This window comes from Zavarzinella sp., assembly GCA_041399155.1.
Taxonomy (GTDB): Bacteria; Planctomycetota; Planctomycetia; order Gemmatales; family Gemmataceae; genus JAWKTI01.
The window spans coordinates 749,729-1,211,101 of the sequence record JAWKTI010000001.1 but is presented as its reverse complement, the minus strand read 5'-3'; the positions used below and the strand labels follow the sequence as shown (position 1 = coordinate 1,211,101).

384 protein-coding genes, 1 tRNA gene and 4 pseudogenes (2 of these 389 only partly in view) are annotated in these 461,373 nt (G+C 49.7%); 182 read left to right on the top strand and 207 right to left on the bottom strand.

Annotated elements, in window-relative coordinates:
• Window positions 1–482, bottom strand: partial view of a DUF1559 domain-containing protein gene (locus tag R3B84_05105; protein MEZ6139933.1) — the start only. It extends 589 nt beyond the left edge of the window; 482 of the gene's 1,071 nt are visible here — the first part of the coding sequence; its start codon is at window positions 480–482; the stop codon falls past the left edge of the window.
• 170 nt (window positions 483–652) lie between these two features.
• Between R3B84_05105 and R3B84_05100 the strand changes: the two genes are divergently transcribed.
• Entirely contained in the window at window positions 653–1,510 is an 858-nt protein-coding gene (locus R3B84_05100) for a DUF1559 domain-containing protein (protein MEZ6139932.1), read from the top strand.
• Between the two features lie 39 nt (window positions 1,511–1,549).
• On the opposite strand, the gene R3B84_05095 is transcribed toward R3B84_05100, so the two are convergent.
• Window positions 1,550–3,007 (bottom strand): sulfatase, encoded by a 1,458-nt coding sequence (locus R3B84_05095; GenBank protein ID MEZ6139931.1) that lies wholly within the window; start codon window positions 3,005–3,007, stop codon window positions 1,550–1,552.
• 109 nt (window positions 3,008–3,116) lie between these two features.
• On the opposite strand from R3B84_05095, the gene larB reads away from it, so the two are divergent.
• Entirely contained in the window at window positions 3,117–3,881 is a 765-nt protein-coding gene (gene larB / locus R3B84_05090) for a nickel pincer cofactor biosynthesis protein LarB (protein ID MEZ6139930.1), read from the top strand.
• Window positions 3,882–3,908: 27 nt separating this feature from the next.
• Here larB and R3B84_05085 read toward each other — a convergent pair whose 3' ends face one another.
• The 5 genes from R3B84_05085 to secG form a co-directional block, all read right to left on the bottom strand.
• A complete protein-coding gene (locus R3B84_05085) occupies window positions 3,909–5,381 on the bottom strand; it encodes a hypothetical protein (GenBank protein MEZ6139929.1) in 1,473 nt (490 codons plus the stop codon).
• 21 nt (window positions 5,382–5,402) lie between these two features.
• Complete coding sequence (locus R3B84_05080; GenBank protein MEZ6139928.1) at window positions 5,403–5,669, bottom strand: DNA-directed RNA polymerase subunit omega; 267 nt, start codon at window positions 5,667–5,669, stop codon at window positions 5,403–5,405.
• Window positions 5,670–6,257 carry a guanylate kinase gene (gene gmk, locus R3B84_05075; protein ID MEZ6139927.1) on the bottom strand — a complete coding sequence of 196 codons (588 nt, stop codon included), beginning with the start codon at window positions 6,255–6,257 and terminating at the stop codon, window positions 5,670–5,672.
• A 78-nt stretch (window positions 6,258–6,335) separates the two neighbouring features.
• The gene (locus R3B84_05070) at window positions 6,336–7,151 is read right to left on the bottom strand and encodes a DUF1732 domain-containing protein (protein ID MEZ6139926.1); all 816 of its coding nucleotides are present in this window, start codon (window positions 7,149–7,151) and stop codon (window positions 6,336–6,338) included.
• A gap of 53 nt (window positions 7,152–7,204) precedes the next feature.
• Window positions 7,205–7,504: a preprotein translocase subunit SecG gene (gene secG, locus R3B84_05065; GenBank protein MEZ6139925.1), complete on the bottom strand. Its 300-nt coding sequence runs from the start codon at window positions 7,502–7,504 to the stop codon at window positions 7,205–7,207.
• Between the two features lie 227 nt (window positions 7,505–7,731).
• Between secG and R3B84_05060 the strand changes: the two genes are divergently transcribed.
• From R3B84_05060 to R3B84_05050, 3 genes are all read left to right on the top strand, one after another.
• Window positions 7,732–8,571 (top strand): sugar phosphate isomerase/epimerase family protein, encoded by an 840-nt coding sequence (locus R3B84_05060; protein ID MEZ6139924.1) that lies wholly within the window; start codon window positions 7,732–7,734, stop codon window positions 8,569–8,571.
• Window positions 8,568–9,563 carry a hypothetical protein gene (locus R3B84_05055; protein MEZ6139923.1) on the top strand — a complete coding sequence of 332 codons (996 nt, stop codon included), beginning with the start codon at window positions 8,568–8,570 and terminating at the stop codon, window positions 9,561–9,563. The genes R3B84_05060 and R3B84_05055 overlap by 4 nt, the downstream gene beginning before the upstream one ends.
• 87 nt (window positions 9,564–9,650) lie before the next feature.
• Window positions 9,651–10,127, top strand: coding sequence for an NADAR family protein (locus tag R3B84_05050; protein ID MEZ6139922.1), 477 nt, complete (start codon window positions 9,651–9,653; stop codon window positions 10,125–10,127).
• Between the two features lie 269 nt (window positions 10,128–10,396).
• Here the strand turns inward: R3B84_05050 and R3B84_05045 are convergent, their stop codons facing one another.
• Complete coding sequence (locus tag R3B84_05045; GenBank protein ID MEZ6139921.1) at window positions 10,397–11,119, bottom strand: HEAT repeat domain-containing protein; 723 nt, start codon at window positions 11,117–11,119, stop codon at window positions 10,397–10,399.
• 150 nt (window positions 11,120–11,269) lie between these two features.
• On the opposite strand from R3B84_05045, the gene R3B84_05040 reads away from it, so the two are divergent.
• From R3B84_05040 to R3B84_05015, 6 genes are all read left to right on the top strand, one after another.
• The gene (locus R3B84_05040) at window positions 11,270–12,199 is read left to right on the top strand and encodes a DMT family transporter (GenBank protein MEZ6139920.1); all 930 of its coding nucleotides are present in this window, start codon (window positions 11,270–11,272) and stop codon (window positions 12,197–12,199) included.
• Window positions 12,200–12,259: 60 nt separating this feature from the next.
• Window positions 12,260–15,013, top strand: a complete 2,754-nt coding sequence (locus R3B84_05035; GenBank protein MEZ6139919.1) for a PD-(D/E)XK nuclease family protein — start codon at window positions 12,260–12,262, stop codon at window positions 15,011–15,013.
• A 36-nt stretch (window positions 15,014–15,049) separates the two neighbouring features.
• A complete protein-coding gene (locus R3B84_05030) occupies window positions 15,050–16,000 on the top strand; it encodes an aldo/keto reductase (GenBank protein ID MEZ6139918.1) in 951 nt (316 codons plus the stop codon).
• Between the two features lie 72 nt (window positions 16,001–16,072).
• Window positions 16,073–17,611 carry a GAF domain-containing protein gene (locus tag R3B84_05025; GenBank protein ID MEZ6139917.1) on the top strand — a complete coding sequence of 513 codons (1,539 nt, stop codon included), beginning with the start codon at window positions 16,073–16,075 and terminating at the stop codon, window positions 17,609–17,611.
• Window positions 17,611–18,795: a metallophosphoesterase gene (locus R3B84_05020; GenBank protein ID MEZ6139916.1), complete on the top strand. Its 1,185-nt coding sequence runs from the start codon at window positions 17,611–17,613 to the stop codon at window positions 18,793–18,795. Before R3B84_05025 ends, R3B84_05020 begins: the two co-directional genes overlap by 1 nt.
• On the top strand, window positions 18,792–20,522 hold the full coding sequence (locus R3B84_05015) for a hypothetical protein (GenBank protein MEZ6139915.1): 1,731 nt from the start codon (window positions 18,792–18,794) through the stop codon (window positions 20,520–20,522). The genes R3B84_05020 and R3B84_05015 overlap by 4 nt, the downstream gene beginning before the upstream one ends.
• Before the next feature lie 33 nt (window positions 20,523–20,555).
• On the opposite strand, the pseudogene R3B84_05010 reads toward R3B84_05015, so the two are convergent.
• Window positions 20,556–21,139 (bottom strand): annotated as a pseudogene (locus tag R3B84_05010) (aminodeoxychorismate/anthranilate synthase component II).
• 390 nt (window positions 21,140–21,529) lie between these two features.
• Between R3B84_05010 and R3B84_05005 the strand changes: the two are divergent.
• Both R3B84_05005 and R3B84_05000 read left to right on the top strand, forming a co-directional pair.
• Entirely contained in the window at window positions 21,530–22,654 is a 1,125-nt protein-coding gene (locus tag R3B84_05005; protein MEZ6139914.1) for a DEAD/DEAH box helicase family protein, read from the top strand.
• 23 nt (window positions 22,655–22,677) lie between these two features.
• Window positions 22,678–23,823, top strand: coding sequence for a hypothetical protein (locus R3B84_05000; GenBank protein ID MEZ6139913.1), 1,146 nt, complete (start codon window positions 22,678–22,680; stop codon window positions 23,821–23,823).
• 3 nt (window positions 23,824–23,826) lie between these two features.
• On the opposite strand, the gene R3B84_04995 is transcribed toward R3B84_05000, so the two are convergent.
• The 4 genes from R3B84_04995 to ubiE all read right to left on the bottom strand — a co-directional run bounded on the left by R3B84_04995 (window position 23,827) and on the right by ubiE (window position 30,537).
• Window positions 23,827–25,326 (bottom strand): DUF1501 domain-containing protein, encoded by a 1,500-nt coding sequence (locus tag R3B84_04995; protein ID MEZ6139912.1) that lies wholly within the window; start codon window positions 25,324–25,326, stop codon window positions 23,827–23,829.
• Window positions 25,327–25,356: 30 nt separating this feature from the next.
• The gene (locus R3B84_04990; protein MEZ6139911.1) at window positions 25,357–28,518 is read right to left on the bottom strand and encodes a DUF1553 domain-containing protein; all 3,162 of its coding nucleotides are present in this window, start codon (window positions 28,516–28,518) and stop codon (window positions 25,357–25,359) included.
• A 226-nt stretch (window positions 28,519–28,744) separates the two neighbouring features.
• A complete protein-coding gene (locus tag R3B84_04985; GenBank protein ID MEZ6139910.1) occupies window positions 28,745–29,758 on the bottom strand; it encodes a uroporphyrinogen decarboxylase family protein in 1,014 nt (337 codons plus the stop codon).
• Window positions 29,759–29,808: 50 nt separating this feature from the next.
• Window positions 29,809–30,537 carry a bifunctional demethylmenaquinone methyltransferase/2-methoxy-6-polyprenyl-1,4-benzoquinol methylase UbiE gene (gene ubiE / locus R3B84_04980; protein MEZ6139909.1) on the bottom strand — a complete coding sequence of 243 codons (729 nt, stop codon included), beginning with the start codon at window positions 30,535–30,537 and terminating at the stop codon, window positions 29,809–29,811.
• Between the two features lie 84 nt (window positions 30,538–30,621).
• Here ubiE and R3B84_04975 point away from each other — a divergent pair, with 84 nt between their 5' ends.
• Window positions 30,622–31,710, top strand: a complete 1,089-nt coding sequence (locus R3B84_04975) for a Xaa-Pro peptidase family protein (protein ID MEZ6139908.1) — start codon at window positions 30,622–30,624, stop codon at window positions 31,708–31,710.
• Between the two features lie 89 nt (window positions 31,711–31,799).
• Here R3B84_04975 and rpsT read toward each other — a convergent pair whose 3' ends face one another.
• The 4 genes from rpsT to R3B84_04955 all read right to left on the bottom strand — a co-directional run bounded on the left by rpsT (window position 31,800) and on the right by R3B84_04955 (window position 35,531).
• On the bottom strand, window positions 31,800–32,066 hold the full coding sequence (rpsT, locus tag R3B84_04970; protein MEZ6139907.1) for a 30S ribosomal protein S20: 267 nt from the start codon (window positions 32,064–32,066) through the stop codon (window positions 31,800–31,802).
• Window positions 32,067–32,114: 48 nt separating this feature from the next.
• A complete protein-coding gene (gene tsf / locus R3B84_04965; GenBank protein ID MEZ6139906.1) occupies window positions 32,115–32,957 on the bottom strand; it encodes a translation elongation factor Ts in 843 nt (280 codons plus the stop codon).
• 104 nt (window positions 32,958–33,061) lie between these two features.
• Entirely contained in the window at window positions 33,062–33,949 is an 888-nt protein-coding gene (rpsB, locus tag R3B84_04960; GenBank protein MEZ6139905.1) for a 30S ribosomal protein S2, read from the bottom strand.
• Between the two features lie 154 nt (window positions 33,950–34,103).
• On the bottom strand, window positions 34,104–35,531 hold the full coding sequence (locus tag R3B84_04955; GenBank protein ID MEZ6139904.1) for a c-type cytochrome domain-containing protein: 1,428 nt from the start codon (window positions 35,529–35,531) through the stop codon (window positions 34,104–34,106).
• A gap of 276 nt (window positions 35,532–35,807) precedes the next feature.
• Here R3B84_04955 and R3B84_04950 point away from each other — a divergent pair, with 276 nt between their 5' ends.
• The 4 genes from R3B84_04950 (at window position 35,808) to R3B84_04935 (ending at window position 39,721) form a co-directional block, all read left to right on the top strand.
• Window positions 35,808–36,482, top strand: coding sequence for a hypothetical protein (locus tag R3B84_04950; protein ID MEZ6139903.1), 675 nt, complete (start codon window positions 35,808–35,810; stop codon window positions 36,480–36,482).
• 149 nt (window positions 36,483–36,631) lie between these two features.
• Window positions 36,632–38,026 carry a threonine synthase gene (gene thrC, locus R3B84_04945; GenBank protein MEZ6139902.1) on the top strand — a complete coding sequence of 465 codons (1,395 nt, stop codon included), beginning with the start codon at window positions 36,632–36,634 and terminating at the stop codon, window positions 38,024–38,026.
• Between the two features lie 111 nt (window positions 38,027–38,137).
• Window positions 38,138–38,932, top strand: coding sequence for a 4-hydroxy-tetrahydrodipicolinate reductase (dapB, locus tag R3B84_04940; protein ID MEZ6139901.1), 795 nt, complete (start codon window positions 38,138–38,140; stop codon window positions 38,930–38,932).
• 12 nt (window positions 38,933–38,944) lie between these two features.
• Window positions 38,945–39,721 (top strand): RNA methyltransferase, encoded by a 777-nt coding sequence (locus R3B84_04935; protein MEZ6139900.1) that lies wholly within the window; start codon window positions 38,945–38,947, stop codon window positions 39,719–39,721.
• Here R3B84_04935 and R3B84_04930 read toward each other — a convergent pair.
• Window positions 39,718–40,305, bottom strand: a complete 588-nt coding sequence (locus tag R3B84_04930; protein MEZ6139899.1) for a phospholipid scramblase-related protein — start codon at window positions 40,303–40,305, stop codon at window positions 39,718–39,720. The two genes, R3B84_04935 and R3B84_04930, sit on opposite strands and share 4 nt — an antisense overlap.
• A 135-nt stretch (window positions 40,306–40,440) precedes the next feature.
• On the opposite strand from R3B84_04930, the gene R3B84_04925 reads away from it, so the two are divergent.
• Window positions 40,441–41,376: an ABC transporter ATP-binding protein gene (locus tag R3B84_04925; protein MEZ6139898.1), complete on the top strand. Its 936-nt coding sequence runs from the start codon at window positions 40,441–40,443 to the stop codon at window positions 41,374–41,376.
• Between the two features lie 25 nt (window positions 41,377–41,401).
• Here the strand turns inward: R3B84_04925 and R3B84_04920 are convergent, their stop codons facing one another.
• From R3B84_04920 to dtd, 3 genes are all read right to left on the bottom strand, one after another.
• Window positions 41,402–41,887 carry a transcriptional repressor gene (locus R3B84_04920; protein MEZ6139897.1) on the bottom strand — a complete coding sequence of 162 codons (486 nt, stop codon included), beginning with the start codon at window positions 41,885–41,887 and terminating at the stop codon, window positions 41,402–41,404.
• 97 nt (window positions 41,888–41,984) lie between these two features.
• Window positions 41,985–42,209 carry a hypothetical protein gene (locus R3B84_04915; protein MEZ6139896.1) on the bottom strand — a complete coding sequence of 75 codons (225 nt, stop codon included), beginning with the start codon at window positions 42,207–42,209 and terminating at the stop codon, window positions 41,985–41,987.
• 445 nt (window positions 42,210–42,654) lie between these two features.
• Complete coding sequence (gene dtd, locus R3B84_04910; protein ID MEZ6139895.1) at window positions 42,655–43,095, bottom strand: D-aminoacyl-tRNA deacylase; 441 nt, start codon at window positions 43,093–43,095, stop codon at window positions 42,655–42,657.
• 69 nt (window positions 43,096–43,164) lie between these two features.
• On the opposite strand from dtd, the gene R3B84_04905 reads away from it, so the two are divergent.
• The gene (locus R3B84_04905; GenBank protein ID MEZ6139894.1) at window positions 43,165–43,425 is read left to right on the top strand and encodes a hypothetical protein; all 261 of its coding nucleotides are present in this window, start codon (window positions 43,165–43,167) and stop codon (window positions 43,423–43,425) included.
• Between the two features lie 14 nt (window positions 43,426–43,439).
• Here the strand turns inward: R3B84_04905 and R3B84_04900 are convergent, their stop codons facing one another.
• Together R3B84_04900 and R3B84_04895 are read right to left on the bottom strand one after the other, a co-directional pair.
• Window positions 43,440–43,832: an FHA domain-containing protein gene (locus tag R3B84_04900; protein MEZ6139893.1), complete on the bottom strand. Its 393-nt coding sequence runs from the start codon at window positions 43,830–43,832 to the stop codon at window positions 43,440–43,442.
• Window positions 43,833–43,937: 105 nt separating this feature from the next.
• Window positions 43,938–44,843 carry a prenyltransferase/squalene oxidase repeat-containing protein gene (locus R3B84_04895; GenBank protein ID MEZ6139892.1) on the bottom strand — a complete coding sequence of 302 codons (906 nt, stop codon included), beginning with the start codon at window positions 44,841–44,843 and terminating at the stop codon, window positions 43,938–43,940.
• A 122-nt stretch (window positions 44,844–44,965) separates the two neighbouring features.
• On the opposite strand from R3B84_04895, the gene R3B84_04890 reads away from it, so the two are divergent.
• On the top strand, window positions 44,966–45,346 hold the full coding sequence (locus R3B84_04890; GenBank protein ID MEZ6139891.1) for a hypothetical protein: 381 nt from the start codon (window positions 44,966–44,968) through the stop codon (window positions 45,344–45,346).
• Here the strand turns inward: R3B84_04890 and R3B84_04885 are convergent, their stop codons facing one another.
• Window positions 45,347–45,709, bottom strand: coding sequence for a hypothetical protein (locus tag R3B84_04885; protein MEZ6139890.1), 363 nt, complete (start codon window positions 45,707–45,709; stop codon window positions 45,347–45,349).
• Between the two features lie 84 nt (window positions 45,710–45,793).
• Between R3B84_04885 and R3B84_04880 the strand changes: the two genes are divergently transcribed.
• Complete coding sequence (locus R3B84_04880) at window positions 45,794–46,675, top strand: hypothetical protein (GenBank protein MEZ6139889.1); 882 nt, start codon at window positions 45,794–45,796, stop codon at window positions 46,673–46,675.
• On the opposite strand, the gene rtcA is transcribed toward R3B84_04880, so the two are convergent.
• Genes rtcA through R3B84_04860 form a run of 4 tightly spaced genes read right to left on the bottom strand, consistent with a single transcriptional unit; the run spans window position 46,676 to window position 50,870 of the window.
• Window positions 46,676–47,731, bottom strand: coding sequence for an RNA 3'-terminal phosphate cyclase (rtcA, locus tag R3B84_04875; protein MEZ6139888.1), 1,056 nt, complete (start codon window positions 47,729–47,731; stop codon window positions 46,676–46,678).
• Window positions 47,732–47,761: 30 nt separating this feature from the next.
• The gene (locus R3B84_04870) at window positions 47,762–49,552 is read right to left on the bottom strand and encodes a hypothetical protein (protein MEZ6139887.1); all 1,791 of its coding nucleotides are present in this window, start codon (window positions 49,550–49,552) and stop codon (window positions 47,762–47,764) included.
• Between the two features lie 27 nt (window positions 49,553–49,579).
• Window positions 49,580–49,975, bottom strand: a complete 396-nt coding sequence (locus R3B84_04865) for a hypothetical protein (protein MEZ6139886.1) — start codon at window positions 49,973–49,975, stop codon at window positions 49,580–49,582.
• 10 nt (window positions 49,976–49,985) lie between these two features.
• Window positions 49,986–50,870: a polysaccharide biosynthesis/export family protein gene (locus R3B84_04860; GenBank protein MEZ6139885.1), complete on the bottom strand. Its 885-nt coding sequence runs from the start codon at window positions 50,868–50,870 to the stop codon at window positions 49,986–49,988.
• Between the two features lie 17 nt (window positions 50,871–50,887).
• Here R3B84_04860 and R3B84_04855 point away from each other — a divergent pair, with 17 nt between their 5' ends.
• Window positions 50,888–51,931 (top strand): DUF2716 domain-containing protein, encoded by a 1,044-nt coding sequence (locus R3B84_04855; GenBank protein MEZ6139884.1) that lies wholly within the window; start codon window positions 50,888–50,890, stop codon window positions 51,929–51,931.
• 380 nt (window positions 51,932–52,311) lie between these two features.
• Window positions 52,312–56,481, top strand: a complete 4,170-nt coding sequence (locus R3B84_04850; protein ID MEZ6139883.1) for a tetratricopeptide repeat protein — start codon at window positions 52,312–52,314, stop codon at window positions 56,479–56,481.
• A gap of 15 nt (window positions 56,482–56,496) precedes the next feature.
• Here R3B84_04850 and R3B84_04845 read toward each other — a convergent pair whose 3' ends face one another.
• The 4 genes from R3B84_04845 to R3B84_04830 all read right to left on the bottom strand — a co-directional run bounded on the left by R3B84_04845 (window position 56,497) and on the right by R3B84_04830 (window position 60,080).
• On the bottom strand, window positions 56,497–57,474 hold the full coding sequence (locus R3B84_04845) for a calcium/sodium antiporter (protein ID MEZ6139882.1): 978 nt from the start codon (window positions 57,472–57,474) through the stop codon (window positions 56,497–56,499).
• Between the two features lie 46 nt (window positions 57,475–57,520).
• Window positions 57,521–58,450 (bottom strand): formylmethanofuran--tetrahydromethanopterin N-formyltransferase, encoded by a 930-nt coding sequence (fhcD, locus tag R3B84_04840; protein MEZ6139881.1) that lies wholly within the window; start codon window positions 58,448–58,450, stop codon window positions 57,521–57,523.
• A gap of 66 nt (window positions 58,451–58,516) precedes the next feature.
• Window positions 58,517–59,116: a hypothetical protein gene (locus R3B84_04835; protein MEZ6139880.1), complete on the bottom strand. Its 600-nt coding sequence runs from the start codon at window positions 59,114–59,116 to the stop codon at window positions 58,517–58,519.
• 226 nt (window positions 59,117–59,342) lie between these two features.
• Window positions 59,343–60,080 carry a YebC/PmpR family DNA-binding transcriptional regulator gene (locus R3B84_04830; GenBank protein ID MEZ6139879.1) on the bottom strand — a complete coding sequence of 246 codons (738 nt, stop codon included), beginning with the start codon at window positions 60,078–60,080 and terminating at the stop codon, window positions 59,343–59,345.
• A gap of 257 nt (window positions 60,081–60,337) precedes the next feature.
• On the opposite strand from R3B84_04830, the gene R3B84_04825 reads away from it, so the two are divergent.
• The 4 genes from R3B84_04825 to R3B84_04810 all read left to right on the top strand — a co-directional run bounded on the left by R3B84_04825 (window position 60,338) and on the right by R3B84_04810 (window position 63,692).
• Window positions 60,338–61,408, top strand: a complete 1,071-nt coding sequence (locus tag R3B84_04825) for a M42 family metallopeptidase (GenBank protein ID MEZ6139878.1) — start codon at window positions 60,338–60,340, stop codon at window positions 61,406–61,408.
• 82 nt (window positions 61,409–61,490) lie between these two features.
• Window positions 61,491–61,967, top strand: coding sequence for a transcription elongation factor GreA (gene greA / locus R3B84_04820; protein MEZ6139877.1), 477 nt, complete (start codon window positions 61,491–61,493; stop codon window positions 61,965–61,967).
• 31 nt (window positions 61,968–61,998) lie between these two features.
• Window positions 61,999–62,847 (top strand): PDZ domain-containing protein, encoded by an 849-nt coding sequence (locus R3B84_04815; GenBank protein ID MEZ6139876.1) that lies wholly within the window; start codon window positions 61,999–62,001, stop codon window positions 62,845–62,847.
• A gap of 2 nt (window positions 62,848–62,849) precedes the next feature.
• Window positions 62,850–63,692 carry a PDZ domain-containing protein gene (locus R3B84_04810; protein MEZ6139875.1) on the top strand — a complete coding sequence of 281 codons (843 nt, stop codon included), beginning with the start codon at window positions 62,850–62,852 and terminating at the stop codon, window positions 63,690–63,692.
• 35 nt (window positions 63,693–63,727) lie between these two features.
• Here R3B84_04810 and R3B84_04805 read toward each other — a convergent pair whose 3' ends face one another.
• Window positions 63,728–65,098: a TolC family protein gene (locus R3B84_04805; GenBank protein MEZ6139874.1), complete on the bottom strand. Its 1,371-nt coding sequence runs from the start codon at window positions 65,096–65,098 to the stop codon at window positions 63,728–63,730.
• A gap of 266 nt (window positions 65,099–65,364) precedes the next feature.
• Here R3B84_04805 and R3B84_04800 point away from each other — a divergent pair, with 266 nt between their 5' ends.
• From R3B84_04800 to R3B84_04790, 3 genes are read left to right on the top strand one after another with little or no spacing between them, the layout of a single operon-like run.
• Window positions 65,365–66,504 carry an FAD-dependent oxidoreductase gene (locus R3B84_04800; protein ID MEZ6139873.1) on the top strand — a complete coding sequence of 380 codons (1,140 nt, stop codon included), beginning with the start codon at window positions 65,365–65,367 and terminating at the stop codon, window positions 66,502–66,504.
• 42 nt (window positions 66,505–66,546) lie between these two features.
• Entirely contained in the window at window positions 66,547–68,331 is a 1,785-nt protein-coding gene (locus R3B84_04795) for a GTPase (protein ID MEZ6139872.1), read from the top strand.
• A complete protein-coding gene (locus R3B84_04790; GenBank protein MEZ6139871.1) occupies window positions 68,328–70,169 on the top strand; it encodes a GTPase domain-containing protein in 1,842 nt (613 codons plus the stop codon). Before R3B84_04795 ends, R3B84_04790 begins: the two co-directional genes overlap by 4 nt.
• Window positions 70,170–70,176: 7 nt before the next feature.
• Here R3B84_04790 and R3B84_04785 read toward each other — a convergent pair whose 3' ends face one another.
• The 3 genes from R3B84_04785 to R3B84_04775 are packed head-to-tail and all read right to left on the bottom strand — an operon-like array spanning window position 70,177 to window position 73,191.
• Entirely contained in the window at window positions 70,177–71,160 is a 984-nt protein-coding gene (locus R3B84_04785; protein ID MEZ6139870.1) for a type I phosphomannose isomerase catalytic subunit, read from the bottom strand.
• 7 nt (window positions 71,161–71,167) lie between these two features.
• The gene (locus R3B84_04780) at window positions 71,168–72,913 is read right to left on the bottom strand and encodes a cation acetate symporter (protein ID MEZ6139869.1); all 1,746 of its coding nucleotides are present in this window, start codon (window positions 72,911–72,913) and stop codon (window positions 71,168–71,170) included.
• Window positions 72,910–73,191, bottom strand: coding sequence for a DUF485 domain-containing protein (locus R3B84_04775; GenBank protein ID MEZ6139868.1), 282 nt, complete (start codon window positions 73,189–73,191; stop codon window positions 72,910–72,912). The genes R3B84_04780 and R3B84_04775 overlap by 4 nt, the downstream gene beginning before the upstream one ends.
• A gap of 239 nt (window positions 73,192–73,430) precedes the next feature.
• Here R3B84_04775 and rpiB point away from each other — a divergent pair, with 239 nt between their 5' ends.
• From rpiB to R3B84_04760, 3 genes are all read left to right on the top strand, one after another.
• Window positions 73,431–73,877 carry a ribose 5-phosphate isomerase B gene (gene rpiB / locus R3B84_04770; protein MEZ6139867.1) on the top strand — a complete coding sequence of 149 codons (447 nt, stop codon included), beginning with the start codon at window positions 73,431–73,433 and terminating at the stop codon, window positions 73,875–73,877.
• Window positions 73,878–73,957: 80 nt separating this feature from the next.
• A complete protein-coding gene (gene cls / locus R3B84_04765; GenBank protein MEZ6139866.1) occupies window positions 73,958–75,373 on the top strand; it encodes a cardiolipin synthase in 1,416 nt (471 codons plus the stop codon).
• A 39-nt stretch (window positions 75,374–75,412) separates the two neighbouring features.
• Window positions 75,413–76,837, top strand: coding sequence for a sulfatase (locus tag R3B84_04760; protein MEZ6139865.1), 1,425 nt, complete (start codon window positions 75,413–75,415; stop codon window positions 76,835–76,837).
• A 29-nt stretch (window positions 76,838–76,866) separates the two neighbouring features.
• On the opposite strand, the gene R3B84_04755 is transcribed toward R3B84_04760, so the two are convergent.
• From R3B84_04755 to R3B84_04710, 10 genes are all read right to left on the bottom strand, one after another.
• Complete coding sequence (locus tag R3B84_04755; protein ID MEZ6139864.1) at window positions 76,867–79,707, bottom strand: Rne/Rng family ribonuclease; 2,841 nt, start codon at window positions 79,705–79,707, stop codon at window positions 76,867–76,869.
• A 43-nt stretch (window positions 79,708–79,750) separates the two neighbouring features.
• Complete coding sequence (locus R3B84_04750; protein ID MEZ6139863.1) at window positions 79,751–80,521, bottom strand: TIGR03936 family radical SAM-associated protein; 771 nt, start codon at window positions 80,519–80,521, stop codon at window positions 79,751–79,753.
• A 145-nt stretch (window positions 80,522–80,666) separates the two neighbouring features.
• A complete protein-coding gene (gene ptsP / locus R3B84_04745; GenBank protein MEZ6139862.1) occupies window positions 80,667–82,430 on the bottom strand; it encodes a phosphoenolpyruvate--protein phosphotransferase in 1,764 nt (587 codons plus the stop codon).
• Window positions 82,431–82,440: 10 nt separating this feature from the next.
• Entirely contained in the window at window positions 82,441–82,788 is a 348-nt protein-coding gene (locus R3B84_04740; GenBank protein ID MEZ6139861.1) for an HPr family phosphocarrier protein, read from the bottom strand.
• An 84-nt stretch (window positions 82,789–82,872) separates the two neighbouring features.
• Entirely contained in the window at window positions 82,873–83,337 is a 465-nt protein-coding gene (locus R3B84_04735; protein ID MEZ6139860.1) for a PTS sugar transporter subunit IIA, read from the bottom strand.
• Between the two features lie 24 nt (window positions 83,338–83,361).
• Window positions 83,362–83,661, bottom strand: a complete 300-nt coding sequence (locus R3B84_04730) for an HPF/RaiA family ribosome-associated protein (protein MEZ6139859.1) — start codon at window positions 83,659–83,661, stop codon at window positions 83,362–83,364.
• Window positions 83,662–83,958: 297 nt separating this feature from the next.
• Window positions 83,959–85,353, bottom strand: a complete 1,395-nt coding sequence (locus R3B84_04725) for a DUF1552 domain-containing protein (GenBank protein ID MEZ6139858.1) — start codon at window positions 85,351–85,353, stop codon at window positions 83,959–83,961.
• 5 nt (window positions 85,354–85,358) lie between these two features.
• Complete coding sequence (locus tag R3B84_04720; GenBank protein MEZ6139857.1) at window positions 85,359–88,619, bottom strand: DUF1588 domain-containing protein; 3,261 nt, start codon at window positions 88,617–88,619, stop codon at window positions 85,359–85,361.
• Window positions 88,620–88,797: 178 nt separating this feature from the next.
• On the bottom strand, window positions 88,798–89,127 hold the full coding sequence (locus R3B84_04715; protein MEZ6139856.1) for an ATP-dependent Clp protease adaptor ClpS: 330 nt from the start codon (window positions 89,125–89,127) through the stop codon (window positions 88,798–88,800).
• A 25-nt stretch (window positions 89,128–89,152) separates the two neighbouring features.
• Window positions 89,153–90,901, bottom strand: coding sequence for a SpoIIE family protein phosphatase (locus tag R3B84_04710; protein MEZ6139855.1), 1,749 nt, complete (start codon window positions 90,899–90,901; stop codon window positions 89,153–89,155).
• Window positions 90,902–91,062: 161 nt separating this feature from the next.
• On the opposite strand from R3B84_04710, the gene R3B84_04705 reads away from it, so the two are divergent.
• From R3B84_04705 to R3B84_04670, 8 genes are all read left to right on the top strand, one after another.
• On the top strand, window positions 91,063–94,245 hold the full coding sequence (locus R3B84_04705; protein MEZ6139854.1) for a hypothetical protein: 3,183 nt from the start codon (window positions 91,063–91,065) through the stop codon (window positions 94,243–94,245).
• A gap of 84 nt (window positions 94,246–94,329) precedes the next feature.
• On the top strand, window positions 94,330–95,184 hold the full coding sequence (locus tag R3B84_04700) for a Kdo hydroxylase family protein (protein MEZ6139853.1): 855 nt from the start codon (window positions 94,330–94,332) through the stop codon (window positions 95,182–95,184).
• Between the two features lie 74 nt (window positions 95,185–95,258).
• Window positions 95,259–95,999: a UMP kinase gene (pyrH, locus tag R3B84_04695; protein MEZ6139852.1), complete on the top strand. Its 741-nt coding sequence runs from the start codon at window positions 95,259–95,261 to the stop codon at window positions 95,997–95,999.
• Between the two features lie 27 nt (window positions 96,000–96,026).
• Window positions 96,027–96,587 (top strand): ribosome recycling factor, encoded by a 561-nt coding sequence (frr, locus tag R3B84_04690; protein MEZ6139851.1) that lies wholly within the window; start codon window positions 96,027–96,029, stop codon window positions 96,585–96,587.
• A 77-nt stretch (window positions 96,588–96,664) separates the two neighbouring features.
• Window positions 96,665–99,670: a calcium-translocating P-type ATPase, PMCA-type gene (locus R3B84_04685; protein MEZ6139850.1), complete on the top strand. Its 3,006-nt coding sequence runs from the start codon at window positions 96,665–96,667 to the stop codon at window positions 99,668–99,670.
• 10 nt (window positions 99,671–99,680) lie between these two features.
• Entirely contained in the window at window positions 99,681–100,877 is a 1,197-nt protein-coding gene (locus tag R3B84_04680; protein ID MEZ6139849.1) for an iron-containing alcohol dehydrogenase, read from the top strand.
• Between the two features lie 100 nt (window positions 100,878–100,977).
• Window positions 100,978–102,354: an alkaline phosphatase D family protein gene (locus R3B84_04675; protein ID MEZ6139848.1), complete on the top strand. Its 1,377-nt coding sequence runs from the start codon at window positions 100,978–100,980 to the stop codon at window positions 102,352–102,354.
• A gap of 85 nt (window positions 102,355–102,439) precedes the next feature.
• The gene (locus R3B84_04670; GenBank protein MEZ6139847.1) at window positions 102,440–105,832 is read left to right on the top strand and encodes a hypothetical protein; all 3,393 of its coding nucleotides are present in this window, start codon (window positions 102,440–102,442) and stop codon (window positions 105,830–105,832) included.
• 17 nt (window positions 105,833–105,849) lie between these two features.
• Here R3B84_04670 and R3B84_04665 read toward each other — a convergent pair whose 3' ends face one another.
• A complete protein-coding gene (locus tag R3B84_04665; GenBank protein MEZ6139846.1) occupies window positions 105,850–108,126 on the bottom strand; it encodes a SulP family inorganic anion transporter in 2,277 nt (758 codons plus the stop codon).
• A gap of 582 nt (window positions 108,127–108,708) precedes the next feature.
• Between R3B84_04665 and R3B84_04660 the strand changes: the two genes are divergently transcribed.
• Window positions 108,709–108,936 carry a LapA family protein gene (locus R3B84_04660; GenBank protein MEZ6139845.1) on the top strand — a complete coding sequence of 76 codons (228 nt, stop codon included), beginning with the start codon at window positions 108,709–108,711 and terminating at the stop codon, window positions 108,934–108,936.
• 11 nt (window positions 108,937–108,947) lie between these two features.
• Here the strand turns inward: R3B84_04660 and R3B84_04655 are convergent, their stop codons facing one another.
• The 3 genes from R3B84_04655 to R3B84_04645 form a co-directional block, all read right to left on the bottom strand.
• Entirely contained in the window at window positions 108,948–109,742 is a 795-nt protein-coding gene (locus R3B84_04655) for a sulfite exporter TauE/SafE family protein (GenBank protein MEZ6139844.1), read from the bottom strand.
• Window positions 109,733–110,764: a zinc-binding alcohol dehydrogenase gene (locus R3B84_04650; GenBank protein ID MEZ6139843.1), complete on the bottom strand. Its 1,032-nt coding sequence runs from the start codon at window positions 110,762–110,764 to the stop codon at window positions 109,733–109,735. Before R3B84_04650 ends, R3B84_04655 begins: the two co-directional genes overlap by 10 nt.
• 72 nt (window positions 110,765–110,836) lie before the next feature.
• Window positions 110,837–111,742 (bottom strand): nucleotidyltransferase domain-containing protein, encoded by a 906-nt coding sequence (locus R3B84_04645; protein ID MEZ6139842.1) that lies wholly within the window; start codon window positions 111,740–111,742, stop codon window positions 110,837–110,839.
• Window positions 111,743–111,852: 110 nt separating this feature from the next.
• Here R3B84_04645 and R3B84_04640 point away from each other — a divergent pair, with 110 nt between their 5' ends.
• Window positions 111,853–113,322: a Gfo/Idh/MocA family oxidoreductase gene (locus tag R3B84_04640; GenBank protein MEZ6139841.1), complete on the top strand. Its 1,470-nt coding sequence runs from the start codon at window positions 111,853–111,855 to the stop codon at window positions 113,320–113,322.
• A gap of 24 nt (window positions 113,323–113,346) precedes the next feature.
• On the opposite strand, the gene R3B84_04635 is transcribed toward R3B84_04640, so the two are convergent.
• Window positions 113,347–114,630, bottom strand: a complete 1,284-nt coding sequence (locus R3B84_04635) for a TIGR02996 domain-containing protein (GenBank protein MEZ6139840.1) — start codon at window positions 114,628–114,630, stop codon at window positions 113,347–113,349.
• Window positions 114,627–115,292, bottom strand: a complete 666-nt coding sequence (locus tag R3B84_04630; GenBank protein ID MEZ6139839.1) for a molybdenum cofactor guanylyltransferase — start codon at window positions 115,290–115,292, stop codon at window positions 114,627–114,629. Before R3B84_04630 ends, R3B84_04635 begins: the two co-directional genes overlap by 4 nt.
• A 31-nt stretch (window positions 115,293–115,323) precedes the next feature.
• On the opposite strand from R3B84_04630, the gene R3B84_04625 reads away from it, so the two are divergent.
• Both R3B84_04625 and R3B84_04620 read left to right on the top strand, forming a co-directional pair.
• Window positions 115,324–115,878, top strand: coding sequence for a DJ-1/PfpI family protein (locus R3B84_04625; protein MEZ6139838.1), 555 nt, complete (start codon window positions 115,324–115,326; stop codon window positions 115,876–115,878).
• Between the two features lie 44 nt (window positions 115,879–115,922).
• A complete protein-coding gene (locus tag R3B84_04620; GenBank protein MEZ6139837.1) occupies window positions 115,923–117,098 on the top strand; it encodes a TIM barrel protein in 1,176 nt (391 codons plus the stop codon).
• A gap of 19 nt (window positions 117,099–117,117) precedes the next feature.
• Here R3B84_04620 and R3B84_04615 read toward each other — a convergent pair whose 3' ends face one another.
• Window positions 117,118–117,849, bottom strand: a complete 732-nt coding sequence (locus R3B84_04615) for a hypothetical protein (GenBank protein MEZ6139836.1) — start codon at window positions 117,847–117,849, stop codon at window positions 117,118–117,120.
• Between the two features lie 199 nt (window positions 117,850–118,048).
• On the opposite strand from R3B84_04615, the gene R3B84_04610 reads away from it, so the two are divergent.
• The gene (locus R3B84_04610) at window positions 118,049–119,101 is read left to right on the top strand and encodes a 3-isopropylmalate dehydrogenase (protein ID MEZ6139835.1); all 1,053 of its coding nucleotides are present in this window, start codon (window positions 118,049–118,051) and stop codon (window positions 119,099–119,101) included.
• Window positions 119,102–119,137: 36 nt separating this feature from the next.
• Here R3B84_04610 and R3B84_04605 read toward each other — a convergent pair whose 3' ends face one another.
• The 3 genes from R3B84_04605 to R3B84_04595 form a co-directional block, all read right to left on the bottom strand.
• A complete protein-coding gene (locus tag R3B84_04605) occupies window positions 119,138–119,839 on the bottom strand; it encodes a ComEA family DNA-binding protein (GenBank protein ID MEZ6139834.1) in 702 nt (233 codons plus the stop codon).
• Between the two features lie 59 nt (window positions 119,840–119,898).
• Window positions 119,899–120,222: a hypothetical protein gene (locus tag R3B84_04600; protein MEZ6139833.1), complete on the bottom strand. Its 324-nt coding sequence runs from the start codon at window positions 120,220–120,222 to the stop codon at window positions 119,899–119,901.
• A gap of 138 nt (window positions 120,223–120,360) precedes the next feature.
• Window positions 120,361–121,923, bottom strand: coding sequence for an altronate dehydratase family protein (locus R3B84_04595; GenBank protein ID MEZ6139832.1), 1,563 nt, complete (start codon window positions 121,921–121,923; stop codon window positions 120,361–120,363).
• Window positions 121,924–122,050: 127 nt separating this feature from the next.
• Between R3B84_04595 and R3B84_04590 the strand changes: the two genes are divergently transcribed.
• Together R3B84_04590 and R3B84_04585 are read left to right on the top strand one after the other, a co-directional pair.
• Window positions 122,051–123,136 (top strand): class I SAM-dependent methyltransferase, encoded by a 1,086-nt coding sequence (locus R3B84_04590; GenBank protein ID MEZ6139831.1) that lies wholly within the window; start codon window positions 122,051–122,053, stop codon window positions 123,134–123,136.
• A gap of 124 nt (window positions 123,137–123,260) precedes the next feature.
• Window positions 123,261–124,637, top strand: coding sequence for a DUF1570 domain-containing protein (locus tag R3B84_04585; GenBank protein ID MEZ6139830.1), 1,377 nt, complete (start codon window positions 123,261–123,263; stop codon window positions 124,635–124,637).
• 232 nt (window positions 124,638–124,869) lie between these two features.
• On the opposite strand, the gene R3B84_04580 is transcribed toward R3B84_04585, so the two are convergent.
• Together R3B84_04580 and R3B84_04575 are read right to left on the bottom strand one after the other, a co-directional pair.
• The gene (locus R3B84_04580) at window positions 124,870–126,150 is read right to left on the bottom strand and encodes an MATE family efflux transporter (GenBank protein ID MEZ6139829.1); all 1,281 of its coding nucleotides are present in this window, start codon (window positions 126,148–126,150) and stop codon (window positions 124,870–124,872) included.
• Between the two features lie 17 nt (window positions 126,151–126,167).
• Window positions 126,168–126,887 carry a DUF1080 domain-containing protein gene (locus tag R3B84_04575; protein MEZ6139828.1) on the bottom strand — a complete coding sequence of 240 codons (720 nt, stop codon included), beginning with the start codon at window positions 126,885–126,887 and terminating at the stop codon, window positions 126,168–126,170.
• Between the two features lie 208 nt (window positions 126,888–127,095).
• Here R3B84_04575 and R3B84_04570 point away from each other — a divergent pair, with 208 nt between their 5' ends.
• Genes R3B84_04570 through R3B84_04560 form a run of 3 tightly spaced genes read left to right on the top strand, consistent with a single transcriptional unit; the run spans window position 127,096 to window position 129,554 of the window.
• On the top strand, window positions 127,096–128,100 hold the full coding sequence (locus R3B84_04570; protein ID MEZ6139827.1) for an ABC transporter ATP-binding protein: 1,005 nt from the start codon (window positions 127,096–127,098) through the stop codon (window positions 128,098–128,100).
• Window positions 128,101–128,127: 27 nt separating this feature from the next.
• Window positions 128,128–128,898, top strand: coding sequence for an ABC transporter permease (locus R3B84_04565; GenBank protein MEZ6139826.1), 771 nt, complete (start codon window positions 128,128–128,130; stop codon window positions 128,896–128,898).
• Window positions 128,895–129,554, top strand: a complete 660-nt coding sequence (locus R3B84_04560) for a phosphatase PAP2 family protein (protein ID MEZ6139825.1) — start codon at window positions 128,895–128,897, stop codon at window positions 129,552–129,554. The genes R3B84_04565 and R3B84_04560 overlap by 4 nt, the downstream gene beginning before the upstream one ends.
• On the opposite strand, the gene R3B84_04555 is transcribed toward R3B84_04560, so the two are convergent.
• From R3B84_04555 to R3B84_04525, 7 genes are read right to left on the bottom strand one after another with little or no spacing between them, the layout of a single operon-like run.
• The gene (locus tag R3B84_04555) at window positions 129,544–130,344 is read right to left on the bottom strand and encodes an ABC transporter permease (protein MEZ6139824.1); all 801 of its coding nucleotides are present in this window, start codon (window positions 130,342–130,344) and stop codon (window positions 129,544–129,546) included. The genes R3B84_04560 and R3B84_04555 overlap by 11 nt on opposite strands.
• Entirely contained in the window at window positions 130,341–131,183 is an 843-nt protein-coding gene (locus R3B84_04550) for an ABC transporter permease subunit (GenBank protein ID MEZ6139823.1), read from the bottom strand. Before R3B84_04550 ends, R3B84_04555 begins: the two co-directional genes overlap by 4 nt.
• Window positions 131,184–131,193: 10 nt before the next feature.
• Window positions 131,194–132,222: an ABC transporter ATP-binding protein gene (locus R3B84_04545; protein MEZ6139822.1), complete on the bottom strand. Its 1,029-nt coding sequence runs from the start codon at window positions 132,220–132,222 to the stop codon at window positions 131,194–131,196.
• Window positions 132,188–133,288, bottom strand: a complete 1,101-nt coding sequence (locus tag R3B84_04540) for an extracellular solute-binding protein (GenBank protein ID MEZ6139821.1) — start codon at window positions 133,286–133,288, stop codon at window positions 132,188–132,190. The genes R3B84_04545 and R3B84_04540 overlap by 35 nt, the downstream gene beginning before the upstream one ends.
• The gene (locus R3B84_04535; GenBank protein MEZ6139820.1) at window positions 133,288–133,908 is read right to left on the bottom strand and encodes a CDP-alcohol phosphatidyltransferase family protein; all 621 of its coding nucleotides are present in this window, start codon (window positions 133,906–133,908) and stop codon (window positions 133,288–133,290) included. Before R3B84_04535 ends, R3B84_04540 begins: the two co-directional genes overlap by 1 nt.
• 32 nt (window positions 133,909–133,940) lie before the next feature.
• Window positions 133,941–134,324 carry a hypothetical protein gene (locus R3B84_04530; GenBank protein MEZ6139819.1) on the bottom strand — a complete coding sequence of 128 codons (384 nt, stop codon included), beginning with the start codon at window positions 134,322–134,324 and terminating at the stop codon, window positions 133,941–133,943.
• A gap of 22 nt (window positions 134,325–134,346) precedes the next feature.
• On the bottom strand, window positions 134,347–135,348 hold the full coding sequence (locus R3B84_04525; GenBank protein ID MEZ6139818.1) for a DUF1559 domain-containing protein: 1,002 nt from the start codon (window positions 135,346–135,348) through the stop codon (window positions 134,347–134,349).
• A 279-nt stretch (window positions 135,349–135,627) separates the two neighbouring features.
• Between R3B84_04525 and R3B84_04520 the strand changes: the two genes are divergently transcribed.
• A complete protein-coding gene (locus tag R3B84_04520; GenBank protein ID MEZ6139817.1) occupies window positions 135,628–136,938 on the top strand; it encodes an FGGY-family carbohydrate kinase in 1,311 nt (436 codons plus the stop codon).
• Between the two features lie 381 nt (window positions 136,939–137,319).
• On the opposite strand, the gene R3B84_04515 is transcribed toward R3B84_04520, so the two are convergent.
• From R3B84_04515 to R3B84_04500, 4 genes are all read right to left on the bottom strand, one after another.
• Window positions 137,320–138,723, bottom strand: a complete 1,404-nt coding sequence (locus R3B84_04515) for a trypsin-like peptidase domain-containing protein (GenBank protein MEZ6139816.1) — start codon at window positions 138,721–138,723, stop codon at window positions 137,320–137,322.
• A gap of 367 nt (window positions 138,724–139,090) precedes the next feature.
• On the bottom strand, window positions 139,091–140,491 hold the full coding sequence (locus R3B84_04510; GenBank protein MEZ6139815.1) for a sigma-54 dependent transcriptional regulator: 1,401 nt from the start codon (window positions 140,489–140,491) through the stop codon (window positions 139,091–139,093).
• A gap of 23 nt (window positions 140,492–140,514) precedes the next feature.
• The gene (locus tag R3B84_04505) at window positions 140,515–141,441 is read right to left on the bottom strand and encodes a TIM barrel protein (protein ID MEZ6139814.1); all 927 of its coding nucleotides are present in this window, start codon (window positions 141,439–141,441) and stop codon (window positions 140,515–140,517) included.
• A 36-nt stretch (window positions 141,442–141,477) separates the two neighbouring features.
• Window positions 141,478–142,938 (bottom strand): DUF1501 domain-containing protein, encoded by a 1,461-nt coding sequence (locus R3B84_04500; protein ID MEZ6139813.1) that lies wholly within the window; start codon window positions 142,936–142,938, stop codon window positions 141,478–141,480.
• 135 nt (window positions 142,939–143,073) lie between these two features.
• Here R3B84_04500 and R3B84_04495 point away from each other — a divergent pair, with 135 nt between their 5' ends.
• Both R3B84_04495 and R3B84_04490 read left to right on the top strand, forming a co-directional pair.
• Window positions 143,074–143,766 carry a suppressor of fused domain protein gene (locus R3B84_04495; GenBank protein MEZ6139812.1) on the top strand — a complete coding sequence of 231 codons (693 nt, stop codon included), beginning with the start codon at window positions 143,074–143,076 and terminating at the stop codon, window positions 143,764–143,766.
• Window positions 143,763–144,965 carry a hypothetical protein gene (locus tag R3B84_04490; protein MEZ6139811.1) on the top strand — a complete coding sequence of 401 codons (1,203 nt, stop codon included), beginning with the start codon at window positions 143,763–143,765 and terminating at the stop codon, window positions 144,963–144,965. The genes R3B84_04495 and R3B84_04490 overlap by 4 nt, the downstream gene beginning before the upstream one ends.
• 27 nt (window positions 144,966–144,992) lie before the next feature.
• On the opposite strand, the gene R3B84_04485 is transcribed toward R3B84_04490, so the two are convergent.
• The 6 genes from R3B84_04485 to R3B84_04460 form a co-directional block, all read right to left on the bottom strand.
• Complete coding sequence (locus tag R3B84_04485; protein MEZ6139810.1) at window positions 144,993–146,210, bottom strand: threonine synthase; 1,218 nt, start codon at window positions 146,208–146,210, stop codon at window positions 144,993–144,995.
• A gap of 180 nt (window positions 146,211–146,390) precedes the next feature.
• Window positions 146,391–147,824: a DUF1501 domain-containing protein gene (locus R3B84_04480; GenBank protein ID MEZ6139809.1), complete on the bottom strand. Its 1,434-nt coding sequence runs from the start codon at window positions 147,822–147,824 to the stop codon at window positions 146,391–146,393.
• 5 nt (window positions 147,825–147,829) lie between these two features.
• Window positions 147,830–149,107 carry a DUF1553 domain-containing protein gene (locus R3B84_04475; protein ID MEZ6139808.1) on the bottom strand — a complete coding sequence of 426 codons (1,278 nt, stop codon included), beginning with the start codon at window positions 149,105–149,107 and terminating at the stop codon, window positions 147,830–147,832.
• Complete coding sequence (locus R3B84_04470; protein ID MEZ6139807.1) at window positions 149,035–150,834, bottom strand: DUF1549 domain-containing protein; 1,800 nt, start codon at window positions 150,832–150,834, stop codon at window positions 149,035–149,037. Before R3B84_04470 ends, R3B84_04475 begins: the two co-directional genes overlap by 73 nt.
• 166 nt (window positions 150,835–151,000) lie before the next feature.
• Window positions 151,001–154,147: a multidrug efflux RND transporter permease subunit gene (locus tag R3B84_04465; protein ID MEZ6139806.1), complete on the bottom strand. Its 3,147-nt coding sequence runs from the start codon at window positions 154,145–154,147 to the stop codon at window positions 151,001–151,003.
• A 49-nt stretch (window positions 154,148–154,196) separates the two neighbouring features.
• A complete protein-coding gene (locus R3B84_04460) occupies window positions 154,197–155,432 on the bottom strand; it encodes an efflux RND transporter periplasmic adaptor subunit (GenBank protein ID MEZ6139805.1) in 1,236 nt (411 codons plus the stop codon).
• 187 nt (window positions 155,433–155,619) lie between these two features.
• On the opposite strand from R3B84_04460, the gene R3B84_04455 reads away from it, so the two are divergent.
• On the top strand, window positions 155,620–155,943 hold the full coding sequence (locus R3B84_04455; GenBank protein MEZ6139804.1) for a hypothetical protein: 324 nt from the start codon (window positions 155,620–155,622) through the stop codon (window positions 155,941–155,943).
• A gap of 268 nt (window positions 155,944–156,211) precedes the next feature.
• The gene (locus R3B84_04450; GenBank protein MEZ6139803.1) at window positions 156,212–156,997 is read left to right on the top strand and encodes a sigma-70 family RNA polymerase sigma factor; all 786 of its coding nucleotides are present in this window, start codon (window positions 156,212–156,214) and stop codon (window positions 156,995–156,997) included.
• Window positions 156,998–157,013: 16 nt separating this feature from the next.
• On the opposite strand, the gene R3B84_04445 is transcribed toward R3B84_04450, so the two are convergent.
• The gene (locus tag R3B84_04445) at window positions 157,014–158,327 is read right to left on the bottom strand and encodes a hypothetical protein (protein ID MEZ6139802.1); all 1,314 of its coding nucleotides are present in this window, start codon (window positions 158,325–158,327) and stop codon (window positions 157,014–157,016) included.
• Between the two features lie 186 nt (window positions 158,328–158,513).
• On the opposite strand from R3B84_04445, the gene R3B84_04440 reads away from it, so the two are divergent.
• Window positions 158,514–163,772 carry a hypothetical protein gene (locus R3B84_04440; protein ID MEZ6139801.1) on the top strand — a complete coding sequence of 1,753 codons (5,259 nt, stop codon included), beginning with the start codon at window positions 158,514–158,516 and terminating at the stop codon, window positions 163,770–163,772.
• Here the strand turns inward: R3B84_04440 and R3B84_04435 are convergent, their stop codons facing one another.
• Together R3B84_04435 and pyrE are read right to left on the bottom strand one after the other, a co-directional pair.
• Window positions 163,773–164,543 carry a hypothetical protein gene (locus R3B84_04435; protein MEZ6139800.1) on the bottom strand — a complete coding sequence of 257 codons (771 nt, stop codon included), beginning with the start codon at window positions 164,541–164,543 and terminating at the stop codon, window positions 163,773–163,775.
• Window positions 164,544–164,629: 86 nt separating this feature from the next.
• A complete protein-coding gene (gene pyrE, locus R3B84_04430) occupies window positions 164,630–165,178 on the bottom strand; it encodes an orotate phosphoribosyltransferase (GenBank protein ID MEZ6139799.1) in 549 nt (182 codons plus the stop codon).
• Window positions 165,179–165,256: 78 nt separating this feature from the next.
• Between pyrE and R3B84_04425 the strand changes: the two genes are divergently transcribed.
• The 4 genes from R3B84_04425 (at window position 165,257) to R3B84_04410 (ending at window position 170,153) form a co-directional block, all read left to right on the top strand.
• Entirely contained in the window at window positions 165,257–165,622 is a 366-nt protein-coding gene (locus R3B84_04425; GenBank protein ID MEZ6139798.1) for a 4a-hydroxytetrahydrobiopterin dehydratase, read from the top strand.
• Between the two features lie 23 nt (window positions 165,623–165,645).
• Window positions 165,646–166,863, top strand: coding sequence for a DUF6807 family protein (locus tag R3B84_04420; GenBank protein ID MEZ6139797.1), 1,218 nt, complete (start codon window positions 165,646–165,648; stop codon window positions 166,861–166,863).
• A gap of 166 nt (window positions 166,864–167,029) precedes the next feature.
• Window positions 167,030–167,809: a tryptophan synthase subunit alpha gene (gene trpA, locus R3B84_04415; protein MEZ6139796.1), complete on the top strand. Its 780-nt coding sequence runs from the start codon at window positions 167,030–167,032 to the stop codon at window positions 167,807–167,809.
• Window positions 167,810–167,951: 142 nt separating this feature from the next.
• The gene (locus tag R3B84_04410) at window positions 167,952–170,153 is read left to right on the top strand and encodes a DUF4139 domain-containing protein (protein MEZ6139795.1); all 2,202 of its coding nucleotides are present in this window, start codon (window positions 167,952–167,954) and stop codon (window positions 170,151–170,153) included.
• 7 nt (window positions 170,154–170,160) lie between these two features.
• On the opposite strand, the gene R3B84_04405 is transcribed toward R3B84_04410, so the two are convergent.
• Window positions 170,161–171,123 (bottom strand): hypothetical protein, encoded by a 963-nt coding sequence (locus R3B84_04405; GenBank protein MEZ6139794.1) that lies wholly within the window; start codon window positions 171,121–171,123, stop codon window positions 170,161–170,163.
• 187 nt (window positions 171,124–171,310) lie between these two features.
• Between R3B84_04405 and R3B84_04400 the strand changes: the two genes are divergently transcribed.
• Window positions 171,311–172,564 (top strand): PQQ-binding-like beta-propeller repeat protein, encoded by a 1,254-nt coding sequence (locus R3B84_04400; protein MEZ6139793.1) that lies wholly within the window; start codon window positions 171,311–171,313, stop codon window positions 172,562–172,564.
• Here R3B84_04400 and R3B84_04395 read toward each other — a convergent pair whose 3' ends face one another.
• The 5 genes from R3B84_04395 to R3B84_04375 all read right to left on the bottom strand — a co-directional run bounded on the left by R3B84_04395 (window position 172,565) and on the right by R3B84_04375 (window position 178,991).
• Window positions 172,565–173,146 carry a hypothetical protein gene (locus R3B84_04395; protein ID MEZ6139792.1) on the bottom strand — a complete coding sequence of 194 codons (582 nt, stop codon included), beginning with the start codon at window positions 173,144–173,146 and terminating at the stop codon, window positions 172,565–172,567.
• A gap of 96 nt (window positions 173,147–173,242) precedes the next feature.
• Window positions 173,243–175,843: a hypothetical protein gene (locus tag R3B84_04390; GenBank protein ID MEZ6139791.1), complete on the bottom strand. Its 2,601-nt coding sequence runs from the start codon at window positions 175,841–175,843 to the stop codon at window positions 173,243–173,245.
• A gap of 58 nt (window positions 175,844–175,901) precedes the next feature.
• Window positions 175,902–177,278 (bottom strand): nucleotide sugar dehydrogenase, encoded by a 1,377-nt coding sequence (locus R3B84_04385; protein MEZ6139790.1) that lies wholly within the window; start codon window positions 177,276–177,278, stop codon window positions 175,902–175,904.
• Between the two features lie 93 nt (window positions 177,279–177,371).
• A complete protein-coding gene (locus R3B84_04380; GenBank protein ID MEZ6139789.1) occupies window positions 177,372–177,968 on the bottom strand; it encodes an NUDIX hydrolase in 597 nt (198 codons plus the stop codon).
• A gap of 18 nt (window positions 177,969–177,986) precedes the next feature.
• A complete protein-coding gene (locus R3B84_04375) occupies window positions 177,987–178,991 on the bottom strand; it encodes an NAD-dependent epimerase/dehydratase family protein (GenBank protein MEZ6139788.1) in 1,005 nt (334 codons plus the stop codon).
• A gap of 267 nt (window positions 178,992–179,258) precedes the next feature.
• Between R3B84_04375 and ispE the strand changes: the two genes are divergently transcribed.
• From ispE to R3B84_04355, 4 genes are all read left to right on the top strand, one after another.
• Complete coding sequence (gene ispE / locus R3B84_04370; protein ID MEZ6139787.1) at window positions 179,259–180,182, top strand: 4-(cytidine 5'-diphospho)-2-C-methyl-D-erythritol kinase; 924 nt, start codon at window positions 179,259–179,261, stop codon at window positions 180,180–180,182.
• 34 nt (window positions 180,183–180,216) lie between these two features.
• Window positions 180,217–180,786 carry a SpoVG family protein gene (locus tag R3B84_04365; GenBank protein ID MEZ6139786.1) on the top strand — a complete coding sequence of 190 codons (570 nt, stop codon included), beginning with the start codon at window positions 180,217–180,219 and terminating at the stop codon, window positions 180,784–180,786.
• A gap of 136 nt (window positions 180,787–180,922) precedes the next feature.
• Window positions 180,923–184,198, top strand: a complete 3,276-nt coding sequence (locus tag R3B84_04360) for a hypothetical protein (GenBank protein MEZ6139785.1) — start codon at window positions 180,923–180,925, stop codon at window positions 184,196–184,198.
• 73 nt (window positions 184,199–184,271) lie between these two features.
• Window positions 184,272–184,355, top strand: a tRNA-Leu gene (locus tag R3B84_04355).
• A 5-nt stretch (window positions 184,356–184,360) separates the two neighbouring features.
• On the opposite strand, the gene R3B84_04350 is transcribed toward R3B84_04355, so the two are convergent.
• Window positions 184,361–185,893 (bottom strand): sigma 54-interacting transcriptional regulator, encoded by a 1,533-nt coding sequence (locus tag R3B84_04350; GenBank protein ID MEZ6139784.1) that lies wholly within the window; start codon window positions 185,891–185,893, stop codon window positions 184,361–184,363.
• Between the two features lie 286 nt (window positions 185,894–186,179).
• Between R3B84_04350 and R3B84_04345 the strand changes: the two genes are divergently transcribed.
• Window positions 186,180–190,070 carry a hypothetical protein gene (locus tag R3B84_04345; protein MEZ6139783.1) on the top strand — a complete coding sequence of 1,297 codons (3,891 nt, stop codon included), beginning with the start codon at window positions 186,180–186,182 and terminating at the stop codon, window positions 190,068–190,070.
• Window positions 190,071–190,141: 71 nt separating this feature from the next.
• On the opposite strand, the gene R3B84_04340 is transcribed toward R3B84_04345, so the two are convergent.
• Both R3B84_04340 and R3B84_04335 read right to left on the bottom strand, forming a co-directional pair.
• Window positions 190,142–191,266: a membrane dipeptidase gene (locus R3B84_04340; GenBank protein MEZ6139782.1), complete on the bottom strand. Its 1,125-nt coding sequence runs from the start codon at window positions 191,264–191,266 to the stop codon at window positions 190,142–190,144.
• 97 nt (window positions 191,267–191,363) lie between these two features.
• Window positions 191,364–193,283 carry an ABC-F family ATP-binding cassette domain-containing protein gene (locus R3B84_04335; GenBank protein ID MEZ6139781.1) on the bottom strand — a complete coding sequence of 640 codons (1,920 nt, stop codon included), beginning with the start codon at window positions 193,281–193,283 and terminating at the stop codon, window positions 191,364–191,366.
• 266 nt (window positions 193,284–193,549) lie between these two features.
• Here R3B84_04335 and R3B84_04330 point away from each other — a divergent pair, with 266 nt between their 5' ends.
• The 5 genes from R3B84_04330 to R3B84_04310 all read left to right on the top strand — a co-directional run bounded on the left by R3B84_04330 (window position 193,550) and on the right by R3B84_04310 (window position 200,991).
• Window positions 193,550–194,977 carry an MBL fold metallo-hydrolase gene (locus tag R3B84_04330; GenBank protein ID MEZ6139780.1) on the top strand — a complete coding sequence of 476 codons (1,428 nt, stop codon included), beginning with the start codon at window positions 193,550–193,552 and terminating at the stop codon, window positions 194,975–194,977.
• A gap of 114 nt (window positions 194,978–195,091) precedes the next feature.
• Window positions 195,092–196,060, top strand: coding sequence for a M28 family peptidase (locus tag R3B84_04325; GenBank protein ID MEZ6139779.1), 969 nt, complete (start codon window positions 195,092–195,094; stop codon window positions 196,058–196,060).
• A gap of 62 nt (window positions 196,061–196,122) precedes the next feature.
• Entirely contained in the window at window positions 196,123–196,629 is a 507-nt protein-coding gene (locus R3B84_04320; protein MEZ6139778.1) for a hypothetical protein, read from the top strand.
• Window positions 196,630–196,808: 179 nt separating this feature from the next.
• The gene (locus R3B84_04315) at window positions 196,809–198,983 is read left to right on the top strand and encodes an NfeD family protein (GenBank protein ID MEZ6139777.1); all 2,175 of its coding nucleotides are present in this window, start codon (window positions 196,809–196,811) and stop codon (window positions 198,981–198,983) included.
• A gap of 82 nt (window positions 198,984–199,065) precedes the next feature.
• Window positions 199,066–200,991: an NAD-binding protein gene (locus R3B84_04310; GenBank protein ID MEZ6139776.1), complete on the top strand. Its 1,926-nt coding sequence runs from the start codon at window positions 199,066–199,068 to the stop codon at window positions 200,989–200,991.
• An 85-nt stretch (window positions 200,992–201,076) separates the two neighbouring features.
• Here the strand turns inward: R3B84_04310 and R3B84_04305 are convergent, their stop codons facing one another.
• On the bottom strand, window positions 201,077–202,327 hold the full coding sequence (locus R3B84_04305; protein MEZ6139775.1) for a formylmethanofuran dehydrogenase subunit B: 1,251 nt from the start codon (window positions 202,325–202,327) through the stop codon (window positions 201,077–201,079).
• Window positions 202,328–202,465: 138 nt separating this feature from the next.
• On the opposite strand from R3B84_04305, the gene R3B84_04300 reads away from it, so the two are divergent.
• Genes R3B84_04300 through R3B84_04280 form a run of 5 tightly spaced genes read left to right on the top strand, consistent with a single transcriptional unit; the run spans window position 202,466 to window position 207,184 of the window.
• Window positions 202,466–203,638, top strand: coding sequence for an enolase C-terminal domain-like protein (locus R3B84_04300; protein ID MEZ6139774.1), 1,173 nt, complete (start codon window positions 202,466–202,468; stop codon window positions 203,636–203,638).
• 15 nt (window positions 203,639–203,653) lie between these two features.
• Window positions 203,654–204,481, top strand: coding sequence for an alpha/beta fold hydrolase (locus tag R3B84_04295; GenBank protein ID MEZ6139773.1), 828 nt, complete (start codon window positions 203,654–203,656; stop codon window positions 204,479–204,481).
• Window positions 204,482–204,507: 26 nt separating this feature from the next.
• Complete coding sequence (locus R3B84_04290; protein MEZ6139772.1) at window positions 204,508–205,344, top strand: NAD(P)-dependent oxidoreductase; 837 nt, start codon at window positions 204,508–204,510, stop codon at window positions 205,342–205,344.
• A complete protein-coding gene (locus R3B84_04285; protein MEZ6139771.1) occupies window positions 205,341–206,384 on the top strand; it encodes a class I SAM-dependent methyltransferase in 1,044 nt (347 codons plus the stop codon). Before R3B84_04290 ends, R3B84_04285 begins: the two co-directional genes overlap by 4 nt.
• Window positions 206,384–207,184 (top strand): cephalosporin hydroxylase family protein, encoded by an 801-nt coding sequence (locus R3B84_04280; protein ID MEZ6139770.1) that lies wholly within the window; start codon window positions 206,384–206,386, stop codon window positions 207,182–207,184. Before R3B84_04285 ends, R3B84_04280 begins: the two co-directional genes overlap by 1 nt.
• 11 nt (window positions 207,185–207,195) lie before the next feature.
• Here R3B84_04280 and R3B84_04275 read toward each other — a convergent pair whose 3' ends face one another.
• A complete protein-coding gene (locus R3B84_04275; GenBank protein ID MEZ6139769.1) occupies window positions 207,196–209,850 on the bottom strand; it encodes an ABC transporter substrate-binding protein in 2,655 nt (884 codons plus the stop codon).
• 185 nt (window positions 209,851–210,035) lie between these two features.
• Between R3B84_04275 and R3B84_04270 the strand changes: the two genes are divergently transcribed.
• The 4 genes from R3B84_04270 to gcvPA all read left to right on the top strand — a co-directional run bounded on the left by R3B84_04270 (window position 210,036) and on the right by gcvPA (window position 213,506).
• Complete coding sequence (locus tag R3B84_04270; protein ID MEZ6139768.1) at window positions 210,036–210,347, top strand: hypothetical protein; 312 nt, start codon at window positions 210,036–210,038, stop codon at window positions 210,345–210,347.
• Window positions 210,348–210,628: 281 nt separating this feature from the next.
• Window positions 210,629–211,714, top strand: a complete 1,086-nt coding sequence (gcvT, locus tag R3B84_04265) for a glycine cleavage system aminomethyltransferase GcvT (GenBank protein MEZ6139767.1) — start codon at window positions 210,629–210,631, stop codon at window positions 211,712–211,714.
• A 13-nt stretch (window positions 211,715–211,727) separates the two neighbouring features.
• Window positions 211,728–212,108, top strand: a complete 381-nt coding sequence (gcvH, locus tag R3B84_04260; protein ID MEZ6139766.1) for a glycine cleavage system protein GcvH — start codon at window positions 211,728–211,730, stop codon at window positions 212,106–212,108.
• 51 nt (window positions 212,109–212,159) lie between these two features.
• Window positions 212,160–213,506, top strand: coding sequence for an aminomethyl-transferring glycine dehydrogenase subunit GcvPA (gcvPA, locus tag R3B84_04255; protein MEZ6139765.1), 1,347 nt, complete (start codon window positions 212,160–212,162; stop codon window positions 213,504–213,506).
• Here gcvPA and surE read toward each other — a convergent pair.
• Window positions 213,503–214,189 carry a 5'/3'-nucleotidase SurE gene (gene surE, locus R3B84_04250; protein MEZ6139764.1) on the bottom strand — a complete coding sequence of 229 codons (687 nt, stop codon included), beginning with the start codon at window positions 214,187–214,189 and terminating at the stop codon, window positions 213,503–213,505. The two genes, gcvPA and surE, sit on opposite strands and share 4 nt — an antisense overlap.
• 258 nt (window positions 214,190–214,447) lie before the next feature.
• Here surE and R3B84_04245 point away from each other — a divergent pair, with 258 nt between their 5' ends.
• Window positions 214,448–216,979, top strand: coding sequence for a DUF1592 domain-containing protein (locus R3B84_04245; protein MEZ6139763.1), 2,532 nt, complete (start codon window positions 214,448–214,450; stop codon window positions 216,977–216,979).
• Window positions 216,980–217,008: 29 nt separating this feature from the next.
• Here the strand turns inward: R3B84_04245 and R3B84_04240 are convergent, their stop codons facing one another.
• Window positions 217,009–217,701, bottom strand: a complete 693-nt coding sequence (locus tag R3B84_04240) for a hypothetical protein (protein ID MEZ6139762.1) — start codon at window positions 217,699–217,701, stop codon at window positions 217,009–217,011.
• 41 nt (window positions 217,702–217,742) lie between these two features.
• Window positions 217,743–218,153, bottom strand: coding sequence for a DUF2752 domain-containing protein (locus tag R3B84_04235; protein MEZ6139761.1), 411 nt, complete (start codon window positions 218,151–218,153; stop codon window positions 217,743–217,745).
• Window positions 218,154–218,273: 120 nt separating this feature from the next.
• Here R3B84_04235 and tilS point away from each other — a divergent pair, with 120 nt between their 5' ends.
• The gene (tilS, locus tag R3B84_04230; protein MEZ6139760.1) at window positions 218,274–219,263 is read left to right on the top strand and encodes a tRNA lysidine(34) synthetase TilS; all 990 of its coding nucleotides are present in this window, start codon (window positions 218,274–218,276) and stop codon (window positions 219,261–219,263) included.
• A 9-nt stretch (window positions 219,264–219,272) separates the two neighbouring features.
• Here tilS and R3B84_04225 read toward each other — a convergent pair whose 3' ends face one another.
• A complete protein-coding gene (locus tag R3B84_04225) occupies window positions 219,273–219,629 on the bottom strand; it encodes a hypothetical protein (GenBank protein ID MEZ6139759.1) in 357 nt (118 codons plus the stop codon).
• Between the two features lie 79 nt (window positions 219,630–219,708).
• Here R3B84_04225 and R3B84_04220 point away from each other — a divergent pair, with 79 nt between their 5' ends.
• Window positions 219,709–220,989, top strand: coding sequence for an MFS transporter (locus tag R3B84_04220; GenBank protein ID MEZ6139758.1), 1,281 nt, complete (start codon window positions 219,709–219,711; stop codon window positions 220,987–220,989).
• Window positions 220,990–221,109: 120 nt separating this feature from the next.
• Complete coding sequence (locus R3B84_04215; protein MEZ6139757.1) at window positions 221,110–222,489, top strand: hypothetical protein; 1,380 nt, start codon at window positions 221,110–221,112, stop codon at window positions 222,487–222,489.
• 3 nt (window positions 222,490–222,492) lie between these two features.
• On the opposite strand, the gene R3B84_04210 is transcribed toward R3B84_04215, so the two are convergent.
• From R3B84_04210 to hdhA, 3 genes are read right to left on the bottom strand one after another with little or no spacing between them, the layout of a single operon-like run.
• The gene (locus tag R3B84_04210; GenBank protein MEZ6139756.1) at window positions 222,493–223,104 is read right to left on the bottom strand and encodes a MarC family protein; all 612 of its coding nucleotides are present in this window, start codon (window positions 223,102–223,104) and stop codon (window positions 222,493–222,495) included.
• A 14-nt stretch (window positions 223,105–223,118) separates the two neighbouring features.
• Window positions 223,119–223,916, bottom strand: a complete 798-nt coding sequence (locus R3B84_04205) for an SDR family oxidoreductase (protein ID MEZ6139755.1) — start codon at window positions 223,914–223,916, stop codon at window positions 223,119–223,121.
• 44 nt (window positions 223,917–223,960) lie between these two features.
• Window positions 223,961–224,728, bottom strand: a complete 768-nt coding sequence (gene hdhA / locus R3B84_04200) for a 7-alpha-hydroxysteroid dehydrogenase (GenBank protein ID MEZ6139754.1) — start codon at window positions 224,726–224,728, stop codon at window positions 223,961–223,963.
• 311 nt (window positions 224,729–225,039) lie between these two features.
• Here hdhA and R3B84_04195 point away from each other — a divergent pair, with 311 nt between their 5' ends.
• Both R3B84_04195 and R3B84_04190 read left to right on the top strand, forming a co-directional pair.
• Entirely contained in the window at window positions 225,040–225,618 is a 579-nt protein-coding gene (locus R3B84_04195) for a sigma-70 family RNA polymerase sigma factor (GenBank protein MEZ6139753.1), read from the top strand.
• The gene (locus R3B84_04190; GenBank protein ID MEZ6139752.1) at window positions 225,615–225,851 is read left to right on the top strand and encodes a zf-HC2 domain-containing protein; all 237 of its coding nucleotides are present in this window, start codon (window positions 225,615–225,617) and stop codon (window positions 225,849–225,851) included. The genes R3B84_04195 and R3B84_04190 overlap by 4 nt, the downstream gene beginning before the upstream one ends.
• 14 nt (window positions 225,852–225,865) lie before the next feature.
• Here the strand turns inward: R3B84_04190 and R3B84_04185 are convergent, their stop codons facing one another.
• The 3 genes from R3B84_04185 to R3B84_04175 all read right to left on the bottom strand — a co-directional run bounded on the left by R3B84_04185 (window position 225,866) and on the right by R3B84_04175 (window position 229,688).
• Window positions 225,866–226,603 carry a CPBP family glutamic-type intramembrane protease gene (locus R3B84_04185; GenBank protein MEZ6139751.1) on the bottom strand — a complete coding sequence of 246 codons (738 nt, stop codon included), beginning with the start codon at window positions 226,601–226,603 and terminating at the stop codon, window positions 225,866–225,868.
• 115 nt (window positions 226,604–226,718) lie between these two features.
• Window positions 226,719–229,100 (bottom strand): caspase family protein, encoded by a 2,382-nt coding sequence (locus R3B84_04180; protein MEZ6139750.1) that lies wholly within the window; start codon window positions 229,098–229,100, stop codon window positions 226,719–226,721.
• 228 nt (window positions 229,101–229,328) lie between these two features.
• Entirely contained in the window at window positions 229,329–229,688 is a 360-nt protein-coding gene (locus R3B84_04175) for a BON domain-containing protein (protein MEZ6139749.1), read from the bottom strand.
• Window positions 229,689–229,990: 302 nt separating this feature from the next.
• On the opposite strand from R3B84_04175, the gene R3B84_04170 reads away from it, so the two are divergent.
• The 6 genes from R3B84_04170 to R3B84_04145 all read left to right on the top strand — a co-directional run bounded on the left by R3B84_04170 (window position 229,991) and on the right by R3B84_04145 (window position 236,636).
• Window positions 229,991–231,082: an SUMF1/EgtB/PvdO family nonheme iron enzyme gene (locus tag R3B84_04170; protein MEZ6139748.1), complete on the top strand. Its 1,092-nt coding sequence runs from the start codon at window positions 229,991–229,993 to the stop codon at window positions 231,080–231,082.
• A complete protein-coding gene (locus tag R3B84_04165) occupies window positions 231,079–232,500 on the top strand; it encodes a sulfatase (protein MEZ6139747.1) in 1,422 nt (473 codons plus the stop codon). Before R3B84_04170 ends, R3B84_04165 begins: the two co-directional genes overlap by 4 nt.
• A 120-nt stretch (window positions 232,501–232,620) precedes the next feature.
• Window positions 232,621–232,929 carry a Rieske 2Fe-2S domain-containing protein gene (locus tag R3B84_04160; GenBank protein ID MEZ6139746.1) on the top strand — a complete coding sequence of 103 codons (309 nt, stop codon included), beginning with the start codon at window positions 232,621–232,623 and terminating at the stop codon, window positions 232,927–232,929.
• A 118-nt stretch (window positions 232,930–233,047) separates the two neighbouring features.
• A complete protein-coding gene (locus tag R3B84_04155) occupies window positions 233,048–234,439 on the top strand; it encodes a DUF1501 domain-containing protein (GenBank protein MEZ6139745.1) in 1,392 nt (463 codons plus the stop codon).
• A 29-nt stretch (window positions 234,440–234,468) separates the two neighbouring features.
• Window positions 234,469–235,866 (top strand): DUF1501 domain-containing protein, encoded by a 1,398-nt coding sequence (locus R3B84_04150; protein ID MEZ6139744.1) that lies wholly within the window; start codon window positions 234,469–234,471, stop codon window positions 235,864–235,866.
• Between the two features lie 98 nt (window positions 235,867–235,964).
• Window positions 235,965–236,636, top strand: coding sequence for a hypothetical protein (locus R3B84_04145; GenBank protein MEZ6139743.1), 672 nt, complete (start codon window positions 235,965–235,967; stop codon window positions 236,634–236,636).
• A gap of 12 nt (window positions 236,637–236,648) precedes the next feature.
• On the opposite strand, the gene R3B84_04140 is transcribed toward R3B84_04145, so the two are convergent.
• The 9 genes from R3B84_04140 to tsaD form a co-directional block, all read right to left on the bottom strand.
• Window positions 236,649–238,085 (bottom strand): DUF1501 domain-containing protein, encoded by a 1,437-nt coding sequence (locus tag R3B84_04140; GenBank protein ID MEZ6139742.1) that lies wholly within the window; start codon window positions 238,083–238,085, stop codon window positions 236,649–236,651.
• Between the two features lie 65 nt (window positions 238,086–238,150).
• On the bottom strand, window positions 238,151–238,942 hold the full coding sequence (locus R3B84_04135) for a type III pantothenate kinase (GenBank protein MEZ6139741.1): 792 nt from the start codon (window positions 238,940–238,942) through the stop codon (window positions 238,151–238,153).
• Window positions 238,943–238,944: 2 nt separating this feature from the next.
• Entirely contained in the window at window positions 238,945–239,991 is a 1,047-nt protein-coding gene (gene obgE / locus R3B84_04130) for a GTPase ObgE (protein ID MEZ6139740.1), read from the bottom strand.
• Between the two features lie 9 nt (window positions 239,992–240,000).
• Window positions 240,001–241,227 carry a tyrosine--tRNA ligase gene (tyrS, locus tag R3B84_04125; GenBank protein ID MEZ6139739.1) on the bottom strand — a complete coding sequence of 409 codons (1,227 nt, stop codon included), beginning with the start codon at window positions 241,225–241,227 and terminating at the stop codon, window positions 240,001–240,003.
• A 10-nt stretch (window positions 241,228–241,237) separates the two neighbouring features.
• Window positions 241,238–241,669 (bottom strand): YraN family protein, encoded by a 432-nt coding sequence (locus R3B84_04120; protein ID MEZ6139738.1) that lies wholly within the window; start codon window positions 241,667–241,669, stop codon window positions 241,238–241,240.
• A gap of 18 nt (window positions 241,670–241,687) precedes the next feature.
• Window positions 241,688–242,095 carry a 50S ribosomal protein L19 gene (rplS, locus tag R3B84_04115; protein MEZ6139737.1) on the bottom strand — a complete coding sequence of 136 codons (408 nt, stop codon included), beginning with the start codon at window positions 242,093–242,095 and terminating at the stop codon, window positions 241,688–241,690.
• Window positions 242,096–242,116: 21 nt separating this feature from the next.
• Window positions 242,117–242,785, bottom strand: a complete 669-nt coding sequence (gene trmD / locus R3B84_04110) for a tRNA (guanosine(37)-N1)-methyltransferase TrmD (GenBank protein MEZ6139736.1) — start codon at window positions 242,783–242,785, stop codon at window positions 242,117–242,119.
• 19 nt (window positions 242,786–242,804) lie between these two features.
• Window positions 242,805–243,086, bottom strand: a complete 282-nt coding sequence (rpsP, locus tag R3B84_04105) for a 30S ribosomal protein S16 (GenBank protein MEZ6139735.1) — start codon at window positions 243,084–243,086, stop codon at window positions 242,805–242,807.
• 203 nt (window positions 243,087–243,289) lie between these two features.
• Window positions 243,290–244,303, bottom strand: coding sequence for a tRNA (adenosine(37)-N6)-threonylcarbamoyltransferase complex transferase subunit TsaD (tsaD, locus tag R3B84_04100; protein MEZ6139734.1), 1,014 nt, complete (start codon window positions 244,301–244,303; stop codon window positions 243,290–243,292).
• A 188-nt stretch (window positions 244,304–244,491) separates the two neighbouring features.
• Between tsaD and R3B84_04095 the strand changes: the two genes are divergently transcribed.
• From R3B84_04095 to R3B84_04075, 5 genes are all read left to right on the top strand, one after another.
• Entirely contained in the window at window positions 244,492–245,280 is a 789-nt protein-coding gene (locus R3B84_04095; protein MEZ6139733.1) for a DedA family protein, read from the top strand.
• A gap of 67 nt (window positions 245,281–245,347) precedes the next feature.
• Window positions 245,348–246,403 (top strand): RNA ligase (ATP), encoded by a 1,056-nt coding sequence (locus R3B84_04090; GenBank protein ID MEZ6139732.1) that lies wholly within the window; start codon window positions 245,348–245,350, stop codon window positions 246,401–246,403.
• A gap of 182 nt (window positions 246,404–246,585) precedes the next feature.
• Window positions 246,586–247,527 carry an ABC transporter ATP-binding protein gene (locus R3B84_04085; GenBank protein ID MEZ6139731.1) on the top strand — a complete coding sequence of 314 codons (942 nt, stop codon included), beginning with the start codon at window positions 246,586–246,588 and terminating at the stop codon, window positions 247,525–247,527.
• Window positions 247,528–247,538: 11 nt separating this feature from the next.
• Window positions 247,539–248,534, top strand: coding sequence for an ABC transporter permease subunit (locus R3B84_04080; GenBank protein ID MEZ6139730.1), 996 nt, complete (start codon window positions 247,539–247,541; stop codon window positions 248,532–248,534).
• A gap of 22 nt (window positions 248,535–248,556) precedes the next feature.
• Window positions 248,557–249,006 (top strand): hypothetical protein, encoded by a 450-nt coding sequence (locus R3B84_04075; protein ID MEZ6139729.1) that lies wholly within the window; start codon window positions 248,557–248,559, stop codon window positions 249,004–249,006.
• On the opposite strand, the gene R3B84_04070 is transcribed toward R3B84_04075, so the two are convergent.
• Window positions 248,987–249,403 (bottom strand): M67 family metallopeptidase, encoded by a 417-nt coding sequence (locus tag R3B84_04070; protein MEZ6139728.1) that lies wholly within the window; start codon window positions 249,401–249,403, stop codon window positions 248,987–248,989. The genes R3B84_04075 and R3B84_04070 overlap by 20 nt on opposite strands.
• Window positions 249,404–249,520: 117 nt before the next feature.
• On the opposite strand from R3B84_04070, the gene argG reads away from it, so the two are divergent.
• The 3 genes from argG to R3B84_04055 all read left to right on the top strand — a co-directional run bounded on the left by argG (window position 249,521) and on the right by R3B84_04055 (window position 251,851).
• Window positions 249,521–250,780 (top strand): argininosuccinate synthase, encoded by a 1,260-nt coding sequence (argG, locus tag R3B84_04065; protein ID MEZ6139727.1) that lies wholly within the window; start codon window positions 249,521–249,523, stop codon window positions 250,778–250,780.
• A gap of 13 nt (window positions 250,781–250,793) precedes the next feature.
• Window positions 250,794–251,174, top strand: coding sequence for a hypothetical protein (locus R3B84_04060; protein ID MEZ6139726.1), 381 nt, complete (start codon window positions 250,794–250,796; stop codon window positions 251,172–251,174).
• Window positions 251,175–251,365: 191 nt separating this feature from the next.
• Window positions 251,366–251,851, top strand: a complete 486-nt coding sequence (locus tag R3B84_04055) for a GNAT family N-acetyltransferase (GenBank protein MEZ6139725.1) — start codon at window positions 251,366–251,368, stop codon at window positions 251,849–251,851.
• Window positions 251,852–251,857: 6 nt separating this feature from the next.
• On the opposite strand, the gene R3B84_04050 is transcribed toward R3B84_04055, so the two are convergent.
• Complete coding sequence (locus R3B84_04050) at window positions 251,858–252,115, bottom strand: hypothetical protein (protein MEZ6139724.1); 258 nt, start codon at window positions 252,113–252,115, stop codon at window positions 251,858–251,860.
• 191 nt (window positions 252,116–252,306) lie between these two features.
• Between R3B84_04050 and R3B84_04045 the strand changes: the two genes are divergently transcribed.
• Genes R3B84_04045 through R3B84_04035 form a run of 3 tightly spaced genes read left to right on the top strand, consistent with a single transcriptional unit; the run spans window position 252,307 to window position 254,352 of the window.
• Window positions 252,307–253,269, top strand: a complete 963-nt coding sequence (locus R3B84_04045) for a bifunctional riboflavin kinase/FAD synthetase (GenBank protein MEZ6139723.1) — start codon at window positions 252,307–252,309, stop codon at window positions 253,267–253,269.
• Window positions 253,266–253,505 (top strand): NifU family protein, encoded by a 240-nt coding sequence (locus R3B84_04040; protein MEZ6139722.1) that lies wholly within the window; start codon window positions 253,266–253,268, stop codon window positions 253,503–253,505. Before R3B84_04045 ends, R3B84_04040 begins: the two co-directional genes overlap by 4 nt.
• Window position 253,506: 1 nt before the next feature.
• Complete coding sequence (locus R3B84_04035; GenBank protein ID MEZ6139721.1) at window positions 253,507–254,352, top strand: sugar phosphate isomerase/epimerase family protein; 846 nt, start codon at window positions 253,507–253,509, stop codon at window positions 254,350–254,352.
• Window positions 254,353–254,363: 11 nt separating this feature from the next.
• On the opposite strand, the gene R3B84_04030 is transcribed toward R3B84_04035, so the two are convergent.
• The 3 genes from R3B84_04030 to R3B84_04020 form a co-directional block, all read right to left on the bottom strand.
• A complete protein-coding gene (locus tag R3B84_04030; GenBank protein ID MEZ6139720.1) occupies window positions 254,364–255,950 on the bottom strand; it encodes a peptide chain release factor 3 in 1,587 nt (528 codons plus the stop codon).
• Window positions 255,951–256,271: 321 nt separating this feature from the next.
• Window positions 256,272–256,481 (bottom strand): ferredoxin family protein, encoded by a 210-nt coding sequence (locus R3B84_04025; protein ID MEZ6139719.1) that lies wholly within the window; start codon window positions 256,479–256,481, stop codon window positions 256,272–256,274.
• Between the two features lie 266 nt (window positions 256,482–256,747).
• Window positions 256,748–257,869, bottom strand: a complete 1,122-nt coding sequence (locus tag R3B84_04020; protein ID MEZ6139718.1) for a THUMP domain-containing protein — start codon at window positions 257,867–257,869, stop codon at window positions 256,748–256,750.
• 262 nt (window positions 257,870–258,131) lie between these two features.
• Here R3B84_04020 and R3B84_04015 point away from each other — a divergent pair, with 262 nt between their 5' ends.
• The gene (locus R3B84_04015) at window positions 258,132–260,330 is read left to right on the top strand and encodes an ATP-dependent RecD-like DNA helicase (protein ID MEZ6139717.1); all 2,199 of its coding nucleotides are present in this window, start codon (window positions 258,132–258,134) and stop codon (window positions 260,328–260,330) included.
• Between the two features lie 31 nt (window positions 260,331–260,361).
• Entirely contained in the window at window positions 260,362–260,823 is a 462-nt protein-coding gene (locus tag R3B84_04010; GenBank protein ID MEZ6139716.1) for a hypothetical protein, read from the top strand.
• Between the two features lie 86 nt (window positions 260,824–260,909).
• Here R3B84_04010 and R3B84_04005 read toward each other — a convergent pair whose 3' ends face one another.
• The 8 genes from R3B84_04005 to R3B84_03970 all read right to left on the bottom strand — a co-directional run bounded on the left by R3B84_04005 (window position 260,910) and on the right by R3B84_03970 (window position 274,427).
• Complete coding sequence (locus tag R3B84_04005) at window positions 260,910–267,551, bottom strand: cadherin domain-containing protein (GenBank protein ID MEZ6139715.1); 6,642 nt, start codon at window positions 267,549–267,551, stop codon at window positions 260,910–260,912.
• A 39-nt stretch (window positions 267,552–267,590) separates the two neighbouring features.
• The gene (locus tag R3B84_04000; GenBank protein ID MEZ6139714.1) at window positions 267,591–268,643 is read right to left on the bottom strand and encodes a TIGR03032 family protein; all 1,053 of its coding nucleotides are present in this window, start codon (window positions 268,641–268,643) and stop codon (window positions 267,591–267,593) included.
• Window positions 268,644–269,010: 367 nt separating this feature from the next.
• Entirely contained in the window at window positions 269,011–269,520 is a 510-nt protein-coding gene (locus R3B84_03995; protein MEZ6139713.1) for a hypothetical protein, read from the bottom strand.
• 168 nt (window positions 269,521–269,688) lie between these two features.
• Window positions 269,689–270,777 carry a beta-ketoacyl-ACP synthase III gene (locus tag R3B84_03990; protein MEZ6139712.1) on the bottom strand — a complete coding sequence of 363 codons (1,089 nt, stop codon included), beginning with the start codon at window positions 270,775–270,777 and terminating at the stop codon, window positions 269,689–269,691.
• A gap of 22 nt (window positions 270,778–270,799) precedes the next feature.
• Complete coding sequence (locus R3B84_03985; protein MEZ6139711.1) at window positions 270,800–272,152, bottom strand: hypothetical protein; 1,353 nt, start codon at window positions 272,150–272,152, stop codon at window positions 270,800–270,802.
• A gap of 127 nt (window positions 272,153–272,279) precedes the next feature.
• Window positions 272,280–272,588, bottom strand: coding sequence for a 50S ribosomal protein L21 (rplU, locus tag R3B84_03980; protein ID MEZ6139710.1), 309 nt, complete (start codon window positions 272,586–272,588; stop codon window positions 272,280–272,282).
• 252 nt (window positions 272,589–272,840) lie between these two features.
• The gene (gene folK / locus R3B84_03975) at window positions 272,841–274,103 is read right to left on the bottom strand and encodes a 2-amino-4-hydroxy-6-hydroxymethyldihydropteridine diphosphokinase (protein ID MEZ6139709.1); all 1,263 of its coding nucleotides are present in this window, start codon (window positions 274,101–274,103) and stop codon (window positions 272,841–272,843) included.
• A gap of 102 nt (window positions 274,104–274,205) precedes the next feature.
• Complete coding sequence (locus tag R3B84_03970; protein ID MEZ6139708.1) at window positions 274,206–274,427, bottom strand: small basic protein; 222 nt, start codon at window positions 274,425–274,427, stop codon at window positions 274,206–274,208.
• Between the two features lie 110 nt (window positions 274,428–274,537).
• Between R3B84_03970 and larA the strand changes: the two genes are divergently transcribed.
• On the top strand, window positions 274,538–275,824 hold the full coding sequence (gene larA, locus R3B84_03965) for a nickel-dependent lactate racemase (protein MEZ6139707.1): 1,287 nt from the start codon (window positions 274,538–274,540) through the stop codon (window positions 275,822–275,824).
• A 246-nt stretch (window positions 275,825–276,070) separates the two neighbouring features.
• Here larA and R3B84_03960 read toward each other — a convergent pair whose 3' ends face one another.
• Window positions 276,071–276,901 carry a hypothetical protein gene (locus tag R3B84_03960; protein MEZ6139706.1) on the bottom strand — a complete coding sequence of 277 codons (831 nt, stop codon included), beginning with the start codon at window positions 276,899–276,901 and terminating at the stop codon, window positions 276,071–276,073.
• Between the two features lie 249 nt (window positions 276,902–277,150).
• Here R3B84_03960 and R3B84_03955 point away from each other — a divergent pair, with 249 nt between their 5' ends.
• Entirely contained in the window at window positions 277,151–278,290 is a 1,140-nt protein-coding gene (locus R3B84_03955) for an RNA ligase family protein (GenBank protein MEZ6139705.1), read from the top strand.
• 151 nt (window positions 278,291–278,441) lie between these two features.
• Here R3B84_03955 and R3B84_03950 read toward each other — a convergent pair whose 3' ends face one another.
• Entirely contained in the window at window positions 278,442–280,736 is a 2,295-nt protein-coding gene (locus R3B84_03950; protein ID MEZ6139704.1) for a protein kinase, read from the bottom strand.
• Between the two features lie 560 nt (window positions 280,737–281,296).
• Between R3B84_03950 and R3B84_03945 the strand changes: the two genes are divergently transcribed.
• From R3B84_03945 to R3B84_03890, 12 genes are all read left to right on the top strand, one after another.
• The gene (locus R3B84_03945) at window positions 281,297–281,488 is read left to right on the top strand and encodes a Flp family type IVb pilin (protein MEZ6139703.1); all 192 of its coding nucleotides are present in this window, start codon (window positions 281,297–281,299) and stop codon (window positions 281,486–281,488) included.
• 85 nt (window positions 281,489–281,573) lie between these two features.
• Window positions 281,574–282,401: an A24 family peptidase gene (locus tag R3B84_03940; protein ID MEZ6139702.1), complete on the top strand. Its 828-nt coding sequence runs from the start codon at window positions 281,574–281,576 to the stop codon at window positions 282,399–282,401.
• A 314-nt stretch (window positions 282,402–282,715) separates the two neighbouring features.
• Window positions 282,716–283,996 carry a Flp pilus assembly protein CpaB gene (cpaB, locus tag R3B84_03935; protein ID MEZ6139701.1) on the top strand — a complete coding sequence of 427 codons (1,281 nt, stop codon included), beginning with the start codon at window positions 282,716–282,718 and terminating at the stop codon, window positions 283,994–283,996.
• A 79-nt stretch (window positions 283,997–284,075) separates the two neighbouring features.
• Window positions 284,076–285,854 (top strand): hypothetical protein, encoded by a 1,779-nt coding sequence (locus R3B84_03930; GenBank protein MEZ6139700.1) that lies wholly within the window; start codon window positions 284,076–284,078, stop codon window positions 285,852–285,854.
• 77 nt (window positions 285,855–285,931) lie between these two features.
• Window positions 285,932–287,143 carry an AAA family ATPase gene (locus R3B84_03925; GenBank protein MEZ6139699.1) on the top strand — a complete coding sequence of 404 codons (1,212 nt, stop codon included), beginning with the start codon at window positions 285,932–285,934 and terminating at the stop codon, window positions 287,141–287,143.
• 51 nt (window positions 287,144–287,194) lie between these two features.
• A complete protein-coding gene (locus R3B84_03920) occupies window positions 287,195–288,574 on the top strand; it encodes a CpaF family protein (protein ID MEZ6139698.1) in 1,380 nt (459 codons plus the stop codon).
• A 48-nt stretch (window positions 288,575–288,622) separates the two neighbouring features.
• Window positions 288,623–289,591, top strand: a complete 969-nt coding sequence (locus R3B84_03915) for a type II secretion system F family protein (GenBank protein MEZ6139697.1) — start codon at window positions 288,623–288,625, stop codon at window positions 289,589–289,591.
• Between the two features lie 51 nt (window positions 289,592–289,642).
• Window positions 289,643–290,578: a type II secretion system F family protein gene (locus tag R3B84_03910; protein ID MEZ6139696.1), complete on the top strand. Its 936-nt coding sequence runs from the start codon at window positions 289,643–289,645 to the stop codon at window positions 290,576–290,578.
• A 77-nt stretch (window positions 290,579–290,655) separates the two neighbouring features.
• On the top strand, window positions 290,656–291,309 hold the full coding sequence (locus R3B84_03905) for a hypothetical protein (protein ID MEZ6139695.1): 654 nt from the start codon (window positions 290,656–290,658) through the stop codon (window positions 291,307–291,309).
• 38 nt (window positions 291,310–291,347) lie between these two features.
• On the top strand, window positions 291,348–291,557 hold the full coding sequence (locus R3B84_03900; protein ID MEZ6139694.1) for a hypothetical protein: 210 nt from the start codon (window positions 291,348–291,350) through the stop codon (window positions 291,555–291,557).
• A 78-nt stretch (window positions 291,558–291,635) separates the two neighbouring features.
• Window positions 291,636–292,973 (top strand): ATPase, encoded by a 1,338-nt coding sequence (locus R3B84_03895; protein ID MEZ6139693.1) that lies wholly within the window; start codon window positions 291,636–291,638, stop codon window positions 292,971–292,973.
• A gap of 225 nt (window positions 292,974–293,198) precedes the next feature.
• Entirely contained in the window at window positions 293,199–293,957 is a 759-nt protein-coding gene (locus tag R3B84_03890; protein MEZ6139692.1) for a tetratricopeptide repeat protein, read from the top strand.
• A 289-nt stretch (window positions 293,958–294,246) separates the two neighbouring features.
• Here the strand turns inward: R3B84_03890 and R3B84_03885 are convergent, their stop codons facing one another.
• Window positions 294,247–294,441 (bottom strand): Flp family type IVb pilin, encoded by a 195-nt coding sequence (locus R3B84_03885; protein ID MEZ6139691.1) that lies wholly within the window; start codon window positions 294,439–294,441, stop codon window positions 294,247–294,249.
• A gap of 51 nt (window positions 294,442–294,492) precedes the next feature.
• Window positions 294,493–294,687, bottom strand: a complete 195-nt coding sequence (locus R3B84_03880; GenBank protein ID MEZ6139690.1) for a Flp family type IVb pilin — start codon at window positions 294,685–294,687, stop codon at window positions 294,493–294,495.
• Between the two features lie 237 nt (window positions 294,688–294,924).
• Here R3B84_03880 and ilvD point away from each other — a divergent pair, with 237 nt between their 5' ends.
• Window positions 294,925–296,604, top strand: a complete 1,680-nt coding sequence (gene ilvD / locus R3B84_03875) for a dihydroxy-acid dehydratase (protein ID MEZ6139689.1) — start codon at window positions 294,925–294,927, stop codon at window positions 296,602–296,604.
• 154 nt (window positions 296,605–296,758) lie between these two features.
• On the opposite strand, the gene R3B84_03870 is transcribed toward ilvD, so the two are convergent.
• The 8 genes from R3B84_03870 to R3B84_03835 all read right to left on the bottom strand — a co-directional run bounded on the left by R3B84_03870 (window position 296,759) and on the right by R3B84_03835 (window position 308,313).
• Window positions 296,759–297,490 carry a response regulator gene (locus R3B84_03870; protein MEZ6139688.1) on the bottom strand — a complete coding sequence of 244 codons (732 nt, stop codon included), beginning with the start codon at window positions 297,488–297,490 and terminating at the stop codon, window positions 296,759–296,761.
• Between the two features lie 15 nt (window positions 297,491–297,505).
• A complete protein-coding gene (gene phoU, locus R3B84_03865; protein MEZ6139687.1) occupies window positions 297,506–298,174 on the bottom strand; it encodes a phosphate signaling complex protein PhoU in 669 nt (222 codons plus the stop codon).
• Between the two features lie 20 nt (window positions 298,175–298,194).
• Complete coding sequence (gene pstB, locus R3B84_03860; protein MEZ6139686.1) at window positions 298,195–299,025, bottom strand: phosphate ABC transporter ATP-binding protein PstB; 831 nt, start codon at window positions 299,023–299,025, stop codon at window positions 298,195–298,197.
• Between the two features lie 69 nt (window positions 299,026–299,094).
• Complete coding sequence (locus tag R3B84_03855; protein MEZ6139685.1) at window positions 299,095–300,483, bottom strand: ATP-binding protein; 1,389 nt, start codon at window positions 300,481–300,483, stop codon at window positions 299,095–299,097.
• Window positions 300,484–300,495: 12 nt separating this feature from the next.
• Entirely contained in the window at window positions 300,496–302,430 is a 1,935-nt protein-coding gene (gene pstC / locus R3B84_03850; protein ID MEZ6139684.1) for a phosphate ABC transporter permease subunit PstC, read from the bottom strand.
• Window positions 302,431–302,470: 40 nt separating this feature from the next.
• Window positions 302,471–303,574: a phosphate ABC transporter substrate-binding protein PstS gene (gene pstS, locus R3B84_03845; protein ID MEZ6139683.1), complete on the bottom strand. Its 1,104-nt coding sequence runs from the start codon at window positions 303,572–303,574 to the stop codon at window positions 302,471–302,473.
• 141 nt (window positions 303,575–303,715) lie between these two features.
• A complete protein-coding gene (locus tag R3B84_03840; GenBank protein ID MEZ6139682.1) occupies window positions 303,716–305,059 on the bottom strand; it encodes an efflux RND transporter periplasmic adaptor subunit in 1,344 nt (447 codons plus the stop codon).
• A gap of 2 nt (window positions 305,060–305,061) precedes the next feature.
• Window positions 305,062–308,313 (bottom strand): efflux RND transporter permease subunit, encoded by a 3,252-nt coding sequence (locus tag R3B84_03835; protein MEZ6139681.1) that lies wholly within the window; start codon window positions 308,311–308,313, stop codon window positions 305,062–305,064.
• A gap of 71 nt (window positions 308,314–308,384) precedes the next feature.
• Here R3B84_03835 and R3B84_03830 point away from each other — a divergent pair, with 71 nt between their 5' ends.
• The gene (locus R3B84_03830; GenBank protein MEZ6139680.1) at window positions 308,385–308,732 is read left to right on the top strand and encodes a P-II family nitrogen regulator; all 348 of its coding nucleotides are present in this window, start codon (window positions 308,385–308,387) and stop codon (window positions 308,730–308,732) included.
• 687 nt (window positions 308,733–309,419) lie between these two features.
• Window positions 309,420–310,307 carry a WD40 repeat domain-containing protein gene (locus R3B84_03825; GenBank protein MEZ6139679.1) on the top strand — a complete coding sequence of 296 codons (888 nt, stop codon included), beginning with the start codon at window positions 309,420–309,422 and terminating at the stop codon, window positions 310,305–310,307.
• A 1,085-nt stretch (window positions 310,308–311,392) separates the two neighbouring features.
• Here R3B84_03825 and R3B84_03820 read toward each other — a convergent pair.
• The 3 genes from R3B84_03820 to R3B84_03810 form a co-directional block, all read right to left on the bottom strand.
• Complete coding sequence (locus tag R3B84_03820) at window positions 311,393–312,163, bottom strand: DUF1080 domain-containing protein (GenBank protein MEZ6139678.1); 771 nt, start codon at window positions 312,161–312,163, stop codon at window positions 311,393–311,395.
• A gap of 102 nt (window positions 312,164–312,265) precedes the next feature.
• Window positions 312,266–313,135 carry a glycosyltransferase gene (locus R3B84_03815; protein ID MEZ6139677.1) on the bottom strand — a complete coding sequence of 290 codons (870 nt, stop codon included), beginning with the start codon at window positions 313,133–313,135 and terminating at the stop codon, window positions 312,266–312,268.
• Entirely contained in the window at window positions 313,132–314,544 is a 1,413-nt protein-coding gene (locus tag R3B84_03810) for a phenylacetate--CoA ligase family protein (protein ID MEZ6139676.1), read from the bottom strand. Before R3B84_03810 ends, R3B84_03815 begins: the two co-directional genes overlap by 4 nt.
• Window positions 314,545–314,670: 126 nt before the next feature.
• Between R3B84_03810 and R3B84_03805 the strand changes: the two genes are divergently transcribed.
• The 3 genes from R3B84_03805 (at window position 314,671) to R3B84_03795 (ending at window position 316,514) form a co-directional block, all read left to right on the top strand.
• Window positions 314,671–315,108, top strand: coding sequence for a TIGR03067 domain-containing protein (locus R3B84_03805; protein MEZ6139675.1), 438 nt, complete (start codon window positions 314,671–314,673; stop codon window positions 315,106–315,108).
• Window positions 315,109–315,230: 122 nt separating this feature from the next.
• Window positions 315,231–316,184 (top strand): DUF4339 domain-containing protein, encoded by a 954-nt coding sequence (locus R3B84_03800; protein MEZ6139674.1) that lies wholly within the window; start codon window positions 315,231–315,233, stop codon window positions 316,182–316,184.
• Between the two features lie 12 nt (window positions 316,185–316,196).
• Window positions 316,197–316,514 carry a tetratricopeptide repeat protein gene (locus R3B84_03795; GenBank protein ID MEZ6139673.1) on the top strand — a complete coding sequence of 106 codons (318 nt, stop codon included), beginning with the start codon at window positions 316,197–316,199 and terminating at the stop codon, window positions 316,512–316,514.
• 141 nt (window positions 316,515–316,655) lie between these two features.
• On the opposite strand, the gene R3B84_03790 is transcribed toward R3B84_03795, so the two are convergent.
• From R3B84_03790 to R3B84_03775, 4 genes are all read right to left on the bottom strand, one after another.
• Window positions 316,656–317,174 (bottom strand): hypothetical protein, encoded by a 519-nt coding sequence (locus tag R3B84_03790; protein ID MEZ6139672.1) that lies wholly within the window; start codon window positions 317,172–317,174, stop codon window positions 316,656–316,658.
• A 23-nt stretch (window positions 317,175–317,197) separates the two neighbouring features.
• Entirely contained in the window at window positions 317,198–317,743 is a 546-nt protein-coding gene (locus R3B84_03785; protein MEZ6139671.1) for a DUF4256 domain-containing protein, read from the bottom strand.
• 117 nt (window positions 317,744–317,860) lie between these two features.
• Window positions 317,861–319,234 carry a mechanosensitive ion channel family protein gene (locus R3B84_03780; GenBank protein MEZ6139670.1) on the bottom strand — a complete coding sequence of 458 codons (1,374 nt, stop codon included), beginning with the start codon at window positions 319,232–319,234 and terminating at the stop codon, window positions 317,861–317,863.
• Window positions 319,235–319,326: 92 nt separating this feature from the next.
• The gene (locus tag R3B84_03775) at window positions 319,327–319,986 is read right to left on the bottom strand and encodes a hypothetical protein (protein ID MEZ6139669.1); all 660 of its coding nucleotides are present in this window, start codon (window positions 319,984–319,986) and stop codon (window positions 319,327–319,329) included.
• A 195-nt stretch (window positions 319,987–320,181) separates the two neighbouring features.
• On the opposite strand from R3B84_03775, the gene R3B84_03770 reads away from it, so the two are divergent.
• Window positions 320,182–321,180 carry a hypothetical protein gene (locus tag R3B84_03770; GenBank protein MEZ6139668.1) on the top strand — a complete coding sequence of 333 codons (999 nt, stop codon included), beginning with the start codon at window positions 320,182–320,184 and terminating at the stop codon, window positions 321,178–321,180.
• A 70-nt stretch (window positions 321,181–321,250) separates the two neighbouring features.
• On the opposite strand, the gene R3B84_03765 is transcribed toward R3B84_03770, so the two are convergent.
• Both R3B84_03765 and R3B84_03760 read right to left on the bottom strand, forming a co-directional pair.
• Complete coding sequence (locus R3B84_03765; GenBank protein ID MEZ6139667.1) at window positions 321,251–323,236, bottom strand: S8 family serine peptidase; 1,986 nt, start codon at window positions 323,234–323,236, stop codon at window positions 321,251–321,253.
• A complete protein-coding gene (locus R3B84_03760) occupies window positions 323,128–323,568 on the bottom strand; it encodes a hypothetical protein (GenBank protein ID MEZ6139666.1) in 441 nt (146 codons plus the stop codon). Before R3B84_03760 ends, R3B84_03765 begins: the two co-directional genes overlap by 109 nt.
• A gap of 472 nt (window positions 323,569–324,040) precedes the next feature.
• On the opposite strand from R3B84_03760, the gene R3B84_03755 reads away from it, so the two are divergent.
• The 3 genes from R3B84_03755 (at window position 324,041) to R3B84_03745 (ending at window position 327,039) form a co-directional block, all read left to right on the top strand.
• Window positions 324,041–324,475, top strand: coding sequence for a hypothetical protein (locus R3B84_03755; protein MEZ6139665.1), 435 nt, complete (start codon window positions 324,041–324,043; stop codon window positions 324,473–324,475).
• A gap of 319 nt (window positions 324,476–324,794) precedes the next feature.
• Window positions 324,795–325,682: a hypothetical protein gene (locus tag R3B84_03750; GenBank protein MEZ6139664.1), complete on the top strand. Its 888-nt coding sequence runs from the start codon at window positions 324,795–324,797 to the stop codon at window positions 325,680–325,682.
• A 613-nt stretch (window positions 325,683–326,295) separates the two neighbouring features.
• Window positions 326,296–327,039 (top strand): hypothetical protein, encoded by a 744-nt coding sequence (locus R3B84_03745; GenBank protein ID MEZ6139663.1) that lies wholly within the window; start codon window positions 326,296–326,298, stop codon window positions 327,037–327,039.
• Here the strand turns inward: R3B84_03745 and R3B84_03740 are convergent.
• The 12 genes and pseudogenes from R3B84_03740 to R3B84_03685 form a co-directional block, all read right to left on the bottom strand.
• A complete protein-coding gene (locus tag R3B84_03740) occupies window positions 327,026–328,231 on the bottom strand; it encodes a Trx7/PDZ domain-containing (seleno)protein (protein ID MEZ6139662.1) in 1,206 nt (401 codons plus the stop codon). The genes R3B84_03745 and R3B84_03740 overlap by 14 nt on opposite strands.
• A gap of 116 nt (window positions 328,232–328,347) precedes the next feature.
• Window positions 328,348–328,923, bottom strand: coding sequence for a DUF4262 domain-containing protein (locus R3B84_03735; GenBank protein MEZ6139661.1), 576 nt, complete (start codon window positions 328,921–328,923; stop codon window positions 328,348–328,350).
• Window positions 328,924–329,022: 99 nt separating this feature from the next.
• Window positions 329,023–330,522: an arylsulfatase gene (locus R3B84_03730; GenBank protein MEZ6139660.1), complete on the bottom strand. Its 1,500-nt coding sequence runs from the start codon at window positions 330,520–330,522 to the stop codon at window positions 329,023–329,025.
• A gap of 467 nt (window positions 330,523–330,989) precedes the next feature.
• Window positions 330,990–331,421: pseudogene (gene rplQ, locus R3B84_03725) on the bottom strand (50S ribosomal protein L17).
• 96 nt (window positions 331,422–331,517) lie between these two features.
• A complete protein-coding gene (locus R3B84_03720; protein MEZ6139659.1) occupies window positions 331,518–332,522 on the bottom strand; it encodes a DNA-directed RNA polymerase subunit alpha in 1,005 nt (334 codons plus the stop codon).
• 105 nt (window positions 332,523–332,627) lie between these two features.
• Window positions 332,628–333,272 carry a 30S ribosomal protein S4 gene (gene rpsD, locus R3B84_03715; protein ID MEZ6139658.1) on the bottom strand — a complete coding sequence of 215 codons (645 nt, stop codon included), beginning with the start codon at window positions 333,270–333,272 and terminating at the stop codon, window positions 332,628–332,630.
• A 35-nt stretch (window positions 333,273–333,307) separates the two neighbouring features.
• Window positions 333,308–333,688: a 30S ribosomal protein S11 gene (gene rpsK, locus R3B84_03710; protein ID MEZ6139657.1), complete on the bottom strand. Its 381-nt coding sequence runs from the start codon at window positions 333,686–333,688 to the stop codon at window positions 333,308–333,310.
• A gap of 60 nt (window positions 333,689–333,748) precedes the next feature.
• On the bottom strand, window positions 333,749–334,132 hold the full coding sequence (rpsM, locus tag R3B84_03705) for a 30S ribosomal protein S13 (protein ID MEZ6139656.1): 384 nt from the start codon (window positions 334,130–334,132) through the stop codon (window positions 333,749–333,751).
• 11 nt (window positions 334,133–334,143) lie between these two features.
• Window positions 334,144–334,257 (bottom strand): 50S ribosomal protein L36, encoded by a 114-nt coding sequence (gene rpmJ, locus R3B84_03700; GenBank protein ID MEZ6139655.1) that lies wholly within the window; start codon window positions 334,255–334,257, stop codon window positions 334,144–334,146.
• A 137-nt stretch (window positions 334,258–334,394) separates the two neighbouring features.
• Window positions 334,395–336,239: an Hsp70 family protein gene (locus R3B84_03695; protein MEZ6139654.1), complete on the bottom strand. Its 1,845-nt coding sequence runs from the start codon at window positions 336,237–336,239 to the stop codon at window positions 334,395–334,397.
• A gap of 146 nt (window positions 336,240–336,385) precedes the next feature.
• Entirely contained in the window at window positions 336,386–337,270 is an 885-nt protein-coding gene (locus tag R3B84_03690) for a hypothetical protein (GenBank protein ID MEZ6139653.1), read from the bottom strand.
• A 139-nt stretch (window positions 337,271–337,409) separates the two neighbouring features.
• Window positions 337,410–338,867: a serine/threonine-protein kinase gene (locus R3B84_03685; protein MEZ6139652.1), complete on the bottom strand. Its 1,458-nt coding sequence runs from the start codon at window positions 338,865–338,867 to the stop codon at window positions 337,410–337,412.
• A 255-nt stretch (window positions 338,868–339,122) separates the two neighbouring features.
• Here R3B84_03685 and R3B84_03680 point away from each other — a divergent pair, with 255 nt between their 5' ends.
• The 7 genes from R3B84_03680 (at window position 339,123) to R3B84_03650 (ending at window position 352,192) form a co-directional block, all read left to right on the top strand.
• Window positions 339,123–340,628 carry a tetratricopeptide repeat protein gene (locus tag R3B84_03680; protein MEZ6139651.1) on the top strand — a complete coding sequence of 502 codons (1,506 nt, stop codon included), beginning with the start codon at window positions 339,123–339,125 and terminating at the stop codon, window positions 340,626–340,628.
• On the top strand, window positions 340,594–341,280 hold the full coding sequence (locus R3B84_03675) for a hypothetical protein (GenBank protein MEZ6139650.1): 687 nt from the start codon (window positions 340,594–340,596) through the stop codon (window positions 341,278–341,280). The genes R3B84_03680 and R3B84_03675 overlap by 35 nt, the downstream gene beginning before the upstream one ends.
• Window positions 341,281–341,568: 288 nt before the next feature.
• Entirely contained in the window at window positions 341,569–342,279 is a 711-nt protein-coding gene (locus tag R3B84_03670; protein MEZ6139649.1) for a hypothetical protein, read from the top strand.
• A gap of 837 nt (window positions 342,280–343,116) precedes the next feature.
• Window positions 343,117–343,455: a hypothetical protein gene (locus R3B84_03665; GenBank protein ID MEZ6139648.1), complete on the top strand. Its 339-nt coding sequence runs from the start codon at window positions 343,117–343,119 to the stop codon at window positions 343,453–343,455.
• A gap of 969 nt (window positions 343,456–344,424) precedes the next feature.
• Window positions 344,425–348,282, top strand: a complete 3,858-nt coding sequence (locus tag R3B84_03660) for a tetratricopeptide repeat protein (GenBank protein ID MEZ6139647.1) — start codon at window positions 344,425–344,427, stop codon at window positions 348,280–348,282.
• 2 nt (window positions 348,283–348,284) lie between these two features.
• Complete coding sequence (locus tag R3B84_03655; protein MEZ6139646.1) at window positions 348,285–350,765, top strand: VCBS repeat-containing protein; 2,481 nt, start codon at window positions 348,285–348,287, stop codon at window positions 350,763–350,765.
• Window positions 350,766–350,770: 5 nt separating this feature from the next.
• A complete protein-coding gene (locus tag R3B84_03650; protein ID MEZ6139645.1) occupies window positions 350,771–352,192 on the top strand; it encodes a PQQ-binding-like beta-propeller repeat protein in 1,422 nt (473 codons plus the stop codon).
• A gap of 22 nt (window positions 352,193–352,214) precedes the next feature.
• Here R3B84_03650 and R3B84_03645 read toward each other — a convergent pair whose 3' ends face one another.
• Complete coding sequence (locus R3B84_03645) at window positions 352,215–353,480, bottom strand: NAD(P)/FAD-dependent oxidoreductase (GenBank protein MEZ6139644.1); 1,266 nt, start codon at window positions 353,478–353,480, stop codon at window positions 352,215–352,217.
• A gap of 283 nt (window positions 353,481–353,763) precedes the next feature.
• Between R3B84_03645 and ggt the strand changes: the two genes are divergently transcribed.
• From ggt to R3B84_03625, 4 genes are read left to right on the top strand one after another with little or no spacing between them, the layout of a single operon-like run.
• Window positions 353,764–355,425 (top strand): gamma-glutamyltransferase, encoded by a 1,662-nt coding sequence (gene ggt / locus R3B84_03640; protein MEZ6139643.1) that lies wholly within the window; start codon window positions 353,764–353,766, stop codon window positions 355,423–355,425.
• Between the two features lie 24 nt (window positions 355,426–355,449).
• Window positions 355,450–357,051, top strand: coding sequence for a CRTAC1 family protein (locus tag R3B84_03635; protein MEZ6139642.1), 1,602 nt, complete (start codon window positions 355,450–355,452; stop codon window positions 357,049–357,051).
• 10 nt (window positions 357,052–357,061) lie between these two features.
• Window positions 357,062–358,402 carry a hypothetical protein gene (locus tag R3B84_03630; protein MEZ6139641.1) on the top strand — a complete coding sequence of 447 codons (1,341 nt, stop codon included), beginning with the start codon at window positions 357,062–357,064 and terminating at the stop codon, window positions 358,400–358,402.
• Between the two features lie 48 nt (window positions 358,403–358,450).
• Window positions 358,451–360,100 carry a bifunctional GNAT family N-acetyltransferase/carbon-nitrogen hydrolase family protein gene (locus R3B84_03625; protein MEZ6139640.1) on the top strand — a complete coding sequence of 550 codons (1,650 nt, stop codon included), beginning with the start codon at window positions 358,451–358,453 and terminating at the stop codon, window positions 360,098–360,100.
• Between the two features lie 4 nt (window positions 360,101–360,104).
• Here the strand turns inward: R3B84_03625 and R3B84_03620 are convergent, their stop codons facing one another.
• The 3 genes from R3B84_03620 to R3B84_03610 form a co-directional block, all read right to left on the bottom strand.
• Complete coding sequence (locus R3B84_03620; protein MEZ6139639.1) at window positions 360,105–360,866, bottom strand: hypothetical protein; 762 nt, start codon at window positions 360,864–360,866, stop codon at window positions 360,105–360,107.
• A 399-nt stretch (window positions 360,867–361,265) separates the two neighbouring features.
• Window positions 361,266–361,820 carry a hypothetical protein gene (locus R3B84_03615; GenBank protein MEZ6139638.1) on the bottom strand — a complete coding sequence of 185 codons (555 nt, stop codon included), beginning with the start codon at window positions 361,818–361,820 and terminating at the stop codon, window positions 361,266–361,268.
• Between the two features lie 130 nt (window positions 361,821–361,950).
• Window positions 361,951–362,073 carry a DUF2256 domain-containing protein gene (locus R3B84_03610; protein ID MEZ6139637.1) on the bottom strand — a complete coding sequence of 41 codons (123 nt, stop codon included), beginning with the start codon at window positions 362,071–362,073 and terminating at the stop codon, window positions 361,951–361,953.
• A gap of 313 nt (window positions 362,074–362,386) precedes the next feature.
• On the opposite strand from R3B84_03610, the gene R3B84_03605 reads away from it, so the two are divergent.
• A complete protein-coding gene (locus R3B84_03605; protein ID MEZ6139636.1) occupies window positions 362,387–362,596 on the top strand; it encodes a hypothetical protein in 210 nt (69 codons plus the stop codon).
• A gap of 417 nt (window positions 362,597–363,013) precedes the next feature.
• On the opposite strand, the gene R3B84_03600 is transcribed toward R3B84_03605, so the two are convergent.
• The 3 genes from R3B84_03600 to R3B84_03590 form a co-directional block, all read right to left on the bottom strand.
• On the bottom strand, window positions 363,014–364,078 hold the full coding sequence (locus R3B84_03600; protein MEZ6139635.1) for a FemAB family PEP-CTERM system-associated protein: 1,065 nt from the start codon (window positions 364,076–364,078) through the stop codon (window positions 363,014–363,016).
• Window positions 364,079–364,200: 122 nt separating this feature from the next.
• Window positions 364,201–365,136, bottom strand: coding sequence for a GDP-mannose 4,6-dehydratase (locus R3B84_03595; GenBank protein MEZ6139634.1), 936 nt, complete (start codon window positions 365,134–365,136; stop codon window positions 364,201–364,203).
• The gene (locus R3B84_03590) at window positions 365,133–366,284 is read right to left on the bottom strand and encodes a glycosyltransferase (protein MEZ6139633.1); all 1,152 of its coding nucleotides are present in this window, start codon (window positions 366,282–366,284) and stop codon (window positions 365,133–365,135) included. The genes R3B84_03595 and R3B84_03590 overlap by 4 nt, the downstream gene beginning before the upstream one ends.
• A 208-nt stretch (window positions 366,285–366,492) precedes the next feature.
• Between R3B84_03590 and R3B84_03585 the strand changes: the two genes are divergently transcribed.
• From R3B84_03585 to R3B84_03570, 4 genes are all read left to right on the top strand, one after another.
• Complete coding sequence (locus tag R3B84_03585) at window positions 366,493–367,605, top strand: glycosyltransferase family 9 protein (GenBank protein MEZ6139632.1); 1,113 nt, start codon at window positions 366,493–366,495, stop codon at window positions 367,603–367,605.
• Window positions 367,605–368,132: a Maf family protein gene (locus tag R3B84_03580; GenBank protein ID MEZ6139631.1), complete on the top strand. Its 528-nt coding sequence runs from the start codon at window positions 367,605–367,607 to the stop codon at window positions 368,130–368,132. Before R3B84_03585 ends, R3B84_03580 begins: the two co-directional genes overlap by 1 nt.
• A 114-nt stretch (window positions 368,133–368,246) precedes the next feature.
• Window positions 368,247–369,152 carry a carbohydrate kinase gene (locus R3B84_03575; protein MEZ6139630.1) on the top strand — a complete coding sequence of 302 codons (906 nt, stop codon included), beginning with the start codon at window positions 368,247–368,249 and terminating at the stop codon, window positions 369,150–369,152.
• A 4-nt stretch (window positions 369,153–369,156) separates the two neighbouring features.
• On the top strand, window positions 369,157–370,488 hold the full coding sequence (locus R3B84_03570; protein ID MEZ6139629.1) for a sulfatase-like hydrolase/transferase: 1,332 nt from the start codon (window positions 369,157–369,159) through the stop codon (window positions 370,486–370,488).
• A 152-nt stretch (window positions 370,489–370,640) separates the two neighbouring features.
• Here the strand turns inward: R3B84_03570 and R3B84_03565 are convergent, their stop codons facing one another.
• The 9 genes from R3B84_03565 to R3B84_03525 form a co-directional block, all read right to left on the bottom strand.
• A complete protein-coding gene (locus tag R3B84_03565) occupies window positions 370,641–372,353 on the bottom strand; it encodes an NADPH-dependent assimilatory sulfite reductase hemoprotein subunit (protein ID MEZ6139628.1) in 1,713 nt (570 codons plus the stop codon).
• A gap of 154 nt (window positions 372,354–372,507) precedes the next feature.
• Window positions 372,508–373,062, bottom strand: a complete 555-nt coding sequence (locus R3B84_03560; GenBank protein ID MEZ6139627.1) for a hypothetical protein — start codon at window positions 373,060–373,062, stop codon at window positions 372,508–372,510.
• Window positions 373,063–373,133: 71 nt separating this feature from the next.
• Window positions 373,134–373,601 (bottom strand): hypothetical protein, encoded by a 468-nt coding sequence (locus R3B84_03555; GenBank protein MEZ6139626.1) that lies wholly within the window; start codon window positions 373,599–373,601, stop codon window positions 373,134–373,136.
• A 4-nt stretch (window positions 373,602–373,605) separates the two neighbouring features.
• Window positions 373,606–374,229 carry a hypothetical protein gene (locus R3B84_03550; protein ID MEZ6139625.1) on the bottom strand — a complete coding sequence of 208 codons (624 nt, stop codon included), beginning with the start codon at window positions 374,227–374,229 and terminating at the stop codon, window positions 373,606–373,608.
• Window positions 374,226–374,813 (bottom strand): RNA polymerase sigma factor, encoded by a 588-nt coding sequence (locus R3B84_03545; protein MEZ6139624.1) that lies wholly within the window; start codon window positions 374,811–374,813, stop codon window positions 374,226–374,228. The genes R3B84_03550 and R3B84_03545 overlap by 4 nt, the downstream gene beginning before the upstream one ends.
• Window positions 374,814–375,001: 188 nt before the next feature.
• Entirely contained in the window at window positions 375,002–375,625 is a 624-nt protein-coding gene (locus tag R3B84_03540; GenBank protein MEZ6139623.1) for a hypothetical protein, read from the bottom strand.
• Window positions 375,626–375,721: 96 nt separating this feature from the next.
• Complete coding sequence (locus R3B84_03535) at window positions 375,722–375,892, bottom strand: hypothetical protein (protein MEZ6139622.1); 171 nt, start codon at window positions 375,890–375,892, stop codon at window positions 375,722–375,724.
• Window positions 375,893–375,934: 42 nt separating this feature from the next.
• Window positions 375,935–377,470 (bottom strand): protein kinase, encoded by a 1,536-nt coding sequence (locus R3B84_03530; GenBank protein MEZ6139621.1) that lies wholly within the window; start codon window positions 377,468–377,470, stop codon window positions 375,935–375,937.
• Between the two features lie 265 nt (window positions 377,471–377,735).
• Window positions 377,736–378,740: a hypothetical protein gene (locus R3B84_03525; protein MEZ6139620.1), complete on the bottom strand. Its 1,005-nt coding sequence runs from the start codon at window positions 378,738–378,740 to the stop codon at window positions 377,736–377,738.
• A 339-nt stretch (window positions 378,741–379,079) separates the two neighbouring features.
• Between R3B84_03525 and R3B84_03520 the strand changes: the two genes are divergently transcribed.
• The gene (locus R3B84_03520; protein ID MEZ6139619.1) at window positions 379,080–379,898 is read left to right on the top strand and encodes a hypothetical protein; all 819 of its coding nucleotides are present in this window, start codon (window positions 379,080–379,082) and stop codon (window positions 379,896–379,898) included.
• A gap of 30 nt (window positions 379,899–379,928) precedes the next feature.
• On the opposite strand, the gene R3B84_03515 is transcribed toward R3B84_03520, so the two are convergent.
• Window positions 379,929–381,107: a glycosyltransferase gene (locus R3B84_03515; protein ID MEZ6139618.1), complete on the bottom strand. Its 1,179-nt coding sequence runs from the start codon at window positions 381,105–381,107 to the stop codon at window positions 379,929–379,931.
• A 121-nt stretch (window positions 381,108–381,228) separates the two neighbouring features.
• Between R3B84_03515 and R3B84_03510 the strand changes: the two genes are divergently transcribed.
• Together R3B84_03510 and R3B84_03505 are read left to right on the top strand one after the other, a co-directional pair.
• Window positions 381,229–381,690, top strand: coding sequence for a DUF6428 family protein (locus R3B84_03510; protein MEZ6139617.1), 462 nt, complete (start codon window positions 381,229–381,231; stop codon window positions 381,688–381,690).
• A gap of 243 nt (window positions 381,691–381,933) precedes the next feature.
• Window positions 381,934–382,557 carry a methyltransferase domain-containing protein gene (locus tag R3B84_03505; GenBank protein MEZ6139616.1) on the top strand — a complete coding sequence of 208 codons (624 nt, stop codon included), beginning with the start codon at window positions 381,934–381,936 and terminating at the stop codon, window positions 382,555–382,557.
• 55 nt (window positions 382,558–382,612) lie between these two features.
• Here the strand turns inward: R3B84_03505 and R3B84_03500 are convergent, their stop codons facing one another.
• Window positions 382,613–383,104 (bottom strand): CbiX/SirB N-terminal domain-containing protein, encoded by a 492-nt coding sequence (locus R3B84_03500; GenBank protein ID MEZ6139615.1) that lies wholly within the window; start codon window positions 383,102–383,104, stop codon window positions 382,613–382,615.
• A 172-nt stretch (window positions 383,105–383,276) separates the two neighbouring features.
• Here R3B84_03500 and R3B84_03495 point away from each other — a divergent pair, with 172 nt between their 5' ends.
• From R3B84_03495 to R3B84_03485, 3 genes are all read left to right on the top strand, one after another.
• Window positions 383,277–384,557, top strand: coding sequence for a DUF1501 domain-containing protein (locus R3B84_03495; GenBank protein ID MEZ6139614.1), 1,281 nt, complete (start codon window positions 383,277–383,279; stop codon window positions 384,555–384,557).
• A 109-nt stretch (window positions 384,558–384,666) separates the two neighbouring features.
• Entirely contained in the window at window positions 384,667–386,415 is a 1,749-nt protein-coding gene (locus R3B84_03490) for a glycosyltransferase family 39 protein (protein ID MEZ6139613.1), read from the top strand.
• A 329-nt stretch (window positions 386,416–386,744) separates the two neighbouring features.
• Window positions 386,745–387,110, top strand: coding sequence for a hypothetical protein (locus R3B84_03485; GenBank protein MEZ6139612.1), 366 nt, complete (start codon window positions 386,745–386,747; stop codon window positions 387,108–387,110).
• 22 nt (window positions 387,111–387,132) lie between these two features.
• Here R3B84_03485 and R3B84_03480 read toward each other — a convergent pair whose 3' ends face one another.
• The 8 genes from R3B84_03480 to R3B84_03445 all read right to left on the bottom strand — a co-directional run bounded on the left by R3B84_03480 (window position 387,133) and on the right by R3B84_03445 (window position 396,467).
• Window positions 387,133–388,506, bottom strand: coding sequence for an O-antigen ligase family protein (locus R3B84_03480; GenBank protein MEZ6139611.1), 1,374 nt, complete (start codon window positions 388,504–388,506; stop codon window positions 387,133–387,135).
• Window positions 388,507–388,536: 30 nt separating this feature from the next.
• The gene (locus tag R3B84_03475; protein MEZ6139610.1) at window positions 388,537–389,796 is read right to left on the bottom strand and encodes an ABC transporter ATP-binding protein; all 1,260 of its coding nucleotides are present in this window, start codon (window positions 389,794–389,796) and stop codon (window positions 388,537–388,539) included.
• A gap of 18 nt (window positions 389,797–389,814) precedes the next feature.
• Window positions 389,815–390,345: an ABC transporter permease gene (locus R3B84_03470; GenBank protein ID MEZ6139609.1), complete on the bottom strand. Its 531-nt coding sequence runs from the start codon at window positions 390,343–390,345 to the stop codon at window positions 389,815–389,817.
• Window positions 390,309–390,734, bottom strand: coding sequence for an ABC transporter permease (locus R3B84_03465; GenBank protein ID MEZ6139608.1), 426 nt, complete (start codon window positions 390,732–390,734; stop codon window positions 390,309–390,311). Before R3B84_03465 ends, R3B84_03470 begins: the two co-directional genes overlap by 37 nt.
• A gap of 61 nt (window positions 390,735–390,795) precedes the next feature.
• Entirely contained in the window at window positions 390,796–392,172 is a 1,377-nt protein-coding gene (locus tag R3B84_03460) for a VanZ family protein (GenBank protein ID MEZ6139607.1), read from the bottom strand.
• The gene (locus tag R3B84_03455; GenBank protein ID MEZ6139606.1) at window positions 392,169–393,380 is read right to left on the bottom strand and encodes a TIGR03087 family PEP-CTERM/XrtA system glycosyltransferase; all 1,212 of its coding nucleotides are present in this window, start codon (window positions 393,378–393,380) and stop codon (window positions 392,169–392,171) included. The genes R3B84_03460 and R3B84_03455 overlap by 4 nt, the downstream gene beginning before the upstream one ends.
• A gap of 34 nt (window positions 393,381–393,414) precedes the next feature.
• The gene (locus tag R3B84_03450) at window positions 393,415–394,203 is read right to left on the bottom strand and encodes a sugar transferase (protein MEZ6139605.1); all 789 of its coding nucleotides are present in this window, start codon (window positions 394,201–394,203) and stop codon (window positions 393,415–393,417) included.
• Window positions 394,204–394,304: 101 nt separating this feature from the next.
• Window positions 394,305–396,467 (bottom strand): polysaccharide biosynthesis tyrosine autokinase, encoded by a 2,163-nt coding sequence (locus R3B84_03445; protein MEZ6139604.1) that lies wholly within the window; start codon window positions 396,465–396,467, stop codon window positions 394,305–394,307.
• 496 nt (window positions 396,468–396,963) lie between these two features.
• On the opposite strand from R3B84_03445, the gene chrA reads away from it, so the two are divergent.
• Window positions 396,964–398,190, top strand: a complete 1,227-nt coding sequence (gene chrA, locus R3B84_03440; GenBank protein MEZ6139603.1) for a chromate efflux transporter — start codon at window positions 396,964–396,966, stop codon at window positions 398,188–398,190.
• 104 nt (window positions 398,191–398,294) lie between these two features.
• Here the strand turns inward: chrA and R3B84_03435 are convergent, their stop codons facing one another.
• The 10 genes and pseudogenes from R3B84_03435 to R3B84_03390 form a co-directional block, all read right to left on the bottom strand.
• The gene (locus tag R3B84_03435; GenBank protein ID MEZ6139602.1) at window positions 398,295–398,498 is read right to left on the bottom strand and encodes a hypothetical protein; all 204 of its coding nucleotides are present in this window, start codon (window positions 398,496–398,498) and stop codon (window positions 398,295–398,297) included.
• Between the two features lie 345 nt (window positions 398,499–398,843).
• Window positions 398,844–399,362, bottom strand: coding sequence for a hypothetical protein (locus tag R3B84_03430; protein MEZ6139601.1), 519 nt, complete (start codon window positions 399,360–399,362; stop codon window positions 398,844–398,846).
• Window positions 399,363–399,650: 288 nt separating this feature from the next.
• Complete coding sequence (locus R3B84_03425) at window positions 399,651–400,037, bottom strand: transposase (GenBank protein MEZ6139600.1); 387 nt, start codon at window positions 400,035–400,037, stop codon at window positions 399,651–399,653.
• 127 nt (window positions 400,038–400,164) lie between these two features.
• Entirely contained in the window at window positions 400,165–400,719 is a 555-nt protein-coding gene (locus R3B84_03420) for a transposase (protein MEZ6139599.1), read from the bottom strand.
• The gene (locus tag R3B84_03415) at window positions 400,716–401,609 is read right to left on the bottom strand and encodes a transposase (GenBank protein MEZ6139598.1); all 894 of its coding nucleotides are present in this window, start codon (window positions 401,607–401,609) and stop codon (window positions 400,716–400,718) included. Before R3B84_03415 ends, R3B84_03420 begins: the two co-directional genes overlap by 4 nt.
• A gap of 7 nt (window positions 401,610–401,616) precedes the next feature.
• Window positions 401,617–402,657 (bottom strand): annotated as a pseudogene (locus R3B84_03410) (IS66 family transposase).
• Window positions 402,658–402,900: 243 nt separating this feature from the next.
• The gene (gene tnpB, locus R3B84_03405; GenBank protein MEZ6139597.1) at window positions 402,901–403,251 is read right to left on the bottom strand and encodes an IS66 family insertion sequence element accessory protein TnpB; all 351 of its coding nucleotides are present in this window, start codon (window positions 403,249–403,251) and stop codon (window positions 402,901–402,903) included.
• Complete coding sequence (locus R3B84_03400; GenBank protein MEZ6139596.1) at window positions 403,245–403,745, bottom strand: hypothetical protein; 501 nt, start codon at window positions 403,743–403,745, stop codon at window positions 403,245–403,247. Before R3B84_03400 ends, tnpB begins: the two co-directional genes overlap by 7 nt.
• 114 nt (window positions 403,746–403,859) lie before the next feature.
• Window positions 403,860–404,684, bottom strand: a complete 825-nt coding sequence (locus tag R3B84_03395) for a hypothetical protein (GenBank protein ID MEZ6139595.1) — start codon at window positions 404,682–404,684, stop codon at window positions 403,860–403,862.
• 178 nt (window positions 404,685–404,862) lie between these two features.
• The gene (locus tag R3B84_03390; protein MEZ6139594.1) at window positions 404,863–405,237 is read right to left on the bottom strand and encodes a hypothetical protein; all 375 of its coding nucleotides are present in this window, start codon (window positions 405,235–405,237) and stop codon (window positions 404,863–404,865) included.
• 402 nt (window positions 405,238–405,639) lie between these two features.
• Here R3B84_03390 and R3B84_03385 point away from each other — a divergent pair, with 402 nt between their 5' ends.
• A complete protein-coding gene (locus R3B84_03385; protein ID MEZ6139593.1) occupies window positions 405,640–405,996 on the top strand; it encodes a hypothetical protein in 357 nt (118 codons plus the stop codon).
• Between the two features lie 160 nt (window positions 405,997–406,156).
• Here R3B84_03385 and R3B84_03380 read toward each other — a convergent pair whose 3' ends face one another.
• A complete protein-coding gene (locus tag R3B84_03380; protein ID MEZ6139592.1) occupies window positions 406,157–408,127 on the bottom strand; it encodes a HEAT repeat domain-containing protein in 1,971 nt (656 codons plus the stop codon).
• 552 nt (window positions 408,128–408,679) lie between these two features.
• On the opposite strand from R3B84_03380, the gene R3B84_03375 reads away from it, so the two are divergent.
• Window positions 408,680–409,126: an SRPBCC family protein gene (locus tag R3B84_03375; protein ID MEZ6139591.1), complete on the top strand. Its 447-nt coding sequence runs from the start codon at window positions 408,680–408,682 to the stop codon at window positions 409,124–409,126.
• Between the two features lie 13 nt (window positions 409,127–409,139).
• Here the strand turns inward: R3B84_03375 and R3B84_03370 are convergent, their stop codons facing one another.
• Window positions 409,140–409,475, bottom strand: a complete 336-nt coding sequence (locus tag R3B84_03370; GenBank protein ID MEZ6139590.1) for a hypothetical protein — start codon at window positions 409,473–409,475, stop codon at window positions 409,140–409,142.
• A gap of 514 nt (window positions 409,476–409,989) precedes the next feature.
• Window positions 409,990–410,337, bottom strand: coding sequence for a hypothetical protein (locus tag R3B84_03365; protein MEZ6139589.1), 348 nt, complete (start codon window positions 410,335–410,337; stop codon window positions 409,990–409,992).
• 242 nt (window positions 410,338–410,579) lie between these two features.
• Here R3B84_03365 and R3B84_03360 point away from each other — a divergent pair, with 242 nt between their 5' ends.
• Window positions 410,580–411,161: a peroxiredoxin gene (locus R3B84_03360; protein MEZ6139588.1), complete on the top strand. Its 582-nt coding sequence runs from the start codon at window positions 410,580–410,582 to the stop codon at window positions 411,159–411,161.
• Here R3B84_03360 and R3B84_03355 read toward each other — a convergent pair.
• Window positions 411,158–412,447, bottom strand: coding sequence for an HRDC domain-containing protein (locus R3B84_03355; protein ID MEZ6139587.1), 1,290 nt, complete (start codon window positions 412,445–412,447; stop codon window positions 411,158–411,160). The genes R3B84_03360 and R3B84_03355 overlap by 4 nt on opposite strands.
• Window positions 412,448–412,607: 160 nt before the next feature.
• On the opposite strand from R3B84_03355, the gene R3B84_03350 reads away from it, so the two are divergent.
• From R3B84_03350 to R3B84_03280, 15 genes are all read left to right on the top strand, one after another.
• Window positions 412,608–413,756: a hypothetical protein gene (locus R3B84_03350; GenBank protein ID MEZ6139586.1), complete on the top strand. Its 1,149-nt coding sequence runs from the start codon at window positions 412,608–412,610 to the stop codon at window positions 413,754–413,756.
• 125 nt (window positions 413,757–413,881) lie between these two features.
• Entirely contained in the window at window positions 413,882–414,832 is a 951-nt protein-coding gene (locus tag R3B84_03345; GenBank protein ID MEZ6139585.1) for a DUF1559 domain-containing protein, read from the top strand.
• A 66-nt stretch (window positions 414,833–414,898) separates the two neighbouring features.
• Complete coding sequence (locus R3B84_03340; protein ID MEZ6139584.1) at window positions 414,899–415,300, top strand: carboxypeptidase-like regulatory domain-containing protein; 402 nt, start codon at window positions 414,899–414,901, stop codon at window positions 415,298–415,300.
• A 355-nt stretch (window positions 415,301–415,655) separates the two neighbouring features.
• The gene (locus tag R3B84_03335) at window positions 415,656–416,036 is read left to right on the top strand and encodes a DUF2237 domain-containing protein (GenBank protein ID MEZ6139583.1); all 381 of its coding nucleotides are present in this window, start codon (window positions 415,656–415,658) and stop codon (window positions 416,034–416,036) included.
• Between the two features lie 106 nt (window positions 416,037–416,142).
• Entirely contained in the window at window positions 416,143–417,384 is a 1,242-nt protein-coding gene (locus R3B84_03330) for an NAD(P)/FAD-dependent oxidoreductase (GenBank protein ID MEZ6139582.1), read from the top strand.
• A gap of 364 nt (window positions 417,385–417,748) precedes the next feature.
• Entirely contained in the window at window positions 417,749–418,093 is a 345-nt protein-coding gene (locus tag R3B84_03325) for a hypothetical protein (protein ID MEZ6139581.1), read from the top strand.
• A gap of 736 nt (window positions 418,094–418,829) precedes the next feature.
• Entirely contained in the window at window positions 418,830–419,495 is a 666-nt protein-coding gene (locus tag R3B84_03320; protein ID MEZ6139580.1) for a sigma-70 family RNA polymerase sigma factor, read from the top strand.
• Window positions 419,482–421,113 carry a hypothetical protein gene (locus R3B84_03315; GenBank protein MEZ6139579.1) on the top strand — a complete coding sequence of 544 codons (1,632 nt, stop codon included), beginning with the start codon at window positions 419,482–419,484 and terminating at the stop codon, window positions 421,111–421,113. The genes R3B84_03320 and R3B84_03315 overlap by 14 nt, the downstream gene beginning before the upstream one ends.
• 50 nt (window positions 421,114–421,163) lie before the next feature.
• Window positions 421,164–422,381, top strand: coding sequence for an AMP-binding protein (locus R3B84_03310; protein MEZ6139578.1), 1,218 nt, complete (start codon window positions 421,164–421,166; stop codon window positions 422,379–422,381).
• Between the two features lie 135 nt (window positions 422,382–422,516).
• The gene (locus tag R3B84_03305; GenBank protein ID MEZ6139577.1) at window positions 422,517–424,868 is read left to right on the top strand and encodes a PQQ-binding-like beta-propeller repeat protein; all 2,352 of its coding nucleotides are present in this window, start codon (window positions 422,517–422,519) and stop codon (window positions 424,866–424,868) included.
• Window positions 424,869–424,900: 32 nt separating this feature from the next.
• Window positions 424,901–426,673, top strand: a complete 1,773-nt coding sequence (locus tag R3B84_03300) for a PQQ-binding-like beta-propeller repeat protein (protein ID MEZ6139576.1) — start codon at window positions 424,901–424,903, stop codon at window positions 426,671–426,673.
• Between the two features lie 309 nt (window positions 426,674–426,982).
• Window positions 426,983–428,155 carry an N-acetylglucosamine-6-phosphate deacetylase gene (nagA, locus tag R3B84_03295; GenBank protein MEZ6139575.1) on the top strand — a complete coding sequence of 391 codons (1,173 nt, stop codon included), beginning with the start codon at window positions 426,983–426,985 and terminating at the stop codon, window positions 428,153–428,155.
• A gap of 4 nt (window positions 428,156–428,159) precedes the next feature.
• On the top strand, window positions 428,160–428,768 hold the full coding sequence (gene tnpA / locus R3B84_03290) for an IS200/IS605 family transposase (protein MEZ6139574.1): 609 nt from the start codon (window positions 428,160–428,162) through the stop codon (window positions 428,766–428,768).
• 153 nt (window positions 428,769–428,921) lie between these two features.
• Window positions 428,922–429,374: a hypothetical protein gene (locus R3B84_03285; GenBank protein MEZ6139573.1), complete on the top strand. Its 453-nt coding sequence runs from the start codon at window positions 428,922–428,924 to the stop codon at window positions 429,372–429,374.
• A gap of 26 nt (window positions 429,375–429,400) precedes the next feature.
• Window positions 429,401–430,324 (top strand): transposase, encoded by a 924-nt coding sequence (locus tag R3B84_03280; protein MEZ6139572.1) that lies wholly within the window; start codon window positions 429,401–429,403, stop codon window positions 430,322–430,324.
• A gap of 942 nt (window positions 430,325–431,266) precedes the next feature.
• Here R3B84_03280 and R3B84_03275 read toward each other — a convergent pair.
• The 3 genes from R3B84_03275 to gatA all read right to left on the bottom strand — a co-directional run bounded on the left by R3B84_03275 (window position 431,267) and on the right by gatA (window position 435,840).
• Window positions 431,267–433,726 carry an SUMF1/EgtB/PvdO family nonheme iron enzyme gene (locus R3B84_03275; protein MEZ6139571.1) on the bottom strand — a complete coding sequence of 820 codons (2,460 nt, stop codon included), beginning with the start codon at window positions 433,724–433,726 and terminating at the stop codon, window positions 431,267–431,269.
• A 133-nt stretch (window positions 433,727–433,859) separates the two neighbouring features.
• On the bottom strand, window positions 433,860–434,351 hold the full coding sequence (locus R3B84_03270) for a metallophosphoesterase family protein (protein MEZ6139570.1): 492 nt from the start codon (window positions 434,349–434,351) through the stop codon (window positions 433,860–433,862).
• A gap of 10 nt (window positions 434,352–434,361) precedes the next feature.
• The gene (gene gatA / locus R3B84_03265; GenBank protein ID MEZ6139569.1) at window positions 434,362–435,840 is read right to left on the bottom strand and encodes an Asp-tRNA(Asn)/Glu-tRNA(Gln) amidotransferase subunit GatA; all 1,479 of its coding nucleotides are present in this window, start codon (window positions 435,838–435,840) and stop codon (window positions 434,362–434,364) included.
• Between the two features lie 277 nt (window positions 435,841–436,117).
• Between gatA and R3B84_03260 the strand changes: the two genes are divergently transcribed.
• The gene (locus tag R3B84_03260; protein ID MEZ6139568.1) at window positions 436,118–441,286 is read left to right on the top strand and encodes a cadherin domain-containing protein; all 5,169 of its coding nucleotides are present in this window, start codon (window positions 436,118–436,120) and stop codon (window positions 441,284–441,286) included.
• 77 nt (window positions 441,287–441,363) lie between these two features.
• Here the strand turns inward: R3B84_03260 and cysS are convergent, their stop codons facing one another.
• Window positions 441,364–442,917 (bottom strand): cysteine--tRNA ligase, encoded by a 1,554-nt coding sequence (cysS, locus tag R3B84_03255; GenBank protein ID MEZ6139567.1) that lies wholly within the window; start codon window positions 442,915–442,917, stop codon window positions 441,364–441,366.
• Window positions 442,918–443,098: 181 nt separating this feature from the next.
• Here cysS and R3B84_03250 point away from each other — a divergent pair, with 181 nt between their 5' ends.
• Together R3B84_03250 and R3B84_03245 are read left to right on the top strand one after the other, a co-directional pair.
• Window positions 443,099–444,220: a serine hydrolase domain-containing protein gene (locus R3B84_03250; protein ID MEZ6139566.1), complete on the top strand. Its 1,122-nt coding sequence runs from the start codon at window positions 443,099–443,101 to the stop codon at window positions 444,218–444,220.
• Window positions 444,220–444,930, top strand: a complete 711-nt coding sequence (locus R3B84_03245) for a putative metallopeptidase (GenBank protein ID MEZ6139565.1) — start codon at window positions 444,220–444,222, stop codon at window positions 444,928–444,930. The genes R3B84_03250 and R3B84_03245 overlap by 1 nt, the downstream gene beginning before the upstream one ends.
• On the opposite strand, the gene R3B84_03240 is transcribed toward R3B84_03245, so the two are convergent.
• The 3 genes from R3B84_03240 to R3B84_03230 all read right to left on the bottom strand — a co-directional run bounded on the left by R3B84_03240 (window position 444,854) and on the right by R3B84_03230 (window position 447,109).
• Window positions 444,854–445,678, bottom strand: a complete 825-nt coding sequence (locus tag R3B84_03240; GenBank protein ID MEZ6139564.1) for an ABC transporter ATP-binding protein — start codon at window positions 445,676–445,678, stop codon at window positions 444,854–444,856. The two genes, R3B84_03245 and R3B84_03240, sit on opposite strands and share 77 nt — an antisense overlap.
• An 11-nt stretch (window positions 445,679–445,689) precedes the next feature.
• Window positions 445,690–446,484: an ABC transporter permease gene (locus R3B84_03235; GenBank protein MEZ6139563.1), complete on the bottom strand. Its 795-nt coding sequence runs from the start codon at window positions 446,482–446,484 to the stop codon at window positions 445,690–445,692.
• Window positions 446,485–446,554: 70 nt separating this feature from the next.
• Entirely contained in the window at window positions 446,555–447,109 is a 555-nt protein-coding gene (locus R3B84_03230; GenBank protein ID MEZ6139562.1) for a PEP-CTERM sorting domain-containing protein, read from the bottom strand.
• 284 nt (window positions 447,110–447,393) lie between these two features.
• On the opposite strand from R3B84_03230, the gene R3B84_03225 reads away from it, so the two are divergent.
• The 4 genes from R3B84_03225 to R3B84_03210 all read left to right on the top strand — a co-directional run bounded on the left by R3B84_03225 (window position 447,394) and on the right by R3B84_03210 (window position 450,799).
• Window positions 447,394–448,230, top strand: a complete 837-nt coding sequence (locus tag R3B84_03225; protein ID MEZ6139561.1) for a peptidylprolyl isomerase — start codon at window positions 447,394–447,396, stop codon at window positions 448,228–448,230.
• 272 nt (window positions 448,231–448,502) lie between these two features.
• Window positions 448,503–449,048: an SseB family protein gene (locus R3B84_03220; protein ID MEZ6139560.1), complete on the top strand. Its 546-nt coding sequence runs from the start codon at window positions 448,503–448,505 to the stop codon at window positions 449,046–449,048.
• 3 nt (window positions 449,049–449,051) lie between these two features.
• The gene (locus R3B84_03215) at window positions 449,052–450,455 is read left to right on the top strand and encodes an IS4 family transposase (GenBank protein ID MEZ6139559.1); all 1,404 of its coding nucleotides are present in this window, start codon (window positions 449,052–449,054) and stop codon (window positions 450,453–450,455) included.
• A 161-nt stretch (window positions 450,456–450,616) separates the two neighbouring features.
• On the top strand, window positions 450,617–450,799 hold the full coding sequence (locus tag R3B84_03210) for a hypothetical protein (protein MEZ6139558.1): 183 nt from the start codon (window positions 450,617–450,619) through the stop codon (window positions 450,797–450,799).
• A gap of 540 nt (window positions 450,800–451,339) precedes the next feature.
• On the opposite strand, the gene R3B84_03205 is transcribed toward R3B84_03210, so the two are convergent.
• Window positions 451,340–452,899 (bottom strand): glutamate--tRNA ligase family protein, encoded by a 1,560-nt coding sequence (locus R3B84_03205; GenBank protein ID MEZ6139557.1) that lies wholly within the window; start codon window positions 452,897–452,899, stop codon window positions 451,340–451,342.
• 21 nt (window positions 452,900–452,920) lie between these two features.
• Window positions 452,921–453,166 (bottom strand): hypothetical protein, encoded by a 246-nt coding sequence (locus R3B84_03200; protein ID MEZ6139556.1) that lies wholly within the window; start codon window positions 453,164–453,166, stop codon window positions 452,921–452,923.
• A 251-nt stretch (window positions 453,167–453,417) separates the two neighbouring features.
• Here R3B84_03200 and R3B84_03195 point away from each other — a divergent pair, with 251 nt between their 5' ends.
• Entirely contained in the window at window positions 453,418–454,695 is a 1,278-nt protein-coding gene (locus R3B84_03195; protein ID MEZ6139555.1) for a PQQ-binding-like beta-propeller repeat protein, read from the top strand.
• Window positions 454,696–455,074: 379 nt separating this feature from the next.
• On the opposite strand, the gene R3B84_03190 is transcribed toward R3B84_03195, so the two are convergent.
• The 4 genes and pseudogenes from R3B84_03190 to R3B84_03175 form a co-directional block, all read right to left on the bottom strand.
• Window positions 455,075–455,953 (bottom strand): ATP-grasp domain-containing protein, encoded by an 879-nt coding sequence (locus R3B84_03190; protein MEZ6139554.1) that lies wholly within the window; start codon window positions 455,951–455,953, stop codon window positions 455,075–455,077.
• 17 nt (window positions 455,954–455,970) lie between these two features.
• The gene (locus R3B84_03185) at window positions 455,971–457,563 is read right to left on the bottom strand and encodes a gamma-glutamyltransferase (protein ID MEZ6139553.1); all 1,593 of its coding nucleotides are present in this window, start codon (window positions 457,561–457,563) and stop codon (window positions 455,971–455,973) included.
• Between the two features lie 611 nt (window positions 457,564–458,174).
• On the bottom strand, window positions 458,175–458,468 hold the full coding sequence (locus R3B84_03180) for a hypothetical protein (protein MEZ6139552.1): 294 nt from the start codon (window positions 458,466–458,468) through the stop codon (window positions 458,175–458,177).
• 46 nt (window positions 458,469–458,514) lie between these two features.
• A pseudogene (locus R3B84_03175) lies at window positions 458,515–458,706 on the bottom strand (tyrosine-type recombinase/integrase).
• 602 nt (window positions 458,707–459,308) lie between these two features.
• Here R3B84_03175 and R3B84_03170 point away from each other — a divergent pair.
• Both R3B84_03170 and R3B84_03165 read left to right on the top strand, forming a co-directional pair.
• Window positions 459,309–461,117: an AbgT family transporter gene (locus R3B84_03170; protein ID MEZ6139551.1), complete on the top strand. Its 1,809-nt coding sequence runs from the start codon at window positions 459,309–459,311 to the stop codon at window positions 461,115–461,117.
• Window positions 461,118–461,200: 83 nt separating this feature from the next.
• A protein-coding gene (locus tag R3B84_03165) for a nucleoside 2-deoxyribosyltransferase domain-containing protein (protein MEZ6139550.1) crosses the window boundary here: on the top strand, window positions 461,201–461,373 show its start. It continues 355 nt past the right edge of the window; only the first 173 of its 528 coding nucleotides appear in the window; the start codon lies at window positions 461,201–461,203; the stop codon falls past the right edge of the window.

Here is a 461,373-nt window from a genome sequence, read left to right as displayed (position 1 = left end):
GATGTGGAATCACCAGTTGGGTCCGATGGACAGAGGAACGTCTTAATAGAACTGCTGTAGGTGGGGTGTTCGCCACGCCACGGTGCGATGCCTCCTTGAGGAATCGTTACAGGTGTGCCACCCACGGTAATGTTGGTGACCGAATAGAGTAGCCGGTGGACGTTGTCCTGTTCGATGTAAGGCAGCAATCCAACAAGACCAGAAATTCGGCCACAGTTTCCAGTGACATAATTGGGACCAGCACAGGATCCATTTCCCTCGTTATTGCTTTCCCGGGGCGGGATGTAACCCACGGTATCGTGGTGGGAATGGATTGCAACACCCAATTGTTTCAGGTTATTACTACATTTCGACCGATTGGCAGCTTCACGGACTTTTTGCACTGCTGGAAGCAGTAGCCCGATCAGGATGGCGATAATTGCAATTACCACCAATAATTCAATCAGGGTGAATGCACCCCGACGGAGAGAGAGGAGTTTCATCATCATAACCTTTGAATAATAACTACAAGGCAGGTATTTGTGAAGATACGTTCATAAACGTATCTGACAAAATGTTAATGAGAATTTCTTCCAATGTCAACAACTTTTCCTTGAACTTGGTGAAAAACATCCCACTGATAAAATGGATTTAATCACCTCACCTGTGGGATATGATGGCAAAAGTGATTCTGGTTATCGTGGTGCTCGTTCTCCTGTTTCTGTTGGGTGGGCTGATTTTTCCGTACCTGTTTCATTCTCAACAGAACAGCCAACGGGAAAACTGCAAAAATCACTACCGTATACTGGGCACCATCGGTTTACAAAGTCCGTCGATTCCTAACGGCCCAATGCCTGCAACGGTTGTGGATTACCTACCAGCGGGAACGTTTGATCGCACGCAGGTACCCGTAGCAGATCGGTGCAGTTGGTATGTCTGGACCTTGAATGTCGTCGATCAGGGACCGAGTAATCCTGAATTAAAGATTGGTCACCGTTCTCCAAAAGGATTGGCGGAAATCCTGCCGATGTTTGCAGCCGATGCAGCATGGAATGAAGGAGACAATTCCCGAATATCGCACTATTTTCTGAAAATTGCCCGCTGTCCGGCGGTATACTCTCCAGTGGGTGAAAACACCCCCCAACTGGCTAACTATGTTGCCAATGGTGGGATTGGCAACGGAACGCCTGCTGAACCACTTGTAAAGCAATCTGCAAATGCGGGGGCCTTTCGGTATGACGGCAACACACCATTTTCACTGATTGTGGATGGGTTGAGCAACACCATCGCTTTATTGGAAACTAATTCTGAAATCCCTCCCTGGCTGAAAGGTGGATCCGCAACATTGAGAACATTAGAAAAAAATGAAAATGAACCGCTTGGTGAAGGAAAATCATTCGGCGGTTGTCATGAAGGTGGCATCATGGTCTGTTTCGCAGATGGCTCAGCCCGTTTCATAGGTGGCACCATCGATCCGCAGGTATTTCGAACTCACCTGACTATCAGTGATGAAATGACACCAGTTGAGTGATATTGTAATATTGCGATAAAGTAAAACGGTTAGGAGCTTCTAAGGTTCTGGTACTTTACCCACGGTACGGACATTTTTGCCAGTTCTTTTAGTCAATCGATCTCCCAGATCGGTGCGGGCATTTTCCACAATTTTCATCAGTTCATCGACCACTTCTGGCCGATTTTTGAACTGGTTCTTCGTTTCTCCCGGATCGTCTAGCAAATGATACAACGCAAAAGGTTGCTGACGAACTGCGTAGCCGTGTCTGCTGGCGATCCCACGAAGCCCCGATTCTTTAATCGTCAGCGGTTTCATATTCTCGAAATTCGAAGGTTTCCCACCTTTTCCGGGTGCGGCAGCAACGGTCAGGTATTCGTGGGGCAAGTGCAGCTTCCAGGGACCAGACCGCACAGCGTGTAACTCCTCGCCAGCGTAGTACCAGAATTCAGTGCGGGAAGACTTGCCTTTGCCTGCATTCTTCAAGAATTCGAGTTGATTAACCCCATCGATCTTCGAATCAGCTAGTTTTGCATTCAGCATTGCAGCAAAAGTGGGCAACAAATCGAATGAGGTCAGTAGTTCATCTGTTGTTGCACCGGGTGGGATTGTGCCTGGCCAGCGCATGATGCACGGAGTTCGCACACCACCTTCAAAGGTAGTCAATTTTCCTTCCCGCAACGCACCTGAGGAGCCTGCGTGTTCACCGTAGGACAAAAATGGTCCATTATCTGATGTGAAAATCACGAGTGTATCGCGTTCTAAGTTCATTTCTTTTAATGACTTACAGATTTCACCGACTGACCAATCCAGCTCCTCAATCACATCGCCATACAGACCAAATTGTGATTTCCCACGGAACCGGTCCGAGGCAAAGATTGGCACGTGCGGCATAATGTGGGGCATGTAAAGAAAAAATGGCTTCTCGCGGTTGGTTTTAATGAAATTCACCGCACGTTCTGTCAGTCTTCTGGTGAACAACGCCTGATCAGGATCTTTTTCCACGATTTTCTTGCCGTCAAATAAGGGCAAAGCAGGCATACCAGGCACCGTGGGGTGCAGTGGGCCATTATCGTTGGAATAAGGAATGCCCAGATAATCATCAAATCCATTTGCGGCGGGGTGAAATTGTTCCTGCAAGCCAAGATGCCATTTGCCGTAAATCCCGGTGGCATAACCATTTGCTTTGAATAGCTCTCCCATCGTCAGTTCAGTGGGATTAATCCCTACTAAACTAGTGTGGTTTAGTGCTCCTGCTAGCCCCACCCGATTGGCGTAACACCCTGTCATCAGGGCTGCACGCGATGCTGTACAAACAGGCTGGGCCACATAAAAATGGCGAAATGTACTGCCGTCTTTGGCAAGTTGGTCAATGTTCGGCGTGCGGATTTTGCTGTTTCCGTAGCAACCTAAGTCGCCGTAACCAAGGTCATCGGCAAATATCAACACCACATTGGGCTGTTTTGCTTCAGCAATGAGTGCCAGCGAAAAAAACAGGACTAAACTGAAGGTACGCACGGTACACCTCGCATAGTAGGAGAAGTATTGTGCGTATTTTAATGAGTAAATAAGTGGAATCCTATCAAATTCTTTGAACTGGACGGCCACCAAACTGTCACAAGTATTTATGAATCAAGAACTTATCGAACTATTACAGCAAGTAAAATCTGGTCAGGTACCTGTGGATCTGGCGGCCACACGACTGATGGGAGGGATGGTCAGCGATCTGGGCTTTGCCCAGGTTGATCTTGATCGACAACGCCGTTGTGGCTTTCCCGAAGTAATTTATTGTGAAGGTAAAGACCCCACCTGGATTGTGCAGGTAGTGGAACGATTGCATGCCGCCCAGCAGTCCTGTCTGGGGACGCGGTTATCGTCAGAACAGGCCACCCATGTTCTGGATCGGTTTCCCACCGCAAACTACGATTCTTTGGGACGCACCTTCTGGCTGCCAGTGGGTCCCGAAGCCGATCCAGTCGGAAGGGTATTGGTGCTGACTGCTGGCACTGTCGATCTGCCAGTTGCGCACGAAACAATACAGACAATCAAAGCAATGGGGGTGGGGGTAGAGTTGATTGCTGATGTTGGGGTAGCAGGGTTGCACCGCTTGCTGAGGCACCTGGATCACCTACGTACTGCGGATGTCGTGATTGTGGTGGCGGGCATGGATGGAGCCTTGCCAAGCGTTGTTGGTGGGTTGGTCGATGTGCCTGTGATTGCTGTCCCCACCAGTGTTGGGTACGGGACCGCCTTTCATGGGGTGGCTGCATTGTTAACCATGTTGAATGCCTGTTCAGCAGGTGTCGTCACGGTCAATATCGATGCTGGATTCAAAGCGGGCTATACTGCGGCGTTAATTGCAAAACGCATTTACATTGGGAAAGAAGGCTGAGTTTGTGTTGAATGGAAGGTGCCAGAATCAGCTGCCTTGTGGCCCACCAGGGGGACCTTGAGCAGGAGGGACAATCCGTTCCAGATCCGTTTCCAGCCCAATCACTTTCCAGAATGGCTCGGGTATTTTGGGCCGTTTTTCCAGATCGACAGAGTTCAGCCCCTCTTGACGCAATCCGGACAAAATATTGTTGACTTCGGGTTGTTCGACTGCAACGATGATTTTTCCAAGAGCGTAATCGGTGCCACGAAGCATAATCTTTACCGGAAATACGACTCTCACTTGATCGTTTTTGAACTCGTACTGCCATTTGTCAAATGTCTTGTCCGGCCCAGCAGTAAAACCTGCCACGTTGGCAACAATTTTGGGAGACTTCCATAATTCCCGCAGTTGATCCAGTTTCGTTGATGAAAGTGGGTCATTCGAGCCCGGCTTCTTGAAAAATCCAATATTCAGTAGATCGTCAAATGGGCTGAACTTTGCAGGATCAAGGTTTCCAGCACGATCTATTGGCAGATCATCAATGGTAAGTTCTAACGGAACTGTCATTGCTTGTGCACCAAGTACAGCATAATTAATCGCTAACTGTTCATTCTTTTGATATCGGTGGACTGTAGGACAAGTCATCAGGTGGCTGCGATAATAGGAGGCACGTTGAGTTTCCATCCAGCGATTCGCGAACTGTGCACCCTGATCTTTGAGTCGCTCGACAAAGAAACCATAATTGGAGACTTTATCCTGATTCAAGTTCGCAGCAAATGTTCCATAACTGGTGGAACCAACGAGCCAGGGCATACGCTGATTTTTAGAATTTCTTGTAATTGTGGTAACAATGGTACTAGTAAATATCCCCTCAGCACACTCAATCTGATAAGTGTGATAAAGGGTCTGGGTGCCTGGATCTGATGGTGCGGTTGAAGTGGCCCGGTGGATGAATTTTACATTATCTACATTTCGTAATACCAACTGTACCAGATCATTGTTAATCATTTCAGCGTAACTAGCACCACTTGTACTAGTGCTGAGGCTTTCGATATCATCGGGATTCAAATCAGCCCGTTTCAGCGGTTCCACACAATAGATGTAAGCATAGCCGGGCTTGCCTTCTTTCAGTTCCGCAAACCATTTGTCAACCATCTGACGTGCATCCTGTTCCATGAACAGTTGGTTTGCGTAAACGAAGGCAGCATAACCAGCCCCGCCAACAAAACAGATCCACCAGGCTGCGCTGCTGATCTGCACTCCAATTCTGGTCCCGCCCGAATTATCGATTTGCCGACGCGCCAGAATAGCGCAAACTACCCCGGCAGCTGGAAGGAGGAGCAGAAGATAGGATTGATCGGAACCTTGTTTGAACGCACCCATGATGAGATAAACCACCATCACGAGGGAAAATAAACCAGCACATACCATGGCGGCAATCGCAAAACCTGCCACTGCCTGATAAGTCGTTTGACCGGGAGCGGTCTGTGAAGAAGGGATCGGCCTCAGCTCATTCATGATCTCACCCTTGCATATTCGTTAGAGTGTCTCTTCAACGCTTTCTTCGGCCTGAGGCAATTGATTGTCCTCGGCTTGCATATCGGCTTCCGGGTCGAGATAGATTTTGTCATGCAGAATTTCTGCGAGCGCGACGAACATGTTGTCTTTGCTGTCTGGCCCAACATCAACAAGGGGCTTCCCTCCACCCTTCTTGAACTGTACAATTCGTTTTTGCACTAATGTGCAAAGTTTGAACCGACCGTTCACGCGGTTGATGATGTCTTCTTCTTTCAATGCTTCGAACATTTACAAAACCTCTTGCTGGGGCGGTTGCTGAAAAAATTTATCCAGAAGTCGCTCTAATTCCGCGACCGTTGTTTCAAAATCGTTGTTGTGGATACGATAGTGATATTCATGGGCTGCTGCCATCTCATTCATTGCGGTTTTCAAACGACGCTGGATGGCTTCTTCAGAATCTGATTTCCTGTTTCGAAGCCGTTCGATGAGATTTTTCTCATCTGCGATTACAAAAATCGAATGAACATCGTCAATTTTCGAGCGTACTTGACGGTAGCCCTGGATGTCGATGTCGAGAATTACTCCAATTCCCCGACGGCGATAATCATCTACTTCCGATAGTGGGGTGCCATAGAAGTCTCTTTCATGCACCGTGGCATATTCAAGAAAATGCCCCCGCTTGATGGCCGCTTCAAACTCTGGCCGAGACCAGAACTGGTAGTCGATGCCGTCTTTTTCTCCCGTTCGTGGTGCGCGTGTTGTTGCCGAAACTGCCAGACGCAGGGGATAGCGTTGATCACGTAGCAGTCGCTGGATCAAGGTTGATTTCCCCACACCACTTGGACCAGAAATGACAATTAACGGAGCCAACTGCACCCATTATCCTCAAATTTATTCGGGTTTATTCAACGTTCTGTACGATTTCCCGCACTTTTTCAATGCTTGATTTTAATTCTACCACCAGGTTTGAAACAAACAAATCGCCACTTTTGGAGCCGATCGTGTTCGTTTCCGATTCATTTCCTGGACCAGAAAGTCGAGTGCTTTCCCTTCAGCAGTTCCAGCACCCGTAACTTTGGCCGATAACTGCTGCAGATGACTTTTCAACCGTGTCATTTCTTCATGAATATCGGTACGTTCCCCAAAGAGTGCAAGTTCGCGGATGAGATGCTCGGTTTCTACAGAATGACCCGCATTTTCTAATAATTTCCGCACTTTCTGGTGTAGTCGTTCCTGGTACTCCTGCCGCATGGTGGGGAGGTATATTTCCAATTGTTCCACTTTGCCAAGACAGATTGTTGCAAGTTGTTGTATTTCCAGCTGCATCGCCAGACCTTCTGTCTGACGCATCTCCTGCATTTTCATCAAGGCTTCATCGAGCACCCGGCGCACCAAACCAAGCTCCTGTTCGGAGGGCTTCGAAAGAGAATTCGCCGTAACCCCAAGCATGTTCAGCAGTTGCGGCAAACAGACCGGGGACTGATCTGCCCAGCCACGCTGGTGGCAATAATCCTGAATCTGCCGCACGTAATGGTCCAGTAAATCGGTATCCAGCACGCTCGTAAATTGCTTTCGTTCCACGAAAATAGAAATGGTGACCGTACCACGTTTGATCATGGTTCTTACCTGACGCTCAAACTCCGGTTCGAGCATTGGGTAAGGTTCGGTCCCACGCACAGAAATTTTCAGGTACCGATTATTAATCGTACGCACTTCGACGGTGGCTACCAAATCATCTCCGCTGTGGGCAGCGGAACCGTATCCGGTCATGCTGATAATCAACGGAAACCTTTATCAGATAAGGAGTTAGGCAATCAGCAGGATTACTTCGTGGAAATGTAACCAGGTGCTTCTTTCTTGGCAGTGCGAATGTCTTCTTTTACTACACGAATGTGTACAGCAATAAGCAGCATCCAAACTCCTGCCATATACAGTGTAATTTTTGTAAAAGCGTCACCGGCTTTCGATCCAAACGGGCTCGATCCACCAGCACCACCGAAGGCACCAATCAGACCGCCCCCTTTCCCACGCTGTATCAGCACGGTCAGCAGAAGCAATAAACCCATTAGAATGATCAAGGCATTCAATAAGTGTGACCAGAACATCACGGCAAACAGATCCACTGCCATCTCCTTCGGACCAATGGTACACCAAATACTAACAGTCTGTTTAGTAAAAAATGTTCTTGCGAACAGCCTGTGCCATAAAGTAAGACAATAAGTCGGTCAGTTATCGCAAAGTTCTTGCCCGAAGCGGGGTAAATGATCGCAAATCACAATGTGATTATGTGGCAATATTGCCGCATTACGAATTAGCAATATTGTGTTTTTATAATTTAAGGAGAAACTTCATGTCTAACATTCCCCCACTTTCGATAGGTGTTTGTAGCTGGTCGCTGCAAGTGACATCGATTCCCGAATTGAAGGGTTTTGTGGATCAACTTGGAATTAATCTGGTGCAGATTGCCTGCGGCGATCCCCACCACGCAGCGTGGGATGAAGGTGATGCGATGCCACAGGCAGCACTGGCTGCTGGCTTTCAATTAGGTGGTGCGATGCTGGGCTTCCCCGGTGAAGATTACACCACTCCTGCCACGATTCAACAGACGGGTGGTTTTGGCGATCCTGCCACAAGGCCAGAACGTTTAGAACGGCTGAAGTGGGCACTGCAACGCACGAAAGACCTGAATCTGACGGATCTGATGTTGCACGCAGGCTTCCTGCCGGAAGTGGACGATCCTAGCAGGAAGGCATTTCTGGATACCCTGGGGACTGTCAGCCAGCTTGCGGCAGAGCATGGAATTACCATCGCTTTTGAAACCGGACAGGAAACTGCAGCACTGTTGCGTCGTACGCTGGATGATCTGCAGTGTAACAACCTGAAAGTCAATTTCGATCCCGCGAACATGCTGCTGTATGATAAAGACGACCCGATTAAGGCACTGGAAGTGCTTGCTGGGGATATTCGTACTGTGCATATGAAGGACGCGAATCGCCCAACAAAGCCTGGAACGTGGGGCACGGAAGTGCCGTTAGGGGAAGGTCAAACGAACACCCGACTGTTTCTGGAGTCGTTGAAGAAAATCGGTTATCAGGGCCCACTGTTTATCGAGAGGGAAGTTGGGAATCAGGAAGAAAGATTTCGGGATATTGCCCATGGTGTGCGATTCATTCAAGAGGTGCTGGCATGAAAATGATCATCAGCGGGGCAATTTTACTCATCAATTTTTCATTTTTGCTGGCCGCACCCAAGCCACCCACAAGAATGGCTATCATTACAGGCCGCAAGGATTTTTTTCCTGTTCGGGTGCATCAGCAATTACCGGGTAAAATAGTGGGCGTTCTGGTCCCTGATGCTGGTCCGATGCTGGCTCTGGAAGGAAGAAGCGGACCTGCCGATCAGTTGTGCCTGGGATTGAACGGTGGGTCTTATCGCTGGCTATACGTTTCCGTGCCGGGCACGCCCCAGATTGGCACGCTGAAAATGGACCTGCCCGATGGAAAAAAACAGGAATTTCCCAACTTAAGCATGTGCAGTAAAACCACCATCAAGCATTTTGAGATTCCTGCGCATGCCACCCTGGTTGAGGTGGAAGTGAACGGTGGAGCCGGGGCACCTGCAGGCGATGCTTTTGTAGTGACCAGTTTCAAACGACTGGATGGCACGAAAGAATTTCCGATCGATATTGCCAAATCACTGATCAATGCGGATGAGCGCATCAAGCAATTTCAGTCTGAATATGAGAAAACAATTAATGAGAAGATGCTGGACGCACGGAAAAAAGCATTAGGTGATGGCGTTCCAACGGGACCAGAAGAAACTCAGAACACCACCTACATCACCTGGTGGGAAAAAGTGCAATTATTGGAAGTGCGAAGGAAGATTCGCATTACGAACGGCCGTTATCAGTACGGCAATGGGATCAAAATTGACCTGCCGCCAGCGTTGCCACCACCCCCACAACCGCAGGGTGGGAAAGCACCCCCACCACGATTGCCGAATGGATTGCGTTATGGCAGCCAGTACGGAGTCGAAATTGGCTTTGCAGTGGTATACGACAAACAGGGCAACTACATTAAGACCAATCTGCTTCCAGCACAAGGATTTACGGCAGAATTGCCCCCACCGCCGATCAGCAGACCAAGACCCTTTCCCTTGCCGGTGCCACCGAAGCGACGGTAATTAAATTGTGCGAAATTTCGCGACTGGTTGAACCAGACTGAAAGAAGGAATGTCTGTTCTTTGATAATAACTTAGGCAATTCCAATCATGAATGATTCAAACGTCATCAATTTTTACAGTACCATCGACGCCTTCGGTGCGTTTTCTAATTTTGCCAGTTACCCTATTTTGATGAAAAACCAACAATGGCCCACCACGGAACACTATTTTCAGGCACAGAAGTTTGATGACCGAGCTTATCAGGAAAAAATCCGAGCAACCAAGTCGCCAATGATTGCAGCACGTTTGGGACGTTCCAGAAAGCAGAAATTGCGGAGAGATTGGGAATCGGTCAAAATTGGCATCATGCGGGAAGCTGTTTACGCAAAATTCACCCAGCACCCTGAATTAACCAAACTATTGCTCTCTACTGGGGATGCTACTTTGGTTGAACACACCACCAATGATAGCTTTTGGGGTGACGGTGGGGATGGAAGCGGCAAGAATATGCTGGGAAAGATTCTGATGAAAGTTCGAGAACAATTGAAAGAAGAATCGGCGAATGCGGGCAAAACGGCTGATTAAGATCACTCTAAAAGCAAACTTGTTATCCACACTATAAGTACTGCAGTTCCAATTGTGATGAGAGCAAAGCCCCAGCTGTATATCCATGGTTGTGGGTAAAGGTAGACACCGCACTTTTCACAAGGTGCGGCTTCGCCAACATCCTTCGGTTCTAGCCAGCCTTTCCATTCGCAGACGGCACATCGATAATATTTTCTTGGTATCCACACTTACAAAATCCTTAAAGAGACACGAATAAATATATCGCAGACGCACTTTTTTTTGAGACTTCAGTTACCAACGCGTTTAGCTGCTTCTGGATCGATCTTCAGTAATGCCCCAACTACCGTCAGTCGAAATTCTTCCAGTTTGGCTGCTTCAAGCAAAACTGGCACTGCCTCTTTGGCATCCGGACCAATTTCACCCAAAGCTTTCATTGCAGGACTACAGGCCGTGTTTTGATAATCTTTTGCTATCGAAATAAGTGCTGGCACAGCAGCTTTTGCAACTGGTCCAGCTTTTCCAGTAGCTTCCACAGCCGTCAGTAACACTCTGCTATCTTTGTCTTTCAAAGCGATCATCAGTGCTGGGAGTATTTCATGTACCTTTTTTGCCATATCACTTAAAGCCTCGACAGCAGATAACCTAACATCAGCATCTGAATCTTTTAGTGAATTTTGCAGGAAATGAGCTGCAATTTTCCCGTTCTCAGTTACTACCCAGTGCGAATAGGCAGCACGCACTCGAACCAGGCCATCTGTATCCTTGAACGATTTGACAAGATAGGGTGCTGCCGCTTTGGCTGTGGGGCCAATCCTGCCAATATCTCTGGCTGCAATTTGTCGGATTGCGGCATCTTTGTGAGAAAGTTGCTTCACCAGTGCACTTAAAGGAGTGCCACCATAACTTGGTTCTTTTTTACCCTGTGCAGAAATAGTCAAGGCTACAAGGAAAACCGAGAACCATGCAAATGTGCATTTTTTCATTTGATAACCATCAATATGTGATGACATACTTTGTCAAATATACTCGAAATCGGTTTTGTGAACCAGATTTCCAATAATTGAATCACTTCCCAATTCGCCGAAAATCGAAAAATAGTTAAGACAAACGATTACCACAAACCAAGACTCTCCTTGTGGGTTTTTTGAAGGAAACATTTTGTGTTGGAACAGTCGAAGCGGCCTTACATTTACATGTTGGTGGGATGTTGTAGTTTTGCCTGTATGACCCAGTGTGGGCATGCTGCTGGCCAGTACTATGACTGGCAATTGGTGGCAATATTTAGCAGTTGGCTGGTGTTTTTATTTGTGGGAATTTACGCTTTCAGCCGGCGGATTTCGTTTATCTGGTTGGGAAATAAACAACTCTGGATGCGGAGTATCACAGGCAGTTTCAGCATGGTGACTGTTTTTTATTCGCTGTCGGTGCTGCCTGCATCCACTGTTACAACGCTGGCCCACACATTTCCCATCTGGGTGGCCTTATTGTCGTGGCCAATGCTGGGCAAACTACCTGGTGGGCGAGTCTGGGTGTGCGTGATGTTTGGAGTTGTGGGGGTGTATCTGATTGAACAGCCCACAGGCGGATCGAACCTGTTTGCCGTTGTGGTGGCCTTATTAGGTGCAATATCCACTTCGCTGGCAATGATTGGTCTGCACCGCTTAAAACAACTGAATCCATTTGCGATTGTAGTGCATTTTTCGGGTGTAGCAGGGATCATCTGTCTTTCAACGTGGTTTCTGTTTCCTCGGATGAGTACGCCGCCGCCGTTTTTTCATTCCGTTCACATGCTGCAACTGCTTGGCGTGGGGGTGTTTGCGGCAATTGGACAGTCCCTGTTGACCAAAGCATTTGCTGGTGGTGATCCCGCACGTGTTTCTGTGATCGGGTTATCTCAAATTCTGTTTTCGCTGATAATGGATGTTGCGATTATGGGACACCAAATTACATCCTATGCGATTGTCGGCACATCGCTGATTATTGTGCCCACAGCCTGGTTGATGCTGGAACGGAAGAAACCAGTAATTTCCCCAGTGGCGCCCCCGAAACCAGCACCAAAACCAACAGAAAATCTGGGGGTGGCAAATTAATTTGCCATAATTTCAGCTCTACCGTGTTACAATCGGCCCGTATGCACCAGGAGACCCGCGGTGACAGGAAGTGCCAATAAGTGTCGCTATATTCATACTTCGCCCAGTGACCACGCTGCAATCCAGTACGTGGTAGAGTGGATCAGATTTCCGCTGACCATTGTGGTGGCCGATCACGTCGCTAAAAATCGAATATTTCAACAGATTGCAGAAAATGTGCCGCATTTTCGACTACCAACCGTTATCACTGCCTGGGAACTTGCCCCAGAGCATTGTGAGCAGTTTCTCATATTTTGGTATATAGGCAAATTGCCCGCTGGTCCGTGGCCAGTTGCCAAATTTGAGAAATTATTAATTATTGACTCACTCGCGGTTAGAGAACGGGACGAGCATGATCAACAAATTCTTCAGGAATTACAATCGACTGACATTGAAGGAAATCTAGCCCCACCTGCACGTTTCCGTGCGTTGGCTGACGCTTTTTTAAATCCCCCACCACAAAGCATACCCATACCCGAAGGGCTGCATTTTTTGGAAGCACAGGCAATCCATGGCGAATTGCGTATGATCTGCCGAAAAATTCACGAAATCCACCGTCAAGGTGAGCAGTTATCTGAAATCGCTTTGGCTGTGCCACATTTAAGCCAGCACGATGATATTGTGCACCAGATGTTTGTGGAATATGCAATTCCTTTTCAACACCACCAGCCAATCTCCACGCAAAGTTCTGTATTTGTTCGATTCCTGCGAAAGGTGCTGCAAGTAGCTGAACGTGGTTGGCGCGTTCGCGATATCGCCAGTTTGTTACAAAACCGTTACATTTTTACGCACCAGACAGAAAAGAAAGAGGTGGCACAAAAACTGCTGAAAGTGCTGGAACTGTTGAATATTCGCAGACTCACACCAGCATTTCTGAACCTGCTTGGAGAAGTCCAGCCTTTAGACAAGGATTTACAGGAAGATCATGTGCTGAAGGATTTGGACAAACTTCGTGCAATGGGTGTCGTTCTGAAGATACAGGAATTTGCCAGGGAATTATTGCACAGCCTGAATTTTTCAGACCTACGTTGTAATGTGGCCTCATTTCGGCAATTGATAGAGCAGGCATTGGAGCTTTTTGAGCTATCGGAAACCGCATTTTCAAACGAAACCGATCAACTGGCTTACCGTACATTGATGACTCGGTTGCATTCGTTGGCAGAATTCCCACATGACCAAGAAGGTTGGGATCTTTCGCAATGGCTGAACTGGATTAATCAAACATTCGAAAAATCGTTTGATTGCCTGATCTCTCCCACCAAATCCGTGCAGGTAATCGATTTAAAGCACGCATCTGGAATACGCTGTAAGTACATGTTTTTACTGCACTTAAACGAAGGTATGGTGGGGCAGAACGACACTTCAGATCGCCTACGTTTGAATTTTGCGACTCTTATTACCATCCCATCGGAAGCACTTTACCTGTGCCGCAGCATTGCAAACTTGAAGGGGCAGGAAGTCAACCCTGCCAGTGTTTATGAAGAAGTGGTTGATTTATTTCCTTCGGAACAGTTTTCGCAACTAGTCGAACGCCAGAAAATGCTGATTGAGAACTTTGGATATGAAATATCCTATGCCCATTCGGAATGGCGGATCAGCATTGCCAGAGCATTCCAGCAAGGTCCTGATTCGGCGATCCGTACCACAACAGGTGGGGAGTTTTATCGTCTGCTCCAACGCTGGCTTCATGTGCGACAGGCACGCTTTTATGAGAAAAGATTCACAAACTATGATGGCATCATGCAGCACCCCGGTGCGTTGCAACAAGCAGCGACGTCTTTTCCAGTTGATCGGAAAATGAGTCCCACTTCATTAGAAGTTTATCAGGAATGTGGTTTCCGGTTTCTCTTGCAAGACTTTATTAAGTTAAAGCAATTTCAGGAACCACGTAGCGAAATTGAGAACACTCGCCGTGGGATGGTGATGCACCGTGCGTTGGCTAATTTTCATGAAAAATTCCCTCAGCCACCAGAAACAGAAGCTCAGTTGAAAGAGTTTCAAACGGCATTTGAAGAACAAATTCAGTTGGCAGTTGATGATTTTGTCAAACGGGCGCCCACGAAAGCGCTGTCCAAATTATGGCAACTGGAAGGGCAAAGACTGGTCCGCACGTCGCAGGAATATATTTTGCTGTGGCAGCAGTACGCCGCACCATGGCGGGAGGCGGGCTATCAGTCTACCGTTAAGTTTCTGGAACAAGAGTTCGGCAAGGCACAACCAGTGACTGTTGAAGTTGATGGGATCCAGGTACAAATTACTGGCAGGATCGATCGGATCGATTTATTAGAGAAAGATGAAGAACGCCACATCTGGGTGTTCGATTACAAAATTGGTGCTGGCACGGAATACACTTTGTCGGCGGTAGAATCACTGCAAAAGATGCAATTACCGATTTATGCGATTGGTGCATCTGATACATTGTCTGCGGAGTCGCCAGTACAGGTGGTTGGAATGTCATACTGGATGGTGGCGGCAAAAGGACTGAGGACGATCTATCCTGCAAAAGCGAAAAATGTCGATACTTCTTTGTCCTGGCGGTCTGACCCACGATCGTGGCAGGAAGTCCGGCGAAACGTAACGGAAAGGATTGCGGAAATTGCCATTGGGATTCGCACAGGTTATTTTCCGCTGGCACCCAAATCACATGATTGCACCCGTTACTGCCCATACCGAGAGGTTTGCCGAATCGGCCCCAGCCGACGGTTGATTCCCTTGCGACTCCAACAATCCTCCCCCACCATTAGTGATGAGGAGTTGGATGATGGAGCCGAGTAGAATAAGTTGTAACTTTGTTATCAAAACAGGTGCAGTGTGAAATATCGTCAATTTGGTAATACAGAACAACAGGTTTCCATTCTCAGCCTGGGCGGTGCGGCATTGGGGGCTCAATACGGGCCTGTGGATCAGCTCGCTGCCAAAGAAATGCTGCACGAAGCGATTGATCTGGGGATCAACCTGATCGATACCAGTCCGTATTACGGATTGGGCAAGTCGGAAGAGTTTCTGGGGCAGCACCTGACACCAGAATTACGCAAGAAAGTACTGTTATGTACGAAAGCTGGGCGTTATGATCGTGATGTTTTCGATTTTTCTACTAAAAGTATGAGAAATTCATTAGAAAAATCACTCAAGCGGTTAAATACGGATTACGTCGATGTACTTCTGGCCCACTATATCGAGTTTGCGGAAGATTTTGACGCTGTTTTCAACGAAACTTACAATGGATTACTGCAGTTAAAGCGAGAAGGGAAATGCCGCTGGATTGGCATGTCGTGTTTCCCACTGGGACTGCTGGAAGAAGCAATCAGCCGCTGTAAACTGGACGTCGTCATCAGTTATTGCCACTATACGCTGCAAAATGACCTGTTAACGAGCAGTTTTTTACCAAAAGCCAACCAATCGGGGGTAGGTGTAATGAATGGCAGCCCACTTTCGATGGGGTTGCTCACCCGGAAAGGCCCACCTGCCTGGCATCCGGCAAATGATGAAATTCAACGCGTCTGCCGCAGTACAGCAAGCTGGCTGGCTGAGCAAGGGATAGACATCGCCCAGGTGGGAATGCAATTTGCCCTCGCAAATCCAGCAATTCCAACTACCTTAATGGGTGTGGCAGACCCAATGGAATTACGCTCCAACACTCAGGCACTTGAGCGACCATTGGAGCATGATCTATTTGTCCAGATAGCAGAAAAATTGCGGCCCGCGCATAATCTCACCTGGCCCAGCGGTCGTTGGCCAGTTGGTAACAGTTCTCCCACCTGACAATCAGATTTACCGCATTTTTCGAGTTCATCCTCATTTGTTGAAATCGCCTGAAAAGCGTATAATCCTGTTATGGAACCGCCGAAACCATTGAATCAGGACACCAACCTGCCTTTACCTTCGTTAGATCTCACAACTGCGGTGGAGATTCTGACGACGTTGAATGAAGGTGTGGCCTTGCTCGGCCCAGATTTTATCGTTCGGTGGGCGAACCCCACATTCGTTCGGTGGTGTGGGCTGGACCCGATTGGTATCGGTTTGTTCGATGCATTGAATATTTTGCCGGAAGAACGGCCCTCAGATTCAATTTTACAATTGACTCAAACCGGAAACTCTGCTTTTTTTGATGTGCGGCAGGAAGACCGCTATTTTCATATTGTTCTGAATCCCAATGTTGAAAATGATCATCTGAGGTCGATCGTGTTGCGTGGGATGGATACCACTCAGCGAACAAACAGCCAGCGTAAAATTGAATCTCTGGATGATGCCGCCCAGCAATTGGATTCATTTGAACCCACTTTTCTGAAAGATCTAACGAATGAAATTCGGCTGAATCTGATTCGGGAGAATCTGAAAAGCTATGTTCAAAATATCCCAGAGTATGACGTCATTGAAATTCGCCGTTATCAGCCCGAAACGGGCGAATTGATCCCACTGCTTGCCGAAGGCATGTCCGATGAGGCTCAACAGCGACGTTTGTTTGCACGCAAAGAAGGCAACGGAGTAACTGGTTATGTGGCTGCAACAGGCCTGCCGTACATCTGCGTTGACACAGCGAACGATGGTATCTATCTGGCAGGTGCTGTAGAAGCCCGGTCTTCGCTGACTGTTCCCATCAAGTACCACGATGAGGTGATTGGCACCGTTAATGTAGAAAGCCCCCAGGTCAATGCTTTTGGGAAAGATGAACAACGTTTTACTGAAGTATTTGCCAAGCAACTGGGTCAGGTGTTGCACACGTTGAATCTTTTGGATGCCCAGGAAGGTTGTGCTGCCTTCAACACCATCAAGGATGTACGTGAAGAGCTGGTTTTGCCCGCAAATGAGATCCTGTCCACTGTCAGCAGATTGCTGGATACACCAGGCATGAGTGATGAAGCTGTCCAGCAATCGTTACTTCACGTGCTGGATCGCCAGCGCACAATTCGCACTGTCATGCGTACCGTCGGTGAATCCGTTGCGTTGAATAACGGCACTCCCTACGACTTTCGCATCAAAGATCTGCACATCCTGGTGGTTGATCCAGATGAACAGCTTCGCAGAACTGCCCACACAATGCTGGAGCGGAAAGGCTGCACGGTAGAATCCTGTTCCAACGTGTCTGATGCGTTATCAATGATGAATTATTACCGCTATGAAGTGGTGATGATGGCGTTGACTCAGGCCAATCCAGGTGGGACGGCACTGTTTCAGGGTATTTTGCAACGCTTACCCAATGCCAGAATCGTGCTGATGCAGGGCTATCGCTACGATCCCGAACACACAATGACCAATATCCGGGCAACAGGTTATTCGGACAAGCCGATCAACAAACCGTTGCTGGAACACCAGGTGATGGATCGTTTGTTATTGGCAGCAACCGCACTGGCACATCCAACCAAGGCGACTTGATGTTGTCAACAGGTCTGTTTCTGGTGGGATGCATTGGCCACTTTTGCCTGGTCATGCGGTTTGTCAATTACATCTACTCCTTCCCTTACCACCGGAAGTTGTTGAAGTTATTCCGCATGGCAATGGGATTTTGGATTCTTGCGCTTCCGATCATCGGCTGGTGGCAGGGAGTTGTGCCACAATTGCTGCCGGATAATGAGAAATCGTTCATTTTTCAGGTAAATTTCCTTTCATTTCTGTTACTTTATTGGTGGGTCTGCATTGGCATTGGTGGGGTTGTATTTCCCTGGATAACGATCTTCAGATTATTGCAACGATTGCCTGAAAATGTGGAACTACTTCAAAATACAGTAGTGGATATTGAAGTTCTCACCCCACGTGACGTGCTGGCAGGGAATGGAAAGCATTCTTGGTTGGCAAAATTGCGATTTAATAATATTTTCCAAGTAGAATATACCGATCTGGCAATCAATTGCCCAAACCTACCACCCGCGTGGGAGGGATTATCGATTCTCCATATCAGCGATCTTCATTTTTATGGCACCCCGGGTGAAGTATTTTACGAAAAGGTATTTGCAGAGTGCCAGCACCGTGGGGTGCCTGATTTGCTGATAATCAGCGGCGATATCATCGACGATGATCAATACCTGCCATGGATTCCGAAACTGCTTGGTCAGCTACAGTGGAAAATTGCTGCTTTTGCAATTCCAGGTAATCATGATTGGTGGAATGATCACCATGCAGTGGGACAAGAATTATCCCGCCTTGGAATTCAATATCTGGAAACACTCCCCACCAAAATTGAAATTGCGGGATCACGACTGGAAGTTATTGGACATTCCGGGCCTTGGTTTGCAGCACCTGACATGGGAGAAAAAAAATCGGCAGATTTTCGCCTTCTGATCAGCCACACACCCGATCATTTGAACTGGGCAGTGCGTCACCATGTTGATTTAATGCTGTCTGGTCACAACCATGGTGGGCAAATTCGCCTTCCAATCATTGGTTCGATTTTTGTGCCCAGCAAATATAGTCGCAAATTCGATATGGGAACTTTTCGTCGAGAAAACACGGCACTCCATGTCAACCGTGGCTTAGCTGGTAAAGAACCACTGCGATTTCGCTGTCTCCCACAGGTCAGTCGCATCGTGCTGCGGGGCCAGCAAAAGGTGAATGAATTATGAGAATGTATATTCGCACGTTAGTCGCATCAATCCTTTTTACACTGCCGATCAATAGCCAGGAACTGCCAAAAAATCCGGATTCTGCCCTGGTTCGCATTCCAGCCGATACGACAATTCTGATCCATGTTCATGGATTAGAACTAGTGAAAGAAAAATTAAAACAGGTGCTGGTCCCCACCAAAGTGATGACTGAGAAAGAGGTTGACGATCTGTTTGGTGAAATGTTGGATGGCAGAAAAATTCAATCGTTGCGGAAAGATGGTCGAATTGTGCTGGCGATCAATTCGCTGTTTCAACCGTTGGAAAAAATGGAGTTTACGCTTTTTTTACCCTGTGCATCGATTGACAAACTCAAGCGAGAACTGTTGACTAGCGAAGAACTTAAACTTTCAGGGAAAGACAATGATCTGGATAAAATCCAGTTTGAGATTTTTTCACTGTTTGCAGTGGAAATACCTGATTATGTGGTACTGAGTACGCACGCAGAGACGGCAAAATCCTGTCGTGATCGTCCCGTGGTCCAACTTCCTGAGATTGTTGCGGGCAATATTTATTCGCAGATCATCGAGAATGATATCTCTGTATGCTTTGCTACGAAACAAATTAATCAGCTTTACCAGGCGGAAATCAAGCCAATCCGGGATGCTGTGGCCACGTTATTAGCTGGTGGACTGAAGGATCTACAGATCCGTGGGGTATCTTCCGGTCAACTGGAACTTTCCCGCACGTTGTTTGGTGAGGCAATCCGATTGTCCAACACCTGCTCAGCGTTGGTGGCCAGCATTAAATTCGAAAAAGATGCCTTGCAACTCAGCATCACTGGGAATCTGCCAGCGAATTCGCCCGCACCAAAAACAATTGCTCATGGCCCGCGTGAAGTTCTTCAATTGTTGGAAAGCCAGCCAAAACTGTTTGAATTGAACAGTGTAACATCCTATCGCACAATCGGTTATGAATCTGCCAGTGCCTCGTTAGGTGCGTTACAGATGCGAAGTTCAAATGACCAAACGAATGAGGTGTTTCGAAAGCTTTTTTCCAAATTGAATCAAGCGCAGATAGCACCAGCGGTAAATGCGGGCAATTTACTTAACCCCCACTCAATCAAGGTGTATCAGTTCTCTGATGCAAATGATGCGTTGGGTATTTTGGAGCATTTGTTCTCTGCAACGGACAGCAATACCTGGATTTCCGGGTATCGCTTGAAGGGGCCAGCAACCAAAGCTGAGAAAAAAGTGCCGCTTGCAGAGAAAGACTTTACCCACTGGACGTTGCCATTGAATCTGGATGCCATGGTCACTGCTGAGGAAGCAACAGATCCCACGTCTAGGAAACAGGAGTTGTTGCAAGCGCTTGCCGGCAAAGAGTTTATGGAGTTGTACTACAGAGTGGAAGGCAAAAAACTGGTCCTGGTGGTGGCTCCGGATGTTGCTACCGCTGCAAAATGGGTGCAGCAATTGGATCTTGGGAAAGCTACTCTTGCCAACGATCCAATGTTTCAGCTGATTGCTGGTAAACTGCCATCGGATTCTCAGATTCTGGCGACATTCGAATCTGCCGCAGTGCAAAAGTGGGTCAGTAATGCGAAATTGCCCACTCCACAGGGGTATCTTGGACTTGCGGTGCGGGAAACGCCCGGACAATTTCAGATCATCTGCCGCTTTCACCCGACGTTGCTACCATACGTGCAACAATTGATGAAGTTGCCAGAAACACCACTCAAAAAGTGAAAACTTTCTGAGAAAATGGTAGAATAGATTCGATTACTTCCAGTCGCTTAACGCCAGAAAATTTGCCAGTATCTGTGGCCCTTCAATTGTTAAAAAACTTTCCGGGTGAAACTGAACACCATGCAGCGGCCAGTGCTTGTGCCGCACCCCATAATTTCACCTTCTTTCGTCCAGGCAGAGATTTCAAAATCGGGATTCTGAAAAGTCTCCTTTCGGATCACCAGACTGTGGTAGCGGGTTGCTTGAAAAGGGTTCGAAAGCCCCTGAAATACCCCAAGTCCATCATGATAAATGGGGGATACTTTACCGTGCATGATGCGGGAATTGCGGATCACTTCCCCACCAAAACTGTGCCCGATACACTGGTGCCCCAGACAAACGCCAAAAATTGGTGTGCTTTCAGCAAAACGAAGCAGCACTTCATTGGAAATACCTGCCTCGTTGGGCGTACATGGTCCAGGGGAAATAATGATGTGCGTGGGCCGCATTTTTTCAATTTCAGCAATCGTAATGTGATCGTTCCGCACCACATGCATGGGGAGATTAGGGTCAATTTCGCCAAAACGTTGTACAAGGTTATACGTAAAAGAGTCGTAATTATCGATCAGCAGGATCATGCTTCAGTGGTATCCAGACCTTTCTTTTTGAATATTGTAAGAAACTTCACCGCTTGGGAATACTTACCAGCCACTGATTTACTTTGAACACCAACTGTTACCTGGGAATCACACAATTTGAACAATTTGGTGGAAAAAAGCTGAAAATAGCGGATCGTTGATCAACCAACAAATGAAAATATCCTCATTTTATCAAATTTATGTACATTATTACACTTTTCTTGAAACTTTTTTATGAAAACCGGTGTCTTTAAAGGAGTTACTTGTGTTCACTACCATGGTAATCGTGTCTGAGTGAAGCAACAAGATTTTTAATTTTTTTTGCTACCAACATTGTGGCTGCGTTGTCTGTGGCACATACTGACACGCGTTCGCAGGGGGAAAGAAATAATGGACTATCTGGAAGCCTTTTTTCAACAAATGTCGGTGGAACCACGCCGATACCAGCAACGAATCATTCGCCAGGCGGTGGAACACTATCAGAAAGGATTGCGTTCTATTCTGATCGAAAGCCCCACGGGTAGTGGGAAAACGGTGATGGGTTTGCTGGTTGCTGCCAGTATGCAACAGCAACTTGGCATTAAAGTCGGCTGGGTGGCGATGCGTCGAAATCTGCTGGCTCAGGCAGCAGCAACTGTGCGAGAACATCAGATCCCATTGGAAGCACATTGGATATCGATGTTTGAAAAGGATCCACCTTGCAATCTCGATTTGCTGATTGTGGATGAAGCCCAGCACGATGCTGCGAACAGTATGGCCCATTTGCATAGTCGCATTCAACCAAAATATATCCTTGGCTTATCTGCAACACCCTACCGTGCAGACAAAGTAAAGCTCTGTTTCGATACCGTTATCCGTGATGCTGGCATTCAGCAGTTGATGCAGGATGGCTATCTCAGCACTTACCACCACTACACCATTCCGGAATATACGCCGAAATCGCTGGCCCAGTTGTATTCATCCGACCCAGCACGGTGGGGAAAATCGGTCGCCTTCTTTCATCAGATTGAACAATGTTATTCTGCCCAGCGGTTGTTGCAGCAGGCGGGGATTAACTGCGATGTCGTTACTGGCTCCAGCAACCGTGAAGAACAACTGGATGCCTTTGAAGCAGGCAAAACCGATGTACTGTTGAATTGCATGGTATTGGCAGAAGGATTTGATTGCCCCACCCTGCAGACAGTATTCTGTCGACCGTCCGGAAAGGGAACCACCATTCAGATGGCGGGGCGTGTTTTTCGCAAACACCCCCAGGTGCCGTTAAAGCAAGTGGTGCAATGCAAAAAGACACGTTGGCCGATTGTTCGCACTGCATCGGCAGAATTGCAATATATCTGGCACGAAGAGGGTTGGCGCACACTCGATGTGAACCCCCACATTCAACAAGTGGGGTTGCAGATGATGCATGCTTTGGCACAAACAGAAATTACACTACCTGAATATCTGAACAAAAAGAGATCGACACGACCACAATTCTGGTCGGAATCCGCTGATATGCAACAGGAATCGCTGTAAACACAATTAAAGGAGATGGTGAAATGAAAAATGTGAATTTTGAGTACGGTACTGCACAATTAAAAGACATTCGTGTCACGCCACGAGTAGAAGATGGCAGAAATACTGGGAAAATCGATGTCACTCTGCACGATGAACCAGTAAAAGACAGTAAACGATTCTGGAACAGTCTGCAGATCCGTTTTGGCTTTACCCACAACATCTTCCGTTATTTCAATTATGACGAAGTGTTTCAACGGATCAGTGAACGATCCGGGAACGATACGATCAGTTATTGCCTGGAAAGACAGGAGAAAAAACAACTACCCACCCTGCTGGCGGTGCGTAACCCCAAGTCGCCCGCTATTCAGCACGATGATATGCAACACCTGCTGCAGAAATATCCTCATGATGAGGTGACTTATTCGAATGGTGTGATCCGCAGCACGCACACACCCAGGTATGGAGCACCATTTGCAATTGCGGGCGATGATTTTCGTTCAAAGTTTGTGATTGATACGCCCATTGATGGTTATGGGCGGCCAAGCATTTATCTTTCGTTGCTGCGAATGATCTGTTCCAACGGTGCGATTGCCTACACACCTGCTTTTCGCAGTGAAATCAATGTTGGTAAGAAAAGCGATGGTGCCACGTTTGCCATTGCCCGAGCTTTAGAAGGGTTCAACAATCAAGAAGGGTTTGCGGCACTTCGACAACGATTTGAGTCTGCCACCAAATCCTGGGCATCCGTCAACGAAGTACAGCGGGCATATAAAGTGTTACGAGGTTTGTTTACTGGAAAACGTTTTCGCAACAACGAACCAGAATCTGCGTCAGAGCCAAACCAGATTCGTGATCTGGACAACTATCAGTTGATCCAATCCTTCAACCGAATGAGTGGTAATCTGGTTCATCGGTATGGATTGGCCAATATGGATTCGCTGAGTGCGAAACGACAGCGAACATTGCCTGCGGGCTGTAAAGTGTATGAATTACTGAACTTCATGAGTGAATTGGCAACCCACCACGCAGATGAAGTGGGGGCAAGGACAATCCAGGGAGAAATTGGCACGATGATCAGCAGTGAATATGACCTGGAAGGTACTGCCAACATGTTTCAGGATTGGCAGGATTTCTTTATCGGCAACCGAAAAACGATTGACACTGTTCAGGAACAGACCAATCGCTGATTATTAAACCAGTAGTTCTTTGATCACTTTTGCTGGTTCGACACCAGTGAGCTTTTGGTCCAGTCCCTGGTATTTAAAGGAAAAGCGGTTGTGGTCGATTCCCAACATCCGCAATACGGTAGCATGGAAGTCGCGGATATGGACCGGATCTTTGACAATGTTGTAAGAGAAATCGTCCGTCTCACCATAGATGGTGCCAGGTTTTGCCCCGCCACCTGCCATCCACATTGTGAAGCACCGTGGGTGGTGATCGCGACCATAGTTCTTCTTGGATAACCCACCCTGGCTGTAGACGGTGCGGCCGAATTCCCCACCCCAGATGATCAGGGTGGAATCAAACAAACCCTGATTCTTCAGATCCTGAATCAGCCCACTGAGTGGCATATCCACATCGCGGCATTGTGATGGAAGGCGGCCAGCAACATTGCCGTGGGTATCCCAGTTATTGAGATAGACCTGGACAAAACGCACCCCTTTTTGGACCAGGCGACGGGTTAACAACAGTGTATTCGCAAATGTACCGGGCTTCTTGACTTCGGTACCATACAGATCCATGGTTTTCTGGTTCTCTTTGGTCAAGTCGGTCAGTTCAGGCACACTTGCCTGCATGCGGAAGGCCATTTCGTATTGCTGAATCCGGGTTTGTGTCTCCGGATCACCCAGCTTCTGGTAGGTAAGCTCATTCAGCGCCTTCAACCCATCGAGTGTTTTCCGACGCAGATCATCCGAGACACCTGGGGGATTGTTCAAGTACAGAATCGGATCACCAGAACTTCGGAACGAAACACCTGCGTGCTGGCCAGGCAGATAACCACTGGACCATAATCTGGCGGAAATGGCCTGAATCTGCTCTGTGTTACTCGGCTGGGCAACCAGCACCACAAAGGTGGGCAGATTGGAATTCATCGAACCCAGTCCGTAACTGGCCCACGATCCCAGGCACGGGCGACCTGTGACCTGATTTCCCGTTTGCATATAGGTGATTGCTGGTTCGTGGTTGATTGCTTCCGTGTGCATCGTGCGGATGAAACAAATATCATCAACTCGCTTGGCCAGTTCGGGAAGCAATTCACTGACCCACATTCCGGATTTGCCATGCTGGGCAAACTTGAACATGGACGGTGCAATAGGAAACCGTGCCTGACCGGAAGTCATGGTGGTTAACCGTTGACCATTACGCACAGATTCTGGTAAATCTTTGTCGTAAAAATCATTCATCTTGGGTTTGTAATCAAACAAATCCATTTGCGAAGGGCCCCCCACCATGTGAAGGTAGATCACATTCTTCGCGGTGGCTGGGAAGTGCGTCATCGGCAGTGCCGCATTTTCACCTGTTGGAGAGGGCAATAATTTGTTCAATGGAAAAGCATTCGCACCCAGGGTTGCTAACGCAGCTGTTCCCAGACTGAGCCCCATCGAAGCAAAAAATTGCCGACGAGTTTCCAGTGATGCCCATTCCTGAAAGGTTCGTTCGCCTTTCACATTGTTCAATTCAATACGCATTGTTGGCTCCAGTATTTTCAGGAAGGCAGGTTATTTGTTTAACACTTCATCAAGGTTCATCAACTGATTAATCAACAAGGTCCAACTTGCCAATTCGTTGACATTCACATTCGCTGGCAATGGGAACTCGCCCACACTTAACAGTTTCTTAGCTTCTTCAGGCTGTTTTGCGTAAGCAGCCTTCAGGTTCGTCAGACTGTTCCGCACAATTGGTAATTCCTGGGTGGTGAAAGGTCTGCCCAGAAGGCGGTACGCGATGTCAGACAGACGTTGCTCATCACCATTTATCTGTGCCAGTACTTTGGTTGCCATGGCCCGTGCGGCTTCCACGAGTTGTGGGTCATTCAATGTCACCAGTGCCTGCAACGGGGTATTAGTGCGTTCACGGCTTACCGCACAGGTTTCGCGGTTTGGTGCATTCATAATATCCATACTTGCTGGTGGTGCAGCACGCTTCCAGAAAGTATACATGCTGCGACGATAGAGATTCGGGCCGTTATCCTGCTTGTAGTTGCGGGTGTTGCTGCCTGGCATCGCCACTGCTTCCCACACACCTGTGGGTTGATACGGTCGCACACTTGGACCACCAATAGTTTTCACCAGCAGATCACTACTGCTTAACGCGTAATCGCGGATCATTTCGGCATCCATGCGAAACCGCGGTCCACGAGAAAGATATCGGTTGTCGGGGTCCTTCTCCAGCTTTTCTGGTGTCGCCTGAGCCGACTGGCGATAGGTATTGCTCATGAAAATCAGTTTGTAGAATTCTTTGATGTTCCAGCCTTTGTCGCGGAATTCTAAAGCCAGCCAATCCAGCAGTTCCGGATTGGTAGGTAAGGTGCCGGTAATGCCAAAGTCACCAGGAGTTGAAACAATCCCACGACCAAATAATTCCTGCCAGAACCGATTTACAGTGACGCGTGCCGTCAGAGGGTGGTTTGGTTCGAAGAGCCAATTTGCAAACCCCAGGCGGTTCGTGGGTAGCTCTTTCTTCATCGGTGGCAGAACTTTCGGCACATTTGCTGAAACTTTCTGACGACGTTCGTTGTACTCCCCTCGGTGCAGAATGAATGCTTCAGGTGGGGTGGTTTTTTCGTTCATCACAAAGGCTTTCGTGCCACGTGCAAGAATGGGGGCTTTCTCCGCTAAAACGGTGGCGACTTCCTGCGATGCTTTTGCGTAATCAGGCACATATTTCTGCATCCACCAAGTCAGGAATTCTCGTTGCAAATTGCCGGTCAGACGATTTGCAGGCAGACTGGCAAGATATGCGGTTCGGGTTAATTGATTCAATTCCGCCACATCACGCAGTCCGATAGCTTTCGAGTAAACTCGCAAATCCTGTAACCGGATGTCGATCGCTTCGGAATCAGCACTTCTCCCACCAATTCGTAACGGAACATCTGTATTAATTGTCTCGGTCAGATTATCATTCAGGATCTTCACTTTGTCATTGAACTCACCATTGACAAAGATCCGTATGCCACTTGCTTTGCCAGATCCATCGTAACTGAAACCAACATGATACCACTTGTTCTGATCAAGTTCCTCGTCAAGTATCACTTTGATTGCGTTTCCGGGCCAGTTGTTAATCAGATGGACGTTCAGTTTGCCTCCGCTCATTAAAATGTCCCAGCCACGGAAACCTGGGCCAGCTTCCATACGAGAAACCAGTGCACCCGACATTCGTCGTTTCGGCATCAGCATCCACATACTGACGCTGAACGGCTGATCGCGGTCAAATTGACCTGCATCGTCAATTTCCAGACGTAGACCCGCGGAATAGTTCAACGAATGATCCGCTACCTGACCGGGTGCCCAGCGAAGTGGTCCTCCCGCAGTAATCTGACGAAGTTGCCCGTTGGATACCACAGTGATGCGATCAGCTGCATTATCTGCCAATAAAGCATGAAACTGCAAATCCTTACTTGGAATCATACCATAAACGCCGCCCGCTTTTTTCTGCTTCAGCCATTCTTCCATCGGCTTTTGATTGTTTTGAAAAAGTCCTTCAAGGCGAGCTTTCGCGGTTTCTTCCTGTTTCAGAAGTGCCTGCCATTTTGCTCGGTCTTCCCGCAAAGGCACTTCAATCACTGGTGGGGTGTTTGGAATATTGCCATCCCGAGCTCCCTGGGTGGTATTGTTGAAAAATGCCGCCAGAGAGTAAAAGTCGCTCTGAGAAATCGGATCAAACTTATGATCGTGGCATACCGCACAACCAGCGGTCAGACCCAGCCACACGGTAGAAGTGGTTTCTGTGCGATCGCGTGTATACAGAACCAAATACTCTTCATCAATCAGGCCACCTTCGTTGGTGGTAATATTGCATCGGTTGAAGCCTGAAGCGATTTTCTGTTCCAGCGTTGCATTGGGAAGTAAATCCCCTGCCAATTGCTCGATACTGAACTGGTTGAATGGCATATTCTGGTTGAATGCGTCAATTACCCAGTCGCGGTAGGCCCACACTTCGCGGAAATTATCAAAATGGATACCGTGGGTATCGGCATAGCGGGCAGCATCCAGCCAGTAACGTCCACGATGTTCTCCCCACGCGGGTGATCTCAGGAAGCGATCAATCAGCTTTTCGTACCAATCTGGTGATTGATCCTGAAGTACTGCTTCAACTTCTTCTCGAGATGGTGGCAAACCTCGAATATCCAGAGACAAGCGCCGAACAATTGTCGAACGATCAGCTTCGGGTGCGGGCTTCATCCCACGCTTTTCGAGTTGGGAAAGGACAAAATAGTCGATTGGATTGCGAATCCAGGTAGGATCATTCACTTTGGGGAGTGCGGGCCGCACGGGTGGGATGAACGACCAATGCAGTTGGTACTCCGCACCTTCCAGGATCCATCGTTTGATGATTTCTTTCTGTTCCAGCTTCAGCACTTTGTGGGAAGAAGGAGGGGGCATCATTTCTGTACGATCAGTGCTGATCATCCGGAGATAGAGTTCGCTTTCCATTGGCTTGCCAGGCACAATCGCGGCAGTGCCAGAATCCCCACCTTTGGTGGCAAATTCTGCCAGATCCAGACGCAGGCCTGCCTTCCGTGCGGCACTATCCGGTCCGTGGCACGCAAAACAACTATCCGCCAGAATCGGCCGGATGTGCTGGTTATATTCCAGTTTGTCTGCAGCATGTAAACAGGAAACCAGCAGGAGACCAGCTACAAAAACAGAGAGGAACTTCATGCTTCATCCTTTCAAGGTGTCGAAAAACTATGCAAAACGGGCGGCGGGATTATCTGCAAATAACAATATGGGCAATATAAGTTCATTTTACCGAATAAACGGCGAAAACACAACTAAGAAACCTCTCACCAATCAACAGAAATGCAGTGAAAAGGTGGGGATTACAACGAAAATGACGGCAGATAAATAACAAATTTACTATATAAATAGTTAAAAATAAAGCAGATTATTCGCCTTTTGCTGCACGCACATAGGCTGCAAAGTTCTCGACGGGTGTGCTTTTGTCGACCCCATGGTTCAAATTCAGAATATGGTGGTGCCCCGCACCTTCTGTCAGGCAGTTGAATACTGCTTCTTTAACTTCTTCTACAGTTCCAGTTTGCAATAAATCGGAATCAACATTCCCCTGGTATACCATTTCTGGATATTGTTCTTTCGCCTGCTTCAACGAGTGACACCTTCCAAGGCTGATTGCATCTGGTTTGGTTGCCACCATTTTATCCAGATACGGGCCTTCTTTGACAAATAATATTCGTGGGACCTGATTCGCACCAGCAAGAATCGTTTGATGGTACGGCTGGGCCCAAAGATCGTATTCGGTTTCGGTTAAGCCACCAGCCCATGAATCGAACAACTGATAGGCTGCCGCACCGTGCGAACTCATCATGTTGAGGAAATCGATCGTGGCACCCTGCAATTTTTCCAGCAATGCCTGCCATACCACGGAATTTTCCGCAGCAAAGCGACGTGTTGCGTCCATTTCTTTCCCCGTACCAATGCAATAGGTGGCCACAGTAAATGGGGCACCGGCAAAGGCCAGGATCGGCAGCTCATTTTTTAATGATTTTTTCACAATATCCAGCAAATCCAGAATGTGGCGGTACTGATCCTCATCTGGGCTGGCGAACAACTTCTCCACATCGGCCAGTGTGCGAATCGGCTCGTGCGGCATCGGTCCCACGTGGGGCTTCAACTCAAATGGCAGTCCCATGGCGTAAGGAATGGTGGTGATGTCGTAAAACAGAATGATTGCATCAACACCAAACCGCTTCGGGCACAGGCTTGCTTCTGCGGCCAGATCAGCCCGAGCTGAAAACTCAAAAAAGCTTAATCCTTTACGAACTTTTTGAAACTCTGGATCCCACCTGCCTGCTTGTCGCATCGCCCACACGGGAGCACGTTCCACGTGCTCCCCACGAATGGCCCGAAGTATCAAATGTTCTGGTTGTTTTTCCGACATGGATGGCCCTTTAGCAGTCAATCATTCACCCGCAGGCAGAATTGAATGTTTTACTGAAAAGTGGCAGTTTCGGGCTTTGTACCGATGTATAAAGTGGCAATTCCCAGGGTAAAAGGCCGGAAATTCACTTGATCAAAGCCTGTTTCACGCATAATGGTGGCCAGTTCCTCACCATCGGGAAACTCCATCGTGCTTGCAGGCAGGTACACATAAGCACGGTCTTTGCTTCGCGAAACAAGTTGCCCCAACGTGGGGAGGACAAATTTAAAGTAGGCCCGATAGGCTCGTCCCATCAACCAGTGCTTTGGTTTGGAAAATTCCAGCACGGCAAGCTTCCCACCTGGTTTCAAAACACGCAACATTTCAGACAGTCCCTGCCGAAAATTGGTGACATTGCGTAAACCAAAAGAAATGCTGACGAGATCGAAGGAATTATCTTCAAACGGCAGGTGCTGGGCATCGCACTGCACAAAAGGGATTGGATACCCCAGCTTTTTGGCCTTTTTGACTGCCAGCCCGAGCATTTCTGCCGAAAAATCCCCACCAATAACTGGAAATTGGCCCTGCGTGCGTTGGTGATAGGCGAATGCCAGATCGCCCGTACCTGTGCACAGATCCAACATTCGTCCATGTGTCAAAGGCACCAGTTTTGTTACCCGTTTTCGCCACAATTTGTCGACGTGGGCACTCAACAGGTGATTCAGAAAGTCATACGTCGGTGCGATTTCATCAAACATTCTCTGAATACGCACTTCGCGGCGATCTAACAGTTCTGACATCGATTCAGTTCTCAATTTCGTTAATCATAAGATAGTAACCGCAGTGAAATGACAAAAATCAACCAGGAATTTGGAATCGAACCAATGTTAACCAAAGAAGGATGCGAAGCGAGACGAGCACGTTTGTGGAATCTGTTGGGGAAATCCTGGATATTGCCTGAAATTGTGCTGTCTGATCCCATCCATTTGCGATACTTTGCTAACTTTCACGTCGAACCGTTCCACCTGGGGGCAGATTTTGGCGGGGTGCTGATTCTGCGATCAAATGGTGAGAACATTCTCATATCTGATACCCGCCTCCCTGCCCCAACGAAACAATGCCATGTGGATCAGCACATTTCATTAAGCTGGTACGATGGTCAATCTCCTGGAAAAGGCCCACGTCGGACATTTTTAACGAAAGAAGTTCAAAAATATGCCCCGCGTATTGATGATGGTCTGCTCGCTCCCAACGCGGGGCTGTTATACGACACCATCACACAGATGAGACGACAAAAAGACTCCGATGAAATCACCTTGCTGAAAAAGTGCATGAAATTGGGTGAAATTGGCCACGCGTGGGCGTTGCAGCACGTCCAGGCGGGCATGACTGAATTAGATGTTTACCTGGGTATCTTTCAGGCAGTTGCCCAGCACGAAGGCAGTGCCCAGGTGCTGTACGGAGATTTTGCCGTTTCGCCCGGCAGTGCCCGTCGAGGTGGGCCACCTACCAGACAAGTACTTCAGAACGGCGATATGCTGATCCTCGATTTTTCAGTGGTGCACTTCGGCTATCGGTGCGACTTTACCAATACAATCGTTGTGGGAGGTCATCCCACTGCCGATCAGATGCGGTTGTACGATGCGTGCACCGCAGCGATGCAGGCGGGTGAGGCCGAACTTCGCGCAAATGCAGAATGCCAAAGAGTTTACGACGCAGTTGCAGGGAAATTGCAGGAATACGGACTTCAAGATTACTTCCCACATCATGCAGGACATGGCCTGGGGATTCAGCACCCGGAGACACCGTATTTTGTGAAAGCCAGTTCAGAAACATTACTTGCAGGTGACGTCGTAACGCTGGAACCAGGTGTCTACGTTGACGGTATCGGCGGCATCCGCATTGAACACAACTATCTGATCACAGACGCGGGCTTCGAGCGGTTAAGCAACCACGAAATTAAATTGGTCTAATCGACATATTATCAAATTAGAATATCGCAAACTTATAAACATGAGTATAGTATAATATTGCCATGTTTGATAAATTTGATACCAACCAATTACTTGGCTGCTAAGGCATTGACCTGACGGGCTAATTGCGATTTTTTGCGTGCAACTGTGTTCTTGTGCAGAACGCCCTTTGCTGCTGCTTTGTCAAGTTTTTGCTCGGCAGCGCGCAATTCTTTAATCAGTTCTTCTCCACCAGCTTTGGTGGCTTTGCTGAAGTTCTTTAATTGAACTTTCAGGCCTTTCTTTACATTCTTGTTACGTACACGACGCTTTTCGTTCTGACGCAACGACTTTTTAGCACTTTTTGTGTGTGGCATATTCGGTAATTAATCCTAAGTGTTTATCAAATAATAATTTACAACGATTTATACGGTTACTTCACCCACTTTGAAGCGTGCAAAACCACTGGCCTGCACACCTAAAGACTGGATCAGTTGGCCCACAGTTTTGTCGGGGCTGATGACAAACTGTTGATCGAGAAGGACGTTTTCGGCCAGCCAACTCTTCATCTGCCCTTCGGCAATTTTTTCGGCAATATTCGCAGGTTTGCCAGTGGCTTCTGCTTTGGCAACAGCCAACGCCTTTTCTTTCGCAAGCAATTCTGCAGGCACCCCATCCGCATTTAGTGCAATCGGGGTGGGTTGTACAGCCGTAATGTGCATGCAGATGCTACGCAGTGTTGCTGCATCCGCTGGCCCACTCACTTGTAACAATGCCCCCACGCTGCCATCGTGGTGAATATATTCTGCAAAACTGCCACCAGTAAAACGTGCGAACCGCTGCACCTTCATATTTTCGCGGATCAAACCAATGACTTCGTTAATTCGATCCGTCACGGTCAAACCGGCATCAGTTTTCAAACCAATCAGTTCTTCAACGGTTGCGGGATTCTGATCAGCAACAACCTTGGCAATATCATTACACAACGCCTGAAACTGATCGCTTTTTACCACAGGGGCACTTTCGCAACGCATTTCCAGGATCGTGGCAATTTCTTTGGCTGCATCAATGTAAACAGCAATACGGCCTTCTGCCGTTTCATTCATCGCCCGCTTACCGCTTACTTTGCTGTTGCGCATGCGGATGATTTCAATTGCCTTTTCGATGTCGCCATCAGCTTCCTGTAATGCCGATTTGCATTCCATCATCGGCATGTCCGTTCGCTTCCGTAAATCATTCACCAACGCCGCGGTAATAGGAGTACTCATTCTGTCCTCAGCAAATATCAAATTATCTGTTGCAATGGGAAACCGCAGTTCCCCACCTTACAAACGAATGACACATTTTATCGTATCAGGTTCAAACAAACATACTAGGATGCTTGCCCACCGCTTGGTGCGGTTAAATTGTCTGTTTCACTGGCTTCAATCGGATTCGAAAGATTCTGACGCTGTCTTGAACGCCCCTGATCTTCCGGAGATAAAGCTGCTTTGCCAGCAATCGCTGCATCCGCCAAACGTCCCACCACCAGTTCAATGGCGCGGATGCTGTCATCGTTGCCTGGGATTGGCAGGTCAATGGTGTCCGGATCACTGTCGGTATCAATCAGACCGATGGTGGCAATTCCCATGCGGGCAGCTTCTTTCACAGCGATATGTTCTTTCTTGGGGTCAACCACAATAATGGCATCGGGCAGTTTCCGTAACTCCCGAATCCCCTGCAAGTTACGACGAATTTTCATCAACTCACGAGAAAGATTCGAAATCATTTTCTTGGAGTAAGTATGAATATTGGCCGTGGGTGGGGCTCGATGGATGTCGAGGCGACCCGATTCACCCATAATTTTGGTCATGTACTCATCCATGTTCGTCCGGCTGGGGTTTTCCCCATCGGGCAGCCACATGGCTTCGAGTTCTTCCAAACGTCGTAGTCGATTGCGGATGGTGCGGAAGTTGGTCAGAATACCACCTAACCAGCGTTCTGAAACGAACGGCATGCCAGCCCGGCGTGCCTGTTCTTCCACAATATCTTTTGCCTGTCGCTTGGTACCCACGAAAACAACGGAGCCACCACGGCTGCACACCTGGCTGACAAACCGATCTGCACGCAGGATACCACGCATGGTTTCCCGCAGATCGATGATGTGGATCATGTTTCTTTTGCCGTAGATATACGGCCGCATTTTCGGATTCCAGCGACTTGCTTTGTGCCCATAATGGACACCTGCATCCAACAATTCTTTGACGGTAACTACTGACACGTTGGGAAGTCCCCCTTGTACAAATACGCGAAAACCGCCCAATCTGGCGGCAACAGTGAAAAGATGTTTATAGAAACGATCACGTATGTTGGAAGTGCTGTTTCATGAAATTTTGAAAAATCCCACACTGCAAAAAATGAGATTTTGCTCATTTCTATTTTGGGTCCGCTTTCTTCACATACCCAGGTGCGGCAATGAAACTAAGTGTCTCCTTCCCATCTGCCACCTGCCAGATTTTGACTTCCCCATCGTAACCACCAGCGGCTACCAGCTCACCCTTGGTGCTGATCGCCACTGCAAAAACGTGGTCTTTCAAACCCGTGAAAGTCTTGGTATTGGTGCCCTTCTCCAGATCCCAAAGTTTTACTGTTTTATCAGCAGATGCCGTGGCACCCAATGGCAGTTTGGGGTGCTGCTTGAAGTGCAGAATTTCATCACCATGGCTTCCCAGGCCTTTGGAACCTTTCCCTTGACCGGAAAGCAACCACGACCTGACCTGTTTATCCGCACCCACGCTGTAACCGGTTTTGCCATCAGCCTTCACACCCACGCCATAGACGATGTTCTGGTGGTCGGGCATGGTCATAATGCTTTCGTTGGTCTTCAGATCCCAGATTTTTGCCGTTTTGTCCCGACTGCAACTTAGCAGGCGGGTGCCATCGGGGGTAAATCGCACGCCCATCACCCAATCGGCGTGGTTTTCAAACTCTCGTACAATTTTCCCAGAAGCAAGATCCCAAACTCGAATGATCCGGTCACACCCACCTGCGGCTAATTGCTTGCCATCGGGGCTGAGATCCAGCGCCAGCACAGAATCTTCTACTTCCAGAAGAGTTTTTTCACGCACTTTGGGATTCGCGACCCCATCCAGCACCACAACACCATTGGCGGTGGGGCCCGCAGCAGAAATGTTGTATATACAAATATCGCCTTCCTGACCTGGTCGGGCACCTGCCACAATAATGCGATTGTCATCCAGTGGAATAATCGCGTAGGCACGTTCCGCACGGGTGCGAAGCCGTTTGGCCAATTTTCCTGTTGCAACATCCCAAAAAGTGAGTTCGTGGTGTCCACTGACGATCAGTTGCTTATCATCCGTGGTAAACACCAGTGCGTTAATTACCGCAGGGAACTGATACTTTTCTGGCGGTGTCGGTGGCTGCCACCGGATTCGTAACTCCTTGACCAGATTGGCTTTCGGTTCAATTCCGCCATCCAGTTTGGCCCCTTGTTCAATCCAGGTTTTGATGATCGCCGCTTTGGCAGCAGGCACACCAGACAAATTGTCTTTCCGTGGTGGCATCCGTCGCTTTTCATCAGTGACAATCAGGTGAAACAGATCACTTTCTTTGAGCTTACCGGGTACAATACCTTCCCCACCAGCACCACCTTCTAATAGTTGCTCAAATGTTGTCATGTCATACTTGCCAGACCGTTTTTTACTGTCATGGCAGGCAAAGCAATATTCTTTGAAAATCGGCGCAACCTCTTTGATAAAGCTGACTTGCTGCGAAAAGAGTTGCCCACCGTGCGAAAGCAAGGCCAGCACGGCAATGAAAGAAAATTTGAATGTGTAGTGCACGAAAAATGGCTCCAGTGGCAGGGTATGTTCTGTATTTTGAACCGGTATTTTACACTACTCGCTACCACACACGCAACGATAAATTGCAGAACTGCGGTGCCGAAAGTACGATCGCCCGGACACATTTGAGAGAAAATACATTAGTGAAAATCGAAATCGGGTTGTTGCAACATCAACAGTTTACGGAGTACAATTTCTTCAATGGAATCCCCAAAGATGCTTGTGCTACTCAGTTCAAGTGGTTTATCAAGGGAAAAGCGACCGAGAAGTCACTTGATGAGATGCCAATTAGATACTTGTTTCTGTTGTGGAGAACTGGTTTTTGGTCTCAAAGGCCAAGATGATTGTTTTGATACGGTTTACCTTCAACCAGGCGACGAAGCCATAACAAATGGTGCATATGGTAGTTGCCATGTAAAATGCCTTCTACAAACCCGTTGGGGACCGCACTGGGCATATGTATGGCTTCGGAGATATCAAGCCAGCCCACAACTGGTTCACCTCTATCATGATGGAACATGCGTGGCGTTTGCTCACCATGAGATGAAAGATGTTTCTATTATCCGGTTAGATGGGGCGATGTGGTGGATTCGACGCCGCCAGTTCAAAACATTACGCCGAGTAGATTCTGGCTGGCAATTGCCCATTTCAGAGCAATTCAATTTTGCAGTGAGGGGCAAAGAAGACCTGATCCATCAAATTCAGGATCAGCTGGTTCAGAATGGGGTTTACCCGTTACTAAAGTTGTTGCAACAACTTGAAATCGACGACAAGCTTTACAATACAACTGCGGTTGAAAAAGGTCGGTTGAAGTTTCGGGAAGAACTTAAGCAATACTGGGGAGAATCCAGTATATCCGCATGGATTAATTATGCAGTAGCATTACCAGACCAAGTTTACAATGCATGGGAATCATGTGCAACACAATTGGGATATTTGCCGAAAAAATGATCTCCTTCGATTGATTTTGGTATGGATTTCCATGCTGCCCCATTTTTGTCAAAAGGGCGGTCTGTCATCGTTGTTACCTTTCCGATTAGCCACAAACTGTTACCCAAGCCATCTAGGCTAACACGTGGTTGTGGGATATTCTCAAAGGTATGAGTGAAATTGCCTTTCAGCGGTGTATCAATCCCGATTGCGGGCACACAGAAGATCTGTTGAGTACCCGTTTTCGCTGTTCGCGCTGCCAAAGTTTGCTGGATGTGGCCTACAATTGGGATAAAGTTGCCGTTCCACGCACATTAAAGGATTTTGAGGCAAAGTGGGCACAGCGTTATCTGCCACTCGATTTTTCTGGTGTTTGGCGGTTTCGCAGCCTGTTTCCATTCGTCCCAGATGAAAAAATTCTCACAATTGGAGAGGGGCAAACCCTCTGCCAACGTGCAGATGCGGTGGGCAAATTTACCGATATGAACTCAGGCAGGCTTTTCCTGCAATACGAAGGGATGAATCCGTCTGGCAGTTTCAAAGATAACGGCATGACGGCAGCCTTTGCCCACGCTCAATTGGTGGGAGCACATCGGGCAGCCTGTGCCAGCACTGGCAATACCAGTGCTTCACTCTCTATTTATTGTGCCGCCACCAATTTGATGCAGGCGATTATCTTTATCGGCAGTGGGAAGATTTCTTACGGCAAACTCGCACAGGCGTTAGACCATGGTGCTCTGACACTGCAAATTGCTGGCGATTTTGATGATGCCTTGGCCCAGGTGCAGGATGTCAGTGCCCAGTTGGGCATTTATCTGGTGAACAGCATCAATCCGTTCCGTCTGGAAGGCCAGAAATCGATCATGTTTCGGGTATTGGAAGCATTCCGTTGGGAAATACCCGACTGGATTGTGGTACCCGGTGGTAATCTGGGTAATACGGCAGCTTTTGGTAAAGCATTCATCGAACTGCGTGAACTGGGTCTGATTGATCATTCCCCACGGTTGGCGGTCATTAATGCCGCAGGTGCCAACACATTCTATCAATTAACCGAACGTCATCATTTGCGGTGGGATGCAGGGCGTTATGATCGCTTCACTTTGGATCGATACTGGCAACAAATGAACGAAAATAATGCCCGTGCGGATACTATTGCCAGTGCGATAGAAATTAACCGTCCGGTGAACCTGCCCAAAGCACTGCGGTCTTTGGAACGGTGCGGTGGGGTGGTGCGTGAAGTGACCGATCAGGAAATGATGGATGCTAAAGCACAGGTTGCCAAAGGTGGTCTGGGTTGTGAACCAGCCAGCGCTGCCAGTGTGGCTGGGGTAAAAAAACTACGTGCCGAAGGGATCATTGGCCGGGACGAGCGGGTTGTTTGCATTCTGACCGCCCACCAGTTGAAAGACCCCACTGCAACGGTGGCTTACCATTCCACCGATCCAAAAGTATTTGAAGAGACACTCGGGAAGCGAGGTGTGCGGCGGGCGAATTTTGCCAACCGTGCTGTTCAGGTTCCCAATCAACTCGATGAAATTGTCAAAGCGATTGAATTATATGCCTGACAACACATTCCGAGTTCGATGCACCGAACCTGGCATTGGCGTATTTCTCCCTGTTTCATGATCATTTTGTCTACTCCTTCCTGCGGAAATAAAAGTTTGTAGATTGAGAATATGAAGACAAAATTAGCGATTAATGGTGCCTGTGGGCGAATGGGGCAACGTCTGGTGGCCTTGTCCCATGAGGATTCTGTGTTTGAACTGGTGGCAGCGATTGACGCACGCCAAAGCCCCGGTTTTGGTAAGGATGCTGGCGAAGTTGCAGGGATCGGCCCAGTGGGAGTGCTGATCGGTGAAAAACTGGATCTGAATACCAAGCCAGATGTGGTGATTGATTTTTCAACCCCCGATGGGTCTTTGGCAATTACTCGAGAGTGCGTTGCCAGAAAAATTCCCATTGTGATCGCTACCACTGGGTTTTCTGATGCCCAGCGGGATGAAATTGCCACAGCTGCCCATGAAACCGCCGTGTTGATTTCGCCCAACTTCAGCCTGGTGGTCAATCTGTTGTTCAAATTGGTGACAGTTGCTGGTAAGTCCTTAGCTGGTAAAGGTTTTGACGTAGAAATCGTCGAGCGGCATCACCGTTTCAAGCACGATTCTCCTAGTGGCACCGCGATGCATTTTGCCCACCTGATTGCACAGGAGATGGGGCTGTCGCACTATGTGCATGGCCGGGAAGGATTGGTGGGCCAGCGTCGCGACGATGAAATCGGCATTCATGCGGTGCGTGCTGGTGATAACGTGGGTGAACACACCATTATTTACTCTGCACTTGGCGAAACGATGGAACTGGTGCATAAGGGGACCAGCCGCGACAGTTACGCACGTGGGGCGTTACTGGCAGCCAAGTTTCTCGCAAATCGGCCCGCTGGTCGTTACAGCATGAACGATGTTCTTGGCCTGTAAGCGACTATATTCATGCTTTCCAACACAAGAATTGTGCTGTTCGAGCCCCACTACCCTGGCAATGTTGGCTCAGTAGCTCGTGTGATGCACAATTTCGGCCTGAAACAACTCTTTCTGGTCAATCCCCTGGCAGACCACCTTTCTCCGGAAGCAAGGCGACTTGCCACCCACGGGGAACATCTGCTCGATCAGGCAGTGCGTTGTCAGACTTTGCAGGAAGCCCTCACCGATTGTGGCTATGTGCTGTGCACCTCGGCCAGTATCGACGGTTTTCAGCGTAGCCACCATTACGGCAGGCCAGATGAACTGCTGGCAAAGTTTGTTCCCACCCTCGCTGTGGGGAATTCCGCATTGGTCTTCGGCCCGGAACCCAGTGGGCTGAGCAATCACGAAATTGCCCAGTGCCATGGAATTATCCGAATAATTACTGCACCAGAGTTTACATCGCTGAATCTGGCCCAGGCGGTAACGATTTGCTGTTATGAGTTGCACCGGCAAGGGATGCATGCCATCGGATCTGCGATGGTTCCCACGCAGAAAATTGCACCTTACGAACAGCAGGAAAGGATGTTTCAGGAATTGCGGTCCAGTCTGGAATTGATTCACTTTCTATACGGTACTAAGGCCGATCCCCTGATGGCAGCAATCCGCCATTTGATCGGGCGTGCCCACCCATCGCCCAATGAAGTGCGAATTCTGCATGGATTAGCTCGCCAGTTACGATACATCATGGAAAATGGGGGACAACTGCCGACAACCAACGATAATGATGAAGATTCTGCAACTTAACGGGATTTGTAAACCGTGTCAATTGCCAGCCCAGCTGCCAGAAGCAACAGACTTTTTGCTTCAGACACACCTTCGCCATCATCATGAATCTTAATCAGGTAATTATCGGCTGATGTAAACAATTCTTTGCCAATACCTGCCCATTTCTTAGTAACGATGCCGATTTCCGTGTCGTTGGCATCAATAAAGCGAAAATTCCAACCTACCCAGTCCCCTTTGACCTGGGCAATCAGATTATCGTGGGAATCATAAACGTAAAAGCCTGCCTTAAAGGCAAAGAGTTTGTTCTTTAAGTAGCCAAGCTTTTCGCCTGTGGGCCCTTTGATCGTAATGACACTGCGAAAAAAAGTAACTCCACGTTCCAGAATTAACAGTGTGCGGTTGGTTTCTGCCTCGATAATCGTGTACTGAATTGGCAAAAATTGCTGGTTGATCAGAAACTGGCACCAGAGCACCCACTGGGAACTGGTTTCTTTGGCAGAAGCCAGCACCTCGTTGCTTTCCGGGTCGAGAATGTCGTAAACACCTTTCAGCTTGAACATTCCCACATGTTCGCGAATAAAATAAGAAGATCGGTTGAGCATGGTATCCCGCGAGTAGATGGTGAATCTTTCCGTACAGTAACTGTGGGCAGTTTATGAAATTCATCCACAGTGGAATCATGAATTCGCCCCAGGTTGGGCTTCACAAGCTCGTTATATAATTGATTGGCTATAAAATTGAACGATCAACCTATCATTGAATTGCAGAATATCTGTCGCACCTTCGGCAGTGCAACCGTGCTGACTGACATTACTTTGCAGTTACAGGCGGGTAGAATTGGACTACTGGGGCAAAATGGTGCTGGCAAATCCACATTAATGAAGATTTTATTAGGATTACTGAGCCCCACCAGTGGCCATGGGATGGTGCTTGGTCATCCGATTGTTCCTAACCGCTCTGATGAAGGAGACTTAGAACTCCGACGAGTGGTCGGTTACATGCCTGAAGTCGATGCTCTTGTCCCCGGTCTCAGGGGGATTGAATACGTCACATTAGCGGCACAGATGTACGGTTTGCGTCGAAAAGAAGCACTACGACGTGCCCACGAGGTGCTTTACCATCTTCAGTTAGATGAAGCCCGCTATCGCTTGATTGCAGAATATTCGCTTGGGATGAAGCAACGCCTGAAACTGGCTCAGGCGCTGGTCCACGATCCTGCACTGCTGTTGTTGGATGAGCCCACCAGTGGACTGGATCCGGAAGGCAGGCGGGCAATGCTTGACCTGCTTTTGGAATTAGGCACAAAACATGGCAAAACGATTATTTTGTCTACCCACTTACTTGGGGATGTTTCTGCCGTTTGTGAGCAAGTTCTCATTCTTGCCCATGGTCATGTGCGTGGGCAAGGGAGCGTCGCATCACTGTTAACCCACCAGCACCGCCGATTTCAGCTACGCATTGCTGGAGAAGCAGAGCGATTTTTAGCTGAATTGAGAAAGATTGGCGTAGCAATAGATTCTGCAAGAACTTACGGCGAATATATTCTTCAGCTTCCTGACAGTATTGCAGAGAACGATCTGTTTCGATTTGCCGCACAGTGCGGGGTGACGATTCGCAAGCTGACACCCGATGAAGAAACGATGAATGATCTGTTTTTAAGATCGGTGGGATGAAAATCAGTCAAAAATGAAATTTTGATTAAATCATATCCAGGCGGCGTTTTGACCGGGCCTGGGAGCAGGAATAACACTTCCCACGAACCAGAATCGTGTGGCCCTCCACCTGGAACTGGTGCTGGCGGGCAATGTTCTGCAGCATGGTTTCGATTGCTGGTAATTGGAATTCGATAATTGTACCACAATGTTCGCAGACCAAATGTTCGTGCTGGGGATAGCCGTAATCGTGCTCGTATACAGTGCGGGCACCAATTTCCATGGTCCGCAGCATTCCCGCATCTACAAGTTTGCTTAGCGTGCGATAAACAGTTGCTCGGCTGATGTTCAGCTTCGATTTATCGATATCGCGAATTAACTGATCCGCATCGAAATGGCTATGGGTAGCAAAAATATGCTCTACTAATTCCCGTTGCTGTTCAGTGAATCGCTGTGGGGTAGACCGGCTATTGAGATATTCCCGAAATTTTTCTACTGGAGAGTGGGTAACAGGTAGCGTCGGCAAACTCACTGAAAAACTCCATTCGCAATTGAGATGTAAACGTATTATATCTGAATTGCAGTGGAAAGTCTCTTTTTTGCAGTAAGTTCACTGGCAAATATGAGAATTAATCGTCCACTGATTCACGAAAGATGAAACGGGCAATTGCGGCGTCAAATTTTTCATCGGTATCGTAAGTGCCTGCAGCGATTTCAGCACGCACCCTAGCAACGAGATCAACTCGAATCTTTTCTTCCATTAATGTTGGCATCGTCTTATCCTCTTCCAAATCTTTGAAAAAACTCATTTCAGACCGATCGTGGAGTAATCGGAGTAATTGTTGGTCGATCATGCTGCGTTTTCCAGATGTTTGAGATCGCTGTTGGGGCCGCACTGGGCTTGGTGAGTGATCTCTGAACGAATTATACAGGCCGATCAAGCCCTCAAATCGATTTTTTGCGTTCAAGCCAACCTCCCAATATCACCCAATTCACCCACACTTCCACAATAGGCGCCAGCCGAAACTGTACACGACGTTCTTGAAGAGAATGCAAGTCTGTAAATGTTCTCAAACTCAATGTGGGGTGCGAAAAAACGCAACCGAATGAAAATGAGAACTTGCCGCTTAACATCGACTGGTCTATCCACTGGTTTCAACAAAACTAGTACCTGAAGGGTGGGCAATTGGAAATTATTAACCAGTCGTGCCGATGATGCACACCAGACACGTGATGCCTGCTTGGCTACTTGTGCCTGTCGTAGCTAAACCAGCGGTTACTTGGCTGAATTTGGTGCATTCAAGGGGTATCCAGCACCAGGGTTACCGGGCCATCATTAACGAGTGCCACCTGCATATCAGCACCAAATTGGCCAGTCTGTAATGGAATACCCTGGAGCAGAAATTGTTCTTTCGCGAGTTCATAAAGTGGGATCGCCTGTTCTGGTCGTGCCGCACTGATAAAACTTGGGCGGCGACCTTTTACACAATCGCCATAAAGCGTAAACTGGCTGACAAGAAGGACGCTGCCACCCACATCTTGCAAAGAAAGATTCATCTTGCCGTCGGGATCATCAAAAATCCGCAAATTTGCGATTTTTTCTACCATCCAGATCGCCTGGGCATCGGTGTCGGAAGTATGAATTCCCAGCAGCACTACCAGGCCGTGGTCGATTTTGCCAATCGTTTCATTTGCAACAGTCACTGCTGCCTGGCATACTCGCTGAATTACTGCCCGCATCGCCTTTTCGCTGATTTTGGTGCTATCTGTAAGGTACAATAGGGTTTTGTACAACGGAGAAACAGGGCGATGTCTCAGGATTACACCCCCTACCAGCAGAAGATTATCAACGGTTACTACCGCAATAAGGGTGCCATCAATGTGCAGAAGCTGGGCGAGATTGTCACGGAACTATTCCTGGCTGAAGGCAAAAAAGTTGACCAGTTGTGGGACCGTGCAGAAAAAACAATGACTAATCTGGAAATACCGGCATCCAGAATCGCCAATATCATGGCGAAACGTGATATCAAACTACTTGCGAATCTGGTAACTGAACTGAACAAAACCTGAAAATGAGAATAATCTCATTCTTCATCAAGTGGGATTGGCTCATCTGCTTCTTCCAGGTCGGAATCGGTAAACTTGGGCATTTCTGGCACCCCACTGCGGGAACTGATCAGGGCACTCATGAGAATGCCATCAATCTGTACCTGATAGCGAAAACTACCGATATAAAGCTCGTCGCCAGATACCAATTTCCCTTCAGTAACAGCTTTTCCATTGATCCGCACGCCATTGGTGCTTCCCAGGTCGCGAACGATCAAATGATCTTTTAATTGTGCAATAATGCAATGTCGACGTGAAATTTTTCTCGAATTGAGTTGCACATCGCATTCAGAGTGTCTGCCCAGCATCAAAATCGGCTTATTTACAATGATCGTGGGACCATCGGCCAGCGCGAGTAGTTGTGCAGGCATATGCAAACCTTGCTACGTGGTTAGTACGTGGGAGTAAGGCTTATCTTATACCATCTCTTCGCACGAATTGCCAAAAATTGAACAATTGATGAGAAAATCGACCGACTAACCTATTTTCACATTTTCCAGGCCATAGAGCAGCCCAAGCAAGCCTAAACCGTAAAAAGTGTATTCGATGTCTGCAGTTTGATCCCACAACCCACCTCGAAAACCGCCATCAGGCACAGCACATTGATGAGCATATTTTAATATTTCATCCTTTGGCAGCTCGTTTCCCCCACCCAATTGGGAAATTGTCCATGCTGCGGTAAAGGTCGACAGCAAGTCTGCAGTGGGAATTCTGTCATTGGCACGAAATCCCCCTTCTGCACAAAACATTTTCTCCAAAAACGGCACGGTTGATGTCGCATTTTCTGGAGAAGTTTTCCCAAGCACATCCAGAATGCCGATCGCTGCCGCAGTGGGGTTGGTTCCCGCACGTCGCATCTGGGGAATTTCGACGTAACCACCGGATCTTTCCCGCTGTTGCACGAAATTCTCTAATTGACTGACATCGGTCAGTGGTTCTCCAAGAAGTTCCAGGGATAGCACCACTAAAAAGGTCATATAAGTGCTTCCAGATGCGGCACCTGGCACCCGCATGTAGCCACCATCCTTGTTTCGGTGGACTTCCAGTAATTTTGCAGTGCGTAGTGTCCAATCAGTTGGGGAATCTGCAAAAATATCTTCATCAGCGGCTATCCGCACCAGAAATGCACTGACAAGTAACGAAAATAAATCGATCAGCGACACTGGTTGATGAAGACAATTTTTGAGGTACCCTGCCGTTTTCTGTGCCATCTCAGGCGAAAGAGAGTCCATGATTGCCAGACTTCTCAATGCGAATCCGGTGTAATAAAGGTCTGAACCACCTTCACGACCCGGAAACCCACCATCAGGGCACATCTGACTTGTAATCCACTTTGAATGATGGTTTAATAAGTCAGGCGGCAGGTGCTGTAAACCGTTCATTAAATCGAACGTAAGTTTTTCAAGATAAGTTACATGCAAAGCACTGCCCCAACGGTAGAATATCAGCGGATTTCTACGATTTGTTTTACGAATATCAGTCATCCATGTTGGAGGTAGCTGGTGTGGCGACTTCTTTTTCCCCAAAGCAACCATCTTTAACCGTTTGCATCACTGCATCACTTTGCACGATCATTGTGTTGACAATTGGTTTAATCTGCCTGAATCAGTCGAACTCTGAAGTCCCTGAACTGCCCAGCGCGGTGCAATCAAAGCAGTTTCGAGTGCTCCCTCCGCCCAGAGAACAGCAGGATTCACATTATCGAAAACCACTCCCGCTGGGTTCTTTACATTCTCTGGTAATGACTCATGAAAATGGCAGAAAAGTGGTAAAAATTGTGGTGGTAGAAAACGGCGATGAGTTTATCGTCGATGCCCACACCGGCAAACTGATTGAAACCCGCCCCACCACCAACATTCCAATTCAAATGAAATGCATGCTGTAATTAAAGTTTTTCTCCTGGGTTAACTTCCAGAAGCAAATCGCGATATTCCGGAATAGCTTTACCCGATTGGGGTATTTTTTGCAGAGCCAACCAGGCGTGTGTGATGCGGGCGGTCTCTTTAGCAACAAATTCTGCATCAAAATTGTCTTTTGCAAACGGCCCCGTCATTGTACACGGTGCAAATGCCGTGTGAACGATATACTGTGCCACCGCAGGGTTGCAGCGGATGTGGCGTTCCTGGTGCAGGTGAAGGTTTTCCAGTTCGATTTCACCCAGCAGGTACCGTAGGTATAAATCGGAATCCAATATGCTGGCCACATCGGAACCACAGACATCGCAGATATAGCCCTCATCGCATTTCATCAATTTTATCTCAAACGGTTACTGATCAGCGTCTTCCAATGATAGCCAGTAAAATAACACCAGTTGCAATGGGAATCTTCTGGAATGTTTTTGTTAAATACTTCTGGCATGGATGTGACCAGCGTTTGCTTTTCACCCGACGCCACTTCGTTATATCTGGGGATGAAAAGTGGGGAAGTACAGCGTTGGTGCATGGGGGAAAAAACAGGCTATTCCCTGTTTACAAACCCCGTTACCGCGCTGGCGTGCCACCCAGAGGGCAAATATCTGGTGGCAGGTGCGATGAATTCGAGCTTCCACACCTGGACATTTCATGAACCCAATAGCCATTGGCGCATCTGGACCCGCCCAAATGCCAATCCCAGCTCAAACCCCTGGCTTGGCTTTGTGACTCTGAGTACTGCCCTGGTGGGGTTAATGCACCACAGTGAGGGTCATGTGAACCAGAATGCATTCGAATTTGTGCCACTGGGGAATACCACTTCGAAATATGAATTAAATTTCACTAATTTTATTGTCAGTGGTAGCACCAACTGGCGAAATCAATCTGTGTTATGGTCCGATGGATCGAACAAAATCCATTTCCGTAATTTACAACATCAGGAAACAAAGAATCATCAGTTCCAGAGCCAGGTTCGTGCCGTCGACATTCACCCACATGAACCCCGGGTGGCCAGTACGATGGGGTGGGAAATTGCAATCAATTCTCTCAGCAATTTCAGTTTACCCACCATCGATTGCCGCCACTCGGGTGCGGTAAGCTGTCTGAAATACCACCCAGGTGGGGAATTTTTAATGAGTGGCTCGTGGGATGGCACTATTCGACTTTGGGATGATCTCCAATTCAGAGAGCTTCGCAAATACCACTTCCGTATTGGAAAAATCAGAATGCTGGCCATCTCCAACGATGGTTCCCAGGCCTGTGCCGTCGGACAGGAAAATATCTGTCTGTTCGATCTGGAATAATCATCCTACAGATGGGGCATTGACTGGTTCAATTGTCACCTTACCGATCCCACCCAGTTCACCTTCGATCAGGATTGTTGCCACTTTGAACTGCTGAATCGTCCAGGCTTGCGTCAACAGGTGCTGGGTGATCTCTGAAACAGTGAATTTGCTGGGGCCAGTCGCAAAACAAAGCGGCAACATGATCTGGTCAGCACTGTGCGGATCGATCTGCTGGTGGCTCTGGCGGAAGTGTAGCAGCTCTTTCACCGCGTCAGCACCCACTTGTTCTGCCGATTTGCGGAGTTCGCCCAGTCCCACAAATGCTATCGGCGGGGATGTTTCAGTAACAATGGCCAAATAAGCCCCAGGCCCGCCCGAAATTTTCGTCAATTCTTCGTGAATATGAAGTTCCTCCCCACGAAGCAGTTGCCTGGCCTTGCGGAGCATTCGCTCCTGAATGTGGGATTCCAGACCAGCCACAACGCTGTCAATGGTGATCGCTTCAATTTTTGGCACCTGGTGGGAATTTCGTGGATGGATTTCCGCTACAGGATCGATCTGTACGGCAATTTTCCCACCCCCACGTGGGTAAAAGCCTGTTTGTAACAAATTTGTAACAATCTTTAGACCCATACTTTGGAGGTGACCTTGCCAGGTTTTTTCCAGAAATGGGAAAGTGGGAGCTGCTCGAACGTGTGTACCACCTTCAATTGTGATGGTGCTGGGCCCATCGGCTTTCAGGCAAAGTGGCAAGTAAATGGTGTGCAGCACCAATGCCACAGAACCTGCAGTGCCAATCCGAAAGTGAAAATCGCCACTTTGAACCACCCCAGGGGTAAAAACAATTTCCTGAGAGCCGAGTTCCGCACCCACCACATGGGCACAGCCAATCCGCTGTGCGGCTTTGACGCACTGCAAGTGCTGTGCCTGCAAGCCGGGCTTCGGTTTGCGATTCGCACGAATGTTGAAGAGGCGAATGGGTTGATTGTTCATCAACGACAGGCAAAGGGAGGTACGTAAAATCTGCCCACCACCCTCACCCGTGGAACCATCGATTTCCAGTAGATTATCCATGATTGAAAGAGGAAAATGTGGTTGAGGGGTTCACTTCTGTGGTACAACTTCTTTTGCTTGCAGATCGAAATCAATCTGCCAGCCATGAAAAGCGGGACTTCGTGTCAATCGTCCACGGACTGCCAAAGCACTTTCAACCGAATCCACTTTCAGGGTTAATTTCAAATGTTTGGCAGCAAGAATGTTTGCCTCAACAAAAATCGCATCGTTTCCGCAGCACAATGAGATTTCGCGCGACAAATAACTAGTGTCTAATGCAGGTGTCTCGGCGGGCTTTTCGACCAGTTTAGGTAGCTCCTTCACAACCTCTGTCGCTGCCACAGGTTGTACTTCTGGCATTTTCAATCCCATGAAATCGCTTTCACTCGGTTTACCAGGCTTTTGATCTACAGGTCGAGTAACCTTTGGCACGGTGGGAAATACCTTTGCGGGTGGCATTGGCACCACAGCTTCTTTTCGATCGTTCTGCATCCCACTCGCAGGTACCCGTGGATAACGGGTTGATTTTCCACGTGGCGTGGCTGAAGGCTGCTGCCCCGTTGATCCCACATTTGGAATCAGTTGAAAAGGTGTCGGAATTTCATTCGGTTGCGACAACGGATTGAAAACCGGCTTCCGCGGCTGTTCCACCGGAGGCACAGTTTTCGATTGTGTCTCCTGTGGCTTCTGGATGTTATTGTCTCCCACGGGATGGTGTACCAGGCCATATCGAGAAGATGTCATTCGATGCCCTTGCCCTGCCTGCTGTTCAGCAATCGGTGAAGGGCCCATGTTTACCACTGGTGGCTCGGGTGACACAACAATCACTGGTGGTGCCAATGTCACAATCCGTTCTTCAGTGGGATAGTACGGAGGTATCAATACCGGACCCAACCGCTGTTCTTGTGGTATGGGTGACATGGGCACGGTAATTACTGGCACTTCTGGCAACGGTTGTGCAGGTGGGCAATCGTTGCACTGATTGGGCAACTGGATTGGTAATGAGCGTACTTCGTTCATCACCACAGGCGCAGGCTGAGGAGCAGATGGTACCGGTGCCTCCACTTGAGTTGGTTGTGACAAAACGGGCGAAGGTAAATGCACTGTTTTTGCAGCATCGGGTGACGAAAGCACCGATTCGCCAGGTGTGCCATACCCGTACCAGCGCCATTTGGGACCGCCTGAGTAGTTGATCACAGGTGCGATTGGTAAGGCGGGTGCTATTGGTTTTGTTTCTGGTTCGTTTTTCTGTTCAGTACCTTTGTCCTGTACCTTGATGGGTTGTGGCACCTCTTCAACAATCTTTTTAGGTTGTGGCGACTTCTTCGGTTGCAGGACTTTCTTTTCTGGTACCGCTGGTTCTTCGTACCCCTGTAAACGGAGTTCTGGCTGCACTGGAATTGGCAAATTCCTTACCGGTGGCTGGTTTGACTGCAATGGTTGACCATAGACTGGCAAACGGACCGGTGGCTGTGTCTGAATCGTTTGCTGTCTGGGTGCGGTTACTGTCGGATGCAACTGCACATGCCCGACTGGATTTTGTTGTAATGGAATCAGGTTCTCTCGAGAACCTGCCATTGGTGATTGACCTAACGCAGGTGGGGAAAGCAAATTTTCAGACACTACTCTGTTATCAGGAATTTCATCATGAAATAACCCTGCCAGCATCTTCTTTAGTTTTGCTGGTGCGTACCAAGGCATATTTCTTTCGCTGAATTTCGGTGGGTAATCGATCAGCGGTTCCAATTCCTGACCGATCGATCGCTGCAAGGTGAAACTGCCAGCGATCAGCACCAACATGCTAATGAGCAGAAATCGTCGATCGCAAATGTAGCAGTACACGTTTTCTTCCTTGCGTAAAGATTCCACTTACCGTTGACTGGGAATACCAAGTGTTGCCTGGCGGGCAGTTGTTGCTGGAAAATATCCCAACGTCGCAAAAAAGCCGGTGGGATGCCCCGTGGGCACAATCTGGCCAGCGGCCAATGGCGAGCTGGCAACACCCAGCGGCAGGGCGTTTTCAAAATACGATTGCCGCGGGGCAAAGGCAGTATTACTTCCCATTGGTGTGTTCTGTCGATAGCCACCTGCAGGTAAGCCCGGTCTGGCGCCATAATAGTAGTTGGCGGCAACGTTACCACCACGCAAAAGATTCAGATATGGGCTCAGTGGTTGAGAACGTCGATTGTACATGTCCATCGGATTCTGACAGAACGCACTGCTACTGCAAATAATCGTCGTCAGCACTACCGCAAGATATTTCATGTTGTTTCTCCTAGAAGCCTCTGTTTAACACATTCGGGCGAGCGATTGAATTGTATGTTGACCCACCCAGTAAGGTGATACCCAAAACACGTTCAATCGGTGTCAGCACTTTCTGCAGGTAACTATCAACCCGCAGCAACTGTTGCGATTGAACATAAACACGATCCCCTGGAAGCAATTGATAGTTGGTACCAGCCCAGCCACGCTGCGTCATCGCAACATAATCTACCGGGATCACGTTGTCTGGTTCAAACTGATTTGGAGACCGTCGTGCAATCCAGATTTCATCTTTCGAAGAAACCTGTTGCAATCCATTTACATTTGCCAGCGCATCCAGCACGGTTTCGTTCCCCTGGATGGGAAATCGTGTGATTTGTTCGCCATATCCAGCACCATCCGAAATCACGTAATATGATTTGCTGTTGTAAGCAACGACATCGACGATTGTGAACAATTTTTCTGGCTTGTCCACGTTCGCACTGTATTCGTTCAAAACAGGATCCTTCGACATTTTCTCGAAGACGTGCTGTTGAACTGCAACTTTGGCTTCGTCGATCGTCAACCCGCTGACTTTTACATTACCCCAGATACCCAGGTTGACCATGCCATCCGATCTTACAAGATGGTTTCCAGAAATCGGCTGGGGTGCCAGCACAACGGCTGGTTTTCCTTTTTCTTCCGGCAAGCCGTAAACTTCGATCAGCAGCACATCGGGTGCTTCGATACGGTAAGGTGGCAGGATTACCTTATTTAATTCATTTGGCAGATCGGTCTGCACTGGCAGTCCCAGGCTGGCAGAACTTTCGGAGTGTTCGAAATGGCCAGTGACGCACCCGGAAAGACAGGTGAACACGTACAACGCCAGGGTACTGCCTGCGAGTTGTGTGAAACGCATGTTCATCGGCCTCCCATGTGGAACAAATTCATAAAGGAACCATCGGCAATCTGGGGAATCGAATCCAGAAAAATTGTTCCGAATGGCAAAATCATTACAATTCGCAAAAACTTGCCAGATTATCCATGTCTCTCATTTTTGCAAAATTGTCTAAAACAGCATTTCTTCTTCAACTTGACTGCACTATGGAAAATTTGGAAAACCTCAGTTCGCAGTTATCCGCCCGAGGTGTAAACACCACTGTCGAGTTGGCTTTGGATTGCGGAAGGCAACTGACCATCCTTATCATGGCAGATGGAGAATGTAAGAGAGGTTTCAGCATCGCCCTACGTCCCGAAGGTGTGTTCATTCTTGGATTTCGAGGATGTTTCCTGCTCGAAGACCACGCCGATGTGGCCGAGTCAATTGCTCGGTTGGCAAATCGAGCGGTGCAGTCAGGCTTTATTGGGGAAGATTTGGGTAGATTTTCTCTCAAGCCATACTCTTACAAGAAGTGGATTGATGACGGTCAAATACGGGCTTCGATGGAGAGAGAAGCAGGCGGGTGGCTGCAAATTTCTGATGTTCAAAATGAACAACTTTGGGCAGAGTTCACTACCCGATTCTCGTTTCGCAGTAGCATATCACCAGACTCATGGCCAGCCATTGTGGAGCCATACCCGCACGTAACGTGGTCGGTTTCCGGTATGCAGAAAACTTATGAGTTGGATGCCGAACAGTTCTGTGCCGTTGAGAGGCTTTCAAGAGAGCAGTTACTAAGAGCCTTCTGTGCCATTCGGGCCCTAGGCGACACAGTGTATGTGCTGGATCTGAACCATGATGGCTATTCTTTCAAGCCGATTATTACTGTCAGCACAGGCATGGACACTTGGCCAATATCGATCATCCCTGTTCACAACTATTCGTTATTTGTTGATCCTACATTCTCGATCGGTCTGTTCAGCCATCCTTGGGAAGCGAGCATCTGTGTCTTCGGAGAACTGCTCGTAAAGCAAATGGGGGTCACTCCACTAGCATGCTTTGGCGCAGTGATACGGTCATCGAACCAACCCAAGAAGTAATTGGTCAAAGCAACTATAGCCCTGTCTTCCTAATTTAAGGTCAAAAGGGGATCGATGCCCTAAAAATGAGTTGGCTCTCATTAGATGATCAGTCAACTATCTGCCATTTTCGACTTTTACCCACTATTTTATCAGAATCGGCAAAATAAGTGATCATAAAGACACACATAAAGTATATATAATTATAGATTTCGTTCCGACGTGGGCAAACTCTCGCAATATTCGGAACGAAGTTTATTGATCCTTGTGTTTTGAACGGTGAATCAACAGCTACATGATGCCCGAAATCGCCTGTTTTGCAATTTTTTCAAAAAACGGTTGACGGATTTGGACATGATCTTGTAGCATGATGAAGCACCGCTCAAGGAAGAGCCACTGATATGCCAACACTGAATGTTCGTTTATTTTTCAAGTTATTTGTTGTTGCCTGCATTCTGGCAGGAAGTTTGGCGGGCGTTTACGCTTACCAGATGTCGCGGATTCCCAAAACTCTCTTGTGGCAGGCAGACAAAGCAATCGAAGCAGGCGACACCAGCAAGGCGATGCAGTTTATGCGTCGTTATCTGGAATATCGACCCGATGACACCAACGAGATGGTGCGTCTTGCCGATTTAGTGCTGGAAAAAGCCAAAAGCTCCAAAGACTACCAAAGTGCGATGTTCCTTTACGAAAAGGCATATCGAACAGGCACCGACAGTAGCTCCATTGCGATGAAACTGATCCCCGTGTGCCTGAAGCTTCAACGATATGCCGATGCGGAAGAACACATTAATCGGCAATTAGAACAAGAACCCAATAAGGGTGAGCTGCATGGCTATCTGGGTGAATGCTATCTGGGCCAGGAAAAAGCCGCTGAAGCGGAAGTCGCTTTGAAGAAAGCAATCGAATTAGAGCCAACTCATACGCGAAGCTATGAACTGCTGTTTCGAATTTATCGCAAGGATCCACAGAAACGTGATGAGGTAAACCAACTTCTTGCCAGGCTGACTCAGGTGAATCCTTCCGACGTGGATGCAATGTTATTGCAGGCACGCTGGCAGCAAAGCAATCGAGAATACCCCAAAGCACTTGTAAGCATTGAAGCAATTTTGAAGATTGCACCAGAAAACGCTCCAGCACACCAGGCACGCGGGGAGGTGTTTCAGGCAATGGGCAAAATTCCCGAAGCGAAAGAAGCCTATCAACTGGCGATTGATCACAACCCGAAAGTGGCACAAGGATACCGGGCATTATCCTGGTTGCATTTAATGACGGGTGACCAAGACCGTGCGTCTGCAGTGCTGCATCGTGGGGTAAAAGAACTGCCCAATGATGCGGAATTGTTAACCCCACATGGGGATTTGTTGATTCAGCAAAATGAATTGCAGGAAGTGGCTGGTATTATCAGCCGGTTAACCAAAAACGGTGCCACCCGCCAGGCGAAATACCTGCAGGGCAGACTGTATATCCGACAGGGAAAATGGTATGAAGCACAGCAGACTTTGGAATCGCTGCGTGGAGAGGTAATTGAACTCACATCGCTATCCACGCAGATCAATGTTCTCTTGGCAGAATGCTACGAGCATTTAGGCGATTTCCGTCTGGTTGCGGAATCGTTGCAACGTGCACTCACCCTGGATCCCAACCACGTTCCCACACAGGTGTTGCAGGCGAAGTTATATCTGAATCAGGGAAACCATGCAGAAGCCCTGAAGTTGTATCGTGAACTGTTTCGTTCTCCCTATGGCAGCGTTGCCGTAAAAGAAGCATACTTAGAATGCTGGCAACGCCAGATCATGTGGGGACAGCCATCCGCAGATGAACGGGAAGAGTACACCAAAGCACTTGAGTATCTTGTAAAAAAAGTGCCTGATGCCGGTCGAATCAGTCTGATGCTGGCACAGGAAATGGTTGTTAAAGGGAAACAGAATCAAGCCGCATCGCTACTTACAGAAAGTCTAATGAAGCGACGCTACAATCCGTATGCCTGGGTGGCACACATTCAGAATATGTCAGATCTATTCGGCACATCGAACGCACCCCAACTGATAGTGACTGCAAAGTTAGCGATTGACAATGCTGTTGAATTGCAAATTGCAGATATTGAGTTCCTACTTGCCCAGGGCGTTGATGCAACTTCCAGAATCAAAGAATTGTTGCAAACTTGCACACAGATGATCGCAGTTGGGAGACAGGATCAATTGCTGGCAACACTTGCATCACACCTGAAATGGAGTCAGCACTATCGCGAATTGGCGATGGTACAACAGCAACTGGTACGCAATCACCCCAAGTTACTGCAACACTATTTAAATCTTCTGGAAACCAGTTGCATTCTGGGAAATCAATTGGCGGTAACCACTATTGAAAGCGATATTGCAAGGAATTTCCCAGAGCAAGTTGCAGAAGGTGACCTGATTATTGCTCTGGCTGGGAAACCATTTCATGCACCACTTGGTAAAGTGCGACAATCTATGGAAGCCGCATGCCGTTCACTTCTGGTGAAACAACCAGATCATGTTGTAGCACGTCGGGCCATGGCGCGAGTTGCCTGGGCTGCACAGGACGAGCGTGCTGCCAGATCCCACCTGGAGGTTGCATTGGCACACGACCCCACGAATGAAAATGTTCATCTCGATCTGATTGGGCTTGCTATCCATGGTCTGGAGAAAAAAGACCCCTTGGTAGCGATTCAACGCAGTTTTCGAGATTCAAGGCTCAATGCCCACCAATTGATGAGCATTATTGCAACTACAGCGAAGTATGAACAATCCTGGGACTGGATTACTCGACTTCCAGAAAATGTCTTTGCATTATTGCCGATGGATGTCAACCGACTGGCACAATCAATTCATAAAGAAGGACAGGCAGAAATTGCTTTGAATCTGGCATCGAAAGCACTTGCCCAGCACCAGAAACATGATTCATTGTGGGAAACAATGCTTCAATTGACCAGTAAGGACGAAGAGACGCACCGCAAGACCTGGGAGCAGTGTCGTGCGGCATTATCAGATGCAGGGTATTATCGCCTGCTTGCCAATGTTAAATCAAAAGCAGCCCAGGAACAGATTGCAGCCCTGCCAAAAAAAGAATGGGGAAATTTTGCTGCGATTATGTTGGAGCAGGGTCGTATTCATGGTGACATGGATCCTGCTAATACCCAGATAGCAAAGTATCTTGCAGAAAAGGATCTGCAGGAAAAAGTGAAACAGAAGCTGGAAGCGTTGCAGGCACAAGCAAGTTCAAATGGAAAATCATCGACACAAAACCTGCAACTAACGCAGTACATTGAAGGGATTAAAAGTGATGATCCCACGCATTTGCGTAATGCGGCGTTAAAGCTGTCGAAAGACGCCCGCGCGGCAACCGGTAAAGAGCGTTTGGAACTATATCTGAAGATATGCCAGACACTGGAACAACTTTGTGAGCATCCCCAGGCAACAGATAATGAAAAGGTGCAACTGGCTCAGGCGTACAGAATGCTTGGCAGATCTGAACAGTGCAGTCAATATCTCGAAAAACTGAATCAGAATCATCCTGAAAATCTACTGTTTCTGGTTGTTTACACCAACGATTTGCTTCGTGACCAACAATTGAAATCGGTGGAGCCATTGTTGCCCAGACTTCAGAAGGAGATTGCAGATCCACGTGTGGCATCGGCCCTGATTCGCTACAACACGATGGCTGGTTTGCCCAAAAGTGCGATCAAGGCTGCCGATCAATTTGTTTCCAGTGCCCCCCCTGGTTCTGCTGACGCAAAGACCAGACGGCAACAGGTTGCAGAGCTGATGGATCTGAACACGCGGTACGCGATGTTGCACCAACTTGCAGGCACGAAACTGCTGTTACAGTCTACCTGCGAAAGTTATGAATTTGCAATAAAGCACAATCCCGATTTGCTGATTCAATATTGTGCCTTACTGGGCTTTGCTGGTGATGTACCGAAGGCGTTTGAGTTGCTTGATGCCAAATCGAAGGATATCCCACTGCAAACCCGGGCATTAGCAGGGGTGGGGATTCTCCGTGGTGGGCATGCTGAAGTCGCACATTTTCAACGAGTTCAGGTATGGCTGGAAGAATTACTCAAGCCCGCACCAGATAATGTGTTGTTTCTGTTAAGCCTGGGAGAACTGCACACACTGAAGCAGGATTTTACTCAGGCGGAAGCAGCCTATCGTCAGGTGCTACGACTTGATCAGAAAAATCTGCTGGCTCTGAACAATCTGGCCTGGGTGCTGGCCACGGAACCTGCCGATGCGAAAGATGCCTTAGTGCTGGTGGATCGTGCGATCAAGGTGGCTGGTTCTTCCAGCGAAATTCTGGATACGCGTGCCCGAGTGCTGATTACATTAGGACAGTTCCAGCCTGCCGTTTCAGAACTTACCGCATCAATTGAACAAGGCCGCACCCCACTGCGATTGTTCCACCTGGCCCTGGCGTACCTGGGTCTTGAGCAACGGGAAACAGCACTCAAGTTGTTTCAGGAAGCAACCCAACGTGGGCTGGATCCAAAATCAATTCACCCACGCGATACTAAAGTTTATCAGGAATTGCGTCAGGCCTTGAATTGATCAGAGCACAATGGATTAAGATTTGATTGTACGCAGTAACATCCACATGTATACACCGTAGGAAGCCAGGAGGATACCACCTTCTATTCTGCCGATCCGCATTCTACTACGCATTATCGGTAGGAGCAATAAAGTGATACCGAGCATCCACCAGCGGTCAGATTGAACAATTTCTGCATTGATTGGCAGTGGGCTAATCAAACCAGTAATCCCCATCACTCCGAGAATATTGAAGAGGTTCGAACCAATAATATTGCCAATCGCCACATCATCCCGTCCTCGAATGCAGGAGACAATCGAAGTAACCACTTCTGGCAAACCTGTTCCAATGGCAACGATGGTCAAGCCGATCAGTCTTTCCGACATACCGAATATCCGACCGATTTTCACAGCACCATTGACGGTGAAATGTGCTCCCAGCGTCAGGCAGCCAACCCCAATTGCCAGAAACAATAAGCAAACCCATATTTTGGGTTTTGGTGAGCTCTCAGAAATATCTTTAGCTTCCGCTGCAAATTGTGACGATTCCGACCGCGACATCTGTTCTCGCACAAGGATGACAAGATAGGCTGTAAAGCCGATATAAATGGCAACAAATGTGATCGCATCGAGCCGGTTCACTTCCTGGTGCTGGCATACAGCTACACAAAGGAGTGTAACTATTGCAAGAACAGGATATTCCAATCGAATGGTGTTACCCGTAAGCACCAAAGGACGAACTAAAGCAGAGATCCCCAGAACAAAGGCAATGTTAAAGATATTCGATCCAACGACATTCCCCACAGTGATATCTACTTTCTGTTGGGCGGCAGCAACAACGCTAACTGCAAGTTCGGGTATGGAAGTGCCGATGGCAACAACGGTAAGTCCAATAATTGCCGGTGTAAGGCGTGCGAGATTTGCAATTCCCACGGCACCACGAAGCAGTGTTTCACCACCGACTACTAACACTACTAAACCCAGGATGATCAATCCAAGTGACTCAACGATCATGCATTATCTCCAGAAATGGTGGGGTATAAAAAACGCTTGAGCACTGTCAACCCACAGAGAGAGGTTGTTTTTCCGGATGCAGGTAGATAAAGCTTTTGCCCAGACGACCGTTATAGTTGCCTGCTGAAATTCGCTGGAGATCAGGCGTGGAGACGCTGGCTTCGATCGCCGCCTGTGTTGCCTGAATAATCGCCTGCAAATTCCGACCGTTGATGATAATTTCCTGCACAGAGACAACACCTGCCGGCAAGCGGCTTTGGTCTCCCAGTTTTTCCCGCAGTGTCGGGCAATATTCTGCATAGGTGCTGGCAATGGTAAACGAATATTTACTGCCCGCCTTGGACCCACTTGCAGCCACACCACCTGGGAAAGGTAGCGATACTCCAGCAATTTTGCTTGCAGCCTGTGCTGCACGGTCTGCAGCTTCCAAAGCACCATCAGCGGTATTGCCAAAGAACCACAAATTACCACCCATCAGCCCTTCCGAATATCCCAGGCGACGCTCGATTTCAAATTCACCCGATAGGATGGGCACCACCCACATCTTACGCTCGTGCCGTTGGTCGCGAAATTGATAACCGTCTCCAAAAAAAGCAACTTTCCTGCCCATCTTGTAAAAAACTGGGGCCTCGGTCAGCACATTAAACGCCCGCGTGGTGGGACAGGTCATGATGTTCTGACTGATTCGCACCAAAGCAGATCGTTCCAGAGCTTCGACTCGGTCTTTGCGAAAGCGGGGAACATGCAGTTGGATAATTGCCCCAGGTCTACCATCTGGTGTGGGGAATAATTCATCCCCACCTGGACCAACATATCGATCGAGGCCAGCTTCACAATCGCAGAGGATGGTGGAAGATGCATTCCCAGTTGCAGACCTTACTGCCTCATCCAGCCAGCGGCGATCGCGAGCGGTGATCAGGATTTCCGTGTATAAACTGCGAAATGCTTCTGCATAGGTGTCTTCAATATCAGCCATGGATGCTCCGAAAAGATTGCTGAATCAGGTGATTGTCAGTTTTCCTTAACTGGCTGCAAAACTTACTTACGATGATGGTGATGTAGGTTTTTGTTGAAATTCTTTTGTCCCTTCCGGCGAGAGGATGCGAATTAACGCCCAGCCACCCAGCGGTAAACCGACAAAACCGCAACAGGTTGCCACATTCAGGATGGAAGCGATGGCTCCCGTCAAAGCAATACGCCGATAGCGCCTGGTTACCAGGCACACCCCGCCGATGGTGGTAAGCACACTCAGCAGGGTGGTGACAGTCTTGAACCAGGGTAACCATTTCACGGCAATCGGAATATGGTTGACCAGATCTGCCTGACGATCCAGTCTTCGCACACGGGCCTCATCTTTTTCAGGTGTTTTATCTGCCTCTTTCCCTAGTTGTTCCGCATGCATTTGCATGTTCGAACGTGTTCGTTCCGCATATCCCTTTGGGTCTACCCATGCCTGTGCTGCATCCACGCCGTTCAGCACCATACCAGTACTTCCGATCATCAGCAACAACAGGCCAGGAAGCATCAATCGGGATTGCAGGGGATTCCAACGCAATAAGGTCAGTTGAATACTGCCTGCTTCTGACAATCCCGATGCTTGCAACAATGATTTACAGAATGGGCAGCGGAGCGGTTTGCCCACCAATTCCTGTGGGACACGTATTTCCTTGTGACATGATGGACAATTAGCTGCGATCAACGAAAAATTACCCCAGGGTCGGTTGTTCCTGCACAGACCAGCAGCGTGCTTAGCTGCGTGGTCATCAAGTCGATTGTTTACAAGCTATCATAGGAAGGTAAACTGATGCTGGTATCTGTGAAATTGTCTGAAAAAGGTGGCTCACTGCCGATTTATTTCCACAACCTAATCACTCGGACATTTCTGCGGTAATATTTCCATTCGAATATACGTTCTGAATATCGTCGTTATCATCCAGTGTTTCGAGCAACTTTACCAGTTTTTTGCCAGTTTCGACATCCAGTTCCACCTGATTGCTGGGGATCATTGCCAGCTCTTCCGTAGTGGGATGGATTCCTTTCGCATGAAGTGCTGCCTGCAAACCGTTGAATGCGGAAACGTCGCAAGTTACTTGAAAATGATCTCCATCTCTTTGTAGATCTTCGGCACCATTTTCCAGCACAATATTCATGAGTGTTTCTTCATTTGTTGCCTCACCTTCAATCAGAAACAGCCCTTTCCGAGTAAACAGGTAACCCACACAGCCAGGGTTACCCATGTTGCCGCCACCTTTTTCGAAGATTTTTCGCACTTCGCCATTGGTGCGGTTGCGGTTATCGGTCAGCACATCGCAAATAATTGCCACCCCACCTGGTCCAAATCCCTCGTAGACCAGTTCCTCCATCTGTTCGCCACCCAGTTCCCCCGTGCCACGTTTGATAGCCCGTTCAATATTTTCACGTGGCATCGAAACCGCACGTGCTTTGTCGATGGCGTATCGCAATTTCAAATTGGCATCAGGATCGCCCCCACCGTTACGTGCGGCAATAATGATGTAACGACTCAGCTTACTGAATAATTTTCCACGTTTGGCATCAACGATTGATTTTTTTCTGGAAATATTTGCCCAGTGGGAATGGCCAGCCATTCGCTAACTCCTTATATGAAAATACTTTACGATGATACAATATTCAGATAACTGTCATTGCATCTTGAAGCCAATCAGGCTATATTATGAAAAAATGATGAGAGCATTATGGCACCGCTCTCCCACATTTTTTGGTTTCAAGACAGATTATCGCTTGTAAACTGTGCGTACAGCTATCATACTAAAAGTTGGCCAAGTGCTTGGGGGTGCGGTAAACCGTACCCCTTCCGTTATTTGTGTAGAAAAGGTTCTGTGGCATGTACGATCGCTCTTATACATTTCTGAAAGACATCCTGGAGACTCCCAGTCCCTCCGGCTTTGAGCAGCCGGTTCAAGGAGTGGTGCGGTCTTGGTCGAGCGAGTTTGCCGATCACATTCAGACAGATGTGCATGGCAATGTGATTGCCAGCCTGCAACCGAAAGACCCCGGCTCCGCTCCCCTGCGGGTGATGTTTGCAGGGCACTGCGATCAGTTGGGTTTGATGGTAGAATACATTGATGCTAACGGCTATTTGTACTTTCAGCCGATTGGTGGCTGGGATGTGGCTGTCGCGATTGGGCAACGGATGACAGTCTGGTCGAAATCCGGCCCATTAACTGGCTTGATCGCCCGCAAAGCCCCGCACCTGTTGACACCCGAAGAACGGAACAAAGTGCCACAGATACACGAACTTTGGCTCGATATTGGTGTCCGAAATAAAGAAGAAGCCAGTGAGCTCGTGCAGTTAGGTGACCCGGTTACTGTAGAACTGGGATTCCGTGAAATGCTCAACGGGAATGTAACCAGTCCCGCCATGGACGATAAGGTGGGTGTTTGGGTGGCATTTGAAGCACTCCGTTTGTTGCATCAGCGTGATCGGCGGTCGGCAGTTTATGCTGTTTCCACCGTTCAGGAAGAAATCGGCCTTCGTGGGGCAACCACCAGTGCGTATTCCGTGCAGCCCCACGTAGGGATTGCAATTGATGTGACCCACGCAACGGATACACCTGGATCAGAAAATAAACAGATTGGCGATGTGAAATTAGGTGGGGGCCCCGTGTTGTATCGTGGGCCCAATATTAACCCCCACGTTTTTGCCCACCTGGAGGCTGCTGCCAAGCGGGCAGAAGTCCCATATCAGGTTCGTGGGGCCAATCGAGCAACAGGCACCGATGCCAATGCAATCCAACTATCTCGTGGTGGAGTGGCAACGGGCCTAATTGGTATTCCGAACCGCTATATGCACAGCCCGGTAGAAATGGTTCATACAGATGATTTGATTAATGCCGCCATATTGTTAGCTGAATTCGCAGCTTCGGTGGATGAAACGACCAATTGGATCCCCTAATTCCAGGATCTGTCTACAAATCATCAAGTTTCAAGTGAGATAAGCGTATCTGCACGAAAGAGATACGTTGGGGAGAATGATCATGATCGAAGAACGAATTCCGATGACCCGCGAAGGTTATGACAACCTGAAAGCGGAATTGTCGCAGATGGAATCCCATTTGCTGGAGATCACCCGTCGGGTTGCCACCGCACGCGAAATGGGCGATCTGAGCGAAAATGCAGAATACCACGCTGCCCGTGAAGATCAGGGAATGCAGCAGGCAAAAATAGATCAGTTGAAAGGGAAACTGGCCCGAGCCACCATTATTGATCCGAATTCTCTTCCGCGGGATGTTGTTGTGTTTGGGTGTACGGTGACCATCAAGGACATGGACACCAAAGATGAAGATACCTATCAATTGGTTGGCCCGGGGCAGGACGATCCGGACGAAAATAAGATTTTAACCTCCAGCCCCATTGGACGTGGATTACTGGGGAAAAAGAAAGGCGATATTGCAGAAATTGAAGTTCCAAAAGGATTGAAACGCTTCAAAATTCTGAAGATTGCCTTTGAATAACCCACCACTGTAAATGCAACAGGAGTCTGCAATGAAATGGATGATCGTCGGTGCTGCACTATGCATCAGTTCTTTCGCAGTGAACGCAGAAGAACCGAAGAAAAAGCAGCCCCCTACGTTTGAAGTGCCTTACCGCCTGACCGATACCAAGCACGTCCTGGTGCGGGCCAAAATTAATAATAAAGGGCCGTTTAACTTTATTATCGACACAGGCGCGCCTGCGATGATTATGACCGAAGAAATCGCCAAAAAAGTGGGTGCCAAAACCGACAAGGGCTGGGCGGATTTTGATTCGGTCGTGTTAGAAGGTGGACTGAAACTGGACAAGCCACGCGGCCTGGCGATCGACATGTTTCAGTTGAAAGGAATGAATTCGATGGGGTTGGCGGGCTGCGAACTGCATGGCGTCATTGGATACAACATTTTGTCTCGTTATCGGATTGTTTACGATTTTAATGAAGACAAGTTGTTATGGACACCTGTTGATATTGAACTGCCTGAACCCAAGCGGATCACTGGGAAAGAAAAAGATTCGGGTCAGTCCAGCCTGGAAATGATGGGCACAATGATGAAGTTCCTGGCGGCATTCAGTGGAATCAAACCAAATTATGCCGTCAACCAGCGTGGCTTCGTGGGTGCAGAATTAGGTATTACGAAAGAAGGTGTGATTGTGAAACAGATTCTGGCCAACAGTCCTGCTGCCAAATCCGGTTTACAAGTAGGGGACTTGATCGTTTCGAAAGGCAAAATCGAAGCTGCAACGATTGAAAAATTACTGGATTCCTTCAGCAAACTTGGTTCTGACAGTATTGTTGCACTGACTGTGTTACGGGGTGGGAAAGAAACCAAACTCGAAATGACACTTGGAAAGGGGATCTAATCATGAAAACAATCCTTACCTTACTCTTTTTGAGTTTAGCTTTACACGCGGATACCAAACCGCTGGTGAAACCCGCTGAAGCGGTGGTGGTTCCATTTGAACTTGTTTCTTCCGGCCACTTCATCGTCAAAGTGAAACTGGATGGAAATGGCCCTTACAATCTGATTTTTGATACGGGTGCCCCCACTTCTTTGATCAGCCCCCGCATTGCGAAAGATGCGGGCTTGCTTGCAAAAGCCAAAGATAAACCACTTATCCCTCTGTTTGGGATGATGGGGAACGCACAAATTGCCAAGTTCCAGGTGGGAAGTCTGGTTGCAGAAAACACATCCGCTCAGATCATGGATCACCCCACAGTGAAACTGTTTTCCGAAGAATACAAGGAAAAATATGGTTCCATCGAAGGAATTGTGGGCTTCCCGTTCTTCAGCCAGTTCCGCATGTCGGTAGATTATGCCAAAAAAGAACTGACTTTTGTGCCCAACGGTTACAAAAGTGAAGATGTAATGCAGGCTATGATGAACCGTATGATGTCGTCGATGTCTGGGAAACAGGAACCGAAAATTGTGGGTGCTGGCGCCCTGCTGGGTTTCGACATTCAGAACGATGACGATGATGAAGCCAATGGCGTGATTGTTTCCAATGTTTTCCCAGAAAGTCCCGCAGCTAAAGCGGGATTGAAAAAAGGTGATAAACTTCTCACAATTGGTGGTCGGTGGACCGATACTGTCGATGACACCCTGATTGCTGCATCTTTTGTTAAACCCAAACAGAAAGCAGTGGTTGAAATCTTACGTGGTGGCAAATCTATGGTTCTTACGGTGGTGCCCGCTTCCGGTTTTTAAAATCCACTGCAAAAATGAGTTTTTCTCATTCTTTTTCACTTTTGCCTCGCTGGCGGCCATTGATCTTCCATTAACAACGCAGACAATCTAGCTGCTGCCTGCCAGGCACGCTCCTGTTCCTGGAGAAATTCCAGTCTTGTGTTGACCAGGTTCTGCTGCACCAGAGTAATATCGTTGAAAGGCAACTGCCCCTGTTGAAAGGCTTTCAATGATTGCTGGTACAAATCCTCAATCCGAGGGAGTATTTTTTCCTGATACTGCTTTACCTTTGCTAACCCCGCAGCGTAATCCTGGTAAGTTTTTGCTACACCTTCCGCCAGCTCCAACTGCACCACTTCCAGTTGTTTCTGAGCAATATGAATTCCCATTCGTGCGGCGAAAATATTTCCCTCGTTGCGATTCCAACTGGGAATGGGTACTGATACTCCCAGCGTCCAGTCGTGGGATTTATTCTGCCCCTGATATACGTATCCAGTGGAAACAGTCACATTTGGGATCACATCGGCGTTCGCTTTGGCGAGCTGGGCGGTTCGCTGTTCAATTTCCACCTGAAATCGGCGGACTCTGGGGTGAATTTGCAGCACCACGGACCGGAGTTGGTCAGCATCGTAAACGGGCACAGGCTGATCAAGTAAACTGCCCAATAATTGTGGGGGAAGCTGCAGATCGCCAGCGACTGCGGCAAGTGCCTGAAAAGCGGCCACCAGTTGTGCTGAAATTGCCAGCTCTTCTGCTCGGATCCGTTCCAGGGCCACTTCCTGCCTTAACAACGCCAGTTTGGGCAGAAGATTATTTTCAAAAAGTGCCTGCGAGTTCTTTGTGGCGGTTTCGGTCAGTTGAACCAGATCAGCATAGACCTGGGCTCTCCTTTGTAAGCAGATCACAGCGATATACTGGGCTCGGATGCTGCCGATTAATTCGTATCGTTCTTCCAGCAGACGCAAATTGGCACCATCGACTTCTTTGGCAGCCACCGCCTGACCGAGGGAAAGTTTTGATGCTGTGACGATTTCCTGGCTGATTCCAGGGATGGTGAGAATGCCAACTGGGCCCTGAACATCTCCCAGCTCATCCCCAACCAGGTTTAACACAGGATTGGGGTACAACCCCGCCTGATAGTGGTAGCCTTTTGCTTGCTCTACAACAAACCCTGCCTTCCCTAATCGTGGGTGCGTGGCCAGGGAACGCGAAATAAGATCATCCAGCCCTAATGCACGGAAGTTATTTACAGGTAAGTCTTTACGCAAATTTTCTTCTTTGTTTTTGTCAACGACGATTGCCTGGGCCTGGACCACCCTATCGACTGCAAAAGGAACTTTTTTCTGCTGAGCTACAATCTGATGAACGTCAGCACAAAAGCAGAACAATGCAAAAGATATAACACCCAAACGAATATTGAAATTCATATGTCTACGCCACTCTGCAATCAATCATCAGCGATTATCGGCTTTTCAGGTGCCGGTGCGTGATTCTTTGTTACCACCCGCAGAAGTTCACTATTTTGAAAGAACAAAAATATGAAAAAAATTCTATAATCGGGAATTTTTGGGGAACAAAATTACATGTTCAAGCGTCTACTAATCAGCGGTGGAATATTTTGGTTCCGAACTGCACTTTGATTTTGCATCTGTGGGAGGTTTTGTAGCGATGTTTCATTGATATAACGTAATGCATGGACAAAATTTCGGATGTTCTGATTGTCGGTGGGGGAGTTATTGGCCTGACATGCGCCTATCACCTTGCCAGCAAAGGACTTACAGTAACGCTGGTTGATCGGCGATCCCCCGGTAAAGAAGCATCCTGGGCTGGTGCAGGGATCGTCCCACCTGGGAATCCACAGTTCGCTTCAACAGGTTATGAACAATTGCGTGCACTCAGCACCAGTCGATTTGCCGAATTTTGTGCCCAGCTACAGGAACGAACAAATCTTTCCAGCGGCTTCAGGAAATGTGGTGGGCTTGTTTTGCTCCACCACGATGAGATTGCTGAAACAATGTCCCATTGGGTAGCGGAAGGGATTGAATGTCAGGAGATTTCTGATCCTGACATTCAATCCTGCGAACCTGGTCTGCGCATTCCACAGCATCATGTTGCTGTTGCACTGCCAACACTGTCCCAGGTGCGTAATCCCTGGCACTTGAAAGCGTTAGAGGAAGGTTGTCGCCGACAAGGTGTGATAATTCTACCCGAAAATGAGATTGTTGGCTGGCATGGCAAAAAGCAGCACCTGTGTGCCGCCATTGATGAACGTGGGACGCACCTGACTGCAAAGAACTTTGTATTGTGTGCAGGTGCATGGAGTAATCGGCTGTTACCTCCAGGGGTGCCAGCGATGAGCCTTTATCCTGTGAAAGGCCAACTGGTGCAGTTTAAAGCAGAACCCAATACCTTGAAGCACGTGATTGAATTGGATCGGTCGTATCTGGTCCCACGTGGGGATGGTTTGATTCTGGCAGGATCGACAGAAGAACCAGAAGCAGAGTATGATAAACTGCCCACAGAACATGGCACAGAGGTTTTGAAAGAGTTCGCCTGTGCTGTTGTGCCAGCGTTGCAACACTATCCCGTTGTCCGCACCTGGGCTGGATTGCGGCCTGGCACCGCAGACGGTCTGCCTTACATCGGCAAATCAAATGCATGGGATAATCTGATACTTGCCACAGGTCATTTCCGAGCTGGCATTCAACTGTCTATTGCGACTGCGGAAGTTGTTGAAGACCTGATCATTGGAACCACTCCACGGCTGGAGGTAGATATGTTTCGACTGGATCGACCTGCGGCACCGCGATATCTGCCAGCATTTCGATCCTGAATCGTGTGGTAAAGTTGTATGTGCCGAGAAAGGGGGTAACTGATGGAAGGCGTCGATCACCGGATTGTCATCAGCCAGCTAGCAGACCAATTCAGCTGGCTGGAAGATCATTGGCGCGATTCCGAACAGGCACCACCCAAAGTGCTGCGGCTACGATTTGGTGCGGCACTGGTACGCAATGTCATTGGCCCATGGATTGATGGTCAGGGTGCCCTCCCACTCCATATCGCTGTGGTTGGTGGTGCGGGCACCGGTAAAAGTACTGTCGTAAATTTTTTGCTGGGCGGCATGATTGCTGAAGCCAATCCCCAGGCTGGCTATACCAGGCACCCGATTGGTTATATCGGACAACAAGGCCCTTCCACGTGGGCTGGGCATTTGGGCTTTCTGGGACCACTGCGAAAACTGGATACCGTAGCACCCGCGAATCTGGACGAAGATGTTTACCAGATTCGGCAGACGAGTACCATGGATACAGGGATGACCGATTTTGTGGTCTGGGACTGTCCGGATATGACCACATCAGCAGCAGGGGGTTATCTCTTACGCTTGTACGAAGTAACCGCACTGGCAGATCTGGTGATCTTCGTTGCATCTGATGAACGGTATAACGATGAAGTACCCACAGATTTTCTGGGGCAAATGCTGGCTGCTGGAAAACAGGTACTGGTCGTGCTGACTAAAATGCGTCCGAACCAGGTGGATACTCTTCGGGAACATTTTCGCCAGGAAGTACTGCAGCGCCGGGCGAATTCGAGTGAGCATGCAGGAACCATTCCTGTGTTGGCAATTCCTTTTTTACCCAAGGAACATTTAGAAAACCCCAGTCTGGCTTCGGAATATCGCATCCCACTGTTGAATGAGGTGCAGGTAAGCCTGAATGGTGAAATCGCCCGCAAACGATCTGTTTTGCAAGGGATGCACTACCTGCAGACTCTTGGCAATAGTCTTGCAGAAATGGCCAAAAGCGACCTGTCGGCAATCGAAGAATGGCGGAGTGCGGTGTATACTTGCAAACTGAAATATGAAGAAGCGTATCAACTAGAGTTTTTGAACAACGCCCAGTTTCAACGATTTGATGATGCCAAGGAACAACTTCTGCAATTGCTGGAACTTCCAGGTGCTGGAAAAGGTTTGTCATTTACGCTGGGGCTCTTGCGCTGGCCCTACTTGCAGCTACGAAAATTGATTGGGAAAATCATTGCCCGCCCCGCCTCGCCCATGGGCACCGAAACGCGTGTGATTGAAAATGCCTGGAATGGCTGGCTGGATGAATTGAAAGCAACGGCAATTGCCAAATCGGGCCAGCACCCGATCTGGCGACATGTAGCCCAATCTTATTCGCATCGCTTCGCGGCAGAATCCCGCGAGCAGTTTCAGGCTGTTTTTCGACATTATCAGTTCAGTTCAGCAGAAGAAATTGAAAATGCGGCGCGCAGAGTGTGTCAATCGCTTGAAAAACGGCCCCGCGTGCTGGCTGGGATACGGGCTGGGATTCTTCTGCTGGATGTTGCGGCAATTGTCGCCGCGTTTTTGCTGGGTGGGTTCAACTGGCCCACCATCATTTATATCGTGGTATTTGTGTCATTAATTCATCAGATCATTGAACTGTTTGTGTGGCAGATGGTTGAATCACGACGACGTGCTTTTCACGATCATAAACTTCATTTAATGACGGCTGGCATCAGCCACCCATTAAGTGAATGGCTTTCTCAATGGCCAGTGACAGGTGGATCCACATACGAAAAACTTCATTATGCACTGAAAACAATCCCGGAATCGATCCTCCAACTTTCCCAGTTAATTGACAAGCGTTCGCAATCATGAGTGAAGACCCCAACGATCTGAATCCACCCGAACCGATTTTACGGACGTTGTCGCCGCTGATGCATCGACTGGAACGGGATTTACGTGGCTGGTTTCAAGGCCCCCACCTGTTGCCAATGGGGATGATTCCCCAGGCCAGTATGACCGGTATGCTGGCAGATTTATCGCGCAAGGGTGAAGAATTCGCAGTGGAAAAACCTTTGCTGATCATCATGCTGATGGGCGGTACTGGTGTGGGGAAATCCACGCTGATGAATGCCCTGGCAGGCGATGCGGTGGCTCAGGCATCGTTTACTCGGCCCACCACACGAGATCCAGTGGTGTATTATTACGAGACAGTAAAACCGGAACAGTTAGCGAAGCCACTGCGACACTGTAAGCTGGTGCCCCACGACCGCACCGAACTGGCGCAGAAAGTCATCGTAGATACGCCAGACCTGGATAGTAATGACCTGGGAAATCGCGAAAAGCTACTAGCTCTTCTGCCAGTGGCCGATATCGTGCTGTACGTCGGTTCGCAGGAAAAATACCACGATCAGCTCGGGTGGGAATTGTTCAAGCAGCACCGTAAACGACGTGCATTTGCATTTGTATTAAACAAGTGGGATCGCTGTACCCATGCGATTTCCAGTGGGGTCCGCCCTGATCTGGATTTACTGGCCGATTTGCAGAAAGAGGGTTTTCAAGATCCAAAATTATTTCGGGTAGTAGCACAGGCATGGGTGGATGCCCGTACCAACAAAGTGGAGCCAGAAATCCCGGAGGGAGAGCAATTTACCGAACTGCAGCAATGGCTGGAACTGGGTTTGACCCGGGTAGAAATTGAAGCGATCAAGGCAAAAGGGGTGAATCAACTGATGGAACAGTTGCAGCAATCACTGCAAGCTGCCATCCCACCCGAGTTTATGCAGGAAGGCATGCTGACAGAGAATGGCTGGAAAGCAATTCTGGAGAAAGAAGCCGATGAGTTTGCTGAAATCCTGTGTAACACGCTGGAACCGCATTCCAATGAAATTGAGCATCATTTCCGGCTGGAAATTCAGCAGCGTTACCGTGGATTAATGGCAGCATATGCGAAATTGACCACTAAAATTCGCTTTGTTGGCTCGCGTTTGCAAACCCGCCTGCCAATTGTGCCGAAAATGGAGTCCCCCACAGAAACGAAGGCGGACTGGACTCTGACAGCGTTTGCCCACGAATGCACCCGCACTGCCAGTGACCGAGTCTTGATCCAACGCACCAATGCCCTCGCTAACAAGTTATTATTGGAAGCAGATCGTCATCGCCTGCCGATTCAACTGATTAATGGCCCCACCCAGTCTGCTGTGCGGTACGATTGGGAAACAGTTTACGATCAGGCAATCGTGGAATCCTTACGTGAAGTTGAACGGGCTCTGACCGAGCCAAAACATGGGAAGAAAGCATTACAGATGGGATTGATTTCAGCAGCAAACATCCTGCCGGAAATTACGTTTATTGCAGCCTTGATTGTCCTGTTGTGGCGATACTTCATGAAATCAGAAATCGGTTCGGTGTTTGATATCGCCCTGCCCTTCCTGCTGACCCTGGTGGTGTTGATTTTCTTCCACTTGCTCATTGCATTGCTGTTGCCCTTACGCTGGGCTGCAGTAAAAGAAGATTTTCGACAGGAGTTGGGCACTCGCTTACAAGCGGAACTGCTGAAAGTGTATCTGGCCATCCCACGTGACGCATTGAAGAATCTGCGTGAGGAGCGTGAATTGATTCAGCGACTTCAGAATGAAATTGTTGAAATTCAACAGTGGATGGAAAAGCAACAACAGCAGGCAACCATTGCTGGTCTGTATGGGGCGCCGTAACAACAGGTTATTTCCAGGTGCAGTCCATAATTACGGCATCATCCCGCGGTGTCAGTAATGCCATTCCGTGCTGGGCAGGCAACAGATAAGCGTAACCGTTTTTTGCAACAATGCTGGTATTTCCCGCCACAATTTCCACACTGCCCTGCAGTGGGACTATCGCACGAGCAACACCTTGATTACCAATGAACAATGGCTCCTGGATCTCAATTTCGTTGAATGTAAAATAAGGACAATCAACTAGGCGTGCGGTGGTGGTCTGACCTTTCAATGCCAAAGTTGGTTCGATCGGTTCACACCGCAAAATGGAAAAATCAGTCGCTTCCAGTCCTTTGTCGATATGCAGGGTGCGAGGTTGTTTCGTTACCGGATCAACCCGCCCCCAATCGTACAGCCGATAGGTGATGTCCGATGTTTGCTGAATCTCAAATAGCAGAATGTTCTTACCGATGGCGTGGATCGTGCCCGCCTTCAGAAAATAGCAACCACCAGGTTCGGGCCTGCTCTGATTCAGGTATTCCAGCACCGTGTTACTATCAATGGCAACCCGAAAGGCCTCCGAACTACATCGCTTGCTGAAACCCGCATAAATTATTGAATCATCAGCACAATCGATGATTCGCCAGGCTTCCGTTTTGCCCACACTGCTACTGGTGGGTTCCAGTTTTTTTGCAAGTTCGTTCGTCGGATGCACTTGAACTGATAGTTCCGTGCGGGCATCAATCAGCTTTAGCAGCACAGGAAACCGCTGTGATTTGGAAACCCCAATCAGTTCATCCCTGCAGGAATCCATTAAGTCCCGAAGATTTCTGCCAGCCAACGGGCCTGTAGAAACCACACTGGGATCAGACGCGGTATCTGACAACAGCCATGCTTCACCGATCAGGTCATCCGTGGGAGGAACCTGTAGAAATTTCTGCAACCTGTTCCCTCCCCAGATTGCGGGTTTGAGAATCGGTTCAAACGGGATGATTGGTGGTAAATCTACCATAAAGATTTTACACCCCAGACGATGGTTTTGGTTGAGTGAACAAAGATACGATGATCAGCACCAGAAAGCTGAGCGGAATCGTGACAATCCCCGGCTGGTTAAACGGGATAGGTGATAGATCTGCCGGTAAGTTGTATACCGATTTAAATGTATCGCCGCTCAGTAAAATCCAGCCAAGTGAAAACAACATTCCCAAACTGACAGAAGCAATTACCCCCTGACGAGTGGTGCGTTTCCAGAACAATAACATGATCAACGCGGGCAAATTGGCTGACGCAGCAACACTGAACGCCCAACCAACAAGGAAATTCACATTTAACTTTTCAAACAGAATCCCCAAAACGATGGCGATGCAGCCCACCGCCACAGCGGTTATTCGTCCAAATCGAACCTCCTCGGCATCAGTCATTTTCCATTTTAAGTAACCATTAAAGACATCGTGCACCACTGCACCACTGGCGGCAACGATCAACCCACTGACTGTTCCAAGCACTGTGGTGAATGCAACGGCAGAAATAATGGCAAACGGCCATTCACCAAAGCTACGGGCCAGCAGTGGGGCCGCCATATTGCTGTTGGTAACATCAATAGAACCACCTGTCATCGCCCCAAGACCCATAAAGAGCGTCAGCACGTAGAAGCAGCCAATAGCAGCGATGCCCACAACAGTGCTTTTTCTGGCAGATGCGGTGTCTTTCACCGTGTAATACCTGATCAGAATGTGGGGCAATGAAGCAGTGCCACAAAACAACGCCAGCATTAATGAGTAAAAATTAATCTTTGCCAGCCAGGAATCCTGTTGCAAACCCTGAAACGTGGGGCTGTTACCCGGTCGAAGAATGTCGGCACCCGGGGTAACTTTCGCTTGATACGTCGTAGTTACCGAACCATCTTCAGCACGTTGCTGATTCGCTTTCCAGAGAACGATATCACTCGCACGCAATATCGCCAGGTATTCGACTGGTCCCAGCGGACCAGTTTCCATTTTTCCATCAGGCAATCGCTGAACATGGCCCACTGGCCTTAAAGTGGCTTCGCCCGGTCCCGTGCCAATCGGCAGTCCATTGACCAGCCGTTTCCCGTCTGGTTGAACGGTAATGGACTGCGATTGACTGGCATTTGGTGATTGATCGACCTTCAGCCCACGCTGCAAGATCATCACCGTAAGGATGCCGCTGAACACCAGCAACATGGAACCTTTAAAGAATTGTACATAGGTGGTGGAAGCCATACCAGCAGTTGCGACGATGAAAATGACTATCGCACCCACCATCAGCACACCAGCCCAGTGTGGGAATCCAAGCAGTGGGCGAATCAGAACTCCTGCACCCACCATTTGTGGGATCAGATAGAACACGCTGACCACCAGAGTACTGATCGCGACGACCAGTTTTACCCCACGGGATTGGAATTGGTGGTTCAGAGCATCGGCAAACGTGTAGCGTCCCAAACGGCGAAGTGGTTCCGCAATGACCAACAGTGCGACAATCCAGCCTGCCAGATAGCCAATGGAATACAGAAAGCCATCGTAGCCATAGAAAGCAATCATCCCGCATATGCCTAAAAAAGAGGCAGCAGAGAGGTAATCTCCAGCAAAGGCAATGCCGTTCACGAACCACGACACCCCCCCACCTGCGGCATAATAGTTCGCGGAGCTGCCCGATTTGCGGCCCAGATACCAGCTTAAGCCCAAAGTTACGGCAACAAATGCCATAAAAATCAGCACCGCCGTAGTTGTTGGTTCGTAGATCACGATTTGCCTCCACTGGGGTTGCGGCAAATAAAACTGTATATCAGGGCGATCAGAAACGCACCAAAGATTAAAGCCATTCCACTGACAACCGCCCAATTCAGACCAGAAAATGCATCACCTGCCATCCATTGCGGCTTCCAGGCGCTGATCACGACATAGGCACCATAGAACAGCAGATAAAGTGCAAACAACCATAAGCCCACGCGTCGATTGCGAAGAACAGTTTTCTCGCTGATCGATTCCGCCGGTGGGAGGTTACCGCGGGTTGGTCCAGCCACGTTGTTTTCTCTCCGAATCTTTTGAAAAAATTCCAATTACAGAATCAAACAGCAACTGATAACACGACTCGGTATGCCCGGTCAACGAAAATAGGGCAGAATTCGGCCAGAAGAGGAACTTTTTCCCCTCATCTGATTTTCGTTGCAAAAACCCTGTCACTTGTGAACACAGGGATACAGAAAATTTAGAAAAACTGTACAATTACATATTAATTCTTGTTGAGGAGGTATTCCCCGGTATGAAAATTGTTGTTGGAAGTGATCATCGTGGGTTTGCAATTAAAGCAAAAACGATCGATTTACTTCGCAAGCTAGGTCTCGAGGTGGTTGATCAGGGTGCGTTCAATGGTGAAGACCCTGCAGACTACCCGGATTATGCGATTCCAGTCGCTGAGGCGGTAGCACGTGGCGACGCAGACCGGGGAATATTAATCTGTGGAACGGGGTTTGGAATGTGCATCGCTGCCAACAAAGTTGCTGGCGTGCGTGCGGTCACCTGTCGAGACCAGATTGAAGCGGAGTTGAGTCGTCGGCACAATGATGCCAACATTCTCTGCTTTTCCGCTGATTTCCTGGGTAATGATGATGCAGAGCGGATGGTAAAAATCTGGATTGAAACAGAATTCGAAGGTGGTCGACATGACCGCCGACTGTTGAAAATCAGAGACTATGAAGCAAACCACTAGAGAACGACTTTTCGAAACCAATTGATTATATAATGAAATAATTATACAACTGTCGACACGGTTCACTTCTGGGTAGTTTCATGAATTTTTCGCTCCCCACACTCACTGGAACGATTGCATTTGTTGTGCTGGTGATCGATATCATTACGATCTGGCGTGTACTGAACAGCAAGCGAGAACCCACTTCGACCATTGCCTGGTGCCTTCTGGTATTACTCATCCCATTTTTTGGGTTTCTCATTTTTTATCTCTTTGGCAGGAACACAATTGCCAAACCAATCGGAGAAAAACGACGCAAGTCATTATCTTACAGGTCCTTACGAAAAGGTCGTCAAGCCGTAAACCCGGAAAACACCGAGATCGTTCGCCTGGCAGCAAAGGTGGGTGCCTCCCCACTGATTGCAGGGAATTCCATTGCACTTTATCATGACGGCCAAACAGCATTTGAAGCGATGATTGAGGCGATTTCAGCGGCAAAACACCACATTCATCTGGAAATGTTTATCTTTCGAAACGATCGGCTGGGCAACCAGTTTGTTGATTTGTTAATCGAAAAAGCAAAAGCGGGTGTCGAAGTTCGGTTTTTATACGATGCTATTGGCTCATGGAAACTCCAGCGTAAAACGATCCGCGATTTAAAACTGTCAGGTGTAAAAGTTTCGCCTTTTCTTACCCTGCTCAACCCACTGTGGCGACGATTTCAGATCAACTTGCGTAACCACCGGAAGATTCTGGTCGTAGATGGGCAGATCGGCTTCACGGGCGGGTTTAATATCGGCACTGAATACCTCGGGGAATCGTCTTTTTTCGGAAACTGGCGAGATACTTTGATCGAAGTTCGCGGACCTGGCGTTCGTTCAATGCAGGAACTGTTTGCCGAAGACTGGGATTTTGCCTGTGGTGAAAGGCTGGAAGCAGAAAAGTATTTTCAATCAACCAATTCTGGCACTCATGCAGTGCAGCTTGCCTGGTCTGGACCCGATCAGGAAATTAAAGCCATCCGCGAAATTTACCTGGCGGCGATGATGCAGGCCAAAAGCCGTATCTGGTTGGTCACGCCATATTTCGTGCCAGATACCGCACTAATGGATGCCTTAATCATCGCTGCACGCATGGGGCGAGATGTGCGGATTGTGTTGCCCTTTCGACCAGACAAGTGGGTTCCGCTGCTGGCTTCACGGTACTACTGGTCCACGCTGTTGAGTGCGGGGGTGCAGATCTATCAATACACGGCAGGTTTTATTCATGCCAAATATCTGCTGGTAGATGATTCATGGGCCTCTGTGGGATCAGCTAACTTTGATAACCGCAGCATGTTTCTGAATTTTGAAGTAACCGCAATTCTGCATCATCAGGATCTGATTGCCCCACTCAGTGAACAGTTCCTGAAAGATTGTGAGCTTTCAATTCACCTGCAGGCCGATACCTTTGCCCAAAGGCCGCTCATCAGCAAAATGGCCGAAAATGCCTGCCGCCTGCTGTCGCCAATCCTGTAAACTATTGCCAACGATTCAACCTAAGTTGGAAGTAAACAGATGCCAAAATTTTTCGCAGCGTTATTAGCCATTTGGCTGTTTCTGCCCCCACAAGCATGGTGTGAAAAACCAAAACCACCGAACATTGTGTTGATCTTTACCGATGACCTTGGCTGGAAAGATGTTGGTTATCAGGGGTCTGATTTTCACGAAACTCCCCACATCGACAACATGGCAAAGCAGGGAATGGTTTTTTCCAATGCATATTCCTGTGCTGGAAATTGTGCTCCCAGCAGGGCCTGTTTGCTTTCGGGTCAATACACACCCAGGCACCACGTCTTTGCGGTGGGCAGCACTAACCGTGGGCCGGCACAGCAAATGCGGCTGATTCCAATCCCAAATAAATCCGGACTGGCGAAAGAGAATCTGACAATGGCTGCCGCCTTACAGCAAGCAGGCTATCAGACGGGCATTTTCGGCAAATGGCATCTCTCAGGTCCGGAAGGTCGATCTCCCGCCGAAAGTGGTTTTCAGGTGGTGTTTGATTCGCGAGCGCAGCAACCGAACCAGAAACGAAATATCCCAGATGATCCCAAAGGAGCTTTTTCATTAACTCAGGCGGCGTGCGAGTTTATGACAAAGAACCGGGAAAAGCCCTTCTTTTGCTACCTTGCCCACCATGCGATTCATAGTGCATTAGAAGCAAAGCCTGATACGTTGGAAAAATTTCGCAAAAAAACACCCGGGAAACAACACAACAGTCCCATTTATGCTGCCTGCCTTTATGATCTTGATACCACCGTGGGGCTGGTGTTGGCCAAACTGAAAGAACTGAAGATCGAAGATAACACGTTAGTTATCTTCACTTCTGACAACGGTGGCACCCAGCAATCCTCCCAGGAACCCCTGCGTGGCAGCAAAGGTGGCTATTATGAAGGTGGGATACGGGAACCATTTATTGCCTATTGGCCAGGTAAGATTCTGGCGGGCCAGCAATGCGCAGTTCCGGTGAATTTTGTTGATTTATATCCCACTTTTTTGGCAGCAGCGGGTGCACAAACGCCCAAAAACAAACAACTTGATGGCACAAATATCCTGCCACTACTGCAGGGAGAGAAAAACTTTCCGGTGCGACCCATTTTCTGGCACTTCCCGGGATATCTGGATACACCTGTAATCCGTGGGCGAGATCCTGTTTTTCGCACCCGCCCAGTGAGCGTGGTACGGAAAGGGGATTGGAAATTGCACCTCTACCACGAAGAATGGGTGCTGGATGGTGGATTTGACAAAAGAGTTACCAACAACTCATTAGAACTTTATCACATAAGCAATGATATTGGTGAGAGAACGAATCTGGTGGGCAAAGAACCAGAAAAACGTGATGAACTGTTAAAGGATCTGCTCACCTGGTGGGATGCGATCAAAGCACCGATCCCAAGCCAGGTAAATCCCAAATTTGGGAAGAAAGGGAAAAACAAAAACTAAATCACAGAATACAAACAATTGCCGGTGAATTAGTTACGGCGATTTCCGCCACCCTGTTGATGACGATTTCCGCCGCCACTATTTCGATTACCGCCCCCACCATTGCCTTTCCGTTTATCGTGGCCACCTTTCCGAAAATCCTGCTGCCCACCATTCCCACCACGGTCCTGACGTGGGCGATCGTCGCGACGCTGATCTCGGCGTTCAGGATTCTTCTGTTGTGGCACCGTGGGCTGCACAGGGACTTCAACTCCATTATTATCGAAACCACGGATTTCACACAGTTCAGGCGAAACACCTGTGCGTCCACTGATCGATACCTGCATCTGCCCCACCTCTTCCCAGTGGGTCAGATCGCGGCGTTTTTTGTTCTGCAGGTGGTGGGCGACATCTGCATGGACATTGATTTCCAACGTGCGGGCCTGTTTGCGGGATGCTGCCAACTGAATCCGACGAATCACTTCAATACTCATACTTTCGGGTGTTTTGACGTTACCCAAACCGTTACAGTGATTGCAATCCTGTGTTGCACTCTTTTGCAGCGAAGTCTGCACCCGCTGGCGAGTCATTTCGATGATTCCGAACGCAGACGTTTTCAGGATCTTCGTGCGTGATCGATCGCGGCTCATAGCACGACGAAGGGTTTCTTCTACCTGACGACGATGCCGTTCTTCACGCATGTCGATGAAATCGTTGATGATCACCCCACCCAGATTGCGAAGACGAAGCTGACGGGCAATTTCCTTTGCAGCCTGCAGATTCGTTTGAAATGCCGTTTCTTCTGCATCATTATCTACGCGGAAGTTACCGCTGTTCACGTCAATGGCAACCAGAGCTTCCGTCTGCTCGATCACAATCGACCCCCCACCTGGCAGTGGGACTTTTTTATTCCGTAACTTGTTGACTTCATCATCAATCTGGAAGCGGTGGAAGATTGGTTCCGCACTGTCATGCAGCTTCAAACGGTCTGCATAACGAGGCATGACAATTTTCATGAATTCCTGGGCTTCTGCAAAAGCTTCCGGGTCATCAATCCAGATCGTATCGATATCACTGGTGAAAATATCTCGGATCGTACGGATGATCATATCGCTTTCACGATAAATCTCGAACGGGCCTGTACGCTTATTCGCTCGATTACAGAAGACTTCCCACAGCCGAGTCAGGTAGGCAAGATCCGATTTCAGTTCCTGAACATCACGATCGGCGGCCGCAGTACGCACAATAAAACCAATTCCTTCCGGTGGGTCTAATTCCCGCAGCAAATCCTTCAATTTAAATCGGGTACGATCGTCTTCGATCTTTTTCGAAACAGCAACTCGCTGCATCCAAGGTGCCAACACGAGGTACCGGCCAGCAATAGCAATTTGGGTACTCAGTGTCGGGCCTTTGGTGCCCATCCCTTCCTTGATCACCTGAACAATGACTTCCTGACCTTTCTTGAAAATCTGTTCGATCGGTGGGGGTTTCGGAGAGTTATCACGAGGGCCGCCTTGACGTTGACCACCTCGCTGATTGCCACGATCACCGCGATCTTCTCGATCACCTCGGCCACCACGATCACGATCGCCTCGATCTTCTCGGTCACCACGCCCACCGCGGTCACGGTCACCTCGATCTTCTCGGTCACCTCGGTCTGATTGGCTACGATCACGGTCACCGCGCTCTTCTCGATCACTTCGTCCACGGTCACGATCGCCTCGATCATCTCGGCCACCACGCCCACCGCGGTCATGATCGCGATCTCGGAAATCCCTATCCCCACGGTCAGGTCGGCCATGATCACGTGCACCACGGTCGCGATTGCCCGAATCCCTCTGATCACCAGGCTGTTTAGGAACTGGTGGGGGATAAAAATCCATATCTTCCAGATCCTGATCGTCATAAATCGATGGAATACGTTTATCTGTCGATGCTGGCTCCGGTTTCAGATCAAATTCAAGGTCGTCATCATCCGGCAGTTCCACTTTGGGTGCAGGTGCAGGCAAATCAGCAAATCGATCATTCGGTGCAGTGGGATCAAAGAAGAAATCATCGTCCGAATCGGTGCGGTGTTCGGCACTCGGTGCGGGTACAGAATCGTCGGCCTTCTTCGAGACCCGCTTTCGCTTTGGCTTTGGTTTCTCTTCTTCCGTCGCAGCAGGTGCCTCGGGAGCAGGTACTGCCTCTTTGGCTTTGCTGGATGCCGTTTTTTTAGTCGCGCCTTTCTTGGCAGGTGTTTTGGAAGTCTTTGCCTTTGTGGATGAAGTTTTGGTCTTTTTCGGTTTGGTTTCTGGTTCTTCTGTCGTATCTGTTGCCTCTGTTTCTGCCTCCTCTAATCCAATGCCATCATCGAAATCACTCAGATCGAACGATTGAGGCACAGGTGCAGGTGCGGGCTGTACTGGAGGTGCAACTACTTTGGGTGCTGCCACCACGGGAGCTGGTTCAGGTGTGAGAATTCCTTCATCAAAATCATCTCCCACTTCGTAGGAGCCGATTTTTGCCCCACCCACGCCTGAAGTGGATTCGGGGGCTACGACCACTGGCTCAAATGACCGTGGTGGGCGTGGGCCATCATTTCTGCGATCATCTGACCGGCGAGGGTCTCTGTCCTGTGCCGGACGTGGAGCTCGCTGTTCCAGCAAATGCTGAAAATAGGCAACTGCAACATCTGAAACGTGCAGAAAACCATTTCTACCAACGCCAAAATCAACAAACGCCGCTTGAATGCTCGGCTCGATATTGATGATTTTGCCCTTGTAGATGTTGTTGACAAACGATTCCTGGCTGGCCCGCTCTACATAGAGTTCCTGCAGGACACCATCTTCGATCATGGCAATGCGGCACTCTTCTGGCTGCAGCACATTAATTAACATTTCTTTTTTCATAGATTCCCTTTTCGGCTGATTCGTACTTCCGTGGTGTTTGTTCTTATTCCACGATGGGACCATTTGAGGTAGCACCCCAGACAATCCCGGTTTGTTTCCATTGGTATTCTTCTTCCCGCCACTCGCCGGAAACAGGCCGTGTTTCGGGAAGGATAGTTGGTGTCAGGTGTAGTACGGTGGGATCAAGTTCATCGGTAACCTCCAGGTCTGTCCGATTCACATCCCAACCTTGCTGCAGGATATTACCCAGACCAAAAGCCTTGGCAATTTCGTCAATTCTGGTCGTACCTTCCGGGGTAATCCAGATCGAACATTCAAAACCCGCCGTAGTGGGAGTAATCTGCTCCACATAGGGTCGGATATTCAATAATTTCTCTTTCGGTCGCTTCCGATAAACCCAGTATTCACTGTTTGCGAGCCAATCTTCGATTGATGCGTCAGGAACTGTTTGCTCTGATGGCAGGTCCACTCGATAAAACGCACGCCGAATACGCGCAGTGGACTTCATGGGAATGCCAGTAGCGGAAGACAAATAGAGACCGGGTGGTTGCTGGGCCTGTAATTTCTGAAGAACTTCCTGCGGATCGAGAGGAGTTGTAAATTCTGCCTCGAGAATTTCATTCCAGCCTACGATACCTAATGACAGCGAAAGTGGCACCACAAGCCTTGGTGCAGGGTGAAATCCCTGAGTCGATTTAATGGGTAAGTCAGCTCGGCGAATCATTCGCTCGAACGCACGCATCAGGTCGAGGTGACTTAGAAAGCGTAAATCGCCAGATTTGCAGAACCGAAATCGAATTTTGTCAAACGCCATACTGCGTGTTTCGTGATCACGAGAAGTTCATCGTGATACCTTAAATGTTCAAAAGAAGTGAAGGGGGATGAGGCAGAGATGCGGGCAGCTTGATCCACGGAATGAAATTATGTCATCCGAATTTCTGCCCGATCTGACGGGGCTGTTACACCTGGTATCCGTCCACTTCTTCGGGAAATATTGTTTCGCGAAAACGCACCAACAGATTGTGGACATCGCGGGCATTACTCGCGATCAGCACATCTTCACACAGCGTTTTCAAATCAGTAGTCATCAATCGTCGCACAACCTGCTTGACGCTGGCAATGTGGTTGGGTGAAACTGAGAGCTTTTTAATCCCCAGCCCCACTAACAGTGGGGTAAAAAGTGGATCACCACTCACTTCACCACAAACGCTGACTTCTACCTGGTGTTCTGTCGCCGCCTGCACAACCATGTGGATCAAACGAATCACTGCTGGATCAGCAGCATTGTACAAATCTGCCACATGTTCATTCGTACGGTCGGCAGCGAGAGTATATTGAATTAAATCATTAGTGCCAATAGAGAAAAAATCGACATGGGCTGCGAATTCCCGCGCCATCAGGCAGGCAGAGGGCACTTCCACCATCATTCCAATAGGAAGACGAGCATTAAAGTGTATGTTCGACTCCCGCAACTCATCCATCACTTCGTTCAGTAAAAAACGACAATGACGAATTTCTGCCAGGTTACACACCATAGGAAACATGATGCGAATATCACCAAAGCAACTGGCACGCAAAATTGCACGTAACTGCTTTGTAAATAAGGGTTTATCGCGAAGACACAATCGAATGGAACGCATTCCCAGCGAAGGATTCTTTTCTGGCTCAGTGGGTGCGTGGGTCTTCACAAATTTGTCCGCACCCAGATCAATGGTGCGGATAATCACTGGCTGACCAGGGCCAATATCCTGCAACACCTGACGGTAGGCATGGAAGTGCTCTTCTTCACTCGGATCGCTATCGTGCCCTAAATATAAAAATTCAGTTCGATACAATCCGATGCCCTGGGCTCCCCGATTCCGGCAACTGGCTGCCTCATTGGGGAATTCAATATTGCCCAACATTGAAACAATCACACCGTCGAGCGTAACAGAAGGTAAATCCTTCTCTGAATGAAGTTTAGAGTCATCCTGTTGCCGCTGAAATCGCAAATCCTCATACTTTTTTAATGTTTCTGTATCTGGCTTCAGGATGATGATGCCTTCGGTTCCATCCACGATAATCGGATCACCGCTCGTTACTTCGCGCAGAAACGGCCCCAGCCCCAACACTGCTGGAATCTCCATGGCATTGGCAATAATTGCGGTGTGGCTGGCCTTGCCACCATGCTCAGTGGCGAATGCCTTGGTGTAGTGGGGATTGAGAGTCGCGGTTTCACTAGGAGATAATTCTCTCGCGACGATAATCACTTCTTCCGAAATGTTTTTCAGCGGATTTTCGGCCCCGCCCATCAGGTGCTTCAGAATGCACTGTTCGATATCGAACAGATCAGCAGATCTCCAGGCGAAATAATCGTCCGGATTCATCGACTCCAATGTTCTTACAAATGAACGAACAACCTGATGCACAGCCGATTCCGCTGCCAACAGATTACTAGAAATGATGGTGCGAATCTCTTCGACAAACGCCGGGTCCTCAAACAACATGGCGTGGGCACCAAAGATGGCACCGTAGGACGCACCATATTGGTTCGAAAGCGACTTCTGAGTAGCTACCGCTTCCTGAGCAGCCGATTGAATGGCAGCGTCCAGGCGGGCAAGTTCATTGTCGATTTGATGTGCGGGAATTTTTCGAACTGGAATCCGGAAACCATCCGTATCAAGCACCAATGCATGGCCAATAGCCACACCAGGAGAGACCGGTATCCCACGAAGTTTCGTCATTCAGAACCCATTACGATGATTTGGGTAACAGTAAGTTTTCCAGGCCTTCAGTGGAAGGTGACCCCAGAATAGTTGCGAGTATATCGATTGCCTGCAGTGCGTCTTCTCCGTGCACCATCAATTCCAGTTCAGTGCCTTGTTGGGCAGCCAGGGTGATCATACTCATCAGGCTTTTGCCATTCACCACTTTCTCATTTTTGCGTATTTGCACCGTACTTTTCAGCTTCATGGCGACTTTCACGAACACGCTGGCGGGGCGCATGTGCAGGCCGTAAGGGTTTTGCACCTTTACAGTACGTTGCACAAATGGCAGATCCTCAGCTCGCAGTTCATTCATCGTCATAAAAATTACGTTCATTCAAACACTGTCCCTGGTTACCACTAGCATTTAATGAAAAAATATTCATTTTTCAGCAGTTTATCCAGTGAACAGATGAATTGGTTACTCCCAAGGTTCAGGTGTAGACAGAATCACGTTCCAAATTTCTTCCCGCGTATGGGCTGCCAGCAGTTGTGCCAGAAATTCATCACTTTCGGTGGTGCGAACAATCAGTTCCAGGGCTTTTAAGTGCGGGCCAGGAAAGTCTGGCTGAGAGATGAGCAAGAAGACAAAATGAACCGGTTCATCATCAATGCTGTCAAACGGAATCCCAGCGCGGGAGATTCCGATCGTGCCAACAAGGCTTGAAACTTCCTCAAATCGCGTATGTGGAATTGCGACACCACGCCCGATACCCGTAGAACTGAGCTGTTCACGAGCATGCAGTTCGGCAATCACATGATCGATCTGATTTGCTGCAAAACAGCCTGCTTCCTGTAATTTGACCACTAACTCGCGAATTACCCCACTTTTGGTAGTGGCTTCGAGTTCTGGTACGATCGCTTCACGGATCAGAAATTCCTGCATGTCCACTGCTCCGAGTTATCGCACCTAGCCGCGATGATCCTGAACTTTCTCTTTGTACTTGTGAATCTGATGCTGGGCACGATCAATTGCCAGATCCACAGCAACCATCAATTCCTCGTGGTCGCCCAGTGCAACAAAGTCGTGCTTGTGCTCGGCATCCACCTTCACTTCCACTTTCTTTTTGAGCGGTTCACCCAGATCCACCATCACTTCAATCATGGTGATCCGGTTGAAAAAGTGGGTCAACTTTTCGGCTTTCGCTCGAATTTCATCCTGGTGCTCCTGACTTAAATGACCATGGCGGGCTGATACATCTATACGCACGAAACGACGCTCCGAGTAAATAACAACGAAGTTATATAACTGTTTGGCTGATACCCCACTGGGTTGCTGGTGGTACCAATATTCAACAGGTATTCTATCCAATTTTTCACCATGCAGCAATCAAACTGACTGAAAATTGAAGAATTGAAGAGCTGAAATGTCAAAATGGATCGGAGCAATATTGCAAAAGTGAGCAGAATCGCGTTGTGAGTTATGAAAAGATTTCTTTGAGTTCCCAGAAAGTGCTCTAACCCTCATTGTCTGAAATAACGTATCCCAAATAATTCTTTCATTTTCTCAAACCAGGAACTGCTTGATTGCGCCTTTTTGCTCGAGGCGGTTGCGTTGCATCATTAAATCCAGATCGCCGTAATGCTCCATCGGGTTGCCATACGCATTAAGCAGAGTTGTGTACCAGTTACTGAGGGTTTTGTGGCCCTTTTCGCCGTGGAATGGCAGGCGGATATAACGACCGGCAATGTTCAGCCGGGAGTTCTTACCTGTCATGATCACCATGGGTGCTTCATTACTTGGGTTGTGGTGGCCAGCACCAGTTTCTGGCAGGTAAATAATGGTGGTGTTATCAAACATCGTGCCACTGCCTTCCGGAATGGCCTTTAGTTTGGACACCAGGGTTTGAACCTGTTTCATGTGGTAGGTCTTGATGATGTTCCGCAGTTCCCCAGGGCGTCCATCTGCCCCACCGTGCCCGATGGCATGAATGCTGGTGTTCTCATCGTTTTCGGGAAGAGATTGAATCGGCGTACTCAGTGTGTCAATTGTGTATGTGACAGAATTGGTCAGTCCCGAAGCCAGTGCAGCAACAATTACATCAGTAAATGCCACTTGCTTCTGTGGCAAAGTCGCGTCTGCCCCACCGTTATTGTGAACCGCATCGAGCTTGGGGAGATACTTCTTGATCGCATCACCCATGGCGGCAACTTTCTGATTTCGTTCGCGGATAGCATCGAGTGCCATCACCTGGTTGCTGATCTTACGGCGCTCTTCCCCATCCAGTCCTTTCAGCTGGTGGGTCTCTTCCTCACGCAGGAAATCGAGTAATGCTTTATCCGAGGCGACTAACTTCGGGTCTGTTACGGACTTGAAAAGTTCCGTGTAAGCAGTCATCGGATCTGCGTAACAATAGTTTCTTGTCTGTGGGGCAGGGGCAGATTTTCCTGCGACGATACCACTACCAAACTGAGACCCACTGGGGGGTGCCAAAGAGCATTCAATATGACCGAAAGGTGAAGGGAAAAGCCAGCCAAGTTCGAAATCAATGGTCGCACGTTTGATTTTACTCAGTACATCGCGGCCAGCCTGATAAGCACCCATGCAGCCAGAAAACGAATAGTGCCCCCCACCGGAGACCACCATGGAAACTCCCTGCAGGATCGTCATGTTCGCTTTATGCTCTTCCAGCCCACGCAACCAAACTGGCAACTCATGCCTCGCCAGGTCTACTTCAAAGGCACGCTTTTCTGCTTCTAACTTGGCTTCTTTTTCAGAAAAAGTAGGCAGTTGGAAATGTTTGACCAGATTGCCGTTAGACTTTCGAATAAAAACAAAGCGGTGTGGAATGCCACCTGAAGGTGCGGGTGCCGCATGCAAGCTGCTGAATGCAGGAGTCAGTGCCAGGCTGGCGGTTCCGAGTGCAGTCGTGGTAAAAAATTCGCGTCGATTGATGGACATTACGATTAGTCCTTGGGGTTGGGTTTGCGGAAGATAAACGAATCAGAGGTAAGCAGAGAGACAATTACTTCGTCGAAGCTGCCATTGCTGTTTAAGTACGCTTTTTCGGCATCGATCAGGGTTTTTGAATCAGCCAGCGTTTCGTTCCGGCCAAGGAAATAACGAAAGGCATGTCGAATGATTGACTGCCGAACTTTTTCGGACTTGGCCAGTCGTTCTATCAGATCAAACGCATCCTTCACATTACCATCCAGCTTCGGGTCGCCCGTCCCTATGAGAACACCCTGTGGGTTAACTGGCTTGGTTTTGTATTTTGGCAAGTCGGCACCGAAGGTCAGATCTTTCCGGGCTGCATTCCGCCCAGGGGCTGCTTTGATCAGGTTGTCTGGATGTTCCAAGTTTTCTTCGGTACGGAAGCGGCCAAAATCATCGTACTGCTCAAATGGAAAGCCCAGTGGATCCATCTGCTGGTGGCACCGCCAACAATATTCAACACCCGTACGGTCTTCCATCCGTTCACGTAATGTCAGGTGGTGGTCGGGTGGGATCACTGCATCCACTTCAATTGGAACGTCCGGAATGGTGCCTGCAAGCAATTTTTCTCGCACCCACTTCCCACGGTGGATCGGATCAGATTCGAGGTTCATTGAATGTGCCACCAGCCAGGCGGGGTGGGTTAACATCCCCTTACGGTTTGGAATGGTTGCAGGTTGTTGCGTGGGGTAGTCCCAAGTCTGCCAGTCGATGTTCCAGTAACTGGTTACGGCCTCACCCCGCATCTGCTGACCTGTTCTACCAAGTACAGGCCCGCCATTCCAGAAGCCGTATGCCACCCACATGTAGGGCATGCCAGCAGTCTGGCCCGCTCCGAATTGCTGTTCCGCGCTTTTCATGAATCGCTGTAACAGTCCCAGGGTCTTTTTGGCATCTGCTTCACGATATTCTTTCAGTTCTTTGGTACTTTTTGTCTTCAGAAATTCTGCATGAGGTTTCAGATCCTCTGGTTTGAACTTCTGCCATTCCAGATCCTTAAAGTAGTAGTAAGTCCTGCGATAGGAATCCGATGCAGCCTGCATCGATTGGTTGTTACCATTGTGAAAGACATAGAATTTGTCCGTAGTCAACAATTCTGTGAATACGTTTTTATCCTTTTCCAGAATGTGTTCGACTAACAGGTCCGCCTCGTCAATCAGACGAGTGACTACAGCCGACTGACCATTGATGCCAAATCGGGCATCGTCCTTAAATACGGTCATTGCTTTGGGGTAACCAAAAAACTCACGGAAGAAACGCAGCTTTCTGATTGGCTGATTGGTCACACTTGCATTGAGGTTCGCCGCCTGCACCCCTTCATCGATAATGGTCCACTGGTCACGCCGTGCTAACATCCGCCGAACCTCTCTCTCATAATCTTCGCGAGATTTCAGTCGGCCTTCCTCCACAGCTTTGATCAGTTCCGCGTCTGGGCTCGTATCGGTAAGTGCATAAGCCAGTGCATAGCTTGCGTCACGGGGCGACATCATCTGTCTGCCATGTTCATCTGCTTTGCCTTGCCCGAACTCATTTCGGTACATGAATTCAGTCTTCAGGATCAGAGATTCAATCACTTTTGCAATTGCGACCTGAGTCTCTTGCGTTTCTGTGTAGGATTTCATCAATTCGATGTATGTAGCACGCTCGGATTCTGTGGGCTTTCGTTCAAAAATCTTTCCATATAGCTCAACGATAAACGCACCGAGTGTCTCTTCACTTAAGCCACCAGCTATCTGTCGCTGTGCTTTGAAATCTGCATTCCATTCCGACAGGCATTTGTCGATAATCTGCTGGTAGGTATCACCCATTTGTCGGTGCTTCCTGATCGATTGGGTAATTACTTCCATCTCCGCATTGTTTAACGGTTTGTATGCAGGTGCACCGCTTCGGCCTTTGACCTGTCCATAGATCATCTCCCTGTCCCAGTGGTCCCAGAACTGTTTCATCAGAGTGACGCGGTTTTCGATACGGTATTTGCTCACTCCAAACATCACCCAGTCCCGTTCTGCACTGGCAATCACTTTGTCATAAGCGGCACGTTCTGCATCTGTGTAAGGTGACCATGCATCCTGACCTTTCTTGTCTTTCACTGTTTTGGTCAAATCCAGCGTCACTTTGTAAGGCTTGGCCTGGTAGGTGGCGATGCTCTCGAAAATAGAATTCACATCCTCCGCATCCAATCGTTGAAGGAAGCCTGGGTTGGCATTTCGCTTTGCCTGACCCGGTTCGGCTTTCTCACGCGGACCTGGGTAGGGGATATCCAAACGAACAAATTTTGGCAACAGGCCTGCGTGGGCATCTCCGTAGATTTCCTCCAGCAAATGATCCATATAACGGTAGGTAGAAAGAAAACGCTCTCGAGAACGAACAATCTCTCGATGTTCCAGTTCGGTCTTCATAACCGCAAACATGGCTGGGTAGTGCTTTTTCATCGTCGATTCGGACGACATGTGCCATGAAATTCGTTTGGCGTTTCCCAGCATTGTCAACAGTGTGCCACCCGTCACGGCTTCGTGGGCGGAATATCGAACGCCAACCACCTCTGGCAGCAAAAATGGATTGGCGATGGTGCGGCGAAACTGATTCCCCCATTCGGTTTTCACGCTCCAGTGCACGCCACTGTCGCCGGCAACCTGATAATTCCTGCCATAAATTGAACGGGTGGGGTGGTAATCCAATAGGCGGTTCACTTTCTCATTAAAAATGAACTCACTGATCACCCACCTGCGGTCGTGGGTGAATGCAGGCAGGTTGGCGTACTTTCCGGAAAAAAGATCATCGTGATTGACAACGTTTCCGTACTCGAACCGCTGCAATTTTTCTGCCAGTGCTTTGGCAGATTCTCCAGTTAACTGGGTATCCAACCATTTCAGGAGGACTTTTCGTTCAGCATCTGTGGGCTGTTTTGCCTTTGTGGGAGGCATTTCTTCTGTATGAACGGCTTCTTTTGCCTTCGCATACAACTTCTGCTGGTCTACTGGATCAATTGTTTCCAGTGAATCCAGGCGGATTTTTCCGTTCTGTTTGTCTGGGCCGTGGCAAGACACACAATAGGTGCTAAGTACTTGCGTAGCAAGGTCTTTAAGTTCTGTGGGGTCGACTTGGATATCTGTGGTTCTGGCTTGAGTTGGTTTTTTTTCGCGAGTTACTTCCTGTGCCACACTCTGAACAAGAGAAATTAACCACACAGCTAAGAATATACTTCCAATCGCAGCACAGTTTCGCCACTTCATATCGTTGGGTACTCACCAAAGCTAATTTCAAAATTAAACAAATCTCAAGGTAAAACGGACTGATAAAAATTAAAATTTCGTCACAATTAATTCTGATAATGGCAGAATTGAGAAAAAGTTGTTCCGAAAGATCGAAAAGAGAATTGAACAACCATAAATAATGAAAATTTATTAATTTTTAGCCGCATGCAGGCTCGATCGTTGCGGTCATGGAACCTTCCGAACGGTCCAGGAGTGGGTCCGCACCGTAAGCGTGAATTTGCTCCTGTTTTAATTCTGCTACTTCTTTGCTGCCAGTAAAGACAATAACCCGCCCAGTACGATGCACTTCTTCTGCCATCAAAAAGCCTTTTTCCGGCGGATAACCGAACAACTCTAACAGCATTAGAATAACGTATTCAAAAGTATGGTCATCGTCGTTGTGTAAAATGACGTTGTACGGGGGCATTCGCCGCGTGCGTACCTTCTCTTCCACATCAGGCGATGGCAGCGTGGATGGTCCAGCCACAGTTCAGAATACCTCCTTGAGCAGATCAGTCGTCTCGGGTGTCGCCAATGGGCGATAGTTCCAACACCAGTTCTTCACAATACCTTCCAAAGCAAACCAAAGCGATGTCATCAAATTGCGGATGGTTACCAGTGTAATCCGTTACAGCATTAATCACCCGGTTCCCCAATAAACTTGCTTTTTGTGGTTCAGAATCATTCAAAGCAACTCCCAACACCCGATAAACGCCATCTGCTTTGAATCGTTCGCCAGTATTAGGTTGTGCATCTTCGACACCATCAGTATACACTAAAATGCTATCGCCCACGTCCAGTGTCAGTTGAATTGAGCTGAATTGGTGCCCATCAATCCAGCCAATTGGGAAGTTGTTGTGGCCTTTCGGGAACAATGGTTCGATAGTTTTGGTATCAGTCCTCACCAACAGTGGGGAAATGTGTCCCGCGTTGACAATTTCCACAACATTCGTTTCCGGATCTATTAAAAACGCTGCCAATGTAACGTACCTGTCACCCAGGTTGGCATCGATCATCCGCTGGTTCAGTATCGAAATAATCTCGCTAAGATCTTTCCCCTGCAAGGTGGCAACGCGTGCTTCGCCACTGAGACGTGCCATCAGCAAGGCAGCGGGAACTCCCTTACCAGACACATCCCCCAATAAGACAATTTGTCTTCCATCTGGAAGGGCAATAAAGTCGTAATAATCCCCACCCACGGTGCGTGCCGACATATAGTGGGCAAAAAAGTCGTAGCCATTGAGCTGGGGATAACTTTGGGGCAGAAAATTCCGCTGCACACTCGCCGCAGATTTCTGCTCCTCCTCAATTTTCTGCTGGGACAATAATTTTTCGTGTATACGGGCATTTTCCAAAGCAACGGTCGCCTGAACTGCCACGCACGCCAGAAACTTCAGATCGTCCTGGGTGAATTTCTTCGTCCGATCCTGGGTATCCAACTGCACCACTCCCAGTGCGTGATTATCCTGTGTCACCAATGGCACGCACATCACCGATCGAATGCGAAAATCGGCGATCGATTGTGCCATGCCCACGTTAGCATCGGTGGTGGCATCTTCGCTCAAAAAGGATTGGTGCGATTCGAGGCACTTCCGCACAATCGTCCGGCTGAACTGGTCTGCACCATCCATTGGTCGACGCAACTTACAGACTGTGGGTACCAGGTGATTGGATTCATTCAATTCGATGAAGAAGCACCGATCTGCCTGCTTAAAAAGCTTTAATAATTCTTCTGCGATGGTGGGCAATAAATTCTTGATTTCGATCGTTTTGCCCAGCGATGTGGTAATTTCCACCAATGCCCGCAATTTCTCCTGCGGTTGGGATTCCAGCAACTGTTTCGAGCTAAGTCTGTCCAGCTTTGCTTCAATGGTGCTCTGTGTAGTGTCATCTGGCTCTTCAAATGGCCGCATGTTGCCAATTTTGGAACCAGTCAGCGTATCCGTGGGGTACTTTTGTTCGTCGATGTAATGGAACAGAAAATCACAAATTTTCACGCGGTCGCCTTCTTTCAGTTCCGGAGACCTCCCCACCACTTTCTGGTTGTTTAAAAACGTGAAATTTCGGCTGTTGAGATCCTCAATAAAAAACTTGCCATTTTCGCCAATGACCTGGGCATGTTCTCGGCTGACGGCACTGATCGGCAAAACGATTTTGCACCGATCCGGGCTTCTGCCGATAAGGACCGGTTCGGTTCCCAAATCGTAGCTTCGACCCGATTCTGTGCCGTCTGGGGTTTTCACTAGTACTAACTTGGGCATGCTCCACCCTTCAAAATGATTCTGCGTTGTGGCTATTTTATCTGATAGTTAATGCCAGTGCAATCGTCGGAATTCAATAATTGTGCCTTTGAACATCTTTTCTACCACCTAAAATGACGAAACGCTGCATGATCAACCGATTCAAACAAGGAAGCATTCCAATGAAAGTAGCCCCAAAATACTTCTCATTTCATTTGTTGGTGCTGATTACCTTTCTGTGCGTTGGCTGCAGCAAAGACGAAAAACCGGTACCGAAGGCGCAAGGGAACAATGCCACACCTGCGATAGTGAAACCGCCAGAAACTCTTGCCACGCAAGACTTATCGCCGTTTGGCATTCGGGCAGACATCCAGGTACCTGAAGGCTGCCGATTCCGCCGACCAGCACAAGGCAAAGTGGTGGGTGAAATACCCAGAAGTGCTTTTCAGTTTGAAATTATCCCCTCTCAAATGGCACTGGATGATTTTCTGGCGCCATTAAAAGAACAAGGGGCAACCTGGGAAACTTTGGGAGATATTGCCCGTGGCAAAATAAAACAAGGCGATGCTGAATCACATTTTGTTGTAATGACGAAAAAAATTGGCGAACAGCAGTTCCTGCTGACTTCACCCATTCAACAGAAGCTCGTTGACCTGGAAAACTGCGACCGAATCGAACGCTCACTGAAGACGATGGTCCAAACTGACACCCACCGCCAGGCAGAAGCAGCAGCACAGAAAAAACTGATGGACTTATTCGCACAGGGCGTGGTTATTCAGCCGGGGTCGCGTGGTTTATTAATGCGAATGCCACAGAAAGCAATACCCACAGCCAGTCTGGACGAATTATCGATGCTCAGCGGTGTAGTAGAACTGGAAATTCTGGAAAACGATTGGTTAACACCTGAAATATTCACCAAACTTGCCGCCATTCCGGGTCTGTTGGAATTATCGGCTACAGGCGCGACGTTTGATGATAATTGCCTGACTGCATTTGTCGGTGCGAAGCACCTGGAAACATTAAAACTTTATCATACTTCGGTTTCCGATAACGGCTTTTTGGGCTTCATGCCCAAGACGGCTACTCTGAAAACCATTCAAGTGACGAATCGTGAACAAGAAGGCAAAATTACCGGAACTGGTTTTGTTCCCCCAGCCGATTCTGAGTTGACCCAACTGTGGCTCCCGAACCAACCGATTACTGAAGCGGGTCTGAAAGCAATTGGCAAAATTTACTCGTTACAACAGCTTACGGTACAGGGGAAAGGGTTAACCGATGCAGGTTTCAAAGAATTGGTAACACTGCGAGAACTAACCCACATGCACATCAGCAATACCAGTATGACCGATGCCTCCTGGACATCGGTGGGCTGGTTCCGCAATTTGCAATCATTAGTGATTGACGGTTCCAAAATGCGTGGCAACAATACCAGCCCACTCACTGGCCTCGTTGAATTGCAGAATCTCTCCGTGATGCGATCACCAGTTGGGGATCAATTTCTATCTCCCCTAAAGGGAATGAATCTGCTGCGTCTGGATTTATCATTTACAGATATTTCTGACAAAGGTCTGACAACACTGGGAAATTTGGTAACTTTGCAGCATCTGGCATTACCTGGCACTCGCTGTACCGATGGTGCGTTTGCTTCGATCTCACAATTGCCGAACCTCACCCACCTCAACATGCATACGACGGGGATCTCGGGGGCCAGTTCCGATGTTCTGGAAAACTGTAAGTTATTAACCAAGTTGAACTTAGAGAATACGTTGCTCTCTGGCGACGGCCTGAAATCGCTTGCGAAAGTGGGGTCCCTGAGCGAAGTGCAATTTAGCGACACGGCTTTGAAGGACGATGATGTGCCCACCCTTGCAGAAATGAAAAACCTTTCATACATTACCTTGGCCAACACCGACATTAGTGAAGCAGGCTTTAAAGCACTGGCCGCAAAACGAAACGATTTATCGGTATTGAAGGGTGAAGAAGAGCCTGTTTCGGAAAAACCTGAAGTAAAAATCCTGCAGCCTGTGGATCAACTTCCAGTTGCTGATGTAAAGCAAATCCTTGAAAAGTATTCACCAAGGGTGCTGCGTCAGAACAACCTTGCCAGCGGGGAGCTAACCAGCCTGGACTTTACTGGTGCCAATATCACAGATCTGGAATTGGCCCACCTGCGTGGACAGAAAGAATTGAAAAAACTGGTGCTCAATCGGTGTCAGAAAATTACCGATTCTGGCATTTTCTACCTGCAGAAATTACCAAAACTCGAAGAAATCTCTCTCAACGACAGTTCTGTTTCTGAAGGTTGCCTGCAAATACTGGCAAAGATCCCCACGTTAGAAGCAATTTCGCTGGGTAACACGGAAGTTCGTGGTTCCAGAATTAACGATCTGTTGTCATTACAAAAACTTCACACCTTAGACTGTCTGGTAGTTGCGGAACCCCATGCAGCGCTACAAAATCTTTCCAAGCTTCCCAAATTGACCAATCTGCCCCGCCTTGGCAGTGGCTTCAACAATCGGGATATTGCAGCACTCGCCAGGTTAACGAATATCGAAAAACTGGTGATACAATCCAATCAGGTGATTGATGGTGCGTTGGCCCCACTATCGGAATGCAAAAACCTGAAAGACGTTGTACTGCAGTCGGATTCTCTCACTGATGGTGCACTCGTTTTCCTGCAACAACTACCCAAGTTGAAATCGCTGGAACTGGCAGGTGGCCGACTGACCGATCAAGCATTGAAAAACATTAAGAATATTTCATCCTTAGAACGACTCAATCTGGCGGGATTCGAAGTTACTAACGCCAGTTTGACAAATTTGACCAATTTATCCCACCTGATTTCATTGAATCTGCGTGACACTGGGGTAAGTGATGCAGGTTTAAGCTACCTGGGTGCTCTTGTGGAACTGGAAGAATTGGATCTGGCAAACACAAAAGTGACTGACAAAGGGTTGCGATTTTTAAATCAGTGCGTTGAACTTCGTCGACTCGACCTGACGAACACTGCAGTCAATGGAAAAGGATTCGGTGAACTCATTGAACTTTCACGATTACGCAGGTTGTTCCTGGCGAATACACAGATCAATGATGATGGCATGATCGAATTAGGCAAACTGGTTTCTCTGGAAGAATTGCACGTTAATGGCACCCAAGTGACCGACACGGGGATTAAAAAAATCTCATTTCTGAAAGCCCTCGCCTACCTGAACCTGGACAATCTGCCAAAAATCACTGATGCTGCAGTGCCAGCGTTTGCTGAACTTCGATCGCTTACGCGTGTGTCAGTGGTAAATACGGCTATCACGATTAAAGGGGTTTCGGAACTGCAAAAAAATCCGCGGCTCGAAGTTATTTCAAAATAAAATCGCACAATATTGTGAAAAATTGTTGGGTTTAGCGCACAAAAATATACACAAGCACACACACTAAAAGGATATTTGAAGCACTTGGAGCAAAATTTTGCCACTTTCGATACAGCACAACTAACCCAACTGGAACATGGTGGGCTGCTTCCCCTACCCGACTCTGTGGGCAAAATACTGGCACAACAGTTTTCGCAACCGCTGCACGAACTGCCGCAAGGGAGAATTCGTGCGAAAGGTTTGTCTTACGACCCGAAAACTGGTACGGTGCGTGGCACGCCGATACCATTCGAATCGGAACAGGTTGATCTGCTCCACCAGATTAGTCAGCAAATGATTGAAATAGTGCACAAACTGTTGCCCGCATACGCGGCAGAGATCATTCCTGACCGACTTACTTGGCAAACTCATGAAGTTGCCAATGCCCCGCACCGCACTAATGCCCGCGATGATCTCTACCACGTCGACAATTTCCCAACCCGACCGAGCCGCGGGATGCGAATTTTGAGATTCTGCCTGAATTTCGACACCGATGTTCGTGTTTTTGCAGTTTCAGAACCTTTTCGAAAGCTCATTGAGTTCTATCGAAACCCACTGAAACAGGCACTCAAACAATCTAACAATCTTTCGAATATCAACTCTCCATGGTGGCACTTTGGCAAGAATCGAGATACGAATCCCAGTGATTACGACCTGGTGATGGGCAAAATCCACCACTGGATGAAGGCCGATTTACATTTTCAGGATCGCTGCAAGAAATATTTACATCGTTTCTCCGCCCACGAAGGCTGGTTGTTCTTCAGCGATGGCACTGCATACGCCCATTTACGTGGCAAGAGGTTGCTGGATCACAGTTTTTTTGTCCCACAACGGTGTCTGGTTGCCCCACAGTGCAGCCCACTGGCACTGCTGGAAGCTTGTCACACCCAGGAAGCTTAGTTCGGTTGGTCAGATTTGATGCCAATACAGCCACATTACATACAATTTGAGAAAACACCATCACGCAGGGCCAAATGACGGACTCCAGCCAGCCACAACTGAAATACAAGCGCGTACTCCTCAAGATGAGCGGGGAGGCACTTGGGTTTCCTGGCCAGAGTGGCATCAGTCTCGATGAAACGATGTCAATCGCCCAGCAGGTGAAAACCGTTGTCGACATGGGTGTTGAACTGGCTATTGTAGTAGGTGGGGGCAACATTTTACGTGGGGCACAATTTTCCGCCCGTGGCGATCTGATTGACCACCCCACCGCTGACTATATGGGAATGTTAGCCACGATCATGAACGGGATGGCACTGCAGGAAGTTCTGGAAAAAAACGGCGTTGAAACCCGCTTATTAACCTCCCTGCGTGTAGATAACGTAGCAGAGTACTTTGTTCGGCGACGGGCCTTACGCCACCTGTTTAAGAAACGGGTAGTAATCCTTGCTGGTGGGACAGGCAATACGGGTGTCACCACTGATACCGCAGCTGCCCTGCGTGCGGTGGAATTGGAATGCGATATTGTGCTGAAAGCCACAAAAGTCGACGGGATTTATTCAGAAGATCCTGAAAAAAATCCCCACGCTATTTTCTACCCACGCCTGACTTTTAGTGAAGTGATCGAACAGAGATTGAAGGTGATGGATGCTCAGGCATTTTCCACCTGCTCCGAAAAGGATGTTCCAATCCTGGTATTTAATTTCAAACGCCCAGGTAATATTGAACGCGCCGTCACTGGCCAGCAAGTGGGTACACTTGTTTCGACGAAATAATCAACCAAAACGTGGAAAGGATGAACCATGAATACCGAACAAGCGTTGAAAGATGCAAGGGACCGGATGGATAAGGCACTCGATGTGCTGAAAAACGAATTGAAAGGCCTGCGAACTGGACGAGCTTCTCCCGCACTGCTGGATGCACTGCGAGTGGAATACTATGGTCAGCAAACCCCCATCAAACAGCTTGCTGCAGTGACCGCACCAGAAGCACAACAATTGCTGATTAAACCTTTTGATGTGGCAGCATTGAAGGATATCGAGAAGGCTATCCGTTCCAGCGACCTTGGGCTGGCACCGGATAATGATGGTAAGGTGATTCGCCTGAAAATCCCACCGATGTCTGGTGAGCAACGCACCAAAATGGTCAAAAAAGTAAAAGAATTAGCGGAAGCTGCAAAAGTATCCTGCCGCAATATCCGACGAGATTCCAACAAGGTTGTTGAAACGGCAGAGAAAGACAAAATCATCTCCGAAGACGAATCCAAAAAGACCAAAGACAAGATTCAAGACGTTTTGAAGCAGTATGAAGGCAAAGTTGATGAAGTGGCTACTGCCAAAACGAAAGAAATTCAGGAAGGCTAAGCATTCCTCGCTCAAAAAACTAACGACTGATTGATTTTTAACAATCTTCAAAGATTACTGGCTTTCTCATAATATTTATGCGCACCCTCAAAGAACTATCCCAATTGTTCCCGAATCATCGGGAACAGGGGCTGAACAACCAACAAGTAACTCTCAGCAAAGAACAGTTTGGAAGCAATCGACTGACTCCACTTCCACAGGAACCGCTTTGGCGCAAATTTCTAAGCAAGTTTGATGATGCCATCATCAAAATTCTGCTGGGAGCAACTCTGCTGAAAACGGTAGTCGATCTGTTTGAAGCCAAAGGTCCTTACGGCTGGATCGGCCTGGGCCTGGTACTGGTAACCTTCATTTTAGCGTTTGCGTTAAAGCTACGGGAATGGCTACCTTCTTTGATGTTTGCGGTTGCCATCATTCTGGTGGGAATCAGCATGACAACGCAACATCCATCCTTTGAAGGACTTGCGGTGATGATTGCTGTGGTTTTAGCCACGGGAGTTGCATTTGCCAGTGAATACAAAAGCGATCGGGAATTCGAAATCCTGAATTCGCAAAAAGAAACGCTGAAAGCAAAAGTGTTCCGCGATGGTGAAATCCACCTTGTCCCGCTGGAAGAGGTGGTTACTGGTGATCTTGTTCAATTGGAAATGGGAGACGAAATCCCCGCAGATGGTCGAATCGTACTTTCTACGGAATTGATGATTGACCAATCTTTGATGACTGGAGAATCAGAACCAGTTCGGAAACTGGTTGGCGGCGAAGAAGAAACAGTCGAAGGGCCTGATCAGGCTGCATGTGTCTACCGCGGTACCCAGGTGATTGATGGTTCAGGGGCAATGGTTGTTGCAACTGTTGGCGATGAAACGATGATCGGGCAGATTGCCAAGCGTTTGTCGGCGGATACGGGAGATGAAGACGAGTCGGAAGATCCCACAAAAACGGAAGAAAAGCGAATTCAACAGAAACTGACGCTATCGAAAGAAGAAACCCCTCTGCAGCAAAAATTAAGCAAACTTGCCCAACAGATCAGCATGGTGGGCTATATTGCCGCCATTGCAATTTTTGTTGCCCTGCTCTTCCGTGGGATTTTTGTTCTCGATGAAATCCGCTTTTTTGCCCACGATGGCATTTCGCAGGCACAGGCGATACGCACCAGCATTGGCCACCTGCTGGATTATTTTGTCTACATGGTCATCATTATTGTGGTGGCGGTGCCAGAAGGTTTGCCAGTCAGCGTGACAGTTTCTCTGGCAATGGCGATGCGGAAAATGACCCGCGCCAACAGTCTTGTGAGACAACTCGTTGCCTGTGAAACAATTGGCAGTGCCACCGTGATCTGTTCAGACAAAACCGGCACCCTTACCCAAAATAAAATGCTGGTTGACCGACTGGGGGTAGGCCTGTCAACATACGATCGCTCCAATGAATGGCCAAAACCCGCCGAAAGTCTGCAGTCTCCCACCGATTGGATTGCGTTCAACAGTATGGTCAATTCCACTGCCAACCTGGAACACACCAGCGAGAAGACACTGGTTATTGGTAACTCTACGGAAGGCTCACTACTGCAATGGGCTGCAGAATTTAACTTGCATTACCTGCAAACACGCAGAAAACACCCCCTTTTCTACCAGTTGCATTTTTCCAGTGATCGCAAACGGATGAGTTCCGTTGTGGGTGTGGGCAATCATTCCGTATTGCTTGTCAAAGGTGCACCAGAAATGGTTCTGGAATTATGTACGCAACGCACCGATGAGCGTGGAAACGTAGTAGCTCTAACAGACTCTGACAAAAATACGATTGTACAACAATTAAAGGATGCTGCTGGCAAAGCGATGCGGACACTGGCATTCGCCCACCGACCGCTGGAAGTGGGAACGCCCGCCGATCAGGATACTCTCCACGAACAGCGGGAAAAGCTGGAAACAAACCTAATTTTTGATGGTTTTGTTGCAATCCGCGACCCACTGCGTCCGGACGTCCGACGATCCATTGATGAATGTCGGGGGGCAGGCATCAATGTCATCATGATCACTGGCGATAATATTGAAACCGCCAACGCCATTGGCAAAGATATCGGCCTATTAGATCAGGAAGGTACGATCTCAATCACTTCAACCGAATTCAACCAGATGACGGACGAAGAAGTGACAGCAAAACTGGGGCAAATCCGGATTCTGGCACGTGCAAGACCGCTCGACAAATACCGGATGGTTCGATTGCTGCAGGAACAGAAAGAAGTGGTTGCTGTTACTGGCGATGGCACGAATGATGCACCTGCTTTGAAGAAGGCCGATGTGGGTCTTGCCATGGGGATCGCTGGAACCGAAGTGGCGAAAGAAGCCAGCAAAATTGTACTACTGGACGACTCGTTTGCAACAATCGTCAAAGCGGTTCACTGGGGCCGTGCACTATACGAAAATATTCAGCGATTTATCCAGTTCCAGTTAACGATCAATGTCTCTGCTCTGTTAATCGCATTTTTGGGCCCATTCCTTGGTGTTACCCCGCCATTTACAGTGCTGCAATTGCTCTGGATTAACGTTATTATGGACACTTTCGCAGCAATCGCACTCTGCTCCGAACCGCCACGTGCTGGGCTAATGAAAATGAAGCCGAAACGGCGGGATGAAAGCATTGTAACCGGCTCAATGTTTGTTGGGATTCTCAGTACTGCAGGATTCTTCCTTGTAGTGATGCTGGCCATGTTGTTGGCAATGAAATCCGGCTTCCTTGGCGAAGGGAGTGGGCCGAATCCGGATCGCTGGGCTTTCGATCCATTGAATATTCGACAGGTAAGCCTCTTTTTCACTCTGTATGTGATGTTCCAGGTATGGAATGAGATCAACTGTCGTTCTTTGACACCAGATGTCAGCGGGTTCGTTGGCTTATTCAAGAATCAAGTATTCCTCGGAATCCTGGGAGCCACAGTCATTGGCCAGATCCTGATCGTCAGTTTTGGTGGCAAAATATTCTCCGTGGAACCTTTGTCTCTGCTCGATTGGTTGTTACTGACATTGGCAGCCAGTTCAGTCTTGCTTTTCGGAGAAATTGTGCGAAGGATTCGAATGAAGGTTGGCAAATAGGAAGATCATCATGAGAACTGTTTATCAATTTGCCAGTGCCGGACAGTTGATTTTTGGCAATAACTCTCTGTTGCAATTGAACGAAGTAATTCAGCAGTTAGGTATTCGCAAAATCATGTTGATTACCGACCCGATCCTGGAACAGATTGGGATGTCCAAAAAGGTAATCAGTGCTACGGGTACTAAAGTACTATCATTTACGGAAAGTGAACCAGAACCATCGTTATCGATGGTCAGGAAAGCGGCAGAACTAGCCATAAAAGAACAGCCGGACGCGCTGATTGCGCTTGGTGGTGGCAGCAATATTGACGCAACCAAATTGGTGGGAATCATTTTGCAGCATGGCGGCGACCCACGTGACTATGTGGGGGAACATCGTGTTCCAGGGCCAATCGTACCATTAATCGCGATTCCTACAACAGCAGGCACCGGAAGCGAAGTATCGCAGGCAGCGGTGTTTACGGATACGGAGCGTCAGCTGAAAGTCAGTTGTCTCAGCCCATATCTGCGACCAAAAATTGCAATTGTCGATCCCCTGCTGACGTACAGTTGCCCCCCCAAAGTAACCGCAGATAGCGGTATTGACGCTCTGACGCACGCCATCGAAGCATATACTGCCATCGATAATGCTGATTACCCACTTCCCCCGAATGAACGATCAACTTATCAGGGAAAAAATCCTATTGCAGATATGTATGCAGAAAAAACGATTCATCTTGTCAGCCATTATCTGGTGCGTGCATATCGTGACCCAAATGATGCAGAAGCTCGCGAAGGGATGGCACTGGCAGCTACAATGGGTGGGCTGGCTTTTTCGAATGCGGGTGTCGCATTGGTGCACGCCATGGAATACCCTGTTGGGGCAGCAGTTCATGTCTCCCATGGTGCTGGAAACGGATTATTGCTCCCCTACATCATGCAATACAACCTGCCTGTCCGTCAACAAGCCTTTCAAAAAATTGCTGGATTGATGGGTGTCTCTGGTGTGGGCAAAGACGGTGTGTCCGCAGCACTCAGGGCCATCGATGCAGTCAGAGAGCTGCGTAAAGCAATTGATATCCCGGAACGGCTGCGTGACTTGGGGGTGAAACAGAGTCAATTAGCAGAATTTGCTGTCAAAGCCCACTCTTTTACACGTCTGATGCGGGTTAATCCACAGTTCCCGACAGTGGCTGAAATAGAGCAGATCTATCAAGCAGCCTGGTAATCCGCTGGCCACGATACGTGAAGATTCGAAGTGGACCTGGAATCAGCAAGCCGTTCTGGCTATCAAAAATAACAGGTTGATTATGAAATGAGAACACTTCATGAAAATTGTAACATGTCTTTTGCTATGTACTCTAGCGATATTCCCTGCAGCAGCCGAAGATCAGCCAATTTCCCGAATTGCGTTCGGCTCATGTGCCAGCCAGGACCGCCCGCTGCCAATTTTTGATCGCATGGTGGAATTAAAACCAGAAATCTATCTTGCGTTAGGGGATAACATTTATGCTGACACCACAGATATGGCGGTGATGAAGTCCAAATACGATAAACTGGCAGACACGGATCAATGGAAGAAATTGAAAGCGACTTGCCCAATTCTGGCAACATGGGACGACCATGACCTGGGCCGGGACGATGCAGGTGAAGACTATCCAAAACGTGAAGAATCACAGGAATTATTTCTGGACTTCTTCGGTGTTGCAAAAGACGATCCTGTGCGAAAGCAGCGTGGGATTTATACTGCAAAAATCGTCGGGCCAGAAAATCAGCGTGTCCAGTTCATCATGCTGGATTGTCGCTATTTCCGAAGCAATCTGGAAAAAGGTCCCAGACTACCAGGTAGCAGAGTTGAACCTTACATTCCCAACACGGCACCCGAAGCGACCATGTTAGGTGAAGAGCAATGGAAATGGCTGGAGGAACAATTGCAGAAGCCTGCGGAACTTAGAATCATTTCATCGAGCATCCAGGTAATATCCGAAGAACATCCCTACGAAAAATGGGCAAATATCCCGAAAGAACGCCAACGACTTTATAATTTGATCGTAAAAACCAAAGCTCGTGGCGTCGTACTGTTAAGTGGTGATCGGCACCTGGCTGACATTTCCATGCGGGACGACTTGATTGGATATCCTTTATATGATCTCACATCAAGTGGACTGAATCAGGGCAGTAAAGTCTGGCGAGCACCAGAACCCAACAAATTCCGTGTTGGCGGCATGCCGCACGGTGACAATTTTGGCTTGATTGAGATCGACTGGAAAAGCCGGCTGATTTCGATGCAATTGCGAGATGTCGACGGCGAAATTGCTGTCAAAGACAAGATCAAGATCGATTTGCTTGTCCCGCCTGGTACTATTGTAAAAGCAGACCCACTGCCACACACACCTGGAGAAGGAGCAATTTCCCCACGTGATGCCCGGTCCAGTGTAGGTCAGGAAGTAGTTGTGGAAATGAAAGTGCAATCTGCTGGACAATCCGCAACAAGAATGTTTTTAAACTCAGAAAAGGATTTTCGAGACAAACTGAATTTCGCAGTCGTGCTTGGGAAAGAAGCTTTCACCGGTACTTACGAAAAAGCCACGACAGCGACCTTTCAAGATCAGATCATTCGAGTAACCGGCAAAGTAAGCACATTCCGTGGGGAAGCTCAAATCGTAATCACTGACGCAAAGCAACTGGAAATTCTCAAGAAATAATTTCCCTGAATTAGCCACTCCGAGAAGCATTCGAAATTTACGCACTTATGCTAAAATAACCGCAATAGTTTGCAGGAGCTATCCATTGCGTGTACAAACGGAATGCCCACACTGTCTCAGTCGTTTTCAAGTAGAAAATACTTTACTAGAACAGCAGATCCGCTGTCCTGAGTGCGACGAGCTGTTTTTGGTAGCTGACATCAATCTACCCCAGCATGCATCGAATAACATTTCTAATGGAACCGCAGATTATCCTCCTGAAGAAGTAATGTGGCAGGAAAACCTTCCAAATCATCCTGCAGAAGAAATTGAATGGGGTGAAGATGTTGATTTTCGTCTAAATCAGGAACAGATAAACGATCAACCAATTTCCCAGTCCAATTTAACGGTGGTGTCATCAAAGAAACCTCCATGCAAACGTAGGGGAGGCAAATTGATCCTTTTTCTGCTGTTGTTGTTAGTTTTCGGTGGTCTGGGTACAGCAGGATACTTTTTTCAACGCTATCAGAAATTCGCACCGGAAAGACTATGGCAGGATGCAACCAAAGCATATGAAGATGGAAATTTTGAAAATGCCGCAAGACAATTTCAGTTGTTTGCAACCACTTATCCGAACGATATTCGCACAATTGAAGCAGAATTCTTTTCTGAATTATGCGGACTACGATCAACTGTAGGATCGGTTCTTACACGCAACGAACCGCAAAACGCCATCGAAAGGTGGGGGAAATTTCGACAATTTGTTTCCAATGACAGCTATCGCACACTGGCTACACCAGATCGGTTTGGGCTGGATATCTGGCAAACAGGTACCAAATTGACTGAGGATTTGCTTGGGAAAGCTAACGATGACTTTCGTCTTGAGGATCCGCAGCAGGCGGAAAAATGGCTTGAAACAATTGATGAATTATTGCAGGAATTAGATCGTTATCGACCCACCTCTGCATTGGCACCTGAGCAATTGACAATCGATCGAGCAGATTTGAAACGAAAAATTCTGGTTGCACGAGATCGACTGAAAACAATGGATGAACTGCGGCAGATGCTTGCAATGCCTGATGATGCGAAAATTTTTGCTGCTCGTAAAGTATTGAAAGCACGAGGGCTGGAAACTGATTCTGCTGCACAGGGACTTGTTCAGCAGGCAGAACAGCAAATTCAGCAAGCTGCGAATTTTCTTGAAATCATCCCCCCTTTGCCAGCAACCAAATGGCCATATCCGCAGCAAAATGTCATTGCAGTTGCTCCCTATGTCGACACGATGCAACAACGCGTCTTACAAGGGAAGGCAGCCATTTTTACCACAATTGTAGCTGGAGTCTTTTATGCATTCGATGAATCAAATGGCCGCTTACTGTGGTACAGACAGGTGGGTCGCGACGCACTATCGGAACATCTGATCATTACCTCTAACGGTTCCGAGCCAGATCGCGTTGCATTATATAGTGTCTTTAACGGGAAATATCACTTTACTGTGCACCAGTTAAATACTGGTGAAATGATTTGGCATCATGTGCTCCCAACTCAACCAGCAGGATGTGCAGTTGCTTGGGAAAATAATACTCTTTATGTGCCACTTGGGGATGATGAAGGAACAGTATTTCAATTCGACCAGTCTTCAGGAGACCATTTAGGCAAGATACGCGTTGGCAGAAAAATTGGAACTGGACTGACACTTCACCCAACTGCTTCCTTACTCATCGTATCAGCGGAAGCAAATGCGATCTATCTGTTTCACTTAAGACGCAATCACGACCAAGTAGCACCGATCAAGCCCGTATTCGTCGGAGCAATTACCACGGGACATAACTCAGGACAAATCCTGCATCCACCAACTGTGATTGATTGGAAACATGAAAAAGGGGATCAGAGTTATTTGCAAGTAGCATTCTCTCGTGGATTATCGTCATCAACAGTGATATTCTATGCACTGAACAAAGTCCTAGAAGAATGGGTACCACCAGTACCAGTTCATGAAATACCATGTTTGGGCTGGATAACTGAACCTCCGGTATTTGATGGCGAAACATTATTTGTCTGTACAGACCATGGCCAGGTTCAACTATTTGGAATGAACATGCCTGGCAATCAGGATCGGGCAATCTATTTATTGAAAACTCTGGAAAATTATCATGATACTGAAATGCCAATAGGTGCTTATGTCAATCAGAATGCGGAGCGACTATGGTATCTGGTAGATGGACATTTAGTCCAGCAGCAATATCGCTTGACTTTTGATAATGGACTGCAATTATTAAAAACAGAGCATCATACTTTGATCGGAGATCCCCTGCAACGAGTGCAGACGGGGAGCCGCCAGGAAAGCGTATTTCTTGTAACTCAGCGGGATGGAGCAGTCTACGCGGGATGCTATTTGACCAGCAATGGTCAACTTCTCTGGCAGCGGCAATTAGCACCGAGTTTACAAGAGCTGGTCGTTCAAAAAGATCGAATTGCAGTGATTGATCTGCATGGAAGTGTACACGAAATTGATCTTCGATCGATGGCAAATCCTGCTATCTATCAAACAAGCCGCGAGTTGACTGCACTTGCAGACGGCTTTGAATTATTGGGAGATGTGGCTTATAGTAGCGAAGACAAGTTATCAATGCTGCTCCATCAGCAAAATGCAAGCAAACATCGTGTGTTGTGGAGAACACTTTACCAGAATCAATTAACTACAAATATTATAGATCTACCAGCGGCACCAGCGGGACGAGCAGTATACTACCAAGACAACTGGATCATACCACTTGCTAATGGTCTTTTGTATCGCTGGAATAAAATCGATGATGAAACATTGATCGAAGGACCTCGCTGGCGAATCACTAATTCCGAGAACAACCATACATGTATCTTGACAGCAAGCGATGAGAATCTGCTTTCGACAACTGCCACAGATATCAGTTGTTGGAGTTGGGAAGCTAATAAATCAACATTTCGACTAAAATCGAAGTTAAACCTTTCCAGTTCCTTAAAAGTCCCCCCCGTATATTTGTCAACACAAACCCCTTGTTTGCAGTTACAGTACGAAAATGGTGTTATTGAATCTCGGAATGCCAACGATTTATCACTTGCACCCATTGCTCGCTGGGATACAGGAAAGCTGAGCAAAGGCCCCTGGGCTGGTCAAGAATTCGCAGGTCATTTTCTCAATGAACGTAGTTCAGCATTTTTTATCTTTATGAATGAGAAAACTGTTTCGTGTTATTCATTGGATGATCCTGAAAAGATATGGTCCTGGCAATGCAAACATGTAATCGCAAAAGTCATTCTGATGGATACCTCACTAGCCGTTACTGATGAAAATAACACCATCAACATTCTGGATCTTGAAAGTGGCCAGCAAGCTTACCAGCCTTTAAATTCCATTTCCGGATCTGGAATCGATAAAATGGTTATCCTTCCGACAGGGGTATTGTTAATGATCAATTCTGATGGATTGATCAGACAATACAGATTGCAAAACGCGCGATAGCTCAGGCGTCTTTTCAATTAAGAAACTGTTTCTGTCAATGCTTTCACATCATCTAAATTGAGACCTACAGAATGGTCAAATAAATAATGTATCTCCCCAGATGCAACATCGTACACTGCACCAACAATCGCAATCTTACCTTCGTTAACCAATTCTTTTAGTTTGATGCTCATTTCCAGGATACGCTGGATCGAATGGCGCACATTCTTTGTTGCCACTTCATTTGCATAATCCTGAATTTGAGACGGATTTTTTTTATGAATTGTACTGCACACATGCCTATCGATTGAATGAGATATTTCTTGAATTAATGGATCAATCAGTTGACAACCTGTGTCTTCGGCAATCGTACGTTCTTTACATACATACTCTACTGCTGCTCCGACAGCACCACAACGCGTATGACCCATGACCATGATCAGTTTCGCTCCTGCAATTGCACAAGCGTATTCAATGCTACCCACTAAACCCGTACTGGTAACATTGCCAGCAATTCTTGCACTGAAAACATCGCCAATACCTAGATCAAAAACCAGTTCTACAGGAGCACGGGAATCAATACAGCTTAAAATCACTGCCATGGGACTTTGCCTCGCAGCAGTAGAATTGATTTGTCGATTATAGTCGCGTTCAAGCGATCGACCCAGCCGAAATCGCTTATTTCCTTCAATCAGGTAACGCAGAACTTTTTCTGGTGTTAATTGTTCCTGGAGTTCTCTCGTTGTATAGTCGACATACTGAATCTCATCCTGTAACTGATACTTATCTCGAAAACCTTTCAGACTCACCTGAATATTATAAATTGGCGCAGTTTCTGCTTTGAAATCTTTGATCAAACTCAAAACATCCGGATCGATATAATCTGTATTCCGTCCATCTAACAATATGTGGGATCCTGGTTTCGCAGAGCGTAAGACATTTTCCAGTGCAGCTCGATTCAAGAAACTGACCTGATTTGCAAGTTCGATGTGCAGGACATCTCCACCAACATGGCGTTCAACATATCTTCGTATAGGGCGACGCATATTGCTGTTAAGAACAAAGAAAACACTAACAATCAGACCAATAACAATCCCGATCAGTAAGTCTGAAATAACGATTGCCAGTAAAGTAATGATAAATGGGAAAAATTGATAGAACCCATCTTTCCACATCTGTTTCATCAGATTGATACTGACCAGTTTAAAACCTGTCATCAATAATATTGCCGCTAAGCAGGAAAGCGGGATAAAGTTCAGATAAACTGGTAGCAACATCACACATCCAAGCAGCAATACACCATGAATCACCGCTGAAAGTTTCGTCTCTGAGCCAGCATTGATATTCACCGAGCCACGAATAATTACTGATGTAACTGGCAGACCTCCGATCAGTCCACATGTCATGTTCCCAACCCCCTGCGCAAACAGTTCCCTGCTAGCAGGGGATGTTCGCTGCTTTTTATCCAGACGATCAACCGCCTCCAGATTTAACAGAGTCTCTAACGAAGCAACGATTGCAATGGTGATCGCAGTAATATAAACTGCCTCGTTGCTCAACTGCTTAAAATCTGGCATCGTAAAAAACCCCAAAAACTGCATGGGGTTTTCAGCAACGGGTACCTGAACCATAAATCGGTCAGGATTGGACAGCACCCAATCTCCGCCCAAGGTTCGAAAAATCTGGGAAACGATCACTCCAAAAACAACTACCAATAGTGGCGCTGGAACGAGCGATTTCTTCAATACTTTAATCTTGTCCCAAACAATCAGAAACGCCATGGATAACAAGCCGACGACAAGAGCGCCTAAGTGAATTTCACCAATGAAAATGTGCTTCATTTCGATGATAATATTTGGGGCACTTACTTCAGTGCTTTTCATGTCATGGCCCAGCAGGTAAGGGAGTTGTTTCAAGATCAGGATTACGCCAATTGCAGCCAATAATCCTTTGATAACACTGGACGGGAAAAACGAGGATAGAATGCCTGCTTTTGCAATCCCCATGCCAATCTGAATAATGCCAGCAATAAATACTGCCAGTAAAAATGTGTTAAACGATCCCAAGCTAGTGATCTGTGCAGCGACAATTGCTGTTAATCCAGCGGCAGGCCCAGTTACACTGGTTTGTGATCCACTGAGCAATCCAACAAGGATACCGCCAACAATTCCGGCGACCAATCCTGAAAAAAGTGGGGCATTAGAAGCAAGTGCAATGCCCAGACAGAGTGGCAATGCCACCAGAAAAACAATAATGCCTGCCAGAAAGTCCTTCACTAACCCTTTTGGTGTGAAATACTGTGAAATCGTAGACATCTTTATCTATCCATTAATTGAGGTAGAAGGTTATCAAAAATTATGAGATTACAACGTAACCAGCAGCAGGAATTCCTGCAGTTTGTTAACAGCGGATCGGTACAAATTGTGGAAAATGCAAAGAAGACTTTCTTGAAGATCGAATTTGAAAAGTAGCGAAGCAGAAAGTGATCGGTTGTCTTTGAAACCTAGTTGCAATGAAACTAGTGCCAGGAACTGTTTTTGCGGTTAATGTTTGATTGAGTCGACGTGATTGATGGATGCTTTCAGATTCTTCGTTCGTTTCTTCAACAGTTTGGGTTGTTCCCTGAAACGACGCAAAGACAAACCCGACGAAAATTGCTGCTAGAAATCCCAACCAGTGAGTGTACAGTGTGGTTAACCACGTCCAGTGGCAGGAATTTTGTGATTGCCAGATTCGCAGCCAGTTAAACATTTGCTTCTGGTTAATCTTATTGCCAAAATTTACGCAAACTATACTTTTAGGCAGTTAGTTGCAATTTGTCAAGTCCTTCGATCACTCCACCGTGGACGGCGGAGGAACTGGAAATTGCTTACCTAACGGATATCGTTGAGCTCGAAATGAAAAATATTGCAGTGGTGGTTTTTGTTCTGATCCTGGTGCTGATCGGGATTATCTGTTTCCAGAATTTTTCGCAGATTTCAGTGAAACTGCTGGTGGTGCAGGTCAGCATGCCCCTACCGCTCCTAATTATCGGTGCGTACCTGTTAGGGATGATTACTGGATACACTGTTCTAAAATATTTCCGAAATTCGATCAAAACAGTCCAGCAGACAATTAAACGATAGGGTGGGGCATCTTATTTCGCAAACCGGTCATACATGTAGTACGCTGAGAGGCTGATGCCAATGCCGATCACGATATAGCGAACGATGTTGGGAGAAATCCTTCTGGCCATGCGAGCGCCCGCATAGCCACCGATGATCGAACAGATTACCATCGGTAACGCCAGGTGCCAGATCACCTTGCCTTTGGCAATAAAAATGACCACTGTTACCGCGTTGATCAGCGATGCCAGAAACGTCTTCGCTGCGTTCGTGTGGTGGATGTTACCTGTGCCCATAAAAGGCAGAATGCTCAACATCAAAATGCCGATTCCTGCACCGAAGTAGCCGCCATAAATCGAAATAGCCAATTGACCCAACAATACCAGAACCACGCGGGTGGTAGAAAAATCTGCGTTTGGGGTGGTTTTCAGGAATTTTTTGAAAAATGGCTGCACCATAAACAGCAGTGCGGCACAAAGAATCAGCCAGGGCACCAGTCGATCAAAGACATCTGGTGGAAATTCAGTTACCAACAGCGAGCCGATGATACCACCGATGATGCTGGGCAGAATCAGCAGCCGAATCAGCCGCTTACAGTGGTGTAATTCTGATCTATAACCGATTGCTGATGCAACGGAGCCTGGAAACAATGCTACGGTGCTGGTGGCGTTTGCCTGCACTCCCGAAATCACTGCTGTGAGTGCGGGAAATGTCAGCAACGTCCCCCCACCTGCGATCGAATTGACCGCACCCGCCAGAAACGCACTGATGCCCAAAGTGATATAAACCAGAAGTGGGTGGGCGTCGATGAAACCAATTATTTCCATTGAACGAGCACGCCCAGATATTCATCTTTGTTGTTCAGCAGACCGTCGTAGGCTTCGCCAATCTGCTCTGGGGTGATGGTGTGACGCACCAGGCCCTCCAAAGAGAGCCGATTCGACGCAAGTGCTGCCAGCAACCAAGTTTGCGCTTTATTGATGTCCCACGCACCGGAAAGCCGGTGGTGGAACGGTTCGAAAAGCATATTTCCGTGTGCACCAAGCACTTCGATGTAGCGTCGATGGAGATCGTCGTAAAAGTTGACTTCGGCGGCCTTGCCCCGTGGGCTGCCTACCACCACCACCTGTCCAGCATCACACGCCAGTGCCATCGCCTTCGGAATCGCATCTGGAATACCTGTGGCATCGACGATAATCTCTGCCCCACGCATTTTTGTATAACTTTGTATTACTTCAAGAACATTTTGGGTGGTGGGGTCGATCGTTGCTGTAGCACCTGCCTGCATTGCCGCATCACGACGCATGGCAATGCTATCGATGCCGATCACCGGGTAACACCCCGCAGCAAGAGCACTTCTGAGAGCGAACTGGCCAATAATACCCTGCCCCATCACGGCAACCGATCTACCTAATGTAATGCCCGCACGCAGAACCCCGCCAAATCCATAGCGGGAGATGCAGGCGAAAGCGGCTTTACTTGCTGGAAGATGAGCTGGCATGTTCCACCAACGACCACGTTCGTGCCCCACTGTCATTAATTCGTGGCTGGCGTGATTACCCGGATAACTGACACGGTCGCCCACTTTCCACCCGGAAATATTGCTGCCCATCGCCACGATGGTGCCTGCCGCACTGTAGCCTGGCCGAAAAGGGAACTTCCAATCGGTCATTTTGGGGTCTTTCAGCCATTGGTGGGAACCGGTGTATACCGCTAATTCGGTACCCGCACTGATGGCACTGGCTTCACACTCGATCAGCACCTGATTCGGTTGGGGGTCTGGAAGAGATACTGTTCTGATTTCAACTTTGTACGGTTCTACCAACACCGCCTGTCGTGCTTCAATCATTCATTTGCCCCTGTCTGGAGAGTTCTTCACAGTTTAGTGAAGAACCTTGAATTGGAAGGTGGTGGGGCAACTTCAATGGAGCAAGTGCCGATATTTTTCTATTGTTTCCGAAACTTCCCGAAGTGCCACGACTGCTTCATCCGGATTGATGATACACTTTTCCAGGCTGCCGTAATGTTCTTCGAGGCAATCCAGCAGCAATTGCTTAATGCGGCTCTCATCAGGTAGCAGGGGGATGGTGCTGTTCAAATAGATCGATTCCAGCTCTAACTCCTTTTTGGCAAAGTAGTTACGGATTTCCGGTTCGGTCCATTCTCCGCGGCGGATCGATTTTAACTGCTCATTATTGCGTTGCAGATCCAAGTCACCTTCGAGCAGAATCTGCTCTACTTCATTCAGCAACCGCACCACGTGGTAAGCAAATTTGAGATCATAACCATATTTTTCCACCATTTCCTTCCGTTTGCCGGTGCGATCATGTCCTGCCATTTTCTTCAGTTGCTGATAAGCATAGCCTTTGAAGGTATGCCAGCAGCCACGGTGCAGAAACAACTTCCGTGCGTCTCGCACCATCTGGCCAATCCGGGTAATGTGCAGCACACAGGTATCATCCGTAAACAGGCTATCCACCATGTTGGGGTTGTTTTTCATCACCAACTGGAAAAAATCAACAATGTTGTAGATGGTCAGGTCATACTGCCTGCCCTTCCCTCCCATCGCACCTGGATCGTGCAGATGGTGCTCGGAATATTGGGTGAAACGCGATTTTTGATGCCCAAACCCGATAATTTCGCCCCGCAGGTGGGGGAAAATTTCGTCTTTTGGTGGGATGCAGAAGCCGTAAATATCGGTATCGCTTGTATCTGCAGAAACTCCGTACGCGACTGAACCCATCATCGTTTCGTAATGAATGTTTAACGGAACGAACTTCGGCGGGTGGGCAATCCCCATTTCTGCCAATCGTTGAACTGTACCCATGCTTTCCACCAGTAATTTGCGTCATTGCTAAGATAGTGGTAGGATAACCAAAGTTCGGGCACGGCATTCAATTGTCCGAAAATCTCCCACCTGGGCATGAAGGAAAACCTATGGCGGAAACAGATGGTTCGGTAGATCGACGACGTTTTCTGGAGCAAACAGCGACTGCTGGTTCGGCGATGGTGCTTGCTGCGGAAAGTTACGCACGGGTCGTGGGTGCCAATAACCAGATCCGCGTGGGCTTTCTGGGCTGCGGTGGCCGAGCACAAGCACATATCAATGCTGTCCTGAAACTGAAAAAACTCGGACTATCGCCGGTTGCTGTATGTGATGTCTGGGACGGCCTGGAAGACACGTATTATCAGGAAAGTCCCCCTGGCCAGCGAACCCGCAGAAATTTCGCCCAGGGATTGTACCCATCTGCACGTAAGTGCGGGTTGAATCCCAAAGATACAGCGAAAGTCACCAAAGAATATCGACGAATCGTAGACCGGAAAGATGTCGACCTGGTGGTCATTGCCACACCAGACCACTGGCACGCACGGATGGCGTTGGATGCGATGGCTGCGGGAAAAGATATGCTCATCGAACGGCCTATGGCACGCACGGCGACCGAAGCGTTCCAGATCGTGGATGCGGCACATCTTTATCAACGAATCGTTGCTGTGGGAGTACAGTCGATGGCGGACCCGGGATGGGAAATCGCCCGCAACTGGATCAGCCAGCATGCCATCGGACCGATGGTTCACCTGCAAACAGGAATGTTCCACAACGATATCCGTGGGGAATGGCGATACTATCGGATTGCCAAAGAAATGACATCAAAAACTGTCGACTGGCAGCGATTTCTGGGTCCCACCGTTGAAGGGAATAGCGAAAAAAACCTTCCCTTTAATCGGGCTACATTTGCACAATGGCGATGTAACCGGCAATTTTCTGGTGGACCGCTCACCGAATGGCTGGTTCCCAAAATCACCCCACTCCTTAGCCTCGGGAAACTGACAGTGCCAAGACGGGTCATGACAAGTGGGGGACTATTCTGGCAGCACGATGGCCGCACCGTGCCGGATCTCGTGACGGTATGTGCGGATTTTGAAGAAGGCTATCAGTTACAGTTTACCGCAACCACAATCAGCAGTTATCCCACTGAAGAAGTGGTACGTGGGCGACTGGGCACAGTCAAATTTACCAAAGGAAATGTGCAGCTTTTTGAAGATAACCCCTTACGGGGCAATAAGTTACCGAATCGGCTGGAACAGCCAATCTCTCCCACTCGCAGTCAGATGTATCAGCCGAATGACAACGACTCCCTTTCGATGTGGGAAAACTTCATAGATTGTATTCGAAGTCGCAATAGTGCCACGCTTTGCCCACCGGAACTGGGTGCAGTAGCCGTGACGATTGCCCACATGGCAGAGCGAAGTTATCGCACCGGAATGCCTGTATTCTGGGATTCAGAGCACCGCCAACTCGCAGGTGGGGACAATTCCTGGGCAGAACGTTGGGATATTGCCAGCAAACAGCACCAACGTGGGGCAGGATTAATGCCACCCGATTATCAGTCGCTGGCAGAAGATTAAGATTTAGTGAGAATATCAGACCCACTAAATTTGCCTTTCCAACTTAAGCCGAATTCCGAATTTCTTTCGTAACATTCTCGCACCGTAGTTTGTGAAGTTATTATGTTTCAGGGAAATTACCTGCAAATTGTCCAGCATGTTACAAGTTGCCAGTGCTGCAGCAGACTCGTCTGTGAGAAAATTCTCATCGAGCGTCAGCACTTTCAGTTGGGAAAGAACTGGCCAATCCAGTAAAGCCATCAAACCAGCATCACCCATCATGCAACTGTTCAGCTCCAACCGATTTATCAGAGGTAATTTCAACAGGATCAGCCAAAATTCGACTGTTGATTCTCGTAAGAGCGTGTGGTTGAGATTCAGGCTTTGAATCGTTTCTGGCCAGCGAAAAGATTCATGTTCGTGTGGAGGAATCCGTGCAATTTGTATCTGATTTAATGAAAGTTTCGTTAATGATTTCAGACTGGTTTCATACCAGTCCCGACAGAGAGCCTGATAATCTAATGCCCCTGCCACCAGATGAAAACTTTTTAATTTTGGTGCATTGAAATACGTTAGCCAATCGACGAAGTGCAAGCCATAAAAATAACTGCTGATGACAGTGAGGGTTTTTAATTCTGCCATCCTCAATTCATTGCATAATTCCCAAGGCTGGTGGATAGGAATCACACCAATATCCGTGCGAATTGACAGCGAATTCAGTTGATCTAACAGTTCATCTGGTGCAGATGCAAGGGTATAGAGTGGTGTAATTGCATTGTGGTCAAATACTGTTAATTTTCTCAACGACGGCCATTCGCATTCCGTGAACAGCCAGAGAAACTTATCACCGGTTACCAAATTAGTGTGGATCGTCTTGATCTGTGGGAAAACCGATCCTGGCATTCGATTGAACTCGGGAATCGGTTCTGGTTCTTCCAAACGCAATTCAGAAACTGGTATTTGATTTTGTGTTGCTGCCACAAACTTGAGGACTTCCACAGGTTCCCCCTGCAATACTTTCGGAAAACCTCTTTCGAACTCATGAATCACAGAAGTATTCAGATCTCGATTTGCAGTCAGGATTCTGATCCACTCTTCACCAAACTGGTTGGCATAAACGGCAGCTTTTTCGCTGAGTTCGTTCTGTATCACCCTATCTGGTGCATGGTAGGCATCAATCGACAGTCGGATAAATTCTGCCCACGCCACCAGGTGGGGATCGCCGATATCCTGCAGCCAGTCGGAAAAAATCAATCGCGGGGTATCCTGGTCAGGCTGGCTGCAAATCGCCTTCAGGTGGGCAGCTAATTCAAATTCAGGCAATGTCATGATTGCTCCCAACCGACAGACTTGAGGAAACGGATATATTCTTCTGGCTCATTCACATTCTGTAATTGCCATAATTGTGGGTAAACTTCATCCAGCAGCGGTTCGAGATCCATCACATCGCACAACTTCATCATTCTCTGCTCATTAACAGGCAACTCAGCCAATGCGCGACGCAGAGACTTGGTGCGATAACAGGCAGCTAATGGCTGCCAGTTTCCTGCAACAACTGGCACTGCACCATCTTTTGTGGATTCGAATCCAGTGCAGAGTAGAAACAATTCCTCTGCATGTAGAAATGGCAAATCACAGGAAAGCAACAGGTAGCACTCCCTACTAAACTGATCATTTTGATAAGCATTGCGTAAACTTACCAGTGGACCCACATGAGGATCAACGTCAGCAATCACACGACCAGAAAAATTCGTAACACTAGCTTCGGGTGGTTCGCCCAACATGGTGATATCGTCTGTCAAACGCTGCACTTGCTGGATGATGTGCTGCAACAGCGTCCCACCTGGGTGCGGTAACGCTGCTTTGGGCTTCCCCATCCGCTTTGAAGCACCGCCACAGAAGATGATGGCACCTAAAAAGTTAGGCGAAAGTGAATTCCCCAGCCACTCTGTACCCGGTTGTGTCCACTTTAGAGCAGATGTGTAAAACAAAATCAGTCACCTTCAACTTCAACGAGGAAGAATGTCCGCTATTTTACTTGTCATTGGCGATGCTGCTGAGATTCTGGATACCTTTTATCCACTTTTTCGCTTGCAGGAAGAAGGCTACACCGTGCATGTGGCTGGTCCGGATAAACGCACCTACCACCTGGTTCAGCACGACAAGCACCCCGACTGGGACATTACCATCGAATCGGCTGGCTATCGGCTGGCTGCAGACATCGCCTTTCGGGATGCCAAATTAGAAGATTACGCAGGTCTGGTAATCAGTGGCGGCCGGGCACCAGAGTATCTGCGTTACTATCCAGAACTTCTGGAGCTGACGCGGGGCTTTTTTACCACTGGCAAACCAATTGCCAGTGTCTGCCATGGCATTGAAATTGTGGCAGCGGCTGGCATTCTGGGTGGGCTGACTGCAACCACCGTTGCCAAATGCAAACTTGATGTCGAATCGTTTGGTGGCACTTATGTCGATGAGCCGGTGGTCGTTTCCAAAAATCTGGTGACGGCCCGCACTTGGCACGATAACCCCCACTGGATGCGGGAATTTATTCGCCTGCTGAAGGCACAAGCCTGATCGTTCTGGTTCCATTAACCTTTCCCAAAAATGAGGAATCTTTCATGGGTTTTAAGCAAACAGAGTCGCACCGTTTTGGTAAGTCGTCCTACCACCAGATTGGCCTGGTACGTGGGCAGTTTGGCAATGTCGATTTTCAACAGTGGGTGAAATTCCTGGCCGACAATGGCTTCGATGGCTGGGAAGAAGCCAGTTGGGAACTGGATTTGCGAAAATGCGATACCGATAGCGGTGCGGCAGAGTACGCCAAATCTCGCTATGAAATTGCCAAAAATCACGGTCTGGAAATCTTCACCGTGGCGGTGCACCTGCAGGGACAGGTGCTGGGGGATGAGCCCAGCGCCAAAACGCTGAACTTTCTGGGTGCAGGCACCGATGCCCGCAAAGCATATAAAGCCTGGCGTGATGCAGGGAACAATCCCCCACGCACCGATCCGTATTACGTGCCAGAGGAAGTGGGCAAACTGATCCACGCAGAAGCAACCAAAGACCTGTTGGCGTGCGTCCGTCTTGCTGGCCACCTCAGCAAACTTCAGAATCGTAAAGTGGCATTACCGGGATTCGTGGGTTCACCTGCCCACTGCTGGAGCCACTGGTTTCTGTTCCCACCGTTGCCAACCTCGATGGATGGACATCCCATTCCAGATGTGCGAGATGTCAGCCTGGAATTGCTGGTCGAACGTTTTGGCCCCATCTGGGATCTGTGCAAGCAGTATGGAATCACCTACGACCTGGAATGCCACCCATCCGAACGAGCTATGGGGGATATTGAATCCGCCAGCGATTACATTAACTTCATGAACAAAGCGGGCTACGAAGGCACGGTAGGCTTCAACCTGGATGGTTCCCACATGGAATGGCAGAATGTTTCCGTAATTGAGTTCATTCGCGAATTCCACAATTACATCCATTGTGCCCACGTCAAAGGGGTGTGGGTGGCACCAGAACATTGCCGTGCGGGACGGTTAGGTGGGCACCGCCCCATGGGTCACTGGACAAATGGTTGGAACTTTGTCACCGCTGGAACCAGACGGGACGCCAACAGTCTGGAAGATATCTTTATCGAACTGAACCGTGTGGGCTTTGACGGTGCGGTCAGCATTGAATGGGAAGATAACGATGCTGAACAGCATGCCGGTGCAGTAACAGCGTTGCGAAACTGCCACCTGGCTGATTTGCCGCCAAGTGGCATGCGCCATGATGATATGTTGAAGGGTTAAACGTTGCAAGTAGCCGGAATTATTCTTTCGCAGCGGCTTGTTGCACTGCGTCAATGACCGATCGCACGGCGTGAATCTGCTCTTTCCCATGCCCTTCAAACATCTGATCCCCACGCACACAACTGAAGACCCAATCGCCGTTAGGTGCCTGTTCCAGTCGCTGAAACTGCAGATTCATTGCTTTCAGCAAGGGTGCGGCATCTTCCATCGTCTGAACGTGGGAAGCAGGCTGCACAAACGGCAACGGTTTCGCTGGCTGAGATGGGGCATCAATCGACCCACCACTGGTGATATAGGCGAGCGAATTGGATGGTCTCGATGCCACCGAACTTTGTGGCCGATAGGCATAAGCAGGTGGCAAGCTGGGTACCAGCGAAGCGGAACTGCCTGGGGCAGGTAATACTGCTCCGGGAGCCATCACCCGTTGGCTGGGGTCGTAACCATTTCCTGCTGACATCAGATTTGGACTGGTCAGGTTTGGTAAGCTCAGGAAACCAGCACTGTTCTCCACATCAACGGGTGCACCGAATGGGGCACCGCCAATGTGTGCTCCACCGTCATAGGCGGGGCTTCCTGGTCCCAAGCCACCACGTTCCGGTGGGGGAGTCCGGCGAATTGGCCGATTGAAATTACCCAACAGCGGGTCGCCTTGTGTGGAACCAAAGGGAAATGCACAGCCGACCGTTCCCAACAGCACCATGCCAAGGCTGATTTTTACAGTGCGATAGCTGATCGCGAGCATCCTGCCCATAAGTTTCTCTTCCTCTACTGCCACCAGATTGACAACTAATCCCTATCCAATTGCGATCAGCGCCATATCTTTTTCACTTACGTCAGGGTTATCGGCATTCGTGAATCCAAAAGTTTGACGCTTTTGCCACAATCCTATTTTTCGCTGTGAAAGGCGCAAACCGTTAAATCTTACTTGTATTTACTAACCTCTCAAAATTATGGCAAAACATCGTATTGCAGTCATTGGTGGGGACGGAATTGGACCAGAAGTCATTGCTGAAGCAATTCGCGTTTGCGATGCGGTGGGCAAAAAACTGTCGATCCAGTTCGATTGGAATTATCTGCCATGGGGTTCCGATTTTTACAAACAAACCGGCGCAATCCTGCCCAAAGACGGCTGGGACGTTTTGCGCCAGCACGATGCCATCTTTTTTGGTGCCATCGGCTCGCCAGATGTACCGGACACCGTAACGGTGCACCATCTGTTACTGCCAATGCGGCGGAAATTTGACCAATATGTGAATCTACGCCCCGCTTACCTCTTTGACGGCGTGGACAGCCCACTGAAGAACCCAGGAAAAATCGATTTTCTGGTTTACCGTGAAAACACTGAAGGTGAATACGCACCAGTAGGTGGGAAACTTTACGAAGGGATGGCAGCCGAAACCGCACTGCAGACAGCAGTTTTTACCCGACGTGGCTGCGACAGGATTATTAGGGCAGCTTTTGAAGCTGCGATGAAACGCAAAAAAGTGGTCACTTCGATCACAAAATCGAACGCACTGGTTTATGGCATGACTTTGTGGGACGAAGTGGCTCTCGCTGTCGCGAAAGATTATCCGGAAGTCACGCTGAAGAGCTTGTTGGTCGATGCAGCAGCAATGGATTTTGTGCGCAAGCCGTCCACCTTCGATGTTGTCGTGGCCAGCAACCTATTTGGTGACATTCTGACTGACTTGAGTGCCATGGTCACCGGCAGTGTGGGACTCGCCAGCAGTGCCAATATTAATCCGGAACGCACTTACCCGAGTATGTTTGAACCTGTCCATGGCAGTGCACCGGATATCGCAGGTAAAGGAATTGCCAATCCGATGGCTGCAGTACTTTCTGCGGCGCTAATGCTGGACCATCTGCAGGAAACCACTGGTGCGGAAATGATCCGAAGTGCCGTGAAATTGGTACTTAGCGACAAAAAAGTAGTCCCACCAGACCTGGGTGGCAGTGCGACCACCATCGATGTGGGCAACGCACTGGTGGCCGCAATTGGCTAAGAAAATTGTTCATGCATAATTGTTAAAATAATTTCATCATTCGAAACAAACGTGGTTTTTCAATTGGGCCAGCCGGGCCACTCCAATTCCACGCACCCGGCGGAGATCTTCTAATTGGGTGAACGGTTTTTCCTGTCGAGCATCGACGATCGCCTTTGCCAGAACGGGGCCAATACCGGGCAAGGTGTCCAATTCTGTCATAGTAGCTGTATTCACATTGATGTGATTCCGATTCGCGGCTGCTTTCGGTTTAGTAGGAATTGCTTGTTGTGGAAGTTCAGGTGGTTTCCTGATCAAAAGGTCAGGCACTGATTCCTCTGCCAATTTTCCCTCATCAGTGGTTGGGTCCGCCAGCGGATTCACAACAACGTGGGGTGAGATTTTCGCAACCGTGCGATCCCCGATCCCATAGATGTTCTTCAAATCATTTACTTGCTGAAAACCACCCCGTTGATCGCGATAAGAGAGCACCTCTTTCGCCAGACGGTCTGAAATCCCAGGTAATTGAACCAGTTCTGCGTGGGTTGCCCGATTTAAATCAAGCTCCAGTTTGGGGTGCTGGACAATCTCTGAAGGGCGGAAAGAGTGCAAATCGACGTAAGTAAAGAAAAGCAAAGCACTTAAAGCAAACCCACCTGCCACGCACCAGCCGTGCGGTCGTCGGATGATTGACTGTTGAGTCGACGACTCGTCTGGTGTAATTGGTGACCGCGGCGTGAGTGGGGTATTATCCATCATCGGAATTGTTTACAAACTGAGACCCACGATCAAGTCCTTTTGACATGGGCTTGCTCCATTTATTCTTTCACTGTGTCGGCACCATCAACGATTTTTCCACCATTCAGTATGGCTTTCAAATCTTCGATCGCTTTTAAACATTCATCTCGCGTTTCGTAGGCAGCCTGAGGCAAGGGCATTGCCACAGTTTTGCCTTCTGCATTTTTAATCCGATACCGGAAACCTTTTTTACCTTTGTAAACTTCTATCGTTCCAGTTGCAGTAACCGAGCCTTTTGTATCCTTGGCTTTTCCTTTTGTCTGGGCATCCACACCCGTCTGGCTAAGGGTGAGCATCCCTGCAATCAACATGCAGGCCAAACCCCCACGGAGTAAATTCTTCATCTTTTCCTCAAAAAGTTGGAATTAAAGATAAAGAAAGTTTCTGAAAAGTATTCAGTTCAGTCAAGAAAAAAATCTCACACCTACAGAATTTTTCTGAATTCTTGGTCGATCCAAAATATCCCTTCAAATCCTCATCAATTACAAAGTCGGGCCCACGTGCCAAGGTGCGAATTCTTCTTCTCCCACGCCGTTGATTTCACTTTTGGTTTTTTTGCCTGATGCAACATCCAGAATCAGATCAAAAATCTGTCTTCCCACTGTTTCTACAGGAGTGCCCTGCAAAATCACCCCAGCATCCACATCCATATCGTCCAGCATATGGGTGTAAAGTGGGGTGTTGGTAGCCACTTTTATCGATGGCACGGGCTTACAGCCGAATACCGATCCGCGGCCTGTGGTAAAGACCAGCACATTTGCCCCACCTGCGGCAATTCCTGTCATACTGACTGGATCGTAGCCGGGGGTATCCATCACCACAAAGCCTTTTTTGGTAACCGGTTCTGCATATCGCACCACATCAACCAGTGCGGTGCTGCCCCCCTTGGCAACCGCACCTAACGATTTCTCATAAATCGTGGTCAAGCCTCCTTCTTTATTGCCCACAGAAGGATTGTTGTTGATTTCTACGCCGAAAATGCTGGTATACCACTCCCACCATTTAATCCGTTCCACCAGTTTCTCACCCACTTCCTTGCTGACTGCACGGCGGGTCAGTAAATGCTCTGCGCCGTAAATTTCGGTGGTTTCGCCCAGAATGCTGATGCCACCCTGCTGCACAATCATGTCGCTGGCTACGCCTAATGCAGGATTAGCTGTCACGCCGCTGTTTCCATCCGAACCACCACAGTTGGTACCCAGAATAATGTGCTTAGCGGGCAGTTGCACCCGTTTCACATCATTTAACCGTGGGAGCATTTCAGCAATCGCCTTTACTCCCGCCTCAATTGTCTTGGGAATGCCACCTGATTCCTGAATGGTAATTGTCAGTGGCTTGACGGAGGGCTGTCCCAGTTGAATCAGGTTTTCTCCCTGAATCAGGTGCATCGCCTGACCAGTTTCGCAGCCCAGGCCAACCAGAATGTACGCACCCACGTTGGCATGGCGGGCAAAACCAGCCAGAGTGCGGTCTAATTGCTTGTGGTCTTCGCCATCATAAGCCATGCCACAGCCATGCTTATGGACGATCGGCACAATACCATCTACATTGGGATACTGATCCAGAATGCCCGACTGGCGAATCCGTTCAGCAATGTATTTCGACGATGTGGCCGAACAATTTACGGTGCTGATGATCGCCAGGTAATTGCGAGTTCCGTAACGCCGATAATCTGGCAAGTCGGCACCACGGTCGTAACCCATGAAGGTTTTCTCATCTGCATGGGGAGGTGGGGGGGGAACTTCGGTACTGTAAGCGTAGTCGCGTTCAAACTTGCCCAGCACCACGTTGTGGGTATGGACATGCTCCCCAGGTGCAATGTTGGCACCGGCAAAGCCTATGATCTGGCCATATTTGTAAATTGCATCGCCTTCCTTGATCGGTTGGATGGCAAATTTATGCCCCATGCGGATCGGCTTGCTTACTCGCACGGTGGCCTGGTGGAACAACAGATCCTGGTCTGGCCCTACGGTAGTCGTGGCAATGGCAATGTTATCGTTCGGTCGTAAATGAATCGCAACTTTGGAGAGTGGAATCGCAGCCATAATGGAATTTTTCTCGGGAAATCATCTAACTATCTAAAATATGACAACTTGTTGAAATCGTACTGAGTGATTTTCGTATTACAAAATTACAAATTCATAATATTGCCACCAAGTAACAGACAGACCTATGTTTGAATCCGATCTATTTCCGGAAATGATCGCCAACTTGCAAAAGTGGGACGATCCAACAACCTTAACCCACTTGCAGAATGTCCGGCGGCCCTATCATCAATTTGCCATGGAAATTGTGAAGGATGTGCTGCCAGAATTATCCCGCTTGCAGGTTCTGGAAATTGGCTGTGGGGATGGTCAACTGATCCATTGGTTGCCCAACGGTGCACCTGCAGGTTATCGGTGCCTCGAAGCATCGGAACGTTTTGTAGAAGCATTTCGCACCAAATTTCCACAAGTTCCAATTGAACAAGGAGATGCGACAAATATCCCACTCCCTGATTCGTCAGTGGATCTGGTGCTGGCCTTGTGCGTCTTCGACTCCTTTCCTAACCCAGCAAAGGTGCGTACAGAACTGGCGAGAATTCTCAAACCGGGTGGGCAGATTATCCATTTTCTCGACTTAAGCGTGAACCCCCTGCGGCCTTTTCTTGAACTCTATTTGCAATCCCTCCTGCCTTTACCTAATTTTTTAGGTGATGCAGATTGGTTACCTCCAGATCAGTTATTGCCTCCTACAGAAATTGAAGTAGTGACCATTCCAATACAACAGATTCAGAAAATCCCTACGAGCAATGTGACTTCCCACCAGCGTGGGCTGGAACTGCTCAGGGAATACATTCAATTGTTCCAGCAACCGTTAGAGCAATTTCGAAAGTTTGTGACCTATTACATGCGGATCACCAGTTCTCCGGAGTGGTTGTCGGAATTGAATCAGGCAAACCTGGCAGTTACGGAACTGAATTTACGCACCCACCGTGCGTGGGATTTGCAGCCGCTATCATTAAGACAATGGTACGAACAACTGAATTCTTCCCAATACCTGCCCGCCACGGGATTTACAGAAATGACACATCAATTGCTCACCCGTGCAGGCTGGCGTGTGCGTGCAGAAAGCGATCCCGAAAACCGCACGATCCAACGTCGCACAGTAGGAAGAAGTTTTTGGTCGGATGCTGCCCCACCGGCAGATGCACCCGAAAATCAAGTGCACACCCGATACGAAATACTGATTTCATCCTGCACGCGACTGGATGAATAATAAGAGAATTGCCCACAAAATGTGCTGCTTGTTGCCAAGGTATAACGAATCGTGGTACGATAAAAGATAATTCGGCGAAAAATGAGGCATCCTTCATTTTTGATCTGTCAGGAGTTCTGGTTCATTGCGACCATTCCGATTGCTGTTTCTGATCCTTCTGCTTACTTTGCAATCTGCATGGGCAGACCCAACGGCAACATCACGCTGGCAGACCGACACATTGGTATTACGTAACGGCACCACTTACCGTGGTGTGGTGCTGGAAGAAACTGATCGAGGGGTGCGTTTTCAGATCATTGCACAGAACCCTGGTCGCCCCACGGTCACATTAACTTGCTATTTTCTGACGAGAGAAATTCAGAAAATGGTAAAAATTTCTCCAGAAGAGCGGCAGCAACTTCAGGAGAAATTGACCCACATTCAGCCAGAGAATCAAAAAGCGCGTATCGAATCAATTGAATTGCAGCAAATCCGGTGGCTGAACCGGGACAATGCTGGATTTCGCTATCAATCGGACTTTTTTAGCCTGGAATCAGATGCACCTGCAGAAATTGTGCGGCGGGCAGCAGTGCGCCTTGAAGAAGTTTTTACAGCTTATTTGCGATTTCTTCCCCCACGTACTAAAGGTGGGAATCCGGTGCTGATTCGCATTCACCAATCACACAAAAATTATCTGGCCAGCTTGCCCAATTTGGCGAATTTTCAGAATCCTGCGTTTTACGATCCCGCCACCAACCGGATTGTCTGTGGGAGTGACTTAAAACGCCTCGGCGACGATCTGGCACTGTCGCGGGTTCAGGCAGAAGAGTTATTGCAGGAAATCCAGCAACAGGAGATGTTTGTACGACGGCTGTACGGCAAAAAGCCGGAACTGGGCCGTCACCTGCAACCATTGATTGCCCGCCGCAAGCGAGTTTACGACACGATTGTCCAGAACGACCGGACTTTTGAAAATGCAACTCAACAACTCTTCCGCACGTTATATCACGAGGCATTTCATGCTTATCTGGCCCAATTCGTTTTCCCCACTGCAGGTGGGAAGACAGGTGTCCCACGCTGGCTGAACGAAGGGATGGCACAGATCTTTGAAACCGCTGTTTTTGAGGCGGGGGAACTTCGGATAGGGCATATCGATCCCATTCGCTTACGAGATGCGCGTAACTCGTTGCAGGATAAGAAGTTACCGACAATTCCCCAGATTCTGGGTGCAGAAAGCAAGGCGTTTGTTCTATCCCACGAAACTGCGAACCGTGGTGCGTCGCAAATCTACCTGGGATCTTGGGCGTTCGCCACTTTCTGCCTGTTCCAACTGGAAATCCTCAGCGCCCCCAACTGGGAGGAATTCATTAAAACTGGAGCCGAGAAAAATGAGAATTGGGTGCAACAGTTTGAACAATTGGCGGGAATGAAGCTATCAGAAGTGGAGATATTGTTTCACTCCTGGTTGAAGGAAGTAAAGCCAGATGGAAGCTGGCCGAACATGACAATGATGAAAAAATGAGAAACGGCAACGTCTCGCACACATTGAGAGCATTTTGTGGTCAGTTCCTGTTGACAGGTAAAGGTAGCGTACCAGATTATTCCAGCAATTCATCATCTTCGCCATCGATTGGAATGACTTCAGGCTCGATCACTCGCATTGATTTCCACTTACCTTGTAAAAATCGCCAGAAAAAGATGCTGGATTGCAGGCAAAGATAACCACTGGCAAAACCCCACGCCCAATAGATTCCTCAGCCATAGCGATAACTCAGGTAACTGGGCAGCACTAGAATTGGCCAGGCCAGAAACAGAGAAACCAGAGAAACAAACACCGTATCCCCTGCCCCACGCAGACCAAATGAAAGAACAATATTCAGTGCGTCAAAACAGGCATAGATGCACACGAATACTAACAGCCAACGGACTGTTGTCATAATTGTCAACCAGTCGCCATTATCCTGATCCGGCTTGAAGAAGCTGGTGAGTGTATAGGGCAGAAAAAGGTAAAACATTGCCAGGGTGCCATTGTATACCACTGCAACTGCCATCCCTCGAGTGAACATGCGTTGTGCCAGATCGGGTCGATCTTCACCCAAATGCCTGCCGACAAACACAGCTACGGCCTGTCCCACACCAATCATGGGAATAAATGCAAAGTTATTGATTGTGATGGCCAACGTGGTGGCTGCAAATTGAATGGCACCGAACCAGCCGGCAATAATGATGAAGGCATTGAATGCAGACACATCCAGCATCCACTGCACACCACTGGGGCCTCCAAAACGCAAAAATCGCCACGCAAGCACTTTATCCCAGCAGAGCCAGCGGGCTGTCTGGTGCTCTCTGCGGTATTTTTTCCGGAGCATCCAACACACACCAAACAATGCAGAAACCCAGGTTGCTGCCACGGTGGCATAACCTGCACCAAGAATGCCAAAAGATGGAATACCAAACCTACCAAGAATCAGCAGGTAATCCAGCACCACATTGACTGCGGTGCCGATCGCACTGATCCACACCACCACCAGACCTTCGTTTCGGCCTGAAAAATAGGCGGAAATGGTGGCAGTAAGTAAGCCAGGCAGGGCATACCAGCAGAGACAGTTGAAATATTGGGATTCATACAAGGCAATGTCAGGTGCGTGCCCCAATTTCTGGTAGATGGGCAATGAAAATGGAATCAGAACCAGAATCAGTAGCCCAGCGGCAATACTGAAGTAGATCCCGTGCCACACCGCTATACCCACGCGGTGGGGTCGTTTCGCACCAATATATTGTGAAACAAAGGTGGCAGTATAACTGGCAACGCTGAATAGCAGAATGTACGGTAGCCAGAAATTGATCGCCGCACCCGTGGCAGCAGCAGCCACTTCCGGGCCAATGCGGCTTAAAAAAAGTCGGTCAACCGTAATTTGGATGGTGTTAAAGCTGCTGCTGAGAATTAATGGCCATGCCAGTTGCAGTAACGCTCGAAATCCAGGTGGGGGAGAATCAGTGTAATTAGTCTCATGTTCGCCTGATGATACCTGCATGATTCTCCCAAGGGACTTTACTGGATTGGCAACAACCAGATATTACGATATTGAACTGGGTGGCCATGGTCTTGCAGCATGATCGGACCAGGTTTGCTTGGGTCGCCACCCATCCCAGCCCGTGTATTATTGGATTCAATTTTGACGTTGTCGTGAATTTTCACACCATTATGATGCACCGTCATGCGGGCAGGTTCGACTTTTTTCGTTCCTTCAAACTTTGGTGCGTGAAATTCGATGTCGTAACTCTGCCAGATCGTGGGTGCCTTACAGGCATTAACCAACGGCTTGGCCACTTCATAAATTGCTCCACAGTCATTGGTTTTGCTCTCAAGTCCATAGCTGTCAAGGACTTGCACTTCATATCGCCCTTGGACATAGACTCCACTGTTGCCCCGGCCCTGACCAACGCCCTTGGGTACGTAGGGAACTCGAAATTCCACATGAAGTTTGAATGAACCACCAAAAAGTTCTTTGGTAACGATGTCACCTTTCGCACATTCCATTGCCCCATCGACAATTTTCCAGCTAGCGGCAGTATCTGGTTTCCCTTTCACCCCCCAAGCTTCCAGTGATTTGCCATCAAACAGCACCTTGGCACCAGCCGGTGCGGGGGTACTCTTCACATGTTCTGTGTCTTCCGGCTTTAAAATCTTTAATCCGGTCAGTTCGCCATACTGTGCCAGGGTGGTACCACTAATCACCAGGATTGTGGTCAGAGTGAAAATCATTCTCATCTTTTTCTCACTTTTGAAGAGGTTTCTTTCGCCTGGTTCAGGTAATTGCCACCAGGTCGATGGTGTAGGGAGTCGTGCAAGTCCCAAACTACCAACATTTTGCAACTTTCACACGTCCGCTGCCAAATATTGTACTGGACAGCCCGCAACATGACGATTATACGCAAAATGTTGGGCTTTCTCCCAAGTCCGTTGGAGGTGTTGTCAGGTGAATCAGGACGAAAGTGACTACATTGTCGAAACATCGCATCTGACCAAGATTTACCAGAATCGCCATATTGCCCTGAATGATGCAACCCTGGCGATTGAACCGGGCAGCGTGCTGGGCTTATTAGGTCCTAACGGTGCGGGTAAGACCACGTTTTTGCGCCTGATTCTGGGGCTGCACCGCCCCACAGCAGGGTGGGTGAAAGTTTTTGGCAAAAAAATGAGCTCCAATGCGGCTGTTCTCCGTCGCCGAATTGGCTATATACCCACGAATCCGCAGTTTCCCAAGGGAATGACCCCCATCAGTTACCTGGATTACATGGGAAGGCTGTTTGGTCTCCCGATTCATGAACGCAAACCCCGCCTGGCCGCACTGATCCGTGCCGTTGATCTGCTGCCGTTCGGTGGGGCTGATATTTCTCAGTTTTCGCCAGGTATGGTGGGCAGACTGGCCGTTGCCGCAAGTTTAATCAACGATCCAGCTCTGTTAATCTGGGATGAACCCACCCACGGTCTGGATATTGAAGCACGTCGTTCCATGCTGGAACTCATTAAATCGCTGGCACATGAGAAAACCCTCATACTTTCCAGCCACAATTTGACGGATGTGGACGAAGTATGTAACCACACTGCGGTATTAAGTCAGGGACAATTGATTTTTGTTGGTTCACTGACCGATCTTAAAGGTAGAATCCGCAAAAATCACTACGAATTGGATCTGGAAGGCGACCAGAAAAGTATTTCCAAGGTGGTGCAGCAGATTAAGGCAATTACCGATGTGCGGCAGGTAATTCTGCGTCAGCGTCGGCTGGAAGTGATTTTGAATGAAGAGAACCCGAATACAGGGATTCTTAGCAAAATCTTCCATATTCTCAACGAACAGAAGATCACGCTGGTATGCATGCGAAGCGTCGGTCAGCAAACCGAACAGGCATATCTAGATCTGGTTGAAAAAGAAGAATCTCGCGGCTTCACACGATTGTATCAATCTGCCGAAGCAGCCTGACCTCGCCGTTATTTTAATGAGTTTCCTATGGATATCGCAATCGAACACCCCATCAAATACCGTCGTTGGTTACCCTACTGGGCCGTTTTGGGTACCGATATTCGCCAGACTGCACGCAGTTGGGTCTACCGACTGTGGGTAATCCTCACCGTATTGGTGGCTCTGGGCTTCCTGATGTACCGCTTTGGTATCACCCGCGAAGCGGGGATCGTGCAAACGGCAGCACTCTCTTCCATGGACCTGTTTCGTGGGATTGCATTGGCAAGTCTGGCACTGATTGTGGTACTGACCGTCAGTAGCATCTCATCCGAACGTGGTACGCTGGCCGATTCCGTGTTGAGCCGTGGAATCAGCAGGTATCAGTATTTTCTGGCAAAGTGGCACGCACGTTCGCTGGTGATTATTGTCACCTTTATCCTGGTTTCCAGTATCATGCTGACCGCCTTCCACTTTTTACTGGCGGATGATCTTACATTGAAAGGTTCTGCGGCTGCAATCGTGACAGTCTCCGCACTTCTAATGGGTGTGGTGGCACTAGGGGTTGCCTTTGGTGCACTGACCAACAGCAGTGTGATTGGTATTACCCTTTTGTGGATTCTGCTGTATGGATCGGGCATCCTGATGACGTTAGTGCCCAGCGATATCCCCACGCCAGAAAAAGCACTTTCCCGCCTCCCCTATGTGTTACGTGGGGAATACAACCTGAATTCGCTTGGTGAATGGATATTTGGTGGCGTTGCAGTTGCGGTAATAGCAGCGATCGTGGGTATGATCGGCTTCAGCAGGAAAGATGTGTGAGCAGAACACTTAAGTTCACTATCCCTATTATGTTGGTAGGGTTTATGCTTCTGGCAATTCTGGTCACCTGGAATCGCAACTCACTGACACGTTTGGAAGAACCACTGACCACATGGTGTGCGAAGTTCACCACAGATTCACCAACACTACGATCAATTGTGGTATTTTCTACCAGCCTGGGTGCGGGTGATCGATTACTGGCAATAGGCTTTGCCTTGACAATTGCTTTAATAACAAATCGTTTATGGATTCATGGTTTTGTCTTTGCACTTTTTGAATTGAGTGCGATCAAGTTATCGCCATTTCTCAAAGGGGTATTTGAGCGTCAACGCCCACCGACCACACCACTGCCAATTTCGTTTGATAGTTTTCCCAGTGGACATGCACTTGGGTCTGCGGTAGTTTATGGTTTTATGTTGATCTGGGCTTTTCATCGCTGTAGGAATCTTCGCTGGCGATGGTCGTTACTTATCTTGATCGGCATCTGGATTATCTGGATGTTGATTTGCCGTTTGTTGCTTGGGGTTCACTACCTAAGCGATGTGACTGCGGGCTGTCTGATTGGCCTGACCTGGTCATTTCTCGCCTGGGAAATCGCAGATCATTTGGTACATAGGTACTTCCCGAAGAATCATTCAAGCACCATTAACCATTAACATTTTGGTGGATTGCTAACATGCGTGAAATCCATCGCAATGAACCGCCAACGAACAGAATCGCCAGCAGAATACTGATTGTAGAAGCCACTGCCACCAGTGGAGTGGGGGAAAATCGTAGTTGCGGCCAAACCACGGCAGGCAAGGTTTCCGTTGATGGCGTTGCAATAAACAGTGTCAGGATCGATTCATTCCAGGAAATGGTACCTGCAGCAATTCCAGCAACCAGCAACGTTGGGCGTAGATTTGGGAACGTAATTCGCCACCATACCTGCCAAGTGGATGCCCCTAAGCCGCGTGCGGCTAATTCCAGTTCGACCAGACGTGTTTTCATGTGTGTCTGAATCAGCAAATAGACCACAGGCAGCGCCACCAATGTATGAGCGATGATGATACCCCAGTAAGTACCCCACAGTTCGATGCGGTAAATGAGCATCAATAGACCGAGCCCCAGCACCACCGCAGGGATGCAGTTGGTTAGGAAAATCAGCAAAGGAATGGATTGGAACAGCCTGTTGCGCTGCTTGCTTACAGCGATTGCCAGTGGCGTGGCCAGTACCACCGAAAAGAATGCTGTTGCAATTCCCACAATAAAGCTTCTTTGGATGGCATCCCACCAGCGGGGATCTTGAAACAGCTTCCCATACCACTGGAGCGACCATCGATCCGTGGGGAATGTGAGAAATGAATCAGGCGAAAAAGAGAGCACTACCGTGATCAACAGCGGGATACAAAACAGGCAAATCAGCAACCAGCAAGCTATGGAAAGAATATTTCGTCCAAGTTTCATTTCTTGCCCCAAAGTACTCTGAAGACGAAATGACTTCCCACCAGTATGCCAACTGCGGCTATTGTCTGAATCGTTGCCAGTGTGGCCGCAAGCGGCCAGCGATTGTATTCAAACGCCTGGCGATAGATTTCTACACCCAAGGGATAGTTTTCTGGCTGACCCAGAAATAAAGGGCCAAGAAATGCCCCCATGCCCCACAGAAAACCCAGCTGGCTGGAAATCACCAACACAGGCACCGTTTGTGGGAAGACAATTCGCCAGAAAACTTGCCATGAACTGGCACCTAAACCCAAAGCAGCCACTTCCAGGGTGCGGTCGAATCGCCGAACTTGTGAGAAAACAATGAGAGCAAGCATTGGTGCCACGAAAAGTACTTCCGCCATCAGTGCGGCAATCAACCCGCGTGAAAAATCGCGGTCAATCTCCGAAAATATCCTCACAATTCTGTTCAGAATCTGCGTCTCACTAAGAAATTGCTGAAAACCAAAAACCAGCACCAGTACATTGGCTAGTTTCGGCAGGATCAACATGGAAATTGCCAGTACCTGTCCCCGTGGGGATCGCGTGCGGATAAACAATGCCAACGTTAATCCAATTCCCACCGATACCGTGGCAATCGCTGTTGCAAACAGGATGGTAAAGAGCAGTTGTTCCAGATGAAAAGTTGATAGCACGGCACGGTAGTTCTCTACCGTCCAGGTACCTGGCTGATAGTAACTTCGCCCCGCACCGTGGTGGTAAAGGCTCATCCGAACCAACAACAGCAAAGGACCAGCCAGAAACAACAGCAGAAAGGCAGTTCCGGGGAATAGTTGCCATGTGTGGGAGCGCACATTCATGAAAATGAACTCATTTTTCTGTTGGCAGCACCCAATAACGGTTGGAAGCAAGGTTTACCGAGACTTCTTCACCCAATTGCGGGATGGCCTGTTGCGATCGCACTAATAATTGCAGTTTTTGCCCACATTGGATCGTCAAAAGATGATCCTGCCCACAGAATTGCTTCTGCATCACATTCCCTGTCCAATGCAATCCCCCATGCTGTGGGGAACCAAGTTGCAGCCATTCGGGCCGCACCATCACATTCTTTCCTGGTGGTAACTGCACCATTTCTGAGGGCAGAATATTCGCCAATCCAAGAAATTTAGCCACAAACTCGCTGGAAGGTTGCGAATATACCACTTCGGGTGGGCCAATTTGCAGGATTCGTCCATGATTCATCACACCCACCAGATCGGAAATGGCTAGCGCCTCTTCCTGATCGTGTGTCACCATGACAGTGGCGACTCCCGTTTGAATCTGCAACTGGCGGAGTTCCTGCCGCAGATGAATCCGAAGATTTTTATCGAGATTGGCCATAGGCTCATCAAGCAATAAAACCGCTGGAGAGATTGCTAAGGCCCTGGCCAACGCAACCCGTTGTTGCTGCCCGCCTGAAAGTTTTGCTGGATAGGAGGTGGCCTCTTCTTTGGTCAACCCCACCATTGTCAGCAGGGTTTCCACATGTTGCTGAATCACTTTTCGGTGGGCTCCTGCGACTTCCAGCCCGAAGGCAATATTACGAAAGGCGGTCAGATGCGGGAAAAGTGCATAATTCTGAAAAACCATGCCAATCCGGCGTTTGTCTGCCCCGACGTGGGTGCAATCAATGCCAGAAAGCAAAATCTGTCCCGCTGCAGGCAAGAGATAACCACCAATCAGTTTCAGCAAAGTTGTTTTGCCACAGCCAGAAGGACCGATCAGAGTCAGAAACTGCCCACGGTTAACAGTCAGGCCACAATCATGCACGGTGGGCGTTGACCCGTAACCGAAGGTCACCTGCTTCAGGTGCAATGCCGCTACTTCATGATTTGCGTAAGACGGTGCGTTCCCACTCATTGGCCAGTTCATCCCAGTGTGCGGCATAGTAATCGTATGGGTAATACTGCAACGATTGAAACTGCTCTTCCGTGTGGGGGTAGAGCGACTTCCAGAAGGGATCTGATTCGGCCATTTTGCTTGCCACATTCAGGTTGGCAGTAGCAGAACCATATTTTGCCAGGCCAAGTTGCACATCATCGGAAAACATGATGTTAATGGCCTGTTCCGCCAATTGTCTGTTTCGCGAGCCCACTGGGATCGACCAGAACACCTGCACAAAAGCCCGGTCTTTCTCTGGAACAGTGGCACCTAACTCTGGCTTTTCCTTAAGTGCTGTGTAGTATTCCGGACTATGCATGTTCCCTGCAGTACATTGTCGATTGTTCAGAGCCAGAATCATATCCGTTGTGGTGGGCCACCACAGTTTCACCCGCTCACGATGTTGACGGGCAAAACGAAACACTTCATCCGTTCTGGTGTTGATCCAGTTTGCCGCCTGCCCCGCCTGATTTTCCGTATCAGCCAGCATCGCAGCAAATGTATAGAGAGACAAATAGAATGACTGATAGAGCCCTAGTTGGTTCTCATCAGCTATGGTCAGCAGATCAGCCCACCGCGTGGGGGGTGTTTTCACCATCTTCCGGTGGTATGCCAGCGTCATTACTGAATCTGGATAGGTGAGGCCGTAGCCATTTTCAATCACCCAATTCTTCAGAGTAGCCTTCGCCTGTTTATTGACGTTCGGAATGTTATTGAAATCAAGTGCCGCAAACAACCCTTCCCGCACTGCGGGATAGCCCTGGGTGGCATCGGAAACCATCAAATCGAACGGGGGGTCGCTTTCCGGTGCGGCTTTTAGTTTCGGAATGCCATCCCACCAGCCTGGGTATAACGTGGCTTTGGCACCAGTCTGCCGTTCGAATTCTGGCAAAAAGACTGCACGCAACTGTTGTTCATGCCCACCTGCATAGCAGAAAATCCGTAATTCCTGCGTGGTAGACTGAGAGCTGCTGCATCCAGCCAGCGTGCTGCCAGCCAGGCCAGCAACATTACCCAAAAATGATCTGCGATTCAGCCGAGGCATCAGTGACCCTCCGAAAAGATGCGGAATGTCCGCCAACCATTCAGGATACGCAAAATTGTTGTCAACCAGCACAAGGAACCAAACACCCATGCCAGGGTGGGGAATTCTGCTGGAAAAATGCAGAATAACACGAAGAACAGAATTGTTTCTGTTCCTTCCATCAACCCGACAGAATAAAAGAACGATTTTTTCTGCTGAATGGCTGAGGTGTGCTTTCGCTTTTCTGCAATGATGGCATATGCAAGAAACGACCCACCAGTGCCTACAAAACTGTAGATCAGAAACATGGCGGGCAGCCAGTATTCCGGGTGAGCGATCGCAAATGCAAAAGGCACTGCCGAATAAAATATGGTATCAAGCACAATATCCAGAAAACCACCCAGGTCAGTGGCACCTGTTCTGCGAGCCAGGCTGCCATCTAATCCATCGGCAATGCGATTACACGCAATCAGCACCAGTGCCAGCAGGTAATGGTGGTAAACAATCGCCAGACAACCACCCATGCCTATTACAAAACCGCCAATTGTTACCAGGTTTGCGTTTAGCCCGCAAGTTCCGAGAATCCGTGCGAAACGATCCAGCATTGGGTCGATCCGCTTGCGGATAGGTGCATCAAACATTGATCACCTCAAACAGTGAAAAAAGCGAACCATTATTGCACTTCCAGGATGATATTCTGCACGCCAGATTCGGGAACATTCAATTGCCATGGAGTTTTTTCTGGGTTGGCATAATCGGGTTTTTTGAGGCGGTTTGCCACTTCCGGTGCCAGCACCACTCGATACTTTCCAGGCGGGACACCATCACCAAATGGAAATGTTTTGAATTTAAAGCCACCATCTAACTGAAGCAGGCTGCTTGGTTTATCTTTCTGGTATGTGTTCGCGGCTTCCGGGTGTAAAAAAATACTACCAGCAGTAACGGGCTGATTGTTGAAGACCACTTTGCCAGTGACGGATACTAACTTCGGGGCACTTTCGCCACACCCAAACGTGGTTACAAACAATAGCCCCACAAAAAATGAAAATATCTTCATTTGATTCGCCATTCTGGATGCCTTACTCGAAATTAATCACACCACCATCCGATTGACGAATCATCATACGCACGATTGTATTTGGTGTGCCATACCGCACAGTGCGGACACTGCCATCACCAAAGACAAATTGTGGGCCACCCGCAACACTTGGGGAACCCCAATTGCCACCGCCACAACTGTCACCACCTTCCGACCAGGCTGCACTGGAAGCACGTTCGGGAAACGCATTCAATTGTGAATCGGAGTAAAATTCATCTCCACAACGACCCACGCCGCCATTACCACCCATCACGTACGGTTCATCCCAGTGCCACGAACCTGCTGAGTAGGCTCGCTGGGACATTGCCTTTTCGCCGATAAACAGCGTATTGGATAGCCCATCAATAACACTGCTGACCGTGGAGACTTTGCCCCAGCCAGCATAGGTGGTCCAGAACACCATTTCGTTCGCAGCGTAGTCGGTGCGTGCACTGGCACCAAGCCCACCATCGGAATACATCCAACCCGGATAAACAGGATCGTTCGCTGGCACCGCGTAGGCGATCGGCTGACGACGAAGCGGCATGTAGTATATCTTTACTGGCGTGCGGAATGCTGCCAGACCATCGCGAAAAATCGCATCCTGCTCTACGTATGGCAGCAGTGAAAAAAACGTGGAACCAAGTTGGTAGCGCCCTTGCTTCGAAGCATCACCCCACCGTGGGCGAAAATTACCATATCCCGGTATCACCGTGTGGGCGTCAGGAAGTGCCACTGTAGCCCCGTTCGAGGTGGTAGTATACGGCGACGAATTCCCTGGCGTGACCCCATAGTCGTAACCACCGCTGTTCGGAAAAAACTGGTAAGTGCTTTCGTAGTTGGCCACACCTAAACCCATCTGCTTTAAGTGGTTAGCCGATTGCGACCGTGCTGCAGCTTCGCGTACCTTTTGTACCGCTGGCAACAACAAGCCGATCAGGATTGCGATGATAGCAATCACCACCAGCAGTTCAATCAGTGTAAAGCCACGTCGCTTTTTCATGAGAATATATTCAAACATCGATCCAAAACCCAAACAATAGTCAACAAATGTATAGACGTATCACTGTTCTGATTTGTTTCATCAAAATCCAAAAATTTTCAAAAAAACGATAATCAGTGAGCAAATTCTCATTAGTTGACATATCAACCGGTTTCAATCAGAGAGTTGCTAACAGATTTTTTCGGACACAATTCCCCAATTACAGTAAGCCAATAGAGCACCGTGCAACTGGACTTCTGAAATCTACATATTTCATAAATGATTACTGGATAAGTAGTTATGCCGATTCTTGCAATTGATGTGGGTACATCCAGCGTGAAGTCTGCCATTCTGGATGTGGCAACTGGCGAACCACTTGCAGAACCACAAAAGCATGGTTACCCCATTGATTCCCCCACGCGGGATGCCTTTCAGGTGCCGGCAGATCGGCTGCGCGAAGCAGTGTGGCACTCCGCACAACATGCGGTGGCGAATTTTTCTGATCCAGCAGCGATTGAAGGTATTGGTTTGTCCTGTTTAATGCCCGCACTGGTATTGCTGGATAAAAAAGACCAAGTGCTGCAACCAATCTGGCTGCACCTCGATCGACGGTCGCGTGGGGTTGCTAAACAGGTACTTCAGGATGTGGGGGATGCTTTTTTGCATTCCTGCGGGAATCGCCCACTGCCAGGTGGGATGTCGGTCTTGTGTTACGCACAGATGTTGAAAGAACACCCCGACTTGTATTCCGATACCCGCTGGTATCTGCACGCGAATGGATGGATGGCTTTACTGATGACGGGTGAACGCCGTTTTGATCTGGCAAATGCGTCCTTCACGGGACTGTTTGACACAATGAAAACGAGAAACTGGTCCGCCACCTGGTGCGAATATTTCCATATTGAACCAGACAGATTACCCCCTGTGGTCTGTGGTTCCACAACCGTGGGTGGCTTGCTACCACAGGTTGCAAAAGAATGGGGATTGCCCGCTGGATTGCCAGTGAAAATTGGCACCGCAGACACCTCCAGTGCGATGCTTTCAGCAAAGATGAAAACGGGCGATATGCTGCATTCCGTGGGTACCACGCAGGTGTTGGGAACATTAATTGACAATCCCAAGCCATCTGCAAAACGCCTGACCAGGCTTTTCGGCGTTGGTGATCAATACGTGTATGTCAGCCATAATCCAGTCGGTGGCTCTGCCCTGAATTGGATCTACGAATTGTGCTTTAAAGATTATTCGAAGGATGATTTCTTTGCCAAAGTGATTTTTGAACATCTGGAACGGGCCACGACGATTGCTCTTGACCCACCATACCTGGGTGGGGATCGTCTGGAAATTGATGAAAAATATGCCCACTTTACCAATTTGAATCTGGCCACCAGGCGCGAAGATCTGCTGGCTGCGGTGCTGCAGGGAATTGTCCGTGGTCACCACAATGCATTCGCTGCACTGGAAGTGCCTGAAGAAGAAATTCATCGCATCATTCTGACTGGTGGGGGGTGCGACATTGTCGCCCGCATGATCCCGGAGTACCATCATCGGCAACTTGAAACAATCGACGAAGGTGCCATGCGTGGCGTGGCTCGGCTTTTCGATTACCCATAATTAGTCCGATCAGACTAATGAACCTAATTTCATACTTTGATTTGTTCATTTTTGGTAACAATTTCACCAACTGCTGAACCAGGTGATTCAAATTTTGGAAAAAAGTTCAAAATAATTTTTCTCGCCGTAAATTTCTAAAGAATAAGAAGTTGCGACGTTCAATTTTCTAAAAGTGAAGTTATTTTCAGAACAAAATTTTCATTTTGAAACAGGTCATGGATATATATTATACATCTGAAAATGATTTCAGATTGAGATTGGCGTGCGAACGATTGCATTACATCTGGACAGTTTTGTCAAAATGCTGCACCGCGACACCTGATCAAAGCGATCTTTGACAATTTGATTTTCTGTGGGGAACTCCATCACCTTTTGATGATATTAATCATTCAAAGGGAACCAGCCCCGGTGGAGTTCCCGCCCACGGATGACATGGAACCGCAACGGAGAAAACGATTTTCTGTCCGGGTGGTTGAGTACGAAGAGAATGTTATCTTCGTTCAGTGTTTCGTAAATGTGCAGGCCGATCATCACATCGCCCAGTTGCACACCCGACTTTTTGGCTAATCCATTCGGATCGATTTCCGTAACCAGCATCCCACCTTTCAATTCCTGGTGAATATGGGTAACGGTGTCTTTGGAAACGGGTGTCAGTTTGATCCCCAGTTTCGAATAGATTTCGTTATTGGTGGTTCGTGCAACTGTTGTTGCAGGCACTGCCCTTGCCAGTGATTTCATTGCAAACTCTGCTTTCACAGGTTGTGCATCACGTTCTGCGACGACAGTAAGTTTGCTCTCTGCGGGCATATCAACGCACGCCCGCTCGAGATCGAGTGCACAGCGAACATCGATCCCAGCTGCCTGTGTCAGGCGATCACCCACTTTCAAACCGGAAGCAGCAGCGGGACTATTGACGTCAATTGATTTGACGATGCAATACCGTTTGACTGGATGTGCGGCAGCGTCCACTTTGTCTTCCAGCACCAGCCCATGCGACCTGCCCTGATGACGGGAAACATGCATCATGTCTGCAGCAATAGTCAGAACACGGTCAATTGGCAGTGCGAAGGCAATGTTTTGGGCATTTGCACGAATTGCCACATTAACGCCAATCAGTTCACCGTAGACATTGAGCAGTGGGCCACCTGAATTGCCGGGATTAATCCCCGCACTGGTTTGAATAAGTGACTTGTAAGAAATTTCTTCATTCAGGCTGACATCGCGTTTCAGCGAACTGATAATACCAGTGGTTACGGTGTGTTCGTAGCCATATGCGTTGCCAATCGCAATGACTGGTTCGGCTAGCATGAGATCAGAGTTTGTCCCCAGTGGTGTGGTGGGCAGCTTTTTCAACGGATTGACTTTCAGGATTGCCAGATCTTCCGCAGGGTTGCGGGCAATGACTTTGGCAAACATGGAAGTGCCATCCTGCAGGTTGACACGGAGCAGTTCTACATCTTCAATCACGTGGTGGTTTGTCAGAATATATCCACGCGGATCAATAATAATACCGGTGCCCATCCCTTTGACACGCTGGGCTACTGTTTCAATTTCTCGGGGTTGGTGCAGTTTTAACGATTTTCCGATCGTTTTTTCACTGTGAATGTTGACGATGCTTTCTTGTACTTTTTTCACAATTTCCACCACACGTGTGTGGCGGGCATCTTGTTGCAATGTAAGCTGAGACGGAAATTCCTGTCCTTTTACACTTAGCGCACTGGCTAACGCACCAAGTAATGCAAAACAACCAATCAGAATTTCCCGATTCCACAACTGATACCGCATGGTGACCCCTATTGGTGCATTCCAACAGTTAATTGCGGATGTCCATTTTCCAGGTTCGCTAGATTCCGCAAACTCTTCATTCGGTCAATGCTTCGCCACTTCATCTCATTTCGCTAACTTTCCGTGGGGCAGTTTTGAAATTCAGTAAAGTTTCCGCAGATCACGTCGATGGCATGGTTGGTAACGGATTTTCCATCCGAACCGATTGCCACTTGGAAATCGATTATCCACCAATTGTTGGATGGGGCTCTGTCGAAAAGATAGTTTCGTTTGATTTTTGCCCACTGGATAAATTGAGCAATGCGAACTGAATTTTTGCACACAAATTGGTAACACAATGTCTGTCAACTATCGAGCAACACCCGGTCTATTCCAGATCATCTGGTTCCGTGGGGCGGTATTTACGCAGCAGTTTCCGAAAGGTGGTGCGGGCCATGCCTAATTTCCTGCTGGCAATGCCACGGTGCATATTCGTCGAGTTTAGTACTTCTTCGATCAGTACTGGTTCAAAATAATCCAGCATCTCCTGATGTAGTTGCTGATCTTCCAGATTCGGATCCAGGTGATGTCGCACCCATGTGCGGAATAAGTCCAGCAACGTTTCCTGATCGGAATTTTCCTGCATTACCGATTGTATCGGTGGGGGGAAATGTTCCGGTAATAATGCCCGCCCACGTGCCATAATTACCGCATGCTCGACCGCATTTCGTAATTCACGTACATTGCCTGGCCAATGTCGCGATTTCAGATAATCGATGGTTGCCACTGGTACATCGCGGTTTGCCTGCAACTTCTGCAGATGAAAATCAACCAGAATTGGGATATCTTCCTGCCGATCACGCAAAGCAGGCAGATGTACCTCAAATACATTCAAACGATAATACAAATCATCGCGAAATTCACCTTCCCGCACACGATCTATCAGGTTGGCATTGGTGGCAGCCAGGATTCGCACCTGTATTTTCTGTGCAGCGCTGCCGCCAACTGGCGTCAATTCCTGATGCTCCAGTACACGTAACAGTTTTGCCTGGATGTTCAGTGGAATATCGGCGAGTTCATCCAGAAATACTGTCCCACCATCGGCAATTGCTAACAACCCCTGTTTGCTGGCGTGGGCACCGGTAAAGGCCCCTTTGGTATGTCCAAACAGTTCGCTTTCTGCCAGATTGGGGTTCAGTGCTGCCACGTGAACTGGGAATAGTGGCCTGCTTGAACGTTGCGATAAGCGATGGATGGCACGTGCAACGAGCTCTTTACCAGTACCACTTTCGCCCGTGATCAATACGCTGGCATCGGACGGAGCAACCAGTGCAATCCGTTTGAATACGGCCTGCATGGCAGGACTGTTGCCTACCATCTCTTCGTGGATATCGCTATCGTTTCCGCGTTGAAAAGTCTGGCGGGTACTGCTGGATAATGCGCGGGCTACAGTATCTTCCATTTGTTGCAGATCAAATGGTTTTGCCAGATAATCAAATGCCCCACCTTCCACGGCTTTGACAGCCGTCGAAAGTGTGCCGTGGGCAGTAATCACAATAATCGGTGAATGCGGAGAAATTTTCTTGAAGTGGTGGAGAGCTTCCAGCCCATCCATGCCGGGTAATCGCACATCCAGTACCACGCAATCGGGTGGTTCTTTGCGGGCGATATCTAGACCTAATTCGGCAGATGGTGCAACGGAAACCTGAAAGCCTTTTCGCTCAAACGCTTTTTTCAGAGACCAGGTTATTGCCTCTTCATCATCAACTATGATCAAATGTTTGCTCAAGTCCGATCACCTTTCATCCTGCTTCACTTCACTGGCTGGCACAGTTCTAGCCAAAGTGCCTTGTAAAACCGCAGGAGTTGTTCACCTGCTGCCACATCCGGCGGGGTATAGCCCAGTTCAATTAAAGTATAACGATTGTACCCAAGCTGAGTTAACAGCGAAAAGAGTTCTCGATACGGATAAACTTTCTGATGATCTTTCCACAAATCGTTAATATGAACTGATTTTATCCATTTACTCAACAGATCGAACGACTGTTTGATCGAGCCGTTCTTCACTTCAGCCGGATTGGGATTGGAGTTCCATGTGACACCCACTGCAGGATGATTACACGTTTCCATAATGACTTTCATATTTTCCGGATCCTGGGTATCCTTCCCATGAACTTCCACCCAGATTTCGACACCCGCATCGCTGGCGGCTTTCCCACAGTCGATGAGTGATTTGCCAATCTGTTCCAGTGTTTTCTCTTTGGGAACACCTTTCACCAGTGCATTGGGACGAACTTTGACGCCTTTGCCACCCAAGTCGGCAACGAGTTGCACGAATTTCTTGCAATCTTCGATGTTCTTCTGCACCACGGTGGGATCATTTGCGTGAAACTCACAGGTCGAGCCAGAACCCCAGAACACAATCCCACTATCCTGAAATTGCTTGCGGATTGCGGTACGTTCATTCGCAGTCAGTTTCGGCTCCACACCATGGGCATGTGTGGTACGGCATTCCACGGCAGCAATGCCTGTCTTTTTGCATACTTCCAGAATGGTTTTCAGGTTCCATTTGGCGGCGATGTTATATGTTACCAGACCAAGCTGAAATGCCGACCGAGCACTTGTTGAACTTTCCTTTTCTTGCGCCTGGAGAGCAGCCGAACTAGTTGCACCAGCCAATAAACCGCCCGCAATTGCACCAGCAAGCAGATTTCGACGATCAAAATTCGTATGATCCATTGAATATTCCTCTGAGACACGTTGGAGAATGGTTGACTATGCCAGCAAAGGCTGAATAACTTTCCCTGCCACATCGGTCAGGCGGAAATCTCTTCCCTGGAAGCGGTAGGTCAACTTTTCGTGGTTGATACCAAACAAATGCAGAATGGTGGCATGCAGGTCGTTCACATGCATTTTGTTTTCCACTACATTCCAGCCAAAGTCATCTGTTTTGCCATACGTCAGGCCACCTTTCACCCCACCGCCGGCCATCCAGACAGTAAATGCAAACGGGTGGTGGTCTCGACCGGAAATATTCTTGGACCCGCCACGATTTTCACCCAGTGGCGTGCGACCAAATTCGGCCAGCCAAAGCACCAGCGTTTCATCCAGCAACCCACGCGCTTTCAGGTCTTTCAGCAGTGCTGCGATCGGCTGATCCGCCATCTGGCAATTATGCCGCAGTTCATTGTCCAGGTTACTGTGATGGTCCCAGGAAGCGTGCACAATATTCACAAAGCGTACGCCACGTTCCACCATCCGACGTGCCAACAGACAATTCATGGCAAAACTGCGATACTGACCTTTGCCACCACCTCGGGATGCTTTGATATCCGGTTCTTTCCGATCCAGACCATACGCATCAATTGTCTTTTTCGATTCATTGGAAAGATCGAGTAATTCCGGTGCGGATTGCTGCATCCGGAAGGCAAGCTCATAGGCGGCAATTCTACTTTGAATTTCTGGATCAGCCTGTTGTTGAAAACGCATCTGGTTCAAATCGTTCAGTGCATCAATTGAAAGTTTCTGCAGATCACCCGTCAGTCCTGGCGGGTTGGCCAAATTCAACACCGGATCACCTTGATTGCGAAACAGGACACCTGCATAACTGGATGGCAGAAACCCACTGCCCCAGTTCGATGTCCCGCCCGATGTGCCCCGCCCTGCGGTCAACACCACATAGCCGGGCAGGTTCTGACATTCACTGCCCAAACCATAGTTCAGCCACGAGCCCATGCTGGGGCGGCCAAACTGCCCGCTGCCCGTGTTCATCATCAACTGGCCAGGATGGTGGTTGAACTGGTCGGTATGGAGCGAACGAATCATTGTGATATCGTCCGCACATGTGGCAATATTGGGTAGCAGATCGGAGAAGACCATCCCACTTTGTCCGTGGGGAGTAAATTTGCGTGGGCTACCATACAGCACTGCCGTTGCTTTTTGAATAAAAGCAAAACGCACGTTTTTGGTCATTTCTTCAGGCAGCGGTTTGCCATGAAGACGATTCAGTTCTGGTTTGGGATCAAACAGGTCAATCTGGCTGGGTGCCCCCCCCATAAAAATGCAGATGCAGTTTTTGGCCTTCGGTGCAAAATGTGGTTTGCCCAGTGTGCCACCTACAAACGGCTCTTTGCTATAGCCATCCTGCTGCAACATGTGGGCCAACGCCAGAGAACCAATCCCACTGGCACCGGTGGTGAGAAAGTGTCTGCGAAGCATTTCTGAAGAAAAATTCATTTCTTGCCTGTGGGTGTTCAACCAGAATTTCACTGATTCTACCAGCAAACCTGCTTCAATTGCAACAAAAACAGGTGGCTTCTGCAGATTATCGATTTCATAAAACAACAAAAACCTGAATGGAAAAATGCTGATATGACCAATTCCACTAATGAATCGCAATCTGCACCGCATGACCCTGATTGGATCCAGGCACTGGGGGATCATATCGAACACCATATTGGCCCGGTGGCGAATGTGATTCAGGAAATGGTGTCGGATGTTGTGCGAATTGATCTGTTTCTGATTGAACCAGATGAATCTCGCGATTATTTTACACTGGTTACGTGCGGCATGAGTTCCAGACCGATGGATGTGCCGATTACTGATCCGGACGATCTGGTATTGGCCCCGCGCAGGCGATATGCTGAATTGGTGCTGGCACTGCCGCCAACGTGGCCAATTTACAGCGATCTTCTTCGTGAAGAAGATTATTTCTGGCCGATTCGCTGGTTAAAACGGATTGCCAGATTGCCGCACCTCTATTCTGACTGGGTTGCAACTGGGGTAACCATCCCTAATGGAAATCCCCCACAACCTGTGGCACCCAGCACGGAATTGTGCAGTTTTTTGCTGCACGAACCGATGCTGTTTCCGGAAGAATTCCGCACCCTCCAGCGGGAAGAGCAAATTATTAATTTTTACTCATTAGTGCCACTTTACGAGGATGAACTAAACTTCAAAATTGCAAACAAAACAGATAAACTGACGCAACTCTTTACACAGCATCAGGTTACAGAACTTGTCCAGCCAAATCGCCCCCACCTGCCTGTGGGAACCGCACCATGAACACCTCAAAACCAGAACGAATTGAATCGATTGACATCTACCGCGGCCTGGTGATGTTTTTGATGATGGCCGAGGTATTGCGAATTGCCAAAGTGGCCAGTCAGTTTCCGGGCAGCAGTTTATGGACCTGGTTGGGGTGGCACACTAGCCATGTCGCCTGGCGTGGTTGTTCCGTCCACGATATGATCCAGCCATCCTTCACCTTTCTGGTGGGTGTTGCCTTACCGTTTTCCCTGGCAGCACGCCTGGGCAGAGGGCAATCTTTTTTTCGGATGGCGGGACACGCACTGTGGCGATCGTTACTGCTGATCGGCCTGGGCATTATCCTGCGTTCCATCGGCAAAAAATATACGTATTTCACATTTGAAGACACATTAACCCAGATTGGTCTGGGATACTTCTTTGTATTTCTACTGGCCTGGCTGCGTCCTGCATGGCAAATGGCCGTGCTTGGCGTGGTACTGGTTGCTTACTTTGCCGCATTTGCATTGTTCCCACTGCCAAATGCCGATTTCAGCTATGCTGCGGTTGGCGTGCCAGCTGATTGGCCGCACCATGCCAACGGGTTTGCAGCCCACTGGAACAAGAACAGTAATCTGGCGTGGGCTTTTGATAAATGGTTCCTCAATCTGTTTGGCAGAGAATCACCTTTCGAATTTAACCGTGGTGGCTATGCGACGCTCAGCTTTATCCCCACGTTAGGGACGATGATTCTGGGACTGCTGGCTGGTAACTGGTTGAAAGAGTCCACCAATCGTTCGGAAACTTGCCTGAAACTGTTTGCGACTGGAACGATTGCCATATTGCTGGCAGTGGGACTGGATCAGTTTGGAATTTGCCCGAATGTAAAACGTATCTGGACCCCTTCCTGGGTCTTGTTCAGTGGGGGGATCTGTTTCATTGTGTTGTGTATCCTCTCACTATTGTTTGATCGCACAGGCGTTGCCTTTGTGACTTACCCAATTATAGTGATAGGTGCCAATTCCATTGTGGCTTATGTGATGGCAGAAACCCTGCCTGGTTTTCTGAGAGAAACGATTGCGACGCACCTGGGATTGATCCATGATCGGTGGGGCTATCGCCCACTGGATCTGTTTGGCAAAGAGTACCAGCTGATCGTTGAAGGTGGGCTGATCCTTTTATGTTTCTGGTTCGTTTTGTGGTGGCTCTACAGAAACAAAACATTCATCAGAATCTGAATCTAATCAAAAACTCTATTACGGCGATTATTTTGGCCAGGGAAATGGGCCGTTTTTATCCAGATATGGCAGATTCGCAGGGTAGGCTTCCAGATATTTCTGGGCCGCACCCGTGTTAAACACCACCACCTTCTCATGCGGGGCAACCCAACCTTCCTCTTTCAATTGCTGTAACACATCCAGGCAGATCGCCGTTTCCGGACAAAGGGAAATCCCTTCCAGACTTCCGGCAGTGCGCATCCAATGCTGGATTGATGCTTCTCTGCCGCACCGTGCAGTGCCATTGCTGGCACGAATCGCATCCAGCATCATGAAGTCGCCAACTGCAACTGGAACCCGCAACCCACTTGCAACGGTGTGGGCGTTGGGAAAAACCGGTGCATGACGTTCCCCAGCTTCAAACGCCCGTACAATGGGTGCACAGCCTTCAGCCTGACAACTGACCAGACGCGGCATCCGGGCATCTTTCAACCAGCCCAACGCCTGTAATTCCTGAAATGCTTTCCACATGCCGATCAGGCCAGTACCCCCACCGGTGGGGTAGAAGATGACGTCCGGCAATTGCCAATCGAACTGTTCTGCCAGTTCCAGCCCCATGGTTTTTTTCCCTTCCAGGCGGTATGGTTCTTTCAGCGTGGAAAGATCGAACCAGCCCATGGAAGATTGAAAATTGCGGACAATTGCCCCACAATCATTGATTAATCCGTTGACGCGATAAGCATGGGCGCCAAACATGTCTACTTCCATCTGATTGACCGTGGGGGTATCTTCAGGCATGAAAATATATACTTCCATTCCGGCACGTGCACCATAAGCAGCCGCGGCACTGCCTGCGTTACCTGCAGTCGGCAATGCAATTCGTTGAATACCAAGCCACCTGGCCATGCTGATGGCCATGGTCATACCGCGTGATTTGAAACTGCCCGTGGGCATGATCGCTTCGTCTTTTACCCACAAATCATTCAGGCCGAAATGCTTTCCCAGACGATTGCAGGCTAACAGTGGGGTCATCCCTTCATCAAAAGTCACTGGGTCTGCATCTGCAGGAAGTGGTAATAATTCACGGTACCGCCATAGGCTTTTTGGGCGGGAAGCAAGCATTTCTTTGGTGAACACCTTGCGAATCGCATTGAGATCGTATCGCACCCAGATGGGGCGATTTTCATGGAGACTGGCAATTTGCCCAAATGGCAATTCTGTGCCATCGATGGCACCTTCCAGATGACTGACGTAATGCTGTTTCATCCCAGACCTACCCACCGTGCGTAATTCATAATTCCCGAGAAGACGTTCTATCGGTTTCCAGGTGAGAAATGGTGGAAAAAGTGCGTTTTGGCGGTTCCCTGATCAATCAACTGTTGTTGTGTAAGTCATCCACCAACAATCTGCGATTACTTGATACATCAACTATTCGCCGAATTTTTATTAAGCAAGAATCTCTTTCACCAGCTTGCCATGCACATCGGTTAATCGAAAATCCCGGCCTGCGTGGTGATAGGTCAAACGCTCATGATCCAGCCCCAGACAATGCAAAATTGTCGCCTGAAGGTCATGCACATGCACTGGGTTTTCGACTGCCTGGATGCCCAATTCATCGGTGGCACCATGGACGATCCCCTGTTTGATCCCGCCACCTGCCATCCACATTGAAAAGGCACTGGGCAGGTGATCTCGTCCCAGGCTCCGACCCAACACGGGATTCATTTCCACCATGGGTGTTCTGCCAAACTCCCCACCCCAGATGACGAGGGTGGAATCCAGCAAACCGTGGGATTTCAAATCGCGAATCAGTGCGGCACACCCACGATCAACCTGACGAGCATGGTTTTTGTGATTCCCCACCACATCGGAGTGGGCATCCCAGCCATCGTGATAAATATTGATAAATCTCACTCCCCGCTGCACCATGCGGCGGGCCAGCAGGCAGGAACGTGCAAACGAGTTCTGGCTAGGCACCACGCCGTACATGTCCAGGACTTTCTGGGATTCTTTAGACAGATCAAATAAGTCTGGCCCTGCTAACTGCAGGCGGGCTGCCGTTTCGTAAGCCTGTATTCTGGTCGCAATTTCTGGCTGACCCACCTGATTCAGTCGTTGCTGATTCAGATTGTTAATCAGATCAATCGAAGAACGCTGCGTCCGGGCATCAATGCCAGGTGGGGAACTGAGATTCAGAATCGGATCACCCTGATTGCGAAATTGGGTACCGGTGAAAACACTTGGCAGAAAGCCGCTGGACCAGTTTGCGGCACCACCGCTGTTACCACCACCTGTGCTCATGACCACGTAGGCAGGTAGTTCCTGTGTTTCGGAACCCAAACCGTAAACCACCCACGAACCAAGACTTGGTCGCCCAGGCTGCGAGAAGCCCGTATTCAGAAAAATTTGAGCGGGTGCATGATTAAACTGATCCGTATGCATCGAACGAATCAGGCAGATCTCATCCATCACGGTGGATAAATGTGGGAATAACGTGCTGGCAATCCGTGTTCCTGCTTTCCCCACCTGTTGAAATGGAAACTGTGGGGGCAACACTGCCGCATCGGCACGGATGAAGGCAAACCGCTGACCTTTTAATAATTCCTGCGGCAGCGATTTTCCAGCCCACTTGATAAGAGCGGGTTTTTCATCGAACAGGTCCAGGTGACTGGGAGCCCCACCCATAAACAAATGGATCACCGCGCGTGCCTTGCCTGGAAAATGCGGTGCTTTGGGACGAAATGGATTGCGCGCCGCCCCACCAGCGGCCTGGGCGTATGAGCCACCCAACAGATTCGCCAGGGCAACTTTTCCCAATCCAATCCCACATGTTTGCAGGAAATGCCGGCGTGCCAGTGATAGTGTGTTGTGTTCAAACATGGTAGTTAATTCCTGGTAATCGCCTCATCTAAATTCAACACTGCTCTGCAAAGGACAATCCAGGCGGCAAACTCTGCTGACTTTGGAAAATTGGGTGTACATAATCGCTCAGTTTCCGAAGGGTGCTGCTGAAAAAACTCGATTTGTTGATCAAAAAACTGTGTCAACAGTTTACGCTCATCTGTACTGGGCAATCTGCTGACCGTACGTAAAAACAGTTCCGTCACCCGCTCGGCATTCGATGGCCTGCTTTGATACACACTCTGTGCCAGCGCTCTGGTCAGTTCCAGCAACATAGCATCGTTCAACTGAGTGAGGGCCTGCAAAGGAGTATTCGTTGATTCCCGCCGGGCAACACAGGCTTCTCCACTTGGAGCATCGAAGGTTTTCAAAAAAGCGAATGGGCTGGTGCGTCGCTTGAATGTATAAATCGAACGGCGAAATCGATCCGATCCGGTGCTGGTTTTCCAGGGATAAGCAGCAAATGTGCCTTCGCGGGTAACACTTTCTGGCTGGGGCGGGAAGACACTCGGCCCACCAATATCGACGGCAAGTTTGTCTGATACCACGAGATACAGGTCGCGAAGCTCTTCCCCCGACAGTCGTCGGGATGGCATTCTACTGTACCACTTGTTGTCGGGATCCTGCTCGAGCAGTTGTGGCGTCACGTTACTTGTCTGCTGGTATGTTGAACTCGTCACGATCAACCGGATCAGCCATTTTACATCCCAGCCACTTTCCATAAACTCGACTGCCAGCCAATCCAGTAATTCCGGATGACTGGGTGGGTTGCTCTGATAACCGAAATCATCCAGCGTCGTCACCAGCCCTTTCCCAAAAATGGCTGCCCACACCCGGTTGACCATGACACGTGCTGTCAAAGGGTGTTCCTTTGCCATCAACCATTTGGCAAAATCAAGCCGATTGGGAATCGGTGCGGTAATCTCTGGCAGAAAAGCAGGTACGCCTGGCTGAACGACATTCCTCGGGCTTAACCATTCCCCACGATGGTGCAGAAAAGTGGGGCGAGTGCGGTCTTTCGGTCTTTCCTGCAACACCAAGGCGGTGGGAAAATCGGGCAAGGCTTTCTGCAGGCGTTGTATAGCAGCCCGCTCTTCAGAAAGCAACGGCGTTACCGAGAGGTAAAAGTCCCGAAGCTCCTGAACCTGACCAGATGTTAATTTTTCCTCATCGATTGCCAGCAGTACTTCTATTTTCGCTGGCAGGCTGCGTGCAACCACCTCACCTGTTGCAGTTGTGGCAGCCAGACGAAACTTGCCCAAATTGGCTGCATAATATTTTTCACACACCAGATGAATCCGCACCGTGCCACTGACAGGCTTTTTGAGCCGGAAAACTGCCTGATGTGATTTCCCTGCCCACCATTAATGGTCCAGGCAGTCAGTGGGTTCTGATCGATCGCCCCACCCACCTGACCACGTGCTGCCTGAAACGAGGCAGTCGCTTCTGCAATTGCAAGATCGGTGCTGTCCTGCTTGATGCTCAATTCACTTAAGACAAAATCGCCAAGGGGGCCTTCATAATACACTCTTCCCGGCCCACCTGCAGGCAGGCGGGGGTCTGCCAGCACTTCCAGTCGAATCCCAGTAGTATTTTTGGGCAGATTCATCTCTACCACCATCTCGTCGCGTTTCGATTGGTCGCCAGACACAAAGACTGCATCGTCCGCTTCTACTTCCAGGTGGGGCAGATTGGAAGATACTTTTGCAGGTCGGATGATTTGCCAGTCAACCGCTCGCATTCGTTCCTCTTTTAGCCACGCGGCGAATTGCCTCTCAAAGTTCTTCTGGCGGTTCTCCTGTGCCGTCAACTTCGGATCTAATTGCGTGCCTATTGGAAAGCGTGACGGCAATTCTTTCAGTTGACGTTGAATTTCGACTTCCAGCAGTTTGCGGCGATCTTGAATTTCTTGTGTCGTTACTGAAATGGTTGGTTCTTCACAATTATTAAAAATTGCAAAAAGACGATAATACTCATCATGTGAAATCGGATCAAACTTGTGGGTATGGCACTGGCAGCAATTCAGAGTTAATCCCAGCCAGACAGTTCCGGTAGTAGCAATACGATCATTCATTGCCAGCCAGCGATATTCCAGTGGATCGATGCCACCTTCTTCGTTCAGCATGGTATTTCGGTGGAAACCAGTAGCAATCAATTGCGATTCGGATGCTCCTGGTAGTAAATCACCTGCAAGCTGTTCAATTGTGAAACGGTCGTATGGCATGTTGTTATTAAATGCCTGGATCACCCAGTTGCGGTACAACCACATTGTCCGTGGACGATCTTTTTCAAAGCCGTTGGTATCAGCATATCGAGCCAGATCCAGCCATACTCTTGCCCAGTGCTCGCCAAATCTCGGTGATGCCAGCAAACGATCAATCAGTCTCTCACTAGCATCCGGATCGGGATCATTTACAAACTGCTCCGTTTCTGCAGGTGTCGGAGGCAGACCAACGATGTCAAGGTATGCTCGACGGATGAAGACGCTCTTATCAGCAAGCTTTCCAGGCGATAACCCCGCCTGTTGCAGCCGGTAAAGGATGAAGTGATCGATCCCATTTTGTGGCCACTGCTGGGCATCCACCATGGGCAGTAGCGGGCGTTTGGGTGGCTGAAATGCCCAATGGTCGACATATTTCCCACCTGCAGCTATCCAATCGGCAAGTAATTGCTTCTGTTTGACGGTTAGTGGTTTGTTCGCAGATTTGGGTGGCATCAATTCACTAGGCTTTTCCGCATTGATTCTCCGTACCAGTTCACTTTGCTGCGGCTTGCCAGAAACAATGGTGGGAACTTCCGAACTGCCACCAAGCTGGGCCCCCTTGGCGGTATGCAGACTCAATTCCCCACTTCGGGTTTTTTCATCCGGCCCATGACACTGAAAACAATGATTGGAAAGTATTGGCCGAATATCGCGTGCAAAATCAATTTCACCAGCGTGGGCAATCACTGGCAGGAAAATTGCGAAAATAGCCAAGGTGCGAGCCATGAATTCCACCCGAATAATTGTGGGAAGGGCGAGCCATCAATCTATTCAATCATTTTACACGATTTGATTTGATGCCCAATGGAACAAAGGGGCTTCGGCACTTTTTTATCAGAAAGGTCTGTGTAATTTAGGGATTTGGCACAATTGCAATGTTCTCACACACAAATCAATGCGGTGGGGAATCATGCTGGACAAACTTCGGCCCACTGCGAAGTTCCGAGAGCCATTGCATCACAGCATAAAACACTGGAATAAAGAAAATTGCCAGAAAAGTGGCAGTTAACATCCCACCAAACACTGCGGTACCCAATGCCTGCCTGCTGGCCGCACCTGCACCTTTCGACCACACCAAAGGGGCCACACCCATAATGAAAGCAAAAGAGGTCATCAGAATCGGTCGCAAGCGATTCCGAGCCGCGGTGACGGCAGATTCTCGAATCGACAAACCCGATTCTCGCAATTTTCGCGCAAACTCGACTATCAGAATGGCATTTTTGCTCGCAAGGGCGATAATCAGCACCACCCCAATCTGGGTATAAATGTTGTTATCCAGCCCACGGAACGAAACCGCAGCAATCACGCCGAGTAGACCTAAAGGAACCACCAGAATCACCGCCAGCGGTAGAATCCAGCTTTCGTACTGGGCCGCAAGCACCAGATAGACCATCAGCACTGCCAAGGCGAAAATATACACTTCATCACCACTAATGGCCGCTTCCTGATAGGCAATTCCGGTCCATTCAAAACCCATGGAATCAGGGAGTTGTTCCGCTGCAACCTGTTTCATCACTTCCAGTGCTTCACCAGAACTGATGCCGGGTGCACCAGCACCATTAATGGCTGCTGCAGGATAGAGGTTGTGGCGGGTAATGCTTTGTGGCCCGGGACGTTCCTGTACCTTCAACAGTGTTTTCAGCGGTACCATTTCATTAGACAAATTTCGGACGTAGAGTTTGTAAATATCGTCCGCTTTGCTCCGCTCTGCAGATTCTGCCTGAACACGCACCTGATAGGTACGGCCAAACTTGTTAAAATCGTTGACGTATACAGAGCCAAGATTTGCCCGCAACGTTTCAAAGAGTGCATCGAGTGGGATGATTAGTTTTTCACATTTGATTCGGTCAATATCGAGGTACAATTGCGGGACACCAGAACGGAAACTGGATTGTGCCACCCCGATTTCGGGCCGTTTTTTAGCCGCTTCAATAACATCGGAGATCCGTTGCTGCAAATCTGGCAGTTCCCCACCTTCACGTAACTGCACCTGCATCTGGAAACCGCCTGCCACCCCAATCCCCTGGATCGATGGTGGGATCAATACGAGGATATTTGCCTCCTGGATTGCGGCAAACCGCTGGCGAAGTTGACCGACAATCGCATCCTGGGTCAGTGCGGGATTGCCTTCCCGTTCACTCCAGTCTTTCCAGGCCACAAACATCGTGGCTGCATTGGGCGAGTTTGTCCCATCCAACAGTGAGAAACCACCAAGCATAAACCAGTTTTCAGTGGCACCTTTTTCCTTGAACTCCTTCAGGATAGCGGACATTTTATCACCCACCATCGCAGTTTCCTGCAGTGGGGCATTGTCACGCAATTGCACCGCAATAATGATGTAGCCCTGGTCTTCCTGCGGGAGAAAACCTGTTGGCAATGTCGTGTACCAGTATCCCGTCATTCCGGCAATTCCTGCAAAGATCAGCAGGAAACCCCACCATACTTTCACAGTTTGGCGAATCACCCATGCATATCCTGCTTCAATAGCACCGTATCCAGTATTAAAGGCACGAATTGGCCAGGCTCGACGGGCGGGTGGGGGCTTCAACCAGGTAGCACATTGTGCTGGTTTCAATGTTAAGGCATTGACCGCACTGATGAATGCTGTTGCAGCAATTGTTAAGGCAAATTGGCGGTACAACTGGCCGGTAATCCCACCTAAAAACGCTGTGGGCAAAAACACCGCCATCAGCACCAGGGTAATCGCAATCACCGGACCGGTAACTTCCTGCATGGCTAGAATCGTCGCTTCGCGGGCAGGTTTCCCACGTTCAATATGGTGGGCGGCGTTCTCCACAATCACAATGGCCTCATCTACCACAATCCCAATCGCAAGAATCAAGCCAAAGAGTGTCAACAGGTTAATCGAAAAGCCAAGAAATGGCATGAAGGCAAACGCACCAATGATGGTTACCGGTACGGTCGTGGTGGGCACCAGCAACGCCCGCCAGCTTTGCAAAAAGACCAGAATCACAATCAGCACCAGAATACCTGCTTCGATCAGCGTGCGATATACTTCTGAAATTGCCTGCCGCACAAACCGGGTTGTATCAAACGGAATCGAATACTCCATGCCCTTCGGTAGTGTGCTGGAAATCTCTTCCATCCGTTTCTTGACACGATCAGCCACGTCCATCGCATTGGAACCAGGCAACTGGTAGACCAGCAAATTGGAAGCGGGAGTTCCCGTTTTTGCAGAAAATGAATCGTAACTCTGGGCACCCAGCTCCACGCGGGCGACATCACGCAGGTAGGTTATTTGACCCTCTGGTCCCCGTTTCAGAATGATCCCCTGAAATTCTTCCGCGTTGGTCAAACGACCTTTGGTTGTAACTGAATACTGGAGCTGTTGATCGGCTTCTGTGGGAGGCTGACCAATCTGGCCTGCTGTCACCTGCACATTTTGCCTGCGCAAGGCAGCAACCACTTCATTGGTGGTAATCTGCTTCGCTGCCATAGCATCCGGATCCAGCCAGACGCGCATCGCATAGGCACCCTGTCCGCGAATTAAAATATCGCCGACACCATCAACACGGCTCAGCTCATCCCGCATCCGTAGAATCGCATAGTTTGATAAATCCAAGCCGCTGAATGTGCCATCTTCCGATGTTAATGCCACGGCCATAATAATGTTGGCCGATCGTTTTTTCACCGATACACCCTGGCGTCTGACATCTTCCGGCAACAATGGTTCTGCAACTGCCAGACGGTTTTGTACCTGAACCTGGGCTTCTTCGAGATTTGTGCCAATTTCAAAAGTAATTGTCAGTGAATACCCACCATCCGATGAGCAGGTACTTGTCATGTACATCATATTTTCGACACCATTGACTTCCTGTTCAATGGGTGCAGCCACGGTATCGGCAATTACCTGGGCGTCCGCACCAGGGTAGGATGCACTCACCACCACCGTGGGTGGGGTAATTTCCGGATATCTTTCGACTGGCAGGCGAAACAACGCCACCAGCCCGAAGATTCCTGTGAAAATTGCGATCACGTTGGCGAAAACAGGCCGATCGATGAAAAATGTCGATATCATCTTGGTTTGTTGGTAATTAGTTGATCATCAAAGCAGTACAAAAATCGAACTATTCTGCTTTTGGAGTGGGTGGGTCTTTCTTTGATCCCATCGGATCGGTTTCTGGCAATTCAGGCGGCTTTCCTTGCTGGGGTTTCACTTCACCACCCGGACGAGATTTTTGCATCCCAATCATAATAACACGGTCAGTTGCTTCCAGCCCTTTTTCTATTGCGTAGTACGCACCCAGTTGCACGCCACGATCTACCGCCTTCCGAACTACTTTATTTTCCGCATTTACAACCAGAACGTAGTTGCCCTGAATATCGGAAAGTACCGATTGAGCTGGGACGCACAGTTTTTTGCTGCCACCGCCCCACTTAACACGAACGCGGGCATACATTCCCGATGATAGCTTGCCGTTGGGATTATCCAGTTGGCCACGGTATCGCACCGTACCTGTGCCCGGCTCAAACTTCGGCTCTCGAAAATTGATTTTTCCATCGTGGGGATATTCTTTTTCAGTAGTCACCCCCACATCGATCGGGATTTTATTGTCTGAAGGTGCGGGCAGCCCCTGTGAAATCATTTTTTCGGAATAGCGGATCGCATCCGATTCAGGCACATCAAAATAAACGTAGATGGGATCATTTGTCACCATAATCGTCAGCAACGTGGGATCGCTGTACCCCACCAGATTCCCTTCAGTCACATAAGTGCGGCTGATCCGACCAGTAATTGGTGCTTTGATGACTGCATAGCCCAGATTCAAAGTGGCAGTATCCACTTTCGCTTTCTGCTCATTTACTGTTGCCACGGCCAACTCCACAGATGCGGAGGCAACCTTTTCTGCTGCCTTCACCTGCACATATTCTTCGTCTGAAATGGTGTTGGTGGCATGCAGGCGATCTGCCCGAATCCGGTTATTCGTAGCACGTTCCAGCTCAACTTCACTACGTTTCAGCTCTGCTTTTGCACGTTCCAGCCCCGCTTTCGCTTCGTTCACAACCGCCTGATATTCTTCTGGTTCGATCACGTATAACGGCGTATTCACCTGAACGACTTTTCCTTCCGGAACCAGAATTTCTTTGATTTTCCCTTTAACCCGCGCACGAATTTCAACTCGCTCGGCAGCTTCCAGGTGGCCAGTGTAGTAGCCATAATCAAACACCTGTAGTAATTGTGGTGCTACTACAGTTACAGCGGGGGGTGGTGGAGCCTGCATTGGTGGTTTTTTCTTCTGACAGCCCGCCAGCATCACACAAACAACGGAAGTGACACACCACATGAAGGCAATTTTGTACATCGAAGGTCCAACCAGGTGAACAAAAACCAGCAGTTTAGAAAATTAGACCGCTCGGACTATTATTGACGTTTCTATGCCACTTTCCAATCAAACGATTTACCATTTTGCCAAAATTCTCTACGTTTAGTCGGAATAACTTCAAAAAATTGCACGAAACCGTGCTAGCATCCGCAAATATGAAAATTGCATGAGTAATTTGACCCCTACCGATCGCCTCGCACAGAACATTCGCAATGCAGAAACCATTGATCTATTAGATCGAATTACCGCCTATCGATTAGGTCTGGAACCACTTGCTGTCGAACTGATCCATGTCGAACTCTACCGACGTGGGGTGTCAGCCAGTGAAATAGTTGAACATGAAGAAAAAATGAGTAACCTGATTCTCGACCGAACTGGTGTGGCACGTCAATGTGCCCGGTGCCATCGGCCTGCGTCCCAATCAAACTGGGCGCTGGCACAAACTGTTTGGTATCGTGCCATTATTCTTACGCCCGTTATATCTTTGTGAAGACCACGCACACTGAAAGATAAATAAACATCATTATGCACATATTTCGACTCAATAATATTGCATGATAGTAATTTTTAGCTCGTACTGTTTCCGAAGTGCAAAATCCTCCACCTTTAAGGTCGCAATCAACAGAATTTGGCCAAATTCTGGGCCAGACCTGAAACTTTTCACCTTCTGACATCGCATTTCATTGGTGGGGTTGATAACTTCGCCTGAAATCGACCACAAGTGCCTAATTCTCATTAACAATGAGAGGAGATCGCCAATGTCCCCAGTGCCTGAAAAGAAATCCCTTCGAAAAAATGCCCGCCAAAACTATTGGGCTACCAGAAACCCTGATCACTATTGTATTTTTCCGAAAAATCCCCCACTGGCACCTGAGGTGGAACAACAACTGTTTACCGTGGCACAACGTGGTGAATTGACGGCACTTAACCATTTATGGTGCAATCATTTAAGACTTGTCTTGTCAGTTGTCAATCTTTTTGAGTGTCCTGAACCACTACTTGAAGATGTGATTCAGGAAGGGGTGATGGGAATTCGCAAAGGGATTGCTCGTTATCAACATGAAAAAGAGACAGCACCCAGCACCTACATCTGGTACTGGATTTATCAATCTATTCAGCGATTTTTGTACAGACACCGCTATCATGTGAGAATTCCCTCATACTTATTTAGGACCTACCGTGATTTTTTTGCCGAATTGGACAAACTAATCCGTCGGATGCTTGCGATTTATAAGTTTGCCAATATTCAATCAATTCATGAACTGCCTGCTGACGAAATTCTTGATAAGAGGCAAAATCAGCAGCTTGAAAGAAAAGAGGTGAAATTGGTGGTGCGTAGGCTGTTAAAGTATCTGCAACCTAAGTTTCGGTACGTGGTAATCAAACGCTATGGTCTAGGCAAGCATCCTCCACAAACGTTACGGTGGGTGGCAAAACGCCTGAAAATATCCCACGAACGAGTTCGACAAATTGAGCAGCAAGCCTTGGAAAAATTACGCTGGATCTGCCGAAAGAATGCCCCTGCCTATGTACTCGATGAGTAAATTTTCATTAATTGATTCAGCGCCAATATCCCACCACTTCTGACAGGATTTCGAGGTGATTCAGGGGGTTGAGTGCCCATTGATTGTAATAATCCAACTGAATCAGGGTGAATGTCCAAATCACGCAGATAATGGATGCAAAGATTGCCAGCCAGCGAAGATACGGCAGTGAAAATAGCACCAGAATACCTACCGCAATGATTCCCATCGATTCACTGACCATTCGACAGCCAAAAGTATATCCCTGGTATGGTGAAGACCACGTCATCACCAAATAGAGTTGAACCAGCATATGCACCAGCATAGCGGTGCTGCCAGGTGGCAGCTTGGCATGTCGAAATAGTACCCCAATCAGTGAGAAAACCACGATCGGACTATGCCAGAACCAGCCACAATCGACGCCAAACAGCACAATGTACCATGCCGGCCTCAACAAACTGAAGCGCTCTTCGGTGGCTCCATATGCGAAAAGCGTCCAATAGCCCTGACAGCGGGAATACACATAAGCCTGGATGAGCAGCATGAATAACCCCACACCAATACCAGCAAGCCAGCCCCACCATTGATGCCTGATTGTGGTTAAAAATGGTTGGCTGCTGGCTAAAGCCAGAGGAAAGAGTAACAGAATCTGTTGTGGGCGAATCCAGAATAAGAGCCCGAACAAAACCGCTAAGAGAATTACAAGAAATGGCGTTGGTTTTTCCCGAAATTTCAGCCAGATCACCCAAATCCAGGTCAGGCAAGTAAATGCTGCCGCATGGGCCATAAACATCATGATGCTGGTGAAAAAAAACATGCTGGTGCCGCCCCACGCCAGCAGTAATGCGATTGCTACTTTCCATCCGCTAAAGTGCAGCGTCAAAAGCCGATACATCAATTGCATAGCATGGCAAAACAGCAGTAAGAGCCCCAGAAATACTGTGGACATTTCCAGACGAGAATAGCCCCATGGCGAGCCAGTTTGCCACCCTGCACCAACAGCGATATGTCTCAGCAACCGACCTATTTGCAGAAACGGATATTCAAAGACAGATAATCCCATCGGATATTTGCTGGTGAATTGACCCGATGGCAGCTTCGGGGCCTGTTCGAAAGTACCATCACCATCCCAATCGTAAGAAACCTTACCAGGGCAATCCAGCAAGTTATTGGTGATATCCAGATCGGCATCAAATGCCATGGAATGAGCCAGCGAATAATAATACTGTGCATCCCAACCATAAAGAAGGTAGTCTTCGCCAATCAAGCGAGTCTGCATGTAAGCGATCACGCACAATGCGCAGAGCATTCCGAACCAATTATCTAAAAAAATGCGTCTCACATACGACATCTGGGATTCCTGAGAGGGTTATGGGTTATTTTAGAAAGCATGTTCCGGCAGAGCGGGTCAAACGTGCCCGGAAGCGATTTTCGCGTTTCCAACGACTTTCATTGCATGTTCATTAGTGAATCGGTTAGAATATAAAAATCCTGCCAATTTCTGTTGCGGGATATCGATAAGTGTGGGATTTCATTCATGAGCAGTTTACCACCGGAATTGGCAACGCGGCTGTTAGTGCTTTGCACCCAAATGCAACTACGCAACAGCCGACGTGCAGGATTGCAGGCAATTCTGGGTGTCTTTCTGTTCGCTGCGCTCTGTGTTGGATGCGACGCTTTTTTCCCACTGCCTCAAGCCGTGCGTTGGGTGTTATTGCTCAGTTGGGCAGCATGGTCCATTTTTCTCGTTCGTCGGTGGTGGAAAATCAAGTTCCAGCCAGTCGACCCCTTACAGATTGCCGCACAGGCAGAAGTCCTGTTTCCCCGCTTATCAGAACGAATGCTTACTTGTGTGGAGTTAGCGACCGAGTCGGAGCAGGCACATGGGTCGCCGGAAATTATTGCTGCGTTACAACGAGAAACCACCGTACGTGCCCAGAAACTGGATCTGGAACAAACTATCCCAACGATGTTTCCCCGTTGGCAAGTGTTGGCAGCATTCGGCCTACTGCTTCTCTTGTTAACAGGTATTATTTTCCAAGGCAACCCCGCGCAGCAAGTACGGCGGTTTTTTCTGCCGTCGTATCAGCCCACACCAAAAATTCAGTATCAACTCGTGGTAACTTCTGGAAATCCCACGGCCGATCTTGGTGAAACGGTTACTTTTACTGGATATGCACAATTAACTGCAGATGAAGGCACACTTCCAGAACTGGTGTATCTCGAAACCCAACAGAATGGAATTTCTACCGTTTACCCTATGAACCGTGGGAATGATGGTGTCTGGTATTTTCAACTGGAAAACGTTGCCGAAGACCTCGATTATCGCCTGACTACCCATGTGGCTGACAGCGAAATTCACCATGTGACCGTGGTAGAGCCCGTGCGAATGCGAACCGCAAAAACATCGATTACCCCACCTTCATATGTTGATGCCCCTGAACAGGTAGGGATTGCTGGGCTGCCAGAAATTACCGCTTGGCAATATAGCAATATTGCTTGGGAGTTGCAGTTTCAGCCGAAACCAGTGCGGGTACAGGTAGCATTCAAACCAACAAAAGAACATCCAGGTTCAATACCAGTTAAACTAGCCGACTTAATCCCGGACGAAAACGCACAGGTTCAGCTCCGGTGGTTAGCAACGGTATCTGGTGAGATGGTTTTTACGGCCCACACCACTGATGGGCGGCAAATTTCATTTCCACCACAAAAAATCCATCTCATGGTGGACCAGCCACCTGTCATCGCAGATGTACAAGGTCTTCAACAGAACAAAATGCGGGTACGACCTGGTGAACAGATACGCATTTCAGCGCAAGTAACTGACGATGTAGCTCTTACGGCGATTTCGCTTGATTATCGTATCAACCAGGATTCTGTGCAACACCTACCATGGAACGTGCCCGCAGGAAAACTGTCTTCAACAATGAACCCACAAATGGATTTCACCATCCCACTGAACCTGAAGTTGGGCGACAGTGTTTATTTTCGCATTGTGGCAACAGATAATCGAGAGTTCCCGCAACAGAAACTATCTCCCCAGACAACTTACCACCCTGATAAAAATTTGTGGTTCGAACTGACGATTGATCCAGAGGCACGTGCCCTGGCAGAACAACAGATTTTACAGCTACGTGACCAGTTGCATGAGAAAATAAAAGCCGTTCTGGAACAGGTGAAAAGCACTACCCGTGGGGTTAATCGATTTCGAGCCGAAACCAGCAGTGATCGCGTACTGCCTGAAAAAGAAAAATCAGCTCTCGATCAGCTTTCAACTGATTCGCATGCTGCAGCCAACGACTTGACTGCAATTGCACGTGATTCAGCAAATCAGCCTACGCTGGGTAAATTGCAACAGGAAGCAGAAGCAATTGCTCAGGAGCACCTGAATCCGGCTGGGGAAGAGTTAACTTTGGCGAAACAGCCAGCTAATTCAATTACCCGCATCAACAAAGTACGAGGGGCAGAAGACCACCTCGACCGTTCGATTGTGCGGCTTGAAAAACTATTAGAACTTAATGAAAAAGTAGCTCGCGACCGCCTGGATCTGGCAAAAGTAGATGAGCTTGCAAAAAAACAACAGCAATTGGCCGACCGTGCGAAGGATCTGAATCCTGCCAATCAGGACGATATCGCCACACAACAGGCAAAACTGCGGGCACAATTACAGCAACTTGCGGAACAATCCGAAACGATTCGCAACGCACTCAAATCGATGCAAGTGCAACAATCGAAAGAACTTGCAGCGAAAGCGGAACAGCTTGCTGCAGAACTGGAAGAACTGAGCCGGGCGATCGACGAATCGCAACAGGTGGCACGCCAGGAAAAATTAAAAGATATTCAGAAACGCCAGCAAGACCTGGCAATGCGGGCTGCGGAACTGGCAAAACAATCGGCGGAAGTTGCACAGGGAACGCAAATTGCCCCACTGGATTCGCAGGAAATGGCTAATGCCAGCGATAAACTGCGGGATGGAGATGCGAATGCCTCACTGATTCAGCAGGAAAAAGCAGCAATGGAACTGGACCGCCTTTCCCAGGAGTTACGTGCTGCCACTGCGGGTAACGAAAATGGACGCGAAGCAGCCCGACAATTAGCCCGCCTTCAGACCCAGCTGGCACGTGAAATCGAAGAAAAACTGGCTGCGAAGCCTACACAGGAAGCAGTGGATTTGCTGCAGAAAAAGCAAAAAGCAATTCTCAACGGGATGCAGGAGTTGAAATTGCCTACTCAGCCTGCCCAGATTGCAGGGAAACAGACAGAGAAATTAATTCAGGATGCAGAAAAAGCATTGAAAGACGCCCCAGGGTCTGCGGGGAAAATCGCAGCAGATGCCGCCCGCAAATTGCAGGAACTCGCAGAATTATTGCCGAATAAGACCGAACGATTAGCCCAGGCCCGCAGGGATGTGGCCGCACTGGCGAAAACACAGGCAGGAATCAAAGCAAAAGTTGATCAACTGCAACAGCACTTGCAAACACAGCCAAACAATCAGGCTGATGCACAAACGTTGGATGAATTACGGCGATTATCTAAACAACAGGCAGAAATTGCTGGTAAATTGAACGATTTCGACCTGCCGGGCCAGGTTCAGCGTCAGCAGCAGCTAGTGCAACAGATGAATCAGGCTGCAGGTGAACTGCTGGATTCCCCCACCCGTGGTGCCACAAATTCCCAGAATCAGGTGGGACGATCGTTGGAACGCTTGCAACAGGCATTGGAAGGAAAAGTTCCTGATGATGAGCAGGTAGATCTGCTGACCAAGAAGCAGCGCAAGGTGGCAGAGCAGGCCCAAAGGCCAGAAGTGAAACAGGATCAACAGTTGCAGAACAAACTGCTCCAGGAGCAGGCGGAAATCAATCAACAATTAGAAAAACTTCATCTTCCGGAAGTTCCTGCAAGCAAAGCAGATGCGGCGAATGCGACTCGATCTGCAGAAAAAACCGCCTCCCAGGGTCAGTGGGAACAATTTCCCGCTGCGACAGAACAGGCAGTGGAAAAGCTGGAAACATTACGCCAGCAGTTGAATCAACAGGAAACTGCATCGGAAACGCTGGAGCGGCTCGCACGTTTGCAGGAAAGTGGTGCCAGCGAGTTACAGAAGAAGCAGGATCGCGCTGTCGTAGAACAATCACGGAAACAATCAGAAGCTGTGCGTCAGGAATTGTCGCAAGTACCACAATTACAGGCACTTCCGGAATTGGAAACACTGGAACGTGCGTTGAAAAAAGCTGCGGAACCAGGCACCGCACCTGAAGTGGCCCAGGCTCAGCAGGAATCGGCCCGGATGTTACAGGAAGCTGCAGAAAAACTCAGCCGAACCGGGCAAGAACAGAGTCCGGCTACCCCACCCACAGCCGAGGAGGTGGATCAGTTGGCGAAAAAACAGGAAAAGTTAGCAAAAGAAACAGAAAAAGAGTTGGGAGAAGCAGCAAAAATCGCTGACCCGCAGCAAAGACAGCAGGCTACCGATCGGGCACGCACCAAAGCGAAAGAACAGCAGCAGGAATTAGCCAAAGAACTGGAAGCAGGTTACGGGCAGGATTCGCCAGAAGAGTTTCAGCAGGCGAAAGCGGGAATGAGCCAGGCACAAGAGCAATTGCAACAAGGCAAAGATGGGGCAGCACTTGATCAGATGAAAGGTGCGGCGAAATCATTGCAAAAACTTGCTGAAATACGCAGTCAGGTGGAAGCACGCCGCAATAATATGACGGGAGCCAATCCCACAGAAGCGGCTGCAAAAGCGGCAGAAATGGCTGCGGAACAGCGAAAACTGCAACGGGAAACTTTGCAGGCAGGTCGCGAAATGGACCAACAGCCCCCACGCACCGATAATCCGATCGGTAAGATTCTGCAGGAACAGGCGGCTCTTGCCAAAGAGGTGGGGCAATTTGCCGATGCCATGCGTGGCAGGCTGGGCGATCAAGCACCCACTTCGAAACAGTCTGCAAGTGCGGCAGCTTCTGCTAAAAAAGCCGCTGCACAGTTAGAAAATGGCAATGTGCGACCGGGCCGCACCGCAGGAGAGGAGGTTGCACGAACGCTCGATGAAGTGCGTCAGGCGATGCCACAATCAAACGCAGGCAAGGAAGCTGCCGAACTGGCCCAGCGACAAAAGTCGCTGAATGAGAAAATGGCGAAATTAGAATATGATCTGGGTGCCCTGCAGGCACAGCAGATGGCTCGGCAACAATCCTTGCGTGAACAGGCGAAGGAACTTGCCGATGAAATGGCAAAGCTCCCGGCCAATCCTTCTGCAGAGCAGATGCAGCGTGCGGTAGAAGCGATGCAATCAGGTGACAACCAGAACCCACGTGGGGATCAAGAAAAGCGAAATCAGGCGGCAGAAAACCTTCGACAGGCCGCCAAAAGCATGCCCAGACTGCAGCCCGATCCTGCCTCCCCTCCAGCACAAGCTGGGCAGGATTTTCAACGTGCACAGAATCAGATGCAACAGGCCCAGCAGAATTTGCAACGTGGCGAACTGGATCAGGTTGCCCAGCAGATGCAACAAGCTGCTGATGCATTGCAAAAAAGCACTCAGCAGTTAAGTAATCGGTTTTCAAGTGGAAATCAGCAGGGAAATCAGCCACAGAATGCCCCACGTCAATTAGGAACGATCCCACTGGATCCGAAATTACTTGGGGATGCCGCGAAGGAACATCAAGGGAAACGGTGGGGGGAACTCCCGGGCGAAATCCAGACGAAGATTATCCAGGACATGAAGGCACGCTATGGGGAAGATTATGCCCGCAATATCAAATTATACTTCGAACAACTCTCCGAGCGAAAGTAATCAATACTCGTTTTTCAGCTTGAAATCATGAAGTGCCAATGCTAGCCCTGCCCACGGACTGAGTCCACGTGGAGTGCATCCAAGCGTGGCACCCGCTTCATCCCCAAAGAGGCATTCGATACATGTTCGAAGATCGGTAGCATCCAGATACGAAAACAGCACAGCCCGTGAATAGTTCAGATCATCCGGATCCAGCGTCGGTTCTACACAACCCGCGGTATGCAAAACGTAGCCTTCTTGTGCAAGCATCGCACGCAGATTTCTTGCAGATCCATGGCGACAAACATATTCAAAGCGATGAACAGCCGTTAAGATTGCTTCCCGGATCTTTCTTTCACTTGCTGGTTCGCTACTCCATAGCACTGCCGAAAGCCAGTAATTCTTCATCCATGTTGGCAGCGTATTGTCAGATGGTTGACTGAAACTCTTGAAACGCAATTTAAACTCGTAATCAAAGCGATTCGTCCAGCCACCTTTCAAATCATCAACGACTACCAAGGCAACATTAATCTGCAACGATCTGGAATCAATGTGCCTGAATTGGTTCAGAATTTCAGAACCAATTTCATCTGCACCCAAGGCAATATACTCGTCTAGAAGTGCTGCCACATGATCTTTTGCCATCGGATTGAACATCGTCAACGGTGGAAAATCGATCGTTTGGCCATCCGAGCTGATTGTTCGCAGATATTCTTCAAAACGGTCCCGTCCAGGTGGCAATTGAAGTAACTCTCGCTGTTGTTGCAAAAGTGGTATGTATTGCAGGGCCATGCAGTAATACTCAAAACGGGAAATCAACAGAAATGGAGCAGTTTAACGGATGGTGGGTTCGCTGCTTAATTTCCATCGTATTCAATTTACTGTGGAGCCATGAAGTCATTGATGGTGAAGATCGGCTGGTAGTCGTAATTTTTCAGCAACTCACCAGCACCCTGCAAACGATCCACCACACACAGCACGCGGGAGACGATTGCCCCCAGTTTTTCCACTTCCTGAATGGCCTGTAAAACACTCCCGCCGGTGGTCAACACATCATCAATTACTGCAACATGGTCACCGGCTTTGATCTGGCCTTCCACACGCTCTTTGCTGCCATGTTCTTTTGCTTCTTTACGCACAAAAAAACCTTCCAGCGTGCGGCCTGCCTGGTGGTACCGCATTGCGGTGGCGGCGGCCATAGGAATTGCCCCCACTTCCAGCCCGCCAATGCCCACAATGGGCAAATCTTTGGTGGCATAGTAGAGGCATTCTGCCAACATGGTGATCGCTTCGGAATGAAAGAGCACTTTTTTGGAATTAATGTAGTAGTTGCTGGTTTTTCCAGAGGCCAGGACAAAGTTGCCAAAGGCAATTGCTCTTGCCGCATAAAGTTGCTTCAAACGTTCTTTTGCTTGCATCAATTCCATAATCAACCCGTTATATAATCGAATCTGTTGCTGGGAAGTTCTAAAATAGTCTTATGTGAATTCACTCAGGATCCCACCGTGGCGAAAAAAGAAGAAAAAGTTTATACCGAAGCTGAGATAACTGAAAAAATCAGCCAACTGGGACTGACTGGCTGGTATCTGGAAGATGGCTGGCTGCGGCGTAAGTACAATACAGATGGCTGGCCACAGACACTGATGGCAGTAAATGCAATTGGTTTTCTGTGTGAAGCAGCTTACCACCATGCCGATCTGGCAATTACCTGGGGCAAATTGTGGGTAAAATTGACCACCCACTCTGCAGGGGGAATTACCGACAAAGATTTCGATCTGGCAAAGAAAATTGAAGAAACAGTGCTCTGGCGGCCCACTGGTGGGGCACTGGGTACCGGACATCCGGAAAAATTTGTTTACAGTAAGTCTTAAACACTTAACAACGTGAGAAAAACATGCGACGAAGCGCCACCTCTCTTGTGCTGCTGGCATTTTGCAGCACCACATGGGCAGAAACAAAAGTTGTCACTGCGGAATTAACCGCCAAAAAAGCCGTTTCCAATGCTTTGGTGCGGATTTCCCTAACCGAAGAACAAGCGACAGGGATGAATTCTGCCACTGCCAAAATCGGTGGGCAGTCGATTTCCTGTCAGTTAGCTACCGCGTCGCTGAACACGGGGGCTGGGGCCGAAGTGGTGGCAATTGTGCCTGAATTGTCCGCCGAAAAACCCGTTTCAGTGGAAATCACCCTCGATTCTGCCAAAAACACAGAAGGATTCACCTGGAAAGATGCTGAAGGTGATGCACCAGTGTTGTTTGCGAAAGACAAGCAAGTGCTTGCTTACGTGCGGCCGAAATTCGACCCCAATCCGAAGGCGTTGACCAACCCGACCTTCAAAGTGTACCACCATCTTTATGACGAAAGTGGTACCGTGCGGCTGACCAACGGACCAGAAGGGCGTTTCCCGCACCACCGTGGTATCTATTTTGGTTTCAATCGCATCAGTTACAATGGCAAAAGTGCCGATGTGTGGCACTGCCGTAACGGAGAATCTCAACAGCACGACAGCACCGTTGCTACTTCAGGTGGGCCGATTCTGGGTCGTCAGGTGGTTACCATTAACTGGAACGGACAGGATGGCAAAACCTTTGCAAAAGAAACCCGCCAGATCGACGTTATTGCTGCACCCGGTGGACGTTACATCGAATTCCGCTCTCTTTTGACTACGGAGCTTGACAAAGTTCGTCTCGATGGCGACCCACAGCACGCAGGGTTTCATTTCCGTGCGGCACAGGATGTTGAAAAGAACCCCAAAGAAACTTACTATCTTCGTCCCAGTGGTAAAGGGGCCAAAGGCACCGAGATCAACTGGACACCAAAAGGCAAAAACTCAGCCGATGTGGTGAACCGTGCCTGGACAGCGATGAGCTTCGTGGTGGCTGATAAACGCTTTACCTGCGTTTATGTGGATCATTCCAGTAATCCCAAAGAAGCCCGCCAAAGCGAGCGATCTTACGGTCGATTTGGGACTTACTTCGAATATGACCTGAGCAAGAACAACCCACTGAAACTGCAATACCGCCTTTTTGTGAAAGAAGGGGAAGTGACTGCTGAAGATTGCAGCCAATTGAGCAGTGCATTCGACGGTGGGATTACGGTTTCGGTCAAATAATTAAGAAAAGTTCATCATTTTGCCCTGCCCCCCTTTCATTCTTAAAGATGGGACGTTTGTTTGCTGTCGGTTCGTCAGCAATTACTACATTAAACTGTTGAATTTCTGAAAAGTTATTTACTACGACACAACGGGTGGGGGCATCAACGGTCCCCACAAATCGCTGATGAATCATTCCATCGAAGAACTTTTTCAACGACTGCGAAGTTCCGGGAAGACGGCATTTATTCCTTTTATCACCGCTGGTGACCCCAATTTAGCCACCACTGCAGCGTTACTGCAACAATTGCCCCAGGCGGGGGCCGATCTGATTGAAATTGGTTTCCCATTCAGCGATCCCATTGCGGACGGCCCCACGATTCAAGCGTCTTACACCCGTGCCCTGAACGCGGGTATCAAGTTAGATAAAATCCTGGAAACCGTTGCTTCGGTGCGTGCCACCGTTTCTGTACCGATTGTGGCGATGGTTTCGTACTCATTAATTTTTCGAAAAAATCCGCAACTCTTTGTAGATCAAGCAGTTCGGGCAGGAATTAACGGCCTGATTGTACCTGATCTGGTCGCAGATGAAGCGGGGGAATTTGCCCAGATATGTGCCAAGTCCGGTTGCAGCCTGATCCCGTTAATTACCCCCACCACCTCGCCAAGTCGGGCGAAATTGATTGCCGAGATTGCCAGTGGTTTTATTTACTATGTCAGTGTGGTGGGTATCACTGGGGAACGCACCACGCTGCCTGCAGAACTTTCGCAGCAACTGCTTGCTTTGAAAGAACTTACAACAGTTCCGCTATGCGTTGGTTTTGGGATCAGTACCCCACAGCAGGTGGAGATGCTCAAGGGGAAAGCCGACGGCATTATCGTCGGCAGTGCCATCGTCCGCACCATCCATGAAGGTGGCGTGGAAGCCGCATGTCAATTAGTCGGACGTCTGACAGAATCATTGTAGAAAAGCTACTTTTTCTTCAAAATCGGAAAATATTTGACAAATTTTTGCTTTTCAACCAAACTTTTCCTCAAGTTGTTCGTTGTTATTGTGAAAGGTTGTCCACGCGTTGGGCAACAGAATGAAGATATGAGGAAACCTACGCATGCGTGCGAATCGTAAGTGGTGGATTGCAGCAGCTTTGACCACCATCCTTGGAAGTGCTGCCGTATTGACACAACAGGCCGTTACTGGTGACCAGCCTGCTGGCAAATTGCAACCGATTGTAGCGAAAAATGCCGACCTGCAACAAGCAGTTTCGTTACCAATTTCGCAGGTAATCCTGTTCAATTCCGGTGTGGCCCACTTTACCCGTTCTGGGGAAGTGACCGACAATGCCCGCGTCGACCTGAGTTTTCAGGAACAGGACATCAATGACCTGATCAAATCGATGACCCTGCGGGATTATTCCGAAACTGGTCGCATTTCCGCTGTCACTTATGATTCCCGCGATCCGATTGATCGCACACTGCGTAGTTTTGCAATCGACCTGAACAACAATCCCACCTTTTCTGCGATCCTGAATCAGGCACGTGGGGAACCTGTGGAAGTGACACTGCTCAACAACGCCAACCAGCCAGGCAATCTTGTCGGCAAAATTGTTGGTGTTGAAAAGCAGAAACAGGTTTCCAAAGATGGTGCTGCAGAAACAGAAGTGCTGAACCTGTGGTGTGCGGAAGGCATGCGATCGGTAAAGCTGAGCGAAGTGCAGCGATTGCGATTTTCCAATCCAGTGATTGAAAACGAAATGCGTCGCGCTTTGGAAACGCTCAGCCTGAGTCACGATGCCCAGAAAAAGGCAGTCAGCATTTATTTCGATGGTGATGGCAAGCGGAAAGTGGATGTCGGTTACGTCATCGAGAATCCCATCTGGAAAACCAGCTACCGCCTGGTGCTGAAGAAAGATGGCACCCCATTCCTGCAAGGCTGGGCAGTGGTTGAAAATCCCACCGATGAAGACTGGGATGATGTCAGTATGGCACTGGTTTCTGGACGACCAATTTCCTTCCAGATGGATTTGTACAACCCACTGTATATTGAACGGCCCACAGTAGAGCCGGAACTGTTTGCCGGACTGCGACCGCCCACTTATACAGGAGGTTTTGCCAACGGCGGCCTCGGTGGCATGCCCGCAGATGGTGTAGCGGAAGGTGGATTTGCACCCCCTCCTCCACCTGCACCCGCAGCACCGGGTGCGGCATTTGGTGGTGGTCCAGGTGGACGCGGATTGAATGAGAATCGTCGTAAGTCAGACATGCAACGTGCCAAGGAGTTCGCAGACAATCTCAACCGTGATATCGACCTTGGCAAGAACGTGCAATCAGTTGCTACGGCAGCCGCACTGGGTGATTACCACCAGTACATTATTGAGCATCCAGTTACCCTGGGTCGACAGAAATCCGCGTTACTTCCAATCGTCAATAAAGATGTTGGTGGGCAGCGTGTCAGCATTTACAACCCAGGTGTGCAGGCCAAGCACCCACTACTGGGTTTACGGTTCAAAAATACTTCGGGCATGCCACTGATGCAGGGGCCAATTACGTTATTTGAAGGTTCCGTTTACGCTGGTGATTCGCGAATTCTTGATTTACAGAAAGATGAAGAACGATTGATCAGCTATGCTGTTGATCTGGGGATGGAAGTTTCACCCAAGACTGGCAACAATACTTCCCGCATCACCGAAGTGAAAGCAGTGAAGGGGATTGTTTATACCAAGACACTCGTGCGTGAAGAAATGGTCTACAACATTTCCAACCGCAATGAAAAAGAACGCACCCTGTTGATTGAGCACGCGAATCGGAAAGACCAGGGCTTTACCTTTGTTGGCGAAAACAGCAAACCACTTGAAGAAGCGAATGATGTATTCCGCTTCCAAGTGGCAGTGCCAGCAAAGAAAGATATGAGCTATACCATTCTGGAAGAACGGCAGATTGGCTCTTCCATTACTCTGAACAACAACGCTGATGACAGCATCCGTTACTTCATCAACTTGAAAGAAGCACCAGAATCGCTGAAAACTAAGTTGAAAGATGCCCTTGGGATGAAATCAAAGTGGGACGGTCTGCGGCAGGATATTCAGGTAGCACAACGACGAATTGATACCATCACCAAGGATCAGGATCGCTTACGTCGCAATCTGCGTGAAACCCCACAGGAATCGAAACTTTACAAGGATTACCTGAAAACGCTGGAAGATCAGGAAGCAGAGATGAAGAAACTGCACGAAGAACTGAAGACACTCCAGTCTTCCGAAGCAGTTTCCCGCAAATCGCTTGATGACTTCCTTGCAAATCTGAGTGCGGAATAAGTTGCGGTTATTTGGCGATTGTTCGTTCTTTAACGGACCGCACCTGAAACAGTGGGAATTGAATTCGCGAGCTGATGTCACCTTGAGAAATCAGTTCGCCTTCAACTAACACATGGTCGCCAGTGTGAAAGCGATCCAGAATCGCATTGTTCTCCAGGCGGACTTTCCCACCATGGAGATCATCTTCCGAGAAATCTGCATACCGCAGCATCCAGCAATTTTCCCCACGGTGGTAGTCGAGCACTCCTGCTAACCACCGATAATCCGTGGCATGGCCATACACCTGATCGTCTTTCAATGGAATTGGCTTCGGTTTTGTTTCCGTCAGTTCCACTGCTTTCGGCTTAGGAAGAGGATCCAATTTGGGTGAACCAATGATTTCCGTGGTGAAGGGTTGTTGTGGTTTTGCCGGTGCAGGCTGGAAAGTGACCCCACCTGGTGCGGGCTGAGTATCCATCGGCAAGGGTGCAGGTTCTGCAGGTTTTGGCAGCGGTAACGTCGAAATTGGTTGCGGATTGCCAACAGATTTTGGTTCTCCTTCCGTTAACTTGGGCTTGGGAAGGATCGAAATCGGTTCTTTTGGTGTGTTATCCGCTTTCTTATCATCACCCACTGGCAACAAGGGGAGCGCAGGTGGGCTTTGCAGTGGAATGACGACGGATGGCTGTTCCTTGATTTGCCCCACAGGTGTTGTCGGTTGGGAATCAGGAATAAAAGGACGAATTGGGGACGTGGTTACTGGCTGCCCACCCACGTGACCAAGCTTCGCACCAGGAGGCAGCATGTCCATGCTGAAACCAGGAGGGAGCGGGGGTGAATCTGGCGAAACAGGTGCAGGTGCCGCTAATTCCGGCACAGGTGGTAATACAGCGACTTTTCGCCCACGGCTACCATTAAATAACTCACAACCGCAACTACTCAGTAGGAGAGCACCACAGAAAGCCTTTTTCCAAGCAAGTCGTCCGGTCATGAATACGCACCCCTGAGAACTTCGGACAAATAGATCACCCCGGGTGGTATCATCGGCTACACAAGATGGCAAACTTAAGTAACTTTCGGTAATTCTGCGAAAAGAACTACTTTTCCAATGACAGGGTAAGATGGATAGTTCGATGGGAAGCATTACAATGATAACAACAATCTTGCAGGAGATTTGCATGAGGCAGACTGGGAAGAGTTCGCAGCTAGGTCAAGTGGGATCCATTTTGGTTCAGGCGATCTTGATCGGCTTACTCGCTGCAGAGACGGGTAATAGCGCCGATTGGCCGCAACACCTGGGCCCCACACGCAACGGCATTTCCCAGGAGAAAGGACTTCGCCGCACATTTCCCAAAGATTATCAGCCAAGCTGGGAACGCAACGTTGGCAGTGGTTGGGCTGGTCTAGCAGGGAATACAAAACAGATCATCCTGTTCCATCGGATTGAAAACAATGAGGTGCTGGAGTCGCTTGATACATCGACAGGTAAAGTTCAGTGGATGGCAAAATACCCCACGAAGTACCGGGATGATTTTTCATTCGACGATGGCCCACGTGCTACCCCACTACTTCTGGATCAGGTGGTCATCACACTGGGTGCAGATGGTGACCTGGCATCCCACCAACTTAGTGATGGTAAAGAAATCTGGCGAAAAAATCTGCTTACAATTTATGAAGTAGAAAAAGGCTACTTTGGCGTTGCAACTTCCCCACTCCAAATGGATGGAAAAATCCTGGTCAATGTCGGTGGGAAACAAGCCGGAATTGTTGCGTTTGACCTGCAGACTGGGAAAGAAATCTGGAAAGTAACAAGTGATGATGCCAGTTACTCTTCCCCACGTATCGGGAAGTTGCAGGGGCAGGAGGTGGCAATTTTCTTTACTCGTAGTGGCCTGGCGTGCGTTAACAGTGCGGGAAAGTTGGTTTGCCAGTATCCTTTTCGCCCACGGATCGGTGCGTCGGTGCAGGCCAATGTGCCCGTAGGTACTTCAAACGAAGTTTTTCTTTCCACCGCTTATAGCACGGGGTTAGTGAAGTTGGAATTGGCGGCTGGTGATGCAAAAGAAATCTGGACTGCCAAAGAAGGGCTGGAGTGTCACTTCAACACTCCAGTTTTAGTGGATGGTTTTCTCTACGGTATTGATGGCAGGCAGGAAGGTGGTGCCGGCCTGGCCTGCCTGGACTGGAGTAATGGCAAACAACGATGGAAGAAAAAAGCTACCGGATGTGCCGGAATCATTGCTGTGGATGGAATGCTGATTCTGACTACCGAAAGTGGAGAGATTATTCTTGTTGAACCAGATCCGAAAGAGTATCGGGAACTTGCACGGGTGAAAGTGCTGGAAAGTCCTGTTCGGGCACTCCCTGCAATGATCGATGGGAAACTGTATGTGCGAGATGCCAAAAAGTTGTATTGTCTGCCCATGAAGTGATTACTTGCCAAGCAATGGCAGGCGAAATACTGTGCTGGTACCCTGGGCATAAAGATAAACTCCATCTTTTGATTGGGTAATCCTGATCCCAGAAACTGGCAAATTATCTGGCAGAGTTACCACCCCACAGAGCCTGCCAGTGGGGTCGAAAATCTGGATGCCGCTTTTGCAGGCAACATAGAGGCGATCAGTTGCATCGATGCACATTGCGGTAACCATCGCATCGATTTCCATAGGCCGCACGCGCAGTGTGACATAAGTATCCCCAGCATCCACTCCTGTTTTGGTGATACGATAAGCCCAAACGTATTTGCTGTTCTTAAATGCCACTGCAAGAGTTCCCCCACGGTGCCACGTGCTGATCGCTGCCACATTTTCAACAGTTGGGCTGACTTCTTTTTCATTGAGCATTAATTTGCCCACCGATGAAACCTGGAAACTGGCCTTTTGATCATCTGCCGGAAAAGTAGCTCCCCAGGTTTCCCACTTGGCAGACGGGTGAATGATGGTATGTAGCGGCATATCCTGAGCACTGGCCACCAACGGAGAAAGAACAACCATCGCTAAAATTACGTTTTTCATTTGTGCGTCCAAATATTGAAAATGTAATTAACCAGATCCGCAGGATTGAGTAAAGTTAATTGTTGAAATTTGTGGAAAAACAGGGGATTGGAATGGTTACCGACCAAGTAATTTCTTCAGTATTGGCTTGATAAACTTCTTTTTCAGTGGGTGCGGAGGAAATATTAACGGCGTAGTGTCCTGTACAACACACTCTCGTGTTTTTTTCAGCACCAGAACTGCGGAAGTACGCACATGATCCTTTTCCACGATCGTCGTGTGTGGTTTTGGTTCACCATTCCAGAACTGCACGCGATCAACAGTTTCACGATCAATGGTAAAGTGGGGCTGTTGTAAAGTAAATCCACTGAGCTGTTCTAGCTTTACAGCGAATTGTGAGTGGTTGAGGGTTTTGTAACTGAACCAGGACATTGGCTGTTCACTTTGCAATACGACTTCCGCAGCGATCATAAGATAACCACCGATGGAGAGTTGCTGCTGTGCAATCTGCAAGGATTCGGTTAATGTCTTCGGACCGTGTGTAAAAGAGATATTTCCAAGTTGGAGAAAAATATCATACCCACCAGGCTGGTATTGAATCTTCGAAAGGTCATCCGTAAAGAGTTCCAATCGGGTTAACTCTTTAGGAAACATCGATTCTCGATGATGACCCTGTTCCAGCATGTAGCAGTTATGAACACTGTGAATCTTGTTCCCCAGGTGATAACAAAAGCTCTCTTCGCTGGTTGAAGTACAGAGTAATCGTGGCTCTCTGAACTCTTTCGTAATCTGGTTGATGACGTACGAAATTTGGATGCGCTCCCATGCCAGACGGTGGCGATCGTAAAAGTACATTTTTACTTCATTTGGATTGTTCGCTCGGACTGGCTTCGACCATAGTGGGTTATCCCAGTCATGGATCGAACAGAGTTTGCTGAATGGGATCGATTTCTCAGGAAGAGAAGATTCATACGGAAGAGCAACTTGTTGAGAGTAGCGAAGCTGCTCGAGACGTGCTCGAGCAGCTTCGTGCTTCGCAATTGCAGCATTGTCTACCGCACTATTTGCTGCCAACAATTGGCTTCGGGCATGATCGAGCAGGTATTTGCTGATCAAATCGGTAATTTCCTGATCCGTTACCGTTGATGAAACAACTTTCTGGTAATCGTTGCTTGCGCGATCTTTCGCTTGTCTGGCGGGCAAAAAATCCGAAAGTGGCGACGGCAGCACATAACCATGCCTGGTACGCGAACTGAGTGGTGTGTGGGTGAATGATAAATGTTCTGAGACAAAATGCTCAATGAAACAATGGATTGCATTGATGACAATGACTTTGGTACGAGGCTGTGAGATTTTCGTTGCCAATTTTCGTTCTGCTGCAACAAACGACTCAAAAAACTCTTTCAGCTCGTCCAGTTGCTGAAATTGTGCCTGGGACAACTGATTGGGATAGAGGTCTGGATCTTGTCTTGATTTTTCAAATCCGAAATCGATGATCAGGATACCTGGCGTTTTTTCAAGCAGTTTCTCCGGTTGACATTCTGACAACTTCAGGTCGGAAGTGCGATATGAACGACATTGTCTGCCTGGGTTGAGCATAGGATAAGCAAGTTCCAGTTTTTGGGCCATTAACTTGTTGTTTCCAACATATACAACATCCTGTCGGGTATCAACTGTTGTCAGTTGCTCTGCTACATACGGCAGGATATGATCAGGGACATAGGACATGTTGTTGTAGGTTTCTTTGCGAAACGTAAATTCGTAATATTCTGCATCATTCTTTGTCTGTATTGCTCCCAGCATTCGATGAAAACGAGTTTCGTAACCGGGTGTTAAAATAATTTCCTCAAACTGTTCATTTGGCAGTCCCCAGGTATCCCGTTGATCTGGTAAGTAAGTTTCCTGCAAGTAATCAACAAATTTCCCCAGATCATTCTGTAAACGTATATTTCCATGCATCAAAGAGGCTTGCCTGGTGTGACAGCAATGGTATGCAAATACCTCATTCAGCAGTGATTTAGGATAGCCAGGGTTCTTCAATTGCAGGCGTTTGCACAGATTAGAATCAACGTGCCAGCCAAGAATCATCCGTTCATCAAAACCATCAATTTCAAAGAGTTCCTTCCGTTCGACCAGTTGAAAATCCCCAGGTCCATCAAACATCACAACATCGTTACTATGAACCACTTCAGAAACGTGGTATTGCTTGCCATAATCGTAAAAGATTCGAACGTTGCTGGCTTTGCGATCAACACTTTCCCAAAGTGGTTCCGGCATTTCAAAACGCGGTAATTCATAAAAGCCGGGTGCCAGTGTTGCACACACATCGGACAAACTCTTCGATTGATCTCGAGGGACAAACACCATATCTGTATTCGTCGATAATATCCAGCGGTTCGAAGGATTGGATCGACGTACGGCGATGTTCCGTGATATGGGCTCTAATGCAACCAGATGGGTTTTTTGGGCATATTTCGACAGATGAATTTCTGGCCGCACCCGAAAGATTTTCAATAACGATTTGCATTGATCTGTCAGTAGATCGGCGATTGCTTCCGGAAACACTGGCATATCGCTGGGAGTGTTGTAATCCACAAACAGAATTTCATCCCCCGGGTGTGTTAGCACCTCCGCGATGGAATTCAGGCTGATAGCGGCCCGTTTGTGAAGGTTGTAGCCGTGGCTGTCATTTCGACCATAAAGCACTACCGAGATCATCACAACTTCCCATTTGTAGTAGAGAAACTCAGTTTAAGTGTCCAAACTGAAGAAGGTGCTATTCTGCAAAGGATTGCCAGAGGGTCTGTACTTTTTGGCCTGCAGTTTCCGGCTCGATGCACTTACCGATCGGTATGTATGTTACCCCTGGCTGGTGGGCAAACTTGTCTTTCAGGAATCGCCAGAAATCAATCACTGTAATCTCTTTCGATTTGCCGAAATAGGTTTCAACTGGGGTTTCCAGAAAGATTTTGTCTGGTGTGGTCACCAGAATGATGTCGGCGTCCTGTAAACATGCCTGGATGTCATCGGTCACCAGGGTGCGGTATTGCAGGGCCGATTTTGCACCTTCATATGCCAGTGGGTCATAGCCGATCACCCGCATTCCAGCATCGGACAATGCCCGTGCGAGAAAAATCCCCTGGGATTCCTCGATCACGTGGGAGAGAGGCTTATATGCCAACCCCAGTATCGCAACGGTCGAACCTTTTTTGATGTACGGCTGGATTTTTTCAACAAATCGTTGTGATAAGTTGCGGTTGTAGTGATCGTTTTTTTCCAACAATCCACATTCTGAACCCAGCTGGCGGGCAAAATAAGACAGAGCCACATTATCCCGTGGGAAACATGGACCAGCAAAGCCAAGCCCACCAGTCAGATATTTTCGCCCGATGCGGGTATCGGTACCGATTGCATCACTCACAGCATCGACATCACCTCCGGGAACACGTTCACAGAGATCAGCCAGCATGTTTGCGAAGGAAATCTTCATCGTTACATAACTGTTCAGAGCAATTTTGGCAATTTCTGCATTTTCGATCGTCATGCGGCGACAGATCGGTTCTTTCATACAGACTTTCCGATCCAGCTCTTCCAGATAATCACCAGATTTCTGGTCAAATTCGCCAATCAGGTAAAAATCGGGGTTGAGAAAGTCGCGAATCACCGTCCCAAGTGCGATGAATTCCGGGCTGTAACAAAGGCCGAAATCGGGCCCGCATTTCTTACCGGAGTATTTTTCAAGAATCGGCAGCAGTGCGTAGCGGGTAGAACCTGGTAATACCGTGCTGGTCAGCACTACCACATGGTAACCTGGGTGCTTGGCAAGTGCTTTGCCAATTTCGCGAAACGCATAGGCTGCATACTGAATTGAAAAAGAGCCCCGCTCATCGCTGGGCGTGGGGACGATGACAAAGCTGATGTCCGAACCACAAATTGCTTCTTCGTGGCTCATCGTCGCACGAATTCGCTCTTGGTTAGCTGAAATCATCTCTGCAAGACCAGTTTCCTGCACGGGTGCTTTGCCGGCATTTACCGCATCAACTGCGTGTTGGGAAATATCCACGCCCACGACATTGAAACCTCGACTGGCCATGCCTGCAGCCATGCTGGCACCTAATTTTCCTAATCCAATTACCGCTACATTGGTGATCATGATTCTTTGGTCTATTATATAATTAGTTGTTTATATTTTCAATCGATTATTTACATTAATTGCAATATTATGGTATAGCAACGTTACTCTTGCTTATTGGTGGATTGCGGGCTCGTCACTCTTATTCGCGATTTTCTGTGCGTAAGCAATACTCAGTGCGGTCACCACACCCAGTGTGCATGCCTGTCCGCTACTTATTAATTGCGGAATCTCGTCAATTGATACCCAGGTGGGGTGCATTTCTTCCAGATCATCGGAAACGGCAGGGACTACAGCTCGCTGTAACTGGGTGGCCAGATATAGCCATGCACGAGTTGAGGTGCGGTTGCCATCAACAAAGAAAGCCCCTATGTGCTGCCAATTTGCGGCTTCCAAACCGGTTTCTTCCAGTAATTCACGTTTCGCAGCAGCCAGCGGATCTTCGCCGACTTCAATGTAGCCAGCTGGCAGGCCCAGATTGACGCACCGAGGGCCGTGTTTGTAACGCCAGAAGCCCAGAAAACGCTGTTGATGATCGACAGCCACAATTTCGCAATAATCCCGCTGTTCAATCTGGAAATAGTCGGGAATTGTAATCCCACCGGGAAGAAGCAATGTTTGCCGCACCACCTTGAGCCACGGTGGGGCGTGAAATACGGATTCTTCCTGAACGATTTTCCAGGATTCAAGACTGGTGGGAGGGACTTGCATCAGTTCCGACTGCTCCTGTCAGGAAAGATTCACCACGGAATCTTTTGATTTGCCTTCCGTGATTTCGCCAAGAATCCACTGATAGGTTTTTGCCAGACCGTCTTTGAGTTTAATATTGGGCTGCCAGCCAAGTTTTTCTTGAATTAGCGTATTGTCTGAGTTTCGACCGTTGACACCCTTTGGAGCTGACAGGTTATAACGCCGCTCTAACTTGATGCCTGCAATTTCTTCGACAAGATCCACCAGGCCATTGATGGTGACTAGTTCATTACTTCCCACGTTCAATGGTTCTGTAATTTCACTGTGCATTAAGGTGTACGTGCCATACACGCAGTCATCGATGTACATAAAACTGCGAGTCTGGTTGCCATCACCCCAGATTTCAATTTCATGTTTGCCAGACAATTTTGCTTCAATCACTTTTCGGCAGATCGCCGCAGGCGCTTTTTCCCGACCACCATCAAAAGTACCATGTGGCCCATATACGTTGTGATAACGAGCAACGCGGGTAATGATGCCAAAATCTTCGCGATAATGTCGACACATCCGTTCGCTGAATAATTTTTCCCACCCATAGCCATCTTCAGGCAGTGCAGGGTAAGCATCCTCTTCCTTCAATGGCACAACATCCGGTGTTTTTTGTTTGTCGCCGTTATATACACATGCAGAAGAACTGAAAAAGAATCGATCGATCTTGTGTGCTTTGGCAGCCATCAGGAGGTGGGTGTTGATCAGCACGGATAACATGCACAATGCTTTATTATTTTCAATAAAACCCATACCACCCATATCGGCAGCCAGATTATACACGTGGCTAGCACCATCGAGTGCGGTCATGCAGGCTTGTTTTTCAGACAGATCCAGTTGCAGATTTTCTGCATAGGGAAATCGCTGGTACCAGCGATTCAGTGGTTTCTGATCGACAGCACGGATATTTGTGTAGCCCTGCTGGGAAAGATAATCAACAAAATGGCCGCCAATAAAGCCACCTGCACCACACACTACAACCTTGGAGCTTTTCATCGCCATCCCTGCAACAGATCACACTTATGAAGCATCTATCGGAACAGATGCACGAAAACTTTCTAATAACTTCATTTCCTGGATGCTCATCCAGTCAAACATACTTCCTATTCTGCCCAAACCTCCCTTTTTCGCCAAGTGTTCTGATTTTGCTATTTTTTGCAAGTACCAATTCCTGTATTGACGGAACTGTTTGTCACACTGTAAAATTTCATCAACATTTAATTGGAATACTCGCACAATCATTCCAACCAGAAAGGATTCTCTGTGGTACGGACAGCCGCACCTTTTGCCGATCGCCACCTGATTCGATCTGGTACAGGAACGATTACGATCTGGTCGCCCGCAAAATTAAACCTTTTTTTTGAAATCCTTGGAAAACGAGCTGATGGCTACCATGAAGTCGAAACGCTGATGGTGCCAATCGACCTGTATGACACCCTGACATTCGAACACATAACAGATTGTCAAATCATCTTGGCTTGCAACATACCCGAATTGCCAACAGATGAGAAAAATCTCATTAATAAGGCCGCAAGATTGCTCCTGCCCCACGCAATGCGGGTGCCTGGGGTAAAAATCAACCACAACAAAAAAATACCGTGGGCGGCAGGCCTCGGTGGGGGTTCAGGGAATGCTGCCTGCACGCTGATTGCACTGAACATCTTGTGGGAATGCAATTTAGGTAAATCCGAACTGTACCATTTTGCCTGCCAGCTTGGAAGTGATGTGCCGTTTTTTCTCCAGAATACCCCAGCATGGTGCACCGGACGTGGCGAAATCATCACCCCCACGTGGTGCGACTCCGGGTATGATTTTGTAATACTGAAGCCTAACGAAGGGCTCTCAACAGCTGCTGTTTTTCAGCACTTGACAATCCCACGGAATCCGTTATCGCCTGCATCAATGAAAGAGGCATTTGCCTCTGGTGACTTGCATAGTATTGGTTGGTTGCTGCACAATCGTCTGCAGGAACCTTCATTTGAACTTAGCCCCGCTGTTGCTGCATGGTACCAGCGGATGAGCCACCATCAATCCGCTGGCGTTTTGATGAGTGGTTCTGGATCTTCACTGTTTGCGCTTTGTCGCAGCTCTCTGGAGGCAAGTCGGATCAAAGATGATCTGACACGCGGGATTGCCACCACGGGAGATCGAAACACCCGCGTATTCCACGTACGGAGTCTTCATTGACTTAAAACTCCGCCACAGGGAAAGGAGACCTGCTGTGGTCATCACTGAAATTCGCATCAAATTGGTTGAGGAGAATCACGAACGACTGATGGCTTTCTGTTCCATCACATTGGATAATTCGTTTGTGATTCGGGATTTGAAGATCATTGAAGGAACGCGTGGATTGTTTGTTGCCATGCCCAGCCGAAAGTTGACCGATCGTTGTACTCGCTGTCGCTCGAAGAATCATATGCGGGCACGTTTCTGCAATAATTGCGGTAATCAACTGAATGAAAACCGAGCCCCAAGGGACTTCGATGGCCGGGCAAAACTGCATGCAGATATTGCCCACCCCATCAACTCCAGTTGTCGGGAAGCAATGCAGAACGCCATTGTAAAAAGTTTTGAAGAAGAGCGCGAACGAGCCAAACTGCCTGGTTACGTCTGCACTTATGATGATTTCGATGGTGGGGACTACGATTACGAGACCCCGTTCCGAACCGAAACAGAAACAGGTTTGATCAAAAATCATGCGGGGCATTCAAGCCACGGTCGAGGATACCACCTCAACTCCAGCAGAAATGTGCATACAGTACCGATGCCACAGCCCACCGAAGAAATGTAGTAGAAAGCTTCTGTTATCTGGGGGCTGGAGATCATCTCCCGCCTCTCAATTTTCTTGCTGTGAACAGATTTCTCATCAGCAGTTGTTTCATCGTTTGATAGAATTGGCCGAATAGATTTTCGCAGTAAACGTGCCAATGGAAGCTGATCTCAATCGTTTGAAACGGGATGTCGCAAATGTGAACCAGTCAGCCCGGCTGGTTCCGCTGCGTGGTTTGCGCAGGATTGTACGTGAAACCCGCTATCCGATGGACCTTGTGGGCTCCTGCACCCACGAATTTGCCTGGGCAGGTTCCCCCATGCAGATTACTCAGCACCTCTCGCTGTCGGAACTGGGTTTACAGAACGATTTGCCATCGCAAGTACTGCTGATAGCCATTCCAGATGAACATTTGGATTACGAATCAGCATCGAATCAGATTCAGCGGCACCTGTTTCATATTCTGGTAGATGAACAACTCGATCAGTGGTACCAGTCACAAGCAAATAACACAGAGTGGCTCACAGAACAGATTCGACTCTTAGGGGTTGCCGCCTGGTCAGAGATCTCACTGGTACTACTGCAGGACAAGCGAATCGGGGAAGATGATTCTCCTTGGCTCATTCTGCGTGAATTCCTGACGATGTATTTGGAATTGGAAGTTTTTTCACCCCATATGAAAGGGGTCTATTTTCCAGGCATTCCCACATGGGAACCAGTGCAGAAGATCATCCCCACAACGATTGACCTCCAGGATTTGCGTGCAAAAATTGCGTTGCCCGGTGTACGACACCTGCACGAAGAGTCCACTTTTGTCCCTCCAAAGCAGCATACCAGCACCGTCTATTCGAAAGCACCACCTGAGAAACTCCTGGAACTGGGTAAATGGGCGGAAGACAAAGGCAATCTTGTGCGGGCGGCAATCTGCTTTTATCAGGCAAAAGAGAGCCGCGGTGGGGATCTGATCCGCCATTTAGTACAACAGTTGGCAGATCTGTTGCATTTTGACATCCACCAAAAAGAAATGCTTGACGATCTGCTGCCACAAATGTTGCCCTTTGCCGTGGAAAAAGGATGGCCACTGGAACGTCGAATGCTGTATGATCTGCAACGGGTAGTACTAGCCCTTCGCAGTAATGTATTTCGGATACGCTGGCTGGCCTGGATAACCTCATTTGGCAAGAAATCGCTGAAAACACCTGTACCCTATGCAGGTCAATTACAGGCAATCAGACGCCTGAGACTGGCGGCAAAACATGCAGAATCGATTCGTTTCCCAAATCATATTCAGGAAAAATTGTTCCATTTGATGGAAGTAAATGCCCACCATCTGGAAGAAGAGTTACGTACAGATCTGGAACCGTTATTTGCAGCTATTTTTGAAGAGGTGGGGCTGAAACCAACTGCCCACGTGCTGCAGGTATCGTTAAACAAACTGATTCAGGAATTACTGGATGTCCTATTCAGTAAAGGATTTTTGCGAATAGGTGATTTACGGGATGCTATTGCCAGAAATCGGCTGAAATTACCAGATTTGCGTGGGCCATTGACCTTTTTCATGGGTGACCCATTATTGAAGGCGGATCGAGCGTTTGCCAGAGACTTGCCTGGAATTTACCAGCCTGGCGAATTTTATATGCGGGGCCTACAACGTGGTTGTTCGCTGTTTTTTGGTACTCGTCTGGGACGTCTATTCACTCTATTTATCGGGCTGCCGGTGGGTGGTGCCTACATCATTGTGGAAGGCCTTACCCACAGCTACCACGCCGCATCGGACGCCATTGCCTGGTTCACGGGCACATCTGCGGAAACGGCAGCAGCTACTCTGGTAATGGGTGGTACTGCTACCGCAGTGAACGAGCACCTGTCCCACCAGGTGAATCCGTATCTCTGGTGGGAGTTGGGATTTACCAGTATTCTGCTGTTATTGTTCATCCATGTCAGCAGGTTCCGTTGGCATGTGGGCAGAACGCTCAAAAAAGTGCTGATTACCCTGCCACGTGTAATTGTAAACTCACCTGTCTTACAGGCAATCTGGAAAAACCCGATCTTTCGGTTTTTCCGCCGCTATCTGGTGATCCCCATCGGCGTGGGAATGCTGGTAGCGTTTGTGGCCCGACTGTTCCGTCTGGAGTGGGGGGATGTATGGATGATCGGCTGGATTTCGGCTGGTTTGACCACCCTGATTTTGCGTACTGCGGTGGGCAGGCAGGTCGAAGATCGTATGAATGAGGCAGCCGAACGGATCTGGAAAACGGTTTCTGTCACTTTCATTCTGGCAGTAATCTCCTACGTTCTCTGGTTTTTTCAGTGGGCATTCAACTGGATTAACCGTGCGATTTATGCAGTAGATGAACTATTACGGTTTCGTGAAGGTGAATCGCGATTTGCATTGGTGGGCAAAATTCTTTTCGGTACATTCTGGGGAATTTTCACCTACATCTTTAGATTCTGCTGGAATCTGCTGGTAGAACCACAAATTAACCCCATCAAGCACTTTCCAGTGGTCACCGTGTCCCACAAAATGCTGGTGCCATTGGTTCCATCACTGGCGAAACAGTTTGGCGTGGCCGATGCCACGATGCTGGGGATTGTCAGTGGGATACCGGGCGTGTTTGGTTTTCTGGTATGGGAATTAAAAGAAAATTGGAAGCTTTACGAAGCAAATCTCCCCAAAGACATCAATAAGGTGATTGTGGGTTCCCACGGAGAGTCCGTTCGCAGGTTGCTGCGACCTGGTTTTCATTCCGGCGTAATTCCTAAAACTCAGGCAAAGCTCCGCAAAGCATTTCGGGAGCATAAAAATGAGAAAGTGGTGAAGTTGAAGCACCAGCTAGACCACTCTGCCGAGGCAGTTCATCGTGTTGTCGACCGTTTGTTTGTCCAAATATTAAATCATTCTAATGGATGGACACAGCCAATATCGGTAAACATGCCCCACCTGGGGACAAATACGATCTGGCTGACTTTTGAACGTGGGGATGATTCAACATTCATTCTAGTGTTTGAAGAACTGAACAACTGGCTGGTGGCCCGCATCGAAGCTGTTGGTTGGGTCGCAAACCTGACACAAAACGAGCATATCCTGCTCCACAACGCCTTGTCCGGGCTCTACAAATACTGCGGCATCGACCTGATTCGAGAACATTGGGCCCATCGTTTCGGTCCCGTTGGCTACCACCTGAAAACCGATCTCGACAGTATCCGCTTTCGGAATCAAGGCGGCGACCAGATTTATACTTATGATGACGGTGAAATGTTGCTGCACGCGGGTCAAAGTTTTCCCGCACGCGAACTTGTTTACAGTTTCGATCCTCTATCCTGGAAAGCATGGGAAGAAGCCTGGGAAATTGACCCACCGGTGGATTCCATCAAGCTGATGCCAGAATGGCAAATGATCCGAGTGAATGGAGAATCAGAAAACCGTCACTAAATGGCTGAAATCCGGAAATATTCCCGCGATTCTCATCTTGAAAAGGCGCTGTTTTCAATCATAATGACATTATGCCGAGGTGGCGAAATTGGCAGACGCGCTAGCTTGAGGTGCTAGTGGCCGCAAGGTCATGCAGGTTCAAGTCCTGTCCTCGGCATCTTTTTAACCATTTTCTTCTTCCAACTGCTGACCCATTTTCTTGATTTTCCGTTCCAGCATTTCAGCAGTAATTTCCAGCTCCTTGGCTGCAGCCTTCACATTGCCCTGGTGCTTTTCCAGTGCTTCCGGAATCTTATCCTGCAGTTTCCAGTCGGTCAGCATGCGGTAGAGCGTCCTCTCTCCAATCCCAAGTAATTTTGCAGCCTCTGTGCGATTTCCCTGGCAATAATTCAGCGTGCTTTCGCAATGGATTCGCTCTACTTCGCCGAGGGTTTTGCCAACAAACGTATCAGAAGTGGTTCCCGATACGGCAACCTGGGGAGCATCTCGCAACGGATCACCTTCATACACATCTTCCAGTGTCAGTACGCCATCCAGATTCTGGATCACCATACTTTCAATCTGGTTACGTAATTCGCGCACATTTCCGGGCCAATGGTAACTGTCAAATGCTCGCCAGACTGCTGGACTGATGGCTTTGATATTTTTGCCATGTCGTTGGTTGAATTCTTCCAGAAAGTGCATTGCCAATAAGCGAATATCCTGCTTCCGCTCTCTTAAGGGTGGGATCCGCAAATGCCCCACACGCAGCCGGAAAAAGAGATCTTGCCTGAAAGTGCCCTCCTTGATCATCTCTTCAAGGTTTCTGTTGGTGGCTGCAATCAGGCGAACATCTACTTTGATTGTTTCATTCGAGCCTATCCGTTTCACTTCGCCATTTTCCAGCACCCGCAATAATTTCGCCTGGAGTGCCAGAGGCATATCGCCAATTTCATCCAGAAAAAGTGTGCCCCCGTTGGCATATTCAAACTGACCTTTCCGCAGCTTTTCTGCACCAGTAAAGGCACCTGGTTCGTGGCCGAACATTTCATCGTCCAGCAGATTTTCATTCAGTGCGGCACAGTTCATTGCGACAAATGGCTTCTTTTTCCGTGGGCTATTGGTGTGTAATGCTTTGGCCACTAATTCTTTGCCGGTGCCGTTTTCACCAAGAATCAACACGGTCGCCCGAGTGGGGGCGTACGCTTTCAGGCGGGTCAGCAGTTCCTGCATCCGCTGGCTGTTACCAATTACTCCTTCAAAACCAAATCGTTCATCCAGTTGCTTCCGCAATTCCCGAATGGTGCGGCGGCGAATCAATTCATTGGCGGATTTATGAACAATTGTTAATAATTCATTTATGTCGAGTGGCTTGAGAAGATACTGGTCAGCGCCTTCTTTGAGAGCTTGAATGGCAGTTTTCACATCGGTCTGCCCGCTGATTACCACTACATAAGCATCACTTTGGGTGGTCTGGACTTCTCGGACAATCGCGATTCCGTTTACTTCGCCCATTCTCAGATCAGTCAGAATCAGATCGAAGTCATCTTCCCGAATCAGTTGCAGTGCTGCTTTACCAGTGGTGGCCACCACGGTCGAGTAACCTTGCTGATCCAGAATTTCAGCCACCGTCTCTGCGTGGTCCACTTCATCATCAACCACTAAGACGCGTAAGTGCTGGGAATCTTCTTCCAACAAATCAGCTTGTGCTGCCATAACCACCATTTCCCTGATGACAAGTGAGATATTTTAGGGATTCAAACAATAAACTGGTGCGGGAAACAGAAAGAACAAAATATTATTGTATTGCAATATTATCAAATCAAAATATGCGAATAATGGTACAACATTTTTACGCATCAAGGCGTTTGAGGTGGTAAAAGTGGGGCATTTTGCACTTTCCGACAATGTACAACGGAATTCGCCCCGTTCCGACATGCGGTATACCACGTAATTGCTATCCTAAATAGATTCAAGTGTTGGTCAGGCGGAATCGCAGAAAATGCTCGATTTGCATGCAGAACTGAATGCCACCGTTGCTCCAGAAAAGATTCTGGGTTACATGAATTTTTCGAGTGGTGGGGAAGATCCAAAATTTTTGTCTGCCCTGAATTTGGCATTTGGAAGACTTTGGGAATTGAAAATTCCCAAACCATGGCTGATCGTCCAAACCTGGTTAACCGACAGTTTACAGGATTTAACTGCTGCAGGCTCAACCGCCTTTCAGGATCCCGCACAAGTTGTACGTGTTCTAGAAATTGTTTTTGGTGATTTTCTGACGGAATACCGCAAACACCACCGTGATCTGCTGGCATTTCAACCGGATGATACCATGTTGAACGCGTTTTTTATTGGCAGGATCATCGAGGCGGTGCTTGGGTCAATTGGCAGTTCTGATCAAGACAGCGAAGTAATTTCTCGGGCAATCAAACGGCTGAACGATTATGTGGGGCATCGCCCGATTGCAATTCTGGAAAAACGCCCGCAAACAGACTTTTATCCCCACGAAAAGGTGCGGCCAGTCCCACTTTATATCGCCAATGTGGGCAGCGTTGCGGGTAAGTACCAGCAAGTGATCGATTGGATGATTCGAACGCTGCAGAATACCCCCAGTCACCTGCTCGATCTCGCCTGGTTCGATTTTCGCCAGTTTCGGGAATTGTCCTTCGACCCACGTGCGTATGATCATGGGCATCCGGTAAATCGACGTCCTAATTACCTGTTTGGTGAGTGGGATCCACACCAGATCGACACCAAAGGTTTATACCACCGATTTGTTATAAGACAGAATGTCTTAGATGCACTGCTCAGCCGCACCGAATTGTCGCTGCAACGTGCCACCACCGCCGCAGACAGGGAAGGAATTTTCCAGGAAGCAGGTGCGGTGCTGGCTGGCACCATTCTAATGGCTTCGGGCATCTGTGGGGCGGGTCCCAATACCCATACTTCGGATGCAAAACTCACCAACCTGATACCGGATGTGGCCCGCAACCGCGATGCGTTTTACACCATGCTACTGGAACGATTACCAGGAAAACATGGCGAACGGTTGAGACAGGAAGCGATTGAACGCAAACAGCCATTTGCAGGGATTCGCCAGCACCTGAATCAGGAATTGGCTTTGCAACGTGCCCTGCAACTGCAAAATCACGAATTATCGATGATACTGGCAGAAATGGGTGCAACTACCAGCAGTCAACGATATGCTGAAGCCATTTCAGTCACCTCCACTCGATTAGTGAGTGAAATTGCAATTAAGCAAAGTGAAATCAGCCAGAATATCGATCAGGGCCAGACATCACAGGCTGCAATTGGCTTGAAGGCAACCGAAGAGATCATCCGTCGAGCTATTGAATGTGGTGCAATGGCGGATCCCTGGAATATCCTTGGTTATCAAGGGCTTTTTCCGCTATTTCAAACCCGGGAAGATAGTGCGTACGATAATCGCAATGATGAGTTAATTCACATTCTGACAAACCAATTTGATTTGTATACGCGAGCAATTGCCACAGCAGCCGCACTGAAAAAGCCGAAAGGGCTAAAAAAATTAGAAAACCAGGTCAAGGCACTAGCGGAGTGGTGGGACCAGTTCGCGGCGTATGAAGTCAGCGATATTCCCCGCCTGCATGGCGGAGAACGAGCCACAGCAGCAATCCATGTCGCTCGATGTCTGGCAGATTGGAATGAACATCGAGACGAGTATTTGAATGACCCGAAGCAGGACATTCAATTCTGGAAAAGCAGGCACAAAGGATTCACATCCGCACCTGCCTTTGCCCAGGTTGTCGAATCGCTGATTCTTCAGCAAAACTGGCGGGCGTCGCGTGCACTGCTAATCGCCTGGCTCTGTGAAACCCCGAAGATACCCCTGGAAGAGGGAAATGCCTCCTGGAATGAATTGTCTACACGCTGGATCGATGGGGTTTTAACCACCGACAAAGCCGGCGAGTACATTCTGACCTTTTTTGAGTGGCTTTCTGCGAATGCGGATGACTACTGGGGAATTCCTCAACTGCCCGTTGACGAAAAACCAGAAAGTAAAACAAAGTCCACCGAGGCAGCCTTTGAAGGAATGACCTACCAGGACAGCACGGATGATGGGAATGACAGTTCCCTGGCTGGTGACAGCGGGCCAAAAGGCTATTTTTCGCTGGATGAATATGCCCCACGACTGGAAAAGCATCTCGCCTTCCTTTCAAATGTTGCGGTACTGTGGCGAAAGGCTGCCAGCCATTTTCCAATGGAGAATGCGTCTTCCCAGACCAATCGCTGGACAGGTGGGCCACATAGTTGGCTCAGTACTGCCAACGCATGGCACCAGGAACTGGTGGATTGGACAGAACAACTTCATGGCATCGAATTACCATCACCGGTCGGTGGGATCGAAGAGATCATTGAATATGATCAGCGACGGGTCATTAAAGACGACCTCACAGAACTGGCAATTAACGCCAGTGTGGAGTTAGAGCGTGCCAGCTGGGCGATTGCCACGCTGATTGGCAAGGAGGGACTGCCGGAGAGCACGGAAACCAGTTCATGGAGTTTCCTGGCAGGTGCGATTGACATGGCACTAGCTCACAACGATCTGGCACAGATTCGTGCTACCCTGCCCCAGTTGATGAATTTGCTGGGTGAAGAGCAACTGCTGATTGTACCATTAGGAGAAGGTGGTAGCCCAAATGCCATTCGCAAGATTCGAACCAATATTGTTCTAATGGAATCCCTGCTGGATCGTCTGGCAAAAGCAGGATTACTGCGGGAAACATACCACCTATTACGGCTTGCGAAAGCGATGGAAGCCAACGGCTACAGCACTGGTAGGCGGGTATCTGATTTCGATAGATTGTTTCGAATTGCACTATCCAGTGTGATTGAAACACTGTACCATCTTCATCAGCAATATCCACAGGTAAAAGAAACACGATTTGTTTCAATGACCAAAATGATTGCAGAGTCATTCTCTACCCTGTGGTTGCAACACAGCCGCACACTCCGTCTGACACCTGTGGAACCGCTACTTCCAAGGCAGGAATGGCGACCTTATGTTGCCTTCATTAAAAACTACGGTAAAGAACTGTTCACCGCCTTGTTTATGACCTATGCCAACATTCGTGGGATCCTGCACCGTGGGGTCGAACAATGGCTGGACAATGCCGAACAATTACCACCTTCTGAAATCCCGCACACCTTGCTTGATGCGTTGCACAATCAGTCGATTTCACGTTCCCAAGTGATTAATTTTCTGGAAATCACTCTCCACGCAATTGCAGAACATTACGAAGAGTATCGTGATTATAACACCACTACTACGTGGTCGGATTATGGAGATAACCTGTATGTGGTGATCGACTTTTTGCGGTTGAAAGCAGAATATGAACGCCACGCCTGGCAGTTGAAGCCCGCATTCCTGATTCACGAACAACTCTGCAAACTGGGTGCAACGCGACTGGCAAAAGACTGGTCTGATTCCCTGGCTGATGGTCAACAGGAAATCGCAGAAAATCTCTTGCATCGCTTGTCGGAACTGGAAAAAGAGCATTCGGTTCGCTTGCGGACAATACGGGATCGATTTGAAGAACGTTTCTTAAAACCACTGACTCTGGATCGTTTGTGCTCTCAGGTTTTACCAGCCATGAAGCGATTGAAAGAAAACCCCGCTGTGGGTGATCTTGCATTTCGGGAATTCAATCAGGATCTTGAAATAATGACCGACACACCTTCAGGTGTGGGGCTGGATGTACCACTGTGGATTCGAAAACTTCGCGATGAAGTGGAACGTGCGTCCGAATTATTAACTCGCCCTGCCCCACCTCGGCCAGCGATCAGGCTGACAGTGGCAGAACTGGAACAACAATTTCAGCATTGGGATGAGCCAATCAGCAACACGGTTTAACAAGCCAAACAAATATTGCAATAACGCAATACAACAATACCAGAATACAACACTGTTTTCACATCGCAATATCACGAATCCTTCCAGCTTTTTCTCAGAAAGTTCAGGAAATTATTCGCCATGATATTGTTCACATCATCCGCAGTGTAACCACGAGACAACAGCAATTTCGGGATGGTCTGTAAGTCGGCAATCGAATCAAGGTCCATGGGGGTCTGTTCGGTGCCATAACCTCCATCCAGATCGGTTCCAATCCCCACGTGGTTGGCATTTCCAGCTAATTGACAGATATGGTCGATGTGGTCACAAATCCGTTCAATCTTCAATTGAAAATCAGCTGGTTTACTCTTCAGGTGGTGCCAGCCAGGCACCATCATGATGGCATCGAAGGCCATTCCCAGAACACCCCCACGTGCGATGACGGCCTTAATCTGATCATCGGCAAACTGTCGATTCCAGGGTGCCAGAACGCGACAATTCTGGTGGCTGGCCCAGACAGGTCCTTCATAAATTTCTAATGCTTCCCAAAAACTTTCGTCACACAGGTGGGTAAGATCCAGGATAATCCCAAGCCGATGCATTTCCCGCAGCAAATCCCTGCCAGCCATCGGCAACGGACCTTCCGCATCCGTTCCGTGGGCGTAGCGACCTGGCCCGTAGTGGGCTGGGCCAATCGCCCTAAGTCCTTGTTCGTAAGCAACTTCGAGATGTTTCAGCGTGATGATACTATCTGCACCCTCCAGGGAGAGGATGTAACCAATCGCCGGTCGAGGTGGGAAAGTTCTCGACTCTTTCGCATAAGCGTTCGGATCATATGCACTCTGCTTCTGCCAGTAGTCCAGGTGCTGTTCCAGTTGGGTCAGATTGCGAATCTGTATCAGTTCCCCCGCCTCTTCCATGGCTCGGTACCAGGCCAGTTGCCCTTGTGTCTGTGCCCACGCCTGTTCGGGCGAGCGCCAGCCGGGTAACCGATGAAACGGTGAGGTATTGCGGGCGATTTGGGTGGCAACGCACAGTCCCACGTTGCCTTTTCGCATTTCCGGGAAACAGACAGTATTGTTCGCACGGTCGACTTTATCTTTTTGACCAAGTTCCGAACGACGAATTTTCTCCAGACTCCACCGCAGATCGCGATTCCACTCCAAAGCATTCATACTCAAATCAAGGTGGGCATCAAAAATCAACGGCTGATTCATGGCGGTTAAAAGGTAGGTGTGATGATATCGTTGTTTTAGGAATTAATTCAGACGTGTAATGTTCTTGGCACTAGAATCTGTTAAACCCAAGCCAGAATCAATTCAACTCCACCGCTTCTTCCCAATGTTCGTAAAGTTGGGCTAACTTGGTGCGGCACGCTTCGATGGCTGCCAAATTTTCTTTGACGAGCTGTGCATCACGATACATTTCGGGCGAAGCCGACTGAGCTTCCAGTTCAGCCAGTTTTGCCTCCTGGCTAGCGATGTCCGTTTCAATGTCGGCCAATTTGCGATAAGGGAAACGCCGTTTCTTTTTTCCCGACTTCGATCCAGAGGATGTGGGTGTTGTCTGGGGGACTGCTGAAGCGGTTAATGCTTGTTTCTGCTTTTTCTGGGCAGCCGCCTCTTCTTCGCGTCGTGCACGAATCGTTTCGTACAATTCGTAATTGCCATAAATCACTTCAACTTTATTCGATTCCATCACCACCAGAAGATCGCAAACGTTGTTGAGGAAATAGCGGTCGTGGCTAACAACGATTACGGTTCCTTCAAACGCTTTGAGAGATGCTTCCAGTGCGTCGCACGCCCACAGATCAAGGTGGTTGGTGGGTTCATCCAGAATCAACACATTAACACCTTCGACCACCAGGCGGGCAAGTGCAGCCCGCGAGCGTTCCCCACCACTGCATTCTTTGACAGGTTGTTCCAGAATTTTGCCTGCCAGCCCGAATCGCCCGAGCAGATCACGCATTTTCTGCTCATTCAATTCAGGGTCTGGCTCTGGCCATACGGCCTGCAGCACCGTTTTTTCTTCATCCAACAGATTCAGGTGCTGGTCGAGGTAGCCAACATCAATCAAATGGCCACGATGGACCTTACCTTCCACAGGCTCTTCCTGTCCCAGCAGAATTTTTAATAATGTGGTTTTGCCACAGCCGTTTGGCCCAAGAATACCTAAACGCTTCCCACGTTGTAATTGAAACGAGAGATTGCGAAACAGCCAACGGTCTCCATATGCTTTGCCCAAATCGTCTACTTCGAAAATCACGTCGCCCGCCCGCACGACATCGCCAAAGTGCATGTGGGGCGATTCAATCTTCGTGGGTGCTTCCAGCCGCTCTATTTTTTCCAGACTTTTCATGCGAGACTGGGCCTGTTTGGCCAACTGACCATAATGCACCCGGCGGATATATTCTTCCTGCTTTTCGATGTACTCTTTCTGAGCAACGTACTCTTTCATTTGCAGTTGGTAGCGTTCTTCCCGGAGCCGCACATATTGGCTGTAATTCCCTGGATAGGGGGTAATTTTCCGTTCGTGCAGTTCAAAAATGCGGGTGACCACTTTGTTCAGAAAATAACGATCATGACTGACAATGATCATCGCCTGTGGCTGCTGAATCAGATAATCTTCCAGCCATTTGACCGTTTGAATATCCAAATGGTTGCTGGGTTCGTCTAACAGCATGACATCCGGCGCACTTAAGAGCATTCGTGCGAGTAATAATCGTCGTTGCTGACCCCCACTGAAGGTGTGGATGGTGCGATGGAAATCTTTTTCAGCAAAACCCAGTCCGGAAAGTACTTCTTCTACTTTGTGGTCGAGCGAAAAGGCATCGTGGTGGCGCAATAATTCCGAAAGTCGGTCATATTTTTCCGTAAGTCCTTTAAGAGCAACAGGTTCTGTCGTGTGCGACATGGCATCTGCTACCACGATCAGTTCTTCCTGTGCGTGCAGCAATTCCGCAAATGCCGACTTCGCCAGCCCAAACAAGGTGGCATCTGCGGGGAACTCTGCGTGCTGCTCCAACAACAACGCACGTGCACCAGCATGCAGACGCACATCTCCTGCATCAGGAGTATCCTGCCCACCCAGAATTCTCATTAAAGTAGTTTTGCCAGCACCGTTGGGGCCCACCAACCCTACCCGTTCACCGTGGTAAAGTTCAAAACTGAGATCGTCAAATAAATACCCACGGTCGAATCCCCGTGCTAAACCGGCACCACTCATCAATAACATGCGGAACCCTGTACCTCATCCTGGGGCCTGATCAACTGCCTATTTTATTAGCTGCACGGTTTCCTGCAAAACAAGTTAAAAAAGTGGGAAGCCAAACTGCCATTCAGCTATATTCATATATCGAGATAAAGCAATATTGCATTATTGCAATTTGATAATTTTCCGCACTTCATTATGAAAAATCATTCATTTTCAGGCATTTCTGCACAGAGATTTTTCGTGCCTATTATTTCTCTTCGATGGAGAAATTTCCCTATAATGATGAAATGATGAACGTTGAAAATCCCCCGTCTCGGGGTGTGCCAGCCGTTACCTTTTGGGGTGCAGCCCAGGTGGTAACCGGGTCGATGCACGTATTCGAGTACGGTGAATCAAAAATATTACTGGATTGTGGGCTATTTCAGGGAAAACGCGAAGAGGCCCGCGAGAGGAACTCCCGCTTCCCTTTTTCACCACGCCGCATTAATGCGGTGCTGGTTTCGCACGCCCACATCGATCACTGTGGCAACCTGCCCACTTTGATCCGTCAGGGTTACAATGGCCCGATCTACTGCACCCCTGCTGGCAGAGATCTTCTGGCGGTAATGCTGATCGATTCAGCGAAAATCCAGGAAGAAGAAGCCGCCCACCTGAACATTCAGCGGCAATACGCAGAACCATTTGTGGAACCGTTGTACGCACGGATCGATGTGGACCAGGTTTTGGCACAGTGCGTCCCACTGCGATATCACGAAGAGCACCAATTAAACGATGGTATCTCGTTTCATTTTGCCGAAGCCGGCCATGTGCTGGGCTCGTCGATGATCCATATCACTGCACAGGGTGCCCACGGAACAAAGAAGATTACCTTTACGGGCGATCTTGGCCGACGCGGTTTACCACTGTTACGCCCCAGCGCACCGATCCCACCCGCCGATGTGCTGGTGTGTGAAAGCACTTACGGAGATCGCGTACATGAATCGATCGACATAACGGTAGAAAAAATGTATGCCACAATCAATAAAACGATCGAACGTGAAGGCAATATACTGATCCCCGCTTTCAGCCTGGGCCGCACCCAACTGATCATCCATTACCTGCAGCAGGGGATCATTCAGAAAAAGTTTCCCAAGATTCCCGTATATGTCGACAGCCCGCTGGCTGCAAACATAACTGAAGTGTATGAAAACCACCCCGAATGCCTGACTGATGATGCTCAGAAGTTACTGCGTGATGGTACAGGTATCCTGGGTGGAGACTGTGTCACTTACATCAGGGATTTTGAAGACAGTCTGCGTATCAGCCGCACTCCTGGGTCAAAAATTATCGTTGCTTCCAGTGGCATGTGTGATGCAGGTCGGATTCTGCACCACTTGAAAGAACATGTGGATGACCCACGTTCAACGGTAATGCTCGTTAGCTATCAGGCACCTGGCACTACCGGACGTCGGCTGCTGGACAAAAACCCCACCGTCCGCTTTCTGGGCAAGGAATGGAACAAATGGATCGATGTGGTGCATTTGGAAGGCTTTTCCGCCCATGCGGACAAAGAGGATTTTCTTTCGTACATGCGACCATTGGTGGGGAAAATTGGCAAAATCCGCCTCATCCACGGTGAAAAAGACCAGGCTAATGCCATGGCAACCCATTTGATGAACCTTGGATTTGAGGATGTCTCGATTCCCCAGGCTGGCGAGCAGGTATTGTTGCAGTAATTTCTCAGGCAACCACAAATTCGCTTCCGAAACAGTTTCATAATCGATCTGACGCCGGCCATCTTTTCTTAGAAAACTTCTGTAAGATATCATTTGGATTGCCAGGAGGTAGGGATGATGCATAACTGGAAGTTTGCGGTGCTGCTGGCACTGACTCTGGGTGGGGCTGCGACGATTTTTGTGTTCCTGAATCGTAATAATCAGACCGAGGAAAATGAGCTGCTCGCAGAAACCAAAACTGCCGGTTTTGATGGCGACCGGGCAATTCAATATCTTGACCTGCTATGTAAAATCGGGCCACGCATCAGTGGGTCCGATGGGATGAAAGCCCAGCAGAAACTGCTCAAAGATCATTTTGAGAAATTTGGTGCCGTGGTGACTTTCCAAAAGTTCGACGCTTCCCAAAGAAGTAAAGTTGAGAAAGTGGAGATGACCAACATGATTATCTCCTGGCACCCCGAAATGAAAAAACGCATCTTGATTTGCGGGCATTATGATACCCGCCCGATTGCCGATCAGGAACCGAAGAAACGGGATTGGTACAAGCCGTTTGTCAGTGCGAATGATGGCACTTCGACAGTGGCGTTTATGATGGAAATGGCCCATAGCATGAAAGACCTGAAGCCAAACGTGGGGGTCGATTTCATTCTGTTTGATGGCGAAGAATACATTCACAACCCGGTAATCGACAATTATTTCTTCGGATCCGAATATTTTGCGAATGATTACACAAAAAATCCTCCCAAACATGTTTACGTTGCGGGAGTGCTGCTGGATTTGTTTGCGGCCAATGGTGCCACGTTTCGACCAGAACAGAATTCCAAGTTTCTAGCGGGTAAAGTGCTCGAAGATTTGTGGAATATTGCCGCCGAATTGAAAATTCCACGCTTTGAAGATGGCAAGGGCGATAACGTCAGTGATGACCACATCGCATTAAACCGGGCGAAGATACCCACAGTGGACATTATCGACCTACAATATGAGCATTGGCACCGATTGAGCGATACACCTGACAAGTGTTCCCCAAGTGCGATGACCGATGTGGCAAAAGTAATCATCGAGTGGCTGAAAAGATTAAAATAACTTCACTTTTATGCACCGCTATTAAGTGAAAGAAATCTCATTAATTGTGGGAGCTTCCAATCATGTTTCTGGCAGCCATCTCTTTTGCCGTTTTGCTGGCGGGATTGGCAATTGTGTCCTTGCGGTACCAGTTTCGCAATTTTTTGAAATATCGCCGCGGGGTACTCGCCAGCACAGATCGCAGCTACCTGCGGGGGCAGTTCTTCAGACGCACCACCAACGCCTTTTTTATGCTGGCACTGGCGGGCCTGCTTGTCTGGTCGTTTTCTTCCGGCAAGCACCAGCACTTTGAAGAAATTGCCCAGATGAAAGAGAAGGCCCCCAATTCGGAAATGTCGGAAAATGACAAACTTTTTCTGAAAAATTATGTGATGTACTGGATTGTGGTACTCGGTGTGCTACTGATGGTTTTACTGCTGGCTATTGTCGATTATTTTGCCGTAAGTCTTTACGGCAGACAGGAAATCCGCCGAATTCAGCGTGAACAGCGTTCACTACTGGAAAGGGATTTGGCTATGGTCCGCACTCAGCAGATAAATAATCGAATGAAAGGTGGATCTGCGCAATAATTGCCCACGAGAACCGAATAACTCTTTGATGACGAAAAATTCACTGTCGGGCGGTATAATAAAGTTGCCACTCAGTGAATCGCGGGTAGTTGAATCCAATTTTTGGATGACATTGCCAGCCGGTGAGGGGAATTCAGGCTGCTGGATCGCCTGAAATACATCATAAAGGTTACGCAACGATGATTGGTCGCATACAAGTCCGCATTGGGATACTGTCAATCGCAGCCATCGTGCTGGCCACGGGGCAGCTATTCGCCCAGAATCCTGCCACCGATGGGATGTTTGTTACCGTGAAAAATCCGATCACGGAAGGCACCCTGAATCAGATCAAGGCCGGGATCGACAAAGCTCGTAATACCCCCGGCCGTAACATTAAAATCGTGGTGTTCGATTTCAATCCGAATGGACAGGACGCCTCCACCGAAAATTATGGGGCCTGTTACGATCTTGCCGATTACATCCGAACTCTAGCGAACAACAACATTACACCAGTGGCGTTTGTCCACGCCAAAGCCACCCACCATACCGTGCTGCCGATCATTGCCTGTTCTGAACTGGTGATGTCCAGCAGTGCCCGGATTGGCGAAGTTGCAAGTGCTGAAAAACCGCTGAATCAGGATCAGATCGATCGCTACACCAGCCTTGCAGGTCTGCCACGGGCTGCTGCAGTGCTGAAAATGATCGATCGAAACGTTGTGATGGTACAAGGACTTCATCGTGGGGGGCAGATTTATGTAGACCTCCGCAAGGTGGACTCGAACGACCCCCTTTACACTGATGTGCGGGTGATCAATCGCACACCGGTTAACATGCCAGCCGGGTTGGCAATGTATGATGTGGAGCAGGCTCGACGGTTCGGGTTGTGTCAGTTGCAGAAAGAAACCCGCGCAGAAGTAGCCGCACGATACAATTTACCCGCCTCTTCCATTGATGAAGACCCACTGGGTGCGATGGCACGCAAGGGCGTTCTGTTTCGACTGGAAGGGAAAATCGATGGCTCATTGCGGGAAAAAATGCGTCGCCAACTGGAAACCGCCCGTGCAAACAAGGAAAATACTTTCATTTTTCAATTGGAGTGTAGTGGGGGCGATCCTACCACGGCACGCGAAATTGCCGATATGATTCTGGCGTTTGGTAAAGACGGCGATTATATGGCTGAAACGATCGCCTACATTCCCAATGAAGCCGCTGATTTAAGTACGATGATCGCCTTTGCTTGTCACAAAATCATCATGTACCGTGGAGGACCAAATAAACAGGCCCAATTAGGGAATTTCGAAGACTATCTGCGTGCAGCAGATCAACAACGATTCAGCCCAGAGATTATCTCACAAAACCTCCGCGAAATCGCTGAAAAACGGGGCTATCCCAGCATCATCTGTGATGCACTCTTTAATCCAGAGATCGAACTGATTCAAGCTCGAAACATTACCAATGGGGAAACTCAGGTGATGGATCGAAAGAAATTAGGTACCGCGGAAGGCAAAAACTGGGAAGCAATGGGGGCACCGATCAAACAACGCGGGGAATGGCTGGTGTTGAATGCCACCACCATGGAAAATCTGCGGCTGGCAAAAACGATTCCCAACCAGGATATCCAGGAAGTCTACACGTTGCTGAACCTGGAACAGCGTGATGTCAGGAATTCCAAACCATCGTGGCTGGATAGTTTTGCTGCATTTCTTCGCAGAACCGATGTTTCCATTCTGTTGGTAATCATTGGAATTGCCGGTCTTGTGCTGGAACTGAAGGCGCCTGGCCTGATGTTACCCGGAATTGTTGCTGCATTGTGCTTCGTGCTCTTCTTCTGGTCCCAGACCCAACTCGGTGGGGCACTGATTTATCTGGCCATCATGTTATTCATCCTGGGAATTCTGCTATTGGGGATAGAACTGTTCCTGATTCCAGGATTCGGCGTTGCTGGTGTCAGTGGCATCATCCTGATGTTGTGTGGCATCGTCCTTGCAGGTGTCGATCGGGCACCGGAAAGCCGATCTGACTGGATCGAATTGATCTCCCGTATGTTACGTTATGGTCTGACCATGGTGGGGGCTGGTATTGGGGCGTTTTTCCTTGGCAGATTGCTACCAAGTGTACCATATGCTAACCGACTGATGCTTTCCAGTCCTGCTGATGCAGCCGACAACGATGTACCATACCTCCCAGGAAATGAACAGGCACTGAGTTTACTTGGCCAAACAGGTGCAGCTGTTTCAATGTTGAGACCAGCAGGGACTGCGAAGTTTGGTGATGCGTTTGTGGATGTAGTCACCGAAGGTGATTTCATCGATCCAGGTACTCCTATTCAAGTGGTGGAAGTTGAAGGAAATCGGATCGTTGTAAAACGGGTCTGATCTACGAAACACCTCAAAAAATCTGCCACTCTTTACAATCGCTCACCTGCTTCTGCAAAATCGTTCAACAAGAGAATCCGCGATGACAGGTTCCGTGATCATCTGTGGTTTGGGCAAAATTGGCTGGCGAGTTATCGAAACATTCGCCCCCACTGGCATGAAGCTGGTAGCAATTGACGATCGAGCCCAGCCCGACGACCCTAGGCTGCTTGGGGTCACACTGATACGCGGAGATTTCCGCAATATTGTCAACCTTGAAGCTGCAGGTGTCCGAACTGCAACCGGCGTCCTGTTAATGACCAGCGACGACCTTCACAATATTGCCGCCACGCTGCTGATACGCAAACTAAATCCGGACGTTCGCATTGTCTTACGTATGTTCAATCAAAACCTGCTGTCACGTCTCGGCAGTACGGTGAATAATGTTACCGCACTAAGTGTATCTGCATTGGCCGCACCGATGATTGCTGCGAACGCCATGGCCCGTGATGTCCAGGCATCTTACCTGATTAACGGCCAGCGATACGAAGTTCAACATAGTGAACTGTTCGATAATTCTTTGGCAGTACGGGCCTCCGCCGGTTATTTTCAAAAACAGACAGGCCTGCAGATTATCTGGGCCAATCATCCGCCACAGTGGGGCTGGGAACAAAGCCCAGAGCAACAATTTCAAACAGGCAATCAACTGGTGCTGCATGGCCCACCTACAGCGTTCGATTCCATCGCTGCTTCCACATCGGTAAAGCCCCACAAAGCGTGGTATGCGAATCGATTCACTCGTTGGTTCCGCGTGCTGGTGCGAACAGCCTACACCGCCGATCGGATGGTGCAGATTGGCGCGGTCTTGCTACTCTCCGTGTTCTTTGGCAGCATGCTCACCTTCCACTTTGGTCTGAAGGCAAGCTGGCCAGATGCCTTTATCCGCACTATTGGTGCCGTTATTACCGGCGACGATGTCAGCAGCGACAACTACCCCGGGTGGGGGAAATTTTTCGTAGGAAGTCTGCGCCTTACTGGTACCATCCTGGTTGCTGCCTTCACTGCGATCCTCACAAACTTCCTGATTCGGGCCCGCCTGGGTGGGGTGCTGGAGGTCAGACGCATCCCCGATGCTGGCCATATTGTCGTGGTGGGCCTCGGGAACATGGGGCTGCGTGTCGCTTTCGACCTGCATGACATGGAAGAAGAAGTCGTCGTCATTGAACTCAAAGCAGATAATCCGTTTGTGGGCACATGCCGTCGCAAAGGGATTGCCGTGCTGACTGCCGATGCCACCGTCACCGATGTCTTGAAACAGGCACGGGCGGACCAGGCAAAAGCAATTATCTGCACCACGAACTCAGACCTGGCCAACCTCGAAATTACATTGTTGGTGCGGGAAATGAACGCCACGCAACGGATCATCCCACTGCTGGCAGATACCACACTGGCAGAAACAGCCCGCACCTCGGCACAGGTGCCATTTGCCCTCAGTATTCCGGAATTGGCAGCACCTGCTTTCGTTGCAGCCCTCTTTGGCGATCAAATACGGGCTGTCTTTACGGTGGAGCATCGCCTGCTGTTTATTGTTGAACTGAAAGTCCATGACAATCTTGATTCGCTGTTTGATCAGACAGCTATGGCTATTTCGATTGATTACCACTGCGTACCCGTAGCGATCGTTTCGGCAGAAGGAAATCAATCAGCACCTGATTCAGCATACCGCCTGAAAGTTGGTGATACTTTACGGTTGATTGCTCCATTAGATCATCTGGACAGATTATCCCGTCGGCTACCAGCCCCTCGTAACCAACAGGTGGTGGTGCAGCAATTCCCACTGACAGCACGGGATTATCTGCTGAATCAGTTGAAAATCACATTCAGCTACGATGATGAAACGGCCAGCAAAACTTTGGAAACACCGCCTTTTGTACTCGCGAACCACCTCAGCCTTGGAAATGCACTGGCGATGAAAACCCACCTTCAGAGAGATAAGGTTGCGGTTACAGTGGAACCCTGCCTCCGATGAAAGACATAGATACTTATTTCATTACTTGTTCTCTGCCATAGAAACCAAATTAAATTGATACCAGTTCTGTTCAATTGTTGGGCGATCATTTCTGCAAGTATTCCAATATCCTGCGAAGAACATTGTAGTCGCTGGGATAGGCTGAATCAGCAATTTTCCTTAGTGGAATTGGGACTTCATCCATCCGGTATGCCGTGCCTTGCTTATGAATGCCGTAAACTGCTGTATGAAACCGGATTGTGGGTGGGACGGGAGATTGCGTGCCCGGCGAATCCAGTGTGATCGTTGGGATATTTCGAAGGTGGGAGAGTGCGGCACTGCTGAAATCCCTGATCGTTTCTGACCCAATTAAAAGGCATAGATCGGGTTCTCGGCGGGCAAGCATCTCAGGCACGGTAAACTCACCCGGGTTGTAGCGTGGGGAGCCAGATGCAAAGTTCACACCAAATGGGAAACCTGTTTGCCAGGTCAGCACACTATCTGCGCCAGCTACATCGCCCATCCGGCGCAGGCGACGTGCGTAAAATCGGCGCTGATCGTTCAGTTCCATCGTGTAACGAAGCAGCACTTCTACTGTGCGGTGGGCAAAAGGCTGTTTCACCAACCCCCCACCAAAAAAGACGATTCCAAACCGCGATCCATGAAAAAGTTTGTGCAGATGCCTCGCGGTGATGCTGGCCCCCTCCCAGTTGGGCTGTTTTCGCAACGCCCTAAGTTCTGTGAGAAGTTGCCAGTCGTTCCCTTCTGAGACCGAAAAATAATGGTCTGATACCTTCGCCGTGGGAGTTTCGGCTACATCAACAGTGATGATTTTTCGCCCAGCTCGAGGCGGGCAATACCGCTCGAGATGTCGTGGGTGCGTCGTCACCGGGTCGCAACCCCAGAACACTATCAAGTCGGCCCTCTGTTTCACTTCGCCCAATGTGCAGGTCGACTCCCCCACTTCCTGTAAAGCCATCAACGAAGGTGCGTGCCCGGTGGCTGCAGAAGTATCAATCGTAGCACGGATTTGTTCTGCCAGATGTACCGCCGCACGTTGGCCTTCGGTGGTGCTGCGCGATAGCCCGTAGATCACCGGATATTTGGCATTCTTCAAGAGTTCGCTGGCACGAGCAATCGCCGTTTCCAACAGAACTTCTTTACCTTCAAATGCCGCAACTGCTGGATTGGTATGTGTTTGTGATAAAAACCACTCTTTTCCAATCTCGCAGGTGTGGGCTGTTTCGATCACACGATTATCAGAAATCGTCACACGAATATCGTCGCACACGCACCCACATGCGGTACAGGCAGTATTTTCATAAATCTGGACCTGGGGGAGTTCAGTGGTCATCATTGATCCAATTCGAGCGATTGTTACCGTCGAAGGTTAACAATACAGAATATTTTATGAAAATATTATCATTAAAATAGAATGAAAATCACTGGTATTCCTGGTGGCTTTCAAAACGTTTGAAAGTCGTAAAATAGCCTCATGAAACCAGTATCAATCGTGGCACATAAGATTCGCCTGCCACTGAAAAAAGTGATCAAGCACGCCTCCCATGTGCGGCACGATACCGAAAATATTATCGTGCGGGTGCAGTTGCCCGATGGCACGGGGGGCTGGGGGGAAGGTGTCCCACGCGAGTATGTCACAGGTGAAAGTGCTGATGTGGGGCTTGATCTGCTGACTCAGGCTGGAATTAGTGACCAATTGGCCCCTGTGGAATCGTTTTCGCAGGTACTGGCACTGGTGGAGAAGCTGGAATTGCCCACAGTTGCGGGTGATGACCGTCGTGTGATGGGAAATGCTGCCCGATGTGCGCTCGAATTGGCCCTGCTGGATGCCTACGGCAAAGTTTATGGCGAACCACTGTGTAATGTGGCGAAGGAACTAGCACCAGAGTTGTATCAATTTCAAAATGAAGTCTATTACAGCGGTGCGATTACTTCCGCCCGCAAAGGGTTAAAAATACGCCTGGCTTCGTGGCGAATGAGAATTTACGGTTTTCGCAGTATTAAGGTGAAAGTGGGCATGGAAGGTTACGACGACCCCAAACGATTACGGATGATTCGTAATCGCGTGGGGAAAAATGTCGCCCTGCGAGTCGATGCGAATGAAGCATGGTCACCCGATGAAGCGGTTGCAAAGATTCAGGAATTAGAACCAAGCAATCTAATATCTGTGGAACAGCCGATCCCACACGAAAATTGTGCGGCACTTCCGGCTATCCGCAAACAGGTCAAAACGCCCATCATGCTGGATGAATCACTGTGTGGGATGATTGATGCCAGAACTGCTGCGGAAAATGGTTATGCTGACGCCTTTAACCTGCGGATTTCCAAATGTGGTGGCTTGATTCCCACCATTCGGCTGGCTCAGTTTGCCCAACAGCATGGCATTCGCTACCAACTTGGCTGTCAGGTGGGGGAAAGTGCCATTCTTTCTGCTGCTGGCAGACAATTCGCCACCTGCATCAAAGATCTACTGGCAATTGAAGGTTCGTTCGATCGACACCTGGTGCAGTACCCACTCAGCAAGGAAGATATTACCTTCGGTTACGGTGGGAAAGCCCCCGCGATTGTTCGCACTGGTCTGGGAATTGATGTTCAGGCCGAATGGATTGAACGATTATCTGAGCGTCAGATTGTTTTGTGTGGTTGATACTGGGGAATTTTCATGGCGGACAAGGCATACACCATCCACCATTACCACTGCAGCGATGGCTATCAGTGTGCATTTCGGCATTATCCCGCCCCCAATGCGAAAACGCGTTTAATTTTGCTGCACGGGATCCAAAGCCACGCTGGCTGGTATGAACGATCGTGTACCCAGCTTGCCGCACGCGGGATTGAATGCTATTTTCTCGACCGCCGTGGCAGTGGGCTGAATACAGATAATCGTGGTGATTGCCCCAGTTTCCGACGGTTGTTGGATGATATTGCCGAATTTATCAAGCAGTTACCGCAAGGTGGTACCACTTCATTAGCCGCAATCAGTTGGGGTGGGAAGCTGGGTGTCGGTTTTCAATATCGGCACCCTGGGCTGGTGCAGAAACTTGCCTTACTTTGCCCAGGCTTGTTCCCCAAAGTGGGGCTGTCATTAATGAAGCGACTCTGGATTGGACGGTGTGCGTTGCGGGCACCCACGAAGCTGTTCGATATCCCTCTGAACGACCCGAATTTGTTTACCACCAGTGAAACCTGGCGGGAATTCATACGCAACGATTCCTTGGCATTGCACCAGGCTACCGCACGAATGTTGTTTCAAAGTAACAGCCTGGATATTTATCTGCGGCGTGCACGAAAGTGGTTGAAATTGCCCGTATTACTCCAACTGGCATCTGAAGACCAGATTATTGACAATGCCCAAACCAGACGTTACATCGAACGTAGTCCCAGCAATTCAAAGATTATCGAATACGCAGGTGCCCACCACACGTTGGAATTTGAACCAGAAAATCACCCGTTTGTGGAAGACCTGGCAACCTTTTTGCTGCAAGAGTAACCATTTTCACAACGATGTCAGGTGCGATGCCAAGAAAAATCTTTGTTACTGGTGGAACAGGTTACCTTGGCAGCCATGTTGTGCAGCACCTGGTAGAAACTGGCCACGATGTCACTGTAATGACCCGGAGTCATTTGCCTACAAAGCCTGTGTGGTGGCTTGGGGTAAAATCGATCCAGGTTCCGGATATCAGGGAAGTTACGACCGATCAGTGGCAACAATTTCTCCCCCACCACGATCTGGTGGTGCATCTCGCGTGGGATGTTGAACCAGGGAAATATCTGCACAGCAAAACGAATCAAGAATACGCTGATGCCACTCTGAAAATGGCTTTAGTGGTTCAGGAATTAGCCATTCCAAGATTCGTTGGGGTAGGCACCTGCCTTGAATATCGCCCTAAAAATGCCCCATTGGAAGTGGATGATCCCGTGGATCCTTCATCCTTGTATGCAGAATGTAAGTTAAACACCTGCAATAAGTTACGACAATTGTTTACTGCTTCAGGCACACAATTCGCCTGGGCGAGAGTTTTTTTTCTGTACGGAGGCGACGAAAAGCCACAACGTCTGGGTGGCTACCTGCACCAACAACTTCGTCAGGCACTTCCTGTAAAGTTGACCTCTGGAATCCAAATTCGCGATTATCTGCCAGTGGATGTGGCAGGAACAAATATTGCCAAATTGGCATTAAGCAATTATTGTGGGGTGGCCAACATTTGTTCCGGCAATGCCACCACCGTGCGGGAATTGGCAGAATCTATTGCCGATCTGTACGGTAGAAGGGATTTTCTGCAGTTTGGTGCATTGCCAGACAATCCCAACGAAATCCCAATGATCGTGGGCAGAAAAACGGAGTTTTCATGAGTAAGGTGCTATACAAGGTCGACAAACTGCCCTTGTTTCAGAACAAAGTGTACCCCACCTACGAACAGGCAATCACAGCCGAAGTGGGATCGTTGGAACTTGTGCACCATCCGGTTACAGGTCATATCTACAACCAGCTATTTGAATCGGAACGTGTGATTTACGACATTCATTACGACAACGAGCAATCTCACAGTGCCGCATTTCAGGCCCACCTGAAGGATGTGGCACAGTTGATCATTCAAGAGATGGGAAAGGACAATCTTGTCGAGGTGGGGTGCGGCAAAGGCTTCTTCCTCGACCTCCTGCTAGCTCAGGGGTGCGATGTTACTGGGTTTGATCCCTCGTTTGCAGGTGACCACCCACGGATCCGCAGAAAATACTTTGCCCCAGAAGATCAATTTCAAGCCAATGGCCTTGTTTTGCGGCATGTTCTGGAACATATCCTGCACCCGCACCAGTTTTTGCAGATGTTGCGGGTTGCGAATGGCGGGCATGGGTTGATCTACATTGAAGTCCCTTGCCTGGACTGGATTATCAGCAACGGTACGTGGTGGGATATTTTCTATGAACATGTGAACTATTTTCGGCTTTCCGACCTGACCGGAATGTTTGACAACGTACATGCTGCAGGTCGTTGTTTTGGAGAGCAGTACCTGTACCTCATTGCTGACCTGGGTAGTTTACGCACTAATTTTGAGATTCGGCATGAATTTTCAAGCGAGAGTCTAAAGTGTCTGCAGCCAATTATCGATACAGCCAAAATCGACCCCACAAAAGAAGTGGTGTGGGGGGCAGCTTCCAAAGGTGTTATTTATTCATTGCATCGCAAGCGTCTGTGCCTGCCAGTGAAGCAGATCGTGGATATTAATCCTAACAAACAGGGAAAATATTTACCAGTCACCGGTTTACAGGTTCAGTCGCCCGCGGAATGTCTCAGCATGATGCCCGCCGATACCGTAATTCGCATTATGAACAGCAATTACTTGAACGAAATCCAACAATCTACCGGAAACCGTTTCCAATACGAGACTATCTGATGTCATTTGAAGAAGAAATGCAGGCCCGCCTGGCAGAGTATCCGCACAAACCTGAGTTGCAAGCCGCAGCAAAGCAGTTCATGCAGGAAACGATTCGGGAAAAATATTCTTACCACTTTCACTGGTTGGGCAGGCCGATCATCCAATATCCCCAGGATATTGTGAAGATGCAGGAACTGATCTGGGCGGTTCAACCCGATCTGATCATTGAAACTGGCGTGGCACATGGTGGGTCGTTGATTTTTCATGCGTCGATGCTGGCAATTCTCGATCAATGCGACGCACGTCAAACGGGAAAGGGAGCGAACAAGTCATTGCCACGCAAAGTGTTAGGGATTGATATTGATATTCGACCCCATAACCGCAGTGCAATCGAAGCCCACCCTCTATCCAGCTATATCGAGCTGCTGCAGGGATCATCGATTGATCCCACAATCACCAGCCAGGTGAGTGCCACGGCACAGAAATATGAAAAAGTATTAATCTGTCTCGATTCCAACCACACGCACGACCACGTTTATGAAGAACTACTGGCGTATGCACCACTGACGAGTGTGAGCAGTTATTGTGTCGTCTTCGATGGTGTGGTAGAAGATCTGCCATCGGAATTGATTGTTGATCGGCCCTGGGGCAAGGGAAACAACCCGAAAACAGCAGTTCATGCCTACTTAAAGCACCTGGAAAATCACCCCACCGTGGGGCAGGATGGAAAACCACTATCTTTTGAAATCGACCACACAACTGATTCACAGTTGCTGATTTCTGTGGCGCCCGAAGGTTATTTGAAGCGGTTAGGCTGACAAAAATGAGACTATTTTAATTTCCACCATTGCACATTCGTAAAACCTACAGCCGGGTTCATTACGGTCAAATCAGGTCGATCATCGGCTCGTTCCAGGTGAATTTCCAGTTGGTGATGTACCAATGCAAAGCGATCGATCTGCCAGAGTGGCACAAATGGCACCCGCTGGTTAAACGACTGGTGGGTATCCCACGTACGTTGGCGGAACTCTTCAAAATTGCGAAACCGCAGCCGAGAATCAAGTAACGATGCAAAGCGTCGATCAGCATCACTGGGATTGGTCGAACGATCCAGATAGCCAAGAAAGTTCCGTTCTGCTCTGCCCACAGCATTCGCATCTAAAAGAGAGTTCAGGTCAAACCAGTCATCTGCATACTCGTGGTGGGTCAATGCGAGGTCAAAATCGCGTTCCAGATGCACTTTTTCCCGAAATCGGGTGGCATCCAGCGGTTGCAGATCAATTTGAATGCGATTTTCGTTGTTCACCTGCCCACCTGCGGCTTCAATCTGGGCTTTCAACTCTCCACAGATATTGATCATGTTGGGATCACGGGCCAAAAATGCCAATCGTAACCGCACAGATTTATTCGCTGGCAGTGCGTCTGTAAACAGTGCTTCCGAACCCGGCCGAAACAGGGAAACCTGTCTCGCATTCTTCGGTGTCGCCCACGAATTCAGTGGGACTGGACCAGTAAGTGCCTGGTGGGCAGTTTTGTCCCCACTTCGAAAGTGGTCGTTCAGAATTTTTTCACGATCGATTGCTGCCATGATTCCCTGTCGAAACTTTTCATTCTGCAATTCCGGTCGACGATGATTGATCGCCAGCATGCTGATCCGCCTATTGTGGGTGATTGGTATTACGTTGAGATGATTTCGTAACACTTGGGAACTCTTGACCTGCTGTGCCAGCGCAGGTGGGGCATCGGGCAGATAATGTAACTGTCCAGCAACCACTTCTTCCGCAATGCTCGATTCATTCACCTCCACAAAGCGGATTTCATGAATGTTGGGCAAACCAAACAGGTTGGTGCGTAAACCGTAATCAGTATTCGCCCGAAAAACCACCGCTTCCTTCTTGCGAATTTCCTGCTCGCGGTTGATGTAGCGATACGGCCCACTGCCAAACGGTTCGCGGGCAAAACGATCATCGTCTGCATTCATTCCTTGCGAACGTAAGTAGTTCATTGGTAAGACTTTCCATTGCATCGTGATATGGGGATCGATTAAACCATGCTGCAGAAATAAGGTCAGTTGATTGGGATCTCCCAACCGCTCCAGTTTGTCGATCAAGTGCGTATTTGTGGCAGCATTTCGCCCAAGAAAAGTATCGGATTGCAATACCCGTAGTGTCTCGCGGATATCAGCCGAAGTGAGGTGGCTGGCTTCAGATTTGCCCCACCGAACATTGTTGTGCAACTGGACTGTCCGGCGAAGAGATTCTGCACCTGGCAGGCGAGTAATTAACTGCGGCTGATATCGGGCGGAATCCCGAGTGGGAATATTCGTCAACAAGCCTTCAAACATCAGTTCGACAGCCCACTGCTCTGCCTGATTATAAGCGGTCAGGGGTGACATTTTCTGTGGAAGTTCGGCTACTCCAACGTAAAGCACCTTCCCACGGATTTTCCCACGTGCGGCTGGTATTGCCTCCAGCTCAGGTGCGATCGTTTCCGCCTGTCGGAGTCGATTCAACGCAGCAGCGGTCTGGTTCATCTGATCCAGCTTCAGTGCCTCATTCACCAGAATCTGCGCCCGCTGATTCAACCACCTGCGACCAGTGGCGATTAAGGCAGAGTCTTTTTTGCCAGGCAACTGCTCATAATTCAGCAATGTTTCCCGTAAGCTCAGCAATTCCTGATCGGATGGGTTTTTCAGCGTTTTCTGAGCCCGCATTAACTGAAAACCAAAGAAATCTTTTTGAATGTCGATATCGTTCAGATTTTCGGTGTAGAGTTGAAGCCCGATTTCTAATGCCTGATCGTACTTTTCTGCGGCAATGTATGCCGTGAAAGTCTGACGTTGCAGTTTTAACATCTGGGCTTTCAACTGGTCGCCCACCTCTGCCCAGCCTTCGCCAGCGCGCTTGCCGCTGGTTACCCATCGCTGGTGGTTTTTATAGGCCACCGCCACAGCACGCAGCGCTACATTCAATTGATCTGGTCGTTCCAGGCCAGTTTTGGTGTTTTGCAGAAAAAAATCTACTTTTTTTAACACCATCAGTTCAAATGGGATCAAGTCGAATCCAGAACCAGTATTCATCTTGAACTGGGTCGATTTTTGCAGGGTCGTATCGAGTTTACCGAATTCGAATTCCTGCTCAGGTAATTTGCGAAAAGGCAGCAATTCGGTCTGGAAAGTAGCCCCACCTGCAAAGTTGGATTGCAGTGTGTCGTATGGGATTAACAAAGTGCGAAAAAGGTTGCGGGCCGTTGTGTTGGTAGTTTTGTTCAGCTCTTCCTGCATCGTGCCCACTTGAACCGGAACCGGATTAGCGGGATTATTGTTGCCCGCCTCGGGATTCTGGGGTGGAGGCACTGGAACCATCGGCACATTCGGGCCATCTTCCACTTCTTTTCGAGGCGGTTGACCGTAAATTGCTGAAACGAAAAAAGTCAAACCGATTGCCAGCAGGATGGTGCCTGTAGGTGCAGGTATTTTCCTCATCAATTTTTCACCACTTTGCACGATACTTTCCAAATACTCTGGTGTTGATTATACCAGAGGTTATGGCAAACGCGCCAGGGAATGTTTCTTTGGGCGTGGGCCATACAGTTTTTTCGTTCAAACGGTATGCAAATCGTTTGAACCAGGTCGTACACCGAGGATTTCTACCTCAAAAGGAGAACCACATGGTTCGCAAACTGCTTGCTGTTACTGCAGCTCTGATGTTGACCTTCGGCACCGTGTTTGCTGAAGAAGTGAAGGCCACTTTCGTCAAATTTGCTGAAGGCAAACTGACCGTTAAAGTGGGCGAAGACACCAAGGAATACAAAGTTCCTGAAGATCTGAAATTGAAATTCGGCAAGAAAGAAGTCGAAGTCAGCAAAATGCTGAGCAACCCCAAGTTGAAAGAAGGCACCAAGATGACCCTGGATGTCGAAGGTGACACCCTGAAAGGTCTGAAGATGGGTGGTGGCAAGAAAAAGAAAGACGCCAACTAGTCTTCATTGATTTCTAATAATTTCAGTGGCCTCGCACCGTGTGCGGGGTTTTTTTACGCCATTTTTTCGATTTATTTGAGCTGAATTCGAATTGTTCATTGCACGATTTCTCTTGGATCTGTGAGCAGGAAATTCTGTTTCAATGCCTTCATGAGAAGCTTTCCAGACATGATGGCTTTCATATAAATGATCTTTTCCGGATGACAGCCACTCTCGACTGCCTAACTCTGGCAAAATCGAATTGTATCGTTATCGGCCACTACGAAGGTGGGAATTGTTGAATGGAATTGTTGACACCCTTATTTGATTGGCACAACGCACAAAAAGCACGCATGGTCCCCTTTGGTGGGTGGTCAATGCCAGTGCAGTACAGTTCGATCATCGAAGAGCACCAGATTGTTCGCCAGCAGGCGGGCCTGTTTGATATCTCCCACATGGGGCGGATTGAGTTTTCAGGTCCCGATCAGATTACTTTTCTGGAACTGGTTTACACCAACGCGGTCAGCAACCTGAAAGTGGGCCAGATTCGCTACGGGCTTGTTTGCAACGATGTTGGTGGCATCCTGGATGATGTGCTGGTATATCGCTGGGCAGAAAACCAGTTTTCGATGGTGGTAAATGCCTCGAACCGCACCAAAATATTAGAGCATTTTCATCAAATCCAGCAGTTGCACCAACTGCAGGTCACGTGGGACGACCAGACCTTTAATACCGCCATGATTGCGATTCAAGGCCCCAAGGCGATTGCAAACTCAACGGGGCTGTTCGGTATTGATGCTGCTAGCTTGAAGTATTACTACGGTGCGGTGGGTGATTACCGGGGCCAGCACTGCCTGGTTTCCCGCACTGGTTATACTGGGGAAGATGGGCTGGAAGTGATTGTTAGCAAGGAACTTGCGACAAATCTGGCTGATGATTTTGTGGCACGTGGCATCAAACCGTGCGGCCTGGGTGCACGCGATACCCTGCGTCTGGAAGCCGCGATGCCACTGTATGGGCACGAACTGAACGAAGAAACCGATCCCATCCAGGCGGGCCTGGGCTGGGCTGTAAAGTTGCAAAAAGCAGATTTCATTGGCAAAACCGCCATTCAGGAACGTGCCACGAATCACAATATACGAAAACGGGTGGGACTGGTGCTGGAAGGCAAACGGGCTGCCCGCGAAGGGTGCATCGTGCTGCAGAACAATCATCCCGCTGGCATTGTTACCAGCGGCAGTTATGCCCCAACATTGCAACAATCAATTGCGATGGCCTACGTGGATCCGCAGTGTTCTGCTGTGAACACGGAATTGGTTGTGGATATTCGTGGCACCCATGTAAATGCCCGCATTGTAGAATTACCTTTTTACCAACGTGCTTCTTAAGCGAGAGATGACTATGGATATTTCACACCTGTTGTTTACCACTTCCCACGAGTGGGTGGAAATTGAAGGTGAAGTGGCAACTGTGGGAATTACCCAGTTTGCGGTAGACCAACTGACCGATGTGACCCACCTGGAACTGCCCAAAGTGGGCACCACAGTGAATCAGTTGCAACGGTTTGGCGAAATTGAGTCGGTCAAGGCAGTATTTGACCTGAACTGTCCCGTAGCTGGTACGGTGATGGCAAAAAACGAAGCAGTGGAAAACGATCCCGCACTGATCAACGAAGATCCTTACCGTAAAGGCTGGATGATTCGGGTGAAATTGTCAGGAGATGTCGATAAGAGCAAGTTGCTGGATCTGAAGACATACGAAGAACAGCTTGCCAGCCACTAAGCAGGTGTTGTGGTTCAGAGAAACAGAGAAAGACGATTCCGGAGCATTTTTGTGCCGTATGTATTGAACACCCCCAGTGATGTCGAGCAAATGCTGCAATCTATTGGGGCTGCAAGTATTGAAGAGTTGTTTACCCAGGTTCCGGCTGCTTTGCGGCTGAATCGGGATCTCGAGATTCCAAAGGCAATGTCCGAACTGGAATTGACGCGGCATCTGCACCACCTTGGTGGAAAAAATCAGGCGGCTGGCGACGGTGTTTGCTTCCTGGGTGGGGGCAGTTACGACCATTTTATCCCATCCGTGGTGGATGCAGTAAGTTCTCGTAGTGAGTTTTACACCGCTTACACGCCATATCAGGCCGAAGCCAGCCAGGGAAGCTTGCAGGCGTTTTACGAATATCAGACGTTAGTTTGCCAACTTTCGGGCATGGATGTCTCGAACGCCAGCCTGTATGAAGGTGGCTCCAGCGTGGCAGAAGCAGTGCTGATGGCTCTGAACATTACCGAGCGCCGTGGCAATGTAGTAATCGCGGGAAGCGTTCACCCAGAGTACCGCCAGACTTTGGAAACATATCTGACCCCACTTCAAGTTCCCTTGGTGGTATTACCCACTTCCGATGGCTATCTGTTGCCGGAAGATCTGCAAAAAGCAGTCAATGACCAGACCGCCGCGGTTATCTTTCAGCAGCCGAACTTTTTTGGTCATCTGGAAGATGTGGTAGAACTGACCCGCATTGCTAAACAAAGTGGTGCAATGGTCATTGTCAGCTTTGATCCGATCAGCGTGGGAGTGATGAAACGCCCAGGCGACTATCATGCCGATATTGCGGTAGCAGAAGGCCAGTCTTTAGGAACACCGATGGGTTTTGGTGGGCCGTATCTCGGTATAATGGCCTGTCGACAGGAATTTGTACGTAAAATCCCCGGCCGACTGGTGGGGGAAACAACCGACCGGAACGGTAAACGGTGCTGGGTGCTGACACTGCAGACACGCGAACAGCACATTCGTCGGGATAAGGCTACCAGTAATATCTGCACAAACCAGGGCCTGTTTGCACTTCGAGCCGCTGTGTTTCTCACGGCACTCGGCCCGAAAGGCTTAAAAGAAACAGCGGAACACTGTTTGCAGAAGGCACATTTTGCCGCAGAGCAACTTTGCAGCATTCCCGGTGTATCTATGGCGTTTAATCGACCCTTCTTCAAAGAATTTGCATTGCGTTTTCCGAAACCTGTGGATGCAATCCGTAAAGAACTGCAACAGGACGGTTACTTTGCCCCACTATCTGTGAATCGTTATTACCCTACGTGGGATACCGTGGGTACCGTGGCAGTTACTGAAAAACGAACGAAAGATGAAATTCTGGGACTTTGCGAAGCACTGAAACGCGTGCTTGCTTAATGTGTTCTTAAGCGTGAAATAGCTACGTGCCCTGCAAAACACACTTCCAGATCCGATTCAGGCAAACGTGGTCGTTCATGGTAAATCCCTGCATATTTCCAGCCAAGTTCATCAGGCTCGTACACCAGCGGATGCGGGTGGGGATCAACCGGACATTCAATAAGTTCTGGTTGCACATCTGGATGGTGGGGTAAATTGACATTCCAATATTCCCCCGCTTGTAACGGTTGATCGAGAATTTTGTGTAACACCTGAGTAACAAGTTCGGCAGCCCGTTGCCAGTCGAAGTCTCTGCTGGGTGCCCGATAGTGGGAAAGTGCCACCGAAGGTATGCCGTGTAATCGGGCTTCGCGTGCGGCTGCGACAGTTCCGGAACAAAAAATATCTGCCCCGAGATTCCCACCGTGGTTGATTCCGGAAAGCACCAGATCGAACTGTTGAGGCAGGTTCAACAATGCCAGCCTCACGCAATCTGCCGGAGTGCCGTGGGCAACAAACTGACCTGCTCTGGCCTGTTCAAATCTAACCGCCTGATGTGCGGTAATCACATGGCTGCACCCCGACTGTGGTTCTGCAGGTGCCACCAGCACCACATTACCAAACTGCGATGCCAGTGCAAACAACGTTTCAATCCCTTCCGCACCAATGCCGTCGTCGTTGGTGACTAAAATATTCCGTGCCAATTGATCCCCACAAAAAATGATTTGTTGTTCCCATTCTTATGGAGTGGGTGCAGAAAATTACCAGATTGCCAGAATATGAAAGCCAAATGAGAGCCATTTCCGGCTTTTTTCCGCCATTTTGCAAAAATGTGCCAAATTTTGAATCAATCACACCTCCTCAAGGCAATATTAATATGTGCAAGTGGCAAAATCACTGTGGATCGATTGTCCAATCCCAGTTCCAATAGCCACTAAGTTTGTGAAGACAGGTGATCGGCGATGAAAATTCAATTTGCAACATTGGCACTTTTGGTGGCGACGATTCATGGGTACTCTCAGCAGGCAACCACAGAAGGTGCCAAACAGTTTTCGATGGTGGTCACTCCTTTCCTGCAACAATATTGTGCGGAGTGCCACGCGGGCAAATCGTTGAAAGGCGACTTCTCTGTAGAAACAACGAAACTGACTAATGATTTCACTGATGCAGCCACCAAAGCCAAATGGCGTGAAGTAGTCAACGTATTAAACAGTCATGAAATGCCACCTAAAAAAAGTGTGCAGCCAACTGCAAAGGAAGTGGCTGCCGTAGTCGACTGGATCACTGCTCAGGCAGTGGCTGCAGAATTATCTCAGCGTGAAGCGGAGGTGGTTCTACGTCGATTGAATCGTGAAGAATATCGCAATACCATCCGGGATTTACTGGGAATTGATTACGATACCAGCTATTTTCCGGAAGATCCGCTGGCAGGTGGCTTTGACAACAACGGCAAGGCACTCACGATGTCGCCATTGCAACTGGAAACTTACTTCCGTGCCGCACGCGAAGTGCTCGACCGGGCAATCGTTACTGGCGAACGGCCCAAGGCAATTCGCTGGAAATTCGAACCCACGGTGGGAGATATGGATCGCAGGCGAGTGAAAGTAGACGAGCAAAATCGTTCGGTCATCGTCAATGGCGGCAACAATACGCAGCAAGGCACTTGGGTTCGTATTCATCACGATTCATGGGACAAAGGGATCGGCGCACGCAACTTCCGCGTGCCTGTGGCTGGGGAATATATCATTCGCATCAAAGCAGCCAGCATTATTCCGAAACGGGATGAAGTGGTAGCTTCGGCAAAAGAAATTCTGGATGCCAGAAGAATTGAGCAGGATAAGAAAAATCCAAAGGGTGCGAAATATACACTGCAACAGATGCAGAACGATCTGAAGCATTTTGAAACAGATCGCATGTATGACTATGGCCCTGCCCGTCTGAAAATGACGGTGCAGCTTGGCCCACAACCGAAAACAATTGCCGAGTTCGATTGCGATGGCACGCTGGAGAAGCCGAAAGTGCATGAAATCCGCACACGCTTCACCACGGAAAGTGCCGGGATTAGTCTGCATTATGCCTACAGTATCCCGCGGGAACTGGAAAACTTCTGGCTGCAGAACCGTCTGGCACGCCCGGAGCTATTGGTGGAATGGTTTGAACTGGAAGGCCCGATATACGATGCCTGGCCGCCTTCATCACATACTAAATTGCTGGGAACTATCGATCAATCGAATGAGGATAACCATGCAAGTAAGGTGCTGACCCAGTTCATGCGGAAAGCATTTCGCCGACCAGTGACTGCCGATGAAGTTGCACGCAAGCATCGCTTGTATCTGAATGCCAAAGCTGCCGGTGCAGATTTTCACAGTGCAATCAAAGAAGCCTTTGCGGCAGTGCTGACTTCACCACACTTTCTTTACCTGGTGGAAACCACAGAAACACCGCAACAGGATCAACTGAATGCCCACCAGTTGGCAGCACGGATGTCGTACTTTTTGTGGTCGAGTATGCCGGATGATGAACTCAATCGCCTGGCAGACAATGGTAAAATTCTGGATCCAAATGTGCGGTTGGAACAACTTGCTCGAATGCTGGCCGATCCGAAAAACAGTGCGTTTGTACAAAACTTTGCCGGACAATGGCTCGCCCTTCGTGAAGTAGGCAAGAATCCACCTGCACCTGATTTATACCCACGGTATGATCGGCACCTGGAAGTTTCGATGATTCAGGAAAGTGAAGAATTCTTCAAGGAAATCCTGAAGAATCATCGCCCACTCTCTGATTTCATCGACTCCGATTACGTGGTGATCAATGAACGGTTAGCACGTTACTATGGCATTCCCAATGTCTCGGGCGATTACTTTCGCAAAGTGGCTGTCCCGCCTGAGGTTCACCGTGGGGGGATTGTCACCCAGGCATCGATCCTGACGGTAACTTCTAACGGCACCCGCACATCACCAGTGAAACGTGGCACATGGATTCTGAAAACGTTGTTAGGCATTGACCCTGGCTTACCTGTTGCGAACGCTGGTGAGATTGCACCTAAAGTACCAGGAATTGATAAAGCAACTGTCCGGAAACGTCTGGAAATTCACCGGGAGCTGGATCAATGTGCCCGCTGCCACAACAAGATCGACCCACTTGGCTTTTCACTGGAAAATTTCAATGCTGCAGGCGAATGGCGTGATCGGGAAGGATTTGGCTACAAAGGTCGCATTGGCTCCAACGACCCACTGATTGATGCTTCGGCAGAAATGATCGACGGCACCAAGTTTGTGGGTGTTGCTGGTTTGCAACAAGTGATGCTGCGAGATAAAAAATTGTTCTATCGGTGCCTGGCAACTAAGTTGTTGACCTATGCCCTGGGACGAGAACCTGGCCTGGCAGACCAACCCACGATTTCGGTGCTCGTAGAAAAACTTGAAAAGGAGCCTGCTACTTTGAATACACTGTTACAAGCAATCGTGACCAGCACCGCATTTGGGAGAAAATAGTTCCCCATCTACTGAATGCAAATCTCAGATTAATCAATCTGACGAATTGCATCGGAGCTGGAATCTGCAAAGTGGGTAGAGATTTCCGTGGCGATCTTATGGATAAAATCGCTGCGAAACTTACTGACTTCACCTGGGGATTCAGCCAGAATTTCCCGACCTTCCGGGTACTGTTTTTTGTAGTTGGCTTTGTAAACAGGTTCGTGCTGATCTTTGCGCATGTCGTATGCAAAAATAGATGCATAGATTTCGCCTTTCAGCAGATTTTTCTGTGAATTCGGCACATAAAGATTAAATGACTCGATCTCCACGTAGATCACGATGTCTGAATTTTCTTTTTTGCCAAGTGCGTACATATCCATAGTTTTCCACCCTGGATTCTGTCGCTTGAACTCTTCGATTTTAGATTTGTATTTTACCTGTACTCGGTCTTTATTTGCCGTATACCGTGCCGTCAGAACATCAATCAGTTCGCCATTCAGCAATCCTTCAACAGGTGCCAGTTCGGGATCAATGGTAACACGGTTTGCAACCAGCACATATGCCTTGGTGGGTGGTAGATCATCATCGTCTGGTGCTATGGGAAACTTTGCAGGAATCTGTGATTGTCTGCCGCCTAACAGCAATTCTGGAAGCAGAAATGGGTTGGCACCGCAGCCAAAAGCAGAAAATGCACAAATAGAACCCAAAAGCCACGTTCGGCGCGAAATCCGTTTCGCCATGATAATTTCCCCTGTAGCCGATCCGTCTTTTACAATTACTGCTAAGGAATTGTCAGCAGCATTTGTATCCCCCAACGAATCAGGATGCATACACTAATCAGTCCAAACAACAACGCAAAGGCAAGATCTGCACGTCGAATCCAAAGATACTTTCCCCGCCACGCAGAGATAAATGCCCACGGGATAATTAGCAAGACCAAAATAATCAATCCGGTGCCAATAAAATTGGCCCGCAAAGAGTTTGCAATATCACCCCGAATGAACAATGCAAAACTGGTAGTCATGCCACACGAAGGGCAAGGTGAATTAAACAAATACTTATAGGTGCATGGTGGTAAACCAAGCGATTCGTGTGAACCTGATCGCTTGGGGGTGCCATCTGGATAATAAGGTTGTACCTGTGTTGCTGCAGCGACGACGCACAGCAGCAGGACACCCACCAGAATTAACATCCACCTCATCGACAAGCCATACACCCGTTGTTCTTCACCTTGATCTTGCCCGATAACTGGTGACGAATAATGTTTGCGAGAGGAAGTGTCAAGTGCGGTTCGATTTTCAGGGGATTCATTGTGGCTAGTGGTTTGCTCACTCAGTTGGAGATCTTCTTTCGAGATTTCACTCCCACGGTGGGGCGTCCTGGTATCGTCGCTGTTTCCGGTGGGGCCGATAGCGTTGCTCTCGCCCGCCTGCTGGCGGAAATTTTCACTCCCGGGTGCTTGCTCATTGCTCATTTGAATCACCAGTTACGTGGACCGGAAAGTCTTGCCGATGCAGAATGGGTTAATTGCCTGTTGCCGCAAATCACCCACATTACCGAAACTTTACCTTCAGATAGTTTTACGAATACAGGCTCAGATGGGATCGAAGCCACCGCCCGGAAACTTCGGTACGATTTTCTGGCTCGGATCGCCCACCAGCACCAGGCTTGCTGGGTTGCCACGGGACACACCAAAACCGATCAGGCAGAAACTGTATTACACAGGATCATTCGTGGCACAGGGGTGCGTGGCCTGGGTGCAATTCCAACAGTACGCTTACTTGAGGGAACTGTGCCACTTCTCCGCCCACTGCTGATGGTTGCTCGCAGTGAACTGGAAGATTACTTGCGTGAAATTGGGCAATCCTGGCGGGAAGACAGCACCAATGCAGCGTCAGACTATACTCGAAATCGCATTCGCCACGAATTGATCCCTTTATTAAAAACCTTTAATCCTTCAGTGGAAAACCAGTTAACACAATTAGCAATGCAGGCACAGGAATTGTCAGAAGGTATCGAGGAGTGGTGCGAGCAATTGTTATCGAAAATCGAACTACCACCTGCAGGAAGGGTCCGAATTCTAAGTCGGGGGGAATTTCTGTCGCACCCACGTTGGCTGCAGAAAGAAGTTCTGCGATATTTATGTCGACGGGAACATTGGCCAATTTCACAGTTCACTGCAGTGCACTGGGATCGAATGTGTCAATTCATTGAAAATCAGGTACCGAGAACCGATTTTCCGCAGGGACTGGTGTTGGTCGTACGACCGCAGATAGTCCAGTTTGGACCAACCAAAGAATAACCGAACAAATTAAATGCCCATTTTTGGATAGACATACTGAACATAAGCAATCACTGTGCAGACAGCGATGGCAAGCCAGCCGATCATCATGCTGAAGACCGCAAACCCAGTACAAATGTAGTGTAACTCCTGCTGGGAGCGGGACTTGATTGCCAGGTATCCCAGCACTACCGCCAACATGCTCCCCACTGCGGGTGCGATTAACCAGATCAACTGCTTTGATTGTGCTGCATGCTGAAATGGGATATTTAACAGTTGCCCCACAGGAGCCGCGGCCAGGCAGCTTGCCGCAAAGCCAAGCAAGGCCAGAACAAAAGCAGTTCCAGACAACAATAACCCAGCAGATGATTCTCGAGAAGTTTCCATTTTTCTACTTTTTCCGTAGCAATCAGTGCGAAATACATTAAACTGCTACGAAAATTATATCAGAATTGAAAAACACTCGATGATCTCTCCTGCACCCGGCACCACTCCCAATTCTTTTCGCCCATGGATGATTTGCGGATTGTTGTTGCTTGCCACCGTGTTGAATTACATGGACCGCAATGCGCTCAGCCAGAATGGGGTGCGGATCAAAACCTATTACGGAATTGATAACGCCGCCTACGGTCATATCGAAGGTGGGTATAACTGGGGCTTTGCCGCAGGTGCCATCATCATCGGCATGCTGGTCGATCGTGGGAATGTCCGCTGGATTTACGCGATCATTGTTGTTGCCTGGTCTATAGCTGGCATTTTAACAAGTTATGCCCCCACTTTAACCTACATCATTCTCTGTCGTGTGATGCTGGGCTTTTTTGAATCGGGTAATTGGTCGTGTGGGGTGGTCACGACAAAACGGATTCTCCCACCTGCCAAGCGCTCGATGGGCAATTCACTTCTGCATAGTGGCACCGCAGTGGGGGCAATTTTAACACCACTGGTGATTTTGTTGACTCTCGAAGCCGTGGTCAGCCTGGGCTACCCAAGCAACTCCCCACTTGTTTGGAAAATGCCCTTCCGAGTTGTTGGCATCCTGGGGATCCTCTGGGCAATCCTGTGGCTGGCCATAGTCCGCGATCGTGATGTTCGAGCAGATTCCAACCTGATTAACGAAAAGAAAAGCTCCTACTGGTCGATCTTCAGCAACAAAAAATTCTGGGTCTGTGTCGTCGTCGTGGTTTCGATCAATATCACCTGGCGTTCCTACGGCTTCTGGCTACCGGTATTTCTGCAGCAGGAAAAAGGCTATTCCGAACGAACGATGAACCTGTTAAGTTCTACATATTATCTATTCGCCGATATGGGTTCTTTGACTGTGGGCTGGCTGACCATGCGACTGATTGGTCGTGGTTTCAGTTTCAAATCTGCACGCACTATTGTCATGGTGGGCTGCGTGGGGCTGACTCTGCTGACGCTGATTGCAGCGATACTGCCCAAAAGTGCCATCCTGATCGTCGTTGTGCTGGCCGTAGGCTTTGGTGCAATGGGTTTATTCCCCACTTACTTTACCCTCAGCCAGGAAGTTTCTGCTCACCACCAGGGGAAAGTGACAGGGACATTAAGTGCCATCAACGCAGCAGCATTAGCTGTCATTGTCCCACTGCAGGGGAAGTTGGCAGTCGAAACAAAGTCGTTTTTCTTTTCACTTGGGATGGTGGGCATTGCACCGATTTTTGCTGTGCTGGCGTTCCTGGTGTTTTGGAAGGATAGCGAAACTGGAAAGACATTTCCGACTAAACATTGATTCCATTTTAAAAAAGCCTGTATTGACTCATCTCGACTTTTGAGTTATTCGCCGTTGATGCGATTGGATTTTATCAGGAATTATAACTTCTCAACTACGAGAAGTCGTTGAGTAACTCCCATGCCTATAAATTCTCTGATCATTGCGCTGATAACAGTTGGATTTCTAACATACTTGCCAGTTTATGGTCAAAGTACTTCCAACACAATTCCGCAAACAACGAGTACACCATCTCAGATGAATTCTGAAAATGGCGAACGGATTTCTGAAAGCCCTGAAGTGCTTCAAGCAAACACAAATCAAAATGCTGCACCGTTTTATAATCTATTGTCCTCACCAGAAGAACCAAATGGAGGAGCTTTCATTCAGGTGAAATCGTCTTCACCCGATGTTGGCCTTTTGGTTTATGGTCGGATTGCACTAGATACAGTTACATCCGATGGTCGATTATTATCACCATTTGGATATATTTTTCTGGGACCGGATACTCCAGAAAGCCAGTGGACAAATGTAATTAGCGCACGCCAGAGTACACTGGGTTTTTTGTTTACGGGCCCAAATCTGGGTGATTTCAAAACCCTTGCAAGATTTGAAACATATTTTCTATCGAATGTGATTGATGCCAACGTGTATGGATTGGCCCAATATTATTTGTACGCAAAAGTTTATAACGATGATTGGGGATTTACAGGTGGTGTAACCAATGCGTTAGTGAATCCTCGAGTTCCAAGCGTGCTGAATCCTGCTTCAGGATCAGATTTTGGAAATCTTGGTTTTATGCGTCCTCAACTAAAAGTTGAAAGATTTTTGAGAATCGATGATTTGCTCATGTTGAATCCTCAGTTTGCCTTAACTTCGCCTGTTGGAACAGATTTCTTTCAAGTGCCTACTTCTGGTCCGGATGGAATTCAATTAGGTGAAGAGAATGGATGGCCAAACATTGAACATCGGTTTGGTATCAATCTGGGTGAAAAAGAAGAAAACGCAAGATTCTTTCCCCTTGAATTCGGGTTTTCCGGTGCGATTGGAGAATTGCGATTTTCGCGCAGCAATTTCATTTCGCCAGCAGAACGATTCACCACGTTGGTTTGGATGTATGGAGCAGATTTTCGATGGCAAATCACTCCAGAGTGGGCAATCACGTTGGAAGGATTCTACGGGAATGCTCTGGGAAGTTATGCTGCAGGCATTAAACAAACATTCAATACACAAACAGGTCAAGGAGTTCGCGCTGCAGGCGGTTTTGCAGAAGTCGAATATAAATTTCACCCACAATGGGTTACCCATGGTGGATTCATGATCGATGATGCGCTAGATCGAGATGTTGCCATTGATGGACGAACAAGACAACAAAATGCGTATGGGAACATCATGTATATACATAATAGGTATTTGCAGATAGGAGCAGAGGTAGCCCGATTGTGGGCCGGTTTCAAAGGTGACAATCGGCTAGATAATCAGGCATGGGTATTTCAAACAAAATTCATTTTTACGTTTTAGCAACTACAACATCGTCGTTGGAATTCCGAAACTCCAAAACAACATCTGAATTGCCAACGATAGTTGAAGCACACCAAAAACAGCACCAAGCACCTGCAACACATTTGAGCCAATGTAATTCATGATTTGGTCGGCATAGCGCATTGCTATCAGGTCAAGAATTAGAATTAAAAAAGCCAATGCGATCATCTTTAATTGATTGTTCAAGTTTGGGAAATACGCCCCAAATAATATTAATACACCAACAGCAAAAGGAGGTAGAATCGTAGGAAAAGCAACGGGTGATAATGCGATTCGGTCCGACTTGTCGTCGTTTTGAGATTGAACTGGTGATGGCCACCCTATCAGTGATTGGATAGCAGTTATCAAAAGAAGAATACCCGTTGCGGCAGCCAAAGCCTGTGGTGAAGCTCCCCAGGATTTCATAATTGAAAAGCCAACAAAAACAGCCAGTATTACACCCGCTGCAGCAAAAACAATTGCACGACGAGCAATTCTGTTGCGTCTGTTAGCTTCAATACCTCTGGTAAAGTGAGCAAACGATGGCACTACTTTCAGTGGGCCAGTCATCATAAAGAGAAGGACAAACAATTTTTGAAATGGTAACTCTGGCAAGAGTAACTCCTGAATTATGCTTCGGGGACTAATCTTACTCGACTTGGACCACCAGACACTTGCAAAATCTGGCCACTGACCCAGCCACCTGCTGGAGAAGCTAACCAGAGAAATGCGTTAGCGACATCTTGGGGCGTACCACTTCGACCAGCAAGATTGTTTGGATTCATTAATTTTTCTTGTATTTTTTCATCCAGCCCTGCAGAAGCATAGCCTTCTGTGATTACTGTACCAATGACAACAGTGTTTACCCGAATTTGCTTCGCAAACAAATGAGCGAGGCCTGTCATCAAATGATTCAGAGCAGCTTTAGCAGAACTATACGCAACAAAGTCAAATGCAGGAAGCAAGCTAACCATCGACCCGGAGTTCGTAATGCTTGGATTTTTCGCATTTTTCAAGTGTGGCGCTGCTGCTTCAACCATTCTTAACGCACTGAGTGTGTTGAGCTTGTATGAATTAATCATTTGCTCATTTGTTACTGCCAATGGATCAGGGTTCAGCTCTCCCCAGCCAACATTATTGACCAGTGTTGAAAGCGATCCAAACTCTGAAACAGTTCTTGCAACGCAATCCTGCACTTGCTTTTCATCAGTTACATCACACTTCATTCCAAGAACTTTCTGACCTGTTGCTTCTGAAAGTGCTTTGGCGGTTGCAGCAGCCTTCTCTCCGTTTAGATCTGCTATCATCACCTTTGCGCCTGCTGCCGCAAAGGTTTTGGCAATGGCTTCTCCAATATTTTGTGCACCACCAGTAATCAGTGCAACATGATCAGACATCCGAAATTGTGAAAACGGGTCGAAAGACATACAAACTCCCATTACTAAGTTAATGAACAGAAAACAATTACAGATCAGTCTAATTCCTGGCTACCACCACCGCTAACTGTCAGCACTTGACCACTAATCCAGGAAGAAGCTGGTGTAGCAAGAAACAACGCTGCTGCAGCAATGTCTACCCCTTCGCCTAAGCGACCGAGAGGAGTGTGCTTCAGCATCGTTTGCTCAATTTCTGGGGTCAAGACACTTGCTAGTGCAGCAGTTCGTATTGCTCCTGGTGCAATCGCATTAACACGGATATTATCCGGACCTAAGTCGAAAGCCATGTTTCTAGTAAGATGATTAACAGCAGCTTTTGAAGCACCATAAGAACACATGTGTTTGTTTTTGTTTTCGCCAGCCATTGAACTAATGTTGATAATTGCACCACCCCCTGCCGATTTGAGATAAGGATGTACAATTTGCGATAGTCGAAATAATGAATATACGTTTAGCTGAAAGGCCCAATCAAAATCCGCCATTGGCATCCCAAAAGGCTTTGGGCCCCCTCCGCCAGCATTATTCACCAGTATCGAGAGCGTACCAAACTCTTTTGCAACTGCTTCTACAACAGCAATTCGGTCAGTTTCGCTTGTAACGTCAAGCTGTAGACCAATTGCTTTTGAACCAAACTTACGGCATTCAGCAGCAACATTGTTTGCATCGTCCAGATTTCGATCTGTACATGCGACCATTGCTCCTGATTCAGCAAACATCAATGAAATCGCTTTTCCTATTCCGGCACCTCCACCAGTAACTAGTGCCACCTTACCTGTTAGTGAGAATAAATCGACTATAGACATGAAGTTTGCCTCAAACGTTGTTCATTGGGATGTTGGGAAAGATCTGGTGCAAAAACGAATTTCCGCGGGGATTAACTCTTAAACCAGTCACCATTTATAGATAAAATTAAAATTTTTTAACGCGATTAAGAATACTGTAGGCGCGGTTTTTGGTGTAGACTAGTAATTACCAGATTTCACTTGTATTTTTTTGCTCGCATTTGTTTCCTACAGAGTATAACTGCCATCTGCCCATTTTTTCAGTAAAATGTGCTGATAAATTGATATCGAATGAATCGAATTCATTCGAAGGGCATTCTAACTTGTCAGATATGAACGCCGCACCTACTGCGTTACCGGACCCGAATGAATTAACACCAGAACGAGTGTTTCGGGAGTATATGCCCCGTGTCTATAATCTGGCGCGGCGGATGCTGGGTAACGACTCTGATGCGGAAGATGTTACCCAGGATGTCATCCTTCAGGTGGTGCGGAAGCTGGACACATTCCGTGGGGAAGCAGCATTACCCACCTGGTTGCACCGGATTACAGTGAATGCTGCCCTGGCCCACCGTCGCAAGCGGGCAAAACAGGAAGACGGCCGAGTTTACGATCCATTAGATTCTTTTAATGACGATGGTCACCATGTGGGGCATATTCGCCCGTGGCCACGTTTGCAAGAAGATTTAGTTGTTTCCAAAGAACAACAAGCAGTGATTGATGCTGCAATTGCCAAGTTGCCTGAAATGTATCGTGATGTGTTCGTACTCGCTGATGTGGAACAACTGCCCAATGCAGAAATTGCAGAAATACTTGAATTATCTGTTTCTGCAGTGAAGAGCAGATTGCACCGTGCTCGATTGATGATGAGGGACAGTTTGTCTGAATATTTTGAGGAACGATTGGGATGAACCTAACATGTAAACATGTGACCCAGATTCTGATTGATTTTGTGGATGGGACGCTGGAGGAAGACCAGACACAGATTATCCAACGCCACCTCTGTGGGTGCGTGCCATGCGCTATATATCTCAAAAGTTATGAAGAAACGATCCGCATCACGCACCAACTGCCTGATGTTCCCATTCCCGTTGAGTTTGAAGCTCGCTTGCGGATGATCTATAACGAATCCAAATCGGTCTGAAATTGGCTTCCTCATTAATTTTTCATTTCCAGCCCTGCCAGCACATCGTACATCATGTGGGTTCCAACTGCGATGCCAAAGCCACGTGTTCTGTAGAGTAAGGCAAAGTAAAGCCCTGCGAATATTCGAAAATAAAGCCGAAATCGAAATCCAGGATCGCTGAACGATTCCCCATGTGGTCCGATATGGTGGGCCAGAGCAAATGTCACTGCAGAAAGCACGGCAGCAATTGGTACCGCAATCAGGCTGGGCAAAAACATCAACCGAAGAATCAGCAGCAACCCACCAAAAAGAATAACCCGGAAAAGCACCTCTTCATAAATCCCGGCACCTGCATACATGATAATTTTTTCATATGTTTCTGGTGTCAGTTGAAAATTCAGTGCCTGTAGTGGTACTCCCACCTGTTTCAGCAAGTTGGCAAAATTGCGTGCCACGAGCCAAAGAAGACCAGCGAAGAAAATTCCTTCAATCGCCATGCCAAATATGCTTGAAATCAAGCTGTTGGGCCGATCGCTCCAACGCCAGAGAGCACGCACCAGCAGCACTGCCACAATGATTGCTGGTGCCGCAAGAACTTCGCGCAGGCCAAATTTTTCCAGTCCCCAGCGAAACCACACATCTGCACCGTTGCGAAGAACTTCTGTCGAACCGTGGCTAAGTTTCATCACACCCACTTCGTACACTGCCAGCAGTGGGAGCAGGAAAATCAGGATCGGCCAGGGATGTTTCACCGACTCAAAATAACTCACGTGTACCCTCATTGGCGCAGAGCAGTCCTTAGAGTTATTCGTACCAAAAAGGGAAAAATTGCCAGTAATTTATGAAATATTTTTCATTTATAGAAATTGAATGAGCGATGGGTGCTTAGAAGCCGCCAAAATTTGTACCGACAATCTTAATCCCCACCGAAACAGAACGATCACCTTTTGCCAGCAGTGCCCATGGTGTACCGGGGTGGTCAGTAATGATCGTGTTCAGCAAATCTTTCGCTTCATCGAACATGTCCTTGTACAGGCTATCGGTACGCTTATCCAGTTTTTCATCCGGTGCGACAATGTAGGCATTCTGATCCTTGGTCAGTTCAGCAACCTGCCCACCCACATATTTGGCAACGGCCAGATTGTACTGGTTCACGTAACAAATCCGCAACTTCAACTGAGCAACCACGTAATCGTAATGTAACTGCCACCGCATCGGCTGCTTTTCGCGTGCCTCTTCGAGTTCCACCAGTTTATCCAGGTTGTCTGTGAGAATACTTTCCACAGTAGCAGGCACTCGCTGCACCGCTTTCAAACGTTCTTTCACCTGATCGGTGGTTTCACCTGTGAAGGTTTCGGGCAGTTCGTTGGCTCCACCTTCCTGACGGATACTGCGCATCGTCTTCACCGCATCCAGAATGGCCTGCTGAAACTCATCCGGCTTGGCACCTTCTGCTAACGCACCTTCCATGAATGGTTTTAACTTTTCTTCAGCGAACGGCAGAAAATCGGCCAGTTGTGGGGTGGGGACGTCTTTTCGCAACGATTTAATCGGTGGCAGATTGATGTCGTTCATGATGCTCATAATCAACTGTTTATCAGCCGTAGGTGGGTGTTCCGGGAAGGTGAATCGTGCGGCCAACGCTTCTTTCGAGTTGTAAGGAACTGTGGGACCGGATCTCTTTAATGTTAATTTTGGTGTCTGAGATTTTGTTTCGGCATACTTCCCAGTAAGACTCTCGGGCAGACTGGCAAAATTAATCTTGTCCTTAGTCGCATTAGGAATCTGTTCTTTCACAAATTCGTAGAAAAATTCGACGGGCACATCATCAACCGGTTCTGAAATCCGGTTGGGCTGAGTCAATTTGCCTGCACTGGAAGCAGCTTTAATCAGGCTCAGGAAAAAGCTCCCCTGCAAGTCATACGCGTTATTGAAGCGGGCATAATCCAACTCGAACGAAAGCTCACCTTTCGAACAGGATGTCAGAACACTCACATCTTCGGGTGGGGAGTGCAATGCCGTCTCCAATTCTTCAGACATAGGTCCAGCGTGTGGTTTTTCTGCCCCACGGTCGGGGTGGTAGCGACACACGTCGAAAATAACCACTTTTTCCTGTGCTTTTGACTGCGCCAGCTTCTCATAGACCCATTTCAGAGGGATCAACGATTCCTTATCTTCGAAATCGCCTTCAATCGGTGTCAGATACGCTTCACCATCAATCGTAATGGCATGCCCAGCAAAAACCAGCACCAGTCGATCCTGATCACGGGCGGTGCCAGCAAAGCGTTCAATCGCCCCCTCAATCACATTCTTCAACGGCATCCGATGTTCAGTATCCTTTGCCATTTGATCGCCGTTGGTATTTGCCTTGGTATCTGTGTAAGCATCTGTCAGGTGGTAAAACTGATCCGGTGGCACCTTCCAGCGATCGGCAAGCTTCTTCAGTGTGGCGTGGGTACCACTTCGTTTCCCTTCATCGGCAAAGGCACCGTTATCGCCAGAATGCAGAGCATTGGCATACAGATAACTGTGGATCGAAACTGCCAGCATGCGACGAGGGAATAATCCCGATTGGCCGCTTGATTGAATAATATTGGGTGATGCTGCCCCGGAACCACTGGCGGAAGGGCCGGAAGCAACTTCTGTGTTTTCAGGACCTGATTTGAAAATCGAAGCAAACCAAGGTGGCTGTTTTACACCCAGATAGGTGCCACCAGCAGCAATGCTGACAAAAAACAGACCCAGAACAATAATTTTACCCCACGATCGTGATGCCCCACCCTTGTAACGGCCTTTCCGGCCAGTCGTGGCACTTTGCGTGGTATCAAAGGCGGGAACAAATGTCCCTTGTTGTGGGGCGGGTGCATAAGGATGCTGGTACCCAGGTGGTGGCGCATATCCAGGCGGAGGTGCATAACCCGGTTGTGGATAGTATGGTTGCTGCGGATAACCTTGGGGTGGATAGTACGGGTACGGTTGCTGCGCCGTTCCAGGCATTGGTTCCACCTGCGGCATCGGCTGAACTTCCGGCAGCGGTTCCCATGTGGGTGATGGTTGGCCACTCGGATTCGCACTTGCTGGAGCATTTTTCGGGGATGAGGTCTGTGGGGCTGTGGTTGTACTTGGTGCTGCCCCGGGCTTCATCTTCTTTTTCGATTGCAGCATGGTGCCACAGTGCTTACATTTCAGCACCTGACCAGCCCACGCGGGTGGAATTTTTAATGTTTTTTGACAATTCGGACAATTTGCAACCACGACATTTGACATTGTGCCTACCCACTATCCTTGGTTGGAACGCTAACAAGCAACTCGCTGAACGTATTTTAGACGCAAAATTCGTCCATATAGTTCCGTATGGCAAATATCTGAAAAAATTTCACCCACTGGAAGTGCCTGGGAGAAATCAGTCGCGACTTGCTATATAACGAATCTAATATATATACGATTTTTGAATAAAAGATAATGGTTTCACCTAACTACTTTTCTGGAAATAGTTTAAGGCTGAACCTGGATTTGATTGATCACATCAACAACACCCACGGTGGAGATGGCAAGATCGTTTGCACGCTTGCGAAAATCTTCATCGGGAACAGTTCCAGACAAATAGAGGCCATCGACACGCTGCTGCACGTCGATCTGAAAAGTGTTTAAGTAAACATCGTTTTCCAGTCGTTGCCGCACCCGACGTGCGATTGGGTCGTTGCTGAATTCCTGAAATGGCAATGAACTGGGTGCGGCAGAACGAGCACGCTGGATAATCAGTTCGCTGATCCGCACCAGTTTCTCACCGTCTGAACGATTACACCCTGTCCCACCGATCAGAAGAAGTGCGAGCACAATTAATCTTATTGCCATCTGAGTATCATGTTGGGAGCATCAGGAACCATCAGCACTATTTTATCCGTAAGAACTCGATAACTGGTGGGCAAAATTCATGCAGCAGGCCATTAAATGCTGAAAATGTTGGATTGTGCCTGATTTACTAGCAACGAACCCCGAAAAGAGAGGCAAATCCTTTTGATGAGTGATTTCTCATAGCTTGCTCCCACAATGGGTTTCGGTGCCTATGAGCAACGTGTTGGCAAAAGAACAAGAATTGCTTACATGTCAGATAACGCATCAGGTAAAATAACCTCAATCCAGTGGGAGTGATTTCGATGCACGCTTTTTTTAATTTTTTTCTAATTGCGGCAATCACTTGTACTGTGGGGCCTTTACTTTCGAATGAACCCACCATCAATCCGTTGCGGCTGGCACAATTAATTAAGCAACTGGATGATGATGATTTCGATATTCGAACTGCTGCTACCGCAGAGTTAAGCAAGTTGGGCATGGAGGCACTACCGGCTTTACGACTAGCAGAAAGAAGTGATTCAGCCGAAGTGCGTGTTCGCGCGAAGAAGATTATCGCATTGATCGAAAAACGCCTCGATTCCCGTTTCGTGGTGGTTGCACATGGCAAGTTTCAGATGGGAACGCCTCCTGGTGCACCCGATCGTCAGCAGGACGAAGGACTCCATGAAGTGGAACTAACAAAACACATTCTCGTGGGTAAATATGAAGTCACGCAGGAAGAATTTGAAAAAGTAATGGGCTACAATCCCAGCCACTTTATTCAGGATCAAAAAATCGCCAAAAAATTGCCCGTAGAAAAAGTGTCCTGGTTCGATGCATTGGAATATTGCAATAAATTGTGTGCTGCGGAAAAGCTGGCACCATATTACGAGTTGAAGAACATTCAGCGTGATGGCAAGCAGATCATTGCGGCAGAAATCAAGGTGCTGGGTGGGAATGGCTATCGATTGCCCACGGAAGCAGAATGGGAATTCTTTTGCCGTGCGGGAACCACCACGCCTTATTTTTTTGGCAATGGGAACACGGGAACAGAATCCAACGTGAAATCAAAACAAGTGGCAGGCGCTTATGGCATTTCCAGTGGTTGGAATTCACCCAACAAGACTGTTCAAGTGGGCCACTATTTACCAAATGACTTTGGAATACATGAAGTCCACGGCAACGTGGCAGAGTGGGTGTTTGACTGGTACGACAAAAACTACTACAACACTTCGCCGAAAATAGACCCCACTGGACCACCGGATGGCAAAGCAAAGTGCGTTCGTGGTGGCTCCTGGATGATGGATCAGGCACTGGCACGCTCATCCGCACGCTATTCCTTGACACCGGACGAGCGCAAACACTTTGTGGGCTTCCGCGTGGTGCGAAACTTCATGGAACAGCCAAAAAAATGAGATTTTTTTCACCATTCCGTCTTCATTTGATCGTTCTCGCTGCATGTTGGTGCGTAACTGATTCAAATGCCCAACCTGCCAATTTGCCCAAAGTGGGACAATTTGCCGATTGCAATGTGATTTTTGTCAGCTTTGATGCACTTCAGGCACGTCACTGCCAGTTTTTGGGGTATCCACGCAAAACTACACCCCACCTGGATAAGCTGGCACAAAAATCTTATGTATTTGAGAATGTTTATTCAGTTGCTTCGTGGACGGTGCCAGCATCGATGACCTGGTTTACAGGCGTCTATCCTTCCGAACATCGGATGACAAACAAGTTCGCGTTATGGACCCCACAGCAGCAGAAAATGGCCAAACTGGGGGAACTTGCACCGGAACTGGTTACGCTGGCTGATCTTTTTCGTGCGGCAGGTTACAAAACCGGCGGCTTTACTGGCAATGCAGGTGTCAGTGGGGGATTTGGCTACGAACAGGGCTTTGATCGGTATTATTTTCCGGCGAACGTGTTTGGTAAGTTCGAAAACAGCATCCCACGTGCCCTGGAATGGATCAAAGAGCACCGTGACAAACGTTTTTTTCTTTTCCTGCACGGCTACGATGTGCATGGACAATGTATGCCCACTGGTGGGTATGATTACCGCTTTGTGGCCAAAGGTTACGACGAAAAGTTCACAGGTAGTGCCCTGGAACAGGAAATTCTGCGAGAAGAAGGTTTGTCGTTGGGGAAACTGGCGATGCGACAGACTGATGTGGACTTCTGGCGGGCGATCTATGATGAAAAAATCCAACGCACCGATGAGCAGTTTGGCAAATTCATGGAAGAATTTCAAAAATTAAAACTTAATGAAAAAACGATCATCATTATTACTTCCGATCATGGTACCGAATTTCATGAACATGGTCGCTACGATCACGGTTTTACATTGTATAACGAATTACTGCATGTTCCCATGCTAATTCACCTGCCTAAGCAATCGAAGAGTCATCGAATTGCAACGGCCATTAGTAGTATTGATCTGATGCCCACCATTCTGGATTTAGTGGGTCAAAAATCTCCCCAGCGTGTAGCAAAACAGTTACGTGGTAAGAGTTTACGTGGCACCATGGAGGGCATATCTCTGCCCAGCCCCATCTTCAGTGAAACTGATTACCGTGAATACACTTACAAACGGGCCACGATTGACTGGGATGGTTGGAAACTGATCCTGACCATGGAAAACAACACGAAAGAACTGTATCACTTGCCCACCGATCCCAAAGAATTGACCAACCTGGTGGGAAAAGAACCGAAAATTACAGCAAACCTGGAAGCAGAGATCTATCGCTTTTATGAGAATCTTGGCCACGATCTGAAGAAACGCACCTGGAAAGTGGGCTTAAATCCGGTTTATCCCTCCCAGGGAAAGCAAAAATAAACCCAAAAATGTGAATTCTTCTTCATTTCTGGATTGTGTTTCATGAAATAATACACATAATTGAGACTCGTTAGATACCTTTCTTCAATCTTTTCCTCATTTCTGTTGGGGACTTTGTGTATGGCTCGATTTACGATAGCAACCACGGCTGATGTGCCGCACGAAGGTTGTGGTTGCTCAGTGGAAATTGCAGGTAAAATCTTTGCCGTATTCCGCCAGGGTGATGAATTTTTTGTGGTAGACAATGTTTGCAGCCACCGCGCCGCCCCACTGCACGAAAGTGGGTGCGAAAACTTCCAGATCACCTGCCCGTGGCACGGTGCCAAATTTGATGTTCGAACCGGAGAGCACTTAAACCCGCCCGCAAGCACAGGAATTCTGTCTTATCCCGTGCTGCTCGTGGGGGAAGAGATCCAGATAGAAATGTAATCGTATTTGCGGCTGCAATCATGCAAATTTTCCCAAAATCGCAAGTTCAAACAACAATTTTCCTTTCATCTTTGTTGAAAATCGATTACACTTCATCAATCCTGCCGAGAAACAGATCATGTTGTCGTTTACCCATCCACGTGAACGTGGGATTAATCGTCGCTCTTTCCTGCAAGTTGGCACATTAGGCTTAGGTGGGCTGACTTTTCCTGGTTTGCTGCAATTGCAAGCCCAGACAAAGTCGGTAATGCATAACCGATCGGTTATTTTCCTCTTCCAGCACGGTGGGCCCAGCCAATACGAGACGTTTGACCCCAAAATGACCGCACCTGCGGAAATTCGCAGCATGACAGGGGAGATCAAAACCAGCATCCCTGGGATCACCTTTGGCAGCACCATGCAGAAACTGGCGAAAATTGCCCACAAATTTACCACGGTGCGGTCTTACGTGCCCGGCGATGCGAATCACGATGCCAAGCCCATTGTCCATAAGGAAACTCTGGGTGCGAATCTTGGATCCTATTATTCGCGTGTGGTGGGGCTGAATCACCCCACAACGGGTGTGCCAACGAACGTACTGCTCTACCCAGAGTCGGTGAAGCCAAATGCGACCGCACCGGTGGCCAATCTGGGCAATTTTCCTGCCAGTGGCCCACTGGGAAGTGCCTATGCACCGTTTATCCCAGGTGGCAGTGGGGAACTGCAGAAAAACATGCGTTTGCAACTCTCCCCACAACAATTTGAAGACCGCCGGTCGCTGCTGACCTCATTTGACCGAATTCACAAGACGCTGGACCACGAAGGGACGCTGGAAACCTACGACCGCTACACTGGTCAGGCGTTTGATGTGATCCTGCGTGGGGTGGCAGATGCGTTCGATCTGTCGAAAGAAGACCCACGTTTGATTGCCCGCTACGATACCGCACCGCTGGTAAATGTGGATGCGATTGACAAAAAATGGAACAACAAAAAATACTACACTGACCACGCCCAATGCCTGGGTAAAATGCTGCTGCTGGCACGCCGCATGTGCGAGGCGGGGTGTGGCTTTGTGACGGTCAACACCAATTTTGTCTGGGATATGCATTCCGACCAGAATAATGCCCCACCCAGCGATGCCATGCCTTACGTGGGTGGACCGTTTGACCATGCCGTTTCTGCTTTGATCGAAGATATTGAAGCACGTGGATTGTCTGACAGGATTTTGCTGGTGTGTTGCGGAGAAATGGGCCGCACGCCAAGAATCAACAAAAAAGGTGGTCGTGACCACTGGGGGAATATCGGCCCACTGATGCTGTACGGTGGGGGATTGCCAATGGGTGAAATTATTGGCAAATCCAATCAGGACGGAGGCAGCCCGGCCAGCCCACCGGTGACAATTCGCTCTCTGATTTCCACCATCATGCACACACTGCTGGATATCGGCCAGGTGCGGCTGATTTCAGGTATCAGTGGCGATGTTTCCAAAGTAATTACTGACGGTCAGCCGATTCCAGAACTGATTCGTTAAAAGACACTCATTATTTTGCGGGTTCATTCATGTTCCATGATCCAATGTTTTCGATCAGACATCCCGTTGATCGTCGCCGACTGCTCTCGTTGTCTGCATTTGGATTAACAGGGTTATTGGCGAATTCATCTCAGGTTCGCGCATCGGAAAACACGCCCCACCGTGCCATTATTAACATTCACCTGGATGGTGGTGCCCCGCAGCACGAAACATTCGATCCCAAACCGGATGCTCCAGAAGAAATCCGAGGGGATATTCGGCCGATCCGCACCACTATTCCGGGTGTGTTCATCAGCGAATTGATGCCGAAGCTGGCATCGATTGCCAAAGACTGCGTTTTTATCCGCTCTTTGGTGGGTTCCGTGAATGTGCACGATGCTTTTCAGTGCCAGTCGGGATTCTCTGCCCGTGACCTGCGTACGTTGGGTGGCCGGCCAGCCGTTGGCTCGATTATTCAGAAATTGCTGGGCAGCACCACCGATACTTCGCCCTCATTTGTCGATATCATGCAGGGCCGCCCACAGGTTCGGAACAGCGCCCGACCAGGCTTCCTGGGCCCCACCTACAATCCATTTCGGCCAGATATTTCCCAGATGTTCCAACGGGAGTTAGAAGCGGGCATGGTCACCGAACTTGCCCGACGTGGGGAACAGCACAAAATCGAACTGGAACTGGTTTCTGATTTGTCGCCAGAACGATTGTCTGATCGTTTGAGTCTGCTGAACCAATTCGATTCTGTACGTCGCCAGATTGATTCCAGTGGCAGCATGGAAGCATTAGATCAATTTACCCAGCAGGCAGCCTCGGTGCTGACTTCCGGTCGATTTGCCAACGCACTGAATCTGGAAACAGAATCCGCTAAAACACTCGCACGTTACACCGCACCCGCTTCGAACGTGGGGGTACAATCAACCACCAGCGAAGACCGGTTTGCTGGCCGGAAGTTATTACTGGCAAGGAAGTTAGTAGAGGCAGGGGTGCGTGCCGTCAGCGTATCGTTCAGCGATTTCGACACCCACTCAAATAACTTCCCACGGATGAAGAACCTGTTACCAATTGTCGACCATGCAATCCATGCGTTCATCATTGATTTGAAGGAACGGGGATTGTGGGATCGAGTTTGTATCATCGTTTGGGGTGAGTTTGGCCGCACCCCACGTGTCAATAAGAGCGGCGGCCGAGATCACTGGCCCCGCGTGGGGCCTGCATTACTGGCAGGTGGTAGCATCAATACTGGCATGGTGCTTGGTGCCACCAACAAATGGGCGGAAGATGCAATTGAACGCCCGATTTCCTACCAGGATATTTTTGCAACGCTCTACCACCACATGGGAATTGATGCAGCAAATACCACCATTCTGGATACCACCGGCCGCCCACAGTATCTGGTGCCGGAAGGAAAAGTAATTGTGGAAGTGGCGAACTAGCCAAAAGCATCTGATATAAAAACTGTGCGATTGTTCGCCTGAACTACATTGAAAACAATCAAGCAACTCATCTTCGTTCAAATGCCTGGCAGAAACACATGACCATGTCTTCGACAATTGAATATTGCATCTTTGTTGTCATCATCTTTGGAATTATTGCAACCATATTGAAACCACAATGGACAGGAATTTGGTGGGGAATTGCAATTTATGCTACAGGTATCATCTACTACTTCCTGTTTCCACTATTCTCTCCTGAAAACTATCTGCCAGTGCTGGATTTCCTGGCGTCGGTGTTCTTGATTTCGCATGGGGCACTCATTTGGTTCGCTTCTGCAAGCCATCGTCTCCAGAAATGTCCAGAAAAAGAGTTCAGATTGACGCGATTGGCTGGAATCATGTCTGTAACGGCAATTATTGGTACGTTTTTAAGCACATTCGCGATTCATGAACCCGAATATGCAGTTTCAAGAAGCGAAAATGTAGAAAATGTTCGATTATACACGTTTGGAATATCGATCATTCATCGTTCTGGAAAACCAGGACAAGTAGAGAATAAGGTTCGACTGTATTATGAAAACAGAATCTTACCATACTTAATCGGCGGAAGCTTTATGGTCGGCACCGTTATTGGATGGCAATGGTTTCGAATGACAGCAAATTGGCATCGTGAACTGTTTGTCTTAAGAGAGAAACACCGAAAAAAGGAAAACCATAATGTTGCTGTGATCCAACCTAACACAAATTGTGGCAATGGTCTGAGATCATAAAAAAATCGGCAATCAGGCAATTATCTGGTTCACTACATTGCCGTGGACATCGGTCAGGCGGAAATCGCGGCCAGCATAGCGGAACGTAAACTTTTCATGATCGAAGCCCATCAATTTCATGATAGTGGCGTGGAGGTCGTGCACATGTACCTTGTTTTCGGCAGCGGCAAAGCCAAACTCGTCGGTAGCACCAACCACCTGACCGCCTTTCACACCACCACCTGCCAACCACATGGAAAAGCCGTGGTGGTTGTGGTCGCGACCATTAATCTTGCCGGCATTCGACCCCGGCGTGGGTAATTCCACTACTGGGGTGCGTCCAAATTCCCCACCCCAGATCACCAGAGTTTCGTCAAAAAGCCCCAATCGCTTCAAATCAGTCAGCAGTGCGGCAATACCCTGATCCGTTTCCTTCGCCAGTCGGCGGTGGTTCACTTCAATATCATCATGGTTATCCCATGGCTGGCCAGCTCCATGCCACACCTGCACAAACCGCACCCCACGTTCCACCAATCTGCGGGCGATCAATAATTGTCGTGCCTGCGTGCCAGGGCCGTATGCATCCAGTATTTCCTTGCGTTCATTTCGAACATCAAAGATTTCCGCCGCTTCCGTCTGCATGCGGAATGCCATTTCGTAAGACTGCAGCCGAGCCTCCAACTGGGGATCGTTCTGGCGTTCCTTCGAGTGCTGCTGATTCAGTTGCAACAGCAGATCAAGCTGCCGACGTTGCTGGTCAATTGGCATCAGGCTATTGCGAACATTCTCCACCAGTTTATTCACATCGGTGTGGCGGGTATCGATGTAGGTCCCCTGGTAGACTCCCGGTAAAAAGCCGGCCTGCCAGTTCTGCGATTCCTGAATGGGATACCCACCCGGACACATCGCAAAAAAGCCGGGCAGGTTCTGGTTTTCGCTGCCGAGGCCGTACGTTAGCCAGGAACCCATACTGGGACGAATCAGGCGGGCTTCCCCACAGTTCATCAGGAGCAAGGAGGGTTCGTGGTTCGGAACATTGGCATGCATGGAACGAATGATGCACATATCGTCAATGTGGGCGGCGGTCTTCTGAAACAACTCGCTGACTTCGATCCCACTTTGGCCATATTTCTGAAACTTAAACGGGGACGGAAATGCAGCACCCGTTTTACGCTCGGTGCGTAAGTTCGGCATTGGTAAGGTTTTACCTGCAAACTGCTGCAATTTTGGTTTGGGATCGAACGTATCCACATGGCTTGGCCCGCCATTGGCAAAAATCTGAATGACTCGTTTGGCTTTGACCGGAAAATGAGGCTTTTTCACCGCCAGTGGGTTCAGATTACCCGCACCATGGGCCGTCTGATTGCCTAACATCGTCGCCAGGCCCATCATGCCAAAACCAGCACCCAGACGAGAAATCAGATCACGGCGATTCAGCATTCCGGCTTGAAATAGAAGTTCCAGATTCATGTGCACTTTCAGGTGGGTATTAATGAAATAATTATACCTGAAAAACAACAACATGTCGATTGTGGTCAGGAAGTCTTCTGGTATTCGCCGGAAAAAGTGGTTGCTGCGGTGGCAATGCCCTGCAATGTCAGTGCAGGGAACGAGCGGAGCTGAAAACGATGAGTAATTTGTAACAATTGAATCAGCCGTGGGGAAATATCCCCACCTGTCAGCAGTACGTGCGGTGGCGTGGGGTAAAGCGAAGCCAGTTGTTCCACCACACGATCAATGCCTCCTGCTATCGCATACGCGATGCCACTGCCGATGGCGGTCTGGGTATTGCGGGCTGGTACCGGCCATTTTTCCAGCATCGCTGGTTCGATTAGTGGCAACTTCGCGGTGTTTGCTTTCAACGCCTGACCCATCAGACGCATCCCGGGAAAGATAACTCCCCCACGAAAAATGCTGGTCTCATCAACAAAATCTACCGTTACGGCTGATCCCGCATCCACGATGATCCGAGGGGTGTTCTGGGAAAGCGATTTCGCAGCAACTGCGTTCAACAGGCGATCGATCCCCACCTGATCCGGATAGTCCACATCCACCAGCAGCGGGATTTTTGCCCGGCTATCCAGCCACAATACCTGCTGATTGTGGGACAACAAAAATTGCTGTAAATCCTGAGCCAGTGGGGGGTTACTGGAGCCAATTGCCCAAAAATGCTGTTTGGCAAAATCAACCTGAAGAGTGGCACAAAGCGCTTTCAGCCCCGCTGGAGTGCGGTCGGAAGTTGCAGCAACCGGAAGAATAATTTCTGCATTCTGGCAGCGGGTTAATTTGATCCGCGAATTGCCCGCATCGATAATAAAATCTGGCACGTTCACTCTACCACGGAAGAATTGGGCGATTGTTCGACTGGGGCATCCAGCTCCGCCGCCTTTAATTCTGCCAGCACCACGACCGCACGCGACATCAGGTGGTTCAGACCCTGACCGGTAACCGCAGAGATCGGAATCACTTCTTTGCCAGTCTCGTTGCGGAATCTTGTGAGAATTTCCTCACTATTTGTCAATTCCATTTTGCTCAGAGCAATAATTTCATGCTTTGCTGCTAATTCTTCTGAATATTGAGCCAATTCTTCCCGGATTTGCAGGTAGTTCTGCACAGGGTCCGAATTATCGGTGGGGTAGCACTCGACCAGGTGGATCACAATTCGGGTACGCTCAATATGGCGTAGAAATTCATGTCCCAGACCCACTCCCGCGTGGGCCCCCTCAATCAGACCGGGCAGATCGGCCATCACAAAGGTATGCTCATCACCCACCGTGACCATGCCCAGATTCGGATGTTTCGTGGTAAACGGGTAATCGCCGATTTCCGGTCTGGCACGCGTCAATCGAGACAGAAGAGTGGATTTTCCTGCATTTGGTAGTCCAATCAGCCCCACATCGGCAATCAGTTTCAATTCCAGCCTTAACCAGCGTTCTTCACCTTCTTCCCCTGGCTGATATTCCCGAGGGGCCCGGTTGGTTGCAGTAGCAAAGTGCTTATTCCCTTTGCCACCTTTCCCGCCTTTGGCAACAGTTACTTCCATGCCAATTTCGGTCAGATCTTTCAGCACATGCCCACGTTCTCGATCGAGTACGATAGTGCCTTTCGGCACGCCGATGATCAGGTCTTTGGCTGATTTGCCGTGGCACAGCGAAGACCCACCTGGGGCACCTTTTTCAGCCACCCAGTGTTTATGCTGCACCAGTGGGGCCAGATTGTCTGCATTTTCCACCGCTCGGATGATGATGGAGCCACCGTTCCCACCATCCCCACCATCAGGCCCGCCTTTCGGCACATATTTTTCGCGCCGAAAGCTGTTCATCCCACGACCGCCGTTGCCGGCCTTCACGTAGATTTCCACATAATCCACAAACACAGTCTATCCTCATTCCACGCGAATTCTGGCGATGTTTTTGCTGCCTAATCGCACGAGCAGACCATCGGTTAACGGGATTTGTTCCCGAAAATCACTAATTTTGGTGCGATCGGGCCCAATGTTCACCGCACCTTCGTTTACTTTCTGTTTTGCCTGAGTGCTGCTGGAACAGAACCCCAGGGCCACCAGTAACTTCATGATACCAATCGTTTCGCCGTAGTTCGCACGTTCCAGTACCACTTCTGGAATATTTTCTGGATCCTGCTTGCCACTGAACTGGGTCTCCCAGTTGGTCTGGGCCTGCAGAACCACGTCTTCCGGGTGGTAGCTGCCCGCCACCAGACGTGCAAGCTGCTTTTTTGCCACCATCGGATGAGTTTGCGCCGGGTCGGTCAACTGGGCAATTTCTTCTTTGGGGCAATTGGTCAGCAATTCCAGCCATTCCGGCATCAATTCATCTGGAATACTCATCGTTTTGCCAAACTGCTGGTCGGCGGATTCCGCAACGCCAATGTAATTGCCCAGACTTTTGCCCATGCGTCGGTGGCCATCCAGACCACGCAGAATCGGCAGAGTAATACACACCTGTGGAACCTGACCTGCAGATTCCTGCAAACGTCTGCCCAGCATCAGGTTAAACAACTGCTCACTGCCACCTAATTCGATATCAGCATGAATTGCCACGCTGTCATACCCCTGCATCAGCGGGTAGAGGCATTCGTGCATGTAGATGGGGATTGATTCTGGACGTGAATTGTAACGTTTGGAAAAGTCTTCCCGCTCCAGCATCCGCTGGATGGTTGATTTCCCCAGCAGGCTCATTACATCCAGAAACGAAAACTTGCTGAACCACTCCCCGTTAAACCGCACCTCTGTGGTGGAAATGTCGATGATTCTGCTGATCTGTTTCAGGTAATCCTGGGCATTTGCAGTCACCTGCTCTTCAGTTAATCCTGCCCGCGTGGCATCGCGACCACTGGGATCTCCCACCATGGCGGTGTAGTTGCCGATAATCAGCACGGCTTGATGGCCTAACTCCTGAAACAGCCGTAACTTACGTAAAGGAACCGTATGCCCCAGGTGTACATCAATTCCGGTAGGATCGATGCCGTATTTCACCCGCAGGGGTTTGCCGGTTTTTGCACTGGTTTCCAGTTTTTTCCGCAGGCCATCTTTCGGTTCGATTTGCTCGGTCCCACGTGCAAGCAGGGCTAGCTGATCTTCTAACGATTTCATGATTGTACCATTAAAAGTGCATTTGATAATCGCCAACTGCTTCAAAAGCATTTGGGAAGTGACCAATTTCCGGCTGGTGTTGTTCGGGTGCCCATCGAATCGCAACGACATCAAAACGAATCGTGCGTTGTCCCACCAGTTTTCGTTTGCGATATAGAAAACGGGATGCAGCGAGGGTCAGTCGTTTCTGTTTCTGACGGTTGACCGTTGCTGCCAGTTCCTGCAGGCTGCGGGATTCGCTGGAACGAACTTCCACAATAATCAGTGTGCTACGGTCGCAGACAATCAGGTCAATTTCGCCCAGCCGATCATCCAGATTTCTGGCAATTACCCGGAAACCCAAACGACGAAAATACCTAGCAACCGCTTTTTCGGAGCGATTGCCAAACCATTTTCGCCAAAGCGGGTAACGGGTAAAACTGCTTTCGCGTGGTGAGCCCATGCACCCTCACGCCGGGTATTACTTTGGTTTGCGTTCTTTGAGGCGGGTTTTCTTACCCACGCGATCGCGGAGGTAGTAAAGCTTGGCCCGACGAGCCACCCCGTGGCGTTTCACTTCAATTTTGGCAATCCGTGGGGAAGAAAGTGGAAAAATTCGCTCGACACCTTCACCCTGCACAATTCGGCGAACGTTGATCCGCTCATCAGGTTTTTCACCTTTGATGGCGATCACGGTGCCCGTGAATACCTGCAGACGGCCCTTTTCACCCAGTTCCAGCCAGAAGTGCACATCGACAGTATCACCAATCTGGATGGTGTCGATGGTGCGGGCAAAATCCTGTTTGGTTGCCGCACATTGGGCTGTGTGTAATTCGACCGCTTTTTGCTTCTGCTGCTGGTCGATATGTTCGATGTATTTGTTACGCATGATCAATTATCCAAAAAATCATTATTCCAAATGTTCGTTTGTCCGTTTCTGTGCCTGCTCTTTCCGCCAGCGTGCAATCGCCTGATGATCGCCACTCAGCAGAATTTCCGGCACTGCCATCCCACGAAATTCTCGCGGGCGGGTGTATTGTGGGTATTCCAGCATCCCCTCAACACTATGTGATTCTTCAACAACCGAATCCAGATCGCCCAACACACCAGGAATCAGGCGAATCAAGGTTTCAATCAAAATCATTGCAGGGACTTCGCCGCCGTTGCAGACAAAATCACCCACTGAAATTTCGATTGGCTGCAAACCTTGTCGAATCCGATCGTCAAATCCCTCGTATCGACCGCACAACAACAGCAACCGTGGGCAGTGCGATAATTCCCGCACCACCGACTGATTCAATCGCCTGCCTGCGGGCGTCAGCATGACCACCGCACCTGGCGATTCGCTCTGGCTTTGAACATGTTCCACACAGTTAAAAACCGGTGGGCACATGATTACCATGCCCGGACCACCACCAAAAGGGCGGTCGTCCACTGTTAAGTGCTTACCAGTAGCCCAGTTACGAATATTCCACAGATTGATCGAAACTAGTCCTTTTTCGATGGAGTCGTTCAGGATACTCTGATGAAGAAAACCCTGAAAGATATCCGGAAAAAGGGTGAGAATATCGAATCGCACCGGGAAGCCTCGCCATCATCTAGGAAGGCGAGCTTTCGCTGGCTTTTTCTGCAGGTGCAGTGCTGTACTTTTCTAACAAAGTCTCAACGCGTGGCGAGATTTTGGCACCCACACTTTTCCAATAGGCAATCCGTTCAGTGTTCAAACTGACCGATTTGTCCTTTTGTGGACAATGAGGATCATAAGTTCCCAGATATTCAATCGCACGACCATCGTTTGGTTGACGAGAATCGATTGCGACAATCCGGTAGAAATGTCGATGAGTACGACCCATCGGCTTCATACGAATGCGAACCGCCACTATGCACCCCGAAGAATGAATAACACGTTAATTATCGAAACAATCGTTGTACAAGCAGCAAAATAATCGCCAAGTGAAAAAAATGTTTTCGCTTAAGATTTGTACACTTTTTACCCCAAGTGCCTTGAAAAACAATCTGACAATCAAAAGAATATCGAAAATGTTCCACGTGAAACATTGATACTCTATTGAACATCAGACTATCAAAGAAAGTTCGGCTTGGCATCCAGATCCAGTGGGGCAAAGTCTCCCACGTGGTATTTTTCAACAGCAAGTGCGGCCATGGCAGCATTGTCCGTGCATAACGACATTGGGGGGATAAACAATTCGCAGTTTTCGTCGGAAGTCATTACCTTCAAAGCAGTTCGGAGAGTCTGGTTGGCAATGACTCCCCCACCTACAGCCAGACGTGGATAGCCCGTCAGGTGCAATGCCTGCCGACTTTTCGCCACCAGCACATCGACAACAGCCTGCTGAAAACTAGCTGCCACATCTGCTCGACGCTGTGTGGTCATCTCCGGCGGGGTCGTCGCAGCGTTTTTTTGCCCTTTCACTTCATACAAAACCGCAGTCTTTAAGCCACTGAAGCTGAATTCAATGCGATTTTCCTTCAGGAACGCTCGTGGGAAAGAAAATGCGTGCGGATTGCCTGCTTTGGCAATTTTTTCCAGTTTTGGCCCACCTGGAAAGCCAATTTCCAGAATTGCTGCCACCTTATCGAACGCTTCACCTGCTGCATCGTCGCGCGTGCTGCCAAGAAGCGACATTTGTAGTGGGCTGGCACAATCAAAGATCGCGGTATGCCCCCCACTGACGACCAGGCCGACGCACGGAAAGATCTCTTTTTCCGCGGACATCCGGCACGCATAAATGTGGGATTGAATGTGATTTAGAGCGATCAGTGGCACATCCAGCACCACGGAAAGCATTTTCGCCGCAGTGACGGTAATCAGCAATGCACCCACCAGACCGGGGGTGTGGTGCACCGCAATGCAGTTCACCTGGTGGATTGTGATGTTTGCCTGTCGCAACGCTTCATCAATCACTGGTAACAGGTTTCTCAGGTGGGCCCTGGCAGCAATTTCAGGCACCACGCCGCCAAACTGGGTGTGCAGTTCGTTTTGGGAAGCGACAACGTTCGACAGCACCACGCGGTCTTCGGTAAACACTGCAGCAGCGGTTTCATCGCACGATGATTCTAACGCTAAAAAATACATTCAGAAGCACAACCTTTTCGTTACTCTGATTGACTCTGACCAGTTATCTGACATTGCCGACGATGTAATTTGTACCATTTTACAGATTTTTCCTGCCGATTTTAATATCTTACGATGGTGAAGTGTGTCTTGATTTTCCGGTCAGCTCGCTTGCTTTTTGTTTCACATGACTTATCTGGGTTGGCACCATGATGATTACCACGACCGATGTGTGGCAATACGTCGGTGTATTTTCGGCGTTGGTGGTATCTGCATTTGGCGCCCCAATTCCAGAAGAATTACCTATTGCCACAGGCGGGGTACTTGTCGGACGTGAATGGAATGACCCCACCAGTGGAATGCGCTGGTGGATCATGCTGCCCATCTGCATTTTTGGCGTCGTACTGTGTGATACCATTTTGTACCTTGTTGGCCGAAAATACGGTTCCTGGCTGGTTCAACGGAAGTGGGTGCAAAAACGGGTTGTCTCACCCGAAAAATTAGAACGAATAAAACTCAATTTCGACAAATACGGGATTGGCATTCTGTTGGGGGCACGCCTGATGCCAGGGATTCGGACACCGGTTTTCATCTGTGCCGGAATGATCCGGATGCCATTCTACCGCTTTCTGTTGGCAGATGGGATCTATGCGATCCCTGGGGTGAACCTTCTCTTCTGGCTGGGCTACTGGTTCACGAACCAGTTTCTGGAAATTCTGCACAAAATTGAAAATTATCGCCCAATTGTCATTGCGTGCGTACTTTCCGCCCTCGCCGGTGTGCTGCTTTACCATGTGCTCAAGCGAAAAGTGACCACAGGTGATCCGGAAGAAATTCCGGTCATCGGCAGACGGGTAGCGGAAATCAGCCACCATCGTCATCTGGAACATCTTCATGAAGAGCATCCGGAAATGCTGGCACCGGATGCAGCACCCACATTACCCGAGCCTGGGGACCCTAAACCAGAAACCGAGTCACCGCCCGAAGAAACGAAGTAATTCGACAGAACCCATTCATGTTTGCAAGTGTCCCACTTCGTAAGCGGCGGCAACATATGAAAATAAAATGAGAACGTTAGCCAGTATCCAGGTAGTTAATGAAATTCGTCCCATCGTGGGTGCGGATGCCATTGAAGCAATCCGTGTCCTCGGTTGGTGGGTGGTTGTCAAGAAGAATGAATTTCAACTTGGGCAGCCGCTGGTGTACTGCGAAATCGACTCTTTACTTCCAGAACGAAGCGAATTTGAGTTTTTGCGAAAAAGTTGCTTTAAACCAGAAATCATGCATCTTGGGGAAGTTTATCGCCCCGCCGGCTTTCGAATTAAAACAATTCGCTTGCGTGGTCAGGTTTCTCAGGGGCTTTGCCTACCACTGACAGTGCTGCCACCTGGTACCCCCACCGATGTGGGGACAGATGTTACAGATGTTCTGGGAATTACCAAATATGAGGTGCCAGACTTTTCGGAAGTTGGCGATGGCTCTTCTACGTTTCCAGGCTTTCTGGTGAAGACGGACGAAACCCGCGTACAGGTCCTGGAACAACTATTGCAGGAACTGGCCGGGCGGGAGTTTCTGATGACCGAAAAACTGGATGGAACCTCATTCACGTGTTTTTGGCATCAGGATGAATTTGGCGTATGCAGCCGAAACCGGCAGATTGATGCGACGAATCTGGAACAGCCCCACGCCCGAATTGCGAATCAACTAGGCCTGGCGGAAAAGCTAAAGTGGGTGAAGGAGAAATATGGCTTTTCACCCGCCATCCAGGGAGAATTGGTCGGTTCCGGAATTCAAGGCAACAAATACCGCATGGATCGAAGGCAACTGTTTGTGTTCAATCTGTTTAACATTGATCAGGCAGAACTGGTGCCACACGCTTTCGCGATGCAATTGCTGCAGGAACTGGAACTGACCTCTGTTCCATCGTTGGGTACGCTGGTACTGAACCACAGTGTCGATGAACTCTTGAACCTTTCCGTGGGCAAAAGCACCCTGAATCCGAACGTGGAGCGGGAAGGGATCGTATTTCGACCCGAAACCGAAGAATATTGCCAACGCTTGCAAGGTCGTCTGAGCTTTAAAGCAATTAACCCACAGTTTTTGTTGAAATATGATGAGTGATTGGCAATATTGCGATACAACACAATCGCAATATAAAACCACTACTATATAGCTAACAGATTATTGATAGGCGTTTCACACGGATTTTCACATTGCTGGCAAATTCTTGCCAATATCTTGTTTTCTTCGACGAACTAGTTTTTAGCATAAACCCAACAACGAACAGTGGGGAATCCATCAACGTGCACGTCATTGAAACAGAAAATCTTCACAAACGCTACTCCACGGTGGACGCACTGCAGAGTGTGAATCTGAAAATCAACCGTGGAGAAGTGTTCGGTTTACTCGGCCAGAACGGTGCCGGCAAAACCACACTCATTAAAATTTTATTAGGAATCGTCAAACGGACTTCTGGCAATGCGACTTTGCTGGGCGAACCGGTAGGGACTTCCCACATTCGCCGAAAAGTTGGCTATCTGCCGGAAGACCACCAGTTTCCTGCATACCACTCCGCCTACAGTTTAATGGAATATTTTGGCAAACTGTACGGCATGTCCCGCGATGACCGTAAGCGGCAGATCATGGAACTGCTGGACCGCGTGGGACTAGTGCGTCGGATGCACGAAAAGATCCGTCGGTATTCCAAAGGGATGAAACAACGAGTTGGCGTAGCACAGGCGTTATTTCATGACCCTGAGGTCATCTTTCTGGATGAGCCCACCGATGGCGTGGATCCGGTGGGCCGACGGGAAATTCGGGCGATTATCGAAGAACGCAGAGCACAGGGGGCAACGATTTTCGTCAATTCCCACCTGCTGGGTGAAATTGAACTGATGTGCGATCGTGTGGTGGTGATGGATCGCGGGCAGATTATCCGTGCCGGCACCATTGAGGAACTTACCCAGCAAAAAGGAACATTTGATGTTCGTTTGGCGGAATCCGACTTCCCAAAAACGGAAATCGAACGCCTTGGTGCGACCGTGAACCAGAAAGGCGAACTGTGGCAACTGGTTCTCCCAGACAATGTGAACATCGATACCATCCTTAACTTCTTCAGCAGCAAGGGGTTGCGATTGCGACACCTGGTCGAGAACCGCATGAGTCTGGAGGATCTGTTCATCAAACTGGTTGATGATGAAGATCAGAAACAAGGGAACAAAACTACCAAACGACGTGCCAACTAAGGGGAAAATTGATGAAAACATTAGAAATTCTGAAAGATTCCCTCCGTGAAGCCTGGGACAGCATGGTGCTGTTCATCATGCTGATTCTGATCGGGGTATTTCTGTTGATTGTCTCCAGTATCGGCTTTCAGCCGGTGACTGCCGAGGTGGCATTTAAAGATTTTTCGAGCAGCCTGCAACGACAGCCATTGGCAATGGAGCGAGGGGAACAAATTCTTCTGCAAAGACCTAGTGGTTACTCAACGAAAATTGAAAATATCAAATCTCAAGATTCAAATCGCCCACAATTCAGTGCTCATGAGTTTGATTTGATCATTACGAATGACGTAAGCACAGAGCGAATCCCCAACCCAAATGTGAAGAAGGATCCTACTGTCGATGAGCCACTGTTTGTCGAAGTTACAAAAGAAGTACCTGCAATTCAGAAAATTGTTGGCTTGTGGCACTACGATGGCAAAAGCGATTACATCGAAATCCCTGAGAACAGTTCGATTACATTGGATAATATTGTGGTGAAGAAGCCATTAACTGAAGAAATGTATCAGGCCTATTTCAAGTGGCTGATTGAAAAACAGTTGACCGCACCGGTAAAGGAATTATCGGTCAATACATCCAATTTGCCCAAATCAATGCAATTGTCTGTCAAAGTTGACCCCGTAAAAGCACCTCTCGAATGGCCGGTAGGATTGTCGATCGGCTTTGGCTTATACGAAAACGCAGATTCTGGCTTTCCACTGGGTGAAGTTCTGTTTCAGTTCGATAAATATGTCATCAATTCGATGGCTGGGATGTTCATTATTGGTATGGGATTAGTGATTACATCATTTTTTATCCCAAACACCTTGCGAAAAGGCACAATCGATTTATATCTGTCAAAACCGATCAACCGTACTGCATTTCTGGTGGTGAAGTACCTGGGTGGATCGTTTTTCGTGTTGATTCTGGCAACAACGTTGGTCGGAGGTACATATCTGATCACTGGTCTGCACTGGCATCTGGGCCCATAGCATGCTATGGATGATCTTTCTAATGACCTTTGCATTTATGGTATTGTATGCATTTTCAGCGTTTATTGCAGTATTGTCCCGAAGTGCTATCGCAAGCTTGCTGGGAGTGATCACTCTCGGTGGGATATGCTGGGGTATCGGTCAGGTACATTTTATTGCAGAGAACTTTTTTGCTGTACAGCGTTTGCAAGCGTTACAAAAACAAGAAGCTGAACCCGTAAAACCAACTTGGTTGAAAGTCACTGAAACGATCATGTATTCACTCCCACGTTGGAGTGACATGGACAAGCTTTCCACAGAAGTACTCCAGGATGGTTTGATGACAAAATCTCAGTTGCAAAAGAAGGAAATCGAAGAAAAGTTTATCAAAAAGGATCGTCCCACGTGGGGTGGGACATTAGGTGTGTCCGCAGCATGGCTCGCATTTTTCCTGGGGCTGGCCTGCTGGCGGTTCAGTAAGAAGGATTATTGATCACAAACCAGTTCGCTTCTACATAACTGTCTGGCAACAACCACCAGCCACGGCAGGTGGGGAAATCATCCGCAAGGCTGATAATCAAGTGCATTGCCGAAGTGCCCCAGCCATTTTCCTTCAAATCAGTCTGACTGGGCACCGCGAGTGAACCGGGGTGGGAATGATAGACCACCAGTTCCACTTCCCCAGAACGGCGAATCTCTCGACTGACCTGCAATAACTCCTGCACATCCGCACGATAACGGAACATACTCCGTGCCACATTTCGCAGTGGGAAGCAGTGCTGCACCAGCCACGATTCGCCACTGTGAATCCCAGAGAGCAGTCCACAGCACTCCTGGGGGTTTTCATCCAGTGCCTGTTGAACGATCTGTTCCATCAGATTTTCTGGAATTTGGATTTCTGGATAGTTTTCGATGCCTGAAAGTCCTTTCTTCCGGTGCCCTTGTGCAATATCCTAACATTTTCATTGGCACTGCACACTTTTTTGCAAAACAGACTGGGAATATTCATGACTTTGAACGATTTGAAAGGAAAAACGGTAGCCTTTGCCTCCTCTGGTGGGTTGGATTCCTGCACGGTTACCAAGTGGCTCACGGAAAACGGGGTAAAAGTGGTATGTATTACCGCTGACCTGGCCCAGCCAGACGAAACCGATTTTGCAGAAGTAGAACGTCGGATGCGTGCCAGCGGTGCGGCGGATTACATCGCCCTGCCCCTACATGATGCCATTGCTGAAGCTGGGATTGAAATTCTGCAATTTCAGGCCTGTTACGAAGGCAAATATTGGAATACCACTGGGATCGGCCGACACGTGATTGTGGCAGGACTGGTTCCAGAGCTTCGCAAGCGTGGTATCACCATCCTTAGCCACGGTGCCACTGGCCGTGGGAACGATCAGGTGCGTTTTCAGTTGTGCACCAACATGCTTGCGCCAGAAATTGAAATTTATGCCCCATGGCGAGACGATGCCTTTCTGAAGGCTTTTGGCGGCCGGAAAGAAATGATTGAATACTGCCAGAAGCACCAGCTTCCGGTGAAAGCGACGTTGAATTCCCCCTACTCCACTGATGCCAACCTGTTGGGGCTGACCCACGAAGCGGGCAAGCTGGAAACCCTGGAAACCGGTCCGTGGTTCATTACACCAGGGATGGGTGTGCATGCCACTGATGCACCGGACAAACCTGAGAAAATTCTCATTAGATTTGAAGCAGGCCGCCCTGTTGCGATCAATCGGCAGTCCGTAACTGCCTTTCAAGCGATCAGTCAATGTAACGAAATTGGTGGGCGAAACGGGGTTGGAATTGCCAGCCACCTGGTCGAAAATCGATTTGTGGGCGTCAAATCCCGTGGAGTATACGAGGCACCTGGCATGGAAGTGCTGGGTACCGCTTACCAATATCTGCTACAATTAGTGCTGGATCGTCGGTCACGAGAACTGTTTGATCATTTGTCGCTGTATCTTGGCAAACAGATCTACCAGGGATATGGTTTCGATCTTGGTTCCTACATGGCACGTCAGGCGATGAAACCGATTCTGGAGTTGATGACTGGCACGATTGAACTGAACTTGTATAAGGGCAATGCCCACTTTGCGGCTGCCACTGATGTGCCAAAGATTCTCTATTCGGAATCAAACGCATCGATGGAAGCAATTGGCGAGTTCGATCACGCCGACTCGGAAGGTTTCCTGCGGGTGCTGCAAGTCAGTGCCCGTTCGATCGCAGTCAACGGTCAGGTGGTGGCACCCTGTTGGGCGAAAATTTCATAATTGAGGTGGGACGATGGCACGCTGGTTACTTTCCTGTATGGCAATATTATTGCTGAGCAATACGCTGTTTAGTCAGATCATTTTTGTTCCAGGCCAACGGACGCGGTACCAGCCGTGCAAAATCGTCAATAATTTCGGTACATCGATTCGTATCAAGCTCGTTGGATTTGATTCTAAAGACGTTTACATGGTCGACATTCCCCAAAACCGCGAATTTGTGACCCCACAAGGAAACTGGATTGCCGAAGGCGAACGCATCGTGGGTGTCTGGGATTATCCGGGTGGGAAATTATACCTTACTGGCGCAGTAGTGATTAACGGCCCCACATTAATAGTAATTGAAGGAAACCCTCGGTTACGCACCGGTAGAATCACTGCGGGGCCACTCCGATAGCATTCCTTTTGAAGTTCTGTTCCCAATTTTTTTTGCAAGTTTTACAGTGGGCAGAGGTATTTTCTGCTGGAAGTACAACTTTGTGGCACTGATGCCGATATTTGAAATACTTCTCAGTTCTGATGGCATTCGCTGATCGGAAAAGCACTTCTCTGTGCTAAGGTAATCTGATATTCAGGTAGGAATCTTCAATGAATGGATCCAGTTTATTACAATCAGACCCCACCTTGGTGCGGCCGATTACTTTTCAGATGCGTCTGCTGGAACGGGTAGACTTTTACAACGGTTTTCTGGAAACATTGGGTAATTTAACCGAAGTGGGCCTAACCCCAGACGAGGCTATCCGCATCTGGCGTGGGCGAAATGCAGCAGGTGTGCGGACGATTGTTGCAATCGATGGTCAGAAAGTGATTGCCACTGGTAGCCTGATTCTGGAGCACAAGTTCATTCACTCTGGTGGGATTATTGGTCACATTGAAGATGTTGCCACCCATGAAGCCCACCAGGGACGTGGTGCGGGCAGCGCCTGTATTCGCACGCTCATTGAAATGGCCCGTGAATCGGGTTGTTACAAGGTTATTCTGGGTTGTAATGACCACAATTTGCCCTTTTATGAGCGGATCGGCTTCCGAAAATATGAAAATGGGATGAGAATCGACCTGAAAGAGTGCGATTGAGCATCTTTAAGAACAATTGTAGTCTCTGATCATGATTTGCCGCACCTCTTCGGTGGGATTTTCACCCACCCCATGATAGAGGATTTTTGCAAATTCGGTCACCTTCAAGTTACCCGATTCCAGTGCAACCTTAAATTCTTTTAACTTGGGTGGCAGCACCTGAACATAGTACCAAACCCGTTCCCCACGGGAATTATTCCCACGAATCACGTAAATCAGATCGGTGCGTTTGCTTAATACCCTGTCGGTAAATGTTCGAAACACTGGTTTCTCTGGTTTTGGCACTGTAATCCCTCGATCCGATGCGTCGATGTGTCATAAGGTAATCACCCACCATTTGATGTATGTTAGCACGATATAACTATCGTGTTATGCTCTTTTTTTCCGCACTTGATCGTAATCATCGAACCCGCATATTCTGGCTTTCTTTGGGGTAAAATCACTAGAATGAATCGATGAATGAGATAAGCGAAAATTGCTGTTATCTTGATTTTCAGGCTGTTCCACCAGCGATTTTTCGTGGCGGGATCCTGTGTATCGGTAATTTCGACGGTGTGCATCTGGGCCATCAGTCGTTACTGGCAAAAGCGAAGGAACTTGGCCAGAAACACGCCGCACCTGTTGTGCCAGTTACTTTCGACCCACACCCGATGCAATTGCTGGCCCCAGCCAGTTTTCAGACTCCACTTACCACTATTCCGCAACGCGTCCAATTATTACAGCGGGTGGGCGCAGACCGTGTCGTAATTCTTGCCACAACACCAGCGTTATTATCGCTTTCGCCTGAGTACTTTTTTGAAACGATTGTTCGCTTTTCCCTGCAAGCACGCGGGATAGTTGAAGGGTTTAATTTTCGTTTTGGGAAAGACCGCGCTGGCAACAATGAATTACTGGAACAGTGGTGCCGACAAAACCAGATCGATTTTTGCCAGTTTCCTGCTATTTCTCATCGCAGCGACGTGGTTTCGACCAGTCGGATTCGCTGCAAAATTGCCGAAGGCGATTTTTCGAGCGTCACGGAACTTCTCGGTCGCCCATATTCCATCAAAGGCACCGTCGTCAGTGGGGCAAAACGGGGCAGAACAATTGGTTTTCCGACTGCAAATCTGGCCCAGATTGCCACGATGTTACCCCCACCTGGGGTCTACGCTAGTGAAGTGATTGTGGGCAACCAGGCGCACGCGGCCGCAGTCAATATTGGTGGAAATCCCACCTTTGGCGAACTACAGCCTAAAGTGGAAGTGCACCTGATTGACTTTGCAGGTGATCTTTATGGACAATCGCTCGAATTAGCCCTGATTGCAGCAATTCGACCGGTAAAGCAATTTCAGGATGCTACGGAACTGATTGCTCAGATACATACTGATATCCAACAGGCCAAAAATCTCTTTACAACCATGAAGGCCCCCCAACGATGACACAGCAACAGTTATTAACGCAAGTAGAAAAAGCGTTAAAAGAAGTGATTGCACCAGAAATGGACCTGGATGGTGCACTGCTGGATGTGGTGGGTATCGATGACGGCTGCGTTCAGGTGCGGCTGAACGGCATCTGTTCCAGTTGCCCCGCCACGATGATGTCGATGCTGGCTGCAATGGAGCAGCACTTAAAAACAATGGTGCCAGAGGTCGATTATCTGGAAGCGGTGATCTGATATGTTTCTGGGCTATAACACCAACGGCTTTGCCCACCATCGCCTGGAAGATGCGATCGAAATTCTGGCCGAACAAGGCTACCGTGGGGTGGCACTGACCGTCGATTACCAGCATTTGAACATTCTGGAAAGCGGCTGGAATGAATATGCGCAAACAATCAAGCAGTTGTTAGATCGACACCAGATGCAGTTGGTCATTGAGACTGGTGCCCGCTTTCTGTTAGATCCACGTCGCAAACACCAACCTACTTTGCTTGACAGTGCACCCAGCCAACGGCAAATCAGGCAGGAATTTTTACAGCGGTGCGTGCAACTTGCCCAGATTCTCGGTGCGGAGTGCATCAGTTTCTGGTCAGGTGCCCTGCCGAAAGATACCCACCCTGACCTGGCGTGGGAAAGATTGACCAACGAAATCCACACACTTCTACAGATATCAGAACAAACAAGGGTGCGGCTGGCGTTTGAACCCGAGCCGGGAATGTTGATTTCCCGCATGGCGGATTTTGAGGTGCTGCACGATCTTATCAATCACGAACTGTTCGGGCTGACGCTCGATTGCAGCCACCTGACCTGCGAAGGCGATTTACCTGCCAGCGATCACATTCGTAAATGGTTGCAACATAAGAAGTTGTGGAACATTCACCTGGCGGACATGAATGCCGGAATCCATGACCACCTGATGTTTGGTGAAGGGGCCGTAGATTTTGCTGATATTTTCCACGCCCTGCAGGAAGGCAATTACAGCGAAGGTGCATTCGTGGAACTCAGTCGGCACAGCCACCAGGCGGTGCAGATTGCCAGCGATTCGATGGCGTTTCTACGCACTTTTGTCAGTGCCACCGCATAATTACTGCCTTTTCAATCGGTGGGTGCAAATAAGTGATCCGAAAATGGGCTGATCTTCAAGCTGGCTTCTTTGTTACGCATGTATCGGATCGTAAACGGATCCGTTGCCAGAATCACGGGACGATTCTGGATATCGTAAACGATCTTTGTCGATGGCAATAGCCGTACGTTCGCCAGGGTGGATTTCGGTGCACCGATCCAGCCACCCGCCTTGTATTCCAGAGCAACAATTTCAGCCTGCACACCATATTCCGTGCTCAGTCGGTACTTGACTACTTCAAATTGCAGCACACCCACCGCAGCAAGGATCAGTTCCTGAGGATTATCAGGTGCCCGAAATAGCTGCACCGCCCCTTCATCGGCCAATTGCTGTAAGCCTTCTGCCAATTGCTTCCTGCGGGCATTATCCTGACAACGCACCGAAGCGAAACACTCCGGACTAAACTGTGGCAAACCAACAAACTCTACTTTTTCACCACAATAGAGGGTGTCGCCCAGCCGCACTCCTTTGGTGAAGGAGATGCCGATTACGTCTCCCGCGTAAGCAGACTGCACTTCCTCCCGATCCTGAGCAAACAATCGGTGGGAGCCCTTCGTTCGCAATCGCTCTTCAGTTCGAGCCACCGTCAGGTCTTGTTCGGAATCAAATTGCCCCGCACAGACCCGCACAAAAGCCACCCGATCGCGGTGGCGTAAATTCAGATTTGCCTGAATTTTGAAAACCTGTCCAGCAAATTCCGGCCGATCGATCGGAACCAACCCGTTTTTACCCGGTCGAGGCCCGGGTGTGGGGGCAAGATCGATGAACGCATTCAAAAATGGCTCAATTCCATAATTATTTGCCGCACTGCCAAAGAAAACCGGAGTGTGTTCCCCAACAAGGAACTTTTCCTGCAGAAATTGCTCCCCGGCGATTTCCAGTAACTCAACTTCTTCAACAATCCGCGAGGCGAGGTCGGCGGGTAAAAAATCAGCTACTTTGTCTAATGGCACCACTCGCGTGGGCACTTGCAACGACCCACCCACCGTGGGGGAAAAAAGCAACACATTGCTTGTGACACGATCGTACACACCAGTAAACTCGTCCCCAAGGCCAATTGGCCAGTTCAACGGAATCGGTGTAATTCCCAATTCTTTTTGAATTTCCTGCAGCAGGTCGAGGGGGGTTTTACCCAATCGATCCATTTTGTTGATGAAGGTGATTACGGGAATTTTTCTGGCAGCACACACTTTAAAAAGTTTTCTGGTCTGGGTTTCCACACCGTTGGCAGAATCGAGCACCATGACTGCACTATCCGCAGCCGCCAGCGTGCGATAGGTGTCTTCACTGAAATCCTGGTGTCCAGGTGTATCGAGCAGGTTCAACAGACATTTGCGGTATTCAAAAGTCAACGCAGTGGAATTAATCGAGATTCCACGTTCTTTTTCCAGTTCCATCCAGTCGGACGTGACAGCGCGGGTGGTTTTTCGCCCACGGACAGCCCCAGCTTCAGCAATCTGACCAGAATAGAGCAGGCATTTCTCGGTAAGTGTCGTTTTTCCCGCATCAGGGTGGGAAATAATGGCAAATGTTCTACGACGTAAAATCTCGTTTAGCATGAAAGCCTGGCACCTGTAAATGTGCATTTGCTTGAAATACAATGGAACACAATTCGTGGGATGGACAAAATCTTCTACAAGATGGGGATAGCGACAGTTTACATCGGTAGAACCAGAATTTAACAAAAAGCCATTGTACAATCTGGTGCCACAAAAAACGACTCTACCGCAATAACCTGCAATTTGATCAATGAAATCTGACAAAGTTTGATATTAAAACAACAAGTCAATCTCTTTTCAGAAAGCCCTGAAACGGGCAATGAAATTCTAAAACCGGTAGCAGTGCGGAAACCAGCACAAAATCAACAAGGGAAGTCGTAATTACGGCTTTTTGCAATCCGGGCCTTCCAGCGGGGTAGCCTTTTCGGTAATCACCGCGCCCGAACCCAACGCACCAGCACGCTCAGCGTTTAACTGGATGTAGCTGGTCCACTGTTCTGGAACATTACCTTCGCCGTAAATGGCTTCAACAGGACACTCGGGCACGCATGCTTCACAATCGATACAATCGTCGGGATTGATGTAAAGCATCTTTTCATCCTGATAGAAACACTCTACAGGACAAACCACACAGCAATCTGTGTATTTGCAATCAGTACAGGGGGCCGTAACAACATGCGCCATGAACAGGTATCCTTGTTCTTAGAGTTGTGCAACACAACTCGTTTGTTGAAAATCTACTTCCAGAATTATTCTACTACAGTAATAAACTAATCAATAACATTCCAGCGCTATGTTGTCCAGTGGGTAACGCAGAAAGAACGCATTTATTCTGTACAACTGTTAATGAGACTGATTCACAACGAAAAGTTCAGCAATTTGCACTGAATTTTCCCATTCCACAGTGGGGTACTCTTTTCTGGTTTCGGCCCCAGGTATTTCCACGGTGCATCTTCCGATGTAAATACCACAAAACGCCAACCTTGAAAGCGTTTTCGAAAATGGTCCCCCATCCACTGGTAGAGTTCCCGTATTTCATTCAGATCACCAATTCTTTCGCCGTAAGGTGGGTTACAAATGATAATCCCTGGTTCCGTAGTGGGTGGTTCCGACTTGCAAACATCCGTAACGAGCCACTTTAACAGATTCCCCACGCCAGCAGTTTTTCCATTCACTTTGGCAAACTCAACGACATCCTTGCGGATGTCACTGCCCACGATAGGTGCGGGTAATTCTGCCAGCATCTCGGTACGCGCCTGATCCCTCAGGCCAGTCCACAACTGAATGTCGAAATCCATCCAGCCCATCAACCCAAAGTGTTTGCGTGTTAATCCAGGTGGACGATTCAAAGCCATCCAGCAGGCTTCAATCGGAAAAACGCCCGATCCGCACATGGGGTCGTACAACGGGATGCTGGGTTGCCAGCCGCTCAAATAAAGAATCCCAGACGCAAGCGATTCATTCAACGGTGCTTTCGTCAGTGCGGGTCGATAACCTCGTTTATGCAATGAATCTCCAGATGAATCGAGAGACAGCACTGCTTTGTTTCGGTGGATATGCAGATTCAGCCCGACCATCGGTCGTTCCTTATCGACACTTGGTCTGATTCCCACGCGATCGACAAACTGGTCGCAAATGGCATCCTTCACCCTTCGGGCCGCATACTGAGAGTGGGTGATGTACGAATCCCGTACATTACAATCGACGGCCAATGTGTGGCCAGGAGTCATCAATTCACTCCAGTCGATGGTGCGGACCCACTCGTATAAGTCGTCGGTATCCGTCGTCTCTCCTTCCAGCAGGGTAACCAGCACGCGAATTGCGGTGCGTAGCCATAGATTCGCCTTGTATAACGTGGCTTGATCGCCTTCAAACGATACCCCACCCCTGCCCGGCACAATTGTGTGGGCACCAATCAGTTCGATTTCTTTGGCAAGCACGCCTTCCAGCCCACGAGCACAGGTTGCAAATAGCTTCATGAAATCCACTATAGCCCTTTCCCGACAAACGAACATCCTGCCAATGTTGTGCACACCAGCACAAAAATGAGCAAAAACTCATTAATCATCAATGAAAACCTTTTCTGCTCGCACATTCTACTTGAAAATATAAATATGTACACTATAATGGTTTGATATTGGGGGTCCAACTGATCCAAAACGGCAGAGGAAGTGTAAAATGTCTTAACAACCAGTCTACGAACATCGCACCACGAACATTCAGGCGGTATGCTGGCAGAGTATGCAACCACAAGAAACCTTGAGCGGTACCATTGAACGGGTCACTTTTCACAACCAGGAAAATGGCTACGTGGTGCTGCGCATCAAGGCCCGCCAACATCGGGATCTGGTCACGCTGGTGGGCAATTTGCAACAAGTGATTGTGGGAGAGCATGTTGAAGCCAGCGGAAAGTGGGTAAACGACAAAAATCACGGCATGCAGTTTCAGGCGGAAAATATTCGCACCATGCCCCCACATTCCAAAGAGGGAATTATCAAATATCTTGGCAGCGGCCTGATTAAAGGCATTGGGCCCACCTATGCCAAGAAAATTGTGGATGTCTTTGGGGAAAAAACTCTGGAAATTATCGACCAGACCCCACTTCACCTCACTGAAATCCGTGGGATCGGCCCAGCACGCATCGAACAAATACGTCGTAGTTGGAAAGAACAGAAAGGCATACGCGATGTGATGGTGTTTCTGCAGACTCATGGTATTGGCACCGCCCGGGCCGTTCGGATCTACAAGCGGTATGGCGATGAATCGATTACGATGATCCGCCAGAATCCTTACCGCCTGATTACCGATATCTGGGGAATTGGTTTCAAAACCGCAGATGAACTGGGAATGGCACTCGGTATCCCTGCCAATTCCCCACTGCGTGCCTACGCTGCGGTGCGATATGCATTGCAGGAATTCGTCGGCAAAGGCCACGTGGGCTACCCAGAACTGGCAATCCTACATTACACGATCAACTTAGTAGGGATTGAAGAGCAGATCATCAAAGATGCCATCGAACAAGGTGTGCAAAATCGTGAATTCGTGCGGGAAACGCCACAGCGTGTCCCAGAATTTCTTTCCGATGAATACGCCCACTCGCCCTGGTTGTTCCTGCGTTCTCTCCACCAGGCCGAAGTGGGTGTTGCGGAAGCAATCCAGAAGTTATGCCGACAGCCCCACCCACTGGGGGAAGTGAATGTGGAATGCCTGATCCCACTGATCGAGGCAAAAATGGGCCTGACGCTGGCCCCCCAACAGCGTGAAGCTGTTTATGCCGCCACGCAGGCAAAGGCACTGATTGTTACCGGCGGGCCTGGCGTGGGCAAAACGACGATCATTCGGGCGATGCTGGGCATTTTTCAGCAACAACGAAAACATGTGACACTGGCCGCACCCACCGGTCGGGCGGCAAAACGGATGACCGAATCCACAGGGACTGAAGCGAAAACAATCCACCGTCTGTTAGAATACGATCCAGTGAATGGGACATTCATCCGCGACCGTCACGACCCCATCCACACCGATCTGGTGATTGTGGATGAGACTTCCATGGTCGATATGGTGCTGATGTACCAACTGCTGAGTGCCATTCCACCAAGTGCGTGCGTTATCTTTGTAGGCGATGTGGACCAGTTGCCTTCAGTGGGACCGGGGACTGTGCTACAGGATATGATTGCTTCGGGCGTTCTTACTGTCGTGCGACTGACGCAGATTTTTCGGCAGGCGCAGTCCAGCCTGATCATCCAGGCTGCCCACGCAATCCACAGCGGGATGTTCCCGCAAAGTGGGAGCCGGCCAGACCAGGATTTTTTCTACATCGAAGCGGAAGAACCCACCGAGATTATTGAAAAACTGCTGGCGATGATCCAGGAACGCATTCCGAAGCGGTTCGGGATGCACCCGATTAACGATATTCAGGTTCTTTCGCCAATGAATCGGTCCGAATTGGGTGTGATTCACCTCAATGAACGCCTACAGGAATCGTTGAATCCGTTTCGGCCCAACGGTGGGGAAGTCCAGTTATTTGGTCGGAAATATCGTCCCGGCGACAAAGTGCTGCAAATTCGCAATAATTACACAAAAGAAGTCTACAATGGTGATATTGGGATTGTTCAATCGATTGATCCCGAAGATCAGGAAATTACGGTACAGTTTGAACAGCGACTACTGAAATACAGATTTACCGAATTAGATGAACTGGTCCTCGCATATGCCTGCAGCATTCATAAAAGTCAGGGAAGCGAGTATCCCGCGGTGCTGATCCCTGTTCACACACAGCATTACATGATGTTGCAACGAAATTTGTTGTATACTGGTGTTACCAGAGGAAAGAAACTGGTGGTTTTGCTTGGAAGCAAGCGTGCGTTGGGCCAGGCAATCCGAAGGCAGGAAGCCAGCGAGCGACTTTCTCTGCTTCAGCAGCGTTTAGTCGCAAAATAAGGTATTTTTGGTTTCCACCTGATAGGTTGTGATGAACGTTAGAAGTCCTGATGAATGGCAGCAGTGGCTGGATGATTTCAGTCGCGGCGAAAGCACCGAAGCATGGCGAGGAATCATGTGTTTTCTCCGATGGATTCAGATTCGATCGGAAAATGGTCACCCTGTACCGAATTTTCTGCCCGCAATCGAAGGCGACATCTTTCACAGCCATTTGCTACGCAGAATGCTGGCCGGGAAAGAACCGTTTGATAATCCCCCACCTGAATCTTATGGTCAGCCCTGGTATGAACTGGTCGAAACTGGTCAGTCGGTTACCAAAGATGTCGAACCTTGGGAATGGGCACCTGAACAGAAGATTTCCATCAACAAAGGCATCTGGACGATCATTAAAAAAAATTCAGATCAGGAATTGGTAGTTCAGTACAAATTGAATCCAGAACGATACTTGCTGAAACGCACCGCATCAGATACGTGGACAATGCAACGAATGTAAATTGCTTTTCTGCAATATACCAATTCAATTAAACAACAATATTGCAAACAAATTATTTGCGAATCTCTTTCGAGTTTCCATCATTGTTAGTTCACAGTCACCAGGAACGATTGCACCACCGTGCTGCTGCCGTCGGTGGCATAAACTGTTACCAGGAAGTTACCTGCGAAGTTCGTATCCCAGTTCAGGGTCAGGATATTGCCCGCGATACTGGTCGTTACCGGTGGGGCTGTCGGTGCGGTGGCTCCACTGAGAAGTTCCGGTGAATTGTACACATTTGCCCCACCGTAGATCGGGTCGTTGAAGTCTGCCACGGGTGTCTGGGCCACGGTGGTCAGGTAATCAATGCCGTTCCACGCATACAAGCGATTGTTGGTGGCTAGTACGAAGAATTGCCCCAGATTATTAATGAAATATTTCTCATTAAAGCCGCGTGCGTTGAGGCCGAACGCACCACTGGTGATCCCCAGGCGGGTCTTATCCTGGAATAACTGGCTGTATGGCAGCACCTGCGCAAGCAGAGTGATCTGGTCGCCGTCCGCATCAGCAGGCACCAGATTTACGGTTGTGGTCCCCGCTGCCGAAGTACCAAAGACGTTGGCAATCGGCTGCAAGGTGGGTGCCTGATTCGGCACAGTCAGAATGAATTCCTGATCCCCGCTCGACGCACCGTCATTCAAGGTGGTGGTAATTTTCACCGCACCCGTGAACGCCACGTGGGGGTTCAGATTCACATCGCCTGTGGCACCGTTGCTGGTGGCGACAATCGCACTGACCTGCCCACTGTTGGCGTAAATCTTTTCAGGATTTTCGTAAACATCGACACCGACGTTAGTTACGAGAACACTGCTTTCAATTGTCCCACGCCAGGCCAGCAGATCGCCGTTCTGCATCAGCAGGTAGTAGCCCGCACCTTGCGGATTGCTGCCATTGGTGCTGATGAAGTATTTTTCCTGCTGCCCACGAATATTGAAGCCGAAATCGGCTTTCGTCAGGCCATATCGGTCTTTCAATTCAAACAATTCATCTTCAATAAATTGTGGGCGAGCCTGCGTCAACTTGCTGGGGTCTTCGTACGCACCCGTGCCCACCAGGCTGGCGATCGGCCCACGTGCCAGGCTGGTGTTGAATTGGAAACCGTCCCACGCGTAAAGCTGACCGGTTGGCATTAAAAAGAAGAGTTTGCCTCCCAGCGGATTGCTGCCATTGGTGCTGGCAAACCACCATTCCTGCTGACCGAAGGCGTTCTTCGTGTATGGTGCCGCCGTCAAACCGAATTGCAACTTCACATCGTACAAGGCCCCACGGTTGACATATACCGTGGCAGGTGAACCAGGTAACGCATTGAACAGTTGAGCGGGATTGTTTGTTACAGTCGGGTTGTTGTAAGGTGCCAGATTGAAGTCTGCCACGGGAGTCTGCTGGATCGTGGTGGCAAATGAAACACCATCATACGCAAACAACCGATTCCCATTCGACAGCACATACAAGCCGTTGTTAGAAGAATTACTGCCGTTCGTGCTGGCAAACCACCATTCCTGCTGACCAAAGAAGTTGTAAGCGTATGGTGCGACCAGCCCCAGTTCCGTCTTCAGGTCGAACAGCGGGTTATAGGTTTCGGCCTGCACCTGGATTTGCCGTAATGCGGTATCAGGATCGCCATCGGTGACGGGCAAGGTCAGGTCAAGGCTGTCCACATTGTGGTTCAGCGTCTGATTGCTCACCGCACCAATGGACGGTGCGGTATTGTTGACTGTAAAGGTAAACTCTTTTTCGGCGGTGGTGGTGCCATCATCGGCCAGCACCGTCACCTGCACTGTACGGTCGAAGCTGGGCACTGCGCTCAGAGTCAATTCATCATTGACCACATTCGCTGTCAGGCCAGGAATCAGTGACAACGATGCATTCGTTAACAGGGAAGGATTGGCATAAACATCACCCAGGCCCAGTGCGGTGAAGTCTGCTACCAACGTCCCACCGGTGGCAGAAACGCCGTTGAACTTGATCAGCGTATTGTTCGGTAACAGCACAAAGTAGTTAAATCCAGCCGGATTGCTGTTGTTGGAACTGGTCAGGTAATATTCCTTGGCCCCCTGGAAATTAAAACTGTGGGCTGGCGTCTTGAAGCCATACTTTTCCTTCAATTCCACCAATGGGTTGGCACCCACGGCCAGAGGATTACCTGTCGCGCCGGTCAGCAGTGCGGGATGATCGTACACAGAAGTGGTACCAGGCTGCCCGTACGGATAACTGTTAAAATCTGCCACTGGTGGGTTCGCAATCGAAAGTGCAATCGACCCACGCCAGGCGTAGAGGGCGTTGTTCGGCATCAGAATGAAATAGCCCGCACCCTGGGGGTTACTGCCATTGGAGCTGAGGAAGTACTTTTCCTGTACCCCACGCAGGTTGAAAGTGTTGGGCAACTCTGGATTCGTAAGACCATATTGCTGCTTGATGGCAAACAATGGATCCAGCAGAGTAACGGTATACTGCACCTGGCCAGAGGGCGTGGGGATCATGTCGGACAGATCGAATGTACCCACCCCACCGTGCAGCACCGTCGGCGGCGAAATGGTGATCGTGGCTTGTCGCGTAAACGGATTCAGTGCATCATCATCCGTCACCGATACTATCAACTGGTATTGCATTGTTGCATAAAAATCAATCTGAGCAGCATCCACCAGCGTCAATTCGCCCGAGTTACTATCCAGTGCAAAAATGCCCGCTTCATTACCAGAGACGATATTGTAGGTCAGCGTCTGGCCCGCATTCGGATCGGTGGCCACCACATTGCCAAGAACTGTCCCATCGAGAGCGCCTTCAAAGAGACTGAATAATTGATTGGCAATGACAGGTGGGTCGTTGATATCGTTCAGATTGATGGTAATGGTGGCTTCATCGGACAGTTCTGGTGTGCCATTGTCACTTACGAGCACAGTCAGCGTAAAGGTGGTTGTCGTTTCAAAGTCAACAGCGTCGGTGTTTGCAACAGTAATTTCACCGGTTGCAGAGTCGATCGCAAACGCACCACCAGTATTCCCGGAGGTGATTTCGTAAGTCAGTGACTGGCTGACATCGCTATCACTGGCATCTACTGTACCAACAACGGTTCCTGTCGGAAGATTTTCGTCAATCGTGAAGGTATCATCATTGGCGACGGGCGGGTCGTTACCATCCTGCACATTTACTGTAATCTCTGCGATATCGGTCAGACTGCCTGTGCCATTGTCGGTAACGGTCACTTCCAGATTGAAAACCTCAGCAGTTTCAAAATCAATCGCGGAGGGAGTGGCTACTCGAATCAAGCCTGTGGTGGGATTAATCGAAAACGCATTGCCTGTATTGCCCGATGTAATGGCATAGGACAATGTCTGCCCATTATCTTCGTCGGTGGCAGTCACCGTTCCCACAATCGTATTTAAAGAACTGTTTTCAGCTACGGAAAAGGTGTCATCTACCGCCACCGGGGCTTCGTTCAGATCATTGACATCGATCGTGATTGTCGCAGTGTCCTGGAGATTCCCGGTATCGGTGACACGTACGACCAACTCAAACTGTGTGGTATCTTCAAAGTTCAACAGACTGCTGTTTGCAACGGCAAGTCTGCCCGTAGAAGTATTCAGAGTGAATGCACCTGCTTCGTTGCCGGAAAGAATGGCATAGGTCAGGTTGTCGCCTACATCGGGGTCAGTGGCTGCAATATCCCCAACAATTGCATTGTTCGGGCTGTTTTCATCAATTTCAAACGTCTGATCGTCGATCGTCGGTAGTTCGTTTACATCGTTAAGATTGATCGTAATTTCAGCTTCAGCAAATAATTCATAAGTATTGGTGACGCGAATAGTAAGTGCAAATTGCGGAGTAGTTTCGAAGTTGAGTTGTGAAGCATCCGCAACGTAGATTTCACCAGAAATTGCGTTGATCGAGAAGGCACCACTGTCATTACCCGCTTCGATACTGTATGTGAAGCTATCTCCCAAATCTGGTTCGCTGGCATTCACTGCGCCTACAATGCTGCCGTTGCTACTGTCTTCATCAGCATCGAAGTTCTGATCCGGAATCTCTGGTTGAGTACTGAGTTGATAGCTCCAAAGTTCTCTTCCAATTTTGTCCTGTGTTGCTGCAAACAGTAAGTAGTTCCCGTTAACGGCAAATGAGTCTGGACTGCTGCTGCTACTTCCCAAAGCAATATCTGCCGCCAGGACAGTGCCAGCTTCAGTACCATCCGATTTCCACAATTCAATACCATGTACACCATTATCTGCAGTGAAATACAGGATTCCGTTTGCATTAAACAAATTCGATATGTCAGAATCGCCGCTGCCTGGCCGGATATCTTTAACTAAAACTGTACCAGTTTCGGTACCATCCGATTTCCACAATTCAATGCCATGTACCCCGTCATCTGCAGTAAAATAAAGGATCCCGTTGACATCAGTTAGTTTAGAAAGATAAGTCCTCTGAACACCCAAACGGATATCCTTGACCATGATAGTACCAGATTCTGTGCCATCAGATTTCCATAACTCTCCTTTTGAATTGAAGAAGAGTGTCCCATTAACATTAATTAGATTATCAATAAAAGATGTTTCGAACCCGGGTACAATATCCTTTAGCATCACAGTACCAGTTTCTGTGCCGTCGGATGTCCATAACTCCTTGCCATGAATGCCGTCGTCAGCAAGAAACAGCAGCGATCCGTTCAATTCTGTTGGCTCCAAGAAATTTGAACTCGATAATCCATTATTGATAACCTTGACTATGACAGTACCTGCTTCAGTTCCATCTGATTTCCATAATTCAAATCCACTTATGGCATTGTTGGCACGAAAAAAAACGGTGCCGTTTACATTTGTCAAGTAACTAGGATTTGAAGATACGTACAACCCTGGTAGGATATCTTTGACCATAACAGTACCAGTTTCCGTGCCATCTGATTTCCAGAGTTCTCGACCAAATTGGGAATTATTAGCCGCAAAAAATAATGTTCCGTCTACATCAGCTAGTCCAGTAGGGGTCGATGATCCTGAAACTTGGATATCTTTGACCATGACAGTACCAGTTTCCGTGCCATCAGATTTCCACAATTCAGTCCCATTGGATACATCGTATGCTCGAAAAAATAATGTACCATTCACATTTTCTCTAACAAAAGGATTGAATTGAATTCCTCCAATGCTCCCCTGCACGATATTCTTCAACATTGTGGTACCAGCCTCGGTGCCATCTGACTTCCACAATTCATAACCATTAATGCCATCGTTTGCACGAAAAAAAGTATAATCACCTACTGTATATAATCCACTTGGTGACGAGGGAGTACCGACCAAATCGGCCACCAATGCGGTGCCAGCCTCGGTGCCATCTGACTTCCACAATTCATAACCACTAATTCCGTCATCAGCGGTGAAAAACAGTGTGCCGTTCAAGTTCGTTAAATTTCTGGGTTTACCACTCAAATTTCCCTGCCGAATATCCTTCACGCGAAGTGTGCCACTCTCGGTGCCATCAGATTTCCACAATTCGGTTCCATTTGCGAAGTCAGTAGCCACAAAAAACAATGTTCCATTGACATTCGTCAAATGAATTGGATTTGATGATCCAAATCCTGTAAAGATATCTTTTACAAGGACAGTACCAGCCACAGTTCCATCAGATTTCCACAACTCAGCTCCATCAGTGCCACTAGTTGCTTGAAAATAGAGTACTCCGTTTACATCCGTTAGTTCTTTTGGATCAGAATTGCCACTGCCTAAATTGATATCTTTGACAAGAAGTGTGCCACTCTCGGTGCCATCAGATTTCCATAATTCATAACTATTTACACCATCATTCGCATAAAAGAACAGTGTATCATTTGAATTTGTTAACTTGCCAACGTATGAACTCTCTATGCCAGGTAGTATGTCTTTGACAAGGATTGTGCCAGCCTCGGTCCCATCCGATTTCCACAGTTCTCTACCATTCACCCCATTATTGGCACGAAAAAAGAGTATTCCACCAACATTTGTTAAGTATTCTGGATCTGAAGAAGCGTTCCCGACACGAATATCTTTTACAAGGACAGTGCCAGCCTCGGTGCCATCTGACTTCCACAGTTCTCTCCCATTCACCCCATTATTGGCACGAAAAAAGAGTGTACCGTTTACATTCGTGATATATTTGACATTGAGAACAGAATTGACGAGTACGGTGCCTGCTTCAGTACCATCAGTTTTCCACAATCTTCCTGATACATTGAAAAACAGAGTACCATTTAAGTTTGTGAATTCGCTAAGATTCAAATTGCCTGATCCTAAATCCTTAACGAGTACGGTGCCTTCTTCAGTTCCATCGCTTTTCCATAGTTGTTTACCATTAACTCCGTCATCGGCTTCAAAAAATAGGGTGCCGTTGAGATCGAATAATTGGCTTGGAGAAGAACTATTAGTGCCTTTGTTGATATCTTTTACAAGAATTGCACTTGCCTCAGTACCGTCAGTTTTCCAAAGTTCCAATCCAGAAGTTGGTGTATACAAACTAAAGTAGATGATATCACCAATCTGAATTATCTCGCCTGGGTTGGAAGATTCAGTAGTTGCTGGATTGATATTCTTCACCAGTGTTGCAGAAGGGGCGGTGCGGTCTTCCAGACATTCCACTTTTAATCGTCGGTAGGTAGTCTCATTTTTCCGAACCGGATTTGCCCACAGCTTCTTCCATGCTGCTTTCCAGTGATGATTTGCCATGAGAAATCCTCAATAATACCTGATTACTAACAAACAACTTTATTTTGCAACTGGCACGAGCCAAATCTGCTGCGTGCCATCATTATTCACATCTACTCCCGAGATCAGTGGCATCTGATACCCTGGAAGGAATTTTGCTTCGAATATTTCGTCTACGCCGCTGTGGAACGTAAGGCGGGCAACTGGTTCACCACTTTGCAGATCAACTACAGCAATCCCTGAAACAAGTTGATCACGTTGCTCGGCAATGGGCAGGCCGCCAAAGACATTGGTTTCGCGGATGCGGGAAAGACCAACCACAGCATATCGACCCCAACAATCCATTCCGCGCGTGTAGCCAGGGACGCGGGTGATTGGCGTGATATTTCCAGTCCCCAGATCGATGGTACTTAATTCACCCAGCCCAGAGTTCAGGAAGAACAATCGCTGCTGATGCCAGCGAGGGGAATGGGGCATGCACAGTTCTCTTGCCAGCACCTCATTCCGGGTTACATCGATCAGCACCCCACCTTGGGCTTTGTTTTCACGCCAACAGTTGGGAGAATTCGTTTCGCCCAGTGCGGTCACGAACCTTGGCCCGGTTTGATCAACGGCCATTCCATTCAGGTGGCACCGATCGCCCACTGCCAAATCAGAAATAAACGGAGGTTGCCACTCTGGCGTAAAATGATGCCCCTCGTTCAGAGTACTCAAGCAGGAAAAAAGAGTGTTCACCAGCCAGATTTTGCCCTGACATTCAGCAATTTCGTGACCCATGATCGGGCCCGTGTAGTGGCTGCGGGTCGCCACAAGGGCCAGATCATAAGTGTTTGCTGGCTCGATAGTTGTGGCTAATCCGGGCACCGCATCCAGAAACCACACCTGGTTGCTGGTGCCAATTACAAGGCCTTTTGACGTGCGTGCCAGCCCCATCGGACGGTCAAATTGGTGAAAACGGATTTCTAACTTGCCCTGGTGCGACCCCACACTGACAACTTTGCCCGCCTGATAGGTGCTGAAAATAATCGATAATTGATTTTCTGCAAGCAACTCCGGCAAATTCGCCGTGTAATTGAAGTTAATCTCTTGCAATTCTGGCTGTGTTTCGGGCATCTGTAAGTTTTGTACAGTACATAACACCTAAGAGGCTAATCAAAAACGCCTGCAAAGGCAAGCAATTTTCCCCATCCCACGTGAAATACAACTACTAAAATAAGAAAAATCCCATCTCCAGACTCCTTTGTCTGATATTTTGTACACATATAATATATCCACGTGTACAAAAAATAATGTTACTTTGTTCGCAAAATGCTACATATGAGTAAATTCTCATCTCCTTAAGTCCTTTGTGGAAAATTACTTACGTCATGAAAAACTTTTTTGTGAATTTTTCCAAAATCGCAACCACCTGCAAAGAAAGTGGGGGATTTTTGAAGTGATTTGCTGGATGATCGGCTGAAGAGAATGCCTGGTAGAACCCTCAGCAAAGGTTGTGGGCGAACAGCAATTGCCACTCGAGTTGCTGCACGGCGATGGCCGTGTGTTCTTCTTTGGTGCCCATGTCGCGGTGGCGTTCGCAAAAATCGATGAAATCAAACGGTGTCGAATACTGATACCCCACCGTGGGGGCGATTTCGCGTAATTGTTGCAGTACCGGGTGGCTGCCCACGCGATGGAACCAGTATTTTGCATTACCCGCGTCCGGTTCTCGTCGGTGCATGATTCCGTGCCAGAACGATCCGGTACTGGAATGAATTTCCTGACTGATTTCGTGGGATTCGTCCAGAAAATTGTGCAGCAGCCACAGTGCAGATCGGCAGCACTCCTGTGCGTCAGAGGTCAATACCGACGTGCAGACAGGATTTGACGCAAGTTCTTTCAGTAACGGCAGTTGGGCGAGATTCTTGCTGCCCGGTCCTAAAGGAATTTTCGGAAACGGTTCCACCAATGGTAAAAATTTGCTCGAAAAGGATGCTGGCAACCAGGTCATGAAGCCCCACGCTGGAAGGTTGTGTTGATTGGCGGGGCCGCAGGATAAATCACCGTGTAGAAAGTGCGTCCCTCGTCCGAATCACAAAGTACTGAAACAATTACTGGTTAAGGAATCATAATACAGATACCTATTCAGTATTTTTCAGCATGAAATTGATCAGAACCATTACCACCGCATGATGGCGGTGCCCCACGTGAGGCCGGCACCAAAGCCACTCAGGAGGGCCGTCTGGCCGGATTTCAACGAGCCCTGGCGGATTGCCTCATCCACTGCCAGTGGGATAGACCCACCCGAGGTGTTGCCATACTTTTCCAGGTTGTGGAATACTTTGTTCCTGGGGATGTGCAGCACATCAATGGCGGCGTTGATAATGCGGATGTTCGCCTGGTGTGGGATAAACAGGTCAATTTCTTCCGATTTCAAACCAGTATGGCTAAGCACATCCTGAATGGTGTCGCACAGAATATCGACTGCCCAGCGGAATACCGCCCGACCATCCATGTACATGTACTGCAAACCCTGTTCCAGGTGGGCTTCCTGTGGGGGAGTTCTGCTGCCACCGGAAGGCCGGCAGAGTAATCCCCCGCCAAAGCCATCGGAACCCATGCTGTAACTGAGAATCCCCTGTTCAGGAGAGCCACGCGTCAGCACCACGGCACCTGCACCGTCACCAAACAGTGGGTACGTTTTGATGTCGTCGGGATTCAGAATACGGGAATTACAATCCGCACCGATAATCAGTGCGGTATCGCTTACCCCTGCCACAATATAGGCGGCACCCGTGATCAAGGCGTACATGAAACCGGCACAGGCCGCTTCCACTTCAATCGCCGGGCCAACGGTGCCCAACCGATCCTGCACAATACAGGCGGTGGAAGGGAACGACATATCAGGCGTAAAGGTGCCCAACACCATCAGATCAATGTCTTTGGGTGTCAGTTGGGCAGATTTCAGTGCCTGTTCTGCAGCTTCAATTGCCAGATCGCTGGTTGCCTGGTGGGGCAACGCGTGCCGGCGTTCGTAAATGCCGGTCCGTTTGACGATCCAATCGGAGTCAAAGCCAAGACGTTCGTGTAAATGGTCGTTCGATATCACCATGTCAGGAACATAGCTGCCTGTACCCACCACCTGCACACCCATCAAAGAACGGCATGGAGGTCGAGGGGACTGACGATGTTCTGAACTGGTATCTTCGCGCGACTCCAAGGTAGCTGCTTTCGTCCGCATATTTTCAGGGGCGATTAACAAGTTCATCGGTAATACCTTCCTTAGGTAATTAATTCTGACGATCGAATCCGTGAAGTAAGCAATCCGATAGTACCAGGGAGGTCGATGCTGTGTCAGTGGTGCGTAAAGAACCACCTTGCAACCCAGGCCGGAAGGCTCCTACCACTTTGGGACGAAAGCTCGCATCAAAATGGAGTGTGTCAGACTCGGTATATTGTAGGCGATACGTCACAAATTGGAGAGACCAAATTAATCTCTTTTGATAATGTTGGTACTTCTCCAGGTCTGGTCGTTCCATTTGGCGAATCACCTGGCAGGCATGAATCAACACTTTGGCACCTTCCGCACTGCTGATGGTGGGTGGGGAATGCAAATTTTCCCATTCGCTTGTAAAGCCACCTGCCCAGTGATCGCGATCCCGGCTGGAGGCATATTGCTGGGTGATCACTGCGTCAGCTGCACGAAAAACAGCATTCTGTATCGTTTCATCCCGCACCCACAGTCCCGCCAGACTGCACGCCGCAGACATTCGAGCGTAGTACACAAGGGTGCGGCCTGTGACTGCTTTCTCATAATACTCTAATGCTTTTTTGAGATTCACCAGTAACTGAGTGTCTTTACCATCAAAGCTTACCAGCATTGCCTGATATGCCAGAAACGCAAATTCTGCCTCAGTTACCGTCGCGGGTGCGTTGGGATCGCAGCAAATTCGACCATCCCCGCGACTGGAAGCTGCGAGAAACCGAGTTAATTCCACTGCTCGTGCCTGTAAATCGGTGCTGGGGTTGGGCAATTCCGCAATCGCAAGCGCCAACAGTGCTGCAGAACCAATCGGATCGCACTGGGTGATCGGGATTTGCAGTGTCGACCGCCCACCTTGATTGTTCAACGTGGTGCTACCCAGTTGAGCCAGAATCGCCTGCGATGCCAGTGCATGGAATCGCTGTTCGCCAGTGCACCGTGCGGCACGTGCCAGAGCCCATGCGGCAGTCGCCTGCTGATGAAAATGATCATCCTGGGTGGGGATACCCAGCGATAAATTAATGCCCGGGATGAATTGACCACTGACCTGAAAGATCTCATCTTTCCCCAGCCAGACAAAAGAACGGCGACAGGCGTGCAGTAATTGTGTTGTAATCGGATTCAGATTTTGGGAATCAGTGGGGAAGCTTCCCACAAACCGTCTGGTATTCGTGGGTGCGGCAGGTGCGGCGATTTTTGGATCAGAAATCGGCGCAACCCCTGCAACAGGAATTACTTGTGGATTTTTTTGATCGGGTGTTTTCAGAATGGCATCCGGCAATTTTCCGGGTGGGGTTTGCCCACCTGCGGTGCGGAAACCAGTATAGCCAATCACAATAAGTGCTACGATCAGCGTAGCCAGTATGATGTAAAATCGCACGTCGAGCCTCCCTGCTGCAACTACAAACGCCCACGTCACACAGAAATGAGTGAGAAATTAATGAGTTTTCTCACCCATGGTGGGTGTCAATTCGCGTCCGCTGGGGATTATGGCATACAACGGGCAGTTATGACAAGATCGATTCGATTTGGATTTCGACGTATGGCTGAGAATGGCCGGTCAATCGACGGTAGTTCTTACGGCGACGGAACTTCTGGATAACCACTTTGTCTTTTGGCTGACCAATGACTTTGCCAACAACCTTCACACCTGCAACCTGTGGCTGGCCAATCTGAACGGTGCCGTTGTTGACGGTCATCAGAACATTGGTCATTTCTACAGTGTCACCCACGTTGACATCGCGGTGGTCAATGCGAACCACGTCGCCAACGGCAACTCGAAACTGGCGGGAACCATCAACAAAAATTGCGTTCATGGACGCACTACTCCGGAAAAAAACTTCAGGAAAAACCTGTTTGTAAATAAGTACTGTGGTTTGCCCACTTCACCTGGTTAATTAGGTGGCATGTCAGGCCAAATCCCACCATTTTCATTGGGAACGGATTCCCAGTAATGACATGTAAGGCTATGAATCCCAAGAAGTTTTGGCAAGCACGATTGGTGGTTTTCAGAATCCTGCCACCAAAACAGTTGGCTGATGATGGCAAATGGAAATCTTCATTTTCCGTTACAACCGCACCGCACCACCATTCACTCGGATGGTTTGCCCTGTAATAAACCCGCTGGTGGGATTGGCCAACCACAGTGCGGCCTGGGCAATATCCTGCGGAATGCCCCACCGTTGCAGTGGAGTTTCCTGTTCCACCCGGTTGTGCCAGGCATCGCTGGTGCCTTCACCCCATGCCGTTTTGATCCACCCTGGGGCAATGTTATTCACCCGGACCTGTGGGGCGAGACTGACCGCCAGCGATCTGCTGAACGCCATAATTGCTGCCTTGGTGGCTGCGAATAGTTGCCCACTGTCGCCTTCCATGCCAGTTTCGGCCTGATCCCAGCCGATGGTGATGATCGATCCCGAGCCGCGGTGCTGCATTCGTTGTCCGAAGTCTCTACACAGCAAGACGTTAGAGCGAATGTCCATCTCGAACAGTGCCTGCAGTTTGGTTTCGATATCCCACGTGGGTGCGTCCCCTGTCAGCAGATCAACGCCAGCATTGTGGACAAAAATATCCACCGGACCGTGGGCCCAGACCTGTTCTGTAAACGTGCGACATCCGGCACCCGTTGCCAGATCCTGCACAATGGTGGTTGCAATGTAGCCGTCTGCGGCAAGTTCCTCGGCGAAAGAGATTAATTTTTCCTCAGATTTGCCGGTGTGAATGATCAGCTCAGCACCACTCTGGGCGAAAGTGTGGGCGATTGCTTTGCCAATTCCCGATGCCGCACCAGTCACCATGGCACGCAGGCCAGCAAGCGGTAACTGCTTTGACAGTAATGGCTTGGGGAAAATCTGCGGGAGGTCTTCTTCCGGCGGCAATTGATCCGACATCTGTGCGATTGTCAGGCCAAGTTGTGGGTGCTGCCACTCGGGCACCACGTCGGCTGCAGGTTGCAGGACAAAACGCCTTAACTGCATTCGCGGGTGAGGAAGCAAGGGATCGCGATCTGTTTGAACCAGATCTCCATAGAAAATCAGGTCGAGATCGATGGTACGCGGGGCATCCTGGACAGAGCGAATTCGCCCTAAGTCCTTTTCAATAAGTAACATGCGCTGCAACAGATCTTCCGGCGACAGCGTGGTTTCTGCCAGCACGGTGGTGTTCAGGTAGGCACCCTGGTTGGCAGGTCCACCGACGGGTGCCGTTTCGTAAATCTGGCCCCACTTCAGCACGCGAAGGCGGGGCAGTGCGTGCAATCGTTCACCCGCACGTTGCAGGTATTGGTAGCGATCGCCCAGATTGGAACCCAACGCGATGAGAACGGTTGCCATAAGCCAAGCGCCGAAAGTGAGAAGTTTGAACAGTGATCAGAACGAAGAAAGCCACCATAAAGGTGGCTGAAAGCTGCAAATTTTGCCCACTCGCCCCAAAAACTACTTTTTCTTCTTGCCCTTCTTATCTTCTTCCGGTGCCTTTTCTTTCTTGGCTTTCTTCAGCACAATTTTCTGCACGCGGGTTTTGGGCAAGCCGAAGGGGCTTTGGCCGTCCTGCCACTTTTCCGATTCTTTCATGGCCGTAATCCGCTCGGCTCGCGTCAGCACACTGCGATTACTGTTTGATCCACGTTTCCGCTTTAAAGACTTATCGATAGACATAGTATAACACTTTATAGGTGTATCGAAGCGATGTAATCGCGTTCCATTAATGAATTCGCTATTATAGGAAGGAAAGAAATCTGGCAAGCGGTAAACAGGATATTCTGGGCATGAAAGTAACGCTCGATTATGGCAAAACGGGGCTGGATGTGGAACTGCCCACCAAAAACGTGGTGGGAACGCTGACGCTTCAGGATGTGGCCCCGCTGGCCGACCCGTTGGCCGATCTGGAAGCGGCTTTACAACACCCGATCGGTACTGCACCACTGGCCACGTTGGCAGAAGGGAAAAAAAGTGCCTGCATCCTGATCTGCGATATCACGCGGCCTGTGCCCAACCAACTTCTGTTACCACCCATTTTGGGAACGCTGGAAGCAAGTGGCATCCCACGGCAGCACATTACGATTCTGATCGCCACCGGGCTGCACCGCCCCAATGAAGGTGCGGAACTGGTGGAATTGGTGGGAAAGGAAATTGTAGATAACTATTCAGTTATCAATCACCACGGCAAGGAACTTTCTGAACACACCTATCTGGGCAACACGCCCAACGGTGTACCTGTCTGGATTGATACCCGCTATCTGGAAGCAGAACTGAAACTGTCCGTGGGACTCATTGAGCCCCACATGATGGCGGGGTACTCAGGCGGCCGAAAACTGATCTGCCCAGGTATTGCCGGTCTGGAAACAGTGAAAGTATGGCACAGCCCACGCTTTCTGGAGCATCCCAACGCCGAGAATGGCGTGGTGGAAGGGAATCCTGTCCACGAAGAGAATACCCGCATTGCAATGATGGCGGGGTGCGACTTTATTGTGAATGTCTGCATTGATGGCCAGCGCCGCATTACCTGGCTGGGTGCGGGTGACATGATTGCAGCGTGGGAACGAGGAGTCGACTTTGTTCGCCGCGTGGTGAAAGCCGGCCTCGACCAGCCCGTGGATATCGTGGTTACCAGTGGCGCGGGCTATCCTCTGGATACCACGTTTTATCAATCGGTCAAAGGAATGATCGGTGCGTTGCCCATCATCAAACGTGGGGGCACCATTATTATTGCTGCCAGCTTAACTGAAGGGATCGGCAGCCCGGAGTTTCAGGAGATCATTGCCGACAATCCGGATATTGAATTGTTCAAAAAGCGGATTATGGAAACCGATTATTTTGTGCTGGATCAGTGGCAACTGGAAGAACTGGCGAAAGTGCTGGCAAAATGCACGGTAAAACTTGTGACGAATGGCCTGCCTGCTGAGAAGTTACAAAACTGTTACATTGAAACAAGCCCCACGGTGGAAGTGGCCGTGACAGAAGCACTGGCCAAACACGGCGCCGACGCCACGATTGCAGTGATCCCCAAAGGGCCATACGTTCTGCCGTACCTCACGGACAGGGCTCGGGCATAAAATAATGAGAATTGATTATTTTTATCGCATTTGTAACATGCTTACCCCATAATCATCGCAAACATTCCTGCTGCGCCAGCGTCAGATGAAATCCCATCCCCACCGTCTCCTTCATTGGATGGCAGCTCGTTATACACGCGGGTGATCCAGTAAGGGCCCTGAAATTTCACCACTCGGAACCAGGCTGGCAATTTTTCGTAAATGCTTTCTGCAACAGTAACTTCGGCATCAAGGTAGCTTGCAAGATCAATTTTTCCCGGATGGTTCGTAGGTGCTGCACGATTTTGTCATCCATCGTATTGATTGGCACACAGCAGGTATAGACACTGCCCGGGTCGTGCGAATCCGCACCCCAACATCTTTCGATCTTCTGGATCGCTCGCAGATCGGGCATTCGAAGTTATCGAATGTTCTTCCCCACTTTTGGGCTTCCACCACCAGGTTCAGGAACGTCACCAGCTTGTTTGTGGGCTTTTTGTCCATTTTTTGAAATTCCCGCAATTCCCTTCTCGACCAGCGGCTGAGGCAGAATGCTAACGGTCGATTCAATTGATCCGCATCGGGGATTTTTTCTTTCACCGCATCACGAAACAGCGGGTGCAACAGTTTCAAGGCAGCTTTCCACTGCCCATCAAGGGCATTTTCGCGGCTTGCCTGAAAAACTGCTCGCCACGAATAAGGAACGCGGGTTCCTTCCCCTGTGGGCCACCATTCTTCCAGAGTGGCCCCGAAATCGACGCGAGGCGCCTCCGCAGCACCGCTACCAATGCTGTAGGATTCTACCTCCCGCTCAGGTGCTTCCCCACGACAAGCCGCACAATATTTTCCGGCAGCCGCTTCCGTTTCGGTAAGCAGATGCCCACAGCAATCACAGGGGATTTCCCGCCTGGGTGCTGGCTTTGCTGGTGCGGACTTTGGCAGCGGGGGAAGTGGGGGAAGTTTTGGCTCGATCGGGGTGAGATTTGGCACCACTTGCACATGTTGGCACTGAGTGCAGCGAATCCGCTTGCCCACGTGGGCCTGCTGGACCTTCAAACGGGCCTGACATTCTTCACAACGGATTTCAAATGTTTCCACGGCGATACCCTATATCGGACAGATAACAATATAGCCGAAGGTGGAACAAACGAGGAAATGAAATATCTCTCATTTTTAGCGAGCATTCCCACCTGAAGGTTAAAGAGGATCGGAATCAGATCTGCCCGAACCTGGCTGAGGTCCGACAACTCTGTTTCAAATGCATGCATTGTTGATTGTAAAATTAATGAGCATCAACGATTTCTGACCAGTTATCCCGTAACAATTGGTCGATTATTTGGTAATGTCATGTCGAATTCGCAACCAAAATTACTGACTCGAACACAATTTCGCGATGGCGTGTTCGATCGTGATGGTCATCAATGTGTCATCTGCGGTGCGAAAGCGGAAGGCGACGTTCGATTGGACGCCCACCACATCATGGAACGGCGACTCTGGACAGCACCAGACCAGTTTGGTGGCTATTTTCTGGATAACGGAGTCACGCTGTGTGATCGAGGATACGACAAAACCGAATCAGGAAACTTCTCCTGTCACCTGCAGGCTGGCATGACGGTGATTTCACCGGATGATTGTCGAAAAGCTGCAGGAATTCAACGTTTGATACTGCCCGACCATCTGTATTTCAATCAGATTTATACTGTATGGGGCGATCCGGTATTATCCAATGGCAGACGGATGAGAGGGGAATTGTACTGGGATGAAAGCGTTCAGACAATGCTAACTCTCGGTGGTGTGTTAAATCTGTATACCGATTACGTCAAACACCCACGCACCTGCCATCTTCCTTTCAGCCCAAAAGTAGAAAAAGACGATCTGGGAGATGATCGCGTGATGGAGCACCTGGAACGATTCCAGGGAAATCGAGTCATTGCCACGGTGAAGATGGATGGTGGGCAGAATACGCTTTACAGGGATTATTTACATGCCCGTACTACTGATTTCAAATCAGATGAAACGATGCACTGGTTACAGAATTTCCATTCAAAATTCTGTTACGACATTCCCCAGGGTTATCGTGTCAACGTCGAAAATCTTTATGTAAAGCACGACATCTACTATCAAAATCTGCCTTCCTATGCCATGGCCTGGATGATGTGGGATGATAAAAACAACTGCCTGAGTTGGGATGAGACGTGTGAATGGTTTGCGTTATTTGATGATATCCTAAAACAAGCTGGAACACCGGGATTGTCAACTGTTCCAGTTCTCTATGATGGTATGTGGGATGACGATCTGATCCGTAACCTCTATCGAGATAAATTTGCAGACGACGAAATGGAAGGTTTTGTTGTCCGACTGGCAGATCAATTCCACTATCGTGAGTTCAAATACTGTGTGGGGAAATATGTACGTGAAAATCATACTCCCCAACATGGCGGAAATTCTCGCGACTTGTTTGTCAGGAATAAGCTGAAGGGAAACTAAATTTCCCCGGCTGAAATTCGAGAGTTGATTCTATCACCCTGGGCAGGCGGGAATCCAGTCTGTTTCGCATTTGTCCGGTTAAGGTGGCTTAAAAGTGAATTCCGCGGCTAATCCTGCTTCGCTCCGATAAAAAGCTGTTGCATTCAGTTGGTCATTTCGCAGCAATTTCTGGTTCAGGTTGCAGCAGGTCTGCTGGTTTGCCAAAGAAAAATGAAAAGGTGTCGTAGCGGGCTTCGTTTTCCGGTGCCTTCCAACCCATCTCAAGGGGTGATTTGCCACCCAGTAACGACAGAAACATCGAGTCAAAACGCCAATGTTCGCTGGACACCCCCGCTTCATAGGCAGTTCGGAACCATCGTTGACCGGTCAGTTGCAGGTATTCGCGTTCCTGAACAGTCCCTTTATTGGTGCGTTTCATCCACATTAACTGGTAGGCGTAGATTTTTGCCGCCCACAGGTGAAACAGGTGATCGTTGGGCATCTGCTTCACCACCCACTCCACGCGCTGAAGTTGCGATTCCGTTAGCGTGGCATTGTTGGTAACCGCTCGCATCACCCACAGGTTCAGCCAGTTAGCCAGCAACTGTGGGTGGGTGGGCTGGGATTCCAGACCACCGTTGATCGTTTTTTCTGCTTCCATCAGGTTTCCTGCCAGGATTTGGGTGTAGGCGACGCCGCACCGCACGGTGTGGTTTTCGGGTTGTCGAAGAAGGCATTCGCTGAAAATGGACCGTGCCTGCTGGTGCTTGCCAGATTTCAAAAGAGTTTCCGCATACGCTGTTGCAAACGGCACCGATTGTGTCTGCAGTTGATAGGCCTGTGCCAGATCTTCCGAAGCAGAAGACCAGTTCTGCTGCATCATCTTGGCGATCCCACGCAGGTGGTAATATTCTGCTTTCGCATCACTATTGAGTAACTGGGTTAAATAGGCAGAAGCCTGGTCGGGCTTCCCTTCTCGAATAGCTTTGCGTGCGGCAGCAATCTGCTCTTCTGCGGTGGGCTGTTGGTAAGCAATAATCGGCTGGCTGGCTGCCATGGAATTGATACTCCATGCCCCACCAGAGACCAGGCCAATCGAAGCTGCCAGAATTGCAGCTCGACCGGTGTAAGTCTGAGTGACAAATGACCATTTTTTGGCCGGAGTGTAACAATATTGTAACTCTTTGACCAATTCTGCCGCACTGGGGAAGCGATTTGCAGGATCAAATTCCAGACATTGCGAAATTAACTGCGACAAACGCCTTGGGACCCGCCGATTCAGCAAATGAACCGGAACCAGTGGCTTGCGTTGCAATTCGCTCATCGATTTTGCGATTTCCAGCGTGCCTCGACGGCTCGGAATCGGGCCCCACGGGTGGGCGCCAGCGAATAATTCGTACATTATCACGCCAAACGAATAAATATCGCAGGCAGAGTTCGAGCCGATCCGCTGCTCTTTGGGTAAACGAATCTGTTCAATCTGTTCCGGTGCCATGTAGAGCAATGTCCCACCGATCTGGGAATTATTTGCTGAACTGGCATAAGCCAGATTAAAATCTATTAATCTTGGGCGACCGTCGAAGCCCAGCAGAATGTTGGATGGCTTGATATCCTGGTGGACGATGTTCCGCTGGTGCACATACGCAAGTGCGTCGGCCACCTGCCGGAACAACCAGACTAGCCCATCGATAAAGCTATATTTGGCAAGTACTTGCGCCTGTTTGCCCAAATCGGGCAGCTGATCCGCCTTGTGGTGGTGGCGTTTGGCTGCTGCCAGAATAACGTCCGCACTGTTGGGGCGAGGAACCCCACCTTCAATGGGATTGACCAATTCAATCAGATCTTCGAGAGTCGCACTGCCCACGTAGTTCATGACCAGGCAGTTCAATCCGTTCGCCTGCTGGCTGGCAGTCAGCAGAGAAACAATGTTCGGATGATTAATATTTCCTAATAAACTTGGTTCGGCGGTCATCTTCTGGGTAACTTTCAGCACCACCTGACGCTGAGTCATTTCGTCCAGTGACAGATAGACACGGCTGAACGCCCCCTGGCCCAGCTTCCGCAGCAACACATACTGACCAAGATGTTCCCCGATCTGTGGCCAACTGGCATGTGGAGTTGCCACCATCGAAGTTGCTGGCGCTGGCGACGGTTTGGGACCTGATTTACTATCGCTCAGTTTCAATGTGGCTTCAGGCATTGAGCCAAGTTCATCCTGAGACACATTGCCCAGTACTCGCAACAACGCCTGGGCATACTTTGGAAATCGATGGCTGTATGATTCCGGTGTGATCTCCACTCCCGTGGATACAAGGAACTTGTATTCAAACGTAGCAAGTTCCAGCACCGCATTCTTGTTTTCGGCAAGCTCAGGATATTCAGCAATCGCCGTTTCCAGCGATGGAACCCCAGACTGGATCCACTCTTCAATAATCTTCCTAATGGTGGCTGTTAAGTCAGATTGCATTACCGAAATCCGTGGAGCTTGGTCTGTACCCGTGCGAGTGGTTCCAGACGCAGAGTTGCATTTGCTGCACCAACAGTAGTACAGTGGAGCACCGAGGCAAATGGAAAGTGGCTAAAACGGATCGGAATTTCCACAATTCTTGCAAAAATTACAATTCATCTATGGCAAGTGCCTAATTTTGAGATTCTGCCTGAAATAGATTGGGCGGAATAGAAAAACTGCACCAAACAATTACCAACTAGGTCGGGACAATTCGATTTAAGCAATCGGATGAATTTTAACGATAATTCTAATTTTAATGCCATTCACAAATGTAACGGTTTTGAATCTTTTTTCGGATTCGACAGCAGCTTCATTTGACAGGGGCAGGAAACGATCTAAGTTTTATTGCGAAGTAAACAGCTCGCAAGGTTGTCCTGGTGTGATCCCCCCCTGAACCATCACCCATGATAACGAATCATCCTCCGTGCTGGCACGTACGCCAGCCTCCTGTTCGTGGGATGTTTGTGTTGCTTTTCGGATTTATGGATAGAGGAATTGTGCAGAACAGGAGAAGTGTGATGACGAGCATTAAGAAACGATTGGTTAAAGAGGTAGTCCGGTTTTTGAAGAAAGAAGATGGTCCCACAGCAGTGGAATATGCAGTAATGCTTGCGTTAATTATCGTCGTATGCATTGCAGCAGTGACCACCCTGGGGAACAGTGCCAGTCAGACGTTTGCTGACGTTTCGCTGAATGGCGCTGCCAGCTAAGTAAAGCATCTTCTGAATCAGAAATTGCGGACTGCCACGAAAACACCCCTTGACCATGTGAAGGGATATTCGAGGTAATAGTACGATGATGGTAGAAACAGTGCAAGATCCGCAGCACCAGGCACCGCACGATGATGTTGTCATCGGCGGAGCGAGTCCGACAAACAATTCATCAGACACCGATGACCTTGGTCTCGACCGGGCATTCGTCATGTCGATGGTTCGCATTCCATTTATTGCCGTTATCTGGGTGGTACTGGCATTGGTCAGCCATCAGATCTGGGCTGCTGTATCCCCCGCAACCACGAACTTTGGTCCACTGGTTATCATCTGCATCGGCATGATCATTGCCGCTGTTATTGATGGCTGGGCGTTCAAAGTGCCCAACTGGTGCACCTTGTCTCTGGTCGTCAGTGGGTGGTATCTGGGCCTGTTGCACAGCATGAATGTCCATGTTGATGCTGGAGTGGGTAGCTTTTTAGGTGCCTTTGCCTGCACCATGATCGGCTTTGCTCTTCTGGGCTGGCTGCTTGCAATCGTTGGCATGGGTCAGGGCGATGTCAAGATGCTGATGGGATTCGGTTCCTGGCTGGGTGCTTTCTTTTTGTTCAAGGACGCACTTTCCATCCTGCTCTGGTCATTCGCCTGGGGTGCACTGATCGGCGGGGTATTCGGAATCGTGATGATGCTCTGTCGACGAAAGTTCAAAAAGAACCTGAGCAACTTCCGGGAAATTGCCAAAGATATGAAAGTGCTGGTCACCGTGGGCCCAAGTCAGGCAGCCGCACGCTCTTCAGAAAGACGGCCAGGATGGGACCGTCTCCCATATGGAGTGCCCTTGTGTATCGGTTTTCTGGGGCATCTGGGTTACCTGTATTACACAAATGCGTTACCAAAGCTGTTCATGAATTGATGAACGGGCATGTCAGATTCTGGATAACTGGCAAAACGCCACAATCCAGCCAAACTGGCAAAGCCATCAAAGACAGAATAATTGAAGTTTCCCGAACGGTGCTGCCGAAACAACCATTGAAAATGAATTCGGCTGCCGATCTGAAAGCACAGTGAATGTTTACCCATCTTACCCAGATTGCAACAGGTAAGAAGTTGGTGGGAAGCCACCAAAAAAGAAGTCCAGGGATGGCCAGGTTTCGACCTGAATTGCAACGGTGAGTAATCCTGTTGCGGAACGTGAGCACGAGATATTCAACAGTAGAGTAGGCAGCCATGAAGCAAAAAAATCTGATCGTACTAGCGGTCGCGCTAGGTTGCGGGTTGATCGCCGCAATTGCTGTAGCAAAATTATCCGCGCGACCTGAAGCTACAGCGGAAATGATCCAGGTCCCAGTGGCCAAAAAGGACATTCCTATTGGCACAAAACTGGATGAGAAATCACTGGAAGAGTTTGTTGGTTATGCACCGTATCCGAAAAATCTGGTGCCCCAGGATGTGGTAGAAGATTTTGCCCTGGTCAAAGATAAAACGGTGAACCGCACAGTGAAGTTCGGTTCCCCACTGACGATTGCCGATGTGGGTCAGGGAAGTGGTGTTGCAATCCCGGAAGGTTACTTCCAGATGGCAGTGAAAGTAAGTCAGGTGGATTCGGGCGTGTTCGTGCAGCCCGGTTCCCGCGTAGATATTCTCTACAGCGAGCGGATCGGTGGTACCAATACTTCTCAGGTTCACTTGCTGCTGCAAGGGATGCTGGTGCTGGGGGTCAATAACAAAGACCGACTGGATGAGGGTACTGGTCGCGTGATCCCACAGATCGAATCAGTATCGCTGGCTGTTCAGAAGATTCACAGTCTGATGTTGACCGCCGCTGAAGATCGCGGTCGCCTGAAACTGGTGTTGCGAAATGTGGAACTGAGCAAAGCAACCAAGGATCGTCCTGATCCCCACATGGGTGATCTGGATCCAGAACGGTTGGGTGTGGAAACCGATGTGGTGAAGAAAGCCGTGGTCCCACCTCCTCCGGAAGTGGTGCTGGAAACGATCTATCTGGCCAAAAAGGAAGTGCCCACCAATACAGTGCTGTCGAATGATACGATTGCGGAATTTTTTGACAAACTGGAAACCAAAGTGGCACCCGAAGGTGCAGTAACCAATCTGGAGAATCACAAAGGGCAATTTGTGGTGAAGTCTTTGTCTGCAGGACAGTCCCTGTATCAGGATGCCCTGGCCAAAGAGCAAGTGGTAATCATTCCACCCTCTGACCCGAAAGTGCCAGAAGAGCCGAAAGTGGTGGAAGCACCGAAACCAGAAGAAAAGAAAACGGTTCCGGTCGTGGTGATCCCAAAGAAGAAATTAAAACGGTTCGAACAAACCTTACAAGGTGCGGTCAGCCAGCGGATTATCTGGATGGAAGTGAAAGAAGGGCAGTGGAAGTCGTTTGAGTCGGAAGAAGATGCCGACGAGTATGAGAAGAAGTTGTCTAAAGGAGAAGTCCCTAATACGGCTCCGGCAGCAACAGAAAACAAGGTTGAGGATTTCAAACCAGTAGGCTGATTCTGATTGATTCAGGAAATATTGATCAACAGATCAGTCTCCACAGGGAGAGAGGTGAAGGATGCACCCGTTCAAGCGAATGAAAACATGGGTCCTGGTGGCCCTATTATCGATCGGTGTCTGGAATCAAACCAGCCCGGTCTTTGGTCAACAGCCTTCGCCAATGGCCAAGGCAGACCGCACCGGCGCAGTCACAGTTTCCATTGGTGGGCAGGCTCGATTTCAGATGGCCACCAAGAAACCGATTCGCCAGGCATTTAACCAGAACGACCGGATTGTTCAAGTGGTGAACGATGCGGTCGACCCCACCTATCTGATTCTGCGTGGGGTGGCAGCGGGAACAAGCTCTCTGGAGCTGACCGATGCGGATGGTGTCAAAGAAACATACCTGGTCGTGGTTCAACGCGATCTGGAATTATTAAAAACTCTGATTCGACGCACCGTACCTACGGCGACAGTCGATGTAACCCCGATCGGCGACAGTGGTAACAGCATTATTCTGTCTGGTTACGCCGCACGGGAAGATGATCGGGCAACACTGACGCAGCTTTCCGAAGCGTTAGGCCTGCGAGTGGCAGTAAATACGGTCACCGTTGGTGGGGGCGGCAATGTTCCCCACGTACAGCTCGATCTGACATTGGCACGTGTCGATCGCTCCAAGGCACGCAGCCGTGGGGCAAGCTGGATCGTCAACGGCAACACCGTTTCCGGTGGTAGCCTGTTAGGTGGTCTGGTATCGCAACAGGCCGCTGGTGGTGCCGGTGCTACAGCTGCTAGTGTGGGTGTGATTCCCAATGCGGCCAACGTGTTGCCCACCTCGACGGCAAACCTGGTGGCGGGCCTTACCCCCAGCAATATTCAGTTGCTGATTAGTGCCCTGCGAACAGAAGGTCTGGCAAAACTGGTTTCCAGCCCCACCGTGGTGGCACGCAGTGGTGAGCAAGCAAACCTGTTGGTCGGTGGTCAGGTGCCTGTCATCAGTGCATCCGCTGGGATCACTGGTCCTGGTGTCAGCTATCAAAACGTGGGTACAGAACTGACGTTCCTGCCCGTCGTATACGGTAATGGCAAAATCAGCCTGACGATCACCGGTGTAGTACGATCGATCAATCAGGGGAACGCACTGCCAACAACCTTTGGTACTTCACCTGCTTTCGATGAACAGCGATTGACGACCTCGGTTGCCTGCGAACCAGGTCAGACTTATGCGATTGGCGGCCTGATTCAGACTTCGATTCAGGGTTCGGTAACCAAAGTACCCTATCTGGGCGATATTCCTTATGTGGGGTCATTGTTCAGCTTTGCAACCAGTCAGGAAACAGAAACTGAACTGGTGATTCTGGTAACCCCACGCCTGGTGGATGCAGCGGATGCTGGTCAATTGCCCCGCCCACTGCCAGGTTCAGAAACCCGGAAAGTGGATGATTTTGAGTTTTACCTGGAAACCATTCTTGAAGCACCCCGAGGACCACGGTGCATCTTTGAAGGGCACACCTATAAAGCTGCCTGGTTGAACTCGAAAACTCCTTACCCTTGTAACCAAGGGATGTGTGAAAACGGTCAAGGTGCTGGTTGTGCGACCGGTAACTGCCCAACAGGCGTAACCACTGGCACCACAGGGACTTACGTTCCAGCAATGCCTTCAGTGCCAGCCACCATGCCGGCACCGGTCCCTGCCACGGAAATGCCCGCACCCAACAGTGGTGTGGGGACCAGTTCCATCAGCGATCGGACGATTCGACAGCCATTGAGCATCCCTTCGGTGATGCCAAATACGATCCCGGAACCAATTCCGGTTCCAATCAGTGTCCCACGGATCGCCACTGCTCCGGCAAGTGGGGGAATTGGCGGAGAATAGGTAATTCGCCCCAAAGTGCTGTTCTGTGTGCTATATAGTCTGTGGACAGCAAAGAATTCTGTGCAGAGTGAAATATTATGCGTCGTATCGCCATTGTAGATCCGGATGAACTGAGCCGCGAATCGCTCCGCGCGATGTTGCTGGGTGTCGATTTTGTGTGGCTGGAAGCAGAATGTGCTCGTTACGAGTACTTCTACGATGTCATCCAGAATTCTGTCCCCGATCTGATTCTGGTTTCGTTGGATGGCGATAAGAACAAAGCCCTGAATATGGTTAGTCAATTGACTGCCGAATACCGTAATCTGCCCATTATTACGGTCAGCCGCGACAGTCAGGCACTGTTGCAATCCTTACAACGGGGTGCCGCCCACTTTTTAACTACCCCGATTACCCTGGAAGACCTGGTTACTTCTCTTCGGAAAGTGCTGTCCGCTCGGGACAGTGGTCCCATGGACCGCCCAGGCAGTTCCGGCGGAAGTACCATTTCCGGCCCGGCGGAATCAGGCCAGATTATTTCTGTTCTTGGTTCCCGTGGTGGCGTCGGCTGTACCAGCCTCGCCGTGAATCTGGCGGCAAGTCTCGCTTCATTTCCGGAAACCAGCGTTGCCCTGATCGACCTCGATCTGGCAATGGGCGATGCCGACATTGCGGTCGAATTGCCCACCAGCGACACGATCAGTATGGGCGATCTGGCGCGCAATATTGAACGCCTGGATATGAATTATCTGCGAAGAGCGATGATCAAGCACCGCGAAACTGGGATTTCGGTGCTTCGTCACCCCATCGAACTTCATGAAATTGTCGGAATTAACGAAGTTCACGTGGAACGAATTCTAAACTTGTTGAAGTTGAGCTATAGCCACCTGGTGGTGGACCTGAGCAAATGCCTGCTGGCCACCGATCAGATGGCCTTGCGAATGTCAGAGAGTATTCTGCTGGTAGCTCAACTGGAGCTGAGCAGTTTGCGGAATGTGGTCCGTCTGACCCACACCCTGAATCAGGAAGGTGACATGGGGGACCGCACGCGAATTGTAATTAACCGGGCTGGATCGGAGATGCTTGAAGAGGGCATCACTGTGAAAAAAGCGGAAGAAGTGATCGGCAAGCCTGTCTTCTGGCAGGTTCCGAACGATTCGAAGCCGATGATCGGTTCCCGCGTGGCTGGGATGCCACTGATTAAGTTTGCCCCGAAATCAAAAGTGCACCAGAGCATCCATGGTTTGGCGCAAGCGATTACAGGACAGGAAGTTACGACTGAAACGGCGAAAAAGAAAGGTTGGTTTAGCTGATCTTCGCCCACAAGATATTAACGCACCCTGAAAGACCTCACGAGTAGTTCTATGTCGAGATTACAACAAGGTTTGTCGAAGCTGAACAGCATGAATGGCAGTATGCGCGGGTTCTCTGCAACCAGTGCACCCTCCACCAGTGGCAGTGGTAACGGCAAAAACTTCGACGAATTGAAAAAAATCATCCACGCCCGCCTGGTGGAACGGCTGGACTTTACGCGGGTGAAGGATCTGGGTTCAGAAGCCCTCCGACGCGATATCCGGCGGGTAATTGAACATCTGTGCGATACGGAAAACCCGCTGCTGAACCGGATGGAGCGGGAAAAGCTGATCGAGGAAATCCTCGATGAGACCCTGGGCTTTGGCCCACTGGAGCCGTTGCTGAAGGATCCGACAATCTCGGATATTCTGGTGAACGGTCCCAGAAATGTGTACGTCGAACGGCGTGGGAAGCTGGAAAAAACCGACATCAATTTTCGCGACAACGACCATTTGTTGCAGATTATTGACCGGATTGTTTCCAAAGTGGGTCGGCGAGTGGATGAAACCAGCCCGTTGTGCGATGCCCGCCTTCCAGATGGTTCGCGGGTGAATGCGGTGATCCCACCGATCGCACTGGATGGTGCGTCGCTGTCGATTCGGCGATTCGGTGCGAATCCGCTGAAACTCGAAGATTTGCTGGGCTATAAGGCAATGTCTCCGGAAATGGCGATGCTGCTCGAAGCCTGCATCAAGTCTCGACTGAACGTGGTAATCTCCGGGGGTACTGGTTGCGGTAAAACCACCCTGCTGAATACACTGTCGAGCTTTATCCCTGGGGATGAGCGAATTGTCACGATCGAAGATGCTGCCGAATTGCAGATGCAGCAGGATCACGTGGTGCGGTTAGAAACCCGCCCACCAAATATTGAAGGGAAAGGTGCGGTGAACACCCGCGACCTGGTGAAGAATGCGTTGCGGATGCGTCCTGAGCGGATCATCATCGGCGAGTGCCGTGGATCCGAAACGCTGGACATGCTTCAGGCCATGAATACCGGTCACTCTGGTTCCATGACCACCCTGCACGCCAACACCGTGCGGGATGCCATGAGCCGACTGGAAACCATGATCATGATGGCGGGATTCGAGTTGCCGATCAAAGCGATGCGGCAACAGATTTCCTCGGCAGTCGATCTGGTGGTTCAGGCAAACCGTCTGCAGGGTGGCCCCAGAAAGATTACCAGCATCACCGAAGTGATGAATATGGAGCAGGATGTCATCATTATGCAGGAAATCTTCCGTTATCGTCAGATGGGTGTCGATCCCCAGGGTCGTGCATTCGGCCAGTTCGAAGCAACGGGAGTTCGGCCTTCGTTTGTCGCCCGGCTGGAAGCCAAAGGAATTAAGTTGCCTTCGAATATGTTCACAGAACGCGTACTACTGAGAGATTAACCACCATTACCGAGGGCCCCTCCCCGGCGAGTACTGAGGATAGACACCATGAGTCCACTGATTTTAGCGTTGTTAGTTTTTATCGGCGTATCCGGCCTGATTGGTGGGATTGCCCTTGTATTGACCAAAGGTCTGTCCCCCCAGACCCGGGCAATCGATCGACTGAATACAGTTGTGGGTTACGGCGGACGTGCTGATGATACTTCTGCAGACTTGATGATCCGTAATGCACTGCAGGAAGTTCGCAGTGGGAATCTGCTGGAACGGTTGACACCGGATTTTCTGCGTGTGTCGAAAATGTTCGAGCAGGCGGATGTGTCGATCAAGCCTTCCGCACTGTTTGGAATTGCGTTGGGGCTTGCTCTGGTGGGTGCTCTGCTCAGTGCAGCATTTGCCAATATTTATGTGGCACCCGTTGGTGCGGCAATGCTGGGTGTGCTGCCGTTTGGCTGGCTCTGGTTCAAGCGGGCTTCCCGCTTGAAAGCGTTTGCCGGACAATTGCCGGAAGCGATGGAATTAACCGCACGGGCGTTGCGGGCAGGACATGCACTGTCCTCTGGCCTGCACACGGTATCCAATGAGATGCCCAACCCGATTGCGAAGGAATTCAAGCGAGTATACGAAGAACAGAATTATGGGGTCGCGATCGAAGAAGCATTATTCAATATGTGCGAACGAGTGCCGAACCTTGACCTGAAGTTCTTTGTTACTTCGGTTGCAATTCAGCGGCAAACCGGTGGTGACCTGGCAGAAATCCTTGATCGGATCGGTTACGTGATTCGCGAACGGTTCAAGATCCTTGGTCAGGTCAAGGCACTGACGGCAGAAGGTCGTCTGTCCGGAATTGTGCTGATCGCGATGCCGATTGGTCTGTTCATTATGATGCTGTTCATGAAGCCGGATTATATCTCGCTGCTGTGGACCGATCCGATGGGCGTGCAGATGAGTGTGGGTGCGATTGTGCTGATGCTGATCGGCTCGTACGCCATCAAGAAAATTATTGACATTAAAGTGTAATCAACCCGAAGAAATATCACAGCACCGAGAGTAAACACCATGAACCCCCTGATGGCTGTATCCCTGGCGGAAATGACCCCCATCATCATCTTTGTAACGGTGGTGGGGATGGTTTGGGCACTGGTAACCTTGTTCAGCAAAAAGCAGAGCAAGGCAGAAGAGCGGTTCCTGCGAATGGGTCAGGGCCGCCCCGTGGAAGAGGAACCCGAATCTGCCAAACGCTTTGCTGGTTTGCGGGAAGCAATTGCCCAACTGGGCGTGGCAGTGGAAGGAAAATCCGACCTGGAAAAAAATAAGCTGAAAACCCGGCTGGCAAATGCTGGTTTTCGAAGTGAATCGGCACCGCTGATCTATAACGGTCTGCGGGTGCTGATCATCGGTCTGGTATTGATCCCCACTGCGGGGGTGATGCTGCTTACCGAAGGATTTACACAGAACGCTCTGATTTACAGCCTGTTAGCGGGTGGATTAGGATTTTACATCCCCCAGATTGGCCTGCACATGCTGGTATCGGGACGCAAAAAGGAGATTTTTCTCACACTTCCGGACGCACTTGACCTCCTGGTGGTGTGCGTGGAATCCGGGCTTGGTCTGGATGCTGCCATGAGAAAAGTTACCGAAGAAATGAAGGATCATGCAAAAACTATTACCGAAGAGCTGAACATTGCCAATGTTCAGTTGCAAATGGGCCGAACTAAAAGGGAAGTGTTACACGATCTGGGTGTGCGGACCGGTGTGGACGATGTGAAAGCACTTGCTGCTATTCTGATCCAGGCCGACCGTTTTGGTTCCAGTATTGCCCAGGCACTGCGGGTGCAATCGGATTCGATGCGGACCCGCCGCCGACAGATTGCGGAAGAAAAAGCTGCCAAAACTGCCGTGCAGCTCATCTTCCCACTGGTGTTGTTTATTTTCCCGGCAATCTTTGTTGTGCTGGTAGGACCAGCTGCAATTCAGATTCAGAAGGGTTTGTTGAAAGGTGGTTAAACCTGGTTTTTCAGAAGGAGTCACCTGGTGCTGATTGTTGTTGATCGCCACCAGTATTTTCCAAGGATGGTAAAGTGATGAGAAAACAATTAAAACAGTTGTTCGTTTTTGGCGTTTTTGCCAGCGGCATCGCCGCAACTGGCTGCACTGGCGATGGTTATGACCGAGTCGCCGACAATTGCTGGCCAGATCGTTACAGCAACGAATCACGTCGTCTGCAGCACGAATTGTTCATTCCCCAGGTTCAGAACGGCCATGTGCTGGACCAGACCTTGTGGAATACCCATTTCGAACGTGGTACCGGCAAGTTGAATGCAGCCGGAATGGACAAACTGGATCAGTTGTCCCGACGTCGGCCACAGCCAGACACCACGATCTACCTGCAGACTGCACGCGATATTGCCTACGATGCCGAAAAGCCGGGTGCGTATGGTGAAATGCGGGTGAAACTGGACAACGAACGTATTGAAGCTGTGAAAAGCTATCTGTCTGCCACCACAACTGGCCGCCCCACCCAGTTTCAGGTGATTCCACACGACCCAGCGGTGCCCGGAATCGATGGTGCGGAACCCCGCGTCGTCATTCCTTCTCCCGCAGTCCGTGCCGGCGTGGGTGCGAATGCCCAGGGTGGCGGTGCCGTTCCGGGTGCAGGTGCTGGCGTCGGTGTTTCCTCAGGGGCAGGAGCAGGCTCCACTGCTGGCAGTCAAATGCCTGCAGCAGGCAACCCGTAAAATTTGCATTAAGTGCTTTTATCAACTAGATTTGCATCATGAAGACGTTACACACTCATAAAAATCTCATTTTTGCCATGCTCTTTGCATTGCTGGTGGCACAACCAGCATTCGCGGGGAGCTATTGGTATTCCTTTAAAGCATATTGGACGCGCGTGATTTCCAGCCAGAATGGCTACGTCATGTTCGCGCTGGGGATGGGTGCCATCGGAATCTTCATCATTTCCCGTGGAAAATGGAAGAAATAGTCGCACCTGTCCTGATTTTTGCTTGTAAACTTCAGCGTTATGAAGTGGCACCCCTAGAAGTACAATTGTGAGAATAAGATGAACGCCATGGCCATGTTTGAAGCGGAACCATATTCAGCCGAGGCACCTGCCCCACCAGAATCGTTGAAGGAAGCAGGACTGTCCGAATCGTTTATGGGTGAATTGCTGTTGCGGTGCCTCTACACTCGGGGTGCCATGATCGGCCGTGACATCGCACAACTGGTCTGCCTGCCGTTCAAAGTAATCCGCGACAGTCTGAAATTTCTCAAAGATGAGAAAAATATCGAAATTGTCGGCGGCGATCTGGTGGGGGAAGTGAGTTACAAATACGCACTGACCGACAAAGGCCGTGCTCGTGCGAATGAAGCGATGGAAATGTGTGGCTATGTCGGCCCCGCACCCGTCACGATTGAAGATTATGTCGAACAAACTTATCGCCAGTCGGTCACTGGGATGCAATGCAGTCCAGAGATGTTGTCCGCTCCGTTCTCCCACCTGGTGGTGAAGGACGATATGTTCAACGCCCTGGGACCGGCAATTGTCTCCGGTAAAAGCGTCTTCATTTACGGCCCACCTGGAAACGGCAAAACGGCCATGGCCCGTGCCATCGGCGAGTTCATGAACCAGGCAGGTGGTTCGATCTATGTTCCCTACGCCTTCATTGCCGAAGGGAGCATTATCACCCTGTACGATCCTTCGCTGCACCAGGCAGATGAAGACAGCGATGAAAGCATGTTCGATTCGGATGCCAGCGTTCGCAAACTGCTGAATGCGGATGCCGTCGATGCACGCTGGGTGAAAATTCGCCGTCCGGTCATTGTGACCGGTGGGGAATTAGGCCTGGAAATGCTTGATCTGCGTTACAACAAAGAAGTGAAGTACTATCAGGCACCCATTCACTTCAAAGCAAACGGTGGGGTCTTCCTGATCGACGACTTTGGTCGCCAGTTGTGCAGCCCAAAAGAACTCTTGAATCGCTGGATTCTACCCCTGGAAGACCGACACGACTTCCTGACGGTGGCAAGTGGCAAGAAAATCCAGGTGCCATTCGAACAATTGATTATCTTTTCCACCAACCTCGATCCGAAAGATCTGGTGGATGATGCCTTCCTGCGTCGGATCCGTCACAAGGTGCAGGTACACGCACCAACGCGGGAAGTTTATGAGAAAATTTTCAATCGTTACGCCCGTAAGCTGGGAATGCAGCCGAGCCCGGAAGCAATTGAATACCTGTACGAACGTTATTATTCCAAAGGTCGTGCCCCACGTGCGTCCGACTGTCGAGATTTATTGGAAATTGTGCAGGCAATTTGCCGATACAGAGGACAGCCTGTGCACTTAACACGGGATTTGATGGTGGATGCAGCGAACAGCTTTATTGCCGAGTTTCAATAAAGCTCCCAGCTTACCCACTTTCCAGTCTCGTGGTGATCATTCGGGGGAATGGTTGCACGCTACAGGGACGGGGAAAGTTCGAGGGATCGTCAGCACCAAATCGCCAGGTTTGCGCAAGCAGCCTGTTTTCAACTATTTACCTGCGGCAGCATTCTGGTGGGTGTCTCCGGATGCGAAACTCTCGGGTTGAGCTCCAAAAGTAATTTCCCCACAATGATTTCGCAAATGGAACCTCCACCCAACAATCCCAACACCGTTCAGGTCAATGAAGTGGTGGAACCAGTGGTGGATAAAGAAGGCCCACTTTCCGCAAATACTTACAACCAGTACGCTTACGCTAAAATGGATATGTTACTGCGTGACCCGATGCAGTCCCCACCCCAGCGGGAAGCATTAATCGGTCAGGTGCGGCAATTGTTCCAGCAGGCGTTGGCTGTTGAACCCACCAACGTCGATGCCTACATCGGCCTGGAAAGTCTTTACCAGCATACTGGGGAAGTAGAAAAACGTCTGGAAATAGAGCGAAAGCTGATTGAAATGCACGGCAACAATGGCAAAGTGTGGGAACGCCGAGCCGTGCGACTGGCTCAGGAACGCAAGTTCGATCAGGCTGCAGAAGCATATCAGAAGGCCCACGAATCCGATCCGGACAACCGGATGTACCGGATCCACCTGGGCTTCACGCTGGCACGGGCCAAGCGTTACGAAGAGGGTTACAAGTGGCTGGCAAACAGCATGCGTGAGCCCGAAGCTCGTTGCCGACTGGCTCAGATGATGCTGCACAACCAGGATCTGGTTCAGGCCCGTCAGCAACTGCAATATGCACTGCAGATCGACCCACAGCACGCAGAAGCACGTCAGATGCTGTTGTCACTGACCACTGCGGAGACCAACACACCTGGAATGGGTGACCCCGCTACCCTCCCGGCCCCACTGCAAGGTGGCAACTTCATGGAACCCGTTCCCACTGGCATGTCTCGGTAGAAAGTGAAAGTTTTCTCATCGGATATTGTCTAAAGCACCGCAAGTATCTGTGATTAATGCAAAAAGTGGAATTTATTTTGCGAATTCTGCTTCATGAAAAGCCAGTTCCAGTCACACAGCATCCAAAGCGCCTTGTCTAACCGTGATCTGAAGGTGCGCAAAAACAAGATGAAAAAATGCTTGCATGAAAAACATTCTCATGCAGTTGACATGTTGAAACGAAAAAAGCTCCCCGCAGTTGGTGTTAACCCACTGGGAGAGCCTGAGAGAACTATCCTGATCCAGCAAACTAGCTGGCTGCACCGGTCACTGGGGTGGCTTTGGAGGCAACCGAAGAGAAGGTTGCACTGGCGTTGCTGCCCAAGGTGGTGATTGCTGCAATGCAAACCACGATGATCAGTGCCAACATGACGGCGTATTCCACTGCGGTGGGGCCATCTTCTTTCTTCATGAACTCAACAAACTTTTTGGTCAACTTACGCATCTTTCTACTCCTGAAATAGTCTGGTTAATGAAAAATCCTTTAATAAACAAATTAGCTGGCTGCACCGGTTACTGGGGTGGCTTTGGAGGCAACCGAAGAGAAGGTTGCACTGGCGTTGCTGCCCAGGGTGGTGATTGCTGCAATGCAAACCACGATGATCAGAGCCAACATGACGGCATATTCCACTGCGGTGGGGCCATCTTCTTTCTTCATGAACTCAACAAACTTTTTGGTCAACTTACGCATCTCTGTTCTCTCTCTGTTTTGAGGGTAATCACCAACGTTCCAGTTGGCTTTGTTACTTGCAAGTGCGTCGTTATCGTTTCACTCGCGACAACAAGAACCTAGATTACAATCACTACAGGAGCAAATATCGATACAGTACTTTTTTCCGTTTTTTTGCACAAAATACGTATTGTTGAATAATTCGCGCCAGACCTTACAATCGTTATTTCCAGACCGCTAATATGGCAGGATGAAACCATGACACAATCGAAAAGAACCAGTTTAGAAACTACGGAAGGCAACAAACGCGCACCAAACCGGGCAATGTTGCGCGCTGTGGGCTTTATGGATGAAGATTTTGAACGGCCGATGATTGGTGTGGCCTCGCTTTTCAGCGAAATCACCCCCTGCAATGGGCACCTGGATCGGTTGGCACGCAAAGGCAGTGATGGGATTCGCAGTACGGGTGGTGTCCCACAGATCTTTGGGGCTCCCACAGCATCCGATGGGATTATGATGGGCCACAGCGGCATGCGCTATAGCCTGGTTTCCCGTGAAGTGATTGCCGACAGCATTGAAGTTGTCGCTGGTGGGATGCACCACGATGGAGTATTGGCATTCGGTGGGTGCGATAAAAACATGCCCGGCTGTCTGATGGGGATTGCCCGCCTGAATGTGCCAGGGATTTTCGTGTACGGCGGGACAATTCTTCCCGGAATGGGCCCGGATGGCGAAGATGTCGATATCGTTTCCATTTTTGAAGCGGTTGGCAAGCATCAGGCAGGTATCATCGACGACAAAAAGCTGCATAAGATCGAGTGTGCTTCCTGTCCGGGCATGGGTGCCTGCGGTGGAATGTATACAGCCAACACGATGGCCAGTGCCATCGAAGCAATGGGGATGTCATTACCCAACGGTGCCAGTTACCCCGCAGTTTCCTCCTCTAAGGATCGTGAAGCATTCCAGGCAGGTGCCGCATTGGTTCACCTGATTGAAAAAAATATCAAACCCAGCGACATCATCACCCGCAAATCGCTGGAAAACGCCTACACCTTTGTTCTGGCGTTGGGTGGTTCTACCAATGCGGTGCTGCACCTGATGGCCATTGCCCGCGAGGCGAATGTCCCCTGGACACTGGACGACTTCGAACGAATTGCCAAAAAAGTACCCCACCTCGCCGATATGAAGCCAGGTGGCAAGTATGTGATGTACGATCTCTACCGCGCAGGTGGGACAGCACCCGTGCTGAAGGCACTGCTCGATGCGGGCTACCTGCATGGCGATTGTATCACGGTCACTGGCAAAACCATGGCCGAAAACCTGGAAGAATTCCCCAGTGTCTACCAGCTCAAACAGAATGTGGTGAAACCAATCGACCAACCGCTGCATGCCACTGGTCACATCGCCATCATGCACGGCAATCTGGCACCTGAAGGTGCGGTGGCCAAACTGGCAGGGTTGAAAGTTTACAAGATCACTGGACCTGCCAAGGTTTTTGATGGAGAGGAAGCTTGTTTTGAAGCGATCCAGTCCCGCAAGATTGCTGCAGGCGACGTGGTGGTCATTCGTGGCGAAGGCCCGGTCGGTGGGCCTGGGATGCGGGAAATGCTCTCGATTACGGGTGCTCTGATTGGTCAGGGATTGGGAGACTCCGTCGGGCTGATTACCGATGGTCGCTTTTCCGGTGGCACCCACGGCCTCGTGGTGGGCCACGTTTCACCAGAAGCATGGGTCGGTGGACCGATTGCCCTGCTGCAGGACGGCGATCAGATTACCATTGATGGTGAAGCCCAAACCCTTACGGTGCACCTTTCTGACGAAGAATTGGCCAACCGCAAGGCGACATGGCACAAACCACCCTTGCGTGTGGAACGCGGTGTGCTGGCGAAATATGCCCGAACCGTGCAATCGGCCTCTCAGGGTGCGGTCACTTCCTGATCTAAACTCAATTTTGTGGGAAAAAACGACCCACCTCAAGTCTAAATATGTCAGCGTTAAGATTGTTAATCGCAAGCAAATGATCAATCAATAGTTGATATGTAATTGAAATTGTCCGCAAATCTGATTTTTCTAACAGTTTCCAGAGGTCGTCTTACTCTTCACCACTTTTCGGTTCTGTGGGGTCAAGTGATTCGCGAAAGCGGTAGCCCACGCTGCGGACTGTTTCGATCAAATCCAGTGCGGTGGGTTCGATATCGGTCAGTTTTTTTCGCAGGGTTTTAATATGTACATCGATGGTGCGTTCCAGCACGATCGAACCTTCGCCAATCGCGGCATCCATCAGTTGCAGGCGAGTAAAGGCCCGCCCTGGCTGGCGCAACATGCACTCCAGCAGTCGAAATTCGGTGGGAGTCAGGTCCATCGGTTGTTCGTGAAAGGTCACATGGTGCCGCACCCGATCAATTCTGACCCCCAGGTGGTCCATAATGTCGCTGACAGGTGGGATGGTGTCATTCCGCCGCATAATCGCTTTGACACGCTGCAGCAGCACTTTGTTGCTGAACGGTTTGGTCACGTAATCATCCGCACCAGTTGAAAATCCTTCGATCTGGTCCGATTCCTCGGAGCGTGCGGTCAACATGATCACCGGAATGCCGGAAGTCGATTCGCCCGACTTCAGTTGGCGACAGACATCGTAGCCACTCATCCCGGGGAGCATCAAATCGAGCAGAATGACATCGGGAACAATCGCCTGTGCTTTTCGAAGACCTTCAGTTCCATCTTTGGCACTGTGTGTTTCATAATCTTCGCGGTTGAAGTACCACGTTAATGACTGCACAAGCCCTGGTTCGTCTTCAATAATCAGGATTTTCGACTTTGGCATAAGTAAATACCTGTACTAATCCTTTCCAATCGCATCCGGGCGATGTTTCACGATCTCACCTTCCACCAGGTAGATGACATCTTCCGCAATGTTCGTAGCATGGTCCGCAATCCGTTCCAGGTTGCGGGTGGCGGCAAATAACTGCATCCCTGGCTCAATATGATCGGGGGATTGCTTCATCAGCCGCATCAGTTCAACAATCATATCATCATTATAACGATCCGCCTCATCATCCATCCGCACCACGCGACGTGCGAGTTGCTGATCGAGATTGACGTACGAATCGAGTGCCTGCCGCACCATGGATGTGCATAAATCGGCCATATGCAGCATTTTCGGTGGGATCTCCATGGAGGCGGATTTCACACTGATTGCCACTTCGGCAATGTGGCGTGCCAGATCGCCCATCCGTTCCAGATCGGTGCTGATCATGAAAATACTGGTGATACGTCGAAGATCGGTAGCCACCGGCTGGTGCAGGGCCAGAATTTTCAAACAGTCTTCCAGCACATGGTTCTCCATGGCATCGATCTGCTCATCGCCATGGATTACCTCTTCCGCCAGTTTCTGATCGCGGTCGGACAGACTTTGGACACTCTTGGAAATGGCATCTTCAACCATGCTGGCGAAGCCCACGATTTCGCGTTGTAACTGTTCCAGATCCCGCTGCAAATGCTTTGACATCGATTCCCTCCCTCCCCGAATCAACCGAAACGACCAGTAATGTAGTCTTCGGTTTCCTTTAAATTCGGTTTAGTGAAAATCTGCGGGGTGCGACCGCTTTCTACCAGCCGACCTTCATAAAAGAACGCCGTATAATCCGAAACGCGGGCTGCCTGCTGCATATTGTGGGTAACAATGATGATTGTGTAGGCTTTTTTCAGTTCTTCCGTGATCAGGTCTTCAATTTTGGAAGTGGACTTCGGATCCAGGGCACTGGCGGGCTCATCCATCAACAGAATTTCCGGATCGGTGGCCAGGGCACGGGCAATACAAAGGCGTTGCTGCTGCCCACCGGAAAGTTCCAGTGCGGATGCGTGCAGGCGATCTTTCACTTCGTCCCAAAGAGCGGCCTGTCGCAGACAGCGGGCAACCGTATGGTCAAGCAGATCGCGATCCCGCACTCCTGCAACACGTGGGCCATACACCACATTCTCATAAATTGATTTGGGAAACGGGTTCGATTTCTGAAAAACCATCCCCACCCGTCGACGGAGATCCACCAGATTGGTCTGGGAGCCATAAACGGGCACGCCATCCAGATCGATGCGACCTTCCACGGTACAGCCATCTATCAGGTCATTCATACGGTTTAGCAATCGTAAGAATGTCGATTTGCCACAGCCCGATGGACCGATCAGTGCCAGTACCGAGCGTTCCGGTACGGTCAGGTTGATATCAAACAGTGCCTGTTTGCCCGGGTACCAGAAATTGACCTTCTCGCAGACAAATTTGGCCTTGGCTTCCGCCAATTCCGGCACCACAGCGGTGTTGTTGCCACGTTGGGTGAAGATATCCGAAAAGATAACAGTCACTCGCCACCTCAGTTGCAATCCAGCAACATTGCTAGTTTACGTATTTCAGACAGAGCAATTATGTGAGTTTCATGAAGTTCCGACCAATTCTGAAATCGGAAAACAGACCCGAAAGGTGGTGCCGACCCCCAATTGGCTTTCCACATCCACCTTTCCCTGCATTGTCTGTACCAGATTTTTGACAATCGACAGCCCCAGGCCAGTCCCACCCAGTTCGCGGGAGCGTGCCTTATCCACACGGTAGAACCGCTCAAAGATCCGTGGCAGGTCGCGTGCGGGGATTCCGGGGCCGTTATCCACCACCCGAATTACCGCAAACCCTTGCTGCTGCGACAGTTCCAGCCGAATCTTACCACCCGCCTGCGTGTATTTGACCGCATTGTCGACCAGGTTATCGATAATTTCCTGCACTGCATCCTCATCGCCCCAGATGGACAATGGGCTGGTGGGCAATTGCTCCTCAAACTGCATATTTTTTGCCAGTGCCCGCTGCGTATGACGCTGGCGACAGGAATGCACCACACTGACCAGGTCCAGTCGCTTGAATTCGAACGTTTCTTCACCAGACTGAATACGGGCAAGGCTGATCAGGTCGAGAATCAGTTGTTCCAGTCGATTTGCCTGATCGTCCAGTTGCATCAGAAACATGTTGCACGCATCTGGTTCATCTTTAGCACCATCCTGCAGTGCCTCGACGCACGCCTTAATCACTGCGAGTGGGGTCTTCAGTTCGTGGGACACGTTGGCCACAAAATCCTGTCGCAGTCGTTCCAGTCGACGCAATTCGGAGGTGTCGTGCAACACCATCACTACGCCGGGGGCATCATCGGGTGGCAACAGAGCAATGTAGGCGGTCAAAAATCGGGGATTCAACCCACGGATGTCGATATTTTCACGGCGGGGCTCTTTTGATTGCCACACCCCCGCCACTGCGGTTGCCAGGGCGGGAATCCGCACGACTTCCCAGATCAGGCGATCAACCGTGCCGATCGGATCGAATTCGAGCATCCGGCCAGCGGCACCATTCGCAAATTGGATCCGCTGTTCCTGGTCAATCGCAATCACGCCTTCAATCATCCCACCCAGCAGGGTGCGAAGCTGCTTACGGTCGTTTTCCAGCGTTTTAAACTGTACTTCAATCTGGTCACTCATCAGATTGAAGGTGGTGGCCAGTTGTCTGGCTTCGCTCCACGGTCCACCCAGTACCCGGTACTGATAATTCCCTTCCGCAAGTTGTAACGCCCCCGCTTTCAGGTCGGAAAAGGCGTGTTTCATCATCCGGTTAAGTATCCACGCGGGCAGCAGCGACAACAGGCCGGACAGAACAATTATTGGCAGGGTTTCAGTAAAAAGTTCCGGGTACCAGCGACCGTGCACCGATTGCAGCACCACACCAGCAATAATCGTGGTGACACAGATCGAAAAGGCCACGAAGGTAATCAGCAGACGCCAATACATGAGAAACCTGAGTTAGTCAGCCCGACTGGCACTGACCAATCGGCGACCGGAAGCTAGGCGTATACATATGTTCATTACAAGAACAAAGGTCAGCAGTACGAATGCGGCGGCCCACGCCTGTCGCTGGAGGTCTGGCGAAGAATCCAGTGCATAGGTATAGATGTAGTATGGCAGAAATGGTGCCTTATCCGTCAGTCCATTCGGCCAGAATTCAGAACCATTCGCAGTCATCAACAATGGGGCAGTTTCCCCCGCAATCCGACCGGAAGCCAGCAGAATACCAGTCACAATTGCAGGGAGTGCAGCGGGTAAAATGACCCGCAACACCGTCTGATAGCGGGACGCACCTAAAGCGTAACTCGCCTGCCGAAGGGAACCAGGCACCAACCGCATCGATTCCTCCGCAGATCGGATCACCACTGGCAGCATCATGATCGCCAGAGCCACCACTCCAGACCAGGCGGAAAATCCAAACATCCGCGACGCCTGCAAGGGTGTGTAACCGAACAGATCAACAATCCAGGTGGGGCTGACGCACATCGAGTAAACAAATACCCCGATAATAATCGATGGGATCCCACCCAGAATTTCGGCAATAAATCTCACTGGTTTTACCAGCCAACTGCGATGGTACTCGTGCAGGTATATCGCGGTACACAAGGCAATCGGGACGGCGACGATCGTAGCGAGAGCAACCATGATTCCGCTGTAGACAATTGCGTGCAATAACCCCCCATTGGCGGGTAACTGCGTAAAGAAGCTCCAGTTGAGTGCATTCACCCCTTTCACGCAGATATAGCCGAGAATTAAGAACAGTGGCAACACCGTCAAAAAGGTCATGATGCTGAGAACAACCGTCATGATTTTGTTGATCACTGCTGCACGGTGACGTGCCTTGGCAGAAAATACCAGTTTAGTGTGGGTGCCATCCGCGCCCGCCTGCAGAGTAATCGGGCTGAACTTGCGGGTGATTCTTTTCGGATTCGACATCCGACGCACCAGCAAGCGGGCAATCACGTTCATGGTCACGGTGATCAGCAGCAGGAAGAGACCCATTGCAATCAGTGCAGAAACATGGTGGTCGGAGCTGGCCTCGTTCAACTGATTGGCAATCACAGACGCCATCGAATCACCGGTCGCCGTTAGTGCCACTTTAATGTGGCGAACATTTCCAATCAGCATGGTAACGGCCATGGTTTCGCCAATTGCTCGCCCCAATGCCAGGAAACAGGCAGCAATAATCCCTGGTCTGGCGTATGGCAGTGCTACGCCCCAGATCATCTGCCAGCGACTTGCCCCCAGTGCCAGCGATGCCTGGCGTTGGGCGGAGGGCACCGCCCGCAGCACATCGAAGCTGATAGCAGTAATATAAGGTAAAATCATGATTGCCAGAATAATACCAGCAGCCACGATTCCTTGACCCGATGATCTGCTTTCAAGGCCTAGAGTTTCATAAAGTGTGTTCAGATAAGGGGACAGAAATTTCAGACCCCAGAACCCATACACAACGCTGGGGATCGATGCGAGCAGTTCCACCAGAAAACTGGTGATTTTTCGCACCCCTGGGCTGGCAATTTCGGACAGGTACGCCGCCGCACCCACGCCGAATGGTACGGCAAGCAGCATCGCAATCAGCGAACTGGCCAACGTGCCGTAAACAAATGTCCAAATCCCATATTTCGGTGGGTCAGGATTGGGATCCCAAGTAGTACCGGTAAAGACCTGGTATTTGCTCGCATTCATCAACAATGGCCAGGAATCCCGAACCAGCATCACCACCAGCAGAAACGCGATCAGAATGATGAAAATCGCACACGACTGGCAAATGAATCGAAAAATCAGATCGCCCAATTTGCCCGTGGTCTGAGCAGCACCCGCAGATGGCAGTGGGTGGGGATCTTGTGATTTAGGGCTGTAGTAATCATCCGAATCGCGAGAACTGCTCATTTTGGTGCGTCTGCCTCCCAGTGGCATTGCTCAGGCAGGATTATTCAGCAACCATTTCATCCAGTCGAGCACCAATTGCCTTTTGCAACGGTGCTGGCAGAGGTGCGTAATGTAATTCTGGTGCAAATGCCTGGCCTTCGGTGGTTGCCCATTTCAGGAAATCCCGCAGGGGGGTCAGAATCTCTGCAGGCTGCTTTTTGTAAAGCACCGCAAAGCTCATCCCACAGATGGGGTAAGCAGCATCCGCATCCACGTCAGTGAGTGCATAAGTCAGTTTGTGCAGAGCATAGTTACCGGTTTGTGGCAGGCTCATTGCGGCTTCGGCAGCAGCAGACACTGCTTCCGGAGTGGGTTGTACTGCTTTGCCTTTGCGATTAATCAGGCTCGCGGTGGGCAATTTGCTTTCTTTGGCATAGCTAAGTTCCACATAACCGATGCAGTTCGGGTTACGGGTAACGTGGCCAGCGATCCCACCGTTCCCTTTCTGACCGAGGCCCACTTTTGGCCAGGCGGGCAGTTTATTGGCACCAATTTCCGCACCAAAGGTGCTGGGGGCTGCTTTCGACAGATAATCGGTGAAAATGAACGTGGTACCACTGCTTTCAGCACGATAGACCGGCACAATTTCCGATTCCGGCAGTTTCGCACCAGGGTTCAGTTTGGTAATTGCAGGATCGTTCCAGCGGGTGATTTTACCCAGATAGATTGCCGACAGGACGTTCCCATCCAGCTTCAGATCGCCGGTAAAGCCTTCCAGATTGTAAATAATCGCCACTGCAGCCATCGTGGTGGGAATGTGCAGGACTTCACCATTCATTTTCGTAGCGGCATCCAGTTCACTTTGCTGCATCGGTGCGTCTGAACAGCCAAAATGCAGTGTGCCTTTCGTCATATTCGTGATGCCGAAGCCAGAACCGTTCGACTGGTAATTAATTTCAATAACGCCCTTGTTCTTCCGGTCCGCACTCCAGGCCTGCATGATCGGGTTGACGAAGGTTGCCCCGCCACCTTCCAGTCGCTTGACTGGTTCCACATTGGTTTTCGAGTCGGAACTGCAGCCGTACAGAAATGCAATGCCTGTCAACAGAAATGCGGCACCCACAGAGCGCACCAGCAGGCGGGTATTCACGGATTGTGAAAACATATTCACTATTCCCAAAAAAGAGGAGAGCAAGAGTCTACAATCTAGTTGTATAGCCCATCTTCACAATTCAGCGTGCAGGAATCGCGATGAATGTGTGAAGATTGTGTGAAGAAAAACTCCAATCGCTTCAGGTGGCAACTTTCAAGGCACCGTTTGACCGTCGCTGACCAGGTTTGCGGGGCTGGCAATGCTTTCGTTGCCCGTAATCGGTTGCCAGGCAGTTGCCCCAAGTCTTTTGTATTCAAGGACTTGCGTTGTTTTACCATCCCCCCGCCCCGGTTTGGCCAGCACCCGGACTGCTTTCCCGCCTTCAATCAGATAAAATGAGAGTTCCTCATTAATTTTAATGAGTGCGGACGACGGCACCGCCCATTGTGCGGGCAATGTGACTTTCAGTGCGGCATGCACATACATGCCGGGCCGCAATTCCTGTTTGCCGTTGCTGAGGTCCACCTCGGCACGCAGCGTGCGGGAACTAGGTGCCAGTGACCATGAGGTGCGTGAAATTTTACCGCTGACGGTCTGCTGATTGGGCAGCCGAATGTCGATTTCTTGCCCCACTTCCACCAACCCGGCATCATTTTCAGGGAAATGAAACACCACACGAACAGGATCGACGCGGGCAATCGCAAAAACTCCTTGTTTGGCATCCGCCTTCACAAAATCCCTGCGGTTGATCGTGCGGCGAGTGATGATACCATCAAAAGGTGCCCGGATGGTGGTGTATTTTCGCATTGCATCGGCCCGCCGTGCATCACTCTTTGCCACATCCACGTGGGCTTTCGCTGCCGTGATATCAGCAATCGCTTTTTCAAAATCGGCATCCAGTTTGTTGACCATTGCCGCAGACGATTTGACTTTGGCCTCCGCTTCCGCCAGATTTGCCTGGGCTGCTTTGAATTGATTCAACGTTTCGTCGCGTGTCTGACTGTCAATGACACCGTTGGCAACCAGTTTTTCCACGCGGGCATACTCAGATTCCCAACGTTCGAAAAGTGCTTTACTTTTCTGCAGCGATGCCGAAGTTTCGGCCAGAATCGCACGCCCGGAATCTACACCGGCTTTCGCAGCCTCGGCAGCCTTCTCTGCCTGGATCACGTGGGCCTCCGCCTGAACTACAAAAGCCGTTTTCTGGATGAAATCTTCTTCCACTTCTGGAATATCCAGTTCAGCCAGAATCTGGTTTTTCAGGACTTTGCTGCCAATATCAATCGTCAGATCGTGGCTGGATGCTTCTTTTTTGTTTGGATCTTCAGCCAGTTTACCCACAAAACCCGGTAATTTGGCGTGCAGCTCGATTTCTTCATACGCTTCGATGGTGCCAGGTTGTTCCACCAGACGCACAACTGCTTTTTTCTCTGGCCGCACCGTGGTGATTTTTCCAGCTTCTGTAGGTGCTACCGCCACCGGGGGTTGTTTTTTACAACCACTTGTCAGCAAAGGACTTAAAAAAATAAACAACAAGCTATATAACTTCCGAGGCATTGTTAGTGACCTCCCTGATTCGAAATTCCAGTGGCAGTGTAATAACGTGGGCTGGCAGGATCAAACGGGCTGAGCGATGCTGATTGGCGGGAGGCCCCGTGCATGATCATGCCGAAGGCAGCCGGCAGCACAAACAGCGTGGTTAAAGTTGCAAAAAACAACCCACCAATCACCGCACGGCCCAGTGGGGCCACCTGGTCGCCACCTTCACCGATTCCCAACGCCATTGGCACCATTCCCGCGATCATTGCGGCACTGGTCATGATGATTGCCCGCACCCGTCCGCGGGCACCTGAAATACCAGCCTCCAGTGCCGATTGACCTTCCATGCGTGCCCGCTCTGCAAAAGTGACCAGCAGAATCGCGTTCGCTGTGCCCACCCCGACGGCCATGATGGCACCCATGAACGATTGCAGGTTAATCGTGGAACCGGTGAGCAGCAACAGCCCCAGCACACCCACCAGAATGGCGGGCAGTGGGATCATGGAGATCAACGCCAGCCGAAACGATTGAAAATAACCAAACAACAGCAGGAAAATAACCACCACAGCGATAATCAGCCCCTGCAGAATCCCACTGAAGATTTCATTAAATGGGTCTACCTGACCACGCACCGCGACGGTAACCCCCTTCGGTGGGTCACCTGCTGCCTGAATTGCCTTGCTCACTTCACTGGCCATCGCACCCAGATCGGAATCGGCGAAATTGGCAGTCAGTGTGACAATCCGTTTCATGTTGTATCGGTCTACTTCCCCAGGCATGGTGCCTTCCTGCACTTTGCCGATGTCCCGCACCAGCACATTCTGATCGGTGTGGGACAGTACAGGCACCAGTTCCAGATCTTTCACCGAATTGACCAGTGCGTTGGGCACTTCCACCTGCACCTGATAACTGACGCCCGATTTGGGATCTCGCCAGTAGTTGGGCACCGTAAAGCGGCTGGAAGATGTAAACGGCGTGACCGCACGTGCCACATCTTCGGCAGTCCCACCGGTATTTGCGAGGCGTTCGCGGTCAATTTTCACTTCAACGGTGGGGTAATCCAGTGGCTGAGAAAACTGTAAGTCCTTTAACGAGCCGATCATAGCCATTTCCTGCCGAATCTTTTCCGCGTGGGCTCGATTCGCATTCACATCGGAACCTGATACCTGCACCTCGATTGGTGTCTGGGCACCAAAGCTCATCACTTCGTTGACAATATCTGCTGGTTCAAACGACAATTTCAGTCGACTGGCCCGGTCGTTCGCTTCAACAGCCGGCACCCCTTCCGCAATCCATTTCTTTGCGGTCCACTCCTGCAGGTGGGTGGGGAGCTTTTCCCGCAGGCGGGCTTTCAGCTCTTCCACCGATACGCTACGATCTTTAATCGCAATCCGGATTGCCGATTCGTGCGGCCCACCCATCCAGAGATACACACCATTAATGGGATAGGCGGAATGCACCACGCCCACGTAACCCAGCGAGATTTCAACCTCCCCACAGGCGGCCTTCACTTCTTCATTGATGTAGCGAAGGGCTTCCTGAGAAATTGCTTCGGTTTGTTCAATCCGTGTGCCGGTGGGTGCCCGCAACCGCAGTTGAAACTGTCCCGCATCCACCTGGGGGAAAATATCGGTGCCGATAGTGCGACCAAAGAACAGCGCCAACAGCACCGCACCCACCAGAAACGCAGGCACCAATACGGTGCGGAGTGATTTCAGCCGTTCCAGCCAGCGGGAATAACCTGAAAATTGCTGCCCACCTTCGCTTTCGGCCTGATGGGGCCTGGCTTTCAGCAACCAGATGGCGATGACAGGTACAAAAGTACTCGAAAGCAGATAACTGGCAATCATTGCGAAGGCCACCGCCAGTGCCAATGGCAAAAACAGCCCACGTGCGGCACCTTCCATCAGAAATGCGGGGATAAACACCGCCAGAATGCACAACATCGCCAGTAAACGCGGGATTGCCGTTTCGGTTACTCCGTGCCACACTGCTAACGCCAAGGTGGGCTGTTTTTGGTATTGCGAATGGATATTTTCCACCGCCACCGTAGCTTCATCGACCAGAATGCCCACCGCCAGTGCCAGCCCACCCAGGGTCATCAGGTTGATCGTGTGGCCACACAGCCACAGGCCAATCAGTGCGGCAGCAATCGCCAGGGGAATGTTCAACACCACCACCAGCACACTGCGCCAATCCCGCAGAAATACCAGCACCATCAGGCCCACCAGACCTGCTGCCAGCAAACCTTCTAAGGCAACCCCACGGACGGCATTGGTCACATAAGGTGACTGATCCATTTCAAAGCTGACTTTGATATCGTCTGGCAGTTCTGCCTGCATTTTCGGCAGGTTTGCTTTCACGCGGTTCACTACATCCAGGGTGGAGGCATTGGCCCGCTTCGTAACCAGAATATAAACCGCACGCTTCCCATTCACCAGCGCATAACCTGTGGCAGTGTCGCTGGCATCTTCAATCAGTGGCTGACCTGTCACCGGATCGCGTTTCACCACGTCACGCAGAAAGACCCCGGGCTTTACTTCGATCGTGCCTAATTCCGAAGGTTGCAGCACCAGCGCATTGGTGGGCACCAGGGGCATTCGTTCCTGTATCCGGATCTGTCCTGATGGTGCAATCGAATTGCCTTTGGTCAGAGCATTGACCACATCATTGGCAGACAAGCCATACGAACGGAGTCGTTCGGGGTCCGCACGGCAGACAATGGTGCGTTGACTGCCACCAAACGGTGGGGGTGCAGAAACCCCTTCAATGGCGGCAAACATCGGCCGCACCTTGAACAGTGCCTGATCCTGAATCTGGCCAATTGTTTTGGTATCGCTGGACATTACCAGAAAGCCCACCGGAACGCTTCCGGTATCAAACCGCATAATAAACGGATTGACGGTGCCAGGCGGCATAAATGCCCGACTTCTGTTGACATAGCCCACGGTTTCGGCCATTGCCTGAGCCATATCGGTGCCAGGGTGGAAGTGCAGCTTCATCAGCGATACCCCCTGCACATTTTTCGATTCCACGTGGTGGATGCCGTTGATGTACAGGAAGTGGTATTCGTAATAATTGGCAATGAACCCTTCCATCTGCTGGGGGTCCATCCCTCCGTAAGGCTGGCAAACGTAAATCACTGGCAGATTTAAGGCGGGGAAAATATCCACCTTCATCCGATAAACAGCAAACGCACCCGCAGCGATCATCCCTGCAACGAATACGACGACAGTGATCGGACGGGTCAGTGCCCACTGAATAGGGTTCATGGTGCAATAATATTGTTGCTAAAGCGCCTATCTTAACAGAGAAGCATTCAGAAAAGTTGCGAAAAAAAATTATGAAGCTGATTTTAGCCATTATCCAACCATCACGACTGGAAATTGTGAAAGAAGCATTAAATCAGGTGGCAGTCTACCGCCTGACGGTGGTGGATGTATACGGGTTCGGCCGCCAGAAGGGTCAGTCGGAAGTCTTTCGTGGGCATGAAGTTGCGGTAAATATGGTGCGTAAGGTGCAGCTTCAGATTGCAGTAAATGAAGACTTTGTAGAGCCCACGGTGAATGCGATTGTGCAGGCAGGCCGGACTGGCACCGATGGCCGGGTAGGAGATGGGAAAATTTTCATTTTGCCCATGGACGACTGTGTCCGCATCCGCACCGGCGAACGTGGCCCCGAGGCGATATGAGACATTTGTGCAAGCGTTCATGTATTTGACGTATGACGGGAATTTCTGAAAGAGATCGCACGCAAAGTCGCAAAGACGCAAAGTTTCGATTGAAATTACCCACAGTACGAGATTTTTCTCCAGACGGTTGAGTAACAAACGTCATTCCCTTAGGCGGGAATCCAGGGCTAACATTCGAAGTTGATCCAAGAAACTGCCCCACTGAAATCGTCATTCCCGCGGAGGCGGGAATCCAGGGCAGTATACTCGAACTACAATCAGTTAACCGAAACACCACGAAAACCGTCATTCCCGCGTAGGCGGGAATCCAGTGTGCTTCACATGGTAATTAAGAAACATTAGTGCACAAATCATTCCAATCCGAATTGTCTTTCTCAATCAAATTGTTCCATCGTTGAGTAGCTTCTCGCCTTCGCGGGAATGACGCTTTCTCGTAAGGTGCGTATGCCTGGATGCCGCATTGGGGTCTTCGACTGTAGCTTCCCGCATTCGCGGGAATGACGTTGCCTGGGTGCCAGTGCGGTGGTCAACTTCATCCTAGGAGATACAATCTGGCTGCTGTAAGATTTACCAAAGTAGAAACTCTGTGAAGTTTGAAGCAACCTCAAGTCCTCTCCTCGCCCCAAAACACCCTAACGGGTGAAGGTGTAGCATGTCGAGTGCGATGCAGAATGAGAACCCATAACAATGATAGACCTTCACTATTTCCCTGAACCGGCATTTCACCAGGAGAGGTTGATATGGGCCGATTGGCTGGAAGATCATGATCTCCCCGACCAGGCTGCCCAGGTGCGAGCACAGTCTTGGGCGGCCTTAGCCAATGGCGAGTTAGCAGTTCTCACGGGGCACACGGACTATGTGTATGACGTAGCGTACAGCCCGGATGGCCAGCGGATCGTCACCGGCAGCAAAGACGAAACCGCGAAGCTGTGGGACGCCGACACAGGCAAAGAACTTGGCACCCTGACTGGGCACAGAGGCAGTGTGAATAGCGTAGCGTTCAGCCCGGATGGCAAACGGATCGTCACAGGAAGCACAGACGATACCGCGAAGGTGTGGGACACCGACACGGGCAAAGAACTCCGCACCCTGACCGGGCACACTTATATTGTGGAGAGCGTGGCGTTCAGTCCGGACGACCAGCAGATCGTCACCGGCAGCAGAGACGATACCGCGAAGGTGTGGGACGCCGACACGGGCAAAGAACTCCGCACCCTGACCGGGCACACGGGCTCTGTGTATAGCGTGGCGTTCAGTCCGGATGACAAACGGATCGTCACCGGAAGCACGGACAATACCGCGAAAGTGTGGGACGCCGACACGGGTGAAGTACTCCGTACCCTGACCGGGCACACGGGCTCTGTGCTTAGCGTGGCGTTCAGCCCGGACGGCAAGCGGATCGTCACCGGCAGCAAAGACGAAACCGCAAAGCTGTGGGATGCCGACACGGGCAAAGAACTCCACACCCTCACAGGGCACACGGACTTTGTGGAAAGTGTGGCGTTCAGTCCGGATGGCAAACGGATCGTCACCGGCAGCTACGACAAGACCGCAAAGCTGTGGCACGCCGAGTAAAGGCTGGGCCGTAAAACATTTGGAAGACTTGAGACGGACATTTGTACTGTCGCCTTACTTCCCCACTTTAGGTGGGGTGGGTTTCCAGGTGGCCCGTTTAATGATAACTGGCTGTTCTGGTTGTTCAGCGGTGGGGTCGAATTCCAGCGGCATTATCAACCACCATACTCTCTAGAGAAAGAATCCGGTGTATACATCCGGCACTATGTGTCGTGCAACCAGACTGCCGGACATAGCAGCTGTATTCCTCGCCAGACATTCAGTACGTCAGACAGCAAACAATGCATTTCAAACTTCGAGCCGCCCCATGCTATTGTGATTCCAGGTCTCATTTCATTGCTTGGGTCAAAAGCACAAGCCGCATGTCGAACTTAATGTGGCGACGATTTTCCGACTACTCAGCAGTCCAGTATTCCCAATCTGGTGTGGCAGGATAAGTGGGCATCAGTTTATTAGGTGCACATCGGGTTTCTGGATTCCCGCCTCGCGGGAATGACGATTGCCTTCAAAATTTCTTTGCGACTTCGCGACTTTGCGTGCGAAATCAGCCGCGGCAAATGTAAATTCCGTTTCCTGACGCTTCTGGTTCGTTTTGTCCTTTGGAATTCATGAAGAAATTTTGTCTTCTTGGCGACGTGGCGTCTTGGCGGTCGTTCATTAATAAGAGATTCCCTTGCAGCGATGAAGGCGAAAACCAACCGTGGCTAACGCCATCGGCTTACAAAACAAGTACCCTTTCCTCTCTTTTGGCGAAGCTGGGGTGTGGTCAAAGTGTGAAGTCATGGATTCCCGCCTTCGCGGGAATGACGATTCTGGTGGGCATCAGTTTATTAGGTGCACTTCGGGTTTCTGGATTCCCGCCTGCGCGGGAATGACGATAAGGTCACAACGCCCAAGATCAACCGTGACTAACGCCATCGGCTCACAAAACAGCCGATACGATTTCGAGTTTATTGCACTGGATTCCCACCTTCGCGGGAATGACGATTCTGGTGGGCATCAGTTTATTAGGTGCACTTCGGGTTTCTGTAGTGCATTGCCCGCCTGCGCGGGAATGAAGGTTGTTGGATTCGCTTCAGCCGAACTTACTTTTTCTTCGGTGCGACTTTCTTCGGTGGGTTCAGGTTCTTGGCTTCGGCTGGGATCGGCATGTCGGCTGGGGTCAATTCTGTGCAATCAGTCAGTTCTTTCAGCTTGATATCCTTGAACTGCACCACCATGTTGCCCATGCCTCGGTGAATCTGGAATGCCAGCAGCCCTTCCATTGCCCGCTTATCTTTCTGGAAATCGATCACTTCGGCAGTCACCTGACCATTGATCTTCTGCACCAGGTGGTTGGCTTTGGCAATAATCTCGTATTCATTCCAAGCGTCGCCTTTCAATTTTGCCAACACATCGGCATCCGGTGTCACACGTAGTTCGTGGCGGGCACCTTTTTCATCAATCCAGGTCTTGGTGCCACGATTACACAGGAATCCACGGCCACGTTCTTCGTACAGAATACCGTTGTACTGCTGTTTGCGTGCGGCGGAATCAATATCTGCCTGGTAGCCCGAAATAATGAACTTTTCTTTGTCCACCAGTTTCGCACGATACTGCACGCCGGAATTGCCACCAACGATCTTGAATTGCAGTTTCAGTTCAAAATCTTTCAGTTTGCCATCCCACACAATAAAGCTGTTGTTGGGAATGTTGCCATCGGTTTTGCCAGTAATGGCACCGTCTTCGACAGTCCAGTACTCTTTCACGCCGCTCCAACCGGTCAGATCTTTGCCGTTGAACAGCGATTTCCACTCGTCCGCCTGGGTGGTGCCCACAATGGCGAACAGTGCCACTGCAATCCATGAGAATTTCATGAGAGGTTCCTTGTAAGAATGTTTTGGTAGGTCACTTACAAAGAACCATTTTATGCACCAAAAGTAAATCAGAAAAAATGATCGGTGGGAAATTTGTATTTGCTACTTCACCTGCAGCCGGTGGGCCACAATGCCCAGTAACGACTTGAATGTCTGCAGCAACCTGCCATCGTACCACGTGGCGTGCAGGTAATCTGCCAGCGATTGCACCAGTTTTTTATCTCGGTAATACCAGCCCCGCGTGCGATACGTGGAACTATAGCCCGCCCGACGTGCCGAGGGACCCACGAATCGTTCATATTTTCGCATCGTACCCAGGGCAATTTTCACCCGTTCCCCCACCCGACGCGATAAATTCGCATGGCCTGTGCGGTAACGCACCAACGGCACATCTACATAGTCAAATGAATGTTCGATCGATAGGCGGAGCCACAGTTCGTAGTCGATTCCCAATGCCAGGTGGGGATCAAATCCACCCGTTTTCTGCCACACATCTTTGCGAACCATACTGCTGGAAAAGCAGATAAAGTTCTGCACAAACAGGGCATCGGTCACTTTTCCACGGTGCATCACGTGGTGCGTGATTTCAATGGGATTTCCCGCACCATCAATGCCAGCGCGACCGGTGTAAACTACTGCTGCATGAGGGTTTACGTCGATCAACTCTGCCTGCAGCCGTAACTTTTCTGGTTCCCAGAGATCATCGCCATCCAGAAAGGCAATCCAGTCGCCCTGTGCCAGGCTGGCACCCAGATTTTTCGCACCTGCCTGGCCAATGCCTGTTGTCCGCACCGTGCGAATCCGGGGATTGCTCTCATATTTTTTTAATACTTCTGGCGTGGGATCGGTTGAACCGTCATCCACGACGATCAGTTCCCAGTTCTGCAATGTCTGGTACAGCACCGATTCGATGGTTTCCTGCAGATAGTGGGCATAGTTTCGTGTGGCAATCACCACGGAAATCAGTTTCATGCTGCCAACTCCTGCAGGTAGCGTTGGGCCACCGGCGAGATACAGAAGCGGTATTTTCCAGATTTTTCCTGCGGTAGTGAGTCCAGCAGTTCCACATCGTAAGTCATTGCTGGGCCGAAGGTTGCGCGAACCAGCTCGCCTATTTTCTTTGCCGATGCGGGGCCGTATTCTTCGCCAGGTACCAGTCGCACCTGCAGGTGAGTGGGGAGGTCCTGAACCAGTTGAATCTGGGCCGCACCCGGGATGTGCATGGCGAAATTTTCTGTCAGCGAAATGCCGGAAATCAACTCCCCGGTGGGTGACAGCACGTAGTCGGCCTCGCGACCAAACAATTCTTCAAGCATCGGCAGGCCACGTCCGCACGAACAGGTGCGGGAGCTGGGCACCACCACGTCGCCTACCTGATAACGAATCAGTGGCATAGCTCTGTTCACTAAGTCCGTTACCAGTAAGGACTTACCGTTGGGAAAGCGGGTATCATCGGCAAATTCCAGGTGCACCGAATCGCTGTTGATATGCAGCCCACGGTGGGCTTCACATTCGCTGGCAATCAGGCTGACTTCCTCGCACCCATAGCGATTGGTGACGGGTGTTTGAAATACCTGTTCCATCAACTGTTTCTGCCAGTGGTGCAGCATCATCGCGGCAGAAATGATCCCACCTGGCCGCACGTGGTAGTGGTGTTTTTTGCAGAACACGGCCAGCAGATACAGTGAATGAGCGTGCCCAAAGAGTAAGCCGGGCTGTTTTCGCGTTAAGTCCTTTGCAAATGCATGTAAACGCTGATCGTTGACATGTAAAGTATCCAGATAGACCGCTCGGTCGATAAAGTGGTTTACCAGGCGTCCTTTCCAGCCGAAGTGGCGATATTCCGGATTGCCCCAGACTTTTGCCACCCGATCCCCCACTTGGTACCCACTCCATTGATCACTACGCAGGGTGCAGGCCTGTTTCCAACGCAGTGCCGGTTCATCAATCGCCACCTTTAGTGGCACGCCCGTGGAGCCAGACGTAGTTTTCCAGTGAATCGTGCCTAGGTCGGTGCGGATCGAGCGAAGCGACGTAAGTTCTTTGCGGATATGGTCTTTCGTCACGATTGGCAGGTGCTGCAGATCCGCAATCGTGCGAATATCGTTAGGATGCAGCCCCGCACGTTGCCAGTGGGTGCGGTAAAAGGGTACGGTCTCCCACGCATGCCTCAGTTGGGCCTGCACCAGTTCCCACGTGCGGTGCTGAATGGTTTCGGGAGAGTCGAATTGCCGCCGTTCCAGCAGATGAAGGTGGCGATAAAGGGGATTTCCCTGCTTCATTGCCCACAATGGGCGGAGTAATCTGGCATTCAAGGTGCGTAGCATCGCTGGATTCCATTCCAAGTAGAAGGTTATCTTAACACGTGAGATGGACTTCATGCAAGATTCATGGAAAATTCGTACTACCAAGCTTGACAAAATTACTGGAACTATGTTCAATTATTTTATCGCCCCACCTGTTGTGGTGATGGGTGCGGTTTGGCGAATTATGAAAGGGAAATGAAAATGAAGACGATTTTGGGAATGATGTGTGCGTTTTTGGTGGTTGCAAGCACTTATGCAGAAGAAAAACCAGTTGCGAAGTTCGATGATGCCGCACTGAAAGGCACCTGGACTACGGTGAAAGGTTGGAATAACGGAAACAAGGTGGAAGAAGCGAATCTGGAAGGGGATATTACTTTTGAAAAGGGCGTGATTACGATCAAATCAAAGGATATTACCCACAAAATGTCGTTTAAGATCGATCCCAAAGGCAAGCCGATGCACATTGATATGGAAGGTCTGGATGGACCTGCAAAGGGCTTTACAACAGTAGGAATTATTGAAGTGGAAAAGGATTCGATGAAGCTGGCCTACGCATTTCCCGGTGGCAAACGCCCCACCGCGTTTGAAAGCAAAAAGGATTCGATGGTGTTCTATTTCGAACTGAAGAAAAAGAAGTAACTGGTAATTTCTTCACTTACCGAAGAAGTTTTTCGCAAATTCGTGTCCAGAGACAATGATCTGCCCATAAGCTAACTCTTCTTAATCTTTAATCTTCGATTTCTTCTTCGGAGTACATTCTCGTGAGTCAAGAGTGGTACTACAGCGTCGATGGTGATCGCCAGGGACCGGTGGGTCCTGCCGACCTGAAAAAACTGGCAGATCAAGGCAAATTACGCCCGGATGATTTGGTGTGGAAAGATGGCATGCAGGACTGGATGCCAGCCAAATCGGTCAAAGGGTTGTTTTCTGCAACGAGTAGCCAGTCGCTTCCCGCCGCAACGGAACAAAAGCCGGTCGATGATGCACGGAATGTAAAAAAAGCCGCACCCGTGGAAGATGACGAGGAAGAAGAGCGGCCGAAAAAGAAAAAACCTCGTTATGACGACGAAGACGAAGAAGAGGACGATCGACCGAAGAAGAAAAGTGCTCGTTACGAGGATGACGAGGAAGAAGAACGGCCGAAAAAGAAAAAATCTCGTTATGACGACGAAGACGAAGAAGAGGAACAACCAAAGAAGAAGGGAATCTCCAAGACAGACTTCAACTTTGGTTCCAAAACCGAAGAGGAAGATGACCGACCAAAGAAAAAGGCCAGCTCAAAGAGCGACTTTGCTTTTGGTGCTGATGATGAGGATGAGGAAGACGATCGCCCACGCAAAAAAAGCCGTGGCAAGTCGTACGACGATGATGATGAGGAAGATGACCGCCCACGGAAGAAACGTGCGGTGAATCGATACGACGATGAAGATGACGACGATGACGATGCCCCACCACGGAAGAAGGGTTTGGCAAAGTTCGACAAGGAAGAAATTAAAAGCAAAAAAATGGTTGCTGGCATATTAGGCATTTTACTCGGCGGCTTGGGCATCCATAAATTCTATCTTGGATTTACAGGCGCAGGCATTATTCAGATATTACTGAATTGTGTCCTTGCGGGTGGTATCATTGGCTTGATTGAAGGTATTATTTACCTGACAAAAGACGAGAAGACTTTTTATCAGGACTACATTGTTAAAAAGAAACAATGGTTCTAAGCGAGGTGGGTGTTGGCGGCACGTACTCCCAGAATGCAGCAGATTGAAGAGTTACTGGCAGAAGACCCCACCGACAGTTTTCTCCGGTATGGTCTGGCGATGGAATACCGCAGTGCGGGCGATGATGCCACCGCTGCGGAGTTGCTGAAAAAGTTGCTGCAGGATACTCCCTATGTGCCCGCCTACCTGATGGTGGGGCAATTGCTGAATGAACTGGGTAAGTGGGAAGAAGCCATTACCTTGTTGAAACAGGGCATTCAGCAGGCCCAAAATCAGGGGAATGACCACGCAGCAGGCGAAATGCAGGGCCTGCTGGCTACAATTGAGTAGTACTTCAACCCCAATTTCATGCGAGTTGATCGAATAGGCGAAACAGGAAGTCATCCACTCTGTAAGAGATTGCAACTCGATTCGTGAATTCCGCAAAATTGCTAAACTTACCTCACGTGCCACTCCTGTGCGGATGACCTGCTACACTCCATTAGGTTCCCTAAGTTCCCTGGCACGTTTCAAAGTTTCTGGATGGATCGGTGCAGACACCATACCCCATTCTGGATCGCCTGGTTCGTAGTGTGGGTACAACTCTGACTGGCGAAAATCCAGGCAGAACACCTGGAGAAATTCGTGCCCCTTGGCAGGTTGAATGATACCAAAAAATGCTCTGTCCGCACGATCTACTGCCCAAAAAGTCATTGGGAAGCCACGTAACTGGATTTGTTCCCAAAGATCGGGGTGCTTTGCCCACATCCTGTTATAAGCGAGGTGCAATTCGTTTTCTGGATTATCATTGCGTTCGAATCCAAAAAGTACCACACTTTGAAAGATTTTTGCTTTATCCGCTGCAAAAATCTGAATCCCTTTTCGTAATTTTTCTGCCACCAGTTCAAAAAGTTCATCAATTGGAATGGTGGCATCAAAATCTGCGTATACCCAGAGTGCCTGCCCATCATCGCCAATCGGGTAGCCAAATCCCCATACAACTTCCTGCATCACATGCTCCTGGAGATTGATGTTCAAACCCGCAATAGCCCACGAAAACCACGGGCAGCGTAATACGACTGGGCACCATTGTGGTAGACAAACACCGCATTGTAACGCCGATCGCCGAAAAGTGCCCCACCCAGAATTCTGATGGCAAATGGGGTGACCAGCCAACTGGAAGTTTTGGTGTCAAATTCACCTAAGTCCTGTAACTTACGGTAAAGCTTTTCATCTAACAGTTCAATGCCCATGCTGGCTGCCATTTCCACCGCACTGTTCGCTGGTTTTTGTTCTTTGCGGGATTCCAGCCCTTCACGATCGTAACACACGCTTCGACGTCCCGTGGGGCTTTCCGGCGAGCAATCACAGAACAGGTATTCATCCGTTGCTGGATCGTACCCGATGACATCGGGCTCCCCACCGGTGCTTTCCATTTCCAGCAAAGACACCAGCTTTTTCGGTTGTTTTGCCAGCTTTGTTGCAATGGAATCCCACGCCAAACCCGGGTGGAGGCTGGTATTTGCTTCAAATCTACGTTGGAGGGTGCTAAGCAGCTCTTTTCGTTCGCTGGCCTTCATGCGATTCTCAGTGACAGTTGTTTTGTTGTACGAATATCAAAAATGTTCCACGTGGAACACTGATGCCTGTACGATTATTTGATTGTAGCCCACGTGGGTGCCAGACGAAGTAATCAATCATTTGGAAACTGGTTGGTCTTCCAGCAAGTTCGTGCCGGGCTCTGGCGTGCGGGAATGGCTGGCTTGGGTATTAATCGCACTATCCTCGCTGGAAAACCCACCTTCGGCAACAGTTTCCGGTGCTTCCGGTGGCAGCACGATTTCTTCTGTGGCACGGCGGGGCTTTTCCGGAGTGGTTTGAGGAATTTCCGCTGGATGCCCAAAAATATTCAGAAAGCTGGTCATATCCGGGTGGATCATCCCATGACCCTGAAACGATTGTTTGATCAATCGCATCACCGAAGACCGCACCTTCCCCTGACTGTGCGTTAAACCATTGACCCAGAAGTAGATGCGCAAACTGATCGACATATTGCCAAAATCTTCCACCAGAATCAGTGGTTCGGGATCTTTTAGCACCGCTGGGTGTTCTGTCAGAATCTGCAGGGCCAGATCTTGGGCTTTTGCCACCGAATCGGTGTAAGATATCGCAATCAGAAAGTCGACACGGCGATTCGGGTTACTGGTGTAGTTGATAATTTTCGATTTGAATACCGTGGCATTCGGCACCTGGATATGGTTGCCATCCAGCGACATCAGGATGGTAACGCGGTAAGTCATCCGTTGCACATAGCCAGTGGTTCCTGCCAGTTCAATCAGATCCCCCGCCTGAAACGGTTGTTGAAAACTCAGAAACAGGCTGGATAGGAAGTTTTCAGTAATATCGCGGAACGCGATCCCAAGAATCAGGCCCACCAGCCCGGTACCACCAATCACCGTACCCGCCAGGCGGGTTAATCCGGCAATCGACAGAATCAGATACAAGCCCACCAGAAAGATCACCATACTGCTGGTGCGGTGGATCACCCCACGTAATAGAGGATTGGAAATGTGGGGCCAGAACAGATACTGCACCAACCGCGTGGTCCATTTGGCAATAATCCAGCAAAAAAAGAGGATCACCAGGCTCAGCAGCAATAATGGCACCAATTCCAGAAACTGACTGCCCAGTGAGAGCAATCCATTGATGGTGGGGCGAAAATCAACAATCGGCTCATCTGCTTTCAGCCCGTTGAAGACGGCTACCACTCCTTCCACTTTGGAAGCGGTATCCCCCGCCCACGTGCGACGCACCTCCGAAGTGGTCTCGCCTTTCAAAAACACTACCCCTTTTTTGACGGAAACATCCACGCGGGTGTAGTATCCGGTGGCTTCCAGAATCTCCACAATGCGGGTTCGAATGTCATCGTCACTGACCTGATCGGTCACAGAAACCGGCCCGTTCGGTGCGGGATTACCATCTTTCGGCTGAACTGGGTCCAGATTCGGCTGTGCCCCCACGTACGTGGGCAGAAAAATGAGAGAACAGAGCAGGAAGAATGAGATTTTCATGAGAAATTGCTGTTAGTGCACTTCAGGGGCCATTTTTTCGTTTCGATACCAACGCAGGGAAATGCCCGCACTGATCAGTCCCACGATTGCCATTAGCCAACTGCTTGGTTCTGGCACGCCAGGTGGGGGTCAGGATTTTCTACCGGTGGTTCCCCACAGTCGTAGCACCCGAGATAATTGGACGACTTTGCCAGATTACCATCATTCAGTGTGGCCCACAGATATCCCACTGCGGGGTCATCGCCCTGCACGTGCTGCAGAATCGGCCGCAACGAATCATCCAGCGTGGCACCATCGGTCAAACCAAGGAAAGCCAGTTCATAAGCCTGACCATCCACTCGGCTGGTCCAGGTTTGATCGGGCGAAAAAATCGCATTTCCCTGGATCAGACCTGGTTCTTCAAAGGGAAACAGCTCTACTTTGGGGCAGAACCATACAGTGCCCGTTTCGTTACTGATCACCGAAAGCCCTATTGACAGTCTGGCTTCCGATGGTATTCCCAGTCCCGAATTGAATTGAACCTTGCCAATCAGAAATGGCTGAGGTCCAGCAGTAACTGAATTTGCAGGAGTGAATTCTAATAATCCGAATTCGGCAAAGGTAAGTGATGGGGTGCCGAATCCATCAACAAACTCCCCACCGACAGCAAAGTTCCAGTGGCCAGTAACGCCGCCTGAGAAAATTGGCTGGGCGGACGCACCTCCCAGGGTGAAACAGGCGACGAGCGTTGCGAAAAGAAAGTGTTTGTGCATGTCTGGATGTCCTATCCTGGGTGAATTCTGGCAATTCGTCTGCAAATTCACGCAAATCAACCATAATAATCTGCACAAGTTAACGCACGTGGGAGAATCGCACAAGGCGAGTTTTCTGTGAGTCCCAATCGCTGATCAAATGAAAAATTGCTAATTTATGATAATGCTATCATAATATTAAGGGGCGGATTTCGTTTGATCCGAAGCCCACATCTGCAAGAATATTTTGAAACCTCCGTTCCACAGGCCCCACCGATGACCCGCGAATTTGATTCTCCCTGGAAAGAGACGCTGGAAAACTTCCTGCCGGATATTTTTGAGATTCTCTTTCCCCAGTGGTATCCCACGTTCGACTGGGCGAAAGGATTTCGTTCGCTCGACACCGAATTACGCACCTTGCTGCCCGATTCCGATGCTGGCATGGTGCGTGCTGATGCCCTCTTCGAAGTGGGAAGCCATTTATCACCCACGGAAACCATTGTGCTGTTCATTCACTTCGAAGTGCAGGCACAGCGGGACGACCGGTTTCCGGAGAGAATGTTCGACTACTACTGCCGAATACGCCAAAAATATGGGAAAAACGTATGCAGTTTTGCCATTCTGGCCGACGATGACCCACGCTGGCGTTCTGAACCGTATGACGTTTCAGTATGTGGCACCCGTTCGTACTTTGAGTTCAATCTGGTCAAATTGCTCGATTACGCCGATCGACTGGATGAGTTAACCGCCCACCGCAGTCCTGTAGGGCTGATTGTTGCTGCCAGTATTCAAAGTTTGATCACCCACGGTAACGCGCAATTACGCTTTCAGGACAAATGCCGCTTACTACGGCAAATGATCCAGCGAAAATTATCGTCCGATGAGGTCTGGGAAATCATGCGCCTGCTCGATTGGCTGCTAAAATTACCAGATGAACTGGAAGAAGATTTTAACAAAGTCCGGTTTGACTTATTGATGGAGAATCAAATGCCATACGTAACTTCATTTGAAAGAATTGCGAAACAAGAAGGGATTAAAATCGGCGAAAAACGGGGCCGAGATGAAGGGAAAGTACTCGGTTTACGGATCGGCCAAATTCAAACTTTAGAAGAAGTTCTTCGCTTGCCACTCACCCCTGAAGACGAATTGCAGGTGAAACCCCTTGATGAATTGGATCAAATGATCAGTGAACTCAAGTCTAAACTGATTCGCTGAGACCGTGGGTAAAAGGATTTGAGATTCGCCTTCTTTATTGGCATGTTATAATATTGCACATCAGCAATAATCAATTCCCACGCAGGCGGGTGGCCAGTTGGCCCACGAATCTACGAAAGGCAGATGCGGTATTCGACGGAACCGCTTCCTCTACAAGAACTTCGGGCGATTCGGTAGTTGATTGGCTCGACGCACCACCTTGGGCAATCAGGCTCCAGTTATTCAACGCACCTGTGTCCAGGCGGGAAGTATCCTGCACGTAAAGGGTCCAGGTGCCTTGAATGCTCAAACCATCGAACGATTTTAAAGCGTATTCTGGTCGAAAACTGCCACTGAACGGTGCGGCTCCATTATAAATGCCGGTGCTGGCTTCATCGTCGAAAACAGTGTTGGTCAGATTATCCCCACTGCCACCCCGACGGTTAAACAGCACCACCTGCGTGCCATCAGGTGCCACCAGCCAGATTCGCAAATCCGCCGTGTAGGTGTGGTTGATATTCACCCGCACGTTCAGGTCGGAGATATTAAACCGGTCGGAAATCGTAATACTGGAACTGACAGTTCCCTGATCGATCAGATTGACGCGGGTATTGGAGGTATAGGTTCCCTGCCCACTGCTTGGTGTGCTTGGTGTTGTTGGTGTGCTTGGTGTTGTGGGTGTGGTGGGGGTGCTCGGTGTTGTGGAACTCCCACGGATGGTGGAAGTGACCGTGCGAACATCACTGCTTTGTCCACCGATTCCGTTGCGGTTCTGATCAAGCAGATTTCCGCTGACATCGGTAATGTTCGGCCCCACCTGAAGTTGGTATGTACCTGGGGCACTCTGGGCGGCAAAAGTAATGTAGAAGCGGGTATTATTTGTCCCACCGACGGCAGAAATGCGGGAAATCGCAATCGTGTTGCCGTTTGGGCCAGTAAATGCCAGATCGGCCGTTGTGAAGCTCGCTGGATTGATCGGTTCGGAGAAAATTACCGTGGCACTGGTGACTTGTGTCCCATTGTTCGTCAGGAACATATCAGTCACATACGGATAACTGCCATCGCTTGGCGTGGTGGGCGTACTTGGAGTACTCGGTGTCGTGGGAGTCGTTGGTGTTGTCGGCGTGGTGGGCGTGCTGGTTTGCCCGCTTTGCATCGCCGCACCCACATTCAGGCGACGGCCCTGGTTTACGTAGTTGGTCAACTGATTCAAGCGATCGGCATTATTCAGCACCGCATTGATAACCTGCTGTGCAGTCCAGGTGGGGTATTTATCCCAGATTAATGCCATCGCACCAGATACCTGTGGTGCGGCCATCGATGTACCACTGTACCACCCGTAGCGGTTATTGGGTAAGGTGCTGAGAATCCGCTGGCCAGGTGCTGCAATATCGATCGATTGAACACCATAGTTGGAAAAAGAAGCCAGTTGATCCGTATTATCGGTGGCAGCAACGGTAACGACGTTGCTGTAGTTGTACGAAGCGGGATAGCTAGGGCTGGCATCGTTGTTGGAAGAAGTATTACCAGAGGCTGCCACCACAATCACACCCTGCTGCTGAGCATAGGAGATCGCTGTCGCCATTGCCTGGTCGTAGGTGGTGCTGCTCCAACTGTTGTTGATGATTTGCGCACCATTGCCCACTGCATAGTACATCGCACGCACTGCATTGCTTAGCAGGCCGTTACCGGTGGAATCCATGAACTTCAGCACCATAAGTCTGGTGTTCCAGTTCACACCACTGACACCGATCCCGTTATTGCCCACCGCACCAACAATTCCGGCCACGTGGGTGCCATGGCCGTTATCATCCATTGGATTGCCGTTGTTGGCGACAAAGTTATACCCGTGGTAATCGTCGATATAGCCATTGCCATCATCGTCGATGCCGTTTCCTGCAATTTCGCCAGTGTTGTACCAGATGTTGGCTGCCAGGTCCTGGTGGTTGTAATCGACGCCGGTATCAATCAAGGCAACGATCGTGTTGCGGGTACCAACGCCGATATCCCAGGCCTGATTGGCACTGATATCTGCATTGCGGGTGCCACCATTCTGACCAGTGTTATTGGATCCCACTCCAGGGCAGTGTTGGTATCATTTGGGGTGCGGTTGATCTGTACCACGTAATCGAGTTGGGCAAATTCAATCTGGGGTATCTGGGCAAGGGTGGCAACGGCAGTTTCTGCGTCAACACCGCTACGAAGATCACCTAAATATAGTCCATTTCCCAGATGTTCCCACGATTGTACCCAGCGGTGGGCAACCGTCTGGTTATCTTCAAACTTCACCAGGATTTGATCTTCGGAATATTGGCTGGTATTTACCTGCAGATCATCGAAACTTGCCAAACCGCTGGAAGGCAGATCCTTTGCTTCAAAAGCATCCAGATGAAGACGAACAAACGACATGGTAACCTCTGCACAACGTCAGGATTTTGCCGAAAGACCGGAACCGAACGACAAAATCAGCCAGCACAATATTCTGGGCTGTATCAGCCAGAATTATCACATCGATTAGAAGAATCATGCAGTTTGCATGCAGCAAACCGAATGTATCGACTTTACCGACGACTGCTGAACCCTAAAGTGCCATGTGCACCGTGTCAAACGGAACAATCGGTGTAAACTGCACGCACGCCCTGAAAGGAAGTGGGATAGTTAGGGTTGTAACGGTTGGCGCGAATACCACAGATAGATCAATCGGACCAGAGAAAAACCGGAAAAGGTGAAAGATTTTTCATTTTTTGAGATTTGGCAGCCAGTTTCAGGTCAATTGGGGAATAAACATCGGAATAGGTGGTCAAACTTACCAGTTGTGAAGACCCACGGACCAGATCGAATGAACAAAACATTCGAACGAATATGTGAATATTTGAACCACGTGAAAAACTGGATTGCTGGATCAAGAATTGTTGGTCTGCTTCAGAAATGTGGGAGTTCAGCCCTGAACGTTGCCAATGCAACTTCAAAGCGAATCGATCAATTCCTGCATCGAACGGTGTTCAGTCAGTCTGTATGGTCCATACTGTATGGGTTGTTGGGACTGTTTGTATGTGCTATTTACTTGCTGATCATTCGGAAGTTTGTCAAAAGCGAACACCGGATTGCCGGTGAGATATTTTTTTGCCCCGTATTCTTTTACATCTTCTTTGCTGGCCCTATCACGGCAATAGGAATTGCACTTCTTTCGCGCAAAATCTACCTTGGTGAAACAGTTCGGCCGCATCTGCTTGCTTTTCCATCGCTGTTCATTCAGATAGTGCTGCCGTTGTCTTTTGTTTGGGGCTTCAAGGAAATTATCCAATTTTTCAAGTAATTGATCTTCATTGGAAATGCGGTGTTGACAGAAACCAAACTCGGAAAGATTCTGGCGCCAGCACCGTCGAGGAACACGATTATCTGTGGTATGATGACATATTGCAGGAGGCAGCCTCCAGTAGTACAGGTACCTACACCTTCACGTACAATGAAATGGGCCGGGTGAGTACCCTGTTGGGGCTGTTTGGCAAGACCTTAACCTACTGGTACAACGTGCTGGATAAACGCATAGGTATTAGCGATTGGCGAACTGGTAAGTTCTAACACGTGTTCAGTTCTTACCTAAAAGGTGCAATCGAGATTTCGGAGTAATAGTTATGATCACTTTCATTCAAAAGTCATTAATTGTACTGTTTCCATTATCTTTTGTTGTTGTTCTGCTACTTCTGTTGCCAATGGGTTGCGAAACGCCCAACTATAAACGGTTTGCCGAATTTCATCAAAGTAATAGCATTGTAAGTTCCCGCGTAAAAGTATATGATAGCAAAGATAAACTTCTGCTCGACAGAGATGATAAAGACACCTTGAATTTTTTTGTTAAATTATTGAAATTTTCTAGCGTATGGCCAGACAGTTTAAGAGACAAAAAAGGGGAAAACTGTTCTAAGAATGGTGATTATTCAACGTACAAAGTTTTACTTGATACTTCCCTGGATAATATTGAGTATTGGATAACAAGCTGCGAATCAAATATTATTGAAATTTATTTAATCAAACACATGGGAGATACTGAATACTATTATCGCTATTTGCCAAACGAAGTAATTATTCCAAAGTATATTCTCGATGCTCTTTCTGAGGAACAACTTTCAGGGAATACCATCCTAAACAGCAAGGAAAATTTACAACCTTTAACTGAACAAGAGAAAGATCTTCTACGCAAAACTGTATATGGACAAAGCCCAGCCGAGCATACGCCGGATGACGATATTACAGATCGCGTGTTGCTTGTTCCGGACGGAGTAAGTAGACTGTACAAAGATAAACCTGCTCAAACATTAGACTTGCTGATTCGTATCGTTGATGGTGCGAATCCAAATGATTCCTTAATGGCTGCAAGTCTTGCGATGGAACTGAAGCATGGGAAAGGAACTGGATTGATGTGCACCATCCAATTTAAAAGCACTAGTTATGACATCATTGATACGTATTGGAAATTAACTCCAAGACAATTCTGGATTAATAAATTGCGTCACAATCCTTGATTGATGAATCTGAAGTAACTCAGTGCAATTCTGGAGTTTCAGGGCGAAGTTTTTGTATTTTCAGACCCAATGATTCGATCGTAAAATAATGAATAATGAAGTTTCAAATGGCGCGACATACTGCGTTATTGGCATCTGCTTGGGTTCGCTAAGTTTGCTTTTGTATTATCTGTATGATGGAAAAAGAATCGCAAAATTGCAACAACAATCTACCCCTCATCCTTTATTTTCCATGGAATTATCTTGGAAATTCTATTATTTTTTTACTCTATTAGTCCTTATCATTTTGTTAACATTATCCTCTGGAATTTTGATTTCAGAAGTTTTATCTTATGCAACCTAAAATTTCAGTATCTATGAGGTCTGCAGAGCAACTTACCCGAGTTGAAGAACTTCAAGGAAGCCTGCGTATGCGTGGTAGAGCCAGCCCAGTTTGCGAACGTGGGTGTCGACTACTTGCCGCACTGCGGGTGGTCTGGATTGGAATTATCGTGGAAGGCCAGAATGCCACCTTTCACACCACAGATCTTGGAACAAAATATCCTGATTCGTGCACATCTGGTTCCCAGTGCCGATTTCCAGCTAAGATAAGGTCGTTTACGAGATCGAAATCATGCCGATGTTTGCTATCGCCCGCTCCGAAATGCGTGCACCAGACTGGGGGCCTTATTATGTGGAGACCCCGGAAGACCTGACCAGCTTTCGTGGGATCGCAGAACCGTGGAATGCCGTTTCTGCTGCCCTGTTTGTGCTGATCGTCATCTTCTGGGTGGTGCGGATCTGGGGCCGGTTTCGCCAGTTCCCCTTTCTCACGGTGTGCATGCCCATTCTGCTTGTGGGTGGCATCGGTGGCACCATTTACCATGGCACCCGCAGCCATTATGCCTATTTTCTGATGGATGTGGTGCCAATTAACCTGCTGGGGCTGGCAGTTTCCATTTTCATGTGGGTGAAGCTTGCTCCACGCTGGTATCACCTGTTGGGGATGATTGCCGTCGTGTTTTTCATGCAGATGCTGGGCCACTGGCAATTACCCCGCCCGTGGGCGATCAATCTTTCTTATGCGCTTCTGGCGCTGGCGATTCTGATCCCAATTCTGCTGACACTGATCAAAACCAGCTTTTTTGGCTGGCGCTGGATTGTATCTGCATTAGCGGCGTTCGTGATTGGCTGGTTTGCACGCATTGCCGACTACGCAGAACCACCCCCTTTACCCATGGGCACGCACTGGGTGTGGCACACGTTCGGTGCCATTACCACGATGTTTATTGCACAATACCTATATCAGGTGGAAGGTCGGGCCGCAAAAAATATGAAGAAAATCTCAGAAGCGGAATCGGCTGTTATTTCAGCGTGATTTCCAGGTTTTGTTCCTCCCCATCTCGGATGATTGTCAGGGTGATTTTTTCACCCACCAGAAACTGGCTTCGGACCGCTTTCAAAAAATCCTCTTTGGTGCCAGCGACCGTTTTGCCATTGATCCCGAGGTAGATGTCGTCTTTCAGGATTCCTGCGCTCCGAAGTGTGGAGTGGACAAACTTGTCCTGTCGAAACGCAGCCACTTCACTAGGGATCTTTAACAACTTGCGGTCATCTGCACTCAGTTCGGTGCCAGTGGCATGCAGATTGGGCAGAAGATTCAGCATCGATGGCCGCCAGGTCTGGTCCGTTTTTTTCCAGCCCTCTGGAAGCATGAGGCTGACTTCAATCTCTTTTCCGGCCCGCTTAATGGTGGCAGGAAGTTTCCCACCTGCAAACGGCATCTTGTTCAGTGCAAATTGAATGTCGCTGCTGGAAGCTATCGCTGTGGTGCCTAATGTGGTCAAACGATCCCCCACCTGAAGGCCAGCCTGTGCCGCAGCCGACTTGGGTGCGACTGCTTTGATGAGATTTCCTTCATCGATTGACGTTGTCAGCCCCACTGTTTCTTCAGGTGGGTAAATCCATGCATCGGAACGTTGCCAGGTGCCAGCCTCCTGGCGATCTTTGCGGGCACATTCTGCAATCTGGTGGCAGTGCAGGCACCCACGGCCCAGCTTGGTGGCGGATTGAAAATCACGGATTGTAAACGCTTTCTTACTGGCACCTGGGGGTTGCTTTTTCTGTTGGTCGTGCCACGTTTTCACCGTTTTCATCGTGTTGGCCAGCCCTGCAACACTGCTGTTGCTGGTGGCATCCTCGGGCGATCTGCTGCCATAACGGGCGTAGATCTGTTGCTGGGCATTCATCAACAGACCCACCCACGTCAGATCGTAGTCAAAATCGAACAGATTGAGGTCAATATTTTCGATTCGAGTGAGCCGCACCAGGATGAAGTCGTTTGCCACCACGTCCAGTGGGGCTTTCAGGCGGTTGATTTCCGCATCGAGTTTGCCAAATTCGGCACATTGTTCGCACCGAATGACCACGAGGAGTGGTTTTTGCGTGCGTTCTGCCTCTGCCAACGCACTATTCCAGTTGGTGTACCATCCCGATTTTGGTGGCTGAGCCAGACAATCGTGTGATACACACAGAAAAGTAATTACGATGCCGATCCACGTTTTCATCATCCACCTCCCACCTGCGGTGCTGAGGGATGATTGTAGCAGGTCCGCCAAAGGTGTCCGGGAAGGGGCAATGTTCTAAGCTGGTTCTAAATAGAATAAACAGCAAGTTCTGTGGGCGATTACTCCCACTGACGCTCCCAGGCACGGATTTCCTCTGGTGTTAGTTCAATATCCAATCGAGGTTGTGCTTGATAGACACTTAACTCACAACCCACCTCGTACGGAAATTTACCATCACGATCAGGCAAGAATGCCTGGACTGCTTCTAATTCTCCGAAACGCCTGATGTATCTCATAAATCCCATCGCAGCCCCAAGATATAATGGGTGCTGTGTTGGATCTACATGCCGAAATCCGATTTGATGTTGCAAATCGTTGACGTTGACTGAATAAACTCCAGAATTGGTAAATGTAGTCCCTTCAGATATCTCAACAACTAATGTTGCGAAAATGCTATACATCATCGAACTATCCGGTCCAAACATGATCAACTCCGGATGATCGTAGGTATGCATCAGACCCACTGTATACATAAACGGTGTTGGGCAATCAGTGATACTTGCAACATACCAGCCATGTTCTTCAACAATTTTTGCGATACTTTCTTCCATGCGAAATCCTTCTTGAGGCATATATGTCTCTACTGGAAACCACGTTTGATTGAACAATCGTCCGCAGATGTCGTGTATATCCATCAGTCGATATTCGACACAAACATCGAACAGTAGATCCAGCAGGAAATGCTAGCCAGGGTTCACAAATTGACAACAAAAACATTGAAACCCCAACTTGCACTATCTGCTGCGGCCAGCAGTTTGAATGCGTTTGAGCAGGGCCTGCATTTCCGCTACCACCTGTGGGTGGTCTTTGGCAACGTTCGTGGTTTCGCCCAGGTCTTTGCTCAAATTATATAGCCGCACCTGTGGTTCCAGTCCGGATTCAATTGCTGTATTTGGCAGCACCTTCTTCCCTTTGCCAGGCGGGATCATTTTCCAGTTGCCCATTCGTACCGACAGTACACTGGCATGTTCAATCAGGTGTTCTCTGCCTTTCTTTGTCTCTCCCAGCAGGGCGGGCAACAGATTGAAGCTGTCTGGTGCATCTGCTTCTGTTACTTTCTGCTCGGTCAATGCCGCCAGCGTAGCGGGAAAATCTACCTGAGCAAGCAAGGCATCCGACGTGCCCGGCTTCACTTTTTGCGGCCAGCGTACCAGCATCGGCACGCGTGTGCCACCTTCAAAATTGCTGTATTTGCCACCTCGAAGTGGGCCAGCAGGTCGATGGTTGCCCAGCTTGGCAACGGCATCATCCTGATAGCCATCATCCACCACGGGGCCGTTGTCGCTGGTAAAGATCACCAGCGTATTATCTGTCAGTTTCAGGCGATCAAGAGCCTGCAGAATTTCGCCAGTGCACCAATCCATCTGGGCAATCACATCCCCACGTGGGCCCATCGTGGTATTGCCCACAAAGCGACGGTGTGGTGTCCGTGGCACATGAATATCGTGCAGAGAAAAGAACAGAAAGAACGGCTTTTTATGATTCTTCTCAACGAAATCGACAGCCTTGCCCGTGATGACATCGGCCATGTCTTCATCGACCCAGCGTGCCGACTTACCACCTGACATATAGCCGATGCGGCTGATTCCGTTGATGATCGTCTGGTTATGCCCGTGCGATGGCTTGATTCTTAACAGGTCAGGATTGTTCACGCCCGTAGGTTCCATGCCCACGGGCTTGCCGAAACTCACTTCAATCGGGTCTTTCTTGTCCAGGTTCGCCACTGCTTCATTTTCGACATAGACGCACGGTACACGGTCGCCGGTGGCAGGGATCAGAAAGTGGTAATCGAAGCCGATCTGCTTGGGCCCTGGGCGAATTGCCTTGTTCCAATCGAGCGTGCCATCACCCAGGCCAAGGTGCCATTTCCCCACCACGCCGGTGGTGTAACCAGCCGATTGCAGAATTGTTGCCATGTTTGTTTTGTTCTGCGGAATAATCAACGGTGCGGTGCCAGGCAGGATGCCGGTTCCCGCTTTCCGCCATGCATATTGCCCAGTCAGCATGGCATAACGCGAAGGTGTGCAGGTTGCCGATGGACTGTGGGCATCGGTAAATCGCAGACCTTCTTTGGCTAAGCGATCCACATTGGGGGTTTTGACCGCAGTCGCACCGTAGCAACTGAGATCACCATAACCCAGGTCATCGGCATAGATCAGCACAATATTGGGCCGTTCCGCCCCAAGGAGAGGCAAAGTGAACAGGCAGAAACACCAAAGGGAGAGTCGAAGCATTGCACACCTTCATGAAGAAGTTTTCATCAATTGTACCAAGTCGTCGTGGTGAAATCTCACCGCACCCGATATCACCCACTGCGGAGCAATATGAGCATGGAATTATTTTCACTCATATATAATATTACCACGACCCACTTTCTTGAAGCAATTTTTATTCAAAAGCGGGGAGCAATCTGAAATTTCAATTGGAGTAACATGCTTTATGCAAAGGAGTTACGTCAGAGGAAACTTTTTTGTGAATTTTTGCAAAATTGCAACCACCCCGAGTGAGGATAGTGTACAGAAATGGTTGAGTGCAACCAGCGGGCAACGGCTTACTTGGTTTCGGTTGCTTCCGAAGCAGGTGCAGCAGCTTCTGGCTCTGGTTGTGGTGCGGGAGCCACTACGACGGGTGCCGGAGCAGGTGCTGGTGTGCTGGCTTTGGCTTTCTTTTCTGAAGCCTGTACCTTCACTTCACCTTCTTTGAGCAGTTCAATGATAGCAGTTTCGCCCGCGTCGCCTAATCGGCGTTTGGTCAGTTTCATGATCCGGGTGTAACCACCTGGACGATCAGCGAAACGTGGTGCAAGTACCTTAAACAGCTTGTTCAGCATGTTGTTGGCTGCCTTGTCTTCCACCGGCTCGCCTTCGTTGTCGTGGAAGGTGGCTTTGGCAACGGGGCCCAGACGGGCCAGAATCAGTCGGCGAGCATGCAGTTCTTTGGTGCGGTCGCCTGATTTTACCCCACGTACGGCCAGGGTGATGATCCGTTCGACGATTGGCCGCAGTTCTTTGGCTTTGGGAATCGTGGTGGTGATACGCTCGTGCTGCACGAGAGCCATCATCATATTGCGGAACATCGCTTTGCGATGCGTGGAATTGCGGTTCAGCAACCGCCCTTTGATACGGTGACGCATTGGTCAAATCCTTCTATAGGTTAGCCAGTATACAGGTGAGGAAACGCCCCACGCTTGCCTGGCCACAGAAAAATCAATTCAGTTGGAGACAAATCGTTATTTTGCTGCTTTCGGTGCCGGCAGACGCATCCCCAGGGTCAGCCCATGTTCGGTCAGGCGAAGACGCACTTCCCGCAGGGTGGTATCACCGAAATTGCGAACTTCGAGCAGTTCGTCTTCCGAGCGAGAAACCAGTTGGCGGACAGTCTGGATGTTTTCCGATTCGAGACAGTTGGTGGCTCGCACAGAAAGTTCCAGTTCTGCCAGGCTCATGTTGAGCTTCCGTTCCAGTTCCGCATCGCCCACATCGTGGGTATGGCCACCGAAGTCGAGTTGCTCGTTAATGGGCATTTCGGGACCAGGTTCGGTGTACTGGATAAATGGATTCAAGTGTTTGCGGAGAATCTTGGCAGCTTCCACCAACGCCAGGTTCGGAGTGGTAGTGCCATTGGTCCAGATTTCCAGAATCAGCCGGTCATAGTTGGTTTTCTGGCCGACGCGGGTCTCTTCGATTGCCATCTTCACATTGATGACGGGCGAGAAACTGCTGTCGACTGGGATGACACCAATCTCACGGTCGGCGGGAATGTTTTCTTCTGCGTAGCGGTAGCCACGACCATTTTCGATGGTCATTTCCACCACAAAGGGGATATCATCGGTCAGAGTAGCGATAATATGGTCCGGATTGAAGACCTGGATGGTGTCATCGTGCTGGATATCGGCCGCACGCACGACACCTTTGGTGTGCCGTTCAATCATAATTGTTTTCGGCACATCGGCGATGTTTTTTACCACAAGTGCCTTGATGTTCAGGATAATTTCCGTCACATCTTCAACCACACCACGAATCGAACTGATTTCGTGCTGCACCCCTTTGATTTTCACACGGGTGACAGCACTGCCTTCGAGGGTAGAGAGCAGCACACGGCGAAGACTGTTGCCCACGCTGGTGCCGAGGCCACGCTCAAAAGGATCAATAAAGAATTTGCCATAAGTTTCGGTATTGTCGGAACTTGCGGTGACTGTATTCGGTAATTCGAGATTCCGCCACTGAACGCGCATGGAATACTCCCAAAAATTTAGCAAAAAAGGCCAATCAGCAGAGAGTGAACCCCACCCACGTGGGGAAGCACCAACAACTGATTGACCAATAAATCGGAAAGAAGGTTATCTTGTTGCAATTTCAATAATTAACTGTTCGCGGATTTCGCTGATGCGAGGATCTACATCACCACGTGATGGAACACGGGTTACTTTGGCTTCTGGGATTTCACCAGGCACCACTTCGAGGTAATCCGGAATCCGCTCTTTCGGTCCGTCCCGCATCAGTTCGCGAGCGAGCTTCAGGCTCTTTTCGCGTGACTTCACCTTGATAGTATCACCAGGACGCAGGAGCATACTGGGAATATTGCAAGGATGGCCGTTCACCATCACGTGACCAGCGTTCACCAATTGGCGTGCACTGTTACGGGAGGGTGCGAAGCCCAAACGGTGGATGACGTTATCCAACCGCCGTTCGAGAATGCTCAGCAGTTCTTCACCCGTATTCTGGGGTGCCTTGGCAGCCAGAGAGAAGTAACGGCGAAACTGGCGTTCCAGTACCCCGTAGAAGAACTTCAGCTTTTGCTTTTCCCGTAAGCGAACACCATATTCGCTCAGCTTGGATTTGCGCGCACCGTGCATTCCAGGTGGCTTTTTGCGATTATCCCGGTCCATTGGACATTTGGGAGAATAGCAGCGGCTACCCTTCAGATAGAGCTTGGTGCCTTCACGGCGACAACGTTTACAAACAGGATCGGTATACCGGGCCATTGGCTGGGTTTCTGTGGTTTAAAGGTCCAAAAAAATTATACACGACGCTTTTTCGGGGGCCGACAACCGTTATGAGGCAACGGTGTCACATCTTCAATCTGCTTGACATTCAAGCCAGACTGATGGAGGGCAGAGATGGCCGATTCACGACCAGCCCCAGGGCCTTTGACTCTTACTTCGACATCTTTTACGCCATACTTGGCGGCTTTTTCAGCACAGCTTTCTGCGGCACGCTGGGCTGCATACGGGGTGCTCTTCCGGCTCCCTTTGAAGCCCACTGCACCAGCAGACGAGGTGCACAACACATCGCCCATTGGATCGGTGATGGTGACAATCGTATTGTTAAACGTGGAAAGAATGTGGGCAACACCTTTGCTCACATTCTTACGGATCTTACGCTTTTTCTGCTTCGCCATACTGCCACACAGTCCAATAAATGAATTCGCTGCACGCACACCTGACCAACAAGTGCACTACTACTTCAGATCTTTAACACCCTTCTTACCTGCAACCGTCTTCCGCTTACCTTTCCGGGTTCGTGCGTTCGTTTTCGTTCGCTGACCACGGCACGGCAAACCACGGCGGTGACGCATTCCGCGATAGCAGCCGATATGTCGCAACCGATCGATGTTGGATGCTTCCGTACGCCGCAAAGCACCTTCCACCAGAAATTCACGATCGAGGATCGTGGCAATTCGGGCGATATCGTCATCGTTCAACTCTTTCGCACTGCGAAAAGGATCGATGTTCGCTTTCTCGCACAATTCAAACGCAGTGGTGGGACCAATCCCACGCAGATAGCGCAATGAAATGTGCGTTGGTTTGTTTGTCGGTAAGTCTACACCTTGAATACGGGGCATCCCGTGACTCCTTAACCTTGGCGCTGTTTATGACGCGGATCGACGCAGATGACACGCACTACGCCTTTTCTGCGAATCAGCTTGCACTTATCGCACATTTTTCGAACACTTGCACGCACTTTCATGGCAGCCTCGGATCTTCACTCCTGCCAGAGCTTCACAATTTAGGAAGCAATTACTCTACTGCCTACAGGAATTATGGCAACTGAAAATGACTTTTTCGTGCAAAAAATTACGATTTCGGTATTTTCGCCCATCTTCATCAGGCATCTTCCAGGTAGAAAAGGACATCCGCCAGCTCATCGCAGCCTTTTTTCAGTGCGGGCCAGTTCCGTTCGGTCAGTGCATTTTCCACGGTGGTGATCATTGCATCCAGGTCTTCCTGGTCCTCTTCCGTGCATTTTTCCCGCAATCGTTGCGCTTTTTCCACTAATGAACGTGCCTGCACAATCTCCCGCTGGCCTTCTGGTGGGGCGTCTTCCAAAGTGGGAAAGCTGCTACTGGAATTAAATTCACTTCTTTCTAATGAGTTTTCACCTTCCGCATACTCATTAATTTCTTCTTCAATTGTGGGAAACTGATCCCGCCACAAATGTTCCAGCCGATTGGTGGCGGCATCCCGTTCGGAGGCCCCCAGTCGATCCACCGCATTGTCGATGGTAATCTGTTTGGAAAGTCCCGTTTTCTTCTCCTTAGCAGAAACTTTCAGCACGCCGTTCAGGTTGAGATCCAACTGCACCACAATCATGTTGCCTGAGGGTGAATCCGAGAGGCCTTCGACGTTAAACATACCCACTTTGTGGTTTTTACGTGTATCGGTGCTCTCTCCCTGATAAATGTCAATTTCCACCACTTTCTGGTTATCATGCACGGTGCGGAAGATTTCGCTCCGGCTGCACGGCAGTGGGGTGCCTCGTTTGATGATGGGTGCAAAGCGAAATTCAAACCCACCCTGAAAAATATTGCCAGCATCGGTGTCCAGAATCTTGATACCCAACGTGTGGGGAGTGATATCAACCAGCACACTGCCAATTTCTTCACCAGCAATCATGCCGCCCTGCACCGCCGCACCCATCGCGACACACAAATCGGGGTTAATGTCCTTCCGGGCGGGGCGTTTTAACCTTTCTTCTAATAATTGTGCAACCATTGGAGTTCTGGTGCTGCCACCCACCAGCACAACACGGTCAATCTGCTCTGGGGATAATTTGGCATCTTCGAGCGACTTATTGACGCACTCCATGGTGCGTTCCAGCATCGGCTGAATTAATTCTTCATATTCCGAACGGGTAATTTCCATCGACATGTGCAGCGACACGCCATCTTTTTCTGCGATAAATTCTTCTTCCACCCGCACCAGTGCATGGTCGGAAAGTTCCCGTTTCGCTTTTTCGGCGGCACGCAGCACGCGGGCTTTGGTGGTTGAATTTTGCCGCAAATCCAGTTCGTGGGCCTCCTGGAAGCGGTCGCAGAGCAAATTCATGAAAAGTTCATCAAAATCATCCCCACCGAGTGCGGTATCGCCATGGCTGGCAAGCACTTCCACCACGCCGGATTCCGTTGAAACGATCGAGACATCGAAGGTGCCGCCCCCCAGGTCGTACACCAGCACATTCATCTGGGCATTCTGGTTGATTTCGTACACCAGCGATGCTGCGGTGGGCTCATTCAGAATCCGCACCACTTCGAGGCCCGCAAGTGCACCCGCATCGATGGTGGCCTGTCGCTGGGTATCGTTGAAGTACGCGGGCACGGTAATGACCGCTTTGGAGACCATTTTGCCTAATTTCCGCTCCGCACGTTCTTTCAACCCACGCAGAATCAGTGCGGAAATCTCTTCCGGACGATATTCTGTATCACCAAGTTTTACCTTCTGATCGGTGCCCATTTTCCGTTTGATCGATCGAATAGTGCGTTCCGGTGCCAGTGCATACTGGTTCAGTGCAGGGCGGCCAATCAGTAGTTTGCCATCTTCGGTAATTCCCACGCACGATGGGAGAATGGGGTCATCGTTTTCATCAGTGATCAATACGGGTTTGCCACGTTCAATGACGGCAATTTCGCTGTTGGTGGTCCCCAGATCGATCCCAACGATGGTGTCACTCATGAATTTCGTCCTGATGTTGTTATCGGATTATTGTGTCAATCTTTCCTGATGGTGCAATCTTGGTGATGAGAAAACACCAAAGATATTCACTAAATGGCTATTTTATGAGATTTCATTCATTATCTGATTGCTGGCACTATGGGTATTCAATCAATCGTCTGAATGTAGATGTTGTAGCCACCATCGCGATTGGAGATGTAGGCCAGTTTTTTGCCATCCGGTGACCAGGTGGGGTAATGGTCGCTGCTCATATGTTTGGAGACGTTTCGTGGGTTCTTGCCGTCCGCATCCATGAGATAAATCTCATAATTACCATCCCGATTCGATGTAAACGCGATCTGCTTCCCACTGGGCGACCAGACTGGCCAGAAATCGAGGGTTGCCAGATTGGTCAAACGCGTTGCTTTCCCACCTTCGGTGGGCATCGTGTAAATATCGAAATGCCCACTGCGTGAACTTGCAAACGCTATCGATTTTCCGTCTGGTGACCAACTGGGATTATTATCCATCGCTGCTTCGCTGGTCAGTTGGCGGGGGTTTTTCCCTTCCACATCCGCCAGAAACAGTTCCTGATTCCTGGTGCGTGTGCTGACCCACAGCAGCGATTTGCCATCGGGTGACCAGCGGGGCGATTCTTCAAATGCCTGATGCGGGATCACATTTTTCTGATTCCCACCGTCCAGATCGATCCGGTCAATCTGTAACTTACCATCCGTGCCCTGCAACCGATCAAACACGAAGAGTAATTGCCCACTATCCGGCGACCAGTGGGGATCAAACGTGGGCTGATCGGTCTTCACCAGCACTTTCCAGTCCGTGCCATCGGCACGCATGGTCCAGACGCCCATTTTTCCCTGATGAATCCTGGTCATTGCGAATAATTTGCCATCAGGCGACCAGCAAAGGTGCTGGATAAAATCGCGGTTGTTCGTGATCTTGACAGGTTCTGCAGTGTGGGCGGCCTGCACCAGCAGCGCGAAGAGTATCGGAGCGCAACAATAAGTGGTATACCAAACTGTCGTTTGCAACATTGGAATCCCGATTTCCAGCAAGAGGATGTTACTGGGGCGATACTCAATTTGGTATTATAACGTGCCTGCAGCAATGGGATTTGCTGAATGAACACTCCGGAAAGGTTTTGAATCCTGTCCAGAGCCAATTTCGGATGATTTATTCAACTGGGAAAAGGAAGTTTTTGCCCACCAGCACGACCAGTGCGGTCACCAGTGCCACCAGCAGGAAAATCATCAGTGGGCCAAAGATGGGGGTACGCTGAGGTGCTTCCACCCAGTTTCGCTGTTGCAGATTCTGCCGACCAGGTAACTGCGGGGTGGGTGCCACGGAGGAACCTGGCGTAAACTGTTGCTGTGGCTGCACTTGCGGAGCAGGTTGTGCCTGTGGTGCTGGCTGAGCAAAAATATTCGAAGGCACTGTCGGCTGCACATGTGAGCTGACCGCAGGGGTATCGTAAGGTTGTGTCGACGGCTGTTGCTGATCGAACACGGAACCTTGAGGACGCACTTGCGGCTGTTGTGGCTGCGGGCGGGCAGGGGTCATGCGACGAGCATTCTTGTTCGGTAAACGCTCCGTTTGGGGATCCTGTGCATAAGGTTGCAGGGCAGCCACGATTTCTTCTGCACTTGCAAAGCGGCTGTCGGGCGATTTTTGCAGTAAACGATCCACAATGGCAACCAGACCTTCCGGCACGTGAGGAGCGACGTCCTTTAACGGTGTCGGTGGCTTAAACTGGTGAGCCATCATTTTTTCAACGGCGGTCCCATCCGGGAATGGATAGTGGCCGGATAACGCATAATACAGCGAGCAGCCCAGGCTATATTGGTCACCGGCAGGTGTCCGGTTGGTAGGCTCCATAATACTTTCAGGGCTGGCACAATCCAGGCCACTGGTCAACGAGTTCGCAGTGGACATGGTATCCACCAGCGATTCCCCTTCGTTTTCCACCAACAGCGAGCCGATGCCGAAGTCCAGAATCTTGGTGATGCCATCACTGCTCAGCATGATATTCGATGGCTTGATTAAACCATGGAACAACCCGTGCTGGTGGGCAATCGCCAACCCCTGGGCAATATGCGAAATTACCGCAGCAGCTTCTTCTGGTGCCAGATGACCAGCGCGGGTAACTTTGGCTTCCAGAGTTTCGCCACTGGCTAATGGCCATACCAGGTAGTGTAACCCACCTGCCGTGCCCACATCGGAAAAAGGTACGATTGAAGAGTGATTAAACTGTGAAAAGGCCCGTACCTGTCGGCGGGCCAGACGTACGTTCCACATGCTGCGACGTGGCAGCACTTTCACGGCGTACAGTTGTTGATCTGTTTTGGAAATTGCCTTGAAGACCTGTCCCATGCTGCCGGAGCCAATGGCATCGACCAACACGTACGGCCCAAGAACAAGACCCTGAGTCTTTCCTTCGAGCACCCGTTCCGCCTGAAAAGCGGTGATTGATTTCTGGCTGATTAGGTATTCTGCCAGTGCAGGTGGTTCTGCACGTGGGTTCCGTTTCAGAAATTCACCCACCAATTCGTTTAATTGGCCGCGATCGATGAGTCCGCTGCGTCGCAGATCCCAAACAAACCACTCGCAAGCGCCCAGATCGGAGCTAACCATGGACATCACCCTTCAGTATTACTGTAAATAATCTATTTTCAGTTGATCGCGGACCGCCTGTCCTACAACATTCCAATTATAACACGAATCTACAAGAAACAACCCTGTTTCTCGGATTCCCAAATCACATTGTAGCCTAAGCTGCAAATTCGAAACGGTCAACAAAACGGGGCAACTTTTTAAATTCTCTCTGGAAATATTAACTATACAGTAGTACAACAATTGCTCTCAGTTAGTGAATTTGGTGAAAAAAAGATGAAACATAAGGGCCGTCCCGATCCGTATTCGGATTGCATTTGTGGTTCGGGCAAACAGTTCAAGTGGTGCTGCAATGCCTATTACAACGATTTTAAGGAAGGCCTCGACCTGTCGGACGCGAAGCAGACTGCAGCCGCAGTGGCCGCATTCGAAAAAGTGGTCAAAAAATACCCCAGATTACCACAAGCATGGCTTTTGTTAGCCAGTCTTGCTTCTGCCGACCAGCAAACAGAGCGCGCGAAAGCGGCATTACAAAAAGCAATCGAACTGGAGCCAGGAACCCCCAGAGCACTGGCACTGCAGATTCAAATCCTTACTGCAGATGCCGATGGAAAAGAAGAATTCCAATCCGAAATGGTGGGAATGTGCTGGCAGATGCTCGACCAGCACTATACCTCTGGCGATCCTTATGTGGCAGACACCATTTATTCATTGTTCCTTGCCCAATTCATTGCAAATGAACAATTCAGCCAGAATTACCTGGTGCCACTGATTCTGGACGAAAAAATCCGCAATCACATAAAAGGTGAAGGCCTGAAACGGCTGAGGATGCTGCTGGAACACTGGCAGTCCAAGATGTATCTGTCAATCGGCCAGCGATTTCTGCTACCAGATCCTGCAATTCCAGCAAAACAACTGGAAGAGTGGAATCAACTGCTCTCGATCGGTGGGATTCTGAAAGTAAAACAAGGATGTGAAGAATTTGTGAAAAACAACCCCACCAATGTGGTGGGGAAATTCAATCTGGCACTGGTACACACCTTGCTGGGCAACAGGACCGAGGCCAAGCCGATTCTGGAACAGTTATTGGCCGATCCCAGTGCTGGCGAACACCACGAAGAAGTGGCCTACATGCTGGAAGTGTATGAATTTTCCGTCCCAGCAGATGAACTGCCTGAAGAATACAGTGGCTACGTGAAAGACTTGAAAATGCGTAATCCGCAGGGTCTTCAACCTATGCTGGAATACTTTACCAGTCAAAAACGGGCATTATTTGGCGAATCTTCACAGAATCGACTGCTGGTGCACCTTTTTGGCAAGTCATCCACACTGGAAATACCTGGTGTGCACAAGTTTGTCCCACAATTGGCACAGTTCGACGCTCAGGCCCTGGAAAATCAAGAGACACAATTTAACCTGCTCAGCGATACGGAAGCGGATATGCAGCAGATTGTTGCTGAAATCCAGGAAAATATCATTGGCGTATTTGAAATTCCTGCAGAGAATGAAAAATATTTCAATCCCTCGAAATTTTTTGTACAGGTGTTGCACCCCGCACTGGAAGGAAAGGAAGAAATTCCTCCCGAAGTGGGACTGCAACTGGAGCACATCCTGAATGAACTGTGGCTGAAAATGCCACGAAAGTCCCTGCAAGGGAAAACTCCGCTGGAAGCTGCTCAGGATCCCACATTGCAACCCCGCCTGAAGGGGGTGGTGCGGATGTTGTATCGCGTTCTGGCTTCCAGTTATGCAGCTGCAACTCCTTGGCATGAAAGTGGTTGAAGACAGTTTGGCGAATCTGCTTTCCAAACTTGGCCTGCCACCCTTAAAGGCACCGTTCCCAGAACAGAAAGCGGCTCAAGTACCTACTGAGGAAGCAGTTAGCGAAAGTGCCCCCGCGACAGGTGGGGAACAGCCTGCACCCGAATCGGTGCCACAACCTGTCACAGCACTGGATCAGTTTCAGGCTGCGATGCGGGAAGGAAACCACGAAAGTGCGATACAATTGGCACAGGATGCTCTTCAAGACCCCCAGTGCAGCGAACGTGCCACCTACGTTTCGTATCTGATCAAGCAATTCAGCGAGCGAAAGGAGTTTTCCACAGCGATTGCCCTGCTGCAACAAGAACGCCAGGTGCTGCAGGATCAGGGCGAAACACGCTATGAGCCAGGGTATTTCTTCGCCCAGAACAAAATTCTGGCCCAATCTGGCGACATCAGTGGTGCCACTGAAGGTTTTCATGAGTTCTTAACAAAATACCCGAACCAGGTAAAGCAAATGCCCGCTGCAATAGAGATGTACCTTCAGTTGGGTAAATACGTGGAAGCACTTCCACTCGCTGAGAAGGCTCTGGAGTTGGCCAAAGCAGGCACCGATCGGGACCTGCAAGGTCACTTGATGGAACTGCTGGACGCACTTCGCCGGAAAATCTGACTACAATTATGAAGAAAATATAATGAATTTTCTTCATAAATCGCCTCAATTTCTACTGATTTTTCGAATTCTAATGATTTTAACGATTTTTCTGAAAGCCAGTTTCTCCCACTTCGGTATCGGTAGTATGACTGGCAAGACAGCGCTGTAAAAAATGTCTATTTTTGTCTATTTGTGACGAAAATAGATTATCTAAATTGCCTAGTTTACCTAAGTTTTGTGAATTTACTCGCCAAATTGGTCATTTGTGCCAATTTAACAACATTGATTCGCGTCTAGGAGAATTGATTGATGCAAGTGTGCATGATGCTGGTGTCGCTGCTTGGGAGCATGAATCCCGCAGCTTTGAGTAAAGAAATTTCCTGGCAAACCGATTACGCAACCGCACGGAATGTGGCCATTAAAGCCAACAAACCGTTGGTGACCGTAATTGCCAGTGGCAAGGAAGGCTGGAAGCAGGTTTTCAAAGACCAACAACTGTCTGCTGAGACGGTGGCAAAACTGCAAAGTGGTTTCGTTTGTCTCTACGTAGACAAAACTACCCCAATGGGCACCAGTTTAGCACAGACCCTGGAAGTGGGCGAAAAAGGCGTTGTGATCAGCAACAAGACCGTGACCCACCAGGCATACCATGTGACAGGCGAAGTGACCTGCAAAGAATTCTGTTCCGCACTGACCAAGTACGAAACCACCGAAAAAGTGACCACCACGGAAACGATTGTGAATGGTGCACCGGCTGTTTATTACAGCAGCAACTGTGCCAACGGCAATTGCTCTCGTACTGCAACGACCGCTGGGTACTATTACCCCGCAACAACCGGCAACTGCCCGAACGGCAACTGCCCCACCGCAACAACGACCGCTGGGTACTACTACCCCGCAACAACCGGCAACTGCCCGAACGGCAATTGCCCCACCGCAGGCACCACGGTGCAACCAGCAACCTATTATTACCCTGCGACCAGCAACTGCCCGAACGGCAATTGCCCCAATCGCTAAGCTGGGTGCCTCACACAGTTTTGAATGTCCCACATTCTACGTGGGATGATGTGAATCTCATTCATTGAATCAATCCCAGCCCACAAACCGTACTTTTACACGTGCTGATTTTCAAGTTGAATGCCAATTTGTGCATAATTACAGCTATGGCATGAATTTTAAAGGGACTAATTTTATTGACCGCCAAGGCGCCACGACACCAAGAAAGCCAAATAGGATATTATTGACAATTTTTTGGTTTCATCGCCAAACCACCTATGACCATTATTTTTCTTCTTGGCGACTTGGCGTCGTGGCGGTCAATAATTGTGCCAGAAAAAAGCTCACCACTGATAAGGCTTATGAGTAGTTTTGCTGAGATTTCATTTGTTCTCTCAGATTTCAGAAAATACCAAAACGTTCCACGTGGAACACTGAAGAACGTCTGAATGTTGTGCGTTTTCCAGTACCGAAAGCAAATAAGTGCCATAAAAATACACAATTCATCCGTCTAGTTCAGGCTCCCCATGATTTTAGTACATGGAACTACGCGATACCGCGCTGAGCAAATCCTTCAATTCGGCCCAAATCCAAGGTATCGGGAACCTGGTGGCATTGCATCTGAAGACGGATTTTCGATGTACCTTGAAAATGGGCCATTTTCAATGGGTTCACCTATCGATTATGCTCGAGGTAGCGTGCGACTACGTTGTTCAGGACGGGCAGCTCGTTCTCAGCGACAAGGCAAGGGCCTAATCCGGCGCTGCACCGGGCCCGGCCAGGTGGTTTGTTTCTGGGAGTTCGAGCGCACCTGATGCCGCTGGGCATGTGAGCTTAGTCGTTAGGCGAAGGGGCAGCATGAAGGTCGAAGGAACCATTGAGCCAGACAGCAACATTTCATCGCTAAGTCGCGAACCGTGGTGTCAGCTCGTCGACCGCCGGGCTGAGCTTCCCCGTCCGGAACCACGTCAAGCAATCAACCCCTTCACCTGTCAATCAATGACTATCCGTCCGACGCCTGATGTCGCTTTAGTCATACTAAATGGCGAGTGCGTCGGCGACGTGAGTTGGTCGATGGACGAAGATGTGCCACTAGTAATCATTAGTGTTGAACAGGTCGCGTTGTCACTTGTTCTAGAATGGACCAAGGAACTTGGCGGTAAATTCATCCAATACTCACGCGATGAAGACGCCTAACCATTTGTTGCAGCGGACCCGGCCACGCGGGCGAGTTATGATCTTGCATACGGTCCGGTATGTGTCCGGTCCGCGATTGCGTATAGTAAAGGTTACGGCGCAGGCGGCCTAAGTGAGCGATTGGAGCAGGAATCGCTTCGTATCTAAGACCGCGTTCTGCTTAATCGCGGATGTATAGCCATAGGGCGGGTTGCATTCTGCAACCGAGGGGGAATGAATGTCATCGAACTTGAATTGGTGCCGGGAGTAGGATGGACGAACAAATTGACAGTTGCCATCTACGTCGATGGCGAACCGCTGACCGAACGAGTGAGAAAACTTGAGGCACCGTTTCGGGAAGCTGAGGGATCGGACGCATCTGTGAGTCGGTACCAGTGGGTACAGGCCAGGTCACTGTTACTGCCTCGTATGCACCTCTTGGGAATACCGGCGTTTCCATGGTTTCCGGGATTTAGTGAGGTATTGGTCTGTACTTGCGGCGAGGCTATGTGTGGGGCCATCGCTGTGTCTGTCCAGGTATGGCCTGAGCACGTCGGTTGGCTCGCGTGGAGGCAATTTCCGCTTGCTGAAGCATACCGCGAGTGCGAGTTTCGCCCGCTACTTTTCAAACGTTCGCAGTACGTGGCTGAACTGCTCCGCGTGTCCGAACAATATGCACAAACTCTGAACGGAAACTGACCAAGTTGAGAATATTTTCAAATTTTCAAAAAATTTACCAAAATTTCTGAAACAACTATTGTTCTGTATAGTATAATTATTTATAGTACACTGTGTGGTGGAATTTCATGCTTGTTGGCACGAATTGCACGCACAGTTTGGGGAATATACAGACAAATCGCCCCCAGAAAAGCGAATCGATCGTTGCAATCGATATTTTCCGCTTATTGGTTGACATCACCCACATTTCCATCGACAATGGTGGGGGTTGTCTCTATCCCACCTGCGATCGGCCTCACGGAGTAGAAAATCATGATCCGCAGCCTCTTCCAGTACATGGTTCATTCACTTCCGGCCTTGATCCTGCTGTCAAGTGGGGGCGCACATCTGTGCGCGCAAGTCAGTCCGGAACAACAGGCAGAAATGCTCTACCAGGGTGGGCGGAACGCACTGAAAGAAGGCAACCACGCCGTGGCAGTGCAGTTGTTCAATGAATTTCTGCAAAAGTTCAACGGCCAGCCCCAAACCAACCGTGTGCGGTACCACCTGGGCTATACGTTGCTCCAACAACAGCCCCCGGATTACCAGAAGGCACTCGAGCAGTTCAATTCCTGTGCGGATGATGGCAATCTGCCCGTGCAGAGCATTGCCCAATACTATCAGTCGTACTCCATCCGTGCGTTAGGACTGGAGGCACTGGAACAATTGGCCAGCAAGCCAAATGAAGCAGCAGCCCTGCAGCAGCGGGCGAAAGATCGTTTTCAGGAAGCAATCAATTCCTACCGCCGAGCCGCGCAGACGCTGAAGGCACAGTTAGAAAAAACGCCCACGCACGTGGTGTGGTATGCACGCTGTCTCGCAGAACAAGCCGAACTGGAAAACCGCCTGAAAAAATACGATGATGCACTGAAGACTGCGGAGCCTTTCCTGAGTGAGTTGCCCCTCGAAAAAACACCCAGCTACAGTGGGGGAGTTTTTGCCTACGCCTATGCTGCATTTCAGAAAAACGATTTTCTGGTGGCGGGGCGTGCGTTAAGCAAGTTAATGCCGTTTGATCAAACGTACCACGGTTTGCACGCACGATACTTGCTTGGAAGGGTGTATCAGGCTACTGGTCAACCTGCGGAAGCCAGACAGTTTTATGCCAAAGTGCTGGAAGATTACGAAACGCAGAAGCGCCAGGCCATTGAGAAAATCAAACAGCCCGACCAGTATCGCCAACAACCAGCAGAATGGAAACGCCTGCAGGCACTTGCGGTGGGGCCACGCCCCGATTTTGTCTTTGCCGCACAATACTATGGTGCCACCATTCTGTACGAAGAAGGGAAACCCGCCGAAGCATACACGTTGCTGGAACAATTTCTGAAAGATCAGCCGCAATCCCCACTGGCGAAGGAAGTTCGCTTGCGGATGGGCTTCTGTCAGGTGCAATTGAAACAATATCCCGAAGCACTGGCCACCTTGCAACCATTAGAAAACGAAGCCCCACTGCTCGATCAGGTGCTGTACTGGAAAGCCAAAGCACTGGCAGGTCAGGCGAACGCACTGGATGCCACGAAACAGGCAGAACGACAACAGGGTTTGCAACAGGCGATTACAATCATTCGCACTGCCGCCGACCGTGCGGCAAATCTGGCGAACACCGATCCCAGGGCCAAGATGCGGCGTGCGGAAATTCAGCAGTCGCTTGCAGAGATGTTGCAACAGACTGGCCTGCACCGAGATGCGGCGGTGGTGCTGGAAACCGTGATTAATGAAAACGCCCAGCCAGAACAAAGACCGATCCATGAATTAAGCCGTGCTCAGGCGTTTCATCTGGCGAAAGACTACGATACTTCCCGACGGCTGGCGGAAGAATGGATTGGCCGGAATCCGGAGCATTCTTTACGCACCGATGCGATGCTGCTGGTGGCAGAAAATACCTACTTCCGTGCGGTAGATGAATACAGCAAACCAGATGCGATCAAGTATCCCGATCGCTGGCAGCCCATCTATAAGGATGCTATCAAGCAGTATCAGGCCGTGTTGACCCAGGGTGGGGAATTTCCCCAGCGTTATGTGGCACGCTACAGTCTGGCGATGTCTCACTTTCGCATGGATGAATACGATCAGGCCATCAGTGAATTATCGAAGATCCCCACTACCGAGCGAATTGGGGAACTGGCTTATGTGAATTACCTGCTGGCGGACAGCTACCTGCGACAGGCACCTGCCACCGTACGTGGGGCGATTGAAACCCGCAAAGTGCTGGAACTGCTGCAAAAAGCAATAGAGCACCTGGAATCGTTCGTGGGCATCGACAGTACCAAGCCCGCCGATCAGGTGATGGCGATGTACCAGTTAGGCACTTCCCAATTGCGCGTTGCAGAACTGACGCTGGATCAGAACGAACGTGGGCCACTACTTCAGACAGCACGCCAGACGTTTGAAAAACTGCAGCAACAGTTCCCACAGCAGCCCCAGGCAACAGCCGCCATTATGGAGCGTGCCAAATGTCTGTATCTGGTGGGGGATCATGGAGGATCAATCAACGAACTGCGAAAGTTCACCCAGGACCCACAACAGCAGTCGCCTTATGCACCATTCGCTTTGATGCGGTTAGCCACGATCTTGCGGCAGCAGAATCAGGCAGAAGAAGCCGTGAAGGTGCTGCAGGCCGCCCGCGATCGCTGGGAGCAACCATTGGCACAACAGAAAGATAAACTGGCCCAGCTTCGCTATCAGCATGGCCTGGCACTGCAGCAGTGGGGTAAATATCAGGAAGCCTTCACCTTGTTCAAAACTATTCCCTCCATGGTGCCACAAAGTGATCTGTTGCTGGAAGCAGAACTCCGTGCCAGCCAGTGCCGCATTCAGGTAGTGAAAAAGCAGTTCGACGAGGCCCGGCAGAAATTACAGGAAGCTGGGAATGATGCGGGAAAAATCAGCCAGGCAAAATCTGTAGTGAATGATCGGCTGAATGATGTCATTCGTGCGGGCAGTGAAGCGTTGCAGATGGCCCAGAATACCCGCACAACGTTTTCAGCAGCACCCGCACGCGAGCGATTGTTTTACGAAGCTGCCTGGGCAGCACGTTACGCCGGTGAATACGAAATTCGTGAAGCACAGAACCGCAAGCAGAAGCAGCAATGGCTGGACTTGCGAAGTCAGGCCAAGAAAGAGCTGCCCGAAGGTGCCGATCTGCCTTACATCCCTCAACCCGTGATTGCTGTAAAAGATGTCACGGTGCAGCACGGCGAAAATGTGGCCCGCAGTTGTTACAACCACCTGATCAAGGAATTCAGCGATACGATCCTTTCGGTGGATGCCCGCCTGGAATTGGCAGAAATGCACCTGATGCGCGAAGAGTATGACCCTGCAATTCAACTCTTGAAGGATGCCAACGATCTGGAGCCTTCCGGCGATGAATTCCCCACTCAGGCGGTGTTGGATAAGGTGAAAGTTCGCCTGGGAACCTGCCTGGCAGCGAAGAAAGAATGGGACGATGCCCGCAACCACCTGGAAGCGGTGGCCAACAATGAACAGTCCCCCGTGCGTGCCCAGGCAATCCTGCAACTGGGAGAGTGCCTGCTGGCTAAGGGTGATCATCAGGATGCTGCCAAATGGTTGACGATCTTCAAAGATAACGGCCAGTTTCATTGGGTCAATGGCGTATCCGATCAGGCAGTGGTGCGGCTGGGGCAGGCACTTGCTGGCACCAAACAGTGGGATGCTGCACGCCAGGCGTACGATCTTGTCCCACAGCGATATGGAAGTAGCCGGTGGATGCCGGAAGCACGCTATGGCATGGGCTGGGCTTTCCAGCAACAAGGGCAACACGATCAGGCGGTGCAATCGTATCAGCAGGTGATCAATCTGGTCAGCAGCGATCTGGCAGCGAAAGCCCACCTGCAGATCGGGCTGTGTCGTCTGGAGCAGAAACGCTATGGAGATGCGGTCGCTGCACTTCTGATTGTGCCATACACATTTGATGAACGCGACCTTCACCCGATTGCCCTCTGTGAAGCCGCACGTGCGTTGGTAGCAGATGGCAAACCAGCCCAGGCTAAGCGATTACTGGAACGGGTGGTAAAAGACTATCCCAAAGATCCATGGGCAGCGATTGCGAAGGAACGCCTGACTGCACTGAATGCACCCACGCCAGAACCGAAACTAACACCGGAGCAATAATCATGAAACAAGTACTGATTCTGTTGCTTCCCTGCATATTGCTGGGCTGGGCAGCCCCACAAGCACATGCGTATGTGGAAATTGCCATGCCACTGAGCAGTGTCATTCAGCAGTCAGTGGTGATTGCGACGGTCCAGATTACCAAAGTGGATAAAGCAAAGAAGATTATCGTTTACCGAAAAATCAAGGACCTGAAAGGAAAGCACCCCCAGGATGAGATTCGCCACGTGCTGGAAGGGGAATTAAAGCCAGGTGAAATCAAAGCGATTCTCGATTGGGCCGAAGTCGGCAAAATTGCGGTCTTCTTTCACAACGGCAGTGCCAGCGAAATGTGCATCGATATGAATTGGTATCAGGCTTATCCACGTGGAGATTATTGGGGGATGTCCCACGGAGAGCCGTTTCTATTGCGGAGTTATGCTGGCAAAGCAGATCGGCTGCCCGCGTTAATTACGACGCTGCTTGCCGGCAACGAAGCATTAGTGCCGTGCATGGAAGACAACAAGGAACTGATTGCCAAACGCACCGCCCGCATTATGCGGATGAAAAATTCGATGAAGAATCTTGATTGGAATATCAAACGAGATTTTGTGGGCTGGGGTGCGGATGATATCCGTCGAATTGAAGGTGTGCCCGGCTTCAGCCACCTTGCCCCACTGGGCAACTTTGGTGGCACTGTGCTGGGGATATATCCGTGCGACTTCAATCTGGATGGCAAACAGGATTTCTGCATTCTTACCACGACGAAAGTGGCATTGTTTCAGCACCAGGGGGATTCGTTTGCGGAGGTGGTGCTGCCAGATCTGACTACCGCATCTGCCGTGTGTTGGGGCGATTATAATGCTGATGGTTACCACGATCTGGCCCTGGCCACCAGCACCGGCGTGCGGCTGTTTACCAATCTGCAGAACGGACAATTTCGTGATGATTCCGCGCTGATCGAAGATTCGATGAAGTGCCTGTCGGGTGTGGTGATCCGTGATTTTACAGGCGATGGCAAAGCAGACATTCTGGCCAGTAGTTGTTTTGGTGGTGTGGCACTTTACGAAAATCGCCTGCCTGCAGATGCGGTGAAGCAGTTGACCCCACCACAACTGGGCGAGTGGTGGCATATCGGCCCGTTTGATAATACTGGTGGCAAAGGCTTTGATGCGGTTTATCCACCGGAGCAACAGATCGATTTCACCCAGACAATGATGGGCAAAGGGAACCGCAAAGTTTCCTGGACGAAAAGCGAATTCAAGGATGGTCAGATCAATAACCTGGCGATCTTCAATGATCCCAACTTGAACAACGATGCAACTGTTTATGTTGCACGTGAAATTACCTGCGTGGGTATTGCCGAGATCCCACTGTCGCTGGGGTCGGATGATGGGCTGGCGGTGTTTGTCAATGGCAAGCGGGTGCTGGCAGAAAACACCAATCGAGCCTGTCTGCCAGATCAGAATCAGTTGACCATTCGTTTGCGGCCCGGCAAGAACCATCTGTTATTGAAGATTACCCAGGGCAATGGCGATTTCGCATTCTACTGCCAGCCTGGGCAGGCAAAACTGTCCGCAGCGGGCTGGTTTCAGGATGTTTCTGCCGCGTGGGGCGTTGGTCCACGTGGGCTGGGGAATCAAACAGCAATAAAGCAGCTCAAGACGATTGATTGGTTTGAGAACAATCAGCCCCAGGCGATTCTGGTAAACAATCAGCCGAAAGATTCTCTCATGCTGCAAGCCAGGAAGCCGTTTCAACAGACCCCACTTCCAGAATGGCTGCAGACAACGGGTCAAGTAGCTTGTTTCAGCGATCGTGGCAAATTGCAATATTCCTGTTTTCAACAGCAAACCATGCGTATCGTGCAGGCGGATCTGGAAAAGAAACAACTTCAACCTTTGCCAGACAAATTGCCCGCAAACGCACTGACTCATGCCCACCATATAACCTGGGGTGATCTCAACGGTGATGGACTGGCAGATTGCTACGTGGGGTGCGTGCTGGCCCCTAATCGATTATTTCTGCAACAACCGGATGGCACCTTTCAGGATGAATCCCTGGCACTTGGTGTTACACAACGCACCTGGAACAGTCAGGTTGTCGCCACCACCGACCTGAATCAGGATGGTCGGCCTGATATGTTGCTTGGGAACAGTGGGCAGGATTCAGTGGCTCTCTTTTCGCAGATTCCCACGACGAAAGATCGTACTCCCATCTCGATTCACTTTTCGGCGAATCGCCTGGGACAGATTTCCCGCTGCGAACTGGTAAATCTGCAAACCAAAGAAACGCACCGCCTGACTGCGATTGCCTGTAACGGACAGCCTGCAACATTGGTCTGCACCACCGTGACACCTGGCAAGTATCGCGTGCAATTACTGGGCGATCAAGAGCCGTTTGAGCAAACCTTCGACGTGGCAGATCAGCACACGAACGTAGTGCTGTACCAGCGAAAAACTGCCCCACCTGCAAGCCTTCCTTCCACAACGAGTTCCAAGTGATGCAAATGATGAAGCAAACGTTGATTTTCAGCATGCTGTTGGCTGGTGTGGGTTCACTGATTGGTGCCGAACACGATTGGCCAACGTATCGTGGGAATGCCCAGCGTACAGGCACCGTCGATACTGTGGCAGGACCGAAGAAGCCAGCGGTACAGTGGTTTTTGAAGTCGGAAGAAAACTTCATTGCGTCACCAGTCCCCAGTGGCCAGGAACTGTTGCTTTCCAGCATTGGTGCGTTCAACAAGCCCACGTTACTGGCACTGTCGCAGGCACCTGCCGACCGGGCGATGATTGCCCCCAGGTGGATGAAAAGTGCCCCAATGCTGAAACTACCCAGCGTCAGTGCCCCAGCGGTAGTGGGCGATTCGATTTACTTTGGGGATGGTATGCACCAGACCGATGGGGCAATTTTGTATTGTTTCCCAAGTGCAGGTGGGCATCTGACATGGGCATATGCGGTGCCCGGAGAATTGGTGCATATGGAAGGGGCCCCCACCGTTCACAACAATCGTATTTATCTTGGTGCAGGCTCTGCGGGAGTGATTTGCCTGGATGCGACCACACTGGATTTGAATGGGAAAGCTGTGCTGCCAAAAGATGTTCCAGCATTACAGGAACAACGCTGGAAAGAACTGCTGGCCAAGTACGAAAAAGAGAAGAAAGAAGATCCCGATTTTGCCGTCCCACCCACGGAAGATCAGTTGCATCGCCCACAGCCAAAGCTGGTGTGGCAGGCAGGTGCCAAAAAGTGGCATGTCGATGCACCTGTGCTGCTCGTGGGCGACCGATTGTATGTTGCATCGGCATTTCTCGATAAAGAGAAACTGGGTGAGCGGGCATTGTTCTGTCTGGATGCTGCTACGGGTAAGGAACTGTGGAAAACCCCACTGACCTATAATCCGTGGGGTGGTGCTTCGTTCGATCAGGATACGCTGATTATCACCACCAGCAGTATTTCCTACGACCCAAAATCGTTGCAGGGTTCCCGTGGAGAAATCCTGGCAATCGATCCCGCCTCTGGTAAAGTTCGCTGGCAGAAAAGTATTGCCGGTGGCATTCTGGGTTGTGCAGCACTGCGCGATGGTTCAGCCTACTTCACCTGCACTGATGGACGAGTGCGTGGAATGTCGCTGAAAGATGGTTCCCGCACGCTGCTGTACGATGCAAAGGCATCGCTGTTTGCCCCGCCGGTAGTGACCGCAGACACTGTTTTTGCTGCCGATAACGCTGGCGTCGTACATGCCATTGTTCGCAAAACCGGGCAACCCGCCTGGACCTTATCATTAAAGGACGCACCCATTCAGGCACCTGGCATGAATTACGGTGGGCTGACCTTGCATGGTGGGAAGTTGTTTCTGGCCACATGTAATCTGGAAGGTGAATTCGCCCGCCAGCCCACTTGCATCGTCTGCATCGGTGGGGAATAACGGTGATGTAAACAATGATGACTCAGGCACTGAAACGTGGAACCAGTTGTAATGCCAGCTCAGCAGCACGTCGTCCTGATTCCAACGCACCCTGGATGGAACCGTGATGAGTATGATCCCCACAGATTTGAACATTGGGTGGTAATGGAGCGGTTAGCTGCCTCATCTTCGCAAAATCTTCCACATGCTGGCGTGGTAAGGCATAGGGAATCTGATAGTGCTTTAATAATTCCCATTGTTCGGTTTGTACCCCATACCAGGAATGCAATTCCTGTTTCACCGTGGGCAGAATCTCTTCCAGTGCATGATTGCCAAGCACGGAAACGGAAATCAAGGCCCGATCTGGTGGGGCGTATTCCGGTACCACATTACTGAGCACGGCCAGATTATTGATTACCCCACTTCCTTCCCCGTTCAACACCAGATAGGGCTGTGTGAATGGTGCCTTCGGTGCGGTAAAGTACAAACAGGTGACAGACTGACCAGGAACCGTTGGGTAATCCGGAATGAACTGTTTTAATGCCGCACCTTCCACCGCCACAACCGTTTGCGGGCTGACCAGCACTTCACCGTTTTCCAGATAGATACAACCATTGGCAATACTGCGAACGGGGCAATTGAAACGAATCGTTTCTGGAGGGAGTTGATTGGCCAGTTGCTGCGGGATGGCCTGCATCCCCGCTTTAGGCAGAGTAGCATCGGAATTGGCAAACATCCGAAAGACAAACCGCATCATATTCGCATGGCTATCCAGCGAATTATCCAGGAAGATCCCTCCGAAGAACGGACGGAAAAATCGTCCGATAATCTGTGGGGAAAAACCAAATTGCTGCAATAATTGCAATGTGGTGATGTTTGGGCCGTCGAATAATTCTTCCAGAGTGCCGGAACTGACAGTTTTTCGCAAACGATCGATGCGGATTTTGTCTCCCAGAGTGCCCACAGGCGAAAGCAAGGTGGGCAGGCTGGCAAAGGGTCGCCGCCACGGATCGACAAGGCGGTAAAATTGTTTGTTCCAGCGTATCATTGCTCCTGGTTCAAACATTTGCAGGTGCAGTTGCTGATAATCCAGCATCTGCTTCGCTTCGGGATAACCCGTGATAAACACCTGAAAGCCACGGTCGAGCTGGTGCCCAGCCACAATGTCGGTGCGTATCCTCCCACCAACATGATCCGATGCCTCCAGCACCTGAATACGCACTCCTGCACGATGCAGATGGCAGGCACACGCTAAACCGGCAAGGCCCGCACCAATAATGGTAATATCTGCTTGTTGGGTTCTATTCATGATGTTGTTTTGGACGTTGGGAATGGTTGATTCAAATGGATAACGGAATTAACCATTTGCTCTAACTAGTATTTGATTATACATGTTGATCCCTTTCTGCCAAGCGAAACGTTGAAGGTTGAATGTCGCGATTTTAGACGCACGTGGGCTGGATAATATTTATGAACAAATAATGAAGAGGGTGCGAATCGCAGAAATCCATTCCTGAATAAGGAATCCATTTGTACCCACCCCTGCAAATCGGTTACGCTAGTATTAGTTCGGGCAGGCTGGGAAGAACAACATGAGATCATTGATCACTTTTTTGGGCATGCTGCTATCAGCGGTGGTGCTGCACGCTCAGAAACCACATGCGGTGGTGGAAGGCACCAATGGCATGGTGGTGTGCGTTTCGCCCGATGCAGCCGATGTGGGCGTTGCCATTCTCAAAAAGGGCGGAAATTCCGTCGATGCCAGCGTTGCGGTGGCATTGGCAATGGCAGTCACGCACCCGGAAGCGGGCAATATTGGTGGGGGTGGCTTCATGCTGGTGGCACCTGCCAACGGCAAACCAACGATGTTTGACTATCGAGAAACTGCACCGGCAGCCGCGAATGAGAAAACATTCATTAAAACTACCAACTGGCACAATCACCGTGCTGTGGGAACGCCTGGAACGGTGCATGGATTGGAAATGGCCCACAAAAAGTTTGGCAAGCTTCCCTGGAAAGAGGTGGTGCAGCCAGCAATCGATCTGGCAGAAAATGGCTTTCTGATGGATGAGTTTCTGACACGCACACTGAACAGCATTTTAAGTCGCTCGAAAGCCCACCCGGAAATGCTGCGGGTGCTGGGCAAGGACGCGGGCAAAACCCCCTGGAAGGTGGGGGATCGCTTGATTCAGCCGGAACTGGCTGCCACGCTGAAACGGATCGCAAGTGCTGGCGCCAAAGGTTTTTACGAAGGAAAAACTGCCGAACTGATTGCCAAAGAAATGGAAATCGGCAAAGGATTCATTACCGAAGCCGACCTGAAAGCTTACCGTGCGGTGGAACGCGAGGTGCTGACAGGCAGTTACCGGGGCTACACCATCATTGGTGCCGCACCACCCAGCTCGGGTGGGACCGTCCTGATTCAAATGTTGAACATGCAGGAAACCTTCGACATGAAGAATTTTCCGGCAGGTTCGGTACCTGCAAGGCACCTGCAGGCAGAAATCATGCGGCGTGCTTATCGCGATCGGGCAGCATTTCTGGGCGATCCGGCGTTTACCAAAATCCCGAACTACTTAACCAGTAAGGAGTATGCGGCGAAACTGGCAAAAACCATTTCGCTGACCAAAGCCACCCCCAGTGAAGAGCTGGCAGGTGATATTCCCTTAACCAAAGAAAGTGACAGCACCACGCACTTTTCGGTGATTGATCGCGATGGGATGGCTGTATCCAATACTTATACGCTGGAAAACAGTTACGGCTCCCGCGTGATGGTGCCTGGTACGGGGATTCTGCTGAACAACGAGATGGGCGATTTTAATTCCCGGCCTGGGATTACCGATCTGACAGGTCGCATTGGCACTCCGCCGAACCTGGTGGCACCTAGCAAGCGGATGCTCAGTTCGATGTCGCCCACGATTGTTCTGAAAAACGGAAAGCCATTTCTGATTGTCGGAAGCCCAGGTGGGCGAACCATCATCAATACAGTGTTCTGCGTGGTGACAAATGTCATCGATTACGAAATGCCGATCGATCAGGCCGTGGCATTCCCTCGCCAGCACCATCAGTGGTTCCCGGATACACTGCGAATCGAAGCCCACCACAATATCGATCTGGATGAACTAAAGAAATTGGGCCACCGAATCACGATTGGTCGGCAAGGCGACGCTCATTCGATCTACATTGATCCCAAAACCGGCAAATACTACGGTGCGGCAGACCATCGTCTGGATGGTAAAGCAGCAGGTTATTAATACCCCACCTGGAGGATGATTGATATGATCAAGCGACAGTCTGTGTTTCTGGCAGTGTTATTCTTTGGTATTGCCAGTTCCTCCCATGGTCAGGTGGTGATTCAGTTCGAAGATGTTACTGAAAAGAGTGGGATCAAGAACTTTCTGAAAGGAATGATGGGCCACGGTGCAGCGTGGGGAGATTTTGAAGATAACGGTGTCCCAGACCTGTTTGTCGGCGGTTTCTGCGACAGGCCCGATGCGGAATATGCACCTGTTAACAAGCCGGTACATAGCTATCTGTTACGACAAACCGAAGATGGCACTTTTGCCCATGTCGCAATCCCAGGGACGATGGTCTACGGCCGCACTAGTGGGGCAGTTTTTGCCGACCTCAACAACGATGGCGAACAGGAATTATTCATTTCCAACAATGCCAAAGCCAGTGCGGGCAAAACCATGGGTATCCAGGGGAAAGCCAAAGTAGAACCCTCCCGCCTGTTGCAGGATCGGGACAATTATTACTTCGACATCACTGAAAAATCGGGTGCGGTTCCCAAGGAAATGCAAACAGCCAGAAATATTGGTATTTTCGACTACAACCGAGATGGGTTACTCGATCTGCTGATCATTGAAGACCGCTTTCGCAAAAACCCCAAGTCTCGCCTGATGAAAAACCTGGGCAAATTGAAGTTTGAAGATGTCACCGAAACGGTGGGGCTGCCCAACGATCTGTTCGGACTTGGCCACGCTGTGGCAGACTGGAACAACGATGGCTTCCCCGATTTTCTGGTGGGGCACTCCAACCGTTTCTTCTTGAGTGATGGAAAGGGAAAGTACCAGGAATCCAAGAAGTTAGCAGAAACCTTTGCCTGGAAGCCACTTCACAACGAAGACTGGCCGTGTGGTGTGGCAACGGCAGATATTAATAATGATGGGCTGCTGGATATTGTGCTGGGCATTCATGGTGAGCCTGCCCGTAATCGCGTCTATCTGAACACGGGAATTGTTGCTGGGGAACCCACCTTTCGGGATATTACCAAAGAGGCTGGCCTGCCCGATTCGTTGGCAGTGAAGACCCCCCACGTGGAGTTGATTGACTTCGACAACGATGGCCGGCCCGATATTTACACCACCGCAGCATACTTGCAGGATGATGGCTCAATTCATCCCGTCATTTACCGGAATGTGACCACAGATCCCAGCAAACCACGTTTCGAAGAACAAGGTGCAACAAAAGGGAAACTGGTTTACTTCCCAGCAGGTCCATCCGCAGATTTCAACCGCGATGGGAAGCGGGATCTGTTTCTGGTGAACTGGTACCAGAACAATCACTGTCGACTACTCAAGAACAGCACTGCCGAGGTGGGGAACTGGGTGACGTTGAAAGCCACCGGCAAGAAGTTCAACAGCGATGGCATTGGCACGCGATTTGAACTGTTTGAAGCGGGTACCAAAAAGCGATTGGGCACACAGGAAATTAACGTGGGCTACGGCTATGCCAGTGGGCAGATGGCAGAATGCCACTTTGGCCTTGGAAAGCATGACCAGATTGATCTGCAGGTGCGTTTTCCGGATGGCACCACACACCTGATAGAAAAACTGCCTGTCAACAAACTCCACATCATCCAACCCACCGACAAATGAGGATTACTTCATGAGAATTCAGTCATTTATTCTGCTTTTTGGCATGATCGTGCCATTACAGGCACAGGATGGGGAACGTTTTCCACCAAAATTGCCCAACGGCCAGACAGCAATCACCTTAAGCGATCCTGCGTTCCTGAAAGCACCGGTGGATCTTCCCAAAGAGGTGGGGATCGCCAAAACAGTCCCCACGGTCGATTTCCAGTTCTATCCCGGACAAACCTATGCGGGGAAGCCCTGGTCCAACTGGGGCGATGGGCTGGCAATTGATGGCAAATATTACTCGGCCATTGGCGACCACCTGGCACCGCACGGCAATGCGTATGTGTATGAATACGATGATGCCACCAAAACCCTGAAGCAACTGGTGGATGTGCGGAAATTATTAAAACTTCCTGAAGGCCATTACACGCCGGGCAAAATCCACAGTCGTATCGACCTGGGCAGCGATGGCTGGCTCTATTTTGCCACGCACCGTGGCTCGACGCGGATTACCACGGCACAGTACCACTATCAGGGGGACTGGATCATTCGGCACCATCCACAGAAAGGACTTACGGAAATTGTCAAGCACGCCCCACTGCCATTTCAGTGCATGCCCACCAGCGTGCTGGATCCGCAACGCTTAATCTTCTACGCGGGCACCCAGGATGGGGCAAATGTGAAGAAACCACAGTTCCTGGCCTACGATGTGAAGGACAACAAATTAGTTTTTTCTCATGAAGTGGGCCCCGCACGATATATGATCTTCGCACCTTCCACAGGGCGTGTCTATTTCCACCAGCGACCTGAAGGGAAGGATAAAGCCGATGCAGTGGAAGCTCTCTATCGCTTTGACCCCGCGAAACCGGATCAGTTGACCCCAATCGATGCCAAAATTGTGCTGCGGGCAGCCACTGAAGAAAGCAAATCGGGCAAAGTCTACACCATCGACCGCAATCAACTGTGGGTGTTCGATACCAAAACCGAAAAAGCGGAACTAATTGGCGATCCCACGATTGGTGGGCCGGATTATGTGACGTCGATCGATCTCGATCCGAAAACCGAACGATATCTGTATTACATCCCTGGTGCCCACGGTGGTGCGGAACGAATTGGCACACCCTTGGTGCAGTTCGACCTGAAAACGAAAACAAAAAAAGTAATTGCATTTCTTTATGCTCCCATCCATGCCAAGGCTGGGTTTGTGCCGATCGGCACTTTCAGTACGGCTGTATCTCCTGATGGTGCAAGGGTTTACGTCACCTGGAACGGTGCCACCCAGATCCCCAGCCCACTGCCAAAGAAGGTGCCATTCGAAGTCTGTGCATTCAGTGTGGTGCACATTCCCGCTTCGGAACGCCTACCATAAAGAAAGACGACATCTCTGACAGATGATGAATTAATTTTCACTAATATTATGGCAAAATCAAAGAAGAAAGAAGCCCGCGATGGCGTGCACGTGCGTCTGCTGCGTGCGGATGATATCACGTTGCTGGTGGAATTGAACAAGGCTGCCTATCCCACAATGGCTGAAGAAAATGTGGTCTGGGGCGAGACCCACCTGCTCAGCCACTTGCGGCAATTTCCTGAAGGGCAATTTGTTGCGGAAGTGGCCGGAAAAATTGTCGGGGCCTGCTCTTCCTTGATTGTCAATCTTGGTTCCGAACCACTGCGGAACCACACCTGGTCGGGAATTACAGATAGCGGCTATTTCACTAACCACGACCCACAGGGCGATACGCTTTACGGTGCCGATGTTTATGTCCACCCCGAAACACGTGGCCTGGGGGTGGGGGCTGCTTTGTATGCTGCGCGTCGCGAATTGTGTAAACGGAAGAACCTGCGGCGGATTCTGGCAGGGGGCAGGTTATGGAATTACATCGATTACGCCGACCGCTACTCTCCCGAAGAATATGCCGCCCGCGTGGTGGCTGGCGAAATTCGCGATCTGGTGTTGAGTTTTCAACTGCGTGAAGGCTTCAGTTTCCGTGGGGTGATGCCGAACTATCTGCGTGATCCACGAAGTAAGAACAATTCCAGCTTGATTGAATGGCTAAATCCGGATTATCGCCCACCCAAAAAAGGCCCTCGCAAGGTGCGGGTGGCGTGCGTGCAATACCAGATGCGAAAAATAAAATCGTTCAAAGGGTTTGCACGTCAGGTGGAATACTTTGTCGATGTGGCAGGGGATTACGGTTCGGATTATGTGCTGTTTCCGGAACTGTTTACGGTGCAGCTACTTTCTCAGGTGGATGCTTTGTCGCCCCAGGAAGGGATGAAAAAACTTGCGGAATATACCCCAAGGCTCATTGAAATGTTCCGTGAGTTGTCGATGAAATATGGTTTGACGATTATCGGTGGCAGCCACCCGGTCTTCAAAGGCGATAAGCTGGAAAATATCTGCCATGTTTTCCTGCCGGATGGGCGGGTCATTGAGCAACCCAAACTGCATATCACACCCAACGAGCGCAAATGGTGGGGCATTACCGGCGGGGATCGCCTGGTAGTGATTGATACCCCAGGTGGGGCTCGCATTGGTGTATCGATCTGTTATGATGTCGAATTCCCGGAACTGGTGCGGTATCTGGCCGATGAGGGAATTGAAATCCTGTTTGTGCCATTCTGCACCGATAACCGCCAGGGTTACCTGCGGGTGCGGCTCTGTGCCCACGCGCGGGCGATTGAAAACCAGATTTATGTCTGTCTGGCAGGGAACGTGGGCAATTTGCCCGATGTAACCAACATGGATGTGCAGTATGGTCAGGCCGCTGTGCTGACACCGTCGGATTTTCCGTTCGCCCGCGATGGTATTGCTGCAGAAGCGGATGCCAACGAAGAAACGGTATTGATCTGCGATCTCGATCTGGACGACCTGATGGAAGCCCGCCACGCAGGCACTGTCACCCCACGACTGGATCGGCGACCGGATATGTTCCAGCAGATTACCGTGATTCCTGGAGTGCAACAGAAGCACCGCAAAGATAATGAAGGGCCACTAGGCGATCAGAAGATTGTCAATCCGGTGGATCCGTTGCTGGATGCCCCACCGGACAATGTCGTAAGCTGATGCATTAATCGTCTGAGGATGGTTTGGAAAATTCCTTGTCATCAAACTTCTGGTTCAACTGGTATGAAGAAACTTCCATGGTGATGTATGGTTTCCCATCACGGGTGATGGTAAGTTTCTTTGGCTGGCGGCTGCCTTTATCTTCATGATCGGTCATGGTGGTCACTTCGGTCACTTCTTCTCCCGCCTGAAAGTCTTTTACCACGGAAGTCGCTTGCACCAACAGGTAACTTTTTTTGTCGAAACAGATGTTGATGGCACGGAACTTAGGATGTTCCACACGGATACAGATCGCATCTTTCCCGTTTACTTTCTCTTCTCCAACCACACTCAGTTTGTATTTTTTGTCCAGTAGTGGGAAGAGGTTAAGTGCCGCGTTCTGATGCCCCTGCTGCATTGCTTCGGCAACCTGGTCTTTGTCCATTTCGATAATGTTGTCGGCTACTTTGGCCCAGCCTTTGTCTTTGCTGATCACGTTGACGATCGCAATGTTCATGTTGTTGACATCGATTTCCATCGCCACTTTGAAATATTCCGAACCTTTGGCTTTCACTTCACCAGCAAACTTCAGGTCCATGCCGTTGGTGCTGATGGTGCCCGAAAACTGGGCACTGTGGGATTCCAGCTTTTTGAGCTCTTCCACCCCACCGTGGGCCTTGATTGCTTTTTCGAGCACCGCACGTGCTTCTTTTTCATCCGCCACCAGTGGGGATGAAATCACACCGACAAGCACCGCACCCAAACCAAAAATGAACACATTTCTCATCAGATTTCCTCATAAGAGTCACAAAGTCATTCGGATGCGAAGAAGGAGGATTTAAATTATGAGAAAGAATTCATCAAAAATTGCTTCTTGATAAGATGAGAAAGCTCCTGAAAGCCGTCATTCCCGCGCAGGCGGGAATCCAGGGCTCTAAACTTAAATTGGTATCCAGAACCTGCCAAATATGAAAAAAATGGATTCCCGCCTGCGAGGGAATGGGCTGGGGGGTTGCATTTTTTGACCTCACCCCGGCTACGCCACCCCTCTCCTCGCAGGAGAGGGGAATGAATGTGCGGACGACTTGCTCCCCTTCCCTGCGAGGGAAGGGGGGTTGGGGGGTTAGGTTGCTTTCATCGCCCACAGCATCAAAATGCGGCAGATGAATTCCACATGCATAGTCAGTCACACGATGATATCTTCTGAAGTAAAGGTAGATTCGACCTTCCCTGCCACTTCCTGAAACAACCAGATCAGTGGGTCGCGGGCTTTGCCGATCGTGCAACCATCGATGATGTTGAATGCCAGAAACAGATTCCAATCTCCAATCGCCTGCAACAAAGCATCGAATCGTGCCTGGTTATAGATCCCTTTACTTTCAAATTGGCGAAATAGTGCGTACGGTTCATCGTGGAACTGCACCATTGCCAGCAGGTCCGCATCATCACAATACTTGGCAAGAAATGCACGTGCCAGCGAGGCATGGCTTTCCGGATCGAGTATTGGCACACCGGGCTTTGATTCCGCCTTAAAGCTATCGTGGGTGTGAATCAAGAGTTTCAGCTTCCAGTACTCTTCTTCAGACAACTTTGGTCGGAGCTGTTCCAGATTGGGTTCAATTTCAGCGATATGGGCACGGACAGTCCCTTCGGGGTGGCCAGGGCGGGCACGTCCCCAATCAAGATTCTGGTGATATCGTTCATCCTGCAGAATCAGTTCAAAAATGCTTCGATAATCCATGGGCTTTTCCTTCAAGGACAATATTTCTCCCTTAATTTTCATGGAATCGAGACACAACAATTGATTAACAGGTTCGCTGAACAGAAATGAGAACAGCCTGATTTGCAACAGGAGTTGTTGTTAATCGAATTCACCCAGATGGACGTTTGCCAGCACATTTTTTCGAACAATACAGAACCTGATCCCAGTTCTTTTCCCACTTTTTACGCCAGGTAAAAGCTCGTCTGCAGGTGGGACAGATTTTCTGTGGCAAATTGCTTTTTGCAGGTCGTTTTTTCTTGTTGCTCAAGGAGATTGATTTATTTAAATGATTTGATGAACATTTGAATGAATGTTGCTTCTATTCTTGCCTTGTATGGCGCAAATTTTCCGTTTCAAATATTAACAAGCGAATTCCATTGAACAATATTCTACCTGATCCGTGGTAGAAATACCAGGTTGCATGCTGTCGCACACTACCGGTGGGATGGACGCTTCGTGGGACAAAATTTCTTCATAAATCTGGAATCTTTTTTTGGCGTGCGGTATCTTAACTAAACGAAGTTTCTTTACATGGGAGTTTCCGAATGAGCATCGTGCGAATTGGCTTAGGCGAAACACAAGGTTTTTCCGATGGTTACGACCGCATCTTTGGCAAAAAGACCGAAGAAAAACCAACAACACCCCCCGCAACCAGCGAAGGTGCTGCCCCACCAGAGAAAAAAGAAGGCTGTGGAGGTGGGGGCTGTGGTACTGGTGGCACGTGCGGCACCAAAAAGTCTGAATCAGCAGAGTAAAGCCAACAGAAACAAGCCTGAAACCAATTCTCTGACATTCGCCTGATCGTTACTTTTCATTTTTCTGCAAAAATTTTCCAGTTTCCACAACTGCTTATTCTGTAACAGTTTACGGATTCCTATCTGGTCAAAATCGAGTCATTGTTGCAACAAAAATGGCATGAAAGAACAGCCAGGTGGATATATAATTATGTGCACGCAAGTAGATGGTTTCCATCAAAAGTAATGCTTGGGTACTTGGGGGAAGTATATTGGAGATGAACAATGAAAATTGTTTTGTAAGTTCTCAACTCCCAGTGTAATAGACATACCTGTTATATCCGCATCGATTGGTAATTATCAAATGATAGAGACATACCATGCACGAAATGTTCAGTCTGTTCACACATCACCAACTGTCTTTGCCTGAATTGAGAGTTACGGGATCCCCCGGACGATCTGTGGGCCGAGGACCTGGGTTACTGGCACGGGCAGGCGTTGCCAGATGCGGATCAGGCGGGAGAAACGTGGGTTGTCCGCTCGCAATTCTGCCGATTGGCCGTGCAGGCAATATTGCCAGACAGCGGGGCTTTCCGTGGCACCCCACTGTTTCTTGAAGCGGTAGGTATTGCTGTCTTTGGTGGAGCGGCCAAAATCGAACGTGTGCTGCCCACGCTGGATCGCACGGTCAATCAGGTGCCAGAACATCAACATGTTGGCACTGGTATGCTTAAAATCTTTTAATGAAGAGGCACTGGGTACTTCCGTAATCCCCTGTCCGTGGGTCAATACCGAGCAGGCAACTGGCATTCCCTGGTGCCGCACAATGCACAGTTCCGCCTGACCAGGGAAGTAGCGTAAGATCGCTTCAAATAAGCGTTTAGAATAGACGGGTGTGCCGAGATCCCGCATGTTGGTGCTGAAGACGAAGTAAAACTCTTCCAGCAGTTCTTTCCCGCCCCAATGGACAGTGAGATTCGATTTTTCACCTTTCCGCACCTGATTGCGAACTTTCGCTGGAAAGCTTTCCCACAGTGGGCCAGGAAACGACGGAAGTGCCAGCCGCATATGTACTTTCGTTGCACGCACCCCATTGAAGCGTGGGTGATCGATTGGTTGTTCGTGCCGCAGTTCCAGATGTCGCGTGCGTAACGATTGGCTCAACTCAATCGCCTGATCAATCAGCCCACGCTGCACATCAGGTGCGTCTGCAAACACTCCTGCCGTGTTCAAATAAGGCAAACTGACCAGAAATCGCCCAAAAAGTGTGCTGCGCACAAATATCAGTGGCAAATAGCCCACTGTTTCGCCATTGGAACTTGCTTCCAGTGCGTAAGGAACGTGTCGCAGGCCATCTTTCAGCACATACAGCCACAACGGATTGTGAGCGGGGTGGTTATGTTGTTTGCTGCCGAGAAATGCCTGCAGACGTGGCATCGCTTCGTGCAGCGAAGCCCCACTGAGGGTGGTGATTTTCCATTGTTCGCCCAGACTGGTAACCATTGCGGTGCTTCTCGTGCAGAATAATCTTGGTGCCAAGTATCTCAATGCTAAGTAACTGTTATGTCAGGCATTCGCCATGATCTGGCGAATACTTGACATATCAACATTCAGCCGTTTTTATTTCAATTCGCATACAACTGTTGAATCCACTGCCACTGCTGAGCCAGGCCATCATCAATGCTTGTGGTAGCCTGCCAGCCCAGTTGCCGTTGCAGTTTGGTGGTATCGGCAAACGTGTGGCGTTGATCCCCGGGTCGCGTGGAGTGCTGATTAATCGTAAATTCTTTACCAGCAAGCACTTGCAGCTTGTTCATTACATCACGGAGGCTGACCATTTCTCCGCCACCGATGTTGTAAACTTCCCCCACGGTGCTGTTCAGTGCCAGGATAATTGCCCGCACGCAGTCCGTAACGAAGGTATTGCCACGCACCTGCTGGCCATCGCCGTACACGTTAATGGGTGTGCCGTGCAGCAACGCTTTCATGAAAATGTGGTAGGCCATGTCGGGGCGTTGGCCCGGCCCATAGACGGAAAAGAATCGCGTTACCACCAGGGGGAGCGAAAATGAATCCATGTACGCACGGCAGAGATGCTCCCCAGCCAGTTTGGTAACACCATAAGGCGAAATTGGCCGGGTGGGCAGGGTTTCATCCCCACTGGCGAACTTGCCATAAACCGATGAGGTGGAACCATAAATGAATCTCTTCAACCCTGGCACCGTGCGGCACGCTTCCAGCAGACGCTGGGTGGCGGTGATGTTACACGATTGATACAGATCGAAATCAGTCCAACTGGCCACCAGACCCGGCATTGCCGCCAGATGGATAATGGCGTCAACATCAGCCACCACATCCGCCAGCTCGTCCGTGCGTAGATCGCGTGCGAAAAACTGGAAGTTCGGGTGGGCCAGCAGCGACGCTAAGTTCTTATCCTTCAAGGGCTTCGGATAATATGGCACAAAACAATCCACCCCACGCACGTGGGCACCTGCCTGGAGCAGTGCTTCGCACAGATGCGAACCGATAAATCCCGCAGCACCAGTAACCAGGTAGGTCATTTCCACTCTCCCTGAAACATGGCATCATAAATCTGTGCCAGTTTCTGCATCCGCCGGGCAAAACTATACCGTGATTCTACCGTTTTTCGCCCCGCCTGGGCCAATTGTACCCGCAGCGAATCATCGTGCACCAAGCGACGAATACTTTCTGCCAGAGCTGAAATTTCACCCGGTGGTATTAGAATTCCGTTTGATTCGTGCTGAATCAGTTTTGGAATCCCATTCACAGCCGTGGCAATTACTGGCACTTGCATGGCCAGTGCCTCCAACACCACGTTGGGCAGACCTTCGCGATAACTGCTGAGTGCGTACAGATCGAAAGTCTCATACAAATTTAATAAATCCGACCGATAACCCAGCAACTGAATCTGCTGTGGCAACAGGCAGCCATCAATCAGGCGTTGCAGGTTGGCCTGTTCGTCCCCTTCACCCGCAATCAGCAGTTGCAGATTGTGCAAACCCGCACGATGAAGCTGATCGACTGCTTTAATGAGTATGTCGAAGCCTTTTTCGGGCGATAATCGCCCCGCAGCACCCACCGTGAAGTGGGGGGAAAAGCCCATTGCCTGGCGGGCTTCTGCTGGCGTTCGTTGTCTACGATAATCGTTCAGGTCGATGCCATTTTCCAGCAGCACCAATCGTGAAGGTGCCACCCCCGCCTGACGTGCTGCCACCATCAGGTCATCGGAAACACAAATTACCTTTTCATAATAGCGCAGGGTCAAGCGGTCAATCATGTAGTAGATGGGCGTTCTGCTGGTGTGGTGCACCCAACCGTGCAGCGTGGTGACCAGTCGCATCGGCCAGAACCGTTTCAGGATCAGGCCCAGCAGGTTTGATTTGTAGTCGTGGCCGTGCCACACCGTCACGCAGTGCGACTTACAAACTTCCAGCATCCGTGGGATGATCTGCCAATCGAGCGGCCCACGATCGTGAACGGGGATCAATTCCACCTGTTTCTGGCTGGCTTTGGCCTGCAATTTGTGAAAGCCAGTATCGGCTGGGTCGCACAGATAGGCACAGTGCATGACGTAACCGTCCCGCTGCAGGTAGGCGGGGGAGTTGATGAGCGTTTTATCGGGGCCACCACCGGAACCGGACAATACCCGGGCATCCAGCACCACCGGTAGCGTGCGAGCAACATTCATGGAACAACTTCTTGCTGTTGGCGAAGTCAGACGATCCTTAGAAACTTAATCTAGAACACAACTTTGCGAAACGGGCTGAAAAAATGGGTCAGGGAACTGAAAGTGTGTGTAGGTTCAGTGCATCGATTGGCAATGATCGATTCAAATGGTAAAACAAATCAGCTATAGGCAGCCCAGAAAAAACCAAAGGGCGGGATAATCAGGAATCATGTTTCGTCGCCAGCGCACGCCCCTTTCCCATTTACGACCGCAGCGGATTGCCCTGATCAAGCCCAGTGCGTTGGGCGATATTGCCCATTCACTACCTGTACTGAATGCCCTGCGAATGCTATACCCCACTGCCATGATTAGTTGGGTGGCGAATCGTGCATACCTCAGCATCCTGGAACAGCACCAATCGTTAGACGAAGTGATACCATTTGACCGCACCGCCTTACGTGGGGGAATCGGCAAAACAGTTTCTTATTCGTACAATTTTTTGAAAGATCTGCGACGGAGACGCTTCGATCTGGTAGTCGACCTACAGGGACTGGCCCGCACCGGTCTGATGTGCCTGGCAACGGCCGCACCCCGTCGTGTTGGGTTAGGCACTGCGCGAGAAGGAAGTAAGCTCAGTTATACCGATCTGATCCCCACCCCGAATGCCGATCGGCAGCACGCAATTGATCGCTATTGGCTGGTCATCGAAGCCCTGGGTGGGGCAAATCTACCGAAAAAGTTCGACCTGCCGGTTGATCCCACCGCACAGGAATGGGTGGGGCAGCAGTTAGCCGATTGCCCACGTCCATGGCTGATGTTTGGAGTGGGGGCACGCTGGCTGACGAAACGCTGGCCTCCGGCCCACTTTGCCCACCTGGCACGTGCGGCACAGCAACAATTTGGAGGCACCGCCATCTTTGTGGGGGCTGCCGATGAAGCGGAGATCGCCCAGACGGTGCGAAACCAACTGGCTGGCCCCGCACGTAACTTCTGTGGTGGCAGCAACTTACCGCAACTGGTGGCCCTGCTTGCCGCTGCGGATGTGATGGTTTCCAACGATACGGGCCCACTGCATCTGGCTGTCGCATTGGGGCGACCGTGCGTCGCACCCTACTTGTGTACTTCTGCCACCAAACATGGCCCGTATGGGCAAACTGGTGGCGTCGAAACCAATGTCTGGTGTAAGTCAAGCTACATTCGACAGTGTGATCGCCTGGAATGTATGACAGAATTAACCCCGGATCGCCTGCAACCTCTATTATTTGCTATCCTTTCATCATGGAAACAAAACTCCCTTTCCGTATTACCCTTGCCAGTACTTCCCACGGTCGGCGGTACCTGATGCAACGTGCTGGCTACGAGTTTGATGTTCTCCCACCGAACGTGGAAGAACCCACTGAAGCAGTGGATGGCAACATTCGGCATTTTGTGCAGAACGTAGCCTGGATCAAGGCCGCTGCGGTGGCACCAAAAGTGAAAGATGGCGTGATTATTGCCGCCGATTCGGTCAGTTGGATTGACAATCAAGTGGTTGGGAAGCCCACTGATCGAGCGGATGCCCACCGAATTATTAAAAGTTTCTCAGGAAGGACCCACGAATTGTGGACGGGGGTGTGCTGCTGGCTGGCTTCGTCCAACGTGCAGTTTCAGTGGCAGGAATGCAGCACCGTGGCAATGAAGGCCTTGTCTGATGCAGAAATTGAGCAATACCTCGACACCCGCCAGTGGGAAGGCTGTTCGGGTGCATATGCCATCGATGAACGCAACGACCCCTACCTGACCGTCACCCGCGGATCAGTGACCAACGTCATCGGCCTGCCCATGGAAAGCCTTGCCGATAACTTCCAGCTGATGATGAAGTTTGTTTAACAACTGGCCGGTAGAATTTAGGTTGGTTTTCCGCTGCCTGCACGCATTTTTACTTTTTCCTGCATCGTTCAAAATGAGAATCCCAGTCAAACTACGCTACAGGAACTCACACTAATGAAGATTCCAGCCATCATTTCGATTGGAGAGGTTTTGTGGGATCTCTTTCCAGACGGTGATCACTTTGGTGGTGCGCCAGCAAACTTTGCATGCCACACGGCTATACGAGGTGCGGATGTTACGTTGATCAGCGCTGTAGGAAGTGATCAATACGGGCGGGCAGCACTGGAAAAGCTCAAAGAATATCAGATTGATGTCAGTTGTGTACAAATTGTTGAAGATGCCCCCACTGGTACGGTTCGTGTCACGCTGGATCTTCAAGGCCAGCCCACGTTTACCATCCACGAAGATTGTGCCTGGGATCGGCTCACCTGGAACGATGATTTCGACATGCGAATCCGTGCCGCGGATGCAATTTACTTTGGCACATTAGGGCAACGCAGTGCACGGTCCAGAGCGACGATTCGACAGGCGATTTCGACTGCACGAGACGCAGAAATTCTCCGAGTGCTGGATGTCAACCTGCGATCTCCGTTCGATGAAGCTGATCTGATTCGTGAATCAATTGAACTCGCCAGCATTCTGAAACTGAGTGACGATGAATTGGCACCAGTATGCTCTGCCTGTGGTATCATTTTGACTGAAGAGCGTGAAGCACTTCATCGCCTCCTGAACGTTGGATCTCTGGAAATGGTCGTGATGACATGCGGTGCGGATGGTGCGATGCTGGTCACTCCAGATCAGGTAATTGTCCAGAACGGTATCCCGACGACCGTGGTTGATACCGTTGGGGCTGGTGATTCATTCACTGCGGCTTTCGTCGTTGGACTGCTACAACGGAAGCCACTTGCAGAGATTTTGCAACATGCTTGTGAAGTTGCCGCGGAAACCTGCAGCCACTCCGGGGGCGTACCACCGATAGCGAAAAACTCTCAAAACCCTTTTCCACCTTTGAAAGGATAATTTCATGTGCAGAACATTCTTGTTACTGGCAATCATGCTGAATTGTGTTGTCAAGTCGTCCGCCGCACCACCGAATTTTCTGCTGATCTTTGCTGATGATCATGGGTATGGGGATGTTTCGACATATCAAGCGTCTGATGTGCGGACTCCAAACATCGATCGAATTGCGAAAGAAGGCATGCTTTTTACCCGAATGCGGGCAAATTGCACGGTTTGTTCACCTTCGCGGGCGGCATTGCTGACCGGGCGGTATCCAGATCGTGTGGGTGTGCCCGGTGTGATTCGTACCAAACCGGAGGATTCATGGGGGTATTTCAAACCAAATGTGCCAACAATCGCCGATGAATTGAAGAAGATAGGCTATCACACAGGCATCATCGGGAAATGGCATCTTGGACTGGAATCGCCCAACACACCCAATGAGCGTGGATTTGACCATTTTCACGGGTTTCTTGGTGACATGATGGATAGCTATACGACGCACCGTCGCCATGGGAACAACTACATGCGGCTGAACGATCAGGTGATTGATCCCAAGGGACATGCAACTGATCTTTTCACCGAATGGGCCGTTGATTATTTACATGAGCGTGCCAAAGAGAAGAAACCATTCTTTCTGTATCTGGCCTATAATGCCCCTCACTTCCCGATTCAGCCACCCGCAGACTGGCTGGCAAAGGTCAAGAAACGGGATCCGCTCCTCTCTGAAAAACGGGCACAGAATGTGGCTTTCGTTGAGCATCTTGATGATCGGATTGGACAGGTACTGGCAGCTCTCAAGCAAGCCGGACTTGATGAGAATACCGTGGTGGTATATTGTGCAGATAACGGTGGCTCGGTCCCACATGCCCAAAACAATACGCCCTGGCGGGGTGGCAAACAGGATCACTATGACGGTGGGCTGCGTGTTCCATTCATGATCCGCTGGCCTGCTCAGATCAAACCTGGTAGCCAAAGCGACTATGCGGGGCTCAATTTTGATCTGTTTCCCACTTTTCTGGAATTGGCGGGGCAAAAAACCTCTGCAGAACTCGACGCCCAGAGCCTTGTGCCGATTCTGAAAGGTGGTACGATCAGCACACCTCGCGATCTTTACTTTACCCGCCGGGAAGGAGGCAAAACATACGGTGGTAAAAGTTATGAGGCACTGATCCGAGGCGATTGGAAGCTGATGCAGAACGACCCGTATCACCCGCTGGAACTTTACAATCTCAAAAATGACCCGCAGGAGAAAGTGAATCTCGCCACGAAAGAACCAAAGATATTGAATGAAATGTCAGAAGCGTTGCGAAAACAGATTCAGATTGGTGGCAGCACCCCATGGCAAAAGCCATGAGAGCCTGAACAATCCGAGGCTTTCCTACATAGCCCGCAGCGTAAGCAAGGGTTCTTGCTGGCTGAACCCTTGCTTACGCTGCGGGCTATGTAGGCAGGCTTAATGAATTCGAAATGAAAGTCAGAAAAGCCCGATCTTCCTGCAGAACGTGTTTACGCATTAAACATTGCTTGCAGTTCTTCCAGGCTGGTGCGGGTACACCAGGTACCAAAGCCTTCATTATTCTGGCGTTGCGACTTGTAAGCCACAAACAGTTTTTTCAGGTTTGGCACAATATTTCCACGTGGGACCAGGTCCTGCAGGACAAAGTTCAGGCGGTCACCAGCAATCCCCCCACCGACGAAGACGGTGTATTTCTCCCCACTGCGGCCCACCAGGCCAATATCCGAATTGTAGGGTCGTGCACAGCCGTTGGGGCAGCCTGTCATGCGAATGCTGATCGCTTCTTCCTCCAGCCCCAGTTCCACCAGGGTGGACTGGAATTCATCCAGAATCTGTGGGAGAGCCCGTTCACTTTCCGAAATCGCCAGCCCGCACGTGGGGATCGCAGGGCAGGCCATGCTCCAGCGATGCAACAGTGGCAGGCTTTCGGGACGAGGGATGCCGTATTCCACCAACAACTGATCGATTGCCCCACGGTGGGCGGGATCCAGATCAGCCAGAATCAAATCCTGCTGCGTGGTAATGTTCACATTCGCACGGTAATCCTGCACGATTTTGCGTAAACCACTGCGCAGGCGATAGTTACCTTCGTCTTTAATCCGGCCGCTGGCGATGCTCAGGCCCAAAAACCACTTGCCATCGCCCTGTGGCTGCCAGCCGTGGTGCAGATCAACGCCAGTAATGGCGTATTCTTTTGGCATCCGCAATGTGTGGGGCAGATAATCGCGAGCAATCACTTCGCGAACTTTATCAATCCCCCAATCGTGCACTACGTACTTGATGCGGGCTCGTTTGCGGTCGGCACGATTGCCGTGATCACGGTAAAATTTGACCACAGCTTCTGCGGTGGCGACCACTTCGTCCGGGCTGACGTGGCACAGCATCTGACCGAGGTGGGGAAAAGTTTCTGCTTTCCCTGCGGTGCGACCAAATCCCCCACCGACAGAGACGTTGTAACCGGTCACCTGCCCACCTTCGATGTGGGCGAGAAACCCCAGGTCCTGTGCGAAGAGATCCACACAGTTATCGTGAGGTAAACCCATTGCAATCTTGAACTTACGTGGCAGATACACTTTGCCGTAGATCGGCTCTACATCTTCCTGCTCGGCATCTGGACTGACTTTTTCTCCATTCAGCCAGACATCGTGGTATGCCTTCGACCGTGGCGCCAGGTGGGCAGCGATTTCCAGCGCCAGTCGCTGGTTTTCTTTTCGTGGCTGATCACCCAGTGGGGCGGAGCAGGCGACCACATTCCGGTTGATGTCCCCACACGCACCGACAGTGGAAATCAGGGCATCGTTCATGTCCCGAATTGTCTGCCGCAGATTCGATTTCAGAATCCCATAAAACTGGATGCTTTGCCGCGTGGTCAACCGCAAGGAGCCGTTGGCGTGGCGGTCCGCAATCTCGTCCATTGCCAGATACTGGGCACCAGTCATCGTTCCGCCAGGTAATTTCAGGCGGATCATAAACATGTAATGTTTGCCGACCCCCTCTTTGCTGCGGTTTTTCCGAGCGTCGCGGTCTTCCTGCTGGTAACTGCCATGAAATTTTAATAATTGCTTGGCATCTTCGGAAAAATGATCCGTATCCTGCTGCAGTTCGTCCATCAACGGCCCACGCAGCCAGCGAGAAGCGGATTTAATCCCTTCGACAGGTGATAATTTTGGTTCCGGTGGGGTATTTTCGGTCTCGTTTGTCATTCTGTATTTCGTCTACAAGAGAGTAAAAAGGGATCCTATCCCTACTAAGATTATAGCAAAAGTAAACTTTATGTCCGTGGCCACCCAATCAAGTTGACCTATTTTGCGGGGATGTGGGTTAAATTGAATTGTCAGCAGCTACCTCATGGAGTCTCTAAGCCACCGCTTGTCTAAGTTCCTCAACGAAACGGACACACGAAGGATATCGCTTGTCGGGACCCTTTGCTAAGGCTCTTTCCAGTACGCGGCGTTCCGCATCGTGGCAACCGGTGAGATCCGGTTTGCACTCCAGATGTGCCCGCATCAACTCCAGGATGCCAGACTCAATGAAGGGCGGGTGGCCAGTGCGAAGTTCTGCATAGGTACAAGCCAACGCATACTGGTCGCTGTGGGGCAACCGTGTTCCTCGCCACACTTCTGGGCCCATATAAATTGGCGTTCCAGAAATCGCGGTCTCCTTGTTCGATGAGAACAGTTCGTCCAGATGATCAACCAGAATGACACTATCTTCATCCACGATAATCGTATCCGGCTTGATATTCCCGTGGGGATTCGTGCGATCGTCCAATTGAAAGGCTGCTTCAGAGAGACAATTAATCAGTTCCGATATGGGTAAACCTGGCAGGCCTTCCTGAATGTATGCCCTCTGGCGGTCACGAAGGCTTTCACCTCTGGGGTTTTGGTTGTCATCCATTCCAGTAGCAATCATGTTCATTCCTCCTTAACAACAAACTGCACAAAATGGTTACAGAAATGCTACGGTAGAATGTCAGACGATGATCACTTCGGTGGGGCGCTGTCGCATTGTTTGACCATGATTGCGACGATCAGGCGGCGGCCCTGTTTGTTCTGGTAGGGTGTTACTATGGGGAAATAACAACCGCAACTTGATTTGTACGTGATTTGTTCCACTTTGGGTGGGTGGATTTTCAGAATGATCACGTTATTTTCCACGCTGGTGATGGTAATTTTCATCTCCAGGCCGTCGATCAGTGCCAGGGAGGCTGTTTCACCAACTTTGATGGTGGCTGTTGCCGTCTGGGCCAGATCGACGCAGGTCAGCTCCGGGTATGTTTTTTGCAGTACTTTCGCCAGCTCTTTCATCCGATCGTCGGATGGTGCCTTCCTCGAACAGGCCAGCACCGACATGACCTGAATGCGGATCTTTTCGTCCGCCAGGCCCGCGGTGGGGGTCAGTGCGGTAAAGCACGTCAGCAGAACGAAGAACAGACTTGCGTGTAGTTTCATTTGATTAACGACCCTGCCAAGCCCTGAATAAAACTGGTGTCGCCGATTGATCTTCGGGATTCCAGACGTTTGTATTCAATAATTGATTATCGTCGCCATAACCAAGAACCTTGATGTCTGCTGTTTGAGCAAAAACCGGTATTTCATCCTGTAACGGGTGCTCTCCAACCAGAAGTGCTGATACGGCTGATTCTGGTAAGACAAGAATCTGAATATCTTCTGGCTGTGCCATCACAATCGGTTCCCAGTCTGCCTGCACGGTGTAGGTGCCCGTTCTTACCTGTAACGTTTCGCCAGAGTATGCGAACCAGAGTGCCACACAGGCTGCTGCTGCCAGCAAACCAGCGAAACCATTCACCCACCAGCGACGTGGCAACGCCCCACCGTGGGGTGCGGGCATTACGTTGTGCTGCACACGAGCCCAATCGGCTGCATCTGGCATTGGTGGGGCAACCAGTCGCCATAACTCACTGTTGCGAGAGAAGTTGCGCTGATTCGCCAGTTCTTCAGCCAGGGCTGGCGATGACTCGATCGCCAGAATAACATCGCGAGACTCGGCTGCAGTCAATTCACCATCAACCAGCCCGGCCACCAGCACATCGCGATCCTCGAATTCCCTGTCTGTCATGATTCCACCTGCCAACTCAGCAACCCCTTTAATTTCTGTCGGGCATAAAACAACCGACTCATTACCGTACCAATGGAAATTTCCAGAACTTCTGCAATTTCCGCGTAAGAAAGCCCCCCATCCACATGAAGCGTAAAAGCGGAACGCTGTGCTTCAGGCAGTTGCATCAGAGCCCCGTTGAGCGACGAGCGCATTTCACTGTACTCTGCCACATTTGCAGGATCTTCCACCATGCGTGGTGGGGATTCCTGAAATTCTTCACTTCCCGCACGTTCTACCAGCGTTTTCGCCCGCTGCCGCTTCCGACCATAATCTAATGCAGAATTCGTGACAATACGCAAAATCCAGGTTTTCAGGCTGCTGCGAAACTCAAACGTCTCCAACTTCAGAAAAACTTTCGTAAATCCTTCCTGAATGGCATCCAGTGCGTCTTCCTTGTTTCCCAACAAACGGTACGCCACCCGATAGGCATCGTCGCGGTATTTTTGGAAAATATGGTTGAGTGCCGGTCGATCTCCCGTGATCGCCAGTTCAATTAATTTCCCATCCCCAACGAACTCCATTGGGTTTTTGGCATTCTCCATCAAACGAAATCCGGTCTCCCAACCAACAGTTTGATGCTGGTGATGACAAAACCTGAGCGTGGGACTGTCATCATTACGTCCATATAGATGTAGACGCACTACCAGCGAAAATATTCTCTAAAAACTCATATGAAACACAGAAATTCACCTATATAACAATGTTTCAATATCGCAAATTTACAATATTGCTAAATTGAAATAATATAATTCTTTACCACGTGGGCAAATTTCCCCGCACTCGGTGGTGCAAACCTCATAAACAACTCCGGTTCGATTAATTCTAGTTCCATCAGCAAGTACGTTTCGTAATCAGCGGGCAACAAATCCACTCGGGCATAGGCAGGCAATTGTGGGGCCTGCAACAGGATTTGCCTACCGATTTCGACAGCATGTTTACTGGGATGATAAACAGCAACGGTGCCACCGTGGTCATCCTGAACGCGAAAGTCGCCTGCTTTTGCCCGCTTGATCACCGCGTGGGAGTATTCCGCACCAAAATAAATGAGAGAAATCTCACCATTATGCTGAATTGCGGGCTCGAACTCCTGAAACAGCATGCCACCCTGGGCCAGACAGTTTTGCCACGTTGTCTCCCACTGTGGGGAATCGTTGACAGCGATGCGAAAGGTCGATTTCGCAGCACCACCAACGAATGGTTTGATAATTGCGTCTGCAAAACCGGTACCCAGGAACAAGGACTCGAGCGAAATCTCGGAATCCTGCTGAATGAAACGGGTTTCCGGAATTGCCACCCCGGATTCGCGAAGGTCTTTCAAATATTGCTTGTCGGTATTCCACTCAATCAGTGGCAACGGATTTAACGTGGGCAATCCGTTCAGTGATTTCAGCCACGCCGAAAACTGCTCAAACCGATCAAAAAAATCCCACGTGGAGCGAAAAAACAGCAGTTACTGATCCCCACCCGAGAGGGGAACATAATTCGACCACGCACACCGACGCGAACGAATACCGAGTCGTTGCAGCTCAGTAGCCAGTAACTGGTCTTCCAAAAGGATGTTCTGGACGTACCAATCTTCCGAATGCTGCAACTCGTAACGTGGGTCAGTTAACAGAACCACCGAATTAATCATAAACAATCGCTTATATAGCTGAATGTGGAATTATGGTTCGTTTCTTCGAGGTCTTTTCTTGGGTGTCGGCTTCGCAGTGGGTGCTTTCTCGACTTTCTGAACTTTCGGTTCTTCTTCCTTTTCGTCGCTGGTACAACTGCTGAACGCACCTGTCAGACCACCAATACAAACGATTGTTGCAGTAATGTGAAGCGCTAAGCCCCCAAAGATCCACATTTTATTGATCCCCTTCGTGGGTGGTGGGGTGCGTCTTACCCGTGGCTCATCCGCACCCAGTTCGTCATGGGTGAATGCATCCGCATGATCATACCCCCCTTGGGAAATCGCGTGAAAATCATGTTCGTTCAGTGGTTCAAAAGTAGGCAGCATCTCACCCGTGGGAATATGCTGCACCTGCTCCCAGTTCTGCACTGGTTGGCCCACTGGTTCGGCGACGGGTGGTGCCGTTAAATCCGAGCCTGTTTCGCTGGCTAACATCACTCCGGGTGGGCTGGGTTCCTGCGGAGAAGGTGATTTTACCCCCTGTTGTCGGGCCAGTACTGCCACCACTTCTGAAATGGAAGGCCGTTCTGCGGGAATCCGGCTCATCATCGCATGGATCAACTGCACCAGTTCCTCTGGTAAATCCGGGCGGATTGCGTGCAGAGATTCTGGATTGGCGTGGTGTAGTTGCAGCAACGCATCGGTAAACGATAACCCACCCAACGGTTTTTTGCCGGTGTGCAGGTAAAACAAGGTTGTACCCAGACCATAAATATCCCACGCTTTGTCGGGTTGAGCATCCAGCAATCGTTCTGGTGGCAGAAAATCAACAATTTCAGCAAATTCTGCTTCCTGCTCACCATGGATCTGGCTCAGGGGTGGGCGAAGTGGCTGCAAACCGATCCCCACCAGTTGCACAATGGCACCTGGCAGCGGTCGGAACGTGACTCTGCCGTTCTGATCGACCCCTTTTTTGGCAGGTGCCACGATCAGCGACCGAGGAGACAACTTGCCATGGACGATCCCACGTTCGTGGGCAGCAGCTAAACCGGTTGCCGCCTGTCGGGCATAATCGTTTGCCAGAATCAGTGGTAACGGCCCCATTTCGGCAATCATGCTTGCCAGATGGGCATCTTCCAGAAAATCCTGCACCACAAAAGGCGTTTCCTGGTGCACGAAAATATCGTAAACAGTGCGAATTTCCGGAAAGTTCAGATTGGTGACTTGTTCGCAGCGCTGGACAAAATCCCCCACTGATTCTGTGCCCAGCCAGGCAGGATTGACGCACCAAAGATCGATATTTTTGTTTAAGCTGGGATGAAAGGCCAGATAATGGGTTCCATCGCTACCCGCCTGCAGCACCGCCAGCAACTGGTAGCCATTAATCAGCAGATCGCTGGCCCGGCCATCGTAAATGGCATCCCGTTGAAAATTATTAATCCAGCCACGAGCAAGAATCTGCTGCAAAAATCCTTCAGAATTGCCATTGAGATATTCTGGTAGTGCCACAAGTTCTGCGATTTGCTGGTTATTGAGCACACGAGCTTGGCGTAATTGTTCTAACAACGTTGGCAGGTCGGTCATTTCGGCAAATCTCAAAGCATGTTTGCGTGAAAGGTTTTTTACTATCGAATGCAGTAAGATGCTACAAAATTCTAAGATGCCACAGGGATTATGAAATTATGTTCATTAATCGGTAGCTGTTTCTGGTCGTTGTTGATGCCATGATGAACTCCCCTAAAAGGCGATCGAGTCTTTTCAGACAACACCAGCAAAAGTAATCAGACGCTTTGCCAGACCATGGAAATTGGGAAGAGGTAGTTGCGAACAGTCGAAGAATTGCTCCTGGCTACATCAAATAACGCATTTTTAATATGGCTTTTTTGCGTTTTTCTTCATCGGCTACCAGTTCTGCCAACGCATCAAATCCATAGATCGTTTTAATACGATGATCCAGGTGTGCCCGATCCCGGCGCAGATCATCTTGTTTCCAGTACTCAGCACTGTGGGGATCATATTTCGATTTTGTCTCTTTGCCGAATTCATCAGAAACATCAGGTAAAGTGCGATACAACTCCATGTGGTGAAAATGAGCTGGAATGCCTTTTCTGGCAAGATCTCCAAATCCATAACTACTTAATTCTGCCAGTGCAGCTCCATGGTTGATGACATGCCACAGCCCGCCAAAACCATCCCGCCGTTCACCTTGAAACTGAATTAACTCATCCAGCACCGCTTCGGCCATTTGTGCTAACGTGGTGTATGGTTTACGTTGCTTTTCTTTCGGGATAACGATTTTATTGGCGTAAATGCGACCACGCTCTTTGCCGTAATAACCACTGCCTGCATTGGCAGCGTTAAACTGTTCCATCAATTTGCAGATACCATTGATTACCGAAGTCGTTGCGAGATCTTCGTGATCTTTTAAGGCACGGATAGCAATGGACGCAAAAATCACATTGTGACCGGATTGTCTGGTTTCTGAAATATTCTTTTCCAGCGAGTCCGCAATATTCCGAATCAGTGTCGGTTTCGCTGGTTCCTTCGGATATGCCTGAAACAGCTCTTTCACAGTGACCGGCGAGTTTTTTCGTGGGCTGAAAACTGATTCTCCACGAATAATCCGCTCCAGTTCACCTTCAATACCTGTATAAACTTTCGCGTCCAGATTGGGATGCTGTTCTGCAATAAAGTAGCCAGCAATTACCGCCGCTCCCAGGTGCCCCGCCATGGAATTCACCAGGTGTGCTCTGCTGAGTGCATTCAGTCCTTTTGGCAGATAGTCAAATGAAACCATGAAGTGACCGGTTGTGTCGTAAGAGATAATTGATTTGGATTGTACCTTTCCATTCATAGATTTACCATTGAAATTTCAGACAGGAAAGCCCATCGAAACCCAATTTCATATGAAAATCGGTGTTTTAAAGTCTGTCTGAAACTCAACCTCGGTTGGGTTTGTGAGCCGACGGCATTAGCCGCGGTTGGATCGAAAAATACCAGAAACACCGAATTTCAAACTGATTTTGGTTTAAAACATGCCTGCCAGTGGTCCCGCGTGTGAGTGTCTTTGAGATTTTCAATGGAAGAGACTTCCGGCACACTGATCAGCATTGACGAAGAAAAATTCCCCGGTTACGATTGCAACGATGCTTCAGCTTAGACTGAAGCCATGTATACTCTTCCAGGATTACTGATGAAGTTGAACATTCTCTACAGCATCTCGTTCTGCCTGTTCGCACAGGTCAGCTACGCACAGTCCAGCGGCACTAACCTTCAGGGAAGTTGGAAGATCACCTCGATCCTCGAAGATGGTCTCATCATTTCCGACAACGAAATTTCTTCAAAATATGTGGCAGGTGGGACGATTACCATCAAAGAACAACTCATTGAGTTCAGTAAGCCAGGCACCAATGAAACGAAAACGCTGCTGTTCACGCTGAATGAGAAAGTCTCGCCGAAAGAAATTGATCTCGGCGGCTCCGACAAACTGAACGGCAAGGGGATCTTTATTCATAACGATGATACCCTGCTGTTGTGTTTCGGTAATGCGGATGCCAGGAACCGCCCCGGCGAATTTTCAGCCAAGGCTGGGTCGGGGCAATTGATGATGACTCTGAAACGGATCAGTTCTATTGGAAACGCCCCCATTCGCCCGCCAGTACCACCTGCGCCTGTCAACCCACCGAAAGACGATGATGCTCGGAAAAAGCTGATTGGCACCTGGGGCCATCAGTCGGAAGACTGGATTCACTTGATTACGTTAAACGATGATGGGACCTTCAGCTCGTTGAGAAAATACAAAAAGCGGATCGGCAAACTGTTGAATCCCGATGTGCAATCAAGCGGAACATGGAAATTGGATAATGGGGTGATCCTTGCGAAGGTCACTGCCTCCACCGACAGAGATATGAACAACCAGTACTACTCGTACAAAATCCGTTCTGTCTCTGCAACGGAATTGATCTGTGTTGACCAGTTCGGCCATCTGTGGCGAGAATGGAAAACACGTTAAGGCTTCCAGAAAGTCAAGTCTGCTGTGGGTTTACCCCTCAATCAATTCAGCGAAGTGGGTGGCTTTGGCCTGCCACGATTCTGCCATAAGTACCTCTCTGGCAATCAGTTGCGATGGTGGCGTGCCAGTTTGCAACCGTTCCAGCACACGTGCGGCAAACTCCTCCGGAGTGCGGACGAGATCCGCACCTTCCGACCAGGTTTGGTTGGCTGGCAAATCGCTCACCACCACCGGTCGACCCGTCGCCAGATATTCCTTCAGTTTCAGTGGTTGCATTGCCCGCGTTACCGGCAGATCTGCATACGGCATGACCAGCACGTCTGCCCGTTTCGCCAAACTGGGTAAACTGGCAAAAGGTTGTGCTGGCAACAGGTGCGTGTGGGGCAACCTGGCCAGTTGCGGATCGGGATGCTGGTGCGGGCCAATCAACAGAATCGACCCCTGCCCCAGTCTCTGAGCCAGGGCTGCCACCATGCCCGTGTGCAGTCGCGGGTCGACGACGCCCCAGAATACTATCCACGGTTTTGGCAGATGATCCCACTGTGTCCACTCCCCACGTGGGTGCTGCCAGAAATCGAGATCCACTCCATGACTCAGCAGTGTTGCGTTCGTCCCCAGTCCTCGAAGGCGGGCCTGGAGATTTTCACTAACTGCCACAGCAGTCGATACTTGCGACAATAAATCGCGTTCCATTCGCGTCATGGTGGTGCGGTCCAGACCCGGCCACAACCCAAAGTCGTCCACACAATAATACACCCAGTGCCGCACGTTCAGGTGGGGGATCAGGTCAGCCACAATCGGTAAGGTGGTGATCGCAATCGGTGGGCTGGGTAATTCCTGAATCGCACGCTGCAATGGTGGCACCAACAGTCGCACATTCAAACGACGATCAAACTTCTTGGTAAACCAGGGCCACATGCGAGGATTCAGCACGTTCAAATTGGCTGGGATCGCTTGGCTCTCATTATTTTCTAATTTTTGCGGCTTTGGCACCAGCCATTGGCGAAGTTTGCCCCATGCACGCTGAATTGTCAGCCAATCGAGTTGTGGGGCTCGTGTGCCTATCGTGTTCACCCACAGTACGGTGCGGGTGGGCAAAAGTTGCCGAATCAGATGTTGGGCACTGGAAGGGTGACGGCCCCAGTCATCCGCAAAAACCAATAACGGTGAAAGTTCTCCCACAGATTGTTCTTTGTTCGTGGTGTTCATGCACCATCATCCTACAAATTGCAGAAAAATGCGGTTTCATTTTGTTTTCGGATCATGTTTCTGAATCGCCCAACGAATCGATATATCTACAATAACGGCCACCGTATTAGAGAGAATGGCGATGAACTTAGCCGAATTTCAGTCAATACTACAAGCGAACCCCGAAGCTGCGTTACATGTAATGCTGCCCAGCGGGGAGTTTGTTCCTGCCCACTTCCATGTGACTGAAGTGGGTCGGATTCAGAAAGATTTCATCGATTGCGGCGGCACCACCCGATCGAGCACCACCTGCCTGTTGCAACTGTGGGTTGCTACCGATGAAGACCACCGGCTGACCTCAACCAAACTGGCGACAATTTTGTCGATGGCGGCACCATTGCTGCAATCGACTGATCTGCCCGTAGAAGTGGAATATGAAGGTGAAGTGGTGTCTCAATACCCGCTGTCCGAAGTAGAATTGACCCCTTCGGGCATTCTTCTGACCGTTGGCAGCAAGCACACCGACTGCCTGGCAAAAGACCGTTGTGGGATTCCCACCGTAGAAGCGGATGGCACGTGCAGCCCCGGTTCTGGCTGCTGCTGAAGTTAATTATTTCCGATCAATTCCCTGAAAATACTTTTCCTGAAATGTGGGGTCGATTTTCTTGTAGAGATTGATTGCTATTGCGCGTTTCTCGGATAGTTTTGGGTGTTTTTCCGCAATTGCCAACTTTTCCGTGTGCCGGCAAAGTGCAGTGCTGTATACAAGTTGAAGTTGTTTTCCAGATTGGACTGGGCATGCTGGCTGAGAAATCCTTGTTGATACAGGCAATCGAGTGATTAGTAAATGAATATCGTTAATCAGATCGTGCATGATGAACTCGCTGCTGGTAGAAAACTGAATCTGGACCTTGGTTGCGGACGCAGACCCAGGAGCGGATTCTTCGGCGTCGATTGGATTGAAATGCCAGGCGTTGATATTGTCGCGAACCTCAACGAGCCTCTCTCGGAACTGCCCGACAATTCCGTCGCCTCAATCTTCACGCACCACACTCTGGAGCATGTCGTTGAATTTCTGCCGCTGTTGAAAGAGATCCATCGCATCGTCGTCCCTGATGGGAAGGTGGAAGTGGTCGCCCCGCACTTCTCGAATCCATACTGTTACTCAGACCCGACCCACGTGCGTTTTTTTGGGTTGTACAGCTTCTTCTACTTCGCCGACGATGCCGACCAGCCTAGAAGAAAAGTTCCTGCATACTACATTCCGGAGCGATTCACCGTCGATGCAGTCAAAGTGACTCTGATTCCGACCCTCTTGCTCTGCAAACCAATACGCCGACTGGCCGCCAGGATTGTCAATTCCTCGATTGGCATGCTTGACTGGTATGAACGCGGATGGTGCCGGCATTTCCCTGCGGATAGCATCAAATACACACTCCGCGTAAAGAAGACCGTTCCGCAACAAGGATAAGCATCGGGCCATACGGCTTGGAAACAATCTGACTTGTAATTATATGATGTGTCAACTAATTCGCGTGTGACAGGACTTCATTCGCACGTGCGTGCACAATTTCCAGCATCAATGGGTGTAAACCCAGGTGGGACGCCAGTAAAAACCGCACGTGGGGGAATTCTGCCTGCAATGCCGCCTGCGCTTCCTGCATATCATCTATGGCGTGCATGCCGGGTGACAGAAAATATGGCAGCATGACGACTGTCTTCGCACCTGCAGCCACGCACAATCGGCCACCGGTGGCGATATCTGGCTGGCACAATTCCAGGTAAGATGGTTGTATATGCAAATATTCCCCACGTGGGGCCAGCAGATTTGCCAGTTCCTGCAGTTCTGCATTTGCAGCAGCCCGCCTGCTGCCGTGGGCGATCAATAATAACGCAGGCAAATTGTTGTTCGGACCTTCAGTCACCACGAAATCCTTTATTTTGAACAGCTTATTGTAGGTTCTCAGGTGGCTTGTTTCCCACAAGGGAGGGGCATCTGCCCCACGATTATCAGACATTCAGATAGATTTCAGATTGCAAATCAGGAATTAATGAGAATTTTTTCTAACAAAATTTCAAAAATTCTTAAAAATCGGATTGAATCATCTCGAGAATAAGATTAACATTCAAACAATTCCCGAAACATTGAATCGGGTACCAACCAAACTTTCCCGCCGGTAGAGACCATTTATGATCACGTTTAACGGTCAATCACAATCATTCTGCGATGGTGTTAACCGTCGTAATTTCCTGCGAATTGGTGCGTTCGGTGCAGGGATTACCCTGGCCGATGTGCTGCGTGCCAAAGCAATTGCGGCACCTGGTGGCACTTCACCCACCATTAAATCCGCAATTATGGTGTACCTGCCTGGTGGGCCTTCCCACATGGATATGTACGACCTGAAGCCTAACGCACCCAGCGAGTTCCGTGGGGAATTCAATCCGATTAAAACCAAGGTGCCGGGCGTGGAGATTTGTGAACATTTCCCCATGCAGGCAGCAATGTTCGACAAACTGGCCGCCGTTCGTTCGCTGGTTTCGGTCGATGAGCATTCCGATTCGTTGGTGATGACTGGTTACCCGGAACGGGAAAACCGCACTGCCCACCACCCTTCGTTTGGGTCGGTGATTTCGAAACTGCGTTCCAACAGCGGTCAGGACGTACCACCATTCGTCAGCCTGCGTGGGATGAGCCGAGGCAATGAACCAGGTTTTCTGGGCGTTGCCCACCGTGCCTTCACCCCATCCGGTGCTGGCCTCGACAACCTCAGCATGCGTGGTGGCTTTACCGTGGATGCAATGGATGATCGCAAGAACCTGTTGAAAAACTTCGATACCGTGCGTCACGAAATTGATACCACCACCACGATGCGTGGGATTGATTCGTTCACGGAACGTGCATTTGATATGATTGCTTCAGGCAATGTCCGGAAAGCACTTGACCTGAAGAGCGAAGACCCACGCGTACGTGACCGCTACAAGGGTGTGGAGCAGTTCCTGCAGGCCCGTCGTCTGGTGGAAACCGGTGTCGGCTGCGTCACCTTGTCTTATGGTGGCTGGGATACCCACGGTCAGAACTTCACCACCCTCAAAAAACAATTGCCCATGCTCGACCGTGGCGTGGCCAACATGATCTCCGATCTGGATGAGCGTGGTCTGCTCGAAGACACCATCGTGGTTGTCTGGGGTGAATTCGGCCGTACGCCGAAGATCAACGGTGGTGCAGGTCGCGATCACTGGTCGCCAGCGATGTCCGCAATGGTTGCTGGTGGTGGCTTGAAAGTGGGCCAGGCAGTCGGCAGCACCACCGATCGTGGTGAACGGCCTAAAGATCGTCCTTACAAAGTGTCCCACCTACTCTCGACCTTCTACCATGCCATGGGAATCGATCCTTCCATGACCTTCAATAATGGCAGCGGTCGACCAATGTACATTCTCGATGATCGTCAAACTGTCAGCGAATTGCTGTAATTAATACTCTTTGAGCGTCCTCTCCGTAAGCCGTACCCTTGTGGTACGGCTTTTTTCTTTCTCCATTCTCAAATACAACAAACAGTTCGAAAATCATTCACATGGAACCATGGAAGAATCCCACATCCAAAACAATCAGTCATCCCCACTCCAGCGTAACGATTACATCTGGTTATCGCTGCTATGCTGGGTTTACTTTGGCATCTCACTGGTGATTCCGCGGGTCTTCACCACACATGAAACGACCCACTGCATTAACGTGCGGGAAATGTTCGATTCTGGAAGTTACCTCATCCCCACCTACGGTGGGAGGGTCTGGCTGGAACGCCCACCAGTGCCTCACTGGCTCACTGGGGTGGGTGCCCTGCTGGTGGGAGATATTCAAGATGAATTTGCGATGCGGTTTCCTTCGATTCTGTTCAGTTGGCTGACCGTACTGTTGGTGGCCCACCTGGCAGCACAGGTTTTTGGCAGAATCACCGGCTTGCTCAGTGGGCTGGTTCTGGCAACAATGCGGGAGTTTGCTTCGTACGCGGTGGCACCAGAAGCCGACATTTTTCTGGCTGGAATTGTTACAATTGGTGGAATGCTGGCCCTGAAACTATTGTCGCGGCCAGCACCACAAAGCACTTCATTTTTGGGGAATCGCCCCACGGTATACTGGCTGTTTTACCTGGTCATGGGAATCAGCCATTGGACCAAGGGGGTATTTTTTGGCAGCATGTTTATTGCGTGGCCAATACTCCTCTGGCTGATCTGGACCTGGGATCGTCGACGCTTTTTCGCACTTTTCTGGCTGCCTGGAATTCTGCTGTTCCTTGGTGGCGCAGCCAGTTGGTTGCTTGTGGCAAGCAGCAACGAACCAGGAGTCGTTGATCTTTGGAAAAACGATTACCAGGGTCGCTACAACACCGACTACATGAAAGAACCAGCGTGGTATTACGCGGTCCAACAGCCTTGGAATATCTTCCCCTGGACAATTGCATTGGTTGTCGGACTGGTTACCACATTTTCTCAGATTCGTGGCACAACAGTCTCACCCTGGCGGTTCGTCTGGTTGTGGGCAATCGTGCCGCCGATCTTTTTCTCGCTGTTTAATGGCAAGCACCACCACTACATGCTCAGTTGCCTGGCGCCTGCCGCAATTCTGGGCAGTCAGGGCCTGCAACGGATGTTTTCCTGGTTTCAGCAGCAGCCACGCTGGTTTCGCCATCCCGCACTGTGGTCAGGAATCCTGATTCCACTGGGCCTGGGTACTATCCTGGCGTTAGCCAAAAAGCTACCTGGGCCGGCCAATCTGCAAACGATCTTACTTCTGGCATGGGTGCCACTGGTATTGTTTGCGACCTGGTTTGTTTCCCGCCCACAGCCCAGGGTGGCGTTGGTGGGTCTGCTGATGGTCATCACGTTCATCCACATTGCTGCCCACTACTTTCGATCGAAGTATCTGGACAATTACGCAGAAGACTCACGGTTGATTGCTGAAATCCGTGAGTTGGTACCACCGGAAGAACATGTGTATGTGCTGGATGAAGAAGAACCATTGAATGCCTCCTGGAACCTGTATTACCTGGGCAGAAATGCCCGCCAGCTCCAGAACATTACTTTTCTGCGCAGTACGGAAATCGATCGACCCACCATCTACCTGCTGGCACGTGGTTATCATCAGGAACAATTAGCGGAATATGGTGTCGCTGAGCAATTGCTGCAGAGCAAACGAACCCGCAAGGAAATCACACCCGCAGATCGTAAGACCTTGTATCGCCTGACTTTTCATGCTGATCTGATACGAGTGGTGCCACCAAAGATTACTCCCATGCAGTCAACAGGCCGGGCACCCGGGCCATTTTTGAAGTAGTTTCAGACATTTCGTATTCACCACATCTTGAACTGGATACCACTTTTTAGGATAGTCCGATGAGCGAGCGATTTTGTGGGATAGTCCTGACTGGATCAACAGAGATTGTAGTGAACGCATTTCATGCACTTGCGACACCGCATCCCTTATTGTTACTCCAGCGTGAAGCAAACTTTGCCATCCTTGCACATGGTGCTGGTACGGAGATGAAGAACTATGCGCAAGTAGCAAGATCTCTTTCGACAAAAATTCATCCAATAGCAATCGTGTTTTCCTGTAGTACCAGTGGACACGCATCGTATCAACTGTTTGAACACGGGAACTGTGTCATGAACGAACAGTATCCAGAAAATGTCGACGATACACAGATGTATCACGATATTGGAATCAGTAGATCTGAATTACATGAGCTGTTTCTGTCAAATCTCACACCGGCATCAGTGAATCCCCTGGATTTGTACTATGCCATCGAGCTTATTCAGCAGCATGGCTGGCAAGAGAAAGAGGGGATTTCAAATTTCAAACGGCAGGCAAAGTTGGCGTATCAATTGATGGAACAATACAGTTACGAATCAGCATTGAAAATGTTGGACTCGTTGGAACAACAACTCAATTCACTCAAATACAATCAACATGTCTGGTTCATTCAGGCATACATCAGGTATTACCAGAAAACAATTTCTGAGACAATGTAACCTTCTGAACAGCGGACAACCATTAGCCAAATTCATGGGATTCATGCACACGTTTCAGTTGCAGAATCGACCAGAGCTGGATGACCAGGATTTCCAGTACGTAGGGTGGCTCGAACGTTTCCAGCGACAGGAAAAAGCTGCCAAACATCCAGCAGATCAACGAACCTTCGATGCCACAGGCCATCGCATAGACCAGGTGGGCATCTTTGCCACGGTATCCCGCAGTGGAACTAATCGGTTGCCAGCGCCCCCCTGTCAGTGTGTGGCCGGCGGCTAGCAGCAATCCCACGATACTGTTGGATCCTGGGATTGACCAGCGTATTTTTGCCGCAAGATATAAGCAGACCGCGTAAATCGCCAGCAAACCTGCCAGAGCAATCATACCACTGTCGGCGGCAATCTGCAGATAGTTGTTGTGAATCACCCGCCCTTCTTCATCGGCACCGAACTGGTAGGTGTAAAGGCTGGAATTTCGGATGCCATAACCAAAAATTGGCCGTTCGTTGGCCATATTCCAGGCGATTGCCCAGGTGGTTTTCCGACTGCCGGCACTTTCATCCTCTTCGTGGGAAGTAATACTCATGAACCGCTTGGCAATCTCATCGCTGACCAGAAACGGCAGCATCATTGCCCCCACCAGATAGCCCACCAGAATCAGGCGTTTCGATTGGCAGCGGAAGATGTAAAACGGCACGGTAATCAGGATCGAAAGCATCGCACCGCGGGAGTACGAGGTCAGGACAGCATGGACAATCAGCATTGCACATACCGGGAACAGCCAGCGAATCCAGTGCTTGACACCGTCCCAGGCATAGACGCACATAGGGAAACCCATCGCCAGCATCAGTGCGGCACCATTGTTATCCAATCCCCCACCGCGAATATCGGAATAACCCTGATTCACCAGATACAGGTAGTTGTTGAAAAAGTAATACTGGTTGACTTCAAACGCGATGTACGAAAGCGAACCAAGAACCACCAGATAGATGATCCAGATCTGGCGGATACTGGTCAGCACCATGGCAGAGATGAAGAACATCAGGAAGATCTTGCGATAATCGCTGAAGATCGGTTCTGCCAGTAACTGATTTCGTGAAGTCAAATAGGTAACGGTGATCCACAGGGCAAAAAACGCAAAGACAAAATGTCCAATATTCGGCCTGGGCAGTGGCTGATTCACAAACCGTTGTGGGGCAATAAAACGGGCGAAGCGCCAGACAAAGGTGGCCCCGATGGTGGGGAGTGCCATCATCAGCGCCCACTGAAAATCGGGATAGGCAGCCAGCGACTCTTTCCAGATCACCTGAGGTCGAAAGACTGTAAAGAAGTAATACAGCACCAGTGGAATGAACGGCCCCCAGATCAGACTGGCCGCACCACCCCAGGCAGAGATCATCAATAGCAATCCCAGTTTTAACACGTCCGGTTAAATCTCCTGTGGTACGACCACCCGAGCCTGTAAATCACAGCGGACGGCACCGTCAGCGACAGGTTTCACGCTGCTGTCATCCGGATTGGGAATCACTTCCAGATCGCAGGCCGATTCTACCTGATCAATAATGTGATCCGGCCATTGGGCCAGCCACAGACCCATGGTATAACCTCCTGGTTGCAGGTGCAGGGCGGGGATGGTCAATTCCACCTGATTCGTGCCCGGTTGTAATTGTACCGGGTAATCAATGCGGGCGGTATCGGCGTGGATCAGGCGAAAACCGGTGCGATCAATAATGGTCAGTGCGATGCTGTCGGTCACAATCGGTTGGTCGGCGTGAATCGTCAATTGTACCCGCAGTGGGCCACCGGAATGGACGAGATCGCCCGCACCGTTGTCCATCGTCATACTGGTGAAGCGTGCGGTCAGTAGCCCCTTTCGGCGGGTATTGGAAAGATCGACCTGCTGACCAGGTGGCACCACGACGGCTTCCCGTGCAAGGTAGGTGGCAATTACTTCCGCTGTGGGGCCCACCTGTACCACTTCACCTTTGGAAAGCAGCACCGCACGGTGGCATAAGCGACGCACCGCGTGCATATCGTGGCTGACAAAAAGGATGGTGCGGCCTTCCTGTGACACATCCTTCATTTTACCCAAACATTTTTTCTGAAACTGTGCATCGCCGACTGCCAGAACTTCATCCACAATAAGGACTTCCGGCTGCAGGTGGGCAGCGATTGCAAACGCCAGCCGCACCACCATACCGCTGGAATAACGCTTGACGGGGGTATCCAGAAACTGGTCCATATCGGCAAAAGCGATAATTTCATCCAGTTTGGATTTAATTTCGCGGCGGGACATTCCCAGAATGGAGCCGTTCAGGAAAATATTCTCTCTCCCACTCAATTCGTGGTGAAAACCAGTCCCCACCTCGAGCAGGCTGCCTAATCGCCCACGAATCAACGCCTTGCCACTGGTGGGCTCGGTAATTCGTGAGAGAATTTTCAGAAGTGTGCTTTTGCCAGCACCATTACGCCCCACCAGTCCAATGACTTCGCCTGGCTGCACCTCAAAGGAGGTATTTTTCAACGCCCAGAAGCCATTCGCCTCATCCAGCGTGGTGCGGCCCGTCAGCGTCTGCATCGACCGCTTCAGGTGGTAAAGCACATTTTCAGTCAGGTTGCGATCCGCACGCTGCAAACCACCCAGGTGGTAGAACTTAGAGATCCCATCAACAATTACTGCGGGTTTCATTTCTTGCTCCGTGGGGGGTTAAATGACATCCGCAAAGGTGCGTTCGACACGTTTGAAATAGGCCAGGCCAATCACCGCAATGACGATTGCCATGCCACTGGATACCCCAAACGAATACCAGTTCAGAGGCTGATTCAGGATTGCCTGCCGGAAATTTTCCACCAGACCGTGGCACGGATTGATTGGCAGCAGCCACTGTGCGGTCTGGCCCAGCGATTCAATCGGCCGATAAATTGCGGGCGTGGCAAACATCCACAATTGAATCATAAAGCCCAGAATGTAACGGAAATCGCGTTGGGCTGCGACCAATGCTGCCAGAAATGCTCCGATACCCATGGCGGCAATAATCATCATGCCGGCTGCCAGTGGGGCAATTGCCAGTCGCCAACCCGGTACTACGCCAAAGATCAGCATCATGATCACGAGTAGAATCTGGGCAACAATCAGGTCGAACAGGGCACTCCCCACTGCACTGAATGGCACGTGCAATCGTGGGAAATAAATTTTGGTGATCAGGCGTTCGTTGGCGACGATACTATTGCCCGCCACCGACAGCGAATCTGAAAAAAGGTCCAGAGCAAAATGCCCGCGAAGACAAACATTGCGTAATTTTCAACGCCGGTGCCCATGCCACCCATGCGACCAAAGAAAATGGCAAAGACCACCATGGACAGCAGGGGTTGCACAAAGGCCCAGGCGATCCCCAGAACGGTCTGTTTGTAGCGAACTTTGATATCTCGCCACGCCAGGTAGAACAGGATCTCGCGGGTCCGCCACAATTCCCCGAAATTGACCAGGTGCCAGCCAGGCCGACGTTCAATCACAGTAATCGGGAGATGATCCTGTCCGCTGGGCTGGGCAACCAGTTCCGGTGGGGAGACATTCTCTGCTTCGTGCTGTTCCACCACGGTCTCATCGTTTATTAATGAAGAATTCATGATAATAATTGTCAGTCTTCGCCTTAAGTTCTTTGTTTTCTGGCAGTTACGGCCAATTTCATTAATTTGCTGACTGAGGACGAGGTCCCGGCCAACGTGGGGCGTACATCGGACGCTGATTTTCCTGGGGTTGCTTTGGCGGTGCCTGTTGCACCACACTGGAGCGATTGCCCCAACGCAGTGCCAGCCAGCCACCAATTCCCCCACCGATAAAACCTAGTTCGACTTTACTGGTGCTGGGGATGGGCGAGAATGGATTTTCCAAAAAAGCTGCCGAAGTGGGTGAATTTCCCATGAACAGCAACCCGCATTCCAACAACAAAGCGATTGTCCCGACAATGAGACTGGTCCAGGCCCAGCCGGATTTGCGGTGCAGCAACACGCCCAGCACAATCATCACCATCGTGCGGTCGACAATTTTGCCAAATGCGGTCAGGTAGTGGCTGCGAAAATAATCCGTGAAGGGCACCCAGAAGATTTCTTCAAACTTCCAGTGCAGCCAACCGGTTCCCACCCAGATGCGGCCATACCAATGAACGGTGGCCAGGGCGACGCACCACAGCAATGCGAAGAAAATCCGGTAACGGCTTACAATCAAAGGAGTTCGGGCGAATTGCCAACCAAGCAGCACCGCACCGGTGCCTGCGATGACATCGCTCAGATAGGTGCCACAACTTAACACTGAAAGTTGCACCAATTCCAGCAGCGTGGCACAGGCGAAACCAATTCCAAGTGCATAAAGGAAGTTGTCGCCCCACTTTGGGGTGGTGAATCTAGCCCACATCCAGCCAATCGGGGCAAAATAAGCCACAATGACCAGAAGTTTTTCCAGAAAGCCCACCGGTGGGAACCACTGGATTCGGCCAGCTTTATACTTATACCATAATTCCGTGGGGCTGATGCTGAGATCAAACGGCATGCCATTGACCGCAATCAGGAACAACAGGTAAAACGGAATAATACGAAAAAAGGCATGTTCTCGACCGGAAGTCGTCCACAACGTCCGCATCCGCTCGGTCACATTCTGTCCGTAAAGGCACCATCCTACGGCACCGATTCCCCCACCAACTGTGTTGGCGATCACATCGTTTACCGAAGTTGTTCGCATCGGGAACCACAGTTGGGCAAATTCCACCCCCATGCAGATCACAAATACAGCGGCAATGACTGCCATGGGTGCCCACAGATGTCGCCGATCCACCATCAGTGCGGCACAGCCCACGAAGCCTAACGGGATGTATAGAAGGATATTCGCCACCCAGTCGGAGCGGGACTCGAAGGAAAATGTCGTTCGCATCGCTTCTGCAAACTGGATACGTGCTGTCGAAAATGAAAGTGAAATCGCCTCGAATGGCACCAGACTGCCATAAACGATGAACAATGCAAAGGCAATCGAGGCAAAGGCATAGTGATGACGCTGTGGGAAGGGTGCTTTCATTGGCCTGCACTCGACTTGGGTGTCAACAGCATCTGTTCAAACGGCCCCAGGCACAGGTCCCAATTGTGGTAGATTTCAACAAATTCACGTCCCTGCTGGCCTAGTTCGGCACTTTTCTGTGGGTTGTTCAATAGTTCTGTTACCATTTGTAACCACTGATCGCGGTTTTCGGCCCGCAGTATCGGCAGTTGGGCATGATGGCTCAGCCCACCCAACGCTTGTGGGGAAGCAATCACCGGTTTTCCGGCAGCCATTGCTTCCAGCACCTTATTTTGAATGCCCCGGGCGATCTGCAGTGGGGCAACGGCTAGAACTGCTTTGGCCAGATAGGGTCGAACATCGGGCACCGAGCCTGTCACTTCCACACCTGGGATATTCTGCAGTTCCACCACGGCAGGTGCGGGATTTCTGCCCACAATCCGGAACGTGGCCTTGGGTACTCGGTGGCGAATTTCCGGCCAGGCTGCTTTCGCAAACCAGCAGACGGCATCCACGTTCGGGCGATAATCCATCACCCCCACAAACACACAACTGTGGTCTGTCGGTTCTGTGGTTGGGTGAAAATAATTCAGATCCACGCCATTGGCGATGCAGTGCACATTTTTGGCTGTGGTGCGGTCGCGAAACAATTTCGCTTCACCTTCACTCACCAGGGTGACGACATCTGCCCAACTGGCCAGTTTTTTTTCTGCTTTGAGGGTGCGTTTGGCTTCCAGTTGAAAAACCATTTTTTTGGGCTGGGAACTCGCCGCCGCATAATCTTCCCACTTCTGGCTGTCGACGTCCATCACGTCGATGACCCGCAACGCGTTACTAAGTTCCGGAATGTTCAAATAATCAGCAATGCTGGATGCAGAAGCAATTGCCATGTCGAAAGGCACCGCTTGAGCAAGTTGTTTGATGGCGTTCTGCAATTCTTTGGAGAAAAAATACCCCTCGGAGATGCTTTTTCCTTTCAACGCATTCCACGCACCCTGGGGGAGTTTCCAGTGCTGGTGGGGCACCGCAATGACCTGCTTACACATGCCAGACAAGGTATCGCGGGCTTCATCGGTGACTTTTTCATCGGCCAGGGCCGCCAACCACACAGACGCACGCTGACTAAGAAACCTCAACAGGTGGTATGTGCGAATCCTGTCGCCTTTGTCTGGTGGATATGGTAAACGGTGGGTTACCAGAAGAACGTTCTTCGTGCGATTGGGTTGCAAAGCAATTTATAGGTATAAGTAAAAAGTTCAGATTCTATCTTAATCCAGGTTTAGAAACCTGGTAGACAGGCTGGATTGTTTCCGGGTGGGGCAGCACAAAGATCAACCGGCACATGACGTGCGGCACACCCACTGCCTGCAGACCAGTCACCACCATTAGTCGAAGGTCCAGCAGCACATTCCCATGCTTGATGTAGTATAGATCGTAAATCTGTTTTTTCTGAACAGTTTCGATGCTTTCATCCGGTGGGAGGTACGCCTGAGCCAGCCCGGTGATCCCTGGCCGCACCAGCAATCTGCTGGCATAATGCGGAACGGAGGCTTCAAGGGCGGGGAAAAATTCAGGTCGTTCTGGCCGTGGGCCAACCAGGCTCATTTCGCCGGAGATCACATTCAGCAACTGTGGAAACTCATCAATGTGCAGTTTGCGCAGAATTTTGCCAATAAAGGTCACTCGTTTGTCTTTTTTGCCGCACCACATCGCACCGGTGCCACGTTCGGCATCGTTTCGCATGCTGCGTAGCTTCCAGATGATAAACGGCTTCCCGAACATTCCCAGCCGCACCTGAGAATAAAAGGCCGGGCCGGGGGAAGTCAGTCGCACCAGCAATGCACAAACGGCAATAATTGGTGACAGTGCTAGGAGCAGAAGGGTGCCCAGCCCCACATCAATGATCCGTTTCAGTATCGGCATGACAGCAGTGGGCTTGGGTGATAAATTGAGATCATCAATCACCTGGACGTTCACCTGCTTGCCGGCGTGAGAAAACTCCTGCCGGTGAACCTTCGGTCGTGCGGGCCTTGTTCGAAAGTTACTAAGCATAAATCCACTTCATCCTTGCCATCAACTGTATTGCGAGTACCAGTTGGAACCGAGTTTGCGTTTCGTTAAACCTTTTCCTGCGGGCTGATTTTGAATGATGGTCAGCCTGCCGAGCCAGCCGGACTGTAAGCGGTGGCGTAACCGTAGCTTTCCCCACGTGTGCCATTGACAATAGCACCCAGCAGTGGGACATCGATTGAGGCGAGTTTTTCGGTGGCAGCATGCACACGATCAATTTTGCTGTGGTCCTGCATCAGCGAAAACAGCACCCCGTCCACATGTTTAGCCACCAGCAACGTATCCGCAACAGGTAACACCGGGCTGGAATCGATCAGAATGAAATCGTATTGTTGCTGCAACGAGTTCAACATCACCGTCAATTGCGGCATTGACAGTGCTTCGATAGCAAAGCGATCGCAGCTTCCCGCGGTCAGAATCGAAAGAGTATCCAGGGTGGTGGGCTGGATAGCGTTATGCACCAGCACCTGGCCACGCAGAATTTCACAGACACCCGGACCAGGGGACATTCCAAACTGGGCGTGAACAGAAGGATTCCGCAGATCCATATCGATCAGCAGTGTTTTGCGGCCAGAGCGAGCCAGACTGTCAGCCAGTCGGCAGGAAAAGGTCGTTTTTCCTTCCCCTTCCACCGCACTGGTCACCATCACGGTGCGGAGGTTTTTCGCCATCGCAGAATGAAGAAAGATGGTTCTGGCCGAATCCACCGATTCGGCAATAATCGCTTCCCACTCATCATCACGGAAAGTGCGGCCCGTAATCCGTTTCGGCTGTGCGGGCACAGTGCCGTAGACCCGAAGGCCGAGATTTTCCACCACTTCGCTGGGGGAACTGATCCGATAAGCACGAAATTCCATGAAACAGAGCAGCAGCACCACCATACCAAATGTGCCCGCTGCCGCCACCATGGTTAATTTCATCCGGCGGGAGGCATCGTTGGGTCGAACAATCACTGCCTCGTGCTCTAAAGGCTTCACACCGAAAGGTGCATTCAGGTCCATTTCCAACAGGCTTAATCTTTTTCTCATTTCTTCCAGTTGGCTGCCACTGGCAAGGAACTTCGGTTTATCGCGGGAAAGTGCCCCACTGCTGCTGGCCATTTTCTCATATTCTTTGATCGCCAGCCCCAGTTCTGCATCTTTGCTGCGGATCGTCAGATCGTATTTGTTAATTTCCGCTTGCAATTTCGTGGCTGCATCCCGCAGGTTTTCTTCGATGGAAGCAGAACTGAGACCTTTGCGAACTGCCTCGAGTTGATCATCAACCTGTTTGAGCTGGTTTTTCAGCCCCACCATCCTGGTGTGGGTGGGATCCAGTCCCAGCGATTCCCGATCGTACATCTGCTGTAAGGCGATACGACTTTGCTTCAAATTCTGCACCGTGGGATTGGATGCCAGCAGTTTGTCGTACTCACCTGGAGTCAATTCGATGGGACGTTTTTTCAGCCGTTCATTCAGAATCGTTAATTCGGTGCGTATTTCGCTCGCCCGGTCTTTGTAAGCCTGGACATCTGCCCGCATCCGGGTAATTTCCGACCCACGCCACTGCAGACGCTGGGCCATCACCGCCGGATCCAATGTAGCCGATTCCGGATCACCCGCTTTATCGAATGTTTTCAGATATTCGGTTTCCAGTCGCTTGATTTCATCTTTCAATTTGGTGTACATGGTCTTGCGATATTCCGCAGACTCATTAGCAATCCGTGCCATGTACACGCGGGCCAGCTCATCCACCAGGATTTTCGCTTCTTCCACACGATTGTCGGCCAGTTCAATCCGCATAATTTCGGATTCCGTGGGGAATTCAACCCGCAATTCGCGTATCAGCCATTCGTACGGGTCTGTTTTCTCCCGCACAATTTCCAGATTTTTCACCTTTTCGCCATCGAACACTTCCTGCAGCACAATCCGGCTGGCCACCAGTTCTTTCTGGGTGCTGGGCTTTACAGGTGGGTCAGGACGATCCACCGTGCCTGCAGGTTTCGACTGAAAGTATAACTTTGTATAAGCGTAGGGGCGCGCAGGTGGCAGAAACCAGAACACAAATACCGAAATCATGCCGGCAGCGATGGTACCCAGAATGGCAGCCTGCTTCCAGCGACGACGCAGACAGCCAATCAGGTGCAGCACAGTCAGGGGAGGCGTATTTGAAGTTGGCCGTGCATGTGTTTCCGTGGCTTGGGCGTATGGCACCACCGCTGAAGATGCAGTGCGAGGTTTTAACGCAGAATTCTTGTTATCAAACATAGCGGGTCAATCGTGTATGCAATTTCAAACGAGCCTACGCCCCAAATGGCATTCGGTTTCACAACCATAGAACGCAAACAGGGCCAACAACTACCAGCATGGCACAATCATTGCACCCACCTGGACAACCAGGATTGCCAACAGTTTACATTACGAATTTGCCAATTGTTCCCAAAGGAGCAATTTGTCTGGAAATCCGGCATATCGGAATTATAACTCGTGTCACAATGCCCGCAATTGAATCAGACCATTTCACACAAGAATTTAATTCTTCGCGCCGAATCTGAATTTTTTCTCAAAAAGTGGGTAAATTGCAGCAACTTTTAGGCCACTTTTCATCAGAAATCGCAAACAGAAGGTGCATAATATTACAACATTCGAACGAATATCGAAAATGTTCCACGTGGAACACTGATGCCTGTACGATTGTCATTGTGTTGTCATCTCCCACCCATTTCGTGGTGGAAATGTCCCGGTTGGCATCTAACAAAAGAGTATGTCGTCAACGCAATTACCGCTTGCCTCACCTCATAGTACCTGGGAGATTTTCACCACCTTTTTGAAGCTGGGGTGCATCTCTTTCGGTGGGCCGATTGCCCACATTGGCTACTTTCGACAGGAACTGGTGCTGAAAAAACAGTGGCTTGGCGAGGCACAATTCGGCCAATTGCTGGCCATTGCCCAATTCTTACCTGGACCAGCCAGTAGCCAATTGGGGTTCAGTCTCGGCCTGATGCATGGCGGACTCCGAGGAGGACTGGCCGCCTTTGCGGGCTTCACACTGCCTTCTGCACTCCTACTCATCTGTTTTGGACTGTTTTTGCCCCACTTCGACCGGAATATTGCGGTGCCGCTGATCCATTCTCTGAAAATCCTGGCCCTGGTGGTGGTTGCGAATGGTCTGGTGGGAATGTTTCAAACGCTCTGCACCGATGCCCGCACTGCCAGCATTGCCGGAGGTGCCGCCGCTGGCATGATTTTATTCCCCACTGGTTATGCCCAACTACTGATCATTCTGGGTGGGGCACTGCTTGGCTGGCTCTGGTGTCGACCAACAGATCAGACGCACCAGAACATCCGCTGTCGATACAGCGTGCGTGCCACGGTGGCAATTCTCATTATTTTCTCATTTTTGTTGCTTGGTTTCGTGGTTTTGAATCGCCCCACGGTGCATACCTTGTCGATTGCCCACCGTTTTTATCAGGCGGGCTCTCTGGTTTTCGGTGGTGGGCACGTAGTGCTACCGGTCTTGCAACAATCACTGGTGGGGCAGAACTGGCTATCCAATGAGCAATTTCTTGCCGGTTACGGTGCCGCACAGATGATCCCGGGCCCGATGTTCAGTCTGTCGGCTTATCTGGGGTTCATGACCACGACCGAACCGATTCGCTGGTGGTATGCCACTGTTGCCCTGATTGCGATTTTTCTGCCTGGTTTTCTGCTGATGGCTGCCGCACTGCCTGTCTGGCAACGATTGGGCAAGTTCCCCACGATGGGCCGGATGGTGATCGGTGTCAATGCAGCCGTGGTGGGCTTACTTCTGGCCGCACTTTACAACCCGCTGTGGGTATCAACGATCCACCAGCCACCGGATCTGGCAATCGCCATTCTGGCATTCGTACTCCTGCGGCACTGGAAAGTACCCATCCTGCTGATTGCAACATGCTGTTTACTGGGGGTGTTGCTGCTGCCACAAATCGTTGGAGGTTATGGTCTGAACTGAAAATTCGTCCTGAAATTCAAAATGGCCCACTTGCGTGTGCTAATACGCGGAACGCGTCAATCGGCTCAGTTTCAGTCCACTCGCGGAGCTTATCTGGTTTTCTTTTAAATCATTCCTGGTTCGGACTTGCTTTGCTCTGTCTCCTGCCAGGTCCGCTCGCCCGTATGGCGGCGTGGGTTGCCGCAGAGGAAACACGAGCATGGGGCCCGGTCTGTGGCATAGCGAGCTACTTGCCTCGAGGTCACCCATGCGTTATCAGCGAAGAGCCACCGCAGATAACGGGCCGCACGTGCTCTGGCGCGATTCATCTGATGGATTCGGTACGCCCGCCCCCGCATAGCCCTTACCTTGATATTTCAAGCTCAGATCCGCGATTGAGCAGAGTCGCGGAGTGAATACGAAGCGATTCCTGCTGCAATCGCTTAAGTAGACCGCCTGCAGTCGCCACCTTTACTGTATGCTCAATCGCGGTTCATTCTGTTAAAAATTTCAAAAAAATTACCCCAAGGTGTAGGGTATCCTTAATTGCTGAACAAGCACTTTTACCTTTCTCTGATGAGATAATTCAACCGAAATTTGTTGAAACGCTTGTCTACAGTAGAGGAAGTTCCTGGGAGCGAGAAATCCTCCAGGGCCAGCATCTCGAAACCCAGTCAAAATTCGATTTCCTCTGCGGGTACTTTCGGCCTCTGAGAATGTTGGAGATCGACAATGCCGCGAGCCAGTTCAATATACCCTTTGAATGCTGCCAGAGCCGCCAACAGACAGCGAACATCGGCCTCTTCGGTTGCGTGCGCTAACAATGCAATCGCCATTTCGGAGGCGGAAGCGATGGCGCCGCGGAAGTCCGCCTCCAGTGTGGTCGGGCAAGCAGAACACTGCTCCGACTCGCCGGGCGGAACTCGGTACATGGCGACCTCGCCAAGAAAACAGACTTGGTACAACCTTGCTGGTGGCGCGGCACGGCGCGCGATCTCCACCAGATACGGAGCAGCGGCGAAGGCCGGAGCCCACGTCACCTCTTCCGAACAAAGGCTCCAGCAATCTTGCCCGAACAGGACAACATCATCGGGGTGGTCGAGCAGTTGTACCAGCCATTGCCGCAACCAAATGGCATTACAATTACTGCTGGCACACAATTCCGTCCACAATGGATCATCAAACGGAAGCATGATACCTCATTTTCCGAGCCGAACAGGTCCGCGATTGAGCAGAGCGCGGAGTGGATACGAAGCGATTCCTGCTCCAATCGCTCACTTAGGTCGCCTACAGCCGTCACCTTTACTGTATGCTCAATCGCAGACCCGTTAAGCCTGCTTAACGACCAAGCTAACCCGGTTGCTGCCAAGGTACCCGTTCAGTGAACGACTGTTCTGATTTCATACATCCGTGAGTTGAGTTTCTCACAACTTGCAGAGCTCGTTGAGATTTCGCAATTGTTTAGAATCGGGTAGATGGATTCAGGATGGTGTGGGATTGTTGTTGTCGAATTGTTGAGGTTTCCAGGCTGCAGGGGATAGCTCGCTCAGGCGATCCTTGGGCCAGGTGGGCAGTTTTGCCAGGATATCGGTCAGGTAGGCCTGCGGCTCCACACCCGCGTGCAGGCACGATTGCACGATGCTGTAGATGATGGCTGCATTGCGACCGCCTTGTTCACTGCCTGCAAACAGCCAGTTCTTGCGTCCCAGGGCAATCACTCGCAATGCCCGCTCCGCGGCATTATTATCAATATTCAAATACCCCTGCTCGGTATATCGGTGCAGGGCCTGCCAATGGCGCAACGCATAGTTCACCGCTTTGGCAATCGGGCTTTGGGCAACAACTTTGGTGCCTCCGCATGCAGCCAATCGTGCAATTCTTTCAACACGGGAATTGCTTTTTCCTGGCGAATCTGCACTCGAGACGCTTCCTGCACAGACAATTCCCAGGACTGCTCAGCCAGATCCTTCTTAATCTCCTTTTGTAACCGTTCACTTATGTTGTTGCAAGTTTCGGTGCAGGTTTGCCTTTCCGGTGTGCGTTGATCGCTTCTTCCAGATAATCTAATACGTTTCTCCCCTGTAGTTTCAATGTTTCACATACCGTCAGGATTCGCTCTGCGAACCGACAGCCACGAGCACTTTGAGAACCAAAGCTGCGTCGCCGCCACAACACAGCGCGACGTTGTACACGCTCCGCATCATTATTCGTTGGCGGAACATGCTCATGGTCGACAAACAGCCATAAACGCCTTTCTACTTTGGCCACCCTCTCGCAAAACCCTGCAACTGTTTGGTCCTTACTACCTTGCCCCTGTTTCAGCAGCGTGCGTACGCGTTCCTTCAACGGTTTCATCCGCTGTTGCAATGTTTGGCGACTTATCTGATGATCTCTCGTAAAAATATGCCATAGCTCAAATATTTCCTTGTGTAATTCAAGCCAGTGATCCACGAGTTTTGTCGCTCGCTTACTTCGTTTGGACAATGCCTCCCAGTTGCGTTTCAAATGTGCCCAACATAATTGATGGCTATCTTCAGGAAGGTTCTTCACATATACCTTCCAGCGATCCGTACTGACAAATCCAGGAGTGCTTCACCCATAAACGTTTTCAATGCATCAATATTGCGACGTGCATGAATGAGAAATACTACGATATGAATCTTTGCCGCAATCGCTGTCCATAACCAGCGTTTGTGGCCCGCCTCTTTCCAGCCCGTTTCATCAAACCCCTTTACATCAGCGTTTTTAACTTTCTCACGAGCTTCCTCATAAGGTGCGTCCAATGCCGGAATTGCCTCGGCTTCCAGATTGCTGATGGTTCCCAAGGATATGTCTATGCCAAAAATCGTTTTGCAAGTTCGTTCGATTGACCGTTTACTCAATCCATCCTGACCCACCATACATAGCAGAGCAGCTGTCAATCGAGGACCGGTGCAATGGTTGCGGTACTCGGCAGGAATGGTCATCGCCGTTGTGTGTCCACAATCAGCACATTTCCGGGAATGACCTTCATATTGTGTTACGATTAAAGGCTGCTGTGGCAGTTCAACTTGCTGATGAATCCTGGGTTCAGGTAGATTCGGACAGCCAACAAGTGATTTGTGGCAGCGAGAACAGGTTTCTGGCACGAACTTGATAAAGGAGTCCACACTTTCAGGAGGCAAGGGTTTTCGCAGATTTGCCTTGTGACCATGTTGTGCCCCGCGTTTGCGACCAGTCGGCTTTTGGGAAGCTAATTTTTCTTTTTCTGCAGGTTCTTGCTTGTTAGGCGGTTTCAGCTTGTCTTCCAGATCACGAATGCGAGCTTCCAGCGCCAGTATTGTCTTTTGTTGTTGCTGAATAATTTGTTGCTGATCCATCAGCTGTTGTTGCAGCAAATGAACCTGCTTGAGCAATTGCTGGCACCCAGGACATTCGGAATTGAACGACTCGATTTCCATCACCGGATTATAGAAAATGGCTGAAATTTGCGAAAGGCCAATTCCCGAACCGGTGAACGGTTACCTCCTTTTCAATCCGATACAGTTTGCTGATCAGCACCATGGCCCGCGCAGCCTGCAGCGGTGCCGTAATCTGGGCCTCATGAAACTTGCGCCGCGCATGTGCCCAGCACGCCACCTCGGTCATATTTTGCCGGGTGTACAACTGGTCGTACAAGTTGGCTGCATCCGCATGCAAGTAGCCGTTGTAATCATTCAGCAGTGCTTCTGGCCCTGCGCGTGCTTTGCTCAGTGTGAAGTCATAAATCAGATGCGGATGCAGTGCATCACCAATCGCTACCCACATGCGGGCGGGATGCAACTGACGCTGATTATCTTTTTTGCAGTGGCAAACTGGTTTCATCGATATGAATTACCCGGGATTGCAGAGATCCGCCAGCATCCAGCAATAAAGTGGCTCCAGCAATTGCGCGACATCGCCCAGCCAACTGCACATTGTAGAGCGAGATAACTTCAGAGCGGCTCGCTGAAACAATCGTTCGAGCCGGTGCAGCGGCAGATGATCAACAAACTTACTGACCAGAATAAAAGCCAGTAACCCAGGTCCAGCATTTCCCTTGGGAATCGGATTTGCAGGTGGTTCTGCCACGCGGATCAAGTCATTGACGGGTACAGGGTTGTTATCCGCAGGCCGGCGATCAAGGCAACGTTGACAGGCATATTTCTGACGGGCAAACTCCATCACAAATATTGAAGCAGGTTTGTATTCGTAACGACTACTGATCACTTCGCCAATTCTTGTCAGCGGCTGGTGACAGCAGGAGCAGGTTTTCTGTTCCGGCTCAAGATCAATCACTACCCGCTGCCGAGGCAAATCTGTCAGTGGCCGCTTGCGTCCATGACCTTTGCGACGAGTTGGCGATTCTGGCTCGATAACTGGTTCAGGTTCGAGTTCGATAACAGGCTCTGGTTCCGGTTCCGGCTCTTCAAATAACTCCCCTTGGCCCGGGTCAAAATATTCCCGTTTCTGATTCCGACCAGATCGCATCAGGTTGTTGATCTGGTTCTGAAGGGATTCAATCAGTGCTTGTTGCTGCAGATACTTTTCGGAAATTGTCCGAATTATTTCATGACACTGACCGAGGTCAACGGGTAGAGAAGGATCGTGATCAGCCGATGACTCGCTCATACTATTAAGACGCGAGGTAGCAAAAACTATCAATCAATCAATCATGGAGAATTTTGATATTTTTTCTGAAATCAATTGAGAACTGATTTGCCAGTGAAATCTTCAGTCGGCTGGTCGCTGATAACGATGCTGACGTTGAACCTTACTCAGATCGATTCCCTGCAGAATCAGTTGCAGATCAATGCCGGTCAACGTCAGAACGGCACTGGGATCTTTCGGAAACAGAAAGTTGCCTTGTTCCAGGCGTTTGTACCAGATGGCCAGGCCATCACGATCCCACCAGAGCAATTTCAAGCAGTCGCCACGGCGATTGCGGAAGACAAACAGATCACCAGACAACGGATCCTGACCCAAATATTGCTGAACCAGGAAACACAAGCCATCAAAACTTCGCCGCATATCCACGGGATGCGTGGCCACGAATACACGCACGCTGTCGGGCAGATTCAGCATGATGATTCTCCCAGCAGGTGAACGATTTCTGCTAGTAATTGCCGATCGCATCCCGCCCGTACGCGGATCGTTTGTTGACCAGACAGAATAATCTCGATCGGCGTATCGCTATATTGTGGAACCTTGAGATGTTGAAAAACGACCGGGATGAACGCGGGCGGTTCTGCTTCCTTGCTTGTTGGTGCACCGGGCTGATGGTTGACTGGTGCTGATGCCTGGGCAGTTTCACCCGCTGCCACCTTTGGTGCCACCTGTCGTTTACCAGCGGAAGATTTTGACGGCATTGGTTCTGCTTTACCAGCAAACGACTTGGGCTGTATCGAAATAATCTCCTGTTCTCGCTGCATAATGGTTCGTTTCCAAAAATAAAATTGAATCGCACTCAAACTCTGCTGACGACAGTATTCCGCAATCGAAAACCCACTTGTCAATTGCTGCTGCAAATGCACTCGCCAAGATTGTTCCAGTTCTAAATTGCGACGATTCTTCAGCATCACTGATCTCCTTGAAACAAGAAACCAGCAGCTTACCACGCTACACAAGACAGTCGTTCACCGAACGGATACCTGCCAAGTGACTTTGACTTCACGAAACGCCCGATCGTCGGCTCAGGTTCGCCGTTTGTTTATCTGTTGATCATGGTAGTGCGCGATCAACTTGTCAATCTGTTGCCACGAGTGATCGATAGAGATAAACGACAAAATTGTAATTGGAATGCCCAATGAATGGGATGCAAATACCTTGTGATGTCCATCAAGCAGGTAGTTTGCAAAGCACCAATGTGTTCTAAACTCAGGCTCGATCTCGTTCCCGTCTTCGTCTTCGGGAAATGACATTGGTGCTTTTACATCCAAAACAGAAAGTGAAATCGCGGTTGGACGCGAACCAGACTTGATGACCGATTTGTAATACTCAACCCGTTCATTGTTAAGCAGCGAAGAATCGTAGAGCGGAACGTAAAACTCGAACAACATTTGTTGGTCGGGCATCGCCGTCGAGTCTCCGCGGTAGTACCAAGTTTCGGGCGATGGATCATCGTCATAGTCCGGCCACGCTAGCCGTTGTTCGTGTGAAAAATAATCCGGAGTGCTGTCAGTGCCAGCTTGATTTGGCTGGCATTCAAAGAGGGCCACAACGTATTTGCCGTTTGGCATTATTTCCGCAAGCGTGGCTGCCGTAGGGTCGATTGCCGAAATACCGACTTCAAGCTCCGTTTTGACACGTTCGATTTCGAAGCTGGGTACGGCAGCCTCAGTCATACGGCGAAAGAAGAATTCACAGGTACCGCAAATATTGCCGATGTGAAATAGTTGCTCATCGCCTAACGAGATGAATCGATCCCAAACTTTCCAGTTAGTGCCGCCGGTCGTTGTAAATGCGAGCTTCGATCGCGATGTGGTGATTGTCAGTGGTTTGGAGTCGATGAGCAGCATTTTAGTAAGATAACGTGTCCGCGATTGAACAGAGTCGCGGAGTGAATACGAAGCGATTCCTGCTCCAATCGCTCACTTAGGCCGCTTGCAGCCGTCACTTTTAGTATATGCTCTATCGCTGGTTAGGCCGCTTGCGGCCGTCACTTTGTATATGCTCAATCGCTGGTTAGGCGTGCCTTTACTCGCGGGATAGAGCCTCTCCCCAGATGATGATCGTGGTAGTGAAGTCGCCGGGATCGGACGCCACGATCTTGATGGCGATGGGGATAAAGCTCTTGCCCTGATACTCCGGGGACGCGGTGTACTTCGTGATCTTGCCCTCGGCCGCCAGCGGCCCGATCACGTTGGTGTCGATCCCTGCCTTGATGTCGGCAATCCCGACCGGGACGTACAGCGTGTTGAGTGCGTTGTCCGTGCCGCCGAACTCCAACGGCATAAGGAATAGCTTCTCCAAGTCGCCCCGCTCGAACAACTCGATGGCCTTCGCCTGGGAGTCGATGGCCGAGAAATCCGGGCCGTGCGACTGGGGATTCTTCTTGGACCAACCGAACATAGGAACACCCTCCACCGCCGAACGGGTCCGCGATTGAGCAGAGCGCGGAGTGAATATGAAGCGATTCCTGCTCAATCGCTCACTTAGGCCACCTGCGGCCATCACCAAATTCAGAATAATCTCAAATTAGAAAAATGCAATCAAAAACAGGAACAATTAGTCAATGACGATTAGTCCCCAACTCGTCGCTGACGGCTGTGAGAAAGAGTTTCCGTGAGGGACTCTGTTGCGATCAGGCAGTTCACCACAAGCCTAAGATTATACCAAACCTCGGGAAAGTGTGCTCAGTGGGCAATCTGGGCAATCTGGGTAATTTGCGGTGAGCTGTCGCTGGTTCGCAACTTGGGCTGGAAAATTGCAACAAATACATTATCGTGGCTGCATTCAACGGGAGGAATCCAAATGATAGAGCGAATCCTGCTGGGCCTGGGAATCGCAGGGGTGCTGTTGGCGATTACCATTCTCATGATGAACTGGCAACAGCCACTACAAACAGAATCGTCGCAAGTGACTGCTGCAAAAGATGTTCCGCCGATTACGGTGCCAAAATCCCAACCCATTGCTGCCCACGTGGGGGAAGAAAATATCGATCTGTCGAAGGCATACCTGCCCGCACCGGATGGTCCGGATCGGCATCAGGATGTGATTTATCTGCGTGATTCCCTGCTGGAAGTGCCACCGGAAATGCCTGCTGCAAAGCCGATGGTGCCCACTGGCCTGCTGATCAGTGGCTTCGGTGGGTCAATTGTTCATGAATAGATTTTCATAATAAGGTCACTAGGTCCAACACCAACCGCTCGGCGAACGACATTGGCTCACAAAACAGTCAATACGATTTGAATTCGAGTTGATTGCCCTGGATTCCCGCCTTCGCGGGAATGACGGTTGATATTTCTTTGGGCGTTCAAGAATTGAGAAATCAGCGATTATTTGCCTGCCACCATTGCTGCCAGGCCAGTACCGCCTTGGTTTTCTCTGCAGGTGATGGGTTTTCCGGTGGGCCATGATCCACCTTTGCCAGGGTTCGCAGGGCGGTGCGTCCTGCCTGAACCACGTACGGTTCTGTATCGGCCAGTAAGCGGATCAGATCTGGCACCAGGCTCGATTCCATTTTGCCTGCGGTTGCCAGTGCCGCTGCGGAGCGGACTTCCTCATCGCGGTCCCGAAGCATCTCACGAAGGGTGGCCCGGTTCATCCGTGTCAGGCGTTTTGCCAGTGCGTGGCGGATCTGCTGCTGGAGATCGCCCGAATTGCCACGTGCCAGGCGTGCCAGTGCCTCGGTATGTTCCCCGCCTCGGCTGGTTTCCAGAAGCTTTAATACTTCCTGTTTGTCATCGTCGCTGGAAGCATCAAACTGTTTTTGCAGTGCGGCTACTTTAGTTTCAAATTCACTGGCAGGCACCACCGGTACCACAGGTGGGGTGGTTCCCGGGGTAGTTTTCGGCGGATTGCCAGAACCAGGCACCATCGGCATCGGGGTGGGCTCTTTGGGTGCGACCACGTTGTTATCCATTGGCTTGGTGCCGGGAGTAAACTTGGAAATATCCCCACCGACAAGGCGGGCAATCCCCGGATCGCGTACTTTCCCCTTCAGGCTGGCGGTCAGGTCTTCTGCCAGATTCGCCCGACTGAGAAAGAGAATCGCAAACGAGGTATTAATGATTGGTTCAGCACCGTGGTAACCACCCATTTCCCAACTGCCATTCGGTGATTGGGTATCAAGAATCGTATCCAGCCCCCACAAATACCAGTCAATCTTGCCGATGGTCTGCAGGCCGTACATCATACCGGTGCGTTCCAGCGACCACATGAAGTACATATTGGTGGCAAGTTGCTTGCGTTTTTTCTGGCCATCACCCTGTTCGTCGGCGAGGAATTTTCCAAGGCACTTCAGGCCGGCATCCAGGGCAACATCGTTTATTTCTTCTTTTGCTGGCTCTTTCTCAACCGGTTCGGCAATTGGCTTGGGTGCCAGTGGCCGTGCCTTCATTTTTGCCTCACGATTTCCGTGGGCCATCGCCAAAGCAATCAGCCCGGCACAGGTCATTGCGGGCGTCGACCGCCCGCCACTACCCAGCACACTGGAATAGTTCCAGCCACCATCATCACTCTGGCAGGAACGGTAATGTTTATCCAGTAATTCCATCGCCACAGTGACATCCACTCCATGTCGCCGACCGCACCAGCAGCCCACGGTGGCAAACTGGGTATTGGAATGGTCGCCAAAACCACCCCCTTTGCGGCCCTGATTGACCAGTCGAGCAAAACCTTCCAGTCCCTTGATCAGGCCCGGCACGGTGGGTGTCGGGTCAGCGACCTTGGCAGGAGGCTTGATTGGGGTGGCTTTTCCGGGTGTTTTGGGCAAATCAATATCGGTGCGGTCCTTGGGCTGGGGTTTTTCAGGCTGTTTCGGCGTCGGTGGGGTCTTCAACCGTGTGATATTTACCAATTGGGCACTTAACATCGCCTCTTCGTTCCCACGGAGAGGCAACCCACAGCTATAAGACCAGGTGCCATCGCCATTCTGACCGGAAAGCAGCCGTAGAGTCATGAACTGGATCAATCCCAGATCTGTTTTCACTCCCAAGCGATCCAGAAACATGATCACCAGCGATACTTCGTAAGTGGAATTGTTGGAAAGTGCTTTGGAGCGGACAAAATTGGCGATATTTTCGACCACCGGATCATCGGCTTTACGCCCACTTTCCAGCAGGGCCATCCCCGCCAGACACGATTTGCCCAGTGCGTGGGAACCTGGAAATTCTTCTTTGTAAACATCCGCCAGATATTCGGCTCCCTTGTCGATTGCCTGCTTTACGGGATTGGCAGGCTGGGCCCATGCGGGTGCGACCGTGATACACACGGCAAGAAAGGTGGTGCGTAGCAACATGATTCGGAAATCCTCCGACAGATCAATCGACTGGCTTCTCACACAGAAGTGGGCCTGACTGCCTCATTCTACACCAGATTACCCACTTGGTGCACAGCGGTACGGAAAATTCTGCTGAATCAATCCAATAATCAGCCGAATGTTCGGAAGACTGGCTGCCCCACTGCACCGTGGGATGTAACAGGTTTGTAACTTGTGCTGTGGGTAAAGGGTGGAATTGCCCAAAGGTGCTTATTCAGTGTTTTCAGAGGATGAGGTGGGAGAGAGAGCCTCCTGAACACGAACGCATCCGTCGTAATTTATGGTCTGCCAAATACTTGCGTCCAATAGGGTTCTGACGATGAATACGCGTGTCACGTTGGCCGAATCCCGCCGGCAAGCATTCAGGCACGCTATTTCGTCCAGTTGTTGCCAAGTCATCAAGCCGAATCAAGTTCACTGTCGTTACAGCCAGCTCTTTCGACGCAGGTTGCTCCCCACCCTGCTGACATTTTGTCCGATCGGCGAAGTATGGTATCATCACACGAGATCAATGAACTGTGAGGAATCCCGATGCCAGTACGATTTGAACATGTGGAAACGGTTGCGGTCTCTCCTGAACGCGCGTTTGCTGCAATTGATGACTTGCCGCTGACCGCCAAGTGGCTGCCACCTTGCATCAGCCTGAGCAAAGTGGGTGATGGCCCCAACCAGGTGGGCGATCAGCTTCGATACGTTTTTAAGGAAGGTTTTGGCCAGAAAGAAATGGTTGGTGAGATTCTTGACCGAATCCCCGGCGAGCGACTTTACTGCAAATATACCGATCCTGCATTTGATGTGTTTGTCGATATGCGCGTGGCCCCAGTCCCGGAAGGTGCTGCAACGATTCATACGATTGAAATTATCCCCAAGAAGTTCCTCGGGAAGCTGTTTCAGCCAATGATCCGTATCGGGATCAAAAAACAGACGCGCACGGCTGCAGCCAATTTGAAGAAGTTACTTGAAACACCAGCCGAATAATATTCCGAAATACTCAACTCGCTGGCAGTGTAAATCGCAACATTTTCTGCCAGATTTCGTGCAATTCGCCAGAGCGATATTGTTCCACTTTCAGCAGGTAATTTACCGCACGGGTGGGGGTGGCAAGCACTGGTTCCGTAATCGTACAACGCCCCACCACTGGGGACCCACTAACTTCTGGAAAGATAAGTGGATAAGTCAATTCGATCATCTGCGATTTTTCAGCATACGGCCCACAGATAAACCCTTTGACGGTATCTCCCGCCTGATAATCGAAGCGGAGATGAATCTGTAATCGGGCTACCACCTGATTCAGTTCCAGCAATTCCACCTGTAGTGCATCATTCATCACAGGGCTCTTGGTTTGATTTAATCATCGTACCAGATCGCAGGAAAACGTGGTATCCTAAAGTGAACGATGCATCTGGAAGTAGCATTGAGTAATTTCATGCACTCGCTTCCGCCTCGTTTTACTCCCACGTCCTTTTCGCGGCTTTGCGGTCGATTTTGAAAAAATCCCCTTGAATCGCTGCGGCGAAAAGCAAACCTAACCCCCCAGCCCCCTTCCCTCGCAGGGAAGGGGGAGCAAGTCGGGGTGAGGTCAAAAAGACAAGGAAGGGGGAGCAAGACCGGATGATCCTGGGATCGCGGCTAATGCCGTCGGCTCACAGGCAAATTCCCTCTCTATCACCTCCGGTTCGTGTTGTCATCTGTAAATGATGAAGAAACTTGACTTCTTGGCGACGTGGCGTCTTGGCGGTCAATTTGCACGCTGACTATCTAGAAACGGCAAAAAATCCCCTTACTGTTGCATCGGGCGATGAAGGCAAACCGACCTCAACAACATTTACGCCGTTGCCAGATTAATCCACCAGCGTCATTTTCTGCTTACGCTGGCCGGCCATCCAGGGCTGGCTGGGCATTTCTCGCAGCCAATCGTTCAGGCTGGGGATAAACCCCAGATCTTCCAGTACGTGCTGTTCGGCGATGTCTCGAACGTGGACCAGTTTGCCATCAGAATTGGTCAATGTACGTCCAAAAATGTCTTCCATGATATAGATGCCGAACGCGTGGTGAAACACCGCACGGTGGGTGACTTCGGCGTGGGCCATTTTGGTCTGGTCCATTTTTTCGTGAATGGCTATGTAGTCGTCCGGCTTGCCACCCCACTTGCGGGCGGAAGACTCTGCGTGCACCCAGGCCTTAGACATTCTCATTTCTCCTTCATCTTTCTGAATGGCATTGTGGGCAACACTATTGTTCTGTCTATTGTGCAAATGTCATTGTGTTCTGGGCCGAAATTGCGGCTGGTGCCCTTCTACCCCGCAATGGTATCTACCGGACAGCAATTTTCTTCCGCAAGATCATGGATTTCCAAGAATCTTTTTCGATCGGCCAATATCTGACTACAAAAATAGAAACCGATTCCAAATTTTACGGAGCAAAATTTTCCATGGCCGCGTTTGTTACCCAGCCTGCACCCGAATTTACTGCCGATGCCGTTGTTAATGAAGAGTTCAAATCCGTTTCCCTCTCGGATTACCGTGGGAAATACGTAATTGTCTTTTTCTATCCGCTGGACTTCACCTTTGTGTGCCCCACGGAAATCATTGCGTTTTCCGATAAGATCGAAGAGTTCCACAAACGCGGCTGCGAAGTGCTTGGCGTGTCGGTGGATAGTAAGTTCAGCCACCTGGCCTGGATCCGCACCCCACGCGTCGAAGGTGGCCTCGGTGGGCTGAAGTACCCGCTCGTCAGCGACCTGACCAAGAAGATTTCCAGCGATTTCGGTGTTCTGCTCCCAGGTGGGGTGGCTTTGCGTGGCACCTTCCTGATCGATAAAGAAGGCGTGATCCGTCATTCGGTCATCAACGACCTGCCATTGGGCCGCAACATTGATGAAGCGATTCGTCTGCTGGATGCTCTGCAATTCTTTGAACAGCACGGTGAAGTGTGCCCCGCTAACTGGAAACCAGGTGCCAGTGCGATGAAGCCCACTGAAGAAGGCCTGAAAACCTACATGAAATCCCACTAATCTTCCGAAGGCTCTTCAAGGCTGCTTTGTTCTGCGTTTTCATCCTGATCTACGTTGGCTTGCTGGCTTTCCAGCAGGCTTTTTTGTTGATTCGTTAAATCTTCACAATCATAGAAATCAAATGGGTGCTTGCCGGAATAGCGTGCCACCCGAATGGCTTTTTTGCCGGTAATAAAGGCTTCCAGCACTGGCCAGACGATGTTGTTTCGCCACCCACTGCTGAAGATATTAGTGGGTGGGAGTTCTTTTTTGCCCGCCATCGCTCGTACGGCAAGGCGAATATCAGGCACCGTCGCTGTCAGGTTGATCGATAAGCGGTGGTTACTGCACCAGTCGTCCAGAAAATTGTATGCAACCTGAGAAATGGTGATCACGGCATCGTTATCATTGCGCTTTTCCAGTGGTGCCGGCAGCTCATCGTTGGGTAATTCGCGTGCTTTTGTCACCACGGCAAAGATTTCGGACGTATAACGTCGATTGACCCCACGGATTTCTGAAATCTGGTTGAACCGCGTGGGGCTTTTACGGGCAATATCCACCAACTGATCATCGCCCATGATCCTGCGGACCACAATATTTTCGGTATTTGCCTGATTTTCCCGCCAGTTGAACAAATCACGCAGAATTGCCAGCGAACGCTGGCTGAGGTCCCCAACACCCCGAAGTCTTCGCCACCGTTCCGATTCAATTCGGTCTTCCGTGTGGTATTTGGTGCGGTTGGCCACTTCTTCAACCGCCCACTCTGTGCGTCCCAATTCCTCCAGTTGGTGGGACAATTTTTCATAAAGCGGGATTAAAAAACGCACATCATTAAAGGCATAGGCCAGTTGATTTTCGGTCAACGGGCGACGATCCCAGTGGGTCAGCGTTTCATTTTTAGAAATTTTTCGTTTGACGATGTCACCCACCAGCGTTTTGTAGCCGGATGGAAACCGATGCCCCACAAAGCCTGCTGCCACCTGAGTATCAAACAGATTGGTGGGAAAATCCCCGTGGTGCTCCATCAGCATCCGCACCTCTTCGCGACCCGAATGCACAATGACGGTGCGTTCCGGCCCCACCAATAATTCGTATAGTTGTTTGAGTCCTCCAATCTTTTTCGACAGGGGATCAACAATATATAACGCGTTGTGGGTGGCTAACTGAATCAGGCAGAGGTCGGGTGTAAAGGTATTTTCACTGATAAATTCAATATCAAACCCCACCAGACGAGCCTGTAGAATATCGTCGCAGCACTCCTGTAGTGCCACATCCGTTTCGACCATCCGTTGGGGAAGTGGGTCCATGCCGTTTCTGAATTGGTGGTGAAATTCCTGAACAAAGTCAACTTCAGTACACGATAAATTATTGTAAGGTGTGCAAACATTCCGATAAATAGAAAATTTACAAAATGAGGCAGGATTTCACCTGCTGACCAGGAAGAACATGCAAGGTAGGAAACCCACCATGCGAAGGCGATCGAACGGCCCGATTTACCAGATGCTTTATCGCACAGGCATGCGGTTGATCAGTAGCCTGCCGATGAAATACCGTGCACCACTCTTTGGGTTGGTCCTCATCATTATTGTGGTGGTGTTGGTGGTCAGTCTTTCCGGCTGTCCTGCACCTGGTCAGCGAAATGGCAATTCCGGCCGCGCCCCACAGGTGGGGGAAATGACGCTGGCCGTCTGGAATGTCGAAAACTTGTACGATGATCAGGATGATCCCAAGGTGCACGATGACAGCGAAAACTGGTTTGCTGCAAATCCAGACATGTTCCGCACCAAAGTGAACCGCGTGGCAGAGGGATTATTAAAAATCAATGAGGGAAGTGGCCCGGACATTGCCTGTTTGATCGAAGTGGAAAGCATTCGGTGCATGGAAGCGGTCAAAGATGCGATGAATGCTAAACTTCGCAGTGCCGGCAGGGCAGACCAGCAATACACCCATGTGGTCTTTCTGGGTGACCGTGGGGGGCGATTTTTTGCCCCAGGTTACCTGAGCCGGATTCCAGCGTTGGGCGACCGAACACGCACCTTCGGGGCACGCACCAATGGGAGGGTGCTGGAAGGCCATTTCCAGGCAGATGGGCAGGAACTGGTGATCTTATCTGGTCATTGGACCAGCCGAGTGACCGATAAAGATGAGGATGGCAGCCGGAGAATGAGTTACGCCAACGACTGTTATGGTCGTCTGCGGGCAATTCTGACAGCGAATCCTGATGCGGAAGTCATTGTCTGTGGAGACTTTAACGACGAATTTAACGATGCCAGCCTGCAGCAGGGTCTGAAGGTTTCCCGCAGCACCGATACGGTGCGGGATTCGTTGCGGGAACCCCGTTTGCTGGCATTATTCGCCGATTGGAATGGGGACCCGTCCGGAACGGTCTATGGCCGTGGAAACTGGGCCATTTTCGACCATATCTGTGTCAGCCGTGGCCTGTTGGATGGAAAAGGCTGGCAACTGGTACCCAACAGTGCGAACATCTTCGCCCCACCCGAGATGCGTTTTGGCAAAAAACAGGAACCTTTTCGCTTTGGTGGTGATAAACATACTGGCGAACGGGGTTTCAGCGACCACTTTCCGCTGACCGCACGTTTTCGCATAGCGAAGTAATCGGACAAACGTCATATCTTCATGATATCTTAATCAAATCTTCACTTTGGCCCCACTTCGCAGAACTAGTATAGTTTTTTCAGCATCACGCTGTTCATGGTTTTCTCATATTTTCGGAGAAGTGGATGAGTTCCTCACGATTTGTCGTGCGTCGTGGTTTTACACTGATTGAACTGTTGGTGGTTATAGCCATCATCGCCATTTTGATCGGTCTGCTGCTGCCCGCAGTGCAGAAAGTTCGCGAAGCTGCGAACCGGGCCAAGTGCAGCAACAATTTGAAGCAATGTGGTCTTTCGATGCACAATTATGAGAGCACTTATGGCACTCTGCCCCTGTCGCGTCCGTATGACCTGGCTGGCAACCGGATGAGTTGGACCGTGGTGGTACTAGATTACATTGAACAGGGCAACCTGGCCAATTTATACGACAAAAACATCGCCTGGAATGTGGGCAACAACGTAGTTGCTGGCCGCACCGTGATCCCCACCTTCGTTTGCCCTTCTTCCCCAGCAGGCAACAATCGTCGGGCTGCTGCTGGTAGTGGCTCCGCAGTTGATGGTAATGTCATGGGCCCAAGCGATTACATTGTAATGCACCGCCTGCGTCATCGGTTTTACACTGCAAACGGCCTGACCAATCCTGCAGGCACCGCTGACCACGATGGTGCGTTGAATTCAAACACTCAAACGACTATTACGGGAATTACCGATGGCAGCAGCAACACGGTGATGTTCATGGAATCCGCCGCTCGACCCAACTGGTTTTTACTTGGTCGTGACCAAGGCACGATTCTCCCACGTCCGGAAGGATTTGGCTGGTCTGATCCCGATGGTGGTGCAGGCTCCATGGATGGGACCGATCAGGTGACTGGTGCCATCAACGGTAGCTCCGGCACCGGTCGTTGCATCATGAGTTGCAACAACGACAGTGAGCCGTATTCGTTCCACACGGGTGGAATGAATGTCTGCCTCGCTGATGGTTCGGTTCGTTTTCTGCGTTCCAGCATCAGCCATGCCACGTTTGCAGCATTAGTCACTGCCAAAGCAGGTGACCTGCTGGGTAACGACATCAACTAATTGTTGATCTATTTTCACTACTCGGCATCAAACATTTTCGTTGAAAACAAAGCAGAAAATTACCCAATGATCCCACGAATCTTGATTTGTTTTGTAATTGTTTCTCTCATTGGCTGTGGTGATAAACCCTCAGTTTCCAAGGAAGATGGCGTTGAGGTTAGTGGCAAAGTATTTCTTGCCAACGGCCAGCCTCTGAAAGGGGGAACGCTGATTTTACGTCCTGTCGGTGGTGTGCACGGTGCCAGCGGCAATATTGATGCTTCTGGTAACTTTACCCTGTCAAACCAGACTGGTGAAAACAAAGTGGTACCAGGTAAGTATTTGGCATATGTGCAGTTCAAAACCACGGAACATAAACCGCTGGCAAAACTGCTTCATGTGAAGTATCAGAGCAGTGAGGATGGCGATTCCGATGTGGAAGTAACAATCGACAGCGCGAAAACCGACCTCGTGATCAAGTTCAAGTAATCTGGATCTCGCGAAGCTGATCAGAGATGATCAAAACCGTCATTCCCGCGATGGCGGGAATCCTGATCTGAAACTCGAACTAAACCAAAAAACCGAACCAACCAGCAACTGTCATTCCCGCGAAGGCGGGAATCCTGATCTGAAACTCGAACGAAAACCAATAAACCAAAGCAACCCAACAACCGTCACCAACACAGTGTCGTTTCAGGTGGGGAATTTGATTCTTTCTGCTGTCAGAACTGGTAAAGTGCTGGCAACGCAAACTTGTTGAATGGGATTGCCACCTGCGCAGGAATAACGGTTTTCCCACAAGCGAACAACTATAATAATTGGAAAGACGCAAGATGAGAAAAAAATGAGCAATGCAAAAAATGTGCTGGGTGGGCCACTCAAAAACTGCAGCACCGATCCAATGACTGGGTTTTACCGCACCGGGTGCTGCGATACCGGGATGGATGATGTGGGCCTGCACCTGGTTTGTGCGGTGATGACTGCCGAGTTTCTGGCGTTCAGTAAAAGTGCGGGGAACGACCTGAGCACGCCAAACCAATTTTTTGGTTTCCCCGGGCTGAAACCTGGCGACCGCTGGTGCCTGTGTGTGACACGCTGGAAAGAAGCTCTGGAAGCAGGGATGGCACCCAAAGTGATTCTGGAAGGCTGCCACATGGCCAGCCTGGAATTTGTCGATCTGGAGCAACTGCAACAATACGCTGTGGATTCCACCACCAGCAGTTAATCAGATCAATTCGGGCCATGCCCAGCAACTGTGGGAATCGCGCCTGCAAAACTGCTCTTCATCGCGACTACAATAAGAAATAACACTCCTGCCCAAAAGAGATTTCATGCAGAACAGGACGCACGATGTAATTGTGGTGGGCGCGGGCCCTGCAGGTGGCACCACCGCACTGGCATTAGCCAGACAGGGCGTGCGGGTGGCCGTGATCGAAAAAAAGGCATTCCCACGGCGGAAAGTCTGTGGGGAATACCTCAGTGCCACCAATCTGGAACTATTCCGCCAATTAGGCATTCTGGACGAATTTCTATTTCTGGCAGGCCCCCCGGTCTCCCGCGTGGGGCTGTTCAGCAGACAGCAGATCTGTGCGGCTCCACTGCCCAGGCCCCAGCCGTTCACCACGTGGGGGCGGGCATTCAGTCGACAGCACCTCGATACGCTGATTCTGCAACGGGCCCACGATGCGGGTGCGGTCGTTTTTCAGCCTGCGGAAGTTACCGCCTACCACACCATCCCTGGTGGCTACCAGATTGATCTGGAACAGAACGGCACCCAGCAATCCGTGCTGGCACCAGTTGTGGTGGCTGCTCATGGGTCGTGGGATTACGGCCCGATGCCCACCCAACGCACCAAGGAATCGTCGCAACCTCATGATATGCTTGGGTTTAAGGCACATTTTCGACAAAGCGAACTGCCCACCGAGTTGATGCCACTGCTGGCTTTCCCAGGTGGCTATGGGGGCATGGTTAATTGTGAGAATTCTCTCACAAGCATCTCGCTTTGTATTCGTCGAGATCGGTTGGAACATCTGCGGCAGGCCAGTTCGCACACCTCAGCTGCGGATGTGATCTTTGAGCACCTTCTGACCACCAATCGTGGGATTCGCCAGACCCTGGGCAATGCCACGCTCGTAGAAAAATGGTTAGCCACGGGTGCCATCCAGCCCGGTATCCGCATCCAGTCGCGTGGAGGACTTTTTCAGGTAGGAAATGCTGCGGGTGAAGCCCACCCCGTGGTTGCAGAAGGGATCAGCATGGCAATTCAGGCGGGTTTTTTGTTGGCACGAATGCTGGGCAGCAGCCCCCACCCAGGGCAATGGCAGGCCGATGAACTGGAGCGAATCGGTAAACAGTACGATGCTGCCTGGAAACGCTGCTTTGCTAATCGGATCCACCACGCAGGCTGGATTGCCCGCTGGGCAATGTCGCGCGCCTTACAGGGCTTTACCTCACCTGTGGTGCGGTTGTTCCCACAATTGCTGACTATCGGTGCCACCTTCAGTGGAAAAGCCAACCTGCAGGTATGGAAATCTTTGACAAGCGGCAATTCAGTCCGATCTGGTTCGTTGTAACGTCTTGGTTGTGTGCAAAATAGCTTTTTAGGGCTAGAAATATGAGGTGTGATCCTTCATTTAGGCAGCTATGCTACCAAGAAAACTCTTCGATGATAGGTGGAATTGACAAAAAGCTTGCAGGATGTCCACGGTCCCAGGAAAAGAGAATCGCCGGTGATTGACGAAACGCCCCAGTTTTTCGTTGTATTTTTGGCAGTAGAGATTATTCTGAATTCAGTTGAGGCCGTAGGCATCTTAAGTGAGCGATTGGAGCAGGAATCGCTTCGTATCCACTCCGTGAATCTGCTTAATCGCGGACAACATTGGCGTTTGGGAGATTGATCGCGTGGGGAAGAGATCACCGTTTCCAAGATCAGACTCCTTGACTGACTCAACTGAACAGCGAGACAACCGTGCGATGATCGTGTTTTTGCTCATCGTCTGTGTGATCTTTGGTGGGGCAAGTCTGCCGATGTCCGGTAACCGCACCCAAGACTTGGGAGTGTGGCTGATGAGGTTGTTATACGGTCTTGCAGGTTTAGCAGGGGCGGCTGGGTTATCAGCAACTCTCCGAGGTAGCCGACGATGGTCGCGATTGGCTTACCTTCTTATCATCGCCATCCCGATCGGAACCTTATTGGCGTACTACGCGCATGTACTTCGCATCGCCTACTTGGGAGATTTTGAACGCCGAAGAGAGGCTGGGCGTCGCACAGTAGAACACTGAGCGGAATCGTATTCCTTTCACTGAAGTGCGTTGCTTCCAACATCTCCAACCGGCACCGATTGGCAATAAGTTGCTCGCGGGTGGGGTATCTTTTCAGTTGATGATCTGCTGAAGCCTTGCAGCCATGGGGCAAGAAACAGAAAAAAGTGCAAAAAAAATCCGGCTCTCTTATTCAGAGAGCCGGACACCAGACAAACTTAAAGGGTCCCGTCCTTCCCATGAGCAGCCTGGCTCATCCAGTACTCCCCCCTCGGAGTACTGAATTTTCCCTGGCTGAAAGTTCAGCCAAATTTTAAGATCGGTGCGTGCCCGTCCTGAACCACAACACCAACTTTCGGCTTGGGAAAAGCCGATTCTCTGTTCCCGTTTGCACCAGGGGGATAACAGTATCTAGCACAGAACAGTGGGCGTTCAAACTTAACCAACCAGAAAAATCGGAAAAAACTACCATTTCAGTATCGGTTCTCCGTTCTGGCCTGAATTGATTTTTACCCGTTCAACCCGGGGCAAATATTTTCCACTGTCAACGAAATCAATCTGGTGGCACCCACCCCCACTGTGCCACATCTCTCAAAAATGAATGAGTTTTCATTTATTTTTGTGCCAGCAGATTTTCTGCCCAAACTCCTGTGGGAAGTTCTCTCTTTCTCTTGGTAAGTTGGCGGGAAATTGGTTAAAGTGTATAGATAGGCCTTTTGCTTGCTTTTGCTTGCTTTGCATGGAACAGGTAGCGTTTGTGTCGACCGGCAATACCAGTGCACAGATCGTGATCCACGATCCCGATATTCGGTTGATGCTGCGTGTGCGCAATGACGACCGCGAAGCATTTGCTCAACTGGTGCAGAATTATCAAACACGCATGGTGGGGATTCTGCGACACATTGTGGGGAATGCTGAAGAAGCGGAGGATCTGGCACAGGAAGTTTTCCTGCGGGTGTACCGGAATCGCAAAACCTATCAGCCCACCGCACGCTTTTCGACCTGGCTGTTCACAATTGCCAACAATCTGGCGATGAATGCCCTGCGAAACAAAAGCAAAAAGAACGCAACTTCCATCGATTCCCCATCCCACCTGGGCGAGCACCCTAAAGCGGATCAGTTGCCCGATCATGGTGCGACACCTTCGTTTGGAATGCGACAATCTGAACTGGCAGAGCATGTCCAGCGGGCTTTGGATACCCTGAACGAACGCCAGAAACTGGCTGTGGTGCTGAATAAGTTTGAAGACATGAGTTATGCAGAAATTGCCGAAATCATGTCGCTGACCACCAAAGCAGTGAAATCGTTGTTATGCCGGGCTCGTCTTCGTTTGCGTGCGGCACTGGCAGGCTACATCTATATGGATGGCCCTCCGCCTGGTGATGATTTACCGGATGAGGAGGCCGAAGATGACAACACCTGATCCGGAGAAACTGCCGCCCAACCAGGAAGATCTGGAGCAGACCGAGCAACTGATTGCATTCCTCGATCAGGAACTGGAAGATGACGAAGCGGAGCAGATTGCTGCCCAGCTCAGCATCGATCCGAAGTTGCGTGCCGAAGCCGAAACCCACCAGCGAACGTGGGATATTCTTGATTTTCTGCCACGTGCAAAACCTTCTGAATCGTTCACCCAGAACACGGTTTCCATGATTATTCCGGTGGGGGCCAGTTCCAGTGCTACCAACCAGCAAACGTTACCTGCAACGGGCATTTCACCCACCAGGAACGGTGGGATGCTGTTTCCCATTCTTTGCGTGCTGGTTTGCCTTATTGCCGGGGTTGGCAGTTACCAACTTCGGAACAGGCTTTTTCCCACCCAGAACAATCAGGTCGATTCCAACCAGATGATGGTAGACCACCTGTCGCTGTTACAGAACATGCGGCTCTATCGTGAAGTGGATTCATTAGAATTTATTCAGGAATTGAGCAAACCGGAACTGTTTGGCACCGATTTTCGCGTGGGTTACGGCAATCTGGATAAGCCATTTGATGCCAACGACCGCAACTATCTGCGTCGACAACTGGCTTTTTTGCTCTCGTTACCTGTGGAAAGACAGCAGCAATTGCAGGCAATCGACCAGCAGTTTCGCGAACTGGATGCGGGAGACCAGGAACATCACAAAGAAATATTAAAAATATTTAATCAATGGCTGAATTCGTTACCAGTAGAGAACCAAAAAAAGATCAGAGAAGCACCCACCAACGAAGTAAAGCTGGGGATTATCCAGCAGTTGCGGGAGAAAGATTTCCTTTCGCAACTGCCAGAACGACAACGCACAGAGGTGCAGGCACTTCCCGCCGATATACGTGGGCAGAAACTGGCCGAAATCCGTACCACTGCCAGCCAGAACGAGCAACACTGGGCAATCACCAGTCGATTCTGGCTCGATGTGCGTGATGGTCGCACCAATAACCTGATACCACGCGATCTTCGCCCACAAATTGATGCTCTGATCAAAAATTTATTGCCCATGGTGAATTCCAAGGAAGCGGCAGACCTCGACCAGTTGCAACGTGGGGATGAAGAGACGCTGGCACTCCTGGTGAAACTGATTGAATTGACTGAAAAATACCCCATCCTGCCAGGTGGAGTGGGGCCCGCGAATTTTGCCGATCTCAGCCCCGAAAATCAGGAATATTTACGCACTCATGACCAGAACTTTGGTGGCCCACCCGACAGCCCAATTCAGGGACGTGCGGAAACCAAAGATCTGAAACGGGCAGAAAATAAGCGTCCACGATTCGGTGAAGAACTCGCTAAATACTTACGCAAAAAGAAGTTAACACTGCCGCAACCACTTGGTCCCACTAATCGCACCGAAATGCCTGCGATGTTACAGCCAGCAATCAGCAACCTGGAGCGGGTGCTGGCCAAAAATCAGACCAATCGCCTCGAAGAGCTGCGGGCTGCGGAAGGGAAATGGCCAGAATATCCCAAATTGGTGCTGGAACTGGCCCGCCAGCAGAAAATTCATCTGCCAGGCGTGATGCTGCCAGGGATTCTTGGCAATAAGAATGCCAAAGCGGCAAAAAACTAAGTGTGAAATCAACGTAAGTAATTGCTTCTGAATTAGTTAGGGATTTTTCTGTGATTGATCGCGAATTATTGCCGGATGCGGAATTGGAGGCACTGCTGTCGGATGTGCGGCAGAGCAGTCCATTTTATCAGGCTAAATTCGCCACGCTTTCCGTGAAAAAATTCTCAGATTTGCCATTTACCACCAAGTCGGAATTGCTGCAGGACCAATTGCAGCACCCACCGTATGGCAGTATTATCAGCCAACCGTTAGAGCAATACAGCCGACTGCACCAGACTTCCGGCACCACCACAGGCCAACCATTGCGGTGGCTCGATACCCCACGTGGGTGGGGCAGTTTAATCGATTGCTGGGTACAGATTTTTCACCACGTGGGTGTCTGTCCAGCCGATCGCATCATGTTTCCGTTCTCTTTTGGGCCGTTTCTGGGCTTCTGGACTGCCTTCGAAGCAGCGATGAAAATGGGCTGCCTGGTCCTTCCAGGTGGCGGTCTTACCACTTCCGCCAGATTGCGGATGATGCTTGATCATCAGGCAACGGTGATTTGTTGTACCCCCACCTATGCGTTGAGGCTGGTGGAGGCTGCCGAGGCTGAATCGCTCGATCTGGTCAATTCTTCCATCCAGAAACTGGTTGTGGCTGGGGAACCAGGTGGTTCGATACCTGGCACCAGGGAAATCATCGCAAATGCTTTTGGAGCAGCAGTTTACGATCATTATGGCATGACGGAAATTGGCCCAGTTGCCGTCGAACCAGCGGGTGCCCCACCTGGGATGCTGGTGCTGAACGATTTTTATCGGGCGGAAATTGTGAATCCCACCACAGGTGAAAACGTCCATGATGGTGAGACTGGGGAATTGGTGCTGACCAACCCCAGGCGGGAAGGTTCTGCCCTGGTTCGATATCGCACCGGCGACATGGTGCGTGGGGAGCAGACCGCACAGGGATTATTTCTCCACGGTGGGATTATTGGCCGCACCGACGACATGATTCACATTCGTGGGAATAACCTTTATCCCAGTGCCATTGAAGCGATTGTCCGCCGATTTCCGGAAATCGCCGAATTTGAAATTATTGTGGCTCAGAACGGCCCACTGGCCGATCTGGTGCTGAAAATTGAAACCACCCACACCCACGTGGTGTCCGCATTGCAACAGGCCGTGCGAAATGAACTGTTGTTTCGACCAGAAGTAATTTTGGTCCCCGCAGGTACGCTGCCACGCTTTGAAATGAAGTCAAAACGTGTAAGCTATCAGAATGGAAATTAGATTCTGGCACCCACATTGGTGGGCATATCAGAATCAAACCACCTTGGCAATGAATTGCACGTGGTTATCCTCTTGCTGTTCACCAGTTGGCGTGTCACCAGAGGTGACCATCGCAACGCACCTGGGAGTAATTGAATGTTGAAGAAAAGTTGGCTGCTTTCCGGAATAGCTCTCCTGTTCCTGAGCAGTACTGCCATGTCCACCGATTGGATTCACTGGCGTGGGCCTTATCAGAACGGCTTTGTGCCGGAAACTGGCCTGCCGGATGATTGGAATGGCAGTCGCGTGGGGAAAGAAAACCTGATCTGGAAGATCCCCATGGGTTCACGGTCCACACCGATCGTGATGGACGGCAAATTATACCTGTTTGGTGCCGAAGGTGATGTGCCCCGCGTGCAGACCCAGGCAGAAAAACTGCTCACCGGCGAAAAAGTAAGCTGTCTTGATGCGGCAACTGGAAAAGAACTATGGAGCCGCGTTTTCAACGTCTACCTGACTGATATCGTGACCAACCGTCTGGCATGGTCACCCATGACCGCCGATCCAGTCAAAAAACAGATCTATTTTCACACCACCGGTGGCTATCTGGTGTGTCTCAACGATAAAGGCGAAACCGTCTGGCAACGCCAGTTGACCGAAGAATTTGGTCGTGTCACTGGTTATGGTGGTCGTGTTTCCGGCCCGATCTGCGATTCCGGCCTAGTGATCATTGGGATGGCCAATGCCGCCTGGGGCGATCGTGGGCGTGGTGGGAACCGTTTCGTTGCTTTCGACCAGAATACGGGTGAAGTCGTATGGTGGTCCGATACCACGGCCCGCCTGTTCGGCACGTACGCCAGTAATGCGGTGATTGCCGTGATCAATGGCGAACGTCTGCTCCTTTCTGGTGGGGCGGATGGCTGCCTGCATGCCTTCCAGGTACGCACCGGCAAGCGAATCTGGAGCTACTATTTTGCCGAAGGGATCATTAATCCTTCACCAGTCGTGGTGGGGAATCTGGTACTGTTGGCCCACGGTGTGGAAAATCCTGGTGGCGGCGACCTGGGTCGCGTCATCTGTGTCGATGCTTCCAAAATAAAAGATGGCGAGCCAGAACTGGTTTGGGAATTCCGCGATGGTACCCGCTTTGGCCTTTCTTCGCTGGCAACAGATGGCAAACTGCTCTATGTACCAGACGATGCAGGCAAATTGTTCTGTTTTGATATCTTCAAGAAGCCCACATCCAATAAATCGAACAAATTCCTCTGGAAGTTCAACTACGCTACCCTCTCCCGTGGGGCACCTGTGATTGCGGATAACAAGATTTTCATCACCGCACCCGATGCCCGTTTCCACATCATTCAATTGAATGGCAAAAAGGAACCGGAAGATACCCACGAAACCAAGTTCCGGGCACCTCCGGGTGGTAGTGGTCTGGTGGAAGTGCACTCCACGCCAGCGATTGTGGATGGTCGTATCTACCTCTCCACACGCGATGAAACCTTCTGTATTGGCGACCCCAAATGGAAAGGCAAGCCATACGAGCCTCTGAAGCTGGAAGAGCCGGCAATTGATCCCAATGATGCAGTAGCTCAACTACAGGTTTATCCGGCAGATGTCACGGTAAAACCTGGTGATACCGTAGCATTCCAACTGCGTGGCTATAACGCACGTGGCCAGTTGCTTTCTCAGGCCAAACTGGATGCCACCTGGTCGTTACCCACGCCGCCCCCACCTCCGGGCAGCAAATCCAGCCTACCTGCGCTGGATGCAACGATTGATTCGGCAACAGGCAAAATTACCGTCAACGCCAAGAAGCCGAACCAGGGTGCCTATGTTCTGGCGAAAGTGGGCAACCTGACCGCCACCGCACGTGTGCGGGTGCTGACGGATGCACCTTATGCACAGGATTTCGAAAAACTGCCTGTTGCTGCCATTCCTGGTGGCTGGGTAAACACGGGCGGTAAATTCCGCGTGGTGGAAATGAATGGTAACAAAGTGCTCTTCAAAACCAATAACAACCCCCGCCCACCATTGGCTCGGGCATATGCTTACTTCACCCAGCCCAGCAGCACCGGCTACACCATTCAAGCAGACATCATGGCCAAAGAAGTGCGTGAAAAGCTGCCCGATGCGGGCGTGCTGGCAAACCGCTACACCTTCTACCTGGACGGGAAAACCGATGCCAAAGGCAAACGCTCGGTGCGGCTGATCTGCTGGGAAGCCCTGCCACGGATCGATGTGGAAGCACCGTTCGATTGGAAAGGTGATACATGGTATACCGTGAAACTGACCGTTACGATCGAAGGCAAAAAGGCGATGGTTCGTGGCAAAGCCTGGCCAAAAGACCAGCCAGAACCCGAAAAATGGACCATCGAGTTTGAAGATCCCATGCCCAATACCGAAGGCGCTGCTGCCATCTATGGCTATATTCCGAATGCGGATGAACAGCTCAATGGTGCGGAAGCCTATTTCGACAACATTAAACTGACACCCAACGGAAAGTAATCTTCTGGTAACCAGATAAGGATGAGAAAATAATGAAAAAACGACTTCTCCTGGCAATGCTACTGCCAGTATTTGGCATTGCAGGCTATTTTGCCTGGCAAAATGTCAATTTACAATCGGATCGCACTGTGGTTGCCGAAGAGGCAAAAGCCACCACTGATCACACGATGTTTGGTGGGACGCTTGATCGTAACTTTGTGAATCTCAAGGAAACTGGCTTCAACGCGGAATTCCCCAAAGATCCCGAAGATGAAGAGCGGACGATTCTTGGGAATCGCGTGCTCCGTACAATGGAACTGGGTTCGCGTGCGTATGGTGGCCCCACCATTTCCGGTGGCAAAATCTTTGTGGGAACCAACAACGAACGCCCACGGAACCAACGGGATCGTGCCAAACCTGTCGAAGGGGAAAAAGAAGGCCCACCGATCGACAAAGGGATCCTGATGTGCTTTGAAGAAGCCACCGGTAAGTTCCTGTGGCAGGCAGTGCACGACAAATTGCCTTCTGGTCTGGTGAACGACTGGCCGAAAGAAGGTGTTTGTGCCACACCAGTGGTGGATGGCGACCGCGTCTACTACACTTCAAACGAATGTCAGGTGATCTGTGCCGATGTCAATGGTCTCGCCAATGGCAACGACGGCATTAAAGATGAAAAATATCAGTCCCCCACCGATGCCGACTTCATCTGGAAGGTGGACATGATGAAAGACCTGAACGTGTTCCCCCACAATATGACCTGTTGCTCTCCACTGATTGTTGGCGACATCATTTTTGTCGTTACTGCGAACGGTGTGGATGAAAACCATATTAACATTCCATTTCCGGAAGCTCCCAGCTTTATTGCGTTGGACAAAGCAACCGGGAAACTGCTTTGGAAATCCAACCTCCCCGGCCGTAACATTATGCACGGTCAGTGGGCCAACCCCGCTTACGGTGTCATTAAGGGGCAGGGGCAGGTAATTTTCCCAGGTGGCGATGGCTGGATCTATTCGTTGAAGCCAGAAACTGGCGAAGTGCTGTGGAAGTTCGATGCCAACCCGAAAGATTCGCTGTATGAGTTGGGTGGCAAAGGCACCAAGAGCGATTTCATCGGCACACCAGTGGTGTACAAAGACCGTGTTTATATTGGCACTGGCCAGGATCCGGAACACTTTGAAGGGATTGGCCACTTCTGGTGTATCGATGCCAGCAAACGTGGCGACATTTCTCGGGAATTGCTGATTTCCGGTTCAGGCCCCGATGCCAAAACCAAACCCAACCCCAATTCCGGGGCAATCTGGGAATATGGTGGTGTGGAAACCCGCCCATTCGCCAAGCGAGACTACAGCTTTGGCCGCACCATGAGCACCGCCTGCATTGTCGATGACATCATTTACATTGCAGAACTGGCTGGTTACGTGCATTGCCTGGATGCCAATACTGGCAAGAAATACTGGCAGTACGATACCAAGTCTGCAATCTGGGGCTCGTTCTACTATGTCGATGGCAAAGTAATGCTGGCAAATGAAGATGGCGATGTCTACATTTTCAAACACTTCAAGAAACCAGAAGTAATCGACGAAGTGGACATTGCGGCTGCAGAAGGTCTGAAAGTACAGAAAGCAGCTGAAGGTGAGGAAGAAGACAAGAAGCGAGCGGGTGAAAAGGCAGCCTATGCTAAATTGAAAGCCGTTCAGAAAGAAATCGCTTCAAAGTTTCTGCTGACCAAAATCGAAGTGGGCGAAACCGTCCGTGGCACACCAATCATTGCCAATGGTGTGCTGTACATTATGTCCGAAAAGAACCTGTTTGCGATTAAGAAGTAACGGATCCTTTCATCAGTCACAGATTATTGTGCCAATTGCGTTTGCCTCATTTGGTTTTCTTTTGCCTGAGGTTTTTTGAGCCGACGGCGTTTGCCGTGGTTTGTTTCTTTTTATCAGACAGTTGTGCCAACAACCGTCATTCCCGCGAACGCGGGAATCCAGGGCAAAAGACTTGAATTGGCATTCCAAAACCTGTCAAAATTTGCCATCGCAACTACCTCATTGTGGGTGGGGGAGAGCAAAGCATTCGAGCATTTTTCAGCGAATTTCGGATAATAGCTTTGAAGGCACTCTTTGACACGAAATTTCATGAAAACCAGCTTTGTTGGTGCTCGAATCATCCTGCCCGACGTGGTGAAAACGGGCACCCTGACCATTGAAAACGATCGCATTGTGGCGATTTCCGATGATTCTCCTGCCGACCACCAGACCGTTGATCTGACGGGCCACTATCTGCTGCCGGGATTTGTTGATCTGCATGTCCACGGTGGGCGAAATGCCGACTTTATGGATGGGACCGAAACGGCGTTTGCGACTGTATTGCAGGCACACCTGGAACATGGCACGACCAGCATGACCCCCACCAGCACGGTGGCAGATCATGAGGAAATTATGAATTTCCTCCGGCTCACCAGGCAGTTTCGGGCAGAATCCCCCGCGTGCCGTGTGCTGGGTGCCCACTTTTATGGTCCTTATTTCGCACCACCTGCGAAAGGCTGCCACCCAGGTGGGGCACTGCGACCCCCAACAACACCAGAATATGAGAAATATCTCACATTTGCCGACATCATGACGTCTGCCACGGTGGCACCGGAACTGCCTGGGGCGAAGGAATTTGCCCTGGCCTGCCGTGAACGTGGGGTGCGGGTCAATATCGGGCACTCCCACGCCACCTTCGATCAGGTTCAGGAGGCAATTTCCTGGGGTGCCACCCACGTCGACCACCTGTTTTGTGCCATGTCGGATCGGGCCCGCCTGCGACTTTCTCAGGCATTTCCGATGCGGGGTGGGGTGATGGAAGCGACGCTCTTTTTCGATGAATTAACCACTGAAGTGATTGCGGATGGCAAGCACCTGGCACCGGAACTGCTGAAACTGGCCTGGAAGTGCAAAGGTGCCGACCGTCTGGCCCTGGTGACCGATACCATGCGGGCGATGGATATGCCGGATGGCGAATACATTTTTGGCAACACCACCAATGGCGAGGTGGTGCGAAAGCACGCGGGCGTGGGGGTCACACTGGATGGTTCCGCACTCGCATCCAGCGTGCAGGGGATGGATCACATGTTCCGCACGATGTTACAGGCACTGCCAGATCACCTGCCGGAAGTAACCCGCATGGCCACACTGACCCCCGCCACGATTGCAGGAGTTGGGGATCAACTGGGCAGTCTTGAAGTCGGAAAAATCGCCGATCTGGTGGTAATGTCCGACGATTTTCATGTGCAACAGGTCTACCTTGCTGGCAAACGAATGGTTTAAATGTTTGAGCACATTTCGAAATCATCTTTATGGTTTGATTGGACGAATCAAGCTTCTTGCTTCAGGTACGAAGTGCCGTCTAGGAACAGCCCAGGCCGTGAGGTCTAGGGTTAGTTTGTCGATTAAAATAAGGCCTGTAAGGCCGTCTAAAAGGTTAACCATGCCACAATCGCTAGCATCGATCTACCTCCATGCCATTTTTTCAACAAAGAATCGGCAACCAATCATTTCGATAGATTGGCAAGAAGAATTATTCAATGTGCTTTCAAGCATTAGCAAAAAGATAGATTGTCCCTGCAATATTGTGAATGGTGTATCAGATCACGTGCATATGCTCTTTCAATTGAATCGAACAATAACAGTTTCTGCTGCACTGAACAAAATAAAATCGACCTCTTCGGCATGGGTGAACGATCAGATCAAGCCATCTTCTACTTTTCATTGGCAGGCGGGTTATGCCGTGTTTTCAGTGAGTCAATCGAATGTGAATGCGGTGGCTAGGTACATCATGAACCAGGCCCAGCATCACCAAAAGGTATCCTTTCAAGATGAGTTAATCGCTTTCCTGAAAAAATACAAATTGGACTATGATGAACGGTACCTTTGGGAGTAATTCGCAAAGTCATACGGCCTTACAGGCCTTGAAAATTGGGGGCTATCGGATACCCGGCCCTTACGGACCATTGGTGTGAAGGTCTTGAACTGCTGGGAGGATTTGGCTAAGTTCTTTAAGAGTAAGGTTTTATGTTTTGTCAAGGATTGACAGATGACTTCAAATTCATTCGCTTCAGAGGCTTTATCACGCCTACCTTTAGCCGAAGCCGCTTTCCTCATGCTTGATGACATTTTCCAAAATAATACGCTTGAAGCGATCTATCAATCAAATCGTGGACGCACCTACACTCGTATTTTGACATTCTCTTCATTTTTCCAATTGTTGCGAGATTCACTGATTTCTCCCGATCACTCTGCCAGGGCTCGTCTGATCGATGCATCTGAAAACGGTGAATTGCCTACATCGCTCAAAGCGTTTTATGACAAATTAGCGCATATGCCGCCAGAGGTTGGGGCGGGGCTCCTTTCGCATTCCTATCGGGCTATTTCAAAGCTTTTGCCAAGAAAAATGACTTCTAAATTACCAAAATCTCTTTGCAAACTTACTGTTGTCGCCGTTGATGGCAAAGTAATTAAGCATACGATGCGCGCCTTCTTCCTTTAAGAATAAGCAAGCAAAATGCATCAAAATTGCTTGGAGGGAAAGCACTTGTTGCAGTGAATCTGAGTACTGGTCTGGTAATGGAAATGGCTTCGGAATTGGATGGAGAAGCAAGTGAAACACGCTTGTTAGCTCCACTTTTGCAACAGCTGAAAGACCATTGCGGCGAGAAATTAATTGTGGCGGATCGATGCTATGGTTTCTACAAGCATATTGCAATGATCAAGGATGACGGGTGCCATTTTGTTTTACGAGTTGCAAGCATTACCCAATTTATTCAAGATCCGGAAAAACCAGCGAGAATTGGCAAAGACCGATATGGCCGAAAACTTATCGAAGAACATGGCTGGATCACAAGTCAAAAGAATACGAAATTGATCGCAGTACGCCGACTGAGCATTATCCGCGATAAAGTGCAGATACAACTACTAACAGACCTGACCGATTCGAAACGATACCCTGCAGACGACATCGCAGAGATATATCGCTATCGTTGGGATATTGAGCGTGTATACGCGACGATTACAAAAGTGTTTCAGTTGCGTCACTTGATAGGTACCAGTCCAGAGGCTGGTTTAATACAAGCATCGCTTTGCCTCATTTTATTTAACATTACAGAAGCAATCAAATGGCATATTTCGGTCGGAAACGGAAAGAAAATAGATGAAGTATCTGGCGAAATGCTCTGGCGAGATATCCGAGATGAGGTGATGGCCGCAACGCGATTGCTTCGAACGCGCGATGTGCAGATGCTGCTTCAAGGGATCAAACAAGAAGTGGGGATATTAGAAAGACTAACTGAATTATTGGGCAATCTGTGGAAAAAGAAGTGGGCAAAAAGCAAAGTAGGGCGTACAGATCCTACAAAAATTCCAAATCCAAAACCCCAAAAACTGAAACAGACAACTTGCCACGATTCAGTCTTTAGGGTGATGAAGCGAGCAAAAAAATGATGTCCAAGACCTTCACATCAATGGCCCTTACGGACCGGGCTGTGCCTAGACGGCACTTCGTGCCTGAAGAAGTGATTGTGAGCCGACGCGTTTACAGCGATCAGCCGTCCAAAAATGGTTAGATGAACAAGTGTGTTACAGCAAAACGTGCAATTTAACATACCTGAGGCTGTAAGCCGTGGAAAATTTGATGCTCTTTGCTTCAGGCACGAAGTGCCGTCTAGGCTTAGCCTGGTCCGTGAGGGCCAGGATTCAAGTCTTTCATCACCAAAGGCCTGTAAGGCCGTCTTGATTGTGGCAGCAACTGCCTTCCAGGTCGAATCGGACATGATTTACATTTTACTGCTTCAGGCACGAAGTGCCGTCTAGGCTTAGCCTGGTCCGTGAGGGCCAGGATTGAAGTCTTTCATCACCAAAGGCCTGTAAGGCCGTCTTGATTGTGGCAGCAACTGCCTTCCAGGTCGAATCGGACATGATTTACATTTTACTGCTTCAAGCACGAAGTGCCGTCTAGGCTTAGCCTGGTCCGTGAGGGCCAGGATTCAAGGTGTTCATCACCGAAGGCCTGTAAGGCCGTCTTGATTGTGGCAGCAACTGCCTTCCAGGTCGAAACGGACACGATTTGCATTTTACTGCTTCAGGCACGAAGTGCCGTCTAGGAACAGCCTGGTCCGTGAGGGCCAGGATTCAAGTCTTTCATCACCGAAGGCCTGTAAGGCCGTCTTATTTTTGCATCATCCACTGATTACCCGATGTGTACTTAAAAATTGATTAACTACATTTTCAAATTTCTCAGATTCAGTTAATGAAAAAGTATAAAATTTTAACATTCAAATAGTTATTTTATTAATAAAATACAGGGACTATGCCCCTGTACCCCTTGGCTCACTCGTTCCACTCGCTCGCGAAAGGCACTTGCTTAACTTGTTCTGTTTGACCTGCCTACTCTTCTAACGGAACTGCGAGGACACGGAAGCCAAGGAGGTCATACCTGCTGACCGGTGCGTACGTGGGGACGTAAGAAGCAACGCAGTTGCCAGCGGAGAGGAAATAACTGCCGCCACGGCGAACACGGACAGAACCCGATGCAGTCTCCGTCCATTCCCAAGTATTCCCTACGATATCATAGATACCCAGTGGATTGGGCAAATAACTCCCCACTTCTGTGGTTTTGTCCAATCCACTGCCATCAAAATTGGCAAGAGCGGAAGTTAATTCATTCGTGGGATTGGGCGTCAGGTCCATTTTCGATTTCGCAAAGTAGTAGTGGAACTTGCTTTGCTCCTGCGTAATCGGCCCACCACGGGCGATATATTCCCATTCTTCACTGGTGGGAAGCCGATAGATGTAGCCATCGGCCTTGCACTTCGCATTCAGCTTCGGCAGAAACTCTTTTGTAATTTTATCCCAACTGATACTCTCCACAGGAAGCCGTTTGCTGCCCTTAAAGTGGCTGGGATTGTTACCCATCACTGCTTCCCATTCGCCCTGGGTTACCAGATACGTGCCGCACAGGAGCCCTTCTTTCAGTACAAACTTGTTCTGTCCGACAGTACCACCCCCGCCGCCTAACCAGGAGGTACCCGGTGGCACCCAGCAGAATTCCATACCAATGCTGTTCTTAAAGCGTTTACCTTCGACATAAAATGAAACCAATTGATACAGTCTCGGGTCACGCAAGCGTTCGTGATCGATGGTATCCAGAATCTTTTTCGCTTGCGCGTAATTCTTCTGGTTGAACAGCGAGCGGGCTTCCGCATTCTTTTCATCTGCTTCCAGAATGCTTCGGTTCAAGCGGTCTCGGTGCAATTTGTTCACAGTTTCTTCGGCGCGTTTTGCCAGTGCAGCCCGCTCGGCTTCCAGTCGGGCCATTTCGACCTGGCTCTTCTCGTGCAGTTCAGCTTCCAGCCTTTTGCGTTCGATTTCCCACTGCTCGCGGCGTTGTTTTTCCCGTGCAACAATTTGTTCGGGGCTCTCGTGCACTTCGGACAGTTTTTCCGGCAAGCGGTCTAATGCATCTACCAGTTCGCGGCAATTCTGGTAACGTCGTTCCTGGCGGTAGGCTACCGCGCGGGAAAGCAGATGGAGCAACGCCTTGCAGACATGTTTTTCTTTCAGGTCGTCCCACATATCCACACCCAGGGCAATATCGAAACTGCCCATCAACAACTGATACAGAATGACCCCAAGGGCGTGGACATCATCTGCGGGGTGCGGGTCGTTGGCTTCTTTCTGCTGGGGCGAGGCATACGTAGGGGTGTGGGCATGCCGCAGAATCATGGTTGCCGATTGCTTCATGTATGAAACGGTGGAGCGTGAATCTTCCATCGATCGGCGGGCCAGCGTTTCGCTGATCCCGAAGTCGGTAATCTTCAGCGTGATGTTCAGAGCTTCGAGGATGTTCTGTGGTTCGCCCGTGGTTCGTTTGCGCTTTAATGGTGCAATCAGTACATTACTGGGCTTTAAGTCGCGATGGACGACCGCCGGGTCCAGTTCGTGGCATTCCGCGATCGTATCGGCCAATAGCCGCACGATGGCAACGGCATTGCGGGCCCGCTCTTCCATGTCCTGCGGCCAGTTATCCAGCAGGCGATGCAATTCCCCACCGGAAATGTACTCGTACTGCAACCAGGGGGCTTCGCGATTGAAATCGACATTTTCCAGTTTCACAATATTGGGATGATCCAGTTCGTTCATCACCTGATTGATGACTTTGGGTTCATGCTTAAACAACCGCATCTGGGAGATCGGATCGAGGCAGAACTTGAAAACGCTGTATCGATTCTCAATATCGGTGTGTTTCGCGATCCAGACTTCGCCAAAACCGCCGATTCCTTTGCGTTCGAGCAGCACATATTTATTGTTGTTCGGCGGTTGCTGGCCTTTCTTCATCCTCGGGAAGTGCGGCGGAATAAAACCTTCCAGATCTTCTGGCTGTTCGACTGACCAGTTCATCGGCACGGTGGTGCCGCTGGGGTCTTCCGGGCGCTTCAAGTTGTTGCGAATGCGTTCTGGCACCTGCTTCAGAAACTGGGTAACCTCTTCTTTGAATTCCGGTGATTTATCCGGCAACTGTTCTTCGACCACCGCTTTGGCTTTCTCTTCAATCTCTTCATCGGTCATCATCGCCAGGGCTGTCAGATCTGAAGCCAGTGCCTGATTGATTTCCTGCTTGTGACGAATTTCCAGTTCGAAATCCAACGGACCTTCCATCGGAGGTGTGCTGGGGGCTTCCTCAACGATATCTGCGGACAAGGCGTTAGAAATGAGAACTTCTTCAGGATTGTTAAAGATTTTGCCATAACAGTAGCGGGCAGCTTTGACGCACAACTGCCCCCCTTTGACAATTTCCGCAACGGAACTGGCAACTTGAAAGACCGCAGCTAATGACGCCAGAAACATGGACGCACCTCGATGAACGGGAATTAAATTGTATTTCGTGCCGTACTATGAAATATTTTGCAAAAAATGAAAAATTAGGCTTAATTCTGTGGAAATCGTTGCAAGGTCTTTTCTGACAATCAGTTATGCGGATTTACTTCCCAACCACGATCTGCTCGGTGGTGCCACTTTCCAGGTCCAGAACGGCCACGGTAAATGGGTGGGCGCGGAAGATGGCCCCTGGGTTGATTCGCTGCACGCCATCCTGTTCCCACCTGTTGGCGATGTGGGAGTGTCCCGAGAGCAGAAAATCGGGCTTTGCCTGCAACAGGGCTTTCACTTCCTTCAACAGGTGGCCGTGAGTGACGCCGATCCGTTTTCCTGCCAGTTCAAAGATGCCGCCCCACTGCAGGCTGATCAGATTGGGATATTCTGCCGAGATTTCCATTAACCGTGGGATGATGTAGTCGTCGTTATTGCCATACACATACCACGTGGAGTGGGGAGAAAACAGTTCCAGAATTTCCCCACAGCAAAAATCGCCACAGTGGCAAAAATGGGTCGCACCCGCTTCCAACAGTGCGGCTATCGCACGTTGCGTGCGTTCCAACTGGTCGTGCGTATCAGAAATGATTCCTAACCGCATCGGATCGGTCTCATGGGGTTAGTTTTGGGCGTTTCAGGTGCCACTGAGTCTCACGCTCGTACATCCGTGCGATGCGCATGAGTTTTTCTTCTTCAAACGACTGCACCTGTAATTGCAAGCCAATTGGCAGGCCGGTGCTGGTGAAGCCGCACGGAATGCTCATGCCGGCAATCCCTGCCAGATTACAACTGATTGTGTAAATATCGGATAGGTACATCGCCAGTGGGTCTGCGGTTTTTTCCCCAATGCGAAACGCTGCCGAAGGTGCCGTGGGGCCAATAATCACATCGCATTCCGCAAATGCTTTGTCAAAATCGTTCTTGATCAGCCGACGCACCTTCAAGGCTTTCAGATAGTAGGCATCGTAATAGCCACTGGACAGCACATAGGTGCCCAGCATGATGCGTCGCTGGACTTCTTTGCCAAATCCCTCTGCCCGCGTGCGGCTGTAGGTCTGGATCAGATCCAGGTGCTCTGCTTTCGCACTGGGAGTTCGATAGCCGTAGTGCATCCCCTCGTAACGTGCCAGGTTACTGGAAGCCTCTGCGGTGGCCACAATGTAGTAAGTGGCTACTGCGTAAGGACTTGTGGGAAGTGAGATTTCTTTAATTGTCGCACCCTGCTGTGCGTATACCTGCAGGGCTGCTCGCACGGCAAGTTCCACTTCGGCATCCAGGCCACCTGCGAAATATTCCTTGGCAATACCAATTGTAATATTGCGATATGGTTGATCGAATGTATTGGAATATTGTGGTACAGGTTGCGAGACGCACGTACTGTCGCGGGAATCGTGGCCTGCAATGACTTCCGTAAGCAGGGCACAATCGGCTATATCGTGGGTAAAAGGCCCCACCTGATCGAGCGAACTGGCAAATGCAATCAGACCGTATCGCGAAACTCGCCCGTAGGTGGGTTTCAGTCCCACAATACCACAGAGGCTGGCAGGTTGACGAATTGAGCCACCCGTATCGGTGCCCAGCGAAAAGGGTGCGAAACAGGCCGCGACGGCTGCGGCAGACCCACCAGAGCTACCACCTGGGATGCGGTCGGTATCCCACGGATTGCGGGTGGTGTGGTAGGCACTGTTTTCGGTGGAAGACCCCATGGCGAATTCGTCCATGTTGGTCTTGCCGATAATCACCGCATCTTCTGCCTGCAACCGTTCAATCACGTGGGCGTTGTACGGGGGGCGAAAGTTCTGCAGCATTTTGCTGGAACAGGTAGTCGGCTTGCCGTGGGTACACAGCACATCTTTGATGGCGATCGGCACGCCGGCCAGTTTCCCTAACTGCTTGCCCTGCTTGCGTTTGGCATCGATTGCCTCTGCCTGAGCAACCGCACCGTCGCGGTCGACGTGCATAAACGCCTGAATGCGAGTTTCGTGCTGGTCGATATGTGCCAGAAATGCTTTGGTAATATCCAGTGAACTGGCAGCACCACTGGCTTGCAGTTTCAACAGTTCGGTCGCGGTCGTTTCAATTAAACTCATTAAATTCTCATCGGTTCAAGCAGCAAGTGGCTGAAAAACTGCAACAGTTATGGTAGAAATCGCCTCCCACATCGGCCAATTTGGTGCGTATCTGGTGAATATGGTGTCCGTTTTGGGCCATGTGCAGCGTTATTCAAGAAGCCAGCCCACAAAAGAAGTGTGGTACAAATATGAAGAAAATATGAAGAGTATTTTCCTGGCACAATTTTTAGAAAATTGAGTCAGATTTTGCCTGGGGATTTGTTATAACTGTTGTAGTCCATCAAGAGAGCCTCCTATGTCCAACATTTCTGCCCGACTTTCCCTGCTACCATTGGAAGACCGCAGTCTCCCCGCGACATTCACCATCGATCATGGTGTGCTGCAGCAATCGTATGGTCTTAACGATATGCATGGCGGGTTGCCAGCGACTTACCAGATTGCCATCAGTAACCCAATTTTTGACTTGAAACAGCAATTGGGACTGACGCAACCGGAACTGGTGAACGCACAGAACATCCGCGGTGCGGGGGAAAAGTATTTTCTTTCGAGCAACGGCAGCAATGCAGCCAACGGTGGCTACTACCTGCTGTTTGACACCAATCGCCTGTATGCCTGGCGGGGCAACATTCGTGCGACGCTGAATGCCACACCCGTGGCTGATTTTAACGCGAATCCGTTTTCACAATCCGAATCGAACGATATCTACAAGAATCCAGCAATTCTAACGGGTGCCACGCAGGTGCCCACGGTTACGCAAACGAGTCTGCTTGCAGAAATCAGCGATCGGCTGGGGCTGAAGCAGACCGCTACTTACTTCAATTATTTTGGAGCTAATGAGAAGTTTCTCATTAGCTCCAATGGCAGCAATCCCACTGGTTTCAACTACTTTATGCTGCTGCCCACCAATCAGTTGGTGCGGTACAATGGCGTTTCGCTGGCCAGCAGCCCACTGGAAGTAGATTTCAATCTGCTTGGTGTGGGGAATGTTTATCAGAACCCCGGCCTGCTCACCAACGCCCAGCACAGTACTGTGCCCGGCGTTTCTGCTCAGGTGGTGGGTCAGCAACTGGTAGTCGATTTTCATCCCTCGTTTGCCCGCAATGTCAGCATTCAAGTGACTGCCACGCGAAATGGCATTCAGCAGAGCCGCACCTTCGACCTGCAGGTGGAAAATCAACGCCCCACCATCACAGGCACGACAGCAGTTGAATTCGGGCCTGGGCAGGAAGTGATTAACCTACAGCCCACCGTAACCGATCCGAACGGGGATAATCTGTTGCGGCAGTTCACTGGTGTGGTGCAGACACCCGCACCCCTGTTCGAACTGAAAACCAGGCTGGGGCTGACGAATCCACCATACGCTTATAACTTTTTTGGCCAGCAGGAGTTCTGGTTTGAAAGCACCAACGGCAGCAATGCAGCCAACGGTGGTTATTATGTGATCGCGAATGACAACGCTTTGTATGCTTTCGATGGAGTGACGTTCGTCAGCACCGTTCAGGCTTCCAATCGTGTAGCAGATTTCGATGAAGCCCCGTACAACAATCCCACGGTTCGCTTGAATCCTCAGCAGTTGTACCGTGCAGTAAATCCAGTTGCAGCAACTACTTACGTTAACACTGGCCCATTGTACGATGTGAAAATGCGGTTCGGGCTTACCGCACCACCGTATGCGTTTAACTTTTTTGGCAGGCAGGAATTTTTCTTTGCTGCTACCAATAATTCGAACCCTGTCGGTGGGAATTACTACTTCCTGATGCCGGACAGCAAGCTCTATGCGTGGGATGGCCTGTCGATTAACACATCGCTGCAACTTCCTGCGGTAGCGGATCTTGCGGGCACGGGTGCGTACAGTAACCCTGCGTCAATTGCCACTTCCCGCCCCACCGTGGTGCGAGATCCCTTATTTGAAGCGAAAGATCGTTTCGGCCTGACACGAGCCCCCTTTGCTTTCAGTTTCCGTGGTGAACAGGAATGGTACTTCCTCAGCACCAACGGCAGCAATGCAGCGGGGGGTGGATATTACGTTTTGATGCCGAATGGCGACCTCAAAGCCTGGAACGGCGTTGGGATTACCAGCAGTCCCGTCGTGGCTTCGCTGGGCAGTGCCGCCCACAATAACCCGGCGTTGATTTACGGCACCAGTGGCATGGCACCCGCCGCCACGTTTTCCAGAAATCCAGAAACGGGCGTGGTGACATTTGAACTTCACCCCGCGGTGAAACAACGACTGGAATTGAAAGTTCTGGTAAACGATGGTGCCACTGAAGGCCGATTGGCAATGCGGGCGATTTTCAACCCCAACTACCAGAATCAGGCCCCACTGTTAAACAACCAGACATTCAATGTGCCGGAAAATTCGCCTGTGGATACGGTGATCGGTCGGGTGGATGCGATCGATCCGGATACCAAAGCCTGGACGTTCGACATTATTAGTGGGAATGCTGATGGCAAAGTAGCAATTGATGCCACCACGGGTGTGCTGACGGTTGCCAACCCGGCACTGTTTGACCATGAAACGCTACCCAGCTTCCAGTTGACTGTACGTGCCAACGAAGTTGTTGGCGGTAAAAGCGATACAGGCATCATCACCATCAATGTGACCGATGTGAATGAGCCACCGGTATTCAGCCAGCCCACGTACAACTTTAATGTGAATGAAAACGCCACTAACAATACCGTTGTAGGTACAGTTTCTGCCACCGATCCGGAAGGCACCGCGCTGACATATGCCATTACCGCAGGTAACAGCGACGGGGCATTTGCAATCAATGCCACCACGGGCCAGATTACTGTCGCCAATGGTACGCTGCTGAACTTTGAGGCTCTGACACAGCGAAATCTGACCGTCAGCGCCACCGATACCGCGAGCCTGGTTGGCACTGCTTCAGTGGTGATTGCAATTAATAATGTGAACGAACCACCAGTGATGGCGAATCAGACCTTCAGTGTGCCGGAAAATAGTGCCGTGAACACACTCGTGGGTACGGTGCTTGCCAGCGATCCGGAAAGTGCCCCACTGACTTTTACGATGATCACCACCGGTACGCCGTTTGTGATCAATTCGAGCAATGGCCAGATTCGTGTGAACTCTGCGGTGCTGAACCACGAAGTGACCCCCACGTACAACGTGGTGGTGCGGGTATCAGAAGGAACTCTCACGACCGATGCCACAATGACGATCAACGTCACCAATGTCAACGAGTCACCGGTCTTCAGCCAGCCCACGTACAGCTTCAGTGTCAATGAAAACTCGGTGAACAATACTGTTGTTGGTTCAGTTTCGGCTACGGATCCGGAAGGTACTGGCATTACTTATGCATTTACCACAGGCAACAGTGACGGTGCGTTTTCAATCAACAGCTCTACAGGGCAGATTCGTGTTGCGAATGGTACGCTGCTGAACTTTGAGGCTCTGACACAGCGAAATCTGACAGTCAGTGCCACCGATGCAACGAGTCAGGTCGGCACTGCTTCTGTGATGATTGCAATTAATAATGTGAACGAACCACCTGTGATGGCGAATCAGACCTTCAGTGTGTCTGAAAATAGTGCCGTGAACACGCTCGTGGGAACGGTGCTTGCCAGCGATCCGGAAAGTGCCCCACTGACCTTTACGATGATCACCACCGGTACGCCGTTTGTGATTAATTCGAGCAATGGCCAGATTCGTGTGAATTCTGCCGTTCTTAACTTTGAAACCGCACCCACGTACAGCGTGGTGGTGCGGGTATCAGACGGAACTCTCACGACCGATGCCACAATGACGATCAATTTGACGAATGTGAACGAAGCCCCGGTCTTCAGCCAGGAAACGTACAACTTCAGTGTTAATGAAAACTCGGCGAACAATACTGTTGTTGGTTCAGTTTCGGCTACGGATCCGGAAGGTAGTGGCATTACTTATGCAATTACCACCGGTAACAGTGACGGTGCGTTTTCAATCAACAGCTCTACAGGGCAGATTCGTGTTGCGAATGGTACGCTGCTGAACTTTGAGGCTCTGACACAGCGAAATCTGACCGTCAGTGCCACGGATGCAACGAGTCTGGTTGGTACCGCTTCGGTCGTGATTGTCATTAATAATGTGAACGAAGCCCCCACGCTTCAGTCAGCAACGTTTATACATGCAGACAATTCGACTACGGTAGGGATGCTAACAGCAACAGATCCGGATGTTGGTGCATCGCTAACGTTTACAGAAGTGAGTGGAGATCCGAACGATGTGTTCATGATTTCATCCAATGGAACTGTTACTTACAATACTAGTCACAATCTTGCTAATCAATCGATCTTCACATTGCGTGCAAGAGTAAGCGATGGTTCTCTCTCTTCAGAGGCGGACATTCGGATTGTTTTGATTGATCAAAGTGAGATTGCACGTTTAATTGGTTACTTGAAGAATAGCCAGCTAAACAGTGGTGCAATCAACATGGTCGAAATTGATGCAAATAATCCAAATGCTTCCATTTGGATTGCACCTTATTTTGCCAATCACTCGATGATGGCGATGCTTGCGTACCACGAATGGACACAAGATGCAGATGCACTGCAGGTTGCTGCAGACTGGTTACGTTGGCAGATCCAGAATCAGGAAGAAGATGGATATTGGCTGGATTACGTTGGCACAGTTGCCAATCCAACAATTCGACTTTATACGCCTATCGAAGGTGATGAGGCAAACGCTGCACAATACCCGATCTACATGGATGCAATGGATAGTTCTGCAGCATTGTTTCTGCAATTTGTGGACCGTTTTATCCGTGCAGGTGGCTATGACGAACTGACTACGCAAGAACAGGCAGATCTACTAATTGCAATCAATCGTAGTTATAACTTGCTACTTGAACTGACAGATGAAACCGATGGACTGGCATGGGGGCATACTGCCGAATGGGTCACTTACATCAATACCCATCCGAAAACAATACCTGCTCGAATGATTGATCAGTTTAAATATTTCATGGATAATGATGAAGTACTGAATGGCTTAGCTGCCGTCGCCAATACATTTCAGGAACTAGGAAACCAAGTCCAAAGTGCAGATGCACTGCAGCGTGCGAACCGTGTGAAACTTGGCCTTAGTGGTTACTGGAACAGTGCTGGGCAATACTACAACTGGGCGTTGAATCGCAATGGCGTTTACTCTACTGGCTTTAGTGATTACTATCCGCATTATTTAGTACAGTTGTTTGCTGTCGCTGGCATCGATCCTAGCTTGAGTTTGTTTAACAAGGTCGATACTGTCGCAAATCCACCAAGTAATTACCTGGATATTGGTACTGAACGCTGGCTGATGGCTGCAAGCAGATTGTCAGATTCTCTGCATCAGCAATGGATCAACACAATGTACACGGACTTGACTTCTGTCAATGGAACTTATTACGGATATCGTGCTGGCCTCTCCATCCTTGCCCTGCTGGAAGGGGCGGGGTGGATGCCGGCGAATCAGCTTCCTGACTGATCCTTCAATATGCCGTTGTATTTGGACAGATAACTCGAAGGAATGACCGATAAGGTCTTACCCGTCAATACACCAGCTTACCCTTCAATGCGCCAGGTGGTGCCGCCGGTGCGGTCTTCCAGTGTCACGCCGATCTCTGCAAGTCGCTTGCGGATGATGTCGGTCTGGTCAAACAGTCCCTTGCGGGTGGGGTCGGTTTTATCCGTAATCCCCTTTGCCAACGTGCGGAGGTTGTTCCGCAGTTCAATCAGCAGATCCATCAGGCCAGAGACCAACTGATCCCCACCGCCAATGCTGGCCGCTTCGGGTGCGTGCTGGAAAATGCCCAGCAGGTTGCCGAATTCTTTCAGCAGTATCGACCCCTGATGAAATTCTTCCAGTGCGACAGCAGAACGATTTGCTGGGTCTTCCAGTTTGTTTGCATCGGCCATGGCATTGAGTGATGTCACCAGCTCAAACATTGTGGCAGTGCCCCCACCGGTGTTGAAATCGTCGTCCATCACTTCCCGAAACCGCACATAATGCTCTTTCAGTCCGTCCGGCAGTGGCAGTTTCTCCCGTTCTGCCGCGGTGGTCGCTGGTTGCAGGTCGTAGAAGCTGGTTCCGATAATTCGCTGGTAGCGTTCAGCAAAACGAACAAAGGTATCGTAACCTTTGCGTGCGGAGACCAGCCCAGGTGGGATCGGTCCGGCGTCGGGTTTGCCGGGTTCCCACTCACCCAGGTCAATGGGAGAGCGGTAGTGCGTCTGCAGCATGAAAAACCGCAGCACTTCGCCCGAAACGTGCTGGAGAGCGTCCGCCACGTTCAGCACGTTCCCCACGGACCCTGCCATTTTCGATTTGCCGGTTTTCAGCAGGCCGTTGTGCATCCAGATTCGCGCAAATGGTTTGCCACTAACGCTTTCCGACTGAGCCAGCTCGTTTTCGTGGTGGGGGAAACGCAAATCCAGACCACCCCCATGGATGTCGATTGTTTCGCCCAGCAGTTTCATCGCCATGCAGGTACATTCGATGTGCCAGCCCGGTCGGCCTTTGCCCCACGGACTGTCCCAGGCGGGCTCGCCCGGTTTGGCACATTTCCACAAGGCGAAATCGCCCGGATTCTTCTTGCGGGTGCCCACTTCGATGCGGCTGCCCGCTTCCAGTTCTTCGGGATCAAAGCCGCACAGTTTGCCGTAATCGGTATCCTGTGCCACGTTGAAATAGACATCGCCATCAGCGGGGTACGCAAAATCGGTCGCAATCAGCTTGCCGATCACTTCCGTCATGTTGTCGATATATTCCGTCGCCCGTGGGAACTGATCGATGCCTGTCACGTTCAGTTGTTGCAGGCATTTGAAGTAGTCGGCCGTCATCCGTTCCGCCAGTTCTGCCACGGTGGTATTCTGCTTCTCGGCTGCGGCAATCAGTTTGTCGTCGACATCGGTGATATTGACCACCCACTCTACGGGATAGCCCAGGTATTGCAGGTAGCGTTTCACGGTGTCAAAAATCACCGGGCCCACCATATGGCCGATGTGGCTGGGTTTGTAAACCGTGGGACCGCAGACATACATCGTTACTTTTTCGCCTGGTGCTTTCGCCAGAGGCTTTTTTGTCCGTTCCAACGTGTTGTAAATCTGCAGTGGCATTGAATCGTCTCTCCTTCAGACTGTCGCCCGACTTCCATAGACCAATTTTATCGGACTTTGGTTCCAGCAAATTGCGTGAATTGCAATTGCAGCGCCCCTCCCACTGTTTGTGGGGAGAACCGGAAATCTGCTACTGTCCCACGATATTTTTCATAAGTAATTATTTGATAAGGAGTTATCGATGAATCTGAACCCGCTTTCCAAGTCGATGGCCCTGGTGGCATTTTTTGCCTGTTTTACCCAAATTAGCAATGCAAAAGAGCCATTCACCTGCCCAAAGGCAGAGGAGATTATCGAAGAGGCGATTCGAGCCCAGAAGTTCCCCGGTGCGGTGCTGCTGGTGTTGAATCAGGGGGTGGTTTACCGTAAAGCCTTTGGAAATAAGCAGTTGCAGCCAGAAAAGCAACCGATGACCGTGGCTACCATCTTCGATTGTGCATCGCTGACCAAGCCCGTTGCTACCACGACCTGCATTTTTCATCTGTGGGAACAAGGGAAGTTGCAATTAACCGATCCGGTGGCCAAATATTGGCCAGAAATTGCTGCCAACGGCAAAGAAAAATTAACAATTGCTCATTTATTGCAGCACCGCAGTGGGCTGATTGCCGACAATTCGCTGGCAGATTATGCAGGTGGGAAGGAAGCCGCACTTCGAAAGATTGCCGCACTGCCACTGCGAACCCCACTGGGCGAAAAAATGGTCTACAGCGACGTTGGGTTTATCGTACTGGGCCACTTGGTGGAACGACTCAGTGGGAAAAATCTGGCAGACTACTTCCAAAAGACCGTGGCACAGCCATTAAAATTAGAAAATACTCATTTTCTGGTGCCAGAAAATCTACGTGTGCAATGTGCCCCCACCGCACAGCGAAATCAACAATGGATTCGTGGTGAGGTTCATGACCCACGTGCCTGGGCAATGGGTGGGATTGCAGGCCATGCGGGCTTGTTCAGCACCGCAGACGACATGGCGACATTTGTGCAGGCGATTTTCACTGGTAAGATCCTGAAATCCACCACCTGGGAGGCAATGCTGGAACCAAAAAGCCAGGTTTTTGGTCGTGCCTATGGCTGGGACGTTTCTTCGGCATATTCTTCCCAAAGTGGGACGGCGTTTGAAAAGAAAAGCGGCTTCGGGCACACCGGCTTTACCGGAACCAGCATCTGGGTAGATCGGCCGACGAAATCTGCGGTCATCCTGCTGACGAACCGTGTGCATATGCCCCAAAGTGGTTCGATCAACACCGTGCGTGCCGAAGTGGCAACGGAAATTGCCAAGACAATCAAGCAAATGTCAAAGTGATGAGTGGGCAGAAAGCATCGGAAGATCGAAACTGGCCCACGTGGGCAGATGTGCCACTGCTGGCGATTCGTCAAACAGGGGTGCGGACGCAGCACCAACTGTTTCGTTCGGGAAAACAGCCCAAAATACTCAAAGAATCATTTGATTATTCTGCGTGGGTGCGATCACTGGCACTGATCTGCTGCACGCACGTGCCAGCGTTGTACCATATCGATCCCACACGAATCATTTTTGGGATTACCCGCACACGACAGCGAACTGCCCACGGAATTATGGCACGTCTGATTCCGCTGCGTGGGGAAGAAGGCTCCCCTTATCTGTGGAAAAAAGAGCAACGCTATCGATACCCTACCTGGGAGATAGGGAAAGTAAGGATTCTCTATTTGCTGGAAGTGTACTTACCACGTTTTCAGAATATGCCCGCATTGCAGCAACTGGCAACTGTGGTGCACGAACTGTACCACGTGGGGCCAGCCTTTGATGGAGATTTTCGCAGATTTGGGAAAAAGGGCCACCACGCGGGCAATGTGGATTCGTTCCACCAGACGATGGTACAGTGGGCACATCAATATTTGAATGATCTGCCGGAAATCAGCAACGATCCCCATCTGAATCAGGATTGGAAAGCACTGATCAAAGAGTTTCCGCAGGTGGTGGGGTACCATCCTGGGCAACCGCGACTGGTTCCTGATACGCCCCCACTGGAGTAGGGTGGGCAGTTGATTCGCGAAGGTAGGCAGCCGTCACTTCTTCCGGTTCCCCACACATCTTTACTTTGCCCTGCTCCATCCAGATTACTTTGTTACACAGGTCTTTCACGGTAATCAGGTCGTGGGAAATCAACACCATCAGGCCCGCTTCATCCATCAGGCCCTGCATTTTGGCCTTCGCTTTTTGCTGAAACTGCAAATCCCCCACCGCCAGAACTTCATCAATCAGCAGAATTTCCGGGTGCACCGACGAGGCGATACCAAACGCCAGCCGCATCATCATCCCTGCGGAATAATATTTGATGGGGATATCCATGAAATTGCCCAGTTCGGCGAAGTCGGCAATTTCAGAGATTTTACTGCTGATGGTGCTGGGGGTTTCGCCCTGCAGATAGCCACGGTAGCGAATATTTTCCCAGCCGGTGGCCTCGTATTCAAAGCCCAGGTTAATTTCAAACAGGGAACAGATTTTGCCCCGCACATCCCGCACACCGGCAGAGGGTGGGTAAACGCCCGCAATGAGTTTCAACAGGGTGCTTTTGCCCGCACCGTTGTGCCCAATAATTCCCAGCCGATCGCCTTCCCGCAGATCGAGCGACACCCCACGGATCACGTGGACGTCGCGAGTGCTGCTGGCTCGTTTCAGAAACAGGCCCTTCAGCACATATTCCTTCAGCGAAGTTTTGCTTGCCACATGAAAATGCAGGTGAACATCTTCCAGCCGCACGTGGGTATCTTTGCTAGCCATGTTTGCTCTCCTTACAACTGGAAAATAACCCGCTTTTCGTTGCGGATGGTCATCCACATGGCCACACTAAAGAAAAAAACCGTGAACAGCACTGCCAGCCCAAACTGATACGCCTCCGGATACTGCCCATAAAGCAGTGGGTCGCGGATCATGCGGAAAAATGCAACTGCCGGATTGATATCTGCCAGCCACAATTTACCTTTGTTGATCAGCACTTCATACGGATAGATAATAGGCGTCAGAAAGAAAGCCATCGTGAAAATCACTTCAATCAACTGAATGACATCTCTGAAGTTGACCGTCAAGTAGGCGAAAAAGGCACAAATCGCCCAGCCAAACACCATCATCATCAACAGGCCTAAAAATACCACAGGAAGTACTTTCACCAGTTCCAGCCTGTTGCCAGGATAGAAAATGAAAGCGGTAACGATGAAGAGACCCGTGGCAATGAAAAAGTGAATCCCAAAGCTCAACGTGGTGCGGATGGTATACACCGCCAACGGTAGTGGCGATTGCCGAATGTAAGGCTCTGTCCGGATGAAGGTGTACGCACCCTGAATGGCACACTGGCGGATAAAATCCCAAACTGCCAGCCCACCCAGATAATACGGTGCGGAAGCTCGCCAATCCTGCTTAAACCATTGAGAAAAGATGACACAGAAGATAATGGTCATCATGATCGGATTCAGCAGCGACCATCCCACCCCAAGCAAGGAGCGCCGATAGCGGGTCTTCAAATCCATCTGAACCAGCGACAGCCAGAAATAGCGATATTCCCAGATGGTGGCTAATTGCGATGTTCGCATACCGACATTGGCCTTTTGATTTCACAAAAACGTGGTATAGCCTACTCCCACTGAATGGGAAGAGCAATTGTTAAGATTTTCGGCTGCGGTACCACAGTCCCAGTGGGATGGCACCGGCCAGCAACAGTAAGCTGGTAGGTTCTGGCACACCGGGTGCTGGCACTGGTACCGATGTTTCGGTAATGTTGGAGTTCAGAATCCCATCGACGGTGCGGTGCGTTTGACCGGTAAAATCGTCGTAAGTAGGGTTTCCGTAAATACTTAAGAGACTGAACTGGCCAAGACTCTCTGGTCCCACCAACGGATCAGTTCCGGTGTAGGTCCAGGTGGCATTTGGCACACTGGCATCGTCATTGGGACTTAAATAATTAGGTGTGGAACCCAACGCACTGCTGCCAAAAGCAAAGTTGTCTGGTCCGGTGGCACTGCCATCGACCATGCCGGCAAAGTCGTACAGGGTGAAATAATCCCCTGGAACGATCGTGACATCGGATTGCAGATTAACGGAATACGTGTAGCGGTAATACGATCCTTCAGGGGTAATGCTGACATTTGTGGGGATCAGGCCTGCCTGTACTGATGCAATCCACGCCAGACTACATAACGAGATGGTGATGTATTTCATGATGAACCCTCCTGGTTTTGTCTCCATTGTGCGTCCGATTTGTTCCCATCGGACGGCAATTCTCTGAACATGACAGATCGTAATCGAGAACCGGAAAATCGGTCAAGCCCGGTTTTTAGGGAAGTGGGGCAGGAACTTGAATGAAATATTTCTCATATTATCTCGACACTCTTCATGACGATGCGCACAAAGCGGAAGAACGGCATTCCGATTCTTTTCATAAAATGATCTCCAGACTATCATCCGAAAGAACATGGTATCCGCACGCAGGAGGCAGACGAGCGATGAAACCAATGTCTTATATAACGATTGCGATATTCATATTTCTCTCATCATTTGGCTGTGGGGATAATTCGTCTTCTCCCACTGCGGAATCCAGTACCACTTCTGCTGCGGCACAGTCGGTGCCAGATTCTCAACCCGATTTTTCGAGGGATACCCTCAGCACCGTGCCCAATGGTCAGCGTTTGCCTGTTGACAGCACGGTAGCAGGGAAATCCACCGCGAAGGTGCGGCAAAAAGTCGAAGAATTATGGCCCACCATCCAACTGAAAAATGAGAAAGGCGAATGGCTAAACCCCGTGGTGACGCTGGAAACCAGCCTGGGTGATATTGAATTGGCACTGCAGCCGGAGTGGGCACCCAACCACGTGCGCAACTTTATTGCACTGGTGGAAGCGGGCTACTACGACGGCCTGAAATTCGACCGTGTGGTGCGGCACCAGGTTCAGGACGAGCAGGGGAAAATGCACCCACTGGAGATGATTCGGGCAGGTTGCCCCACTGCCACCGGCGACCCGGGAATCGGCCATTTGGGCTATTTCATGACGCCGGAAATCCGCCCGGACCTGAAGCACGAAACGGGCACCGTGGGCTGGTGGCACGATGAGGACCCCACTTCCGGTGGTGTGCGATTCTATATCGCCCTCGCACCATCGCCACTGCTCGATTCGCAATATAGTATTGTGGGGAAAGTGCAAAACGGGCTAAAAGTGGCACAGGAAATCGGCCTGGGGAAAATATTGCCGCTGGAATTCGACCCCACCGCTGAACAGCCAGAACAGCCCATCATCATTAAACGCGCCACCTGGAAATCCACCCCACCCAAAGTGGGGCAGTAAGGCGAGAGTTCATTTGTTTGTACGTAAAGCAGTTTTTGCTCCTTGAGTGTCGCAGCAGATTCGGACTCTCTATGCGATTCCTGCTTTTAATTGTAACCACTCATCATGGCAAAAAACACGAATCCTCCGCTAGCTACCGTTAGGTTCACTGTTGCGTGTATACTAATACTGTAGATCGCAAGCAGCCCCAACCTGCGATTCAGGTGTAAATACTTCTTCTCTATTTCCGCAACTGCTCAAGCGCTAGCCCGTAGTCAGCACAGGAGACCTCAATGGGCATCTTTAATCGGTTGTTCTCTCAGCGTAGAACTCCAGAGCCAACCAACATGGAAAACTTGTGGAACCCCAATGGCGTTGATCGTCTTCTGAACGAAGAATTGCACTGTGCTATTGAAGCGTTCACCGCAGAACCTACCGTAGAGAACCGCCGCAATTTTTACCTGCTTTTGTCAACGAGTAACTATTGTGTGCCATCAAGCAATAATGATGCGGGTGGTACTACTATCACAGCAAGTCAGAACGAGCAGGGCGAATTAACCCTGGTCGCATTTTCTGATCCTTGTGCTTTGAAACGCTGGCAGCCTAACTCACCGGAATTTCTGGTGTTCACAGCATCGAAGCTGTTCGAGACTATTCTCGAATATGGTATTATGGAGGTAATTATCAATCCAGCAGGCCCCGCCGGAGGCAAACTGACCCGTGCTGATGTTGAGTTAATGGCCCAGGGTAAACTACCCATTGGTGTGAAGGTCTTGAACTGCTGGGAGGATTTGGCTAAGTTCTTTAAGAGTAAGGTTTTATGTTTTGTCAAGGATTGACAGATGACTTCAAATTCATTCGCTTCAGAGGCTTTATCACGCCTACCTTTAGCCGAAGCCGCTTTCCTCATGCTTGATGACATTTTCCAAAATAATACGCTTGAAGCGATCTATCAATCAAATCGTGGACGCACCTACACTCGTATTTTGACATTCTCTTCATTTTTCCAATTGTTGCGAGATTCACTGATTTCTCCCGATCACTCTGCCAGGGCTCGTCTGATCGATGCATCTGAAAACGGTGAATTGCCTACATCGCTCAAAGCGTTTTATGACAAATTAGCGCATATGCCGCCAGAGGTTGGGGCGGGGCTCCTTTCGCATTCCTATCGGGCTATTTCAAAGCTTTTGCCAAGAAAAATGACTTCTAAATTACCAAAATCTCTTTGCAAACTTACTGTTGTCGCCGTTGATGGCAAAGTAATTAAGCATACGATGCGGCGCCTTCTTCCTTTAAGAATAAGCAAGCAAAATGCATCAAAATTGCTTGGAGGGAAAGCACTTGTTGCAGTGAATCTGAGTACTGGTCTGGTAATGGAAATGGCTTCGGAATTGGATGGAGAAGCAAGTGAAACACGCTTGTTAGCTCCACTTTTGCAACAGCTGAAAGACCATTGCGGCGAGAAATTAATTGTGGCGGATCGATGCTATGGTTTCTACAAGCATATTGCAATGATCAAGGATGACGGGTGCCATTTTGTTTTACGAGTTGCAAGCATTACCCAATTTATTCAAGATCCGGAAAAACCAGCGAGAATTGGCAAAGACCGATATGGCCGAAAACTTATCGAAGAACATGGCTGGATCACAAGTCAAAAGAATACGAAATTGATCGCAGTACGCCGACTGAGCATTATCCGCGATAAAGTGCAGATACAACTACTAACAGACCTGACCGATTCGAAACGATACCCTGCAGACGACATCGCAGAGATATATCGCTATCGTTGGGATATTGAGCGTGTATACGCGACGATTACAAAAGTGTTTCAGTTGCGTCACTTGATAGGTACCAGTCCAGAGGCTGGTTTAATACAAGCATCGCTTTGCCTCATTTTATTTAACATTACAGAAGCAATCAAATGGCATATTTCGGTCGGAAACGGAAAGAAAATAGATGAAGTATCTGGCGAAATGCTCTGGCGAGATATCCGAGATGAGGTGATGGCCGCAACGCGATTGCTTCGAACGCGCGATGTGCAGATGCTGCTTCAAGGGATCAAACAAGAAGTGGGGATATTAGAAAGACTAACTGAATTATTGGGCAATCTGTGGAAAAAGAAGTGGGCAAAAAGCAAAGTAGGGCGTACAGATCCTACAAAAATTCCAAATCCAAAACCCCAAAAACTGAAACAGACAACTTGCCACGATTCAGTCTTTAGGGTGATGAAGCGAGCAAAAAAATGATGTCCAAGACCTTCACATCAATGGGGTAAACTACCCGTGTAGAATGAACATTGCCGATCTGATGTATAAGTCCGCTGTTACGTGTATCAATTGGTAACAGTCAAATAGAACGATCGCGGCAGGTTCAATCGTGGATTTCAATATTTTCCTTGAGGTCTCCGGTGGCAGATCCTTTGCTCGATTTGACCGAATTTTCGCTGGTTTGGGGACCTTACGAATTGCCGAATCAAGCATACAGTTATGCCGATGACTGGGAGTCATATATCTACACACCAGAAGAAATTGCGAAAGCAATTCTGTCAGTACCTGGCAGTCGACTTACCAGAATCGTCATTCCCGCGTAGGCGGGAATCCAAGACTTCTCACTTTGACCGCACCCCAGCTTCTCGAAAAAAGATAGAAAAAGGTAATTGTTTTATGAGCCGATGGCGTTAGCCACGGTTGGTTTTCGCCTTCATCGCCTGCAAGGGAATTTCTTATTAATGAACGACCGCCAAGACGCCACGTCGCCAAGAAGACAAATTTCTTCATGAATTCCAAAGGACAAAACGAACCAGAAGCATCAGGAAACAGAATTTACATTTGCCGCGGCTGATTTCGCACGCATAGTCGCGAAGTCACAAAGAAATTTTGAAGGAAACCGTCATTCACGCGAAGGCGGGAATCCAGAAACCCGAAGTGCACCTAATAAACTGATGCCCACCAGAATCGTCATTCCCGCGAAAGCGGGAAACCAGGGCAATCAACTCGAATTCAATCGTGCGTCATATGTGGGGCACAAATTTTCCAGGCATGCTCCATCTGCGTGCTTGCGCCAGCAATCGCACTGCTGGCAGCTTGAAGAGCCGCAGAGAGTTGTTGGATCATCTGCACCTAAATGAATGCTACTTCGGGTAATTCTGGATCCGTTCCAGAGTTTGTTCTTTGCCCAGAATGGCGATGGTGTCGTACAGGCTGAAGCCCACTTCCATACCAATCAGTGCCACCCGCAGTGGCTGGACAATTTCTTTCATTTTGATCGCTTTTGCCTCGCAATAGCGGTGCACCACCTGCTCGAGTTCGGATGGGGTCCAGTCTCCTGCGGCAGCCAGTTCCCCCGCCAGTGCAGCCAGATGTTCCTGTGCGGCTGGTTTTGACAGATGCTTTTCTACCGCTTTCGCCTGATACACGGGTGCATGCAGCAGTGGGGTGGCGTAAAACAGAATATCTGAGAAAATTTTCATCCGATCCCCAGCCGCCTGCACCACGCGGTCGACAATCGAATGCTCCTGTTCCGTCGGTGGATTGGCAACCACGTTGGCTCGCTGCAGGAATTGCAGTGCCTGATGCAACTTCTCTTCGTGAGGCAGTTGCTTCATGTATTCATCCTGCACCCAGAACAGTTTTTTGGGGTCAAACTCCCCTGGGGAGTCGTTGATCCGCCCAATCCCGGTTTCCATATCGAACGCCTGAATCATTTCCGGCAGTGGGATCAGTTCGGATTTATCATCCAGCGACCAGCCGAGGCGACCCAGATAGTTCACCAGTGCCTGGGGCAGATAACCCAGCTCTTTGTAGTAAGCCACCGTCGCCAGATTGATGCCGCTGTCATCAATCTGCTGATTTGTCCAACCCAGCATCATCAGCTTCGTCCGTTCTTCTTCCGTGGGTGGGGGTAAATCGCGTTTGCTCATCTTTTTGCCATTGCGATTCACCACCGGTACGTGGCCGAACCGTGGCAATGGGGCCTGCAGTGCTTCGAACATCAGCAGCTGCGTGTATGTGTTCGACAGGTGCTCGCGTGCCCGAATAATGTGGGTGATTTTCATATCGATATCATCCACCACCGAGGCAAAATTGTAGAGCGGTCTGGCAATGCCTTGTTCATTCGGTGCCCGCAGAATGACCGGATCACCAATCAGGTCGGCTCGCTGTTCCACGGCCCCACAGATCATGTCGTCAATCTGTATCGTGCGGCCAGCATCCACCTTAAAACGAAGTGGGGCGGGTTGCTCGCGGTAGCGCTGCAGATTGCTTGCGGGGTCCGCATCCCGTAGCGGCCCACGATGGATATAGGGCTTTTTGGCAGCCTTCGCCTTGTCGCGATCAGCTTCCAGTTCTTCTTTCGTCATGTAATCGGGGTAGGCCAGCCCCGCTGCGAGCAGTTTTTCGGCAGCATCCACATAAAGCTGGTTGCGTTGCGACTGAAAGTAGGGTGCGTGCGGGCCATGGCTGGTGGCACCATCCAGCGACGGGCCTTCATCCCACGTCAGGCCAAGCCATTGAAACCCATCCAGAATCGGCTGCAGTGCCTCCACCTGATTGCGTTGTTCATCGGTATCGTCGATTCGCAGGATAAACTGCCCGCCAAGTCGCTGCACCAGCAGCCAACTGAACAAGGCGGTGCGAACACCCCCCACGTGGAGAAAACCGGTGGGGCTGGGGGCAAATCGAGTCCGAATCATGGAAATCCCTAAAAAACCGTTTCAAACACCAATTGATTTAGAGATATTGATCCCGGGGGAACTGTCAGGGTTCGCTGTCCGATTCGTAGTCATCCGTTTCAGAAACGGCCTGTGCTTCAAACAGTACCGAAAATAACCCGCGTGATCCTTAAAAATAGCCCGCGTGATCAGATAGCGCGCGGTTTTGGTGTAGTTGACTTCACGAATGCATTCTTTGTTCAGCAAGTAACTGCGGGCTTCGCGATAGGCCCCAAAAAACAAAGACACTTTCAGACATCTTCACACGATGGAATGAAACTTTGAGCCTGCTTTTCGAGAATCTACGCTGCGTGTGTGAGAATTTTGAAACTTGATCAAAATTTGAAGCCGCCATGCGGAATCAATTCCTAAAATGTAATACTAGGTAATACGAACACGTGCGGGACGTGTATTTACGTAAGCACGCTGCCCTTGCGAAAAAAGAACTTGTAAGCTGACGATTGCCTTAAAATGAACAGAGATTACATGGAGTTTGATGAATGTTAAAACTTGGAATGTGTGCGTTGTTTTTGCTGCCCAGCGCCCTGATTGCGGGCAACTGGACCGCTTTTCGTGGGACAGGCAACAATATCAGCACCGAGCAGCAATTACCAGAAACCTGGAGCGCCAGCAAAAATATTACCTGGACGGCGGATCTGCCCGGTTACGGCCAATCTTCACCTGTAGTGTGGGGCAAACAGGTATTTGTAACTGCTGTTGCGGGTGAAATGAGGGAAAAAGGGTTTGTGGTGGGCCTGGATGCCGCCACCGGCAAGCAACAATGGATGCACGAATTCACCCCCACCATTCAGGTGAAATCGGGATTTTCAGTCAGTCGGGCCGCACCCACACCCTGTGTGGACGCCAACGGGGTCTACTGTTTCTTCGAAGGTGGCAATCTGCTGGCGTTCACCCACGCAGGCAAACTCTTATGGGAACGTTCTATTGCCAAAGAATATGGCGAATTTCAAGGTGGCCACGGCATCGGTGCGTCGCCTTGTCAGTCAGACGATCGTTTGTTTATCCTGATTGATCATAACGGACCTTGTTATCTGCTGGCGGTAGACAAAAAAACCGGCAAAACGCTCTGGAAAACTGATCGTGATGTCAAAATGTCGTGGTCCAGCCCAGTTTATACCAAAAATGGCACCCAGGAAATGGTAGTTTGCAGCAGTAATGGCAGTGTCTGTGCCTACGATGCCCAATCAGGTAAGGAAATCTGGAAAATGACGGGAGTGGCAGGCAACACGATCCCTTCTGCAACGGTGGTGGATGGGGCAATTGTGGTAGGTGGCAGTAACCCACGTGGGAAAGAACCGGCTGCCGATGCCAAATCGAATTTCTGTCTGGAAATGGATGGGAAACAAACCGTGCGCTGGTCGGCAAAGGCGGGATTAGCAAGTTATGCTTCCCCACTGGTGTACGAAGGTCTGGTCTACTACGTGAATGCGGTGGGCAATCTGACCTGCATTGACCTGAAAACCGGTAAAGAGCTGTATTCCGAACGGATTGATGGACCGTGCTGGGCAACACCAGTCGCCGCAGAAGGGAAAATTTTCTGTTTTGGTAAAAATGGTACCACCACGGTGTTGAAGGCAGGCAAAGAATTTGACCTGTTAGCCACCAATAAACTGTGGGCAGACGCCAAGTCAGCCGACGCACCAGAACAGAAAGGGGGATTTGGAAGTTATGGCGATCCCATTCTGTATGGAGTTGCCGTGGCTGACCACTCCTTTTTTGTACGTTCGGGCACCCAACTGATTCGAATCAGCAAGTAATTTGGAAAATTTCCATCGGTTGTCACCCGCTTCAGCTCGCTTGCTTTCTAGGCAACCTGGTGTCGTAGCGGTCACATTCAATATCAACCCTTCAGGTCCAAAACAGTCTTCGTGCCACAGATGTTTTGCCGACTTGACATGATCCTTGAGAATAAACGGACCATTTCCCAGCCTACAGCAACGCTTTGAATCCCACTGCTCTGGCCGCATCGTATTCTGCCTCGAAAATCGGCTCAGGCAGTTTCTTCAGCCCAATTAACGATCGATAACACCCTCTGGTGATTGTGGAAGAAAGCACGGGAAAATGTGCCCTGATCGCCTTGTAATTGCGCTGATTTTTTTACACAGGTACAATTCGCCAGCGGAACCATTATTCGGATCAGCAGCAGCTATCCATCAGACGCTGGTAAAACGTCTCTGCGGGCAAACTGGGTGGTATTGAGGAGCATTCGCCGGCACCCATGTCTACCACGAGCCAATCACCCTGAACCGTTTCTGCCACGTCCATCGTGAAAAATGGAGATGTGAAACGTGCTGCAATTTTACTGATCGATTCCCATTCGGTGCGAAGTGCTGGGAGATTGAAATAATGAGAAGCAGCCAATAGTTTGCTGTTCCAGAAAAACAGCCGATACTCTTCGCACTGGGGATATTCCCTGGGGCTGTCGCCACGCAGGCTTAACGGTACAAACTGTTTGACAACAAATCCACGGTGGAACGATTTTCCCTGTTCGCGGTAAAGTCTTGCGGCCATTTCCTCAAACCCTTCCCTCCCGATACCTTCAGGTACAAAACAGGCTTCGTGCCACAGATGTTTCACCGACTTGACATGATCCTTGAGAATAAACGGACCATTCCCCAGCTTCCGACTGCAACTGTAAGCCTCAAAAGTGTCGGGAGTTTCCGTCCATACAGTCAGTGGAGAGAGTTCGCGAATTTTCGGATAGTAATTCGGTAGATAGGTTACTTCTGCATATTGTTCTGGCGAACTGACCAGCCGATAGCCACGTTTCCCCAAGGCATGATAAAAGTCTAAATAATCCTGTTCGGAATAAATCCAGCCTCGGTACAACAATGTTGAACCATCCCCTTCTGGGAAATGGCGGCAGGCTGCAATCGGCCCTTCAGAGGAACGCATCTCTTCGGAATACAGTAACGTGTTGAATCCCACTGCTCTGGCCGCATCGTATTCAGCCTCGAAAATCGGCTCAGGCAGTTTCTTCAGCATTTCATTCTGTGGAAAGAGCAATTGCATCATTTAATAGCGATCCCTGATTAATCAGCGCGGGCAAATCCACTGCGACGACCATCCTGGACAAAGTGCAATTTCTGTTGATCATCTGCAAAATATGCACCCACAATACCGGTACTGCTGGAGGGCCTGGTCACCTGGTGGGCAAATTTTCTCGTTTTCAACATTTCCAGAACTTTGGCACTGTAATGTTGCTCGAAGATGATTTCGCCTTTTGAATTCGGCATACTGAAACGTGGCTGATTCATCGCTTCCGCGGGAGACAATTCCCATTCAATCAGGGCCGTACCATATTGATAAGGACCATGGACAAAACCATATCCAGGAGAGCCGGCAATCAGTCGCGGCACACCATTTTTGAACAGCGCAAAATTGGTCGTAATTCCAGCAGCAGTTGCACCAGTTCCATGTACATGATCGCGGTTAATGGCATAAGAAGCATAAACACCGTCTACCATGATTCCGGCACCAAATGCAGATGGTGAGTTGATCGAGTGTGTCCCCCAGGCACAGTTACCTTTATTGTCACGTACCACCAGAAAACAGGTGTTAAACAGCGCATCCAGAGTAAAGTCGCGATGGGGACTGTTCAATACAAAATCGGCTCGCTTGCTGGCAAAAAGGGGGTCAAGAAAGTCCGCTTCGGTTTCCTGGTTCAATTTTTTGGAAGAAAGAAACACCTCTTCCATAATCCGAAGTTGCCTGTACAGAGAATCGGAGTTGTCCCTGGCACTACCACTTTTTCTGAGGTTTAATGCCTCATTCAGGTGCATTGCGTAGATAATCAGCGGTGCACTTGCTATCTGATAACCACGGTAATTGCCGCGCAAATCCAGTTTTGGTGTGCGGATGCGGTCTTTCCAGGTCTTCATATCGTTCAGCGTCATTTTTCCGCCATCGGCAGTTGCCCTCTTTACGTAGTTCTTTGCAAATTCACCTGTGTAAAATGCTTCTGGACCGTCTTTCGCAATCTGGGTCAGCAGTTTTCCCAGTCTCGTCTGGATCAATGGTTGAGCAGGGGTAAGAAATTCACCTCGATGCTGCCAGACCAGTTTTGATTCTGGATCTTTCACTGCTTTTCTTTTGGCAGCTTCAATAATATCCGGGATAACCAGAAACCCCTCAGTTGCATAGCGGATTGCAGGCTGGAACAGTTTTTCCCAAGTAAGCTGACCATATTGACGATGTGCTTCATACAGGCCAGCAACAAACCCGGGCACCGGCATTGCCCGACCTGTTTGCGTGACGGGAGAAGTACGGTCATAATCGTAGGGTTCTGCCGATGCAGGTCCTAACAGGCCGACAGTGGTTGATGTTTGCTTTTTATTGGCTGCAAAATAGTTGATGCCAAAGGCACCACCCAGTGAGGTCAGCCCCGGCTCGGATACCGTCTGTGTGATGGCGGCAGTAATGTAGGCATCTGCCGCATTTCCACCCTGTTCCAGTGCCCAAAGAGCAGCATCACAGGCCTGAACAGAAGTTGCTGTGACACCCGCTTTTTCACCCACAGCGTAGTGATCCTTTCTCTCAGATCGCTGAGCCTGGGCGGGCATCGGCAGCAAACTGGTGGCACAAGTGCCTGCCATACTGCCTAAAAAAGATCTTCTGGAAAACATTATTACCTTCTTTTCACCAGGATGTCAGCACTATTGAATGTTAATCTATGTCATTTTCTGGTGGGGGCTTATCGACGTTTCGTGAACTGTATTTGCGCAAATCTCACCCCGCCCAACGTTACGCGGTGAATAAGCAATTTTATCTTTCAATAATGGGATAATTCAACTGAGATTTGTTGAAATGTTAGTCTTAGGTAGAGGAAGTTCCTGGGGTGGCCTCCTTATATCCGCCAAAAACCTTGACCCGCGAGAACCCACCGGCCACCGACTTTTCGGAAGTGCAGCGACCGTCCGCTCGCCCCCCAGAACTACTCTTCCGGGCTACGCCTCGCCGGCGGGCCGAGGAAGACATTGACCTCACCGGTTCGATAGTCTGACCAGTTCCAGATCGCCTCATGTGGCTTATGTAGTTGACGGACCAAGGCCGCAACCGATGTGTACAGCCTTCGCCGCTTTGCCAGCACTAAGCCCTCTCCCGCCGAACGGATCCGCGATTGAGCAGAGTCGCGGAGTGGATACGAAGCGATTCCTGCTCCAATCGCTCACTTTGGCCGCCTGCGGCCGGCACCTTTAGTATGCGCAATCGCAGGGCCTGTTAAGCCAGCCGCTGGTTAGGGGGTATCGATGGGCCAGTGGTCGATTGTCTTCGAGGCGATCTCACGAATATGATAAAGTTCGATTGAATCGCACTCGAAATGATCACGTGCGTTTTCACAGATTGCCTCAAAGTCAGCCGCAGTAAGTGAATCGAGTTTGGCCGAATCAAACTCCCTGCCGCAGATGGCAGAGAAAAGTTCGTAGCCATCATTGGGTTCAACCACGTCTTCGCCGACAATGGGGCTTAACACTTCGCAGGTCTCGCGTCCCAAGGTGTTCAACAGGTCAAGGAAGTGTGAATCTGACATTTGTGGCATACCCCCAAACTAGTTATTAGCCTGCGTGTCATGCATATTAACACTCCGCGTTAGATTGCAATTCAGGCAAGCAATAGGCTGGAATTGCAACGCCCCGGTCGTTGGCGTTTAATACATGAGTGTATATTATCGTTGTTCTAACATCCTTGTGACCAAGGAGTTCCTGCACCGTACGGATATCATCACCCGCCTAAATCAGGTGAGTGGCAAACGAGTGTCGGAGTGTGTGCAGTCATGAGTTTCGTAATTGTTGTGACTCACTGCAAATGCTGTGATACATCATGAGGAAAAGCCTCTATTTACTGCATTTTAGCCAGTAAATTCATGCAGTGCAATCAAAAACCGGAATGCGATACAGAAAGATACCGTACATGGGCAAAACTGGATTCCCGCCTGCGCGGGAATGACTGTTGTTGTTGGTCGTCAGTTTATTGGGTGCACTGCGAGTTATCTGCAATGGTTGGAGTCGGACATCGTGCCCGCAAAAGAAGAGTTAAGATGAAAGGAGTGTAGTGCTGCAAATGGGCAAAAACAACCTACAATCATCCGAACTACTCAAATTACAAAAAAACTATACTCATTTGCTAGCAGAAATAGGCCACACTGAAGCAGAAATTGAGCAAGCCCTAGCGGAAGTTGGTACTGAGGCTCGCAAAATAGCCAATTCCTCTAAACAGTAACACGGTCCATTGCACCTTCCTAAACATGTGGGCGGTGTCACCTGTGGAGCCGAACTGTTTTACCAAAGCCAAAATCCCCCTTTTGTGGGAATTCGGGCTGATCCGTTTATAATGTCTCCTATTTCAAACTTACTTGGGAGTCCCCCGCCAGATGAATAACCAATCTCGTGGCTTGATCAGCCGCTTTCTGGATGGCATTGAGTGGTTAGGCAATAAACTGCCCGATCCTGCGGTGCTGTTTTTCATGGGTCTGATCCTGACCTGGTGCCTTTCCAGTTGGCTGTCGGGCATGACTTTCACAGAAACTGTGCCGGGCGAAACCGCACCGATCGCGGTGAAAAACCTGCTGACGCTGGACAGTTTTGCCGGTTTTCTTTCGAAAATGGTAAAGCAGTTTACTGGTTTCCACCCACTGGGGGTGGTGCTGGTTGCCCTGCTGGGCGTGGGTGTTGCGGAATATTCCGGTTTCCTGAATGCGGTGCTGAAATCGCTTTTGAATATAACTCCTCGGTTATTATTGACCCCGATGCTGATTCTGGTGGCAATTATGAGCCACACCGCAGCCGATGCCGGCTATGTGCTGGTGATTCCGATCGGTGGGGTGATGTTTTATGCCGCAGGTCGCCACCCGGTGGCAGGGATTGCGGCTGCGTTTGCGGGTGTTTCGGGTGGGTTCAGTGCCAATTTCATCGCCTCCGGCCTCGATCCGATGCTGGCCGGCATTACCCAGGAAGGGGTGGCAATTCTGAATGCCGACCGTCCGGTAAATCCGTTGTGCAATATCTTTTTCACCGCAGCATCGTCGCTGGTGATTATTCTGCTCGGCTGGTTTATTACCGATCGCATTATTGAACCCCGCCTGAAAGCCACCGAAGTGGATGGCAATCCTGAAGATATGCCCAAAATGCAGGATCTGAACAGGCGGGAAAAGGTCGCCATGTGGCTCAGCCTGGCTTCCGTGGGAGTGCTGCTGGCCCTGCTGGTTGCCTGGATGGTGCCTGCCAACTCCAGTTTGCGGGATGTGCGAGGCAAACTGACCTCCATGGGCAGCCGCGAATACGATTTAGGTCTGAAAGTGGCCCCCACCCCACAAGGAATGGTGGTGGAAAGCGTCGCACCCGACGGTGCGGCTGGTAAAGCAGGAATCGCAGCCAACGATTTATTAAAATCCATTAATGGTTTGCCCATTGCGAATCAGGCAGATTATGAGAATTCTTTCACCAGAATGACCGCCAAGGCACCGGTGAAGGTGGTGGTGGAACGCGATGGCAAGGCGATGGAACGCACCTTCAAGCCCGTGGTGAAGCCCATTGCGGGTTCCCGCCTGATGGAGGCGATTGTCCCACTGATTTTCCTGATGTTCATTGTGCCTGGGCTGGTTTTTGGGTTTGCTTCCGGCAAGTTCCAGTCCCACCGAGACGCAGTGAAGGGAATGACCAAGGCAATGGAAACGATGGGTTATTACCTTGTGCTGGTGTTTTTTGCCGCACTGTTCATCGGTGCGTTTTCGGAATCGAACATTGGCAAACTGCTGGCGGTGAAAGGTGCCAATTTCCTGAAACAATCGAATATGCCTTCGTGGGCGGTGGTGCTGGGCATCATTTTCCTGACAGCGTGTGCGAACCTGCTGGTGGGGTCGGCTTCTGCCAAATGGGCGATGCTGGCACCAATTTTTGTGCCAATGCTGATGTTGCTGGGGATTTCGCCGGAAATGACGCAGGCAGCCTACCGCGTGGGGGATTCCACCACCAACATTATCACACCGATGATGCCCTACTTCCCACTGGTGGTGGTGTTCTGCCAGAAATATGTGAAGAAATCGGGGATCGGGTCGCTGACCGCACTGATGCTGCCGTATTCGATCTGTTTTCTGGTGTGCTGGACCGCATTTCTGCTGATTTACTGGGCAATCGGCATTCCACTGGGAATCGAAGCACCTTATACGTACCAGCCATCATAGCCCCACAGTAGTTTGGCTGGGAGCAAGGTTGTTGAGTAGATGTTATTCTGTCTGTTGAATAATTGTGCAAATGAGGAAGTTTTGTGGGTTCGGTGCTTTTTCCGACAACAATTATACCAATCGACGGCCCACTGGTTTTCCTGGCTGGTCCGATTCAGGGTGCCCCACATTGGCATGCGGAAGCGATCAAGTGGTTCAGCGAAAACACACCTCATGTGTCGGTTGCATCACCGCGAAGGCTGGACCGCTCACGTGA

Excerpts from the sequence above, each read along its gene's own strand:
- R3B84_03895 (MEZ6139693.1), top strand. The coding sequence starts at position 291,636 with ATGAACGCCATGGCCATGTTTGAAGCGGAACCATATTCAGCCGAGGCA.
- R3B84_04735 (MEZ6139860.1), bottom strand. The coding sequence starts at position 83,337 with ATGCAGGAATTTCTGATCCGTGAAGCGATCGTACCAGAACTCGAAGCC.
- rpsK (MEZ6139657.1), bottom strand. The coding sequence starts at position 333,688 with ATGGCGAAGCAGAAAAAGCGTAAGATCCGTAAGAATGTGAGCAAAGGT.
- R3B84_04390 (MEZ6139791.1), bottom strand. The coding sequence starts at position 175,843 with ATGATCTCGGTAGTGCTTTATGGTCGAAATGACAGCCACGGCTACAAC.
- R3B84_03450 (MEZ6139605.1), bottom strand. The coding sequence starts at position 394,203 with ATGCTTAGTAACTTTCGAACAAGGCCCGCACGACCGAAGGTTCACCGG.
- R3B84_04725 (MEZ6139858.1), bottom strand. The coding sequence starts at position 85,353 with ATGTCCATCAATCGACGCGAATTTTTTACCACGACTGCACTCGGAACC.
- R3B84_04645 (MEZ6139842.1), bottom strand. The coding sequence starts at position 111,742 with ATGGGTACAGTTCAACGATTGGCAGAAATGGGGATTGCCCACCCGCCG.
- R3B84_03530 (MEZ6139621.1), bottom strand. The coding sequence starts at position 377,470 with ATGACCGACCTGCCAACGTTGTTAGAACAATTACGCCAAGCTCGTGTG.
- R3B84_03345 (MEZ6139585.1), top strand. The coding sequence starts at position 413,882 with ATGAGTTCCTCACGATTTGTCGTGCGTCGTGGTTTTACACTGATTGAA.
- R3B84_04335 (MEZ6139781.1), bottom strand. The coding sequence starts at position 193,283 with ATGTTATTGATGAGTGGTGCCGGTTTAGCACGGGGATTCGACCGTGGG.
- greA (MEZ6139877.1), top strand. The coding sequence starts at position 61,491 with ATGATCGAAGAACGAATTCCGATGACCCGCGAAGGTTATGACAACCTG.
- pstC (MEZ6139684.1), bottom strand. The coding sequence starts at position 302,430 with ATGAGCAGTTCTCGCGATTCGGATGATTACTACAGCCCTAAATCACAA.
- rpmJ (MEZ6139655.1), bottom strand. The coding sequence starts at position 334,257 with ATGAAAGTGCGTGCAAGTGTTCGAAAAATGTGCGATAAGTGCAAGCTG.
- R3B84_04140 (MEZ6139742.1), bottom strand. The coding sequence starts at position 238,085 with ATGAATCTGGAACTTCTATTTCAAGCCGGAATGCTGAATCGCCGTGAT.
- R3B84_04215 (MEZ6139757.1), top strand. The coding sequence starts at position 221,110 with ATGCCTATAAATTCTCTGATCATTGCGCTGATAACAGTTGGATTTCTA.
- R3B84_05015 (MEZ6139915.1), top strand. The coding sequence starts at position 18,792 with ATGAGAATGTATATTCGCACGTTAGTCGCATCAATCCTTTTTACACTG.
- R3B84_04785 (MEZ6139870.1), bottom strand. The coding sequence starts at position 71,160 with ATGGTAGATTTACCACCAATCATCCCGTTTGAACCGATTCTCAAACCC.
- R3B84_03625 (MEZ6139640.1), top strand. The coding sequence starts at position 358,451 with ATGGCAAAATCAAAGAAGAAAGAAGCCCGCGATGGCGTGCACGTGCGT.
- R3B84_03790 (MEZ6139672.1), bottom strand. The coding sequence starts at position 317,174 with ATGCAGGAAGTTGTATGGGGATTTGGCTACCCGATTGGCGATGATGGG.
- R3B84_03260 (MEZ6139568.1), top strand. The coding sequence starts at position 436,118 with ATGTCCAACATTTCTGCCCGACTTTCCCTGCTACCATTGGAAGACCGC.
- R3B84_03840 (MEZ6139682.1), bottom strand. The coding sequence starts at position 305,059 with ATGCCTCGGAAGTTATATAGCTTGTTGTTTATTTTTTTAAGTCCTTTG.
- R3B84_03475 (MEZ6139610.1), bottom strand. The coding sequence starts at position 389,796 with ATGAAACCCGCAGTAATTGTTGATGGGATCTCTAAGTTCTACCACCTG.
- chrA (MEZ6139603.1), top strand. The coding sequence starts at position 396,964 with ATGTCGTCAACGCAATTACCGCTTGCCTCACCTCATAGTACCTGGGAG.
- R3B84_04030 (MEZ6139720.1), bottom strand. The coding sequence starts at position 255,950 with ATGCTAAACGAGATTTTACGTCGTAGAACATTTGCCATTATTTCCCAC.
- R3B84_03880 (MEZ6139690.1), bottom strand. The coding sequence starts at position 294,687 with ATGCGTAAGTTGACCAAAAAGTTTGTTGAGTTCATGAAGAAAGAAGAT.
- R3B84_03900 (MEZ6139694.1), top strand. The coding sequence starts at position 291,348 with ATGAAGACGTTACACACTCATAAAAATCTCATTTTTGCCATGCTCTTT.
- R3B84_05055 (MEZ6139923.1), top strand. The coding sequence starts at position 8,568 with ATGAAAATGATCATCAGCGGGGCAATTTTACTCATCAATTTTTCATTT.
- fhcD (MEZ6139881.1), bottom strand. The coding sequence starts at position 58,450 with ATGGCTGATATTGAAGACACCTATGCAGAAGCATTTCGCAGTTTATAC.
- R3B84_04010 (MEZ6139716.1), top strand. The coding sequence starts at position 260,362 with ATGAACGTTAGAAGTCCTGATGAATGGCAGCAGTGGCTGGATGATTTC.
- R3B84_04615 (MEZ6139836.1), bottom strand. The coding sequence starts at position 117,849 with ATGGGCAGGATGCTCGCGATCAGCTATCGCACTGTAAAAATCAGCCTT.
- R3B84_04525 (MEZ6139818.1), bottom strand. The coding sequence starts at position 135,348 with ATGAAAAAGCGACGTGGCTTTACACTGATTGAACTGCTGGTGGTGATT.
- rpsD (MEZ6139658.1), bottom strand. The coding sequence starts at position 333,272 with ATGGCCCGGTATACCGATCCTGTTTGTAAACGTTGTCGCCGTGAAGGC.
- R3B84_03615 (MEZ6139638.1), bottom strand. The coding sequence starts at position 361,820 with ATGGATTATCGAAGCATTTTTGAACTGATTCTGCAGGATGAACGATAT.
- ggt (MEZ6139643.1), top strand. The coding sequence starts at position 353,764 with ATGAGATCATTGATCACTTTTTTGGGCATGCTGCTATCAGCGGTGGTG.
- R3B84_03510 (MEZ6139617.1), top strand. The coding sequence starts at position 381,229 with ATGAACTTAGCCGAATTTCAGTCAATACTACAAGCGAACCCCGAAGCT.
- R3B84_04650 (MEZ6139843.1), bottom strand. The coding sequence starts at position 110,764 with ATGATTGAAGCACGACAGGCGGTGTTGGTAGAACCGTACAAAGTTGAA.
- R3B84_03330 (MEZ6139582.1), top strand. The coding sequence starts at position 416,143 with ATGCAGAACAGGACGCACGATGTAATTGTGGTGGGCGCGGGCCCTGCA.
- R3B84_04935 (MEZ6139900.1), top strand. The coding sequence starts at position 38,945 with ATGCTTTCCAACACAAGAATTGTGCTGTTCGAGCCCCACTACCCTGGC.
- R3B84_05000 (MEZ6139913.1), top strand. The coding sequence starts at position 22,678 with ATGAAAAATGTGAATTTTGAGTACGGTACTGCACAATTAAAAGACATT.
- R3B84_04985 (MEZ6139910.1), bottom strand. The coding sequence starts at position 29,758 with ATGTCGGAAAAACAACCAGAACATTTGATACTTCGGGCCATTCGTGGG.
- R3B84_03495 (MEZ6139614.1), top strand. The coding sequence starts at position 383,277 with ATGATCACGTTTAACGGTCAATCACAATCATTCTGCGATGGTGTTAAC.
- R3B84_03905 (MEZ6139695.1), top strand. The coding sequence starts at position 290,656 with ATGAGAAAACAATTAAAACAGTTGTTCGTTTTTGGCGTTTTTGCCAGC.
- R3B84_04330 (MEZ6139780.1), top strand. The coding sequence starts at position 193,550 with ATGATGAACGTTGAAAATCCCCCGTCTCGGGGTGTGCCAGCCGTTACC.
- R3B84_03225 (MEZ6139561.1), top strand. The coding sequence starts at position 447,394 with ATGAAACCAATGTCTTATATAACGATTGCGATATTCATATTTCTCTCA.
- R3B84_04610 (MEZ6139835.1), top strand. The coding sequence starts at position 118,049 with ATGGCAAAACATCGTATTGCAGTCATTGGTGGGGACGGAATTGGACCA.
- R3B84_03675 (MEZ6139650.1), top strand. The coding sequence starts at position 340,594 with ATGCAGCTGCAACTCCTTGGCATGAAAGTGGTTGAAGACAGTTTGGCG.
- R3B84_04810 (MEZ6139875.1), top strand. The coding sequence starts at position 62,850 with ATGAAAACAATCCTTACCTTACTCTTTTTGAGTTTAGCTTTACACGCG.
- R3B84_04040 (MEZ6139722.1), top strand. The coding sequence starts at position 253,266 with ATGACACAGCAACAGTTATTAACGCAAGTAGAAAAAGCGTTAAAAGAA.
- R3B84_04300 (MEZ6139774.1), top strand. The coding sequence starts at position 202,466 with ATGAAACCAGTATCAATCGTGGCACATAAGATTCGCCTGCCACTGAAA.
- R3B84_04060 (MEZ6139726.1), top strand. The coding sequence starts at position 250,794 with ATGGCACGCTGGTTACTTTCCTGTATGGCAATATTATTGCTGAGCAAT.
- R3B84_03825 (MEZ6139679.1), top strand. The coding sequence starts at position 309,420 with ATGATAGACCTTCACTATTTCCCTGAACCGGCATTTCACCAGGAGAGG.
- R3B84_04145 (MEZ6139743.1), top strand. The coding sequence starts at position 235,965 with ATGACCATGTCTTCGACAATTGAATATTGCATCTTTGTTGTCATCATC.
- R3B84_03805 (MEZ6139675.1), top strand. The coding sequence starts at position 314,671 with ATGAAGACGATTTTGGGAATGATGTGTGCGTTTTTGGTGGTTGCAAGC.
- R3B84_04345 (MEZ6139783.1), top strand. The coding sequence starts at position 186,180 with ATGCTCGATTTGCATGCAGAACTGAATGCCACCGTTGCTCCAGAAAAG.
- R3B84_03815 (MEZ6139677.1), bottom strand. The coding sequence starts at position 313,135 with ATGAAACTGATTTCCGTGGTGATTGCCACACGAAACTATGCCCACTAT.
- R3B84_04825 (MEZ6139878.1), top strand. The coding sequence starts at position 60,338 with ATGTACGATCGCTCTTATACATTTCTGAAAGACATCCTGGAGACTCCC.
- R3B84_03645 (MEZ6139644.1), bottom strand. The coding sequence starts at position 353,480 with ATGAATAGAACCCAACAAGCAGATATTACCATTATTGGTGCGGGCCTT.
- frr (MEZ6139851.1), top strand. The coding sequence starts at position 96,027 with ATGAATACCGAACAAGCGTTGAAAGATGCAAGGGACCGGATGGATAAG.
- R3B84_04540 (MEZ6139821.1), bottom strand. The coding sequence starts at position 133,288 with ATGCCTCGGCTGAATCGCAGATCATTTTTGGGTAATGTTGCTGGCCTG.
- R3B84_04375 (MEZ6139788.1), bottom strand. The coding sequence starts at position 178,991 with ATGAAAAGCTCCAAGGTTGTAGTGTGTGGTGCAGGTGGCTTTATTGGC.
- R3B84_04380 (MEZ6139789.1), bottom strand. The coding sequence starts at position 177,968 with ATGCAAGTCCCTCCCACCAGTCTTGAATCCTGGAAAATCGTTCAGGAA.
- R3B84_03660 (MEZ6139647.1), top strand. The coding sequence starts at position 344,425 with ATGATCCGCAGCCTCTTCCAGTACATGGTTCATTCACTTCCGGCCTTG.
- R3B84_04270 (MEZ6139768.1), top strand. The coding sequence starts at position 210,036 with ATGGTTCGCAAACTGCTTGCTGTTACTGCAGCTCTGATGTTGACCTTC.
- R3B84_03655 (MEZ6139646.1), top strand. The coding sequence starts at position 348,285 with ATGAAACAAGTACTGATTCTGTTGCTTCCCTGCATATTGCTGGGCTGG.
- R3B84_04290 (MEZ6139772.1), top strand. The coding sequence starts at position 204,508 with ATGCCAAGAAAAATCTTTGTTACTGGTGGAACAGGTTACCTTGGCAGC.
- R3B84_03355 (MEZ6139587.1), bottom strand. The coding sequence starts at position 412,447 with ATGGACCCACTTCCCCAACGGATGGTCGAAACGGATGTGGCACTACAG.
- R3B84_05025 (MEZ6139917.1), top strand. The coding sequence starts at position 16,073 with ATGGAACCGCCGAAACCATTGAATCAGGACACCAACCTGCCTTTACCT.
- R3B84_03205 (MEZ6139557.1), bottom strand. The coding sequence starts at position 452,899 with ATGATTCGGACTCGATTTGCCCCCAGCCCCACCGGTTTTCTCCACGTG.
- R3B84_04465 (MEZ6139806.1), bottom strand. The coding sequence starts at position 154,147 with ATGATATCGACATTTTTCATCGATCGGCCTGTTTTCGCCAACGTGATC.
- R3B84_03605 (MEZ6139636.1), top strand. The coding sequence starts at position 362,387 with ATGAGCATCGTGCGAATTGGCTTAGGCGAAACACAAGGTTTTTCCGAT.
- R3B84_03465 (MEZ6139608.1), bottom strand. The coding sequence starts at position 390,734 with ATGAATTCTTCATTAATAAACGATGAGACCGTGGTGGAACAGCACGAA.
- R3B84_03885 (MEZ6139691.1), bottom strand. The coding sequence starts at position 294,441 with ATGCGTAAGTTGACCAAAAAGTTTGTTGAGTTCATGAAGAAAGAAGAT.
- R3B84_03720 (MEZ6139659.1), bottom strand. The coding sequence starts at position 332,522 with ATGCGCGTTCAGTGGCGGAATCTCGAATTACCGAATACAGTCACCGCA.
- ptsP (MEZ6139862.1), bottom strand. The coding sequence starts at position 82,430 with ATGACGAAACTTCGTGGGATACCGGTCTCTCCTGGTGTGGCTATTGGC.
- R3B84_03940 (MEZ6139702.1), top strand. The coding sequence starts at position 281,574 with ATGATGGTAGAAACAGTGCAAGATCCGCAGCACCAGGCACCGCACGAT.
- R3B84_03545 (MEZ6139624.1), bottom strand. The coding sequence starts at position 374,813 with ATGGAGAATGCCAAAAACCCAATGGAGTTCGTTGGGGATGGGAAATTA.
- R3B84_03690 (MEZ6139653.1), bottom strand. The coding sequence starts at position 337,270 with ATGTTGCAAACGACAGTTTGGTATACCACTTATTGTTGCGCTCCGATA.
- R3B84_03775 (MEZ6139669.1), bottom strand. The coding sequence starts at position 319,986 with ATGCACAAACACTTTCTTTTCGCAACGCTCGTCGCCTGTTTCACCCTG.
- cysS (MEZ6139567.1), bottom strand. The coding sequence starts at position 442,917 with ATGCCACTGCAGATTTACAACACGTTGGAACGGACAAAAAAGCCTCTG.
- R3B84_04635 (MEZ6139840.1), bottom strand. The coding sequence starts at position 114,630 with ATGACATTGCCTGAATTTGAATTAGCTGCCCACCTGAAGGCGATTTGC.
- R3B84_04880 (MEZ6139889.1), top strand. The coding sequence starts at position 45,794 with ATGTTTTTGTTAAATACTTCTGGCATGGATGTGACCAGCGTTTGCTTT.
- R3B84_04795 (MEZ6139872.1), top strand. The coding sequence starts at position 66,547 with ATGGAAGGCGTCGATCACCGGATTGTCATCAGCCAGCTAGCAGACCAA.
- R3B84_04120 (MEZ6139738.1), bottom strand. The coding sequence starts at position 241,669 with ATGGGCTCACCACGCGAAAGCAGTTTTACCCGTTACCCGCTTTGGCGA.
- R3B84_03780 (MEZ6139670.1), bottom strand. The coding sequence starts at position 319,234 with ATGAAAATCTCATTCTTCCTGCTCTGTTCTCTCATTTTTCTGCCCACG.
- R3B84_03500 (MEZ6139615.1), bottom strand. The coding sequence starts at position 383,104 with ATGTCTGATAATCGTGGGGCAGATGCCCCTCCCTTGTGGGAAACAAGC.
- R3B84_04720 (MEZ6139857.1), bottom strand. The coding sequence starts at position 88,619 with ATGAAGTGGCGAAACTGTGCTGCGATTGGAAGTATATTCTTAGCTGTG.
- R3B84_04095 (MEZ6139733.1), top strand. The coding sequence starts at position 244,492 with ATGATGATTACCACGACCGATGTGTGGCAATACGTCGGTGTATTTTCG.
- tsaD (MEZ6139734.1), bottom strand. The coding sequence starts at position 244,303 with ATGTATTTTTTAGCGTTAGAATCATCGTGCGATGAAACCGCTGCTGCA.
- folK (MEZ6139709.1), bottom strand. The coding sequence starts at position 274,103 with ATGGCAACCGTTCTCATCGCGTTGGGTTCCAATCTGGGCGATCGCTAC.
- R3B84_04315 (MEZ6139777.1), top strand. The coding sequence starts at position 196,809 with ATGATTGGTCGCATACAAGTCCGCATTGGGATACTGTCAATCGCAGCC.
- R3B84_04605 (MEZ6139834.1), bottom strand. The coding sequence starts at position 119,839 with ATGATGGATAATACCCCACTCACGCCGCGGTCACCAATTACACCAGAC.
- R3B84_03990 (MEZ6139712.1), bottom strand. The coding sequence starts at position 270,777 with ATGAACTTGTTAATCGCCCCTGAAAATATGCGGACGAAAGCAGCTACC.
- R3B84_04420 (MEZ6139797.1), top strand. The coding sequence starts at position 165,646 with ATGCGACGAAGCGCCACCTCTCTTGTGCTGCTGGCATTTTGCAGCACC.
- R3B84_04505 (MEZ6139814.1), bottom strand. The coding sequence starts at position 141,441 with ATGGATCATACGAATTTTGATCGTCGAAATCTGCTTGCTGGTGCAATT.
- R3B84_03505 (MEZ6139616.1), top strand. The coding sequence starts at position 381,934 with ATGAATATCGTTAATCAGATCGTGCATGATGAACTCGCTGCTGGTAGA.
- cls (MEZ6139866.1), top strand. The coding sequence starts at position 73,958 with ATGAATTTTTCGCTCCCCACACTCACTGGAACGATTGCATTTGTTGTG.
- R3B84_04000 (MEZ6139714.1), bottom strand. The coding sequence starts at position 268,643 with ATGCCCGAAACACAGCCAGAATTGCAAGAGATTAACTTCAATTACACG.
- R3B84_03195 (MEZ6139555.1), top strand. The coding sequence starts at position 453,418 with ATGTTAAAACTTGGAATGTGTGCGTTGTTTTTGCTGCCCAGCGCCCTG.
- R3B84_03220 (MEZ6139560.1), top strand. The coding sequence starts at position 448,503 with ATGGGCATCTTTAATCGGTTGTTCTCTCAGCGTAGAACTCCAGAGCCA.
- R3B84_04035 (MEZ6139721.1), top strand. The coding sequence starts at position 253,507 with ATGTTTCTGGGCTATAACACCAACGGCTTTGCCCACCATCGCCTGGAA.
- R3B84_04680 (MEZ6139849.1), top strand. The coding sequence starts at position 99,681 with ATGAGAACTGTTTATCAATTTGCCAGTGCCGGACAGTTGATTTTTGGC.
- rplU (MEZ6139710.1), bottom strand. The coding sequence starts at position 272,588 with ATGAACGCAATTTTTGTTGATGGTTCCCGCCAGTTTCGAGTTGCCGTT.
- R3B84_03415 (MEZ6139598.1), bottom strand. The coding sequence starts at position 401,609 with ATGGAAATCGAGTCGTTCAATTCCGAATGTCCTGGGTGCCAGCAATTG.
- R3B84_03185 (MEZ6139553.1), bottom strand. The coding sequence starts at position 457,563 with ATGTTTTCCAGAAGATCTTTTTTAGGCAGTATGGCAGGCACTTGTGCC.
- thrC (MEZ6139902.1), top strand. The coding sequence starts at position 36,632 with ATGAGTGAAATTGCCTTTCAGCGGTGTATCAATCCCGATTGCGGGCAC.
- R3B84_03665 (MEZ6139648.1), top strand. The coding sequence starts at position 343,117 with ATGAAGGTCGAAGGAACCATTGAGCCAGACAGCAACATTTCATCGCTA.
- R3B84_04800 (MEZ6139873.1), top strand. The coding sequence starts at position 65,365 with ATGGACAAAATTTCGGATGTTCTGATTGTCGGTGGGGGAGTTATTGGC.
- R3B84_03370 (MEZ6139590.1), bottom strand. The coding sequence starts at position 409,475 with ATGAATGATGCACTACAGGTGGAATTGCTGGAACTGAATCAGGTGGTA.
- R3B84_04655 (MEZ6139844.1), bottom strand. The coding sequence starts at position 109,742 with ATGGAAATAATTGGTTTCATCGACGCCCACCCACTTCTGGTTTATATC.
- R3B84_04075 (MEZ6139729.1), top strand. The coding sequence starts at position 248,557 with ATGACCTTTGCATTTATGGTATTGTATGCATTTTCAGCGTTTATTGCA.
- R3B84_05005 (MEZ6139914.1), top strand. The coding sequence starts at position 21,530 with ATGGACTATCTGGAAGCCTTTTTTCAACAAATGTCGGTGGAACCACGC.
- R3B84_03245 (MEZ6139565.1), top strand. The coding sequence starts at position 444,220 with ATGAGTGGGCAGAAAGCATCGGAAGATCGAAACTGGCCCACGTGGGCA.
- tnpB (MEZ6139597.1), bottom strand. The coding sequence starts at position 403,251 with ATGCTGAATCTGCCCGACAGCGTGCGTGTATTCGTGGCCACGCATCCC.
- R3B84_04565 (MEZ6139826.1), top strand. The coding sequence starts at position 128,128 with ATGGATATCGCAATCGAACACCCCATCAAATACCGTCGTTGGTTACCC.
- R3B84_03520 (MEZ6139619.1), top strand. The coding sequence starts at position 379,080 with ATGAAGTTGAACATTCTCTACAGCATCTCGTTCTGCCTGTTCGCACAG.
- R3B84_05060 (MEZ6139924.1), top strand. The coding sequence starts at position 7,732 with ATGTCTAACATTCCCCCACTTTCGATAGGTGTTTGTAGCTGGTCGCTG.
- R3B84_04850 (MEZ6139883.1), top strand. The coding sequence starts at position 52,312 with ATGCCAACACTGAATGTTCGTTTATTTTTCAAGTTATTTGTTGTTGCC.
- larA (MEZ6139707.1), top strand. The coding sequence starts at position 274,538 with ATGAAAGTAACGCTCGATTATGGCAAAACGGGGCTGGATGTGGAACTG.
- R3B84_03460 (MEZ6139607.1), bottom strand. The coding sequence starts at position 392,172 with ATGAAAGCACCCTTCCCACAGCGTCATCACTATGCCTTTGCCTCGATT.
- R3B84_04460 (MEZ6139805.1), bottom strand. The coding sequence starts at position 155,432 with ATGTACAAAATTGCCTTCATGTGGTGTGTCACTTCCGTTGTTTGTGTG.
- R3B84_04340 (MEZ6139782.1), bottom strand. The coding sequence starts at position 191,266 with ATGAATCAGCCGTTGATTTTTGATGCCCACCTTGATTTGAGTATGAAT.
- R3B84_04295 (MEZ6139773.1), top strand. The coding sequence starts at position 203,654 with ATGGCGGACAAGGCATACACCATCCACCATTACCACTGCAGCGATGGC.
- R3B84_04895 (MEZ6139892.1), bottom strand. The coding sequence starts at position 44,843 with ATGAACGGTTTACAGCACCTGCCGCCTGACTTATTAAACCATCATTCA.
- argG (MEZ6139727.1), top strand. The coding sequence starts at position 249,521 with ATGACTTTGAACGATTTGAAAGGAAAAACGGTAGCCTTTGCCTCCTCT.
- R3B84_03170 (MEZ6139551.1), top strand. The coding sequence starts at position 459,309 with ATGAATAACCAATCTCGTGGCTTGATCAGCCGCTTTCTGGATGGCATT.
- larB (MEZ6139930.1), top strand. The coding sequence starts at position 3,117 with ATGAATCAAGAACTTATCGAACTATTACAGCAAGTAAAATCTGGTCAG.
- hdhA (MEZ6139754.1), bottom strand. The coding sequence starts at position 224,728 with ATGTCTATAGTCGATTTATTCTCACTAACAGGTAAGGTGGCACTAGTT.
- R3B84_04245 (MEZ6139763.1), top strand. The coding sequence starts at position 214,448 with ATGAAAATTCAATTTGCAACATTGGCACTTTTGGTGGCGACGATTCAT.
- R3B84_03580 (MEZ6139631.1), top strand. The coding sequence starts at position 367,605 with ATGCAACGTGCTGGCTACGAGTTTGATGTTCTCCCACCGAACGTGGAA.
- R3B84_05085 (MEZ6139929.1), bottom strand. The coding sequence starts at position 5,381 with ATGAATGAGCTGAGGCCGATCCCTTCTTCACAGACCGCTCCCGGTCAA.
- R3B84_03575 (MEZ6139630.1), top strand. The coding sequence starts at position 368,247 with ATGAAGATTCCAGCCATCATTTCGATTGGAGAGGTTTTGTGGGATCTC.
- R3B84_05050 (MEZ6139922.1), top strand. The coding sequence starts at position 9,651 with ATGAATGATTCAAACGTCATCAATTTTTACAGTACCATCGACGCCTTC.
- R3B84_04450 (MEZ6139803.1), top strand. The coding sequence starts at position 156,212 with ATGTCCCCAGTGCCTGAAAAGAAATCCCTTCGAAAAAATGCCCGCCAA.
- R3B84_03305 (MEZ6139577.1), top strand. The coding sequence starts at position 422,517 with ATGTTGAAGAAAAGTTGGCTGCTTTCCGGAATAGCTCTCCTGTTCCTG.
- dapB (MEZ6139901.1), top strand. The coding sequence starts at position 38,138 with ATGAAGACAAAATTAGCGATTAATGGTGCCTGTGGGCGAATGGGGCAA.
- R3B84_04220 (MEZ6139758.1), top strand. The coding sequence starts at position 219,709 with ATGATCTCTCCTGCACCCGGCACCACTCCCAATTCTTTTCGCCCATGG.
- R3B84_04790 (MEZ6139871.1), top strand. The coding sequence starts at position 68,328 with ATGAGTGAAGACCCCAACGATCTGAATCCACCCGAACCGATTTTACGG.
- R3B84_04845 (MEZ6139882.1), bottom strand. The coding sequence starts at position 57,474 with ATGATCGTTGAGTCACTTGGATTGATCATCCTGGGTTTAGTAGTGTTA.
- R3B84_04990 (MEZ6139911.1), bottom strand. The coding sequence starts at position 28,518 with ATGAAGTTCCTCTCTGTTTTTGTAGCTGGTCTCCTGCTGGTTTCCTGT.
- gatA (MEZ6139569.1), bottom strand. The coding sequence starts at position 435,840 with ATGAGTTTAATTGAAACGACCGCGACCGAACTGTTGAAACTGCAAGCC.
- R3B84_04595 (MEZ6139832.1), bottom strand. The coding sequence starts at position 121,923 with ATGGCTGCGATTCCACTCTCCAAAGTTGCGATTCATTTACGACCGAAC.
- R3B84_03650 (MEZ6139645.1), top strand. The coding sequence starts at position 350,771 with ATGATGAAGCAAACGTTGATTTTCAGCATGCTGTTGGCTGGTGTGGGT.
- R3B84_04675 (MEZ6139848.1), top strand. The coding sequence starts at position 100,978 with ATGAAAATTGTAACATGTCTTTTGCTATGTACTCTAGCGATATTCCCT.
- R3B84_03695 (MEZ6139654.1), bottom strand. The coding sequence starts at position 336,239 with ATGAGTGACACCATCGTTGGGATCGATCTGGGGACCACCAACAGCGAA.
- R3B84_03485 (MEZ6139612.1), top strand. The coding sequence starts at position 386,745 with ATGAACGAACAGTATCCAGAAAATGTCGACGATACACAGATGTATCAC.
- R3B84_03570 (MEZ6139629.1), top strand. The coding sequence starts at position 369,157 with ATGTGCAGAACATTCTTGTTACTGGCAATCATGCTGAATTGTGTTGTC.
- R3B84_04310 (MEZ6139776.1), top strand. The coding sequence starts at position 199,066 with ATGACAGGTTCCGTGATCATCTGTGGTTTGGGCAAAATTGGCTGGCGA.
- R3B84_04950 (MEZ6139903.1), top strand. The coding sequence starts at position 35,808 with ATGAGATGCCAATTAGATACTTGTTTCTGTTGTGGAGAACTGGTTTTT.
- R3B84_04160 (MEZ6139746.1), top strand. The coding sequence starts at position 232,621 with ATGGCTCGATTTACGATAGCAACCACGGCTGATGTGCCGCACGAAGGT.
- R3B84_04620 (MEZ6139837.1), top strand. The coding sequence starts at position 115,923 with ATGGGTTTTAAGCAAACAGAGTCGCACCGTTTTGGTAAGTCGTCCTAC.
- R3B84_03760 (MEZ6139666.1), bottom strand. The coding sequence starts at position 323,568 with ATGTCGTTTGTTCGTCTTCATCTGGATGCTTTTGAAGCAAAGGATCTG.
- R3B84_04755 (MEZ6139864.1), bottom strand. The coding sequence starts at position 79,707 with ATGAAAAAAGAAATGTTAATTAATGTGCTGCAGCCAGAAGAGTGCCGC.
- R3B84_03400 (MEZ6139596.1), bottom strand. The coding sequence starts at position 403,745 with ATGCTGAAGAATCGTCGCAATTTAGAACTGGAACAATCTTGGCGAGTG.
- R3B84_04740 (MEZ6139861.1), bottom strand. The coding sequence starts at position 82,788 with ATGAACGTAATTTTTATGACGATGAATGAACTGCGAGCTGAGGATCTG.
- R3B84_04280 (MEZ6139770.1), top strand. The coding sequence starts at position 206,384 with ATGTCATTTGAAGAAGAAATGCAGGCCCGCCTGGCAGAGTATCCGCAC.
- rplS (MEZ6139737.1), bottom strand. The coding sequence starts at position 242,095 with ATGCGTAACAAATACATCGAACATATCGACCAGCAGCAGAAGCAAAAA.
- R3B84_04485 (MEZ6139810.1), bottom strand. The coding sequence starts at position 146,210 with ATGAAACAGCATTACGTCAGTCATCTGGAAGGTGCCATCGATGGCACA.
- R3B84_04705 (MEZ6139854.1), top strand. The coding sequence starts at position 91,063 with ATGAAAGTAGCCCCAAAATACTTCTCATTTCATTTGTTGGTGCTGATT.
- R3B84_03550 (MEZ6139625.1), bottom strand. The coding sequence starts at position 374,229 with ATGACAGACAGGGAATTCGAGGATCGCGATGTGCTGGTGGCCGGGCTG.
- R3B84_04530 (MEZ6139819.1), bottom strand. The coding sequence starts at position 134,324 with ATGAAGATATTTTCATTTTTTGTGGGGCTATTGTTTGTAACCACGTTT.
- R3B84_03490 (MEZ6139613.1), top strand. The coding sequence starts at position 384,667 with ATGGAAGAATCCCACATCCAAAACAATCAGTCATCCCCACTCCAGCGT.
- R3B84_03595 (MEZ6139634.1), bottom strand. The coding sequence starts at position 365,136 with ATGACCTACCTGGTTACTGGTGCTGCGGGATTTATCGGTTCGCATCTG.
- R3B84_04395 (MEZ6139792.1), bottom strand. The coding sequence starts at position 173,146 with ATGAAAAACGTAATTTTAGCGATGGTTGTTCTTTCTCCGTTGGTGGCC.
- R3B84_03620 (MEZ6139639.1), bottom strand. The coding sequence starts at position 360,866 with ATGAGAAATGTGTTCATTTTTGGTTTGGGTGCGGTGCTTGTCGGTGTG.
- phoU (MEZ6139687.1), bottom strand. The coding sequence starts at position 298,174 with ATGTCAAAGCATTTGCAGCGGGATCTGGAACAGTTACAACGCGAAATC.
- R3B84_03750 (MEZ6139664.1), top strand. The coding sequence starts at position 324,795 with ATGATCACTTTCATTCAAAAGTCATTAATTGTACTGTTTCCATTATCT.
- R3B84_03685 (MEZ6139652.1), bottom strand. The coding sequence starts at position 338,867 with ATGGTTAGCTCCGATCTGGGCGCTTGCGAGTGGTTTGTTTGGGATCTG.
- R3B84_03870 (MEZ6139688.1), bottom strand. The coding sequence starts at position 297,490 with ATGCCAAAGTCGAAAATCCTGATTATTGAAGACGAACCAGGGCTTGTG.
- R3B84_03390 (MEZ6139594.1), bottom strand. The coding sequence starts at position 405,237 with ATGTTCGGTTGGTCCAAGAAGAATCCCCAGTCGCACGGCCCGGATTTC.
- R3B84_03920 (MEZ6139698.1), top strand. The coding sequence starts at position 287,195 with ATGTCGAGATTACAACAAGGTTTGTCGAAGCTGAACAGCATGAATGGC.
- R3B84_04350 (MEZ6139784.1), bottom strand. The coding sequence starts at position 185,893 with ATGGCAGCACAAGCTGATTTGTTGGAAGAAGATTCCCAGCACTTACGC.
- R3B84_03395 (MEZ6139595.1), bottom strand. The coding sequence starts at position 404,684 with ATGCTGCTCATCGACTCCAAACCACTGACAATCACCACATCGCGATCG.
- R3B84_03930 (MEZ6139700.1), top strand. The coding sequence starts at position 284,076 with ATGAAAACATGGGTCCTGGTGGCCCTATTATCGATCGGTGTCTGGAAT.
- nagA (MEZ6139575.1), top strand. The coding sequence starts at position 426,983 with ATGAAAACCAGCTTTGTTGGTGCTCGAATCATCCTGCCCGACGTGGTG.
- R3B84_04025 (MEZ6139719.1), bottom strand. The coding sequence starts at position 256,481 with ATGCTTTACATCAATCCCGACGATTGTATCGATTGTGAAGCATGCGTG.
- R3B84_03820 (MEZ6139678.1), bottom strand. The coding sequence starts at position 312,163 with ATGAAATTCTCATGGATTGCAGTGGCACTGTTCGCCATTGTGGGCACC.
- R3B84_03585 (MEZ6139632.1), top strand. The coding sequence starts at position 366,493 with ATGTTTCGTCGCCAGCGCACGCCCCTTTCCCATTTACGACCGCAGCGG.
- R3B84_03890 (MEZ6139692.1), top strand. The coding sequence starts at position 293,199 with ATGGAACCTCCACCCAACAATCCCAACACCGTTCAGGTCAATGAAGTG.
- trpA (MEZ6139796.1), top strand. The coding sequence starts at position 167,030 with ATGAATCATTCCATCGAAGAACTTTTTCAACGACTGCGAAGTTCCGGG.
- R3B84_05045 (MEZ6139921.1), bottom strand. The coding sequence starts at position 11,119 with ATGTCATCACATATTGATGGTTATCAAATGAAAAAATGCACATTTGCA.
- R3B84_04520 (MEZ6139817.1), top strand. The coding sequence starts at position 135,628 with ATGCCGATTCTTGCAATTGATGTGGGTACATCCAGCGTGAAGTCTGCC.
- R3B84_04685 (MEZ6139850.1), top strand. The coding sequence starts at position 96,665 with ATGCGCACCCTCAAAGAACTATCCCAATTGTTCCCGAATCATCGGGAA.
- R3B84_03680 (MEZ6139651.1), top strand. The coding sequence starts at position 339,123 with ATGAAACATAAGGGCCGTCCCGATCCGTATTCGGATTGCATTTGTGGT.
- R3B84_03180 (MEZ6139552.1), bottom strand. The coding sequence starts at position 458,468 with ATGTCAGATTCACACTTCCTTGACCTGTTGAACACCTTGGGACGCGAG.
- R3B84_04535 (MEZ6139820.1), bottom strand. The coding sequence starts at position 133,908 with ATGTTTGATGCACCTATCCGCAAGCGGATCGACCCAATGCTGGATCGT.
- R3B84_03275 (MEZ6139571.1), bottom strand. The coding sequence starts at position 433,726 with ATGTTTCTGGCGTCATTAGCTGCGGTCTTTCAAGTTGCCAGTTCCGTT.
- ubiE (MEZ6139909.1), bottom strand. The coding sequence starts at position 30,537 with ATGTCAGAACTGTTAGATCGCCGCGAAGTGCGTATTCAGAGAATGTTT.
- R3B84_03515 (MEZ6139618.1), bottom strand. The coding sequence starts at position 381,107 with ATGAACACCACGAACAAAGAACAATCTGTGGGAGAACTTTCACCGTTA.
- R3B84_04150 (MEZ6139744.1), top strand. The coding sequence starts at position 234,469 with ATGTTCCATGATCCAATGTTTTCGATCAGACATCCCGTTGATCGTCGC.
- R3B84_04090 (MEZ6139732.1), top strand. The coding sequence starts at position 245,348 with ATGAGAACGTTAGCCAGTATCCAGGTAGTTAATGAAATTCGTCCCATC.
- R3B84_04805 (MEZ6139874.1), bottom strand. The coding sequence starts at position 65,098 with ATGAATTTCAATATTCGTTTGGGTGTTATATCTTTTGCATTGTTCTGC.
- R3B84_03735 (MEZ6139661.1), bottom strand. The coding sequence starts at position 328,923 with ATGGATATACACGACATCTGCGGACGATTGTTCAATCAAACGTGGTTT.
- R3B84_04515 (MEZ6139816.1), bottom strand. The coding sequence starts at position 138,723 with ATGCGGTATCAGTTGTGGAATCGGGAAATTCTGATTGGTTGTTTTGCA.
- R3B84_03335 (MEZ6139583.1), top strand. The coding sequence starts at position 415,656 with ATGAGCAATGCAAAAAATGTGCTGGGTGGGCCACTCAAAAACTGCAGC.
- pstS (MEZ6139683.1), bottom strand. The coding sequence starts at position 303,574 with ATGTTTTCACAATCCGTGAATACCCGCCTGCTGGTGCGCTCTGTGGGT.
- cpaB (MEZ6139701.1), top strand. The coding sequence starts at position 282,716 with ATGAAGCAAAAAAATCTGATCGTACTAGCGGTCGCGCTAGGTTGCGGG.
- R3B84_04445 (MEZ6139802.1), bottom strand. The coding sequence starts at position 158,327 with ATGTCGTATGTGAGACGCATTTTTTTAGATAATTGGTTCGGAATGCTC.
- R3B84_03215 (MEZ6139559.1), top strand. The coding sequence starts at position 449,052 with ATGACTTCAAATTCATTCGCTTCAGAGGCTTTATCACGCCTACCTTTA.
- gcvH (MEZ6139766.1), top strand. The coding sequence starts at position 211,728 with ATGGATATTTCACACCTGTTGTTTACCACTTCCCACGAGTGGGTGGAA.
- R3B84_04600 (MEZ6139833.1), bottom strand. The coding sequence starts at position 120,222 with ATGAAGAATTTACTCCGTGGGGGTTTGGCCTGCATGTTGATTGCAGGG.
- R3B84_04275 (MEZ6139769.1), bottom strand. The coding sequence starts at position 209,850 with ATGAGGAAAATACCTGCACCTACAGGCACCATCCTGCTGGCAATCGGT.
- R3B84_04360 (MEZ6139785.1), top strand. The coding sequence starts at position 180,923 with ATGGAAGCTGATCTCAATCGTTTGAAACGGGATGTCGCAAATGTGAAC.
- R3B84_04545 (MEZ6139822.1), bottom strand. The coding sequence starts at position 132,222 with ATGAGTGGGAACGCACCGTCTTACGCAAATCATGAAGTAGCGGCATTG.
- R3B84_04905 (MEZ6139894.1), top strand. The coding sequence starts at position 43,165 with ATGTCTCAGGATTACACCCCCTACCAGCAGAAGATTATCAACGGTTAC.
- R3B84_04495 (MEZ6139812.1), top strand. The coding sequence starts at position 143,074 with ATGACCAATTCCACTAATGAATCGCAATCTGCACCGCATGACCCTGAT.
- R3B84_03375 (MEZ6139591.1), top strand. The coding sequence starts at position 408,680 with ATGCCAGTACGATTTGAACATGTGGAAACGGTTGCGGTCTCTCCTGAA.
- R3B84_04440 (MEZ6139801.1), top strand. The coding sequence starts at position 158,514 with ATGAGCAGTTTACCACCGGAATTGGCAACGCGGCTGTTAGTGCTTTGC.
- R3B84_04405 (MEZ6139794.1), bottom strand. The coding sequence starts at position 171,123 with ATGACCGGACGACTTGCTTGGAAAAAGGCTTTCTGTGGTGCTCTCCTA.
- R3B84_05020 (MEZ6139916.1), top strand. The coding sequence starts at position 17,611 with ATGTTGTCAACAGGTCTGTTTCTGGTGGGATGCATTGGCCACTTTTGC.
- R3B84_03785 (MEZ6139671.1), bottom strand. The coding sequence starts at position 317,743 with ATGAAGGCCAGCGAACGAAAAGAGCTGCTTAGCACCCTCCAACGTAGA.
- pyrH (MEZ6139852.1), top strand. The coding sequence starts at position 95,259 with ATGACGGACTCCAGCCAGCCACAACTGAAATACAAGCGCGTACTCCTC.
- R3B84_04555 (MEZ6139824.1), bottom strand. The coding sequence starts at position 130,344 with ATGAAACTTGGACGAAATATTCTTTCCATAGCTTGCTGGTTGCTGATT.
- R3B84_04975 (MEZ6139908.1), top strand. The coding sequence starts at position 30,622 with ATGTTAACCAAAGAAGGATGCGAAGCGAGACGAGCACGTTTGTGGAAT.
- R3B84_04915 (MEZ6139896.1), bottom strand. The coding sequence starts at position 42,209 with ATGATCGACCAACAATTACTCCGATTACTCCACGATCGGTCTGAAATG.
- R3B84_04640 (MEZ6139841.1), top strand. The coding sequence starts at position 111,853 with ATGGCGGAAACAGATGGTTCGGTAGATCGACGACGTTTTCTGGAGCAA.
- R3B84_03835 (MEZ6139681.1), bottom strand. The coding sequence starts at position 308,313 with ATGAACCCTATTCAGTGGGCACTGACCCGTCCGATCACTGTCGTCGTA.
- R3B84_04580 (MEZ6139829.1), bottom strand. The coding sequence starts at position 126,150 with ATGCAGGTATCATCAGGCGAACATGAGACTAATTACACTGATTCTCCC.
- R3B84_04235 (MEZ6139761.1), bottom strand. The coding sequence starts at position 218,153 with ATGTTAATTCTGGTGGGTGTCCTGCTGCTGTGCGTCGTCGCTGCAGCA.
- R3B84_03240 (MEZ6139564.1), bottom strand. The coding sequence starts at position 445,678 with ATGGCTAGCAAAGATACCCACGTGCGGCTGGAAGATGTTCACCTGCAT.
- R3B84_04500 (MEZ6139813.1), bottom strand. The coding sequence starts at position 142,938 with ATGAATTTTTCTTCAGAAATGCTTCGCAGACACTTTCTCACCACCGGT.
- R3B84_04830 (MEZ6139879.1), bottom strand. The coding sequence starts at position 60,080 with ATGGCTGGCCATTCCCACTGGGCAAATATTTCCAGAAAAAAATCAATC.
- R3B84_04385 (MEZ6139790.1), bottom strand. The coding sequence starts at position 177,278 with ATGATCACCAATGTAGCGGTAATTGGATTAGGAAAATTAGGTGCCAGC.
- R3B84_03250 (MEZ6139566.1), top strand. The coding sequence starts at position 443,099 with ATGAATCTGAACCCGCTTTCCAAGTCGATGGCCCTGGTGGCATTTTTT.
- R3B84_03730 (MEZ6139660.1), bottom strand. The coding sequence starts at position 330,522 with ATGCTTCGACTCTCCCTTTGGTGTTTCTGCCTGTTCACTTTGCCTCTC.
- R3B84_03950 (MEZ6139704.1), bottom strand. The coding sequence starts at position 280,736 with ATGCAATCTGACTTAACAGCCACCATTAGGAAGATTATTGAAGAGTGG.
- R3B84_03560 (MEZ6139627.1), bottom strand. The coding sequence starts at position 373,062 with ATGATTGCTACTGGAATGGATGACAACCAAAACCCCAGAGGTGAAAGC.
- R3B84_03915 (MEZ6139697.1), top strand. The coding sequence starts at position 288,623 with ATGAGTCCACTGATTTTAGCGTTGTTAGTTTTTATCGGCGTATCCGGC.
- R3B84_04020 (MEZ6139718.1), bottom strand. The coding sequence starts at position 257,869 with ATGAAGCTATTTGCAACCTGTGCTCGTGGGCTGGAAGGCGTGCTTGCC.
- rpsM (MEZ6139656.1), bottom strand. The coding sequence starts at position 334,132 with ATGCCCCGTATTCAAGGTGTAGACTTACCGACAAACAAACCAACGCAC.
- R3B84_04225 (MEZ6139759.1), bottom strand. The coding sequence starts at position 219,629 with ATGGAAACTTCTCGAGAATCATCTGCTGGGTTATTGTTGTCTGGAACT.
- R3B84_05100 (MEZ6139932.1), top strand. The coding sequence starts at position 653 with ATGATGGCAAAAGTGATTCTGGTTATCGTGGTGCTCGTTCTCCTGTTT.
- R3B84_03365 (MEZ6139589.1), bottom strand. The coding sequence starts at position 410,337 with ATGTCTAAGGCCTGGGTGCACGCAGAGTCTTCCGCCCGCAAGTGGGGT.
- R3B84_04710 (MEZ6139855.1), bottom strand. The coding sequence starts at position 90,901 with ATGCCCAAGTTAGTACTAGTGAAAACCCCAGACGGCACAGAATCGGGT.
- R3B84_03925 (MEZ6139699.1), top strand. The coding sequence starts at position 285,932 with ATGCGTCGTATCGCCATTGTAGATCCGGATGAACTGAGCCGCGAATCG.
- R3B84_04240 (MEZ6139762.1), bottom strand. The coding sequence starts at position 217,701 with ATGGCGAAACGGATTTCGCGCCGAACGTGGCTTTTGGGTTCTATTTGT.
- R3B84_04590 (MEZ6139831.1), top strand. The coding sequence starts at position 122,051 with ATGTTTGAATCCGATCTATTTCCGGAAATGATCGCCAACTTGCAAAAG.
- dtd (MEZ6139895.1), bottom strand. The coding sequence starts at position 43,095 with ATGCGGGCAGTAATTCAGCGAGTATGCCAGGCAGCAGTGACTGTTGCA.
- R3B84_03945 (MEZ6139703.1), top strand. The coding sequence starts at position 281,297 with ATGACGAGCATTAAGAAACGATTGGTTAAAGAGGTAGTCCGGTTTTTG.
- R3B84_03435 (MEZ6139602.1), bottom strand. The coding sequence starts at position 398,498 with ATGAATCGCGCCAGAGCACGTGCGGCCCGTTATCTGCGGTGGCTCTTC.
- R3B84_03995 (MEZ6139713.1), bottom strand. The coding sequence starts at position 269,520 with ATGACCTGGTTGCCAGCATCCTTTTCGAGCAAATTTTTACCATTGGTG.
- tsf (MEZ6139906.1), bottom strand. The coding sequence starts at position 32,957 with ATGAGTACTCCTATTACCGCGGCGTTGGTGAATGATTTACGGAAGCGA.
- R3B84_03385 (MEZ6139593.1), top strand. The coding sequence starts at position 405,640 with ATGATAGAGCGAATCCTGCTGGGCCTGGGAATCGCAGGGGTGCTGTTG.
- R3B84_03430 (MEZ6139601.1), bottom strand. The coding sequence starts at position 399,362 with ATGCTTCCGTTTGATGATCCATTGTGGACGGAATTGTGTGCCAGCAGT.
- R3B84_04005 (MEZ6139715.1), bottom strand. The coding sequence starts at position 267,551 with ATGGCAAATCATCACTGGAAAGCAGCATGGAAGAAGCTGTGGGCAAAT.
- R3B84_04435 (MEZ6139800.1), bottom strand. The coding sequence starts at position 164,543 with ATGGCCCTGCAATACATACCACTTTTGCAACAACAGCGAGAGTTACTT.
- R3B84_03360 (MEZ6139588.1), top strand. The coding sequence starts at position 410,580 with ATGGCCGCGTTTGTTACCCAGCCTGCACCCGAATTTACTGCCGATGCC.
- R3B84_05080 (MEZ6139928.1), bottom strand. The coding sequence starts at position 5,669 with ATGTTCGAAGCATTGAAAGAAGAAGACATCATCAACCGCGTGAACGGT.
- R3B84_04285 (MEZ6139771.1), top strand. The coding sequence starts at position 205,341 with ATGAGTAAGGTGCTATACAAGGTCGACAAACTGCCCTTGTTTCAGAAC.
- R3B84_04165 (MEZ6139747.1), top strand. The coding sequence starts at position 231,079 with ATGAGATTTTTTTCACCATTCCGTCTTCATTTGATCGTTCTCGCTGCA.
- R3B84_03855 (MEZ6139685.1), bottom strand. The coding sequence starts at position 300,483 with ATGTATTGGCGTCTGCTGATTACCTTCGTGGCCTTTTCGATCTGTGTC.
- R3B84_04170 (MEZ6139748.1), top strand. The coding sequence starts at position 229,991 with ATGCACGCTTTTTTTAATTTTTTTCTAATTGCGGCAATCACTTGTACT.
- R3B84_03230 (MEZ6139562.1), bottom strand. The coding sequence starts at position 447,109 with ATGAAATACATCACCATCTCGTTATGTAGTCTGGCGTGGATTGCATCA.
- R3B84_04660 (MEZ6139845.1), top strand. The coding sequence starts at position 108,709 with ATGAAAAATATTGCAGTGGTGGTTTTTGTTCTGATCCTGGTGCTGATC.
- R3B84_04205 (MEZ6139755.1), bottom strand. The coding sequence starts at position 223,916 with ATGTCTTTCGACCCGTTTTCACAATTTCGGATGTCTGATCATGTTGCA.
- pyrE (MEZ6139799.1), bottom strand. The coding sequence starts at position 165,178 with ATGGAATTGATGCAAGCAAAAGAACGTTTGAAGCAACTTTATGCGGCA.
- R3B84_03740 (MEZ6139662.1), bottom strand. The coding sequence starts at position 328,231 with ATGATGAAAACGTGGATCGGCATCGTAATTACTTTTCTGTGTGTATCA.
- R3B84_03445 (MEZ6139604.1), bottom strand. The coding sequence starts at position 396,467 with ATGTTTGATAACAAGAATTCTGCGTTAAAACCTCGCACTGCATCTTCA.
- R3B84_03590 (MEZ6139633.1), bottom strand. The coding sequence starts at position 366,284 with ATGAATGTTGCTCGCACGCTACCGGTGGTGCTGGATGCCCGGGTATTG.
- R3B84_05070 (MEZ6139926.1), bottom strand. The coding sequence starts at position 7,151 with ATGACCGGATACGGTTCCGCTGCCCACAGCGGAGATGATTTGGTAGCC.
- R3B84_03565 (MEZ6139628.1), bottom strand. The coding sequence starts at position 372,353 with ATGACAAACGAGACCGAAAATACCCCACCGGAACCAAAATTATCACCT.
- R3B84_04750 (MEZ6139863.1), bottom strand. The coding sequence starts at position 80,521 with ATGGCGTTTGACAAAATTCGATTTCGGTTCTGCAAATCTGGCGATTTA.
- R3B84_04860 (MEZ6139885.1), bottom strand. The coding sequence starts at position 50,870 with ATGCGTTTCACACAACTCGCAGGCAGTACCCTGGCGTTGTACGTGTTC.
- R3B84_04320 (MEZ6139778.1), top strand. The coding sequence starts at position 196,123 with ATGTTTCTGGCAGCCATCTCTTTTGCCGTTTTGCTGGCGGGATTGGCA.
- R3B84_04470 (MEZ6139807.1), bottom strand. The coding sequence starts at position 150,834 with ATGGCTCGCACCTTGGCTATTTTCGCAATTTTCCTGCCAGTGATTGCC.
- R3B84_03315 (MEZ6139579.1), top strand. The coding sequence starts at position 419,482 with ATGACAACACCTGATCCGGAGAAACTGCCGCCCAACCAGGAAGATCTG.
- R3B84_03630 (MEZ6139641.1), top strand. The coding sequence starts at position 357,062 with ATGAGAATTCAGTCATTTATTCTGCTTTTTGGCATGATCGTGCCATTA.
- rtcA (MEZ6139888.1), bottom strand. The coding sequence starts at position 47,731 with ATGGATAATCTACTGGAAATCGATGGTTCCACGGGTGAGGGTGGTGGG.
- R3B84_04995 (MEZ6139912.1), bottom strand. The coding sequence starts at position 25,326 with ATGCGTATTGAATTGAACAATGTGAAAGGCGAACGAACCTTTCAGGAA.
- R3B84_04080 (MEZ6139730.1), top strand. The coding sequence starts at position 247,539 with ATGAAAACATTAGAAATTCTGAAAGATTCCCTCCGTGAAGCCTGGGAC.
- R3B84_03910 (MEZ6139696.1), top strand. The coding sequence starts at position 289,643 with ATGGCTGTATCCCTGGCGGAAATGACCCCCATCATCATCTTTGTAACG.
- R3B84_04305 (MEZ6139775.1), bottom strand. The coding sequence starts at position 202,327 with ATGATGACCACTGAACTCCCCCAGGTCCAGATTTATGAAAATACTGCC.
- rpsT (MEZ6139907.1), bottom strand. The coding sequence starts at position 32,066 with ATGCCACACACAAAAAGTGCTAAAAAGTCGTTGCGTCAGAACGAAAAG.
- R3B84_03270 (MEZ6139570.1), bottom strand. The coding sequence starts at position 434,351 with ATGCGGTTAGGAATCATTTCTGATACGCACGACCAGTTGGAACGCACG.
- R3B84_03285 (MEZ6139573.1), top strand. The coding sequence starts at position 428,922 with ATGACTTCAAATTCATTCGCTTCAGAGGCTTTATCACGCCTACCTTTA.
- R3B84_04885 (MEZ6139890.1), bottom strand. The coding sequence starts at position 45,709 with ATGAAATGCGATGAGGGCTATATCTGCGATGTCTGTGGTTCCGATGTG.
- R3B84_04325 (MEZ6139779.1), top strand. The coding sequence starts at position 195,092 with ATGATGCATAACTGGAAGTTTGCGGTGCTGCTGGCACTGACTCTGGGT.
- R3B84_03525 (MEZ6139620.1), bottom strand. The coding sequence starts at position 378,740 with ATGAATGGAAAGGTACAATCCAAATCAATTATCTCTTACGACACAACC.
- R3B84_04175 (MEZ6139749.1), bottom strand. The coding sequence starts at position 229,688 with ATGGCAATAAGATTAATTGTGCTCGCACTTCTTCTGATCGGTGGGACA.
- R3B84_03190 (MEZ6139554.1), bottom strand. The coding sequence starts at position 455,953 with ATGATGCAATTGCTCTTTCCACAGAATGAAATGCTGAAGAAACTGCCT.
- R3B84_04015 (MEZ6139717.1), top strand. The coding sequence starts at position 258,132 with ATGCAACCACAAGAAACCTTGAGCGGTACCATTGAACGGGTCACTTTT.
- R3B84_04045 (MEZ6139723.1), top strand. The coding sequence starts at position 252,307 with ATGAATGAGATAAGCGAAAATTGCTGTTATCTTGATTTTCAGGCTGTT.
- rpiB (MEZ6139867.1), top strand. The coding sequence starts at position 73,431 with ATGAAAATTGTTGTTGGAAGTGATCATCGTGGGTTTGCAATTAAAGCA.
- R3B84_03810 (MEZ6139676.1), bottom strand. The coding sequence starts at position 314,544 with ATGAAGTCCATCTCACGTGTTAAGATAACCTTCTACTTGGAATGGAAT.
- R3B84_04930 (MEZ6139899.1), bottom strand. The coding sequence starts at position 40,305 with ATGCTCAACCGATCTTCTTATTTTATTCGCGAACATGTGGGAATGTTC.
- R3B84_04410 (MEZ6139795.1), top strand. The coding sequence starts at position 167,952 with ATGCGTGCGAATCGTAAGTGGTGGATTGCAGCAGCTTTGACCACCATC.
- R3B84_04180 (MEZ6139750.1), bottom strand. The coding sequence starts at position 229,100 with ATGTCAAATGTCGTGGTTGCAAATTGTCCGAATTGTCAAAAAACATTA.
- R3B84_03635 (MEZ6139642.1), top strand. The coding sequence starts at position 355,450 with ATGATCAAGCGACAGTCTGTGTTTCTGGCAGTGTTATTCTTTGGTATT.
- R3B84_04190 (MEZ6139752.1), top strand. The coding sequence starts at position 225,615 with ATGAACCTAACATGTAAACATGTGACCCAGATTCTGATTGATTTTGTG.
- R3B84_04195 (MEZ6139753.1), top strand. The coding sequence starts at position 225,040 with ATGAACGCCGCACCTACTGCGTTACCGGACCCGAATGAATTAACACCA.
- R3B84_03955 (MEZ6139705.1), top strand. The coding sequence starts at position 277,151 with ATGTCGAATTCGCAACCAAAATTACTGACTCGAACACAATTTCGCGAT.
- R3B84_04155 (MEZ6139745.1), top strand. The coding sequence starts at position 233,048 with ATGTTGTCGTTTACCCATCCACGTGAACGTGGGATTAATCGTCGCTCT.
- R3B84_03480 (MEZ6139611.1), bottom strand. The coding sequence starts at position 388,506 with ATGATCTCTGCCTGGGGTGGTGCGGCCAGTCTGATCTGGGGGCCGTTC.
- R3B84_04490 (MEZ6139811.1), top strand. The coding sequence starts at position 143,763 with ATGAACACCTCAAAACCAGAACGAATTGAATCGATTGACATCTACCGC.
- R3B84_03340 (MEZ6139584.1), top strand. The coding sequence starts at position 414,899 with ATGATCCCACGAATCTTGATTTGTTTTGTAATTGTTTCTCTCATTGGC.
- R3B84_04480 (MEZ6139809.1), bottom strand. The coding sequence starts at position 147,824 with ATGTTTGAACACAACACACTATCACTGGCACGCCGGCATTTCCTGCAA.
- R3B84_04815 (MEZ6139876.1), top strand. The coding sequence starts at position 61,999 with ATGAAATGGATGATCGTCGGTGCTGCACTATGCATCAGTTCTTTCGCA.
- gcvT (MEZ6139767.1), top strand. The coding sequence starts at position 210,629 with ATGGAATTGTTGACACCCTTATTTGATTGGCACAACGCACAAAAAGCA.
- R3B84_03830 (MEZ6139680.1), top strand. The coding sequence starts at position 308,385 with ATGAAGCTGATTTTAGCCATTATCCAACCATCACGACTGGAAATTGTG.
- R3B84_04760 (MEZ6139865.1), top strand. The coding sequence starts at position 75,413 with ATGCCAAAATTTTTCGCAGCGTTATTAGCCATTTGGCTGTTTCTGCCC.
- R3B84_04575 (MEZ6139828.1), bottom strand. The coding sequence starts at position 126,887 with ATGAGAATGATTTTCACTCTGACCACAATCCTGGTGATTAGTGGTACC.
- R3B84_04550 (MEZ6139823.1), bottom strand. The coding sequence starts at position 131,183 with ATGAATGTGCGCTCCCACACATGGCAACTATTCCCCGGAACTGCCTTT.
- R3B84_03745 (MEZ6139663.1), top strand. The coding sequence starts at position 326,296 with ATGCCGATGTTTGCTATCGCCCGCTCCGAAATGCGTGCACCAGACTGG.
- R3B84_03970 (MEZ6139708.1), bottom strand. The coding sequence starts at position 274,427 with ATGTCTATCGATAAGTCTTTAAAGCGGAAACGTGGATCAAACAGTAAT.
- ilvD (MEZ6139689.1), top strand. The coding sequence starts at position 294,925 with ATGACACAATCGAAAAGAACCAGTTTAGAAACTACGGAAGGCAACAAA.
- R3B84_04865 (MEZ6139886.1), bottom strand. The coding sequence starts at position 49,975 with ATGAAATATCTTGCGGTAGTGCTGACGACGATTATTTGCAGTAGCAGT.
- R3B84_04455 (MEZ6139804.1), top strand. The coding sequence starts at position 155,620 with ATGAGTAATTTGACCCCTACCGATCGCCTCGCACAGAACATTCGCAAT.
- tyrS (MEZ6139739.1), bottom strand. The coding sequence starts at position 241,227 with ATGAAATCGTTAGAAGATCAGCTAGCCCTGCTTGCACGTGGGACCGAG.
- R3B84_03300 (MEZ6139576.1), top strand. The coding sequence starts at position 424,901 with ATGAAAAAACGACTTCTCCTGGCAATGCTACTGCCAGTATTTGGCATT.
- R3B84_04665 (MEZ6139846.1), bottom strand. The coding sequence starts at position 108,126 with ATGTCTACGATTTCACAGTATTTCACACCAAAAGGGTTAGTGAAGGAC.
- R3B84_03235 (MEZ6139563.1), bottom strand. The coding sequence starts at position 446,484 with ATGCGAACATCGCAATTAGCCACCATCTGGGAATATCGCTATTTCTGG.
- R3B84_03600 (MEZ6139635.1), bottom strand. The coding sequence starts at position 364,078 with ATGGTTACCAGTCTGGGCGAACAATGGAAAATCACCACCCTCAGTGGG.
- R3B84_04625 (MEZ6139838.1), top strand. The coding sequence starts at position 115,324 with ATGTCCGCTATTTTACTTGTCATTGGCGATGCTGCTGAGATTCTGGAT.
- R3B84_03350 (MEZ6139586.1), top strand. The coding sequence starts at position 412,608 with ATGCGAAGGCGATCGAACGGCCCGATTTACCAGATGCTTTATCGCACA.
- R3B84_03380 (MEZ6139592.1), bottom strand. The coding sequence starts at position 408,127 with ATGTTGCTACGCACCACCTTTCTTGCCGTGTGTATCACGGTCGCACCC.
- R3B84_03555 (MEZ6139626.1), bottom strand. The coding sequence starts at position 373,601 with ATGAAACTACACGCAAGTCTGTTCTTCGTTCTGCTGACGTGCTTTACC.
- R3B84_04400 (MEZ6139793.1), top strand. The coding sequence starts at position 171,311 with ATGAGGCAGACTGGGAAGAGTTCGCAGCTAGGTCAAGTGGGATCCATT.
- R3B84_04055 (MEZ6139725.1), top strand. The coding sequence starts at position 251,366 with ATGAATGGATCCAGTTTATTACAATCAGACCCCACCTTGGTGCGGCCG.
- R3B84_04900 (MEZ6139893.1), bottom strand. The coding sequence starts at position 43,832 with ATGCCTGCACAACTACTCGCGCTGGCCGATGGTCCCACGATCATTGTA.